Annotated in this window: 405 protein-coding genes, 9 tRNA genes, 6 rRNA genes, 1 other RNA gene, 3 pseudogenes and 1 riboswitch (1 of these 425 only partly in view); of the genes and pseudogenes, 236 read left to right on the forward strand and 188 right to left on the reverse strand. The window is 64.3% G+C overall.

What is annotated here, in order from left to right; genetic code table 11:
- From ppa to eat, 14 genes are all read right to left on the reverse strand, one after another.
- On the reverse strand, positions 1–130 hold the beginning of the coding sequence (ppa, locus tag AC2T4A_RS08690) for an inorganic diphosphatase (RefSeq protein WP_017521720.1). 401 nt of this gene lie to the left of the window's left edge; only the first 130 of its 531 coding nucleotides appear in the window; it begins with the start codon at positions 128–130; its stop codon lies off the left edge, out of view.
- Positions 131–210: 80 nt separating this feature from the next.
- Positions 211–1,029 carry a M90 family metallopeptidase gene (locus AC2T4A_RS08695; protein ID WP_486743108.1) on the reverse strand — a complete coding sequence of 273 codons (819 nt, stop codon included), beginning with the start codon at positions 1,027–1,029 and terminating at the stop codon, positions 211–213.
- A 7-nt stretch (positions 1,030–1,036) separates the two neighbouring features.
- Positions 1,037–1,696 carry a DedA family protein gene (locus AC2T4A_RS08700; protein ID WP_024764672.1) on the reverse strand — a complete coding sequence of 220 codons (660 nt, stop codon included), beginning with the start codon at positions 1,694–1,696 and terminating at the stop codon, positions 1,037–1,039.
- Between the two features lie 196 nt (positions 1,697–1,892).
- Positions 1,893–2,777, reverse strand: a complete 885-nt coding sequence (locus AC2T4A_RS08705; protein ID WP_486743109.1) for a substrate-binding periplasmic protein — start codon at positions 2,775–2,777, stop codon at positions 1,893–1,895.
- A 101-nt stretch (positions 2,778–2,878) separates the two neighbouring features.
- Entirely contained in the window at positions 2,879–3,343 is a 465-nt protein-coding gene (locus AC2T4A_RS08710; RefSeq protein WP_413351040.1) for a GNAT family N-acetyltransferase, read from the reverse strand.
- 122 nt (positions 3,344–3,465) lie between these two features.
- Positions 3,466–3,927, reverse strand: coding sequence for a type IV pilin protein (locus tag AC2T4A_RS08715; RefSeq protein ID WP_486743110.1), 462 nt, complete (start codon positions 3,925–3,927; stop codon positions 3,466–3,468).
- On the reverse strand, positions 3,924–7,361 hold the full coding sequence (locus tag AC2T4A_RS08720; RefSeq protein WP_486743111.1) for a pilus assembly protein: 3,438 nt from the start codon (positions 7,359–7,361) through the stop codon (positions 3,924–3,926). The genes AC2T4A_RS08715 and AC2T4A_RS08720 overlap by 4 nt, the downstream gene beginning before the upstream one ends.
- Positions 7,348–7,893: a hypothetical protein gene (locus AC2T4A_RS08725; protein WP_416750193.1), complete on the reverse strand. Its 546-nt coding sequence runs from the start codon at positions 7,891–7,893 to the stop codon at positions 7,348–7,350. The genes AC2T4A_RS08720 and AC2T4A_RS08725 overlap by 14 nt, the downstream gene beginning before the upstream one ends.
- Positions 7,890–8,636, reverse strand: coding sequence for a PilW family protein (locus tag AC2T4A_RS08730; RefSeq protein ID WP_486743112.1), 747 nt, complete (start codon positions 8,634–8,636; stop codon positions 7,890–7,892). Before AC2T4A_RS08730 ends, AC2T4A_RS08725 begins: the two co-directional genes overlap by 4 nt.
- Positions 8,633–9,238, reverse strand: coding sequence for a type IV pilus modification protein PilV (pilV, locus tag AC2T4A_RS08735; RefSeq protein ID WP_486743113.1), 606 nt, complete (start codon positions 9,236–9,238; stop codon positions 8,633–8,635). The genes AC2T4A_RS08730 and pilV (AC2T4A_RS08735) overlap by 4 nt, the downstream gene beginning before the upstream one ends.
- On the reverse strand, positions 9,229–9,774 hold the full coding sequence (locus tag AC2T4A_RS08740; protein ID WP_416750187.1) for a GspH/FimT family pseudopilin: 546 nt from the start codon (positions 9,772–9,774) through the stop codon (positions 9,229–9,231). The genes pilV (AC2T4A_RS08735) and AC2T4A_RS08740 overlap by 10 nt, the downstream gene beginning before the upstream one ends.
- Before the next feature lie 174 nt (positions 9,775–9,948).
- A complete protein-coding gene (eutC, locus tag AC2T4A_RS08745; RefSeq protein ID WP_486743114.1) occupies positions 9,949–10,755 on the reverse strand; it encodes an ethanolamine ammonia-lyase subunit EutC in 807 nt (268 codons plus the stop codon).
- Between the two features lie 15 nt (positions 10,756–10,770).
- A complete protein-coding gene (locus tag AC2T4A_RS08750) occupies positions 10,771–12,165 on the reverse strand; it encodes an ethanolamine ammonia-lyase subunit EutB (protein WP_486743115.1) in 1,395 nt (464 codons plus the stop codon).
- A gap of 11 nt (positions 12,166–12,176) precedes the next feature.
- A complete protein-coding gene (eat, locus tag AC2T4A_RS08755; RefSeq protein WP_486743116.1) occupies positions 12,177–13,541 on the reverse strand; it encodes an ethanolamine permease in 1,365 nt (454 codons plus the stop codon).
- Positions 13,542–13,901: 360 nt separating this feature from the next.
- On the opposite strand from eat, the gene qhpR reads away from it, so the two are divergent.
- Positions 13,902–14,954 carry an AraC-like transcriptional regulator QhpR gene (gene qhpR / locus AC2T4A_RS08760; protein WP_486743117.1) on the forward strand — a complete coding sequence of 351 codons (1,053 nt, stop codon included), beginning with the start codon at positions 13,902–13,904 and terminating at the stop codon, positions 14,952–14,954.
- A gap of 304 nt (positions 14,955–15,258) precedes the next feature.
- Here the strand turns inward: qhpR and exaC are convergent, their stop codons facing one another.
- Entirely contained in the window at positions 15,259–16,779 is a 1,521-nt protein-coding gene (exaC, locus tag AC2T4A_RS08765) for an acetaldehyde dehydrogenase ExaC (protein WP_416750176.1), read from the reverse strand.
- Between the two features lie 323 nt (positions 16,780–17,102).
- Between exaC and AC2T4A_RS08770 the strand changes: the two genes are divergently transcribed.
- The 4 genes from AC2T4A_RS08770 to AC2T4A_RS08785 all read left to right on the forward strand — a co-directional run bounded on the left by AC2T4A_RS08770 (position 17,103) and on the right by AC2T4A_RS08785 (position 21,734).
- Positions 17,103–19,013 (forward strand): sigma-54-dependent Fis family transcriptional regulator, encoded by a 1,911-nt coding sequence (locus AC2T4A_RS08770; RefSeq protein WP_486743118.1) that lies wholly within the window; start codon positions 17,103–17,105, stop codon positions 19,011–19,013.
- A 459-nt stretch (positions 19,014–19,472) separates the two neighbouring features.
- A complete protein-coding gene (mpl, locus tag AC2T4A_RS08775; RefSeq protein ID WP_416750171.1) occupies positions 19,473–20,825 on the forward strand; it encodes a UDP-N-acetylmuramate:L-alanyl-gamma-D-glutamyl-meso-diaminopimelate ligase in 1,353 nt (450 codons plus the stop codon).
- A gap of 2 nt (positions 20,826–20,827) precedes the next feature.
- Positions 20,828–21,457 carry a flavin prenyltransferase UbiX gene (gene ubiX, locus AC2T4A_RS08780; RefSeq protein ID WP_416750169.1) on the forward strand — a complete coding sequence of 210 codons (630 nt, stop codon included), beginning with the start codon at positions 20,828–20,830 and terminating at the stop codon, positions 21,455–21,457.
- A complete protein-coding gene (locus tag AC2T4A_RS08785) occupies positions 21,447–21,734 on the forward strand; it encodes a YceK/YidQ family lipoprotein (protein ID WP_416750167.1) in 288 nt (95 codons plus the stop codon). The genes ubiX and AC2T4A_RS08785 overlap by 11 nt, the downstream gene beginning before the upstream one ends.
- Before the next feature lie 64 nt (positions 21,735–21,798).
- Here AC2T4A_RS08785 and AC2T4A_RS08790 read toward each other — a convergent pair whose 3' ends face one another.
- Both AC2T4A_RS08790 and AC2T4A_RS08795 read right to left on the reverse strand, forming a co-directional pair.
- Entirely contained in the window at positions 21,799–22,662 is an 864-nt protein-coding gene (locus AC2T4A_RS08790) for an alpha/beta fold hydrolase (protein ID WP_486743119.1), read from the reverse strand.
- Between the two features lie 65 nt (positions 22,663–22,727).
- Positions 22,728–23,852, reverse strand: coding sequence for a methyltransferase (locus tag AC2T4A_RS08795; RefSeq protein WP_416750163.1), 1,125 nt, complete (start codon positions 23,850–23,852; stop codon positions 22,728–22,730).
- 343 nt (positions 23,853–24,195) lie between these two features.
- Here AC2T4A_RS08795 and AC2T4A_RS08800 point away from each other — a divergent pair, with 343 nt between their 5' ends.
- From AC2T4A_RS08800 to AC2T4A_RS08810, 3 genes are all read left to right on the forward strand, one after another.
- Complete coding sequence (locus AC2T4A_RS08800; protein WP_486743120.1) at positions 24,196–25,188, forward strand: TRAP transporter substrate-binding protein; 993 nt, start codon at positions 24,196–24,198, stop codon at positions 25,186–25,188.
- A 121-nt stretch (positions 25,189–25,309) separates the two neighbouring features.
- Positions 25,310–26,086 (forward strand): ferredoxin--NADP reductase, encoded by a 777-nt coding sequence (locus AC2T4A_RS08805; protein WP_024764776.1) that lies wholly within the window; start codon positions 25,310–25,312, stop codon positions 26,084–26,086.
- Positions 26,087–26,315: 229 nt separating this feature from the next.
- Positions 26,316–27,866 carry a TerC family protein gene (locus tag AC2T4A_RS08810; protein WP_416750158.1) on the forward strand — a complete coding sequence of 517 codons (1,551 nt, stop codon included), beginning with the start codon at positions 26,316–26,318 and terminating at the stop codon, positions 27,864–27,866.
- 39 nt (positions 27,867–27,905) lie between these two features.
- Here AC2T4A_RS08810 and mscL read toward each other — a convergent pair whose 3' ends face one another.
- Entirely contained in the window at positions 27,906–28,322 is a 417-nt protein-coding gene (gene mscL / locus AC2T4A_RS08815; protein ID WP_416750157.1) for a large-conductance mechanosensitive channel protein MscL, read from the reverse strand.
- Between the two features lie 171 nt (positions 28,323–28,493).
- Between mscL and AC2T4A_RS08820 the strand changes: the two genes are divergently transcribed.
- The 3 genes from AC2T4A_RS08820 to radA all read left to right on the forward strand — a co-directional run bounded on the left by AC2T4A_RS08820 (position 28,494) and on the right by radA (position 30,636).
- Entirely contained in the window at positions 28,494–28,736 is a 243-nt protein-coding gene (locus AC2T4A_RS08820) for an HP1242/YdcH family protein (RefSeq protein WP_416750155.1), read from the forward strand.
- 76 nt (positions 28,737–28,812) lie between these two features.
- Positions 28,813–29,055 (forward strand): hypothetical protein, encoded by a 243-nt coding sequence (locus AC2T4A_RS08825; protein ID WP_253445373.1) that lies wholly within the window; start codon positions 28,813–28,815, stop codon positions 29,053–29,055.
- A gap of 201 nt (positions 29,056–29,256) precedes the next feature.
- Positions 29,257–30,636 (forward strand): DNA repair protein RadA, encoded by a 1,380-nt coding sequence (gene radA, locus AC2T4A_RS08830; RefSeq protein WP_037015294.1) that lies wholly within the window; start codon positions 29,257–29,259, stop codon positions 30,634–30,636.
- A gap of 93 nt (positions 30,637–30,729) precedes the next feature.
- Here radA and AC2T4A_RS08835 read toward each other — a convergent pair whose 3' ends face one another.
- Entirely contained in the window at positions 30,730–31,098 is a 369-nt protein-coding gene (locus AC2T4A_RS08835) for a PilZ domain-containing protein (protein ID WP_045216617.1), read from the reverse strand.
- A 179-nt stretch (positions 31,099–31,277) separates the two neighbouring features.
- Here AC2T4A_RS08835 and AC2T4A_RS08840 point away from each other — a divergent pair, with 179 nt between their 5' ends.
- From AC2T4A_RS08840 to yjiA, 4 genes are all read left to right on the forward strand, one after another.
- A complete protein-coding gene (locus AC2T4A_RS08840; RefSeq protein ID WP_486743121.1) occupies positions 31,278–31,787 on the forward strand; it encodes a DUF3015 domain-containing protein in 510 nt (169 codons plus the stop codon).
- Between the two features lie 188 nt (positions 31,788–31,975).
- Entirely contained in the window at positions 31,976–34,042 is a 2,067-nt protein-coding gene (locus AC2T4A_RS08845) for a carbon starvation CstA family protein (protein ID WP_416750153.1), read from the forward strand.
- Positions 34,043–34,054: 12 nt separating this feature from the next.
- A complete protein-coding gene (locus AC2T4A_RS08850) occupies positions 34,055–34,258 on the forward strand; it encodes a YbdD/YjiX family protein (protein ID WP_015478970.1) in 204 nt (67 codons plus the stop codon).
- A 191-nt stretch (positions 34,259–34,449) separates the two neighbouring features.
- Positions 34,450–35,448 carry a GTPase gene (yjiA, locus tag AC2T4A_RS08855; protein ID WP_478379281.1) on the forward strand — a complete coding sequence of 333 codons (999 nt, stop codon included), beginning with the start codon at positions 34,450–34,452 and terminating at the stop codon, positions 35,446–35,448.
- 142 nt (positions 35,449–35,590) lie between these two features.
- Here yjiA and AC2T4A_RS08860 read toward each other — a convergent pair whose 3' ends face one another.
- Positions 35,591–36,277, reverse strand: coding sequence for a GntR family transcriptional regulator (locus AC2T4A_RS08860; protein WP_478379282.1), 687 nt, complete (start codon positions 36,275–36,277; stop codon positions 35,591–35,593).
- A 140-nt stretch (positions 36,278–36,417) separates the two neighbouring features.
- On the opposite strand from AC2T4A_RS08860, the gene AC2T4A_RS08865 reads away from it, so the two are divergent.
- From AC2T4A_RS08865 to cysC, 8 genes are all read left to right on the forward strand, one after another.
- Positions 36,418–37,488: an ABC transporter ATP-binding protein gene (locus AC2T4A_RS08865; RefSeq protein ID WP_486743122.1), complete on the forward strand. Its 1,071-nt coding sequence runs from the start codon at positions 36,418–36,420 to the stop codon at positions 37,486–37,488.
- Between the two features lie 2 nt (positions 37,489–37,490).
- Positions 37,491–38,402: an ABC transporter permease gene (locus AC2T4A_RS08870; protein WP_171049504.1), complete on the forward strand. Its 912-nt coding sequence runs from the start codon at positions 37,491–37,493 to the stop codon at positions 38,400–38,402.
- Positions 38,399–39,190, forward strand: a complete 792-nt coding sequence (locus AC2T4A_RS08875; RefSeq protein ID WP_416750147.1) for an ABC transporter permease — start codon at positions 38,399–38,401, stop codon at positions 39,188–39,190. Before AC2T4A_RS08870 ends, AC2T4A_RS08875 begins: the two co-directional genes overlap by 4 nt.
- 49 nt (positions 39,191–39,239) lie before the next feature.
- Positions 39,240–40,292 (forward strand): extracellular solute-binding protein, encoded by a 1,053-nt coding sequence (locus AC2T4A_RS08880; RefSeq protein ID WP_478379284.1) that lies wholly within the window; start codon positions 39,240–39,242, stop codon positions 40,290–40,292.
- 133 nt (positions 40,293–40,425) lie between these two features.
- Positions 40,426–41,625 carry an amidohydrolase family protein gene (locus tag AC2T4A_RS08885; RefSeq protein WP_486743123.1) on the forward strand — a complete coding sequence of 400 codons (1,200 nt, stop codon included), beginning with the start codon at positions 40,426–40,428 and terminating at the stop codon, positions 41,623–41,625.
- On the forward strand, positions 41,622–43,112 hold the full coding sequence (locus AC2T4A_RS08890; protein ID WP_486743124.1) for an amidohydrolase family protein: 1,491 nt from the start codon (positions 41,622–41,624) through the stop codon (positions 43,110–43,112). Before AC2T4A_RS08885 ends, AC2T4A_RS08890 begins: the two co-directional genes overlap by 4 nt.
- Positions 43,113–43,123: 11 nt before the next feature.
- Entirely contained in the window at positions 43,124–43,795 is a 672-nt protein-coding gene (locus tag AC2T4A_RS08895; RefSeq protein WP_486743125.1) for a flavin reductase family protein, read from the forward strand.
- 193 nt (positions 43,796–43,988) lie between these two features.
- A complete protein-coding gene (cysC, locus tag AC2T4A_RS08900; RefSeq protein ID WP_486743126.1) occupies positions 43,989–44,582 on the forward strand; it encodes an adenylyl-sulfate kinase in 594 nt (197 codons plus the stop codon).
- Between the two features lie 66 nt (positions 44,583–44,648).
- Here cysC and AC2T4A_RS08905 read toward each other — a convergent pair whose 3' ends face one another.
- Positions 44,649–46,133 (reverse strand): APC family permease, encoded by a 1,485-nt coding sequence (locus AC2T4A_RS08905; protein WP_416750140.1) that lies wholly within the window; start codon positions 46,131–46,133, stop codon positions 44,649–44,651.
- A 131-nt stretch (positions 46,134–46,264) separates the two neighbouring features.
- Positions 46,265–47,758, reverse strand: a complete 1,494-nt coding sequence (locus AC2T4A_RS08910; protein WP_486743127.1) for an aldehyde dehydrogenase — start codon at positions 47,756–47,758, stop codon at positions 46,265–46,267.
- Positions 47,759–48,054: 296 nt separating this feature from the next.
- Between AC2T4A_RS08910 and AC2T4A_RS08915 the strand changes: the two genes are divergently transcribed.
- From AC2T4A_RS08915 to AC2T4A_RS08930, 4 genes are all read left to right on the forward strand, one after another.
- Positions 48,055–48,801 carry a FadR/GntR family transcriptional regulator gene (locus AC2T4A_RS08915; protein ID WP_416750136.1) on the forward strand — a complete coding sequence of 249 codons (747 nt, stop codon included), beginning with the start codon at positions 48,055–48,057 and terminating at the stop codon, positions 48,799–48,801.
- A gap of 118 nt (positions 48,802–48,919) precedes the next feature.
- Positions 48,920–49,675, forward strand: a complete 756-nt coding sequence (locus tag AC2T4A_RS08920; RefSeq protein WP_486743128.1) for a cache domain-containing protein — start codon at positions 48,920–48,922, stop codon at positions 49,673–49,675.
- A gap of 61 nt (positions 49,676–49,736) precedes the next feature.
- A complete protein-coding gene (locus AC2T4A_RS08925) occupies positions 49,737–50,408 on the forward strand; it encodes a YceH family protein (RefSeq protein WP_416750133.1) in 672 nt (223 codons plus the stop codon).
- A 113-nt stretch (positions 50,409–50,521) separates the two neighbouring features.
- A complete protein-coding gene (locus AC2T4A_RS08930; protein ID WP_486743129.1) occupies positions 50,522–50,824 on the forward strand; it encodes a hypothetical protein in 303 nt (100 codons plus the stop codon).
- Between the two features lie 61 nt (positions 50,825–50,885).
- Here the strand turns inward: AC2T4A_RS08930 and ssrA are convergent.
- The 10 genes from ssrA to AC2T4A_RS08980 form a co-directional block, all read right to left on the reverse strand.
- Positions 50,886–51,243: a transfer-messenger RNA gene (gene ssrA, locus AC2T4A_RS08935) on the reverse strand.
- A gap of 74 nt (positions 51,244–51,317) precedes the next feature.
- Entirely contained in the window at positions 51,318–51,995 is a 678-nt protein-coding gene (locus tag AC2T4A_RS08940) for a type 1 glutamine amidotransferase domain-containing protein (RefSeq protein WP_416750131.1), read from the reverse strand.
- 86 nt (positions 51,996–52,081) lie between these two features.
- A complete protein-coding gene (locus AC2T4A_RS08945) occupies positions 52,082–53,095 on the reverse strand; it encodes a sodium:calcium antiporter (RefSeq protein ID WP_486743130.1) in 1,014 nt (337 codons plus the stop codon).
- A gap of 401 nt (positions 53,096–53,496) precedes the next feature.
- On the reverse strand, positions 53,497–56,781 hold the full coding sequence (locus AC2T4A_RS08950; protein ID WP_486743131.1) for an acetyl-CoA carboxylase family protein: 3,285 nt from the start codon (positions 56,779–56,781) through the stop codon (positions 53,497–53,499).
- A 151-nt stretch (positions 56,782–56,932) separates the two neighbouring features.
- A complete protein-coding gene (locus AC2T4A_RS08955) occupies positions 56,933–57,199 on the reverse strand; it encodes a hypothetical protein (RefSeq protein WP_416750126.1) in 267 nt (88 codons plus the stop codon).
- Positions 57,200–57,285: 86 nt separating this feature from the next.
- The gene (locus AC2T4A_RS08960) at positions 57,286–58,689 is read right to left on the reverse strand and encodes a sensor histidine kinase (RefSeq protein WP_416750125.1); all 1,404 of its coding nucleotides are present in this window, start codon (positions 58,687–58,689) and stop codon (positions 57,286–57,288) included.
- Positions 58,686–59,363, reverse strand: coding sequence for a response regulator (locus tag AC2T4A_RS08965; RefSeq protein ID WP_416750354.1), 678 nt, complete (start codon positions 59,361–59,363; stop codon positions 58,686–58,688). Before AC2T4A_RS08965 ends, AC2T4A_RS08960 begins: the two co-directional genes overlap by 4 nt.
- Before the next feature lie 200 nt (positions 59,364–59,563).
- Positions 59,564–62,374, reverse strand: coding sequence for an FAD-binding and (Fe-S)-binding domain-containing protein (locus AC2T4A_RS08970; RefSeq protein ID WP_486743132.1), 2,811 nt, complete (start codon positions 62,372–62,374; stop codon positions 59,564–59,566).
- 174 nt (positions 62,375–62,548) lie between these two features.
- A complete protein-coding gene (gene lldD, locus AC2T4A_RS08975) occupies positions 62,549–63,694 on the reverse strand; it encodes an FMN-dependent L-lactate dehydrogenase LldD (protein WP_486743133.1) in 1,146 nt (381 codons plus the stop codon).
- Positions 63,695–63,849: 155 nt separating this feature from the next.
- Positions 63,850–65,526 carry a lactate permease LctP family transporter gene (locus tag AC2T4A_RS08980; RefSeq protein ID WP_478379330.1) on the reverse strand — a complete coding sequence of 559 codons (1,677 nt, stop codon included), beginning with the start codon at positions 65,524–65,526 and terminating at the stop codon, positions 63,850–63,852.
- A 344-nt stretch (positions 65,527–65,870) separates the two neighbouring features.
- On the opposite strand from AC2T4A_RS08980, the gene AC2T4A_RS08985 reads away from it, so the two are divergent.
- Positions 65,871–66,647, forward strand: a complete 777-nt coding sequence (locus AC2T4A_RS08985) for an FCD domain-containing protein (RefSeq protein WP_416750118.1) — start codon at positions 65,871–65,873, stop codon at positions 66,645–66,647.
- 35 nt (positions 66,648–66,682) lie between these two features.
- On the opposite strand, the gene smpB is transcribed toward AC2T4A_RS08985, so the two are convergent.
- Positions 66,683–67,162, reverse strand: a complete 480-nt coding sequence (smpB, locus tag AC2T4A_RS08990; protein ID WP_017518965.1) for an SsrA-binding protein SmpB — start codon at positions 67,160–67,162, stop codon at positions 66,683–66,685.
- 176 nt (positions 67,163–67,338) lie between these two features.
- Here smpB and AC2T4A_RS08995 point away from each other — a divergent pair, with 176 nt between their 5' ends.
- Both AC2T4A_RS08995 and AC2T4A_RS09000 read left to right on the forward strand, forming a co-directional pair.
- Positions 67,339–67,773 carry a type II toxin-antitoxin system RatA family toxin gene (locus AC2T4A_RS08995; RefSeq protein ID WP_416750117.1) on the forward strand — a complete coding sequence of 145 codons (435 nt, stop codon included), beginning with the start codon at positions 67,339–67,341 and terminating at the stop codon, positions 67,771–67,773.
- Positions 67,766–68,074 carry an RnfH family protein gene (locus AC2T4A_RS09000; protein WP_486743134.1) on the forward strand — a complete coding sequence of 103 codons (309 nt, stop codon included), beginning with the start codon at positions 67,766–67,768 and terminating at the stop codon, positions 68,072–68,074. Before AC2T4A_RS08995 ends, AC2T4A_RS09000 begins: the two co-directional genes overlap by 8 nt.
- 89 nt (positions 68,075–68,163) lie before the next feature.
- Here the strand turns inward: AC2T4A_RS09000 and AC2T4A_RS09005 are convergent, their stop codons facing one another.
- On the reverse strand, positions 68,164–68,700 hold the full coding sequence (locus tag AC2T4A_RS09005; RefSeq protein WP_486743135.1) for an outer membrane protein assembly factor BamE: 537 nt from the start codon (positions 68,698–68,700) through the stop codon (positions 68,164–68,166).
- 96 nt (positions 68,701–68,796) lie between these two features.
- On the opposite strand from AC2T4A_RS09005, the gene fur reads away from it, so the two are divergent.
- Complete coding sequence (fur, locus tag AC2T4A_RS09010; protein ID WP_009613072.1) at positions 68,797–69,201, forward strand: ferric iron uptake transcriptional regulator; 405 nt, start codon at positions 68,797–68,799, stop codon at positions 69,199–69,201.
- Between the two features lie 139 nt (positions 69,202–69,340).
- Here fur and recN read toward each other — a convergent pair whose 3' ends face one another.
- On the reverse strand, positions 69,341–71,017 hold the full coding sequence (gene recN / locus AC2T4A_RS09015; RefSeq protein ID WP_486743136.1) for a DNA repair protein RecN: 1,677 nt from the start codon (positions 71,015–71,017) through the stop codon (positions 69,341–69,343).
- A gap of 210 nt (positions 71,018–71,227) precedes the next feature.
- Between recN and grpE the strand changes: the two genes are divergently transcribed.
- The 9 genes from grpE (at position 71,228) to AC2T4A_RS09060 (ending at position 82,051) form a co-directional block, all read left to right on the forward strand.
- A complete protein-coding gene (gene grpE / locus AC2T4A_RS09020; RefSeq protein WP_416750109.1) occupies positions 71,228–71,791 on the forward strand; it encodes a nucleotide exchange factor GrpE in 564 nt (187 codons plus the stop codon).
- A 90-nt stretch (positions 71,792–71,881) separates the two neighbouring features.
- Positions 71,882–73,798: a molecular chaperone DnaK gene (gene dnaK / locus AC2T4A_RS09025; protein WP_045216722.1), complete on the forward strand. Its 1,917-nt coding sequence runs from the start codon at positions 71,882–71,884 to the stop codon at positions 73,796–73,798.
- A 122-nt stretch (positions 73,799–73,920) separates the two neighbouring features.
- Positions 73,921–75,051, forward strand: coding sequence for a molecular chaperone DnaJ (gene dnaJ, locus AC2T4A_RS09030; protein WP_038803372.1), 1,131 nt, complete (start codon positions 73,921–73,923; stop codon positions 75,049–75,051).
- Positions 75,052–75,108: 57 nt separating this feature from the next.
- Positions 75,109–75,915, forward strand: a complete 807-nt coding sequence (gene dapB, locus AC2T4A_RS09035; protein ID WP_413348048.1) for a 4-hydroxy-tetrahydrodipicolinate reductase — start codon at positions 75,109–75,111, stop codon at positions 75,913–75,915.
- 188 nt (positions 75,916–76,103) lie between these two features.
- A complete protein-coding gene (gene carA, locus AC2T4A_RS09040; protein WP_486743137.1) occupies positions 76,104–77,231 on the forward strand; it encodes a glutamine-hydrolyzing carbamoyl-phosphate synthase small subunit in 1,128 nt (375 codons plus the stop codon).
- A 37-nt stretch (positions 77,232–77,268) separates the two neighbouring features.
- Positions 77,269–77,922, forward strand: coding sequence for a leucine efflux protein LeuE (gene leuE, locus AC2T4A_RS09045; RefSeq protein ID WP_156160495.1), 654 nt, complete (start codon positions 77,269–77,271; stop codon positions 77,920–77,922).
- A 19-nt stretch (positions 77,923–77,941) separates the two neighbouring features.
- Positions 77,942–81,163, forward strand: a complete 3,222-nt coding sequence (gene carB / locus AC2T4A_RS09050; protein WP_169936501.1) for a carbamoyl-phosphate synthase large subunit — start codon at positions 77,942–77,944, stop codon at positions 81,161–81,163.
- Positions 81,160–81,636 carry a transcription elongation factor GreA gene (gene greA / locus AC2T4A_RS09055; protein WP_015478940.1) on the forward strand — a complete coding sequence of 159 codons (477 nt, stop codon included), beginning with the start codon at positions 81,160–81,162 and terminating at the stop codon, positions 81,634–81,636. Before carB ends, greA begins: the two co-directional genes overlap by 4 nt.
- Positions 81,637–81,646: 10 nt before the next feature.
- Positions 81,647–82,051, forward strand: a complete 405-nt coding sequence (locus AC2T4A_RS09060; RefSeq protein ID WP_416750352.1) for a DUF4149 domain-containing protein — start codon at positions 81,647–81,649, stop codon at positions 82,049–82,051.
- Between the two features lie 42 nt (positions 82,052–82,093).
- On the opposite strand, the gene AC2T4A_RS09065 is transcribed toward AC2T4A_RS09060, so the two are convergent.
- Entirely contained in the window at positions 82,094–82,408 is a 315-nt protein-coding gene (locus AC2T4A_RS09065) for a YhbY family RNA-binding protein (RefSeq protein ID WP_015478938.1), read from the reverse strand.
- Positions 82,409–82,487: 79 nt separating this feature from the next.
- Here AC2T4A_RS09065 and rlmE point away from each other — a divergent pair, with 79 nt between their 5' ends.
- The 18 genes from rlmE to AC2T4A_RS09155 all read left to right on the forward strand — a co-directional run bounded on the left by rlmE (position 82,488) and on the right by AC2T4A_RS09155 (position 99,959).
- A complete protein-coding gene (rlmE, locus tag AC2T4A_RS09070; protein WP_045216738.1) occupies positions 82,488–83,111 on the forward strand; it encodes a 23S rRNA (uridine(2552)-2'-O)-methyltransferase RlmE in 624 nt (207 codons plus the stop codon).
- Between the two features lie 201 nt (positions 83,112–83,312).
- Positions 83,313–85,229 carry an ATP-dependent zinc metalloprotease FtsH gene (ftsH, locus tag AC2T4A_RS09075; protein ID WP_416750350.1) on the forward strand — a complete coding sequence of 639 codons (1,917 nt, stop codon included), beginning with the start codon at positions 83,313–83,315 and terminating at the stop codon, positions 85,227–85,229.
- Positions 85,230–85,238: 9 nt separating this feature from the next.
- Positions 85,239–86,108, forward strand: coding sequence for a dihydropteroate synthase (gene folP, locus AC2T4A_RS09080; RefSeq protein WP_478379323.1), 870 nt, complete (start codon positions 85,239–85,241; stop codon positions 86,106–86,108).
- Complete coding sequence (glmM, locus tag AC2T4A_RS09085; RefSeq protein WP_486743138.1) at positions 86,105–87,445, forward strand: phosphoglucosamine mutase; 1,341 nt, start codon at positions 86,105–86,107, stop codon at positions 87,443–87,445. Before folP ends, glmM begins: the two co-directional genes overlap by 4 nt.
- A 65-nt stretch (positions 87,446–87,510) precedes the next feature.
- Positions 87,511–88,266, forward strand: coding sequence for a triose-phosphate isomerase (tpiA, locus tag AC2T4A_RS09090; RefSeq protein ID WP_416750099.1), 756 nt, complete (start codon positions 87,511–87,513; stop codon positions 88,264–88,266).
- A 2-nt stretch (positions 88,267–88,268) separates the two neighbouring features.
- Positions 88,269–88,661 (forward strand): preprotein translocase subunit SecG, encoded by a 393-nt coding sequence (gene secG, locus AC2T4A_RS09095; protein WP_416750097.1) that lies wholly within the window; start codon positions 88,269–88,271, stop codon positions 88,659–88,661.
- A 16-nt stretch (positions 88,662–88,677) separates the two neighbouring features.
- A tRNA-Leu gene (locus AC2T4A_RS09100) sits at positions 88,678–88,763 on the forward strand.
- A gap of 92 nt (positions 88,764–88,855) precedes the next feature.
- A tRNA-Met gene (locus tag AC2T4A_RS09105) sits at positions 88,856–88,932 on the forward strand.
- 125 nt (positions 88,933–89,057) lie between these two features.
- Positions 89,058–89,516 (forward strand): ribosome maturation factor RimP, encoded by a 459-nt coding sequence (gene rimP / locus AC2T4A_RS09110; RefSeq protein ID WP_416750095.1) that lies wholly within the window; start codon positions 89,058–89,060, stop codon positions 89,514–89,516.
- Between the two features lie 45 nt (positions 89,517–89,561).
- Complete coding sequence (gene nusA, locus AC2T4A_RS09115) at positions 89,562–91,043, forward strand: transcription termination factor NusA (RefSeq protein ID WP_416750093.1); 1,482 nt, start codon at positions 89,562–89,564, stop codon at positions 91,041–91,043.
- A 27-nt stretch (positions 91,044–91,070) separates the two neighbouring features.
- Positions 91,071–93,602 (forward strand): translation initiation factor IF-2, encoded by a 2,532-nt coding sequence (gene infB, locus AC2T4A_RS09120; protein ID WP_416750091.1) that lies wholly within the window; start codon positions 91,071–91,073, stop codon positions 93,600–93,602.
- A gap of 106 nt (positions 93,603–93,708) precedes the next feature.
- Positions 93,709–94,098, forward strand: a complete 390-nt coding sequence (gene rbfA / locus AC2T4A_RS09125) for a 30S ribosome-binding factor RbfA (RefSeq protein WP_169936507.1) — start codon at positions 93,709–93,711, stop codon at positions 94,096–94,098.
- Positions 94,099–94,101: 3 nt separating this feature from the next.
- Complete coding sequence (truB, locus tag AC2T4A_RS09130; RefSeq protein WP_486743139.1) at positions 94,102–95,016, forward strand: tRNA pseudouridine(55) synthase TruB; 915 nt, start codon at positions 94,102–94,104, stop codon at positions 95,014–95,016.
- Between the two features lie 98 nt (positions 95,017–95,114).
- Entirely contained in the window at positions 95,115–95,384 is a 270-nt protein-coding gene (rpsO, locus tag AC2T4A_RS09135; protein WP_045216763.1) for a 30S ribosomal protein S15, read from the forward strand.
- A gap of 169 nt (positions 95,385–95,553) precedes the next feature.
- A complete protein-coding gene (pnp, locus tag AC2T4A_RS09140) occupies positions 95,554–97,659 on the forward strand; it encodes a polyribonucleotide nucleotidyltransferase (RefSeq protein WP_416750086.1) in 2,106 nt (701 codons plus the stop codon).
- Between the two features lie 94 nt (positions 97,660–97,753).
- Positions 97,754–99,175 carry a hypothetical protein gene (locus tag AC2T4A_RS09145; RefSeq protein WP_486743140.1) on the forward strand — a complete coding sequence of 474 codons (1,422 nt, stop codon included), beginning with the start codon at positions 97,754–97,756 and terminating at the stop codon, positions 99,173–99,175.
- 193 nt (positions 99,176–99,368) lie between these two features.
- Complete coding sequence (locus AC2T4A_RS09150; protein WP_017518936.1) at positions 99,369–99,716, forward strand: BON domain-containing protein; 348 nt, start codon at positions 99,369–99,371, stop codon at positions 99,714–99,716.
- A gap of 45 nt (positions 99,717–99,761) precedes the next feature.
- Positions 99,762–99,959, forward strand: a complete 198-nt coding sequence (locus AC2T4A_RS09155) for a CsbD family protein (RefSeq protein ID WP_054910617.1) — start codon at positions 99,762–99,764, stop codon at positions 99,957–99,959.
- Positions 99,960–100,023: 64 nt separating this feature from the next.
- Here the strand turns inward: AC2T4A_RS09155 and AC2T4A_RS09160 are convergent, their stop codons facing one another.
- The 9 genes from AC2T4A_RS09160 to AC2T4A_RS09200 form a co-directional block, all read right to left on the reverse strand.
- Positions 100,024–101,478 (reverse strand): rhomboid family intramembrane serine protease, encoded by a 1,455-nt coding sequence (locus tag AC2T4A_RS09160; protein ID WP_486743141.1) that lies wholly within the window; start codon positions 101,476–101,478, stop codon positions 100,024–100,026.
- Positions 101,479–101,550: 72 nt separating this feature from the next.
- On the reverse strand, positions 101,551–101,874 hold the full coding sequence (locus tag AC2T4A_RS09165; protein ID WP_478379317.1) for a DUF2845 domain-containing protein: 324 nt from the start codon (positions 101,872–101,874) through the stop codon (positions 101,551–101,553).
- Positions 101,871–102,161, reverse strand: a complete 291-nt coding sequence (locus AC2T4A_RS09170; protein WP_024765334.1) for a DUF2845 domain-containing protein — start codon at positions 102,159–102,161, stop codon at positions 101,871–101,873. The genes AC2T4A_RS09165 and AC2T4A_RS09170 overlap by 4 nt, the downstream gene beginning before the upstream one ends.
- 11 nt (positions 102,162–102,172) lie before the next feature.
- Positions 102,173–105,292 (reverse strand): DUF748 domain-containing protein, encoded by a 3,120-nt coding sequence (locus AC2T4A_RS09175; RefSeq protein ID WP_486743142.1) that lies wholly within the window; start codon positions 105,290–105,292, stop codon positions 102,173–102,175.
- A 100-nt stretch (positions 105,293–105,392) separates the two neighbouring features.
- Positions 105,393–106,007, reverse strand: a complete 615-nt coding sequence (locus AC2T4A_RS09180; RefSeq protein WP_416750073.1) for a response regulator — start codon at positions 106,005–106,007, stop codon at positions 105,393–105,395.
- A 190-nt stretch (positions 106,008–106,197) separates the two neighbouring features.
- Positions 106,198–107,376 carry an acetyl-CoA C-acetyltransferase gene (locus tag AC2T4A_RS09185; protein WP_478379315.1) on the reverse strand — a complete coding sequence of 393 codons (1,179 nt, stop codon included), beginning with the start codon at positions 107,374–107,376 and terminating at the stop codon, positions 106,198–106,200.
- A 98-nt stretch (positions 107,377–107,474) separates the two neighbouring features.
- Positions 107,475–108,353: an oxygenase MpaB family protein gene (locus AC2T4A_RS09190; protein ID WP_416750069.1), complete on the reverse strand. Its 879-nt coding sequence runs from the start codon at positions 108,351–108,353 to the stop codon at positions 107,475–107,477.
- An 82-nt stretch (positions 108,354–108,435) separates the two neighbouring features.
- A complete protein-coding gene (acs, locus tag AC2T4A_RS09195; RefSeq protein ID WP_486743143.1) occupies positions 108,436–110,373 on the reverse strand; it encodes an acetate--CoA ligase in 1,938 nt (645 codons plus the stop codon).
- A gap of 62 nt (positions 110,374–110,435) precedes the next feature.
- Positions 110,436–111,533: a DJ-1/PfpI family protein gene (locus AC2T4A_RS09200; protein WP_486743144.1), complete on the reverse strand. Its 1,098-nt coding sequence runs from the start codon at positions 111,531–111,533 to the stop codon at positions 110,436–110,438.
- A gap of 100 nt (positions 111,534–111,633) precedes the next feature.
- Between AC2T4A_RS09200 and AC2T4A_RS09205 the strand changes: the two genes are divergently transcribed.
- On the forward strand, positions 111,634–112,608 hold the full coding sequence (locus tag AC2T4A_RS09205; protein WP_486743145.1) for a GlxA family transcriptional regulator: 975 nt from the start codon (positions 111,634–111,636) through the stop codon (positions 112,606–112,608).
- Positions 112,609–112,650: 42 nt separating this feature from the next.
- Here the strand turns inward: AC2T4A_RS09205 and pgi are convergent, their stop codons facing one another.
- From pgi to dksA, 11 genes are all read right to left on the reverse strand, one after another.
- Positions 112,651–114,315, reverse strand: a complete 1,665-nt coding sequence (gene pgi, locus AC2T4A_RS09210; protein WP_486743146.1) for a glucose-6-phosphate isomerase — start codon at positions 114,313–114,315, stop codon at positions 112,651–112,653.
- Positions 114,316–114,402: 87 nt separating this feature from the next.
- Positions 114,403–114,783: an aspartate 1-decarboxylase gene (panD, locus tag AC2T4A_RS09215; RefSeq protein ID WP_045216800.1), complete on the reverse strand. Its 381-nt coding sequence runs from the start codon at positions 114,781–114,783 to the stop codon at positions 114,403–114,405.
- Between the two features lie 123 nt (positions 114,784–114,906).
- Positions 114,907–115,758, reverse strand: a complete 852-nt coding sequence (gene panC / locus AC2T4A_RS09220; RefSeq protein WP_416750058.1) for a pantoate--beta-alanine ligase — start codon at positions 115,756–115,758, stop codon at positions 114,907–114,909.
- Positions 115,758–116,555, reverse strand: coding sequence for a 3-methyl-2-oxobutanoate hydroxymethyltransferase (panB, locus tag AC2T4A_RS09225; RefSeq protein WP_416750056.1), 798 nt, complete (start codon positions 116,553–116,555; stop codon positions 115,758–115,760). Before panB ends, panC begins: the two co-directional genes overlap by 1 nt.
- A gap of 141 nt (positions 116,556–116,696) precedes the next feature.
- Complete coding sequence (gene folK / locus AC2T4A_RS09230; protein WP_416750054.1) at positions 116,697–117,182, reverse strand: 2-amino-4-hydroxy-6-hydroxymethyldihydropteridine diphosphokinase; 486 nt, start codon at positions 117,180–117,182, stop codon at positions 116,697–116,699.
- Positions 117,179–118,588, reverse strand: coding sequence for a polynucleotide adenylyltransferase PcnB (locus tag AC2T4A_RS09235; RefSeq protein ID WP_416750052.1), 1,410 nt, complete (start codon positions 118,586–118,588; stop codon positions 117,179–117,181). Before AC2T4A_RS09235 ends, folK begins: the two co-directional genes overlap by 4 nt.
- 761 nt (positions 118,589–119,349) lie before the next feature.
- Positions 119,350–120,786, reverse strand: a complete 1,437-nt coding sequence (locus tag AC2T4A_RS09240) for a sigma-54-dependent transcriptional regulator (RefSeq protein WP_416750050.1) — start codon at positions 120,784–120,786, stop codon at positions 119,350–119,352.
- A 26-nt stretch (positions 120,787–120,812) separates the two neighbouring features.
- Entirely contained in the window at positions 120,813–123,764 is a 2,952-nt protein-coding gene (locus tag AC2T4A_RS09245; protein WP_416750048.1) for a sensor histidine kinase, read from the reverse strand.
- The gene (locus tag AC2T4A_RS09250) at positions 123,748–123,924 is read right to left on the reverse strand and encodes a hypothetical protein (protein WP_015478907.1); all 177 of its coding nucleotides are present in this window, start codon (positions 123,922–123,924) and stop codon (positions 123,748–123,750) included. Before AC2T4A_RS09250 ends, AC2T4A_RS09245 begins: the two co-directional genes overlap by 17 nt.
- A 245-nt stretch (positions 123,925–124,169) precedes the next feature.
- The gene (gene gluQRS, locus AC2T4A_RS09255; RefSeq protein WP_486743147.1) at positions 124,170–125,057 is read right to left on the reverse strand and encodes a tRNA glutamyl-Q(34) synthetase GluQRS; all 888 of its coding nucleotides are present in this window, start codon (positions 125,055–125,057) and stop codon (positions 124,170–124,172) included.
- Between the two features lie 83 nt (positions 125,058–125,140).
- A complete protein-coding gene (gene dksA, locus AC2T4A_RS09260) occupies positions 125,141–125,584 on the reverse strand; it encodes an RNA polymerase-binding protein DksA (protein ID WP_015478905.1) in 444 nt (147 codons plus the stop codon).
- 334 nt (positions 125,585–125,918) lie between these two features.
- Here dksA and AC2T4A_RS09265 point away from each other — a divergent pair, with 334 nt between their 5' ends.
- Together AC2T4A_RS09265 and sfsA are read left to right on the forward strand one after the other, a co-directional pair.
- Positions 125,919–127,091 carry a pyridoxal phosphate-dependent aminotransferase gene (locus tag AC2T4A_RS09265; RefSeq protein WP_486743148.1) on the forward strand — a complete coding sequence of 391 codons (1,173 nt, stop codon included), beginning with the start codon at positions 125,919–125,921 and terminating at the stop codon, positions 127,089–127,091.
- A complete protein-coding gene (gene sfsA, locus AC2T4A_RS09270; RefSeq protein ID WP_486743149.1) occupies positions 127,091–127,798 on the forward strand; it encodes a DNA/RNA nuclease SfsA in 708 nt (235 codons plus the stop codon). The genes AC2T4A_RS09265 and sfsA overlap by 1 nt, the downstream gene beginning before the upstream one ends.
- Positions 127,799–127,906: 108 nt before the next feature.
- On the opposite strand, the gene AC2T4A_RS09275 is transcribed toward sfsA, so the two are convergent.
- On the reverse strand, positions 127,907–128,242 hold the full coding sequence (locus AC2T4A_RS09275; RefSeq protein WP_416750039.1) for a Rieske (2Fe-2S) protein: 336 nt from the start codon (positions 128,240–128,242) through the stop codon (positions 127,907–127,909).
- Positions 128,243–128,495: 253 nt separating this feature from the next.
- Here AC2T4A_RS09275 and AC2T4A_RS09280 point away from each other — a divergent pair, with 253 nt between their 5' ends.
- The 5 genes from AC2T4A_RS09280 to AC2T4A_RS09300 are packed head-to-tail and all read left to right on the forward strand — an operon-like array spanning position 128,496 to position 133,165.
- The gene (locus tag AC2T4A_RS09280) at positions 128,496–129,551 is read left to right on the forward strand and encodes a hemin-degrading factor (protein WP_486743150.1); all 1,056 of its coding nucleotides are present in this window, start codon (positions 128,496–128,498) and stop codon (positions 129,549–129,551) included.
- An 11-nt stretch (positions 129,552–129,562) separates the two neighbouring features.
- A complete protein-coding gene (locus AC2T4A_RS09285) occupies positions 129,563–130,456 on the forward strand; it encodes a heme/hemin ABC transporter substrate-binding protein (RefSeq protein ID WP_486743151.1) in 894 nt (297 codons plus the stop codon).
- 50 nt (positions 130,457–130,506) lie between these two features.
- Positions 130,507–131,490, forward strand: coding sequence for a FecCD family ABC transporter permease (locus tag AC2T4A_RS09290; protein ID WP_478379339.1), 984 nt, complete (start codon positions 130,507–130,509; stop codon positions 131,488–131,490).
- Entirely contained in the window at positions 131,490–132,257 is a 768-nt protein-coding gene (locus tag AC2T4A_RS09295) for a heme ABC transporter ATP-binding protein (RefSeq protein WP_486743152.1), read from the forward strand. The genes AC2T4A_RS09290 and AC2T4A_RS09295 overlap by 1 nt, the downstream gene beginning before the upstream one ends.
- Before the next feature lie 11 nt (positions 132,258–132,268).
- Positions 132,269–133,165, forward strand: a complete 897-nt coding sequence (locus tag AC2T4A_RS09300; protein WP_486743153.1) for a ChaN family lipoprotein — start codon at positions 132,269–132,271, stop codon at positions 133,163–133,165.
- 527 nt (positions 133,166–133,692) lie between these two features.
- Here the strand turns inward: AC2T4A_RS09300 and AC2T4A_RS09305 are convergent.
- The 3 genes from AC2T4A_RS09305 to AC2T4A_RS09315 all read right to left on the reverse strand — a co-directional run bounded on the left by AC2T4A_RS09305 (position 133,693) and on the right by AC2T4A_RS09315 (position 136,662).
- Positions 133,693–134,493 (reverse strand): cyclic nucleotide-binding domain-containing protein, encoded by an 801-nt coding sequence (locus AC2T4A_RS09305; protein WP_045216845.1) that lies wholly within the window; start codon positions 134,491–134,493, stop codon positions 133,693–133,695.
- Positions 134,494–134,597: 104 nt separating this feature from the next.
- A complete protein-coding gene (locus tag AC2T4A_RS09310; protein WP_024767178.1) occupies positions 134,598–134,870 on the reverse strand; it encodes a TfoX/Sxy family protein in 273 nt (90 codons plus the stop codon).
- Positions 134,871–135,099: 229 nt separating this feature from the next.
- A complete protein-coding gene (locus AC2T4A_RS09315; RefSeq protein WP_486743154.1) occupies positions 135,100–136,662 on the reverse strand; it encodes a bifunctional aminoglycoside phosphotransferase/ATP-binding protein in 1,563 nt (520 codons plus the stop codon).
- Between the two features lie 217 nt (positions 136,663–136,879).
- Here AC2T4A_RS09315 and mrcB point away from each other — a divergent pair, with 217 nt between their 5' ends.
- Genes mrcB through AC2T4A_RS09330 form a run of 3 tightly spaced genes read left to right on the forward strand, consistent with a single transcriptional unit; the run spans position 136,880 to position 140,377 of the window.
- Positions 136,880–139,204: a penicillin-binding protein 1B gene (gene mrcB, locus AC2T4A_RS09320; RefSeq protein ID WP_486743155.1), complete on the forward strand. Its 2,325-nt coding sequence runs from the start codon at positions 136,880–136,882 to the stop codon at positions 139,202–139,204.
- Positions 139,205–139,220: 16 nt separating this feature from the next.
- Entirely contained in the window at positions 139,221–140,048 is an 828-nt protein-coding gene (locus AC2T4A_RS09325; protein ID WP_416750024.1) for a tetratricopeptide repeat protein, read from the forward strand.
- Complete coding sequence (locus AC2T4A_RS09330) at positions 140,048–140,377, forward strand: YqcC family protein (protein ID WP_416750022.1); 330 nt, start codon at positions 140,048–140,050, stop codon at positions 140,375–140,377. Before AC2T4A_RS09325 ends, AC2T4A_RS09330 begins: the two co-directional genes overlap by 1 nt.
- A 7-nt stretch (positions 140,378–140,384) precedes the next feature.
- On the opposite strand, the gene AC2T4A_RS09335 is transcribed toward AC2T4A_RS09330, so the two are convergent.
- A complete protein-coding gene (locus tag AC2T4A_RS09335; RefSeq protein WP_416750020.1) occupies positions 140,385–140,837 on the reverse strand; it encodes a DUF4124 domain-containing protein in 453 nt (150 codons plus the stop codon).
- Positions 140,838–141,240: 403 nt separating this feature from the next.
- On the opposite strand from AC2T4A_RS09335, the gene AC2T4A_RS09340 reads away from it, so the two are divergent.
- The 19 genes from AC2T4A_RS09340 to AC2T4A_RS09430 all read left to right on the forward strand — a co-directional run bounded on the left by AC2T4A_RS09340 (position 141,241) and on the right by AC2T4A_RS09430 (position 162,216).
- Positions 141,241–142,971: an acetolactate synthase 3 large subunit gene (locus AC2T4A_RS09340; RefSeq protein WP_081520738.1), complete on the forward strand. Its 1,731-nt coding sequence runs from the start codon at positions 141,241–141,243 to the stop codon at positions 142,969–142,971.
- Positions 142,972–142,973: 2 nt separating this feature from the next.
- On the forward strand, positions 142,974–143,465 hold the full coding sequence (gene ilvN, locus AC2T4A_RS09345; protein ID WP_081520739.1) for an acetolactate synthase small subunit: 492 nt from the start codon (positions 142,974–142,976) through the stop codon (positions 143,463–143,465).
- Between the two features lie 44 nt (positions 143,466–143,509).
- Complete coding sequence (gene ilvC, locus AC2T4A_RS09350; RefSeq protein ID WP_017516327.1) at positions 143,510–144,526, forward strand: ketol-acid reductoisomerase; 1,017 nt, start codon at positions 143,510–143,512, stop codon at positions 144,524–144,526.
- Positions 144,527–144,675: 149 nt separating this feature from the next.
- Entirely contained in the window at positions 144,676–145,500 is an 825-nt protein-coding gene (gene pssA / locus AC2T4A_RS09355) for a CDP-diacylglycerol--serine O-phosphatidyltransferase (protein WP_088416411.1), read from the forward strand.
- Between the two features lie 57 nt (positions 145,501–145,557).
- Positions 145,558–146,568, forward strand: coding sequence for a protein-methionine-sulfoxide reductase catalytic subunit MsrP (msrP, locus tag AC2T4A_RS09360; RefSeq protein ID WP_486743156.1), 1,011 nt, complete (start codon positions 145,558–145,560; stop codon positions 146,566–146,568).
- Positions 146,568–147,176: a protein-methionine-sulfoxide reductase heme-binding subunit MsrQ gene (gene msrQ / locus AC2T4A_RS09365; RefSeq protein WP_486743157.1), complete on the forward strand. Its 609-nt coding sequence runs from the start codon at positions 146,568–146,570 to the stop codon at positions 147,174–147,176. The genes msrP and msrQ overlap by 1 nt, the downstream gene beginning before the upstream one ends.
- A 544-nt stretch (positions 147,177–147,720) precedes the next feature.
- Positions 147,721–149,257, forward strand: a 16S ribosomal RNA gene (locus tag AC2T4A_RS09370).
- A 64-nt stretch (positions 149,258–149,321) separates the two neighbouring features.
- Positions 149,322–149,398: transfer RNA gene (locus tag AC2T4A_RS09375), tRNA-Ile, on the forward strand.
- Positions 149,399–149,425: 27 nt separating this feature from the next.
- A tRNA-Ala gene (locus AC2T4A_RS09380) sits at positions 149,426–149,501 on the forward strand.
- Between the two features lie 229 nt (positions 149,502–149,730).
- Positions 149,731–152,621, forward strand: a 23S ribosomal RNA gene (locus AC2T4A_RS09385).
- A 134-nt stretch (positions 152,622–152,755) separates the two neighbouring features.
- Positions 152,756–152,871 (forward strand): 5S ribosomal RNA (gene rrf / locus AC2T4A_RS09390).
- Between the two features lie 382 nt (positions 152,872–153,253).
- A 16S ribosomal RNA gene (locus AC2T4A_RS09395) occupies positions 153,254–154,790 on the forward strand.
- 64 nt (positions 154,791–154,854) lie between these two features.
- A tRNA-Ile gene (locus tag AC2T4A_RS09400) sits at positions 154,855–154,931 on the forward strand.
- Between the two features lie 27 nt (positions 154,932–154,958).
- Positions 154,959–155,034 (forward strand) — tRNA-Ala (locus tag AC2T4A_RS09405).
- A gap of 229 nt (positions 155,035–155,263) precedes the next feature.
- Positions 155,264–158,154: ribosomal RNA gene (locus tag AC2T4A_RS09410) — 23S ribosomal RNA — on the forward strand.
- Between the two features lie 135 nt (positions 158,155–158,289).
- Positions 158,290–158,405: ribosomal RNA gene (gene rrf / locus AC2T4A_RS09415) — 5S ribosomal RNA — on the forward strand.
- The 16S, 23S and 5S rRNA genes sit together here with 4 tRNA genes alongside, the layout of an rRNA operon.
- A 254-nt stretch (positions 158,406–158,659) precedes the next feature.
- Positions 158,660–159,316 carry a paraquat-inducible protein A gene (locus AC2T4A_RS09420; RefSeq protein ID WP_416752246.1) on the forward strand — a complete coding sequence of 219 codons (657 nt, stop codon included), beginning with the start codon at positions 158,660–158,662 and terminating at the stop codon, positions 159,314–159,316.
- Complete coding sequence (locus AC2T4A_RS09425; protein ID WP_478379653.1) at positions 159,303–159,923, forward strand: paraquat-inducible protein A; 621 nt, start codon at positions 159,303–159,305, stop codon at positions 159,921–159,923. The genes AC2T4A_RS09420 and AC2T4A_RS09425 overlap by 14 nt, the downstream gene beginning before the upstream one ends.
- A complete protein-coding gene (locus AC2T4A_RS09430; RefSeq protein WP_486743158.1) occupies positions 159,916–162,216 on the forward strand; it encodes a PqiB family protein in 2,301 nt (766 codons plus the stop codon). Before AC2T4A_RS09425 ends, AC2T4A_RS09430 begins: the two co-directional genes overlap by 8 nt.
- Positions 162,217–162,414: 198 nt before the next feature.
- Here AC2T4A_RS09430 and mksF read toward each other — a convergent pair whose 3' ends face one another.
- Genes mksF through mksB form a run of 3 tightly spaced genes read right to left on the reverse strand, consistent with a single transcriptional unit; the run spans position 162,415 to position 167,259 of the window.
- Positions 162,415–165,249, reverse strand: a complete 2,835-nt coding sequence (mksF, locus tag AC2T4A_RS09435; RefSeq protein ID WP_416752252.1) for an Mks condensin complex protein MksF — start codon at positions 165,247–165,249, stop codon at positions 162,415–162,417.
- Positions 165,246–165,995: an Mks condensin complex protein MksE gene (gene mksE, locus AC2T4A_RS09440; RefSeq protein WP_416752254.1), complete on the reverse strand. Its 750-nt coding sequence runs from the start codon at positions 165,993–165,995 to the stop codon at positions 165,246–165,248. The genes mksF and mksE overlap by 4 nt, the downstream gene beginning before the upstream one ends.
- Positions 165,985–167,259, reverse strand: coding sequence for an Mks condensin complex protein MksB (gene mksB, locus AC2T4A_RS09445; protein WP_416752256.1), 1,275 nt, complete (start codon positions 167,257–167,259; stop codon positions 165,985–165,987). The genes mksE and mksB overlap by 11 nt, the downstream gene beginning before the upstream one ends.
- A 217-nt stretch (positions 167,260–167,476) precedes the next feature.
- On the opposite strand from mksB, the gene AC2T4A_RS09450 reads away from it, so the two are divergent.
- The 15 genes and pseudogenes from AC2T4A_RS09450 (at position 167,477) to AC2T4A_RS09520 (ending at position 180,218) form a co-directional block, all read left to right on the forward strand.
- Positions 167,477–168,082 carry a hypothetical protein gene (locus tag AC2T4A_RS09450; RefSeq protein WP_054911231.1) on the forward strand — a complete coding sequence of 202 codons (606 nt, stop codon included), beginning with the start codon at positions 167,477–167,479 and terminating at the stop codon, positions 168,080–168,082.
- Between the two features lie 227 nt (positions 168,083–168,309).
- Positions 168,310–169,392 carry a hypothetical protein gene (locus tag AC2T4A_RS09455; protein ID WP_416752258.1) on the forward strand — a complete coding sequence of 361 codons (1,083 nt, stop codon included), beginning with the start codon at positions 168,310–168,312 and terminating at the stop codon, positions 169,390–169,392.
- Position 169,393: 1 nt separating this feature from the next.
- Positions 169,394–170,962: a hypothetical protein gene (locus AC2T4A_RS09460; RefSeq protein WP_416752260.1), complete on the forward strand. Its 1,569-nt coding sequence runs from the start codon at positions 169,394–169,396 to the stop codon at positions 170,960–170,962.
- A gap of 18 nt (positions 170,963–170,980) precedes the next feature.
- Complete coding sequence (locus tag AC2T4A_RS09465; protein ID WP_478379648.1) at positions 170,981–171,496, forward strand: DUF6160 family protein; 516 nt, start codon at positions 170,981–170,983, stop codon at positions 171,494–171,496.
- 115 nt (positions 171,497–171,611) lie between these two features.
- Positions 171,612–172,442: an energy transducer TonB gene (locus AC2T4A_RS09470; protein ID WP_416752264.1), complete on the forward strand. Its 831-nt coding sequence runs from the start codon at positions 171,612–171,614 to the stop codon at positions 172,440–172,442.
- Positions 172,439–172,891, forward strand: coding sequence for a ribosomal protein S18-alanine N-acetyltransferase (gene rimI / locus AC2T4A_RS09475; RefSeq protein ID WP_081516411.1), 453 nt, complete (start codon positions 172,439–172,441; stop codon positions 172,889–172,891). Before AC2T4A_RS09470 ends, rimI begins: the two co-directional genes overlap by 4 nt.
- A gap of 433 nt (positions 172,892–173,324) precedes the next feature.
- Positions 173,325–174,713 carry a flavin monoamine oxidase family protein gene (locus tag AC2T4A_RS09480; RefSeq protein ID WP_486743159.1) on the forward strand — a complete coding sequence of 463 codons (1,389 nt, stop codon included), beginning with the start codon at positions 173,325–173,327 and terminating at the stop codon, positions 174,711–174,713.
- Positions 174,688–175,932, forward strand: a complete 1,245-nt coding sequence (locus AC2T4A_RS09485; RefSeq protein ID WP_486743160.1) for a C69 family dipeptidase — start codon at positions 174,688–174,690, stop codon at positions 175,930–175,932. The genes AC2T4A_RS09480 and AC2T4A_RS09485 overlap by 26 nt, the downstream gene beginning before the upstream one ends.
- 63 nt (positions 175,933–175,995) lie before the next feature.
- Positions 175,996–176,640 carry a carbonate dehydratase gene (can, locus tag AC2T4A_RS09490; RefSeq protein ID WP_416752271.1) on the forward strand — a complete coding sequence of 215 codons (645 nt, stop codon included), beginning with the start codon at positions 175,996–175,998 and terminating at the stop codon, positions 176,638–176,640.
- A complete protein-coding gene (locus AC2T4A_RS09495) occupies positions 176,637–177,638 on the forward strand; it encodes an isocitrate/isopropylmalate dehydrogenase family protein (protein ID WP_486743161.1) in 1,002 nt (333 codons plus the stop codon). Before can ends, AC2T4A_RS09495 begins: the two co-directional genes overlap by 4 nt.
- Positions 177,639–177,670: 32 nt before the next feature.
- Positions 177,671–178,417 (forward strand): SOS response-associated peptidase, encoded by a 747-nt coding sequence (locus tag AC2T4A_RS09500; RefSeq protein ID WP_486743162.1) that lies wholly within the window; start codon positions 177,671–177,673, stop codon positions 178,415–178,417.
- Positions 178,418–178,500: 83 nt separating this feature from the next.
- Positions 178,501–179,060, forward strand: a pseudogene (locus tag AC2T4A_RS09505) (phage integrase); the annotation flags it as partial.
- A gap of 51 nt (positions 179,061–179,111) precedes the next feature.
- The gene (locus AC2T4A_RS09510; RefSeq protein ID WP_486743163.1) at positions 179,112–179,474 is read left to right on the forward strand and encodes a type II toxin-antitoxin system Phd/YefM family antitoxin; all 363 of its coding nucleotides are present in this window, start codon (positions 179,112–179,114) and stop codon (positions 179,472–179,474) included.
- Positions 179,474–179,734, forward strand: coding sequence for a Txe/YoeB family addiction module toxin (locus AC2T4A_RS09515; protein ID WP_478379640.1), 261 nt, complete (start codon positions 179,474–179,476; stop codon positions 179,732–179,734). Before AC2T4A_RS09510 ends, AC2T4A_RS09515 begins: the two co-directional genes overlap by 1 nt.
- A gap of 121 nt (positions 179,735–179,855) precedes the next feature.
- A complete protein-coding gene (locus AC2T4A_RS09520; protein ID WP_486743164.1) occupies positions 179,856–180,218 on the forward strand; it encodes a hypothetical protein in 363 nt (120 codons plus the stop codon).
- Positions 180,219–180,461: 243 nt separating this feature from the next.
- Here AC2T4A_RS09520 and AC2T4A_RS09525 read toward each other — a convergent pair whose 3' ends face one another.
- Complete coding sequence (locus AC2T4A_RS09525) at positions 180,462–182,909, reverse strand: SIR2 family NAD-dependent protein deacylase (protein ID WP_486743165.1); 2,448 nt, start codon at positions 182,907–182,909, stop codon at positions 180,462–180,464.
- 819 nt (positions 182,910–183,728) lie between these two features.
- On the opposite strand from AC2T4A_RS09525, the gene AC2T4A_RS09530 reads away from it, so the two are divergent.
- The 12 genes and pseudogenes from AC2T4A_RS09530 to AC2T4A_RS09585 all read left to right on the forward strand — a co-directional run bounded on the left by AC2T4A_RS09530 (position 183,729) and on the right by AC2T4A_RS09585 (position 193,104).
- Positions 183,729–184,001: a hypothetical protein gene (locus AC2T4A_RS09530; protein WP_045217776.1), complete on the forward strand. Its 273-nt coding sequence runs from the start codon at positions 183,729–183,731 to the stop codon at positions 183,999–184,001.
- Positions 184,002–184,032: 31 nt separating this feature from the next.
- Positions 184,033–184,083, forward strand: a pseudogene (locus tag AC2T4A_RS09535) (hypothetical protein); the annotation flags it as partial.
- Positions 184,084–184,147: 64 nt separating this feature from the next.
- The gene (pflM, locus tag AC2T4A_RS09540; protein WP_486743663.1) at positions 184,148–184,480 is read left to right on the forward strand and encodes a lysogeny maintenance protein PflM; all 333 of its coding nucleotides are present in this window, start codon (positions 184,148–184,150) and stop codon (positions 184,478–184,480) included.
- A gap of 573 nt (positions 184,481–185,053) precedes the next feature.
- Positions 185,054–185,488, forward strand: coding sequence for a DNA-binding protein (locus AC2T4A_RS09545; protein WP_486743166.1), 435 nt, complete (start codon positions 185,054–185,056; stop codon positions 185,486–185,488).
- Between the two features lie 98 nt (positions 185,489–185,586).
- Positions 185,587–185,799, forward strand: coding sequence for a hypothetical protein (locus tag AC2T4A_RS09550; protein ID WP_401085484.1), 213 nt, complete (start codon positions 185,587–185,589; stop codon positions 185,797–185,799).
- 13 nt (positions 185,800–185,812) lie between these two features.
- The gene (locus AC2T4A_RS09555; protein ID WP_486743167.1) at positions 185,813–186,043 is read left to right on the forward strand and encodes a major capsid protein; all 231 of its coding nucleotides are present in this window, start codon (positions 185,813–185,815) and stop codon (positions 186,041–186,043) included.
- 144 nt (positions 186,044–186,187) lie between these two features.
- A complete protein-coding gene (locus AC2T4A_RS09560; protein ID WP_486743168.1) occupies positions 186,188–187,696 on the forward strand; it encodes a virulence factor TspB C-terminal domain-related protein in 1,509 nt (502 codons plus the stop codon).
- Entirely contained in the window at positions 187,696–188,022 is a 327-nt protein-coding gene (locus AC2T4A_RS09565) for a DUF2523 domain-containing protein (protein ID WP_486743169.1), read from the forward strand. Before AC2T4A_RS09560 ends, AC2T4A_RS09565 begins: the two co-directional genes overlap by 1 nt.
- Positions 188,023–188,034: 12 nt before the next feature.
- On the forward strand, positions 188,035–189,213 hold the full coding sequence (locus AC2T4A_RS09570; protein ID WP_486743170.1) for a zonular occludens toxin domain-containing protein: 1,179 nt from the start codon (positions 188,035–188,037) through the stop codon (positions 189,211–189,213).
- A gap of 141 nt (positions 189,214–189,354) precedes the next feature.
- Positions 189,355–190,647: a hypothetical protein gene (locus AC2T4A_RS09575; protein ID WP_486743171.1), complete on the forward strand. Its 1,293-nt coding sequence runs from the start codon at positions 189,355–189,357 to the stop codon at positions 190,645–190,647.
- Positions 190,644–191,633: a phage integrase gene (locus AC2T4A_RS09580; protein WP_486743172.1), complete on the forward strand. Its 990-nt coding sequence runs from the start codon at positions 190,644–190,646 to the stop codon at positions 191,631–191,633. The genes AC2T4A_RS09575 and AC2T4A_RS09580 overlap by 4 nt, the downstream gene beginning before the upstream one ends.
- 610 nt (positions 191,634–192,243) lie before the next feature.
- Positions 192,244–193,104, forward strand: a complete 861-nt coding sequence (locus AC2T4A_RS09585; RefSeq protein ID WP_486743173.1) for a hypothetical protein — start codon at positions 192,244–192,246, stop codon at positions 193,102–193,104.
- Positions 193,105–193,179: 75 nt separating this feature from the next.
- On the opposite strand, the gene AC2T4A_RS09590 is transcribed toward AC2T4A_RS09585, so the two are convergent.
- The 10 genes from AC2T4A_RS09590 to AC2T4A_RS09635 all read right to left on the reverse strand — a co-directional run bounded on the left by AC2T4A_RS09590 (position 193,180) and on the right by AC2T4A_RS09635 (position 200,416).
- Positions 193,180–193,256, reverse strand: a tRNA-Met gene (locus AC2T4A_RS09590).
- Between the two features lie 177 nt (positions 193,257–193,433).
- Entirely contained in the window at positions 193,434–194,534 is a 1,101-nt protein-coding gene (gene ychF / locus AC2T4A_RS09595) for a redox-regulated ATPase YchF (RefSeq protein ID WP_088419110.1), read from the reverse strand.
- Between the two features lie 40 nt (positions 194,535–194,574).
- Positions 194,575–195,159, reverse strand: coding sequence for an aminoacyl-tRNA hydrolase (pth, locus tag AC2T4A_RS09600; protein ID WP_486743174.1), 585 nt, complete (start codon positions 195,157–195,159; stop codon positions 194,575–194,577).
- A 38-nt stretch (positions 195,160–195,197) separates the two neighbouring features.
- Positions 195,198–195,812, reverse strand: a complete 615-nt coding sequence (locus AC2T4A_RS09605; protein WP_416752292.1) for a 50S ribosomal protein L25/general stress protein Ctc — start codon at positions 195,810–195,812, stop codon at positions 195,198–195,200.
- 112 nt (positions 195,813–195,924) lie between these two features.
- Positions 195,925–196,866 carry a ribose-phosphate pyrophosphokinase gene (locus tag AC2T4A_RS09610; protein ID WP_015478849.1) on the reverse strand — a complete coding sequence of 314 codons (942 nt, stop codon included), beginning with the start codon at positions 196,864–196,866 and terminating at the stop codon, positions 195,925–195,927.
- Positions 196,867–196,918: 52 nt separating this feature from the next.
- Positions 196,919–196,993: transfer RNA gene (locus AC2T4A_RS09615), tRNA-Gln, on the reverse strand.
- 62 nt (positions 196,994–197,055) lie between these two features.
- A tRNA-Gln gene (locus AC2T4A_RS09620) sits at positions 197,056–197,130 on the reverse strand.
- A 30-nt stretch (positions 197,131–197,160) separates the two neighbouring features.
- Complete coding sequence (gene ispE / locus AC2T4A_RS09625) at positions 197,161–198,009, reverse strand: 4-(cytidine 5'-diphospho)-2-C-methyl-D-erythritol kinase (protein WP_486743175.1); 849 nt, start codon at positions 198,007–198,009, stop codon at positions 197,161–197,163.
- A 4-nt stretch (positions 198,010–198,013) separates the two neighbouring features.
- Positions 198,014–198,646 carry a lipoprotein insertase outer membrane protein LolB gene (lolB, locus tag AC2T4A_RS09630; RefSeq protein ID WP_486743176.1) on the reverse strand — a complete coding sequence of 211 codons (633 nt, stop codon included), beginning with the start codon at positions 198,644–198,646 and terminating at the stop codon, positions 198,014–198,016.
- Between the two features lie 3 nt (positions 198,647–198,649).
- The gene (locus AC2T4A_RS09635) at positions 198,650–200,416 is read right to left on the reverse strand and encodes a tetratricopeptide repeat protein (protein WP_416752298.1); all 1,767 of its coding nucleotides are present in this window, start codon (positions 200,414–200,416) and stop codon (positions 198,650–198,652) included.
- Positions 200,417–200,562: 146 nt separating this feature from the next.
- Between AC2T4A_RS09635 and hemA the strand changes: the two genes are divergently transcribed.
- From hemA to AC2T4A_RS09665, 6 genes are all read left to right on the forward strand, one after another.
- On the forward strand, positions 200,563–201,831 hold the full coding sequence (gene hemA, locus AC2T4A_RS09640; RefSeq protein ID WP_416752300.1) for a glutamyl-tRNA reductase: 1,269 nt from the start codon (positions 200,563–200,565) through the stop codon (positions 201,829–201,831).
- Positions 201,828–202,910, forward strand: coding sequence for a peptide chain release factor 1 (gene prfA, locus AC2T4A_RS09645; protein WP_486743177.1), 1,083 nt, complete (start codon positions 201,828–201,830; stop codon positions 202,908–202,910). The genes hemA and prfA overlap by 4 nt, the downstream gene beginning before the upstream one ends.
- A gap of 14 nt (positions 202,911–202,924) precedes the next feature.
- Positions 202,925–203,755, forward strand: coding sequence for a peptide chain release factor N(5)-glutamine methyltransferase (gene prmC, locus AC2T4A_RS09650; protein WP_416752304.1), 831 nt, complete (start codon positions 202,925–202,927; stop codon positions 203,753–203,755).
- Positions 203,749–204,504 carry a molybdopterin-synthase adenylyltransferase MoeB gene (locus tag AC2T4A_RS09655; RefSeq protein ID WP_478379634.1) on the forward strand — a complete coding sequence of 252 codons (756 nt, stop codon included), beginning with the start codon at positions 203,749–203,751 and terminating at the stop codon, positions 204,502–204,504. Before prmC ends, AC2T4A_RS09655 begins: the two co-directional genes overlap by 7 nt.
- Entirely contained in the window at positions 204,497–205,291 is a 795-nt protein-coding gene (gene murI / locus AC2T4A_RS09660; protein WP_416752308.1) for a glutamate racemase, read from the forward strand. The genes AC2T4A_RS09655 and murI overlap by 8 nt, the downstream gene beginning before the upstream one ends.
- A 115-nt stretch (positions 205,292–205,406) precedes the next feature.
- Positions 205,407–205,928, forward strand: coding sequence for an acyloxyacyl hydrolase (locus AC2T4A_RS09665; protein ID WP_416752310.1), 522 nt, complete (start codon positions 205,407–205,409; stop codon positions 205,926–205,928).
- Positions 205,929–206,059: 131 nt separating this feature from the next.
- On the opposite strand, the gene phrB is transcribed toward AC2T4A_RS09665, so the two are convergent.
- The 4 genes from phrB to AC2T4A_RS09685 all read right to left on the reverse strand — a co-directional run bounded on the left by phrB (position 206,060) and on the right by AC2T4A_RS09685 (position 210,560).
- A complete protein-coding gene (gene phrB, locus AC2T4A_RS09670; protein WP_486743178.1) occupies positions 206,060–207,487 on the reverse strand; it encodes a deoxyribodipyrimidine photo-lyase in 1,428 nt (475 codons plus the stop codon).
- A complete protein-coding gene (locus tag AC2T4A_RS09675) occupies positions 207,484–208,434 on the reverse strand; it encodes a MerR family transcriptional regulator (RefSeq protein WP_416752314.1) in 951 nt (316 codons plus the stop codon). Before AC2T4A_RS09675 ends, phrB begins: the two co-directional genes overlap by 4 nt.
- A gap of 18 nt (positions 208,435–208,452) precedes the next feature.
- On the reverse strand, positions 208,453–209,424 hold the full coding sequence (locus AC2T4A_RS09680) for a YbgA family protein (protein ID WP_478379633.1): 972 nt from the start codon (positions 209,422–209,424) through the stop codon (positions 208,453–208,455).
- 152 nt (positions 209,425–209,576) lie between these two features.
- Complete coding sequence (locus AC2T4A_RS09685; RefSeq protein WP_416752318.1) at positions 209,577–210,560, reverse strand: NAD(P)/FAD-dependent oxidoreductase; 984 nt, start codon at positions 210,558–210,560, stop codon at positions 209,577–209,579.
- 276 nt (positions 210,561–210,836) lie between these two features.
- Between AC2T4A_RS09685 and AC2T4A_RS09690 the strand changes: the two genes are divergently transcribed.
- From AC2T4A_RS09690 to AC2T4A_RS09705, 4 genes are all read left to right on the forward strand, one after another.
- Positions 210,837–211,742: a TIGR01777 family oxidoreductase gene (locus tag AC2T4A_RS09690; protein ID WP_486743179.1), complete on the forward strand. Its 906-nt coding sequence runs from the start codon at positions 210,837–210,839 to the stop codon at positions 211,740–211,742.
- Between the two features lie 120 nt (positions 211,743–211,862).
- Complete coding sequence (gene hemH / locus AC2T4A_RS09695; RefSeq protein ID WP_486743180.1) at positions 211,863–212,885, forward strand: ferrochelatase; 1,023 nt, start codon at positions 211,863–211,865, stop codon at positions 212,883–212,885.
- A 453-nt stretch (positions 212,886–213,338) separates the two neighbouring features.
- Entirely contained in the window at positions 213,339–214,703 is a 1,365-nt protein-coding gene (locus AC2T4A_RS09700) for a spinster family MFS transporter (RefSeq protein WP_416752324.1), read from the forward strand.
- 103 nt (positions 214,704–214,806) lie between these two features.
- Entirely contained in the window at positions 214,807–215,922 is a 1,116-nt protein-coding gene (locus AC2T4A_RS09705; RefSeq protein ID WP_486743181.1) for a hypothetical protein, read from the forward strand.
- A gap of 237 nt (positions 215,923–216,159) precedes the next feature.
- Here AC2T4A_RS09705 and AC2T4A_RS09710 read toward each other — a convergent pair whose 3' ends face one another.
- From AC2T4A_RS09710 to AC2T4A_RS09790, 17 genes are all read right to left on the reverse strand, one after another.
- Positions 216,160–216,597, reverse strand: a complete 438-nt coding sequence (locus tag AC2T4A_RS09710; RefSeq protein ID WP_486743182.1) for a type IV pilin protein — start codon at positions 216,595–216,597, stop codon at positions 216,160–216,162.
- Positions 216,594–220,565: a pilus assembly protein gene (locus AC2T4A_RS09715; RefSeq protein ID WP_486743183.1), complete on the reverse strand. Its 3,972-nt coding sequence runs from the start codon at positions 220,563–220,565 to the stop codon at positions 216,594–216,596. Before AC2T4A_RS09715 ends, AC2T4A_RS09710 begins: the two co-directional genes overlap by 4 nt.
- Positions 220,566–220,575: 10 nt before the next feature.
- Entirely contained in the window at positions 220,576–221,154 is a 579-nt protein-coding gene (locus AC2T4A_RS09720) for a pilus assembly PilX family protein (protein ID WP_486743184.1), read from the reverse strand.
- Positions 221,151–221,852, reverse strand: a complete 702-nt coding sequence (locus tag AC2T4A_RS09725) for a PilW family protein (RefSeq protein WP_486743185.1) — start codon at positions 221,850–221,852, stop codon at positions 221,151–221,153. The genes AC2T4A_RS09720 and AC2T4A_RS09725 overlap by 4 nt, the downstream gene beginning before the upstream one ends.
- Before the next feature lie 68 nt (positions 221,853–221,920).
- The gene (gene pilV, locus AC2T4A_RS09730; RefSeq protein WP_486743186.1) at positions 221,921–222,457 is read right to left on the reverse strand and encodes a type IV pilus modification protein PilV; all 537 of its coding nucleotides are present in this window, start codon (positions 222,455–222,457) and stop codon (positions 221,921–221,923) included.
- Positions 222,454–222,927, reverse strand: a complete 474-nt coding sequence (locus AC2T4A_RS09735) for a GspH/FimT family pseudopilin (protein ID WP_486743187.1) — start codon at positions 222,925–222,927, stop codon at positions 222,454–222,456. Before AC2T4A_RS09735 ends, pilV (AC2T4A_RS09730) begins: the two co-directional genes overlap by 4 nt.
- Before the next feature lie 1,087 nt (positions 222,928–224,014).
- Entirely contained in the window at positions 224,015–227,071 is a 3,057-nt protein-coding gene (locus AC2T4A_RS09740) for a multidrug efflux RND transporter permease subunit (RefSeq protein ID WP_486743188.1), read from the reverse strand.
- An 83-nt stretch (positions 227,072–227,154) separates the two neighbouring features.
- The gene (locus AC2T4A_RS09745) at positions 227,155–228,297 is read right to left on the reverse strand and encodes an efflux RND transporter periplasmic adaptor subunit (RefSeq protein ID WP_416752330.1); all 1,143 of its coding nucleotides are present in this window, start codon (positions 228,295–228,297) and stop codon (positions 227,155–227,157) included.
- Between the two features lie 291 nt (positions 228,298–228,588).
- Complete coding sequence (locus tag AC2T4A_RS09750) at positions 228,589–230,214, reverse strand: methyl-accepting chemotaxis protein (protein WP_486743189.1); 1,626 nt, start codon at positions 230,212–230,214, stop codon at positions 228,589–228,591.
- 251 nt (positions 230,215–230,465) lie between these two features.
- Positions 230,466–231,560, reverse strand: coding sequence for a DUF1513 domain-containing protein (locus AC2T4A_RS09755; RefSeq protein WP_486743190.1), 1,095 nt, complete (start codon positions 231,558–231,560; stop codon positions 230,466–230,468).
- Positions 231,561–231,660: 100 nt separating this feature from the next.
- Positions 231,661–232,722 (reverse strand): imelysin family protein, encoded by a 1,062-nt coding sequence (locus tag AC2T4A_RS09760; protein WP_486743191.1) that lies wholly within the window; start codon positions 232,720–232,722, stop codon positions 231,661–231,663.
- Positions 232,723–232,737: 15 nt separating this feature from the next.
- Positions 232,738–234,162, reverse strand: coding sequence for a di-heme oxidoreductase family protein (locus AC2T4A_RS09765; protein ID WP_486743664.1), 1,425 nt, complete (start codon positions 234,160–234,162; stop codon positions 232,738–232,740).
- A gap of 191 nt (positions 234,163–234,353) precedes the next feature.
- A complete protein-coding gene (locus AC2T4A_RS09770; protein WP_416752340.1) occupies positions 234,354–235,688 on the reverse strand; it encodes an imelysin family protein in 1,335 nt (444 codons plus the stop codon).
- A 263-nt stretch (positions 235,689–235,951) separates the two neighbouring features.
- Entirely contained in the window at positions 235,952–238,033 is a 2,082-nt protein-coding gene (locus AC2T4A_RS09775; RefSeq protein ID WP_416752341.1) for a putative bifunctional diguanylate cyclase/phosphodiesterase, read from the reverse strand.
- Positions 238,034–238,228: 195 nt separating this feature from the next.
- Positions 238,229–238,810: a superoxide dismutase [Fe] gene (sodB, locus tag AC2T4A_RS09780; protein ID WP_024762591.1), complete on the reverse strand. Its 582-nt coding sequence runs from the start codon at positions 238,808–238,810 to the stop codon at positions 238,229–238,231.
- A gap of 325 nt (positions 238,811–239,135) precedes the next feature.
- Positions 239,136–239,738, reverse strand: coding sequence for a LysE/ArgO family amino acid transporter (locus AC2T4A_RS09785; protein WP_416752344.1), 603 nt, complete (start codon positions 239,736–239,738; stop codon positions 239,136–239,138).
- A gap of 3 nt (positions 239,739–239,741) precedes the next feature.
- The gene (locus AC2T4A_RS09790; RefSeq protein WP_478377888.1) at positions 239,742–240,146 is read right to left on the reverse strand and encodes an ACT domain-containing protein; all 405 of its coding nucleotides are present in this window, start codon (positions 240,144–240,146) and stop codon (positions 239,742–239,744) included.
- A gap of 94 nt (positions 240,147–240,240) precedes the next feature.
- Between AC2T4A_RS09790 and AC2T4A_RS09795 the strand changes: the two genes are divergently transcribed.
- Positions 240,241–241,146, forward strand: coding sequence for a LysR family transcriptional regulator ArgP (locus AC2T4A_RS09795; RefSeq protein ID WP_486743665.1), 906 nt, complete (start codon positions 240,241–240,243; stop codon positions 241,144–241,146).
- On the opposite strand, the gene AC2T4A_RS09800 is transcribed toward AC2T4A_RS09795, so the two are convergent.
- The gene (locus AC2T4A_RS09800; RefSeq protein WP_486743192.1) at positions 241,133–242,194 is read right to left on the reverse strand and encodes a saccharopine dehydrogenase family protein; all 1,062 of its coding nucleotides are present in this window, start codon (positions 242,192–242,194) and stop codon (positions 241,133–241,135) included. The genes AC2T4A_RS09795 and AC2T4A_RS09800 overlap by 14 nt on opposite strands.
- Positions 242,195–242,388: 194 nt before the next feature.
- Here AC2T4A_RS09800 and AC2T4A_RS09805 point away from each other — a divergent pair, with 194 nt between their 5' ends.
- Positions 242,389–243,378, forward strand: a complete 990-nt coding sequence (locus AC2T4A_RS09805; RefSeq protein ID WP_486743193.1) for an NAD-dependent epimerase/dehydratase family protein — start codon at positions 242,389–242,391, stop codon at positions 243,376–243,378.
- 96 nt (positions 243,379–243,474) lie between these two features.
- Here AC2T4A_RS09805 and AC2T4A_RS09810 read toward each other — a convergent pair whose 3' ends face one another.
- Positions 243,475–243,765, reverse strand: coding sequence for a hypothetical protein (locus tag AC2T4A_RS09810; protein ID WP_416752395.1), 291 nt, complete (start codon positions 243,763–243,765; stop codon positions 243,475–243,477).
- Positions 243,766–244,018: 253 nt separating this feature from the next.
- On the opposite strand from AC2T4A_RS09810, the gene AC2T4A_RS09815 reads away from it, so the two are divergent.
- The 4 genes from AC2T4A_RS09815 (at position 244,019) to AC2T4A_RS09830 (ending at position 247,846) form a co-directional block, all read left to right on the forward strand.
- Positions 244,019–244,858 (forward strand): ATPase, encoded by an 840-nt coding sequence (locus AC2T4A_RS09815; protein ID WP_486743194.1) that lies wholly within the window; start codon positions 244,019–244,021, stop codon positions 244,856–244,858.
- A gap of 190 nt (positions 244,859–245,048) precedes the next feature.
- Positions 245,049–245,276, forward strand: coding sequence for a ferrous iron transporter A (feoA, locus tag AC2T4A_RS09820; RefSeq protein WP_024762599.1), 228 nt, complete (start codon positions 245,049–245,051; stop codon positions 245,274–245,276).
- A gap of 6 nt (positions 245,277–245,282) precedes the next feature.
- The gene (gene feoB, locus AC2T4A_RS09825; protein ID WP_486743195.1) at positions 245,283–247,577 is read left to right on the forward strand and encodes a Fe(2+) transporter permease subunit FeoB; all 2,295 of its coding nucleotides are present in this window, start codon (positions 245,283–245,285) and stop codon (positions 247,575–247,577) included.
- On the forward strand, positions 247,577–247,846 hold the full coding sequence (locus AC2T4A_RS09830; RefSeq protein ID WP_486743196.1) for a FeoC-like transcriptional regulator: 270 nt from the start codon (positions 247,577–247,579) through the stop codon (positions 247,844–247,846). Before feoB ends, AC2T4A_RS09830 begins: the two co-directional genes overlap by 1 nt.
- A 226-nt stretch (positions 247,847–248,072) precedes the next feature.
- Here the strand turns inward: AC2T4A_RS09830 and AC2T4A_RS09835 are convergent, their stop codons facing one another.
- Genes AC2T4A_RS09835 through AC2T4A_RS09845 form a run of 3 tightly spaced genes read right to left on the reverse strand, consistent with a single transcriptional unit; the run spans position 248,073 to position 250,680 of the window.
- Positions 248,073–249,122, reverse strand: a complete 1,050-nt coding sequence (locus AC2T4A_RS09835; protein WP_486743197.1) for an alkene reductase — start codon at positions 249,120–249,122, stop codon at positions 248,073–248,075.
- Between the two features lie 29 nt (positions 249,123–249,151).
- Positions 249,152–250,315 carry an MFS transporter gene (locus tag AC2T4A_RS09840; RefSeq protein ID WP_416752360.1) on the reverse strand — a complete coding sequence of 388 codons (1,164 nt, stop codon included), beginning with the start codon at positions 250,313–250,315 and terminating at the stop codon, positions 249,152–249,154.
- 47 nt (positions 250,316–250,362) lie between these two features.
- Positions 250,363–250,680 carry an ArsR/SmtB family transcription factor gene (locus AC2T4A_RS09845; RefSeq protein WP_486743198.1) on the reverse strand — a complete coding sequence of 106 codons (318 nt, stop codon included), beginning with the start codon at positions 250,678–250,680 and terminating at the stop codon, positions 250,363–250,365.
- A 419-nt stretch (positions 250,681–251,099) separates the two neighbouring features.
- Here AC2T4A_RS09845 and AC2T4A_RS09850 point away from each other — a divergent pair, with 419 nt between their 5' ends.
- Together AC2T4A_RS09850 and AC2T4A_RS09855 are read left to right on the forward strand one after the other, a co-directional pair.
- Positions 251,100–251,726 carry an acyl carrier protein phosphodiesterase gene (locus AC2T4A_RS09850; protein ID WP_416752364.1) on the forward strand — a complete coding sequence of 209 codons (627 nt, stop codon included), beginning with the start codon at positions 251,100–251,102 and terminating at the stop codon, positions 251,724–251,726.
- 42 nt (positions 251,727–251,768) lie between these two features.
- The gene (locus AC2T4A_RS09855) at positions 251,769–252,629 is read left to right on the forward strand and encodes a universal stress protein (protein ID WP_416752366.1); all 861 of its coding nucleotides are present in this window, start codon (positions 251,769–251,771) and stop codon (positions 252,627–252,629) included.
- 136 nt (positions 252,630–252,765) lie between these two features.
- Here AC2T4A_RS09855 and AC2T4A_RS09860 read toward each other — a convergent pair whose 3' ends face one another.
- Together AC2T4A_RS09860 and olsB are read right to left on the reverse strand one after the other, a co-directional pair.
- Positions 252,766–253,536 (reverse strand): lysophospholipid acyltransferase family protein, encoded by a 771-nt coding sequence (locus AC2T4A_RS09860; RefSeq protein WP_486743199.1) that lies wholly within the window; start codon positions 253,534–253,536, stop codon positions 252,766–252,768.
- Entirely contained in the window at positions 253,536–254,291 is a 756-nt protein-coding gene (gene olsB / locus AC2T4A_RS09865; RefSeq protein WP_416752370.1) for an L-ornithine N(alpha)-acyltransferase, read from the reverse strand. The genes AC2T4A_RS09860 and olsB overlap by 1 nt, the downstream gene beginning before the upstream one ends.
- A gap of 148 nt (positions 254,292–254,439) precedes the next feature.
- Here olsB and AC2T4A_RS09870 point away from each other — a divergent pair, with 148 nt between their 5' ends.
- The 5 genes from AC2T4A_RS09870 (at position 254,440) to AC2T4A_RS09890 (ending at position 258,458) form a co-directional block, all read left to right on the forward strand.
- Complete coding sequence (locus tag AC2T4A_RS09870) at positions 254,440–255,336, forward strand: acyl-CoA dehydrogenase middle domain-containing protein (RefSeq protein WP_478377880.1); 897 nt, start codon at positions 254,440–254,442, stop codon at positions 255,334–255,336.
- Positions 255,337–255,441: 105 nt separating this feature from the next.
- Positions 255,442–256,227 (forward strand): oxygen-binding di-iron domain-containing protein, encoded by a 786-nt coding sequence (locus tag AC2T4A_RS09875; protein WP_478377879.1) that lies wholly within the window; start codon positions 255,442–255,444, stop codon positions 256,225–256,227.
- A gap of 116 nt (positions 256,228–256,343) precedes the next feature.
- Positions 256,344–257,471 carry a serine hydrolase domain-containing protein gene (locus tag AC2T4A_RS09880; protein WP_478377878.1) on the forward strand — a complete coding sequence of 376 codons (1,128 nt, stop codon included), beginning with the start codon at positions 256,344–256,346 and terminating at the stop codon, positions 257,469–257,471.
- On the forward strand, positions 257,468–257,815 hold the full coding sequence (locus tag AC2T4A_RS09885; protein ID WP_478377877.1) for an amidase: 348 nt from the start codon (positions 257,468–257,470) through the stop codon (positions 257,813–257,815). The genes AC2T4A_RS09880 and AC2T4A_RS09885 overlap by 4 nt, the downstream gene beginning before the upstream one ends.
- A gap of 43 nt (positions 257,816–257,858) precedes the next feature.
- A complete protein-coding gene (locus tag AC2T4A_RS09890) occupies positions 257,859–258,458 on the forward strand; it encodes a YceI family protein (protein ID WP_478377876.1) in 600 nt (199 codons plus the stop codon).
- Positions 258,459–258,629: 171 nt separating this feature from the next.
- On the opposite strand, the gene AC2T4A_RS09895 is transcribed toward AC2T4A_RS09890, so the two are convergent.
- On the reverse strand, positions 258,630–258,758 hold the full coding sequence (locus tag AC2T4A_RS09895) for a hypothetical protein (RefSeq protein ID WP_478377875.1): 129 nt from the start codon (positions 258,756–258,758) through the stop codon (positions 258,630–258,632).
- Positions 258,759–258,775: 17 nt separating this feature from the next.
- Entirely contained in the window at positions 258,776–260,275 is a 1,500-nt protein-coding gene (locus tag AC2T4A_RS09900) for an MFS transporter (protein ID WP_486743200.1), read from the reverse strand.
- Positions 260,276–260,384: 109 nt separating this feature from the next.
- Between AC2T4A_RS09900 and AC2T4A_RS09905 the strand changes: the two genes are divergently transcribed.
- From AC2T4A_RS09905 to AC2T4A_RS09940, 8 genes are all read left to right on the forward strand, one after another.
- Positions 260,385–261,290: a LysR family transcriptional regulator gene (locus AC2T4A_RS09905; RefSeq protein WP_416752385.1), complete on the forward strand. Its 906-nt coding sequence runs from the start codon at positions 260,385–260,387 to the stop codon at positions 261,288–261,290.
- A 112-nt stretch (positions 261,291–261,402) separates the two neighbouring features.
- Positions 261,403–261,978, forward strand: coding sequence for a YceI family protein (locus tag AC2T4A_RS09910; RefSeq protein ID WP_486743201.1), 576 nt, complete (start codon positions 261,403–261,405; stop codon positions 261,976–261,978).
- The gene (locus AC2T4A_RS09915; protein ID WP_416752389.1) at positions 261,975–263,132 is read left to right on the forward strand and encodes a phospholipase D-like domain-containing protein; all 1,158 of its coding nucleotides are present in this window, start codon (positions 261,975–261,977) and stop codon (positions 263,130–263,132) included. The genes AC2T4A_RS09910 and AC2T4A_RS09915 overlap by 4 nt, the downstream gene beginning before the upstream one ends.
- A gap of 88 nt (positions 263,133–263,220) precedes the next feature.
- Positions 263,221–264,447, forward strand: coding sequence for an acyltransferase family protein (locus AC2T4A_RS09920; RefSeq protein ID WP_486743666.1), 1,227 nt, complete (start codon positions 263,221–263,223; stop codon positions 264,445–264,447).
- 165 nt (positions 264,448–264,612) lie between these two features.
- A complete protein-coding gene (locus AC2T4A_RS09925) occupies positions 264,613–265,200 on the forward strand; it encodes a GNAT family acetyltransferase (RefSeq protein ID WP_478377895.1) in 588 nt (195 codons plus the stop codon).
- A 149-nt stretch (positions 265,201–265,349) separates the two neighbouring features.
- On the forward strand, positions 265,350–265,928 hold the full coding sequence (locus AC2T4A_RS09930; RefSeq protein WP_416744794.1) for a DUF2846 domain-containing protein: 579 nt from the start codon (positions 265,350–265,352) through the stop codon (positions 265,926–265,928).
- Positions 265,929–266,028: 100 nt separating this feature from the next.
- Complete coding sequence (locus tag AC2T4A_RS09935) at positions 266,029–266,610, forward strand: DJ-1/PfpI family protein (protein ID WP_478377871.1); 582 nt, start codon at positions 266,029–266,031, stop codon at positions 266,608–266,610.
- A gap of 33 nt (positions 266,611–266,643) precedes the next feature.
- On the forward strand, positions 266,644–266,946 hold the full coding sequence (locus AC2T4A_RS09940; protein WP_017519692.1) for a ribbon-helix-helix domain-containing protein: 303 nt from the start codon (positions 266,644–266,646) through the stop codon (positions 266,944–266,946).
- Positions 266,947–267,182: 236 nt separating this feature from the next.
- Here the strand turns inward: AC2T4A_RS09940 and AC2T4A_RS09945 are convergent, their stop codons facing one another.
- Positions 267,183–268,706 (reverse strand): fumarate hydratase, encoded by a 1,524-nt coding sequence (locus AC2T4A_RS09945; RefSeq protein WP_054908611.1) that lies wholly within the window; start codon positions 268,704–268,706, stop codon positions 267,183–267,185.
- Between the two features lie 252 nt (positions 268,707–268,958).
- Between AC2T4A_RS09945 and AC2T4A_RS09950 the strand changes: the two genes are divergently transcribed.
- The 3 genes from AC2T4A_RS09950 (at position 268,959) to AC2T4A_RS09960 (ending at position 271,897) form a co-directional block, all read left to right on the forward strand.
- Positions 268,959–270,086, forward strand: coding sequence for a GGDEF domain-containing protein (locus AC2T4A_RS09950; protein ID WP_486743202.1), 1,128 nt, complete (start codon positions 268,959–268,961; stop codon positions 270,084–270,086).
- On the forward strand, positions 270,079–271,017 hold the full coding sequence (locus AC2T4A_RS09955) for an iron-sulfur-binding ferredoxin reductase (RefSeq protein WP_486743203.1): 939 nt from the start codon (positions 270,079–270,081) through the stop codon (positions 271,015–271,017). The genes AC2T4A_RS09950 and AC2T4A_RS09955 overlap by 8 nt, the downstream gene beginning before the upstream one ends.
- A 106-nt stretch (positions 271,018–271,123) precedes the next feature.
- The gene (locus AC2T4A_RS09960) at positions 271,124–271,897 is read left to right on the forward strand and encodes an enoyl-CoA hydratase-related protein (protein WP_486743204.1); all 774 of its coding nucleotides are present in this window, start codon (positions 271,124–271,126) and stop codon (positions 271,895–271,897) included.
- Between the two features lie 452 nt (positions 271,898–272,349).
- Here AC2T4A_RS09960 and pyk read toward each other — a convergent pair whose 3' ends face one another.
- The 3 genes from pyk to AC2T4A_RS09975 form a co-directional block, all read right to left on the reverse strand.
- The gene (gene pyk, locus AC2T4A_RS09965) at positions 272,350–273,801 is read right to left on the reverse strand and encodes a pyruvate kinase (RefSeq protein ID WP_478377868.1); all 1,452 of its coding nucleotides are present in this window, start codon (positions 273,799–273,801) and stop codon (positions 272,350–272,352) included.
- 106 nt (positions 273,802–273,907) lie between these two features.
- The gene (locus AC2T4A_RS09970; protein WP_486743205.1) at positions 273,908–274,816 is read right to left on the reverse strand and encodes a universal stress protein; all 909 of its coding nucleotides are present in this window, start codon (positions 274,814–274,816) and stop codon (positions 273,908–273,910) included.
- Between the two features lie 102 nt (positions 274,817–274,918).
- The gene (locus AC2T4A_RS09975; RefSeq protein ID WP_416744788.1) at positions 274,919–275,731 is read right to left on the reverse strand and encodes an outer membrane protein assembly factor BamD; all 813 of its coding nucleotides are present in this window, start codon (positions 275,729–275,731) and stop codon (positions 274,919–274,921) included.
- Positions 275,732–275,830: 99 nt separating this feature from the next.
- Here AC2T4A_RS09975 and AC2T4A_RS09980 point away from each other — a divergent pair, with 99 nt between their 5' ends.
- The 3 genes from AC2T4A_RS09980 (at position 275,831) to AC2T4A_RS09990 (ending at position 277,128) form a co-directional block, all read left to right on the forward strand.
- The gene (locus tag AC2T4A_RS09980; RefSeq protein WP_416744787.1) at positions 275,831–276,199 is read left to right on the forward strand and encodes a tetratricopeptide repeat protein; all 369 of its coding nucleotides are present in this window, start codon (positions 275,831–275,833) and stop codon (positions 276,197–276,199) included.
- 86 nt (positions 276,200–276,285) lie between these two features.
- Complete coding sequence (locus AC2T4A_RS09985; RefSeq protein WP_416744786.1) at positions 276,286–276,708, forward strand: DUF4124 domain-containing protein; 423 nt, start codon at positions 276,286–276,288, stop codon at positions 276,706–276,708.
- Between the two features lie 60 nt (positions 276,709–276,768).
- Complete coding sequence (locus AC2T4A_RS09990) at positions 276,769–277,128, forward strand: PilZ domain-containing protein (RefSeq protein ID WP_138522220.1); 360 nt, start codon at positions 276,769–276,771, stop codon at positions 277,126–277,128.
- Between the two features lie 135 nt (positions 277,129–277,263).
- Here AC2T4A_RS09990 and AC2T4A_RS09995 read toward each other — a convergent pair whose 3' ends face one another.
- The 8 genes from AC2T4A_RS09995 to AC2T4A_RS10030 all read right to left on the reverse strand — a co-directional run bounded on the left by AC2T4A_RS09995 (position 277,264) and on the right by AC2T4A_RS10030 (position 286,003).
- On the reverse strand, positions 277,264–278,592 hold the full coding sequence (locus AC2T4A_RS09995) for a DUF58 domain-containing protein (protein WP_416744785.1): 1,329 nt from the start codon (positions 278,590–278,592) through the stop codon (positions 277,264–277,266).
- A complete protein-coding gene (locus tag AC2T4A_RS10000; RefSeq protein ID WP_038803565.1) occupies positions 278,589–279,599 on the reverse strand; it encodes an AAA family ATPase in 1,011 nt (336 codons plus the stop codon). Before AC2T4A_RS10000 ends, AC2T4A_RS09995 begins: the two co-directional genes overlap by 4 nt.
- A complete protein-coding gene (locus AC2T4A_RS10005; RefSeq protein WP_486743206.1) occupies positions 279,596–280,885 on the reverse strand; it encodes a DUF4350 domain-containing protein in 1,290 nt (429 codons plus the stop codon). Before AC2T4A_RS10005 ends, AC2T4A_RS10000 begins: the two co-directional genes overlap by 4 nt.
- Entirely contained in the window at positions 280,882–282,477 is a 1,596-nt protein-coding gene (locus AC2T4A_RS10010; RefSeq protein ID WP_486743207.1) for a DUF4129 domain-containing protein, read from the reverse strand. Before AC2T4A_RS10010 ends, AC2T4A_RS10005 begins: the two co-directional genes overlap by 4 nt.
- Positions 282,464–283,450, reverse strand: a complete 987-nt coding sequence (locus AC2T4A_RS10015) for a stage II sporulation protein M (RefSeq protein WP_416744781.1) — start codon at positions 283,448–283,450, stop codon at positions 282,464–282,466. The genes AC2T4A_RS10010 and AC2T4A_RS10015 overlap by 14 nt, the downstream gene beginning before the upstream one ends.
- Positions 283,447–284,136, reverse strand: a complete 690-nt coding sequence (locus tag AC2T4A_RS10020; RefSeq protein ID WP_416744961.1) for an RDD family protein — start codon at positions 284,134–284,136, stop codon at positions 283,447–283,449. The genes AC2T4A_RS10015 and AC2T4A_RS10020 overlap by 4 nt, the downstream gene beginning before the upstream one ends.
- A 136-nt stretch (positions 284,137–284,272) precedes the next feature.
- Positions 284,273–285,040 carry a hypothetical protein gene (locus AC2T4A_RS10025; protein WP_416744780.1) on the reverse strand — a complete coding sequence of 256 codons (768 nt, stop codon included), beginning with the start codon at positions 285,038–285,040 and terminating at the stop codon, positions 284,273–284,275.
- A gap of 147 nt (positions 285,041–285,187) precedes the next feature.
- Positions 285,188–286,003 (reverse strand): hypothetical protein, encoded by an 816-nt coding sequence (locus tag AC2T4A_RS10030; protein WP_478377864.1) that lies wholly within the window; start codon positions 286,001–286,003, stop codon positions 285,188–285,190.
- Between the two features lie 142 nt (positions 286,004–286,145).
- On the opposite strand from AC2T4A_RS10030, the gene sbcB reads away from it, so the two are divergent.
- The gene (sbcB, locus tag AC2T4A_RS10035; RefSeq protein ID WP_416744778.1) at positions 286,146–287,576 is read left to right on the forward strand and encodes an exodeoxyribonuclease I; all 1,431 of its coding nucleotides are present in this window, start codon (positions 286,146–286,148) and stop codon (positions 287,574–287,576) included.
- Between the two features lie 69 nt (positions 287,577–287,645).
- On the opposite strand, the gene mvaT is transcribed toward sbcB, so the two are convergent.
- Positions 287,646–288,020, reverse strand: a complete 375-nt coding sequence (mvaT, locus tag AC2T4A_RS10040) for a histone-like nucleoid-structuring protein MvaT (protein ID WP_416744777.1) — start codon at positions 288,018–288,020, stop codon at positions 287,646–287,648.
- Between the two features lie 258 nt (positions 288,021–288,278).
- Here mvaT and purU point away from each other — a divergent pair, with 258 nt between their 5' ends.
- Positions 288,279–289,130: a formyltetrahydrofolate deformylase gene (gene purU, locus AC2T4A_RS10045; protein WP_486743208.1), complete on the forward strand. Its 852-nt coding sequence runs from the start codon at positions 288,279–288,281 to the stop codon at positions 289,128–289,130.
- A 90-nt stretch (positions 289,131–289,220) separates the two neighbouring features.
- The gene (locus AC2T4A_RS10050) at positions 289,221–289,400 is read left to right on the forward strand and encodes a hypothetical protein (RefSeq protein WP_416744776.1); all 180 of its coding nucleotides are present in this window, start codon (positions 289,221–289,223) and stop codon (positions 289,398–289,400) included.
- 3 nt (positions 289,401–289,403) lie between these two features.
- Here AC2T4A_RS10050 and gpgF read toward each other — a convergent pair whose 3' ends face one another.
- The 3 genes from gpgF to upp all read right to left on the reverse strand — a co-directional run bounded on the left by gpgF (position 289,404) and on the right by upp (position 292,494).
- Positions 289,404–290,402 (reverse strand): glucosaminyl phosphatidylglycerol flippase, encoded by a 999-nt coding sequence (gene gpgF, locus AC2T4A_RS10055; RefSeq protein ID WP_478377863.1) that lies wholly within the window; start codon positions 290,400–290,402, stop codon positions 289,404–289,406.
- Positions 290,403–290,562: 160 nt separating this feature from the next.
- Positions 290,563–291,852 carry a uracil-xanthine permease family protein gene (locus AC2T4A_RS10060; protein WP_486743209.1) on the reverse strand — a complete coding sequence of 430 codons (1,290 nt, stop codon included), beginning with the start codon at positions 291,850–291,852 and terminating at the stop codon, positions 290,563–290,565.
- Positions 291,853–291,855: 3 nt separating this feature from the next.
- Entirely contained in the window at positions 291,856–292,494 is a 639-nt protein-coding gene (gene upp / locus AC2T4A_RS10065; RefSeq protein ID WP_416744773.1) for a uracil phosphoribosyltransferase, read from the reverse strand.
- A 155-nt stretch (positions 292,495–292,649) separates the two neighbouring features.
- On the opposite strand from upp, the gene AC2T4A_RS10070 reads away from it, so the two are divergent.
- From AC2T4A_RS10070 to AC2T4A_RS10080, 3 genes are all read left to right on the forward strand, one after another.
- Entirely contained in the window at positions 292,650–293,207 is a 558-nt protein-coding gene (locus AC2T4A_RS10070) for a hypoxanthine-guanine phosphoribosyltransferase (protein ID WP_017519718.1), read from the forward strand.
- A gap of 2 nt (positions 293,208–293,209) precedes the next feature.
- The gene (locus tag AC2T4A_RS10075; protein ID WP_486743210.1) at positions 293,210–293,683 is read left to right on the forward strand and encodes a WbuC family cupin fold metalloprotein; all 474 of its coding nucleotides are present in this window, start codon (positions 293,210–293,212) and stop codon (positions 293,681–293,683) included.
- A 211-nt stretch (positions 293,684–293,894) separates the two neighbouring features.
- Positions 293,895–295,319 (forward strand): aldehyde dehydrogenase family protein, encoded by a 1,425-nt coding sequence (locus AC2T4A_RS10080; protein WP_486743211.1) that lies wholly within the window; start codon positions 293,895–293,897, stop codon positions 295,317–295,319.
- On the opposite strand, the gene AC2T4A_RS10085 is transcribed toward AC2T4A_RS10080, so the two are convergent.
- Complete coding sequence (locus AC2T4A_RS10085; RefSeq protein ID WP_486743212.1) at positions 295,303–296,220, reverse strand: LysR family transcriptional regulator; 918 nt, start codon at positions 296,218–296,220, stop codon at positions 295,303–295,305. The two genes, AC2T4A_RS10080 and AC2T4A_RS10085, sit on opposite strands and share 17 nt — an antisense overlap.
- Before the next feature lie 149 nt (positions 296,221–296,369).
- Here AC2T4A_RS10085 and AC2T4A_RS10090 point away from each other — a divergent pair, with 149 nt between their 5' ends.
- The 3 genes from AC2T4A_RS10090 (at position 296,370) to AC2T4A_RS10100 (ending at position 297,880) form a co-directional block, all read left to right on the forward strand.
- Positions 296,370–296,852, forward strand: a complete 483-nt coding sequence (locus tag AC2T4A_RS10090) for a hypothetical protein (RefSeq protein WP_486743667.1) — start codon at positions 296,370–296,372, stop codon at positions 296,850–296,852.
- A 98-nt stretch (positions 296,853–296,950) separates the two neighbouring features.
- Positions 296,951–297,238: a PA4642 family protein gene (locus tag AC2T4A_RS10095; RefSeq protein ID WP_416744769.1), complete on the forward strand. Its 288-nt coding sequence runs from the start codon at positions 296,951–296,953 to the stop codon at positions 297,236–297,238.
- Between the two features lie 240 nt (positions 297,239–297,478).
- Positions 297,479–297,880 carry a VOC family protein gene (locus AC2T4A_RS10100; RefSeq protein WP_486743213.1) on the forward strand — a complete coding sequence of 134 codons (402 nt, stop codon included), beginning with the start codon at positions 297,479–297,481 and terminating at the stop codon, positions 297,878–297,880.
- Positions 297,881–297,950: 70 nt separating this feature from the next.
- Here the strand turns inward: AC2T4A_RS10100 and mqo are convergent, their stop codons facing one another.
- Positions 297,951–299,444 carry a malate dehydrogenase (quinone) gene (gene mqo / locus AC2T4A_RS10105; protein WP_478377859.1) on the reverse strand — a complete coding sequence of 498 codons (1,494 nt, stop codon included), beginning with the start codon at positions 299,442–299,444 and terminating at the stop codon, positions 297,951–297,953.
- A gap of 796 nt (positions 299,445–300,240) precedes the next feature.
- Between mqo and AC2T4A_RS10110 the strand changes: the two genes are divergently transcribed.
- Positions 300,241–300,828 carry a YajG family lipoprotein gene (locus AC2T4A_RS10110; RefSeq protein ID WP_416744766.1) on the forward strand — a complete coding sequence of 196 codons (588 nt, stop codon included), beginning with the start codon at positions 300,241–300,243 and terminating at the stop codon, positions 300,826–300,828.
- Positions 300,829–300,897: 69 nt separating this feature from the next.
- On the opposite strand, the gene AC2T4A_RS10115 is transcribed toward AC2T4A_RS10110, so the two are convergent.
- Entirely contained in the window at positions 300,898–301,104 is a 207-nt protein-coding gene (locus AC2T4A_RS10115; RefSeq protein WP_416744765.1) for a hypothetical protein, read from the reverse strand.
- A 262-nt stretch (positions 301,105–301,366) separates the two neighbouring features.
- Here AC2T4A_RS10115 and AC2T4A_RS10120 point away from each other — a divergent pair, with 262 nt between their 5' ends.
- Positions 301,367–301,651, forward strand: a complete 285-nt coding sequence (locus AC2T4A_RS10120) for a hypothetical protein (RefSeq protein ID WP_416744764.1) — start codon at positions 301,367–301,369, stop codon at positions 301,649–301,651.
- Positions 301,652–301,698: 47 nt separating this feature from the next.
- Here AC2T4A_RS10120 and AC2T4A_RS10125 read toward each other — a convergent pair whose 3' ends face one another.
- Complete coding sequence (locus tag AC2T4A_RS10125; RefSeq protein ID WP_416744959.1) at positions 301,699–302,850, reverse strand: 1-acyl-sn-glycerol-3-phosphate acyltransferase; 1,152 nt, start codon at positions 302,848–302,850, stop codon at positions 301,699–301,701.
- 139 nt (positions 302,851–302,989) lie between these two features.
- Here AC2T4A_RS10125 and AC2T4A_RS10130 point away from each other — a divergent pair, with 139 nt between their 5' ends.
- Genes AC2T4A_RS10130 through AC2T4A_RS10140 form a run of 3 tightly spaced genes read left to right on the forward strand, consistent with a single transcriptional unit; the run spans position 302,990 to position 304,069 of the window.
- Positions 302,990–303,172: a CPXCG motif-containing cysteine-rich protein gene (locus tag AC2T4A_RS10130; protein WP_017519730.1), complete on the forward strand. Its 183-nt coding sequence runs from the start codon at positions 302,990–302,992 to the stop codon at positions 303,170–303,172.
- A complete protein-coding gene (locus tag AC2T4A_RS10135) occupies positions 303,172–303,438 on the forward strand; it encodes a putative signal transducing protein (RefSeq protein WP_416744762.1) in 267 nt (88 codons plus the stop codon). Before AC2T4A_RS10130 ends, AC2T4A_RS10135 begins: the two co-directional genes overlap by 1 nt.
- Positions 303,439–303,457: 19 nt before the next feature.
- On the forward strand, positions 303,458–304,069 hold the full coding sequence (locus AC2T4A_RS10140; RefSeq protein WP_478377858.1) for an SOS response-associated peptidase: 612 nt from the start codon (positions 303,458–303,460) through the stop codon (positions 304,067–304,069).
- 227 nt (positions 304,070–304,296) lie between these two features.
- Here AC2T4A_RS10140 and AC2T4A_RS10145 read toward each other — a convergent pair whose 3' ends face one another.
- On the reverse strand, positions 304,297–306,429 hold the full coding sequence (locus AC2T4A_RS10145; protein WP_478377857.1) for a methyl-accepting chemotaxis protein: 2,133 nt from the start codon (positions 306,427–306,429) through the stop codon (positions 304,297–304,299).
- A gap of 428 nt (positions 306,430–306,857) precedes the next feature.
- Here AC2T4A_RS10145 and AC2T4A_RS10150 point away from each other — a divergent pair, with 428 nt between their 5' ends.
- Both AC2T4A_RS10150 and AC2T4A_RS10155 read left to right on the forward strand, forming a co-directional pair.
- The gene (locus AC2T4A_RS10150) at positions 306,858–307,676 is read left to right on the forward strand and encodes a M48 family metallopeptidase (protein ID WP_478377856.1); all 819 of its coding nucleotides are present in this window, start codon (positions 306,858–306,860) and stop codon (positions 307,674–307,676) included.
- 92 nt (positions 307,677–307,768) lie between these two features.
- The gene (locus AC2T4A_RS10155; protein ID WP_486743214.1) at positions 307,769–308,752 is read left to right on the forward strand and encodes an NAD-dependent epimerase/dehydratase family protein; all 984 of its coding nucleotides are present in this window, start codon (positions 307,769–307,771) and stop codon (positions 308,750–308,752) included.
- Positions 308,753–308,897: 145 nt separating this feature from the next.
- Here AC2T4A_RS10155 and AC2T4A_RS10160 read toward each other — a convergent pair whose 3' ends face one another.
- From AC2T4A_RS10160 to AC2T4A_RS10185, 6 genes are all read right to left on the reverse strand, one after another.
- A complete protein-coding gene (locus tag AC2T4A_RS10160; RefSeq protein WP_486743215.1) occupies positions 308,898–309,341 on the reverse strand; it encodes a ketosteroid isomerase-related protein in 444 nt (147 codons plus the stop codon).
- Positions 309,342–309,441: 100 nt separating this feature from the next.
- Positions 309,442–310,023, reverse strand: coding sequence for a TMEM165/GDT1 family protein (locus AC2T4A_RS10165; RefSeq protein ID WP_081516290.1), 582 nt, complete (start codon positions 310,021–310,023; stop codon positions 309,442–309,444).
- An 89-nt stretch (positions 310,024–310,112) separates the two neighbouring features.
- A riboswitch (yybP-ykoY riboswitch) is annotated at positions 310,113–310,232 on the reverse strand.
- A 44-nt stretch (positions 310,233–310,276) separates the two neighbouring features.
- Positions 310,277–311,734 carry an amino acid permease gene (locus tag AC2T4A_RS10170; protein ID WP_416744958.1) on the reverse strand — a complete coding sequence of 486 codons (1,458 nt, stop codon included), beginning with the start codon at positions 311,732–311,734 and terminating at the stop codon, positions 310,277–310,279.
- A gap of 120 nt (positions 311,735–311,854) precedes the next feature.
- Entirely contained in the window at positions 311,855–312,856 is a 1,002-nt protein-coding gene (locus AC2T4A_RS10175) for a methyltransferase (RefSeq protein ID WP_486743216.1), read from the reverse strand.
- 53 nt (positions 312,857–312,909) lie between these two features.
- The gene (locus AC2T4A_RS10180; RefSeq protein WP_486743217.1) at positions 312,910–313,674 is read right to left on the reverse strand and encodes a DUF1835 domain-containing protein; all 765 of its coding nucleotides are present in this window, start codon (positions 313,672–313,674) and stop codon (positions 312,910–312,912) included.
- A complete protein-coding gene (locus tag AC2T4A_RS10185; RefSeq protein WP_486743218.1) occupies positions 313,671–314,636 on the reverse strand; it encodes a 2-hydroxyacid dehydrogenase in 966 nt (321 codons plus the stop codon). The genes AC2T4A_RS10180 and AC2T4A_RS10185 overlap by 4 nt, the downstream gene beginning before the upstream one ends.
- Before the next feature lie 375 nt (positions 314,637–315,011).
- Between AC2T4A_RS10185 and AC2T4A_RS10190 the strand changes: the two genes are divergently transcribed.
- Together AC2T4A_RS10190 and AC2T4A_RS10195 are read left to right on the forward strand one after the other, a co-directional pair.
- Positions 315,012–316,325 (forward strand): DUF1266 domain-containing protein, encoded by a 1,314-nt coding sequence (locus AC2T4A_RS10190; protein WP_486743219.1) that lies wholly within the window; start codon positions 315,012–315,014, stop codon positions 316,323–316,325.
- 72 nt (positions 316,326–316,397) lie between these two features.
- Positions 316,398–317,027: a LysE family translocator gene (locus AC2T4A_RS10195; RefSeq protein WP_416744753.1), complete on the forward strand. Its 630-nt coding sequence runs from the start codon at positions 316,398–316,400 to the stop codon at positions 317,025–317,027.
- A 150-nt stretch (positions 317,028–317,177) separates the two neighbouring features.
- On the opposite strand, the gene AC2T4A_RS10200 is transcribed toward AC2T4A_RS10195, so the two are convergent.
- On the reverse strand, positions 317,178–318,353 hold the full coding sequence (locus tag AC2T4A_RS10200; RefSeq protein WP_486743220.1) for a thiolase family protein: 1,176 nt from the start codon (positions 318,351–318,353) through the stop codon (positions 317,178–317,180).
- 276 nt (positions 318,354–318,629) lie between these two features.
- On the opposite strand from AC2T4A_RS10200, the gene AC2T4A_RS10205 reads away from it, so the two are divergent.
- From AC2T4A_RS10205 to AC2T4A_RS10220, 4 genes are all read left to right on the forward strand, one after another.
- Entirely contained in the window at positions 318,630–320,312 is a 1,683-nt protein-coding gene (locus AC2T4A_RS10205; RefSeq protein WP_486743221.1) for a fatty acid--CoA ligase, read from the forward strand.
- Between the two features lie 208 nt (positions 320,313–320,520).
- A complete protein-coding gene (locus AC2T4A_RS10210) occupies positions 320,521–322,443 on the forward strand; it encodes a DUF1302 domain-containing protein (protein ID WP_416744750.1) in 1,923 nt (640 codons plus the stop codon).
- Between the two features lie 166 nt (positions 322,444–322,609).
- Complete coding sequence (locus AC2T4A_RS10215) at positions 322,610–323,977, forward strand: DUF1329 domain-containing protein (RefSeq protein WP_416744749.1); 1,368 nt, start codon at positions 322,610–322,612, stop codon at positions 323,975–323,977.
- A 232-nt stretch (positions 323,978–324,209) separates the two neighbouring features.
- A complete protein-coding gene (locus AC2T4A_RS10220) occupies positions 324,210–326,936 on the forward strand; it encodes a winged helix-turn-helix domain-containing protein (RefSeq protein ID WP_486743222.1) in 2,727 nt (908 codons plus the stop codon).
- Between the two features lie 175 nt (positions 326,937–327,111).
- Here AC2T4A_RS10220 and AC2T4A_RS10225 read toward each other — a convergent pair whose 3' ends face one another.
- Positions 327,112–327,984: a hypothetical protein gene (locus tag AC2T4A_RS10225; RefSeq protein ID WP_416744747.1), complete on the reverse strand. Its 873-nt coding sequence runs from the start codon at positions 327,982–327,984 to the stop codon at positions 327,112–327,114.
- A gap of 162 nt (positions 327,985–328,146) precedes the next feature.
- Here AC2T4A_RS10225 and AC2T4A_RS10230 point away from each other — a divergent pair, with 162 nt between their 5' ends.
- Entirely contained in the window at positions 328,147–329,085 is a 939-nt protein-coding gene (locus AC2T4A_RS10230; protein ID WP_478377848.1) for an alpha/beta fold hydrolase, read from the forward strand.
- Between the two features lie 211 nt (positions 329,086–329,296).
- Here the strand turns inward: AC2T4A_RS10230 and AC2T4A_RS10235 are convergent, their stop codons facing one another.
- The gene (locus AC2T4A_RS10235) at positions 329,297–330,136 is read right to left on the reverse strand and encodes a metal-dependent hydrolase (RefSeq protein WP_416744957.1); all 840 of its coding nucleotides are present in this window, start codon (positions 330,134–330,136) and stop codon (positions 329,297–329,299) included.
- Between the two features lie 121 nt (positions 330,137–330,257).
- Here AC2T4A_RS10235 and AC2T4A_RS10240 point away from each other — a divergent pair, with 121 nt between their 5' ends.
- The 3 genes from AC2T4A_RS10240 to AC2T4A_RS10250 all read left to right on the forward strand — a co-directional run bounded on the left by AC2T4A_RS10240 (position 330,258) and on the right by AC2T4A_RS10250 (position 332,802).
- Positions 330,258–331,277 carry an AraC family transcriptional regulator gene (locus tag AC2T4A_RS10240; RefSeq protein ID WP_486743223.1) on the forward strand — a complete coding sequence of 340 codons (1,020 nt, stop codon included), beginning with the start codon at positions 330,258–330,260 and terminating at the stop codon, positions 331,275–331,277.
- Between the two features lie 85 nt (positions 331,278–331,362).
- The gene (locus tag AC2T4A_RS10245) at positions 331,363–332,004 is read left to right on the forward strand and encodes an MBL fold metallo-hydrolase (RefSeq protein ID WP_486743224.1); all 642 of its coding nucleotides are present in this window, start codon (positions 331,363–331,365) and stop codon (positions 332,002–332,004) included.
- An 84-nt stretch (positions 332,005–332,088) separates the two neighbouring features.
- Complete coding sequence (locus tag AC2T4A_RS10250; protein ID WP_017519107.1) at positions 332,089–332,802, forward strand: YiaD family glycine zipper/OmpA-like lipoprotein; 714 nt, start codon at positions 332,089–332,091, stop codon at positions 332,800–332,802.
- Between the two features lie 155 nt (positions 332,803–332,957).
- Here the strand turns inward: AC2T4A_RS10250 and AC2T4A_RS10255 are convergent, their stop codons facing one another.
- The 4 genes from AC2T4A_RS10255 to AC2T4A_RS10270 all read right to left on the reverse strand — a co-directional run bounded on the left by AC2T4A_RS10255 (position 332,958) and on the right by AC2T4A_RS10270 (position 337,668).
- Positions 332,958–333,872 carry a 1-acylglycerol-3-phosphate O-acyltransferase, YihG family gene (locus tag AC2T4A_RS10255; protein ID WP_416744743.1) on the reverse strand — a complete coding sequence of 305 codons (915 nt, stop codon included), beginning with the start codon at positions 333,870–333,872 and terminating at the stop codon, positions 332,958–332,960.
- 82 nt (positions 333,873–333,954) lie between these two features.
- Positions 333,955–336,081 carry a phosphate acetyltransferase gene (gene pta / locus AC2T4A_RS10260; RefSeq protein ID WP_486743225.1) on the reverse strand — a complete coding sequence of 709 codons (2,127 nt, stop codon included), beginning with the start codon at positions 336,079–336,081 and terminating at the stop codon, positions 333,955–333,957.
- 61 nt (positions 336,082–336,142) lie between these two features.
- The gene (locus AC2T4A_RS10265) at positions 336,143–337,333 is read right to left on the reverse strand and encodes an acetate kinase (RefSeq protein WP_486743226.1); all 1,191 of its coding nucleotides are present in this window, start codon (positions 337,331–337,333) and stop codon (positions 336,143–336,145) included.
- 2 nt (positions 337,334–337,335) lie between these two features.
- Positions 337,336–337,668 carry a DUF3565 domain-containing protein gene (locus AC2T4A_RS10270; protein ID WP_416744740.1) on the reverse strand — a complete coding sequence of 111 codons (333 nt, stop codon included), beginning with the start codon at positions 337,666–337,668 and terminating at the stop codon, positions 337,336–337,338.
- Here AC2T4A_RS10270 and AC2T4A_RS10275 point away from each other — a divergent pair.
- From AC2T4A_RS10275 to AC2T4A_RS10285, 3 genes are all read left to right on the forward strand, one after another.
- The gene (locus AC2T4A_RS10275; protein ID WP_017519102.1) at positions 337,637–338,122 is read left to right on the forward strand and encodes an FKBP-type peptidyl-prolyl cis-trans isomerase; all 486 of its coding nucleotides are present in this window, start codon (positions 337,637–337,639) and stop codon (positions 338,120–338,122) included. The two genes, AC2T4A_RS10270 and AC2T4A_RS10275, sit on opposite strands and share 32 nt — an antisense overlap.
- A gap of 217 nt (positions 338,123–338,339) precedes the next feature.
- Positions 338,340–338,825 carry a glutathione peroxidase gene (locus AC2T4A_RS10280; protein WP_416744739.1) on the forward strand — a complete coding sequence of 162 codons (486 nt, stop codon included), beginning with the start codon at positions 338,340–338,342 and terminating at the stop codon, positions 338,823–338,825.
- A gap of 113 nt (positions 338,826–338,938) precedes the next feature.
- The gene (locus AC2T4A_RS10285; RefSeq protein ID WP_416744738.1) at positions 338,939–339,679 is read left to right on the forward strand and encodes a nitroreductase family protein; all 741 of its coding nucleotides are present in this window, start codon (positions 338,939–338,941) and stop codon (positions 339,677–339,679) included.
- Here the strand turns inward: AC2T4A_RS10285 and AC2T4A_RS10290 are convergent.
- A complete protein-coding gene (locus AC2T4A_RS10290; protein WP_486743227.1) occupies positions 339,666–340,073 on the reverse strand; it encodes a tautomerase family protein in 408 nt (135 codons plus the stop codon). The genes AC2T4A_RS10285 and AC2T4A_RS10290 overlap by 14 nt on opposite strands.
- Before the next feature lie 107 nt (positions 340,074–340,180).
- Here AC2T4A_RS10290 and AC2T4A_RS10295 point away from each other — a divergent pair, with 107 nt between their 5' ends.
- The 4 genes from AC2T4A_RS10295 (at position 340,181) to AC2T4A_RS10310 (ending at position 344,211) form a co-directional block, all read left to right on the forward strand.
- Positions 340,181–341,071 (forward strand): LysR substrate-binding domain-containing protein, encoded by an 891-nt coding sequence (locus AC2T4A_RS10295; protein WP_486743228.1) that lies wholly within the window; start codon positions 340,181–340,183, stop codon positions 341,069–341,071.
- A 74-nt stretch (positions 341,072–341,145) separates the two neighbouring features.
- Positions 341,146–341,736: a TetR/AcrR family transcriptional regulator gene (locus AC2T4A_RS10300; RefSeq protein WP_416744735.1), complete on the forward strand. Its 591-nt coding sequence runs from the start codon at positions 341,146–341,148 to the stop codon at positions 341,734–341,736.
- Between the two features lie 80 nt (positions 341,737–341,816).
- Positions 341,817–342,929 carry an NADH:flavin oxidoreductase gene (locus AC2T4A_RS10305; protein WP_478377842.1) on the forward strand — a complete coding sequence of 371 codons (1,113 nt, stop codon included), beginning with the start codon at positions 341,817–341,819 and terminating at the stop codon, positions 342,927–342,929.
- A 322-nt stretch (positions 342,930–343,251) separates the two neighbouring features.
- A complete protein-coding gene (locus AC2T4A_RS10310; protein ID WP_416744733.1) occupies positions 343,252–344,211 on the forward strand; it encodes a DegV family protein in 960 nt (319 codons plus the stop codon).
- A 3-nt stretch (positions 344,212–344,214) separates the two neighbouring features.
- Here the strand turns inward: AC2T4A_RS10310 and AC2T4A_RS10315 are convergent, their stop codons facing one another.
- The 3 genes from AC2T4A_RS10315 to AC2T4A_RS10325 form a co-directional block, all read right to left on the reverse strand.
- A complete protein-coding gene (locus AC2T4A_RS10315) occupies positions 344,215–345,411 on the reverse strand; it encodes a glycosyltransferase family 4 protein (protein ID WP_486743229.1) in 1,197 nt (398 codons plus the stop codon).
- 83 nt (positions 345,412–345,494) lie between these two features.
- Complete coding sequence (cysZ, locus tag AC2T4A_RS10320) at positions 345,495–346,235, reverse strand: sulfate transporter CysZ (RefSeq protein ID WP_486743230.1); 741 nt, start codon at positions 346,233–346,235, stop codon at positions 345,495–345,497.
- Positions 346,236–346,332: 97 nt separating this feature from the next.
- The gene (locus AC2T4A_RS10325) at positions 346,333–348,264 is read right to left on the reverse strand and encodes a sensor domain-containing diguanylate cyclase (protein WP_486743231.1); all 1,932 of its coding nucleotides are present in this window, start codon (positions 348,262–348,264) and stop codon (positions 346,333–346,335) included.
- Between the two features lie 423 nt (positions 348,265–348,687).
- Between AC2T4A_RS10325 and trxB the strand changes: the two genes are divergently transcribed.
- Complete coding sequence (trxB, locus tag AC2T4A_RS10330) at positions 348,688–349,632, forward strand: thioredoxin-disulfide reductase (RefSeq protein ID WP_486743232.1); 945 nt, start codon at positions 348,688–348,690, stop codon at positions 349,630–349,632.
- Positions 349,633–349,914: 282 nt separating this feature from the next.
- Here the strand turns inward: trxB and AC2T4A_RS10335 are convergent, their stop codons facing one another.
- The 5 genes from AC2T4A_RS10335 to folM form a co-directional block, all read right to left on the reverse strand.
- Positions 349,915–350,253, reverse strand: coding sequence for a HopJ type III effector protein (locus AC2T4A_RS10335; protein WP_416744729.1), 339 nt, complete (start codon positions 350,251–350,253; stop codon positions 349,915–349,917).
- 12 nt (positions 350,254–350,265) lie between these two features.
- The gene (locus tag AC2T4A_RS10340; RefSeq protein ID WP_138522088.1) at positions 350,266–350,577 is read right to left on the reverse strand and encodes a DUF1244 domain-containing protein; all 312 of its coding nucleotides are present in this window, start codon (positions 350,575–350,577) and stop codon (positions 350,266–350,268) included.
- A 125-nt stretch (positions 350,578–350,702) separates the two neighbouring features.
- Positions 350,703–351,074 carry a dihydroneopterin triphosphate 2'-epimerase gene (folX, locus tag AC2T4A_RS10345; RefSeq protein ID WP_416744728.1) on the reverse strand — a complete coding sequence of 124 codons (372 nt, stop codon included), beginning with the start codon at positions 351,072–351,074 and terminating at the stop codon, positions 350,703–350,705.
- A gap of 1 nt (position 351,075) precedes the next feature.
- A complete protein-coding gene (folE, locus tag AC2T4A_RS10350) occupies positions 351,076–351,636 on the reverse strand; it encodes a GTP cyclohydrolase I FolE (RefSeq protein WP_416744727.1) in 561 nt (186 codons plus the stop codon).
- A 32-nt stretch (positions 351,637–351,668) separates the two neighbouring features.
- Positions 351,669–352,394, reverse strand: coding sequence for a dihydromonapterin reductase (gene folM / locus AC2T4A_RS10355; RefSeq protein WP_416744726.1), 726 nt, complete (start codon positions 352,392–352,394; stop codon positions 351,669–351,671).
- Positions 352,395–352,535: 141 nt separating this feature from the next.
- Here folM and AC2T4A_RS10360 point away from each other — a divergent pair, with 141 nt between their 5' ends.
- Together AC2T4A_RS10360 and AC2T4A_RS10365 are read left to right on the forward strand one after the other, a co-directional pair.
- Positions 352,536–352,991: a flavodoxin gene (locus AC2T4A_RS10360; RefSeq protein WP_486743233.1), complete on the forward strand. Its 456-nt coding sequence runs from the start codon at positions 352,536–352,538 to the stop codon at positions 352,989–352,991.
- Positions 352,991–353,461 carry a cupin domain-containing protein gene (locus AC2T4A_RS10365; protein WP_486743234.1) on the forward strand — a complete coding sequence of 157 codons (471 nt, stop codon included), beginning with the start codon at positions 352,991–352,993 and terminating at the stop codon, positions 353,459–353,461. Before AC2T4A_RS10360 ends, AC2T4A_RS10365 begins: the two co-directional genes overlap by 1 nt.
- Positions 353,462–353,542: 81 nt before the next feature.
- Here the strand turns inward: AC2T4A_RS10365 and AC2T4A_RS10370 are convergent, their stop codons facing one another.
- Positions 353,543–354,439, reverse strand: coding sequence for a LysR family transcriptional regulator (locus AC2T4A_RS10370; RefSeq protein WP_486743235.1), 897 nt, complete (start codon positions 354,437–354,439; stop codon positions 353,543–353,545).
- A gap of 113 nt (positions 354,440–354,552) precedes the next feature.
- Here AC2T4A_RS10370 and AC2T4A_RS10375 point away from each other — a divergent pair, with 113 nt between their 5' ends.
- Positions 354,553–354,930, forward strand: a complete 378-nt coding sequence (locus AC2T4A_RS10375; protein ID WP_416744722.1) for a CidA/LrgA family protein — start codon at positions 354,553–354,555, stop codon at positions 354,928–354,930.
- On the forward strand, positions 354,917–355,603 hold the full coding sequence (locus tag AC2T4A_RS10380; protein ID WP_486743236.1) for an LrgB family protein: 687 nt from the start codon (positions 354,917–354,919) through the stop codon (positions 355,601–355,603). Before AC2T4A_RS10375 ends, AC2T4A_RS10380 begins: the two co-directional genes overlap by 14 nt.
- 6 nt (positions 355,604–355,609) lie before the next feature.
- Here the strand turns inward: AC2T4A_RS10380 and AC2T4A_RS10385 are convergent, their stop codons facing one another.
- Positions 355,610–356,323, reverse strand: a complete 714-nt coding sequence (locus tag AC2T4A_RS10385; protein WP_486743237.1) for a WbqC family protein — start codon at positions 356,321–356,323, stop codon at positions 355,610–355,612.
- 418 nt (positions 356,324–356,741) lie between these two features.
- On the opposite strand from AC2T4A_RS10385, the gene AC2T4A_RS10390 reads away from it, so the two are divergent.
- The 5 genes from AC2T4A_RS10390 to AC2T4A_RS10410 all read left to right on the forward strand — a co-directional run bounded on the left by AC2T4A_RS10390 (position 356,742) and on the right by AC2T4A_RS10410 (position 360,726).
- Positions 356,742–357,524, forward strand: a complete 783-nt coding sequence (locus tag AC2T4A_RS10390; protein ID WP_024762699.1) for a class II aldolase/adducin family protein — start codon at positions 356,742–356,744, stop codon at positions 357,522–357,524.
- A complete protein-coding gene (locus AC2T4A_RS10395) occupies positions 357,524–358,417 on the forward strand; it encodes an alpha/beta fold hydrolase (protein ID WP_486743238.1) in 894 nt (297 codons plus the stop codon). The genes AC2T4A_RS10390 and AC2T4A_RS10395 overlap by 1 nt, the downstream gene beginning before the upstream one ends.
- Before the next feature lie 100 nt (positions 358,418–358,517).
- Entirely contained in the window at positions 358,518–358,811 is a 294-nt protein-coding gene (locus AC2T4A_RS10400; RefSeq protein WP_416744717.1) for a hypothetical protein, read from the forward strand.
- Between the two features lie 111 nt (positions 358,812–358,922).
- Positions 358,923–359,834: an SDR family oxidoreductase gene (locus AC2T4A_RS10405; protein ID WP_081516240.1), complete on the forward strand. Its 912-nt coding sequence runs from the start codon at positions 358,923–358,925 to the stop codon at positions 359,832–359,834.
- Positions 359,835–359,958: 124 nt separating this feature from the next.
- A complete protein-coding gene (locus AC2T4A_RS10410) occupies positions 359,959–360,726 on the forward strand; it encodes a crotonase/enoyl-CoA hydratase family protein (RefSeq protein WP_478377837.1) in 768 nt (255 codons plus the stop codon).
- A 108-nt stretch (positions 360,727–360,834) separates the two neighbouring features.
- On the opposite strand, the gene AC2T4A_RS10415 is transcribed toward AC2T4A_RS10410, so the two are convergent.
- The 3 genes from AC2T4A_RS10415 to AC2T4A_RS10425 form a co-directional block, all read right to left on the reverse strand.
- A complete protein-coding gene (locus AC2T4A_RS10415) occupies positions 360,835–361,182 on the reverse strand; it encodes a cupin domain-containing protein (protein ID WP_045210828.1) in 348 nt (115 codons plus the stop codon).
- A 40-nt stretch (positions 361,183–361,222) separates the two neighbouring features.
- Entirely contained in the window at positions 361,223–362,644 is a 1,422-nt protein-coding gene (locus AC2T4A_RS10420) for an NAD(P)/FAD-dependent oxidoreductase (RefSeq protein ID WP_416744714.1), read from the reverse strand.
- 113 nt (positions 362,645–362,757) lie between these two features.
- The gene (locus AC2T4A_RS10425; RefSeq protein WP_416744956.1) at positions 362,758–363,510 is read right to left on the reverse strand and encodes an AraC family transcriptional regulator; all 753 of its coding nucleotides are present in this window, start codon (positions 363,508–363,510) and stop codon (positions 362,758–362,760) included.
- A 304-nt stretch (positions 363,511–363,814) separates the two neighbouring features.
- On the opposite strand from AC2T4A_RS10425, the gene AC2T4A_RS10430 reads away from it, so the two are divergent.
- From AC2T4A_RS10430 to AC2T4A_RS10440, 3 genes are all read left to right on the forward strand, one after another.
- A complete protein-coding gene (locus tag AC2T4A_RS10430; RefSeq protein WP_416744713.1) occupies positions 363,815–365,626 on the forward strand; it encodes a DUF1302 domain-containing protein in 1,812 nt (603 codons plus the stop codon).
- A 22-nt stretch (positions 365,627–365,648) separates the two neighbouring features.
- Complete coding sequence (locus AC2T4A_RS10435) at positions 365,649–367,019, forward strand: DUF1329 domain-containing protein (protein WP_486743239.1); 1,371 nt, start codon at positions 365,649–365,651, stop codon at positions 367,017–367,019.
- Positions 367,020–367,216: 197 nt separating this feature from the next.
- Complete coding sequence (locus tag AC2T4A_RS10440; RefSeq protein ID WP_486743240.1) at positions 367,217–369,760, forward strand: LuxR C-terminal-related transcriptional regulator; 2,544 nt, start codon at positions 367,217–367,219, stop codon at positions 369,758–369,760.
- 4 nt (positions 369,761–369,764) lie between these two features.
- Here AC2T4A_RS10440 and AC2T4A_RS10445 read toward each other — a convergent pair whose 3' ends face one another.
- A complete protein-coding gene (locus AC2T4A_RS10445) occupies positions 369,765–370,574 on the reverse strand; it encodes a SirB1 family protein (RefSeq protein ID WP_486743241.1) in 810 nt (269 codons plus the stop codon).
- A gap of 154 nt (positions 370,575–370,728) precedes the next feature.
- On the opposite strand from AC2T4A_RS10445, the gene AC2T4A_RS10450 reads away from it, so the two are divergent.
- Positions 370,729–371,772, forward strand: coding sequence for a Glu/Leu/Phe/Val dehydrogenase family protein (locus tag AC2T4A_RS10450; RefSeq protein WP_486743242.1), 1,044 nt, complete (start codon positions 370,729–370,731; stop codon positions 371,770–371,772).
- Positions 371,773–371,867: 95 nt separating this feature from the next.
- Here the strand turns inward: AC2T4A_RS10450 and AC2T4A_RS10455 are convergent, their stop codons facing one another.
- Positions 371,868–372,134, reverse strand: a complete 267-nt coding sequence (locus AC2T4A_RS10455; RefSeq protein WP_486743243.1) for a YebG family protein — start codon at positions 372,132–372,134, stop codon at positions 371,868–371,870.
- 270 nt (positions 372,135–372,404) lie between these two features.
- Positions 372,405–372,686 carry a DUF3509 domain-containing protein gene (locus tag AC2T4A_RS10460; protein ID WP_486743244.1) on the reverse strand — a complete coding sequence of 94 codons (282 nt, stop codon included), beginning with the start codon at positions 372,684–372,686 and terminating at the stop codon, positions 372,405–372,407.
- 169 nt (positions 372,687–372,855) lie between these two features.
- Between AC2T4A_RS10460 and AC2T4A_RS10465 the strand changes: the two genes are divergently transcribed.
- The 7 genes from AC2T4A_RS10465 to AC2T4A_RS10495 all read left to right on the forward strand — a co-directional run bounded on the left by AC2T4A_RS10465 (position 372,856) and on the right by AC2T4A_RS10495 (position 378,296).
- The gene (locus tag AC2T4A_RS10465) at positions 372,856–373,335 is read left to right on the forward strand and encodes a phosphate-starvation-inducible protein PsiE (protein ID WP_253451532.1); all 480 of its coding nucleotides are present in this window, start codon (positions 372,856–372,858) and stop codon (positions 373,333–373,335) included.
- Positions 373,336–373,419: 84 nt separating this feature from the next.
- Positions 373,420–374,391: an HlyD family secretion protein gene (locus tag AC2T4A_RS10470; protein ID WP_416744700.1), complete on the forward strand. Its 972-nt coding sequence runs from the start codon at positions 373,420–373,422 to the stop codon at positions 374,389–374,391.
- Complete coding sequence (locus AC2T4A_RS10475) at positions 374,373–375,545, forward strand: ABC transporter permease (RefSeq protein WP_416744699.1); 1,173 nt, start codon at positions 374,373–374,375, stop codon at positions 375,543–375,545. The genes AC2T4A_RS10470 and AC2T4A_RS10475 overlap by 19 nt, the downstream gene beginning before the upstream one ends.
- 9 nt (positions 375,546–375,554) lie before the next feature.
- Entirely contained in the window at positions 375,555–376,688 is a 1,134-nt protein-coding gene (locus tag AC2T4A_RS10480; RefSeq protein WP_416744698.1) for an ABC transporter permease, read from the forward strand.
- A 27-nt stretch (positions 376,689–376,715) separates the two neighbouring features.
- The gene (locus AC2T4A_RS10485) at positions 376,716–377,075 is read left to right on the forward strand and encodes a YceK/YidQ family lipoprotein (RefSeq protein WP_416744697.1); all 360 of its coding nucleotides are present in this window, start codon (positions 376,716–376,718) and stop codon (positions 377,073–377,075) included.
- A gap of 30 nt (positions 377,076–377,105) precedes the next feature.
- A complete protein-coding gene (locus AC2T4A_RS10490) occupies positions 377,106–377,468 on the forward strand; it encodes a YceK/YidQ family lipoprotein (protein ID WP_486743245.1) in 363 nt (120 codons plus the stop codon).
- Positions 377,469–377,510: 42 nt separating this feature from the next.
- A complete protein-coding gene (locus tag AC2T4A_RS10495) occupies positions 377,511–378,296 on the forward strand; it encodes a 3-hydroxybutyrate dehydrogenase (RefSeq protein ID WP_416744695.1) in 786 nt (261 codons plus the stop codon).
- A 94-nt stretch (positions 378,297–378,390) separates the two neighbouring features.
- Here AC2T4A_RS10495 and AC2T4A_RS10500 read toward each other — a convergent pair whose 3' ends face one another.
- Both AC2T4A_RS10500 and AC2T4A_RS10505 read right to left on the reverse strand, forming a co-directional pair.
- Positions 378,391–380,772, reverse strand: a complete 2,382-nt coding sequence (locus AC2T4A_RS10500) for a DEAD/DEAH box helicase (protein WP_486743246.1) — start codon at positions 380,770–380,772, stop codon at positions 378,391–378,393.
- Positions 380,773–380,862: 90 nt separating this feature from the next.
- On the reverse strand, positions 380,863–381,750 hold the full coding sequence (locus AC2T4A_RS10505; RefSeq protein ID WP_478377828.1) for a DMT family transporter: 888 nt from the start codon (positions 381,748–381,750) through the stop codon (positions 380,863–380,865).
- Positions 381,751–381,887: 137 nt separating this feature from the next.
- Between AC2T4A_RS10505 and AC2T4A_RS10510 the strand changes: the two genes are divergently transcribed.
- From AC2T4A_RS10510 to AC2T4A_RS10525, 4 genes are all read left to right on the forward strand, one after another.
- On the forward strand, positions 381,888–383,288 hold the full coding sequence (locus tag AC2T4A_RS10510; RefSeq protein ID WP_478377827.1) for an aminotransferase-like domain-containing protein: 1,401 nt from the start codon (positions 381,888–381,890) through the stop codon (positions 383,286–383,288).
- 391 nt (positions 383,289–383,679) lie between these two features.
- Positions 383,680–383,967 (forward strand): DUF3649 domain-containing protein, encoded by a 288-nt coding sequence (locus AC2T4A_RS10515; protein WP_486743247.1) that lies wholly within the window; start codon positions 383,680–383,682, stop codon positions 383,965–383,967.
- Entirely contained in the window at positions 383,964–385,487 is a 1,524-nt protein-coding gene (locus tag AC2T4A_RS10520; protein WP_486743248.1) for a PepSY-associated TM helix domain-containing protein, read from the forward strand. The genes AC2T4A_RS10515 and AC2T4A_RS10520 overlap by 4 nt, the downstream gene beginning before the upstream one ends.
- Positions 385,487–385,810 (forward strand): DUF3325 domain-containing protein, encoded by a 324-nt coding sequence (locus AC2T4A_RS10525; protein WP_478377825.1) that lies wholly within the window; start codon positions 385,487–385,489, stop codon positions 385,808–385,810. The genes AC2T4A_RS10520 and AC2T4A_RS10525 overlap by 1 nt, the downstream gene beginning before the upstream one ends.
- Before the next feature lie 138 nt (positions 385,811–385,948).
- Here AC2T4A_RS10525 and AC2T4A_RS10530 read toward each other — a convergent pair whose 3' ends face one another.
- Positions 385,949–386,824: an AraC family transcriptional regulator gene (locus AC2T4A_RS10530; protein ID WP_416744689.1), complete on the reverse strand. Its 876-nt coding sequence runs from the start codon at positions 386,822–386,824 to the stop codon at positions 385,949–385,951.
- 137 nt (positions 386,825–386,961) lie between these two features.
- Here AC2T4A_RS10530 and AC2T4A_RS10535 point away from each other — a divergent pair, with 137 nt between their 5' ends.
- Positions 386,962–387,855, forward strand: a complete 894-nt coding sequence (locus AC2T4A_RS10535) for a DMT family transporter (RefSeq protein WP_486743249.1) — start codon at positions 386,962–386,964, stop codon at positions 387,853–387,855.
- A gap of 118 nt (positions 387,856–387,973) precedes the next feature.
- Here AC2T4A_RS10535 and AC2T4A_RS10540 read toward each other — a convergent pair whose 3' ends face one another.
- A complete protein-coding gene (locus AC2T4A_RS10540; RefSeq protein ID WP_486743250.1) occupies positions 387,974–388,948 on the reverse strand; it encodes a 2-hydroxyacid dehydrogenase in 975 nt (324 codons plus the stop codon).
- A gap of 295 nt (positions 388,949–389,243) precedes the next feature.
- Entirely contained in the window at positions 389,244–390,179 is a 936-nt protein-coding gene (locus AC2T4A_RS10545) for a LysR family transcriptional regulator (RefSeq protein WP_416744686.1), read from the reverse strand.
- Positions 390,180–390,473: 294 nt separating this feature from the next.
- Here AC2T4A_RS10545 and AC2T4A_RS10550 point away from each other — a divergent pair, with 294 nt between their 5' ends.
- Genes AC2T4A_RS10550 through AC2T4A_RS10565 form a run of 4 tightly spaced genes read left to right on the forward strand, consistent with a single transcriptional unit; the run spans position 390,474 to position 395,297 of the window.
- Positions 390,474–391,988, forward strand: a complete 1,515-nt coding sequence (locus AC2T4A_RS10550; RefSeq protein ID WP_478377822.1) for an efflux transporter outer membrane subunit — start codon at positions 390,474–390,476, stop codon at positions 391,986–391,988.
- Between the two features lies 1 nt (position 391,989).
- The gene (locus AC2T4A_RS10555; protein WP_486743251.1) at positions 391,990–394,176 is read left to right on the forward strand and encodes an FUSC family protein; all 2,187 of its coding nucleotides are present in this window, start codon (positions 391,990–391,992) and stop codon (positions 394,174–394,176) included.
- Between the two features lies 1 nt (position 394,177).
- Positions 394,178–394,378 (forward strand): DUF1656 domain-containing protein, encoded by a 201-nt coding sequence (locus tag AC2T4A_RS10560; RefSeq protein ID WP_416744954.1) that lies wholly within the window; start codon positions 394,178–394,180, stop codon positions 394,376–394,378.
- Positions 394,379–394,391: 13 nt separating this feature from the next.
- Complete coding sequence (locus AC2T4A_RS10565; protein WP_416744683.1) at positions 394,392–395,297, forward strand: efflux RND transporter periplasmic adaptor subunit; 906 nt, start codon at positions 394,392–394,394, stop codon at positions 395,295–395,297.
- Between the two features lie 183 nt (positions 395,298–395,480).
- On the opposite strand, the gene AC2T4A_RS10570 is transcribed toward AC2T4A_RS10565, so the two are convergent.
- From AC2T4A_RS10570 to AC2T4A_RS10685, 24 genes are all read right to left on the reverse strand, one after another.
- Entirely contained in the window at positions 395,481–395,732 is a 252-nt protein-coding gene (locus AC2T4A_RS10570; RefSeq protein ID WP_416744682.1) for a hypothetical protein, read from the reverse strand.
- 31 nt (positions 395,733–395,763) lie between these two features.
- The gene (locus AC2T4A_RS10575; protein WP_416744681.1) at positions 395,764–396,651 is read right to left on the reverse strand and encodes a TIGR01459 family HAD-type hydrolase; all 888 of its coding nucleotides are present in this window, start codon (positions 396,649–396,651) and stop codon (positions 395,764–395,766) included.
- Positions 396,652–396,725: 74 nt separating this feature from the next.
- A complete protein-coding gene (locus AC2T4A_RS10580) occupies positions 396,726–397,397 on the reverse strand; it encodes a dual specificity protein phosphatase family protein (RefSeq protein WP_478377820.1) in 672 nt (223 codons plus the stop codon).
- Between the two features lie 85 nt (positions 397,398–397,482).
- Positions 397,483–397,869 (reverse strand): hypothetical protein, encoded by a 387-nt coding sequence (locus AC2T4A_RS10585; RefSeq protein ID WP_486743252.1) that lies wholly within the window; start codon positions 397,867–397,869, stop codon positions 397,483–397,485.
- Positions 397,869–398,699 carry an SDR family oxidoreductase gene (locus AC2T4A_RS10590; protein WP_486743253.1) on the reverse strand — a complete coding sequence of 277 codons (831 nt, stop codon included), beginning with the start codon at positions 398,697–398,699 and terminating at the stop codon, positions 397,869–397,871. Before AC2T4A_RS10590 ends, AC2T4A_RS10585 begins: the two co-directional genes overlap by 1 nt.
- 61 nt (positions 398,700–398,760) lie before the next feature.
- Positions 398,761–399,225, reverse strand: a complete 465-nt coding sequence (locus AC2T4A_RS10595) for a multidrug transporter (protein ID WP_486743254.1) — start codon at positions 399,223–399,225, stop codon at positions 398,761–398,763.
- Positions 399,226–399,431: 206 nt separating this feature from the next.
- Positions 399,432–400,418: a YjbE family putative metal transport protein gene (locus AC2T4A_RS10600; protein WP_486743255.1), complete on the reverse strand. Its 987-nt coding sequence runs from the start codon at positions 400,416–400,418 to the stop codon at positions 399,432–399,434.
- A gap of 5 nt (positions 400,419–400,423) precedes the next feature.
- On the reverse strand, positions 400,424–401,653 hold the full coding sequence (locus tag AC2T4A_RS10605; protein WP_486743256.1) for an NRAMP family divalent metal transporter: 1,230 nt from the start codon (positions 401,651–401,653) through the stop codon (positions 400,424–400,426).
- Positions 401,650–402,534: a protease modulator HflC gene (gene hflC / locus AC2T4A_RS10610; protein ID WP_416744674.1), complete on the reverse strand. Its 885-nt coding sequence runs from the start codon at positions 402,532–402,534 to the stop codon at positions 401,650–401,652. Before hflC ends, AC2T4A_RS10605 begins: the two co-directional genes overlap by 4 nt.
- Positions 402,534–403,565, reverse strand: coding sequence for an FtsH protease activity modulator HflK (gene hflK, locus AC2T4A_RS10615; protein WP_486743257.1), 1,032 nt, complete (start codon positions 403,563–403,565; stop codon positions 402,534–402,536). The genes hflC and hflK overlap by 1 nt, the downstream gene beginning before the upstream one ends.
- Positions 403,566–403,811: 246 nt before the next feature.
- Positions 403,812–405,254, reverse strand: a complete 1,443-nt coding sequence (locus tag AC2T4A_RS10620) for a mannose-1-phosphate guanylyltransferase/mannose-6-phosphate isomerase (protein WP_416744672.1) — start codon at positions 405,252–405,254, stop codon at positions 403,812–403,814.
- A gap of 348 nt (positions 405,255–405,602) precedes the next feature.
- Positions 405,603–406,268 carry an alginate O-acetyltransferase AlgF gene (gene algF, locus AC2T4A_RS10625; protein ID WP_416744671.1) on the reverse strand — a complete coding sequence of 222 codons (666 nt, stop codon included), beginning with the start codon at positions 406,266–406,268 and terminating at the stop codon, positions 405,603–405,605.
- 79 nt (positions 406,269–406,347) lie between these two features.
- Positions 406,348–407,544 (reverse strand): alginate O-acetyltransferase, encoded by a 1,197-nt coding sequence (locus tag AC2T4A_RS10630; RefSeq protein WP_486743258.1) that lies wholly within the window; start codon positions 407,542–407,544, stop codon positions 406,348–406,350.
- A 13-nt stretch (positions 407,545–407,557) separates the two neighbouring features.
- Entirely contained in the window at positions 407,558–409,120 is a 1,563-nt protein-coding gene (locus AC2T4A_RS10635) for an MBOAT family O-acyltransferase (RefSeq protein ID WP_486743259.1), read from the reverse strand.
- A 427-nt stretch (positions 409,121–409,547) separates the two neighbouring features.
- Positions 409,548–410,663, reverse strand: a complete 1,116-nt coding sequence (locus AC2T4A_RS10640) for a mannuronate-specific alginate lyase (RefSeq protein ID WP_486743668.1) — start codon at positions 410,661–410,663, stop codon at positions 409,548–409,550.
- 35 nt (positions 410,664–410,698) lie between these two features.
- A complete protein-coding gene (locus AC2T4A_RS10645; protein ID WP_416744668.1) occupies positions 410,699–412,111 on the reverse strand; it encodes an alginate O-acetyltransferase in 1,413 nt (470 codons plus the stop codon).
- Between the two features lie 11 nt (positions 412,112–412,122).
- Positions 412,123–413,859 (reverse strand): mannuronan 5-epimerase AlgG, encoded by a 1,737-nt coding sequence (gene algG / locus AC2T4A_RS10650; protein ID WP_416744952.1) that lies wholly within the window; start codon positions 413,857–413,859, stop codon positions 412,123–412,125.
- 113 nt (positions 413,860–413,972) lie between these two features.
- Positions 413,973–415,406, reverse strand: coding sequence for an alginate export family protein (locus AC2T4A_RS10655; protein ID WP_478377893.1), 1,434 nt, complete (start codon positions 415,404–415,406; stop codon positions 413,973–413,975).
- A gap of 101 nt (positions 415,407–415,507) precedes the next feature.
- Positions 415,508–416,905, reverse strand: a complete 1,398-nt coding sequence (algK, locus tag AC2T4A_RS10660) for an alginate biosynthesis TPR repeat lipoprotein AlgK (RefSeq protein WP_486743260.1) — start codon at positions 416,903–416,905, stop codon at positions 415,508–415,510.
- A 13-nt stretch (positions 416,906–416,918) separates the two neighbouring features.
- On the reverse strand, positions 416,919–418,091 hold the full coding sequence (locus tag AC2T4A_RS10665; RefSeq protein ID WP_416744666.1) for an alginate biosynthesis protein Alg44: 1,173 nt from the start codon (positions 418,089–418,091) through the stop codon (positions 416,919–416,921).
- Between the two features lie 50 nt (positions 418,092–418,141).
- Positions 418,142–419,623 carry a mannuronan synthase gene (alg8, locus tag AC2T4A_RS10670; RefSeq protein ID WP_416744665.1) on the reverse strand — a complete coding sequence of 494 codons (1,482 nt, stop codon included), beginning with the start codon at positions 419,621–419,623 and terminating at the stop codon, positions 418,142–418,144.
- 136 nt (positions 419,624–419,759) lie between these two features.
- The gene (algD, locus tag AC2T4A_RS10675; protein ID WP_478377812.1) at positions 419,760–421,070 is read right to left on the reverse strand and encodes a GDP-mannose 6-dehydrogenase; all 1,311 of its coding nucleotides are present in this window, start codon (positions 421,068–421,070) and stop codon (positions 419,760–419,762) included.
- 1,087 nt (positions 421,071–422,157) lie between these two features.
- Positions 422,158–422,937, reverse strand: a complete 780-nt coding sequence (yaaA, locus tag AC2T4A_RS10680) for a peroxide stress protein YaaA (RefSeq protein ID WP_486743261.1) — start codon at positions 422,935–422,937, stop codon at positions 422,158–422,160.
- Positions 422,938–422,994: 57 nt separating this feature from the next.
- Positions 422,995–423,951 (reverse strand): LysR family transcriptional regulator, encoded by a 957-nt coding sequence (locus tag AC2T4A_RS10685; RefSeq protein WP_486743262.1) that lies wholly within the window; start codon positions 423,949–423,951, stop codon positions 422,995–422,997.
- 172 nt (positions 423,952–424,123) lie between these two features.
- Between AC2T4A_RS10685 and AC2T4A_RS10690 the strand changes: the two are divergent.
- The 12 genes and pseudogenes from AC2T4A_RS10690 (at position 424,124) to ubiT (ending at position 435,503) form a co-directional block, all read left to right on the forward strand.
- Positions 424,124–425,412, forward strand: a pseudogene (locus tag AC2T4A_RS10690) (MFS transporter).
- A 16-nt stretch (positions 425,413–425,428) separates the two neighbouring features.
- Positions 425,429–426,658, forward strand: coding sequence for a Zn-dependent hydrolase (locus AC2T4A_RS10695; RefSeq protein WP_486743263.1), 1,230 nt, complete (start codon positions 425,429–425,431; stop codon positions 426,656–426,658).
- An 11-nt stretch (positions 426,659–426,669) separates the two neighbouring features.
- On the forward strand, positions 426,670–427,686 hold the full coding sequence (locus AC2T4A_RS10700) for a histone deacetylase family protein (protein ID WP_486743264.1): 1,017 nt from the start codon (positions 426,670–426,672) through the stop codon (positions 427,684–427,686).
- Between the two features lie 316 nt (positions 427,687–428,002).
- A complete protein-coding gene (locus AC2T4A_RS10705) occupies positions 428,003–429,394 on the forward strand; it encodes a PhoH family protein (protein WP_024765838.1) in 1,392 nt (463 codons plus the stop codon).
- 444 nt (positions 429,395–429,838) lie between these two features.
- Positions 429,839–430,330 carry a cyclic pyranopterin monophosphate synthase MoaC gene (gene moaC / locus AC2T4A_RS10710; protein ID WP_486743265.1) on the forward strand — a complete coding sequence of 164 codons (492 nt, stop codon included), beginning with the start codon at positions 429,839–429,841 and terminating at the stop codon, positions 430,328–430,330.
- Complete coding sequence (locus AC2T4A_RS10715) at positions 430,327–430,575, forward strand: MoaD/ThiS family protein (protein ID WP_416744656.1); 249 nt, start codon at positions 430,327–430,329, stop codon at positions 430,573–430,575. Before moaC ends, AC2T4A_RS10715 begins: the two co-directional genes overlap by 4 nt.
- Before the next feature lie 4 nt (positions 430,576–430,579).
- Positions 430,580–431,032, forward strand: coding sequence for a molybdopterin synthase catalytic subunit MoaE (gene moaE, locus AC2T4A_RS10720; protein WP_478377805.1), 453 nt, complete (start codon positions 430,580–430,582; stop codon positions 431,030–431,032).
- Between the two features lie 265 nt (positions 431,033–431,297).
- Positions 431,298–431,852 carry a molybdenum cofactor biosynthesis protein B gene (gene moaB / locus AC2T4A_RS10725; RefSeq protein ID WP_416744655.1) on the forward strand — a complete coding sequence of 185 codons (555 nt, stop codon included), beginning with the start codon at positions 431,298–431,300 and terminating at the stop codon, positions 431,850–431,852.
- On the forward strand, positions 431,849–433,084 hold the full coding sequence (locus AC2T4A_RS10730; protein ID WP_486743266.1) for a molybdopterin molybdotransferase MoeA: 1,236 nt from the start codon (positions 431,849–431,851) through the stop codon (positions 433,082–433,084). Before moaB ends, AC2T4A_RS10730 begins: the two co-directional genes overlap by 4 nt.
- 55 nt (positions 433,085–433,139) lie before the next feature.
- On the forward strand, positions 433,140–434,135 hold the full coding sequence (gene ubiU, locus AC2T4A_RS10735) for a ubiquinone anaerobic biosynthesis protein UbiU (protein WP_416744653.1): 996 nt from the start codon (positions 433,140–433,142) through the stop codon (positions 434,133–434,135).
- Positions 434,136–434,145: 10 nt separating this feature from the next.
- A complete protein-coding gene (locus tag AC2T4A_RS10740) occupies positions 434,146–435,036 on the forward strand; it encodes a U32 family peptidase (RefSeq protein WP_486743267.1) in 891 nt (296 codons plus the stop codon).
- A complete protein-coding gene (ubiT, locus tag AC2T4A_RS10745) occupies positions 435,030–435,503 on the forward strand; it encodes a ubiquinone anaerobic biosynthesis accessory factor UbiT (protein ID WP_486743268.1) in 474 nt (157 codons plus the stop codon). Before AC2T4A_RS10740 ends, ubiT begins: the two co-directional genes overlap by 7 nt.
- 125 nt (positions 435,504–435,628) lie before the next feature.
- Here the strand turns inward: ubiT and AC2T4A_RS10750 are convergent, their stop codons facing one another.
- From AC2T4A_RS10750 to AC2T4A_RS10760, 3 genes are all read right to left on the reverse strand, one after another.
- On the reverse strand, positions 435,629–435,997 hold the full coding sequence (locus tag AC2T4A_RS10750) for a putative zinc-binding protein (RefSeq protein ID WP_486743269.1): 369 nt from the start codon (positions 435,995–435,997) through the stop codon (positions 435,629–435,631).
- Between the two features lie 216 nt (positions 435,998–436,213).
- Positions 436,214–436,867: a two-component system response regulator NarL gene (gene narL, locus AC2T4A_RS10755; RefSeq protein WP_088419505.1), complete on the reverse strand. Its 654-nt coding sequence runs from the start codon at positions 436,865–436,867 to the stop codon at positions 436,214–436,216.
- A complete protein-coding gene (locus AC2T4A_RS10760; RefSeq protein WP_486743270.1) occupies positions 436,864–438,726 on the reverse strand; it encodes a histidine kinase in 1,863 nt (620 codons plus the stop codon). The genes narL and AC2T4A_RS10760 overlap by 4 nt, the downstream gene beginning before the upstream one ends.
- A gap of 173 nt (positions 438,727–438,899) precedes the next feature.
- Between AC2T4A_RS10760 and AC2T4A_RS10765 the strand changes: the two genes are divergently transcribed.
- The 9 genes from AC2T4A_RS10765 to AC2T4A_RS10805 all read left to right on the forward strand — a co-directional run bounded on the left by AC2T4A_RS10765 (position 438,900) and on the right by AC2T4A_RS10805 (position 452,057).
- The gene (locus tag AC2T4A_RS10765; RefSeq protein WP_478377798.1) at positions 438,900–440,201 is read left to right on the forward strand and encodes a nitrate/nitrite transporter; all 1,302 of its coding nucleotides are present in this window, start codon (positions 438,900–438,902) and stop codon (positions 440,199–440,201) included.
- A 12-nt stretch (positions 440,202–440,213) separates the two neighbouring features.
- Complete coding sequence (locus AC2T4A_RS10770) at positions 440,214–441,620, forward strand: NarK family nitrate/nitrite MFS transporter (protein ID WP_478377797.1); 1,407 nt, start codon at positions 440,214–440,216, stop codon at positions 441,618–441,620.
- 98 nt (positions 441,621–441,718) lie between these two features.
- Positions 441,719–445,498, forward strand: a complete 3,780-nt coding sequence (locus AC2T4A_RS10775) for a nitrate reductase subunit alpha (protein WP_478377796.1) — start codon at positions 441,719–441,721, stop codon at positions 445,496–445,498.
- An 11-nt stretch (positions 445,499–445,509) separates the two neighbouring features.
- Entirely contained in the window at positions 445,510–447,057 is a 1,548-nt protein-coding gene (gene narH, locus AC2T4A_RS10780; RefSeq protein WP_486743271.1) for a nitrate reductase subunit beta, read from the forward strand.
- A 5-nt stretch (positions 447,058–447,062) separates the two neighbouring features.
- Positions 447,063–447,803 carry a nitrate reductase molybdenum cofactor assembly chaperone gene (gene narJ / locus AC2T4A_RS10785; RefSeq protein ID WP_486743272.1) on the forward strand — a complete coding sequence of 247 codons (741 nt, stop codon included), beginning with the start codon at positions 447,063–447,065 and terminating at the stop codon, positions 447,801–447,803.
- A gap of 2 nt (positions 447,804–447,805) precedes the next feature.
- Positions 447,806–448,492, forward strand: a complete 687-nt coding sequence (narI, locus tag AC2T4A_RS10790; RefSeq protein ID WP_170860125.1) for a respiratory nitrate reductase subunit gamma — start codon at positions 447,806–447,808, stop codon at positions 448,490–448,492.
- Between the two features lie 101 nt (positions 448,493–448,593).
- Complete coding sequence (locus tag AC2T4A_RS10795) at positions 448,594–449,412, forward strand: peptidylprolyl isomerase (protein ID WP_486743273.1); 819 nt, start codon at positions 448,594–448,596, stop codon at positions 449,410–449,412.
- A 187-nt stretch (positions 449,413–449,599) separates the two neighbouring features.
- A complete protein-coding gene (moaA, locus tag AC2T4A_RS10800; protein ID WP_416744642.1) occupies positions 449,600–450,586 on the forward strand; it encodes a GTP 3',8-cyclase MoaA in 987 nt (328 codons plus the stop codon).
- A gap of 694 nt (positions 450,587–451,280) precedes the next feature.
- The gene (locus AC2T4A_RS10805; RefSeq protein WP_045210677.1) at positions 451,281–452,057 is read left to right on the forward strand and encodes an ABC transporter substrate-binding protein; all 777 of its coding nucleotides are present in this window, start codon (positions 451,281–451,283) and stop codon (positions 452,055–452,057) included.
- Positions 452,058–452,143 lie beyond the last annotated feature (86 nt).

A 452,143-nucleotide genomic window follows, 5' to 3' on the forward strand; every position in this document is an offset into this window, starting at 1 on the left:
GGTCGACGAACAGGCAGTCGGTGTCCTTGTCGATTTCGTACTTGATCGGCGCGTGGTTGGCCGGGATCTCGATGGCGACGTAAATGTCGTTCGGCAGGTCTTTGCCAGCCGGGATGCTGCTGTAGCTCATGGACGACTCCAGATAGTGGTCGGGCCGAAAAAGTGCGGCGGATTATAGGCAGATTGCCGTGTCCAAGCCACTGACATCGCCTAGTGCGTCTGAGTTTCCTGATATTCGGGGTGTTCGCCCTGAAGCTTGTGCAGGCGCGAGAGCGGATCTTGCCGGTAGAACAGCGAAAGCTGTTCATAGACTTTGGGATAGGCCGCCTGAAGGAGGTCCGGAGCAGTAAAGAAGTACTCGCTGGTGACGGCGAAGAACTCCGCCGGGTTTTCGGCCGCGTACGGGTCGATGGCGGTGTGCGCCTGCGGGTTGTGGTCGAGCTGGCGGTTCATGTCGTCGTAGGCGGCCTGCATGGCGGCGGCCCAGTCGGTCACGCGCATGTCGCGGTGCAGCGGTGGCAGGCCGTTGGCGTCGCCGTTGAGCATGTCCAGCTTGTGGGCCAGTTCGTGGATCACCAGGTTGTAGGCGTCCCAGCCGCCACCGCTTTCCACGCCGGGCCAGGCGAGGATCACCGGGCCTTGCAGCGAGGTTTCGCCGGCGCGCTCGTCGTCGAACTCGTGCAGGACGCCGGCCGGGTCGCGGTGCTTCTGCGGGCTGACGAAGTCGTCGGGGTAGAGGACCAGTTCATGGAAGCCGCCGTACCAGTTCAGGTCCGGCAGGTGCAGCAAAGGCAGTTCGGCCTGGGTGGCCAGCAGCAGTCGGCGATAATCGTCCAGTTCGATGCCGGGCAACGGCGAGAGCCGCTTGTCGCGCAGGAACAGCAGCGCCCGCTCGCCGAGTCGGCGCAGCTCGTCTTCGCTCAGGCCATCGAGGATCGGCAGATGCCGGCGCACCTGCGCCCACAGTTCCGCGTCGAGCGGGTAGCGGGCGAGGAAGCGCCGGCGGCGCCAGGCGCTGAACGACCACATGGGCGGATCAGTGCTCGCCGGGCTGGGCCTTGGCCGAGGGGCGCATCTTGTGGCGGATGAAGCCGATCAGCATGGGCACCAGGGAGAAGGCGATGATGGCGATGATCATCACCGAGAGGTTCTGCTTGATGAACGGCACATTGCCGAAGAAGTAGCCCAGGGTGACCAGGCCGCCGACCCAGGCGATGCTGCCGGCCACGCTGAAGAACAGGAAGCGCGCGTAGGGCATGTAGGCCATGCCGGCGACGAAGGGAGCGAAGGTGCGCACGATGGGCAGGAAACGCGCCAGGGTCACGGTCTTGCCGCCGTGACGCTCATAGAAGGCGTGGGTCTGGTCCAGGTAGTCGCGGCGGAAGACTTTCGAGTTCGGATTGCTGAACAGGCGCTTGCCCAAGGTTCGGCCGATCACGTAGTTGGTGCTGTCGCCGCTGATCGCCGCGAGGAGCAGCAGGCCGCCGAGCAGCCAGGGGTCCATGCCGCCCGCGGCGCAGATGGCGCCAGCGATGAACAGCAGCGAATCACCCGGCAGGAACGGCGTCACCACCAGGCCGGTCTCGCAGAAGATCACCAGGAAAAGGATGGCGTAGATCCAGGTGCCGTAGTTGGCCACCGCCAGCGACAGGTAGGAGTCGAGGTGAAGAATCAGGTCGATCGGGTTGAATTCCATGAGAAGCCTGTCTGACAACAAGGAGAACAGCTGGGCCGCCCATTATAGGGGGCGACGAGGCCGCCGGGGGGCACGCTCCGTCGAATCCTGCGACAGAGGTCCGCGGGAGGATATTACAGCTTCTGCGTGAAAATCCTGTCGCTGTGAGCGCGGCAATGCCTTGTGACAAATGCACGACGCAGAGGGGCGCGGCGTCTCAGAGCAGGCTTGCTTGCCAGCTCAATAGAGTGGTTGTCGTTCTGGGTATCAGTGCGGCCCCGTGCTGTCCGCCGGCTTGCGGAAGTTGCTCGGCCAGTGGGTGGGCGGCCACTTCACGGGTGTTCATGGCGGATTCCAGGTGGGCTTCGGCGATCAGCTGCTGCAGGCGGCCGCTTCGGCGCAGGGTGCGCAGGCCGCGGTCGAGGCTGGCGGCCAGGGCTTCGCCTTCGGCACGCTTCTTCGGCACCAGCACGTAGAGCGGCTTGACCTCCAGCGGCGGGTCGATGAACTCCAGTTGTTCGCGCAGCGCCGGGGCGTTCTGGCTGAGCAACTGGTAGCCGGTGTAGCGGTCCACCACGGCCAGGTCGATGCGTCCGCGCAGGAGTTTCTCCAGGTTCTGCCAGTCGCTGCTGACTACGTCCTTGTTGAGGAAGTCGGCGGCGTCGAAGGCGCTCTGGTTGACGTAGCCGCGCACTACGCCGATGCGATATGGGCGCAGGCTGTCGAGGTTGCGCGGGTCGATCGGCAGGGCACGGTCACGGCGACGGAAGAAGCCCAGCTGGGAGTCCAGCAGCGGCATCGAGGTGTAGAAGTCTTCCCGGCGGTCCGCCGACAGGTAGGCCGGCATCAACGCGTCGAAGCGGCCTTCGCGGGCTTCGTTGAGGGCGCGTTGCCAGGGCAGGAAGACCAGTTCGGCCTTGTCGCCGTTGAGCGCCAGTGCTTCGTTGAGGATGCGGCTGGCCAACCCGTTGCCCGGCAGGTCGCTACCGACGTAAGGCGCCCACTCCAGGGTGGCGACTCGCAGAGTCTGGGCCTGGGCGGTGGCGCCCAGCAGCGCGAGACAGAGACAGGCGGTGCGCAGAACAAGCAGGGAAATACGCATGGGATCCCTTCATGCGGAGGCCGCGGCAATTCCGATACTGGCACTCTAATACTCCGGGCCCGCCGATGCCAGCGGGCCGCTCCGCACCTCAATTCAGATCGTCAGTTCAGATCGTCGCTGATCGGCAGGATGTAGTTCTTGAACTCGCTGTCCTCGCGGAAGCCGATGGACTCGTAGACCTTCTGCGCCACTTCGTTGTTGACGCTGGTGGACACGCGCATGCGTACGGCCTGGGTCTCGCGGGCCATCTGCCGGGCGGTCTGCAGCAGGTGGTCGGCGACCAGCTGGCGGCGCGCCTCTTCGGCGACGTAGATATCGTTGAGAATCCACACGCGCTTGAGCGACAGCGAGGAGAAGCTCGGGTAGAGCTGGCAGAAACCCAGCAGCTTGCTGTCATCGTCATCCGGCAGGGCCAGGTAGATCACCGATTCCTTGCGGCGCAGGCGCTTCTCGAGGAATTTTCGCGAGGACTCGGGGTAGGGGAGCATGCCGTAGAACTCGCGGTATTTGACGAACAACGGAGCGAGCAGATCGAGGTGGTCGAGCGTGGCTTGCACGATGCGCATAAGCGGGCCTCGGCGGGAGGTGAATGGGCTGGTATGGCAATGCAGGGGCTATGCCAGCGAATAGCCATTGGTCCGATGCTGCACCAGAAATTGTGGAAAGCGCAATCCAAGCGAGCGTTTGATCAACGCCAGCAACTGTCGACGCTTCCCACGCTGACGCTACGGGTGCCGCGCTCGTCCAGGGTGAAGTCGCCGCAGTCCAGGTCGCGCAACTGGGCGCCCCTGCGCTGGGCGGTCAGCCGGTAACGGCGTGTATCGCCGTCGGGATGTTCGGCGGCCAGCTCGTACAGTTGGTGCGTCGAGAGACGCTTGCCATCCGCCGTGAGCGGGTAGGTAAACGCCAGCTTCGTAGGGTCGTCGGTGTACTTGCTGTATTGCGCCAGGTAGCGCTCCTGTTGGGTCGCGGCATCGCGCAGGAGGGTCTGCGCCTCGCTGCGGTTGGCACGCAGGATGAACTGGCGGTAGCTGGGAATGGCGATACCGGCGAGCAGGGCCAGGATGGAAACCACCACCATCAGTTCGACCAGAGTGAATCCGCCAGCTTTGATGGTGTGTGGCGCGGATACCGAAGGCAGGGCTCTCATGGGTAACTCACGGGCAGGTTGTAGTTCATGATCCGCCAGTTGAAGCGGCCCTGGTTCACCGGGTTGAACAGTTGCACGGGGAGGCGGTTTCCATCCGGTGTGTAGAGGCTGTCGCCGATGCGGGTCACCGGTCCGTCGATGCGCATGCCGCTGGCGGTCTCGCTGAAGGAGCCGTCGCCCACCAGGTCGAACACGTTGAAGTCCAGCGCGCCGCCGGTCTTCGGGTTCACTGCCAGCAGCCAGTAGGTGATGCCCGCGCTGCAGGGGTCGGCGTTGGGTTGGCCGACGGTGACGAACAGCACGTCGCCGAGCATGAAGGGCTGGTCGAGGACCCTCTCGCCATCGGCCAGGTCGAAGTACCAGCCACGGATTCCGATGCCGCGTTTGCCACTGCTGTCCCAGGCCACAGGGGTGCTGCTCAACTGGCGGACCTCGCTGGTGCCGGCGCTGTGGGTGACGGTTTCCAGGGTCAGCGTCTGGGCCTGCAGATCAGAGAGTTTGCTCAGTGCGGCAGGCGCGCCGGCTCCGTCGACGTGGGCGAGGTAGTCGGTCTGGTCCCAGAAGCCGTAAAGGGACTGGCGGCTGATGGCGCCTTCCTTGTCGCCCCCCTCGAAGTACTTGCCGGTACCGGCGATCACCAACTGCCCGCCGCGTGGATGCTGGGTGACCTCGCCGGCGGCGCTCAGCGGCTGGTTGCGGCTGGCAGGGACGCTGGAGAGCACGCTGGAGGCGACGTCGAGACCGGCCTGCCGGTAGAGCTGGCCCTGCAGGCTGCCGTAGTAGCGCTGGGCGAGTTCGCCGGGACTGTCTGCGCGGGTCCAGGCGACCGTGCTGCCGATTTCGCCGTCGCCAGCGGCGGACTGGCTGGCGGCGCTGATGCGCCCGTCCTCCAGGCGGATCGACAGCGCGTAGCCCTTGGCGGTGTCGTACCCGTTGCCGGTGAGCACATAGGCAACGCCGTCGGAGATCGTGATCACCGGCCGGTCGAGCACGTAGCCGAACTCGATGTCCTTGCCGTTCTCGCTGCTGGCGCTGCCTGCGTATTCCCAGAGCAGGCGGGGCTGGTCGGCGTTGGTGATGTCCAGCGCGAACAGGCCGCGCCCACCGCGCCCGGGCGGCATGACCAGCACGGTGTGCCAGCTGCCATCGAAATGCACGTCACGGGTGACCGCGCTGCCGTCGACATAGAAACGGTGCAGGCTGTTGGTGTTTTCCTCTTCCGAGCGCGCGGCGTAGCGGGTGTCGGAGAGGAAGTTGAGCTGCCCGAATACGGCGGCGGGAATGAAGGCCCAGCGTTCCCGGCCGGTCTCGTCGAAGGCGTGCAGCATGCCGTCGTTGGCGCCGACGTAGAGGCGACTTTCGCGATTGGCGTTGGCCAGTCGGAAGGCGTCGTAGCCGGTCGCACCGGAGGCTTTCTCCAGGTAGTAGGTGACGGCGGACGGCGGACCGACGACCACGGGCGAGGAGTAGATGATGTCGCCCAGCAGATGGTTGCGGGCGCGGAAGGTGTCGCCTTCGTCACTGCGCTCACCGCGCAGCCAGGCGACGCGCTTCTCTCCCAGGTGGTCCTCACGCTGGGTACCCGGAGCGCGGTTGAGCAGTTGTTGTTGCTGGGCCGCCAGGTTGCCCCAGGTGAAGGCCTGCAGGTGGCCCTTGGCACTGTCCGGCGCGGTATTGGTGTAGATGCTGCGGCTGGTCGGTGAGCGCTGGTTGAGCTGGTTGCGGAACGACAGCGAGGAGTTCGCCTGGGCATTGCCCTGGGCGTCCAGGCGGTACTGCAGGATGTCGCCGCTCCAGTCGGTGGGTTGGTAGCTGGCGCGATAGAGGTGGGTGTCGGTGCTCAGCGAGGTGGAGCTGGCGCCGGCGGCGGCCACCGCCAGCTGGTTGCTGGAGATGCTGCTGACGATGGCCTGGAAGGCCTTAACCAGTTCGCTGGTGGAGTCGGCGCTGAAGAATTCGCCGCGGGAGTTGAGGGCTCCGTGCCAGAGCGCAGCCACCTTGCCTTCGTTGGCGGTGACGGTCATGCCGTTGAGGCTGGTGCTGGCGCTCGGGTTTGGCCAGCTCCGGGTGCCATCGAGCAGTTGCGGATAGGAACCGGAATAGGTGTCGCCATCCCACTTCAGGTACTTCAGGGTCGGGCCGAGTCCCAGGCCTACGGTGTAGGTGGTGATGTGCTGCCAGGTGGCCGGGTCGTTCTTCGGGTTCCAGTAGTCGTTGCCGTCGCGAAAGCGCGGCGGAACCTTGTTTTCCAGGTCGGTACGGGCATCGGTGGCCCAGCCGAGGAAGATGTTGTCGGCGAGGGTGTTCGACCATTTGTCCTGATAGGGCGCCGTCGCGGCGAAGGCGGTGCCGTCGGGCAGGGTTCTCGCGGTGCCGTCGGCGTTGCTGCCGCCGGAGCCATCGCCGAAGCCATCGGTCATCAGCAGGTGGTAGCTGGGCCGGCAGGCGTACTCGGTCTTTACGTCGCGGGGGCTGCCCGGCGCGCGAGCATAGGGGTTATAGGCGGTGGTGTTGCTCAGGTAGTTGTTGACCCGGTTCTGCGCCGTTCCTAGGGGCGTGCCGCCACTGGCTGCGAGGCGGCTGGTGAAGTTGAAGAAGTCCGCCTTGTGCTGGCCGGCGAAGGTCGCGAGGGTCTGGTTGCCGCAGGCCGTGGAGCTCATGTTGAAGTTGGTGTTGTAGCAGCTGTTCAGCGCCTGCCAGGTCACCCGGATGTGCTCGGGCAGGTCGAACAGCGCCAGGTTGGCGGCGGTGCGCGTGGCGAGCTGGCGGGTACGGTAGAAGGAAAACCAGTTGGCGTAGTTCTGCTTTTCTACCGCCGTGCTGACCCAGTGCGGGGTGAAGCAGGTGCGGGTGCAGGCGTTGGCGCTGGTGAATGACGAGTCCGCCGCGCAGTTCTGCACGGCACTGAGGCTGCTGGTGGCCACATTGCGCGCATGCGGGCAGGACGCGTTGAACTGGTAGTAGTGGGCGTAGCGCTGGTAGCTGTCGGTGCTGTTGACCGCCTGGGTCGCGTTCTGGCTGTAGCCGTTACCGGTATTGCGGTTCAGGTCGACGGTGCCGGTCTGGTTGGTGAGAAAGCCATCGTAGTAGGCCTTGTCGAAGTTGGTGACGTAGCGCTCGCTGACGATCCGGCCGCCGTTGAAGGTGACCTTCCACGGCGCCTCGTAGGTGATGTCGGGGTTGTAGTACATCGGGTTGTAGGCGGTGGAACGGTTGGCGATGCTGTAGGAACTCATGCCATCCGGGGTGTAGGCGCTGGTCATGCTGCCGGAGTCGTCGAGGGTGACGATCAGGTTGGGCGAGACGCCCTCCACCAGGAACAGCGGCGCCTGGCTCGGGGCTGCGGCTTGCGCACCCGTGCCGGTGAGCAGAATCGCCAGGCCGGCCAACGCGGCGAGATGGGGCGGCGAGCGGAACGGGTCAGCGCTGGACACGGGCGTACTCCTGTAGTCGGACCAGGGCCTGGTCGGTGATGCCGGTGGACAGGGCATTCATCTGCAGCAGCAAGGTGCCGTTGCCCGCCAGGCAGTCGGCCATGGCGCTGGAGGAGCGGCTCTCGCATTGCGCGGCGACGTACCAGCGCGGCGCGCTGCTCAGTTCCGCCAATTGGTCGGGGGTGGCCAGGTCGTTGCCTCGATAAGTGCGCGCCCGTGTCAGCAGTGCGCTGCTGGCAGCAATGTCTGGTTCGAGCCAGAGTCGGTCGCACAGCAGTATCTGTTGCTGGCTCCGCGCGGTGCTGATGCAGGTGTCGGCCTCGCCCACGGCCATCGTCGGGCTGTAGCGGGTCCGGTCCAGCGCTTCGCTGATCGCTGATTCGGCGCCGCCCAGCGCCGCCTGGTAGTCCCTTGACTCGGCCAGGCTGTTGTCCAGCAGCAAGCCGCTGCGCAGGTTGCCCAGGGTCAGGATGCTCAGCGCCAGCAGCATGAGCAGGGCGATGAGCAGGGTTTGGCCACGTTGCCGGTTCATGGCTGACTCCTCAGGTAGAGCGTCTGCGTGAAGGCGCTGCACAGGCCGCGCGCGCCGGTGCTCTTCGTCGTCGCGAGGTTCAGCGGATCCTGGTAAGTGCAGTTTTCGGGCAGCAATGCACGGGTCGAGGTGAGCACCAGGCCGGCGCGGAGCTGGTTGGTCGAGCCGACTGCGAACATGAGGTCGTGGATGCCGCTGGCAAGGGCGACCTCGCCGGCGGACAAGGCGTTGTTGGTCTTGCACAGCAGCTCGTCGTCGACCAGGCGCAGGTGGCTGACCAATACCTGCGGATTGCCCGTGTCGTCATCGCTGTAGAGCGAGGCGCCGGTGCAATCCTGATGCACCTGTGCATCGCTGCGCTGAGGGCGCTGGTAGCGCAGGCACAGGCCGCGGCCACCGGCATCCAGGCTGGCAACCTTGCCGGCGCCGAAGATGCAGCCGGTGGACGCGTCGGTCAGGGCCGGAAAGGGGCCTTCGCGGTCGATGACGAAGTCGTACTGCTGGTCGTCGGCATTGGTGGCGTGGCGCACCCAGGCGCTGTAGCCGGCATGCCCGCTCTCGCGCTGCAGCAGGTCGAGGATGAAACGGGCATTGGCCTGGTTCTGCTGCTGGGCATGGTTGAAGGCGGCGTGGTCGCTGCCCGACAGGTAGATCTGCAGCACGCCCAGCAGCACCATGACGCCCAGCGCAATGGCGACCATCAGCTCGATCAGTGACAGGCCGGTCTGGCGATGCCGGCTCATGGCTGGAAACTCAGTCGGTAGCGTTCGACGCCGCCGGCATCGCTGGCGGAAAGGCAGGCTGCGTCGTCATCGTCCGCGGTGGTCGGGCTGCCGGCCTGGCAGTTGCGGCTGTGCCAGGCCAGCTGGATCAGCAGCAGCGGCTGGCGCGAAGCGGCGTCGCAGGACTTGCCGTCACTGCTGGGGCAGATGAAGGTGGAATCGCTCAGCAGCGCATCGTCGGTGTTGAGCTTCAGGCGCAGCTGTTCGACCCAGCAGGCCAGTTCGCGCCGGGCTCGATCAGCCTTGCCCAGGCCGCTGGTGGCGCAGCTCTGGCCGCTGCCGATGCTGGGAAAGCTGCTGCCGGCCGGGACCAGGTAGGCCGCGTCGGTACGGAGCTTGCCCTTGCTGACCTGCGCCTCGCGATTGGCCTGGATGCTGCGGGCGAGGTCCGCTGCCAGCAGGAGGGCGTTCTGCCGCTGCTGGCTGTCGTGGCTATAGGCGATGCTGCGGCTCTGCAGGGCCAGCAGGCCGAGCAGGGCGACGCTGGTGAGCATTACCGCCACCATGATCTCGATCAGATAGAAGCCCCGCTGGGCTGCGTGGGATCGGCCCGTCAGTCGCATGGGCTCACCGCTCCGCCACGCTGCAGGCAGACCTTGCTCGAGTAGCTGCCGGCAGTGAGGGTGAAGACCTGCGGAAAGTTGCCGCTGCCGGTAGCGATGCCGTTGCCGTCGAACTCCAGCGGAGCGGCCGGCTTCTGGGTAACGAGTACCTTTCCGGATTCGTCGAGCCGGGTCCTGCGCAACTCTATCTCTCGATGGCCCTGCAGGTCGCCGCCGCGCAGTCGACCGACGCTCAGCTCCGAGGTCCAGTCGCCGCTGCTCTGCGGCGTCACCCGCACCGGCTGGTGCCCGATCTGCGCCTGGGCGCGGGCGTACTGCAGCACCGCGACCAATTGCTTGCCGGTGCTCTGCGCGCGATTGCGATTGATCAGCAGGTCGAAGGAAGGCACCGCGATGCCCAGCAGGATCGCCAGGATCGCGATGGTCACCATCGCTTCGATCAGGGTGAAGCCACGCTGAACAGGCTGGGGGCTGACACGAGCATGCAACTGAGTGTTGGGTGAATCCATCGTCTCGCCATCGTCATGAAGCGCCATGCGCTGGCGCTTCCTTTCGTGCGCCAGGCACGGTCCTTGATGGCGTGGTTTTTATCGCGACGGGTGGCGGGGGTGATTTAAGACGATTCTTAAAGACGGCGGCCCGCTGCGCGGCATGTGGTCGCGTTCACGCTGCGGGCGAAGCAGGCCGGCACGGCTCAGCTTGCTGATGACTCAGCCACCGATAAGAAAGTTGCCGGTCCCGCCGGCGCTCTCGCCCTCCAATGCGGGGAGTTCCGCCTCGTCCTTCAGGTTCACCCCCGACAACTGCCGCCGGCAGGCTTCGCGCATCAGGTAGAGCAGGCGGTGAGTGGCGAGCCCATAGCTCAGGCCTTCCAGCCGCACGTTGGAGATGCAGTTGCGGTAGGCGTCGTTCAGGCCGACCTTCGGCGCCCAGGTGAAGTACAGGCCCAGGCTGTCGGGTGAGGACAGACCGGGACGCTCGCCGATCAGGATCACCACCATCTTCGCCCGCAGTAACTCGGCCACCTCGTCGGCGACGGCGACGCGGCCCTGTTGCACCAGTGCAATCGGCGACAGGCTCCAGCCCTCGTTGCGCGCCTGTTCCTCCATGCGTTGGAGAAAGGGCAGGCTGTGGCGCTGCACTGCCAGTGAGGAAAGACCGTCGGCGATCACCACGGCGAGGTCGTAGCCCTGCGGTTGGCGGTCGGCATGTCGGCGCAGAATCTCTACCGACTCTTGGTTCAGGCGGCGGCCGAGATCGGGGCGTTGCAGGTAGGTATCACGGTCGGTGGCGGCGCTGTGCAGCAACAGGGTGTCGCGACCGCGTTCGGCCAATTGCGCGGCGAGGCCGTCGCGGTCGAAGGGCAGGTGCACGGCGTCGCGCGCCTGGGCGTGGGCGAACTGGAAGTCCAGTTGTGCACCGGTCGGCAGGCTGGTGCCGGCGCGGCCCAGTGCGATGCGCGCGGAGGTCAGGCGGCGCAGTTCCTGCCAGGGGTTGGGGGTAAAGCTGTCGCTCATCGAAAACTCCTCCACTCAGGACAGTTGCGCGAGCGCATGGCGGAAGGCGCCGGGAAGCTGGCCGGCCATGTGCACGCGGCCGTCCTGCTGGCGGAGGATTTCCATGCGTTCCAGCCACGCCTCGAACTCCGGCGCGGGGCGCAGTCCGAGCGTCTGGCGCGCGTAGAGCGCGTCGTGGAAGGAGGTGGTCTGGTAGTTGAGCATCACGTCGTCGGAGCCGGGGATGCCCATGATGAAGTTGATGCCGGCTACGCCCAGCAGGGTCAGGAGCATGTCCATGTCGTCCTGGTCGGCCTCGGCGTGGTTGGTGTAGCAGATGTCGCAACCCATGGGCACGCCGAGCAGCTTGGCGCAGAAGTGATCTTCCAGGCCCGCGCGGATGATCTGCTTGCCGTTGTACAGGTACTCCGGGCCGATGAAGCCGACCACGGTGTTCACCAGGAACGGCTTGAAGTGCCGCGCCACGGCGTAGGCGCGGGTCTCGCAGGTCTGCTGGTCCACGCCGTGGTGGGCGTTGGCCGACAGTGCGCTGCCCTGGCCGGTTTCGAAGTACATCAGGTTGTCGCCCAGGGTGCCGCGCTTCTGCGAGAGCCCGGCCTCGTAGCCCTCCTTGAGGATCGACAGTGTGACGCCGAAGCTGGCGTTGGCTGCTTCGGTACCGGCGATGGACTGGAACACCAGGTCCAGCGGCGCGCCCCGGTTGATCGCCTCGATGGAACTGGTGACGTGGGTGAGCACGCAGGACTGGGTGGGAATCTCATAGCGCTGGATGATCGCGTCGAGCATCTCCAGCAGGGTGCAGATCGATTGCAGGCTGTCGGTGGCCGGGTTGATGCCGAGCATGGCGTCGCCGTTGCCGTAGAGCAGGCCATCGAGCACGCTGGCGGCGATGCCCGCCGGGTCGTCCGTGGGGTGGTTGGGTTGCAGGCGCGTGGACATTCGCCCGCGCAAACCCATGGTGTTGCGGAAGCGGGTGACCACGCGGATTTTCTGCGCCACCAGGACCAGGTCCTGTACGCGCATGATCTTCGATACCGCGGCTGCCATCTCCGGCGTCAGCCCCGGCGCCAGGGCGCGCAGGCTGGTTTCGTCGGCCGCATCGCCGAGCAGCCAGTCGCGCAGGCCACCCACCGTGAGGTGGCTGACCGGGGCGAAGGCCTGGCGGTCATGGGTGTCGATAATCAGCCGGGTAACCTCGTCGCTCTCGTAGGGGATCAGCGCCTCATCGAGGAAGCGCTTGAGCGGGATGTCGGCCAGCGCCATCTGCGCAGCGACGCGCTCGGCGTCGCTGCCGGCGGCGACCCCGGCGAGGCGATCACCGGAGCGCGCCGGGCTGGCCTTGGCCATCACCTCGCGCAGGCTGTCGAAGCGCCAGGTCTGGCCACCGACGCTGTGAACGAATACGGCCATGGCGCTACTCCTCAACCCTGACTGGCGAACGACGCATCGGTACCGCGATTCAGGCTGATGACGATGCTGCAGCAGGAGCAGCCGCCGATCATCAGCACCAGGAATACCGAGGCGATGACGCTGTTGAACCAGAGCATGGCGGCCAGGCAGACCAGCGCCAGGACCAGTGCGATGGCCGGCACCAGCGGGTAGCCCGGCGCGCGGAAGCTGCGCTCCAGGTCCGGCTCGCTGCGGCGCAGCTTGAACAGGCTGAACATGCTCATGATGTACATGACGATGGCGCCGAATACGCTCATGGTGATCATTGCCGCGGTCAGGGTCATGCCCTGCAGGCTGATCAGGCCGTCGCTGAAGATCGCCGCGATGCCCACGGCGCCGCCGGCGAGGATGGCGCGATGCGGGGTCTGGAAGCGCGACAGCTTGGCCAGGCTGCGCGGCAGGAAGCCCGCGCGGGCCAGGGCGAAGAACTGCCGCGAGTAGCCCAGGATGATGCCGTGGAAGCTCGCCACCAGGCCGAACAGGCCGATCCACACCAGCGTGTGCATCCAGGTGGAATTGTTGCCGACCACGGCCTTCATGGCCTGCGGCAGCGGGTCGTTGATGTTCGACAGCGCGCGCCAGTCGCCCACGCCGCCGGCGAAGATCATCACGCCGATGGCCAGCGTCACCAGAGTCAGGATGCCGGCGATGTAGGCACGCGGGATGGTGCGTTTCGGGTCTTTCGCTTCTTCGGCCGCCATGGCCGCGCCCTCGATGGCGAGGAAGAACCAGATGGCGAACGGGATGGCGGCGAAGATGCCGGCCATGGCGGTGGAGCCGAATACGTCCGAGCCGGCCCAGCCGTTGAGTACGAAGTTGCTGAAGCTGAAGCCCGGTGCGACCACGCCCATGAACACCAGCAATTCGGCCACCGCGAGCACGGTTACCACCAGCTCGAAGGTGGCAGCGATGCTCACGCCGAGGATGTTCAGCGTCATGAAGATCACATAGGCGCCGGTGGCCGCCCACTTCGGATCGAGGCCGGGGAACTGCACGTTGAGGTAGGCGCCGATGGCCATGGCGATGGCCGGCGGGGCGAAGACGAACTCGATCAGCGTGGCGATGCCGGCGATCATCCCGCCGGTCTTGCCGAAGGCCCGCAGGCTGTAGGCGAAGGGCCCGCCGGCGTGGGGGATGGCGGTGGTCAGTTCGGTGTAGCTGAAGATGAAGCAGGTGTACATCACCGCAACGATCAGCGTGGTGACGAGAAAGCCCAGGGTGCCGGCGGCGGCCCAGCCGTAGCTCCAGCCGAAGTACTCGCCGGAGATCACCAGGCCCACGGCGAGTCCCCAGAGGTGCAGGGTGCCAAGCGTCGGTTTGAGATGTGATGCGCTCATTGTTGTTGTTCCTCTTCTCTCAGGGAGTGAGCCGAAAGGGGCAAGCCGCAAGGGCGGGGACGGATACCTGAGCCTCGATGGTAGTGGCGCACTGCCGCGCAAGACTTGACCGCTGGAACCGGCTTTTGCCGTGCAGGGTCAACTGGTTGTTACCCATTGCCCCAACGTCCGTGAAATGCTCGCTTCTGGTGCCGGAAATCGCCTGTATGCCCTGCGCTGTGGCAGCTGCAGGCCAGGCGCGGCGCCGTGTCCGGCTGATCGGTAATGCATGGCGAGGCACGGGAATTGCTTTGTTTATTCGTTCCCTTCTTTCCGGGAACCATGTGCCTTGCGTGTCTCAAAACAAGATCGGTAACCGACATGAGCCAGCCTCTGTTTTCCCCGTCCGGCCTGAGCCTGCCCCTGGCCAGCAACATCGGCGTACTGTCCGCCGCCGCCAGCGGCCTGGGTCGTTTCATCGGCGACCAGGGCGGCGACATCGATCGCGTCTTCGGCCGCGCCGGAATCGACCCGGAGCGCCTGCTGCATCCAACCTTGAGCCTGGCGCTGACCAACTACTGCCAGGTGTTGGAAGAGGCTGCGCGACAGTCGGGGTGCGACAACTTCGGGCTGCGCTATGGCGAGCAATTCCGCCCGCGCGAACTGGGCCTGCTGGGTTACGTCGGGCTGTGCTCTGAGACGCTGGAAGACGCGCTGAAGAACTTCTCCGCCGCCTTCCCCTATCACCAGCACGACACCCTGATCCGCCTGGTGGATTGCGGCGAGTGCTACCGCTTCGACTACCAGGTGCGCCACGGCGCGATCCTTGACCGCCGCCAGGACGCCGAGCTGACCCTGGGTATGGCGCTGAACCTGATGCGCCATGCGCTTGGCCCCGAGTGGGCGCCGCGCGCGGTGAGCTTCGAACATGCGCGGCCGGAAGGCTGGCAGGAACATGGCCGCGTGTTCGATGCGCCGGTGCTGTTCCAGCGCGGCTGCAACTCGATGCTGATTCCCAAGCGTGACCTCTATGGCCGGCAGATGCCCGAGCGCGACGCCAACCTGCTGTTCCTGGTGCAGGACGTGATCCGTCGCCTGGGCGAGCAGAGCGGCGCCCCCAATCTGGTGGAGGACGCCGGCACGCAGATTCGCCTGGCGCTGGTCGATGGCGAACCTTCGCTGGAGTTGATTGCTGAGCAGTTGGAACTCACCACCGCCGGCCTGCAGCGCCGCCTGCGCGAGGCGGGGCTGAGTTTCAGTCAACTGGTGGAAAACACCCGTCGCGATCTGGCGCTGCATTACCTGCGTCAGCCGCAGCGACCGATCTCCGAGCTGGCGCCGTTGTTGGGATATTCCGAGACCAGCGCCTTCTCTCGCGCCTTCCGCCGCTGGTTCGGCGTGAGCCCTCGGCAGTGGCGCAGCGACGCGAGCTGACCTTCTTACTGTAGGAGCGAGCTTGCTCGCGAACAGATTCCCCGGCGGCTTCGTAGCTGGGCAGGTTCGCGAGCAAGCTCGCTCCTACAGGCCTCGCTTCGCGCTTGATCCCTGCGTAGGAGCGGACTCTGTCCGCGATTGATTTTCGACCACGCTGAGCCGGCCGATCGCGTATCGCGGACGGAGTCCGCTCCTACGAATAGCCTCTTTTCCGGACATAAAAAAGCGCGGCCCGTGGGCCGCGCAAAGATCGATTCGGGGAGACCGCCCGGCGTACCGGGCGGGGGCAATCAGCAGTGCGCAATCAGAAGAAGCCCAGCGGATTGATGTCGTAGCTCACCAGCAGGTTCTTGGTCTGCTGGTAGTGGTCGAGCATCATCTTGTGGGTCTCGCGGCCCACACCGGATTTCTTGTAGCCACCGAAGGCGGCGTGCGCCGGGTACAGGTGGTAGCAGTTGGTCCACACGCGACCGGCCTTGATGCCGCGGCCCATGCGGTACGCACGGTTGATGTCGCGGGTCCAGACGCCAGCGCCCAGGCCGTACTCGGTGTCGTTGGCGATCGCCAGCGCCTCGGCTTCATCCTTGAAGGTGGTGACGCCCACCACCGGCCCGAAGATTTCTTCCTGGAACACGCGCATCTTGTTGCTGCCCTTGAGCAGGGTCGGCTGGATGTAGTAGCCAGTGGAAAGGTTGCCGTCGAGCTTCTCGACCGAGCCGCCGACCAGGATCTGCGCGCCTTCCTGCTGGGCGATGTCGAGGTAGGAGAGGATCTTCTCGTATTGCTGCTGCGAGGCCTGGGCGCCGACCATGGTGTCGGTGTCCAGCGGGTCGCCGCGCTTGATGGCTTTGACCTTCTTCATCACCACGTCCATGAACTGCGGGTAGATGGACTCCTGCACCAGCGCGCGGGACGGGCAGGTGCACACCTCGCCCTGGTTGAAGAAGGCCAGCACCAGGCCTTCGGCAGCCTTCTCGATGAAGGTCGGCTCGGCCTGCATGATGTCTTCGAAGTAGATGTTCGGGCTCTTGCCGCCCAGTTCGACGGTGGACGGAATGATGTTCTCGGCGGCGCACTTGAGGATGTGCGAGCCCACCGGGGTCGAGCCGGTGAAGGCGATCTTGGCGATGCGCTTGCTGGTGGCCAGCGCTTCACCGGCCTCCTTGCCGAAGCCATGGACGACGTTGAGCACGCCCTTGGGCAGCAGGTCGCCGATCAGTTCCATCAGCACGCAGATGCCCAGCGGAGTCTGCTCGGCCGGCTTGAGCACGATGCAGTTGCCGGCGGCCAGGGCCGGGGCAAGTTTCCAGGCAGCCATCAGCAGCGGGAAGTTCCACGGGATGATCTGCCCGACCACGCCCAGCGGTTCATGGATGTGGTAGGCCACGGTCGTGTCGTTGATCTCGGCGGCGCTGCCTTCCTGCGCGCGGATGCAGCCGGCGAAGTAGCGGAAGTGGTCGGCGGCCAGCGGGATGTCGGCGTTGAGGGTTTCACGCACCGGCTTGCCGTTGTCCCAGGTCTCGGTGACGGCCAGCAGCTCCAGGTTCTGCTCGATGCGGTCGGCGATCTTCAGCAGCACCAGCGAGCGGTCCTGCACCGAAGTGCGGCCCCAGGCGTCGGCGGCGGCGTGGGCGGCGTCCAGTGCCTTGTCGATGTCGGAGGCGTCAGAGCGGGGGAATTCGGCGATGGGCTGGCCATTCACCGGCGAGGTATTGGTGAAGTACTGACCCTTCACCGGCGGGACGAATTCGCCGCCGATGTAGTTGCCGTAGCGCGCCTTGAACGAAACGATGGCGCCTTCGCTACCGGGATGGGCATAACGCATGGTCGGATCTCCTGGGTCTTGTGCTTGTTGGGGAGGACGTTGAACAAGCGTAGAGCAAGGGCCGGGCCATGCCAGTGAAAGCCCCGCGCCGCTTGGGTTGCGGCGGATCGAGCCGGGCGCCGGAAGTCGCCCTGTAACGCCCCTGGCACAGGGCTGGGTGACAGTTTGTCCCGTAAACGTGACAGTCGTGACCTGACGGTCGGCCAGACGTTGCATTGGTCAGGCGCGTGGGGGATGCTGTCCTGCGTTCCGTCGGATTGTCGGACAGACTTCGCCGGAACCTCGGGGCTGCCTCCCCGTCCCCATAGCGGAGAACAACAAGAATGCGCGCCAACGATTTGAGCCGCCACGCCCGCCAGGTCATGACCGTGGCCGAGGGCAAGGCCCGCGCCGGAGCCCCCGGCGCGGACCCGTCGATCGCCCGCTCCTGGATGCGCTGCCTGGAGCAGTATCACCTCGACCCGGCGCAGCCCATGGCCCCGGCCGTGCTCGAGCACGCGCGCATGCTGGAAGTCCGCGAGCGGCACCGCCAGGTGCTGGAAATTGCCAGCGACGAGATGAACAGCCTGCACCAGCAACTGTCCGGAGCTGGCCACGCGGTGCTGCTCACCGATTCCCGCGGGGTCATCCTCAACTGCGTCAGCGAAGCCGCAGAGCGCCGCACCTTCGAGCAGGCCGGGCTGTGGCTCGGCGCCGACTGGAGCGAGGCACGCGAAGGCACCAACGGCATCGGCACCTGCCTGGTGGAGCGCCAGGCGCTGACCATTCACCAGGATGAGCATTTCCGCAGCCGCCACACGGGCCTGACCTGCTCGGCCAGCCCGGTGTTCGATCCGCAGGGCGAACTGCTGGCGGTGCTCGACGTTTCCTCCGCGCGCCGTGACGTATCGCGGCAAAGCCAGTTCCACACCATGGCGCTGGTCAACCTGTCGGCCAAGGCCATCGAGAGCTGCTATTTCCTGCGGCATTTCGAGGACCAGTGGCTGCTGCGCTTCCACCTGCAACCCGATGGCCTCGGGCTGTTCAGCGAAGGCATGCTGGCCTTCGGTGCCGACGGGCGCATCCGTGCGGCCAACCAGAGCGCCATCAACCTGCTCGGCAGCCGCCGGGAAAGCCTGATCGGCCGCTCGCTGGAACAGTTCTTCGATTGCCGGCTGGACGACCTTTTCAGCCGCGCCGACCCACAGCCCAATGCCAGCTGGCCGCTGCGCACCCACGCCGGGCGCACCCTCTATGCGCTGCTGCGCGGCAAGCGGCCCATCGCCGCCGCGCCGGTGCTGCCGCGCGCGCCGTTGGCGAAGGGACTGTGCATCGACGACCCGCAACTGGCCCATGATTTCCGCCGTGCGCTGAAGGTCTACGCCCACGACGTACCACTGCTGCTGCAGGGCGAGACCGGCACCGGCAAGGAAGCGTTCGCCCGTGCCGTGCATCTGGCGGGCGAGCGTGCTGGCAAGAGCTTCGTCGCGCTGAACTGCGCGGCGATTCCCGAGACCCTGATCGAGAGCGAACTGTTCGGTTATCGCGGTGGTAGCTTCACTGGCGCACGCAAGGAAGGCATGCGCGGCAAGCTGCAACAGGCCGATGGCGGCACGCTGTTCCTCGACGAGATCGGCGACATGCCGCTGGCGCTGCAAACGCGCCTGCTGCGCGTGCTCGAGGAGCGGCAGGTGGTGCCCATCGGCGGCGAGCCGCAGGACGTGGATATCCGCCTGATCAGCGCCAGTCACCGTGACCTGGAGGCGCTGGTGGCCGCCGGACAATTCCGTGAAGACCTCTACTATCGCCTCAACGGTTTGGTCGTCGCGCTGCCGCCGCTGCGCGAGCGCGAAGACCGTGGCGCGCTGCTCGGCCACCTGTTGGCCGAGGAGAGCAAGGGCCGCAGCGTACGCCTGGACGACGACGTGCGCCGCCACCTGCTGGACTTCCCCTGGCCGGGCAACGTGCGCCAGCTGCGCAACGTGCTGCGCACGCTCTGTGCACTGTGCGACGGCGGACGCATCCAGATGGCCGACCTGCCGCCGGATCTGCGCCGTACTTCGGTTCCCGCCGTTGTCGAGGTAGCGGTGAGCGAGGAGGGCGGCGACACCCTCGGCGCCGCCGAACGCGATGCACTTCTGGCAGTGCTCGAAGCGCAGCGCTGGCATGTCAGCCGGGCTGCGCAACAGCTGGGCATCAGCCGCAACACGCTGTACCGAAAGCTCAACCGCCACGGGCTGAGTCGCCGAACCTGAACAGGGGGGTCCCCGTAGGAGCGGACTCTGTCCGCGATTGGCCCGGTGCCATGCGGTTCGCGAGCAAGCTCGCTCCTACGAAGAACGCGCGCGCCGAACCTGTAGGAGCGAGCTTGCTCGCGAACAGATGCCAGGCTTGAGATGGCTTCCCCCGGCTGACTTCGCCTCTTCACCGAAGGAGCGTAGGGCGTGTAACGTTCGACGTTATACGCCGTTTGACCTTGATCGCAGGGCGCTCCGGGCTCAACCAGGCGCTGGCGGCAAACAACGGTATATCGGCGGACAACCGCAAACGCTTGTACGCGCTACGGTTCGCTCCCGTGACGACATTCTCCGACCACTGGGAACCGCTTCCCCACCTCGTCGTCTGATGCCCCGGCGGCGGGCCGCGCGGGGGCGCGCTGTGCTACTCTGCCGCCCATTCGAAGCGCCTGGAAAGGCTTGATTGCAGGAGTCTGCATGCATATCCACATCCTCGGTATCTGCGGCACCTTCATGGGGTCGCTGGCCGTCCTGGCCAAGGAGCTGGGCCACCGCGTGACCGGCTCCGACGCCAACGTCTACCCGCCCATGAGCACCCAGCTGGAATCCCAGGGCATCGAGCTGATGCAGGGCTATGACCCCGCCCACCTGGAGCCGGCTCCGGACCTGGTGGTGGTCGGCAACGCGCTGTCGCGCGGCAACCCGGCGGTGGAGTACGTGCTGAACAAGGGCCTGCCCTACGTGTCCGGCCCGCAGTGGCTGGCTGACCACGTGCTGCAAGGCCGCTGGGTCCTGGCGGCTGCCGGTACCCACGGCAAGACCACCACCAGCAGCATGCTGGCCTGGGTGCTGGAGCACGCCGGGATGAGCCCGGGCTTCCTCATCGGCGGCGTCCCGCAGAACTTCGGTGTCTCTGCGCGCCTGGGCGGCACGCCGTTCTTCGTGGTCGAGGCCGACGAGTACGACAGCGCCTTCTTCGACAAGCGCTCCAAGTTCGTCCACTACCACCCGCGCACGGCAATCCTGAACAACCTGGAATTCGACCACGCGGACATCTTCCCCGACCTCGCCGCCATCGAGCGGCAGTTCCACCACCTGGTGCGGACCATCCCCGGCGAAGGCCTGGTCATCCATCCCACCTCCGAAACCGCGCTCAAGCGCGTGATCGACATGGGCTGCTGGACCCCGGTGCAGACCACCGGCGAAGGCGGGCAGTGGCAGGCGCGCCTGCTCAGCGAGGACGGTTCGCACTTTGAGGTACTGTTCGACGGTAAGCCGCAAGGCACCGTGGACTGGGAGCTGACCGGCCAGCACAACGTCGCCAACGCCCTGGCTTGCCTCGCGGCGGCCCGCCATGTCGGCGTGGTGCCGGAGCTGGGCTGCGCCGCGTTGTCGGCCTTCAAGAGCGTCAAGCGGCGCATGGAAAAGGTCGCGCAAGTGCAAGGCGTGACCATCTATGACGACTTCGCCCACCACCCGACTGCCATCGCCACCACCCTCGATGGTCTGCGCAAGCGCGTCGGCGATGCCAAGGTGATCGCCGTGGTCGAGCCGCGCTCCAACTCCATGAAGCTCGGCGCCCACCGCGACGGCCTGCCGGAGTCCGTGGTGCAGGCTGACAACGTATTCTGGTACGCACCGCCGAACCTCGGCTGGGACCTGGCCGCCACCGTGGCCAGTTCCACCGTTCCCACGCAAGTGTGCGACTCGCTGGAAGCCATCATCGAGGGCGTGAAAGCCATCGCCACGCCGGGCACCCAGGTAGTGGTCATGAGCAACGGCGGATTCGGCGGCCTGCACGGCAAGCTGGCCCAGGCGCTGGAGGGCTGAACATGGCCGGAGCCGAACGCGTCACCCTTGCCATGACCGGCGCTTCGGGCGCCCAGTACGGCCTGCGTCTGCTCGACTGCCTGGTGCAGGAAGACCGCGAGGTGCACTTCCTGATCTCCAAGGCCGCGCAGTTGGTGGTGGCCACCGAGACCGATGTGACCCTGCCGAGCAAGCCGCAGGCGATGCAGGCTTTCCTGAGCGAATACACCGGCGCCGCTCCCGGGCAGATTCGCGTCTACGGCAAGGAAGACTGGATGGCCCCAGTGGCTTCCGGCTCCGGCGCGCCGAGTGCGATGGTGGTGGTGCCCTGCTCGACGGGGACGCTGTCGGCCATCGCCACCGGCGCCTGCAACAACCTGATCGAGCGCGCCGCCGACGTGGCGCTGAAGGAGCGTCGCCAGTTGATCCTGGTGCCGCGCGAGGCGCCGCTCTCCAGCATCCACCTGGAGAACATGCTCAAGCTGTCCAATATGGGCGCGGTGATCCTGCCGGCTGCTCCGGGCTTCTACCATCAGCCGCAGACGGTCGACGACCTGATCGACTTCGTCGTCGCGCGCATTCTCAATCAGCTGGGCATTCCCCAGGACATGCTGCCGCGCTGGGGCGAACACCATCTTGTCAGTGACGAATAAGCTCCTGGCCGCCCTGTTGCTGCTGCAGCTGGACGGTTGCGCCACCGTGAAGACCCTTAACGACAGCCGCCCTGGCGATCCGCTGATCTATGCCGGCACCCGGCTGGATTGGTATTCGCTCAATGGCGGCTGCTGCCCGAAGGATCACTTCGGCACCGACGCGCCGGCCTACCCCGGTCTCGACCTGCCCGGCAGCGCGTTGCTGGATACCTTGCTGCTGCCGCTTTCGATCGCCGCAGAGCTGGGAGTCGGCCTGCAGGTGTGGGGCGGGAACTGATTTTCCTCCCCCGCGCTTTGTGCCGTTCAGAATGATGCCGGGGATGGTGGGCAACGCCGGCCCTTCAACGCCGACTTAGCCACTGTGCGATTCGCGGCCAGATTTCCTGGCTGGCATTGCGCGACAGCAGCAAGCGGTTATGGCTGTAATCCTCCCGCGCGCCGGTCGCCAGGCCGAAGAGCTCCAGGCGCGCGTCATCGCCGCCGAATGCCTTGACCAGTGCCTCGCAGCCAGCCACGGGCGCGATGAAGGTATCGCCGCTGCCAGCCACCCCCAGTACCGGCAATTGGACGTTGGCCAGCCCGGCCAGATAGTCGAAACCTGCCAGGGAGTCGAAGCGTCGGCGCAGGTTCCATTGGCACCACTGCCGCATCAGGCGCGCGCTTTCCGCCTCCGGGCCGACGCTCTTCGCCCGGCTGGGAGCGACGCGTCGCCAGCGCAGCATCCAGTCGTAGCCGAGCACCGCGAGTTTGTGTGAAAGACTTGCACCAGCTGCCGTGGCCTGGGAGCCAATCAGCACCATCGAGCGCAACCGCTGCTGCGCCAGTTCGGGATGACGCGCCGCCCACATCGAAACAATCAGTCCGCCGCCGGAATGCCCGATCCAGTGCAATGCGGTGTACCCGCTGCGCTGACTCACCGCATCGAGAATGGCCGGTACATCCTGCTCGGCCACGTCGTCGAAGCTATGGAGGAAGCCGTTGCGCCCGCTGTCGCCATGCCCGCGCCAGTCGAACAGCCAGCAGGCGAAGCCCTGGCTGGCCAGGTAGTTGGCCAGTCCCAGGCAGCTGCGGTGATTGGAGAAGGTGCCGTGGGTCAGCACCACCGGCACGCCATCCGCCGGGCCTGCGCGGCGCAGGGCGAGATCGACGCCGTCGGCGGTGCGGATCAGTTCCGGTGAGAGTGGGGCGGCTTCTTGTGCGGTCATGGCATACGTCCTGGCGAAGGCGATCCATGCTGCTCCGGCACGCCGGCCGGAGCAATCCCGCTGGCCTATTTGGTCGCTTTCAGCACCACGAATTTCGGATTTGCCGCCACCTGCTCGACGCCGCGGAACAGGCGCTTGAGCTTGGCGTGATAGCCCAGGTGGCGGTTGCCGACTATCCACAGTTCGCCACCGGTGACCAGTGCTGCGCGGGCCTGCTGGAACATGCGCCAGGCGAGGAAGTCACCGACTACCTGTTGCTGGTGGAAGGGCGGGTTGCACAGGACCAGGTCCAGGGAATCGGCGGTCTGGCTGGCGAGGCCGTCGTCAGGGCGGATATCCACAGGGCGGTCGCCCAGGGCGGCCTGCCAGTTTTCCCGCGCGGACTGCACCGCCATGTACGACTCGTCCACCAGCGTCAGTTCGGCCTGCGGGTTGAGCAGGGCGAAGGCGATGCCCAGCACGCCGTTGCCGCAGCCCAGGTCGGCGGCGCGCACGGCATGGTGGATTTGCGGCAGGTGCGGGAGGAAGGAACGGGTGCCGATGTCCAGGCCCTCGCGGCAGAACACGTTGGCGTGGTTGAGCAGCGTCAGCGCCGGCTTTTCCAGGCGGTAGCGCGTCGGGTAGGGCGAGGTGGGCGCGGGGCGCTGCTCGGCGCTGGCCACCAGAAGCCGCGCCTTCTTCACTGCCAGTGAGGCCTGCATCGGGCCGATGTATTTCTCCAGCAGGTCACCGGCGGCACGCGGCAGGTGTTTGATCATGCCGGCCGCGACCACTTTTGCGCCGGGCGCGAGTTGGCCGTGCAGGCGGATCAGTTGCTCTTCCAGCAGCGCCAGGGTCTTGGGCACGCGCACCAGCACATGATCGAACGGGCCTGGCAGGGGTTCGCTGGCGGGGACGAAGGTGAGCGGCGCTTCGGCCAGGCCGTTGCGTTCAAGGTTGCGCTCAAGGGCGATGAAACCCAGGTGCGAATCGCCGCTGCTGGTCAGGTGCACGTGGGGCGCGAGGCTGGCGGCGAGGGCGCCGAAACTGTCGTTGAGCACCAGCACGCGACTGTCCGCGGTTACGCTCTGCTCATGGAGATGGTTGAGCAGGTACTCGTCGGCCGCGTCGAAGGCCTGCAGCGGGTCTTCGCGCTGTTCGGGGTGGCGGACCAGGTCGAGCTGGGCGAAGGGGCTGGCGAGGACGGGCATGGGACTCTCGAACGAAGAATGGCTGAGAACAGGTGATGCTGGAAGTCGCAATGAGACGAGGCTGATTGCAACGAGATTGTCATCAAACTGAGAAGCAGTTGGCCATCATCTGCTTGTGCAGGGCGGCGTTATACCGAAAAATTATGACCTATCCGCCCGCTGTCGTCTTTCCATCGCTGCGCGGCGGCCTCCCAATAATAACCGGGCGGTCCATGCGACCCGGTAGGGCCCGATCCCGGAGCTGCGCTCCGCCGACCGACGGCCACCACTCCAAGTCTTCACGAATCCTCGACACGCGACACTCGTTCGCGCGCCGGGCTATTGCCATTGCATAAGGATGTCGATGTACAAGTCGTTGCTCGGGGTGGCTCTGTCCGCCCTTTTCCTCGTGGCTCAACCGGCTCTCGCCGATGCGCCCATCGTGATCAAGTTCTCCCACGTCGTCGCCGACGACACGCCCAAGGGCCGCGGTGCGCTGCTGTTCAAGAAGCTGGTGGAAGAGCGCCTGGGCGGCCAGGTGAAGGTCGAGGTGTTCCCCAATTCCACGCTGTTCGGCGACGCCGATGAACTGCAGGCGCTGCAGGACGGCAAGGTGCAGATGCTGGCGCCGTCGCTGTCGAAGTTCGAGGGCTACACCAAACAGCTCGAAGTCTTCGACCTGCCGTTCCTGTTCGACGACCTGGAGGCGGTGAAGCGCTTCCAGAAGCGCGACAAGAGCCGCGAATTGCTGCACTCCATGGCACGCTCGGGCATCTACGGGCTGGGCTACTGGAACAACGGCATGAAGCAGCTCTCCGCCAACCGCGAGTTGCGCGCACCGGCCGATGCCAAGGGGCTGGCGTTCCGCATCCAGCCGTCGTCGGTGATCAATGCCCAGTTCGGCCTGCTCGATGCCACGGCGGTGAAGATGCCCTTCGCCGAAACCTTGAAGGCACTGCAGGACGGCAAGGTACAGGGGACCGAGAACACCTGGTCGAACATCGGCAGCCAGAAGCTCGACACTGCCCAGCCATTCATCACCGAGACCAACCATGGTGTGCTCAGCTACATGGTGATCAGCAACCAGAAGTTCTGGAACAGCATGCCGTACCCGGTGCGCACCCAGCTGGAAAGCATCATCGAAGAGGTCACCGTCGAGGTGAACAAGGACGCCGAGGCGCTGAACCAGAAGGAGCGCGAGCACGTGGTCGCCAACGGCAAGGCGCGCATCATCACCCTGACCCCGGCCGAGCGGGACGCCTGGCGCACCGCCATGCAGCCGCTGTGGAAGGAGTTCGAAGGCGAGATCGGCACCGACGTGCTGCGCGCCGCCCAGGTGGTGAACCGCAAGCACTGATCCCCTGGCAGTGATCTGGAGCAGGCTTGTGGCGATCTAGCGGGATAGCCACAAGCCTTGCGGGTGTTTCTTCGCGCGCCAATACGGGAAAATAGGCCGGTTCTTGAAAAGGGAGCGGACGATGACCGCCAGCGAAGAGAAGTTCACCCGCCAGACCCTGGTGGAGGTGCAGACGCTCACCCCGAGCCTGTTCACCCTGCGCACCACCCGCGACAGCGGCTACCGCTTCCGCGCCGGGCAGTTCGCCCGCCTGGGCGTGTACAAGCCCAGCGGCAGCATTGTCTGGCGCGCCTACTCGATGGTCTCGGCGCCCCACGACGACTTCCTCGAGTTCTTCTCCATCGTCGTTCCCGGTGGCGAATTCACCAGTGAGCTCAGTCGCCTGCGCGTCGGCGACCAGTTGCTGGTGGACCGCCAGGCCTTCGGCTTCCTCACCCTCGATCGTTTCCCCGACGGCCGTGATCTGTGGCTGCTGTCCACCGGCACCGGCCTTGCGCCATTCCTGTCGATCCTGCAGGACTTCGAGGTATGGGAACGCTTCGAGACCATCAAGCTGGTCTACAGCGCCCGTGAGGAGAAGGAGCTGGCCTACCGCGACCTGATCGCCAGTTTCGGTGCGATGGAGCACCTGGCCGAGCATATCCACAAGCTGCAGTTCATCCCGGTGGTGACTCGTGAACAGGTGCCCGGCTGCCTGAACGCGCGGATCACCACGCTGATCGAGAACGGCGAGCTGGAGCGCGCCGCCGGTCTGGAACTCACTCCGGAACATTCGCGGGTGATGCTCTGCGGCAACCCGCAGATGATCGAGGACACCCGCGCCGTGCTGAAGGCCCGTGGCATGAGCCTGGCGCTGACGCGCAAGCCCGGCCAGATTGCCGTGGAAAACTATTGGTAAGGCGTGCTCGATAGATTTTGAAAAGATTGTCCGCTTAGGGCGTTCGCCCTTTGCCCTTAGGATGAGCGTCCGTTTCCCTTTTTTCGGACCTTATGGACAGTCAAAGTACGACGCCGACCCCGGTACCTACCCTTGTAGAGCCGGCGGCCGGCGAACCTCCCCCGGCATCCGCGTTCGCGGATAAGCCTTCCCAGCCTGCCATGGCGCGCACCCAGCGAGGTGAGTCGACATGGAATGGTTGATGGACCCCACGGCCTGGCTCGGCCTGCTCACCCTGATCCTGCTCGAGCTGGTGCTCGGCATCGATAACCTGGTCTTCATCGCAATCCTTGCGGACAAGCTGCCGCCGCACCTGCGCGACCGCGCGCGGCTGATCGGCCTGTCGCTGGCGCTGCTGATGCGCTTGGGCCTGCTGGCGAGCATTTCCTGGCTGGTCACGCTCACCGAGCCGCTGGTCGAGGTGTTCGGCAAGAGCTTCTCCGGGCGCGACCTGATCATGTTGTTCGGTGGTCTGTTCCTGTTGTTCAAGGCCACGCTGGAGCTGCATGAGCGCCTGGAAGGCCGCGTGCACACTTCCAACGGCAAGCGTGTCTATGCAGCCTTCTGGCCGGTGGTCGCGCAGATCGTGGTGCTGGACGCCGTGTTCTCCCTCGACGCGGTGATCACCGCCGTGGGCATGGTCGAACAGCTGGAAGTGATGATGATCGCGGTGATCTTCTCCATCGGCCTGATGATGGTGGCCAGCAAGCCGCTGACCCGCTTCGTCAACGAGCACCCGACAGTGATCATGCTGTGCCTGGGCTTCCTGCTGATGATCGGCTTCAGCCTGACTGCCGAAGGCCTGGGCTTCCACATCCCGAAAGGCTACCTGTACGCCGCCATTGGCTTCAGCCTGCTGATCGAGATGGCCAACCAGCTGGTGCGCTGGAAGCGCCAGAAGAGCCAGCGCGGTCAGCGTGGTCTGCGCCAGCGCACTGCACACGCCGTGCTGCGCCTGATGGGAGGCAAGGTCGACGCCGACGAGGTGGGCGATGAGATCGCCGACCTGGTGGGCCCGGACGATGGCACCGATGCGCCGTTCGATCGCCGTGAGCGGGTGATGATCAGCGGCGTGCTGGGCCTGGCCGAGCGTCCGGTAAAAGCCGTGATGATCGACCGCCAGCGCGTGCACCGGGTGGACGTGGCCGACAGCCCGGAGAACATCCGCCGCGCGCTGCTGGAATCGCCGTACTCGCGCCTGCTGGTGATCCGCGAAGGCAACATCGACGAGCCGCTGGGCTATGTGCACAAGAAGGAGCTGTTCTCCGCCCTGTTGCAGGGCCGCGAGCTGGACATCCTGCCGCTGCTGCGCGAGCCGCTGAGCCTGCCGGACAGCAGCACGGTGCTGGGCGCACTGGAACAGATGCGCGAGGCCTCGACCCACCTGGCCTTCGTGGTCAACGAGTTCGGTGGCTTCGAGGGCATGCTGAGCATGACCGATGTGCTGGAGGCCATCGCCGGTGAGCTGCCGGACGCCAGCGAGGTGTCCGGTACGGACATCGAGGCAGAAGCGGGTTCCTACCGGGTGGACGGTGCCGTGACGCTGTCGGCGCTGGCCGAACGGGTCGGCTTCAACGCTCGCCCGACGGCGGAGTACCAGACCCTCGGCGGGCTGGCGCTCAAGCACCTTGGCCGCTTGCCGGCCAAGGGTGACACGCTGGAGCTGGGTGGCTGGCGCCTGGAGGTGACGGACGTCAGCGAGCGGCGCATCGGCCGTGTGCTGCTGACGCCGCCGGGCTGACCCCAGTAGGGGCCGCGCCCGGCCCGATCCGCGATCTGCTCAAGGAGTGCGATTGTTCTGCTGCTTGAGCAGGTCGCGGATCTCGGTCAGCAGGGTTTCCTCAGGCGTAGGCACCGGCGGGGCGCTGGGCTCGGCGGCTTCTTCGCGCTTGAGTCGGTTGATGGCCTTCACGCCCATGAAGATGGCGAAGGCCACGATGATGAAGTCCAGGCAGGTCTGGATGAATTTGCCGTAGGCCAGTACCACGGCGGGCACATCGCCTTCGGCGGCCTTGAGCGTGATCGCCAGGTCCGAGAAGTCCACGCCACCGATCAGCAGGCCGATCGGCGGCATGATTACGTCGCCGACGAAGGACGAGACGATCTTGCCGAAGGCGGCGCCGATGATGATACCGACGGCCATGTCGACCACGTTGCCCTTGACCGCGAAGGCCTTGAATTCGCTAAGCAGACTCATGCACTGACTCCTTGTTACGCAATATAGAGGGGGACAGGCGCAGTTTAGCGGCCTGTCGCCGTCTGAACACCCCGCGGGCGGTCAATTCCACCGGTATGACCGGCGGCGCTGGGCGAGTCCGCTTCGTGGGCTAGGCTTATCGGGCAACCCATCCATACAAGGAGGCCCGCCATGCCGCTCGAGCATCATCCCCTGTCCCGTGAATTCCCCGACCAGAAGTCCCTGATGACCCGCTTGCATGGAAAGGACGCGAATTTCACCCGCATGGCCGCCAGCTACGAGGAGCTGGACAAGAAAATCTACGACATCGAGGACGGTCGCGCAGCGATGGATGACCTCGCTCTGAATTCCCTCAAACTGCAACGTGTGGCGCTGAAGGACGAGATCGCCGACCTGCTCAAGCGATCCGGTTGAGCTTGATCAGAGTCAAGGGTGTGCGTCGGAGCGAGGCGTAGGCTCCCATCATCTCTTTCCAATCGGTGCCACCGCCATGCGTAAAGCCATTTCGTCCTCTGGCAAGTCCGTCACCAAGCTCCCCAAACGCAATGTCGAAGCCCTGCGCGCGCAGGAACGCCTGGTTCGCCTGAAGCTGCAATACGAGCTGCTGGACCAGCGTATCGGCCGCGTGGAGGAAGGCATCGAACGCCCCGACTGCACCCTGGCCTCGCTGCTGATGCGCCGCGAGAGCCTCAAGCACGATATGGAAAGTCAGTACCGCCGCCTGGCGAGCTAAGACCCTGTCTACGGCCTGCTGCGCATCGGCAGAATTGCGTTGAAACCGGACTCGGGGGGCTCATTTGCTGCGTGTAAACTCCGCCCCCCCTCAACCAATTTCAACGCAGGTCTGTTCTAGCTCGCGAGACCGTAAATAGGTTCTGAAGCCTTCCACCCGATTGGCTTATGATGCGGACTTTGTATTCGACGGAAGTCCCCCATGGCCAAGGCCAAGCGCATGTACGGCTGCACCGAGTGCGGCGCCACCTACCCGAAATGGGCCGGCCAATGCCCTGATTGCGGCGCCTGGAACACTCTGGTCGAGACCGTCATCGACACCACGCCCACCGGCGGTTCCGGCAGCTCCAGCTCCGGCCGCGGCGGTTGGGCCGGCCAGCAGGCCAACATCAAGACCCTCGCCGAAGTCAGCGTCGAGGAAATGCCCCGCTTCTCCACCGCCTCGGCGGAACTGGACCGCGCCCTCGGCGGCGGCCTGGTCGACGGCTCGGTGGTGCTGATCGGCGGCGACCCCGGCATCGGCAAGTCCACCATCCTCCTGCAGACTCTCTGCAACATCGCCACGCGCCTGCCGGCGCTCTACGTCACCGGCGAGGAATCCCAGCAGCAGGTCGCCATGCGCGCCCGTCGTCTGGGTTTGCCCGAAGACAAGCTCAAGGTGATGACCGAGACCTGCATCGAGACCATCATCGCCACGGCGCGCCAGGAGCAGCCGAAGGTGATGGTGATTGACTCGATCCAGACCATCTTCACGGAACAACTGCAATCGGCCCCTGGCGGTGTCGCCCAGGTGCGCGAGAGCGCGGCGTTGCTGGTGCGTTTCGCCAAGCAGAGCGGCACGGCGATCTTCCTGGTCGGCCACGTTACCAAGGAGGGTTCGCTGGCCGGCCCGCGCGTGCTCGAGCACATGGTCGATACGGTGCTGTATTTCGAGGGTGAATCCGACGGCCGCCTGCGCCTGTTGCGGGCGGTGAAGAACCGCTTCGGCGCGGTGAACGAACTGGGCGTATTCGCCATGACCGACCGTGGCCTGAAGGAAGTGTCCAACCCGTCGGCAATCTTCCTCACCCGCGCCCAGGAATCAGTGCCGGGCAGCGTGGTCATGGCCACCTGGGAAGGCTCGCGGCCGATGCTGGTGGAAGTGCAGGCGCTGGTGGATACCAGCCACCTGGCCAACCCGCGCCGCGTGACCCTGGGCCTGGACCAGAACCGACTGGCCATGCTGCTGGCGGTGCTGCACCGCCATGGCGGCATCCCGACCTACGACCAGGACGTGTTCCTCAACGTGGTTGGCGGTGTGAAGGTGCTGGAAACAGCGTCGGACCTGGCGCTGATGGCGGCGGTGATGTCCAGCCTGCGCAACCGGCCGCTGGATCACCAGTTGCTGGTGTTTGGCGAAGTCGGTCTGTCCGGCGAGGTGCGCCCCGTGCCCAGCGGCCAGGAACGTCTGAAGGAAGCGGCCAAGCACGGCTTCAAGCGCGCCATCGTACCCAAGGGCAATGCGCCGAAGGAGTCGCCGCCGGGCCTGCAGGTGATCGCCGTGACGCGCCTGGAGCAGGCGCTGGATGCGTTGTTCGAATAGCGGCTTTCTGTAGGAGCGAGCTTGCTCGCGAACTCTCACCGGCTGCTCCGGTGTCAGACGGTTCGCGAGCAAGCTCGCTCCTACACGGTTGGATCAGTGTTCGCTGAGTAGCGTGAGTTCGCGCTCCAGCAATGATTCATCCCCCAGGTTCAGCTCGACCAGGCGGCGCAGGTGACTGATGGAATCCAGGTCGATGTGCCGGCAGTTGAAGCCCAGCAGACCCTCCCGCTCCCAGGCCAGGTCTGCCTCCATATAGACGTTGACGTCGAAGCCCAGGTAGATGCGTACCTGCACCGGCTCCTGCGCGACGATGCTCCAGTGTTCCGGGCGTTGCACCAGCAGTCCTTGCAGGGACAGGTCCAGCAGCGTCACCTTCCAGCGCAGGTCGCCCTGGCTGATCTCGGTGCCGGCGTCGAAGGCGATGCGCTGGAATCGCCGGCGCTCGTCGTGATCGTCAGTCATGTCGTGGCTCTCCGGCCGTTTCTGCTTCGCCTCACTATAGACGCAAGCCCATACTGACGCGTCGTACACTGATTGCTGACGTTTCGTCCGTCAGACACAGCCCGCGCGGGTTTGACAGTATGCGGACCCTCGCCAAAGCTCCATGTGCGTTTAACCACTACAACTGCGGAGTGCAGAGCATGGACAATAAACTCATCAAGGGTCTGATTTTTGGGGTTATCAGCGTTGCCAGCCTGGCGGCGCACGCGGACGAAGCCGGCCAGAGCGGCAAGGGTTGCGGCTGGGGCAACATGGTCTTCGACGGCCAGCGCGGCCTGTTCCCGCACCTGCTGGCCACCACCACCAACGGCACCTCGGGCAACGCCACCTTCGGCCTGACCTCCGGCACCAACGGTTGCGACGCCAGCCAGCGCATCACCTACGGCGGTCGCTCGATCTTCGCCATGAACGGCATGCTCGACAACATTGCCGAGAACATGGCCCAGGGACATGGCGAGGCACTGGATGCCTACGCTGTCCTGCTCGGCATTCCCACCCGGGACCGCGCGCACTTCGCCCAGGTCACCCAGCAGCACTTCGGTGAGATCTTCACTTCCAAGGACGCCACCGGTGAGCAGGTGCTCAACAACACCCTGGCCGTAATGAGCCGTGACCAGACGCTGGCGCAGTACGCCAAGCAGCCGGCCTGACGATCTGTCGCAGCCTGAAAAGGCCCGCCCCAGGCGGGCCTTTTCATTTCCTGACTCCAGGGTCGGAGCACGTTGACTTCCGGCAATAAGCGCGCAATCACCCTAGACTAAGGTCGTATGAATGGGTCGCGGGAAAAGACTAGAATTTTTCTGCGAATTCTCGCCTTCAAACTGTCGGAAGCCTCGCTATGAACAATAACAACAGCCTGCTACGTCACCTCGCCTGGCTGGCGGTGGCGATAGTCGGTGCATTTGCCTTGGGAGTCGTGGCACTACGTCGCGGCGAAGCCATCAACGCACTGTGGATCGTCGTCGCGGCGGTCGCCATTTACCTGGTCGCCTACCGCTACTACAGCCTTTTCATCGCCACCAAGGTGATGCAACTGGACCCCAACCGAGCGACCCCCGCGGTCCTCAACAACGACGGTCTGGACTACGTCCCGACCAACAAGCACATCCTCTTCGGTCACCACTTCGCCGCCATCGCCGGCGCCGGCCCCCTAGTCGGTCCCGTACTGGCTGCGCAGATGGGATACCTGCCCGGCACGCTCTGGCTGATCGCCGGCGTGGTGCTGGCCGGCGCCGTGCAGGATTTCATGGTTCTGTTCATTTCCAGTCGCCGCAACGGGCGTTCGCTGGGTGAACTGGTACGCGAGGAAATGGGGCAGGTGGCGGGGACCATCGCTCTGTTCGGCGCGTTCCTGATCATGATCATCATCCTCGCGGTGCTCGCGCTCATCGTGGTGAAGGCCCTGGCCGAAAGCCCGTGGGGCATGTTCACCGTGCTGGCGACCATCCCGATCGCGCTGTTCATGGGCGTGTACATGCGCTACATCCGCCCGGGCCGCATCGGCGAGATTTCCGTGGTCGGCATTGTGCTGCTGCTGGGTTCCATCTGGCTCGGCGGGCAGATCGCCGCCAGCCCCGAGTGGGCCCCGGTGTTCACCTTCCATGGCGTGCAGATCGTCTGGATGCTGATCGCCTACGGCGCTATTGCCTCGGTCCTGCCGGTCTGGCTGCTGCTGGCCCCGCGTGACTACCTGTCGACCTTCCTCAAGATCGGCACCATCGTCGCCCTGGCGATCGGCATCGTGATCGTCTCGCCGGAGCTGAAGATGCCGGCGCTGACTCAGTTCACCGACGGCACCGGCCCGGTGTGGAAGGGCGGCCTGTTCCCGTTCCTGTTCATCACCATCGCCTGTGGCGCCGTCTCCGGCTTCCACGCGCTGATCTCCTCGGGCACCACGCCCAAGCTGCTCAACCGCGAGCCCGACGCCCGCTACATCGGCTACGGCGGCATGCTGATGGAGTCCTTCGTGGCCATCATGGCGATGGTCGCCGCCTCGGTCATCGAACCGGGCATCTACTTCGCCATGAACAGCCCGCCGGCCGTGGTCGGTACTGACGTCACCGCGGTTGCCGCGACCGTCAGCAGCTGGGGCTTCACCATCACTCCGGAAGTGCTGACGCAGACCGCCAAGGACATCGGCGAGACCACCATCCTGGCCCGTGCCGGTGGTGCGCCGACTCTTGCCGTGGGCATCGCGCACATCCTCCACCAGGTGCTGCCGGGTGAGAACACCATGGCCTTCTGGTACCACTTCGCGATCCTCTTCGAGGCTCTGTTCATCCTCACCGCGGTGGACGCCGGCACTCGCGCCGGGCGCTTCATGCTGCAGGACCTGCTGGGCAACTTCGTCCCGGCGCTGAAGAAGACCGAATCCTGGACCGCCAACATCATCGGCACCGGTGGTTGCGTCGCGCTGTGGGGCTGGTTGCTGTATCAGGGCGTGGTCGATCCGCTGGGTGGCATCAACACGCTGTGGCCGCTGTTCGGCATCTCCAACCAGATGCTCGCCGGCATCGCGCTGATGCTCGCCACCGTCGTGCTGATCAAGATGAAGCGCCAGCAGTACGTCTGGGTGACCGCCCTGCCGGCTGCCTGGCTGCTGATCTGCACCACCACCGCCGGCCTGATCAAACTGTTCGACAGCAACCCGGCCGTGGGCTTCATCGCCCTGGGCAAGAAGTACTCCGCCGGCCTGGATGCCGGCCAGATCATCGCCCCGGCCAAGGACATCGGCCAGATGCAGCACGTGATGATGAACGCCTACATCAACGCCGGCCTCACCGTGCTGTTCCTGCTGGTGGTGTTCAGCGTGCTGGTGTACGCGATCAAGGTGGGCGCCAGCGCCTGGACCAAGAAGGAGCGCACCGACAAGGAAGCTCCGTTCCAGCCGATCCCGGATGCCTGACGGAGGAACATCATGTTCAACGACCTCAGCCGCATGGGTAAGTATCTCGGGCAGGCCGCACGCATGCTGGTCGGCATGCCCGATTACGACACCTACGTTCAGCACATGCAGAACAAGCACCCGGACAAGACTCCGATGACCTACGAGGAGTTCTTCCGCGAGCGCCAGGAAGCGCGCTACGGCGGCGGCAAGGGTAGGCCGATCCGCTGCTGCTGATGCGATGAAACTGGCTGCGTGGCCGATGCTGCGTTGCCAGGGGCCGGAAAAATGCTCCTCTACTGAAGTAGACTGCGCTTTCTACGGCCCCTGGCGCCTTGCCTCGGCTGCCTCGCCGACGTTTCATTGATCGTTGGACGGGCCGCGAGCGATCGCGGCCCGTTTTCTTTTCCGATTGCCTGGATGTTCCCATGACCGATTCCGCAAGCGCACCGCAGATTCCGGTGACTGTCCTCACCGGCTTCCTCGGGGCCGGCAAGACCACCCTGCTCAAGCACATTCTCAAGGCCGAGCATGGCCTGAAGATCGCCGTAATCGAGAACGAGTTCAGCGAGACGCCCATCGACGCTCAATTGCTCGGCGACGACGCGGTTCAGGTGACGACGCTGTCCAACGGCTGCGTCTGCTGCACCATCAATAGTGACCTTGAGCGCGCGCTCTACGTTCTGCTGGAGCGCCGCGACAGCGGTGAACTGGACTTCGACCGTGTGGTGATCGAGTGCACCGGCCTGGCCGACCCGGCCCCGGTGGCGCAGACCTTTTTCGTCGATGAAACCTTGCGCGAGCGCTACCTGCTCGACGGCATCATCACCCTGGTGGACGCTGCCAACGCCGACCGCCACCTGCAGGAGGCGATCGCCCAGGCCCAGGTCGGCTTCGGCGACCGTATCCTGGTGAGCAAGCGCGATCTGGTCTCGCCGGAGCAGTACGATGCCCTGGTGGAGCGCCTGCAGCGTATCAACCGCCGCGCTGAGATCCACGCCGTGGAGCACGGCGCCATCGAGTTGGAGCGCCTGCTCGACGTGCGCGGCTTCAACCTTAACGCCGACGTTGGCCTGCGCCCGCTGCTGCGGCCGGTTCGCCCGGCGGCGGACACGACCGACCGCATCACCACCCTGGTGCTGCGCAGCGACCAGCCACTGGAAATCGAACGCCTCAGCGAGTTCATGGACGACCTGCTGCAATGGCACGGCAACTCGCTGCTGCGCTACAAGGGTGTGCTGAACATCGCCGGCGAGGAGCGCCGCCTGGTGTTCCAGGGCGTGCTGCGGCTCTATGGGTTCGACTGGGACACCGAGTGGAAGGGTAACGAGCAGCGCGAGAGCGTGATCGTCTTCATCGGTGACAACCTGCCCGAAGAGGAGATCCGCCGGGGTTTCGATCGCATCACGGGCGGCCCGACTGCCTGAATGCAGAACGCCCGGCAGATGCCGGGCGTTTTTTTGGCTCTTCGTAGGAGCGAGCTTGCTCGCGAACAGATGTCGGCTTATCGCATGGGGTCATGCGGTTCGCGAGCAAGCTCGCTCCTACACAAAAGCGGCGTGGCGTTACTCAGCCACCAATCAGATGCTTGAGTGGGTGATAGTCCGCCTTCAGGTTGCCCGCCGCCTTGATGATCGCCTGTTCGATGGCGTTCAGGTGCATGCAGGTCAGTTCGATGGCCGCCGCCTGGTTGCCCGCCTCGATGTACTCGATCAGCCGCTGGTGCTCGTTGCCGCGGCAGGTTTCGTGCTGGTCGTCGTCCAGGGTGGTGGCGTAGAGCGAGGCGCGCTCGATCAGCTTGCGGAAGAAGTCCAGCAGCACCGGGTTGTTCAGCGCCGCCGCCAGCTTGAGGTGGAACTCGCCCAGCAGATGAACGAAGCGCGCATGGTCCTGGTCGTGGGTTGCCTCTTCCAGCGCCACGTGGTCGCGCAGGTCCTGGATGATCGCGCTGTCCGCACGGCGGCAGAGTTCGCTGACGATGCCGATCTCGATCAGCCGCCGCGTTTCGAACAGCGAACGAATCTCCTCGTCGCTGGGTAAGGACACCCACGCACCCTTGTTGAGCGCGCTGGAAACCAGTCCATCCGCTTCCAGATGTTTCAGCGCCGCGCGCACCGAAGTGCGGCTGACCTTGAACAAATCCGCCAACGCCGCCTCACCGAGCTTCATGCCCGGGCGCAGGCTGCGCTTGCTGATCGCCTCGTAAACCCCTTGGTAGACGCGTTCCACCGTGGACTCGGGGTGTTTCTCCGTCATGGCCGACTCCGCCTCTTGCTTGACCCGTCAAAGGATGCCGCAAAACCGTCCGTGCAAAACCAGTTGCAGAAGAAAAATACATCAGCTATTTCTAGATTGCATTCAAATATTGCATACAAAAACAAGAGGAATGCACCAAAATGAATCACTCGTCGTCAGTCGAGGTGCGTCGGGTCAGCAAGCGCTACACCGATGATCCCAACGTCGCTCCCGCCCTCAACGAAGTGTCGGTCGACATTGCCCATAACGAGTTCTTCACCCTGCTGGGGCCTTCCGGCTGCGGCAAGACCACGCTGCTGCGCAGCATCGCCGGGTTCGAGAACGTCACCTCCGGCGACATCCTCGTCGGCGGCGAGCGGGTCAACGACCTGCCTCCGTACCGCCGCCGTATCAACACCGTGTTCCAGAGCTATGCGCTGTTCCCGCACATGTCGGTGAGCGAGAACATCGCCTTCGGCCTTGAAATGCAGGGCCTGGCGCGTGGCGAGATTCCGGCCCGCGTAAAGGAAATGCTCGCCCTGGTGCAGATGGAACACCTCGCTCGGCGCAAGCCGGCCGAACTCTCCGGCGGCCAGCAACAACGTGTGGCGCTGGCTCGTGCGCTGGCGCCCAAGCCATCAGTGCTGCTGCTCGACGAACCGCTGTCCGCGCTGGACCTGAAGCTGCGCAAGGAAATGCAGATCGAACTCAAGCGCGTGCAGGAAGAGGCGGGCATCACCTTCATCTTCGTCACCCACGACCAGGAAGAAGCGCTGACCCTGTCCGACCGCATCGCCGTGATGTCCCACGGCAACATCATGCAGATCGGCACGCCCAACGAGATCTACGAACGCCCGACCCATCGCTTCGTCGCGCAGTTCATCGGCGACATCAACTTCCTTCCCGGACAGATGCGCCAGGGCGGCTTCCACCCCAACGCCATGGCGGCGGAGATCCCCTGCGAGCTGCCGGCCGGCCTGAGCAGCGCCTGCGTGCAACTGGCTTTCCGCCCGGAGCGCTCGAAGCTGGTCGACCCCTCGCAGCCGCACCACCTGCGCGCGGTGATCGAAACGGTGATGTACGTCGGCACCGCCACGCTGTACCGCTGCCGCCTGCCCGATGCCTCGCAGATCACCCTGCGCGAGAGCAACGAGGGCGGCCGCGCCCGTGACGTCGGCGAGGCCGTGGCGGTGCATCTGCCGCCCCAGGCCTGCCTGCTGATGGAGGCCTGAGCATGAAGGAGTCGCCCACTACCCGACGCCTGTTGCTGCTGAGCCCCGTGGCGCTGACGCTGCTCGGGCTGATCGCCATCCCGCTGGCGATCATGGGTTACATCAGCCTGCTGCCGCGCAACCTCTACGGCGGCGTCGACTGGCACGCCGACTGGCAGATCCAGAGCTACGTGCAGCTGTTCTTCCAGGAAGACTTCGACGGCAACTTGGAGCTCAACTGGGTCTACGCCCAGGCGCTGCTGCGCTCGCTGTTCCAGGCCGGCGGCACCACGCTGCTGTGCTTCCTCTTCGGCTTCCCGGTCGCGCTGTGGATGACCAGCCTGAGCGAGCGCTCGCGCAACCTCATGGTGCTGCTGATCACCATCCCGTTCTGGACCAACCTGCTGATCCGCAACTACGCCTGGCTGATCATCCTGCGCGAGCACGGCTGGATCGCCCAGACGGTCAACGCGCTGTTTCCCCAGGCCGGCGGCATCACCTTGCTCTACAACGACTTCGCGGTCTGTGTGGGGCTGGTCTACAGCTTCCTGCCGTTCATGATCCTGCCGATCTACTCGACCCTGGAGAAGCTCGACTGGCGTCTCGTCGAGGCCGCCTACGACCTCGGCGCCAACCGCTGGAAGGCGTTGCGCCGGGTGATCCTGCCGTTGTCCATGCCCGGCGTGATCGCCGGATCCCTGCTGGTGTTCGTGCCGAGCCTGGGCGCCTTCATCACCCCCGCCATTCTCGGCGGCGGCAAGACGCTGATGATCGGCAACCTGATCCAGCAGCAGTTCGGCACCGCGCGCAACTGGCCCCTGGGCGGTTCGCTGTCGTTCCTGCTGCTGGCAATCATGCTGCTCGCGCTGATCGCGTTCGCCCTGTATAGCCGCCGCGCCGCCAAGGCCGTCCACCTGGGAGGAGCCAACGCATGATCGCCCAGCACCTGAAGAAACTCCCCGGCACCCGCGAGACCAGCCTGCTGGTGCTGGCGTACCTGTATCTGCCGATCTTCGTGTTGATCGCCTACAGCTTCAACGCCAACCGCTCGGCCACGGTGTGGACCGAATTCTCCTTCGCCTGGTACGGCAAGATCGTCGCCAACCCCTCGATCCAGGCGGCGGCGTTCAACTCGCTGGTGGTCGCCGGCTTCGCCACCGTGCTGTCCACGGCGATCGCCCTGGCGGCGGCTCTGGCGACCTCGCGGCCGTTCTACGGACGGCGGATGGTGGAGGGCGGCATCAACCTGCCGTTGATCCTGCCGGAGATCGTCATCGCGGTGGCCACGCTGCTGCTGTTCATGTCGCTGGGCATCAAGCTCGGCTTGCTGACGGTGATCGTCGCCCACGTCGGCTTCTGTATTCCCTTCGCCTACCTGCCGATCCGCGCGCGCCTGAACGACCTCGACAAGAGCCTGCTGGAAGCCGCCGGCGATCTGTACGCCAGCCCTTACCAGGTGTTCCGCCGGGTGACCCTGCCGCTGCTGTGGCCGGCGGTGCTGTCCGGCGCTGTGCTGGCGTTCGTGGTCAGCCTCGACGATTTCATCATGACCTTCTTCGTTGCCGGCCCCGGCTCGACGACGCTGCCGGTCTACATCTTCTCGGCCATCAAGGCCGGGGTAACGCCCGAGATCAACGCCATCTCGACGCTCATGCTGGTGATTTCCATCGTCCTCGTGGTGCTGTCGTACTGGCTCGGCCAGCGCGGCAAACCGGACGCCTGATCAAGACTGCCAACCTTTCGTTTTCTGACCTTTCGTTTCGGAGAGCCACATGAAGTTGAATGCCCTGCGTCACGGCCTTGCCGGTTTGTCCCTTGCTCTGCTGGCGGCGGGCGCCGCCCAGGCCGAGGAGCCCAAGCAGTTGTTCTTCTACAACTGGACTGACTATTACCCGGTCGAGCTGCTGGCCAAGTTCGAGAAGGAGACCGGCATCAAGGTCACCATGGACGGCTACGACAGCAACGAAACCCTGCTGGCAAAACTGCAGGCCGGCGGCGCCGCGTACGACGTGATCGTGCCGTCGCACTCGATCATGCAGACGCTGATCAAGCAGGACCTGCTGCGGGAAATCGACACGCCATCTCTGGCCAACTTCCAGTACGTGAAGCCTGCCTTCCGCGACCCGGCCTTCGATCCGGGGCGCAAGTACTCGGCTCCTTACCTGTGGGGCACCACGGGCTTCTCCTACGACAGCGCACGGGTGCCGGGCGGCAAGCTGGACGATTCGTGGAAGGAGTTCTTCGAGCCGCGTCCGGAGCTGCAGGGCCAGGTCGCCGCGCTGGATACGCCGAGCAGCCTGATCAACGCTGCCGCGCATTATCTGAACGTCGACGAGTGCACCGAGAACCCGCAGGACGCCAAGAAGATCCTCGAGTTGCTGCAGAAGCAGAAACCCTTCCTGAAGATGTACAGCTCGGACAACACGGTGGACCGCATGGCCTCCGGCGAAGTGGTGCTGATGCAGAACTGGAACGGCTCCACCGCCCGCGCCACCCTGCAGAAGAGCACCATCAAGTACGTCTACCCGCGCGAAGGCGTGGCGTCCTTCCAGGACAACTTTGCCGTGCCGAAAAGCGCGCCGCATCCGGAGAACGCCAAGGTCTTCATCAACTGGATGATGAAACCGGAAAACGCCGCGGCGGTGACCAACGCCATCGCCTATTCCAACGGCATCCAGACCGACCAGTTGCTCGACGCCAAGTGGAAGGTCATGGACGCCATCAACATGCCCGAGGAGTACGCACAGCGGCTGCGCCTGGAAAAGGAATGCAGCAACAAGTCCCGCGAGCTGCAGGACCGCATCTGGTCCAAGCTCAAGGGCTGACGACTCGCTTTTGCTTCTCGTAGGAGCGAGCTTGCTCGCGAACGCCTGACGCCGTTAGCAGGGCGAAATCCGTTCGCGAGCAAGCTCGCTCCTACAAAAAGAATATCGATCCAATTTTCTGTTTGAGGTCCCCATGACCGACAGCTACTGGCTGCGCAACATCCGCCCGCTCGGCAGCGCGGCGGAAGATTTCCTGATCCAGAACGGCCGCATCGCCGAGCGCCGCCCGGCCAGCGGCGCCGCCATCGAAGCGAGCGACATCGACGGTGCCGGTCAGCTCCTGCTGCCGCCACTGGTAGAGAGCCATTGCCACCTGGACAAGACCCTCTGGGGCCAACCCTGGCGGCCCAACAGCGCCGGCCCCACGCTCAAGGACTACATTGCCAACGAGCGCCGCGTGCTGCGCGAGATCGAAGCGCCGATTGCCGAGCGTGCCGGTGCGCTGCTGGAGCAATGCATCGCCCGTGGCTCGCTGACCTTCCGTTGCCACGTGGACATCGACCCCGAGCTGGGCCTGCGCCATGTGGTCGCCATGCAGGCGCTGCGCGAACGTTACGCCGACCTGATCGACATGCAGTTCGTGGTCTTTCCGCAGACTGGCCTGGTCAGCCGCCCCGGCACCGCCGAGCTGATGCACGAGGCGATGGCGCTGGGCGTGGAAAACGTCGGCGGCCTGGACCCTTGTGGCATCGACGATGATCCCATCGCGCAGTTGGATATCGTCTTCGGCCTCGCGGTGGAATTCGGCCGTGGCGTTGATATCCACCTGCACGACAAGGGTGAGTTAGGCCTCTGGCAGATCGCCCGTATCGCCGATTACACCGAGCGGCACGGCCTGCTGGGCAAGGTGATGATCAGCCACGCCTACTGCCTGGGCATGGCGCCCTGGGAGCAGGTCGAGCCGCTGGCCGAACGACTCTCCGAGCTGGGCATTTCCCTGATGAGCTCCGCCCCGGCCGATACCCCGGTGCCGCCGTTCCTCGCCCTGCGCGAAGCCGGCGTGAACCTGTGCCTGGGCAGCGACGGCATCCGCGATGCCTGGTCGCCCATGGGCAACGGCGACATGCTCGAACGCGCCATGTTCCTCGCCTTCCGCTTCGATCTGTGCAAGGACGACGACCTTGCCGCCGCTTTCGCCGCGGCCACTGCTAACGGTGCTCGCGCGCTGGGCCGGGAGCCGGCGCGTATCGATGTCGGCGCGCCAGCGGACTTCCTCCTGCTGCCGGTCGAAACCCTCGGCGAGGCCGTGGTCGCGCGCCCGGCGCAGCGCCAGGTATTCAAGGCCGGCAGGCTGATTGCCGAGCATGGTCGCCTGCTGGAGTCGCGTTTGTGAGCACGCCGCGCATCGGTCTGAAAGCCAGCTTCGTGGTCGGCTTCGACGGCACGCAGCACGTGCTCTGGCGCCATGGTGAGGTGGTGTTCGAGGGCGGGAAAATCCTCTTCGTCGGTCGCGGCTTTCCCGGTGAAGTGAATCAGTGGATCGACTACGGCCACGCGCTGATCGGCCCCGGCTTCATCGACCTCGATGCCCTCGGCGATCTCGATTCCACGGTGCTCACCCTGGATAACGGCGCTGAATGGAACATGGGGCGCGTCTGGTCCGAGGAATACCTGCGCGCTGGCCCGAACGAGTGCTACAGCGCGGAGGAGGAGCTGTTCAAGTACCGCTACGCCTTCACCCAGCTGATCCGCAACGGCATCACCACCGCCATGCCGATCACCTCCATGTACTACCGGCGCTGGGCTGAGCATTACGACGAATTTGCCGGAGTCGCCGCGCTGTCCGGCGAGCTGGGCCTGCGCACCTATCTGGGGCCCTGCTACATGAGCGGCATGACCTACGCCCGCGCTGACGGCAGCGCCGCGCAGCACTGGGATGAAGCTGCCGGCCTTGCCGGGCTGCGCGAAGCCGAGCGCTTCTTCCGCGACTACGACGGCGCACACAACGGGCTGGTGCGCGGCGCGCTGCTGCCCGACCGCATCGAAACCTGCACGCCCGCGTTGCTGGAGCGCACTGCCGCCGTCCAGAACGAACTGAACGCGCCGCTGCGCCTGCACTGCTGCCAGTCGCGCTACGAAGTGGAGCTGGTGCGTCGCCTGCGCGACACGTCTTCGCTGCAATGGCTGGACAGTTACGGCCTGCTCAATCCGCGCAGCGTGCTGCCCCACGGCATCCTGCACAGTGGCGAGCATGAGCTGCAGCGCCTCGCCGACACCGGCGCGAGCCTGGTGCATTGCCCCGTGGTGTTCGCCCGCGAAGGCGATGCGCTGGACTCCTTCGGTGGCTACCGCGCGCGGGGCATCAACCTCGCCATGGGGACTGACACCTTCCCGGCGGACATGCTCGACAACCTGCGCCAGGGTCTGAACATCGCGCGGGTGAAGGAAGGCGATGCCGAACACACGCGCATGCTCGACCTCTACAACGCCGCGACACTCGGCGGCGCCCAGGCGCTGGGCCGCGACGATCTCGGCCGCCTTGCCGTCGGCGCCCGCGCAGACGTCACGGTGTTCCGCCTCGGTGCCTTCCACCAGGGCCCGTTCTTCGACCCGCTGAAGAACCTGTTCACCGCTGGCCGCGGCGACGACTGCATCGCCAGCTTCATCGACGGCCGCAGCGTGATGCTGGACGGCCAGGTGATCGGCGTCGATTACGCCGACCTGCAGCGCCGCGCCGACGCACTGTTCCAGAAGCAGATGCAGCACCACGCCGAGCGTGCCTTCGGCAACCCGCCGTGGCGCACGTTGTTCCGTTCAGCGATTCCCTTTGCCGATTCGTACAGCGCCGCCGCGCCGCTGCTCGACGCGCCGACTCATTGAAGGACCATCCCATGCTCAGCTTCGACTTCCAGCAGCTGTCCGCCCGCGAGAAATACAAAATTCTTATCGGCAGCGTGGTGCCACGGCCCATCGCCCTGGTCACCACCATCGATGCCGACGGTCGCGCCAATGCCGCGCCCTTCAGCTTCTTCAACGCCCTCTCGGCCGACCCGCCAATCCTCGCCCTGGGCGTGGAGAACTACAGCGACCTGAGCCCCAAGGACACCACGCTGAACATCCGGCAGAACCAGGAATTCACCGTGAACATCGTCTCCGATGCGCTGGTGGAAGCCATGAATGTCTGCGCCGTGCCCTTCGAGCCAGGTTTCGACGAACTGGTCGCCGCTGGTCTCACCGCCATCCCCGGCACCCGCGTCGGCTGCCCGCGCATCGGCGAGGCGCCGGTGGCGCTGGAATGCAGGCGAATGATGGCGCTGTCCATTGGCCAGTCGCGGGAGATCATTCTCGGCGAAGTCCTGATGGCCCACGTGCGCGACGACCTGATCGACCCGGCTACGCTCTACATCGACCAGCTCGGCCTCGATGCCATCGGCCGCATGGGCGGGCATGGTTATGCACGCACTCGGGAGTACTTCGACCTGCCGACGCGCTCGCTGAAGCAGTGGATGGAAGCGCCGGGAGCGGGGGAGCGGCTTTGGACGGCGAGCACTGAGCCGGCATGATTCACATCCAGGCCTTGCTGGGGAGGCCGGCAGTCCCGACTGCAGGCCACGCGTTGACCCAGTGTATTGCATACGACACTCTTGCCCCGTCTTCCCTCTCGGAAGTTTCCGCCCAAAAATGGCGTAAGTAGCGAATTGGAAACGCCGACTGCTTTCGACAGCCTGCTCGTTTCATCGGTGCGAGAGAATAATAATGTCCACAGGGCCCGGCTCTGATGTGCGTTGGCATGATCAGAAAGTCACGACACAAATGCGCGTCGAAGCCATGCGGCAGCGCGGTGGCTGCATCTGGTTCACGGGGTTGTCGGGAGCGGGGAAGTCCACCCTGGCCAATGCGCTGGATGTGGCGCTGCACGCAGCTGGCACCAAGACCTACCTGCTTGACGGCGACAACCTGCGCCACGGGCTTTGCCGCGACCTGGGCATGAGCGAAGCCGATCGCATGGAGAACATCCGTCGCGTAGGCGAGGTGGCGAAGCTTATGGCTGATGCGGGATTGCTGGTGCTATGTGCGTTCATCTCGCCATACCGGCGTGACCGTGATCGCCTGCGGGAGCAGTTCGCACCGGGAGCCTTTGTCGAGGTCCATGTCGCCACGCCCCTGGACTCCTGCGAGGAACGCGACCCCAAGGGCTTGTACCGCAAGGCCCGACAGGGGCTGATCCGCGACTTCACCGGGTTGGACTCGCCCTATGAGGCACCGTTGGCGCCGGAGCTGGTCATCGATACCAGCCGGGAACCTCTGGATTCCTCTCTGCAGCGATTGCTGGTGTTCTGTGGTCGATGAGCTCCTGCTGAACTTCAATGAAAAACGCCCGGCTTCCTGCCGGGCGTTTCCGTTTCACTTCAACACTTATTGCTGATGCAGCTTCCACGCATCCCCGTGGGGTGCGGTGCCCTTGTCGTAGGGACGGAACAGGGTCATGTAGGCCAGGCCCAGCACGATCACGATGCCGCCCACCAGGATGATCCCGTAGTTCAGGTACCAGGGGGCATCCGGAGTACGCGGCCAGGACATGTTGATGATCGCCAGGACGCCGTAGGTCAGCGCCAGGATGTTCACGATCCAACCCCAGTTGCCCAGGGTGAAGGCGCCGCTCGGTTTCCACCCGCGCAGGCGCGCGAACAGGGCGCCGCCGACGATCATCTGGAACGACAGGTAGATGCCGATGGCGGCGAAGCTCACCACCATGGCAATGGCGTTCTGAAGATAGAAGCCGGCGCAAACGATCACGGACGGGATCACACCACAGGCGATCAGCGCGGCGACCGGTACGTGGGTATTGGGCGACAGGCGCTTGAGCAGGCCGCTGCCCATCACCATCTCGTCGCGGGCGTAGGAGTACAGCAGGCGGCTGGCGGCAGCCTGAAGGCTGAGTACGCAGGAGACGAACGAGACTATGATCACCGCCATCACCAGGCGCGCACCGGTCACGCCGAAGGCGTTGTCGAGGATGGTGGTCATCGGGTCCTTGTCGGCGCCGGAGATCACCGCCTGCATGTCCGGTACCGCGAGGATCAGCGCCAGGGCAGCGAAGATGGCTGCGCCGCCGCCGATCCAGATGGTCATGCGCATGGCCTTGGGAATGCGCCGGCTGGGGTTCGGAGTTTCCTCGGCGACGTCACCGCAGGCCTCGAAACCGTAATAGAGGAACATCCCGGCCAGCGAGGCGGTCAGGAAGGCAGGCCAGTAGCTGCCGTCGATACGGATATCGAAGGTGTTGAACAGTACCGAGAACGGCTGGTGGCGTTCGAAGATCAGCAGGTAGGTGCCAATTACCAACGCGCCGAGCAGCTCGCAGATGAAACCGAACATCGCCACGCGGGCCAGCAGCTTGGTGCCGGAGAGATTGAGCAGGGTGGCGATCACCGTCAGCGCCAGGGCGACCAGGGTGTTGGTCACCGGCGTGGATTCGAAGCCGAGCAGCGTGGCGATGTACGGCCCTGCACCCAGGGCCACGGCGGCGATGGTCACGCACAGCGAGACGGAGTAGATCCAACCGACCATCCAGGCCCAGCGCTTGCCCACCAGGCGTCGCGCCCAGGGATACACGCCGCCGGAAATGGGGAACTGCGAAACCACTTCGCAGAAGATCAGGCATACCAGCATCTGCCCGATGCCTACCAGCAGGTAGGACCAGAACATCGGCGGGCCGCCGGCGGCCAGGCACAGGCCGAACAGGGTGTACACGCCGACTACCGGCGAGAGGTAGGTGAAGCCCAGGGCGAAGTTCTGCCACAGGGTCATGCTGCGTTCGAAATTGGAGGTGTAGCCCAGCGCGCGGAGTTGCTCCGCGTCGCGGTCCAGGGCGGCGCCTGGCTGGATCGAGCTGTTCATCGTGGGTTTCCTGTCTGAGGTTTTCGCGTCGGCAACCAATCGGGTGCAACGGAAAGCGTTGTTGTTATTGTTCGGCGCGTGGGGTCAGCCGCGCGCCGTCTTGCTCAAAACCTCTCGTCTACTGGACCGCGTTACAGCTTGATCCAGGTGGCCTTCAACTCGGTGTACTTGTCGAAGGCGTGCAGCGACTTGTCGCGACCGTTGCCCGACTGCTTGAAGCCGCCGAAGGGCGCGGTCATGTCGCCGCCGTCGTACATGTTCACCCACACGCTGCCGGCGCGCAGGGCGCGGGCGGTGAGGTGGGCCTTGGAGATGTCGCGGGTCCAGACCGCCGCCGCCAGCCCGTACTGAGTGTCGTTGGCGATGCGGATCGCCTCCTCGGCATCCTCGAACTCGATGACCGAGAGCACTGGGCCGAAGATTTCCTCGCGGGCGATCTTCATTGCGTTGCTCACGCCGTCGAACAGGGTCGGCTCAACATAGGTGCCGCCGGTTTCCTCCAGCACGCGCTTGCCGCCGGTGAGGATCTTCGCGCCTTCGTCCTGGCCGGCCTGGATGTAGCCCAGCACCTGCTCCAGCTGGCGGCCGTCGACCAGGGCGCCGACGTTGGTTTCCGGGTCCAGCGGGTGGCCGGCTTTCCAGCCCTTGAGCGCCTCGACCACCAGCGGCAGGAATTTCGCCTTGATCGACTTCTGCACCAGCAGGCGCGAGCCGGCGGTGCACACTTCGCCCTGGTTGAAGGCGATGGCGGCGGCAGCGGATTCGGCGGCGGCCTGCAGGTCCGGAGCATCCTCGAAGACGATGTTCGGGCTCTTGCCGCCGGCTTCCAGCCAGACGCGCTTCATGTTCGATTCGCCGGCATAGACCATCAGTTGTTTGGCGATCTTGGTGGAGCCGGTGAACACCGCGGTATCGACGTCCATGTGCAGCGCGAGTGCCTTGCCGACGGTGTGGCCATAGCCGGGCAGCACGTTCAGCACGCCGGCGGGAATGCCTGCGTCCAGCGCAAGCTGGGCGATGCGGATAGCGGTCAGCGGAGAGCGCTCCGAGGGCTTCAAGATCACCGAGTTGCCGGTGGCCAGCGCCGGGCCGAGTTTCCAGGCGGCCATCATCAGCGGGAAGTTCCACGGCACGATGGCGGCGACTACGCCCACCGGCTCGCGAGTGACCAGGCCGAGCTGATCATGGGAGGTAGCGGCCACTTCGTCGTAGACCTTGTCGATGGCCTCGCCACTCCAGCGCAGCGAATCAGCGGCGCCAGGCAGATCGACGTTCAGCGAGTCGCCGATGGGCTTGCCCATGTCCAGGGTTTCCAGCAGCGCCAGTTCCTCGGCGTGCTCTTCCAGCAGCGCGGCGAAGCGGATCATCACGGCCTTGCGGGTGGCCGGCGCTTCACGCGACCAGACGCCGGAATCGAAGGTGGCGCGGGCGCTCTGCACGGCGCGCTCGGCATCGGCTTCATCGCAACTGGCAACCTTGGCCAGCAGACGTCCGTCCACCGGGCTGATGCAATCGAAGGTTTCGCCGGAAGCGGCGGCAAGGTACTCGCCCTGGATGAAGGCGCGGCCTTCGATTTTCAGGGCCTTGGCGCGGGCTTCCCATTCGGCGCGGGTTGGCTGGCTCATGCGTATCGCTCCTCGTTCTTGCTGTTGTTGGCGGAGACGGCCTGCGGACCGTCGCTGGCAAATACATTTGAAACCATATCTTATGTTTTTGCGGTTGCCAATACGGGGCGAAAAATGAGCGTTTGAAAGGGGTTTTCGTGGCAAAAGACCTTGCTGAAAGTCCTGAAAGCGATTTAAAAATATGGAGACATAGTTTTTCGCGAAGCCGCAGCCGGGCTTGCCGGTAGACTTCGCCATCCTCTCCAGAACAGGAATATTCCGCGCTGGAAGCGTCCTCGCCCCGCGCATTGCTGCCTATGAACGAATTCAGGAAAGTCCGCCCCGCCAGCTTCATGCGTCTGCGCCAGGAAGGTCGCACCGAGGAAGTCGCGCGCCGGCTGGTGGAGATGGTCGACCTCGGCCTCTACGCCGAAGGCGAGCAACTGCCCAGCGAAAGCGAGTTGGCGATGCAGTTCGGCGTCGCCACCGTGACCCTGCGCGATGCACTGGCGGAGTTGCGCGAGCGTGGTGTGATCGAGACGCGACGCGGGCGCAATGGCGGCAGTTTCGTCTGCTCGCCGCAGCACACCTCCGAGGATGCCCTATTGGGGCAGCTGCGCCAGATGAGTGCGTTGGAGCTGCGTGACCTGGGCGATGAGCATGTCGCTATCGCCGGTGCCGCCGCACGCCTGGCGGCGCAACGTTCCACCGCCGATGAGCAGGCGCGCATCGCCCAGTATCTCGATGCCTTGGCAAGTGCCACCACGCGGCAGGAGCAGCGCCGTGCCGATGCGCGTTTCCACATAGAGATCGCCGTGGCGGCCCAGTCCGTGCGCCTCACACACGCCGAGACGCGCCTGCAGGCGGAGATCGGCGAGTGGCTGTGGCTGCCGGTGGACGGCTTCCCGGGTGCGGCGATCATCGAGCAGGAGCACCGAGCCATGCTCGAAGCGATCAGCGCTGGCGACTCGAATCTCGCCGGCGCGCTGGCCGAAGCCCACGTCACCCGCGGCATCAAGCGTCTGATCAACCTGCGCCTGAGCCTGCTCGCCGACGACGGCTGACTGGCACAGCGCTTGCTGCTTTCACCGCGCGCTCGGACGGGCGCGCGCAATGACTCACCGAACCGACTTAGCGGGCCGCTCTGGCTCGATAGATAACAAGAACAGCGAGGCCCCGGCCATGTCCAGCGAGCAATCCACGGATGAACTCCAGCACTGCGCCCAGCGCATAGACGCTTCCATCCGTAACGTTTTCCAGCGCCTCGACGAGCTGGCGGGCGAAGTCGTGGCGATCTGGCGTTCGCTGGCGGAGGAGGGCAAGCGTCCTTCCTCGAAGGATCTGGGCGCGCTGCGACCGCGTATCCAGCACGACCTTACCGATGACGGCACGCGCCTGCACGGCACTGGTGTGGTGATCGAGCCCGGCGAGCTGACCGACCAGGAGATGTACCTGGAGTGGTGGTACCACGGCCGTGGCGACAAGGTTGTCCCCATGAGCCTGAACTTCAACCGCCGCAGCGAGAGCTTCTACAACTACCTCAACATGCCCTGGTTCTCGCGCCCGCGCGCGAGTGGCCAACCCTCGGTGGTCGGCCCCTTCGTCGATCTCTACGGCACCGACCTGTACATCCTCGCCTTCTCCGTGCCGATCCAGGTGGACGGCCGCTTCATTGGCGTGGCCGCCGCCGACATCGCCCTGCACGAGTTCGAGGGCGTGCTGCTGGGCAGCCTGATGCAGATGGGCCATGAGGCCCTGGTGGTCAACGGTGAAGGCCGCGTAGTGGCCGCCAACACCGCCAACTGGTTCACCGGCGACCTCGCCCGGCGCACGCTGGGACGTGATGCACAGGGGCGCGAACAGGAGCTGGCGGCGTCCTTCTCGCACTGGGCGGTCATTGAACGACCGCTGAATCGCCGGCTGGCAGGCGCTGCCTGAGGCTGCCAAACACGGCGTAAACGGCTAGGCTAGGGCGGTTCCCAACTTGACGGAAACCGCCATGAGCCAGTCGCTCGACACACTGCCCGACTTCGAACCGCTGAGCGCCGTGGATGCTCGCGTGCTCGGATGCCTGATCGAAAAGCAGCTCACCACGCCCGAAGCCTATCCGCTGACCTTGAATTCCCTGGTCACCGCCTGCAACCAGAAGACCAGCCGCGACCCGGTCATGAACATCACCCCCGGCCAGGTCGGCCAATCCCTGCGCCATCTGGAAGGCCGCGAGATGACCCGCCTGGTCATGGGCAGCCGCGCCGATCGCTGGGAGCAGCGCCTGGACAAGGCGCTGGAGCTGGTCAAGCCGCAGGTCATCCTGCTCGGCCTGCTGTTCCTGCGGGGCCCGCAGACCCTCAACGAACTGCTCACCCGCAGCCAGCGCATGCACGACTTCGACGACACCGAAGAAGTCCGCCACCAGCTCGAACGCCTCGCCGGCCGTGGCATGGCCGTGCAATTGGAGCGCCAGGCAGGCCAGCGCGAAGACCGCTACATGCACCTGCTGGGCACCGAGGAAGACCGCGCGGCCGCCATCGCCGCCAGCGGCAGCCGTGCCTCCAGCGAACGCAGCGACGGCGGCGGCCACGACGAAGGCCGCCTGGTCGAACTGGAAGGCCGCATCGCCGCTCTGGAAGAACGCCTTGCACTGCTGGAGCTGGGGCTTCCGCGCGACTGAATAGGAAGATTCCCCTGACAGGCTGATCCAGGTCAGTCTGTCAGGCCGCTAATCCCGCGTTAACATTTGCAGCCGATAGTCATGCTTGACCCCGCTTTACCCTGGAGCGCCCCATGCGTCGTAAACCCTCCCAGGCCCAGCTGACCGCCGTGCTCAGCCAGCTTACGGAAAGCGACTTCAAATCCATCGCCGATCTGACCGGCCCGCGCGAAGCGAACCTCTTCGCCATCCGCGAACTGTTCCGTCAGGGGCTGATCAAGGGCGTGCTGATCGATGATCCGTTCGGCGCCGAAGACGACGACGGCCCGCTGCTCTGCAACGCGGAGCGACTGCGTTTGTGCAAGCCATGCGTGGAAATGGTGGTGCAAGAGCAGGCCGAACCGCTCATGCCGCGGCTGGGCTTGCTGACGCTCTAGCCAAATCGCAGGCAAGAAAAAAGGCGCTGGGCTTGAGGCTCAGCGCCTTTTTCTTTGGATTTGGTGGAGCCGGGGGGATTTGAACCCCCGTCCGCCAGTTCTCCGCTGTCGGTTCTACATGCTTAGCCATCTCTATTAGGTTAACTCCTTGCGGCCCGAGTGGCAGGGCGCTTGGAGCGAGCTGTATGAGTTTTAGCCGTTACGTCTACAGCGAACTTGGCGGCGATCCTGTTCTATATGACAGACCTAATCTTCGGGTTTACAGGCATCCCCTAGGGTCTGCTAGCGGCACTTAGGCTGCTAGGGCGTAGTTGTCGTCGTTGGCAACTATAAAGTTGTGGCAGCTGATTTACGAGAACTGTCACCTACTCGGCATGCCCCTCGAGTTTTGTTACCGGCGTCGAATCCTAATCGGCCCCAAAACCTTGAAAGGTCGTGGGTGATTGTACGGGAAAGCCGCCCCGATAGCCACCCGGGGCGGCGCAAGCCGTTGTCAGCTGAGGAATTTCAGCACGGCTTCGGCCACCGCCTCCGAGGACGCGGGGTTCTGCCCCGTGATCAGGCCGCGGTCGACTTCGACATGGCTCTGCCAATTCGGGCCCTTGCTGTAGCGCGCGCCATTGGCTTTGAGCATGTCCTGGACGAGGAAGGGCACCACGTCGGTGAGACCCACGGCATCTTCCTCGCTGTTGGAGAAGCCGGTGACGTGCCGGCCCTGCACCAGCGGCTGGCCGTCCAGCCCGCGCGGGTGGCGGAACACGGCTGGGGCGTGGCAGACGGCGGAGACGGTCTTGCCGCTGGCGTGGAAGGCTTCGATCAGCGCCACCGAGGTGCGGTCTTCGGCCAGGTCCCAGAGGGGGCCGTGGCCGCCAGGGTAGAAGACGGCATCGAAGTCGTCGGCCTTCACCTCGCTGAGCTTCACGGTGCTGGCCAGTGCGGCCTGGGCTGCGCTGTCCTGACGGAAGCGCAGGGTGGCCGGCGTCTGGGCGTCTTCCTCGTCGCTCTTGGGGTCGAGTGGCGGCTGGCCGCCCTTGGGCGACGCCAGGGTCAGACTGGCGCCGGCATCCTTGAACACGTAGTAGGGCGCGGCGAACTCCTCGAGCCAGAAACCGGTTTTCTTGCCGGTGCTGCCGAGCTGGTCGTGGGAGGTCAGGACTACCAGGATTTTCATGCTCACTCCTTCGGCGTATCGCTAGTCGTGCGGCTGCCGCCGAAACGGCAGCCCGGACTGTCAGTGTAGGCAATGAGGCGCGTGCGTCAGCGCGACAGGGTGATACCCAGATAGGCGGCGTACAGCACGCCGTTGAGCATCAGCACCCAGATTGGCAGGCCACCGCCGCGCTGGGCGTTGATTCGCAGCCAAAGCGCGGCTCCGAGGGTGACCAGGACGCCAGTGAGTACTTCGATGCGCGGCTGCCAGGGCGTGAGCAGGATGCCGATGGCGGGCAGCAGGGTGCCCTGGAATACCATGGCGCCGCTGATGTTGCCGAAGGCCAGGGTGTCCTTGCCGCGACGCACCCAGAGGATGCTGTTGATCTTTTCCGGCAGTTCCGTGGCGATGGGGATGATCAGCAGCGACAGCAGCAGCGCAGAAATACCCAGAATGTGCGATAGACCCTCCACGCCATGGATGAATCCCTTGGCGCCGAGTACCAGCAACGCCAGGCCCAGCAGCAGTTGCAGCAGGATGGTGGCGAGGTTGGTCGGCAGGCCGATGCGCGACAGGTACATGTGGTGGTCGGCCTCGGTGCCGTGGCCGTCGTCCACCAGGCTCCGGGAGGCGCGCAGGGTCAGGGTGATGTAGGCGACGTAGGTGAGCACCAGCAGCACGCTGAGGACAATGCGCACGGAGCGCAATTCAGCGGGCACGAACATGGCAAGGGTGGCGAAGCAGAAGGCGACCAGGAAGAAGTTCAGGTCGCGCTTGAGCCCGGTGCGCTCGGGGCGGACGCGCCCGAACAGGCCACGGGCGCGCCAGGCGAAGCAGGCCATCAGGCAGGTGGACAGGGTGGAGAGCATCAGCGGCGCGCCGAGAATGGCGCCGACGCCGACTTCCTCGTTGAGGCTGATGTTGCTGGTGCCGGCGAACAGCGCCAGCAGCGGGATCAGGGTTTCCGGCAGGGCGGTGCCGACGGCGGCGAACAGCGAGCCGGTGACGCCTTCGGAGATGCCCAGGCGCTCGCCGAAGTGTTCCAGCGCATTGGTGAAGAGTTCGGCGGCGATCAGGATCACCAGCAGCATGCCGAGCAGTTCGAGGATGAAGGTCAGCATGCGTGCAGCTCCAGACAGATGGAGCGAGGGGTGGGGTGGTGCATCACGGTGAAGCTCCTGGCCGGTGTAATACCCATGACCACGCATCTCCCCGGCCGTTGCGGAGATCACGTGGTCAAAGGTCTTGCCAGGCTAGTCTGCTGGCGACGCCATGGCCTGAAATCCGCCTACGATCTGCTGCGCGTTGGCACAACTGCGTTGAGAACAGCTGAGAAATGCTCATTTACTATTCGTAAACTGCGCTTTCTCCGCTGCTCTCGCCTTGTTCTGCTCCAGCTCGCGAGATCGTCAACCGATTTGGGCCAAGTGTGTTGACGTCGCCCCCGCTCAGGAAAACGGGCGGCTACTCCCCAATGACGCCGCGCATTCTAGCGGATCGGCCGCGCAGCTCAACCTATGCCTTACCAGGTATCGATCAGTGGGCGTTTTTTCCCCTGGCGTGGAGCGGGCCTGGGCGTCGACGCCAGCCCTCGCACCAGCCAGCGGCGGGTGTCGGCCGGGTCGATGACGTCGTCGATTTCCAGGTAGCTGGCCATGTTCAGCCCCTTGCCGTTGCGGTAGGCGGCGGCGACCAGCTTGTCGAACAGCGCCTGGCGCTCCTGCGCATCTTCCACTGCGGCCAGTTCCTTGGCGTAACCGAGGCGGATCGCCCCCTCCAGCCCCATGGCGCCGAACTCGCCGCTGGGCCAGGCGACGGTAAACAGCGCCGCGTGGAAGCTGCCAGCGGCCATGGCCTGGGCGCCGAGGCCGTAGCCCTTGCGCAGGACCACGGTGAAGAACGGCACGCTGAGGCTGGCGGCGGTGACGAACATGCGCGAGACGTGGCGCACGGTGCCGGTTTTCTCCGCCTCCGGGCCGACCATGAAACCGGGGGTGTCGCACAGCGAGATGATCGGCAGGTCGAAGGCGTCGCACAGTTGCATGAAGCGCGCGGCCTTGTCGCCCGCCTCGGCATCGATGGCGCCTCCCAGGTGCATCGGGTTGTTGGCGATCAGCCCGAAGGGTTTGCCTTCGATGCGCACCAGGGCGGTGATCATGCCGGCGGCGAAGTGGCGGCGAAGTTCCAGTACCGAGCCGCTGTCGGCCAGTTGTTCGATGATCTGGCGGATGTCGTAGACGCGCAGACGGTTCTCCGGCACCGCGTGGCGCAACAGGCGCTGGTCGACGCACTGCCAATCGGCGCTGTCGCCCTGGAAGTAGGCGAGGTACTGGCGGGCGATACGGGTGGCTTCGGTCTCGTCTTCCACCAGCACATCGATCACGCCGTTGGCGCTTTGCACGTCGCTGGGGCCGACTTCCTCGGGGGCGAACTTGCCCAGGCCGCCGCCTTCGATCATTGCCGGGCCGGCCATTCCCAGGCTGGTATCGCGGGTGGCGATGATGACGTCGCAGCAGCCCAGCAGTGCGGCGTTGCCGGCAAAGCAGCGGCCGGAGACCACGCCTACCAGCGGCACCAGCCCGGAGAGTCGCGCCAGACCGACGAAGCTCATGTTGTCCAGGCCGGCCACGCCGACGAAATCGGTGTCGCCCGGGCGTCCGCCGCCGCCTTCGGCGTAGAGCACCAGCGGGATTCGCCATTGCTCTGCCAGATGCAGCATGCGGTCGGTCTTCTTGTGGTTCATCACGCCCTGGGTGCCGGCGAATACCGTGTAGTCGTAGGCCAGGACCAGGCAGCGCGCCCTCTCGTCGCCGAACTGTGCGGCGTTGATGCTCCCCAGGCCGCTGACCAGACCGTCCGCCGGGCTGCTGGCGATCAACTCTTCTACGCTACGCCGACGACGTTGCGCGGCGATGGCCAGCGCGCCGTATTCGATGAAGCTGCCCTCATCGAGCAGGTCGGCAAGGTTCTCGCGGGTGGTGCGCTTGCCGATCCGGTGGCGCTTGGCGACGGCCTCCGGGCGGCGCTCGTCGAGGCCGATGGCATGGCGCTCGAGGACTTCGGCGAGGTCGGCGCGGATGGCGTCCAGGTCGATGGTCGCAGCGCTCACCATATCCTGCGCGGCAATGTCTGCCGGCTCGACGAACAGCAATGCGTCGCCCTCGCCGAGGCTGTCGCCCGGTGTGGCGGCGAGGCTGTGGACGATGCCGCTGGCGCTGGCCTTGACCTCGAACTCCATCTTCATCGCCTCGATCACGGCGATGGTCTGGCCCTGGGCGACGGCATCCCCGACCGCGACATTCAGGCTGACCAGCACGCCGGCACTGGGCGTGGCGAGCGCGATGCACCCGGCTGGCGCTTCGCTGGCGCGCGGGACGTCCGGCGATGCACCGGCATGGCTGAAGAAACGGTGCGGGTGCGCATGATCCTGCGCGCCGAGCAGTGCCGGCAGGTGTTCTTCGATGTAGCGCGTGGTGACCTGGTTGTCCGCCACCGCGGTCTGGCGCAGCAGGTTGAGCAGTAGCGGAATATTGCTCGCCACGCCCTCCAGGCGGAATTCGCAGAGGGCGCGGTAGGCGCGCTGTACCAGCTGTGGATAACCGCCGTTGCCGTGGACGATCAGCTTGGCCAGCAGCGAGTCGTAACCCGCGCTGTTGCGGTAGCCGGCGTAGCCGTAGCCGTCCACGCGCAGGCCGGGGCCGCTGGGCGGCTCGTAGGCGCTGAGGGTGCCGCAGGCCAGATGCGGCGTGCCATCGTTGGCGAGGCTTTCCAGGTTGATCCGCAGTTGCAAGGCGTGGCCGCGTGGCGTGGGTATCTCGGCCTGGGTCAGGTTCAGGTCGGCGAGGCTGGCGCCGGCGGCGATGCGCAGTTGCGCCTGCACCAGGTCGATGCCGGTCACGGCTTCGGTGACGGTATGTTCCACCTGCAGGCGCGGGTTGGCTTCCATGAACACGAAGTCGCCGCTGTCCTCGTCCAGCAGAAACTCGAAGGTGCCCAGGCCGCGATAATTCACCGCTTCGGCCAGGCGTACGGCGGCGGCGAGTATGGCGCCGCGCAGGCGCGGATGCAGGTTGGGGCTGGGGGCGATCTCCAGCAGCTTCTGGTTGCGTCGCTGCAGGGTGCAGTCACGCTCCCACAGGTGGCTGACGGCGCGGCCATCGCCGATGACCTGCACTTCGATGTGCCGGGCGCGCTGGATCAGGCGCTCCACGTAAAGGCGGTCATCGCCGAACGCCGCGCGGGCTTCGGCCTGGCAACGGGCGTAAGCGTCCGGGATTTCATCGACGCTGCGCACGGCGCGCATGCCTCGGCCGCCGCCGCCGGCGAGGGCCTTGATCATCATGCCGGCGCCAGCGGGGAGTTCACGGAAGAAGCGCTCGGCATCCTCCTGCGAGGTGGCGCGGTTGCTCCCAGCGGCGAGCGCGACGCCGTGGTCGCGGGCCAGGTCGCGGGCACGGGCCTTGTCGCCGAATACCTCCAGCACATCCGCCGAAGGGCCGACAAAGGTCAGGCCGGCGGCTTCGCAGCGGCGGGCGAATTCGGCGTTCTCGGAGAGGAAGCCATAGCCGGGATGCACTGCATCGCAGCCCTGGGCCGAGGCGATGTCGATGATCTGCTGCTGGTCGAGGTAAGCGCTGGCGCCGCGACCTTTGAGCGCCGCAGTCTGGTCGGCCTGGCGGGTGTGCAGCGAGCTGGCGTCGTCCTCGGCGTAGATCGCGAGCGTCTGGATACCCAGCTCGGCGGCGGCGCGGGCGATGCGGATGGCGATCTCGCCACGGTTGGCGATGAGCAGGCGGGAGACAGGCATGGCGATTCCGGTTGTGATTCTTGTGATCGGCAATCGCTACATCTTAGGGAGCGGGTGGAGCGGGGGAACGAACTGCGGCCTTGCGAATGCCCGAGGCTTCGCGGGCCTTATGGGCGGCGGCCGGCACGGTAGCCGGCCGCCGCGGCCGGGGTCACCCGTTTGCTCCGCCGTCGCCAGCGTTGTCCTTGAGCAGCTTGAGGGCTTTTTCGGTGTGGGCGATGCATTCCTTGGTGTTGCCGGCGGCTTGGGCCTGGGCGGCTTTTTCCTGCAGGCGCATGGCCTGTTCCTGGGCCTGGGTGTTGTTGGTGGTGGTTTTCACCGCGTCGTCGACTTTCTGCAGATTGGTGCTGCACAGGTCGTCCGCGAAGACCGGCGAGGCCAGCAGGGCGGCGGTGATGAGCAGGGCGGCGCGTTTCATGGCAGTTCTCCTGTCTCGTTTGACCGAGGGGGCGCGGCGCGCTTGAGCGAGCCGTACAGGGTGGACTGCGGGCTTTTACGCGGGGTTCAGAGTATTTGCCCAGCGGTTGTCGGGAGTTCGACGCAGACACCCAGGCCGAGACCTTCCAGCCCCTCGTGCAGGGAAATGCGCCCATGGTGGATCTCCACGATGCGCTTGACGATGGGCAGCCCCAGCCCGCTGCCGTGGCTGCTGGAAACGCTGGGGCTGCGGTAGAAGCGGGTGAAGATCGCTGCCTGTTCGGCGGGGGCGACGCCGGGGCCGTTGTCGCGCACCCAGAGGGTCACCCGACCGCCATCGCTCTCCAGGTTGACCGCCACTCGGCCGCCCTCGGGGGTGTAGCGCAACGCGTTGCCGACCAGGTTGGTGAGCATCAGCCCGAGCCATGCGGCGACGCCTTGCAGGGTGGCGCCGTGGCTGTCGAGGGTCAGTTCGATCTGCTTGTCGATGGCTTGTGGCGCAAGTTCGGCGATGGTGTCTTCGGCCAGCAGGCGCAGGTCTACCGGGGCAAATATCTCATGGAGTTCTTCGGCGTCGAGCCGCGCCAGAAGGAGGATCTGTTCCATCAGTGCGCTGATCCGCTCGACGCTGCGGCTGACTTGCTGCAGACCGTGGGCATGGGCAGCAGGGTCGGACGAGCGCAATGCGACCTGGGCGTGGGTGCGCAGGCTGGCCAGGGGCGTGCGGATTTCGTGGGCGGCGTCGCTGGTCAGGCGGCGTTCAGCCTCCAGCGCCGAGCTCAGGCGTTCCAGCAGCAGGTTCAGTTCGTTGACCAGGCTGTGCACCTCCACCGGGGCGCGGCTCAGGGCCAGCGGATGCAGGCTGTGGGCGCTGCGTTGATGAATCTGGTCGGTCAGGCCGCGCAGCGGCGCCAGGCCCTGGCGCACGCCGAACCACACCAACACGCCGATCAGCGGCAAAGCCAGCAGCAGGGGGAAGAGGGCGCTGAACAGCAACAGGTGCAGCGTCTTGTGGCGGTAGTGAAGATTTTCGAAGACCCAGATGCGCACCTCGTCGGCGCCGGGCGTGGCCATCTGCAGTACGCGCCAGTTGACGTCGCCGCTGAGCAGGTCGGAGAAGCCCGGCGGTTGCGCCTCGATGCCTTGCGGCGGCTTGTGCGTGGCGAGCAGCGGCTGGCCGCGGTACCAGATGGCGTAGCCCAGCGTGGCTTCGCGGCGCAGCAGCGGCAAGCCTTCGATGGCCTTGCGGCTGCGCGCGAGGATTTCCATGGCGTCGCTGGACTGCGGGTCAATGGCGTCGGCGATGTCCACCAGGCTCAGGGCGGCCTGGCCGAAGTCGATCATGTCCTGGTCGTAGAGGCGGTCCACCTGCTGGCGGGTCAGGTGGTAGGTGAACAGGCCGGCCGCCAGCCACAGCACGGAAACGCCGCCGATCAGCGTCAGCAGCAGGCGACGGCTGATGGAGCCGGCGCGGCGCACACTGCTGCTCAAGGTTGCGTTGCGCCTTCGGGGCGGTCGATGCCGTAGCCGATGCCGCGCACGGTGCGGATCAGGCTGTTGCCCAGCTTGCGTCGAAGATGGTGGATGTGGACTTCGATGGCATTGCTTTCCAGGTCGCCGTCCCAGCCGTAGAGCGCTTCCACCAGTCGCGCACGGGACAGCACCTTGCCGCGCTGTTCCAGCAGCAGGCGCAGCAATGCGTACTCGCGCGGGGCCAGGTCGACCGGCGCGCCAGCCAGGGTGACCTGATGGGTGGCCGGGTCCAGCGCCAGTTCGCCATGTTGCAGCAGCGGCGCGGCGCGGCCGGTATGCCGGCGGGTGAGGGCGCGGACGCGGGCGAGCAGCTCGTCGAGGTCGAAGGGTTTGGTCAGGTAGTCGTCGGCGCCGGCGTCGAGGCCCGCCACGCGGTCGGCAACCTTGTCGCGGGCGGTGAGGATCAGCACCGGCGTCAGGTCGCCGCGCCGGCGCAGGCCGCGCAGTACCTCCAGGCCATCCTTGCGCGGCAGGCCAAGGTCGAGCACCAGCAGGTCGAACTCGTCGGTCTCCAGCGCCTGCTCGGCGGCCACGCCATCGTTCACCCAGTCCACCGTGTCGCCTTCCAGCCCCAGCCCCGCGCGAATGCCATCGCCCAGCAACTGGTCGTCTTCTGCCAACAGGATTCTCATCGTTGCCCCCTCAGCCGGCTCTGTGCAGCAGGATAGCCGGCGTCCTTCATTTCGGGCAGAGGGTGGCGCTGATGGATTAAGACCGAGTTAACGGGCCGCAGCTGTCGGAGCGAGCTTGTTCGCGAACCGAGCTTCGCCTGATTTCAGGATATGAGGCGAAACTGCGATGTTCGCGAGCAAGCTCGCTCCTACACAGAGCGTTATCCGCCGCGCGCGCGGGTCACGCGGTCGACCAGGTAGACCACGCCGCGATAGTCGATGCCGCCATGGGCGGACAGGCCGATCTCGCAGGTGCGGCTGGTGGAGACGCCTTCCTTGCAAACCTGTACCGCGTCCTTGAGCGTGCGCAGCGAGTGGGCATTCAGCTCGGGCGTGGTGAAGCCCTTGTCGCCGGCGAAGCCACAGCAGTGGATGCCTTCGGGGATCACCACTTCGCGGGTGCAGCGCTTGACCAGGTCGATCAGTGCCTGGCTCTCGCCCAGGTGCTGGGTGCTGCAGGTAACGTGCACGGCCACCGGCTTGTCCTGCGGCTGGAAGTCCAGGCGTTCGATCAGATGCGTGCGGATGAACTTTACCGGGTCGTAGATCTTCAGCCGGTCGTCGGCCAGTTCCTGCACCAGGCGCAGGGTGCAGGGGCTGGTGTCGCAGTAGATCGGGTCGAGGCCGCCACGGCTTGCGCGCAGCAGTTCGGCGAGCAGTTCGTCACGCTTGGCGTCGGCCTGTGCCCTGTAGCCTTTGGAGGCGAATGGCTGGCCGCAGCAGAGGTTGTCGGCGTTGTCCGGGAAGACCACCTGGTAGCCGGCCTTCTCCAGCAACTGGCGGGTCTTGTCGATCAGCGGCACCTGCTCCTCGTCCGCTGCCGCCGGGCCCATGGCGCGGGAGACGCAGGCGGTCAGGTAGACGACGCGCGGCTTGCCGTTATCCACGGCTTGCGGCGTAACAGTGAGGCGCACCGGCTGCGGCATGGCCGGCGTCCACTGTGGCACGCGGCCCTTGCTGGCGTGGCTGATGGAGGCGCTGAGGCGAGCGAGACGCGGGGCGCCGAGCACCATGCGCGCACCGTTGGCGGCATGCAGCATGAACTTCGCGCCTTTGAGTGCTGTGGCGAAGTTGCGCGCGAGCCAGCTGGCGGTGCCGGCGTGATGCGCTTCTTCGCCACGCAATTTCCTGATCAGCTCGCCGGTGTTGATGTTCACCGGGCAGCGCTGGGCGCAGAGCCCGGTGGCGGCGCAGGTGTCGATGCCCTGGTACTGGTAGTCGCGCTCCAGTTCGGTGGTGTCGATGCCGGCGCGGCGCTTGGCCTGGATGTCGCGCCACATGACGATGCGCTGGCGCGGGCTGAGGGTCAGCCCCTTGGACGGGCAGACCGGCTCGCAGAAGCCGCACTCGATGCACTTGTCGACGATCTCGTCGGCGGCCGGCAGCGGCTTGAGGTTCTTCAGGTGCAGTTGCGGGTCATCGGTCAGTACCACGCCGGGGTTGAGGATGCCGCTAGGGTCGAGCAGGCGTTTGAGCTGCCACATCAGCTGGTAGGCGTCGTGGCCCCACTCCAGCTCGACGAACGGCGCCATGTTGCGCCCGGTGCCGTGCTCGGCCTTGAGCGAGCCGCCGTATTCCACGGCGACCAGATGCGCGACGTCGTCCATGAAGGCCGAGTAGCGGGCAATCTGCTCCGGCGACTCGAAGCCCTGGGTGAAGACGAAGTGCAGGTTCCCTTCCAGCGCGTGGCCGAACAGGATGGCTTCGTCGTAGCCGTGTTTGTCGAACAGTTCGATCAGGCGGTTTACGCCCTCGGCCAACTGTTCGACGGGGAAGGTCACGTCCTCGATGATCACCGTGGTGCCGGTCTCGCGCACTGCGCCAACCGCCGGGAAGGTGTCCTTGCGGATGCGCCAGAGCTGGTTGTAGACCACCGGGTCTTCGCTGAAGTCGACCTGCTTTTCCACCGGGTAATCGGCGATGGATGCGCTGATCTGCGCAAGCTGCTCATGCAGCAGCGACTGGGTCGCCGCGCGGGATTCGATGAGCAGCGCGCAGGCGCCTTCGGACAGGCTCTTCACCCATTCCGGCATGCCTTGCATGTTCTCCACCGAGCGCAGGCTGCGGCGGTCCAGCAGTTCTACGGCGGATACCGGCTGCTGCTTGAGCACGGTCACGGCCTTGCAGCAGGTCTCCACGTCGGGGAAGACAATCAGGGCGCTGGCCTTGTGCGGGTGGTCTGGCACGGTGACGTAGGTCACCGCGCTGATGAAGCCCAGGGTGCCCTCGGAGCCGACCATCAGGTGGGTGAGGATATCCAGCGGTTCGTCGTAATCCACGAGCGCATTCAGGGACAGCCCGGTGGTGTTCTTCAGCCGATACTTGTGGCGGATTTTCGCGGCCAGCTCGGTGTTGGCGCGTGTCTGCCGGCCGAGCTCGGCAAGCTGGTCGAGCAAGGCGCCGTGGCTTTCGCGGAAGGCGGCAACGCTGGCGGGCAACTCGCTGTCCAGCAGCGTGCCGTCGGCCAGCAGCAGGCGCAGACCGGCCAGGGTGTGGTAGCTGTTCTGCGCGGTGCCGCAGCACATGCCGCTGGCATTGTTGGCGACGATGCCGCCGATCTTGCAGGCGTTGATCGAGGCCGGGTCCGGGCCGATCTTGCGGCCGAACGGAGCGAGCCAGGCGTTGGCCTGGGCGCCGATGACGCCGGGCTGCAGGCGAATCTGCGTGCCGCCCTCGCGTATGTCGCGGCCGTTCCAGTTGTCGCCCAGCACCAGCAGGACCGAGTCGCTGACGGCCTGGCCGGAGAGGCTGGTGCCGGCGGCGCGGAAGGTCACCGCCACCTGATCGGCGTGAGCGGCCTTGAGCAGGGTGGCGACTTCGTCTTCGCTCTCGACGCGGATCACCAGCTTGGGGATCAGTCGGTAGAAGCTGGCGTCGGTGCCGAAGGCCAGGGTCGAGAGCGGGTCGTCGAAGCGGCGCTCGCGGGGGATCAGGTGTTCTACCGTGTCGAGGAAAGCGGCAGGGAGGCTCATGGCGGCTCCAGTCATCATCGGTGAGCGTGGACCGCTGGACGGTCCATCGGTGTTCTTTTATCGAACGCGCCGAGGCACGGTCTGACTTGTAGGAGCGAGCTTGCTCGCGAACCGGGCAGGTACGGAGCTTGGCAGGTTCGCGAGCAAGCTCGCTCCTACAGCAATACAGGGCGTTTAGGCGCCCAGTTCGCGCACCAGCGAATCACGGGTGATTTCGCCGATGGTCTTGGCGCCGGTCAATACCATGGCCACGCGCATTTCCTTCTCGAACAGATCCAGCAGGTTCTTCACGCCGGCCTCGCCGTGGGTTGCCAGGGCGTAGAGGAAGGCGCGGCCGATGAGCACGGTGTCCGCACCCAGGGCGATCATGCGCACCACGTCCAGGCCGTTGCGGATGCCGGAGTCGGCGAGAATCTTCAGGTCGCCTTTCACGGCGTCGGCAATCGCCGGCAGGGCACGGGCGCTGGAGAGCACGCCGTCGAGCTGGCGGCCACCGTGGTTGGACACAACGATGCCGTCGGCGCCGAATTTCACTGCGTCCCTGGCGTCTTCAGGGTCCAGGATGCCCTTGATGATCATCGGGCCGTCCCAGAATTCGCGAATCCACTCCAGATCCTTCCAGGAAATCGACGGATCGAAGTTGGCGCCCAGCCAGCCGATGTAGTCTGCAAGGCCGGTGGGGTTGCCGCGGTATTTGGAGATGTTGCCCAGGTCATGGGGCTTGCCCAGCAGGCCCACGTCGACAGCCCAGGATGGGTGCGTCATGGCCTGCCAGACGCGGCGCAGCGGTGCATTCGGGCCGCTCATGCCAGAGTGGGCGTCGCGGTAGCGGGCGCCGGGGACCGGCATGTCGACGGTGAACACCAGGGTCTTCACGCCGGCGGCCTTGGCACGCTCCAGGGCGTTGCGCATGAAGCCGCGATCCTTCAGCACGTAGAGCTGGAACCACATCGGCCGGTCGATGGCCGGGGCGACTTCCTCGATGGGGCAGACCGACACCGTGGACATCGTGAAGGGGATGCCTTTCGCCGCCGCCGCGCGGGCTGCCTGTACTTCGCCGCGCCGGGCGTACATGCCGGTCAGGCCGACGGGAGCCAGGGCGATGGGCATGTTCAACGTCTCGTCGAACAGCTTCGTCTCCAGGCTCAGCTCGGACATGTTCTTCAGCACGCGCTGGCGCAGGGCGATGTTGGCCAGGTCGTCGACATTGTTGCGCAGGGTGCGCTCGGCGTAGGCGCCGCCGTCGGCGTAGTGGAAGAGGAACGGCGGCAGCTTGCGTTGGGCTGCGGCGCGATAGTCGGTAGAGGCAGAGATGATCATTGGGCTCTTCCGTTTTGAGAGAAAAGTGTTGGATCGAGCGAGCTGGAGCGAGACAAGGTGGAAATGACCGAGGGAGCGGAGCCTACAACTGTAGGTGAGGACCCCGAGGCCATTTCCAACGCAGTATCGCCGACGCTCAGCCGATCAGCGCACGGTCAGTGAACCAGCATGCCGGTGAAGATGTACGCCTGGGCCAGGGTGATCAGACCCACCATGGCAGCGAACATCAGGCTGTGCTTGAGGGTGAAGCGGAACAGGTCGGATTCCTTGCCGACCATGCCGGTGGCGGCGCAGGCCACGGCGATGGATTGCGGCGAGATCATCTTGCCGGTCACGCCACCGCTGGTGTTGGCGGCCACCAGCAGGGTGTCGTTGACCCCGATCTGGTGCGCAGTGGTCGCCTGCAGCGAACTGAACAGCGCGTTGGAGGAGGTATCCGAACCGGTCAGGAACACACCCAGCCAGCCGAGGAACGGCGAAAAGAACGGGAAGGCCGCACCAGTGCCGGCCAGGACCAGCGCCAGGGTGGTGGACATGCCCGAGTAGTTGGTGACGAAGGCGAAGGCCAGCACCATGCCGATGGAAAGGATCGGCCATTTCAGCTCGACCAGGGTCTCCTTGAAGGTGGTCAGACCAGTTTTTGCACTGATGCGCAGGATGAGCATCGAGATCAAAGCGGAGAAGAAGATCGCGGTGCCGGTGGCCGATACCGGGTCCAGCTTGAACACGGCGGCAATCGGCGTCGGATTGGCAACGATTGGCGCGGTCTTCACCACCAGTTGGTCCAGGTGCGGGATGGCGAAGTTGAACACCAGGTTGTACAGCGCGCCGCCCGGAGCGAAGAGCGCCTTGAACGGCTTGAGGGTCCAGATGGTGACCAGTACGGTCAGCACCAGGAAGGGCGACCAGGCCTTGAGGATTTCGCCGAAGTTGTAGGGAGTCGGCTCGGCGCTGCGCGGGCCGTTACCGCCCATTACAGCGGCACCGCCGGCGGTGGCGACTACTTCACGCTCGCTGGCGGGTTGCCAGACCTTCAGGAACAGGGTCAGGGAAATCAGGCTGACCAGGGCGGAGGTGATGTCCGGCAGTTCCGGGCCGATGAAGTTGGAGGTGAAGTACTGGGTGATGGCGAAGCTGCCACCAGCGACCAGTGCGGCTGGCCAGGTTTCCTTCACGCCCTTGAGGCCGTCCATCATGAACACCAGCCAGAACGGTACGAGGATCGACAGGAACGGCAGCTGGCGGCCGGTCATGGCGCCGATCTTGAACGCGTCGATACCGGTCACCTGGCCCGCGACGATGATCGGGATGCCCAGGGCGCCGAAGGCTACTGGTGCTGTGTTGGCGATCAGGCACAGGCCCGCGGCGTACAGCGGATTGAAGCCCAGGCCGACCAGCAGGGCGGCGGTGATCGCCACCGGCGCGCCGAAGCCCGCCGCACCTTCGAGGAAGGCGCCGAAGGAGAAGCCGATCAGCAGCACCTGCAGGCGCTGGTCGCCGGTGATCGACAGCACCGAACTGCGGATCACTTCGAACTGGCCGCTCTTGACCGTGAGTTTGTAGAGGAAGACCGCCGCGACGATGATCCAGGCGATCGGCCACAGCCCATAGGCGAAGCCATAGCCGGCGGCGGCGATGGCCATGTCGGCGGGCATGCCGAAGGCAGCGATGGCGATGATGATCGAAAGGGCGAGGGTAATGCTGCCGGCGACGTGACCCTTGAGGCGGAACACGGCGAGGGCGAGGAAGAAGAACACGATCGGGATGACGGCGACCAGCGCGGACAGGCCGAGGCTGCCGAGCGGGGTGTAGATCTGCTGCCAGGTTTGCATCTGGATTGGCTCCCTAATTGTTTTTGGGTGGAGGGCCTTGTTGCCGGTCGGGCGAATCCGGGGCGCTTGTGGCGCTGGCAGTGGTCGACAGATCGCGGCTTTTTGTTTTTTCGTGCATGGGTTGTCGTGCAATTCAGCTTGCGGTAAATTGGTAAGACCAATTTACAAGGCCGAGCGCTCAGGGTAAAAGCCCTGCTGGCGGCATGTCAATTTGCTGCCCTGCGACTTTTGTCGAGCCTGGTCGCAATGGCGTAGTGGTCTTGTTGCCGGCGGTGGCAGTGGTTAGGCTGCCGCGCCCTGCTCAGTAAGCGGGTTTTAGCGCGCTATCGAGGGAGTCCACGAAGATGAGTTTCGGTCAGGTCAAGCAGCGCCGTCTGTCGGACGATATCGTCGAGCGGCTGGAAGCGATGATCCTCGAGGGCACCCTCAAGGCTGGTGAGCGACTGCCCGCCGAGCGTGTGCTGGCCGAGCAGTTCGGTGTGTCGCGGCCGTCACTGCGCGAGGCGATCCAGAAGCTGGGGGCCAAGGGCCTGTTGCTCAGTCGCCAGGGCGGCGGCAACTACGTCAGCGAAGGGCTGGGTTCGATGTTCAGCGATCCCCTGCTGCACCTGCTGGAGAGCAACCCCGAGGCGCAGCGCGACTTGCTGGAGTTCCGCCACACCCTGGAAGGCTCCTGCGCCTATTACGCCGCGCTGCGCGCTACCGAGGTGGATCACCAGCGCCTGACGCAGGCGTTCGATACGCTGCAGGACTGTTACCAGCGCGTGGGCAAGGTCAGCCGCGCGGAAGAGGGGGCGGCGGACGCAGCCTTTCACCTGGCCATCGCCGAAGCCAGCCATAACGCTGTGCTGTTGCACACGATTCGTGGCCTGTTCGACCTGCTCAAGCGCAACGTGGTGACCAATATCGGCGGGATGTACGCGCAACGTGACGAAACCCGCGAGCAGCTGATGCGTCAGCACCGCGAGTTGTACGAGGCGATTATCGGCGGGCACGCGGAAGCGGCGCGGGAGATTTCCCAGCGGCATATCGACTACGTGCAGGAAGTGCTGGCCGAGGTGCAGGCGAAAGAGTTACGCCTGCAACGCGCACAGCGACGCCAGGGCGCAGTGGACGCCTGATCGGCAACGCGCCCCCGCAGGAGGGCGCGAAGGGTTCAGTCGTCCTTGCCGTGACGAATGGCGCGCTGGATTTCCCGGTCGGAGTCACGCTCCTTCTCGGTGCCGCGCTTGTCGTACTCTTTCTTGCCCTTGGCCAGTGCGATCTCGCACTTGATCAGGTGCTTCTTCCAGTACATCGACAACGCGACGCAGGCGTAGCCTTTCTGCTGCACGGCACCGAACAGCTTGCCCAGCTCACGCTTGTGTAGCAGCAGCTTGCGCGTGCGCACCGGGTCGGCGATGACGTGGGTGCTGGCAGTGGTCAGCGGCGTGATGTGGCTGCCCAGCAGCCAGGCTTCGCCATCCTTGAGCAGCACGTAGCTGTCCACCAGCTGCGCCTTGCCGGCGCGCAGGCTTTTCACTTCCCAGCCGGCCAGGGCGACGCCCGCCTCGAAGCGCTGCTCGATGAAGTAGTCGTGCAGAGCCTTCTTGTTCTGCGCGATGGTCCCCGAAGGGTGTTTCTTCTGTTTAGCCATAGGCCGCGCATTATAGGGAGTCGCTCGCCGCGCCGCTATCGGGACAGCATGCGACGGCATGCAAGCTTGAGGGTGCGTGGCTAATCTCGGAGAATGCGCGCTGTTTTTTTGATCAGAGGGCGCTGATGTTCGGTCAGATGCCGGTCAGATGCCCCACAACACAAAGCGAGACGTCTATGAGCACGCATATCCAGCGTTCGGCCCTGTTGCCCTATCCGGCGAAGGCGCTGTACGACCTGGTCAACGATGTGGCGCGCTACCCGGAGTTCCTGCCCTGGTGTTCTGCCTCCACGGTGCTGGAGGACAGTGAAACGGCCATGCGCGCCGAACTGACCGTGGCCAAGGGCAGCATCACCCAGCGTTTCACCACCCGCAACGTGCTGGTGCCCGGGCAGAGCATCGAGATGAATCTCGAGGAAGGTCCCTTCACTCAGCTGCATGGCGTGTGGACGTTCAAGGCCCTGGGCGACAAGGCCTGCAAGATTTCCCTCGATCTCACCTTCGACTATGCCGGCGCGTTGGTGAAGGCCACCCTCGGCCCGTTGTTCACCCAGGCGGCGAACACCATGGTTGACGCTTTCTGCCAGCGCGCCAAGCAGCTGCATGGCTGAATCCACGAGCATCGCCATCGAGGTCGTCTACGCGTTGCCGGAGAAGCAGGCGCTGCTGCGCCTGAGTGTCCCGCGCGGCACGCGGATGCGCGAGGCGGTGGTGCTGTCCGGCATCGCCGCGCAATTTCCCGGCCTGGATGTGCAGAGCTGCCCGCTGGGCATCTTCGGCAAGGCGGTGCTCAGGCCCGAGGAACGTGTGCTGGAAGAGGGCGAGCGGGTGGAGATTTACCGCCCGCTGATCGCTGATCCGAAGGAAGTGCGTAAGCAGCGGGCCGCGCGGGCCAAGGCGGCGCGCGGCTGATTCCGGTGCGATGCGTGATCCTCATGCGATGAAGGCACAGGCAACAAAAAGCCCGGCATAGGCCGGGCGTTTTCGTTGGAGCGAATCCCTTATTGCGGATTCTTGTCCAGAGGTTCCGGAGTCGGGATCGGTACGGTTTCCACCTGGTCGACTTCCTTCTGGATCTGCTCTTCCACGGAGCCGGGCTTGGCCGGTTCTTCCTTGGGTTGTTCGGGCTGCTGCTGCGGCGCTTCCGGGGCCAGCGGCGGGGCAACGCCGTCCTTGCCGAGGATCGACTCGTCGCGGCTGACGCCGGGCATGAAGTCGCCGTTGAGGCCGATCAGTTGATCGTTTGCGCCGAAGAACAGGCTCATCCGCTCCTGCTGGCGCTGACCGCCGCCGGGCTGGATGCTGTACAGATAGTCCCAGCGATTGGGGTGGAAGGTGTCCGCGATCAGGGGGTTGCCCATGATAAACCGCACTTGGCGCCGGGTCATTCCGGGCTTCAACTGGTCTATCATGTCCTGCGTTACAACGTTGCCCTGCTGGATATCGATCTTGTAGACCCCCGGGAACGAGCAACCGGCGAGTGCGGCGAGTCCCAGCCCGAAAGCGAGACTGGTCAGCATGAGCTTGGCGTTTTGCATCAAGGGGTGACTTCCACTATCTTGGCTGAGCGACGAAATCCCGATCATACCTGTATTGAGAGATGCTGCGAAGCATTCCGCGCCGAGAAAGCACACATGGTTGAAAATAGCGAACTGCGCAAAGCCGGACTGAAGGTCACACTGCCGCGCGTCAAGATCCTCCAGATGCTCGATTCCGCCGAGCAGCGCCACATGAGCGCAGAGGATGTTTACAAAGCGCTGATGGAGGCGGGTGAGGACGTTGGTCTGGCCACTGTCTACCGCGTCCTGACCCAGTTCGAAGCCGCCGGCCTGGTGGTGCGCCACAACTTCGATGGCGGCCATGCCGTCTTCGAACTGGCCGACAGCGGTCACCATGACCACATGGTCTGCGTCGATACCGGCGAAGTCATCGAGTTCATGGACTCGGAAATCGAGAAGCGCCAGAAGGAGATCGTCAAGGAGCGCGGCTTCGAGCTCGTCGATCACAATCTGGTGCTCTACGTGCGCAAGAAGAAATAAGCGTACGCAGATGCAAAGGCGGCGACCCTCGGGTCGCCGTTTTCGTTTGGGGCTTCCATGCAGGAGCGAGCTTGCTCGCGAACAAAATTCCCGGTTGCCTCAGGGCCAAGCAGTTCGCGAGCGAGCTCGCTCCTACAGGTCAGTTCTGGACTGCGGAATCGACCATCTTGCGAGCGTGGGCCAGGGATTCCTTGGTCAGGTCGACGCCGCCGAGCATGCGGGCGATTTCTTCGATGCGCTCGGACTTCTTCAGGTTGGCCACGGCGGTACGGGTTTCGCTGGTGTCGCGGTCCTTGTGGACGAACAGGTGCTGGTGTCCCTGTGCCGCGACTTGCGGCAAATGGGTGACCGTCAGCACCTGGCCGCGATCGCCCAGGCGGCGCAGCAGTTGGCCGACGACTTCGGCGGTGGGGCCGCCGATGCCGACGTCCACCTCGTCAAAGACCAGCGTGGGAGTGCGTGAGGTCTGCGCGGTGATCACCTGGATCGCCAGGCTGATGCGCGACAATTCGCCGCCCGAGGCAACCTTGGCCAGGCCCTTCAGTGGTTGGCCGGGGTTGGCGCTGACGAGGAATTCCAACTGTTCCAGACCATTCACCTGAGGCTCATCGGAAGTGGCGTCGCGCAGTTCGATGGCGAAGCGGCCCCCCGGCATCCCCAGTCGCTGCATCTCCACTTCCACGGCCTTGGCAAGTTGCGGTGCGGCGGTGCGACGAAGCTGGCTGAGCTCTGCGGCCTTCTCCTGGTAATGGCGGGCGTAGGCGGCGAGCTCCTCGCCCAGGCGGTCGACGGCTTCGTCGTCGGCGTTCAGCGCTTCGAGTTCGTCCAGCAGACGCTGCTGCAAATCCTGTAGTTCATGGGGCTGGACGCGGTGTTTGCGCGCGAGGCTATAGATGGTGTCCATCCGCTCTTCCAGTTGCTGAAGGCGCAGGGGGTCGGCGTCGAAGTGGTCGACGAAGCGGTTCAGTTCGCCGATGGCCTCTTCCACCTGGATTTGCGCGCTGGACAGCAGGTTCACCGCTTCGCCCAGCGCGGCGGGCTGGCTCTGGAAAGCGGTGAGGCGGTTGAGGCTGGAGGTCAGCGTCGACAGCACGTTGCCGGCATCGCTCTCGCTGCACAGTTCGACTACTTGGCGGCAGGCGGCGATCAGGCTGCCGGCATTGCTCTGAGTCTTGTGCTCGGCCTCCAGTGACTCCAGTTCGTTGTCGCCCAGGCCGAGGTTTTCCAGCTCTTCCAGCTGATAACTGAGCAACTGGTGGCGGGCGCGCTGCTCTTCGCCGTTGCGCGACAGGCGGTCCAGCTCCTGGCGGGTCTGCTTCCAGCGCTGCGCGGCAAGATGCACCTGGCGCGCCAGGTCCTGACTGCCGGCGTACTCGTCGAGCAGGCGGCGGTGGGTATCGGCCTTGAGCAGCGACTGATGCTCATGCTGGCTGTGGATATCGATCAGCAACTCGCCCAGGTGCTTGAGGTCGCCCAGCGGGCAGGGTGAGCCGTTGATGTAGGCGCGCGAACGGCCTTCGGCGGTGATCACTCGGCGCAGGATGCACGGCCCGTCCTGCTCCAGGTCGCGCTCGGCGAGCCAGTCGCGGGCTTCGGCAATCGCACTGACATCGAAGCTGGCGAGAATGTCTGCCTTGTCGGAGCCGGGGCGCACCACGCCGCTGTCGGCGCGGTCACCGAGGGCGAGGCCGAGGGCGTCGAGCATGATCGACTTGCCGGCGCCCGTCTCGCCGGTGATCACGGTCATGCCGGCGGCGAGCTCGAGATCGAGGTGCTCGACGATGGCGTAGTTGTGCACAGACAGGTGAACCAGCATGGGCGGCGGCTCCGTAGAAATGTCTGGTTATTTATACAGTATTTTCGGCCGCTGGCAATTCTCCTTCGTCGTCTGTGGGGTGCTTGATGTGGGTGCCTTGAGCTTGCCGCCCTTGAAGTCAAAAAAAGGCGCCCCATATAGTCGGCAGAGCCGCGGACCATTGGGTTCGCTTTGTTTTCAAAGGCTTATTTTCTTTTTTAGGAGAGTGGCATGTCTGACGAACAACAGACTCAGGATTCCCAGTTCAACGAGCAGCCGGAAACCGGCGCTACCGGGGACCTGAACGCCCGCGTGCTGGAGCTGGAAGAACAGGTCGCCGCGGCGAAGGATCAAAGCCTGCGTGCCGTCGCTGAATTGCAGAACGTCCGCCGCCGTGCCGAGCAGGACGTGGAGAAGGCGCACAAGTTCGCCCTGGAGAAATTCGCCGGCGACCTGCTGCCGATCGTCGATACCCTCGAGCGCGCGCTGGAGATGTCGAACCCGGAAGACGAAGCAATCAAGCCGATGCGCGAAGGCATCGAGCTGACGCTGAAGATGTTCCACGACACGCTGGCGCGCTACAACCTCGAGCCGGTCGACCCGCACGGCGAGCCGTTCAACCCCGAACACCACCAGGCCATGGCCATGGAAGAGAGCATCCGTCTCGAGCCGGGTAGCGTGGTCAAGGTGTTCCAGAAGGGTTACCTGCTCAACGGTCGCCTGCTGCGTCCGGCCATGGTCGTGGTCAGCAAGGCACCTGAACAAACTCCGCCTTCGATCGACGAGAAGGCTTGAAATCCACCACCCGGTCCCCATCTGGGTAATCAACCGAGCCAAAGACCCGCAACAGGGTCAGCGCGGAATCTAATTTCTGGAGAGTGAAATATGGGCAAAATCATTGGTATCGACCTGGGGACCACCAACTCCTGTGTGTCCATCCTGGAGAACGGTAACGTCAAGGTCATCGAGAACGCCGAAGGCGCTCGTACCACCCCGTCGATCATCGGCTACGCCAACGACGGCGAAATCCTGGTAGGTCAGCCGGCCAAGCGCCAGGCCGTGACCAACCCGACCAACACCCTGTACGCCGTGAAGCGCCTGATTGGCCGTCGCTTCGAAGAAGACGTCGTACAGAAAGACATCAAGATGGTGCCGTACAAGATCGTCAAGGCTGACAATGGCGACGCCTGGGTCGAGGCCAAGGGTCAGAAGATGGCTCCGCCGCAGGTCTCCGCTGAAGTCCTGAAAAAGATGAAGAAGACCGCCGAGGATTACCTGGGCGAGCCGGTCACCGAAGCGGTCATCACCGTTCCGGCCTACTTCAACGACAGCCAGCGTCAAGCCACCAAGGACGCCGGCCGTATCGCCGGTCTGGACGTCAAGCGCATCATCAACGAACCGACCGCGGCCGCGCTGGCCTACGGCCTGGACAAGGCCAAGGGCGACCACACCATCATCGTGTATGACCTGGGCGGCGGTACCTTCGACGTTTCCGTGATCGAGATCGCAGAAGTCGATGGCGAGCACCAGTTCGAAGTACTGGCCACCAACGGCGACACCTTCCTGGGTGGTGAAGACTTCGACCTGCGCCTGATCGATTACCTCGTCGAGGAATTCAAGAAAGAATCCGGCATGGACCTCAAGGGCGACCCGCTGGCCATGCAGCGCCTGAAGGAAGCGGCCGAAAAAGCCAAGATCGAGCTGTCCTCGACCCAGCAGACCGACGTCAACCTGCCGTACGTCACTGCTGACGCCTCCGGCCCGAAACACCTGAACGTCAAGGTTTCCCGCGCCAAGCTGGAATCCCTGGTGGAAGACCTGGTCACCCGTACCATCGAGCCGTGCCGCGTTGCGCTCAAGGACGCAGGCCTGGACGTGTCGAAGATCGACGAAGTGATCCTGGTCGGCGGCCAGACCCGCATGCCGCTGGTGCAGAAGACCGTTGCCGAGTTCTTCGGCAAGGAAGCGCGCAAGGACGTCAACCCGGACGAAGCCGTTGCCATGGGTGCTGCCATCCAGGGCGCCGTACTGGCCGGCGACGTGAAGGACGTGCTGCTGCTCGACGTCACCCCGCTGACCCTGGGTATCGAAACCCTCGGTGGCGTGATGACCGCGCTGATCGACAAGAACACCACCATCCCGACCAAGAAGTCGCAGGTGTTCTCCACTGCCGATGACAACCAGGGCGCCGTGACCATCCACGTTCTGCAGGGCGAGCGCAAGCAAGCCGGCCAGAACAAGTCGCTGGGCAAGTTCGACCTGGCCGACATCCCGCCGGCTCCGCGCGGTGTGCCGCAGATCGAAGTGACCTTCGACATCGACGCCAACGGCATCCTGCATGTGGGCGCCAAGGACAAGGCCACCGGCAAGCAGCAGTCCATCGTGATCAAGGCCTCTTCCGGTCTGTCCGAGGACGAGATCCAGCAGATGGTCCGCGACGCCGAAGCGAATGCCGAGGAAGACCGCAAGTTCGAGGAGTTGGCCGCAGCCCGCAACCAGGGCGACGCGCTGGTTCACGCCACTCGCAAGATGGTCACCGAGGCTGGCGACAAGGCCACTGCCGAGGAGAAGGCTGCCATCGAGAAAGCTCTCGGCGAGCTGGAAGTTGCCGTGAAAGGCGACGACAAGGCCGAGATCGAAGCGAAGATGAACGCGCTGTCCCAGGCGTCCACCCCGCTGGCGCAGAAGATGTACGCCGAACAGCCGCAGCCGGGTGCTGCCGCTCAGGGCGAGGCCGCTGACGACAAGGCTGGCGACGATGTCGTCGACGCCGAGTTCGAAGAGGTCAAGGAGAACAAGTAAGCCGCGTGCTTGCTTCCGCTCCGGCGCACCGACCAGCGTGTCGGTGCGCATGAAACGTCACGCGGGGGCTTGCTCCCGCGTTGGCGTGTCTGGGGGAACGGTTTTTAGAGTGCAGGAAAGTTATGGCCAAACGTGATTTTTACGAGGTACTGGGTGTCGAGCGCGGCGCCAGCGAAGCGGACCTGAAGAAGGCCTATCGCCGGCTCGCCATGAAGTTCCACCCGGACCGCAATCCCGGCGACAAGGAGGCCGAGGATAAATTCAAGGAGGCCAACGAGGCGTACGAGGTCCTGTCCGACGCCAGCAAGCGCGCGGCCTACGACCAGTACGGCCATGCCGGCGTCGACCCGCAGATGGGTGGCGGCGGTGCCGGCTTCGGCGGCGCGAGCTTCTCGGACATCTTCGGCGATGTCTTCAGTGATTTCTTCGGTGGCGGCGGCGGTCGCGGCGGTTCCCGTGGCGGCCCGGCCCGTGGCGCGGACCTGCGCTACACCCTCGATCTCGACCTGGAAGACGCAGTTCGCGGCACCACCGTGACCATTCGCGTTCCCACCCTGGTCGGCTGCAAGACCTGCAGCGGCAGCGGCGCCAAGCCCGGCACCACGCCGGTCACCTGTACCACTTGCGGTGGTATCGGCCAGGTGCGCATGCAGCAGGGCTTCTTCTCGGTGCAGCAGACCTGCCCGCGTTGCCATGGCAGCGGCAAGATGATCACCGACCCCTGTGGTTCCTGCCATGGCCAGGGCCGGGTGGAAGAGCACAAGACCCTGTCGGTGAAAGTGCCGGCCGGCGTCGATACTGGTGACCGCATCCGTCTGACCGGCGAAGGCGAGGCCGGCGCCCATGGTGGCCCGGCGGGCGACCTTTACGTAGTGGTGAACGTGCGCGAGCACGATATCTTCCAGCGCGACGGCAAGCACCTGTACTGCGAGGTACCGATCAGCTTCGCCGATGCCGCCCTGGGTGGCGAGCTGGAAGTGCCGACCCTGGATGGCCGCGTGAAGCTGAAGATTCCCGAGGGTACCCAGACCGGCAAGCTGTTCCGCCTGCGCGGCAAGGGCGTTGCCCCGGTGCGCGGCGGCGGTGCTGGCGACCTGATGTGTCGCGTGGTCGTGGAGACGCCCGTGCAACTGGACAAGCGTCAACGCGAACTCCTTGAAGAGTTCCGCGGTACCCTGCAGGGCAACTCTTCCAATTCGCCCAAGGCCAGTGGCTGGTTCGAGGGCATGAAGCGCTTCTTCGACGATCTATGATGCAGGGCCCCGGCGATGCGAGTCGTCCGGGGCTTTTTTAGCTGGGAGCTGTTTTATATGCGACGTATAGCCGTAATGGGCGCCGCCGGGCGCATGGGCAAGACCCTGATTGAAGCTGTCCAGCAGACCAATGGCAGCGCAGGCCTGACGGCGGCGGTCGACCGCCCGGACAGCACGCTGGTGGGCGCTGACGCGGGCGAACTGGCCGGCCTGGGTCGTATCGGCGTGCCGCTGTCGGGCGACCTGGCCAAGGTGGTCGACGAGTTCGACGTGCTGATCGACTTCACCCACCCGACCGTGACCCTGAAGAACCTGGAAGTCTGCCGTAAGGCCGGCAAGGCCATGGTTATTGGCACCACCGGCTTCTCCGCGGCGGAGAAGGAACTGCTGAACGAAGCGGCGAAGGATATTCCGATCGTCTTCGCGGCCAACTACAGCGTCGGCGTGAACCTCTGCCTGAAGCTGCTCGACACCGCTGCCCGCGTTCTGGGTGACGACGTGGATATCGAGATCCTCGAGGCGCACCACCGCCACAAGGTCGACGCGCCGTCCGGCACCGCGCTACGCATGGGTGAAGTGGTGGCCAATGCGCTGGGTCGTGATCTGGAGAAAGTGGCTGTGTACGGTCGTGAAGGCCAGACCGGCGCCCGTCCGCGCGAGACCATCGGCTTCGCCACCGTGCGTGCTGGCGATGTAGTGGGCGATCACACTGTGTTGTTCGCTGCTGATGGCGAGCGCGTGGAGATCACTCACAAGGCCTCGAGCCGCATGACCTTCGCTCGCGGTGCCGTGCGTGCGGCACAGTGGCTGGAAGGGCAGGCCAACGGCCTGTACGACATGCAGGACGTGCTCGGCCTTCGCTGAGTGGTATGGCCATACGTCGTGCAAAAGGTGGACCATGATGTCGCATTTCTGTAAACTACAGCTTTAGTGTGTCCACTAAAAGCAGCGCAGCATGAATCACATAAAAAGCGGGATGACTTCTTCTGATGTCATCCCGCTTTTTTACAATCTGCGCACGCCCAGCCAGGCTTGAACTACGGGAGGTCTTCTTGACTAAGCCAGCCATACTTGCACTTGCCGACGGCAGCGTTTTTCGCGGTGAAGCCATCGGCGCCGACGGCCAGACCGTCGGAGAGGTGGTGTTCAACACCGCCATGACCGGCTACCAGGAAATCCTTACCGATCCTTCCTACGCCCAACAGATCGTCACCCTGACCTACCCGCACATCGGCAACACCGGCACCACGCCGGAAGATGCCGAGTCGAACAAGGTCTGGGCCGCCGGCCTGATCATTCGTGACCTGCCGCTGCTGTCCAGCAGCTGGCGCGACAAGCAGTCCCTGCCGGACTACCTGAAAGAGAACGGCACCGTTGCCATCGCTGGCATCGACACCCGTCGCCTGACTCGCATCCTGCGCGAAAAGGGTTCGCAGAACGGCTGCATCCTGGCTGGCGACGACGCCACCGAGGAAAAAGCTCTCGAACTGGCGCGCGGCTTCCCGGGCCTGAAAGGCATGGACTTGGCTAAAGTCGTGTCCTCCACCGAGAAGTACGAGTGGCGCTCCAGCGTCTGGAACCTGGAAACCGACAGCCATCCGGAAATCGCCGCCGCTGACCTGCCGTACCATGTAGTCGCCTATGACTTCGGCGTGAAGCTGAACATCCTGCGCATGCTGGTCGCCCGTGGTTGCCGCCTGACCGTCGTGCCGGCGCAGACACCGGCCAGCGAAGTGCTCGCCCTGAACCCGGACGGCATCTTCCTCTCCAACGGCCCAGGCGACCCCGAGCCGTGCGACTACGCCATCCAGGCCATCCGCGAGTTCCTCGACACCGAGACGCCGATCTTCGGCATCTGCCTGGGGCACCAACTGCTGGCTCTGGCTTCCGGCGCCAAGACTGTGAAGATGGGCCACGGCCACCATGGCGCCAACCACCCGGTGCAGGACCTGGATTCCGGCGTGGTGATGATCACCAGCCAGAACCACGGTTTCGCCGTGGACGAGGCGAGCATGCCGGCCAACCTGCGCGCTACCCACAAGTCGCTGTTTGACGGCACCCTGCAGGGCGTCGAGCGCACCGACAAAGTGGCCTTCAGCTTCCAGGGTCACCCGGAAGCCAGCCCTGGCCCGCACGACGTGGCTCCGCTGTTCGACCGCTTCATCGCGGCGATGGCCTAGCGCCGCTGAGACTGAGCCCGAAGAGGGAAAGAAGATGATGCCGACCCTGGGAATCACCGACCTCTGGACCTACGTCCTGGGTACATTGTTCATCGTCCTGCTGCCGGGGCCGAACTCGCTGTTCGTCCTTGCCACCGCCGCCCAGCGCGGCGTGGCTTCGGGCTATCGGGCGGCGAGCGCGGTGTTCCTCGGTGATGCGATCCTGATGTTCCTGTCGGCACTGGGTATCGCCTCGGTCCTCAAGGCCGAGCCGATGCTGTTCCTGGGACTGAAGTATGTCGGCGCCGCGTACCTGTTCTATTTAGGGTTAGGCATGCTCCGCGGTGGCTGGCAGAAGCTGCGCCACCCGCTGGAAGCGGCCGCCGCACCGGCGAAGGAAGTGGACGTCAACCAGCCGTTCCGCAAGGCGCTGCTGCTGAGCCTGTCCAATCCCAAGGCGATCCTCTTCTTCATCTCCTTCTTCATTCAGTTCGTCGACCCGGGCTACGCCTACCCCGGCCTGTCGTTCCTGGTACTGGGCACGATCCTCGAGATCATCAGCGCCCTGTACCTGAGCTTCCTGATTTTCTCCGGTGTGCGTCTGGCGGCCTGGTTCCGTCGGCGGCAACGGCTGGCTGCCGGCGCCTCGAGTGGCGTCGGCGCCCTGTTCGTCGGCTTTGGCGTGAAGCTGGCCAGCGCAACCCTTTCCTGAATATTGCAACGAGAGTCCCATGCCCAAGCGTACAGACATCAAGAGCATCCTGATCCTCGGCGCCGGCCCGATCGTCATCGGCCAGGCCTGTGAGTTCGACTACTCCGGCGCGCAGGCCTGCAAGGCCCTGAAGGAAGAAGGCTTCCGTGTCATCCTGGTGAACTCCAACCCGGCCACCATCATGACCGACCCGGCCATGGCCGATGCCACCTACATCGAGCCGATCAAGTGGCAGACCGTCGCCAAGATCATCGAGAAGGAGCGCCCTGACGCGCTGCTGCCGACCATGGGTGGCCAGACCGCTCTGAACTGCGCCCTGGATCTGGAGCGCCACGGCGTGCTCGAGCAGTTCGGCGTGGAAATGATCGGCGCCAACGCCGACACCATCGACAAGGCCGAAGATCGTTCGCGCTTTGACAAGGCCATGCGCGACATCGGCCTGGCCTGCCCGCGCTCGGGCATCGCGCACACCATGGAAGAAGCCTACGGCGTACTGGAGAAGGTCAACTTCCCGTGCATCATCCGTCCGTCCTTCACCATGGGTGGCACCGGCGGCGGCATCGCCTACAACCGCGAAGAATTCGAAGAAATCTGCACCCGTGGCCTGGACCTGTCGCCGACCAACGAGCTGCTGATCGACGAATCGCTGATCGGCTGGAAGGAATACGAGATGGAGGTTGTCCGCGACAAGAAGGACAACTGCATCATCGTCTGCGCCATCGAGAACTTCGACCCGATGGGCGTGCACACCGGTGACTCGATCACCGTAGCGCCGGCGCAGACCCTGACCGACAAGGAATACCAGATCATGCGCAACGCCTCGCTGGCGGTGCTGCGTGAGATCGGCGTGGAAACCGGCGGTTCCAACGTGCAGTTCGGCATCTGCCCGAACACCGGTCGCATGGTCGTGATCGAGATGAACCCGCGTGTATCGCGCTCCTCGGCGCTGGCTTCCAAGGCCACCGGCTTCCCGATCGCCAAGATCGCCGCCAAGCTGGCCGTCGGCTATACCCTCGACGAACTGCAGAACGACATCACCGGCGGCCGTACCCCGGCGTCCTTCGAGCCGGCGATCGACTACGTCGTCACCAAGATCCCGCGTTTCGCCTTCGAGAAATTCCCGAAAGCCGACGCCCGCCTGACCACCCAGATGAAATCCGTGGGTGAAGTCATGGCCATCGGCCGTACCTTCCAGGAGTCCGTGCAGAAAGCCCTGCGCGGCCTGGAAGTCGGCGCCACCGGTTTCGATCCCAAGCTCGACCTGAGCAACCCGGAAGCCGAGAGCATCCTCAAGCGCGAACTGACCGTGCCCAATGCCGACCGCATCTGGTACGTCGCCGACGCCTTCCGCGCCGGCAAGAGCATCGCCGAAGTCTTTGACCTGACCCGCATTGACGAGTGGTTCCTGGTGCAGATCGAAGACCTGATCAAGGACGAAGAGCGCGTCAAGACCCTGGGTCTGTCCGCGATCGATCGTGACCTGATGCTCAAGCTCAAGCGCAAGGGCTTCTCCGATGCCCGCCTGGCCACCCTGCTGGGTGTGACCGAGAAGAACCTGCGCAATCATCGCCACAAGCTCAAGGTGCTGCCGGTCTACAAGCGCGTCGACACCTGCGCCGCAGAGTTCGCCACCGACACCGCCTACATGTACTCGACCTACGAGGAAGAGTGCGAAGCCAATCCGTCGACTCGCGACAAGATCATGATCCTGGGCGGCGGTCCGAACCGTATCGGCCAGGGCATCGAGTTCGACTACTGCTGCGTACATGCCGCGCTGGCCATGCGTGAAGACGGTTACGAGACCATCATGGTCAACTGCAACCCGGAGACCGTCTCCACCGACTACGACACGTCCGACCGCCTGTACTTCGAGCCGGTAACCCTGGAAGACGTGCTGGAAATCGTCCGCGTCGAGCAGCCCAAGGGCGTCATCGTGCAGTACGGCGGCCAGACTCCGCTGAAACTCTGCCGTGCCCTGGAAGAAGCCGGCGTGCCGATCATCGGCACCAGCCCGGACGCCATCGACCGCGCCGAAGACCGCGAGCGCTTCCAGCAGATGGTCCAGCGCCTGAACCTGCGCCAGCCGGCCAACGCCACCGCGCGCAGTGAAGACCAGGCTCTGGAGCTGTCGAAGAACATCGGCTACCCGATGGTGGTTCGCCCGTCCTATGTACTGGGCGGCCGTGCGATGGAAATCGTCTACCAGGAAGAAGAGCTCAAGCGCTACATGCGCGAAGCCGTGAAGGTTTCCAACGACAGCCCGGTGCTGCTGGACCGCTTCCTGAACTGCGCCATCGAAGTCGACATCGATGCGGTGTGCGACGGCGAGACCGTGGTGATCGGCGCGATCATGCAGCACATCGAACAGGCTGGCGTGCACTCCGGTGACTCCGCCTGCTCGCTGCCGCCTTACTCGCTGCCGCAGCACATCCAGGACGAGATCCGCGAGCAGGTCAAGAAGATGGCCCTGGAGCTCGGCGTGGTCGGCCTGATGAACGTGCAGATGGCCGTTCAGGGTGAAGACATCTACGTGATCGAGGTGAACCCGCGCGCGTCCCGTACCGTACCGTTCGTCTCCAAGTGCATCGGCGAGTCGCTGGCGAAAGTGGCGGCCCGCGTCATGGCTGGCAAGTCCCTGGCCGAAGTCGGCTTCACCCAGGAGGTGATCCCGCCGTACTATAGCGTCAAGGAAGCGGTGTTCCCGTTCGCCAAGTTCCCCGGCGTCGACCCGATCCTCGGCCCAGAGATGAAGTCCACTGGCGAGGTGATGGGTGTCGGTGACAGCTTCGGTGAGGCATTCGCCAAGGCCCAGTTGGGCGCCAGCGAAATCCTGCCGAACGCCGGTTGCGCCTTCATCAGCGTCCGCGAGGACGACAAGCCGCAAGCCGTCCAGGTCGCCCGCGATCTGGTCGCGCTGGGCTTCGAAGTGGTTGCCACTGCCGGCACCGCCAAGGTGATCGAGGCTGCCGGCCTGCCGGTGCGTCGTGTGAACAAGGTGACCGAGGGTCGTCCTCACGTGGTCGACATGATCAAGAATGACGAAGTCACCCTGATCATCAACACCACCGAGGGTCGCCAGTCCATCGCTGACTCGTACTCCATCCGTCGAAACGCCCTGCAGCACAAGATCTACTGCACCACCACCATCGCGGCGGGTCAGGCGATCTGTGAGGCGCTCAAGTTCGGTCCCGAGAAGACCGTTCGCCGTCTGCAGGATCTCCATGCAGGAATCAACGCATGAGCAAATTTCCAATGACCGTCCAGGGCGCTCGCGCCCTGGAAGAAGAACTGAAACACCTGAAGACCGTTCTGCGCCCGCAGATCACCCAGGCCATTGCCGAAGCGCGTGAGCTGGGCGATCTGAAGGAAAACGCCGAGTACCACGCTGCTCGTGAACAGCAGGGCATGTCCGAAGCTCGCATCCGCGACATCGAGGCCAAGCTGTCCAACGCGCAGATCATCGACGTGACCACCATTCCGCACAGCGGCAAGGTGATCTTCGGTACTACTGTGGACATCGCCAACGTCGAGACCGACGAGACGGTGACCTACCAGATCGTCGGCGACGACGAGGCGGACATCAAGAACAGCAAGATCTCGGTCAACTCGCCGATCGCCCGTGCGCTGATCGGCAAGACCGAAGGCGACGCTGTTCTGGTGAAGACCCCGGGTGGCGACGTCGAGTACGAGATCGTTGAAGTCCGCCACGCCTGATCGGCAATCCCTGAACGCAGGCACCATCAGTTGGCTGCTGGCCCAGACATTCTGGGTCGGCGGCCTCTGGTTGCTGCAGTTCGTGGTGTTGCCGGCGCTGGACAAGATCGGCCTGGCGCCGCTCCTGGTGGAGGCGGTTTCCGATGCGCTGAAGCCGCTACTGCTGGGTTTTGCCGGATTCTGCGTGCTGCTCCAGTCCCTGGTGCTCTGGCAGGCGCGCGGATTCGCTGCCTTTGCCCGTGAAGCGCGGGGGCAGTTGCTGCTCACCGTGCTGGTGATGGCGGTGGCTTATTTCATGGTCCGCCAGGTAGCGCCGGACGCTCAGCGCTGGCTGCTGTTCAATTACCTGGTGGTAGCGCTATGCGGATTGCTGCTGGTGCTGCAGCCGGCGCCGGGGCGAGACGAACGGAGCTGACGCGGCGGAGCCTTGCCGGCTCCGCGTTGCCGGTCTTGACTGTCAGAGACCGCTGAAGCGGCTGATATTCGACAGGTTCTTGTTCGGCTTGGGATTGCGGCGATAGATCAGTGCCATCTTGCCGATGGACTGAACCAGTTCGCAGCTGCCGTTCTGGCAGAGCTCGTCGATCAGCGCACGACGGTCGTCGCGTTCGGTGATGCGGAATTGCACCTTGATCAGTTCATGATCGTTGAGCGCGCGCTCAAGCTCGGCCATCACACCTTCCGAAAGACCGTTTTCAGCAACGGTCAATACGGGTTTCAGGTGATGCCCGATAGATTTGAACTGCTTTTTCTGCTCCTGAGAGAGCGCCATAATCTGACCCCTGGGAAAAAAGGCGGATATTCTACCCGAGTTTCGGTTGTACCGGGATGCCGCTCAGACGAGGTAATACGTGGCCCGTTCCAAGACTAGCCATCGCTGGCTGAAAGAACATTTCGACGATCCTTACGTGAAGATGGCACAGCGCGACGGCTACCGCTCGCGCGCCAGCTACAAACTGCTGGAAATCCAGGAGAAGGATCGCATCCTGCGTCCGGGCATGACTGTGGTCGACCTCGGCGCCGCCCCAGGCGGCTGGTCGCAGGTCACCAGTCGGGTGATCGGTGACAAGGGTACCCTGATCGCCTCGGACATCCTGCCGATGGACAGTATCCCGGACGTCACCTTCATTCAGGGCGACTTCACCGAAGACGAAGTCTTCGCCCAGTTGCTCGAGGCCATCGGAGAAAATCCGGTAGACCTTGTGATTTCCGATATGGCCCCCAATATGAGTGGATTGCCCGCCGTGGACATGCCCCGTGCGATGTTCCTCTGCGAGCTGGCCCTGGACCTGTGCACCCGTGTGCTGCGTCCGGGCGGCGATTTCCTGATCAAGATTTTCCAGGGCGAAGGTTTTGACGCTTACCACAAGATGGTTCGCGAGAACTTCGAGAAGGTGCAGATGCGCAAGCCGCTGTCCTCCCGCGACCGTTCCCGCGAGCAGTATCTGCTCGCACGGGGCTTTCGCGGCGCCTAGACTGGAATGATTGGGCCGGCTTTTGGTCTATGCCTTGCAGGTTTTGCTTGTACCGGTGAAAGCCGGGGTTCATAAAGGGTTACAGACGGCGCCTGCCTGGCGGCGGGCGTTGTGTAGTAATTTTGGCCGGAAGGAGTCTGGCCGTCGTGAGAAGCGGTTTCCAGGGCGGAGCCGGCTTCAGAGGGTAGTCAATTGAACGACATGGCAAAGAACCTGATTCTGTGGCTGATCATCGCGGCGGTACTCGTCACCGTGATGAACAACTTCTCCAGCCCGAGCGAGCCGCAGACGCTCAACTATTCCGACTTCATCCAGCAGGTGAAGGACGGCAAGGTCGAGCGCGTAACCGTCGACGGCTATGTCATCACTGGCAAGCGCCAGGATGGTGACACCTTCAAGACCATCCGCCCGGCGATCCAGGACAACGGCCTGATCGGCGACCTGGTCAATAACAACGTGGTCGTCGAAGGCAAGCAGCCGGAACAGCAGAGCATCTGGACCCAGTTGCTGGTGGCGAGCTTCCCGATTCTGGTGATCATCGCCGTCTTCATGTTCTTCATGCGCCAGATGCAGGGTGGCGGCGGTGGCCGCGGTGGCCCGATGAGCTTCGGCAAAAGCAAGGCGCGCCTGCTGTCGGAAGACCAGGTGAAGACCACCTTTGCCGACGTTGCCGGTTGCGACGAGGCCAAGGAAGAAGTCAGCGAACTGGTGGAATTCCTCCGCGATCCGGGCAAGTTCCAGCGCCTGGGCGGTCGTATCCCGCGCGGCGTGCTGATGGTCGGCCCGCCCGGTACCGGTAAGACCCTGCTTGCCAAGGCAATCGCTGGCGAAGCCAAGGTGCCGTTCTTCACCATTTCCGGTTCGGACTTCGTGGAAATGTTCGTCGGCGTGGGCGCCTCGCGCGTTCGCGACATGTTCGACCAGGCCAAGAAGCACGCACCCTGCATCATCTTCATCGACGAGATCGACGCCGTCGGCCGCCATCGTGGCGCCGGTCTGGGCGGCGGTCACGACGAGCGCGAGCAGACCCTCAACCAGTTGCTGGTGGAGATGGACGGTTTCGAGATGAATGACGGCATCATCGTCATCGCTGCGACCAACCGTCCGGACGTGCTCGACCCCGCGCTGCTGCGCCCGGGCCGCTTCGACCGCCAGGTAGTGGTTGGCCTGCCGGACATTCGTGGTCGCGAACAGATCCTGAAAGTGCACATGCGCAAGGTCCCGCTGGGCGACAACGTCGATCCGGCCGTGATCGCGCGCGGTACCCCGGGCTTCTCCGGTGCAGACCTGGCCAACCTGGTCAACGAGGCTTCGCTGTTCGCCGCTCGTTCCAACAAGCGCATCGTGGACATGCGTGAGTTCGAACTGGCCAAGGACAAGATCATGATGGGCGCAGAGCGCAAGACCATGGTCATGTCCGAGAAGGAGAAGAAGAACACCGCGTTCCACGAAGCCGGCCACGCCATCGTCGGCCGTCTGGTTCCGGAGCACGACCCGGTCTACAAGGTATCCATCATTCCGCGCGGTCGCGCCTTGGGCGTGACCATGTTCCTGCCGGAAGAGGATCGTTACAGCCTGTCCAAGCGCGCCCTGGAAAGCCAGATCTGCTCGCTGTTCGGTGGCCGTATCGCCGAAGAGATGACCCTGGGCTTCGAAGGTGTTACCACTGGCGCCTCCAACGACATCATGCGTGCTACCCAGCTGGCACGGAACATGGTGACCAAGTGGGGTCTGTCGGAAAAACTCGGCCCGCTGATGTACGCGGAAGAGGAGGGCGAGGTCTTCCTCGGTCGTAGTGCTGGTGGTCAGCACTCCAATATCTCCGGCGAGACTGCCAAGCTGATCGACCAGGAAGTGCGCCGCATCATCGACGACTGCTACGGCACCGCCAAGCGCCTGCTGGAAGAGAATCGTGACAAGCTCGACATGATGGCTGACGCGCTGATGAAGTACGAAACCATCGATGCCGACCAGATCGACGACATCATGGCCGGCCGCGAGCCGCGCGAGCCGCGCGACTGGCAGGGCGGCAACTCCGGTTCCTCCGGCAATGCTGCCTCGCCGCGCGACGAAGGTCGCCAGGAAAATCCGATTGGCGGGCCCGCCGGCGAACACTGAGAGCACTGAATGAGTTCGTTGTACCACCCGACCCGGTTGCCTTGCGGCAACCGGGTTCTTGATTTAAGCCGCCCGCACGTCATGGGCATCCTCAATGTCACCCCCGATTCCTTCTCCGACGGTGGGCGTTTCAACCAGCACGATGCGGCGTTGCGCCATGCGGCGCAGATGGTCGCGGCCGGCGCCACGCTGATCGATATCGGCGGTGAGTCGACGCGTCCCGGTGCGCGCGTGGTCTCGCCGACCGAAGAGTTGGAGCGCGTGGCGCCAGTGGTCGAGGCCATCGCGCGCGAGCTGGATGTGGTTATCTCCGTGGACACCTCCACTCCCGCAGTGATGCGTGAAACTGCGCGCCTCGGGGCTGGCCTGATCAATGATGTGCGTTCACTGCAGCGCGATGGCGCCCTGGATGCTGCGTTTGATACCGGGCTTCCGGTGTGTCTGATGCACATGCGCGGGGAGCCCGGGAACATGCAGGATGATCCACGCTATCCAGACATTCTTCAGGAAGTCCGAGGTTTCCTCGAGGAGCGTATTGCCGTCTGCGAAGCCGTCGGTATTGCTCGGGAGCGGATCGTCATCGATCCTGGCTTCGGCTTCGCCAAGACTCAGAGCCACAACCTCAACCTGTTCCGCCAGATGGACAGGTTGATGGAAATGGGTTGCCCGTTGCTGGTCGGTGTCTCGCGCAAGAGCATGATCGGCCGCGCGCTGGGTCGCGAAGTAGGAGAGCGCCTGTATGGCAGTCTCGCGCTGGCCGCTCTCGCGGTAACCAAGGGAGCCAGTATTATCCGCGTTCATGATGTCGCCGAGACGGTGGACGTGGTTCGAATGATTCACGCAGTGGAAAGTGCAAAGGAAGAGGGGATGCCCGCATGAGCAGGAAGTATTTTGGTACCGATGGAATTCGCGGCCGCGTCGGCACGCCGCCGATCACGCCGGAGTTCGTGCTCAAGTTGGGCTGGGCCGTGGGCATGGCCTTCCGTCAGCAGGGCAAGTGCCGTGTGCTGGTGGGCAAGGACACGCGGATTTCCGGCTACATGTTCGAATCCGCACTGGAAGCAGGCCTGTCCGCCGCTGGTGCTGACGTGATGCTGCTGGGGCCGATGCCGACGCCGGGCATCGCATACCTGACCCGCACCTTCCATGCCGAAGCCGGCATCGTAATCAGTGCTTCGCACAACCCGCATGACGACAACGGCATCAAGTTCTTCTCCGGTCAGGGCACCAAGCTGCCCGATGAGGTCGAACTGATCATCGAGGAGCTGCTCGATGCGCCGATGACCGTGGTGGAGTCTGCCCGCCTGGGCAAGGTGTCGCGCATCAACGACGCCGCTGGCCGTTACATCGAATTCTGCAAAAGCAGTGTGCCGTCGAACACCAGTTTCGCCGGTCTGCGCATTGCCCTGGATTGCGCCCATGGCGCGACCTACAAGATCGCACCCAACGTATTCCGCGAGCTGGGTGCCGAAGTCTTCGTCATCGGTGCCGAGCCCAATGGCCTGAACATCAACGACAAGTGCGGCTCAACCCATATGGGGGCGCTGCAGGAGTCCGTGCTCGCCAATCACGCCGATATCGGCATCGCCTTCGACGGCGATGGCGACCGGGTGATGATGGTCGATCACACTGGCACCATCGTCGATGGTGACGAGATTCTCTATCTCATTGCGCGTGACATGCTTGATCGCGGCAAGCTGCATGGCGGTGTGGTCGGGACGCTGATGAGCAACCTGGGCCTCGAGCTTGCCCTGCAGGACCTGCATATCCCCTTCGCTCGCGCCAAGGTGGGCGACCGCTACGTAATGTCAGCGCTCCAATCGCGCAACTGGCAGTTGGGCGGCGAGAATTCGGGGCACGTGGTCTGCTGCCAGCACACCACTACCGGTGATGCAATCATCGCGGCCCTGCAGGTGCTGATGGCGCTCAAGACGCGCGGGCAGAACCTGGCGGAGGCGCGCATGGGTATTCGCAAATGCCCGCAGGTGCTGATCAATGTTCGCTTCGCGGGCGGTGGTATCGATCCGCTGGAGCATCCGGCGGTGAAGGAGGCTTGTGCCAAGGTGACTGAGGAAATGGCTGGTCGCGGTCGCGTCCTGCTGCGCAAATCCGGTACCGAGCCGTTGGTGCGCGTGATGGTCGAGGGCGATGAAGAGGCTCGCGTTCGCGCCTATGCCGAACAGCTGGCAAAAGTCGTTACAGAGGTATGTGCTTGATTTCTCTTGTCAGTTCCCAAAGCGTCGAGTAATATCTGCGCCCACTTTGCTCAGCGAGGTACAGCATGCGTCGACCCTTGGTGGCCGGTAATTGGAAAATGCACGGTACCCGCTCCAGCGTAACGGAGCTGATCAAAGGCCTGCGTCAACTGGCTCTTCCCACGGGTGTCGATGTGGCGGTGTTTCCGCCCTGTCTGTACATCAATCAGGTCGTTCAAGGTCTGAATGGAAAGGCGGTTGCCGTCGGTGCGCAGAATTGCGCGGTTGAGCCGATGCAGGGCGCCCTCACGGGTGAGATCGCAGCCAGCCAGCTGGCTGATGCGAGCTGTTCCCTGGTGCTGGTCGGTCACTCCGAGCGTCGCCTGATCCTGGGTGAAAGCGATGGTGTGATCAGTCGCAAGTTTGCTGCGGCTCAGTCGTGTGGCCTAGTTCCAATCCTGTGCGTGGGCGAGACCCGCGAGCAGCGTGAGGCGGGCAAGACTCTTGAGGTTGTCGGGCGCCAGTTGGGCTCGGTAATCGAAGAACTGGGTGTCGGGGCTTTTTCCCGCGCCGTTGTGGCTTACGAGCCGGTGTGGGCGATTGGGACGGGGCTTACTGCTTCTCCCGAGCAAGCCCAGGAAGTACATGCGGCGATTCGCGCGCAGATCTCGGCGGAAAACGCAGAGGTGGCTCGCGGCCTTCGTCTCCTGTACGGCGGTAGTGTCAAGGCCGCCAACGCTGTCGAGCTTTTCGGCATGCCGGATATCGATGGGGGGCTCATTGGTGGGGCTTCCCTGAATGCAGATGAGTTCGGTGCGATCTGTCGCGCCGCAGGAAACTGAAGATGCTGGAAACAGTTGTAATCGTGATTCACCTGCTGATGGCGCTGGGTCTGGTTGTGCTGGTCCTGCTTCAGCAAGGCAAGGGTGCCGACGCGGGTGCGTCGTTTGGTGCTGGCGCTTCGGGTACTGTTTTCGGTAGCCAGGGTTCTGCTACCTTCCTGAGTCGCTTCACCGCTGTGTTGGCCGCAATTTTTTTCATTACTAGCTTAGGTTTAGCGTATTTTGCTAAAGAAAAAGCTGATATAATTCGTCACGCTGGGCTTCCTGATCCGGCAGTGATGGAGCAGAAGCAGGAGCAAGCTCCGGCAGCTAGTGATGTGCCGGGCGCGCAAGGGCAACCTCAAGCCCCTGCAGGCGGTAACGGTGACGTTCCGGCGGCTCCTGAGCAGAAGTAAGCAGGCAAGAGTTTTTGCCGAGGTGGTGGAATTGGTAGACACGCTACCTTGAGGTGGTAGTGGCCATAGGCTGTAGGGGTTCGAGTCCCCTCCTCGGTACCATATACGAAAAGGCCCGCAGTGCGGGTCTTGTCGTTTCGGAGTTTCGGTTGACCTTCAAGGGGCTCAACCGTATAATTTCGCACCAGCTTTGACGCGGGATGGAGCAGTCTGGTAGCTCGTCGGGCTCATAACCCGAAGGTCGTTGGTTCAAATCCAGCTCCCGCAACCAGTTTGGCAGAGCCCCTTTTCAGGGGCTTTTTGCTAGCTGGACAGTCCGCCGCCAGGTCAAGGCGGTCCTTAAGGGATGGGCGTTTCGCCCATTTTTTGTTTCTACAGCATACGCGAGGCGATCAGGTGTCGAGCAAGCTAGAACAGTTGCAGGCCTTGTTGGCCCCTGTAGTAGAAGCGCTCGGCTATGAGTGCTGGGGCCTGGAGTTCATTTCCCAAGGTCGTCATTCCCTGCTCCGGGTTTATATCGATCGTCAGGAAGGCATCCTGATCGATGACTGCGAAATCGTCAGTCGTCAGGTCAGTGGCATCCTCGACGTGGAAGACCCGATCAGTGGCGAGTACACCCTCGAGGTGTCGTCGCCCGGCATGGATCGTCCTCTCTTTACGCTCGACCAGTTCGCCCGTTACGTCGGCGAGCAGGTGAAGATCAAGCTGCGCACGCCCTTCGAACGGCGGCGCAATTTCCAGGGCATTCTCCGTGGTGTGGAGGAGCAGGATGTGGTGGTCCTGGTGGACGACCATGAATACCTGCTGCCAGTCGACTCGATCGACAAGGCCAACATCATTCCCCGATTTGAGTGAGCCGCCAGAGCGCGGATTCCAATGGATTGAAAGGCGAGGCGTACGATGAGCAAAGAAGTACTGCTGGTTGTTGAGTCGGTATCCAACGAGAAGGGTGTACCGCCTGGCGTGATTTTCGAAGCGCTGGAGCTGGCCCTGGCGACTGCGACCAAAAAGCGTTTCGAGGACGAAGTTGACCTGCGCGTGGAAATCAACCGCGCCAACGGCAACTACGAAACCTTCCGTCGCTGGACCATCGTCGAAGACGAGGACTACTCCAATCCGGCATCGGAACTGACCGTCGAAGACGTGCAGGAAGATCACCCCGGCATGAAGGCCGGCGAGGTCATCGAAGAGAAGATCGAATCCATCGAGTTCGGCCGCATTGCCGCACAGACCGCCAAGCAGGTCATCGTGCAGAAGGTCCGCGAAGCCGAGCGCGCGCAGGTGGTCGATGCGTACCGCGAGAAGGTCAACGAGATCATCTCCGGCACCGTCAAGAAGGTCACCCGTGACAACGTGATCGTCGATCTGGGCAACAACGCCGAAGCGCTGCTGGCCCGCGACCAGATCATCCCGCGTGAAACCTTCCGCGTTGGCACCCGTGTGCGTGCCCTGCTCAAGGAAATTCGCAGCGAGAACCGTGGCCCTCAGCTGATCCTGTCGCGTACCGCGCCGGAAATGCTGATCGAGCTGTTCCGCATCGAAGTACCGGAAATCGCCGAGCAACTGATCGACGTGATGGCCGCCGCCCGTGACCCGGGTTCGCGCGCCAAGATCGCCGTTCGCTCCAAGGACAAGCGTATCGACCCGCAGGGCGCCTGCATCGGTATGCGTGGTTCCCGCGTCCAGGCCGTCTCCGGCGAACTGGGCGGCGAGCGTGTGGACATCGTCCTGTGGGACGACAACCCTGCGCAGTTCGTGATCAACGCCATGGCCCCGGCCGAAGTGGCGGCGATCATCGTCGACGAAGATACCCACACCATGGATATCGCCGTTGCCGAAGACAACCTGGCTCAGGCCATTGGTCGTAGTGGCCAGAACGTACGTCTGGCCAGCCAGCTCACCGGCTGGACCCTGAACGTGATGACCGAGGCCGATATCCAGGCCAAACAGCAGGCTGAAACTGGCGACATCCTGCAGCGCTTCGTCGACGAGCTGGATGTCGATGAAGAACTCGCACAGGTCCTGGTGGAAGAAGGTTTCACCACCCTGGAAGAGATCGCCTACGTACCGATGGAAGAAATGCTCAGCATCGACGGCTTCGACGAGGACATCGTCAACGAGCTGCGCTCGCGTGCCAAGGATCGCCTGCTGACCAAAGCCATCGCCACTGAAGAAAAACTTGCCGACGCACAACCTGCCGAAGACCTGCTCAGCCTCGATGGTATGACCAAAGAGCTGGCCGTGGACCTGGCGTTGCGTGGCGTAACTACCCGTGAAGATCTTGCCGAGCAGTCTATTGACGACCTGCTCGACATCGACGGCATGGACGAAGAGCGTGCCGGCAAGTTGATCATGGCCGCCCGGGCCCATTGGTTCGAGTAAGCATTCGCGGCCTGAGGAGAGAAGTGCATGACGCAAGTCACGGTGAAAGAACTGGCCAAGACGGTCGATACGCCGGTGGAGCGCCTGCTGCAGCAGATGCGCGAAGCGGGTCTGCCCCATAACGACGCCGAGCAGGTAGTGACCGACAGCGAGAAGCAAGCGCTGCTGGCCCACCTGAAGGGCAGCCACGGTGAGCGCGCGGAAGAGCCGCGCAAGATCACTCTGCAACGCAAGACCACTTCGACCATCCGGGTCGCTGGCAGCAAGACCGTCAGCGTCGAGGTTCGAAAGAAGAAAACCTACGTCAAGCGCAGCCCGGAAGAGCTTGAAGCCGATCGCCAGCGCGAGCTGGATGAGCAGCGCGCCGCGGAAGAAGCTGTGCGCCTGAAGGCCGAGGAAGAAGCTCGTCAGCGCGCCGCTGCCGAGGAAGCCCGTCGCCAGGCAGATGCTGCCCGTCAGACTGCTGACTCCGCACCTGCCGCTGCTGCTCCGGCTGCTGCCGAAGCGCCGCGCGCTGCTGCTCCTGCTCCGGCTGCACCGGCCGCCGCCGCTCCTGCTGCGGACGACCGCAAGAAGGAAGAGGTGCGCCGCGCGCCCAAGCGTGACGAAGAAGACGAGCGCCGTGATCGCAAGCATGCCCAGCATCGCCCGTCGATCAAGGAAAAGGAAAAGACCACTGCACCGCGCGTCGTGCGCAGCGGTGGTGGCGACGACGACGACAGCTTTGGCCGTCGTGGCGGTGGCCGCGGCAAGGGCAAGCTGAAGAAGCGTAACCAGCACGGGTTCCAGAGCCCGACAGGACCGATTGTGCGTGAAGTGAATATCGGCGAGACCATCACCGTGGGCGACCTGGCTGCCCAGATGTCGGTGAAGGGCGCCGAGGTCGTCAAGTTCATGTTCAAGATGGGCACCCCGGTGACCATCAACCAGGTGCTCGACCAGGAAACCGCCCAGCTGATCGCCGAGGAACTCGGCCACAAGGTCAAGCTGGTCAGCGAGAACGCCCTGGAAGAGCAACTGGCGGCATCGCTGAAGTTCGAAGGTGAAGCTGTTTCCCGTGCGCCGGTCGTGACCGTCATGGGCCACGTCGACCACGGCAAGACCTCGCTGCTCGACTACATCCGTCGTGCCAAGGTTGCAGCTGGCGAAGCCGGCGGCATCACCCAGCACATCGGCGCCTACCACGTGGAAACCGACCGTGGCATGGTCACCTTCCTCGACACCCCCGGCCACGCCGCGTTCACCGCGATGCGTGCCCGTGGTGCCCAGGCGACCGACATCGTCATCCTCGTGGTGGCAGCGGACGACGGCGTGATGCCGCAGACCCAGGAAGCCGTGCAGCACGCGAAAGCGGCTGGCGTGCCGATCGTGGTCGCGGTCAACAAGATCGACAAGCCCGACGCCAATCCGGACAACATCAAGAACGGCCTGGCCGCTCTGGACGTGATCCCGGAAGAGTGGGGCGGCGATGCTCCGTACGTTCACGTTTCGGCGAAGCTGGGTACCGGCGTCGACGAACTGCTCGAAGCTGTATTGCTGCAGGCTGAAGTGCTTGAGCTCAAAGCTACTCCGTCGGCCCCGGGCCGTGGCGTGGTGGTCGAGTCCCGTCTGGACAAGGGCCGTGGCCCGGTAGCCACCGTGCTGGTCCAGGACGGTACTCTGCGTCAGGGCGACATGGTCCTGGTCGGCGTCAACTACGGCCGCGTCCGTGCGATGCTCGACGAGAACGGCAAGCCGATCAAGGAAGCTGGTCCGTCCATTCCGGTCGAGATCCTCGGCCTCGATGGCACCCCGGACGCCGGCGACGAGATGACCGTGGTTGCCGACGAGAAGAAGGCCCGCGAAGTCGCTCTGTTCCGTCAGGGCAAGTTCCGCGAAGTGAAACTGGCTCGTGCCCACGCTGGCAAGCTGGAAAACATCTTCGAGAACATGGGCCAGGAAGAGAAGAAGACCCTCAACATCGTCCTCAAGTCCGATGTCCGTGGTTCGCTGGAAGCCCTGCAGGGTTCGCTCAGCGGCCTGGGTAACGACGAAGTGCAGGTTCGCGTGGTGGGCGGCGGCGTCGGTGGTATCACCGAGTCTGATGCCAACCTGGCGCTGGCCTCCAACGCGGTGCTGTTCGGCTTCAACGTCCGTGCTGACGCTGGTGCGCGCAAGATCGTCGAGTCCGAAGGCCTCGACATGCGTTACTACAACGTGATCTACGACATCATCGAAGACGTCAAGAAAGCCCTGACCGGTATGCTCGGCAGCGATGTTCGCGAGAACATCCTGGGTATCGCCGAAGTGCGTGACGTGTTCCGTTCGCCGAAGTTCGGCGCGGTTGCCGGCTGCATGGTCACCGAGGGTCTGGTGCACCGCAATCGTCCGATCCGTGTACTGCGCGACGACGTGGTCATCTTCGAAGGCGAGCTGGAATCCCTGCGTCGCTTCAAGGATGACGTCTCGGAAGTGCGTGCCGGCATGGAATGCGGTATCGGCGTGAAGAGCTACAACGACGTCCGCGTCGGCGACAAGATCGAAGTGTTCGAGAAGGTCGAAGTCGCTCGTACTCTGTAAGGGTATTCGAGCGTAAACGCAGCGCCCGGGCCGGCTCTCCAGTCGTCCCGGGCGTTTGCCGCTTTCAGACCCGGAGCCTTTTGGCTCGGGTAAGCAGGTTAGAAAAATGGCTAAAGAGTACAGCCGTACCCAGCGTATCGGCGACCAGATGCAGCGCGAACTGGCGCTGCTGATCCAGCGTGAAATCAAGGACCCCCGTCTCGGCCTGGTGACCATTACCGGCGTCGACGTGGCCCGTGATCTGTCCCATGCCAAGGTGTACGTCACCGTGATGGGCCAGGACGACAACGCCGAGGTGGTGAAGCAGAACACCAGCATCCTCAACGATGCGGCAGGCTTCCTGCGTATGCAGCTGGGCAAGGCGATGAAGCTGCGCACCGTGCCGCAACTGCACTTCAGCTATGACGCCAGCATCCGTCGTGGTGCCGAGTTGTCGGCGCTGATCGAGCGCGCGGTAGCAGCCGATCGCCGCCATGGCGGCGACTCCGAGGAGTAAGCCGTGGCGCAGGTCAAACGCATTCGCCGTGCGGTCAACGGTGTGCTGATTCTCGACAAGCCGCTGGGTATGAGTTCGAACCAGGCCCTGCAGAAGGTGCGCTGGCTGCTCAATGCCGAGAAAGCCGGCCATACCGGCAGCCTCGATCCGCTGGCCACCGGCGTGTTGCCGCTGTGCTTCGGTGAGGCGACCAAGTTCTCCCAGTACCTTCTCGATGCCGACAAGGCCTACGAAACAGTGGCCCAGCTTGGCGTCACCACTACCACCGGCGATGCCGAGGGCGAGGTGGTCGAGCAGCGTGAAGTGACCACTGGTCGGGAGGCTGTCGAGGCCCTGTTGCCGCGCTTCCGTGGCGATATAGAGCAGGTGCCGCCGATGTACTCGGCTCTCAAGAAGGACGGCCAGCCGCTGTACAAGCTGGCTCGTGCAGGAGAGGTAGTGGAGCGCGAGGCGCGTTCTGTTACTATTGCGCGCCTGGAAATGCTCGCGTTCGAGTCGCCCTGTGCGACCCTGGCCGTTTCCTGCAGCAAGGGCACCTACATTCGCACCCTGGTCGAAGACCTCGGCCGCGAACTTGGATGTGGCGCACACGTCGCCGCCCTGCGCCGGACCCAGGCCGGGCCGTTTCACCTGAACCAGGCGGTAACGCTGGAGGAGCTCGAGAAGGCCCACGCCGAGGGTGGCAACGAAGCTCTCGACCGCTTCCTGCTGCCGGTGGATGCCGGCCTGGAGCACTGGCCGCTGCTGCAGTTGTCCGAGCACAGCGCCTATTACTGGCTGCATGGTCAGCCGGTGCGCGCCCCCGAGGTGCCGAAGTTCGGCATGCTGCGGGTGCAGGATCACGAAGGTCGTTTCATCGGTATCGGTGAAGTGACCGAAGACGGGCGCCTGGCGCCGCGTCGACTGATTCGGTCTTAAGGCCGAAACCGAGGGTGGCTGTCAGCAGGCACGGTCACTCCTCTTATTATGAACACAGGGAGAAGTCCCTGGCCTGTTACCTCAGAGGAAGCCCCATCATGGCACTGAGCGTCCAAGAAAAAGCCCAGATCGTTAACGAGTACAAGCAAGCTGAAGGCGACACCGGTTCCCCGGAAGTGCAGGTTGCACTGCTGTCCGCCAACATCAACAAGCTGCAGGACCACTTCAAGGCCAACGGCAAAGACCACCACTCCCGTCGTGGCCTGATCCGTATGGTTAACCAGCGTCGTAAGCTGCTGGATTACCTGAAGGGCAAGGATACCTCTCGTTACAGCGCCCTGATCGGTCGCCTGGGCCTGCGTCGCTAAGACGGCAAGCCTGAAGTGGGAAGCTGGGAGTCCGGGGTCGATGAGTGGTGTATACCGCTCATCGGCTTCGGCTCCCGGCTTTCTCGCTTTTATAGGGAATGAATTCGGGTCCGATTCCCGGCATTTCCACGATTTCCCCCAAGGCAACTAAAGAGAAGGTAGAGAAACCGTGAACCCGGTAATCAAGAAATTCCAGTTCGGTCAGTCGACCGTAACCCTCGAGACTGGCCGCATCGCCCGCCAGGCCACCGGTGCCGTCCTGGTCACCATGGACGACGTCACCGTGCTCTGCACCGTCGTCGGCGCCAAGCAGGCCGACCCGAGCAAGAGCTTCTTCCCGCTCTCCGTGCACTACCAGGAGAAGACCTACGCAGCCGGCCGCATCCCCGGTGGTTTCTTCAAGCGTGAAGGCCGTCCTTCCGAGAAGGAAACCCTGACCTCGCGCCTGATCGACCGTCCGATCCGCCCGCTGTTCCCGGAAGGCTTCATGAACGAAGTGCAGGTTGTCTGCACCGTCGTTTCCACCAACAAGAAGTCCGATCCGGACATCGCTGCCATGATCGGCACCTCCGCCGCCCTGGCGATCTCCGGCATTCCGTTTGCCGGCCCGATCGGCGCTGCCCGCGTTGGTTTCCACCCGGAAATCGGCTACATCCTCAACCCGACCTACGAGCAGCAGCAGAGCTCCAGCCTCGACATGGTCGTGGCCGGTACCTCCGACGCCGTGCTGATGGTTGAGTCCGAAGCCGACGAGCTGACCGAAGACCAGATGCTGGGTGCCGTTCTGTTCGCCCACGAAGAATTCCAGGCCGTCATCCGTGCCGTTGCCGAACTGGCAACCGAAGCCGGCAAGCCGACCTGGAACTGGTCCGCCCCGGTCGAAAACACCGCCCTGGTCAACACCATCAAGGCCGAGTTCGGTGCTGCCATCTCCGAGGCTTACACCGTTACCGTCAAGCAGGACCGTTACGCGGCCCTGGACGCCCTGCGTGAGCAGATCGTCGCCAAGTTCGCCGGCGAAGGCGAAGGCCAGTACTCCGCGGGTGAAGTCAAAGAAGTCTTCGGCCTGCTGGAATACCGCACCGTTCGCGAAAACATCGTCAACGGCAAACCGCGTATCGATGGCCGCGATACCCGCACCGTTCGCCCGCTGAAGATCGAAGTCGGCGTTCTGGGCAAGACCCACGGCTCGGCGCTGTTCACCCGTGGCGAAACCCAGGCTCTGGTCGTTGCCACCCTCGGCACCGCCCGTGACGCCCAGCTGCTCGACACCCTCGAAGGCGAGCGCAAAGACCCCTTCATGCTGCACTACAACTTCCCGCCCTTCTCCGTGGGCGAGTGTGGTCGTATGGGCAGCGCGGGCCGTCGTGAAATCGGCCACGGCCGTCTGGCACGCCGCAGCGTTGCTGCGATGCTGCCGACCCAGGACGAATTCCCCTACACCATCCGCGTCGTTTCCGAGATCACCGAATCCAACGGTTCCAGCTCCATGGCTTCCGTCTGCGGTGCTTCCCTGGCTCTGATGGACGCTGGTGTTCCGGTCAAGGCTCCGGTTGCTGGTATCGCCATGGGCCTGGTGAAGGAAGGTGACAAGTTCGCCATCCTGACCGACATCCTGGGTGACGAAGACCACCTGGGCGACATGGACTTCAAGGTTGCCGGTACCGACAAGGGCGTTACCGCCCTGCAGATGGACATCAAGATCAACGGCATCACCGAAGAGATCATGGAGATCGCCCTGGGCCAGGCCCTGGAAGCTCGCCTGAACATCCTCGGTCAGATGAACCAGATCATTGCTGCTCCGCGTGCCGAGCTGTCGGAAAACGCTCCGACCATGATCCAGATGAAGATCGACACCGACAAGATCCGCGACGTCATCGGCAAGGGCGGCGCCACCATTCGCAGCATCTGCGAAGAGACCAAGGCCTCGATCGACATCGAGGACGACGGCAGCGTGAAGATCTACGGCGAAACCAAGGAAGCTGCCGAGGCCGCCAAGCAGCGCGTCCTGGGCATCACCGCGGAAGCCGAAATCGGCAAGATCTACGTCGGCAAGGTTGAGCGCATCGTCGACTTCGGCGCCTTCGTCAACATCCTGCCGGGCAAGGATGGTCTGGTGCACATCTCGCAGATCAGCGACAAGCGCATCGACAAGGTCACCGACGTTCTGCAGGAAGGCCAGGAAGTCAAAGTCCTGGTTCTCGATGTGGACAACCGTGGCCGCATCAAACTGTCCATCAAGGACGTTGCCGCTGCCGAAGCCTCTGGCGTCTAAGCAGTAGCAAAATGAAGAGAGGGCCCCTTGCGGGCCCTCTTTTTTTGCCTTGAAAATGCGCTGATCGCCGATCTCGCTCCAAGGATGCCCCGAGATGGACAAGCGTTACTGCCACTACCACAGCTCCCAGCCCGCGACCTGGCATTGCCAGCCTTGCGAGCGCCATTACGGCGACTGCTGCATTCCGCTCAATGCCGACGCCCCCGAGTACGCGCCGTCGTGCCCGCTGTGCCGTGGCCACCTGCGCTTCCTTGGTGCGGCCAACACCGCACAGCCCTTCTGGGAGCGCCTGCCGAAGTTCTTCGCCTATGGCTTCCAGGCGGGCCCGCTGGCCTTCTGTGCATTGCTTGCACTGGCCTGCGTGTTCATGCCGGCAATCTTCCTGCTGTGGATCGCGTTGCTCAGCGTGGCGACCAAGTACTTGCACAGTGTGATCGAGTCGGCGAGCTTTGGTGGCCAGGATGCCCCAGGGCTGCTGGAGGCCTTCAGTGCCGACAGCCTTCGCACGTTCTTCCAGCAACTGGCGGTATTCCTGATCGCCCTGGTTCTTCTCTGGCTTGCCGCTGACTTTCATAGCGAGGCGATTTACTGGGCCGCGAATATCGGCATCATGCTGGTACTGCCGGCGAGCATCATCCGTCTGTCTCTGGACAAGAGCCTGGGGTCGGCGCTCAGCCCCGGGGAGGTGGGGCAGGTGATCGCCGCCATGGGCTGGCGATATCTGATCCTCTGCGTGTTCCTGTTCATTCTCTGGCAGTCGCCCACCTATGTGGGCTGGCTGCTCTCCAACGGCCTGCCGCGGGTAGTAATGGTGCCGGTAGTGGCGGGGCTGACTGGCTATTTCGCCGTGGTGATGTGCGCCATGATGGGCTACGCCGTGTTTCAGTATCAGGGAGAGCTAGGCTACGCAACGGCAGGCGAGGATGCGCCAGCGGGCTTTGCCGCGCCGGAGTGGCACCGCCGCAAGGCGCTGGCCGAGGCGGAGGTGCGGGTCAAGGAGGGGCAGACCGGCGCCGCTCTGGAAATCCTGGTCGCCGCCCTGCACGAGGGCCGCCAGGACCTCAAGCTGAATGAGCGTTACCACCAACTGCTGTTCGCGCTGAACGAACGTGCGGAATGCCTGAATCACCTGCCGCATTACCTGGGGCTGGCCAGCCGACTCAATCCGCAGTTGGCCGCCAGTGCGTTTCTGAATGCGCGGCAGTTGCAGGCGGATTACCTGCCGCAGGACCCGAGCGTCTGTGAGCGCATCGCCGAGGTGCTGATCGAGCGCCACAAGGCCCGAGAGGGCCTGAGCCTGCTGCGTAACCTGCACAAGCGTTTCCCTGAGTACCCGGGCCTTCCCCGTGCATACCTGATGGCGGCGCGGGCGTTTTCCGAGGAACTGGGGCAGGTCGAGCCGGCGCAGCAGCTGCTGGCATTCATCCGCCAGCGCTACCCCGCTTTCGAGCAAATGGGCGAGGTGGTTCAGCTCGAAGCAGTGCTCAGCCGGCTAGGTAAAAGCTCGGGGACCTGATCGTGCAAGCTGCATGAAGCGCAGCGGCGGATTTTGCAAAGTGCAAGCGAAGAGCTTTTTCTTTATTTCATTAACTATCTGATTTAATTGGTTTTTATTGGATTATGAAAACTGGCACAGGGCTTGCGATAGTCCTTGTGCAACTGCTGCCAGGCACGGGCCGCAGTTTTCCAATAATTCAGGAGAAACCGCCATGAAACGTTTCAACAAACTGGCTCTCGCCGCTGCCACTGCAACCGCCCTGAGCTTCTCGTTCGCCAATTCGGTGTTCGCCCAGCCGACGACTCTGGCCGCCAACGATACAGTCCAGAAGACCGAAGAGGCGGTTTCCGACACCTGGATCACCAGCAAGGTGAAATCCAGCCTGATCGCCGACAAGGACATCAGTGGTACCAACATCAAGGTCGAAACCAACAAGGGTGTAGTGTCCCTGTCCGGTAACGTGAAATCCGATGCCGAGAAAGAGCTCGCCATCAAAACCGCCAAAGGCATCAAGGGTGTGACCGCCGTATCCGCCGATGGCCTGAAGTCGGTCGAGTAAGGGCTGCGCGCCTTACCCCATCCAACCTTTCAGAGGAGGATCGCCATGAACACTGACGTCATCAAAGGAAAGTGGAAGCAGCTGTCCGGCACGCTCAAAGAGAAGTGGGGCAAGCTCACCGATGATGACCTGCAGGCGGCGGACGGACACGCCGAATACCTGGTAGGCAAACTGCAGGAGCGCTATGGCTGGACCCGCGAAAAAGCGGAAGAGGAAGTCCGCGATTTCAGCCGCCGTCTGTAGCGCCCCGACACACGGATGACCCAAGCCCCGCCGGTTCGCCGGCGGGGCTTTTTTCATGGCAGAGTCACGGAGCGAGGTGCTGCTGGTAGATCGTCAGCTGATGCGTCGGATCGGCTTCCGGATAGTGCTGGCGAAGGAAGCGCGAGAGCTCCCGCACCGCCTGCAGGTCACCCTTCTGGCCGATCTGCTTGGCCAATTGCAGGGTCAGACCGGGCAGTGGCTCGGGCAACTGGCCGGAACGCACCAGGCGCCGCCAGCTGATCAGCGCCTGGGCAGACTCGCTGCGCTGCAGCAGTTTGCGCAGCAGGTGCAACTGGATCGTCGGGTGGGCCAGCAGGCCTGCATCGCTGGCGGCACTTTCTTCGGCGAGCCGGCGCAGCAGCGCATCCGCCGCGGGGGAGGGGGGCAGGGCAAACAGCTGCTTGAGGGTTTCGCTCATCAGGGCGCGGTCCTGCCGCCCCTTGGCCACGCCATACAGGCGTTCGACAAGCACCGGTTGCCCGGGAAACTGCCGCAGCAACTCCGGCCCGCGGGAGGCGGCCTGGTCGAGGGCGAAGCGGCCGATCTGCTCGTCCAGTGAGGCCAGCGCGCGCTTGAACGGCGCCTCCGGGTCTTCCTTGGCCAGGTACGCCTCGTCTACCGGCATACGGCCCAGCTTGCGCGGCAGCCAGACGGCGAGGAATCCGGAAACCAAGCCACCGATGTGCGCGTAATAGTTCACATGGTCGGCGGCGCGGATCAGCCCGAACAGTTCCTTGCCCAGCCACAGCGGCAGAATCCACAGCGCCGGTGCTTTGAGGTACCCCATCAGTGGCCCGAGCCAGTAGAAGAACTGGATGCGGCGCAGGCCGTAGACGCCGATGTACATGCCCATCAGGCCGGAAATGGCTCCCGAGGCACCGATGCCTGGTACCCAGGACGGGTCAAGCGCCCACCATAGCAGCCCGGAGCACAGGCCACTGAACAGGTAGAGGCCCAGGTACATCGCCCGCCCGAGCGCCGCTTCCAGGGCGAAGCCGAAGATGAACAGGAACACCATGTTGCCGGCCAGGTGCCAGAAGCTGCCGTGGAGAAACATCGATCCGAACAGGCCCTGGATGGTAAAGCGCTCGGGAATGAAGCCGAAGCGCAGGCTGCTGGTCTGGTCGCGGGCCGCTTCGGCTTTCAATCGGGAGGCCTGCCATGCGGCGTCCTGCGCAAAGGCTGGCACGGCGCGCAGCTCGTGGCCGAATTCCAGGTCCGACAGCAGCAGCCAGGCCAGTTGCTGACGCGGCAGGGCTTCGAAGGCGCGCTGCTGGTCGGCCTCCAGCCGGTCGCGGCGCTGCAGCGAGGCGCTGAACAGCGGGCGCTCACGGCCAAGCAGGTCCTGGTCGAGGTAGACGCGCACGGCCTCTTCGCGACGGGTGCTGTCGCCACCCTGGTAGCCGAAGTAGATCAGGATATTGATGATGATCAGCAGCAGCGTGATGACCGGAGGTTTCTTCCAGTCCAGCGGGTGCTCGGCGGGGACGATGACCATGGCGACCGATCCTTGGCCAGATGGCGTGAGTGCAAGAGTGGCGGCGAGACTAGCATCTCGCCAGCATTGCTGTCAGTTGCCGCTGCGCTTGCTCTGGATGTCGCTCAGACGGTTGCCCTCGAAACGCACGAAATACAGCATTCCGCTCCAGGGGCCGTAGATCCATTCCTCCACCGCCACTTCCATGGATTCGCCGTAGCGCGGGCCGGGCACCTGCTTGTAGCCCAGGAAGGAGCGGCTGACCGGCTCGCCGCAGCGGCTGAGTACGTCACTGGTGACATCGCCAGTGCTGATCAGCTTGCTGCTGCAGCGCAGGCTGGCGGCCTGCGCGTCGACGGTAATGAAAGTGAGCGGCAGCAGAAACGCGGCCAGGCGCAGAACGGAGGTCGTCTTCAATTGCGTTTGAACTCGATGCTTTTGAGCTTGTTGGCTTCGAAGGTGAGGATGTAGCTGGTGCCATTGCGTGGGCCGTAGACCCATTCCTCGACCCGGTACTCGCGGTGGTCGTAGCCGCTCAAGGTGTAGCCGACTTCATCGCGGTGATCCGGCGCGCCGCATTTCTGCTCGACTTCCCAGGCGCGGTCGCCGGCGTTGATCAGGGAACTGCCGCAGCGCATGCTTTCCGCCTGGGCGCCCGCCGCGCAAAGCAGCAGGGCGCAGGACATCCAGGTCAGGGCTTTCATCGAACGACTCCTTACTCGCTATCGAGGTGAAGCTGGGTGGCCACATTGCCACCATTCTCCGCCTCGCCGAAGCTGACGTCGATGAGGTAGATGCGGTCGTCACCCAGGCCACCCTTGGCAACCAGATAGTCCTTGATCTGGGTCGCGCGCTCCTGGCCGAGCTTGCGCAGCAGCAGTTGGCTGTCGCTCCAGGAGTCGAGCACGGCCTGGCGCATCTTCGCGGAACGCTCATCCTTGCTGAGTTCCTGCCATTGCGCCGGCGGCTGCTTCTTCAGGCGCGCGCGGTAGACGCCTTCGAGCAGCACCGGCTGCAAGTCCTCCGGGACTTCCAGTTGGCTGGCGTCGCTGGGTACCTTGTCGCCACGGCGCTGCAACATGCTGTAGTAGTTCTTCTGGTATTCCTGCTGCAGGCGCTTGTCGGCCAGCAGCGGACCGTCGCTGGCGGCCGCGGCAACGCCCTCGACCTCCAGCTTCAGCGCCGGGCGTTGCTTGAGGGCGCCGACCAGCTTGTCGAGGTTCGCCTGGGCGGCGGAATCCAGTTCGCTGGACCCAGGTGCGAAGTTCACGCTGCCCAGGTCCTCGTCGCCGCCACCGGCGAGCCCGGCGATGAACTTGAACGGCGCCTGCACCGCGCGTACCACCAAGTTGCGCAGGGTCTGCCAGACGATGGGCATGACGCTGAACTGCGGGTTGTTCAGGTCGCCTTCCACCGGCAGTTGGATATCGATGTTGCCGTTGGCATCCTTGAGCAGGGCTATCGCCAGTTTTACCGGCAGGTCCACGGCATCGGGGCTGTCGACCTTCTCTCCGAGCTGGAGGTGTTCCACCAGCACTTTGTTGTCGGCTTTGAGCTTGCCCTGGGTGATCTGGTAGTGCAGGTCGAGGTTCAGCCGGCCCTTGCGGATGCGGTAGCCGGCGAACTTGCCGGAGTAGGGCGTCAGGGTGGTCAGCTCGACGCGCTTGAAGCTGGTGGCGATGTCCAGTTTCTCCAGCGGCGAGAATGGGTTGAGGCTGCCTTTGATGGTGACCGGCGCGTACTTGTCGACCTTGCCCTTCACGTCCACCGAAGCCGGCGCCGGATTGCGGTTGTCGATGGTGCCGATCTCGCCGCCCAGTTGCTGGATGGCGGTGGCGAAGTCCGGACGCAAGGTCAGGTCGGCGAAGTTGGCCGAGCCGTTGTTGATCTTCACGCCGCCAATGCGGATGCCCAACGGCTTGCTGTTGCCGCTCGAGCCGCCGCCCTTGTTCGCCGAGGACGATGCCGATTCCGGTTGCGAAATGATCAGCTCACTGACGTTGGTGCTGCGGTCCTCGTTGATGATGAAGCGCGCGTAGGGCTCTTCCAGCGACACGGTCTGGATCACCAGGCTGTCGCCGTGCTTGTAGGCCAGGCCGTCGAGGGTCAGCTTGGTCCATTTGACGAAGTCGCGGCTCTTGAGGGTGTCCAGTGTGTGCAGTTGGGTCACCTGGGCGCTGCCGTTAATGCTGAAGGCCAGCGGCTCGGTGCCCTTGAGGTCGACGGCGAGGTCGCTGGCGAGCAGGCCGCTGCGCAGTTCCAGGCGGATGAATGGGTCGATGTAGGCCTGGGCGACGCGCAGGTCGATGTCGCGGGTCGAAACCTTCAGTTTCGCGCTGACCGGGTTGGGAATGACCTGGCCGCTGGCCTCGATCTGTCCGCGCGGGCCGAGGCCGGTCTTGAGTTTGAGCTGCAGCGGGGAGGTCAGACCGCTGTCGAGGTTCTGCAGGTCCAGGTCCAGCGGGCCGATTTCGAGGTTCACCGGCTTGCCGGGTACGCGATCGGCCAGGTGGGCCTTGTAGCCGCGCAATTGGGTATCGCGGAGGATGACGTGCCACGGCTTCTGTGGCTCGGCCGGTTTGCTCGCTTCGGCGGTCTGCTCGGGCTTGCTCGCCGCCGGCGGCTTGGCTTCGGTCTGGGCCGGAGTGGCGGGTTTGACAGGCTCGGCCTGGGCCGTTTCAGCGGGGGCCTTGGCATCCGCCTCCGGCTTGTCGGTGGCTTGGCGGTCCTGGGTAGACGCCGCTGTGGTCTCGGCGGGCTTGTCGCCGGGCGCCTGCTCGGGGGCGGCCTGAGCTTGCGGCGAGGGTTCCTCGGGGCGCTTGTAGGGTTTGAAGTTGGCGAAGAGCTTCTGCCAGTCCAGTTGACCGTCCTTCTCCCGCGCCGCCCAGGCTTCCAGGCCCTGGCTGCGGATCTGGCCGACCACCACTTCCTGCTTGACGAGGTCCAGGGTGGTTTCGCCGACATCCAAAGAGGCGAGCTTGGCTAGCGGTTTGCCTTCGGGCGAGCTGAGGTCAAGGTCACGCAACTTGAGGGCAACCTTGTCCAGCAGCAGTTGCGTTCCCTTCGACAGATCAAGGTGATAGTCGGAAGCGACGCTGAGGATGCCGTTGTTCAGGTTCAGTGGCGCGTTGTCCCGTACGTAGGGCCACCAGGCCTTCAGCGGCACGCCGTCGACGGTGAAGCTGCCCTTGGAGGTGAAAGGCACGATGCTCAGGTCGCCCTTCCAGTCGATCTTTCCGCCGTGCGGGCCGGTGGCGACCAAGGTCATTTCGGCGCCGTCGTCGGGCAGGGTGCTGAGGTTGTGCAGCTCGAAGCCCATCGGGTCGAAGACGAACTCGACCGGCTCGCTGGGGCGACGGTCGAGGAAGTGCAGGCTGCCTTCAGCCAGGCGGATGCGGTCGATGCGCAGCGGGAAGGGATCGCTTGGTTCTTGCGGTGTCGGGGTCGGTTCGCTGGGCGGCAACTTGAACAGCTTGCTCAGGTTCAGCGTGCCATTTTCGGCGAACAACAGTTCGGTGTGGGGTGCGTCCAGTTCGACGTCGGCGAGGTGCAGCCTGCGTTTCCACAGACTGTCGAGCTCGAGGTTGGCGTAGAGCCTGCGGAAGCGTACCTGCTCTTTTCCGTCTTCGCCCAGGTGCAGGCCCCAGAGGGTGAGCTCGAGGCTGAACGGGTTGAACTCGATACGTTCCAGACGCGCGGGAACGGTCGAGTACTGAGCCAGTTGTTGGTTGGCTACACGCAGGCCAATGCCGGGAAGTATCAGAAAACCCAGCAGGCAATAGAGGGAGACCAGCAGCACTACCGCGCCGATGGCGCGCTTCAATCCTTTGGGCATGGCGAGAGTCGTTTCCGTCGTGACGTGCCGGACAAGTATGGCACGGCTAAATTTCTTCGATTCGAAAGTCGCCTTCGGACGCGGTTTTCAGTGATTTCTGTCAGTCGTTCAGGCGATGAGTGCGGGCGAATTCCACGAGGTCAACGAGGCTTTCCAGGTTCAGCTTCTCGAGAATCCGCGTCTTGTAGGTGCTGACGGTCTTCTGGCTGAGGAAGAGTTCCTCGGCGATGTCCTTGTTGCTCATGCCTCTCACCAGGCTACGCAATACCACCAGTTCACGAGGCGTCAGGCTGGCCACCGGGTCGGTGCTCTTGTCGATGCTCAGAGCCTTTTCCGGGAAGCAGCGATAGCCGGAGACCAGCATGCGTGCCGCGTTGAGAATGGCGCTGGTATCCTTGTTCTTGCTGACAAAGCCGTGCGCACCCGCCGCTTCGACCTTGCTCGAGTAGAGACGTTCATCCTGCGAACTCAGGACCAGCAGGCGGATGTTCTCGTCGAAGATATGGATGCGCGCCAGCAGGTCCAGGCCGTCCATGCCGGGCAGGTTGAGATCCAGTATCACCAGATCCGGGCGTTCCTTGCGAACAGCGTCCAGGCCGCCATGGCCATCGGCTGCTTCCCGTGTGACGTCGAACTGCGGGTCCTGCTCGAGCAACGAGCGGATCGCCAAACGCATCGCGGGGTGATCCTCGATCAACACGACACGCTTCTTCATAGGTATTTTCCTTGAGTCTGAATAACTGCGCGCATTGATCTTGAAGATAGACCAGTTGTTCAAGCCCCTTCGGAATATTCCTAGGACTAGGAGCCAAACCTTGCAGGGGTTCAACTAAGCGCCCGTCAAGGCTCCCAGCGTGCGCAGAGACTTGCTGCACAGGGCGTTCTGTGCAGCAAGCGCGCAGTCATCAGCGCTGCAGAGCGAGCGCCACGCCTTGTCCACCCCCGATGCAGAGCGTTGCAAGGCCTTTGCGAGCGTCGCGACGGATCATCTCGTGCAGCAAGGTAACCAGTACGCGGCAGCCCGATGCGCCGATGGGGTGACCCAGGGCGATGGCGCCACCGTTCACGTTCACCTTCGAAGCATCCCAACCCAGTTCCTTGCCCACCGACAGTGCCTGGGCGGCGAACGCCTCGTTGGCTTCGATCAGATCCAGCTCGGCGAGCTGCCAGCCGGCCTTCTCGAGGCAACGGCGGGTGGCCGAGACGGGGCCGATGCCCATGATGGCCGGGTCCACGCCGGCATTGGCGTAGGCGGCGATACGTGCCAGCACCGGCAGGCCCAGTTCGGCGGCCTTGGCGGCACTCATCAGCAGCACGGCGGCGGCGCCGTCATTGAGTGTGGAGGCGTTGCCGGCAGTGACGCTGCCGTCCTTCCTGAACGCCGGCTTGAGCTTGCCGAGGGATTGGGCAGTGGTGCCGGCACGTGGCTGCTCATCGGTATCGAAGCGCAGTGGCTCGCCCTTGCGCTGGGGAATCTCGATGGCGGTGATCTCGGCCTTGAAGCGGCCAGCCGCGATGGCTTCGGCTGCCTTGCGCTGGGATTCGGCCGCGAAGGCGTCCTGCTCTTCGCGGCTGATGCCGTACTTCTCCACCAGATTCTCGGCGGTGATACCCATGTGGTAGTCGTTGAAGGCGTCCCACAGGCCATCCTGGATCATGCTGTCGATCAGCTTGGCGTGGCCCATGCGCAGCCCGGTGCGGGCGCCGGGCATGACGTAGGGGGCGAGGCTCATGCTTTCCTGGCCGCCAGCGATGATGATGTCGGCATCGCCGCAGCGGATGGCCTGGGTAGCCAGGTGCAGCGCCTTGAGGCCGGAGCCGCAGACCTTGTTCACCGTCATGGCGGGCACGCTGTTGGGCAGGCCGGCGGCGATGGATGCCTGGCGTGCCGGGTTCTGGCCGGCGCCGGCGGTCAGGGTCTGGCCGAGAATGACCTCGTCGACCCGGGCCGGGTCCAGGCTGGTCTGTTGCAGCAGGCTGCGAATCACCGCAGCGCCCAGTTCATGGGCCGGCAGCGCGGAAAGGGAGCCCTGGAAGCTGCCGATGGCGGTACGGGTGGCAGCGACGATGACGACTTCTTGCATGACACGAATCCTCTGTCGGAAGCGGCGAGGCCGCAGCGAAGGGGCATGGTTGCATGCCCGCCGCCCGCTCACCACCCTCCGAACCGAGTGGTCACGTTTCAGCGCAGAGGGGGTAAGCCCATGCGCCGGCGTGCGCGATGCAGCGAGCCATTACGTACCGCCCAGCGCAGCAGGGGGACGCTGCGCTTCACGCTGGAACGGATCAACTGGCGCTGCAGGCTGCCCAGGTTCAGGCCGAGCTGGTCGGTGGCCCAGTCGGGCAGCAGGTCAATGCCGGCGCGCATCATCAGGATGCCGAAGGGTTTGGCGAGGAAGCTGGGGGCGGGGGCGTTGAACAGCACGCTGACGACTTCACGGGTACGCTCGTCGTAGCGCAGTTGCGGGCGCATGCGTTGCAGGTAGTCGGCGACTTCGGCCCGCGAGCGCGGCACATTGCGCGCTCCGAGACGCTCGGCGACGAGGGCGATTTCGTCGTAGTAACGGTCCTGTTCCTCACCGGAAAGCTCCGGGTTCAGGTAGCGCAGGTGCGAGGTCAGGAAGCAGCTGACTTCGGCGACGTGCACCCAGGTCAGCAGGTCCGGGTCGCTGGCAGCGTAGGTGGTGCCGTCGGGAAGGGTGCCGTGGACACTGTCGTGGATGCGTCGCACCCGCTCGATGAGCCTCTCTGCGTCGCCGCGCGAGCCGTAGGTGGTGGCGGAAATGAATTGCCCGGTGCGGCGCAGGCGGCCGAGCATGTCGGCGCGAAAGTTGGAGTGGTCCCAGACGCCACCCAAGGCGGCCGGATGCAGCATTTGCAGAAGCAGGGCGCTGATGCCGCCGATGAGCATCGAGCTGAAGTCACCGTGGACTTTCCAGCAGATCGAGTCCGGCCCGAACAGGCCTGGGTCGCCCTTGGGCGATTCGAAGTCGACCCCGCCCAGGGCGAGGCCGGTCAGGCTGAGTACCTGGCTTTCAATGTGGCGGCGAACGGTTTCCATTGCGGCGGACAGGCCTCGGGGCAAGGACGACAGGTCTGTTCTCTAAACCTAGCATCTTTGCGCCCGCGGCCTGTAGCGCACATCAACGGTTGAGGCGATTGTCGATCAGCCCCTGGACCACGCTGGGGTCTGCCAGGGTCGAGGTATCGCCCAGGTTTTCCAGTTCATTGCAGGCGATCTTGCGCAGGATGCGCCGCATGATCTTGCCCGAGCGGGTCTTGGGCAGGCCCGGCGCCCATTGCAGCATTTCCGGCTTGGCGAAGCTGCCGATCTCCTTGCTGACCAGGGCCAGCAGTTCCTGCTTCAGCGCGTCGCTGGGGTCGATGCCATTCATGGTGGTGACGAAGGCGTAGATGCCCTGGCCCTTGAGGTCGTGCGGATAGCCGACCACCGCCGCTTCGGCGACGGAGTCGTGCAGCACCAGCGCGCTCTCCACCTCGGCCGTGCCGATGCGGTGGCCGGAGACGTTGATCACATCGTCCACGCGGCCGGTGATCCAGTAGTAGCCGTCTTCATCACGGCGCGCGCCGTCGCCGGTGAAGTAGTAACCGGGGTAGGGCTTGAAGTAGGTGTCGATCATCCGCTGGTGGTCGCCGTAGACGCTGCGGATCTGGCTCGGCCAGCTGGCTTTCACGGCGAGTACGCCGGAGCCTGGGCCGTCAATTTCCTTGCCTTGCTCATCCAGCAGCACCGGTTGCACGCCGAAGAAGGGGCGGGTCGCCGAGCCTGGCTTGAGGTCGGTGGCGCCGGGCAGCGGGGTGATCAGGATGCTGCCGGTCTCGGTCTGCCACCAGGTGTCGACGATGGGGCAGCGCTTCTCACCGACCACGTTGTAGTACCACTCCCAGGCTTCCGGGTTGATCGGTTCACCCACCGAGCCGAGCAGGCGCAGGCTGCTGCGATCGGTCTTCTGCACTGGCGCCTCGCCCTCGCGCATCAGGGCGCGGATGGCAGTGGGCGCGGTGTAGAAAATGTTCACCTGATGCTTGTCGATCACCTGCCAGAAGCGCGAGGCGTCGGGGTAGTTCGGCACGCCCTCGAACATCAGGGTGGTGGCGCCGTTGGCCAGCGGGCCGTAGACGATGTAGCTGTGTCCGGTGACCCAGCCCACGTCCGCGGTGCACCAGTAGATGTCGCCGTCGTGGTAGTCGAACACGTACTTGTGGGTCATCGCCGCGCCCAGCAGGTAGCCGCCGGTGGTGTGCAGCACGCCCTTGGGTTTGCCGGTGGAACCGGAGGTGTAGAGGATGAACAGCGGGTCCTCGGCGTCCATCGGCTCCGATGCGCAGTCCTCGCTGGCCTCGCCCAGGGCCTCGTGGTACCAGATGTCGCGGCCTTCGACCCACGGAATTTCGCCCTGGGTGCGCTCGACCACCACCACGGTGGAGACGTTCGGGCACTCGGCCAGGGCCTTTTCCACGTTCTTCTTCAGCGGGATGTACTTGCCGCCGCGCACACCTTCGTCGGCGGTGATCACCGTGCGGCAGTCGGCGTCGTTGATCCGGTCGCGCAGCGCGTCCGGGGAGAAGCCGCCGAACACCACCGAGTGAATCGCACCGATTCGCGCGCAGGCGAGCATCGCATAGGCCGCCTCGGGAATCATCGGCATGTAGATGCAGACCCGGTCACCTTTCTCCACGCCGCGGCTCTTGAGCACATTGGCCAGGCGGCAAACGTGGCTGTGCAGCTTGCGGTAGGTGATGTTGGCGGACTCGGCCGGGTTGTCGCCTTCCCAGATGATCGCGACCTGTTCGCTGCGTTGTTCGAGGTGACGGTCGATGCAGTTGTAGGTGACGTTGAGTTGGCCGCCCTTGAACCAGGTCGCCTGGCCCTTCGCCAGGTCGCCGTGGTGCACCGAGTGCCAGGGCTTGAACCAGTCGAGGAAGGCTTTGGCCTGCTCGCCCCAGAAGGTGTCAGGGTCGTCTACTGACTGCTGGTAGAGGCGCTGGTAGGCGTCTTTGTCGAGGTAGGCACGCTTGCGTACGGCCTCCGGCACGGGGTGAAGGCTGATCTCGTACATGGGGAATCCTTGTTGTTGTTGAGCCGAGATGCCCTCAAGGGTGCATCCAAGGCCAGGCGGGTTCAAGGGTTGTCCATGTTGTTTCGACGCGCCAGGTCGCCGGATCGTTCAGGCGAGGCGTATTCCAGCTGGGCGGCGACCAGATGCCGGGTTGCCTCGCCGTAGCGCTGGGCGAGGGTGTCGAGTGTGTTGTCGAGCGCCTGGGTCGCTGTGGTATCGAGCCCGAGGCCGGGCAGCGGGGGAAGGTCTTCAGCCTGGTCAGGGAGAAACTGCAGGCCGCCGGCGCTCGTGACCGGTTGCGCGGAGCGGCCCTTGACTTCGCTGCGGAAGGTGCGCGCCCACGCGTCCACGCTGAGTACCAGGCTGACTTCATCGAAGCCTGGCTCCAGCGGGACGTCGAAGGCCTCATGCTGCCAGAAGGCGAGGTAGTTGCCAGCAGCGGTGAGGTAGCCTCCGGCGCCCAGGCTGAAGCTACCGCTGTCGTGGCGGGCGGACCAGTCCTTCACGCCGTACTGACGAGCCAGTATGGCGGCCGTTGAGGTGCCGGCGATGGCCTCCACCAGCGCGAGCGACACTGGCAGCGCGGCGGTAACACCGGAGGTGGTGACGACCTTGCCATCGGCCACGTAGCGGCGATTGTCTTGCCAGAGCGCGTCGGGATAGTCCGCCAGGCGTTGCGCGCGCGAGTACCAGTGGCCAGTGGCGCGCCGACCATGCAGCAGACCGACGTTGCCCAGCACCAGTACGCCATCGCAGATGCCGACGATGGTCGCGCCCTGTGCGGCCTGGGACTGGATGAAGGCCAGCAGGACAGGGTCTTCGCTGTCGTGCACGGAAGGCACGATCAGGTAGTCAGCGCCCTGTGGATAACGCTGCGCGAACTCATCCAGCGTGGCCTGCGGCTGCACTCGCAGGGCCGGCATCAGTTGTACCGGTCCGGGGCCGGTGGCCAGGGCGACGACTTCCGCCACGGCGGAACGCCGCAGAACGCCGAGCGGAACGACATAGTCCGCCAGCTCGGTCATGCGGTTCTGGGCGACGACGGCAATGACCGGGCGCTCGCGGCGGAAACGTGGCTGGTAGGCAGGGAGCGTCTGGTCGTCGGCCTGGGTGGCTGGAATGCAGAGCTGCAGGATGAGGAACAGCAGGAAAGTGCGCATGGCTGTCTCCGGTTGGGAATTTCCATTCTGCCGGTGATGCCGCTGTCGCTTCTGACGCCGATGGATGAATATCTGCCAATCGCCTTCAGGGAAAATGCTGATGAGAGCTCCCCACTGTGTTCTGTTGCTGGTCTTCGCTGACTTTCAGCTGCTCGACGCCACCGGGCCGGCCGATGTATTCGCGGCGGTGGACGAGCATCTGCCGGCGGCCGCCAGGCCTGCGTATCGGCTTGAGGCGATTTCGCCTGATGGCGGACTGGTCCGCTCCAGCACTGGACTGGAGCTCTCCACTGGCGCCTTGCCTGGGCCACAGCAGGCGGCCGGATGCACCGTACTGGTCGCGGGAGGCCATGGGGTGCAGACGGCCATGCAGAAAGGCGAAATCGCACGCTGGCTGGCGCAGGTCGCGCCCTACGCCGCGCGCTGTGCTTCGGTGTGCACCGGCGCCTTCCTGCTGGCGCAGGCCGGGCTGCTGGAGGGGCGCCCGGTCGTTACCCACTGGCGTTACGCCGAACTGTTACAGCGGTTGTTTCCTCGCTTGCAGGTAATGCACGACGCTCTGTTTGTACGTGACGAGAAGTTCTACAGCTCCGCCGGCGTTACCGCCGGGATGGACCTGTGCCTGAGCCTGCTGGAGGAAGACCACGGCCGGGACCTGTCGCTGCGGGTTGCCCGTGGGCTGGTGATGTACCTGCGTCGCCCTGGCGGGCAGCGTCAGTTCAGCACTGAGTTGCTGGCGCAGCAGACAACGCCGGGCGGGCAGATGGAGCGCCTGGTGGAATGGCTGCGGGAACGGCTGGAGGAGACGCTGGACGTCGAGGTGATGGCCGCGCGGATGGCCATGTCATCGCGCACATTGCATCGGCATTGCCAGTCGGAAATGGGCATGACGCCTGCGAAACTGCTGCTGGAGTTGCGTCTGGAGAGGGCCTGCCAGCTGCTGGAGGTGGGAGAGGCGTCGCTCAAACGCGTGGCACAGCACGCGGGCTTTGGCAGCGAGTACAACTTGCGGCGCGCTTTCGTGCAGGCGCTGGGCGTAACGCCTGGAGAGTATCGGCAGCGCTTCTGCCGCTAGCGCACGAACGGATGCGCTGGCGCGCATCCGTTCGCTTTATCGTCAGCCGCGGTGACGACCGCGGAAGAAGTCGATCAGGCCCTGGGTGGAGCCATCCTCGGCGGCGCTTTCCTCGCTGCCGACCAGGCGGCCATAGACGGCCTTGCCCAGCTCCTTGCCCAGTTCTACACCCCACTGGTCGAAGGCATTGATGCCCCAGAGAATGCTCTGCACGTAGACCTTGTGCTCGTACATGGCGATCAGCGCGCCCAGGCGACGGGCGCTGATGCGCTCCAGCACCAGGGTATTGCTCGGGCGGTTGCCCGGAATCACCTTGTGCGGCGCCAGGCGCTGCACTTCGGCTTCGTCCACGCCCTTGGCACGCAGCTCGGCCTCGGCCTCGGCGCGGCTCTTGCCGACCATCAGCGCCTGGCTTTGCGACAGGCAGTTGGCGTACAGCCATTGGTGGTGGTCGGCCACCGGGTTGTAGCTGGAGACCGGGACGATGAAGTCCGCCGGGATCAGGTGGGTGCCCTGGTGCAGCAACTGGTGGTAAGCATGCTGGCCGTTGCAGCCTACGCCGCCCCAGATGACCGGGCCCGTGCCAGCGGATACCGGGGTGCCGTCCTGGCGCACGCTCTTGCCGTTGGACTCCATGTCCAGTTGCTGCAGGTGGTCGGTGATGTTCCGCAGGTAGTAGTCGTACGGCAGGATCGCGTGGCTGCGAGAGCCCCAGAAGTCGCCGTACCAGACTCCGAGCAGGCCCAGCAGCACCGGGATGTTCTTCTCGAACGGCGAGCTCAGGAAGTGCTGGTCCATGCTGTACGCGCCGGACAGCAGCTCCTTGAAGTTGTTGATACCTACCGACATGGCGATCGGAAGACCGATGGCCGACCACAGCGAGTAGCGGCCGCCGACCCAGTCCCACATGGGGAAGACGTTTTCCGGGCGAATGCCGAAGGCGGAAGCGGCTTCCTTGTTGCTGGAAACGGCGATGAAGTGACGGTACAGCTCCGCCTCGGTGCCGCCCTGGGCCAGATACCAGGCGCGCGCGGCCTGGGCGTTCTTCAGGGTTTCCAAGGTGCCGAAGGATTTCGACGAGACGATGAACAGCGTGGTCTCGGCGTTGAGCTTGGCGGTCATTTCGCGGAATTCGCTGCCGTCGATGTTCGCCAGGTAGTGGCAACGCACGCCTTTCTGGGCGAAGGGCAGCAGCGCCTCGGAGACCAACTGCGGGCCGAGGAAAGAGCCACCGATGCCGATGTTCACCACATCGGTGATCGGCTTTTCGGTGTAACCGCGCCACAGGCCGTTGTGCACGGCGGCGACCAGCTCGGTCATCTGGTGCAGAACACGGTGCACCTCGGGCATCACATCGACGCCATCGACCATCACCTTGTCGCCGATGGGGCGGCGCAGTGCGGTGTGCAGCACCGGGCGGCGCTCGGAGGCGTTGATCACGTCGCCACGGAACATCGACTGGATGGCTTCGCCCAGCTTCGCCTCTTGCGCAAGCTTCACCAGCAGGTCGAGGGTGTCCTGGCGGATCAGGTTCTTCGAGAAGTCGAGGAACAGGCCGCAGGCGCTGAGGGAGAAACGCTTGAAGCGCTCTGGGTCCTCGGCGAACGCCTCGCGCATGGTGAAGTTCTGCAGATCCTGGCGGTGGGCGGCCAATGCCTGCCAACTAGCCAGTCGGGTGGCATCCAGCGGGTTGAGGTGGTGTTCCATGACGTACCTTCGGGTAAGACGTGCGTGTTTGAACTTGTGGCTCTTGACCTTGAGAAAAGCCCGGTTGTTCCGGGCTTTCACGTCGGTTCAGGCGAGCTGAACCGGGATGGCATTGCTGGTATGGCTGAGTTCGTTGCCCGGCGCCATGTACAGCATGCGCGGCTTGTAGCCTTCCAGTTCGGCGTCGCTGAACTGAGCGTACGCGCAGATGATCACCCGGTCACCCACCTTGGCCTTGTGGGCGGCGGCGCCGTTGACGGAAATCATCCGCGAACCCTCCTCGCCACGGATGGCGTAGGTGGTGAAGCGTTCGCCGTTGTCGACGTTGTAGATCTGGATCTGTTCGTACTCGCGGATGCCCGCGAGGTCGAGCCATTCGCCATCGATGGCGCAGGAGCCTTCATAGTCGAGCACGGCGTGGGTGACTTCGGCGCGGTGCAGTTTGGCTTTGAGCATGATGCTCTGCATGACGTGGCTCCTGTTTTTCTTCTGGTCGCGGAGGGCGGGCCGAGTATGCCCGAGCACCCGAGGTCGCTCAAGGCGGCGACTGGCGCGGCTTCGAGGCGAAAATTCGGGTGTCGGACGGGGAATTCAGTCGATGTGGAAGGCGAGGTTGTCGATCAGCCGGGTGGTGCCGAGGAAGGCGGCGACCAGGATCACCAACTGATGGTCTTGCGCCGTGGCCGGGCGCAGGCCGGCGGATTCGCGAGCCTCGAGGTAATCGATGCGCAGGCCGGCCGCTTCGATCTGCCGGCTGCCCTCGGCCAATAGTGCAGGGAAGTCGCGTTCGCCCTGGCGGATGCGCTCGGCCAACTGCTTCAGCGTGCGCTGCAGCACCGGCGCAATGGCGCGCTGCTCGTCTGTGAGATAACCGTTGCGCGACGACAGCGCCAGGCCATCCTCCGCACGCACGGTGGGCTCGCCGAAGATCTGGATCGGCAGGTTCAGGTCGCGCACCAGCTTGCGGATCACCGCAAGCTGCTGGAAGTCCTTCTCGCCGAACAGCGCCATGTCGGGCTGGACCATGTTGAACAGCTTGCAGACCACTGTGGCAACGCCATCGAAGTGCCCCGGACGGCTGCCGCCACACAGGCCCTCGGAGACGCCGGTAACGTGCAGCCTGGTCTGGCCCTCCATGCCGTCGGGGTACATCTCCTCGACGGTGGGGGCGAACAGCAGGTGGCAGCCGGCGTTGAGCAGCTTCTCCTGGTCCGCCGCCAGGGTGCGGGGGTACTTGTCGAGGTCTTCGCTGGGGCCGAATTGCAGCGGGTTGACGAAGATGCTCGCCACCACGAAGTCGGCGCGCTGGCTGGCCTTGGTCACCAGCGCGGCGTGGCCGGCGTGCAGGTTGCCCATGGTCGGTACCAGCGCGACGCGCTTGCCTTCGCTACGCGCGCGCGCCACGGCGGCGCGCAGCTCGCGGACTGTCTTGACTGTATTCATCAGGCGAAACCGTGCTCCGGGCCGGGGAAGGTGCCGTCCTTGACTGCCTTCACATAGGCGGCGAAGGCAGACTGGATGTCGGGCTGGCCTTCGAGGAAGTTCTTCACGAACTTCGGCGAACGGCCGGACAGCGACAGGCCGAGCATGTCGTGCATCACCAGCACCTGGCCGTCGGTGCCGCTACCTGCGCCAATGCCGATGACCGGAATCTTCACCGCTTCGGTGATTTCCTTCGCCAGGGCAGACGGTACGCATTCCAGCAGCAGCACGGCAGCGCCGGCCTGCTCCAGGGCAATGGCGTCGGCGCGCAGTTGCCGTGCCTGGTTTTCCTGGCGGCCCTGAACCTTGAAGCCGCCGAACAGGTTGACGGCCTGCGGGGTGAGGCCCAGGTGCGCGCACACCGGGATGCCCATCTGGGCCAGGCGGATGATCGGCTCGGCGAGCCAGGCGCCGCCTTCGAGCTTGACCATGTGGGCGCCGGCCTGCATGACCTTCACCGAGTCGCGCAGCAACTGGTCCAGCGAGGTGCCGGACTCGAACGGCAGATCGGTGACGATAAACGCGCCCTTGTTACCGCGTTTGACCGCGGCTGTGTGGTAGGCCATGTCTTCGACGGTCACCGGCAGCGTGCTGTCGTGACCTTGCAGCACCATACCCAGGGAGTCACCGATCAGCAGCATTTCGGCACCGGCAAGACTGGCGGTGTGGGCGAAAGTGGCATCGTAAGCGGTCAGCATCGCGATCTTTTCGCCGCTTTGCTTGAGACCTTGCAGGGTGGTCAGGGTGACATCAGGCATGAAAGTGTCCTCGGTTCTGCGCCGGGCAGGGGCAAACGGGGCCCTATAGTCCGGATCGAAAAAGGCTAAGTCAATTGCAGGTGTTACCGGACTGTTACGGCGTTACTGCCAGTGCGCCCCACGCCTGGGGCGCAGCATGCCTCAGGACAGGCGTTCGAGGCCGCTGAACGGACAGGCGGCGAGCAGCTCGGGCAGGCTGCGTCCGTCAGGGAAGCGCAGTTGCGGGGCGAGGTCCGCCAGGGGGTAAAGCACGAACGCGCGAGCGTGCATGTGGTAGTGCGGCACGCACAGGCGCGGCTCGTCGATCAGGCGATCGCCGAACAGCAGGATGTCGAGGTCCAGGGTACGTGGCCCCCAGCGCTCGTCCTTGCGTACGCGCCCTTGTTCCAGCTCGATGGTCTGCAGGGCATCCAGCAGGGCGAGCGGCTCCAGGTCGGTATCCAGCGCCGCTACGGCGTTGACGTAACGCGGCTGATCCGGCGGGCCCAGCGGGTCGCTGGCGTAGAGCGGGGAAACCACCGCCACCTTGGTGGCGGGGATCTGCGACAGCGCCTTCAGCGCCGCTTCCAGCTGCTGGCGCGGCTCGGCGAGGTTGCTGCCGAGCCCGATGTACACGCGTTCGCTCATTCGCTGCTGGCGCCTTCGGTGCGCGGGCCGCGACGACGACGGTTGCTGCCGCCACGGCGGCGTTTGCGTGGTGCGGCGGCGCCGCCTTCTTCCTGCTGGCTGGCCAGGTTGCGGATCATGCCGCGGCGTTCCCCGTCGCTGGCTTCCTGATAGTCGGTCCACCAGTCGCCGAGGCCACCGGTTTCCTCGCCGGCGCTCTCGCGCAGCAGCAGGAAGTCGTAGCCGGCGCGGAAGCGCGGGTTTTCCAGCAACAGATCGGCCTTCTTGCCCTGGCGGCGCGGCAGGCGCTCCTGCATGTCCCAGATCTCGCGGATCGGAATGGTGAAACGCTTGGGCACCGCCGTACGGCGGCACTGCTCGAGGATCAGCTCGTGAGCGGCTTCCTGCATCGCCGGGATTGGCGGCATGCCGCGGTCCTGCAGCTTCAGTACGCGGGCGGGTAGCGCCGGCCAGAGCAGCGCGGCGAACAGGAAGGCCGGGGTAACCGGCTTGCCCAGCCGAATGCGCTCGTCGGTGTTGGCCAGGGCCTGGCGCATCAGCTTGCCGGCGTACTCCGGGTCTTCCTTCAGCGCCTTGGCGCTCGCCGGGAACAGCGGGGCGAACAGGTCGTACTCGTTGAGCAGTTCGAAGGTGCGCTCGGCCTTGCCGCTGAGGAGCAGCTTGAGCACTTCGTCGAACAGGCGCGCGGAGGGAATCTCGTTGAGCAGCGGCGCCAGGCGGCGGATCGGCGCGGCGCTGTGTTTCTCGATCTCGAAGTCCAGCTTGGCCGCGAAGCGCACAGCCCGCAGCATGCGCACCGGGTCTTCGAGGTAGCGCTGCTCCGGGTCGCCGATCAGGCGGATCAGGCGATTGCGGATATCGCGTACGCCGTGGGCGTAGTCGAGGATGCGTTCACCGGTGACATCGAAATACAGGGCGTTGATGGTGAAGTCGCGGCGCTGAGCGTCGTCTTCCAGGGTGCCATAGACGTTGTCACGCAGGATGCGACCGGCTTCGTTGCGGGAAGCATGGGCGTTATCGGTGTCGTCGTCTTCGGTGACCGGATGGTTGGCGCGGAAAGTGGCGACCTCGATGATCTCGCGGCCGAAGTGGACGTGGACCAGTTTGAAACGGCGACCGATCACCCGCGCGTTGCGGAATTCTGCACGCACCTGCTCGGGGGTGGCGCTGGTGGCCACGTCGAAGTCCTTGGGGGGAATGCCCAGCAGCGGGTCACGTACGCCGCCGCCGACGATGTACGCCTGGTAGCCGGCCTTGGTCAGGCGCTCCACGACGTTCACCGCGTTCCTGCTGAACTGTTCCCGCCGCAGCGAGTGCTGATGATTGCCAACGACTTCCGGAGTAGTGCGGACAGCGCGCGGACGGCGCAGTGGGGATCGGATGGACTGGATCAGCTTTTTCAGCATGTGTGCACTATCGGGAATAGGTGTATGGATGGCATACGCAGGTCTCGGCAAGCCGCCTGATTACGGCGTTTCCTGGAGGATAGCGGGTGTCTGCCGCTGCCTTGAAACAAATGGCAGCAAATCGAATGCCGTCTGCGCCGCGGCGATTCTAGCATCGTGGGGTGGGATGATGAAGAAAACTGAAGAAAGGGACTTGCGGGGAGAGAGCGGGAGGGTGTAGCGAAAGCTACTGGGGGAGCCGAGGCTCCCCCCCAAATAGGTGCGTGCTTTGTTTTTATTATGTTTACCGGGCTTGTTGTTTTTGTTTGTAGACCCGTCCCTCGAAGCTACCTGCTTCGGGGAACCTTCCACACATGGAAGGTTTCAATAGCAAACGGATTGCTTTGGTCGCTGAGTGAGCAATGATCTTTCGATCCAACCAGTTTTGCGTGCTGTCTCAAGACAGTTTTATTCTTCTTGACTGGTTGCGGGACTGGTCCCGACGGCTACCCTTCTCCAAAAGAATCAGTTAGCTGCGCCTCCGCGATCTTGTTTTTGTTGTGCTGGAGTCGTTTCGTCTTGTTTTTATTGTGAGTGGTCGTGCTTGTTATTGTTGTTGTGCCAATAACAAAGCAGATGCCGTGCCAACTTTTGCGAATCCTTATTTTTCAAGGGTTTGCGAGGATCTGTCGTTGATCGATAGGCACAAAAAAGCCGGGTTTCCGTTACCGATGAACCCGGCTTTTGTTACGGAGCATGTCTCCGGTAACAGTGGGGCGCTCCTAGGAGTCAGCCGACGCCCCGGATTTGCGGCGCGGAATCCCCAGGCGCTGACGACGTTCCCACAGGCATTTCCGGCTGATACCCAGCTTGCGGGCCAACTCGGTCTCGGTCATGTGGTCCTGATGCTCGAGGACGAAGTGCTGGAAGTAGTCCTCCAGCGACAGATCCTCCGTGGGCTCGTGGTTGCTGGCGCTGCCGTTGGTCGGGCGCAGGTCGCCGTCATCGCCGAAGTCGTCTTCCAGGTCATCCAGTTCGATGTCGATGCCCAGCAGGTCGGCGGGGATTTCCTGGCCTTCGCTGAGGATGACCGCGCGCTCGATGGCGTTCTCCAGTTCACGCACGTTACCCGGCCACGGGTAGTGGCGGATGGCTTGTTCGGCTTCGTGGGAGAAGGTCAGCGCCGGGCGCCCCATCTGGGAGCACTGGCGCGCCAGGAAGGAGCGGGCGATTTCCATGACGTCTGGACCGCGCTCGCGCAGGGGCGGGAGCTTCAGCGAGATGACGTGCAGGCGGTAGTAGAGGTCTTCGCGGAACTGGCCGGTCTTGGCCAGCATCTTCAGGTCGCGGTGGGTAGCGGCGATCAGGCGTACGTCGACCTTCTGCGACTGTACCGAGCCAACCCGGCGGATTTCGCCTTCCTGCAGTACGCGCAGCAGGCGCGCCTGGGCTTCGAGCGGCAGTTCGCCGATCTCGTCGAGGAACAGGGTGCCACCGTCGGCCGCCTCCACCAGGCCCGCACGGCCGGCGCTGGCACCAGTGAACGCGCCTTTCTCGTGGCCGAACAGTTCGGACTCGATCAGGGTTTCCGGGATCGCGGCGCAGTTCACCGAGATCAGCGGCGCCTTGGTGCGCTTGGACAGGTTGTGCAGCGCGCGGGCGACCAGTTCCTTGCCGGTACCGGATTCACCCTGGATCAGCACATTGGAGTCGGTGGGCGCGACCTTGCGGATCTTGGTGTAGAGCTCCTGCATCGGCGCACAGGAACCGATGATGCCGATGTCGCCGTCCACGGGGGCGGTGTTACCGCTGCTACGTTCGGCGCCCTTGGCGTTACCGCGGGCTTCGGCGGGAGCGTTACGGTTCTCCTGGCGATCCTTGAGGATGCGCGCCACGGCCTGGAGCATTTCGTCGTGGTCGAATGGCTTGGCGATGTAGTCCACCGCGCCCATCTTCATCGAATCCACCGCCGAGCGCAGGCTGGCGTAGCTGGTCATGATCAGCACGGGGGTGCCCTGGGCCAGCTTGATCAGTTCGGTGCCGGGCGCGCCGGGTAGGCGCAGATCACTGACGATCATGTCGAACGACGGGATGCTGTAGCGCTCCTGCGCTTCCTGCACCGAGCCAGCTTCGCTGACCTGGTACTGGTTGCGCTCGAGCAATCGTCGCAGGGCGGAACGGATGATGGTTTCGTCTTCGACGATGAGGATATGTGCCATGTATTCAGCTCTCTCGACGTGCTCGTTTACTGCTCGGCCGTCGGGCCAGGATGCCGCGGCAAGGTGACGCTGATGCGGGTTCCGCATTCGCGTTCCGGGTCTGCCGGGCTGTCTATGGTGATTTGCCCATAATGCTCTTCCACGATCGAATAGACCAGAGCGAGCCCCAGGCCGGTTCCTTTGCCCGGGTCCTTGGTGGTGAAGAAGGGCTCGAACAGGCGGTCGATGATCGACTTGGGTATTCCGCTGCCTTCGTCTTCAACGATCAGGTCGATGGTCTGCTCGGAAGCTTCGGTGCGCACGCGGATCGCGCCATTGGGCGGGGAGGCGTCGCGGGCGTTGGACAGCAGGTTGATCAGTACCTGCGCAAGACGTTGCGAGTCGCCTTCCACCCAGTGCTCCGGATCGCACAGGTTGAAGAACTGCACATCGACGCTGCGCTTGTTCAGCGACAGCAGGCCGATGGCTTCCTGGGCGACGTCCGCGAGGCACACCGGCTCGGCCGCGACCTGCTTGCCGCCGGCATGGGCGAAACTCATCAGTGACTGCACGATGCGCGAGACGCGCTTGGTCTGCTCGAGGATCTGCCCGCTGATCTCGGTCAGCTCGCCATCGCCTTCGCGTTCTTCGCGCAGGTTCTGCGCCAGGCAGGCGATGCCGGTGATGGGGTTGCCGATCTCGTGGGCCACGCCGGCGGCCAGGCGACCGATGGAGGCCAGGCGTTCGGAGTGGATCAGCTTGTCTTCCAGCGACTGGGTTTCGGTGAGGTCTTCGACCAGCAGCACCAGGCCGCTGTTACCGGGCAGGAGGGGTTCCTCGATCGCCGCCTTGTGCAGGTTCAGCCAGCGGGTCTGACCTTCGATGGAGAGGCGCTGCTTGTGCAGGTGCTCGTCGGGGGCGTCGATGAAACCTTCCAGCAGGCCGCGCCACGGGTCGGGCAGGGCGGCCAGGCGCGAGCCGACCACGCGCTGTGCGCTGACGCCGGTGAGCTCCTCGATGGCGCGGTTCCACATGAGGATTTCCTGGTCCTTGGCTAGCGAGCACACGCCCATCGGCAGGTCCTGCAGGGTCTGGCGGTGATAGCGGCGCAGGGTATCGAGTTCGGCGGCAAGGCCGGTTAGGCGGGAGTGGTAGTCCTCCAGGCGGCTCTCGATGAAGTGGATGTCCTCGGTGACGTAGGCTTCGCTGCTGGCCTTGTAGGGCAGGAAGGTTTCCACCATGTCCTGTGCCACGCTGGGGCCCATCAGGCCGGAGAGGTTGGCCTCGATGCGGTCGCGCAGACGGCGCAGGGCGTAGGGGCGGCGTTCGTCGAAGGGCAGGTGCAGGTCGCGCAGGGCCTGTTCCACTTCGCGCTGGGCGGTCTTCGCGCCGAGCGGCTTGGCCAGCTGGCTGGCGAACTCCTGCGGGGACACGGCGATCAGCTCGCGGCGCTGTGGGCGGCGCACGTTGTCGACGGCACAGGCCTCGGCGGCGCCTTTCTCTTCATCGCTGGCTTCGGTGAACAGCGAGACCAGGGTGAACACCAGTACGTTGGCCGCCAGCGAGGCGAGCGCTGCGAGGTGCCAGGTGGTGTCGTCGAGCACATAGAGCGAGTTGAACAGCGGCAGGTAGATACTCTGCATGTTCGCGATCAGCGGGGTGAGCATGGTCGCGCCCCACACCAGCATGCCCGCCACCAGGCCGGCGATGAAGCCCCGGCGGTTGGCGGTCGGCCAGTAGAGCACGGCCAGCGCGCCGGGGAGGAACTGCAGGGTGGCGACGAAGGAGACTATCCCCAGGTTGGACAGGTCCTGCTCGGCGCCCAGCAGCAGGTAGAAGGCGTAGCCGGCCATGATGATCGCGGCGATCAGCGCGCGGCGGGTCCATTTCAGCCAGCGGTAGATGTTGCCTTCGGCCGGTGGCTGGTAGAGCGGCAACACCAGGTGGTTGAGCACCATGCCCGAGAGCGCCAGGGTCATCACGATGATCAGACCGCTGGCGGCGGAGATGCCGCCAACGAAGGCGGTCAGCGCCAGGGCCGGGCTGTCCACCGAGATGCCCAGGCCGAGGGTGAAGTATTCCGGGTTGGTCGAGGCGCCCAGGTGCAGGCCGGCCCAGAGGATCGGCGGCACCGCCAGGCTCATGGGCAGCAGGAACAGCGGCAGGCCCCAACTGGCGCTGAGCAGCGCGCGCGGGTTGAGGTTCTCGGTGAAGGTCATGTGGAACATGTGCGGCATGACGATGGCCGAGGCGAAGAACACCAGCAGCAGCGTGCGCCATGGCCCTTCGGCCAGCGGCGTGTGCAGGGTGCTCAGGGCTTCCTGGTTCTGCAGCAGCCAGACTTCCAGGCCGTCCGGTCCGCCGAATACGCCATAGAGGGCGAACAGGCCGATGGAACAGAGCGCCACCAGCTTCACCAGCGATTCGAAGGCGATCGCCATCACCAACCCTTCATGACGCTCGCGGGTGGCGATGTGCCGTGCGCCGAAGAGGATGGCGAACAGCGTGATCAGCGCGCAGAAGGCCAGCGCCGCGCGGTTGGGCTCGGATTCGCGGGTGAGGATGCTGATCGAGTCGGTCACCGCCTGGATCTGCAACGCCAGCATCGGCAGCACGCCGATCAGCATGAACAGCGTGGTCAGTGCGCCGGCCCAGGTGCTGCGGAAGCGGAAGGCGAACAGGTCGGCCAGCGACGATAGCTGATAGGCCCGCGTGATCCGCAGGATCGGATAGAGCAGCACCGGCGCGAGCAGGAAGGCGCCGGAGACGCCCAGGTAGATCGCCAGGAAGCCGTAGCCGTACTGGTAGGCCAGCCCAACCGTGCCATAGAAGGCCCAGGCGCTGGCGTAGACGCCCAGCGACAGGGTGTAGATCAGCGGATGGCGCACCAGCCGGCGCGGAATGAAGCCGCGCTCGGTGATCCAGGCGACACCGAAAAGGACCATCAGGTAAGAGGCGCTGATCAGGATCAGCTGGGTGAGGCTAAAGCTCGTCAGCATCGCGCTGGCTCTGCAGGATGAAGGTGACGACGATCAGGATCAGCCACAGCAGATACGGGCGGTACCAGGCGCCGTGGGGATCGATCCACCAGTCCATGATGGCCGGTGAGAACAGGTAGATGCCCACGACCAGGAGCAACACCAGTCGGTAAATGTACATGTCGTCTCTCTCTTGGTTCGGCGGGCAGGCTACCTGTGCGCACCGTCGCCGGCAAGCTGGCGCCCCTTGCCGAAGGGCAGACAGACCTTATAGGAGCGAGCTTGCTCGCGAACAACTTAGAAGCGGGCGTCAGGTTCGCGAGCAAGGGCTAGGCGCCCCTCTCGGTCCTACGAAAAGCAGTTTGCAGAATCCAGCGTGGCGCGGTGTGCGCTGTCATCAATTTGCGCTGCTGTCGATGCACCAGTCTAGAGCTGCGCGTCTTCCAGCGTCAGGCTGTGGGGGATGGCATTGGCATCCCAGTGCGCGATACCCCAGTCGAGCACCTCGCGCGGCGTGCCTTGCGCCAGTTCGGCGGGCGGGTTCTGGCCCAGTGCTTTTAGCGCGCGCACCAGCAGCGGGGCGGCCAGGTCGGCCTCCAGCGGCGGCGAGCGGTAGGATTTGCCGAGTTTGTGGCCATCGGGCTGGATGATCAGCGGCACATGCAGGTAACGCGGGGCGGCGATGCCGAGCAATTCCTGCAGATAGAGCTGGCGTGGAGTGTTATCCAGCAGGTCGGCGCCGCGAACGATATCGGTAACACCCTGCCAGGCATCGTCCAGCACCACCGCCAGTTGATAGGCGAACAGCCCGTCGCGCCGGCGAATGACGAAGTCGCCCACTTCGCGGCCCAGGTGCTGGTGGAATTCGCCTTGCAGGCGATCGGTGAAGCGGTAGTCCAGCTCCGGTACGCGGATGCGGATGGCGACGTCGCCGTGCCAGTCATGCTGGGCGTCGCGGCAGGTGCCGGGGTAGATGCCGTTGCTGCCTTCGAGCTGCTTGCGCGAGCAGGTGCAGGCATAGGCCAGGCCGCTGCGCAGCCATTGTTCGACCTGGACGGCGTAGGCGTCGTGGCGGTCGCTCTGGCGCTCCACCGCGCCGTCCCATTCGAAGCCGTAGCGTTCGAGGGTCTCCAGAATGGCTGCCTGGGCGCCGGGCATTTCGCGCGGCGGGTCGAGGTCCTCCATGCGTACCAGCCATTTTCCGCCCACCGCGCGAGCATCCAGGTAGGAGGCCACAGCGGCCACCAGAGAACCGAAGTGCAGATAGCCACTGGGTGTGGGGGCGAAACGTCCGACGTAGCGGGAGGCGAGCATGGCGTCTCTTCGGCTTTCTATCTGATGGCAGGGCGCAGAAACGAAACGGGGCGCCGCAGCGCCCCGTTCGGGATCAACCAGGCTCAGGAGCCCAGCTGCTTTTCCTTGATTTCCGCCAGGGTCTTGCAGTCGATGCACAGGGTGGCGGTGGGGCGGGCTTCCAGACGACGGATGCCGATTTCGACGCCGCAGGAGTCGCACCAGCCGTAATCGTTGTCTTCGATCAGCTGCAGGGTCTCGTCGATCTTCTTGATCAGCTTGCGCTCGCGGTCGCGGGCGCGCAGTTCGAGGCTGAACTCTTCTTCCTGGCTGGCACGGTCTGCCGGGTCCGGGAAGTTAGCCGCTTCGTCCTGCATGTGGTGCACGGTGCGGTCCACTTCTTCCATCAGCTCAACTTTCCATTTGTTGAGGATGGAGGTGAAGTGCGCGCGCATGCGATCACTCATGTACTCCTCGCCCTTCGTTTCCTGGTAGGGCTCGAAGCCACGAATCAGTTGGCTGCTCTGTTGCTTTGCTTTGGTGGGCATGGATGACCGCCTCTCACTCTCGCTAATCCTCTCGCGGATGGTCCCTCTCCGGCACCGCCGGCCCCGCGCTCGCAGCGGGCGAACTTACCAGAACGATAACCGCGATGCTACTCCCGGTTATCGAGCCTGCCAGTACCCGCACATGACCTGATCGCCAGGTCGGCGACCCACCGGTCATCGCCAGTGGGTTTTTCTGCAAACCTGAGCAGAATCGTCGGCGTTCGCCAGACGAAGCCTGCAAGTTCCCGGAAACCGCGCATTGCAGGCGCGGCCGCCCAGAATTCATCAGTGGCCTGTTAGAATCCCGGCTCTGTCGCAAAGTTCGGAATATTCCATGGCCACCACCTTCAGTGCGCGCAGCCGCGCCATCGAACCCTTCCACGTCATGGCGCTGCTGGCGCGGGCCAATGAACTGCAGGCCGCGGGCCACGACGTTATCCACCTGGAAATCGGCGAGCCGGACTTCACCACTGCCGCACCCATCGTCGAGGCCGGGCAGAAGGCCCTGGCAAATGGTCACACGCGCTATACCGCCGCACGTGGCCTGCCAGCCCTGCGCGAAGCCATCGCCGGCTTCTACGCCCAGCGCTACGGCCTGTCGATCGACCCGCAGCGTATTCTCGTTACGCCTGGCGGCTCCGGCGCCCTGTTGCTGGCCAGCAGCCTGCTGGTGGACCCGGGCAAGCACTGGCTGCTGGCCGATCCGGGCTACCCGTGCAACCGCCACTTCCTGCGCCTGGTGGAAGGCGCCGCGCAACTGGTGCCGGTTGGCCCGGAGAGCCGTTACCAGCTCACGCCGGAGCTCATCGAACGGCACTGGGATCAGGACAGTGTAGGCGCTCTGGTCGCATCGCCGGCGAATCCTACCGGCACCCTGTTGCATCAGGATGAACTCGCTGCGCTGTCGTCCACGCTCAAGGCTCGCGGCGGCCATCTGGTGGTGGACGAGATCTACCACGGCCTGACTTACGGCATCGACGCGCCCAGCGTGCTGGAAGTGGATGACGATGCATTCGTCCTCAACAGTTTCTCCAAATATTTCGGCATGACCGGCTGGCGCCTGGGCTGGCTGGTGGCGCCGCCGGAGGCGGTGGGCGAGTTGGAGAAGCTGGCGCAGAACCTCTATATCAGCGCGCCGAGCATGGCCCAGCACGCTGCGCTGGCCTGCTTCGAGCCGGCCACCCTGACAATCCTCGAGGAGCGTCGCGAAGAGTTCCGCCGCCGCCGCGACTACCTGCTGCCGGCGCTGCGTGAGCTTGGTTTCGGTATCGCCGTGGAGCCTGAGGGTGCCTTTTATCTGTATGCGGATATCAGCGCCTTCGGCGGTGACGCGTTCGCCTTCTGTCAGCACTTCATCGAGACCGAGCACGTGGCGTTCACGCCTGGCATCGACTTCGGGCGTTACCAGGCATCGCACCACGTGCGCTTCGCCTATACCCAGAGCGTCGAACGCCTGCAGCAGGCGGTGGAGCGCATCGCCCGCGGCCTGAAGACCTGGCGTCCCTGATGCGTTTCGAGCCGGCGCTGGAAGAGGCGCGCCTGATCAAGCGCTACAAGCGCTTCCTGGCGGACATCGAGACCGCCAGTGGCGAACGACTGACCATCCACTGCCCGAACACCGGCTCGATGCTCAATTGCATGAGCGAGGGTTGCCGCGTCTGGTTCAGCCGCTCCGATGACCCCAAGCGCAAGCTGCCGGGGACCTGGGAACTGGTGGAAACCCCGCAGGGGCGCCTGGCCTGCGTGAATACCGGGCGGGCCAACCGGCTGGTGGAAGAAGCAATATTGGACGGCACCGTGACCGAGTTGGCCGGTTTCGATGAGCTGCGCCGCGAAGTCGCCTACGGACAGGAGAACAGCCGCGCGGACTTCCGCCTGGTGTACGCCGGCAAGCCGGTGTACGTGGAAGTGAAGAGCGTAACCCTGGGTTTCGACGGCACGACGGTCGCCGCCTTCCCCGATGCCGTTACCCAGCGCGGCGCCAAGCACCTGCGCGAGCTGGCGGCGCTGGCGCGCGAGGGTATGCGTGCGGTGCTGCTGTATGCGGTGAACCTGTCGGATATCGAGGCGGTTCGCCCGGCGAAGGAGATCGATCCGGCCTATGCGGCGGCGCTGGCCGAGGCGCGTAGTGCGGGAGTGGAAGTGCTGGCATATGGGGCGCGGATCGATAGCCGGGAGATTCGGCTGGAGCGGCCTTTGCAGGTATTGCTCTAGGCGGGAAGCGGTGCGCAGGGCTGTTCGCGAGCAAGCTCGCTCCTACGAAGAGCCGAACGGTCTGGACCTGTAGGAGCGAGCTTGCTCGCGAACCTGTCCGAAACCGTGTTACCCCTGGGCATTGTCCAGCGGCTCCAGCCAGATCCCCTGCTCATCCTCCCGGCAGGGCAGCGCCTCCAGCACATCTCCCAGGCACGGCCCCTGGATGCACTCGCCGGTTTCGATCAGGAACAACGCACCATGGTGCCCGCATTGCAACAGCCGGCCGCTGTTATCGAGGTACTGCTCGGCGTCGTAGCCCAGCGGAATTTCCCGGTGCGGGCAGCGGTTGCGGTAGGCATAGACGCGGCCCAGGCGGCGCACGGCGAAAAGGTTCAGGCCAGCGGCCTTGAAACCCCGGCTCTGGCCTTCGGCCAGGTCATGCGGGGCGCAGAGCAGGATCATCCGGGGTCTTCCATTCAGGCGCGGCATCACGAGGCGGCTATTATCCGCGCCCGGATGGCGATACCGGAAGAGGGTGCACTTCCGTGTGCTGAAGAGGTGAGCTGGCGCCTTGCCAGCGAAATCGGCGCCGACCTTAAGCCTCTCTGCAATCTAATGCAAATAATTATCAAATAGATTTCCTGAAATTCCTGTGGCAAGGTTCGTTCATGTCGCCGCACTGCGGCTGGCCATCTATCGAACGAGGAATTCTGCGATGACGACCCTGACTGCGCCGGCCTCTGAGCTGTACCGCGCCTGGCAAGCCCTGCGCGCCGAGAAGCCGCGCCTGCGCGCCCGCGATGCGGCGCACCACCTGGCCGTGAGCGAGGCCGAGCTGACGGCCAGCCGCCTGGGCGTAGACGCCGTGCGCCTGCGCACCGACTGGGCCGAGCTGTTGCCGGCGCTGGGTGAGCTGGGCCAGATCATGGCGCTGACCCGCAATGAACATTGCGTGCACGAGCGCAAGGGGCCGTACCGCGACGTGACCGTTTCCGCCAATGGCCAGATGGCCCTGGTGGTTTCCCCGGACATCGACCTGCGCCTGTTCCTCGGTGGTTGGGCCAGCGCCTTCGCCATCAGCGAAGAAACTGCCCACGGCACCCAGCACAGCATCCAGGTGTTCGATCGCCAAGGCAGCGCGGTGCACAAGGTGTTTCTCACCGAGCAGAGCGAGCTCGCCGCCTGGGCTCCGCTGGTGCGCAGCTTCGCCGCCGCCGAGCAGAGTGCCGCGCTCGACCTGACCCCGCTGGAAGCCAAGGCCGCGCCGCTGGCCGACGGTGAAATCGATATCGCCGCCCTGCGCGAAGGCTGGTCGGCATTGAAGGACACCCACCACTTCTTCGCCCTGCTGAAGAAGCACAAGGTCCAACGTACCCAGGCTCTGCGTCTCGCCGGCCGCGAGTGGGCCGAGCCGCTGGCTACTGCCGAACTGCCGCGCCTGCTGGAAGCCGCCGCGGCAAGCCAGTTGCCGATCATGATCTTCGTCGGCAACGCCCACTGCATCCAGATCCACACCGGCACCGTGGAAAACCTCAAGTGGATGGACGATTGGTTCAACGTCCTCGACCCGCTGTTCAACCTGCACCTGCAGACGCCGGGCGTGATTGAGTTGTGGCGCGTGCGCAAGCCCAGCAGCGATGGCGTGATCACCAGTTGGGAAGCCTTCGACGCCAATGGCGAGCTGGTGCTGCAGGTATTCGGCGCGCGCAAGCCGGGTGTCCCCGAGTTGCACGGCTGGCGTGAGCTGGCCGAATCGTTCCCGGCACTCTGAGGGCCGATTTCATGAAGACCTCCATGACTGCCCGTGCGTTGTTCGTCGGCCTCTGCCTGACTGCCACCAGCGTGCTGGCTGACTCGCTGCCGGAGCGTTGGGTGAGCGCCGGTGGTTCGCTGAGCGAGTGGGTTGTCGCCCTGGGCGGCGAGGCCAAGCTGGTGGGCGTCGATACCACCAGCCTGCACCCGGCATCGCTCCATGTGCTGCCGAAGATCGGCTACCAGCGGCAGCTGGCCGCCGAGGGCATCCTCGCGCTGAAGCCGGACATCCTGCTGGGCAGCGAAGAAATGGGCCCGCCGCCGGTACTGCAGCAACTGCGTGCCGCCGGTGTGCGGATCGAGACGCTGTCGGCCAAGGCCGACGAGAAGACTGTGCACCAGACCATCCAGCGTCTGGGCGAGCTGCTCGGTGCGCCGGACAAGGCCAGGCAGGCCGAGGCGGACTTCGATGCGCGTCTCGCCGCGCAGGGCGCGTGGGTGAAGAAAGCCCAGTCCGCGCAGGCCGCGCCCGGCGTCGTCCTGCTGGTCGGGCACGCCGGCGGCAACCTGCTGGTGGCCGGGCAGGACACTTCCGGGGACTGGCTGATCCAGCATGCCGGCGGCCGCAACCTGGCGACCCACAACGGTTACAAGACGCTGTCGAGCGAAGCCCTCACCGCGCTGAACCCGCAGGTGGTGGTGCTCAGTGACCGCGCCCTGGACGGCGACAAGGCCCGCACCGCCCTGACCCAGCAGAACCCCGGCCTGGCAGCGACCAGCGCGTTGCGTGACGGCCGCGTAGTGGTGCTCGATCCAACCCTGTTGGTCGGTGGCCTCGGCCCGCGTATCCCGGACGGGCTGGCTAGCCTCTCCCGGGCCTTTTATCCTTCCGCGCAGGCCCTGAACACGGAAAGTCGTCCTTGACCCGGATCGTTACCGCTCGACCGCTGTTCCTGCTCCTCGGTTTTCTCCTGCTGCTGGTTGTCTGGCTCTCACTGGCCCTCGGGCCGGTGAGCCTGCCGCTGGGCGATACGCTGCGCGCGCTGGCGCACATGGTCGGTTTGCCGGTGTCCGCCGACGGCCTCGGTCAGGCCGAGCTGATCGTCGGGCAGATCCGCCTGCCGCGCACCTTGCTGGGCATCGCCACTGGCGGCGTGCTGGCGCTGGCCGGTGTGGCGATGCAGGGGCTGTTCCGCAACCCGCTGGCCGATCCCGGATTGATTGGTGTTTCCAGCGGTGCCGCGCTGGGCGCTGCAATTGCCATTGTCTTCGGGGCATCCATCGGTGGGCTGCCCGAGGCTTTCGCGCCTTACCTGCTGTCCGCATGCGCCTTTGCCGGCGGCCTGCTGGTGACGGCGCTGGTCTACCGCCTGGGGCGTCATAACGGTCAGACCAGCGTGGCGACCATGCTGCTCGCAGGTATCGCACTGACGGCCCTCGCAGGCGCGCTGATCGGACTGTTCACCTATCTCGCCGACGACGCGACCCTGCGCACGCTGACCTTCTGGAACCTCGGCAGCCTCAATGGCGCGAGCTATCCACGGCTGTGGCCGTTGCTGCTGATCACCCTGTTGGTGGCGTGCTGGTTGCCGCGCCGGGTGAATGCGCTGAATGCGCTGCTGTTGGGCGAATCCGAAGCGCGTCACCTGGGCTTCGATGTCGAGCGGTTGAAAGTCGAACTGATCCTCTGCACCGCGCTGGGTGTCGGGGCGGCGGTGGCTGCCGCCGGGATGATCGGCTTCATCGGCCTGGTGGTGCCGCACCTGCTGCGCCTGATCGTTGGCCCTGATCACCGAGTGCTACTGCCCGCCTCTATGTTCGGCGGCGCCATCCTGCTGCTGCTCGCCGACCTGATCGCGCGGCTGGCTCTGGCGCCGGCGGAGTTGCCGATCGGTATCGTTACCGCGCTGATCGGTGCGCCATTCTTCCTTTACCTGCTGATCCGGGGGCGTTCCTGATGCTGTGCGCAGACAAGCTGCTGGTGAAGCGCGGCGCGCAGACCGTCCTGCAGGAGGTGAGCGTGACGCTGCGGCCGGGCGAGGTGCTCGGTGTGCTAGGTCCCAACGGCGCGGGCAAGAGCACCCTGCTCGGCGCCATGAATGGTGAACTGCCCCTGGCCGGGGGGGCGGTGAGCCTCGACGGCCGTGCCCTGGAGTCCTGGCAAGGTCCCGAGCGCGCACGCCGGTTGGCTGTGCTGCCACAATCGTCCTCGCTGAACTTCGCGTTTCCCGTCGAGGCCGTCGTCGGGTTCGGGCGACTGCCACACGACAGTGGCCGCCAGCGCGACGAGGAAATCATCCGCGAAGCCATGGCTGCTGCGGATGCCTCGCACCTTGCCGGGCGCAGTTACCTGGCGCTCTCCGGTGGCGAACGCCAGCGGGTGCATCTCGCCCGTGTGCTGGCGCAACTCTGGCCGGGTGGGGCGCAGCAGATTCTGCTGCTGGACGAGCCGACCTCAGCCCTCGATCCGCTGCACCAGCACACCACGCTGCAGGCCGTGCGCGAGTTCGCCGGGCGCGGCGCAGCAGTGCTGGTGATCCTGCACGACCTCAATCTCGCGGCACGTTACTGTGATCGCCTGCTGCTGCTGCATGAGTCGCGTGTGCATCTGCTTGGCACACCGCATGAGGTGCTGCAGGCCGAGCCGCTGCGTACCGTCTTCGGCCTCGATGTGCTGGTGCAGGAGCACCCGGAACGCGGCCATCCGCTGATCATCGTGCGTTGAAAGGAGTCGCCATGCACAAGGTCTTATTCGTCCCACTGCTGGCGGTGCTGGTGGCCTGCCAGAGCCAGGTGGCCGCTCCGCCGCTGCCGGTCTGGCAGAGCCCGGAAGGGCGCGACAGCGCCGAGCTCGGTGTGATCCGCGATCTGCGCAGCGGCGAACAGCTTTCGCCGGCACAACTGCTTGACCGATTGGCTGCCGCACCGCGGGTCATAGTCGGCGAGCAGCACGACAACCCCGATCATCATGCACTCGAGCTCTGGCTGGTACGCGCACTCGCTGAGCGGCGCCCGAGTGGCAGCGTGCTATTGGAGATGCTCAACCCCGATCAGCAGAACGCCGTGACCGCTACCCAGGCCCTGGCGGAGAAGGGCGAGACGCCAAGCGACCTGATCGGTGCGCTACGTTGGCAACCGGGCTGGGACTGGTCCCAATACGGCCCGCTGGTGACCTGGCTGGTGAAGCAGCCGACGCCGTTGCTGGCGGGCAACCTGGATCGCAGCGAAATCATGGATATCTACCGGAATCTGCCCCAACTGCAGGGACCAGCCTCCACTGCCGCTCCGGTGCGCGATGCGTTGCTGCAGGACATCCGTGATTCCCACTGCGGTCTGCTGCCGGACAGTCAGCTGCCGGCGATGCTGGCGGTGCAGCAACAGCGCGACCGGCGCCTGGCCGAGCGTTTCAAGGCGGCGCCTGAACCAGCCCTGCTGATCGCTGGCAGCTTCCATGCGCGCCGCGACCTGGGCGTTCCGCTGCACCTGCAGGATCTGGGCGCAGCGCAAGGTCTGAAGGTGGTGATGCTGGCCGAAGTTGGCAGGGTGGTAGCGCCGGCTCAGGCAGACTTCGTCTGGTACACGCCGGCACAGCCGCCAACGGATTATTGCGCGCAGATGCGCGGCAAGCAGTGAGGGGGCCGAACGGCCCCTTTTTCGTTTCTGGGCAAATGACGGTCGCCGCACAAATCGCAGGCAAAAAAAGACCCGGCAAAGTGCCGGGTCCAAACCGTGATTAGCCTGATGAGGAGATAATCTGAAGAGTCCGACTGCGTGGTCTCTCGAGCTTATCCAACTGGCCTCGCAGCCAGTGGTTGTAATAATAACCATTATCATTTGAGAGTCAACACCTTTTCTTCGACCTGGCTGAAGATTTTTTCGGTGGACGTGAAAGCGCTGCGCGAAGGAAAAAATCGGGGCAAAAAAAGACCCGGCAAAGTGCCGGGTCGAAACCGTGATTAGCCTGATGAGGAGATAATCTGAAGAGTCCGACTGCGTGGTCTCTTGAGGTTATCGATCTGGCCTCGCGACCAGATGACTCAATAATAATCATTATCATTTGAGAGTCAACCTCTTTTCTGCAGTTTTTTCTCGCCCGCGAGATACCTACCGCACAAACGAAAAAGCCCGGCGCTGAGCCGGGCTTTTCGAGGGGGAGCAGATCAGTCGGCCTGGCGTTGCAGGCGCAGCTGGGTGACTTCCTTGTTCAGCAGGTCGATGCGCCGCGCCATGCCTTCGATGAGGCTGTGGGCGATGCGCGGGTTGCTCTGCATCAGGCTGAGGAACTGGTCCTTGGGGATCACCATCACGGTGCAGGGTTCGCTGGCGATGACCGAGGCGCTACGCTTCTCGCGGGTGAACACGGCCATGGCGCCGAAGATTTCATCCTTCTGCACATCACCAACCTTCTGCCCGTCGACGAAGGCTTCGGCATGGCCCTCGATGATGATGAACACGTGCTCGGCGTCGTCGCCCTGCTGGATCAGTTGGGCGCCGGCGGCGAAATGCTGGAATCCGGTGGCCGGGCGAATCTCCGGCTGTTTGAGATGCGCCAGGGCATCCGACAGCAGCGCAGTGTGGCCGATCAGGTAGTGCAGGAACTGTTCCTGGCGCTGTTCGTGGCTGTGGATATGGCGGAACACTTCGCTGCGCGAATAGGGGATCAGGCACAGCGGCTCTTCGCTGACGTAGCGGCAGGGCGGCAACTCGATGCCCTGCCGCAGGCCGACCAGGTCGCCTTCCTGCAGGTAGAACAGCGGGCGTTCGTCCACCAGCGCATGGACCAGGCCATTCTCGATGAGGAACAGGTGCTTGCCAGGCAGCTCGCCTTCCAGGTCGTCGGACCGTTCCAGGCGGATGGCTTCGCCGGCGGGCTCAAGGCCGGCGAGCAGTTGCGCCGGGATGCCCTGTAGCCGATTGATCAGTCGATCGGCATAGGCGGGTTGTTCACCGAGTAGGTACATGGCCGTAATTCCTTGATATGGCGACGGTCGAGGGCGCACGAAGGACCCTGAGACCATAAGCGGACAGGCACCTTGCGTAAACATTTTCCCACAGAGCTTGTGAGCTAGCTCTTGTTACGTGCGGGAAATGTCTCGAGCTCGCCGAGAAGGGCCGCCTTGTGCGCAGGGGGCAGGTCGTTCCAGTGCACATCCAGCAGGGCGCCCTCGATGGCATAGAGCAGCACTTTCGAAGCGCGGAAGCCCCGCGCGCGCACGGCCCGATAAGCGCCGACGGCGCCCAGGCGGCGCAGGTCGCCAGCGTTATGGATACCCACGGCGTGGAGCCACTGGGCGGAGGTCTTGCCGAGGTTCTTCAGGTGCAGCAGTTCGTCGTTCATCGTCTGTCCTTGCGATGGGCACGATGGGTGTCAGGTCTTGAAGGGGCCGAGAACTGCTCGTAGCGGCCGGACACACAGAAGGAAGTGTAGCGTTGGCTGGGAAAAACGTGGCTTTGTGACATCGCCGAGAATGCGGGGCAGGGCGTTGTCGTCGTCGAAGGCTGCCTGTGCGGCCTGCCTGGCGGCCGGAGAGCGCCACGTGGGGCGGCTCCGGCCGACAGACGGTGGATCAGAGGCCCGGCAGGCGCTGGCGGATGCCCGCGACCAGGGCGTCCAGGCTGGCGGCGTCCGGGGTATCAACACGCTTGCCGTGCTGCTGCTCCTCGGCGCTGAGTGCGTCGCGGCTGGCCAGTTGCGCCTGGACGACTTCCAGGGTGGCGTCGGACGGGTCATTGCCTTCGCTCTGGCGCTGGGCCAGCCAGCCGGCAATTACAGCCTCCGGTGCGTGGCAGTCGAGGATCAGGAACGGCACGCCGGTTTCCTCGGCGATTTCCCAGGCGGCGGCGCGCTGCTCGCGTTTGAGGAAGGTGGCGTCCAGCACCACGGGGTAGCCGGCGCGGAGAATATCCACGGCCAGCTCGTTCAGGCGCTTGTAGGTCGTGGCGGTGGCATCGGCGTCGTAGATGCCGCCCTTGAGCTGGCCTTGCACGGCGGCCTTCTGTTCGCCGAACAGGCGCTTGCGTTCGACGTCCGAGCGCAGGCGAACTGCGCCCAGCGCTTCGACCAGGCGCAGGGCGACCTGGCTTTTACCAACGGCGGAAACGCCAACGGTCACTGCCAGGAAGCGCGAAGGAATGGCGCTGTAGCTTTCCGCCAGGTTGGCGTAGTTGCGGTACTGGCGCAGGGTTGCGGCCTTCTGCACGGCGTCGGTCTGGTGGGCGAGGCTGAACAGCGCGATCTTGGCGCGTACCAGGGCGCGGTACGCCTTGTAGAAGTTCAGCAGGGCCAGGGATTGATAGTCACCGGTGTATTCCAGGTACTGGCTGACGAAGCGACGCGACAGGCACTTCAGTCCGCGGTCTTCCAGGTCCATGGCGAGGAAGGCGTAGTCGGCGGTGACGTCGGTGAAGCGGAACGGCTCGTTGAATTCGATGCAGTCGAACAGCACGACTTTGCTGTCGATGATCGCGGCGTTGCCCAGGTGGATATCACCATGGCATTCGCGGATGAAGCCGTTGGCCTTGCGCTGTTCGAACACGTCGTGCAGGCGTTCGAAGCTGGATTCGGCCCAGGCTTCCAGCGCATCGAGCTGCAGCAGGTCGGCCTTGTCGGAGAGCATCGGGCGAATCTGCTCGAAGTTCTGCCGTACCGGCGCCATGCAGGCTTGCGGAGTGCCCAGCGGGTGCTCGGTCGGCACGACCGGGGTGCGCAGGTGGAAGTCGGCGATCTGTTTGGCCAGGCCGTCGATGTGGGCGGCACCCAACTCGCCACGAGCCTGCACTTCGCTGAGCAGTTGGCTCTGCGGGAACTCACGGCACTGGATCATGTACTCGACTGCCGGGCCTTCACCGTTGAGTTGCGGGGCGGACTCGCTGCCGGTAATGGCGATCACGTCGAGGTAAAGGCCGTCGGTGAGGCGTTGGTTCAGGCGCAGTTCTTCCTCGCAGAAGTGCTTGCGCTTGGCCAGATCGGTGAAATCGAGGAAGCCGAAGTTCACCGGCTTCTTGATCTTGTAGACGTAGGAGCCAGTGAGCAGCACCCAGGAAATGTGGGTTTCGATGACCCGAAAGCCTTCGACCGGATGGGGGAAGAGGGCGGGGTTCTGCAGGGCTGCGAGTAAGGTCTGGCTCACGTGATGTCCTTTCCGATCGAATTTTCTAAAGGCAGGCATTATGGCGGCTGGGTCGGCAGGTGCAAACTCTGGGGCTGACCGGCAACCAAATAGCCATCTCGGGGTCATAGCTCGGCCACTGCCGTTTTTGATAGATGCGCGGCAGTTCGCATCAAGCCCGGACGCCCGCTGGAGCGGCGTCTGTCTCCTGTGGATAAAGTACGTATAATGCGCCGCCATGACGCGTCCCCGATCTTCCAAACCTCGTAAAAAAAGCGGCAAATCGTCGCCTGCCATGCGCAAGTGGCTGGGCTGGGCTCTCAAGCTCGGTCTGGTTGGCGTAGTGGTGCTGGCCGGTTTTGCCGTGTACCTCGATGCGGTTGTCCAGGAGAAATTCTCCGGCAAGCGCTGGACCATTCCTGCCAAGGTCTATGCCCGGCCGCTGGAACTGTTCGTCGGCCTGAAACTGGGCAAGGACGACTTCCTGCGTGAGCTGGATGCCCTGGGCTACCGCCGCGAGACGTCGGTCGCAGGGCCTGGCGCCGTGTCGGTGTCCGGCAACGCCGTCGACCTCAATACCCGTGGCTTCCAGTTCTATGAAGGCGCCGAGCCTGCGCAGCGCATTCGCGTGCGCTTCTCCGGCGACTACGTTGCCGGCCTGAGTCGCGCCAACGGTGGCGACCTTGCTGTCGCGCGCATGGAGCCGCTGCTGATCGGCGGCCTGTACCCGGCGCACAACGAAGACCGCATTCTGATCAAGCTCGACCAGGTGCCGCCGTACCTGATCGATACCCTGGTCGCCGTGGAAGACCGTGATTTCTGGACCCACCACGGGGTTTCCATCAAGTCCATCGCCCGTGCCGTCTGGGTCAACGCCAGCGCCGGCCAGTTGCGTCAGGGCGGCAGTACGCTGACCCAGCAGTTGGTGAAGAACTTCTTCCTGACCAACGAACGCAGTCTGTCGCGCAAGCTCACCGAAGCCATGATGGCGGTGCTGCTTGAGCTGCATTACGACAAGCGCGAAATCCTCGAGGGCTACCTCAACGAGGTGTTCCTCGGCCAGGATGGCCAGCGTTCGGTGAACGGCTTCGGTCTCGCCAGCCAGTACTTCTTCAGCCAGCCGTTGTCCGAACTCAAGCTGCCCCAGGTGGCGTTGCTGGTCGGGATGGTTAAGGGGCCTTCCTATTACAACCCACGCCGCAACCCCGAGCGCGCGCTGGAGCGCCGCAACGTGGTGCTCGACGTGCTTGCCGAGCAGGGCGTGATCACTGCCGACGAAGCGACTGCCGCCAAGCAGGCACCGCTGGGCGTGACCCGTCAGGGCAGCATGGCCAACAGCTCCTACCCGGCCTTCCTCGACCTGGTGAAACGCCAGCTGCGGGAGGATTACCGCGACGAGGACCTGACCGAAGAAGGCCTGCGCATCTTCACCAGCTTCGACCCCATCCTGCAGATGAAGGCCGAGTCCGCCGTCAGCGAAACCTTCAAGCGCCTCGAAGGCCGCAAAGGTGTCGCCGAGACCGAAACCGCGATGGTCGTGACCAACCCGGAAACCGGTGAGATCCAGGCATTGCTGGGCAGCCGCGATCCGCGCTTCGCCGGCTTCAACCGTGCCGTCGATGCGGTGCGGCCGATCGGTTCGCTGGTCAAGCCCGCGGTGTACCTGACTGCGCTGGAGCGTCCGAGCCAGTACACCCTGACCAGCTATATCCAGGACCAGCCGTTCCAGGTGAAGGGCAAGGACGGCCAGGTATGGACGCCGAAGAACTATGAAGGTACTGCCAACGGCACCATCTTCCTCTACCAGGGGCTGGCCCGTTCGCTGAATCTGTCCACCGCCAGGCTGGGACTCGACCTGGGCGTGCCGAACGTGCTGAAGACGCTGGAGCGCCTGGGCGTTTCGCCAAACTGGCCGGCCTATCCGTCGATGCTGCTGGGCGCGGGCGCGCTGAGCCCGATGCAGGTGGCAACCATGTACCAGACCATCGCCAGCGGTGGTTTCAATACACCGCTGCGTAGCATTCGCAGCGTGCTGGCGGCCGACGGCCAGCCGCTCAAGCGTTATCCCTTCCAGGTCGAGCAGCGTTTCGATCCGGGCTCCATCTACCTGCTGCAGAGCGCCATGCAGCGGGTCATGCGCGAGGGTACCGGGCGCTCTGTCTACAACCAGCTGCCGGCGTCCCTGACCCTGGCGGGTAAGACCGGCACCACCAACGATTCGCGCGACAGCTGGTTCTCCGGCTTCGGCCAGGACCTGCTGGCGGTGGTTTGGATCGGTCGTGACGACAACGGCAAGACGCCGCTCACCGGCGCTACCGGTGCGCTGCAGATATGGACCAGCTTCATGCGCAAGGCCAATCCCGCGCCGCTGGACATGCCAATGCCGGATAATGTCGTACAGGCGTGGGTCGACCCGCATACCGGGCAGGGTACTGACGCCAACTGCCCCGGCGCAGTGCAGATGCCTTATATTCGAGGAAGCGAACCTGCGCTGGGCGCAGGTTGCGGAAACCAGACGCCGGCCGGCGAAGTCATGGACTGGGTGCGCGGCTGGTTGAACTGATGCAAGAGGATTGGAAGTGAGAAAAGCTTGGTTTGCAGCGTCGGCGACTCTGGCGCTTCTGTCCGGTTGTGCGTCCCCGCAACATGGTGCGATTCCCGTGCAGGACTCCGGTACCTCCGTCTCCAACTCGGAACGTGTCGGCCGCAGCGGCGGCAACACTCAGGCGCCGGTTCGCACCGGCGCTGGCCAGAGCATCCCGCAAGGTGACTCCGGCGTTACCGTGATGGTCCCGCAGGATGCCGGCATGGCACCGATCCAGACCTTCCCGGCGCAGACCGGCGCCGCGCCGATCAGCACCTCGCCGATGACCACGGCTCCGGGAGCAACCGGCTCGACTTATTCTTCGCAGCAGCCGATCTCCACCAGCGGCGGCATCACCTCCAACGGCGGTTTTCAGTCGCAGACCTACCAGCAGCCGGCGTACCAGAACCAGCAGGCTGCGCCATCGAGCCAGGGCAGCACCTACCAGGGGCCGTCCGGGATTCCGTCGAGCAACTCTGGCCTGTCGGCGGACGAGCAGTTGGATGGTCCGGTGCTGGCGCTGCTGACCTCCGCCTCGCAGCAGCAGGGCGGTGGTGACCTGAATGGCGCTGCTGCCAGCCTGGAGCGCGCCCAACGCATCGCTCCGCGCGAGCCGCAGGTGCTCTACAAGCTGGCTCAGGTCCGCCTGGCCCAGGGCGATGCCGCCCAGGCCGAACAGGTTGCGTTGCGTGGCCTGTCGCTGGCCAATGGTCGTCCGACCATGCAGGCCAGTCTGTGGGACCTGATCGCCAAGTGCCGTGATCAGCAAGGCAACGCCTCCGGCGCCGCCGAGGCCCGTCAGAAAGCCAAGGTGACCCTGTAATGGATGCGCGCGTGCTGGCCGTCGCCGATCAGTTGTTGCTGATCGAGCGGGAGTTGCGTGCGATTGGAATGTGGGGAAGTGAAAGCCCGTCGACGGACAGGCTTTCCAGCATCGAGCCCTTCTGCGTGGATACGCTGGCGCTGGAAGAGTGGCTGCAGTGGATCTTCCTGCCGCGGATGAAGCTGATCATCGAGAGCGGCGCGGATCTGCCCAGTGCCTCGGGCATCCGCGCTATCGCAGAGATGGCCTATGCCAATCAAGGCGCTCGGGTAGCGGCGCTGCTGGAAGCGCTTGGCGCCTTCGATCAGTTGATCAGCCCGACGCCCTGATCTGGCGTCAGTTGCAGTTCTCGCGGAGGCTCTTCTCGCTGGCCGCGATACGCCCCTGGCGTTCTTCTTCGCTAATACGGCGCAGGTCGCCGTTACCGTCATCCACGCGGATGCGTGGGTTGTTCTTCAGTTGGGCCAGGTCGGTACGCAGCTTTTCGCATTGCTGCAGGCGCTCGGCTTCCTGTTGGGCCACTTCCTGGCGAACCTTCTCGTCGGCGGCCTTCTGCTTCTCGTCTTCAGTGGGCGGCAGCGTCGACTTGACGGCGGCCGGCGGCGGGAAGTTGCTGCTGGCCTTGGGCGGCGCCGTATTGGTGTTCACGGTGGCTGCGTCGGCGCCTTGCGGTGGCTGCGCGCCGAAGTGGGTGATGCCCTGGGCGTCGACCCATTTGTAGACCTGCGCGGCCATCACGGTCGGGGCCAGTGCGAGCAGCAGGCTGCCCATGAAAATCGTCCGTCGCATGCTTTGTCGGTCCTTGGGAGGCGGAGTCTGTCGGTAACTATAACCAAATCGTGCGCTTATTCACTCTGAGAAAGTTCACATCCCCGCTTCATTCAAAGCTATATATGGCTTGACTTGACCGCTTCGTTTCAGAAGAATCCAAGGTTCGCTGCAGTGGGCCGGCCGCAAGCTGGTTTTACTCGGCAGACAAGAGGTGCTACCCGCGCCGCAAAGTTTCACCCTGTTTCGCGTTACCTCGCGCTGGGTGGAGGCTCTCCGTAACACAAACAGGAGTGTCTCCAGGTTCTGCTCAATCGGCAGTCGACGTAGCCGGCGATTACATTCGCCCATGTCTGCCGGGCAGCCATCCAAGTCGGTCCCCCACGTTGGGGGTTTCCGTATATAGCGTTCTAGAGGTGACAACGTGGAACTTTTATCCGGCGCTGAAATGGTCGTCCGCTCCCTGCGTGACGAAGGCGTTAAGTACATCTACGGGTACCCGGGCGGTGCCCTCCTGCATATCTACGACGCTCTCTTCAAAGAGAACGAAGTAACCCACATCCTGGTTCGCCACGAGCAGGCCGCTACCCACATGGCCGACGGCTATGCGCGCGCCACCGGCAAGCCGGGCGTGGTGCTGGTGACCTCCGGTCCCGGCGCGACCAACGCCGTCACCGGCATCGCTACCGCCTACATGGACTCCATCCCGATGGTGGTGATCTCCGGCCAGGTAGCGAGCAACATGGTCGGTACCGACGCGTTCCAGGAAACCGACATGGTCGGTATCTCCCGCCCGATCGTGAAGCACAGCTTCATCATCAAGCACCCGTCGGAAATCCCTGAGGTCATCAAGAAGGCCTTCTATATCGCCCAGTCCGGCCGTCCCGGCCCGGTGGTGATCGATATTCCGAAGGACATGGGCGACCCGACCCAGAAGTTCGAATACAACTATCCGAAAAAAGTGAAGCTGCGCTCCTACAGCCCGGCGGTTCGTGGCCACTCCGGCCAGATCCGCAAGGCCGCCGAGATGATGCTGGCCGCCAAGCGCCCGATCATCTACGCCGGTGGTGGCGTGATCATGGGCAATGCTGCCGAGCCGCTGACCGAAGTGGCCCGCATGCTCAACGTACCGGTCACCAATACCCTGATGGGGCTGGGTGGCTATCCGGGAACCGATCGCCAGTTCGTCGGCATGCTCGGCATGCACGGCAGCTACACCGCGAACCTCGCGATGCACCACGCTGACGTGATCTTCGCTGTCGGCGCGCGCTTCGACGACCGCGTGATCAACGGCGAGACCGCCGCCAAGTTCTGTCCGAACGCCAAAATCATCCACGTCGATATCGACCCTGCCTCGATCTCCAAGACTGTAAAGGCCGACATCCCGATCGTTGGTCCGGTGGATAGCGTCCTGACCGAAATGGTCGCGATCCTCAAGGAAATCGGTGAGACCCCGAACAAGGAAGCCCAGGCTGCCTGGTGGAAGCAGATCGAGGAATGGCGCGGCACTCGCGGCCTGTTCCCGTACAACATGGGCGACGGCAGCATCATCAAGCCGCAGACCGTGATCGAGACGCTTTGCGAAGTCACCAACGGTGATGCCTTCGTCGCTTCCGACGTGGGTCAGCACCAGATGTTCGCGGCGCAGTACTACCGCTTCAACAAGCCCAACCGCTGGATCAACTCCGGTGGCCTGGGCACCATGGGCTTCGGCTTCCCGGCCGCCATGGGCGTGAAGCTGAACTTCCCCGAGGCCGACGTCGCCTGCGTGACCGGTGAAGGCAGCATCCAGATGAACATCCAGGAGCTGTCCACCTGCCTGCAGTACGACCTGCCGGTGAAGATCGTCAACCTGAACAACGGTGCGCTGGGCATGGTCCGCCAATGGCAGGACATGCAGTACAACAGCCGTTATTCGCACTCCTACATGGAATCGCTGCCGGACTTCGTCAAGCTGGCTGAAGCGTATGGCCACGTCGGCATGCGCATCACCGACCTGAAGGACCTGAAACCGATGATGGAAGAAGCCTTCGCGATGAAGAATCGCCTGGTCTTCCTCGACATCCAGGTCGATACCAGCGAGCACGTCTACCCGATGCAGATCCGCGGTGGTGCGATGCGCGACATGTGGCTGAGCAAGACGGAGCGTACCTGATCATGCGACACATCATTTCCCTGCTGCTGGAAAACGAACCCGGCGCGCTCTCCCGCGTTGTCGGCCTGTTCTCCCAGCGCAACTACAACATCGAAAGCCTGACCGTCGCTCCGACCGAGGACCCGACGCTGTCGCGCCTGACCCTGACCACCGCCGGTCAGGATGAGGTCATCGAGCAGATCACCAAGAACCTCAACAAGCTCATCGAGGTGGTAAAACTGGTGAACCTCTCGGAGAGTGCGCACATCGAGCGCGAGCTGATGCTGGTGAAAGTGAAGGCCACCGGCGCCCAGCGCGCCGAGGTCAAGCGCACCACCGACATCTTCCGCGGACAGATCGTCGACGTCACCAGCAGCGTCTACACCGTGCAGTTGGCCGGTACCAGCGACAAGCTGGACAGCTTCATCCAGGCCGTCGGCACTGCGTCGATCCTCGAAGTTGTCCGTAGCGGCGTCACCGGCATTGCCCGTGGCGACAAGACTCTCAGCATCTGATTTGAAATACGGCCCACGAGGCCAACTGACAGGGGATTACCCAAATGCGCGTTTTCTACGATAAAGACTGTGACCTCTCCATCGTTCAGGGCAAGAAAGTTGCCATCATCGGTTACGGTTCCCAGGGCCACGCCCACGCCTGCAACCTGAAAGACTCCGGCGTCGACGTCACCGTCGGCCTGCGTGCGGGTTCTTCCTCCGTTGCCAAGGCTCAGAACCACGGCCTGAAAGTCGCCGAAGTGGCTGAAGCCGTTGCCGCTGCCGACCTGGTCATGATCCTGACCCCGGACGAGTTCCAGGGCCGCCTGTACAAGGACGAGATCGAGCCGAACCTGAAGAAGGGCGCTACCCTGGCCTTCGCCCACGGCTTCTCCATCCACTACAACCAGGTCGTACCGCGCGCTGACCTCGACGTGATCATGATCGCGCCGAAAGCTCCGGGCCACACCGTGCGCTCCGAGTTCGTCAAGGGCGGCGGCATTCCTGACCTGATCGCTATCTACCAGGACGCGTCGGGCAATGCCAAGAACGTCGCCCTGTCCTACGCCTGTGGCGTTGGTGGCGGCCGTACCGGCATCATCGAAACCACCTTCAAGGACGAGACCGAAACCGACCTGTTCGGTGAGCAGGCTGTTCTGTGCGGCGGTTGCGTAGAACTGGTGAAAGCTGGTTTCGAAACCCTGGTCGAAGCCGGTTACGCTCCGGAAATGGCCTACTTCGAGTGCCTGCACGAACTGAAGCTGATCGTCGACCTCATGTACGAAGGCGGCATCGCCAACATGAACTACTCGATCTCGAACAACGCCGAATACGGGGAGTACGTGACCGGTCCGGAAGTGATCAACGCCGAATCCCGTCAGGCCATGCGCAACGCTCTGAAGCGCATCCAGGACGGCGAATACGCCAAGATGTTCATCTCCGAAGGCGCCACCAACTACCCGTCGATGACCGCCAAGCGCCGTAACAACGCCGCTCACGGCATCGAAGTCATCGGCGAGCAGCTGCGCGCCATGATGCCGTGGATCGCTGCCAACAAGATCGTCGACAAGACCAAGAACTAAGGTCCTTTCGACAAACGAAGAAACGCGGCGCTTGCCGCGTTTTTTCGTTTAGGGGCGGTGATCTGGTATAAAGCGGGGGCGTCGGGTGAGTCTGCGCAGTAGCGTGCCCCGGCGAATCTCAGCCTCAACGAGTTCTCAAGGAATCGTCCATGAGTGAAGGTCACGAGGAGCCCAACAAGGCTTCCGACACCGAAGAAAGTCTGCTGCCCATCGATGAGCACATCGAAGAGGGCCATGACGCCGAAGGTCGCAAGGTTCGTCATCGCGGCATCTACCTGCTGCCCAACCTGTTCACCACCGCGGCGTTGTTCACCGGGCTGTACGCCATCATCAATGCCATGAGCGGTGATTTCTCCAACGCCGCCATTGCCATCTTTGTTGCCATGGTCCTGGATGGCCTTGACGGTCGTGTAGCCCGTCTGACCAATACCCAGAGTGCCTTCGGCGCCGAGTACGACTCGCTGTCCGACATGGTCGCCTTCGGCGTCGCGCCGGCGCTGGTTGCCTTCGAGTGGGCGCTGAGCAGTCTGGGCAAGGTCGGCTGGATGGTTGCCTTCATCTATGTGGCCGGTGCCGCGCTGCGCCTGGCTCGCTTCAATACCCAGGTGGGCAAGGCCGACAAGCGCTACTTCATCGGTCTGGCCAGCCCGGCCGCCGCAGCGCTGGTTGCTGGTACGGTGTGGGCATTTGCTGACTTCGATGTGCAGGGTGCCAAGGTTTCCCTGCTGGTGGCCCTGATGGTCGCCGCTGCCGGCATGCTGATGGTCAGCAACATCAAGTACTACAGCTTCAAGGATCTTGACCTGCGCGGCCGTGTGCCGTTCATGGCGATCCTGGTGGTGGTGCTGGCATTCGCCGTGGTCTTCACCGACCCGCCGCGCATCCTGCTCCTGCTGTTCCTTGCTTACGCCGCCTCCGGCCCGGTGCAATACTTGTTGCAATTGCGCCGTCGCAAGCAGCCGCCCGCCGTGTAATTTCCAGCGGGCTCCGCAGTCTACTGGCGCATACAGCCAGTAGTTGCGGAGCCCGTCATGCTGATCAAGTCGTCCCGCCTTTCCGATTGCCACGAGTCGGAAGTTACCCCCGAATCCCTCTATCTTTCCCGTCGCCACTTTCTCGGTGGTGCGATGGCGGCTGCCGCTCTCTCCGGATTGCCGCGCCTGGGCTTTGCCGAAGGTGGTCGCTATGCCGATGTGGCCGAGGCGACTGCTCCTTCCTGGCTGGCAGAAAAGCTCGCCGTTACTCGATGGGACGCCGTGACGGTGAAGGATGAGGCCATCACGCCGTTCAAGGACGCGACCACCTACAACAACTTCTACGAGTTCGGCCCGGACAAGGGCGATCCCGCTGCCAATGCGGGGGCATTGAAAACCGAGCCCTGGTCAGTAGTGATCGACGGTGAGGTGGGCAAGCCCGGCAGATACGCACTCGAGGACTTCATCAAGCCTTATCAGCTGGAAGAGCGTATCTACCGTTTGCGCTGCGTCGAGGCTTGGTCGATGGTCATTCCGTGGATCGGTTTTCCCATTTCCGAACTGATCAAACGGGTTGAGCCGACCAGCAAGGCCAAGTACGTCCGCTTCGAAACACTGGTGGATCGCAAGGATATGCCGGGGGTGCAATCCAACTTTGCCCTGATCGACTGGCCCTATGTGGAAGGGTTGCGCATGGACGAGGCGATGCATCCATTGGCGATATTGGCGGTCGGCATGTATGGCCGGGTGCTGGCGAACCAGAACGGCGCGCCGCTTCGTCTGGTCGTGCCATGGAAGTACGGCTTCAAGGGTGCAAAGTCCATTGTGCGGATCAGCTTCGTTGAGGAGCAGCCCAAGACTACCTGGCAGAGCCTGGCTGCGGACGAGTACGGCTTCTATGCCAACGTCAACCCGACTGTGGATCACCCCCGCTGGAGTCAGGCGCGCGAGCGTCGGCTGCCCAGCGGACTATTCAGTCCCAATGTTCGTCCTACCCTCATGTTCAATGGCTATGCCGATGAAGTCGCTTCGCTCTATGCGGGCATGGACCTGAAGAAGGATTACTGATGCGCTATCCGTACTGGCGGGCCGGTGTGTTTCTGGCTGCGTTGTTGCCGCCCCTCTATTGGTTGTACCAGGCGTGGATCTTCGCCCTCGGTCCGGACCCCGGTAAGGCATTGGTCGATCGCTTAGGGCAGGGCGGTCTGATTCTCCTGCTTATTACCCTGTCGATGACGCCGCTGCAGAAGATCACCCGCTGGGGCGGTTGGGTGCAGGTTCGTCGTCAGCTGGGGTTGTGGTGCTTCACCTATATAGTGCTACACCTGAGTGCCTATGCCGTCTTCATCCTGGGATTGGACTGGGCGCAGTTGGGAGTCGAATTGCGCAAGCGGCCTTACATCATCGTCGGGTTCATTGCCTTCCTCGGGTTGCTTTCCCTGGCGCTGACCTCCAATCGCTACAGCATGCGCAAGCTGGGGGCGGGCTGGAAGAAACTGCATCGCCTGATATATGTCATCCTCGGATTGGGATTGCTGCATATGCTGTGGGTCGTACGGTCCGATCTGGAGCGTTGGATGATTTATGCGGCTATCGGCCTGCTCCTGCTGCTATTGCGGGTGCCGTCTGTGGCTCGACGGCTACCGCTGCTACGGGGCCGCCTGGCAGCTAACTGAAGAAAGTTTAAATTAGTCGTTGACGGCCCATTTAAACTCCCTATAATGCGCACCACTCCCAGCGACGAATCGCTGAAAGAACTTGAAAATCAAGTACTTACAGAGATTCAAAGTTGAGGGTGGTGGTCAGGCAGGTGATTCACTTGTCGCTTTTCATTAGCTGCCCGGCAGCGAGCTGAAAAGAAGATCGCCGAGGTGGTTGACAGCGAGTTTGATCGCTGTAGAATGCGCCTCCCGCTGATGAGAAGGTTTCCTTCACTGAAGCACAAGCGATTGAGTAGAAAAGAGATTTTCGAAAAATAAAGCTTGACGAAAGATGAGGTTGGCGTAGAATGCGCGCCTCGGTTGAGACGAAAGCCTTAACCAACTGCTCTTTAACAAGTTGAATCAAGCAATTCGTGTGGGTGCTTGTGATGTAAGACTGATGATCGACTGATTATCAGCAACGCAAGTAACACTCGTGAATTCGAGAGTTTTAGCTCTTTAAATAGAGCATGCGATTGCTGAGCCAAGTTTAGGGTTTTCTCAAAACCCAAGCAGTATTGAACTGAAGAGTTTGATCATGGCTCAGATTGAACGCTGGCGGCAGGCCTAACACATGCAAGTCGAGCGGATGAGTGGAGCTTGCTCCATGATTCAGCGGCGGACGGGTGAGTAATGCCTAGGAATCTGCCTGGTAGTGGGGGACAACGTTTCGAAAGGAACGCTAATACCGCATACGTCCTACGGGAGAAAGCAGGGGACCTTCGGGCCTTGCGCTATCAGATGAGCCTAGGTCGGATTAGCTAGTTGGTGGGGTAAAGGCCTACCAAGGCGACGATCCGTAACTGGTCTGAGAGGATGATCAGTCACACTGGAACTGAGACACGGTCCAGACTCCTACGGGAGGCAGCAGTGGGGAATATTGGACAATGGGCGAAAGCCTGATCCAGCCATGCCGCGTGTGTGAAGAAGGTCTTCGGATTGTAAAGCACTTTAAGTTGGGAGGAAGGGCAGTAAGTTAATACCTTGCTGTTTTGACGTTACCAACAGAATAAGCACCGGCTAACTTCGTGCCAGCAGCCGCGGTAATACGAAGGGTGCAAGCGTTAATCGGAATTACTGGGCGTAAAGCGCGCGTAGGTGGTTTGGTAAGATGGATGTGAAATCCCCGGGCTCAACCTGGGAACTGCATCCATAACTGCCTGACTAGAGTACGGTAGAGGGTGGTGGAATTTCCTGTGTAGCGGTGAAATGCGTAGATATAGGAAGGAACACCAGTGGCGAAGGCGACCACCTGGACTGATACTGACACTGAGGTGCGAAAGCGTGGGGAGCAAACAGGATTAGATACCCTGGTAGTCCACGCCGTAAACGATGTCGACTAGCCGTTGGGATCCTTGAGATCTTAGTGGCGCAGCTAACGCGATAAGTCGACCGCCTGGGGAGTACGGCCGCAAGGTTAAAACTCAAATGAATTGACGGGGGCCCGCACAAGCGGTGGAGCATGTGGTTTAATTCGAAGCAACGCGAAGAACCTTACCTGGCCTTGACATGTCCGGAATCTTGCAGAGATGCGAGAGTGCCTTCGGGAATCGGAACACAGGTGCTGCATGGCTGTCGTCAGCTCGTGTCGTGAGATGTTGGGTTAAGTCCCGTAACGAGCGCAACCCTTGTCCTTAGTTACCAGCACGTTATGGTGGGCACTCTAAGGAGACTGCCGGTGACAAACCGGAGGAAGGTGGGGATGACGTCAAGTCATCATGGCCCTTACGGCCAGGGCTACACACGTGCTACAATGGTCGGTACAGAGGGTTGCCAAGCCGCGAGGTGGAGCTAATCCCATAAAACCGATCGTAGTCCGGATCGCAGTCTGCAACTCGACTGCGTGAAGTCGGAATCGCTAGTAATCGTGAATCAGAATGTCACGGTGAATACGTTCCCGGGCCTTGTACACACCGCCCGTCACACCATGGGAGTGGGTTGCTCCAGAAGTAGCTAGTCTAACCGCAAGGGGGACGGTTACCACGGAGTGATTCATGACTGGGGTGAAGTCGTAACAAGGTAGCCGTAGGGGAACCTGCGGCTGGATCACCTCCTTAATCGAAGATCTCAGCTTCTTCATAAGCTCCCACACGAATTGCTTGATTCACTGGTTAGACGATTGGGTCTGTAGCTCAGTTGGTTAGAGCGCACCCCTGATAAGGGTGAGGTCGGCAGTTCGAATCTGCCCAGACCCACCAATTGTTGTGGTGTGCTGCTGATCCGATGGGGCCATAGCTCAGCTGGGAGAGCGCCTGCTTTGCACGCAGGAGGTCAGGAGTTCGATCCTCCTTGGCTCCACCATTAATCGTCGAAAGCTCAGACATGAATGTTCAAGTTGAACGAACATTGATGTCTGGTCTTTGTGCCAGAACTGTTCTTTAAAAATTTGGGTATGTGATAGAAGTAGACTGAATAATCTCTTTCACTGGTGATTATTCAAGTCAAGGTAAAATTTGCGAGTTCAAGCGCGAATTTTCGGCGAATGTCGTCTTCACGTTCGAGACAATAACCAGATTGCTTGGGGTTATATGGTCAAGTGAAGAAGCGCATACGGTGGATGCCTTGGCAGTCAGAGGCGATGAAAGACGTGGTAGCCTGCGATAAGCTTCGGGGAGTCGGCAAACAGACTTTGATCCGGAGATCTCTGAATGGGGAAACCCACCCGGGATAACCTGGGTATCTTGCACTGAATACATAGGTGTAAGAGGCGAACCAGGGGAACTGAAACATCTAAGTACCCTGAGGAAAAGAAATCAACCGAGATTCCCTTAGTAGTGGCGAGCGAACGGGGATTAGCCCTTAAGCTTCTTTGAATCTAACAGAACGCTCTGGAAAGTGCGGCCATAGTGGGTGATAGCCCCGTATGTGAAAGGTTCTTTGAAGTGAAATCGAGTAGGACGGAGCACGAGAAACTTTGTCTGAATATGGGGGGACCATCCTCCAAGGCTAAATACTACTGACTGACCGATAGTGAACCAGTACCGTGAGGGAAAGGCGAAAAGAACCCCGGAGAGGGGAGTGAAATAGAACCTGAAACCGTATGCGTACAAGCAGTGGGAGCCTACTTGTTAGGTGACTGCGTACCTTTTGTATAATGGGTCAGCGACTTATATTCAGTGGCGAGCTTAACCGTATAGGGAAGGCGTAGCGAAAGCGAGTCTTAATAGGGCGTTTTAGTCGCTGGGTATAGACCCGAAACCGGGCGATCTATCCATGAGCAGGTTGAAGGTTAGGTAACACTGACTGGAGGACCGAACCCACTCCCGTTGAAAAGGTAGGGGATGACTTGTGGATCGGAGTGAAAGGCTAATCAAGCTCGGAGATAGCTGGTTCTCCTCGAAAGCTATTTAGGTAGCGCCTCACGTATCACTCCAGGGGGTAGAGCACTGTTTCGGCTAGGGGGTCATCCCGACTTACCAAACCGATGCAAACTCCGAATACCTGGAAGTGTCAGCGTGGGAGACACACGGCGGGTGCTAACGTCCGTCGTGAAAAGGGAAACAACCCAGACCGTCAGCTAAGGTCCCAAAGTTATGGTTAAGTGGTAAACGATGTGGGAAGGCTTAGACAGCTAGGAGGTTGGCTTAGAAGCAGCCACCCTTTAAAGAAAGCGTAATAGCTCACTAGTCGAGTCGGCCTGCGCGGAAGATGTAACGGGGCTCAAACCATACACCGAAGCTACGGGTGCATCGCAAGATGCGCGGTAGAGGAGCGTTCTGTAAGCCTGTGAAGGTGAGTTGAGAAGCTTGCTGGAGGTATCAGAAGTGCGAATGCTGACATGAGTAACGACAATGGGAGTGAAAAACTCCCACGCCGAAAGACCAAGGGTTCCTGCGCAACGTTAATCGACGCAGGGTTAGTCGGTCCCTAAGGCGAGGCTGAAGAGCGTAGTCGATGGGAAACAGGTTAATATTCCTGTACTTCTAGTTACTGCGATGGAGGGACGGAGAAGGCTAGGCCAGCTTGGCGTTGGTTGTCCAAGTTTAAGGTGGTAGGCAGAGATCTTAGGTAAATCCGGGATCTTAATGCCGAGAGCTGATGACGAGTCATCTTTCAGATGATGAAGTGGTTGATGCCATGCTTCCAGGAAAAGCTTCTAAGCTTCAGGTAACTAGGAACCGTACCCCAAACCGACACAGGTGGTTGGGTAGAGAATACCAAGGCGCTTGAGAGAACTCGGGTGAAGGAACTAGGCAAAATGGCACCGTAACTTCGGGAGAAGGTGCGCCGGCGAGGGTTAAGGATTTACTCCGTAAGCCCATGCCGGTCGAAGATACCAGGCCGCTGCGACTGTTTATTAAAAACACAGCACTCTGCAAACACGAAAGTGGACGTATAGGGTGTGACGCCTGCCCGGTGCCGGAAGGTTAATTGATGGGGTTAGCGAAAGCGAAGCTCTTGATCGAAGCCCCGGTAAACGGCGGCCGTAACTATAACGGTCCTAAGGTAGCGAAATTCCTTGTCGGGTAAGTTCCGACCTGCACGAATGGCGTAACGATGGCGGCGCTGTCTCCACCCGAGACTCAGTGAAATTGAAATCGCTGTGAAGATGCAGTGTATCCGCGGCTAGACGGAAAGACCCCGTGAACCTTTACTGTAGCTTTGCACTGGACTTTGAGCCTGCTTGTGTAGGATAGGTGGGAGGCTTTGAAGCGTGGACGCCAGTCTGCGTGGAGCCATCCTTGAAATACCACCCTGGCATGCTTGAGGTTCTAACTCTGGTCCGTTATCCGGATCGAGGACAGTGTATGGTGGGCAGTTTGACTGGGGCGGTCTCCTCCTAAAGAGTAACGGAGGAGTACGAAGGTGCGCTCAGACCGGTCGGAAATCGGTCGTAGAGTATAAAGGCAAAAGCGCGCTTGACTGCGAGACAGACACGTCGAGCAGGTACGAAAGTAGGTCTTAGTGATCCGGTGGTTCTGTATGGAAGGGCCATCGCTCAACGGATAAAAGGTACTCCGGGGATAACAGGCTGATACCGCCCAAGAGTTCATATCGACGGCGGTGTTTGGCACCTCGATGTCGGCTCATCACATCCTGGGGCTGAAGCCGGTCCCAAGGGTATGGCTGTTCGCCATTTAAAGTGGTACGCGAGCTGGGTTTAGAACGTCGTGAGACAGTTCGGTCCCTATCTGCCGTGGACGTTTGAGATTTGAGAGGGGCTGCTCCTAGTACGAGAGGACCGGAGTGGACGAACCTCTGGTGTTCCGGTTGTCACGCCAGTGGCATTGCCGGGTAGCTATGTTCGGAATAGATAACCGCTGAAAGCATCTAAGCGGGAAACTAGCCTCAAGATGAGATCTCACTGGGAACTTGATTCCCCTAAAGGGCCGTCGAAGACTACGACGTTGATAGGTCGGGTGTGTAAGCGCTGTGAGGCGTTGAGCTAACCGATACTAATTGCCCGTGAGGCTTGACCATATAACACCCAAACAATTTGCGTGTTGTACGGTGAAGACGTAACGAACCGAAAGTTCGTGTGAACCGCAAATACCTGTCACATACCCGAATCTGGATGAGCGTGTGCACCTGCCACGAGCGTCCATAAAGAATTGCTTGACGACCATAGAGCGTTGGAACCACCTGATCCCATCCCGAACTCAGTAGTGAAACGACGCATCGCCGATGGTAGTGTGGAGTTTCTCCATGTGAGAGTAGGTCATCGTCAAGCTCCTATCCCAAAGCCCCGGTCAGCTTCGCTGTCCGGGGCTTTGCCTATTAGTGTAAGCACATGATTTGTGCTTGCTGCTGACGAGAGTCGAGACTCTCAGAAGCCAGGCGATTGAGTAGAAAAGAAATTTTCGAAAAATAAAGCTTGACGAAAGATGAGGTTAGCGTAGAATGCGCGCCTCGGTTGAGACGAAAGCCTTAACCAACTGCTCTTTAACAAGTTGAATCAAGCAATTCGTGTGGGTGCTTGTGATGTAAGACTGATGATCGACTGATTATCAGCAACGCAAGTAACACTCGTGAATTCGAGAGTTTTAGCTCTTTAAATAGAGCATGCGATTGCTGAGCCAGGTTTAGGGTTTTCTCAAAACCCAAGCAGTATTGAACTGAAGAGTTTGATCATGGCTCAGATTGAACGCTGGCGGCAGGCCTAACACATGCAAGTCGAGCGGATGAGTGGAGCTTGCTCCATGATTCAGCGGCGGACGGGTGAGTAATGCCTAGGAATCTGCCTGGTAGTGGGGGACAACGTTTCGAAAGGAACGCTAATACCGCATACGTCCTACGGGAGAAAGCAGGGGACCTTCGGGCCTTGCGCTATCAGATGAGCCTAGGTCGGATTAGCTAGTTGGTGGGGTAAAGGCCTACCAAGGCGACGATCCGTAACTGGTCTGAGAGGATGATCAGTCACACTGGAACTGAGACACGGTCCAGACTCCTACGGGAGGCAGCAGTGGGGAATATTGGACAATGGGCGAAAGCCTGATCCAGCCATGCCGCGTGTGTGAAGAAGGTCTTCGGATTGTAAAGCACTTTAAGTTGGGAGGAAGGGCAGTAAGTTAATACCTTGCTGTTTTGACGTTACCAACAGAATAAGCACCGGCTAACTTCGTGCCAGCAGCCGCGGTAATACGAAGGGTGCAAGCGTTAATCGGAATTACTGGGCGTAAAGCGCGCGTAGGTGGTTTGGTAAGATGGATGTGAAATCCCCGGGCTCAACCTGGGAACTGCATCCATAACTGCCTGACTAGAGTACGGTAGAGGGTGGTGGAATTTCCTGTGTAGCGGTGAAATGCGTAGATATAGGAAGGAACACCAGTGGCGAAGGCGACCACCTGGACTGATACTGACACTGAGGTGCGAAAGCGTGGGGAGCAAACAGGATTAGATACCCTGGTAGTCCACGCCGTAAACGATGTCGACTAGCCGTTGGGATCCTTGAGATCTTAGTGGCGCAGCTAACGCGATAAGTCGACCGCCTGGGGAGTACGGCCGCAAGGTTAAAACTCAAATGAATTGACGGGGGCCCGCACAAGCGGTGGAGCATGTGGTTTAATTCGAAGCAACGCGAAGAACCTTACCTGGCCTTGACATGTCCGGAATCTTGCAGAGATGCGAGAGTGCCTTCGGGAATCGGAACACAGGTGCTGCATGGCTGTCGTCAGCTCGTGTCGTGAGATGTTGGGTTAAGTCCCGTAACGAGCGCAACCCTTGTCCTTAGTTACCAGCACGTTATGGTGGGCACTCTAAGGAGACTGCCGGTGACAAACCGGAGGAAGGTGGGGATGACGTCAAGTCATCATGGCCCTTACGGCCAGGGCTACACACGTGCTACAATGGTCGGTACAGAGGGTTGCCAAGCCGCGAGGTGGAGCTAATCCCATAAAACCGATCGTAGTCCGGATCGCAGTCTGCAACTCGACTGCGTGAAGTCGGAATCGCTAGTAATCGTGAATCAGAATGTCACGGTGAATACGTTCCCGGGCCTTGTACACACCGCCCGTCACACCATGGGAGTGGGTTGCTCCAGAAGTAGCTAGTCTAACCGCAAGGGGGACGGTTACCACGGAGTGATTCATGACTGGGGTGAAGTCGTAACAAGGTAGCCGTAGGGGAACCTGCGGCTGGATCACCTCCTTAATCGAAGATCTCAGCTTCTTCATAAGCTCCCACACGAATTGCTTGATTCACTGGTTAGACGATTGGGTCTGTAGCTCAGTTGGTTAGAGCGCACCCCTGATAAGGGTGAGGTCGGCAGTTCGAATCTGCCCAGACCCACCAATTGTTGTGGTGTGCTGCTGATCCGATGGGGCCATAGCTCAGCTGGGAGAGCGCCTGCTTTGCACGCAGGAGGTCAGGAGTTCGATCCTCCTTGGCTCCACCATTAATCGTCGAAAGCTCAGACATGAATGTTCAAGTTGAACGAACATTGATGTCTGGTCTTTGTGCCAGAACTGTTCTTTAAAAATTTGGGTATGTGATAGAAGTAGACTGAATAATCTCTTTCACTGGTGATTATTCAAGTCAAGGTAAAATTTGCGAGTTCAAGCGCGAATTTTCGGCGAATGTCGTCTTCACGTTCGAGACAATAACCAGATTGCTTGGGGTTATATGGTCAAGTGAAGAAGCGCATACGGTGGATGCCTTGGCAGTCAGAGGCGATGAAAGACGTGGTAGCCTGCGATAAGCTTCGGGGAGTCGGCAAACAGACTTTGATCCGGAGATCTCTGAATGGGGAAACCCACCCGGGATAACCTGGGTATCTTGCACTGAATACATAGGTGTAAGAGGCGAACCAGGGGAACTGAAACATCTAAGTACCCTGAGGAAAAGAAATCAACCGAGATTCCCTTAGTAGTGGCGAGCGAACGGGGATTAGCCCTTAAGCTTCTTTGAATCTAACAGAACGCTCTGGAAAGTGCGGCCATAGTGGGTGATAGCCCCGTATGTGAAAGGTTCTTTGAAGTGAAATCGAGTAGGACGGAGCACGAGAAACTTTGTCTGAATATGGGGGGACCATCCTCCAAGGCTAAATACTACTGACTGACCGATAGTGAACCAGTACCGTGAGGGAAAGGCGAAAAGAACCCCGGAGAGGGGAGTGAAATAGAACCTGAAACCGTATGCGTACAAGCAGTGGGAGCCTACTTGTTAGGTGACTGCGTACCTTTTGTATAATGGGTCAGCGACTTATATTCAGTGGCGAGCTTAACCGTATAGGGAAGGCGTAGCGAAAGCGAGTCTTAATAGGGCGTTTTAGTCGCTGGGTATAGACCCGAAACCGGGCGATCTATCCATGAGCAGGTTGAAGGTTAGGTAACACTGACTGGAGGACCGAACCCACTCCCGTTGAAAAGGTAGGGGATGACTTGTGGATCGGAGTGAAAGGCTAATCAAGCTCGGAGATAGCTGGTTCTCCTCGAAAGCTATTTAGGTAGCGCCTCACGTATCACTCCAGGGGGTAGAGCACTGTTTCGGCTAGGGGGTCATCCCGACTTACCAAACCGATGCAAACTCCGAATACCTGGAAGTGTCAGCGTGGGAGACACACGGCGGGTGCTAACGTCCGTCGTGAAAAGGGAAACAACCCAGACCGTCAGCTAAGGTCCCAAAGTTATGGTTAAGTGGTAAACGATGTGGGAAGGCTTAGACAGCTAGGAGGTTGGCTTAGAAGCAGCCACCCTTTAAAGAAAGCGTAATAGCTCACTAGTCGAGTCGGCCTGCGCGGAAGATGTAACGGGGCTCAAACCATACACCGAAGCTACGGGTGCATCGCAAGATGCGCGGTAGAGGAGCGTTCTGTAAGCCTGTGAAGGTGAGTTGAGAAGCTTGCTGGAGGTATCAGAAGTGCGAATGCTGACATGAGTAACGACAATGGGAGTGAAAAACTCCCACGCCGAAAGACCAAGGGTTCCTGCGCAACGTTAATCGACGCAGGGTTAGTCGGTCCCTAAGGCGAGGCTGAAGAGCGTAGTCGATGGGAAACAGGTTAATATTCCTGTACTTCTAGTTACTGCGATGGAGGGACGGAGAAGGCTAGGCCAGCTTGGCGTTGGTTGTCCAAGTTTAAGGTGGTAGGCAGAGATCTTAGGTAAATCCGGGATCTTAATGCCGAGAGCTGATGACGAGTCATCTTTCAGATGATGAAGTGGTTGATGCCATGCTTCCAGGAAAAGCTTCTAAGCTTCAGGTAACTAGGAACCGTACCCCAAACCGACACAGGTGGTTGGGTAGAGAATACCAAGGCGCTTGAGAGAACTCGGGTGAAGGAACTAGGCAAAATGGCACCGTAACTTCGGGAGAAGGTGCGCCGGCGAGGGTTAAGGATTTACTCCGTAAGCCCATGCCGGTCGAAGATACCAGGCCGCTGCGACTGTTTATTAAAAACACAGCACTCTGCAAACACGAAAGTGGACGTATAGGGTGTGACGCCTGCCCGGTGCCGGAAGGTTAATTGATGGGGTTAGCGAAAGCGAAGCTCTTGATCGAAGCCCCGGTAAACGGCGGCCGTAACTATAACGGTCCTAAGGTAGCGAAATTCCTTGTCGGGTAAGTTCCGACCTGCACGAATGGCGTAACGATGGCGGCGCTGTCTCCACCCGAGACTCAGTGAAATTGAAATCGCTGTGAAGATGCAGTGTATCCGCGGCTAGACGGAAAGACCCCGTGAACCTTTACTGTAGCTTTGCACTGGACTTTGAGCCTGCTTGTGTAGGATAGGTGGGAGGCTTTGAAGCGTGGACGCCAGTCTGCGTGGAGCCATCCTTGAAATACCACCCTGGCATGCTTGAGGTTCTAACTCTGGTCCGTTATCCGGATCGAGGACAGTGTATGGTGGGCAGTTTGACTGGGGCGGTCTCCTCCTAAAGAGTAACGGAGGAGTACGAAGGTGCGCTCAGACCGGTCGGAAATCGGTCGTAGAGTATAAAGGCAAAAGCGCGCTTGACTGCGAGACAGACACGTCGAGCAGGTACGAAAGTAGGTCTTAGTGATCCGGTGGTTCTGTATGGAAGGGCCATCGCTCAACGGATAAAAGGTACTCCGGGGATAACAGGCTGATACCGCCCAAGAGTTCATATCGACGGCGGTGTTTGGCACCTCGATGTCGGCTCATCACATCCTGGGGCTGAAGCCGGTCCCAAGGGTATGGCTGTTCGCCATTTAAAGTGGTACGCGAGCTGGGTTTAGAACGTCGTGAGACAGTTCGGTCCCTATCTGCCGTGGACGTTTGAGATTTGAGAGGGGCTGCTCCTAGTACGAGAGGACCGGAGTGGACGAACCTCTGGTGTTCCGGTTGTCACGCCAGTGGCATTGCCGGGTAGCTATGTTCGGAATAGATAACCGCTGAAAGCATCTAAGCGGGAAACTAGCCTCAAGATGAGATCTCACTGGGAACTTGATTCCCCTAAAGGGCCGTCGAAGACTACGACGTTGATAGGTCGGGTGTGTAAGCGCTGTGAGGCGTTGAGCTAACCGATACTAATTGCCCGTGAGGCTTGACCATATAACACCCAAACAATTTGTGTGTTGTACGGTGAAGACGTAACGAACCGAAAGTTCGTGTGAACCGCAAATTACCTGTCACATACCCGAATCTGGATGAGCGTGTGCACCTGCCACGAGCATCCATAAAGAATTGCTTGACGACCATAGAGCGTTGGAACCACCTGATCCCATCCCGAACTCAGTAGTGAAACGACGCATCGCCGATGGTAGTGTGGAGTTTCTCCATGTGAGAGTAGGTCATCGTCAAGCTCCTATCCCAAGACCCCTGGTCAGCATCGCTGGCCGGGGGTTTTGCTTTTGCGCGCGGAAAGATGGCTGGCAGCGGCGAAGGGCGCAGGAATAGGGTTCGCTCCTACGAGAGCGGCCGGGCATGCTTGCTGTTGCTGGAGTATCGTGGAGAGGGCTCCCGGGCAGCTTTCTCCAGGATATTCGAGGCCCGGACTGGGCACCGAAGATGCGCTTTCGTCGTCTACAATAGCTGCAAATTTTCCCTGAGTTTCTACATGCCCGATATCGAAGGACATGCCTTGCGGGATCTGCCTCTGGATGAGCTGATGGCTTGCCATGAGTGCGACCTGCTGATGCGACGCGAGCCCGTTCCCCTCGGGCACCGATCGGTTTGCCCACGCTGCGGATACGAACTGGAAATCCATCGGCCCCATATGGTCCGGCGTGCCCTGGCGTTGGTGCTGACGGCGCTGATCCTGTATATCCCGGCGAACTTCCTGCCGATCATGCACATCACTATCCTGGGGCAGACCAGCAAGGATACCGTCTGGAGCGGCGTCGTCGGTCTCTATCACTCGAACATGGCCGGTGTCGCCGTCCTGGTGTTCCTGTGCAGCATGGTGATTCCGCTGGCCAAGCTGCTGTGCCAGCTGTTCGTGCTGGTGTCCATCCGCTACAAGGCGCTGCGCGAGCACGGCATGCTGTTGCTCCGCGGCTACCAGCACCTGCGGGAGTGGGGGATGCTCGAGGTCTACCTGATGGGCATCCTCGTCTCCATCGTCAAATTGATCGGCATGGCGGAGCTGCATGTCAGCATCGGCCTGGCCTGTTTCGTTGGCCTGCTGTTCACCCAAATCTGGCTGGAGGTCACCATGTCCCACCATCAGGTCTGGGGCGAGCTGTCTGGGGAGTTCGACGATGCGAGCCATTGATGCCGGGATCGTGGTTTGTGGCGAGTGCCACCAGATCAACCGGCGCGAGGAAGACGACGAGACCCATTGCAGCCGCTGTGGCGCAGTGGTGCACGAGCGCAGGCCCAACAGCATCGTCCGCACCTGGGCGTTGCTGATTACTGCGGCGATCCTTTATATCCCCGCCAACCTGCTACCGATCATGACGGTGAACTTCCTCGGCAACGGCATGCCGGCAACCATCATGGAAGGCGTGGTCGAGCTGATCAACGCGGATATGGTGCCCATTGCCGCCGTGGTATTCCTCGCCAGTATTCTCGTGCCTACCTTCAAGCTCGTTGGCATCGCGTTGCTACTGTATTCAGTACAGCGGCGACAGCCGCTTTCCGCCCTGCAACGGAATGTGATGTACCGCTTCATCGAGTGGATCGGCCGCTGGTCGATGCTCGACATCTTCGTCATCGCGATCCTGGTGACGCTGGTGAACTTCGGCAACCTGGCCAGTATCGAGGCGAACCTTGGTGCGGCTGCTTTCGCCAGTGTGGTGGTGCTCACCATGCTGGCTGCTGTGACTTTCGATCCCCGGCTGATCTGGGATAACACGGACGCGGAAAACGACGATGAGTGACCTCCCAACACCCAAGATGCGCAAGACCACGAACTGGTCGGCTATCTGGATTCTGCCGCTGATCGCACTGGCGATCGGTGCCTGGCTCGCGTGGCGGGCCTATGACCAGGCGGGGATCATGATCCAGATCCAGTTCGAGAGCGGCGAGGGTATCCAGGCCAACAAGACCGAGGTGATCTTCAAGGGGATCGGCGTCGGCAAGGTCGTCGATCTGCACGTGAACAAGCCGACCCTGGGCGTGACCGCCATGGTCGAAATGCGCAAGGAGGCCGCGGAGTACCTGAGCAAAGGCACCCGCTTCTGGTTGGTCAAGCCGCGGGTATCCATTGCTGGGGTGACGGGACTGGAGACACTGGTTTCGGGCAACTACATCGCGATCGACCCGGTGAAGGGTGAGCAGCAGAAGGAGTTCGTCGCGCTGAAGGAGCCGCCGCCGCTCTCTGACAGTCTGCCTGGCCTGCACCTGACACTGAAGGCTGACCGCCTGGGCTCCCTGGAGCAGGGCAGCCCTATCTATTACCGGCAGATTCAGGTCGGCCAGGTGAAGAGCTACCGGCTGGCGGAAGACCAGAAGACCATCGAGGTGAAGGTCCACATCGAGCCGGCCTACGCCAATCTGGTGCGCAAGCACTCGCGTTTCTGGAATGCCAGCGGCATTACCCTGTCCGGCAGTCTCAGTGGCCTGAAGCTGCGTACCGAGTCGCTGGCCAGCATCGCAGCCGGCGGTATTGCCTTCGCCACGCCGGAGAACTATCCCGACAGCCCGCCTACCGACCCGACCAAGCCCTTCCGCCTGTACGAAGACTTCGACGCCGCCCAGGCTGGACTCAGCGTCAAGGTCAAGGTCAGCGACGTCAGCGGTCTCACCCCCGGCAGCACTCCGGTGATGTACAACGGTGTGCAGGTCGGCACGGTGAAGAGCATCGACATGGACAAGGACTTCAACGGCGCCACCGCCACGCTGTCCATGGACCCGCGTACCGAGGACTTCCTCAACAGCAAGACCGAGTTCTGGATGGTCAAGCCCAGCATCTCGCTGGCGGGCATCACCGGGCTCGAGGCGCTGGTGAAGGGGAATTATCTCAGCGTCCGATTCGCCAGCGATGGCGAGCCGACCCGTGATTTCGTCATTCGCCCGAAAGCGCCCCCGTTGAATCTCGATGCACCCGGATTGCATCTGGTGCTGACCACGGATCAGCTGGGATCGCTGGAAGTCGGCACGCCGATTCTCTACCGCCAGATGAAGGTCGGCAGCGTGCAGAGCTACCAGCTCTCCCGCCGTGATCCCTCGCGCCTGGTCATCGGTGTGCACATCGAGCCGGAGTACGCCAATCTGGTCAACACCTCTTCGCGGTTCTGGAATATCAGCGGCGTCACCATCAGTGGCGGGCTGGATGGGATCAAGCTGAAGAGCGAGTCGCTGCAGACATTGATTGCCGGTGGCATTGCCTTCGATACGCCTGATCCCAAGGCCGCGGCCATCACCAAGGTGCGGCGCTTCGTGCTGTTCGACAGCGAGGATGATGCGCACCTCAAGGGCCAGGTGATCGAGTTGCGTGCCGACACTGCCGATGGTCTGAAGGAGGGGACCGTGCTGCGCTTCAAGGGCCTGGAGGTCGGGCGAGTCGAACAGGTGGAACTGAGCAAGGACCTGCAGACCGTGCAACTGAAAGCGCGCCTTACCCGTGGGGCGGATCGTATCGCTCGCCAAGGTACACGCTTCTGGGTGGTGGGGCCGCAAGTGGGCCTGTCGGGTGTCAGCAACCTGGGCACCATTGTCAGCGGCCAGTACATCGAGGTGCTGCCGGCGCCCGCAGCGGGGCAGGCGCAAACCAGCTTCAGCCTGCTGGGTGGCGAGCCGAATCGCCTGCTGGATGCCGATGGCCTGCGTCTGACGCTCAGTGCTGCCCGGCGCGGTTCGTTGAAGGCCGGCGTGCCGGTGACTTATCGCGAAGTCCAGGTGGGCAAGGTGACCTCTTTCGAGCTGGGCGAAACGGCGGATCGCGTGCTGATCCACATCCTCATCGAGCCGCGATATGCGGCGCTTGCGCGGACTGGCAGCCGGTTCTGGAACACCAGTGGTGTCGGGGTGGATGCCGGGCTGTTCAAGGGCGTCAAGGTGCGCACGGAGTCGATGGAGACCATCCTCGCGGGCGGCGTTGCCTTCGCCACGCCAAACAATGCCGAGATGGGCTCGCCGGCCAAACCTGGGCAGACCTTTGCGCTGTTCGACGAGGCCAATGACGAGTGGCTGGATTGGGCGCCGAAGATCCCGCTAGGCAAGGCGAAGTGAGTTGAAGTCAAACACGAAAAGGGCCGCTATTGCGGCCCTTTTTCACTGCAATGGTGGGGGTAGGAGCGAGCTTGCTCGCGAAACCGCCGGCCTCGGTGCAGAGAGGTTCGCGAGCAAGCTCGCTCCTACAATGAACGGGGGCGGTCGGAAAGAAAAAGCCCCGCATGGCGGGGCTTTTTCATTAACGCCGAGAAAGCGCTACGCCGGTTCGGCGCTGGCTTCCACATCGTTGTGCGCAGCCTTTTCGGTATCTCGGCGGCGGATGTACTTCCAGTCCGCCTCGTCGATGTAGATACCATTGGGGCCGCTGCCGCCTTCCAGGTCGATGGCCACCTGGGCCGAGACCTGCGGCTTCACGCTCGCCAGGATCGGCACGAAGCCCAACTGCAGGCTGGTCTCCAGCAGTGCCGACTGGTTGCGTTCGTCGATGTCCGCCGCCTCGTCGAGGTAGTAGGGCAGACGCACGCGGCCGGCCTGCTCGCGGTCCATCAGGTGCAGCAACAGGTACATGTTGGTCAGCGCCTTGATGGTCATGGTGGTGCCGTTGGATGCAGCGCCGTCGATATCGGTGTGCATGATCGGCTGGCCGCCCATCTTGGTGATCTCGAACGCCAGCTCGAACAGGTCCTTGAGCCCCAACTGGTTGTTGTTCGCCGCCACCAGGCGCGACAGGTAGTCCTTGGCTTCCTCGTTCTTCGCATCCTGCTCGGCGCTCTGGGTCAGGTCGAAAACCGAGAGGTTCTCGCCTTCTTCGTACTGGCCGGCACTGTGGATGATCTGGTCGATGTGCTTGAGCGCGTCCTTGTTCGGCGCCAGCACGATGCGGAAGCTCTGCAGGTTCGATACCTGGCGCTTGTTGATCTCGCGGTTGAACAGCGCCAACTGGTGTTCCAGGTTGTCATAGTCGCTGCGGATGTTGCGCAGGGTCCGGGCGATGTCGGTGACTGCCGCACGGCGCGCCTTGGCCAGGGTCATGGCCTCGTCGGTGCGGTGCGCATAGGCGTTGATCAGCAGTTGCAGGCGACGCTCCGGATCATCCTCGCTGTCGAACTTGGCCACGCCCTTCAGGCGCACCTGGGCGTATAGCGCTTCGATCTGACCGTCCACGCGTTGCAGCGATTGCCAGGTGTCCTGGTAGTCATTGAGCAGCGGCAGCAGGTTGTCCATGGAGTCGTCGACCGGGTCCATGAACGGGATGCCGAAGGGCAGGTTGGCCGGCAGCAGCTGGCGGCGGCGCAGGGCGTCGTCGAGGGTGCGCTGCTTGGCTTCCATGTCGGCCAGCTGGCGGCCGATCAGCTGCAGCTTGGCGGACAGTTGCTGGACGCGTTCGGTGAAGGCGTCGGCGGAGCGCTTGAGTTCGTCCTGGGTGGCTTCGAGCTGGGCGAGCTGTTCCAGCTTGCCCGGCTCCTCGGCGTTCAGGGTCTGGCTGCGGCGGAAGTCTTCCAGCGCCTTCTGCGCATCGAGCACGTCCTGATAGAACTTGTCCGCCTGCGCCTTGCTGGCATTGCGGTCGGCGGCGACGGCCTGCTGGGTCTTGAGCTGTTTGAGCTCCTTCTCCAGGCGCTCCTTCTGGTCGCGCAGGGCCGCACGGTCGGCCAGGGCCTGCAGGGCTGGCGGCTCGATGGTGGAGATATCGATGGAGAGGCCAGGTACTTCGAAGCGCTCGCCCTTGAAGGCATCGAGGATCTTCTCGACGCTGCCGACCCACTGGCCGGCTTCGTCCAGGTCCACGCCTTTTTCACCCAGCGGGAGGCTGAACAACGCACCGTTGAACAGGCGCATCAGGCGTTCCACGTCCTGCTGGGAGAATTCCTCGCGCAGGCGGGCGTAGCTGTTGTTGTCGGCGTGTTCGAGTTGCTGGCGAACGCCCTTGAGGCGTTTTTCCAGGTCGCGCATGCGTTCTTCCAGGTCTTCGCTGGAGAACTGCCGGGAGTGCGCCAGGGCGCCGGCCAGTTCGTCGTGGGCGTCCTTGGCGGCGAGCAGTTGCTGCTCCAGTACCTTGACGTCGTCGACCAGCGCGAAGCGGTTCTTCAGCACGGCGAGTTCGCCCATCCAGCGCTGGATTTCGCTGATCTCGCGCTCCAGGCGCATCAGCTCGGCGGTGCTGCCGCGCTGCTCGTTCTGCAGGCCGTCCTGCTCGCGCTTGTAGTGCTCGGCCTGGATGACCAGCTCTTCCTTGCGCGCGCCGGAATAGTCTTCCCAGGTGCCCAGCAGGTTATCCAGCAGCGGCGAGAGGCGGTGCATCTTGCCGCGCAGCAGTTCGCGCTGCTGCACGCCGTTGGCCAGGGCCTCGACCAGCGGGCCGGCGGCGACCAGCGCCTGGTAGTCGCCTTCCATGCGGCGTACGTCGCGGAAGGCTTCTTCGCAGGCGGCGATGTAGTCGACGCTGCCCGAGCGCAGGCTGTGCTCGAAGGCATCGAGGAACAGCTGCTTGAGCTTGGCCGCGGTGATCTCGCGCATGTGCAGCAGGTTGATGAACAGCGAGCGGAAGGTCTTCAGGCTCTGTTCACTGGTGGAGCGCAGCGGGATCAGGGTGAGGTCCAGCGGGATCGAGGTGTGGCCGCCAACCAGCAGGCGGCGCAGCTCGTCAGGCTTCAACTCATAGGATTTGATGCCCTCGCGCTCGAGGTTGGCGTACAGCTCGCGCAGGCGCAGGCAGGTGCCGTTCTTCTGGTAGTGCTCCAGGTCCAGCTCGCCCTGGTAGGCGAAGAACTGGTGGCCGAAGCCGCCGCCCGGGCCGCGACCGCCGACCCCAATCACGTGGCGGCCGTTGGGCAGGTCCAGCTCGATGAGGATGTAGCTGGTGTCGGTGGCGAAGTAGAACTTGCGCGAGGCTTCCAGGCTGTACTTGCCGAAGCTCATGTCCGACATGCGCGCGAGGATCGGGAACTGCAGCGCGTTGATTGACGCCGATTTGCCGAGGTTGTTCGCCCCGTACACCGACAGCGGCTGTTCCAGCGGGAAGATGCCGAGGCTGTAGCCGGCGGTGTTGAGCAGGGCGAAGCGGCGGATGCCGTAGCGTTCCTGGGTCATGCCTGGGCCTCCTGTTCTTCGGCGATGGCGCGGGCGAGGGCGTCTTCTTCGCTCTCTTCTTCTGCGGTGGTGGCCGGTTCGTCGATGATGACGATGGCATCAGCGGGGTCATCGCTCGGCTCCTCGGCATAGGACTCGAGGATCACCACCGGTTCGTCGTCCTCTTCCATCAGCACTGGCGCGCTGAACTGCATTTCGCTGGCGTGCAGGTTGCTGGCCAGGTCGCGGTCCTGCTGGACCGACAGGCAAACGTCGAGGAAGCGGTGGATCGGCGGCAGGAAGCGATACACACCGTTGTCCTCGGCGGCGAAGCCGAGCTGGGTGAGGCGGCGCATCACCTTCTCTTCCAGTTCTTCCTGGGTGGTCACTTCGGCCTGCAGGAACAGGTCGCGGTACTTCTCCAGCAGCGGCGGCAGTTCGTCGCGGCCGATGCTGCCGCCATCGAGTACGGCCAGCGGGTCGCGGCCCTGGTCGGCGAGGTGCTCGACGAGGATGAAGGTGAACAGTGCCAGGCGTTGGGCGGTCTTGTTCACCTGGGCGCCGACCTGTTCGGGCACGAAGTAGTAGAAGCCGCGGGTATCGCAGACCAGTTCGTAGCCCAGGCTGCGGAACAGCGCGCGGTAGGCGTCCTGCTGGTTGGACAGCTGGCTGTACAGCTCCGGGTCGCGGCGGCTGATGTGGAAGCCCTTGAACAGCTCGCGGAAGATCGGCGCGAGCTGGGTCATTTCGGTGAGATTAATCTGCATGCTGTTCGCTCTTGGTGTCCTTGCCAGTCGGGCCGGCGATCAGGGCGAAGGAGCACAGGCTGACGCTGTGCTGGAGAGTGTCGTATTGGGCCCGTTCAAGGCGGTCGCGCTGGAAGCGGGCATCACGGGAGAGGCGCGAGAACCAGTAGAGCAACTCGTCGGTAGCGCCTTCGGGCTCCTGTTCCAGCAGCCACTGCATGAGGTCCGGCAGCGGCAGCGCGGCCTGGCAGCGGTCGAGCATTTCCCGCGCGGTGCGCGGCGAGCGCTGCGGGCCGTCGCTCTTGCGATTGCCACTGGCCTTGGGGAAGTGCGCCGGTTTTGGCTGGAAGTTGGCCAGCGCGAAGACATAGCTCTCGACCTGGGAAGCGGTGCCCAGGAAGTTGCTCTGCGGCCGGGTGAACATCGGCATGGCCGCCTGCGGTACGGCATCGATGCCCTTGCGGCGGATGACTGACAGCGCCAGGGCGGCGCCGCGGGTGATCGCGTTGTGCCGCCGGGCTTCCTCACGCAACGGCAGCAACAGTTCGCGGGCGCGGCGCAGGGTGAGCTGGGCGGTGGTCTGCATTTCCAGGATGCGCGCGTGGGTGCGCAGCAGTTGGTCGTCGTCCACCAGTTGCCCGAGCCGTGCCTGTTCGCTGAGCAGGCGCAGCAGCACCTGTTCCACGCGATGCACGCCCTGTTCGAAGGCGCCATCGGCGGAGACCAGCTGGATCATCGGTTCGACGTATTCGTCCCAGGTCGCCAGCACTTCCGCGTAGCGCTGGCGCAGCGGAATCTGCCGATCCTGGGTCTTGGCCCGGTCGGCCACAGCGACCAGTGCCTGTTCGTCGTTGGCGAGCTTCTTCAGCACGTCGCGCACGCGCATGTCGAGCAGGCGCAGCTGGCGGGCCAGGTCGTTGCCGTCGCGCGCCTCGAAGGCCTCGCGGATGTAGCCGGCCAGGCGCTCGAGGTGGCGCAGGTAGGCTTCGATCTCCAGGCACAGGCCCAGTCGGTGCTCCTGGCGCAGGTAGGCGAGGAAGTCGTGGATCTGCGCGTTCAGCTCGAAGCGGTTGGGGCTCTTGGCCACCGGGACGAGGATGTCCAGGCGCACCCACTGGTCGAGCAGGGCGGTGATGTCCACCGGCGTGCTGTCGGGCAACTGGCTGGTGAGCTGAATACGCAGCTCCACCAGGCTCAGGGTGCCGGCGTCGAAGCGCTCGCACAGCGGTTCGAGCAGCACCCAGTGTTCGGCGAGGGCGCGTAGTACGCGTCGTGGATCGATCATCGGCTTGGTTGGGCCCGGAATGAACAAAGGGGGCGATTGTACTGCAAAGGTCTACCCCTGGCCGACAGGGTGACGAAACGCGTCAGTTTGCGACTGCACGAGCAGCGTCCTTGTGACGTAACTCACGGAAAATCTGGCCTAAATGGCTGAATTTTCTGGCAAGTTTTTTGCCAAAGTCTGTATCAGAGACCTAGATATCAGAGTCTGATTTACGCCGATGACTTACGACGCCGCACTCGCCAAAGCCCGTTGGGCCGAACTGGAACGCCAGAACGACCTCGACTGGGACCTGGATGCGATCACTGATCGCAACGAAGCCATTGCCTTCCTGCAACGCTTCGAAAATCGCTTGTGCATCTATTCGTCGTATGTCGAAAAGCTCTACAGCAACTACAGCTTCGTGATTCCGGAGAGCCAGGAAGGCGGTATCACCATCCTCCCTGACGAGCAGGCCTGGTTCGACACCTTCCATGACATCCCCGGTGATGCTGTGGAGCCCACCGGCATCCACATCCTGCCCGGCGAGACCATGGGCTACAGCGGCCTGTACCTGAAAATCCCCGGCGAGCACCGGCTGGTGGCCTCGCGTGAGCTGCCCTTCCAGGACGGGCTGAAGCTGCTGATCAACCGTTACCGCATGCGCGGGGACATCTTCCTGCCGGTGCTGGTGAAGGGCGACCTGCGCGAGTACGAGGCGCGCATGCCCTCGCTGCACCTGCATCGCCTGAACACCGCCAAGCTGCAGGCTCATTCGCGGCTGAACCTCGACGCCATCAAGGGCGCGATTGCCGAGCATCTGATCGGCCTGTTCCGCCATCAGTAAGCCAGCCGCTGTCACCCGGGTGTGACGATGGGTAACAACCGGCCCCCCGGCTTTCCTTTCTTCGTCTATCGTTCGGAGCGATTTACTCGACTATGGGTCGGCCCGCCGTGGCGGGTGAATTCCTATAGTGGCATCACGGCGCCGAGTCTCGACCTGTTTCCTGACCCGATACGCCCGACGAATAACAACAGGCTTCCGCCAACAGGGGGCCAGGAAAGGAGAGTGCCATGCGTCAGTCCTCCGGTCCGCTCATGCGTGCCCTTGCCTTGCTCTGCGGCGGCCTGCTGGCCTTTTCCGCCCAGGCGCGCATGCAATCGATGGACGATGAAGAGCTGTCCGCCATCTCCGGCCAGGGCGCGATGCTCACTGTCGACGCCTCCACCTACCAGAACTACCAGTACACGCGGCTCAATTTCGGCGCCGATGTCAGCCTGCTGACCAACATTGATCAGTTGAGCCTGGGCAACTACAGCCGCACCGGTTCGACCACCGTTTCCGGCCAGCCGGCGGACATCCTGATCAATAACTTCGCCCTGGGGCGGGTGGACAACGCCAACTCTCCCGATGCCAAGGTGGTGCCGTTCCAGATCCGCGACCCCTATGTCGAATTTGCCTTCCAGACCAACAACGGTGTTCGCCAACTGGTAGGCGCGCGTGTCGGCTTCGGCAAGGCGCAGGGCGACCTCTCCGGCGACATCCTGTCGATCACCGGCAACCTGCAGGGGCAGATCTACGGCCCGGCCTCCATCGCTTACGACTACTACACCCGCAACGGCTGCCCGAACATCATCAACTGCCTGGCGCTGGCCGTGGCCGGCGATACCCCGGTATACGCCGACGTGGTACTGCTCAAGGCCGGTACCGGCGAGGCCACCATCAACGGCCAGCCGATCAACCGCGCCGAGCAGATCGGTATTGCCAAGGGCGACTCGCTGCACTCGGACGCCGGCGGCCTGATCGCTTCGCTGATCCCGACGCTGTCGACCACCAGCAACTGCCAGGCATTGGGCCTGACGACCTGCTTCGACCTGACCAACTACAAGACCATTTATATCGGCAAGCCGGGCTCCACCGACATCAACACCGGCGCCCAGGGCATCTTCTTCTCTCTGCAGAACCAGAACGTGCCCTGGCAGGACCTCGCCAACGCCGGCAATTTCGTCAACACCCAGTCCGGCGCTTTTGCCAATTTCCCCAAGGTGGGCAGCGGCGCGGACGCGGTGTATCCCATCCTGATCAACCTCTACGATGCCCTGCGTGGTCTGCCCCGGCAGTCCACCTGCATGGGTTCGCAAGCGGCGGGCTGCTGACATGAGCTGGCGCGCAGCGGTAGCTGCCTGTCTCGCCGGATGTCTGGTCAGCCTGCCGGCGCTGGGCATGAAGGCCCTGGATGATGATCAACTGGAAGAGGTCAGCGGCGCCGGCCTTGGCTTCTTCATCGATGGCTTCAGCTACGACCAGGCCACTGCCACCTCGAAGATCACCGGGGTGAAGAACAGCGCCAACCAGGACGTGCAGGTGGACATCACCGGCGCGTACATCAAGGGCGCCGGCAGCCAGCGCGGCACCCTCGACACCAAGGCCTACCTCGGTACACCCATGCACCCCTTCACCCTCGGCCCGGTGAAGTACAAGGCAGGGCTGAACATCCCGGCCAACCAGGAGGCGCTGCAACTGATGACGCCGACCTGGACCGACCCGATCAACGACACCCACAAGTTCGGCCTCTGGTCCTACTACCAGGGCTGCTTGTATGGCGACGCCGGTTGTACCAACCCGGCCCAGGCGACCAACAAGATCAACGCCGAACTGAGCGCTTTGAAGACCCAGCGCGACACATTGCTGACCACCTATTCGAACAACATGGTGACGCTCAAGTCCGGCATAGACGCCGACATGGTCGTGGTCAACCAGCGCGAGACGCAGGTCGATGCGGCCCAGGCGGTGCAGAAGACCAACTACAACACCATGAGCGCTCGTTACAACGAAGCGCCCGCGCAGATATGCGGTCTGTTCTGCGCCAATCGCCCGGACATCGGACAGAAGTACGATTGCGGCGTGGTCATCTCCTGCAACAACAGCACGGCAGTGAAGAACTACAACGCCTCGGTGGATGCCTATAACAGCAGCACCGAGAACCTGACGGCCGCCCAGCAGAACCTCAGCGCCGCCTGGAACGTCAGCCGCAACGGCGTCACCCTGAGCCAGCGCGCCAGCGACTACGACAAGTTCGTCCAGCTCTGCGGCGCGCAAGGCGGCAGCGCCACCACCTGCGTCAGCGGCACCATTACCCGCACCGAGAAGAACGTCTCCACGGTGCAATTGGTTGCAGGTGCCATGCAGAATTCATCCGGCACCCGCATCCAGGGCCTGGATATCGGCATTGCCACCAAGTTCACCCTGCCCAGCACAGCGTACAACAGCAACGGTAGCGCTGGTGCCACCACCACCCGCACCGACTTCTTCTCCATTGCCCTGGAGAACTTCACCCTCAACGGTTCCTACCTGAACCTGTGGGGCGACGCGGCTGGCCTGAAGGCCTCCATGAGCCTGCAGATGTACGCCGACAAGCTGATCATCGCCGGCTGCGAGAACTGCGCGGACACCAACAAGGTGGTGGCCAAGAACGTCTACTTCGACCTCAACCTCGGCGACGCCAACTACCAGCCGGCGACGCTCTCGGTGGCCAGCAACGGCGACCTGATGCTCAGCGCGCCGGGCGTTACCTGGGCCAACCACGAGGCCTTCTACCAGAATGTGCAGAAGAGCAATATCAGCATCGGCAACCTGAACATCAGCGGCACCGATGTCGGTTCCCAGGCCATCCGCGGCCTGCGCATCGACTACCTGAACGTCCGCACCGTGAACCTGCCGCGCTAGCGCATGAGGAGACTCGCCGTGAAAACCGCACGCCTTTCGAGCCGACTCCTGGCCCCCGTGTTGCTGCTGGCCGCCGCGACCGCCCACGGCGAGATGCGCGGCCTGGATGACAACGAAATGGCCGATGTCAGTGGCCAGGACGGCGTCAGCCTGAGCGTCAACTTCAACCTCGCCGCCAATACCGCCGATACCCGCTGCACCGGCGGCTGCGGCGCGCGCCTGGCGATCCAGCCGCTCAACAGCACCGGTTACATCGTGCTGGACAACATCAAGGGCACCTTCAGTTTCGACGGCATGTCCATCGACATGGTGACCATCAACAACGGCTTCAATGGCGACGGTGCTCTGTTCAATCGCCAGGCCATGAAGATCGGCCTGACCAACGCCAGCGCCACCAACCTGCAGTTCACCCTGGGCGGCGCCAACCAGGGCAAGGTATCCGGCAGCGGACTGCAGCAGACCAACCTGCTCACCTACCAGGCTACCGGCGCAGTCAAGCTCACCGGCAACGTCTACGTCTTCGGTACTCCGTAAGCGATTCGCACAGGCGCTCCGCCCGCCGGCCTTTCCCCCCGGCGCGTTTCACGCGACAATCCCGCCTCGTCGTGTCGGCCTGCCCGTGCAGGCACCACCCACAGGTAATCGCCCCTTGATCGAAGAAGCCCGTCGCCGCGCCTACCTTGGCGCCATGCAGGTCGCCAGTTGGCTGCCGCGCGTGGTGCTGCCGTTCGCCGCCCCGTCGCGCCCGGAGCTGCTGGAAACGCCCGCGCCCATCGTCGCCGAGCCCGTGGCTCCTGTGCCCAGCGCCGTGGCCCGCGAGTCTGCTGTACCGGCGGCTGCACCCTCGGCAGCGCCGGTCACCGCCGGAGAGCCCGGCTCGATTGCCGCGCGGCTGCTGCCCAAGGTCGCTGCTCCGACCAAGCCCTCGCCGATCAAGGCTGAAGAGCCGGCCGAAGCGCAAGACGAACCCGTTGCCCGCGCTCCCGTCGCACCGCCGCCACGCTTCGCCCTGCAACTGCTGCGAGCCGGTGAATGCATCCTGCTGGTCGAACTGCCCACCGGCGAACCGCTGGCCAGTCGTGATCCGGCCTACCTGCTGCTGAAAGACCTGCTGCGCGCCGCCGGCCTGCCGGATAGCCCGCAATTGATGGGTGAGCCGGTACGCTGGCCGCTGTTCTCCCGCGGCAACATGGACCAGGGCCCGCAAGCCGCCCGCGAATTCGTCCAGGGCTTCGTCGCCGCGCGGCTGGAGGAGGGCGCCCCGTGCTCCTGCCTGTGGCTGGTCGGCATGCCCGCCGTGCGCTTCGCCGGCGAAGGCGATGAAGAATCCCTGCTGCGCGAGCTGCAGGTCGAAGGCCTGGGCGTAGCCTGGGCGCTGCCGGGACTCGAGCGCCTGGCCGAAGAACCTACCTTGAAAGCCGACCTCTGGCGCGCCATGCGCCGTGTGCGGCAACGCTGGATGAGTCAGACCCCTGCATGAGCGACGCCGTTTCCTTCCGCCCGATGACCGAGGCGGACCTCGATGCTGTACTCAAGATCGAATACGCCGCCTTCAGCCACCCCTGGACGCGCGGCACCTTCGCCGACGGCCTGAAAAGCTACGAATGCTGGGTGATGTTCGAAGGCAGCCAGCAGGTCGGCCACGGCGTGATCCAGCTGATTCTCGATGAAGCGCATCTGCTCAACATCACCGTCAAGCCGGAAAGCCAAGGCCGCGGCCTCGGACTGGCTCTGCTGGAACACCTGATGAAGCGCGCCCACGAAAAGGGTGGTGTGGAATGCTTCCTCGAAGTCCGCGCCTCCAACGGCCCCGCCTACCGCCTCTATGAGCGCTATGGCTTCAACGAAATCGGCCGCCGCCGGGATTACTACCCGGCAGTCGGCGGTCGTGAAGACGCGCTGGTGATGGCCTGCACGCTGGTCGATTGACCGGCGCAGGGGCCCATAGCGGCAAACCTTGCCCGCGACCGCCTGAAGCCGAGTTCCGGGAAGGATTTCGCGGATGAGATCCGCTCCTACTGTTGAATCTCTGCACCATTGGCCACGATTAGCAATCGGCTGAGACGTCAGGGTTACATAGGAGATGGCTCTGTCCGCGATCGCATTCCCTTTGGCCTCTCCTCGCCCCCGCGCCGGCGCGCTTTTTTTGTAGGAGCGAGCTTGCTCGCGAACTCCCGTCGGTGATGAGCTCCCAGCCGTCAACAGCACTCTTCGCTAGGCTCGCGTCGCGATAGCCCAGCCTAGAGCCCTCAATGCGTCATCCCCCGCAAAGCCTGGAAAATTCTCGAAATTCGGGTTTTTCCTAGGCCGATTCCTGGCTTACCCTTAAGACCAATAACAACAAGAACATAAGGTCGCAAACATGAATCGCAGCGATGTGATCGTGGTGGGCGCCGGTATTTCGGGGCTGACCGCGGCCTGGCGTCTGGCGCAAGCCGGGCGGCGGGTGAAAGTGATCGAGGCCAACAAGCGCGTCGGTGGGCGCACCCTCAACCATCGCTTCGCCAGCGGCGAAGTGGTCGAGGTGGGCGGCCAGTGGGTCGGGCCGACCCAGGAGCGCATCCTTTCTCTGCTGGCCGAGCTCGGCCTGTCGACCTACCCGCAATGGAACCAGGGCGACAATCTCACCCTTTTCGGCGGCCGGCTCAGGCCATATCGCGGCACCATCCCGAAGTTTCCTCCCCACGTACTGCTCGATGTCCTTCAGGCCCATGTCCGCCTGGACCGCATGGCGCGGGAAATCCCGCTGGGCGACCCCAGCCTGCACCCCAAGGCTCCCCAATGGGACAGCCTCACCTTCGCCGAATGGCTGCGGCGCAATGTGCGCACCTCCACCGGGCGCAAGGTCTTCGAATTGATGTGCGGCGCTGTATTCGCCGCGAGTCCCCATGACCTCTCGTTCCTCCATGTCCTCTTCTATATCCACGGGGGCACCAACCTCGACACCGTCCTCGGCGTCGAAGGCGGCGCCCAGCAGGACCGCATCCTTGGTGGCTCCCAGCGGGTCAGCGAAACCCTGGCCGAGCGCCTGGGCGACGTCCACACCGGCGAACCGGTGCGAGCTGTGCGCCAGGACGGCAGCCGTGTCGAGCTGGTGACCGACCGCGGCACCCACCAGGCCAGCCATGTCATCTTCGCCATCCCGCCGACTCAACTGCTGCGCATCACCCAGGAACCGCTGCTGCCGAGCTGGCGTGACCAACTGCTGCAGCGTCTGCCCCAGGGCGCGGTGATCAAGTGCATGGCGCTCTACGACAAGCCATTCTGGCGTGACAAGGGGCTGTCCGGGCAGGCTACCAGCGAGACCGGCCCGGTACGCCTGACCTTCGACAACAGCGTCCCCGACTCCGGACGCGGCGTGTTACTGGGCTTCATCGAAGGCGACGAGGCGCGGCAATGGAACGCGCGGCCCGCGGGTGACCGTCGTGGCGAGGTGCTGGGCTGCTTCGCCCGCTACTTCGGCGAACAGGCACTGCAGCCGGTGGACTACGTGGACAAGTCCTGGGCCGAGGAACCCTTCGCCCGGGGCTGCTATGCCGCGCTTTTCCCGCCGGGACTGTGGAGCAGCGGTGCGGCGCGCCTACGCGAGCCCCACGGGCGTTTGCACTTCGCTGGCACAGAAACGGCGACGCGCTGGATGGGCTATTTCGATGGGGCCGTGGAGGCCGGGGAGCGCGCCGCGCGGGAAGTGCTCGGCGCGCGGGAAGATCACGGGGAGGAAGATTATGTGCGACACCTTGGTATTGCGTAGCGGCGGGGCTACCTGGTTCGCCAAGAACAGCGACCGTGAACCCGCCGAAGCGCAACGTCTGATCCGCCTGCCCGCGGTCAGCGGCGACAGCGCGGCCAAGGTGCGCACCAGTTATCTGGAGATTCCTCAGACCGCCAATCGGCACGGCGTCATCCTCAGCCAGCCGGCCTGGTTGTGGGGCGCCGAGATGGGCGTCAACGACAAGGGCGTGGCCATCGGCAACGAAGCCGTGTTCACCAAACTTACTCAGCGCGAAGGCGAAGCCCTGCTCGGCATGGACCTGCTGCGCCTGGGCCTGGAGCGCGGCGCCAGTGCCCGCGAGGCCTTGGCAGTGATTACCGAACTGCTGGAACGCCACGGCCAGGGCGGCCCGGCCGGTTACCGCAACAAGCGCATGCGCTACGACAACAGCTTCCTGATCGCCGACCGCGACGAAGCCTGGGTGCTCGAAACCGCCGGGCGCCTGTGGGCGGCGAAGAAGGTCGAGCGCTGGGCTATCTCCAACGCCCTGAGCCTCGGCCACGAGTACGACCTCGCCAGCCCCAACCTGGAAACCCAGGCGCGCCGTTTCGGGTGCTGGAATGGGCGGGGCGATTTCCACTTCGCCCGCGCCTTCGATGGCTTCGTGCTGCCCTGGGTAGCTGGCGCTCACCAGCGTCGCCAGCTCAATGAGGACTTTCTCGCCCACTGTCCGGCCCAGGTCGACTGGCTGGCGCTGGTGGTCGCCCTGCGCAGCCACGGTCATCGCGGGCACCGCTTCAACCTGCACGACAACCGGCAGGTCTGCCTCCACGCCGGCAGCTTCTGGCGCCCCTCGCAGACTGCCGCCAGCCTGATTGCTCGGCTCGACGGTGGGGCCCCGCGCCTGGCCGCTACCGCCACCTCCGCGCCGTGCCTGTCGATGTTCCAGCCGCTGGGTTTCGACGAGCGTGCCGGAGAAGGGCTGCTCAGCCGCGAGACCGACGCGGTGGAAGATTCCCTCTGGTGGCGTTTCGAGACCGTGCACCAGCGCGCGCTGGCCGATCCCGGTTTCGCCGATGCCCTGCGCGCCGGCCACGGCTGGCTGGAAACCGAGTTGCTCAGCGCCCTGGATCGGCGCACGCTGGATTGGCCGCGCCTTGCCGCCGAAGGCCAGGCCTGGCACGACGCCTGGCACCAGCTGGCGCTGCAACAGGCGCCGCGCCCGCCGCGCTGGTGGCGGCTCAACGCTGTGCGTTGATGCGGCTTGTCAGTCAAGCCCGCCCTGCGTAAGGTGCGGCCAGCCAATGATGAGGAGCCGGACATGAGCGATCTGCAGGAACTGTTCGATAACAACGCCCGCTGGGCCGAAGCCATCAAGCAGGAAGACCCCGACTTCTTTGCCAAACTGGCCCGCCAGCAGACTCCCGAATACCTGTGGATCGGCTGCTCCGATGCACGCGTGCCGTCCAACCAGATCGTCGGCTTGCTGCCGGGCGACCTGTTCGTCCACCGCAATGTCGCCAACGTCGTGCTGCACACCGACCTCAACTGCCTGTCGGTCATCCAGTTCGCCGTCGACGTGCTCAAGGTCAAGCACATCCTGGTCACCGGCCACTATGGCTGCGGTGGCGTGCGCGCTGCACTACATCACACCCAGCTCGGCCTGATCGACGGCTGGCTGCGCACCATCCGCGACCTGGCCTACGAATATCGCGACCACCTCGCCCAGTTCGAGAAGGAAGAAGAGCGCGTCGACCGCCTCTGCGAGCTCAACGTCATCCAGCAGGTCGCCAACGTCAGCCACACCAGCATCGTCCAGAACGCCTGGCACCGCGGCCAGAAGATATCCGTGCATGGCTGCATCTACGGCATCAAGGACGGTATCTGGAAAGACCTCAACGTCACCGTCAGCGGCCTCGACCAACTGCCGCCGCAGTACCGCCTGCGCCCGCTCGGCCAATCTTGAGCCAACGCCTGTGCGTCATCCCCGGTGACGGTATCGGCCGGGAGGTCGTGCCGGTCGCCGTGGCGGTTCTGCAGCGTCTGCTGCCCGTTCTGCAGGTAGAAGAAGCCGAAGCCGGCTGGGACTGTTTCCAGCGCCACGGCACCTCCGTTCCCGCCACCACCTACGAACGCCTGCGCGCCTGCGGCGCCGGGCTGTTCGGTGCCGTGTCCTCACCCAGCCACAGGGTCGAGGGTTACCGCAGCGCCATCCTCAGCCTGCGTCAGACACTGGCGCTGAACCTCAACTTGCGTCCCGTGCGCTCGCGCCCGGTGGTTTCGCCGCGCGCCGGCATCGACTTGCTGGTCCTGCGGGAAAACAGTGAAGGCCTCTACAGCGGTCGCGAACACTGGGAAGCCGAAGGCGTCGCCATCGCCGAACGTGTTATCAGCCGCGCGGCCTGCGAACGCCTCGCCGCTGGCGCCGCCGAACTGGCCCGCGCGCGCCATGCCCGGCGCATCACCCTGGTGCACAAGGCCAATGTCCTGCCGTTGACTTGCGGCCTGTTCCGCGACACCTGTCGCGACCGGCTGGCCGAAGACGGCTGGAGCGACGTGCTCGACGAACGCCTGGTCGACGTCGCCGCCCTGCAACTGGTCGAGCGACCGGAAGCCTTCGACCTGATCGTCACCACCAACCTTTTCGGCGACATCCTCTCCGACCTCGCCAGCCACTGGGGCGGCGGCCTGGGGCAGGCGCCCTCACTCAACCTCGGTGCCGGTCTAGCCCTGGCTGAACCCGTCCATGGCAGCGCGCCTGATATCGCCGGCACTGGCCGCGCTAACCCACTCGCCGCCATCCTCAGCGCCGGCATGTTGCTGCAGCACCACTGGCAACTCCCCGAACTGGCCGACTGGATCGATGCGGCGGTGGATGGCTTCCTGACGGAGGAGGGGACTGTGGACTTCGGTGGGAAGACCACCAAGGTGATCGGGCAGGGCGTGTTGCAGCGGCTGGACTGATTGACCGATCTCGCCGGTCGCCATGATGTCCGGTGGCCACCGCCGGGAACTACGCTGAAAGCACCATCCTCCCCAAGGTGCCCGGCATGTGCGGACGCTACGTCAGCCCCGAAGAGGCCGCCATCGAACGCTACTGGCATATCGGCGCTTGCACGCCACCGCGCTGGCTGGAAGCCTGCTACAACGTCGCCCCGACCATGGCCGTGCCCATCCTGCGCTACGACGAAAGCGGCCAGCTTGAACTGCTACCCGCCCGCTGGGGCCTGATCCCCACCTGGTGGAAGGAGTCCACTCCTCCTCGTATCTCCTTCAACGCCCGCAGCGAAGAAGCCGCCGGCAAACCCCTCTGGCGCCAAGCCATGCGCAGCACCCGCTGCCTGATGCCCGCCCTGGGCTGGTACGAGTGGAACGAGAAGGAAACCCTGCGCAACGCTGCCGGCCGCCAGGTCCATCAGCCGTACTTCATCCACAGCTCCACCGACCCCATCATCGCCATTGCCGGCCTCTGGTCCCTGTGGATAAACCCCAACGGCGAGCCTGTCTTCTCCTGCGCTCTGCTGACCAAAGACGCTGCGCCCAGCATCGACCACATCCATCACCGCATGCCCGTGGTGCTGGCGCCGGAGAACTTTGAGGAATGGTTATCCGCGGCTACGCGCGGCGAAGCGTTGGGCGACTTGATTCATCATGCGCGGGAAGACTTTGCAGGACATCGGGTGTCGTTAAAGGTGAATGATGTGAGGAGCGATTTCTTGGAACTGATCGAGGACGTTGATTGAGTGGCGTAAGCGGGTTATTTCGGGGGCAAAGCCTTGGAGATTGGCGGGCCTTCGAGATTGCTTCACTCGCATGAGCACGCTAGCGGCAACGCTGGCTGACCGAAGTTGAACCCGAGACAGTCAGCCGGGAGCAACGTTACCTGCCGGCCATCTTCTCCGAGCTGATCCGCCTCCGCTCATGGCGCGCAGAAAACCCACTGGCCAACGTCCGACAGATCAAGACCGATCAGGTCGAACTGACCTTCCTCACCCTGGATCAGGTCGCCCAGTTCCTTGAGGAGCGCAAGGCCTGCACGAACAACCACACGTACCCGGTCGCTCTCCTGTGCCTCGCTACAGGTGCTCGCTGGGAAGAGGCTGAGAGCATCGCTCGTGGGGCTGTGCATGGGGGAAAGGTCCACTACCCGCTGACCATGAACGCTTATGAGCGCTGTGGATTCCACACGCCGGGACAACTGACCCATATCCTCCGCCATACCTACGCGAGCCATTACGTGATAGGAGGAGGGACATCCTCACGCTGAAGCGGATCCTGGGGCACTCGTCGATGACGATGGGGTATGCGCATTTGTCGCCAGAGCACTTGGTTTGCGCACTCAGCCTTTCTCCACTCGGGCAGGTGGGTTCGGCTGCAGTTTGCTAGATGAGAAGAGCAGAAGTAGACTTGTACAATAAATTGCACATGAGGTGCCCCGTGCGCGTCGTTAATTTCTCTGATGCCCGCAACAATCTGAAGAAGGTCATTGATGACGTTGTCGATGACGCGGACTTCACCGTGATCTCTCGCCGCGATGCGCCGGACGCAGTGCTGCTTTCGCTCGACAGCTTCAATAGCCTGATGGAAACCGTCCATCTTCTGAAGTCGCCGGCCAACGCGGCTCACCTGGCGCGCTCCCTGGCGCAAATGGAGTCGGGCAAAATGGTCGTGCGGGAACTGGTGGAGGATGAAGAACTGCCTCGCCGCAAGAGCGCGAGTCGCTCGCCCGCTCTGCCCCCTGCCAAGCCTGCGCCAAAGAAAGCCAAGGCTGCGGTGAAAGCGGACAAGGTGGTGCGCTGATGACGAGCCGTCTGGTCTGGTCCCTGGAAGCATGGGCCGACTACGAGTATTGGCAGGGCCAGGACAAGAAGACGCTCAAGCGGATCAATCTGCTGATCAAGGATTGCTGCCGGAGCCCGTTCGAGGGCATCGGCAAGCCTGAACCCTTGAAGGAGAACCTTTCGGGGTGGTGGTCCAGACGGATCGATGACACCAACCGCTTGGTTTATCGGCAGGTTAGGGAGTCGTTGGAAATCCTGTCGTGCCGATATCATTACTAGCAGGCTCGATTTCCTCGTTCGACGAGGAGTTTGCATCGCTTTGACTGTGGTCGCTTTTGCCTAATGGCAAATTGCTGTCTAGCTTGGTGGAGACGTCAGCTCTCCAGCCGAGGTGGTAACGATGGAAGCGTTATCTGAAGTGACAGAGCCCCAAAAGCAGTCCAGGGGCGAAAGTGATCAGCAGGAAGGGCGGACACTGGCTAACTCTTCGGCCGAGCTGTACGCCCTGATCAATACGATCCTGATGGACACATCGCTTACCGCGAAGGAAAAGCAATTGCTCATTGATGAGGTACGAAAGAGCACGCCTGCTAGCGATCGATGGACTTATCGATATGCCATCTATGGGTTACTAGCAGTGGTGCTTTTGACTGTATTAGGAGCGCTCTTTCTGCAGGACAAATTCCCAGCTAGCGTGATCGCCATAGGTTCGGCGGCTGTGGGAGGGCTGGCAGGGATGCTGGGTTCGGTGAAGAGAGGCTAGTGAGTGGACAAGCCGTAGTCCCGTAGGCAAAACAAAAAGGGGTTAGCTTGCGCTAACCCCTTCTTTTATATGGTGGCTACACCGGGACTTGAACCTGGGACATCAGCATTATGAATCGCATGAGAGGCTCCCCGCGCTACCCCGAGGCCCTATAAAACGGGCCTTTCAGGGATGGTAAAGCCCCACGTTAACTCACTGCTTCAGACAACAGGCATGATGTAGTCACCTCTTAGAGCACAGGATTTAGCTTTCGGACGGTATTTCGTCCTCGAGTTTCTGTTGTCCACCAAAGTCTAATCCCGAAACTTGTCTTTGATAATAAACTATTATCGATGTTATATCGGGATCTCCAATTCGCTCTTCTGCTTGTTTCAATTTTCCCATCGCATCGTCGAATACACTAAAGTCTTTGGTTCTTCGGAAAATCTCAACGCCGACGTCGCAGTATGTTCTGAGTATGTCCTTGTTGTCTTTAAAGCGTTCAGTAACGTCCTTGGCGTAGGTGCTAGCTCTTTCAAGAATCGCGATTCGGTCTTCCTCAAGTATTCCACTCGTGCGATCAGCTCTTGCCAATAAGAGCATTATTTTAAATCTATGAACCGGACCATCTGCCTTAAAATCGTTTTCAAACAAGCGAATTTCTGTATCTGCCTTTTCAAGCTCGTTTACGTCAATTAAGTTTCTGATAAGCCTGTGGCGTGGCACCCTTTCTCCGGGGGCTTTAGATATCATTTTTCGCAGTAATTTGTTTCGCACATGCTTGTCTGGAATTCTGCCGATGCCTTTTTCTAATCCGCACAGCTGTCGAATTGTTCTGATTTCTACATCATAGGTAGGTACAATGTTATCAATTACATTGTCAAATAGTGTGTAATATTCCGCTGTGTCCGTCATTTTGTATTGCGAGATTATGTCCGTAATTACCGGGTGTCGGCCTTTCCATCCGTATATCCCATCTTTTATGCTAATTGTGTACTCGTGGATAATGTCGACTAAATTAGTTAGGGATGCGGTGATGTTCTCGGCAGGTATTCCGAGAAGCCTTATAACTAATTGCCGGTGGACGTTGACGCCTGAGCTCTCCATGGCCGCCACTAGCCTATATATTTCTTGATGTTCTTTTGATAGTGTGGCGTATTCGCGCAATACAATGTCGTCAAATTTTTCAGACGCAAATATATTCTTCAAACATACAAAAGTATCAGATTCACAGCGAACGGTAAGCCGCCTTTTTCTTTCTGCTCGCGAGAAGCCCGAAAAATTATTTTCAACCAATGGCTTTAGGTCAGGGTTGGTGTCTACGAGAGTAAGCAGCTCTTCGATCTCGACTGGATCAAGCCCTTTTAATCTAAATACTTCGCCTTTTTTGAATAGATTTGGCGTTTTTATTCGTGGGTTCCATTGGTTTCTTGCAGAAACTAAAAGTAGTGTTAGGTTTTCAGAGTCATCAGCAACTAAAAGGTCAGCAAGTGTATTTATTTCGTGGAGATGGTTGTGCGCTTCATCAATAAAGAGAACTCCCTTCTCGTTTCTCTCTTTCAAGGTCTTGGCGACTTGTCTCCACTGATCTGCTAGAAGCGTGTGATCTGTTTTATGTTCCCAGGTTTTGTAGTTGCTCTGGCTTAGGGCGTAAATTACCTGTTTTGCGAGAGTGGATTTTCCAGTGCCGCTCGCGCCGAGCACCATGATAAATAGTGCCTTATGCGTTTCTATTTCGGTGCAGATGCTCGCAGTATGAGTTCGTCTGAACGTTAGGTTAGCGGCAATGTCCGAGTAGCTAGCAGGCCAGCCATTGAACATTGCGCTTGCATCCTTTGTTGTGGATGTTAGTTGATGCTCTACCTCTATTGTTACTGGGTGAAGGGACGGGTAATTATCTAACGGATCGCCCGTGAAGCTATAGCTTACCGGTGGTGGGTCATAATTCTTTTCGAGTTCAATGAAGAATTCGTCTAGTCCGCCGAAAGCTACTTTTATGCCGCGTCTCTCATGGAGTTGTGCTCGATTCTCGTCAGGAGTGTAAAGAATTAAGTTTACTGTGGCGGGGTTATGGCTCTTGCTGTTTATGTCCAGCGACTTTGTTATTATTTCTTTTATGTGGGGGTCTGATAATGAATAGCCTATGATTATTATGTCGGAGCCCGCAAGGTCGACTTTTAGAGACTCGTAAAGGTGCTCTCTATATTCACTTGTTAAATCGTAGTCGTTTTCTGTGATTATTATTCTGCTGTGGACTCCATCTACCTCGTCTTTGTCAATCGTCCCGTGAAGCTTGTATAGTTTTGTTGCCTCGGGGATTTTTTGAACGGTAAAGTCGAAGTTAGATGAGATGACCGATAGGTTTTTATTCTTCCTTGCGTATGACTGTTCTATCAGCGTGTCATAATTAGTGGTGTAGATATTTTTCCAGTTATACAAGGGGAGATTAAGTAGACTGCCGGTCGGGGTTAGGTTCTTGAATAGGCTTCTTAGTGATTGAATCATCTCCCTTCGGGATAGACTCTGTTCGACGATGCTTGAGAATTCACTTAATGAGTATCCGTTTTGCTCAATGTAGAAATTTTCTGAAAATCTCTCCATTATCTTTGAGACGGATGGAGCGCCCGAGGGTATTGATGAGCCTGCTCCAAAGAACAGAATTGTCTTTTCTGGTTTTATTCTTTTTGTTAGTTCAGCAAGAGATATACTCATAATACTCCCTCATTATGTGCATGCAGACTTAATATTTGTTGTTGCGGGTAAGCTAATTCGGATGTGGTTGTGATCTTTGCTAATGCCTGCCTTGTGGTGGCACGTTTAACTAATATTTGGCGGGCGCGGATTTGTGCACGCAGTTTCGATTCCCAATCACGTTTGTCCTGCATCCTTAGGGGCGCGCTTCTGGCCCCTTTGGTAATGTCACTCGTACTCGCAACCAGTTTGATTCCAGTGCGGCTATCCCCTGAGACCACGATTCTAATTGCTGGAATATTCACCTTGGCGAGGTGGCTTAGCTGCGGTATCTCTGCATGGGCAAGGCCACAAAGTGTCGATGGTACGACGGAGGATGCAACTGCTCTCATTCCTTTGCTCCTTTCCTTGGAGTAAACCAGCGTTCCGCTGCTTTCCTGATGATCGCTACCCCGCGTTGGGAGTGATCAAGTTTCGGTTGGCCTCATCATACTCAGGGCTAGTCTGGCCGATTTCCGGTGCTACTTCGCCGCTTACCATCCACCAACGGTACTGGGGATACAAGCTGCCCAGTACATCAATCTCTTCGGTGCTTATACGAACGTCCTTGTTGTAAAGCACGGTCCTCCAGCGATTCGAGCCGATTGGGGTCTCTCGCACTAACCGATCCATTCCGGCCATAGACGCGATTCTTCTAACGCGCTCATTTGTAGTGCTCATTTAATATAAATATCTTGCTCAAATAATTTGAATGAGTCGGGCGTCTATCCTATGATCAATTCAAATAGCTTGAGTCAAGCTATGTGAATTGATTGTTTGAATCGATTATAGGGTAAACCCATGGAAGAGTCTGGAATAGTGGGGTTCACCGTCACGGGCGCGATGGAAAAGGTCACGGATTTCCGTACCGCTCCGTTCTGCTCCCAGGCGGTATTCGCTCAGATGCTGGGCCTGGAAGACATCACGGAAGACGTGGTGCGTGGCTGGGTCGAAACCAAGACCGTGCCGACCGCCAAGATTGGCCGCCGCCGCGTAATCAACCTCCACAAAATCCGCCGCGACCTCGACCGGGGTAAGTCGATCTTCTGCCAAGGGGATTACGACGATGAATGACGCCCGGTCCTTCTCCCAGTTCAAGCTGCGCATGCCGCCGGCCCTGCGCTCCCAGGTTGAGCAAGCCGCCGAAGCTTCCCTGCGCTCCTTGAACGCTGAACTGGTCTTCCGCCTTCAACAGAGCTTCGAAGGGGAGGGGCCCGCCGATGCTTCCGAGCAAGTACCTGCACCGACCGCATCTATTGGACTGCGGCTGCTCTGTCTGCTGGTCCCGTCGCGAACTGGCGAAACCCAATCCCTGCCAGTCCACACCCTGCACCGAGTGCCGTCCTACGCGAGTCTTCACGGTCGTTACCACGATGGCCAAGGTCGCGGGAGTGTGGCGCTCGATCCACTCGACGTACCGGGTGGAACGGGGTTTTACCTGCGCGAAACACATGCCCGCGCTCCGTCCGCCGAAGTACTGGCACGTTATCTACGACAGCGGAAAGCCGACGCCCTTCGTCCCCGTGCGCGAGCCATTCGAGCTGGAGGGCTGAGCCATGGTCTCTAACCCGATCCCGCACCTGATCTTCTGGCTCGTCCTGCTGGCCATTGGCGCAGTGGTTGGCCGCTACCACGCTCGCCATACCATCCCCACCTGGGCCAATCAGGTCCAGGGCCGCCGCACCGGCTTGTCCGAACGCGCTTTCCCGTTCGGACAAACGGAGCGCCGGGCGAAGCGCACCCTTGACCGTCCCCCTCCCTGAATAGCCTCCGCTCGGGAGTGAGGGGCAGCACCACCGCCCCGCGCTCCTGAGCCCTCGGCGGCGAGAGCGGGATGACAAGGGCAGAGCCCTTGGTGTTATTCGAACATGAGTAATCTGCACTTTAGAGAACTTCTTATTGCTCACTATTGCAGAGTGTTACTTGTTAGAAGGGCTCACTTGATAAATTCGCACAAACGGTTTTAACCGGCTTTTTTGTGCTGATATAGAGCCGTTGCAAGGCAATTTAGCCAAAGAAATTTGGCTCTTAAATCCTAAAGAAAACAACCCCGCTGAATTAACGGTACATGAGCCGAATTGCAGCAGCGGGCCAACTCATGCCCGAAAAAGGCAAAGGAGCTTCAGATGAACATGTTTGCAACCACTGGCGGCGTAGTCGAACTCTGGGTCACCAAGACCGACACCTACACCTCCACCAAGTCCGGCGAGATCTTCGCCAGCGTCCAGGCCATTTCCCCGATCCCGGAAACCGCTCGCGGCAACGCCAAGGGCTTCGAGATCAGCGAGTACAACGTCGAACCGACCCTGCTGGATTCGATCGTCTTTGAAGGCGCCCCGGTGCTCTGCAAGTTCGCCAGTGTCGTCCGCCCGACCCAGGACCGTTTCGGCCGCACCACCAATACCCAGGTCCTGACCGAACTACTCGCAGTGGGCAAAGAAGCCAGCGCGCCCACTCCGGCTGCTCGCCCAGCTGCACAACCTCAAGCCCAGCGCCCCACTCAGCAGCCGGCCAGCGACAAGCCCGCCGCCGACAAACCCGGCGACTCGGCCAAGAGCTAATTCGGGAGCGCTGCCATGACTAAGTACCTCTCCCTGTTCGTCGTGGGCCTCGCCACCGGCTACCTGTGGGGCTGGGTCGATGGCGTGGCGCGCTTCCTGTGAATTTCCTCGCCTGTGACGGCAACTGGGCTGTCAGCGCCGATGGCTCGGCCATCTGCACCGGAGTCCTGCACGTCGTCACCAGCGAGGAAATGCAGAGCGAGTTTGGCTCTGCACTCACCTGGGATCAGGTGGCGGAACTGCGTGGCGAAGTCCTCGCGCTGTTCTGCATCGCCTTCGGCTTCCTGGTCCTCAAACGACTGCTCAAGTAGCGAGGTAATACCTATGAAACAGCTCAAGACCCACCTGCAAAACAGTGCTTCGGCATTCGGTCGCAAGGCCGCTGCTGTTGGCGCTCTGACCCTCGGCGCGGCTGGTGCCGCCATGGCCGCTGTACCGGCCGGAGCCACCGACGCCCTGACCACTGCGGGCGACGACACCAACACCATCGGTTGGGCCGTCTTCGCCGTGCTGGTCGCCGCCGCGGCGTTCAAGTACATGCGCCGCGCCCTGTAAGTCCACCCGGCTAACAAGCCGAAGCACCGAACCCCGCTCCGGCGGGGTTCTTTCTTCTGGAGTCCGAACAATGTCCGTTCAATGGTTCGTCCTCATGGTCACCACCGTGGCCTTCGCCGTGGTCCTGTTCGGGCGGGTGTGACCATGGGCCGTTTTCTGATGCTGCTGCTCGCCGCCCTGGTCGCCACACCGACGATTGCCACCGAACGGGTGAAGGTCGATCCCTTCATCAAGGCCGGCCCCGGCTACAGCGCCGCCAACGGCTCGATCACCGGCTACGTGCCCTCCAAGTCCAACGCCGATTTGCTGCTCGAGGCTGAGCGCAAGGGCTGGATGGGCACCTCTGCTGCGAAAACGCCCGTCACCGTCAAACCCAAGGTCACCGTGCCGGTCAGTGGCATCGGCTCCAAGCTCAAGGCCGGCCTCAAAACCAATGCCGGCCAGCTGGCGATGAGCGCCGCCATTTCCGGAGCCATCGCGGCGGTGGGCTGGGTGATGTCGGACGACAACACCAAGCTGCAAAAGAAACAGGAGTCGGTGGATGGCATCCCGGTGTCAGGCAGCGGCACCGGCTCTATCGATGCCTGTCAGTACCCGACCACCGAGGTCCTCAACAAGATCAAGGTGGTGACCAGTGGTGGCGTCACCTATGCCATCGGCGCATGGCCGTCCGGCGCCAAGCCCGGCGATGGCATTCCTTCGGGCTACAGATTTCTCAACAACTGCACCAACACCGCGCTCGGCTACGACTGGAACCGCGCCACCGGCTACTGGCCGACCTCCGCCACCCGGACTATTTCCATTGATGAAGTCCAGTCGCTGAAGGCCGACGTCACTGATTCCGACCTGAATCAGCTGGACCCTTGGGTGAGCGCGCAGACCGCACCCTTTCTCCGCGATCTGCTGAAGGCCACCTGTGAGGGCTCGTTGGCTCCGCAGGCTTGCTACGACGACTTGCAGAAGCAGAGCAAGGCCATCATCACCGGCCCGGCCTCGGTCCAGGGGCCCAAGCAAACCACCACCGGCACTTACAACCGGCCGGACGGCACCCTCGGCAATACCTCCACCACGACCAACACCACCTACAACATCCGCTACGGCGATTCGTACTTTGACTACGACACCGTTACCTCCACGACGACCTATCAGGACGGCCAGAAGACCGGCGAGCAAACCACCTCGGATGAAGGCGACCCGCAGGAAAAGCCCGAGGACGAAAAGGACAAGGAGGATGAGGAAAAGCCCGAGCGCCTCGCCTCCGGTGAGCCTTGCGACGTGCCGCTGTCCTGCTCCGGCGACGCCATCGACTGCGCAGTCCTGACCCAGGAAAAAGCCCTGCGCTGCGCCTACGAAAAGCAGAGCGATTACGACAAGCACGAGGCCGACATCAAGGCCGCCGTGACTGGTGCCAAGTTCGAAATGGACGACAGCACCGAGATTCAAATCCCTTCCTTCATCAACCAGGGCACGCGCTTTCTCCCGGCGTCCTGCCCGGCCGACAAGACCTTCTCCCTCAGAACCAACGGCGGCCGCACCTTCGCCGTGACCTATGAGCCGCTGTGCGCGGCTGCCACTGACCTTGGCTACCTGATCGTCATCGCGGTCGGGGCTTTCTGCGTCCTCTACGTCGGGCGCTCTCTCGGAGGTGAATGATGCAATACGCCTTTATCGTCCAGATGCTCCTGATCATCGCCGTGCCCATCGTGAAGATGGTCTTGCGCGCCATCGGCTTCGCAGTCGTCAGCTACGTCGGCTTCAACCTGTTGATCGAGATGGCGCGCAGCTACCTGATGTCGCAGATGGGCAGTGTCGCCGTGCCGATTCAACAGATCCTCGGCCTCGCCAAGATCGATGTGGCGATCAACATGTACCTCGCTGCCGTCACCACCCGCGCGCTCATGGCCGGCTGGTTGAAAGCACAGGACCGGTTGCGTCGGCAGGTATGGAACCCGCCGGGCCGCGACTACATCGACGCCTAAGGGGGACCGGTCATGCTCTATATCCGCACCGGTAAGCCCGGCCACGGCAAAACCCTCAACACCATCCGCGAAGTGGACGCTAAGGCCAAAGCTGAAGGCCGCATCGTCTATTTCCATAACTTCGCCGGCCTCAAGCCCGAGAAACTGGAGGCGGCCTGGTTCGAGTTCGAAGACCCGTTCAAATGGTACGAGCTGCCTCAGGACGCGATCATCGTGGTGGATGAGGCCCAGGGCTGGTTTGGCGCCCGCGACCCGCGCAACCGGCCGCCAGAGCACATCACCCGCTTCGAAACCATGCGTCACCAAGGTCACGAAGTGCATCTGGTGACCCAGGACCCACGCTACATCGATGTACACCTGCGCCGCCTGTGCAACGGCCATATCCACTACTGGCGGGTGTTCAAGAGCCAGCAATTGCTGCGCTTCGAGTCGGAAGCCGTGATCGAGGCTGTCGAGAAAAAGACCTCCTTCAAGGATGCCGACAAGACCGTCATCAAGCTCGATAAGAAGTACTTCGGGGTCTACACCAGCACCCAGGCGCAGCACCACTTCAAGTTCAAGCCACCGAAGAAGATGGTGCTCGCGCTGGCGGTGATCGTCGGCGCGGGCTTCATGGTGTATCGCGCCTTCGAGCGCTACCAGCAGGGCGCAAAGCCGGTGGAAGCTGCCACGGCCGCCACCCAGCCAACCCAACCCGGCATGGTCGATCAGGCCAAGTCGATGGTGGGCTCGCTGATCAGCCCCAGCGGCGGCGACGCCCCGAAGCCCGTCACCGCCGAGCAGTACATCGAGCAGCGCAAACCCCGCATCGCTGACCTGCCAGCCTCGGCCCCGGTGTACGACCAGCTCACCACCCCGGTCAGCAAGCCCCGCATCTACTGCCTGTCCACCAGTGATCCCCGGTTGGTGGAGCGACGACCGCCGGAGACGGTCAAGGGCGGCCAGTCCTGCCAGTGCTACACGCAGCAGGCGACCAAGTTCGCCACCAGCTTCGAGTTCTGCCTCAGCGTGGCGCGCAACGGCTACTTCGATCCGACCTTGCCCGACCGAGGCACCGGCCCTGATGCGCGCATGGCGCAGCCGTCACCTCCGCCTCCGAGCTACCCGACCGCCCAGCCCACGGCCAGCAGCGAGGCCAGCGGGCCCACGGTGACGGTCATTCCCTATGAGAAAGGCAAGTTCCTGTGGTGAGCCCGCCAGGGCCGTTTTGCGGTTTGAGCCGACGTAGGAGGCCACCCGCAAACGGCCCGGCGGGGCGGGCCGACGACCCTGTAACACGTCGGATAGCTAACGAGTAAGCACCTCAATAAACCTCATTGAAGGGCAAGAAGAATGAAAAAGGCAGTTCACCCCCTCCGCCTGATCCTCAAGGAGACCGGGGATTTTTATGAGTCGTCCGAAGGACGGATTTTCATGGACCCGAGCAACGGCAGATTCGCCGACCTGTCGGGTGTGCGCCTGCTGCGCTGTGGTGTCGATACCGTGCGGCAGCTGTACAACGGCATGATCCGCCCGGAAGTGATGGCGCTGTTCGATGAGCCCGAGGATCTGGTCAACTTCGCCGGCTACAAGTGGGCCAAGGGCCGTATCGGTCGCGACTCGGGCTACCAGTACCGTCTGCAGAACGCCGACATGGGCCTGATCCTGCTGATCAAGAACCACAACGTGAAGCTGGAGAACATCGGCCCGCACCTCAAGATTGAAGTATCCCCACACGCCCTGGATGGGGCCGATCCGAAGATCCTGCAGGGCGTCATGGATGACTTGGCCGCTGGTGTGCTCTCGGCCTGCGAGGTGAACCAGTGTGCTGTCCATATCGCCCTCGACGTGCAGGGCTGGACCCCACCCGTAGACTTCGTGGATCGCATGCACTGCCGGTCCCGGCGTGTACGCCAGATCAGCGGCATCGACCGCATCGAATATGACGGCAACGCCTCGGTCTACGGACGTGGGGAAACCTTCATGTTTGGCTCGGCCAACGGCCTGCAGATGTGCCTCTACAACAAGACGCTACAGGCACGGGCCACCGACAAGCTCGACTATTGGGAATCGGTGTGGGCCTCCCTGAACGGTGATCCCTTCGGCGATGGTGAACCCGCCTTCAATCCGCTGGAAACCGTGTGGCGCATCGAGTTCCGCTATCACCACTCCATCGTCCAGCAGTTCTCCGAAGGATCCACGATGACCTCTGGCGAGGTGATCGGCTGCCGCACCTACGAGGGCCTTTGCCCGCATCTGCAAGGCCTCTGGCAGTACGCCTGCGACAACTACAAGCTGATTTCCCGGGAAGGGATCTTCGACGCCTTTTGGTCGCTGATCAGCCTCGACACCAAGGTCCAGGTGGAAGCCGATCCGCTCATCGAGCGCACCGAGTATCGCCGCTACTACAAGACCGCTCAGGGCTTCTCCGGCAAGAACTGCGAGATGTTCCTGGGCCAGTTCGCCAGCCTGATCGCACGGGAGCGCATCCCGCCAAAAAAAGCGCTTGAGGTCGGGAGAACGCTCCCCTTCTGGCATGTGATCGAAGACCACTACACCGCCAAGGGCTACAGCACTCGCGACCTCGAAAAGCATGTCATTGGACTGATCAACGATCGCTACATCAGGCGGGGCTACGCGATATGACTGCCCGCAAGGATGGGAAGACGTGGACGGCGGACTTCTACGAGAACGGTCGCTCCGGTCGCAGGATCCGAAAGAAAGGCTTCGCCACCAAGTCCGCAGCCATTCGCTACGAGCAGGACTTCTTCACCGTCCTGGGCGAGACAGGCCGCCCGCTGGATGACCGCCTCTCCGATCTGGTGAAAGTCTGGTACGACCTCCACGGCTGCACCCTGAAGGACGGCAAACAGCGGCTGGCACGCTGCCAAGCATTGGCTGAACGTCTTGGTGATCCGCAGGCCTTCGAGTTCGATTCGCTCGCGTGGGCACGCTACCGGCAACGTCGTCTGACCGAGGTAAAACCGGAGACGGTCAACCATGAGCAACGCTACCTGTCCGCCATCTTCTCCGAGCTGATCCGCCTCGGCTCATGGCACAAGGTGAATCCGCTGGCCAACGTCCGGCAGATCAAGACCGATCAGGTCGAACTGACCTTCCTCACCCTGGATCAGGTCGCCCAGCTCCTCGAGGAGTGCAAGGCCAGCACGAACAACCACACGTACCCGGTTGCTCTCCTGTGCCTCGCTACAGGTGCCCGCTGGGAAGAAGCTGAGAGCATCGCCCGTGGGGCCGTGCATGGGGGAAAGGTCCACTACCACCGGACCAAGAACCGCCAGAGCCGCTCAGTGCCGATCCCGGCCGAGTTAGAGCAACTGATGTTGAAGGTGGGTATGCCTGGAACCGGCCGCCTGTTCATGTCCTGCCGCGCCGCCTTCCGATGCGCCTATGAGCGTTGTGGGTTCCAGACGCCGGGACAGCTAACCCACATCCTCCGCCACACCTTCGCCAGTCATTACATGATGGGGGGAGGGGACATCCTGACGTTGCAGCGGATCCTAGGGCACTCGTCGATCACGATGACCATGCGGTATGCGCACCTGTCGCCTGAGCACTTGGAGTCGGCTATGCGCCTATCTCCATTAGCTCAAATTCAGTTTGCTGGTGCTTAGTCTTTCAGCGTAATTTCACTTTTATCCATATTTTGCCTCGGAGATAGGGTGGCTATGCGTGACTGTAGTGATGACTTTGAGTCTGCTGCGGGGGCAATCGTAGGAAAGATCGTATTCGCGCTTTCGAGATTTGAACTGAATCTTGGGTTATGCCTTCGGAATATGGTTTCGATTGGAAGCCCGGAGCTTGTTAATCCGTTAATTCAACGACTATCACTGAAGGCGAAGCTGGACTCTCTTAGTGAGGTCGTAGCTCTTCGTTTCTCTAGCGAATTAGAGTGTCCTCGTGAGTTTCGAAAGTGGTTGAAAGAATTTGACTTGGTTCGGGCTAAGAGAAATTCTTTCATACACGGCAGGTGGGGAATAAACGCTTACTCTCAGACTGTTGTAAACATAAAGCCTGGCCTTCCAGGGGCTGAGCCTTTGCCGGAAGCTAGTTACACCTTGGATGAGTTAGAGGCAGAGCTGGAAGCTGCTCTTGGAGTGATCCAGGATTTTTACAGCTGGCGCGATCGATGGGGAGTCTGAGAGGGTGGAGTATCTGTTGATTACAAGTTCCCTTATCCGAGCTAGCATTCGGGGGATCTGATCGACTGAAAGGGATTTCGCAGTGGGAAATTTTATAGATTGGGTTGTATCTGCGCTAAAGCTTCGTCGGGATATTCGCACGGAGCAGGCATATCAGAGGGATGCTTTTCGTTTAGAGGCGCAACGTATCATCGACGCGTTCCACGCCCATGAGCTAGCTCCTAACGAGGCCGCTCGTCTATTGCCAGAGCCTTTGGCGCTTGAAGTGTCGCCTTCGGTTCTGGGCGATGCTAACGAGTTAAAAAAACATCTGAGAAAATTTTCTGCTTGGGCTTCCGATACTCTGGCGCTTGATCCGCATTGGCTAAGGGGAAAAAGCAGCGAGCCTCACCTCAGAATTCACTCGTATAAGCACTTTTCAGAGTTAATGAGCTTCTTTCGTGAAAGAGAGGGAGTTCGCGATGATGACTCAATCGGCCTTGTGGATAGATTTCAGCTTCATTTCTACAAGCAAGATGACCGGCCACTGAGTGAGGGGCGTGGAAAATTCGTGGTGATCTTGGCTGAAGAGTTTGCACAGCTAGATAACGAAAGCTTTTACCGATTCTACTATCTCACGGAGGGGCATCATTTTGAGCATTCCCCCTGCATTATCCACTTGCTGCAGATCATCGCCCTTGGCATGCATTACCGGATCTTCATGTCAGGTCACGTGCTCACCCCCAAGGACCTCTCTGCGCTTGACGAGGGTAGGGGCTTTATCTCAAGCCTGACGTCCGCGACAAATGAAAGGTTTTGGTATCCCGAGGACGTGTTTATCCGGAGCGCGGCTGGAAGGGAGAAGTGGAATCTTGCTGCGCGAGCGTGGCTGGAGGAATCGCTACGAGGAACGCAGGCTGAGTTGGTGTTGGATTCACTGCCCGCTGCGCGGGAGATTCCGTAGACAGGGTGTAGTCACTTCGTAGTCACTACCCCAGAAAGCACAAAGGGCTAGCTTTCGCTAACCCTTTGTTTTGTATGGTGGCTACACCGGGACTTGAACCTGGGACATCAGCATTATGAATGCTGCGCTCTAACCGACTGAGCTATGTAGCCGAGTGGCGCGCATTTTCCGCAGATCGAGGGGGGGTGTCAACCCCTTTTCTTGAATATTGTTCTGATCTATCAATCGTTTAGCCGGTATTGCGGAAATTTCGCGATGAGCGGCAAGGCGGGGTGGACATAAAAAAGCCCCGGCACGTGGCCGGGGCTTTTTTCGAGTCTGGCGGGCGCTTAGACGTTGAAGCGGAAGTGCATCACATCGCCGTCCTTGACGATGTAGTCCTTGCCTTCCAGGCGCCATTTGCCGGCTTCCTTCGCGCCCTGTTCGCCCTTGAACTGGATGAAGTCGTCGTAGGCGACGACTTCGGCACGGATGAAGCCTTTTTCGAAGTCGGTGTGGATCACAGCGGCGGCTTGCGGGGCGGTTGCGCCGACGCGGACGGTCCAGGCGCGGACTTCCTTTACTCCAGCGGTGAAGTAGGTCTGCAGGTGCAGCAATTCGTAGCCAGCGCGGATCACGCGGTTCAGGCCAGGCTCTTCGAGGCCGAGGGATTCGAGGAACATGTCCTTCTCTTCGCCATCGTCCAGTTCGGCGATCTCGGCTTCGATCTTGTTGCACACCGGCACGACCATTGCGCCTTCTTCCTCGGCGATGGCACGCACGACGTCCAGGTGCGGGTTGTTCTCGAAGCCGTCTTCGGCGACGTTGGCGATGTACATGACCGGCTTGCTGGTCAGCAGGTGGAAGCCGCGTACGACGCGCTTCTCGTCATCGCCCATGTTCTTCATCAGCGAGCGGGCGGGTTTGCCTTCGGTGAAGTGGGGGATGAGCTTTTCCAGCAGGGCTTTCTGTACCAGGGCGTCCTTGTCGCCACCCTTGGCGTTGCGCGCGACCTTTTGCAGTTGCTTCTCGCAGCTGTCGAGGTCGGCGAAGATCAGTTCGAGGTCGATGATCTCGATGTCGCGCTTGGGGTCGACGCTGTTGGAAACGTGGATGACGTTCTCGTCTTCGAAGCAGCGTACGACGTGGGCGATGGCGTCGGTCTCGCGGATGTTGGCGAGGAACTTGTTGCCCAGGCCTTCACCCTTGGACGCCCCGGCGACCAGGCCGGCGATGTCGACGAATTCCATGGTGGTCGGGATCACGCGCTCGGGCTTGACGATCTCGGCCAGCGCATCGAGGCGGGCGTCGGGCATCGGTACGATGCCGCTGTTCGGCTCGATGGTGCAGAAGGGGAAGTTTTCCGCCGCGATGCCGGATTTGGTCAGGGCGTTGAACAGGGTGGACTTACCGACGTTGGGCAGGCCGACGATGCCGCAGTTGAATCCCATGCTAGGTCCCTCGCGCCACGTGGCGGAAATAGAGGTGTAATCAGGCCTTCTGACTGTGCAGCTTCTGCATCGCGCGGGTCCAATCCCCGTCGAGCATTTCCGGCAGCACGCCGAGGGCGGAGTCGATGCTGGTGTCGAGCAGTTCCTGTTCGGCGCGCGGGGCGCGGCCAAGAACGAAACCGGAGACCAGGCTGCTGTGCCCCGGATGGCCGATGCCAAGCCGCAGGCGATGGAAACCGTTCTGGTTGCCGAGCTGGGCGATGATGTCGCGCAGCCCATTGTGCCCGCCGTGTCCGCCGCCCTTCTTGAGCTTGGCGACGCCGGGAGGCATGTCGAGTTCGTCGTGGGCCACCAGGATGGCTTCGACCGGAATGCGGAAGAATCCGGCGAGCGCCGCCACGGCCTGGCCGCTGCGGTTCATGTAGGTGGTGGGGATGAGCAGACGAACGTCGCGGCCCTTGTGGCTGAACTTGCCAACCAGGCCGAAGTACTTCTTGTCGAGAGACAGGTTCGCGCGTTGCACGTCCGCCAGTCGCTCAACGAAAAGGGCCCCCGCGTTATGCCGGGTCTGGTCGTATTCAGGGCCTGGATTTCCCAGGCCAACGATCAGTTGTACGGCAGTCACGACGGGGGCCCCTTCCTTAAAGGCAATGGTGCGCGCGATTACTCGGCAGCAGCTTCGCCTTCACCTTCTTCTTTCACTACGCGCGAAGCGTGGATGTTGGCGACGGCCAGGTCGTTACCGTGGGCCAGTTGCACCAGCTCTACGCCTTTCGGCAGTTTCAGGTCGGACAGGTGAACAATCTGACCCAGTTCTACCTTGGCCAGGTCGACTTCGATGAATTCCGGCAGGTTGGTCGGCAGGCAGGAAACTTCGACTTCGGCGATCACGTGGGAGATCTCGCCGCCACCAACTTTTACGCCAACAGCAGTGGCTTCGTTGATGAAGTGCAGCGGTACGTGGGCGGTCAGTTTCTGGCCGGCAACGACGCGCTGGAAGTCAGCGTGCATGACGAAACCCTTGGACGGGTGACGCTGCAGGGCCTTGATCAGTACGGTTTCCTTGGCGGCACCGACGTTCAGGGTGATCACGTGGCTGAAGGCAGCCTCGTTTTCCAGCAGCTTGGAAATTTCACGCAGTTCCAGGGTCAGGGATTGCGGGGCTTTCTCGCCACCGTAGACCACAGCCGGGATCAGGCCGGCGTTACGACGCAGGCGGCGGCTCGCACCTTTCCCCAGGTCGGAACGCTCTTGTGCATTCAGTACAAAATCAACCATTTCACTATCTCCAAAATGACAAGATCGCCCGGACGCTTGCGACCAGCGTTCGGGCGATTTTGCTAATGCCCCATCGACGTGACGGGGCGCTTTACGTCAGCTCTGTCCCGCCTTAGCGGAACATGGCGCTGATCGATTCTTCATTGCTGATGCGGCGCATGGCTTCAGCCACAACCGGAGCGATGTCCAGCTGGCGGATACGGCCACAGGCTTGTGCAGCAGCGGACAGCGGAATGGTGTTGGTCACCACCAGCTCGTCCAGTACGGAATTTTCGATGTTCTCGATGGCACGGCCGGACAGCACCGGGTGGGTGCAGTAGGCGATGACCTTGGCGGCGCCGTGCTCTTTCAGAGCCTTGGCGGCGTGGCCGAGGGTGCCGGCGGTATCGACCATGTCGTCGACCAGTACACAGGTACGGCCTTCGACATCACCGATGATATGCATGACTTCGGACTGGTTGGCCTTCGGACGACGTTTGTCGATGATGGCGAGGTCCACGCCCAGGGACTTGGCGACGGCGCGAGCGCGCACCACACCACCGATGTCCGGGGAGACGATCATCAGGTTCTCGAAGCGCTGGTCTTCGATGTCGTCGACCAGTACGGGCGAGCCGTAGATGTTGTCGACGGGGATATCGAAGAAGCCCTGAATCTGGTCGGCGTGCAGGTCAACGGTAAGAACACGGTTGACGCCTACGACGGTCAGCATGTCGGCAACGACTTTGGCGCTGATGGCCACGCGAGCGGAGCGCGGACGGCGATCCTGGCGGGCGTAACCGAAGTAGGGGATGACTGCCGTGATACGAGTCGCCGAGGAGCGGCGGAAGGCATCGGCCATCACTACCAGTTCCATCAGGTTGTCGTTGGTCGGCGCGCAGGTCGGTTGAATCAGGAAGACGTCCTTACCACGAACGTTTTCGTTGATCTCAACGCTGATCTCGCCGTCGGAGAATTTACCGACAGAAACGTCACCGAGGGGGATATGCAGCTGCCGTACGACACGGCGTGCCAGATCGGGGTTGGCGTTCCCCGTGAAAACCATCATTTTGGACACGCTGCGGTACCTGTGTCGGCTTGAGGGTAGGCCCGGTTGAGCCAGAAGAAAATGGCAGGGGCGGCTGGATTCGAACCAACGCATGGCAGGATCAAAACCTGCTGCCTTACCGCTTGGCGACGCCCCTGTAGCTTACAACTTGCGGAGCAATGTGTTCGTTGACGCTGTACGTTAAACCCTGTGGGTTAATGGCAGGGGCGGCTGGATTCGAACCAACGCATGGCAGGATCAAAACCTGCTGCCTTACCGCTTGGCGACGCCCCTGTATCGTACAACCGATTACATTGCTGCTTCTCAGACCAGGTTTTGCAGCTTTCGGTGCAACATCGAGATGTTACGGCCCTGGGCAACAAAACTCGGCAGAGTGGCCGGAAGTTGGCGGCGAACTTTATCAGCATCGCCCTTGTTTGGGAAGCTCCCAAACACACAAGCTCCGGTGCCGGTCAATCTCGCTTCGGTAAATTTACCTAGCTGGATCAGTGCGTTACGTACATCCGGGTAACGCTTCTCGACGACCGGCTGGCAGTCGTTATGACCGTCCACCCCGAGAAGGCTGCGAACTTTAATGGGCGGAGTATCCCGTGTCAACTCGGGATCGGAGAAAACTTCTGCTGTGGAGACAAAGACTTGCGGCACGACGACGAGGAACCAGGGCTCCTCCAGTTCGACGGGCGTGAGTCGTTCGCCGACGCCTTCGGCAAAGGCGGCGCGGCCGCGTACGAATACCGGGACGTCTGCGCCCAGGCTCAGGCCCAGCGCGGCGAGGCGGTCTTCGCTCCAGTCCAGCTGCCACAGGTGATTCAGCGCGAGCAGGGTAGTAGCCGCGTCAGAACTGCCGCCGCCGATGCCGCCGCCCATGGGCAGGCGCTTGTCCAGCCAGATGTCGGCGCCCAGCGTTGAGCCTGATTGTTCCTGCAGCCGGCGGGCGGCCTTGATGATCAGGTTGCTGTCGTGGGGAACGCCGTCGATCTCGGTGTTCAGGCGGATTTCGCCGTCCTCGCGAGCGGCGAATTGCAATTCGTCGCCGTGGTCGAGGAATTGGAAGAGGGTCTGCAGCTCGTGGTAGCCGTCGGCTCGACGGCCGGTGATGTGCAGGAACAGGTTGAGCTTGGCCGGTGCCGGCAGGGTCAGGCGGTCTTGCATGGTTTTACTGGCTCGCCTGGCCTGCGCCCAATTGACGCGGCTGCCAGGTTTTCACCACCAGGGTGACGTCCAGGTCCTGGCCGTGCAGCTTCAGGCGCTCGGGCAACCAGTAGCCGTTCTGTTCGCTGTAGCGGGTGTATTCCACGTCCCAGCCATCCTGCTGCAGCTTGGCCAGACGGCTATCGCTGTCGAGGGTCAGGCGGCTCTTGCTGTCCGGCGCGGGCAGGCCACGAATCCACCAGAGCAGATGGGACACCGGCAGGCGCCAGCCCATCTGCTGTTCCAGCAGTTCTTCGGGGGAGGCTGCCTCAAAGCGACCCTGGCCGGCGACTTCCAGGGTCACCGCGCCTTCACGCCCGGTCAGGCGTGCGGCTCCGCGGCCGAGCGGGCCGGAGAGGCGAATGTCGTAGTAGTCCTGGCGCTGCAGCCAGAAGAGGGTACCGCTGCCGGAGTCCTTGGGCGCGCGGATGCCGACCTTGCCGTCGATCTGCCAGCCGTCGAGGGTGGCGATGCGCGCCTTGTGGGCGTTCCAGGCGGTGGCGTTGCCCTGGCCTTCCAGGGCTTCGTGAGTGCCGAAGCTGGAGCAGCCGGCAAGCAGGGCAAGCGCGGCGGCGCCGATCAGGTGACGTAAACGCATAAATCAGAGGGTTCCGGAGCCGGTCAGGCGCTGCATGGTGTCGCGCAGGACGGCGCTGTCGGGCTGGCTTTGCAGGGCGGTGGCCCAGACCTTGCGGGCTTCGCTCTGCTTGCCCTGGGCCCAGAGCACTTCGCCCAGGTGCGCGGCTACTTCGTGGTCGGGGAAGCGTTCCAGCGCCTTGCGCAGGTAGGTTTCCGCTTCGCTGAGGTTGCCCAGGCGGTAATTCACCCAGCCCAGGCTGTCGAGGATCGCGGGGTCGTCCGGGTTCAGCGAGTGGGCCTTCTGGATCAGGTCGCGGGCTTCGCTGTAGCGGGTGGTGCGGTCGGCCAGGGTGTAGCCCAGCGCGTTGAGCGCCATGGCGTTGTCCGGCTCGCGCTGGATGATCAGGCGCAGGTCCTGCTCCATCTGCGCCAGGTCGTTGCGCTTTTCGGCGAGCATGGAACGGGTGTAGAGCAGGTTGAGGTCATCCGGGAACTGCTTGAGGCCCTGCTGGATGACGCTCCAGGCGCGGTCCACCTGGTCGCGGTTGGACAGGCCTTCGGCTTCGATCAGGTACAGCTGGATGGCGTAGTCCGGCTGGCGATCGCGGGTTTCAGCGAGGCGGCGCGAGGCTTCGTCGAAGCGTTTCTGGTCCAGCAGGATTTCGGTCGAGCGCAGCTGGGCCGGAAGGAAGTCGTTGCCCGGGCCGACCAGGGCGTATTCCTTGAGCGCGGTTTCCGGATCCTTCTGCTCCTCGGCCAGGCGGCCCAGGTTGAAGTGGGCGGAGTCGACGTGGCTGTCGCGCTCGACCAGTTCCTGCAGGTAGACCTTGGCTTCGTCCCACGCCTGGGCTTCGAGGCAGACCAGTGCCAGGGAGAAGCGCAGGTCGTCGTCGTCGGGGAATTGCTCGACCAGTGCGGAGAACTCGGCCTTGGCGTCTTCCAGGCGGTTCTGTTCCACCAGCAGGCGGGCGTAGGCGAGGTGCACGCGCTTGTCGTCCGGGTGTTCCTTGATGCCAGCCTTGAGCAGCGGCAGCGCTTCGTCGCTGCGCTTCATGCTCTGCAGCAGGCGGGCGCGCAGCAGCAGTGGGGCGACGTCATGCTTGCTGGCGGAGTTGTCCTCCAGCAGGTGCAGGGCTTCCTGCGGGCGGCCGTCCTGTTGCAGCAGCAGGGCCTTGCCGAAGAGCAACTGGCCGTTGTCGGGGTACTTCTTCAGCAGGCGGTCGAAGCTCTGCAGCAGGCCGGCGCGGGTATCCGGGTCGGTCTCGGCGGCGGACAGCGCGAGGAAGTCGAAGTGGGTGTCGCCCTGGCCGTTGAGGACTTTCTCCATGTAGACCATGGATTCGTCGTACTGGCCGGTCCGTGCGAGCTGGATGGCGGCGGCGCGCTGGGCGTCGAGGTTGTCCGGTGCGGCCTTGGCCCAGATCAGCGAGGTGTCGAGGGCTTCCTGGTCGGCGCCGAGGTACTCGGCGATACGGAATGCGCGCTCGGCAACGCCTGGATCCCGCGTCTCACGCGCCTGTTCGACATAATTGGAAAGGGCGATGTCGAAGCGGTTGCGCTGGCCGGCGATCTCGGCGGTGAGCAGCGAGAACATGGTGTCTTCGCTGAAGGATCCGTACTTCTGGTTCTTCTGCGCAGCCGCGGCTTTGTCCTTCTCCGCGGAAGCACTGTCGGAATTTTTCTGTGTAAGAGACTGGCAGCCGCCGAGCAGCAGCAGAGCAGTCAGCAGCGCAAGAGACTTGTTCATAGAGGAAGGACGAGGGCCTGACCTGCGAAATGGGACCATCATGACATAAGGAAAGTGCCAATCCCATGGGCAAGCGCCGCTGGAAGGCCTGTATACGATTTGCAGTGTGCGATCCGTCGCGGGTGGTTGTCCTTCACTGGGCTAAGTAGGACAATTGCGGGCTTTCCGATCAGCATCAGCGATTCTGCATGGCCTTCATTGCCCTCGGCATCAACCACAAGACCGCGTCCGTGGCCGTCCGCGAGCGCGTGGCTTTTACTCCCGAGCAGATGGTCGAGGCCCTGCAGCTGCTGTGCAGGCTGACTTCCAGCCGCGAAGCCGCGATCCTCTCCACCTGCAACCGCAGCGAACTCTATCTGGAGATCGAGCATCCGGACGCCGGTGACGTACTGGCCTGGCTGGCCGATTACCACAACCTGGGGATCGACGACCTGCGCGCCTGTGCCTACGTCCACCAGGATGAGGAAGCCGTGCGCCACATGATGCGCGTCGCCGCCGGCCTGGATTCCATGGTGCTGGGCGAGCCGCAGATCCTCGGGCAGATGAAGTCCGCCTACGCGGTTGCCCGCGAGGCCGGTACTGTCGGGCCGATGCTGGGGCGCCTGTTCCAGGCTACCTTCAGCACCGCCAAGACCGTACGTACCGACACTGCCATCGGCGAGAACCCGGTGTCCGTGGCCTTTGCCGCGGTGAGCCTGGCCCGGCAGATTTTCAGCGACCTGAGCCGCAGCCAGGCGCTGCTGATCGGCGCCGGCGAGACCATCACCCTGGTTGCCCGTCACCTGCACGAGCAGGGGGTGAAGCGTATCGTCGTCGCCAACCGCACCCTGGAACGCGCCAGCCAGTTGGCCGAGCAGTTCGGCGCTCGCGCCATCCTGCTGGCGGACATGCCGGATGAACTGGTCAACAGCGACATCGTCATCAGTTCCACCGCCAGCCAGTTGCCGATCCTTGGCAAGGGCGCGGTGGAACGCGCACTGAAGCAGCGCCGGCACAAGCCGATGTTCATGGTCGATATCGCCGTGCCGCGCGACATCGAGCCGGAAGTCGGCGAGCTGGAGGACGTCTACCTCTATAGTGTCGACGACCTGCACGAAGTGGTCGCCGAGAACCTCAAGAGCCGCCAGGGCGCCGCCCAGGCCGCCGAGGAACTGGTGGGCGACGGTGTCCTCGAGTTCATGCAGCGCCTGCGCGAGCTGGCCGCGGTCGACGTGCTGCGCGCATACCGCCAGCAGGCTGAGCGCCTGCGCGACGAGGAAACGCAGAAGGCCCAGCGACTGCTGGCCAACGGCGCCGACCCGATGGAAGTCATCGCCCAGCTCAGCCGTGGCCTGACCAACAAATTGCTGCACGCCCCCAGCGTGCAGATGAAGAAACTCTCCGCCGAGGGCCGCATCGATGCGCTGGCCGTCGCGCAGGAACTGTTCGCCCTCGAGGAGGGCTCTGACAAGCGATGAAAGCTTCCCTCCTGAAAAAGCTGGATATCCTCAGCGACCGCTTTGAGGAGCTCACCGCTCTGCTGGGCGACGCCGAGGTGATCAGCGACCAGACCAAATTCCGCGCCTATTCCCGTGAATACGCGGAAGTGGAGCCGGTCATCCTCGCCTTTCGCGAGTTCCGCAAGGTGCAGTCCGATCTTGAAGGCGCCCAGGCGCTGCTCAAGGACAGCGATCCGGACCTGCGCGAGATGGCCGAGGAGGAAGTCGGGCAGGCCAGGACCGCGCTGATCGGCCTGGAGGATCGCCTGCAGCGCATGTTGCTGCCCAGGGACCCCAACGACGGCCGCAACGTCTTCCTGGAAATCCGCGCGGGCACCGGCGGCGACGAAGCCGCGATCTTCTCCGGCGACCTGTTCCGCATGTACTCGCGCTACGCCGAGAAGCAGGGCTGGCGCGTGGAGATCATGTCCGAGAACGAAGGCGAACACGGCGGCTATAAAGAGGTGATTGCTCGCGTCGAGGGCGAGAGCGTCTACGCCAAGCTCAAATTCGAATCCGGCGCGCACCGGGTACAGCGCGTGCCGGCCACCGAATCCCAGGGGCGTATCCATACCTCCGCGTGCACCGTGGCGGTGCTGCCCGAGCCGGATGAACAGGCGGCCATCGAGATCAACCCGGCTGACCTGCGCGTGGACACCTACCGCTCCTCCGGCGCCGGCGGCCAGCACGTGAACAAGACCGACTCGGCGGTGCGCATCACGCACATCCCGTCGGGCATCGTGGTCGAGTGCCAGGAAGAGCGCTCGCAGCACAAGAACCGCGCCAAGGCCATGGCCTGGCTGGCGGCCAAGCTCAACGACCAGCAGCAGTCCGCCGCCCAGCAGGCGATCGCCAGCACGCGCAAGCTGCTGGTCGGGTCGGGTGACCGCTCCGAGCGCATCCGTACCTACAATTTCCCCCAGGGGCGCGTCACCGATCACCGCATCAACCTCACCCTCTATTCCCTGGGTGAAGTGATGGAGGGCGCGGTGGAACAGGTGATCGAGCCACTGCTGCAGGAATTCCAGGCCGACCAGCTGGCCGCGCTCGGCGATTAAAAGAGCGAAAGACCATGGCAACCATAATGACCCTGCTCAACGAGGCGCAATTGCCGGACTCGCCCAGTGCGCGCCTGGATGCCGAGCTGTTGCTCGCCGCCGCGTTGGGCAAACCGCGCAGCTTCCTGCGCACCTGGCCCGAACGCGTGGTCAGCCGTGAAGCCCACGACCTCTTCGACCGCTACCTGGCGCGCCGCGTGGCCGGCGAGCCGGTGGCCTATATCCTTGGTCGCCAGGGCTTCTGGAGCCTGGACCTGGAAGTCGCACCGCACACCCTGATCCCGCGCCCGGACACCGAACTGTTGGTGGAAACCGCGCTGGCGCTGCTGCCGGCTTCGCCATCGCGCGTGCTCGACCTGGGCACTGGTACTGGCGCCATCGCCCTCGCGCTGGCGTGCGAACGCCTGAGCTGGCACGTGCTGGGCGTCGATCGCATTCCCGAGGCCGTCGCCCTGGCCGAGCGCAATCGCGAGCGCCTGCGCCTGGCCAACGTCGCCTTCCGCGCCAGCCACTGGTTCTCTGCGGTAGAGGGCGAGCGCTTCTCGCTGATCGTCAGCAACCCGCCCTACATTCCCAGCACCGACCCGCACCTCAAACAGGGCGACGTGCGCTTCGAGCCGTCGAGCGCATTGGTATCCGGGCAAGACGGGCTGGACGACATCCGCCTGATCATCGACCAGGCGCCGAACCACCTGGAAAGTGGCGGCTGGCTGATGCTCGAACACGGCTTCGATCAGCCTGACGCCGTGCGCGACCTGCTGCTCAGTCGTGGCTTCAGCGCGGTGGAAAGCCGTCGCGACCTCGGCGGCCACGAGCGCATCAGCCTGGGGCGCTGGACATGCTGAGTGACAACGAACTGCTGCGTTACAGCCGTCAGATCCTGCTCTCGCAGATCGACGTCGACGGCCAATTGCGCCTGAAAGAAAGCCGCGTGCTGATCGTCGGCCTCGGCGGGCTGGGCGCGCCGGTGGCGCTGTACCTGGCCGCGGCCGGCGTCGGCGAGCTGCACCTGGCGGACTTCGATACGGTCGACCTGACCAACCTGCAGCGGCAGATCATCCACGACAGCCAGAGCGTCGGCATGAGCAAGGTGGATTCCGCCATCAGCCGGCTTACCGCGATCAATCCGGACGTGAAACTGGTTGCCCACCGCCACGCGCTGGACGCCGACTCTCTCGACGCTGCCGTGGCGGCGGTCGATCTGGTGCTGGATTGCTGCGATAACTTCGGCACCCGCGAGGCGGTCAACGCCGCCTGCGTAGCGGCGAAGAAGCCGCTGGTGAGTGGCGCCGCCATTCGCCTGGAGGGGCAGCTCTCGGTGTTCGACCCGCGCCGCGAGGAAAGTCCGTGCTACCACTGCCTTTATGGTCACGGTAGCGAAGCCGAACTCACCTGTAGCGAGGCCGGCGTGGTCGGCCCGCTGGTGGGCATGGTCGGCAGCCTGCAGGCGCTGGAGGCTTTGAAGCTGCTGGCCGGTTTTGGCGAGCCGCTGGTGGGCCGCCTGCTGCTGATCGACGCGCTGGGTTCGCGCTTCCGCGAGCTGCGCGTCAAACGTGATCCGCAATGTGCCGTGTGCAGAGCCGCGCATGGCTGATGCCGCGCCGATCGGCGTGTTTGACTCCGGTGTGGGCGGCCTCAGCGTCCTCCACGAAATCCGCGCGCGGCTTCCCCACGAATCCCTGATCTACCTCGCCGACTGCGGCCACGTGCCCTACGGCGAGAAGACTCCCGAGTACATTCGCGCACGCTGCCGCGCCATCGCCGCGTTCCTCCTGTCCCGTGGCGCCAAGGCGCTGGTGCTGGCCTGCAATACGGCCACCGCCGCAGCGGCGGCCGACCTGCGCGAGCTGTATCCGCAGCTACCCATCGTGGCCATGGAGCCGGCGGTGAAGCCGGCTGCCGAAGCGACCCGCAGTGGCGTGGTAGGCGTGCTGGCCACGACCGGCACCTTGAAGAGCGCTCGATTTGCCGCGCTGCTGGACCGCTTCGCCAGCGACGTGCGCGTCATTACCCAGCCTTGTCCCGGGTTGGTGGAGCGCATCGAACTGGGCGACCTGAACGGTCCGCAGACCCGTGAACTGCTGCAAGGCTACGTTGCGCCGCTGTTGGCTGAGGGCTGCGACACCCTGATCCTGGGCTGCACCCATTACCCCTTCCTGCGCCCGTTGCTGCGAGAACTGGTGCCGGCGGATGTTTCGCTGGTCGATACCGGTGCCGCTGTAGCCCGCCAGTTGGAGCGGATGCTGGCTGCCCGCCAGCTGCTGGCCGGGGGCCATGCAAAAAAGATTGAGCTATGGACCAGTGGTGCAGTCGAAGGCCTTGAACGCGTACTACCGGTGCTTTGGGGGAGCGACGAGCCCGTCAGTTTCTTCCCAGGCTGATCGAAAAATAGCGAGCGACCCACTTTGGTCTGTCAGCAGATACTGACAAATGGCCTTATAATCGCCAGCTATTCGCGGGGATTTTTCATTCAGCTTTCTAATAAAGGATGTTTCGATGAAGAAACTACTCTCGCTCGCCGCCGTGGCAGCTTTGACAGTGGGGCATCTGGTCTCCGCACAGGCCGCTGGCCTGACTGGCGCCGTTGGCGTCACTGGGCAGAACACCATGACCTACCGCCTGGGCCTGGGCTTCGACTGGGACAAGAGCTGGTGGGAAAGCTCCACTGGGCGTCTGACCGGCTACTGGGATGCCGGCTACACCTATTGGGAAGGCGGTGATGAGGCCAGCGGCCGCCACTCGCTGTCCTTCAGCCCGGTGTTCGTCTACGAGTTCTCCGGCGAGAAGGTCAAACCTTTCGTCGAGGCCGGTATCGGCGTGGCCGTATTCAGTGGCTCCCGCGTGAGCGACCAGAACCTGGGTGGCGCCTTCAACTTCGAAGATCGCCTGGGCGTTGGCCTGCGCTTCGGCGAAGGCCAGGCACTGGGTGTGCGTGCCATGCACTACTCCAATGCCGGTATCAGCCAGCCGAACGATGGCATTGAGTCCTACAGCCTCTATTACACGCATCCGCTGTAACGGGTCGCTGACAAAGAAAGCCGGGCCTGAGCCCGGCTTTTTTGTGCGTGAGATGAATGTAGGAGCGAGCTTGCTCGCGAACAGGGCGGGAGCATTCGCGAGCAAGCTCGCTCCTACAGAAAAGCCAAGCCTCAATGCGAGGTGGAGAGGCTCTTGAACGCATCGAGTGCCCGTTCCCGCGTGGCCGACAGGTCGCACATTGGCTGTGGATAACCTTCTGCTCCGAACAGCCCGAGCTTCGATGGATCGTGCATCGCGCGTCCCTGAAGGCCAGCAAGCTCCGGCACCCAGCGGCGGATGAAACGGCCGTCCGGGTCGAAGCGTTCTGACTGCGAGATGGGGTTGAAGATGCGGAAGTAAGGCGCCGCGTCGGTGCCGGTGGAGGCGCTCCATTGCCAGCCGCCGTTGTTCGCCGCGAGGTCGCCATCGATCAGATGGCGCATGAACCAGCGTTCGCCCTCGCGCCAGTCGATCAGCAGGTTCTTGGTCAGGAACATCGCCACCACCATGCGCAGGCGGTTGTGCATCCAGCCGGTGGCGAGCAACTGGCGCATGGCGGCGTCGATGATGGGGAAGCCGGTGCGGCCCTGCTGCCAGTCTTCGAGATCCTTCTTGTCCTGGCGCCACTTGAGCTTCTCGGTGTCCTCGCGGAAGGCGCGGTGGCGGCTGACGCGTGGAAAGCCGACCAGGATGTGCTTGTAGAACTCGCGCCAGAGCAGTTCGTTGATCCAGCTGACCGCGCCACTGTTGCCGGTTTCGAATTCGCCATGGTTGTTCGCCAGTGCCGCGTGCAGGCATTGGCGGGGCGACAGCACGCCGGCAGCCAGGTACGGCGAGAGACGGCTGGTGCCGTCGCGGGCGGGGAGGTCGCGGGTGTCCTGGTAGGTCTTGAGGATTTCGTCGGTGAACAGTTCGACGCGCTCGTGTGCCGCTTCCTCACCGGCGGGCCACTCCTCGCGCAGTTCGGCCGGTGGCGTCTCGAATCCTTTGACCTGCTCGGGCACCTCGTCGCTGGCGATGTCCAGTTTCTGCTGCGGGCGAGGCGCCGGCACGAGACTGGGGACGCCGAGGCTCAGGCGTTCGTAGCAGACCTTGCGGAACTGGCTGTAGACCTGGAAGTAGGTGCCGCCCTTGGTAAGGATGGTGCCGGGGGTGAAGAACAACTGGTCGAGATGGCTGCGCAGGCGGATGCCGTCGTGCTCCAGCGCCTGCTCCACGGTGGCATCGCGGGCGGCTTCGTTGACGCCGTATTCCTCGTTGACGTGGACTGTCTCGATGCCCAGCTCGCGGCAGAGCTGGGCAATGACTTTTGGCGCTTCGTGCCAGTGATTCGCCGTTCGGATCAGCAGCGGGATGTGCAACGGGTCGAGGCTCGCGCGCAGTTCGCGCAGATTGCGCAGCCAGAAGTCGACCTTGCACGGCGCATCGTCGTGGTGCTGCCATTGGCCGGGGCTGAGCAGGAAGAGGGCGATCACCGGGCCGCGTTCGGCGGCGGCGTGCAGGGCGCTGTTGTCGCGCAGGCGCAGGTCGGTGCGCAGCCAGACGAGTTGGCGCTTCATGGGGTTTCCCCGTTGAGCAGGTGCAGTTCGCGCAGGAGGTTGAATGCAGCGACCGGGTCGCTGGCCAGGTGCAGCGGCGGCTCGGCGATGGCCAGTTCCTGGAGTGCATCAGGGTGGATGGCGGTGGCAGGGCCTGCCAGCAGGCGCGGGCAGTCGACGCCGGCCAGCAGCCGGGGCAACTGCAACAGGTTCAGCGTGCGGCTGGAGTAGAGCAGCACGGCGCGCGGTTGCAGGCGCTCCACCGCCAGGGCCAGCTCGCCCGGCGGCAGTGGCCAGTCGAAGATTTCCAGCGGGCAACCGGCACTGCTGGCCAGCCACGCGGTGAGCCACAGGCCCGGCTCCAGCGGCAGGCCGGACTGGTTCACCAGCAGCAGCGGGGCGCCGCGCTGCTGGCGGTTGTGGTGGTACAGGCGGGTGCCAAACTTGGTGCGCAGCCAGGTGTGGAAGAACACCCGTTCCAGCTGTGCGCCGAACTGGCCTTGCCAGCGCCGCTCCAGCTCCTCCAGCAACGGCAGCATCAACTGCTCGCAGAGGGTTTGTGCCGGATAGATCGCCAGCGCGCCGTTGAACAGCTCGTCCAGCTGGCGCTCGTTGATCCGGCCGATGGCGGCGATGCACTGCTGGCGCAGGTCGTCCCAGGGCGAGGTAGCGCTTTCCGCCGGTGGCGGTGCGTCATCGTCGAGCAGCGCGCGGATCTTGCTCACCGCCACGCCGCGGCCGAGCCAGGTGAGGATGGCCTGGATGCGCGCGATCTGTGCCTCGGAATACAGGCGATGGCCCTTGGGTGTGCGCTGCGGCACGACCAGGCCGTAGCGGCGCTCCCAGGCGCGCAGGGTGACCGGATTGACGCCGGTGCGCCGGGAGACTTCGCGGATCGGCAGCCAGCCTTCGGCCAGGGCCTGACGGTAGTCGTCGTCCGATTCGCGGTGAGGGTGGTCGGGATTCATGGGCGTCCTGTCGGTACGTCAGATGGCATTGCGCAGGCTCAGGTCTTCGGGGTGCGGTTGCAGGTAGGCCTGGGCATCGATGTAGGGGTGCGGGTGCCGACGGAAGTGGTGCTTGAGCAGGGTGAGCGGCACCACCAGCGGAATCACGCCTTCGCGGTATTGGTCGATCAGGCGCTGCATCTCGGCCTTCTCGGTCGTCGGCAGGTCGTGCTTGAGATAGCCGGCCAGGTGCTGCAACACGTTGCTGTGGGTGCCGCGGGTGGCGCAGGCGCCCAGTGCCTGCATGAAGTCGCGGAAATAATCCGGGGCGAAGTCTTCCAGCGGTTGCTCGCCGATCTTCGCCAGGCGCTGGCCGAGGGCGCTGTACTGGCGCGGGTTGTGCGCCATCAGTTGGTACTTGTAGCGGGAATGGAAGCCGATCACCGCGTGGCGTGTCAGGCCGTTCTCGCAGAGCTTCTGCCAGGCGGTGTAGGCGAACACGCGGGTGAGGAAGTTCTCGCGGATCACCGGGTCGTTGAGCCGGCCTTCCTCTTCCACCGGCAACTCCGGGCGCGCGGCGCAGAAGGCTTCTGCATAGAGCCCGCGCACACCCGGCGGACGCAACTGGCCGTCGAAGCGGTAGAGCTTCACCCGCTGCAGACCGCAGGATGGCGACTGCTGCATGAAGATGTAGCCGCAGATGTCCTGCAGCAGCCCGGCCTGCTTGCGGCCGAAGTCGCGCAGGGCGTCGCTGGCGTCGCGGCCGCCTTCTCGCAGGATCAATGCGCGGGGATCTTCGCGGTCGCCCACCAGTCGCAGCGTGGGACGCGGTACGCCAAGACCGATGGCAACTTCCGGGCATACCGGGATGAAGTCGAAGTGACGGCTGAGCACGTCCAGGCACAGGCGCGAGGCCTTGTGTCCGCCGTTGTAGCGCACCGGTTCGCCCAGCAGACAGGCGCTGATGGCGAGCTGCGGGCGTGAGGGGCTGGCGGGCTGAACAGTGGACATGGCGGCAACCGATTTCTTGTACAGGATGAATTTATTGTACAACTATTGCTCAGGATAGACGCAGGCTTGTACAAGTGCAAAGGCTTGTACAAGGGCGTGAGGCGGGCGCAGGCGTTGCGCGGCCCGCTCCGAACGGAGAGGGCCGGGTTGGATCAGAGGTGTTCGAGCAGGCGGCGTGCGGCTTCCAGGCCGCTCAGCCAGGCGCCTTCGACGCGGCCGGAGAGGCACCAGTCGCCGCAGGCGTAGATGCCCAGGTCGGCGTCGGCGAGCGCGCCGAACTGATGCGCTTCCATGGGACGGGCGTAGAGCCAGCGATGGGCGAGAGCGAAGTCTGGCGCGTGCACGGCACAGCCGATCAACTCGGCGAAGGCGCCGCGCAAGTGCTCGATCACGCTTTCCTTGGGCAGGTCGATGTGCTGTTTGCTCCAGCCGCTGGCAGCGTGCAGCACCCAGGTGTCCAACTGCTCGTCGCGGCCTGGTTTGGAATGGTTGCTGGCCAGCCAGGACAGCGGCCCTTCATGCACGAAGCAGCCCTGCACCGGGGTATCCAGCGGCTCGCGGAAAGCCAGGGCAACGGCCCAGGTGGGTTCCATGGGAATGCTCGCAGCAGCGGCCGCCAGCTTCGGCGCACTGGCCAGCAACGCCGCAGCATGTGGCGCTGGGGTGGCGACCAGCACGCGGCTGAACGGACCGTGGGTCTGGCCTTCGGAGTCCTGCAGGTGCCAGTGCTCCTCGCCGCGATACACCTCGGTGATTCGGCAGGTGAAGGTGACGACCTGGTCCTGCAGCAGCGCGCGGGTGATTGCGCTCATGCGCGGGGTGCCGACCCAGCGTGGCTGCTCGTCGGGGGAGGGGCTCAGCTCACCGTCGCGGTACTGGTAGAGGGCCGGGTCCCATTCGGCGACCCAACCGCGCTCGCGCCACTTCTGCACGGCGTCGAGGAAGCGTCGGTCACGGGCGGTGAAGTACTGCGCACCAAGGTCCAGGGCACCGGCCTCGCTGCGCTTGCTGGCCATCCGGCCGCCGCTGCCGTGGCCCTTGTCGAACAACTGGACGACTTGTCCGGCGTCGCGCAGGGCGTGGGCGGCCGAGAGTCCGGCGATACCGGTGCCAATGATGGCAATGGGGGCGCTCATGGCATGCCTCGTTATCTGTCTGCTTTCAGCGTAACGAGCGGGATGTTCTTGTACAAACGAAACTATCTGTACAATTGGGTTTCAGCTGTCCGCGCTCGTCAACGATAGGAGTCCGATCATCGGAACCTTCGGCGCCGCATCGGTTCATTCAGAGATGAGCCCGGCTTTGGTTCCGGCACTTACAGCGTAGACCTCGCCGCAGAGGGAGTGTCAATGCAATCGCCTCCCTCTCGTCCAGACTGATGGAAGGTGGAACAACGCAACAAGGAGTTCGCCATGCATATTCTCTTGACCGGCGGCACCGGACTGATCGGCCGCCGCCTCTGCCGCCAGTGGAGCGCCGATGGGCACCAGCTCACCGTGCTGAGCCGCCAGCCGCAGCGAGTCGCCTCGCTGTGCGGTGAGACGGTACGCGGCATCGCCGACTTCGAGGCCTATGGAGACGGGCCGCTGGATGCGGTGGTCAACCTGGCCGGCGAGCCCATCGCCGACAAGCCCTGGAGCGCCCGGCGCAAGGCCCTGCTGTGGGACAGCCGGGTGCGCCTGACCGAGCGCCTGGTGACCTGGCTGGAAGGTCGCAGCCAGCGCCCGGCGGTACTGATCAACGGCTCGGCGGTCGGCTGGTATGGCGATGCCGGCGAGCGTCCGCTGGAAGAGAATAGCGCGGCGGCCGGCGAGGATTTTGCCAGTGAGCTGTGCCTGGCCTGGGAGCAGATCGCCCGCGAGGCGGAGGCGCTGGGCATTCGCGTGGTGCTGGTACGTACCGGACTGGTGCTGGCGCCCGAAGGCGGTTTCCTCAAGCGCCTGCTACCGCCGTTCCGCCTGGGCGCTGGCGGGCGGCTGGGGGATGGTCGGCAGTGGATGTCCTGGATCCATATCGAAGATCAGATCGCCCTGATCGATTTTCTTTTGCGCAAGGACGACGCGGCCGGTCCTTATAATGCCTGCGCGCCACAGCCGGTGCGCAACCGCGACTTCACCCAGGAACTGGGCCAGGCGCTGCACCGGCCCACGCTGATGCCCGTACCGGGCTTTGCCCTGCGCCTGCTGCTGGGGGAAATGTCGACCCTGCTGCTGGGCGGCCAGCGCATTGTGCCGCGCCGACTGCTGGATGCCGGCTTCGAGTTCCGCTTCCCGGAGTTCAAGCAAGCGTTGGCCGATGTGCTGCAGGAGAAGCACTGAGCCCCTGCGACATCGGCGACAGCCCTGGAACAGCCACGGGCTGCTCTGGATAGCGCGGGCTGCGTGTAAACTGCGCAGCCCGCACGACGACCTCCTACCGTACCGGTTTAAGGACACTGCATGACCCAAAACGCCCTCCTGCTGGTCAACCTGGGATCACCGGCCTCCACCCAGGTCGAGGACGTGCGCCGCTACCTCGATCAGTTCCTCATGGACCCATACGTGATCGACCTGCCCTGGCCGATCCGCCGGCTGCTGGTGTCGCTGGTGCTACGCAAGCGTCCGGAGGAGTCCGCACACGCCTACGCATCGATCTGGTGGGACGAGGGCTCGCCGCTGATCGTGCTGAGCCGCCGCCTGCAGGAAGCCGTCCGGCCATTCTGGCCGCACGGCCCAGTGGAACTGGGTATGCGCTATGGCGAACCGTCGATTGAAAAGGCGCTGCTGCGCCTGAGCCAGCAGGGCATCACCCAGGTGACCTTCGCGCCGCTCTACCCGCAGTTCGCCGACAGCACCACCACCACCGCCATCGAGGAAGCGCGCCGGGTAATGCGCGAGCACAACCTCAAGCTGGAGCTGAAGGTGCTGCCGCCGTTCTACGCCGAGCCCGAGTACCGCCAGGCGCTGGTGGACAGCGTGAAGCCGTACCTGGAGCAACCCTACGATCACCTGTTGCTGAGCTTCCACGGCCTGCCCGAGTCGCACATCCGCAAGCTGGTGAAAGACAAGGGCCATGACCTCACTGCCAGCTCCAGCCGGGGTGTGCACGAGGACGTCATGGCCGTCTGTTACCGCAGCCAGTGCCTGCGCACGGCCGAGGACTTCGCCGCGGGCGCCGGGCTGGAAGACGGGCGCTGGTCGGTATCGTTCCAGTCGCGCCTGGGCCGCAACAAGTGGATCGAACCCTACACCGAGGCGCAGCTGGACGAGCTCGGCAAGCAGGGCGTGAAGCGCTTGCTGGTGATGTGCCCGGCCTTCGTCGCCGACTGCATCGAGACCCTGGAAGAGATCGGCCAGCGCGGCAATGAGCAGTTCCGCGCGGCGGGTGGCGAGGAACTGGTGCTGGTGCCTTGCCTGAATGATCAGGAGCTGTGGGCGCGGGCACTGGCCAAGCTGTGTGAGCGGACGCCTGCTGCGATCTGATCAAATTGGCTGCTCGGGCTTCCCCTCACCCTAACCCTCTCCCAGAGGGAGAGGGGACCGTTCGGCGCAGGGTGGCAGCAAGGCGTCAGCCGGTACGGACAGCTATCCCCTTTCGGGAGAGGGGAGGGGGAGGGCCACCGATACGGATGTGTAGGGCGTACAACGCCTCAAGCGTTATGCGTCCTACTGCGCTGCTGCGATCTTTCGTAGGAGCGAGCTTGCTCGCGAACCCGCCCAGCGCTGGCGCTGCCGGCAAGTTGTTCGCGAGCAAGCTCGCTCCTACAACTGCCCCGGTGAAACCCGTGGGCCAACCTTTGACCACCCATTCATCAGCCAACGGCCGCCGCGCGCATTCAGAGACCTGATAGTGCGCGCGCGACTCGTTCGCAATGCCTACTCTGCGGGTTCTCCCCTTCGCCTTCGCCGCGATTGGCGGCGTTTCAGGAGCCCGGCATGAACAACAACAATAACGGCTACCCCTCCAGTGCCGTGGCGTGGTCCACGGTTGCGATCCTCATGGTCGCCTACGTGCTGTCCTTCATCGATCGACAGATTCTCAACCTGCTGGTCGGCCCCATCCGTCGCGATCTTGAGATCAGCGACACGCAGATGAGCCTGCTGATGGGCCTGTCCTTCGCGCTGTTCTACACCCTGTGCGGCATCCCCCTCGGGCGCATGGCCGACAGCCGCAGCCGCCGCGGGCTGATCACCGTCGGCGTGCTGATCTGGAGCGCAATGACCGCGGCCTGTGGCCTGGCGCGCCAGTACTGGCACTTCCTGCTGTTCCGCGTCGGCGTCGGCGTGGGCGAGGCGGCCTTGTCGCCGGCTGCCTACTCGCTGATCGCCGACAGCTTCCCGGCCAATCGCCGCGCGACTGCCATCAGTGTCTATTCCATGGGCATCTACCTCGGCTCGGGGCTGGCCTTCCTGCTCGGTGGGCTGGTGATCAAGTTCGCTTCCGCCCAGGGCGACGTGCACCTGCCGATCCTCGGGGAAGTGCGCCCCTGGCAACTGATCTTCCTGATCCTCGGCGCCGCCGGCGTGCTCTTCACCCTGCTGATGCTGGCGGTGAAGGAACCGACCCGCCGCGGCGTAGGCGCCGGCGTGGTAGTGCCGATGAGCGAAGTGGGGGCCTACCTGCGCGCCAATCGCAAGACCGTGCTCTGCCACAACTTCGGCTTCGCCTGCATCTCCTTCGCCAGCTACGGCAGCGGCGCCTGGGTACCGACCTTCTTCGTCCGCACCTACGGCTGGGATGCCGGCCACGTAGGCGTGGTGTACGGCAGCATCGTTGCCGTGTTCGGCTGCCTGGGCATCGTCTGCGGCGGGCGCCTTGCCGACTACTGGGCCAAGCGCGGGCGCACCGATGCCAACATGCGCGTGGGCCTGCTGGCTGCCTGCCTGGCGATTCCGCTGAGCCTGGTCTATCCGCTGCTGGACAGCGGTAATGCCGCCGCGGCGATGATGGCGCCCATCGTGTTCTTCCTCAGCATGCCCTTCGGTGTCGCGCCGGCGGCGATCCAGGAAATCATGCCCAACTCCATGCGCGGCCAGGCCTCGGCGATCTACCTGTTCGTGGTCACGCTGCTGGGCCTTGGCATCGGTCCGACCGCCATTGCCCTGGTGACCGACTACGTGTTCGCCGACGACATGGCGCTGCGCTACTCGCTGCTGATCGTCAGCGTCGTTGCCCTGGTCGCCGGCGCGTTGCTGCTGGCCAGCGGACTGAAGCCCTACCGCGCGAGCCTGGAGCACCTGAAGAGCTGGAGCCTGAAAGGCGAAAGCGCCAACGGCGCGATGCAACGCCAGCCGGCCTGATCGTTCAATCGCACGATCGAGCCCCCGCGCAGTGATGCGCGGGGGCTTTTCTTTGCGCGTGGCACAATGCAGCGGAACACGGATTCGAGGAGAGGTTTCCAGCATGGAAGGAAAGGGCATTGGTGCATGGCTGGCAGCCTTCGGAGCGCTGGCTCTGAGTGCTTCGGCGGCGGGCGAGCCCTGGGTGGCCTTCACACAGAACGACCTGATCGGCTTCAAGGATGTACAGGGCAGCGTGAAGGTCCCGCCGAAGCTCAGCCCGATGTTCACGATGGCCCGGCGCTTCGAGCACATCATCGCCACCGGTGAGGAAACCGCCGACGGCTACCGCAGTTATTACCTGTTGCGTGATGGCCGCCAGGTTGCACTGGACTCGGTGTATTTCTTCGACAATGCGCCGATCTGCGAGAGCGAGAACAGCATCCGCTTCCGCGACCGCGTGCGTGACAAGGTTGGCTTCCTCGATGGCGATGGCCAGGTGCTGATCCCGGCCGAGCTGAGTGACGCCATGGCGATGCGCAACGGCATGGTAGTGGCGCTGAAAGGCGCAACCCGCAGCTGCGCCGAACCGGGTGTGAGCCTGGAACAGTGCGAGCACAAGGGCTGGAGCGGTGGCAGCGAAGTGCTGCTCGACCGTCACGGCAACACGCTGGTGGAGAACTTCGATAGCACCCACGCCGGCGCGCTGGACTGGTTTACGCGGCAGGTGCACGATCAGCCGTCCAGTGATCCGCGCCGCGTTTCGTTCAAGGGAGTCGACGGTCGCTACGTCAGCTTCGTCGACATCGAGAAGGACTTCGCCGCCTGGTTCCGCGATGAGTTCCTGCCCCATCTCGACGACGCCTCACTGAAATCCCACAGCTACCCGCGCATCTGGAGTGGGCAAGGCAGCGAGCCGCTGGATGACTGGAAGGCCGTTGCGCGGGACGACATGCCGAGCCAGCAGATCGCGCCACTGCGCGCGCGTCTGGAGGCACTGAGAATCTCCGGCGGCTATGGCGTGCGCCAGGATGACATGGGCTGGCCGTTCGATCCGGAGCGCGAGCCGCAGTACTTCGACAATTGCGGCGATTTTGCCCAATGGAAGACGCCGAAGGTCTCGGCGATGGAGCACTGGCAACTGGGTTCGTTCGAGCCAGCCAAGCACGCCAGCTTCGACTTCATCCGTACTGCGGATGGGTATCGGTTGGTGGCGTTTTCAATTCCTGATTCCAAGTGATGCACAGGCGTCCGCGATGGCATCCGGTGCGAGGCGAATCTATCGCGGACGGAGTCCGCTCCTACGTGGTGGCGCTCATTGGCATTCGGGCCGGATCCCATGGAGCTTTCCTGTAGGAGCGAGCTTGCTCGCGAACAGTGGTTCGCCTGGCACTACGGCGTCAGGCAGTTCGCGAGCAAGCTCGCTCCTACAGGGGGCTGGCGGCGGAGTGAAACTCTGGGAGCGCCCGGCCGGAATTCAACGCCAGCAATCGCTCACGCTGCCGGTCCCGCTGCTGCCTTTTTCGCCTTGGGCGGTCAGTGTCAGGCGTGTGCACTTGCTGTCGGTAAAGGTTGGGGTGGCCGTCAGTGTGTAGCCTCCGTCGCTGCCGCCACCGCCGACCGTCAGGGTGTACAGCCCGGTGGAGGACGTGACGGTGCTGCCGCTGGTGCCGGCAAGCTTCAGACTCGACACCGCCGACTGGTCGGTGATGTAGCCCGAGACCGAATTGAGCGCATACCAGCGCTCTTCCTGCGACGCGGCCTGGTTGAGCAGGGCCTGGCCTTCCGCGCGTTTGCCGCGCAGCACGTACTCCTGGTAGCTGGGGTAGGCGACGGCGGCAAGGATCGCCACGATCGCCACCACCACCATGAGCTCCATCAGGGTGAAGCCATCCTGCCGGTAGTGCCTGTTCATTCCTGTTCCTTGATGTTCAGCCAGTTCTGCCGTCCGGAGCTGGCGCCGCTGGTGGCCACGCTCACGCAGCCGTCGCTGCCGCAGGCATTGACGTTGCTGCTGCTGGCGCTGGTGCTGCCGACGGTGAAGCCGCCTTTCAGCCCGGACATCTGCAAGGCAGAGACGACGCTGCCGTTGTACAGATCGTTGTCGTCCACCACGCCGTCGTTGTTCAGGTCCAGGGTGGCGAAGTCAGTGGCGCCGCCGGTATACGGGTCGAGCGACATCAGCCAGGTGGTGACGCCATCGGCGCAGGGATCTTCGTTGGGCGTCAGGGTACTGGCGAGCAGCACGCCGGACGTGGCATAGGGGTTGTTGACCACCATTTCGCCGGTGGCGGGGAGGTCCAGGTACCAGCCGTACTGCGAGACGTTGCCGCTGCTGTCGTACCAGGTGACGGCGTTGTCGCTGACGGTGCGGATGGTCTGGGTCACCGCCGTGCCGCTGTTGTCGAAGGAGGTCGTGACGTCGCTCTGGGTGATGGTCTGCTGCTGCAGCTTGCTGCGGCTCAGCGTCGGCGTGCTGGCGGCGGCTTCGCCCGCAGTCTGTCGGTCCCAGATGCCGTAGAGGCCCATGACCTGTGTGGTGTTGGGATCTGCGTCGTCGGACTCGATGTACTTGCCCGTGCCGAAGATCACCAGATAGCCGGTGCCGGAGCTGTGCTTGACCAGGTACGGCGCGCTGGTGATGGGCTGCACTTGTCCGGCAGTGGTGGTCGCGCTGTACAGCGGCGAGCCGCCGAAGCCGACGCGGAAGCTGCTGGCCGTGGTGCTGGCGGTGAGGCTGCCGGAGCTGGTCAGGTCGAAGCGCCAGAGGTTGCCGTGGAGATCGCCGGCGTAGACGTAGTCGGTGATCAGGTCGCCATTGATGTCGGCGGCGCGCGGAGTGGCCAGGCCATTGGCGGTGGTCTTGCCGTCGCTGACGGTCAGGGCCTTGATCAGGCTGCCGTCCTTCACGTTCATCAGGTAGAGCACGGCCTTGTCGTTGGTGCCGTTGTAGCCGTTGCCCAGGATCACCGCCCAGGTGCCGTTGTGCAGCAGGCTGATGGTCGGCCGCGAGTAGGTGAAGCCCAGCTCGCTGTAGTCGCTGTCGCTGTAGCTCTTCTCCCAGAGCAGCTTGATGTTGGCCGGGTCGGTGATATCCAGGGCGAACAACGCGCGGCCGCCACCGCGCAGGGTGCCGACCAGCACAGTGTGCCAGGCGTTGTCGTAGTAGACGTCGGCGGTGACCGGCGAGCCGTCCACGTAGTACTGGTGGGTGGCGCTGGTGTAGTCGCTGTCGCTCAGCTTGTAGAGGTTACTGATCACCGCACTGGGTACGTAGGCGAAGACTTCCTTACCGTCGGCATCGAAGGCATGCAGCATGCCGTCGTTGGCGCCGACGTAGAGACGCGTGGGGCGTGCGCTCCAGGTGCTCTTGAAGGTGGTGTAGGAGGTGTCGGTGCTGCTGATGGTGGCGTTCATCAGCGAGGCCAGGCGGCTGGGCGGGCCGACCAGCACTGACGAGGAGTCGATGATGTCGCCCAGCACCGTGCTGCGGGTGCGGAACAGGGTTCCTTCGTTGCTGCGATCGCCACGCAGGTAGGCCACGCGCTTCTCGCCATTGCTGTCGGTGACGCTGGCGAGGGTCTTGTTCAGGGTGGCCTGCTGGGCGCTGCTGAGGTTGCTCCAGGTGAAGTCCTTCAGCGTACCGGCGGTGCTGCCGGCCATCTTCACCGTGCGCGTGGACCAGGCGTTGTTGCCGTTGCCGTAGGTGCTGTCCATCACGTCCTGGGCGCTCCACACCGAGGTCTGACTGCCGTTGGCGGTGTTCTGCAGGTACTTGATCAGGTCACCGCTCCAGTCGGTGCTGGCGAACTTCGGGGTGTAGCTGTACAGCTCGCTGTCGGCGGTGCTGCTGTCGGCGTTGAGCAGGGGCGAACTCACCAGCGCCGGCGCTGCGCCGGAGTCCTCGCGCTGGGAGATGCGGTTGACCACGTTCTGCAGGGCAGAGACCAGGTCATCGGGCGAGTCGACGCTGAAGAACTCGCCGCGGGAGTCGATCGCCGCGTGCCACAGGTCGTAGACGTTGTTGGCGCTGCCCGACGAAGCCGCGGGCCAGCTCAGGGTGCCGGCGGCCAGCTTGCTGTAGTCGCCGGAGTAAGTGTCGCCACCCCAGGCCGGGTTGGTCAGGCTGGTGGTCAGGCCCAGGCCGACGAAGTAGCTGACCATGTGCTGCCAGGTGGCCGGGTCGTTCTTCGGGTTCCAGTACTGGGTGCTGGCGTTGCTGCTGCTTTCGGCGATGTAGGTGCTGACGTTGTTGGCGATGTTCGGCTGGGCGTCGGTGGCCCAGTACTTGAACGCCAGGTCGGCGAGGGTGTTGGAGGCGCTGTCCTTGTACGGCGCACGTGCGCTGTAAGCCTGGCCATCGGGCAGGGTACGGCTGGTGCTGTCCCAGTCGCCATGGCTGCCGGCGGTGTTCCAGATGCCGTCGGTGAGGGTGATGCTGTAGCTGGCGCGGCAGCTGTACAGCGGTGTTTCGCTGCTGCCGATGGAGTAGGCGTAGGGGCTGTACTTGCCGGTGACGCCGAGCAGCGAACCGACGCGGTCGACGGCATCCAGCAGCGGGGTGCCCTGGTTGAAGTAGATGTCCCCCAGCCATTCGAAGAACTTGGCCCGGTGCGCGCCGGAGAAGGTGCCGAGGCGGTTGTCGTAGTAGCTGGTGCTGGTGTTGCTCAGGCCGCGGCAGTTGTAGCTCGACAGGTAGGCGCTGCTGGTGATGCAGGTATCGCTGGTGCCCAGGGCCTGCCAGCTGAGGCGAGTGTTTTCCGGCAGTGTGACGAAGGCGAGGTTGGCGCCGGACTGGGTCGCCAGTTCGCGGTTGCGGTAGAAGCTGTACCAGTTGGCGAAGTTCTGCCGCTCGTCGCTGCCGTTGGCGCCGGACGTGGAGGACACGGTCACCAGCTTGTAGCAATTGTCGTCGTTGACGTTGCTGCTGCAGCCACTGAGCGCGGTGTTGTAGACGTAGTAGTACGCCGGCACTGCCGCCTTGGTGCGGTCAGGGTAAGTGGTGGTCGTCGTCAGGGTGGTCGTCGCTGTCGAGGTCACCGTGTAGGTGGTGGTCTTGCCGCTGGTGGTATAGGAGCAACTGGCGGTGGAGTAGCTGACGGCCGTGGTGGTGCTGGAGGTACTGCCGTCGCTGTTGGTGGTGGTCGAGCCAGTGCTGGATTTCGGGTTGGTGATGGTTGCCGTGCAACTGTTGCTCTTGGCGGTGACGGTGTAGGTGCCGCCGCCGGTCAGCGAGGCCGACTTGCCGGTGGAAGTGGTCGAACCGCTGACGCTGGCGGAGCTGCTGGAACTGGAGGTGCTGCTGCTCGAGCTGAAGTCAGAGGACGGGTTCGCCGCCAGGTAGTAGACCTTGTCGGGACTGTTGTAGGAGCTGTAGCCGGTGTAGGTCCAGTAGGTGCTGTCGGTGGTCGCCCGCGCGGTGTCGTACTCCCAGGAGACCTTGTACGCCGTGCTCAGGTCGAGGCTGCCCTTGGCGCTCTTGAAACCGTTCACATAGGCCGCGGTGAAGCTGGTGGTCAGCGGCGTGTAGGTGGTGAGGGCGTTGCTGTAGAGGACGTTGTAGGGCGCCTGGTAGGTGACGTTGGGGTTGTAGTACAGCGGGTTGAAGGTGGACGATTTGGCCCGTCGGCTGGTGCGCACCTGATCGGCGCTATAGCCGTTGTAGGTAGCGCCGGTGGTGGGGTTCATGCCATCGGGGGCGAAGCTCCAGCGCATGCTGTTGGAGTTGTCGATGGTCACCATGATGTTTGGCGCCACGCCCTCGGTGAGGAACAGCGGCTGCTGGCTCAATGTCAGTGTCGCGGCATCGGTAGGCAGCGCGGTGGCCAGCAGCAGGCTGCCGAACAGGAACAGCAGGAAGGGCTGGGCGGGACGTCGGCTCACGTCAGGCTCCTCAGTAGTAACGGCGGATGGTGACGGTCTGCAGCACACTCATCAGGCGCTGCCCGTCGGCGCGGGCGGCGGCGCTCACCCGGTAGTAGTGCGGCCCGCGCCCCTGGGAGCGTTCGTCGGGGTCGGTGATCTGCACGTTGCCGTTGGAGTCGGCCGGGTCGAAGGCGATGTAGGCGGCGTTCCAGCGCGGCACCGGGTCGAAAGTGGAGCTGCCGTCCATGCCCAGATAGGCGATGGAGGTAGCGTCGCTGCTCCACCAGTCGGCGCTGGCCTTGGCATTGGAGGAGTACTTGTCGCTGATCAGGATGCACAGGTTGGCGTGGAGTGCGACGCTGCTGGCGCAGTTCGCCGAGCCCTGGTCCAGGCTGGTCTGCGCGGCCAGCCGGCGCTCGCCTTCGCGCAGTGCCGACTCGGCGGCAGCCCGCGAATGCTGCTGCTCGCTGAGGTTGCCGATGATACGGGTCTCGGTAGTGGTGCTGCGCATGCTGCTCAGGGCGATCAGGGTACCGAGCAGCAGCATCACCAGGGCGATGACCAGCGTCGCGCCGCGTTGCGCGTGCAGGTTGTGTCGTGGGCTCATGGCATCAGGTTCCGCAGCATCACGCTGCCTTGGGCGATCTGGTAGACGTAGGCGGTGTTCTCGCTGAGGGGCGCGCCGCTGAGGGTTTTCCAGCGGCTGGCGATGTCGCTGCTCATGTCGCCGCGCGTCGTTGCGCCAGTGGCGAGCAGCGCGGCGTAGCTGATCGCTTGGCTGTCATCGCTGCTGCCGGGCAGGGCGAACAGGGCGAAGCCCGCCACGCCCTTGATCAGCGCCTGATCGCTGGCGCCCTGGGCCGCGCAGGTCAGGGTGCCGTCGCCCGGCGTGCTGCCGGCGCTATAGCTGATGCGCGTGAGGACGCGGGTGCCGCGCGGGACGAATGCGCCGAGGCAGTCGTACTGGTTGCCGTTGGAGCCGGCGACTTCCGTGATGCTGTCGCTGGCGCCCTGGTAGCGGAGGCAGACGCCCTTGCCGTCGCTGCTGGCCTGGTAGGTCTGGCCAGCCTTGAAGGACGGGCAACCATTGCCGCTGGCCAGCGCCGGGAAGGCCACTTCCAGGCTGTCCTGGGGCAGGGTGCGGTAACCGGTGCGTGCCAGTTGCTGGTCCAGCAGCAGGAGCGTGTAGCGGGCGTTTTCCTGGTTGCCCAGTTGCCCCTGCTGGAACTGGAAGTGCGCCTTGTTGTTGATGTACAGGGAGGTAGCGCCAAGGATCAGCAGGCTGCCGATGGCCAGGGCGACCATCAGCTCGACCAGGGAAAGACCGCCATGGTGTCTATGCAGGAGGCGTGTTCTTGCAGGCATGCCGGACCTCAGAGTTCGCCGCGCAGGCGATAGATGCACAGGTGGTTGTCGCACTGGCCGCTGGGATCGTTCCAGGCCAACTGGATCAGCACCGCGGAGCTGGCGTCGTTGCTGCACGCGCCATCGGACTGGCTGGGGCAGATGGTGAAGTTGGCGCTGAGGATCGAGCTGGTCACCGGCAGCGTCGCCTGCACCGCTTGCAGCCAGCAGGCCAGATCGGCTTTCGCCACGTCGGAGCCGCCGTTGCCGCGCTCGCGGGTGGCGCAATCGCTGCGCGACGCGATGCCGAAGGCCGTACCTGCGACCTTGTAATAGGCCGAGCTGCTGCTGAATTTGTGAGTGGTGCTCAAGGCGTCCTTGGGGTTGCTGCGCATCTGTTCCAGCAACTGCTGGGCAAGCATGATCGCCTCATTGCGCTGCACCGTATCCTGGGTGTAGCGCAGGCTCTTGCCCTGCAGTGCCGCCATGCCCAGGGCACCGACGCTGACCAGCAGCAGGCTGATCAGCACTTCCAACAGGCTGAAACCTCGATGGGTGCGCTTCATGACGAGCATACCGTGGTGGCGCTGGTGATCTGCCCGCTGCCGGAGATGCTCAGCAGGCGGCCGCTGCTGCCGCTGCTCGGGCACAGGCGGATGCTCTGCGCGGCGCCGCTGAGAGTGCCTGCGGCGCGAAAGGTCAGGCTGCTGGTGCTTCCGCTGGCGGTCACTGCGCTGCCGCCGTTGATGCCCTCGCTGCCGTACTTGCGCAGGGTTTCGCTGCTGGTGGCGACGCTCAGCGCACCCACCCAGTTGCCATCGCTGGCGCTGACCGTCACCGCGCTGGCGCGGGTGATGGCTTCGCTGCGGGCATACTGCAGCAGGTGGGCCAGCTCGCCGCTGGCGGCATCGACCTTGCTGCGCTGGATCAGGACGCCAAACATCGGCGCGGCCAGGCTCGAGAGGATGGCCAGGACGGCCAAGGTGACCATCAGTTCGACCAGGGTGAAGCCAGGGCTTGGGGCATTGGCCGGCATGGCGGATTCCGACGTTGAGCCGGAGATTCCCGGCGTTGGCGCGCAGGGATACGCGATGCGTGTATAGGGAATTTAGAGGCTGTGTATCAACGCTGAGATAAAGGAGCAGGCGGTCGAAATGTGCGTATGAATGGTCTGTCAGGTGATGCTGAAAGGAAGCGATTTTGTAGGAGCGGACTCCGTCCGCGATGGCTTCCGGCGGGAGGCGGACCTATCGCGGACGGAGTCCGCTCCTACGCGAGTGTTTGGCTACGGCATTCTCCCGAAAGAATGCCGGCATCCCCTGTAGGAGCGAGCTTGCTCGCAAACACGGGTTCGCCTGACGCATGGGCATCCGGCGGTTCGCGAGCAAGCTCGCTCCTACAGAGGGTGCTGTGTGGGGAGGGATAAAAAGCCCCGCAGGTGCAGGGCTTTTTCCTCAGTGCGCCTTTGCCGGTGCGGGTCTTCAGCCGGCTTCTTGTGAATGGTCTGTCAGGTGATGCTGAAAGGGAGCGATTTTGTAGGAGCGGACTCCGTCCGCGATGGCTTCCGGCGCGAGGCGGACCTATCGCGGACGGAGTCCGCTCCTACGCGAGTGTTTGGCTACGGCATTCTCCCGAAAGAATGCCGGCATCCCCTGTAGGAGCGAGCTTGCTCGCGAACACGGGTTCGCCTGGCGCATCGGCATCCGGCGGTTCGCGAGCAAGCTCGCTCCTACAGGGGGCGTTGTGTGGGGAGGGATAAAAAGCCCCGCAGGTGCAGGGCTTTTTCCTCAGTGCGCCGTTGCCGGTGCGGGGTCATCAGCCGGCTTCTTGTGAATGGTCTGTCAGGTGATGCTGAAAGGAAGCGGTTTTGTAGGAGCGGACTCCGTCCGCGATGGCTTCCGGCGCGAGGCGGACCTATCGCGGACGGAGTCCGCTCCTACGCGAGTGTATGGATACGGCATTCTCCCGAAAGAGCGCCGGCCTCCCCTGTAGGAGCGAGCTTGCTCGCGAACACGGGTTCGCCTGACGCATCGGCATCCGGCGGTTCGCGAGCAAGCTCGCTCCTATAGAGGGTGTTGTGTGGGGAGGGATAAAAAAGCCCCGCAGGTGCGGGGCTTTTTCCTTCAGTGCGCCGTTGCCGATGCGGGGGCTTCAGCCGGTTTCTTGTCCGGCTTGGCCAGCAGCGTGTACACGCAGGGCAGCACGAACAGGGTGAACAGCGTGCCGACGCTCATGCCGGTGGCAATCACCACGCCGATGTCGAAGCGGCTCACCGCACCGGCACCGCTGGCGAACAGCAGTGGGGTGACCCCCAGCACCATCGCGGCGGTGGTCATCAGCACCGGGCGCAGGCGGATCGCCGCGGCTTCTTCGACTGCCTCGCGCACCGACAACCCGCGCTCGTGGCGCAGCTGGTTGGCGAACTCGACGATGAGGATGCCGTGCTTGCTGATCAGCCCGATCAGCGTCACCAGCCCCACCTGGGTATAAATGTTCAGGCTCGACAGGCCGAGGAACAGCGGGATCAGTGCGCCGCAGATGGACAACGGTACGGTGACCATGATCACCAGCGGGTCGCGGAAGCTCTCGAACTGCGCCGCCAGCACCAGGAAGATCACTGCCAGTGCCAGGGCGAAGGTGATCATCAGCGCGCTGCCTTCCTGCACGAACTGCCGCGAGGCGCCGGCGTAGTCGAAGGAGAAGCCGCGCGGCGATTCCTGCTCGGCGATACCGCGCACTGTCTCGATGGCCTCGCCCATGCTGACCATGGGCACACCGGAGATGATCGCCGAGTTGAGCTGCTGGAACTGGTTGAGCTGGCGCGGGCGCGCGCGCTCGTGGAAGGTCACCAGGGTGGACAGCGAGATCAGTTGGCCGCTCTGGCTCTTCACGTAGTAGTTGTTCAGCCAGCTCGGGTTGTCGCGATAGGCGCGCTCGACCTGGGCAATCACCTTGTAGCTGCGCCCGTCGATGGTGAAGCGGTTGATCTCGCCTTCACCCAGCAGCGCCCCCAGGGACACACCCAGGTCCTGCATGCTGACGCCCATCTGCGCGGCCTTGGCGCGGTCGATGTCGACCACCAGTTCAGGCTTGTCGAAGGCCAGGTCCAGATCGAGGAAGGCGAACTTGCCCGACTCTTCCGCGCGCTTCTTCACTCGCTCGGCCACCTGCAGGAGTGACTGGTAGTCGCTGGCGGTGTTGATCACGAACTGGAACGGCAGGCCCTCGCCAGTGCCCGGCAGCGACGGCAGGTTGAAGCCGAAGATCTGCAGGCCGGGAATCTTGTCCAGCTCGCCCTGCACCGCGTGCAGCAGTTCCATCTGGCTGCGCTCGCGCTCGTCCCAGGGCTTGAGCAGCATGCCGCCGATACCGGTCTGCACGCCGTTGTAGCCGTTGATCTGGAACGCCGAATAGTACTCGGGGAACTTGCGGAAGATGCCCTCGAACTCGGCGGTGTACTTCGACAGGTAGTCGAGGTTCGCCGTCTGCGGCGCGTTGGCCATGATGAAGACGATGCCCTGGTCTTCCTCCGGCGCCAGTTCCTTGTGGGTGAACATCAGCAGCAGCGGGATGATCGCCAGGATCAGCAGGGCGAAGACGATGACCACGGGACGGCTGTTCAGCGTGCCATGGAGCATGCGTTGGTAGCGCCGCTTGAGGCCTTCGAAGATCAGGTCCAGGCGATGGGCCAGGCCGCTGGGATTCTCATCGTGGCGCAGCAGGCGCGAGCACATCATCGGCGACAGGGTGAGGGCGACGATGCCGGAGATGATCACCGCGCCGGCCAGGGTAAAGGCGAACTCCTTGAACAGCGCGCCGGTCAGGCCGCTGAGGAATCCGATAGGCGCATACACGGCGGCCAGGGTGATGGTCATGGTCACCACTGGCACGGCGATCTCCCGCGCACCCTCGATGGCGCCCTGGAACGGCGACTTGCCCTCTTCGATGTGGCGGTGGATGTTCTCCACCACCACGATGGCGTCGTCCACCACCAGGCCGATGGCGAGCACCATGGCCAGCAGGGTCAGCAGGTTGATCGAGTAACCCATCATCTGCATGAAGAACAGCACGCCGATCATCGACAGCGGGATGGTCACCACCGGGATGATCACCGAGCGGAACGCGCCGAGGAACAGGAACACCACTACGATGACGATCAGGATCGCCTCCGCCAGGGTCTTCACCACCTCGTCGATGGAGGCCTGGATGAAGCGCGTGGCGTCGTAGGCGATGGATACCTGCAGGCCGGGCGGCAGCTGCTCTTCCAGCTCCGGCATCTTGGCGCGGACTTCCTTGATCACGTCCAGCGGGTTGGAGCTGGGCGTGCCTTTGATGCCGATGTACACCGAGGGGATGCCGTTGAACGAGCTGACCGCGTCGTAGCTCGCCGCGCCCAGTTCGATACGGGCCACGTCGCCCATCAGCACGCGGCGGTCGCCGGCGGTCTTCAGCGGAATGGCGGCGAAGGCTTCCGGGGATTTCAGATCGGTGGTGGCGTTCACCGAGGTGACCACCAGTTCGCCCTTCACCTCGCCGGCGGCGGAGAGGAAGTTGTATTCGCGCACTGCGCTGGCCACGTCGCCGGCGGTGACGCCGTAGGCCGCCATCTTCACCGGGTCCAGCCACAGGCGCATGGCGAACACCTGGTTGCCGAGGATCTCGGCCTCGGCGATACCCGGCAGGGTGGCGAGCTTGGGCTGGATCACCCGTGACAGGTAGTCGGTGATCTGCGGGTTACTCATCTGCTCGCTGAAGAAGCTGATGTACATCAGCGCCGAGGCGTCGGCCGCTTCCTTGTCGAGGATCGGGTCCTCGGCGTCGGGCGGCAGTTGGGTCTTCACCTCGCCGATCTTCGACAGCAGCTCGGTGACCAGGCGATCGGTGTTGGCGCCGATGTGCGCGTAGATCGAGATCACCGAGTAGTTCTGCCGGCTCACCGACGTCATGTAGTCGATGCCTTCGGCGCTGGCGAGGCTCTGCTGCAACGGCTGGGTGATATAACCCTGGATGGTTTCGGCGTTGGCGCCGGCATAGAAGGTGGTGACGGTGATCAGCGCGTTTTCCATCTGCGGATATTCGCGGATCACCAGCTTGCTGAAGGCCTGCATGCCGAGCAGGACGATCAGCAGGCTGACCACGGTCGCGAGCACGGGGCGACGAATGAACGGATCGGTGAACATAGCTCAATCCCTTAATGCGGACCCTGCCGGATGAGGGCGGGGTCTGTTGGCGCGCCGCATCGAGCGCCGCGCCGGCTATGCGATTACTGCGGGTCCTTGACGATGGCGACGGCGGTGCCGTTGTCCAGCTTGAGCTGGCCGGAGGTCACCACTTCTTCGCCGGCCTTCAGGCCCTCGAGGATCACCACGCTGCCTTCGCGGCGCTCGCCGGTCTTCACGAAGCGGCGTTCGACTTCCAGCTTCTTCTGCGACGATTCCGTAACCTGGGTCTGGCTGGTGCTTGCTACGTCGGCGTCCTTGTCATCCGCTTTCTTCTTCTGCGGCACCACCACGTACACCGAGTTGCCGTACAGGGTGAAGGCCACGGCGGTCTCGGGGACCACGACGCGCGGTGCGCTGTCCGGCAGCTGCACTTCCAGGTTGGCGAACATGCCCGGCAGCAACTTGCCGTCGGGGTTGGCCATGCTGGCGCGAACCAGCAGGTTGCGCGTCTGGTTGTCCACGCGGGGGCTGATGGCGTCGATCTGTGCGTCGAAGCTCTGGCCCGGATAGGCCGCCACGCGCACCACCACCTTCTGCCCGCGTTTGAGCAGCGGGAAGTCCTGCTCGGGCAGGAAGAAGTCCACCTGCAGGGTCGAAAGATCCTGCAGGGTGACGATCTCGGTGCCGGGAGACACGTAGTCGCCGACGTCCACCTGGCGAATGCCGATGGTGCCGGAGAAGGGCGCGAGGATGCGCTTCTTGTCCAGGCTCGCCTTGAGCTGCGCGACGGTCGCGGTGGAGCGGTTCAGCTGGGCGGCGAGGCGGTCGTACTCGCTCTTGGAAATCGCCTGGCGACCCACCAGGCTCTTGCCGCGTTCGTACTCGACCTGGGCCAGGCCGAGGTCTGCCTCGGCGGTACGCAGGGTGGCCTGCTCGACGTTGGATTCCAGCTGTACCACCGGCTGGCCGACCTTGACCTTGTCGCCGGAGACGAACTGCACCGCGCTGACCGTGCCGGAGACTTCGGCGGTCAGGGTCACGCCCTGGATCGCGCGCAGGGTGCCGATGGCCGCCAGGCGGCTTTGCCAATCGCGCTGCTCGGCCTGGGTGGCGTTCACGCTCACCGGCGGACGCGGTGCCGAGAACATGGCGATCTGTTTGGTGATGGAGAGGTATTTCGAGCCGGCGAGCACCGCAACGATGACGGCAACTACGCCCAGCATGATCAGCATGCGGCGCAACATCTTCCTGTTCCTTGGTACGTGCCTGGCAGCAATCGGGCGCGATCGCTCGCCCGGCAATTCAACCGGACAGCCTTCCGTTCGCGCAGATGTCGATCAGGCTCTGAAGCCGATACGTGGGACGCCCCATTGCGGGGCGGAATTGCGCACCTTATGCCTGAATGCCCGGCGAGTCAAAGGGCTGCGATTACAAGAGGTTTCCCACGAAAAGTAAGGTTGTTTGCGGTAGATATGCGCCGGATCAGTGCAGCGGGCAACTCAGGGGCAGAAGCCACGTCCATGTGGCAGAAGGGATCAGGCGCTGAGCTTGCGGGTGACGTCGGCGATCTCGCTGGAGAGGCCATGCAGGTGGCGGCTGGCGCCCTGGGTGCGCACCACGTTCTCCTCGTTGGTGGCGCCGATGGCGGTGATCTCGGTGAGGTTGCGCGAGATGTCCTCGGCAACCGAGGTCTGTTCCTCGGCGGCGGTGGCGATCTGCCGGTTCATGTCGCGGATCGCTTCCACGGCCAGGGTGATGCTGCGCAGCACTTCGCCGGCCTGGGTGACGCGCTCCACGCCCTGTTCGCTGCGGGTCTGGCCGTTCTCGATGGCGCGCAGGGCGTTCACCGAACCGGTCTGCACGGTGTCGATGATCTGGTGGATCTCGGCGGTCGACTCGGCGGTGCGCTGGGCCAGGGTGCGGACTTCGTCGGCGACCACGGCGAATCCACGGCCAGCTTCCCCGGCGCGGGCAGCCTCGATGGCAGCGTTGAGCGCCAGCAGGTTGGTCTGGTCGGCGATGCCGCGGATCACTTCGAGCACCTTGCCGATGCGCCCGCTGTCGCTTTCCAGGCGGCGGATGACGTCGGCGGTGTTGGCGATCTCGTTGCTCATCTCGGTGATGGTGACGATGGTGGTCTTCATCACTTCGCCGCCTTGCTGGGCGTGCTGGTCGGCGTCGTCGGCGGCGCGCGCGGCATCGGAGGCGTGGCGGGCGACTTCCTGGGCGGTGGCGGACATCTCGTGCATCGCCGTGGCCACCTGGTCGGTGCGCGAGAACTGCTCGCGGGTGCCTTCGGCCATCAGGGTGGCGATGGCATTCAGCTCGCCGCTGGCGGTGTCCAGTTCGGTAGTGCTGTGTTTCAGGCGGGTGAAGGTCTCGGCCAGGAAGTCGCGCAGAGTGTTGGCGGCGCGGGCCAGGCGGCCCAGTTCGTCGCGGCGGCTGGCGTCGACGCGCTCGCCGAAGTTGCCTTCGCTGAGCTGGGCGATGTGCTCGATCAGTCGCGCAATCGGGCCGATCAGGTTGCGATTGACCAGCCACAGGCTGAGCAGGCCCAGCACCAGGCCAGAGATCAGCAGGATCAGGCTGCCGCTGATGACGGTGCTGTGAGCACTGGCGGAAATGCTCCTGGCTTCTTCCTGGGCGTCGCGGTGCAGGCTGTCCACCAGGGCGGCCATCTGCTCGCTGGCGGCGCGGTCGATGCCCTTCACGGCGGCGTCGCCGGCGCGCGGATCGCTGCCGGCGGCGAGGTAGGCGTCGCGGCCTTTGCGATAAGCCTGGCCGAGCTGCCGGTGCTCGTCGCGCAGGCGCGTTACCTGAGTCTTGAGTTGCGGATCGTCGCTGGCGCTCTGCTCCAGGCGGCCGAGGACCTCCTGCACGGCGCGTTCCTGGTCTTCGAACTGGCTCCAGTATTTGTTCAGATCGACCGGCTGCTGGCCGCGCAGGAGGACGTTCTTCCATTCCTGCACCTGGACCTTGAAGGCCAGGTTGGCCTGGTCGACCAGTTGCGAGGATTGCAGCGGGCCGTCCAGCAGGCGCTGGTAGGCGCCGACGCTGCCGGAGAGGAAGTGGAAGCAGGCAAGGGCGATCAGCAGCACGAGCAGCAGGCTGCCGCCCAGCAGCGAAAGGATCTGGGTACGCAGGGAGGAGTTGGGGGACATCGTGGGTACGCCTCTAAGACGCAGGGTGGGAATCGGTCAGTCTTTGCATCGGCCGCGCGGGCGCGTATTTGAGCCCGAGCAGATGAGTGGTAGCGTCGTCGGCCGCTCTGGGACGGGCGTTCAGCTGGATGCCGTGAGGTTGAGGATCACGTAGGAGCGGACTCCGTCCGCGATCGTTTCCCGGCAGCTCAGCTTGTGGGCTAGGCACATCGCGGACGAAGTCCGCTCCTACGCTCGCGGGGTGTATGGACTCAGGCCAGGTGCAGGTGGTTGTCCCAGAAGGCTGGGGGCAGGTCCAGCGGCGTGCCGGCGATGCGCTCCTGGCGGCAGTCATAGACGCGGCAGCGGCCCTGGCCGGAAGTGACGACGAAGCCGTCCTTCACCGCGCCGACGCCGGCGCAGTCGGGCAGCGGCGCGTCCAGGCGCACGGCGCCGGTATCCAGGTCCCAGATGAAGAAGCGGTTGCCGCGCGGCGCAGTGAGCGCGACCAGGCGCAGTTCGTTGTGTACGGCGACGCTGGCGGTGTACTGGGTCATGGCCAGGCGCTGTTCGTCGGCCAGCGGGAAGGGCTGGAATGGCTGCCCCGGCCGCTTGATGGCGAGCAGGTCGGCACGGTCGTGGGAGTCGCCCATGTATTGCTGGCCGGCGACGATGGTACCGTCCTGGGCGATGGCCAGATGGCGCACGCTGTTCATCTGTTGTGGCAGGGTTTCCTTGGAGATCAGGCTGCCGTCACGGTGCATCAGCACCAGGCTCGGTTCCATGGCATCAAGGTTCATCTCCACGCGGCTTTCGGCTTCGGTGCGGATGCCGCCATTGGCCACGACCAGGGTCTCGCCGTCGGGCATCCAGGACACCTGGTGCGGGCCGAGGCCGTGGGTGGAAATCTCGCCGGTGTGGCTCAGGCGCTCGCCGTCGAAACGGTACACGCCGAGCATGCCGCGCCCCGGGGCGGTGGTGTCGTTCTCGGTGGCGTAGAGCCACTCGCCGTCCTTGTGCCACACGCCATGGCCGTAGAAGTGGCGGTCGGTTTGCGAGTCGAGGGTCTGTAACAGACGGCCGTCGTTCAGGTCGATCAGGTAGCTTTGCCGCCCTGGACGCCTTGCCACGAACAGCGCCAGCGGCAGGCTGGGGTGCTGCACCACGTCGTGGCAGCGCAGGCCGACTTCGGTGGCGAACGCACAGCTGCCGTCCAGGCGATAGCCGACGGCGTAGTGCTTGCCATCCGCGTCGTCACGGGCGGACAGCACCAGGGGCTCCTTGCCCTTGCGTGACAGCGTCCAGCCGCCGAAGGTCAGGGCGCCGAGCAGCAGGCTGCCCAGGCCGATCACGTGACGTCGCAACATGGCGTTCACCTCTATTACTTCTGGTATTCCATCGATCTTGCGAGCTAGAGCCAGGCTAGGCGGAAAGATACGTCACCTGGCCGACGCGCAGCAGACCGAATCAGTCGCCGTCGTTGGCGTTGAAGCCGAGCTGCACCCCGAGGGCCTTCGCCAGATCGCTTTCGTGCAGGCGGTGGACGACATTGAGGCTGTCGTACAGCTCGTTCAGTTGCTTGATGCCGGCTTCGTCCTTGAGCAGCTCGCTGAGGGGTTTATCGATGGCCTTCAGCTTGCCGTGGACGTCGGCGTAGGCCGCATCGATCTTGCCGGCCAGTTCTTTCTGCTCCGTCGGCAGCAGGGCGCGCAGGCCCTTCTTGTCGGTGCCGTCCCACAGCGCCTGGGCGCCGGTCAGGCTGGAGTCCAGGCTCGCCAGCGACATGTCGCTGCGCCAGCCTTCGGCCTGGAAGGGCTGCGGGATGCCCTTGCTCTGGCGGCCCAGCGGGGTGCCGAGTTTTTTCTTCAGCATGTCCAGTGCGGTGACCTGCACGCGCAGCAGCTCGGCGATGGCCTCGTGGGCATCGGCGTAGCGCTCGTTGGGGAACTTGGAGAGCTGGGCGAGCATGCCGCCGTCCTGCTTCCACTGCGCCAGAATGTTCTCCGCCAGCGCTTGCTGGTGGCTGCCGATGGCCTCCAGCAGCGGGCAGTAGCGCGCCTTGGTTTCGGCATTGGCGAGGTCGATCTTGGCGTCGAAGAGAATGTACTCGTAGGCGGTCAGGCCCTGGACCACGACGCTGGATTTATCCAGGGTCGCCGGGGAAATCGCGTTGCCGCTGCTCAGCAGTTGTTCGACCTGGCGCGCCACAAGGTTCTTCTTGTCCGGCCAGAACTGCACCTGCCAGGAGCGGTTGCCCTCGGCCAGCGGGCCGACCAGCAGCGGCTGCAGCTCGGCCCAGGCCTTCTGCGCGGCCATGAAGTCGGCGCGCGCCTTGGTCAGGTCTTCCTTGCCCTGGCAGTAGGCCAGGGCACTGGCCGCCAGCGCGCGGTCGGCGTCGACCCAGCGGCTGTAGGTCGGCAGGATCACTTGCTGGGCCAGCGTGGCGCTGGTGGTGGCCTGCGGGTCGGTGGGCGAGCAGGCGCCCAGGGCGATGGCGAGGCTGGTGATCAGCAGTCGGGGGCGGAACATGGTGGGCTCGGCTCCTTAGAGTGAGTTCAAGAACGCCAGCAGGGCATCGCGCTGCCCGGCGTCGAAATTCAATACGCGTTGCTTGGCCGCTTCGGCTTCGCCGCCATGCCAGAGCACGGCTTCGAGCAGGTTGCGGGCGCGGCCGTCATGCAGGAACTGGGTGTGGCCATTGACCGTCTCGGTCAGGCCGATGCCCCACAGCGGCGCCGTGCGCCAGTCGCGGCCGCTGGCGAGAAATTCCGGGCGATTGTCCGCTAGTCCCTCGCCCATGTCATGCAGCAGCAGGTCGCTGTAGGGACGGATGACCTGGTTGGCCAGCTCCGGTTCGGCGGCGTTGGCGCCGGTGGTGAACTTGGGCGTGTGGCAACTGGCGCAGCCGCTGTCGAAGAACAGGCCCTTGCCGGTGAGCACCTGCGGGTCGTCGTGCTTGCGCCGTGCCGGCACCGCGAGGTTGCGGGCGTAGAAGGCAACCTGGTTGAAGATGTGCTGGCTGACTTCCGGCTTGCCGCCATCGATGGCGTTCTTGCAATTGGTCTGCGCCGCCGTGCAGTCGTCGCTGGGCAGCAGGTCGCTGGTCAGGCCCATGTCGCCGGAGAAGGCGTGGGCGTTCTGCTGGGCGACGTTGGGTTGCCCGGCCTTCCAGCCGAAGCGGCCGAGGACCGTCTGCTGCGTGGCATCGTCCCAGACGCGGTTTGGGCGGCCCTGCACGCCATCGCCACCCTTGGCCTGGAGCTCGGCGTTGGCGAGGATGTCCGCTTCGCTGATGGACTCCAGCAGGCCCAGGCCGATCATCGGCGGGGCGATGCGGGCGGAGAACATCGTGTCCGCATGCATCGGGCCGTAGCCCAGGTCGCTGATGCGCAGCTTGGGTTTGCGCAGCTCGACCACGGTGCCGTCCTTGAAAGTCACCGGCATGGCGTCGTACTCGACGCGGACCTTGCCTTCGGGCGCGACGCCGGGGATTGCCGAGTCCTGGAACTGTCCGCCATACACCGGCTCGGGCACCACGCCCAGGCGCTTGATGGTCTCGACGTCGGCGGAGCCGGCGGGGATCGACAGGCGCACCAGCATCGACACGGCGTTGACGTCGTTCAGCTCCGGCGGATGGCCGCGGCCGTCCTTGATGTGGCAGTTCTGGCAGGCGTTGGTGTTGAACAACGGGCCGAGGCCGTCGCGCGCGGTCGTGGTGGTTGGCGCGATCACCCAGGGGTTGCGGAAGAAGCTGTTGCCCACGGCGAAGTCCAGTCGGCGGCTTGGCGTGAGGTTGGCCGAGGGCATGGAATAGGCGTTGCGGTCGCTCTGCTTGACCGTGGTGGCGCCGCCGGATAGTGCTTCGCCAGGTTCGGCCACGGCGTGCTGGGAGGTCTCCGGCTTGCACGCGGCAAGGGCGAGGGCAGACAACAGCGGCACGAGGTGCAGGGCGGTACGGCGGTGGAGCATCGACGGGTTCCAGAGCGGTGACATGGCAGCGCGCCATGTTATCAGGGGCGTCAAATGCAAATATGAAAAATTTGTATTTGCGAACGACATCGTTTGCCGTCCGGAAACGACAAAGCCCCGCAGTGCGGGGCTTTGCCTTTGCCACTTCAGTAGCTGCGGCCTGGAGCCGCAGTCACTTCAGGATGCGCGGATCAGAACTGGTGATCGGCGTTGTCCGGCTTCAGGTCCTGAACGCCGACCGCGGTGGCGGCCTTCTCGATGGCGCCGGTCTGCTTGACCAGCGAGGCGATGGCGTCGCGGATCTTCTGCTGATCGTCCTTGTCTTCCGGAGCGATCATCTGGTCGAAGTGCACACCGTCCTTCTCGGCACGGTCGACGATGACCTGCATCTTGGCTTCGGTATTGGCCAGGTCATTCTTCAGCTCGGTATCGGCGGCGGCGTCGACCTTGGCGACCAGGTCGGACAGGCTCGGGCCCTTCACGACACTGCCGTCGGTACGCTTGTATTCGCCGGTGTAGATGTTGCGGATGCTCTTGGCGTTGAAGAACAGGGTGTTGTGGGTGTTGTCGCTGAAGCAGTCGTGCTCGTCTTCGGTGGAGTTGGCTTCCAGCGCGACCTTCATGCGCTCGCCAGCCAGCTCGCCCAGGGACAGGGAGCCCATGCCGAAGAACATCTTGCGCAGGTTGTTCTCGGCGGTGTCGGCCTCGACCTTGGCGCGGTAGTTGTCGGCGACACCGGACTTGAAGTTGCCGGCCATTTCTTCCAGGTCAGCCACCAGCAGGTCGGTAGCAGCCTTCAGATAGGCGGCGCGACGGTCGCAATGGCCGTTGGTGCAGTCCTTACCCTGGGCGTAGTCGGTGTACTTGCGGTCGCCGGCGCCGGGCTTGGTGCCGTTCAGGTCCTGGCCCCAGAGCAGGAACTCGATGGCGTGGTAGCCGGTGGCAACGTTGGCTTCGGAGCCGCCCAGCTCGTTCAGGCCCTTGAGCTTCTCGCCAGTGATTTCCTTGACGTCGATCTTGTCTTCGCCGACCTGGATCTCGGTGTTGGCGATGATGTTGGCGGTGGCGCCAGCGTTGCCTTCGGCGTGCTGGTAGTCCTTGGCGACGTAGTCGATCAGGCCTTCGTCCAGCGGCCAGGCGTTAACCGCGCCTTCCCAGTCGTCAATGATCGAGTTGCCGAAGCGGAAGGCTTCGCTCTGCGAGTAGGACGGGCGGGAAGCGATCCAGGCTTCGCGAGCGGCTTTCAGGGTTGCTTCGCTGGGCTTGGCGATCAGCGCGTCGACGGCGGTCTGCAGGGCCTTGGCGGTGGTCAGGGCGTCGCCATAGGTGGCCTCGGCGATGTCGAGGTAGTTCTTCACCACGGCCTTGACCGCGGCCTCGTCGACCTTGGCAGCCGCTGCCGGGGCAGTGCTCTGGGTGCTGGCAGCCGGAGCGGCGGGGGCTTCGGCTTTCTTGTCATCGCCGCAGCCGGCGAGGGAAATGGCGATGGCGAGCAGGCTGGCAGTGGCCCAGGGCATACGAGTCATGACGGGTTCCTTTGCATGGAGAGGAGGCGCACGTAAAAAGGACTGCGCAATAAAATCCGCAACATAATGCGAAAGATTTGCATTTTTGAAAAGAGAGATCGGTGGCGCGGTTCGATCACGGGGCCAGCACGGCGCCAGCAACGCGCAGGGAGAGTCGTTTTTGGGTAGGAGCGAGCTTGCTCGCGAAGAGCCCCAGCGCCGGTGCCATGCGGTTCGCGAGCAAGCTCGCTCCTACAGGCGAATCGTCACGCGCCGGGCGCGCGTCAATGACGCTCGACGGACCCGCCGGGATTGCCGCCGGCCGCTTCGGCCAGGCGTCGCGCCTGCTTGAGGTAGAGCGTCAGCTCGCGTGCCGGCAGCGGTTTGCTGTAGAGGTAGCCCTGACCTTCGTGGCAGCCCTGGGCGATGATGTAGGCCTCCTGCTCGACCGTCTCCACGCCCTCGGCGATCACCTGCATGCCCAAGCTCTTGCCGAGCTGGATAATGGCGCGAACGATGGTGGCGTCGTCGTCATCCAGCAGCAGGTCCTGGACGAAGCTCTTGTCGATCTTGATCTTGTCCAGCGGCAGACTCTTCAGGTAGCTCAGCGACGAGTAGCCGGTGCCGAAGTCGTCGATGGCGATCAGGGCGCCAGCGCGGCGCAGGCTGAGCAGGTGCTGGGCGGCGGTGGAGATGTCTTCCATCAGGCCGGTCTCGGTGACTTCCAGCTCCAGCGAGCGCGGCGGCAGGCGGTGCATCTGCAACAGGTTGCTGACCACACGCGGCAGGGCGTTGTGGCGCAACTGCACGGTGGACAGGTTGACCGCCAGGCGCAGGTCATCGAAGCCCTGGTCGTGCCATTCGCGCAGCTGGCGGCAGGACTGGTCGAGCACCCACTCGCCGATGCTGAAGATGCTGCCGTTCTGTTCCGCCAGCGGGATGAACAGGTCCGGAGCGACCCAGCCCTGGGTCGGGTGCTGCCAGCGTAGTAGTGCCTCGACGCCGACCACGCGGTGATCGCGGTAGTCCACCTGCGGCTGGTAAACGAGGTGCAGTTCGTTGCGCGCAAGGGCTTCGCGCAGGTCCTTCTCCAGTTCGCGGCGGCGGCGCATCTCGCTGTCGACGCTGGCAATGTAGAACTGGTAGCGGTTGCGCGAGCGACTCTTGGCCAGGGTCATGGTCTGCTCGGCTTTCTGCAGCAGCTTCTCGGTGGTCTCGCCGTCCTCGGGGAACAGGGTGATGCCGATGGTGGCGCGCAGGTGCACCAGATGCTGGTCGAGTTCGAACGGCGCTTCCAGGTCGTCGAGAATCTGCTGGGCGAGCTCCGCCGCTTCGTAGGGTTGTTCGATGTCGGCCTGGACCAGGGCGAACTGGTCGCCGCCCAGCCGCGCCAGGGCGCCGAGGTGTGCGCTGCGGGTGCGCAGGCGGTCGGCGAGGGCGATCAGCAACTGGTCGCCGAACTGGTAGCTGTACTGTTCGTTGATGCCCTTGAAGTCATCCAGGCCCAGGCAGAGCACGGCGACGCGGCGCTGCAGGCGCGAGGCGCCCTCGAGGATCTGGTCCAGACGCTGTTGCAGCAGCTTGCGGTTGGGCAGGCCGGTGAGGAAGTCGTACTGGGAGATGCGCAGCAGGCTGTCTTCGGCTTCCCGGCGCAGGTGGCCATTGCGCTCGATGGAGGCCAGCAACTGGTTGGCGGTATTCACCCACAGGCCCAGTTCGTCCTTCTCGTGGCCGTCGGGCATCGGTAGTTTGTGCTGGCTGGGGCGGTCCGGGTTGATCGAGGCCAGGTGCTCGATGATCTTCGACAGCGGCTTGGTCAGCAGCCAGTGGTAGACCATGAACAGCACCAGGCTCAGGGCCATGGCGCGCAGGATGCCGGAGATGAAGATGATTACCGAGGTGGCGACGAAATCATCGCCGTAGGGCGCGGTGTCGAGGGTGATCTTCAGGTCGCCGTAGTACTCGTTGGAGCCGCCACGGCCGGCGAGGCGGATGGAGTAGTTCTGCTCGGCGCCGAGAATGGGGTCGGTCAGCCAGCGGGTGTTGGACTCCAGCAGCGGGCGGGATTTCTCCGCCAGCATGGGTTCGTCGGGATGGCCGATGGCGGCGTAGCGCACGGCTTCATGCTGGAACAGGCCTTCGAGGACCTGCATCGCCATGTCGCGGTCGAGGCTGTAGACGGCCTGGGTAGAGGGATCGCGGACCATCGCCAGGATGCGCTGGGCATCGCTGTGCACGGCCAGGCGCGCTTTGTGGGCGTCGTACACGATCTGGGCACAGCTGAGTACCACCCCGACCACGAGGGCCGCGAGCAATACCATTCGCAGCAGCTTGAGGGAGAGGCTGTGCCGGGGATCCAGTTTCAAGGGCTTTCCTTGTTTCTCGCCAGGGGCGAACGACTGGGGCTGAGTATTGGCAATTGGCGCAATGACGTCAAAGGGCCATCGTTGTGTTTCGTGACTGTACCGGCCTTTCAGGTTAGCTGACACGAAGGTGTTACGCGCCCCTTACGAAAAAACCCGGCACAAGGGCCGGGTTTCTTCAGATCAAGCGGGGTGCGATCAAGCAGCGAACTGCTCGGCCACGAAGTCCCAGTTGACCAGGTTCCAGAACGCCTCGACGTACTTCGGACGCAGGTTGCGGTAGTCGATGTAGTAGGCGTGTTCCCAGACGTCGCAGGTCAGCAGCGGGGTGTCGCCGCTGGTCAGCGGGCAGCCGGCGCCGATGGTGCTGGCCAGGGCCAGGGAGCCGTCAGCTTTCTTCACCAGCCAGCCCCAGCCGGAGCCGAAGGTGCCGATGGAGGTCTTGCTGAACTCTTCCTTGAACTTGTCGAAGGAACCGAAGGCAGCGTTGATGGCGTCAGCCAGGGCGCCGGTGGGCTGGCCACCGCCGTTGGGGCTCAGGCAGTTCCAGTAGAAGGTGTGGTTCCACACCTGGGCGGCGTTGTTGAAGATGCCGCCGGAAGAGGTCTTGACGATGTCTTCCAGGCTCTTGCCTTCGAACTCGGTACCCGGAACCAGGTTGTTCAGGTTCACGACGTAGGTGTTGTGGTGCTTGTCGTGGTGGTATTCCAGGGTTTCCGCGGAAATGTGCGGCTCAAGGGCGTTCTTCGCGTAAGGCAGCGGCGGCAATTCGAAAGCCATGGTCTCTCTCCTATCTCACTCAGTCTGGGCTAGCGCGACGAGCGCGCGACCGGTACACGGGGCCGGTTCGATGTTTGTCGCGGCATCCGGGCGTAGCTGCAATGCGCCCCGTCAAGGGACAGGCAGCGCGCCAGTTGCGTCCGGAGGGCTCAAGGCCCGCCGGCGCCGCGAAGGTCCGATCATAGCACCCGACCTGCGGCATATCCACGCAGCAACTGTAAGGGCAAAGGCCCTGCACAGCGGTCTGCGCCGGAGCGCGACGCTCACTATGCACAGACCGGGATGACGGAACGTCGTTCGGATTTGTTCTGTGGCCGGCTCGGGATCAGTTGGCGAATACCAGCTGCGCCGCCATGCCCAGCATCATCACCGCGACCATCAGGTCCACCAGTCGCCAGGTCGCCGGCCGTGCCAGCCAGGGCGCAAGCCACGCGGCGCCGAAGGCCAGCGTGAAGAACCACAGCAGCGAGGCGCTGGCCGCGCCCATGGCGTAGGCGCCGGGCGCTGCCTGCTGGGCACCGAGGGAGCCGATCAGCAATACGGTGTCGAGGTACACGTGGGGGTTGAGCAGGGTTACCGCCAGCGCTGCCATGAGCACGGTGCGACGCGAACGCGGCCCGGTCTGCGTGATGTCGGCCATGGCTTCGGGTGCGACTGCACGACGCAGCGCCTTGAGGCCGTACCAGACCAGGAAGGTGACCCCGCCCCAGCGGGCGATTGCCAGCAGGGTCGGGTTCTCGACGAGGATCTTTGCCAGGCCGAAGACGCCAGCGCTGACCAGGATGGCGTCGCACAGTACGCACAACGCTGCCACAGAAAGGTGATGCTCGCGGCGCAGACTCTGCGCGAGAACGAAGGCGTTCTGCGCGCCGATGGCGATGATCAGGCCGGCGGCGACGAGCACGCCATTGAGGTAGCTCTGCCACATGGCTCAGACCTCCGGATTCAATGCGAGAGCGCGTAGGACATCGAGTGCGCGCGGGCCGTCGGCGTGGGCGACGAACAGGTGGTCGTGGTACCAGGCGGCGATCACGTTGCAACTGATCCCGGCCTTGGCCAGGGCCGTCGCCACGGCGGCAGTCAGGCCGACCGCCTGCAGTGCCGAGTGCACTTCCAGAGTCAGCCAGGCGGCGACGTAGTCGAAGGCCAGCCCGGTCTGTTCGGCTTCGGCACGGGGAAGAATCAGCGTCAACCCTTCGCTTTCGCGGAAGCTGCCCAGCGGCTGGAGGCCGGCCGGAAGCTGGCCGTCTGGCAGAGTGCAGAACACGTACTCGCCGTCGTTGAGTACCGGGGTCATGTCGCGCAGCAGCGCGGCCAGGGAAGTTTCGCCAGCCATGGGGCAGTCCATCTGTGAAAGTGGGAATGCTGGCGATTGTCCGGCTTTGGCCTGTATAAGAAAAACAAATACTGCTGATATCTCATTAGGGAAACTGATCATGTTCGACTACAAGCTGCTTGCTGCCCTGGCCGCCGTGGTGGAGCAGGGCGGTTTCGAGCGCGGCGCCCAGGTGTTGGGGTTGTCGCAGTCGGCGATTTCCCAGCGCATCAAGTTGCTCGAAGCGCGGGTCGGCCAGCCGGTACTGGTGCGCGCGTCGCGGCCGCAGCCGACCGATCTCGGCCAGCGTCTGCTCAATCATGTGCAGCAGGTGCGTCTGCTGGAGGGCGATCTGCAGCAATGGGTTCCCGCACTGGACGACGGCGCGGCCCCCGAGCGCCTGCGCCTGGCGTTGAACGCCGACAGCCTGGCCACCTGGTGGGCCCATGCGGTCGGTGATTTCTGCGGCGAGCGCCATGTGCTGCTGGACCTGGTTGTGGAAGATCAGGAGGTCGGCCTCAAGCGGATGCGCGCCGGCGAGGTGGCTGGCTGCGTCTGCGCCAGTCCGCGTCCCGTGGCCGGCGGTCGCTGCGAGCCGCTGGGTGCCATGCGCTACCGCGGGCTGGCCAGCCCGGAGTTCATCGCCCGGCACTTCCCCAGGGGCGTGACGCCTGCCGGGCTCGTTCGCGCACCGGCCATCGTCTACGGCCCGGATGATCAGCTGCAGCACCGTTATCTGAAGGAGCTCGGCGTCGACGGCCACTTCAGCTATCACCTGTGCCCGTCCTCCGAAGGCTTTGTGCGCATGACCAGCGGGGGCCTTGGCTGGGGCCTGGTCCCCGAGCAGCAGGTGCGCGGCGAACTGGAACGCGGCGAGCTGGTGGATATGCTGCCGGGGCAGGTGATCGACGTGCCTCTTTATTGGCACCACTGGCGCAACGGCGGCGAATTGCTCGCCGCGCTGACCCGGCACCTGCTGGCAAAAGCGCCGGGGCTGATGGTGCCGATCAGCCGCGAATGACGATGCTGCCGCTGCCCGGCAATTGCTCGATGCAACGTGCGCCGAAGAGATTCGACGGGGTGAAGTAGCCGACCGTGTTGGGGTTGGCCAGCAGGTGACGCACGGCGAAGAGCACGCCGTGGAGGGTCACGTCGTAGCCGTTGGCGGTTTCCAGCCGCGCGGTGCGGCGTTCGCCACGGGCGTTGCGCACCTCGCCCCAGACCCAGGTGCGCAGCTTGCTTCGGGCCAGTTCGTCCGGGCCGTGGACGCGCCTCTCGACTTGCTCCTTGAGCCAGCTCTGCACGCGGTCGCGGCCCAGCAGCGGACGGAAGCTGTCCATCACCCGCATGCCAATGGCAGCGACCGGCGGCACCGGCAGGTAGACCTCGATATCGCCGATGCCGGTGGAGTAATAGGCCGTCGCCACGTCTCCCCAGGGAATGGTCACGGCGTGTTTGAGGCCGCGGCCGAAGTCGATGTCGCGGCGCTTGTAACCCAGCGGCACATCGCGCAGACGCCCGGCTTCACGGACCTTGCCGCCCAGCTTGAGGCCTTCCACGGTGGTCTTGGCGGTGCCCGGCGACAGGCCGCTGCCGCTGTCGAAGCCCAACGCCAGGTGTGCGGCGTCGGGCATGGCTTCCTTGAGGCAGGCGGCGACGCAGTCAGTGGGGATTACGTCGAAGCCGACGCCGGGGCAGATCACCACGCCCGCCGTGCGCGCCACGTCGTCCAGGCTGTGGGCGTATTCGAAGACGGAAATCTCCCCGGTGATATCCACGTAATGCGCGCCGCTGGCGATGCATGCTTCGATCATCGGCGCGGCGGTGGCGGAGAAAGGCCCGGCGCAGTTGGCGACCACGCCGACATCCTCCAGCGCAGCCAGGGCGGCGGCGCTGTCGTTCAGGTCGAAGACCCGGCATTCCAGCCCCAGCGTGCTGCCCAGCGCATGCAGGCTGGCCGGGTTGCGACCGCCGAGGATCGGTTTCAGGCCCTCGCGCTGCGCCTGCTCGGCCACCAATCGGCCGGTGTAGCCGTTGGCGCCGTAGATCATCCAGTGCGTCTTGCTCATGATGCGGCCTCGAGAGAAAGCGAAGAGTGCATCAAGGGTAGTCGCAACCGCCCCGGGCATGTCGCCGATCGCAAGTCGTGCAACCCTGGCCGACCAGCGCGGTCTGCAAGGATTCGTTTCTGGCGTACAAGGCCAGGGTGGTGCGGTGCGGCGCCTGCTAGAGTCGCCGCATTACAAGAACAGGAGTGGCGTGCATGAAGATTCTGGTCACCGGAGCCAGCGGGTTCATTGGCGGGCGTTTTGCCCGTTTTGCCCTGGAACAGGGGCTGGCGGTACGGGTGAACGGACGGCGCGAAGAAGCGTTGCAGCCGTTGGTGGCGCGCGGTGCCGAGTTCATGGCTGGCGACCTGTCGGACCCGACGCTGGTGCGGGCGCTGTGCAGCGATGTCGATGCTGTGGTGCATTGCGCCGGCGCGGTGGGTGTATGGGGCAGCCACGACTACTTCCACCAGGCCAACGTGGTGATGACCGAGTCCATCGTCGAGGCGTGCCTGAAGCAGAAGGTGCGCCGCCTGGTACACCTGTCGTCGCCGTCGATCTACTTCGATGGCCAGTCCCATGTCGGCATCACTGAGCAGCAGGTGCCCAAGCGCTTCGCCAACCACTATGGCTCGACCAAGTACCAGTCCGAACTGGTCGCCCTCGGTGCCCAGGAGTTCGGTCTGGAAGTGCTGGCGCTGCGTCCGCGCTTCGTCACCGGCGCCGGCGATACCAGCATCTTCCCGCGGATGATCGCCGCGCACCGCAAGGGCCGCCTGCGCATCATCGGCCAGGGCCTGAACAAGGTGGATTTCACCAGCATCCAGAACCTCAACGACGCCCTGTTCGCCAGCCTGATGGCCGGCGACGAGGCGCTCGGCCAGGCCTACAACATCAGCAACGGCCAGCCGCTGCCACTGTGGGACGTGGTGAATTACGTGCTGCGTCGATTGGACATGCAGCCGGTGGAGCAGCACATGCCCTACGGGCTGGCCTACAACCTGGCGCTGCTCAACGAGGGCGTGTGCAAGGTCTTGCCCGGCCGCCCGGAGCCGACCCTGCATCGCCTGGGGATGGCGGTCATGGCCAAGGACTTCTCCCTGGACATCTCCCGCGCTCGCCAATTCCTCGACTACGACCCGCAGAACAGCCTGTGGGATGCGCTGGACGAGTTCTGCGACTGGTGGAGATTGCGCGGCGCTTAGGGGCTGGCGTCGTCTGTAGGAGCGAGCTCAGCGCGAACCGCACGGCACGGAAGCTGAGGCTGTTCGCGAGCAAGCTCGCTCCTACACGCAGCAAGCTCAGCGCGGCGCGCGGGCACCACCACGCAACGGCCCGGAATACTGCTGGTCGCCGCCGCCCTGCATCGGCAGGAAACTCGGCTCCTGCACCACGCGCGGCAGTTGTACGCCGCTCAGCTGGCTGAGACGTTCGCCCATCTGGCGGGTCTCCTCGCAAATGGACTCCGCGCAGGCGCGCAGCATCCGTTCGATGGCGTCGCTCTGCTGGTACTGGATCTCCAGTGCCTGTTCTTCACGCAGACGGCGGCGCAGTTCGCGCATGCAATCCAGGATGGCCTTGTTGAGTTCGATCACCCGACTTCCTCCCCCGCGAAGGGCGCCAAAGCGGCGCCAAGTACTGGGAGCGGGAGCAAGCGGCGTGCCACGATATCGCAAAGCCACTATTGGCGGGCTGCGTAGGGAACTGCGACCTCCGTCACGGGTCTTCTGTGCGCCGACGAGGTGCGCGACGCCCTGTGATGGCACGCTGCTCCCAGAGTCATGCGAACAGATATACTGCGCCCAGCGCAGGCAACACGCCGCTTTATCCCCACAGGTTCATTCCATGCGTAATGACACGTTCGACGAATTCGATGATGTGCCCCATCTTTCCACCGACGCTGCCGACCGCGATGAGTTCGGTCATCACCCGCGCCGCGTGGTCGAGCCCAACGGTCGTCCGCTGCCGCCGCCGGTAAAACGCGGCGGCGGTACCGGAGCGCTGTGGGCGCTGGTTGCAGCCATGGCCATAGCCCTGGCCGGCGTCGGTTGGTGGAGCCACCAGCAATTGATGCTCATGGAACAGCAACTGATCGCCACCCAGGAAAGCTTCGCCAAGATCAGCGAAGAGGCCGCCGGTCGCCTGGATGACATCCGCGGCAAGTTCGTCGCCAATGAGTCCAACGGCATGACCGACCGTGAAGCCCTGAAGCTGCAGGTCAAGCAACTGCAGGGCCGCCTGGCCGAGCAGGCCAAGGCGCAGCAGACCTCCCTGTCGGAGTTCGACGGCGCCCAGGGCAAACGCCTGGCGCAGGTCAGCGCCGACCTCAAGGCCCAGCAGGAAAGCGCCGCGCTGCTGATGTCGCAGCTCGACGTCAAGCTCAAGTCCATCACCGACGAACAGGCCAAGTACAAGAACCTGCAGACCGACCTGGCCGCCGCCAACCAGCAGATCCAGGCGCTCAACACGGAAATCGCCAACCTGAAGAAGGACGGCAGCCAGGCCAAGGCGATCAAGAGCATCCAGGACGATCTGTTCGTGTTGCGCTCCGAAGTCGACGGCCGCCAGGGCCAGGCCAGCAGCGATACCAAGGAGTTCGACGTGTTCCGCATCCAGGTGATGCGCAACATCAACACCCTGCAGCAGCAGATGCAGAACCTCCAGCAGCAGATCAGCACCCGCTGATTGCCCTGCCGAAGAAGAGCCCCCGCGCCGACAGGTCCGGGGGCTTTTTTCTGGCCATCCCTCTTTTGGGGTAGTAACGGCAATTCTTGTCTTGAATCAGTTTCACGGGCGGCTTCGAGGCGAATAATCGCTAACAAATGAGAGTCATTCTGATTCTCTCCTTGTTCGATCATTCGCCCGGAGGCTTCCCATGCACGATCTTCAAGCGCAACGCCGGTACCGCATCGCGGGTTACCGGCCCGGGATCGGCGCCGCCTTCCGCCAGCGGCTGTTCTCCATGGGATTGTTGCCGGGCGCCGAACTGAAGGTGCGTCGCGTAGCGCCACTGGGTGATCCAGTGCAGGTGGATACCCGCCAGTGCAGCCTGGTGTTGCGTCGCCGCGACCTGGCGTTCCTCCAGCTTGAAGCGCAGGACTGATCCACCATGATAGAGCTGCGCATCGGCCTGATCGGCAATCCCAACGCGGGCAAGACCACCCTGTTCAACCAGCTCACCGGTTCGCGCCAGCGCGTCGGCAACTGGGCTGGCGTCACCGTCGAACGAAAGGAGGGGACCTTCCGCACGGCGCTCCACAACGTACGCCTGGTGGACCTGCCCGGCACCTACTCGCTGACCACGCTGTCGACCCAGGCCTCGCTGGACGAGCAGATTGCCCGGCGCTGCATCGTCGATGGCGAGGTCGACGTGCTGGTCAACGTGGTCGACGCCACCAATCTGGAACGCAACCTCTACCTCACTGTGCAATTGCGCGAGATGGGGCTGCCCTGCGTGGTCGCGCTGAACATGCTCGATATCGCCCGTACCCAGGGACTGAACATCGACCGCGAGGCGTTGGCGCGGGAGCTGGGCTGCCCGGTGGTGCCGCTGGTATCGACCCGCGGCGAGGGCATCGACGAGCTCAAGCAGGCTATCGATGCCGTGACGGCGCAGCCTCCGCTACAGGTGCCGTATCCCGCTGCGCTGCGCAACGCCGTCAGCCAATTGTTGCCCGCCGATGCGCCGCCAACACTGGCCTGGATGGCACTGCTGGCGCTGGAAGGTGACCTGCACAGTGCCCGTCAACTCAAGCTCGACCCGGCGAGCCTGCTGGCCGCCCGTGACGCAATCCGCTGCGCCTGCGGCGAAGACCCGGAACTGCTGCTGGTGGACGCGCGCTACCGGTTGATCGGCGAACTCTGCGAGCGCGCCAGCAACCATCGACAGGCCGCACCGCATCGCCTGACCCAGATGCTGGACAGCATTGCGCTGAACCGCTGGCTGGGCATTCCGGTGTTCCTGTTCGTGATGTACCTGATGTTCTTCTTCGCCATTACCCTGGGCGGTGCGCTGCAGCCGATCTTCGACCAGGGCTCCTCGGCGCTGTTCATCGATGGCATCCAGTGGCTGGGTGCTCGCAGCGGTGCGCCGGACTGGCTGACCGCGCTGCTGGCCCAGGGGCTGGGCGGCGGCATCAACGCGGTGCTGCCGCTGATCCCGCAGATCGGCCTGATGTACCTGTTCCTCGCCCTGCTCGAAGACTCCGGCTACATGGCCCGTGCGGCCTTTGTCATGGACCGCCTGATGCAGGCCCTCGGCCTGCCGGGCAAATCCTTCGTGCCGCTGATCGTCGGCTTCGGCTGCAATGTGCCGTCGATCATGGGCACCCGCACCCTGGACAACCCGCGCGAGCGGCTGATGACCTCGATGATGGCGCCGTTCATGTCCTGCGGTGCGCGGCTGGCGATCTTCGCCGTGTTCGCCGCCGCTTTCTTCGGTCAGAACGGTGCGCTGGCAATCTTCTCGCTGTACCTGCTGGGCATAGTCGTGGCGGTGCTGACCGGGCTGCTGCTCAAGCACACGCTGATGCGTGGCGAAGCCTCGCCCTTCGTCATGGAGCTGCCGCTGTACCACGTGCCGCACCTGCGCAGCCTGCTGCTGCAGACCTGGATGCGCCTGCGCGCCTTCATCGTCCGCGCGGGGACGGTGATCATCCTGGTCAGCCTGGTGATCGGCGGCCTCAACAGCGTCACCCTCGACGGTCGCCCGGTGCAAGGCGACATCGCCGATTCGGCCCTTTCCAGTCTCAGTCACAAGGTTACGCCGCTGCTCAAACCCATGGGCGTGCACGAGGACAACTGGCAGGCCACTGTCGGCCTGGTGACCGGCGCGCTGGCCAAGGAAGTGGTGGTCGGCACCCTGAACACCCTGTACACCGCCGAACACATCCAGGGCGAGGCCTTCGACGCCGATGCGTACGATCTCTGGGGCCAATTGAAGCAGGCCGGCGCGGATACGCTGGACGGTCTGCGCGATGCCTTCAGCCTCAGCGTGCTGGCCAACCCGGTGGCCGCGAGCATGGCCGACGGCGAGATGGAAGAGGGCTCCATGGGCACCTTCGCCGCCAAGTTCGGCAGCCCGCTGGCCGCCTACAGCTACCTGGTGTTCGTGCTGCTCTACGTGCCCTGCGTGGCGACCCTTGGCGCGCTGACCCGCGAAAGCGGCCGCGGCTGGATGACCTTCGCGGTGCTCTGGGGCCTCAACGTGGCCTACTCGCTGGCAACCCTCTGCTATCAGGTATTCAGCTTCGCCGAACATCCGCAGTACAGCGCCGTGACTATCGGTGTGGTGCTGGTGTTCAACCTGGTGCTGTTCCTGATCCTGCGCTGGGTCGGCCGGCGCGGCCTTGCGCTGGAGGGTGAACGCGAACTACGCGCCGCTCCGGCGGGGAGCTGCCACTGATGGCCACGGCAATCGCGGTGCGCAACCTGCTGGGTGAGATGGGCGAGGCGGATGTGCCGACGCTGGCCCAACGCCTCGGCGCTTCGAAGGCTCTGCTCGAAGCATTGCTGGAGCGGCTGCTGGCGATGGGCGTGGTGGAAAAAATCGCACCCGAGCCGGCGACCTGCGGGAGCTGCAAGGGCTGCGCGGAGACAACACGGTGTGCGACGACGGGGTATCGCCTGGCGGGTCGCAACGACCCCACGCCCTTGCGCTGGAGAGCCCATTGACCTCGATCGGCTTTTCGCAGGAGCGAGCTTGCTCGCGAACAGCCGCTCCGGGTGGGCCTGTGTAGGAGCGGACTCTGTCCGCGATGTGCTACAGGCCTACTCGGAGCTGTCGGTAATCGATCGCGGACGGAGTCCGCTCCTACGCAGGGTTGTTGCCTGGCGCAGACAATGAAAGGGGCGCCTTCAAATGAAGGCGCCCCTTTTCGTTGGCGCTGAAACCGCCCCTTTACAGGCGCGGGTAATCCAGATAGCCGACCGGGCCCTTGGCGTAGAAGGTTTCCGGGTGTGGTTCGTTCCAGGCGGCGCCTTTCTTCAGGCGGGTCACCAGGTCCGGGTTGGCGATGAACGGGATGCCGAAGGCCACTGCGTCAGCCTTGCCGCTTTCCAGCCACTCGCTGGCGGTTTCCTGGGTGAAACGCTCGTTGGCGATGTAAACGCCACCGAAGATTTCCTTCAGTTTCGGGCCGATGCTGTCGTCAGCGGCTTTTTCGCGGGTGCAGATGAACGCCACGCCACGCTTGCCCAGCTCGCGAGCCACGTAGCCGAAGGTGGCCAGCGGATCGGCGTCGCCCATGTCGTGGGAGTCCATGCGAGGCGCCAGGTGCACGCCGACACGGCCTGCGCCCCAGACGCCGATCACGGCATCGGTGACTTCCAGCAGCAGACGGGCGCGGTTCTCGACGGAGCCGCCGTACTGGTCGGTGCGCTGGTTGGTGCTGCTCTGCAGGAACTGGTCGAGCAGGTAGCCGTTGGCGCCGTGTACTTCCACGCCATCGAAACCGGCGGCCTTGGCGTTCTCGGCACCGATGCGGTAGGCCTCGACGATGTCGGCGATCTCTTCGGTTTCCAGGGCGCGCGGGGTGACGAATTCCTTGATCGGACGCACCAGGCTGACGTGGCCGGCAGGCTTGATCGCGCTCGGTGCCACCGGGGTTTCGCCGTTCAGGTACAGCGGGTCGGAGATGCGGCCCACGTGCCACAGCTGCAGCATGATGCGACCGCCGTTGGCGTGTACGGCCTTGGTGATGTTGGTCCAGCCGCGGACCTGGTCATCGGACCAGATGCCGGGGGTGTCCGGGTAGCCCACGCCCATCGGCGTCACCGAGGTGGCTTCGCTGAGGATCAGGCCGGCATCGGCGCGCTGGGTGTAGTACTCGGCCATCAGCGCGTTGGGCACACGGCCTTCGTCGGCGCGGCAGCGGGTCAGCGGGGCCATGATGATGCGGTTGGGCAGTTCCAGGTCACCGATGACGATGGGATCGAAAAGCGTGGTCATTGCATTACTCCGGGGCGTGAGGGGGAGGTTCAATCGAGGACGGGTTGCGTCTGGTTGGGCTTGCCGCTGAAGGCGATCATTACCGCGATCAGCGCGAGTACGGAGAGCACGGCGCCGGCCAGGGGCACTCGGGTCAGGCCCAGGCCATGGTCGATGACGCTGCCACCGACCCAGGCGCCGATGGCGTTGCCGACGTTGAAGGCGCCGATGTTCAGGGTGGCGACGAGGTTCGGTGCGGCACCGCCGACACGCACCACGTTGACCTGCAGGGCCGGCACGGCGGCGAAGGCGGCAGCGGCCCAGATAAAGAGGGTGATTTCGGCCGGGATCAGCGACACGCTGGTCCAGCTCAGCACCGTGGAAACCACTGCCATGGTGGCGAACACGCCGGCCAGGGTGGTGCCCAGGCGCCAGTCGGCGAGACGGCCGCCGAGGATGTTGCCCAGGGTCAGGCCGAGGCCGATCAGCACCAGGCTCCAGGTGATGCCGCGCGGCGAAACCTGGGTGACTTCGCCCAGTAGCGGCGCGACGTAGGTGAACAAGGCGAAGACGGCGGCGGAGAACAGCACCGTGGTACCCAGCGCCAGCCACAGCGGGCCGTTGCGCAGTGCGGCGACTTCCTTGCGCATGTCCACCGCTTCTTCATCGTGCTTCTTCGGCAACACGCTCCACAGGCCGATCAACGCGAAGACGCCAATCAGCGTCACTGCCCAGAAGGGCGAGCGCCAGCCGGCGATCTGGCCCAGCGCGGTGCCGGCCGGAACGCCGAGCACGTTGGCCAGGGTCAGGCCGGTGAACATCAGGGCCACGGCGGACGCCTTGCGGTTGGCCGGCACCAGGCTGGCGGCGACCACCGAGCCGATGCCGAAGAAGGCGCCATGGCACAGGGCGGTGATGATCCGCGCCAGCATCAGCAGGCCGTAGTTGGCGGCCACCGCGCAGAGCAGGTTGCCGAGGATGAAGATGCCCATGAGCATCAGCAGCGCAGTCTTGCGCGGCAGACGGGCGGTGAGCAGGGCCATGATCGGCGCGCCGATGGCGACGCTGAAGGCATAGCCGCTGACCAGCCAGCCGGCGGCGGGAATGGTCACCGAAAGATCGCCCGCGACCTCGGGCAACAGACCCATGATCACGAATTCCGTGGTGCCGATGGCAAACGCGGACAAAGCGAGGACAAGAAGCGAAGTGGGCATGTGCCTGCTCCTGGAAGTAAAAATTGTCTTGGCTGGCAGTAGCCGGGTTACAGCGCTTCGCTCAGGTGGCGAACAAAGGCCTGGATGGTTTCTTCATTGCGTTTGAAGAAGTTCCACTGGCCGACTTTTCGACTGGTTACCAGACCCGCGCGCTGGAGGGCGGCCAGATGCGCGGAAACGGTGGATTGCGACAGACCGGTACGCTGGTCGAACTTGCCGGCGCAGACGCCGATCTCGAAGGATTGGTGTTCCTGCTCGACGAAGAACTGCTCCGGGTCCTTGAGCCAGTGCAGCATGTCGCGCCTCACCGGGTGGGCCAGGGCCTTGAAGATTTCGTCGAGGTCGAGATTGTGTTGTTCAGTCATGGGCGTATCGGTATATCGCGTTGGGACGAACTATATATCGGTCAAAAACGATATGAATTCGTTTGGGGCGATAGTAATGATCGACACCGATGATATTGGCCGTAGGAGCGGACTCTTCCCGCGATGGTTTCGCCCTCGCACCGATCCTGCTCTTGTAGGAGCGAGCTTGCTCGCGAATCGCATGGCACCGGGGCAAAAGGCGTTCGCGAGCAAGCTCGCTCCTACAGGTTGAGGTAGGCAGGACACTTGTAGGGGCGGACTCCGTCCGCGATGCGCTCGCCCCCGCGCCGGCCTTGCTCTTGTAGGAGCGAGCTTGCTCGCGAATCGCACGGGACCAGGGCAAAGAGCGTTCGCGAGCAAGGACTGGGCGTCCCCCTCGGTCCTACAGGTTCGCTGCGATTCCGCGCTACTCTCTGCCCATGAACTACCTCGCGCACCTCCACCTGGGCGGCGACCGCCCGGCCCAACTGCTCGGCAGCCTCTATGGCGATTTCGTCAAAGGCCCGCTGGCCGGCCAGTGGCCCGCCGAGATCGAAGCGGGTATCCGCCTGCATCGGCGTATCGACGCTTTCACCGACAGTCATGCCTTGATACACACTGCCAAGCTGCGCTTCCCCAGTGAGCGCCGGCGCATGGCCGGTGTGCTGCTGGACGTGTTCTTCGACCACTGCCTGGCGCGTGACTGGGCCCGTTTCTCCGGCGAGCCGCTGGAGCACTTCACCCAGCGGGTCTACGGTGTACTGGGCCGCACGCCCGGCCTGCCGGAGCGTCTGGCGCGCATTGCACCGCGCATGGCCGAGCAGGACTGGTTGGGCAGTTATCGGGAGTTCGAAGTGTTGCAGGACGTGGTGGTCGGGATGTCCCGGCGCCTGTCGAGACCGTCCCTGCTGGACGGCGCCTGGGAGGAGCTGGAGCGGTTGTACGAGCCCTTGAGCGACGACTTCCGTGAGTTCTATCCCGAACTGCAGAGCTTCGTCAGAAATCCGCCGAAATCGATGGACGGTCCGGCCTCACTTGATATGTGTCAACCGTCCGGCGGCCCATAGCGTGTGCAATAGACACATCTGAAGGACGACGAGAGGAGCAGCATGATGAAGTCGTTAATGGTCGCAACGGATCTGTCTGGCCGTTCCGAAAAGGCTTTGCACCGTGCGGCGGCGCTTGCCAAGCGCTACGCCTGTCCCTGGACCGTGCTCTACGTGGTCGATGAAGACCAGCCTTCAGCCCTGGTCGAGCAGGAAGTCACCCAGGTGCGTCTGATGCTGGAGGCGCGGCTGGTGGAGCTCACCGAACTGGGCGGCACCTGCCCGAAACTGCTGGTGGAGCGGGGCGACCCGAATCAGCAGATCCTCGCCGCCGCGAAGAAGCAGGATTGCGAGATGCTGGTGATGGGCGCGCACCGTAAGAGCGTGCTGCGCGACATCTTTGTCGGCACCACGGTCGAACGAGTGCTGCGCGCCGGGCAATTGCCGGTGCTGGTGGTCAACCAGCCTGCAGGCGGCCAGTACCGTGACCTGCTGATCGCCCTCGACACCTCGCCGGCGTCCGCTCACGCAGTGGAAGTGGCCGATGAGCTGGGGCTGCTCGAAGGTGCCGTGCGCCGGGGCGTCTACGCCTTCAGCCCGCTGGCCAAGGGCATGATGCAGTACTCCGGGGTGAGCGAGGAGCGCATCGACGAGTTTGTCGGCAGCGAATCGCGCCAGGCGGTGGAAGAACTGAAGAAATTCCTCCACGACTGTCACCTGGAAGAACGCATCGATGAACAACTGGTGGCCGTCGGGCTGCCGGGCAACGTGTTGCAGCGGATGGTCGACAAGCATCGGCCGGATCTGCTGGTCATGGGTACTCGGGGTATGGGCGGAATCAAGCGTGCCCTGATCGGCAGTGTTGCCGACTACGCTCTGCGCGAGCTGGATTGTGACATCCTGGTCGTGCCGCCGGAGGCTTGAGCCTGCGGCGTCGGGAGACTGTTTTCAGGCTTCACCGGGCGGCTCGAGGGTGCTGCCCGGCGCAGTTTGAAAGCCGTTTCGTCAGAGTGGGAACCCGCCGGCCGTAGGTTACGGCGGGCTCCAAACCTTTCTCTCGTCAGGCCGCGATGGCCGACGCTTCCTGAGCTTCACACACCACTGCGTGGATTGCCGCGTGCGCTTGCCGGGCCAGCAGGTTGCGGTCCTGATGGGCGCTGGACAGCGCCGGCAGCAGGTGGATTTCCACCACACCACGATCATGATCGAACAGACGTTTCAGGTGGCTGACCAGATCATCGTCACCGATGAAAGGCGCCAGTTCGCATGCCTGCCCGTTGCGGCGATAACGCAGCGCCACCGGCTGCACCGGCACTCCGGCCTCGATGGCGCTGGCCATCAACCGACCGTGGAAGGTGCGCAGGCCCTGGCCGTCGGTGGTGGTGCCTTCAGGGAAGACCAGCAGCGAGCGGCCGCGCGACAGGTGCGTGGCGAGCTGTGCGTTGATCATTCTTGCATCGCCCGAGCCGCGGCGAATGAACAGCGTGCCGGCCTTCTCCGCCAGCCAGCCGGCCACCGGCCATTGGCGCACCTCGGCCTTGGACAGGAAGGTCAGCGGTAGCAGCCCGCCCAGCAGCGGAATATCCACCCACGACACATGATTGGCGACCCACAGCATCGGCTGCTCGGGCAGTTCGCCGTGCACTTGCAGTTCGAAGGGCAGGGCGCCGGACAGACGCGCCAGGAACCAGCGCGTCAGGCGCTGGCGCAGGGGCATGCGGTCGCGGCCGGGCAGGCGTTCCAGCAGGCTGACGAAGCTGGCCAGCGCCAGGCCCACCAGCAGCAGTGCCAGTAGACGGGCGACGCGCAGCCAGGCGCGCAGGCTGCGCATCAGACCGCCGCCTTGAAGTGGCGGGCGTAACGCGGGCAGAGCTCATCGCGCTTGAGCAGGATGAACACGTCGGCGACGCCGAAGTCCGGGTCCCAGCAGGGCTCGCCGCAGATCTTCGCGCCCAGGCGCATGTAAGCCTTGAGCAGCGGCGGCAGTTCGGCGGTGAGGTTATCCGGCACGTCCATGGGCGGCAGCGGGGTCTTGGGCTCGGCGCGCAGGTTTTCCTGGCACAGATAGCGGTCGCGCAGGCGCTGCATCACGGCGCGGGCCTGGATGCCGCCATCGCGCATGGGGATGCTGGCGCAGCCCATCAGGTAGCGGTAGCCGCCTTCGTTGAGGACTTCGGCCAGCTCGCTCCAGAGCACGGCGATGGTGCCGCCGTTGCGGTAGTCCGGATCAACGCAGGTGCGGCCGATTTCCAGCACCGGGCCCTGCAGGTCGCCAAGGCCGTCGAGGGCGAATTCCTCTTCGCTGTAGAAGCGGCCCAGTCGCTGCGCGGCGCGGTGGTCGAGCAGGCGGGTGGTGGCCACCAGCGCACCGGTGTTGAGGTCGCGCACGCCGATGTGGGCGCAGTGGCGGTCGTAGTCGTCCATGTCCAGCCCCTGGTCCGCACCCTTTAGCTGGGCATCGAACTCGCTGCTGAATACGCGGTAACGCAGGGCCTGGGCTTCGCGCAGGGCGCGGGCGCCGCGCAGACGCACGGCCTTGAGACGGCGTTCTGCCGGGGTGTCACAGGAGAGGGCGATCTGACTCATGCGAGTGCCTCCGTGAACCGGCCATGCGGGTTGCGGCCGGTCGGCTTTGTTGTGCAAGCTCAGGCTAGGAATGACCGGTGTCACGCCCATGACGGTGTGGTGATGCTTGTATGACAAGAACAACGACCTCGAAGGAAGGAGCGCCGCGATGCCCTGGAAATGCCTGCTCGGCCCGCAGGAGCGGTTACCGTCCGGACTGCCACTGGACGACTGGTACGCCGAATTGCTCACTCGTGCAGGCTGCGCCGGCAGCTTCGAACTGGCGGTGCTCGGCGGACGCCTGGCGACCTCGCCGGGGCTGGCCTTCCTCGCCGGCTACCAGGCGGCGCTGCGCGCGCTCTGGCCCGCTGCCCCGCTCAGCCTTGGCGCGTTGTGCGTGACCGAGAAGAAGAGCGTGCGCCCGGCCGACCTGCAGACCCGTCTTGAAGGGCTGGTACTGCACGGCCGCAAGGATTTCGCCACGGCCGCGGACAGCGCCGCCTGGTGGTTGGTCGCTGCGCGCGACGAGGAGGAGGGCGAGCCCCCGCGCATCGCCATGACCGTGGTGCAGGCCGGCGCCCCCGGCGCGAAGCTGGAGGCGCTGCCGGCCCTGCCGCTGATGCCCGACATTCCTCACGCGCGCCTGCTGCTCGATGGCGCCCATTGCGAGCGTCTGCCCGGCGACGGCTGGGAGGCCTACAGCAAACCTTTCCGCACCCTGGAGGACACCCATGTGCTGGCGGCGGTCTGCGCCTGGCTCTATGGCTTGGCGCTGGAGCGACAGTGGCCGGCGGAACTGAGTCTGCGCCTCACCGGCGTGCTCGCCGGTTGCGCGGAGGTCAGCCGGCAGCCCGCTTCGCTGCCGGAAACGCACCTGCTACTGGCCGGCGTGTTCAGCCTGTTCGAAGGCCTTGCCGCTGAACTGGACGGCGCGTTCGCGTCCGGCGATGCAGAGTTGGCAGCGGTGTGGAAACGGGACAAGGGCGTGCTGGCCATCGCTGGCCCCGCGCGGGCCAAGCGCCTGGAGAAAGCGAGGGTGGCAATAGGCCTTGACCCACGTCAGTGAGGGTTCGGGGAGGGGGCGTTAGCCTTACAGAAGTTTCTGAGATACCTAGAAATTTCCGCAGGGCTACCCACTGTTTTCCCTCCCACTGCTTTAGGAAATCCCCTCATGCGACGCGAACCCATCGTGCTGTTCGACGACGGTAAACACCAATGCCTGTGTTTCGACGATCTGGTCAGTGGCGATGGTGTGCAATCCAACCAGTTCCTCATCGTTGACCACGACAAGCGCCTGCTGCTCGATCCGGGCGGCGACCTGACCTACACCCCGCTGTCACTGGAACTCTCCAAGCTGTTCCCGCTGCAGGACCTGGACTTCATCTTCGCCTCGCACCAGGACCCGGACATCATCGCCGCCCTGGACAAGTGGCTACTGCATACCCGCGCCAAGGTCATCTGCTCCAAGCTCTGGGCGCGCTTCCTGCCGCACCTCACGGCCAGTTACCTGGCGATCAGCCATGGCATCTCCACCTATGACCGCGTGATCCCGCTGCCGGACCGCGGCGAGTCGGTGCAACTGGGCCGTTGCCAGTTGAAGATGATCCCCGCGCACTTCCTCCACTCGGTGGGTAACTTCCAGGTCTACGACCCGGTCAGCAAGATTCTCTTCTCCGGCGACATGGGCGCCTCCCTGGTGGACGACGCCAGCCCGGTGCAGGATTTCGCCGCCCACGTGCCGCACATGGAAGGCTTCCACCGCCGCTACATGGCCTCGAACAAGGTCGGCCGACTGTGGGCCAACATGGTTCGCGGCCTGGATATCGAGATGATCGTCCCGCAGCACGGCCGGCCCTTTGTGGGCAAGGCCATGATCGGTGCCTTCCTCGACTGGATTGCCGACCTGCAGTGCGGCATGGACCTGATGGGGCCGGACGACTACCAGGTGCCACGCTGACAGGCTCCGTGCTGACCGATTGCGCCATTCGTCCTTGATTACGGCACGATCGGCGCTTAATCCGTCATCTTCACCGTGCTAGGGTGCGGGCCGACCTGATAACAAGAGGCCCGCCGATGCCCTTTACTCCCTTCCGACCCGCGCTGCGTGCGCTGGCCCTGGCCACCTGCCTGCTGAGCAGCCACGCCCACGGCGCCGAAACCTGGCCCGAGGCCGACTGGCCTCACGGCGCCACGCCCAGTGGCACGGCTGTCGAAGCCTTCGAAAGCTACGCCTTTCCCACCCGTGACGATGGCACCCGCAAGGGCGTGCGCACCGATGCGGTGGTGGTGATTCGCGACGGCCAACTGATCTACGAGCGCTACGCCGGCCCCACTCGCGCCGAGACTCCGCACCTGGCCTGGTCGATGAGCAAGAGCGTGATGGTCAGCGTCCTCGGCGTGGCCTTCGGTGAGGGCAAGTTCCGGCTCGACGACCCGGTCGCCCAGCATTACCCGGCCTTCGCCGAACACCCGGAGATCAAGATGCGCGACCTGCTGCACTGGGCTTCCGGCCTGGCCTGGCAGGAAGAGTACGAGTACGCACCGGTGCGCTCGTCGGTGGTGGCGATGCTCTACACCCGTGGCCGCGACGACATGGCGAAATTTACCGCCGGCTTCCCCGCCGACGCCGAGCCGGGCAAGCGCTTCCGCTACTCCAGCGGCGACAGCAACGTGCTCTCCGCCACGCTCAAACAGATGGTCGGCAAGGACTACGCGAACTACCCCTGGACCGCGCTGTTCGAGCCGCTGGGCATCCAGTCCGCGGTCTGGGAGCGTGACGCCAGCGGCACCTTCGTCGGCTCCTCCTACGCTTACATGACCGCCCGCGACCTGGCGCGCATCGGCCTGCTGATGGAACGCGGCGGACGCTGGAAGGAGCGCCAGTTGCTGCCGCAGGACTGGCTGAAATTCGTCCTCGCGCCGTTCCCCGAGTACCAGCCTGATCCGAAGAAGCCCAACGAAGCGGTGCCCGGCGGCCAGTGGTGGCTCAACCGCGCTGTAGCGGGCGCGCCCGCGCCCTGGCCGGATGCCCCGCAGGACACCTTCGCTGCCCTTGGCCACTGGGGCCAGGCGCTGTACGTGATCCCTGGACAGAAGCTGGTGATTGTCCGTTACGCCGACGACCGTGACGGCAGCTACCAGCACGACGCCTTCCTCAAGCTTGCCCAGGCGGCCTTCGCCCACGGGGAGGTGCAGCCATGATCCGCCGTCATCCGATCCTTACCGCGCTCGTTCTGCTGCTGCTTGCCCTGGTGACCACGGCCTGGCAGAACCGCATCCATCTCGCCGCCTTCCCCCGCATCATCGGCGCCTACACCGCCAAGGAGTACTGCTCCTGCCGTTACGTTATGGGGAACTCGGCGGACTATTGCCGGGCCTATACCAAGCAGTACGTGCCGACCAGCGCCTTCCTCGACGACGAAGCGCGCAAGCGGGTAACCGCCCGCGGCCTTGGCAGTACGCAGACAGCCGCCTGGCTCGGTGTGCGTGAGGGATGCCAACTGATGCCCCAGGCGGATGAATTGCCCGAATCGGGCAACCACTGACGGGCGCGTTCCACGGAGCGGGGCGACCCGCTTCGGAGGATCAATGCATTCTTTTGTAACAGGAGCTGTGTGCGCGTTGCTGGTGCTGGCCAGCCCCCTGGCGCTGGCCGAATGGCAGCTGGACGGCGACACCTCGCGGATCAGCTTCGTCTCGGTCAAGCGCGGCAAGATGGCGGAGGTGCAGCGCTTCGACCGCCTCTCCGGGCAGATCGACGACAAGGGCGCTGTGCGTGTGGTGGTGCCGCTGGAGTCCATCGACAGCGGCCTGGCGCTGCGCGATGAGCGCATGCGCAATTCCTTTTTCGAGATCGAACGCTTCCCCGAGGCGATCATCAGCAGCCAACTGGACCTGAGCCGCTACGTGGACCTGCAGGTCGGCCAGTCGCGCCAGGAGACCGTGGACTTCAACCTCGACCTGCACGGCCAGCAGCGCCGGCTCAAGTCCGAGGTACTGGTCAGCCGGCCCAATGAGAGCCGCATCGAAGTGACGACCATGGAGCCGCTGGTACTCAAGCTGATCGACTTCGACCTGGAAGAGAAACTCGAGCCGCTCAAGGAAGTCGCCAACGTGCCGTCGATCACGCCCGAAGTGCCGGTTTTTGCGGTGTTGGGGTTCAGCCAGGTGATCAAGCAGGCGCCGTGATCGGTGTGGATCGACACCTTGGTCGGTGCCGATCTTCTCTGCGATTCGCCGGCCTGGTCGGCGTTGGGCGGGTTCGCGAGCAAGCTCGCTCCTACAGGTCAGCTGCTCTTCGTAGGAGCGAGCTTGCTCGCGAACCGCACTGCACGGATTCACCGCGCAGCAGCCAAACGCCTAAGAAAGCGCTGAGGTACCGAATTCCATCGCGACGGCGGGCGCTTCGTGCTGAAAGCGAAAGCCGGAGCCCACGCTGCAACTGGACGCGCCGATGACCACGAAGGTGAGCAGCAGGATGGTTTTCATGGCGACTCTCCTGTCATTCAGGATTGGACAGCCTCCAGTCTAGGCCGCGCCGCGCGATGCGCGCCGAAGGTCAGGAAGCTGCCTGCCGCGAACAGCCACGCGCTCGCCCCGCCGTAGCCGAGCACCCAACTGAACCCCTGAACCAGTGCCGTGCGAGCGCCATCCGGATCATCCGCACCCAGCCGGCCGCTGGCGATACTCGCCGCCAGTTGCAGCTTCTGGCCGCCATCTACACCGTGCAATGCGGCAGCGACGCCGGTGAGGAGCAGCAGCCCCATCACCGCGATGTTGATCGCCAGGGAAATCATCCGCGCGCTCATGTCGATACCCGAGGCCATGCCCGCGCGGGCGGCTGGTACGGCGGCGGTGGAGGTGTTGGTCACCGTGGTATTGGTCATCCCCAGGCCGACGCCGGCCAGCACGCAGCCGGGCAGCAGGGTCAGCCAGCTGGCGTGGTCCACGCTGGCGCCCCAGAGCATCAGGAAGAAGCCGGCGCCGATCACGAACATGCCGCCGGGGATCACCCAGCCCGGCTGGAAGCGATGCGCCAGGCGCTCGGCGATCGGCGGTACCACCAGTGTTGGCAGGGTGTAGGCGAGCAGCGACCAGCCGGCCTTCACATCGTCGTAACCGAGTACACCGTGGTAGTAGACCGGCAAGTAGATCATCAGTGGCCAGAAGCTCACGTTCATGCCCGCCGAGGCGAACATCGCACCGGAGAAGGCGCGGATGCGCAGCACGGAGAAGTCGAACATCGGGTGGTCGACGCGACGCTCGATGAGGACGAAGGCGACCAGGCAAGCGATGCTGAGCAGCAGGATCGCCAGCGCAGCGGGGCTGGCGAAGCCCATGTCGGCGCCCTGGGTGATGTAGAACACGATGCCGAGCACCGCCACTGACAGCGTGAGCATACCGCCGATATCCAGCCGCTCGGCGTCCGCATCGCGCGACTCCACCGCGCCGTACTGCGCCAGCGCCAGGGTGAGCAGGGCGAGCGGCCCGTGGATCAGGAACACCCACTGCCAGCTGGCCAGGGCGACGATGGCGCTGCCGATGATCGGCCCGAAGCCCAGGCCGATACCAAACACCACGCCCCAGGCGGCGAAGGCGCGCACGCGCTCGGCGGGATCGCTGAACTGGCTGGTGAGCACGGCTACTTGGCAAATCAGCATGACCCCACCGGCCGCGCCCTGCAGGAAGCGCCCGGCGATCATGGTCGGCATGTCGCCCGCCAGCCCGCAGAGCAGCGACGTGGCGCCAAACAGCGCCAGGCTGATGACGAACAGGCGCTTGCGGCCGAAGCGATCTGCCAGCGTACCGGCGGCCATCAGCACGCTGGTAACGGCGATGGTGTAGGCGTTCATCACCCATTGCAGGTCCTGGAAATTGCCGTGCAGCACGCGCTCCAGAGCGGGCAGGCTGGCGGGAACGCTGGAGATTTCCAGGCCGAACATCATCGAGGACAGGCACACCGCCGCGAGGGCGATGAGGTTTCTGGGATTGTGATGGGAAGTCATGGGGGTGGGCTCCGTGGGACGAGCCACCATTGTCGAAAAGAACAGGGTTCCCCATTGGCTCCATTTGGTCCCATCATTGGGTCTTTTCAGGATTCAAAGGGGAAGGGCGATGGATGACCGACTCGATGGCATCGCCACCTTCGTCCAGGTGGTGGACGCCGGCAGCTTCGCTCTCGCGGCGGAGCGCCTGAACCTCACGCGCTCGGCGGTGGGCAAGACCATCGCCAGGCTGGAGGCGCGGCTGGGCGTACGGCTGCTGCAGCGGACCACTCGCAGCCAGAACCTCACTGATGACGGCCAGGTGTTCTACGACAGCTGCGTGCGTGCCCTGGCCGAGCTGGACGCTGCGCACACCGCGCTGGAAGGCGGGCGCATGGAGCCACGTGGGCGCTTGCGGGTCAGCGTGCCGATCTCCTTCGGCCACTTGTGCGTGGTGCCGCTGATGCTGGCGCTGGCGCGGCAGTACCCGTCGCTGAAGATCGACCTGTCGTTCACCGACCGTCGCGTTGACCTGGTGGAGGAAGGCTTCGACCTGGCCGTGCGCATCGGCCCGCTGGGCGACAGCGCCACCCTCGCCGCGCGCAAGCTGGGCGTGCAGTACACCAGTATCGGCGCGGCGCCCTCGTATATCGCCGAGCGCGGTATGCCTGAAGACCTGGACGATCTTGCCGGCCACGCCGCCATCAGCTATTCCGTCGCCGGCGTCACCTCGCCCTGGGACCTGCGCGACGACGACGGCCTGGCGAGACGCATCGACATCGACCCACAGCTGAGCATGGACGACCTGCAGGCCATCACCGCCGCGGCCGTCGCGGGTTTCGGCCTGGCGCGACTGCCGTCCTGGCTGCTGGCGCGGCACGTGAAACTGGGCGAACTGGTGGTGGTGAAGGGGCGCTGCAACCTGCCACCGCTGGATATCCACGCGGTGTGGCCAAAGACCCGCTACATGCCGTCGAAGATACGCTGCGCCATCGATGCGCTGGTGGCCGGGATTCCCACGCTGCTTGCCGACTGAACCATTGGCGCTGGCGCCTGCCCAATGGGCTCGCCGGTCGGCTGGTTTGCAAGCCGACGGCGGGCCGCTATCGTTGGCCGTTGATACATCCGTTTTTCATGTAAGGGATTTCATGCGCTCGCTGTTCGCCTTCCTCTTTGCGGCCTGCTTCGCCGCCTCCGCCCAGGCTGCCTGGTACCTCGATTACGAGTCCTCGCGGCTGACCTTCGTCACCACCAAGAACGCCGATATCGCCGAGGTGAACCGCTTCCTGGTGATGCACGGCAAGGTGGAGGAGCAGGGCCAGGTGGAACTGCGCATCGAGATGGATTCGCTGAGCACTGGCATCCCGCTGCGCGATGAGCGCCTGCGCGACCAGTTGTTCGATACCGAGAAATTCCCCGAGGCGCGCATCAGTTCCCGCATCGACCTGCGCCCCATCACCGATCTCGCCAGCGGCGTGCAGCTGGAGACGCGCCTGCCGCTGCGCCTGGAACTGAACGGCCAGGCGAAGGACTACCGTACCGACGTGCTGATCACCCGCCTGGATGAGCACCGCTTCCAGGTGGTCACCCTGCAGCCACTGGTGATCAACGCCGCCGACTTCGGCCTGGCGCCGGGCGTCGCGCAGCTGCGCAAACTGGCCGGGCTCAAGAGCATCGGCCTGTCGGTGCCGGTGGGCGCCGTGCTGATCTTCGCCTCGCGGTGAGCGGGCCGATCTTCCCCTGGCGGACGGGCAACCGTTTCGCCCTGCTCTGCGATGGCGAGCGCTTCTTCCCGCGCATGTTCGAAGCCATCGACAGCGCCGAGCGGCAGATCGAACTGGAGCTCTACCTGGTGGAAAGCGGTAGCTGCGCCGAAGCGCTGCTCGACCGCCTGCTGGCCGCCCGTGCGCGCGGCGTGAAGGTGCGCTGCCTGTTCGACGCCTTCGGCAGCCTGAAGCTCTCCAGCGCCTGGACTCGCCAGTTGCTGGAGGCGGGCGGCGAGCTGCGCCACTACAACCCGCTGAACTGGAAGGCCGGTCTGCGCAACCTGTACCGCGACCACCGCAAGCTGCTGCTGGTGGACGAGCGCATCGCCTATGTCGGCGGCACCGGTGCGACCGATGAGTTTTGGTCCGCGCGGGAGAGTCGCAGCGACTGGCACGAAGTGATGGTGGAAATGACTGGCACCATCGTCGCCGACTGGCAGCGCCTGTTCGAACGCCAATGGAATGCCTGCCTGGGCGTGCGGGCGTGGAAGCCGCGAGAGGAAGTCCTGCTGACCCGCCTGCCGCCGATTCCCAACTACGGCGAAGGCCTGGCGCGGGTTGCCTATGCCGACGCCGGCCAGCACCGCGACATCCTCCAGGCGCTGGTGCGTTCGCTGCGTGGCGCGCACCAGCGCGTCTGGTTGGCGACGCCGTATTTCCTGCCGACCTGGAAGGTTCGCCGCGCTTTGCGAAAGGCCGCTCAACGCGGCGTCGACGTGCGCCTGCTGCTGACCGGGCGCCTCACCGACCATGCACCCGTGCGCTACGCTGGTCAGCGCTATTACCCGGGGCTGCTGCGCGCCGGGGTGAAGATCTTCGAATACCAGCCGCGCTTCCTTCATCTGAAGATGGTACTGGTCGATGACTGGGTCAGTGTCGGCTCATGCAACTTCGATCATTGGAACCTTCGGTTCAATCTGGAGGCCAATGTAGAAGCGTTCGATCCGCAATTCACCGCGGCGGTGGCCGACTGCCTGGCCGCCGACTTCGCCCAGAGCCGCGAGATCGACCTGGGTTTCTGGCGCGCCCGCCCCTGGTGGAAACGCCTGCGCGAGCGATTGTGGGGCTCGCTGGACCGACTGGTGGTGAACTTCCTCGACCGCCGCCGATGACGTTGCCGAGTAGTCTGTCGAGTAGGAGAGAGGCGTGGAAAAGCAAACCAAGGAGCGTTTCATCGGGCTGGAATGGTTGCGCTTCCTGATGGGCCTTTACGTGGTGATCTACCACACGCTGCACAGCTACCCGGCGGAGCAGAAGTTCGCCGGCCTGGATGACCTCACCGCCCTCGGCTTCTTCGCCACCAGCACCTTCTTCGTGCTCTCCGGCTTCCTGCTCTGCCACGTCTACGTCACCGATGGTCAACTGCGTGAAAGTCCACGCAGCTTCTTCACCAAACGCCTGTCCAACCTCTACCCGCTGCACATCTTCTCGATCCTGCTGACCATCGCCGTGCTGCTGGTGGTAAGCGGGCTGGGCATAGGCCCGGACCTGGACCAGGCGACGCCGCGCTTCGTGATCTACGACACCAACGAGACCATCGGCCGCCTGCAGCCGGAGCTGTTCCATCACTGGATGAGCGACCGCGAACTGCTGTTCAACAGCATCCTCCAGCTCACCATGCTGCAGGCCTGGAACCCGTATTACCTGACCTTCAACGCGCCGCTCTGGTCGCTGTCGACGCTGTTCTTCTTCTACCTCTGCTTCCCCTTCGTCGCCCCGCGCCTGGCGCGCCTGCAGAACAAGTGGAAGTGGCTACTGGTGTTGTGGGTGGTCTACCTGATCCCGCCCGTTCTGGTGGTCGCCAACGAGCAGTACGGCATGCCCTGGACCGGCCTGCTGCACCGCAACCCGCTGCTGCGCTTGCCGGAGTTCCTCGGCGGCATCCTCGCCTACGGGCTGTTTCGCGACTACAAGGACGCCGGACGCCTGCCGGGGCGAGGGATGCTGGTGGCGATGGGCGCCTTCGTGCTGGGCAACTTCCTGGTCGCCGATTACCTCTACACCCACGGCGCCAAGTTCTGGTACTTCCTGCTGCACAACGGCCTGCTGCTGCCGGCGCAACTGGTGCTGGTGACCCTGTGCGCCTTGCCGCGCGACCCCAGGAGCAGTTTCATCCGTCACTGGTCGCCTCGGCTGGGGGCGGCGTCCTTGTCGCTGTTCGCGCTGCACGTGCCGCTGTTCACGCTGTTCTCGCGCACCGAGAAGCTGATTCGCGCACCGGGAGATTGCCTGGCCGACTGGGCCTTCTGCGTCGAGTCGGCGACCCATCAGCAGTTGTCGATCTGGCTGTATCCGTTGTTCCTCTTGTTCATGGTCACCAGCTGTGTAGTGGTGCAGGAGCGCTGCGTGGTGCCGGTGCGCAAATGGCTGGTGCGCCACCTGTTGCCGGCCCCGCCCGCGCGGCGGCGAGTGGTTACCGAGTCGTAATCCATCGTTGGGCGGTTCGCGAGCAAGCTCGCTCCTACGAAGAGCGAGCGAGCTTGCTCGCGAACCGCGCCGCCCCTTTCCTGCTTCTGCCGACCTGCGCTGCCCGTGCTAGGTTTTCTGCAGCGCCGCCGCTGCGGCCCGTTGCGGAAGAAAACCACCATGGCCATCGAGTCCCGCCTGCTTAGCGGCGACGCCCTTCGTCCGTTCATCGATGATCTGGCGCGGCTGCGCATCACCGTGTTCCGCGAGTATCCGTACCTCTACGACGGCAGTCCGGAATATGAAGCCGGGTACCTCGAAGGCCATGTGCGCTCGGCCTGGAGCCTGTGCGTGCTGGTGATCGATGAGGGCAGGGTAGTGGGGGCGTCGACCGGGCTGCCGCTGCTGGACGAGTCCGAGGCCTTCCAGCAGCCGTTCCTGGCACAGGGTTGGAACCCGGAGCGAATTTTCTATTTTGGCGAGTCGGTGGTTCTGCCGGAGTACCGCAGCGCCGCTCTCGACCTGCGTTTCTTCGAGGAACGCGAGCGCTTTGCGCGTGGTCTGGGGCGTTTCGATTGGGGGGCCTTCTGCGCCCTTCGACGGCCGCCGGAGCACCCCGCACGACCCGTCAGCTACCGCGCGCCGGACGCCTTCTGGCTGCAGCGCGGCTTCACTCCGCAACCCTCTCTGCAGACCGAATACCACTGGCGCGATATCGGCGAGCAACGGGAGACTGCCAAGACGATGATGTTCTGGCTCAAGGAACTGACCTGACTATCATCGGTGTTCAGGACGCTGTATCAGGAATTGGTTTGCGCCGGCGACACCGGCATCGCCGAGAACTGCTCGACCCGGACTTTCGACGGGTGGCAAGGCGTGGTGGCGTGGTTATGCTCCGGGGATAACCATAAGAGGGACTTTCCATGCTCCGATTGGCCCTGTGCGCCTTTCTCCTGATGCTGGCCGGCTGCAGTTCGCCCGGCGCCTTCTTCGGCGCGGTGGATGGGCCGCCGTACAGTGCGCAACCGGCAGACACGCAGCAGGCCACGGTGTACCTGTATCGACCACAGAACCAGTGGTCCGACGAGGAACTGGAAGCGCCGGGACTGTTTATCAACAACGAGTTGATCGGCAGTTTGCCGAGCAATGGCTACTTCGCCCTGAGCTTCGCACCGGGCAGCTATCCGCTGCAGATGCGTCGCCCGCTGCTGGGCAGCTTCTGGACCTTCTTCGCCGGCGGCAGCATGGACTTTACCCTGATCGCCGGCTTCACCCTGGAAGCCCGCGCTGGCGAGGTCTACTACCTGCGCTACGACGAGACCCACACGCCGCCCAAATACGAGCACACCGCCGGCCAGGGGGCCGGCCCGCTGCAACTGGTGGGCAAGGAGCTGGGCTCGCGGGAAATCCCCGCCACGCGCCAGGTACAGGAGCCGGTGAGCATCGCCGCCAGCGGCAAGGAAGTCGAAGGGCCGGGCTTCTTCGAGCGCATCGGCCTCTGAACATACGTAGTAGCGGCGTATTACCCCGCCGCCAGCACGACTGTCTAAGCTCTCCCGCATGCCCGGCCGCCATGGCCGGCCCTGCCCGGAGAACGCCCAGATGGCCGCGAAGAAGATCCTGATGCTGGTCGGCGATTACGCCGAAGACTACGAAACCATGGTGCCGTTCCAGGCGCTGTTGATGATCGGGCACACCGTCCATGCCGTCTGCCCGGACAAGAAGGCCGGCCAGAGCATCCGCACCGCGATCCACGATTTCGAAGGTGATCAGACCTACAGCGAGAAGCCGGGTCACAACTTTGCGCTGAACGCCACCTTCGCCGATGTGCGTGCTGAGGACTACGACGCGCTGCTGGTCCCCGGTGGTCGCGCCCCCGAGTACCTGCGCCTGAATGCCAGGGTGATCGAGCTGGTGAAAGCCTTCGACGCCGCGAAGAAGCCCATCGCTGCTGTTTGCCACGGCGCCCAGCTGCTGGCCGCCGCCGGCGTGCTCAAGGGCCGCGCGTGCAGCGCCTACCCCGCCTGCGGCCCGGAGGTGACCCTGGCCGGCGGCGAGTACGTGGACATCCCGGTGGATGCCGCCCACGTCGACGGCAACCTGGTCACCGCGCCTGCGTGGCCGGCGCATCCTGCCTGGCTGGCGAAATTCCTCGACGTGCTGGGCACCAGGATCAGCCTGTAAACTGGCCCGACCTCGAAGCTGGAGAAGCCGTCCATGTGCGAACTCTATGTAAAGGCCGACCCGATCCTCTATGAGTCGCGCTCCCGCTCGCTGCGCATCCGTGGCGTGGTCACCACGCTGCGCCTGGAAAACCAGTTCTGGGACATCCTGCGCGAGATCGCCGAGGTGGACGGCATGACTACCAACCAGCTGATCGCCAAGCTTTACGACGAGGTAATGGACTATCGCGGGGAGGTGGTGAACTTCGCTTCCTTCCTGCGGGTGAGTTGCACGCGCTTCCTTGCCCAGCGCCGTGACAATGTCGTGGAGCTGAACCGGGTGCCGCGCAGCGCCTGACTCCGCTGACGGCTTTTTCGTAGGAGCGAGCTTGCTCGCGAACCGCCCAGCCCCAGTGCTGCCGGGAACTCCGTTCGCGAGCAAGCTCGCTCCTACAGTGAAACACTGCTGCTCCCGGCTGTTGTAGGAGCGGATTCATCCGCGATTGGCTTGCCCCTATGGCGCAGCCACAGACATTTCACCCATGAAAAAGCCCGGCACATGGCCGGGCTTTTTCATGGTGCGGTCGCGCAGGCTTACTGCACTTCCACCGCCAGGTTCTCGGCGATCTTCTTCTGCCAGATGGCCGGGCCGGTGATGTGCACCGACTCGCCATTGGTGTCGACCGCTACGGTCACCGGCATGTCTTTGACTTCGAACTCGTAGATCGCTTCCATGCCCAGTTCGGCGAAGGCCAGGACCTTGGACTTCTTGATCGCCTGGGCGACCAGATAGGCGGCGCCGCCTACGGCCATCAGGTAGACGGCCTTGTTGTCCTTGATCGCCTCGATCGCAATGGGGCCGCGCTCGGACTTACCGATCATGCCCAGCAGACCGGTCTGCTCGAGGATCTGGCGGGTGAACTTGTCCATGCGGGTCGCGGTGGTCGGGCCAGCCGGGCCAACCACTTCGTCACCGACCGGATCGACCGGGCCGACGTAGTAGATGAAGCGGCCCTTGAGGTCCACCGGCAGCTCTTCACCCTTGTTCAGCATGTCGACCATGCGCTTGTGCGCGGCGTCGCGGCCGGTAAGCATCTTGCCGTTGAGCAGGATGGTCTCGCCCGGCTTCCAGCTCTGCACTTCTTCGGGGGTGATGCTGTCGAGGTTGACGCGGCGCGCGGACGGGCCGGCTTCCCAGACGATTTCCGGGTAGGCGTCCAGCGAGGGCGCTTCCAGCTCGGCCGGGCCGGAACCATCGAGCACGAAGTGCGCGTGACGGGTGGCGGCGCAGTTGGGGATCATGCAGACCGGCAGCGAAGCGGCGTGGGTCGGGTAGTCCATGATCTTCACGTCGAGCACGGTGGTCAGGCCGCCCAGGCCCTGGGCACCGATGCCCAGCTGGTTGACCTTCTCGAACAGTTCGAGGCGCATTTCCTCGATCTTGTTCTGCGGGCCACGGGCTTTCAGCTCGTGGATGTCGATCTCGTCCATCAGGACTTCCTTCGCCATCACCGCGGCCTTCTCGGCGGTACCGCCGATGCCGATGCCGAGCATGCCCGGCGGGCACCAGCCGGCGCCCATGGTCGGAACGGTCTTCAGCACCCAGTCGACGATGGAGTCGGACGGGTTGAGCATGGCCATCTTCGACTTGTTCTCGGAGCCGCCGCCCTTGGCCGCGACGTCCACTTCCACGGTGTTGCCCGGGACGATGGAGTAGTGGATCACTGCCGGGGTGTTGTCCTTGGTGTTCTTACGCGCGCCGGCCGGGTCGGCCAGGATGGAGGCGCGCAGGACGTTCTCCGGCAGGTTGTAGGCGCGACGCACGCCTTCGTTGATCATGTCGTCGACGCTCATGGTGGCGCCGGCCCAGCTCACGTCCATGCCGACGCGGACGAACACGGTGACGATACCGGTGTCCTGGCAGATCGGGCGATGACCGGTGGCGCACATGCGCGAGTTGATCAGGATCTGCGCCATCGAGTCCCGGGCGGCCGGCGATTCTTCGCGCAGGTAGGCCTCATGCATGGCCTGGATGAAATCAACCGGGTGGTAGTAGGAGATGAACTGCAGGGCATCGGCGACGCTCTGGATCAGGTCGTCTTGCTTGATCACGGCCATGGAGCACGGTCCTCTTCAGGCGGGGTAAGACAGGCTTGGTGCCTGTTACATCAGGGGTTCGCCGACACGGCTGCGGCGAAAAAAGGCGCCGTAGTATACCGCTGCGGCTGCTTGCCGCGCACCCGCCAGCGATCCGACCTTGGTCCCAGATGACCTCTGCGCTTGATAAGGGAGCCCACATTCCGATCGGCTAGGCACTGGGGCGCTTTGATAGTAGAGTGAAGGCCAGGTGCCATTACGGGACGGAGCCCCATGAGCACGCTGAAACCACCTCTGAAGCAGCACGCCTTACAAAAACTACTCATCAGGCGATTCGGCATGGCCCTCGGGACCTATGCCTTGGCGCTTCTGTTGTTGTGGTTGGCCGTGTTCGGCGAGTTCTACCGCGCGCCCGTCAGCTTTGCTCTGACCTGCACGATGCTGGTCGCGGGTAGCCAACTGGTTTTCGCCTGGCTGTTCCTCACCGGGCGCAACCAACGCTTCACCGACCCGAGCATGACCGAGCCGCAGGTGCTGGTGGCGGTGGCCTGGAACACCCTGTTCCTGGCCAACGTCGATACCGCGCGCGGCACGCTGATGGTGCTCTACGTGCTGATCCTGCTGTTCGGCGTATTCCAGTTGCAGCCCCGGGTATTCGCTCGCTGCGCCGCGCTGGCCTTCATTGCCTTCGCCGGCCTGAATCTTCACGAAGCCTTCCAGCAACGCCTGCAACTGCCAGCCCAGGCCGTCCTGCAACTGCTGGTGCTGTTCATCGTATTGACCTGGCTGAGCCTGTTCGCCGGCTACGTGCAGTCGCTGCGCCAACGCATGCGCCAGCGCCGCTATGCGCTGCAGGCGCACCAGGACACCCTGCGCGGCATGATGCGCCAGCTGGAAGACCTGGTCGCCACTGACGAACTCACCGGGCTGTTCAACCGTCGCCACTTCCTGCGCCTGGCTGGGCGCGCGCTGGAAGAAATGCGCGAAGGCCAACGCCACGGCCTGGCGCTGATCGACCTGGACCACTTCAAGCGCATCAACGATGTACACGGCCACGCCGCCGGTGACCGCGTGCTGCAGACCTTCGCTGCCGTGGCACGGGCCTGCCTGCGCGAGGGCGATGTGCTGGCGCGCTATGGCGGCGAGGAATTCGTCCTGCTGCTGCCCAACGCCGATGCCGACCGCCTGACCACCTGCTGCGAACGCCTGCGGATGGCCTATGCGGCCGCAGAGCCGGTGGGGGTGAACATTGAAACCCTGAGTCTGTCGGCGGGGATGACCCTGCTGGAGGCCAACGACGATCTCGACGAGGCCTTGCAACGGGCCGACCAGGCGCTCTACCGTGCGAAACGCAACGGACGTAACCGCTGCGATGCCGCATGGGAGTGGACGCGTGCCTGAAATACAGGCCGGATCGCAACGCTTTTCGGTAAGCCCCGGAGCCAACCTGCTCGATGCCCTGCGCGGGGCCGGCATCGCCGTGCCCTATAGCTGCCGGGCCGGCAGTTGCCACGCGTGCCTGGTGCGTTGCACCCAGGGCGAGGTCCGCGATGACTTGCCCGACGCGCTGGAATCCGCTCGTCGCGCCGAAGGCTGGCGCCTTTCCTGCCAGTGCCAGGTGATCGAAGACCTGGCAGTGGAAACCTTCGACCCGCAGCGCGACGGCCTGCCCGCCACGGTTGCCGAACTGGACTGGCCGGCGTCGGACGTCCTGCGCTTGCGCCTGGTTCCGCAGCGCCCTCTGCGCTACAGCGCCGGTCAGCACGTGGTCCTCTGGAGCGCCGAGGGCGTCGCACGACCGTACTCCCTGGCCAGCGTACCGGGACTCGATCCCTGGCTGGAGTTCCATATCGACTGTCGTGAACGCGGCGCCTTCGCCGATTTCGCCCGTGGCCTGAAGCTCGGCGATAGTGTTCGTCTGGGCGAGCTGCGAGGCGGTGCGCTGCACTACGACCCGGAATGGCATGAGCGACCGCTGCTGCTGATGGCCTCCGGCACCGGCCTGGCGCCGCTCTGGGGCGTGCTGCGCGAAGCGCTGCGGCAGCATCACAGCGGGCCGATCCGCGTCATTCACCAGGCCCATGACCACGCTGCTCATTACCTCGCCGAACCCTTGCAAACCCTGGCCGCCAGCCATCCCGAACTGGACGTGACATTGATGACCACGGCCGAGTCGGCCGAGGTTTTGGCGCAACTCCGGCTTGTTTCGCGGCGGACCCTCGTCTTACTCTGCGGCCATCCCGCCAGCGTCGATGCCTTCGCGCGCCGCCTCTACCTCTGCGGCGTGCCTCGCGGCCAGACGCTGGCCGACCTGTATCTGCCCCACGCCTGAGAGCCAGTTCAACACCTGCTGCGCGTCGGCATGACTGCGTTAGTTCGCGAGGTGTTGAACGGGCTCTGAAACGGTCTTCTCACATCAATAAGAACAAGGAATTGCCATGAGCGAACAGATTCTCCTCGAGCGCGAAGAGGGCTTGCTGACCCTGCGCCTGAACCGTCCGGACAAGATGAACGCGCTGACCCGCACGATGTATGCCGGTCTCGCCGATGCCCTGGAAGCGGCGCAGGAGGATCGTTCCGTGCGTGTGGTGCTGATCACCGGCAACGCCGAGTGCTTCACCAGCGGCAATGACATCGTCGACTTCCTCCAGGAGCCGCCGAGCGGCCCGGACAGTGCGGTGTTCCGCTTCATGCGCGCGCTGATGGAGTTCACCAAGCCGGTGGTCGCCGCCGTCGCTGGTCCGGCCGTGGGCATCGGCACCACCCTGCTGCTGCATTGCGACCAGGTGTTCATCGCCAAGGGCGCCAAGCTGAAGATGCCCTTCGTCAACCTGGGCCTGTGCCCTGAATTCGGTTCCAGCTTCCTGGTGCCGCGCCTGGTCGGCCCGGTGAAGGCTTCCAGCCTGTTGCTGCGCGGCGAAGGTTTTATCGGCGAGCAGGCCGTGGCCTACGGGATTGCCAATGAGGCACTGGAAGACGGAGCGGCTGCGCTGGAGCGTGCCCGCGAGGTCTGCCAAGCGTTCCAGCAACTGCCACCGGCTGCCGTGGCGCTGAGCAAGCGCCTGCTGAAAGCGCCTTTCATCGAGGAACTGCGCCGCGTGGTGGCGGAGGAGGGCCAGCACTTCGTGCAGCGCCTGCATTCGCCGGAAGCCCACGAAGCGCTGAGCGCCTTTACCCAGCGTCGCCAGCCGGACTTCTCGAAGTTCCTGTAAGCGCTGCCTGTCGGCGTACAACCGCGAACGGTTGTACGCCCTACGGATTGGCATCGGTGCCTTTGGTCAGGATGTTCGCGAGCAAGCTCGCTCCTACAGGGAACACCAACCGGCTCCCGATGGCGTAGGAGCGGACTTTGTCTGCGATAAGTCTGCATCACCCGGAAAGTTTGCCCACACAATCTGTGGAACGCGCTGTGGATAACCTCTGGTGCAACCGCTGCAGGCCAGGATCGGCGCGGGATAGCACAGGTAGAGCAAAGTTTGATCAGCCTGCTGAAGCCCCCGGCGGCCGATTTTTTTCGTAGGAGCGAGCTTGCTCGCGAACCGCGTGACGCCCGTGCTGCCGGGATATGGTTCGCGAGCAAGCTCGCTCCTACAGGTACCGCTCTTCCCCTTCAGCACAAATGAAAAAGCCGCCCTAAGGCGGCTTTTTCATTGGCAAGGCAGGATCACACCAGCAGATCACCCACGTGCAGCACCTTCATGGTGTTGGTGCCGCCCTGGGCGGTGTAGCTGTCGCCCTTGGTCAGGATCACCCAGTCACCCTTGGTCACCACGCCACGCTGCAGCAGCGCGTCGACGGCTTCCTGGCTGACACGCTCCGGCGGCAGGGCAGCCGGGTCGAAGGGGATGGTCTCCACGCCACGGAACAGCGCCACGCGGGCCTGGGTTTCGCGGTGCGGGGAGTAGGCGAAGATCGGTACCGAGGAACGGATGCGCGACATGATCAGCGGGGTGTAGCCGCTTTCGGTCAGGCAGATGATCGCCTTGATGCCCGGGAAGTGGTTGGCGGTGTACATGGCCGCCAGGGCGATGCTCTCGTCGCAGCGCTCGAAGGTCTGGCCGATACGGTGGCTGGACTTCTTGGTGGTCGGGTGCTTCTCGGCGCCGGCGCAGATGCGCGCCATGGCCTTGACCGCTTCCACCGGGTATTCGCCAGCGGCGGATTCGGCCGAGAGCATCACGGCGTCGGTGTAGTCGAGCACGGCGTTGGCCACGTCGGAGACTTCCGCGCGGGTCGGCATCGGGTTGTGGATCATCGACTCCATCATCTGGGTCGCAGTGATCACCGCCTTGTTGTAGCGGCGTGCGTGCAGAATGATCTTCTTCTGGATGCCTACCAGCTCGGCATCGCCGATTTCCACGCCGAGGTCGCCACGGGCCACCATCACGGCGTCACTGGCGCGGATCAGGCCGTCGAGTGCTTCGTCGTCGGCCACGGCTTCGGCGCGTTCGATCTTGGCCACCAGCCAGGCGGTGCCGCCGGCTTCGGTGAGCAGGCTGCGGGCGTATTCCATGTCCTTGGCGTCACGCGGGAAGGACACGGCGACGTAGTCCAGGTCCATGCTCGCGGCCAGCTTGATGTCGGCCTTGTCCTTCTCGGTCAGGGCCGGCGCGGTGAGGCCGCCGCCACGGCGGTTGATGCCCTTGTGGTCGGACAGCGGCCCGCCAATCAGCACTTCGCAGACCAATTCGTCCGCCTTCACTTCCTTGACCACCATGACCACACGGCCGTCGTCCAGCAGCAGCTCGTCGCCAATGCCGCAGTCCTTCACCAGGTCCGGGTAGTCGATGCCGACCACTTGCTGGTTGCCTTCGGTGCGCGGGTGGCTGGTGGAGAAGCGGAAGGTGTCGCCGACTGCCAGCTCGATGCGCTTGTTGGCGAACTTGGCGATGCGAATCTTCGGACCCTGCAGGTCGCCCAGCAGCGCTACGAAGCGACCGTGCTTGGCTGCGATGTCGCGCACCAGCTTGGCGCGGGCGCGGTGTTCGTCGGGAGTGCCGTGGGAGAAGTTCAGACGGGCGACGTCGATCCCGGCGAGGATCAGCTGTTCCAGGACTTCGGGGGAATTACTGGCTGGGCCGAGGGTGGCGACGATCTTGGTGCGGCGAAGGGACATGCGGGACTCCTAGGGGAAAGCAGCGGTCAGGCCGCCGCCGGAGCGGGTCCGGAGCGGCCAGGGCGCCATCTTACTCTCTTTCAGGTGACTCTTTCAGGTCGCTCTATCAGGGGCCCGGCCTGATCACCAGCAGATCACATTCGACGTCCTCGAAGACCCGCTCGGCGGTCTGACCGATCAGTGCGTTGTCGAGCTGTCCGCGGGCGACAGCGCCCATCAGCAGCAGGTCGATGCCGTGCTCCTTCACATAGCTGGGGATTACTTCCTCGGCGAAGCCCTGGCCCAGATGAGTACGTGCGCGGTCGATCTGTGGATAACCAGCCAGCAGGGCGTCGAAGGCTTTGCGGTGATGCGCTTCGGTACGCAGCACGTAGTTATCGTAGTCGGCCAGCAGTTCCGCGTTGAAGGCCAGGGTGTGCGGCAGTGCCATGTAGGCGTGCAGATAATGGTCATCCAGGTGCAGGCGCTGTCCCAGCTCGCGCGCCACCGTGATCAGCCGATGGTCCAGAGCGGCCGGGGTATCGCCGGCGTGCAGCGGATCGACGGCGGCGCACAGGTTCTTCCCGGCCCATTCGCCGTGCTGCACCAGCCACAGTGGCTGCGGGCAATGGCGAATCAGTTGCCAGTCGTTGTTGGTGAGGAACAGGCGCTTGAGCAGATTGTGGTGATGCGCGGACTTGAGTACCAGGTCGGGCGCGGACTGTTCGCAATGGAGCACGACCTGGTGGTGCAGGGATTTGCCCCAGCGTACCTGGCAGTGCACGTCGATACCGGCCTCGCGTAGCGGAGCAGCCAGTTGCTGAAGCCAGGCCAGGCGCTCGTCCAGCAGGTTGCGCTGGGCGGTGTCGAGGTCGCCGCGTTCCAGCAGCAGGGCGTTGTCCAGCGCCGGGTTGTACTCGCAGGCCAGCAGCTCCAGGCGCGCGCCGCAGCGCTGGGCGATCCAGCGGGCGCGGGTCAGGGCGGGCTGGTCGTTGCGGGTCGGGTCGATGATGACGAGCAGGTGCTGCAGCTTCATGGCGGAGTCCTCGCGCGCTCTGTGCTCATTGCAGAGCAAGCGTAGACACTGGCGCCGGCCACGCGCCTTGACGTGGCTCAGCGGTGCGCGCGGGTTTGGCCGTCAGCTGCGCGGCGAGGTCTGGTTCAGCGCGCGGTCCAGGTGACGGGCGCCTTTCTCGGCCAGTTCGCCATTGGGGAATTCGGCGATCTGGCGGCGCAGGTAGGCGATGGCCTTCTCGCGGTCCGGGTGCGGGTTGTCCGGCGCCATGTACATCAGTCCCAGCTGGTACAGCGCCTTTTCGCGGATGTCCGCCGGGATGGCCGGATCGTTGGCGCCCAGCAGGTAGAGCTGTGCGGCTTCGTCCACGCGGCCCTTGAGCACGGCGCGGCGCGACAGCAGGGTCATGTCGGGGTCGAGGGTCGGCTTGTTCAGGTCCAGGTTGTACTGTGGCTGCCAGTCGGCCAGCAACTGCTTGGCGGACTTCTGCACCGGCTCCTTGGCGCGCTGGCGGATGACCAGTTCGCGGGCGTCGGCGTGTTCGGCAGCCTTGGTGCCGGGGAATTCGCGGTCGATGCGCTGGAAGTAGTCCATCGCCTTCTGATCGTCGCGCTGGTCGTTGTAGCGGCTCATGTAGATCAGGCCGATCTGGTACAGCGCAATGGCGCGCACCTCCGGGCCGTAGCGGGTGTTGTCGTAGCCGGTGAGGTAGAGCTGCTCGGCCTCGCTGCTCTTGCCATCGCGGATGGCCTGGGCGCTGTAGGTGAGCAGGTCGCCTTCTTCCTCCACGGCGGCGGTCATGCGTTTGTTCTTGAGTTGCTTGTACTCGGCCACTTCGCCGGTGGTGATCTGGGCAACGAACAACGGCGTGGTCGGGGCGCAGGCGGCAAGCCAGGGCAGCAGCACGGCGAACGGCAGAACGTAGGCGAAACGCATGGCAGCTCCTTTGCGCCGGGGCGAAGTCCACGTGAGTCTAGTGGCGGGCTACAGTACGGCCAAGACGGGCCGATACACTTCCCAACGGAGGATATGCCCATGCGAACCCTTTTCCTCGCGCTGCTGGCGCTGAGTGTTACCGGCTGCACCAGTTGGTCGATGAACTATCACCTGAACAATGCCTACCGCGCGTACAAGAACGGCGACTGCCAGCGTGTGCAGTTGGAGCTCTCGGAGACCGAGCGCAAGGCCCGCGCGCGGCCGTGGATCCAGCCGGAAATCTCCATGCTGCGCGGCCAGTGCCTGGAGCGCGAGAAGTTCTACGTCGACGCAGCGCAGACCTACCAGTTCATCGTCGCTCGCTATCCCACCAGTGAGTATGCTTACCGGGCCAAGGCACGCCTGGAAACGCTGCGTTTGAATGGCCGCCTGCCCAACGATCTGCGTCTCGATCCGCCCGCACCTTGACCGACGCCTGACCGACGGTCGCGGGCCGACTTGAGCGCCGCCCATAGCTGGCTAATCTCTTGAGTGCTTCATGCAAGGAGGTACGAATGCGCGCCCTGTGGCTCTGCGCCTGGTGTTTCCCCCTGCTGGCTTCGGCGGACATCTACCGCTGGACCGACGCTCAGGGAAAGGTGCACTTCAGCGAAACACCACCGCCCGGGGCGCAACGTGTCGAGGTCAAGCCGCAGGTCGTCGAGCGTGACGCGGCGACCCGCGAGCGGGAAGAACGTACCCGCCGCTTCTACGACGCGCGTCGAGATGAAAGCGCTGCCGCCCAGAGCCAGGCGGCGGAGCAGCAGGCCAAGCTGGACCAGCAGTGCGAGAAGTGGCGCCATGATCTGGAATCGCTCAGTCATGGCGGGCGTTACTTCTCGCAGGACAGCAGTGGTGAAAGGACTTACTACAGCGATGCACAGCTCGACGCCGCTCGTCAGGCGCTTAGCGCACGGCTGGCGGAAGGTTGTCGTTAGGACTGGCCCTGCCGGGGCGGCATCGTCATACTGGACGATATTTCATAGCGAAACGCCATTATGCGTCATCAACGACATATCGAGCGCCATCAGCTGCCCTACTACCTGAAGGTGTTCAACAGCATCACCGACAAACCGATGGGCTACCTGGGCAACGTGTCGCTGGATGGGCTGCTGCTGATCAGCCAGTTGCCGATGCTGGTGGGTGGCCGCTTCGAAATGCGCCTGAAGATCCCCGGCCATGACGGCAAGCTGCAACTGATCGAGTTCGCCGCCACCTGCCAGTGGTGCCGCGAGGACGTCAATCCAGGCAACTACGATTCCGGCTTCAGCCTGGTGTCGCCGCCGATGGAGTACGTCGAGCTGGTCGATGCGCTGCGCCGTTATTTCAGTTTTCGCCGGCAGGTGGAGTCGGTCTGAAGCGCAGGACGCGCTGACCGATCTGCACGGTGTGGGGCGCCAGGGAGTTGGCGTCCGGTTGTGGCGCTCGGATAGAACCTGTTCAGAATCTCGCCGAGCGCATTGCGGGTAGCGCAGGCCGATTACGGACAGGCTCTACAGCGCGCCAGCTTTCTTCCAGCCTAGATAACGGCTGATCAGTTCCGGCCCCAGCTGGCTCGGCCGCGTGTCGAGCACCGGCACGCCATGGGCCGCCAGCTTCTCGTGCAGGCCCGCGCGGGCGTTCAGGTAATCCACCGCGCCGCAGTACGCCAGCGCTTCCTCGAAGCCCTCCACCGGTGCCTGCCGCAGGCGGTCCAGCACCTCCTCGCGCAGGCTCGCGACCAGCACGCGGTGCTGGCGCCCGAGGCGTTTCACCGCGGCCACCAGTTCTTCGTCATCCTCGTCGCGCAGGTTGGTCACGATCACCACCAGCGCGCGGCGGCGCTGGCGCGTCAGCACCGCCTGCACGGCGGCTGGGAAGTCCGCCGGGCGCTGGCTGCTGCGCAGGTCGTAGACGCTGTTGAGCAGAGCGGTGAGCTGGGCGCTGCCCTTGGCCGGCGGCAGGTGGCGCGGTTGGTCGCCGGCGAAGGTCATCAGGCCCACGGCGTCGCCCTGGCGCAGGGCGACGTAGGCCAGCAGCAGGCTGGCGTTGAGGGCGTGGTCGAAGTGCGAGAGATCGCCGTCATGGCTACGCATGCGCCGACCGCAGTCGAGCAGGAAGAGGATCTGCTGGTCGCGCTCGTCCTGGTATTCGCGGGCGATGGGCGTGCGCTTGCGCGCTGTGGCCTTCCAGTCGATCTGCCGCAGGGTGTCGCCGTCGCGGAATTCGCGCAGCTGGTGGAAGTCCAGCCCGAGACCACGACGTTGCCCGGCGCGTACGCCGATGCGGTTGAGCCAGTGGTCAACGGCCATCAGTTCGGCGCCATACAGGCGGGCGAAGTCCGGGTAGACGCGGGTTTCGTCGCGCTGCTCCAGGTAGCGGCGGCCCTTCCACAGGCGCAACGGGCTGGACAGCTCGATTTCGCAGCGCTGGAAGACGAAGTGCCCACGGGACAGCGGGCGCACGCGATACCCCAGCTCGGTCTGCTCGCCTGGGTGCAGCTCCACGGTCTGCGGCAAATATTCGAACTCCATGCCGGCGGGCAGGTGGTCGAACACGGTGACGCGTTGCGACTGGGCGTAGCGGTGATGGAATTGCAGACGCACTTCGCTCCAGCGGCCCAGTGGCAGGTTGCCGCTGAGCTGGCGCCGCAGCTCGGGCGATGGCGTGCGGCGCAGCCAGAGGGCATCGGCCAGGGCCAGCAGGACCAGCGCACAGAGCGCGCCCCACCAGAGACGGCCGAGCAGCGCCGAGCCCGAGTCCAGCGCCTCGGCCGCGCCCAGGGCGATGGCAATCGACAGCAGGACTGCGAGCAGCGCGAGGAGCGCGCGCGATGGCTTCATACGCGCGGCGCCGGTACCTGGTCGAGCAGCTGTTGCAGCACCTGGTCCACCGACAGACCTTCGATCTCCAGCTCCGGCGACAGGCGCACACGGTGGCGCAGCACGGCCAGGGCGCTGCCTTTGACATCGTCCGGAATCACGAAGTCGCCGCTGCGCAGCAGGGCACGGGCACGGGCGCAACGCACCAGGGCGATGGACGCGCGGGGACCTGCGCCCAGCGCCAGGCCCGGCCAGTTGCGGGTGGTGCGGGCGATGCGCACGGCATAGTCGAGCACCTGGTCATCGATGGGCAGGTCGGCGGCGATCTTCTGCAGGGCCAGCACGTCCTTGTCCTTGAGCAGGGCGCGCATCGGCGCCACGTCGAGCATGTCGCTGCGCGCCGAGCGGGTGACCTGGCGCACCAGGGTCTGTTCCTCGGCCTCCAGCGGATAGTCGATGCGCAGCTTGAGCATGAAGCGGTCGAGTTCGGCTTCGGGCAGCGGGTAGGTGCCTTCCTGCTCGATGGGGTTCTGCGTGGCCAGCACCATGAACGGTTGTGGCACCGGCAAGGCGCGGCCTTCGAGAGTGACCTGGCGCTCCTGCATCACTTCCAGCAACGCGGCCTGGGTTTTGGCCGGTGCACGGTTGATCTCGTCGGCCAGCAGCAGGTGGGTGAACACCGGGCCCTTGCGCAGCTTGAACTGCTCGGTGGCCAGGTCGTACACGGCGTGGCCGGTGACGTCGCTGGGCATCAGGTCGGGGGTGAACTGGATGCGCGCGAAGCCCCCGTCGAAGCAGCGGGCGAGGGCGCGCACCAGCAGCGTCTTGCCCAGGCCGGGAACGCCTTCGATGAGCACGTGGCCGCCGGCAAGCAGGGCGGTGAGCACGTCGTCGATCACGGCCTGCTGGCCGATCAGGGCCTTCTGCAATTCGTGGCGCAGCGCCTGGGCCAGCTGGCTGGCGCGCTGGCGCTGGGCGGCGGCATTGGGGGCGGTGGTGCTGGACGGTTCAGGCGTCTGTTCGCTCATAGGGCATTCCTGAGGCTTTGCAGGTGCGCGACCTGGCGGGTGAATTCGGCGACGGCCATGCGCTGTTGCGGATAGGGGCGCATGGCCTGGCTGATGGCGCTGGCCGACATGCGCGTCATGCGGCCCAGAGCTTGCCATTGTTCGGCGACCGGCAGGCGGTCGAAGCCGGGCTGGCGCTGCCGCGCCCGGCGCATCACGTCACGTTGCAGCCCCTGCAGCAGGGCGAGCTGGCCGCGCTGGCGGAGGGTGAAGTCGGCGCCGGCGCGCAGGTGTTCCTCCAGTTGCCGGCGGCTGCGGTCTGGGTTGGGTTGCAGCGGGCCCTGGCGCAGGCCGTTGCGCCAGAGCACCAGCACCAGCAGCAGGACGGCGGCCAGCAGCGCCTGCGGGAAATAGCGCATCAGCAGGGTAATCAGGCTGGTGCCATCGGCGCGATAGACCAGGGTGACGGCGCTGTCCTGGGTCAGGTACCACAGCAGCCAGGCGTTGTCGTAGGAATCGAGCTCGGCGTTCTGCCAGATCCAGTTGTCGGTGAGCACGGTGATCAGCCCCTGGCCCTGCTGCAGTTGCAACAGATGGGTGGCGTCGGCGCTGTTGGCCCAGGCGTAGGCTAGGTTCTTCGAGTCGAACAGGTGGTAGTCGGTGTCGAAACCGAAGTAGGCCGGGGCCTTCTCGTTTTCCAGGTAGAGCTTGGTCAGGTCCGGGTAGGGATCGGCCTCTGCGGCGACGTTGTCGCTGGCGCTGGAGGCCTGGTCCGGGTGTTCTTCTTCCACTTCCGGTTTGGCAGTGTCGTCCTGCGCCTGCTCTTGGGACGCATCTGCCGATTTCTCGTCGGCCGGCGCGGATTTCTCATCCTCCTTGTCCTTCAGATCGGAGGTGAGGAATTGCTGCACGCCCAGTTGATCCAGCAGCGCGTCGCCGCTCTTGCCTTCGTCTTCGTCCCACAGGCTTTCGGCGGTGACGATGAGGTGGCCGCCGCGGTTGGCCCAGGCCAGCAGGCGGGCGTTCTGGGGCGGCGTGACGTTCTCGCGGGTGCCCAGCAGGATCAGGGTCTGGCCCTTGCTCGGCAGCTGGTCCAGCACCTCCATGCCGCGGGCGGTGGTGACGCGGATGCCGCGGCCGCGCAGGTACATTTCCGCAGCGAGATAGGGATTGGCGCGGGCTTCGGGCGAGGCGCCGTGCTCGACCGTCTCGGTGTAGGGCTCGAGGTTGCGATACAGGTAATAGCCGATACCGCCGAACACCAGCAGGACGAGCACCACCAGCAGGGCGAGGTTGCCGCGCTTCATGCCCGCACCTCGTTGCCGAACAGGTGGCGCCATTCGCTGCACAGCTGCTGCTTGAGTTCAGCATGTGGCGCGCGATGGCCATAGGCGAGCGCCTGCCACTGCTGGGTCAGGCTGCGGGCGAAGTTATCCAGCGGCGGGTCATTGAGGTCGGCTACGCGCACCAGGACTTCGCCTTCGGTGGTCGATTCGCGCAGCGGCACGCGGAAGTCATGCAGCAGGCGGCTGAGCAGGGCGCGGTAGAGCAGGCCGAGCGCGGCGCGGGGCTGTTCGTCCCACAGGCGTTCGGCTTCGCTGGCGACGTCGCTGGGCAGGGTTTCCGGCGCCAGATCGAGCCCGAACAGCACGCTGGGGGCTTCGCGGCGCGGCGCCTGCGGCAGGCCGATGCGCCCGACGAACAGTCGCAGCCATTCGCGGTAGCGCCAGATGACCAGGGCGATGACGGTGAACAGAATCCCCCAGAGCAGCACTTCGATGCCTTGCGCGGCGAACTTGAAGGCCTTCCAGTTTTCCAGTGCCTCGAAGAAGCTCTTCAGCCGCTTGGCCTCGTCCGGGTCGGCCTGCTTCGGGTCTTTCCTGTCTTCATGCAGACGCCAGCGGGTGACCTTCTCGCTGTTCTTGAAGGGCGGCGCGGTGAGGATTTTTTCCGCAGCGCTGCGCGAGTCTTCGCTGTTGAGTTTCTGTTGGGTGAGCCGCGCGCCCTGTGGGCCGTCGGGGTTCTGGTCGGGCAGCGGGCAACTGTGGCTGACGCCACTGGGCGTTGTGGCGCCGGCTGCCAGCGCGTCATTGGCCGGCAGCAACGCGAGGGCGCCGGCCACGACCAGCAGCAGGGCGTAGGCGCTGCCGATCAGGCGCTGGCGCAGGCGGCGGAACACCAGCTCGATGTCCCAGGCTTCCAGCTCGGTGCGGCGGTTGAGGTAGAGGGTGAAGCCGCAGGCGACGTACACCGGCTCCCAGACGATCAGCAGCAGCGCGTAGATCAGGTTGCTGACGTGCTCCAGCCACGCCCAGTCGCCCTGCGCCACGCTGATCAGCGACTGCCATTTCCAGTCGTCCACCCACTGCTGCGGCAGCATCAGGTACATCAGCGCGGAAAATCCCAGCCAGAGTGCCAGTTCGAAATGCATGCCGACGATGGTCAGCCAGGTAGCGCCGCCGGCATTGCGCTGGCCGAGCACCACCAGGCGCTGGCTGCGCGCCTGGCCCTTGAGCCCTTCGAGTTGCAGTACCGGCAGGTCGAAGCTGCGCGTCGGGCTAAGGCGGCGCCAGAGCAGGCTGGGCAGCAATTGCGACTTGAGCAGGCCGGGAAAGGCCCGCAGTGCTTCCTTGAGCGTCGGCGTATCGCCGAACAGCGAGCGCGACAGGATGTACAGCGGCAGGCGTTCGAAGGCGGGCTTGAGCCACCAGAAGATCAGCACTGCCCAGCTGGAGTAGTTCCACAGCAGCACGGAAAGCAGCACGAACACCGGCAGGGTGACGATCGCCCAGCTGGCCATCAGCACGCCAGCGTGGCGCCGCGCGAGCAGGATGCCCAGGTCCAGCGCCTCCCAGGCACTGCGCGGACGGATGGCGACGCTGGCATCAGTCAGGCGCATGACGACCCCGTCCGGCAAACAGGAAATAGCCGCCCACCAGCAGCCACAGGCAGGCGCCGACAATGTACTTCACGGTCGCCGAGAACTGCGTCATGGACGACCAGTAGCCCTCGACGAAGGCGGCGATCAGCAGCATCAAGATCACCCCGCCGATCAGCTGCACGGCGCGGCTGGCGGCTTGGCGCAGGGCTTCCAGGCGGCTCAGGCGGCCGGGGGAGAGCAGCGCCCAGCCGAGCTTGAGGCCAGCGGCACCGGCGAAGGTGATGGCAGTCAGTTCGAAGGCGCCGTGACCGATGACGAAGGACCAGAAGGTCTCGATGTAGCCGACCTGGGTCAGGTGGCCGGCTACCGTGCCGATCACCACGCCGTTGAACAGCAGGAAGAACAGGGTGCCGACGCAGAAAAGCAGGCCGCTGGCGAAGGTCTGAAAGGCGATGCCGATGTTGTTCATGATGTAGTGGCCGAACATCTGCCAGTCATCGCCAGCGTCGCGCGTGCTCATGGGCCCCAGGCGCGTGGTGTCCGGCGAGTACATCGATTCCATCTCGGAAACCCGTTCCGGCGCCATGACGCTGTAGACCAGGTCGGGGAAGTGGTAGACCAGTACGCCCATCAGCATCAGGCTGCCGTAGAACAGCAGGCTGGCGATGGCGATGCAGCGCCATTCCTCGCGCACCAGGCGCGGGAAGCCGGCGACCAGGAACCCGAGGATGCGGGCGCCCAGGTGGCTACGGTGACGGTAGAACTGCTGGTGGCCGCGCATGGCGAGTTGCTGCAACTGGTCGATCAGGTGGCTGCTGTAGCCGCGCTCCTGGGCCAGGGCAAGCTGCTGGCAGATGCGTCGGTAATCGGCGGCAAACTCCTCGGGCTTCTCGCTCGGTTCCTGGCGCTTGCCGTTTTCCAGTTGCTCCAGGCGCTTGGCGAAGCGCTTCCAGCTGCCCTGGTGGCGTTGTTCAAAGAAGGCCTGCTTCATGGATGGGCCGTCCCGTTGCCGAGCAGGCCGCTGGCGATGCGGTTCAGGCGTGCCTCCGCCTGTTCCGGCGTGATGCCCAGTGGTTGCGCAAGGATGCCGGCCAGCTCCTCTCTGCGCGCGGCCGAAAGTTGCGTGCCGCGTTCGGCGAAGCTCATCAGGGCGCGTTGTTCTTCCAGGCTCAAGGGCCACGGGGCGAGCTCGGGCGTGGTCTCCGGCACCTGCGGGCGGCTCGGCGGTGGATCGCGATAGATCACCAGGGTGCCGGCGGCCAGATCTCCCAGGCGCTTGAACCCGGAATTGGACAGGCAACTGAGCAGCCCGAGCGTGTAGGCGAACGGCAGGATATCGGCAAAGCGCAGCAGGTTGCGCAGCAGCGACGCTGACCAGCCGATCGGCGTGCCATCGTCGTGCACCACCCGCAGGCCCATCATCTGCTTGCCGGGCGAGCGACCCTGGTTGAGCACCTCGAACAGCACCATGTACCACCAGGTCATGATGAAGGTCAGGATCAGCCCCAGCCCGGTGCCCAGTTCGCCCAGGAAAGCCAGCAGCATGAACAGCGCCACCATCAGCAGAACGCGGATGCCCAGGTCGATCAGGTAGGCGAGGGCGCGGGGAACAACGCCGGCGGGACGCAGCAGCAGGTCGATGCCTTCCGGGGTCTCCACGTGGTAGCGGGTATCCAGGACGGGCGCGTGGGAGGACGCTGGGAACGAAAGGTCTGCTGGGCTCAAGGGAAACCGCTGTCGATAACGTAGGTGCCAGATGCTAGCCAGCGCGGTGCGGCGAGGCAACCGCGCTGGCGGGCACAGGCTGATTTGATCAGTTGGCCGGCGGCAATACGCCAAAAATGGTGCGATACAGCACACCGACGCTGATGACCATCAGCGGCAGCGTCCAGATCACGCCGATGCCCAGTGGGATCATGCTGACCAGCATGATCAGGCCGAGCACCAGGAACAGGCCGAAAACCTTGAACCAGTGCTGGGAAATGGCTTTGCGCGAGGCTTCCAGCGCCTGCCAGGGGCTCAGCTTGCGCTCCACCACCAGCGGGATCGCCAGGATGTAGGCCATGCTCAGGTAGATACCCGGCAGTACCAGCAGCAACAAGCCAATGTAGATCAGCACGGTCATCAGCAGACCGGTGATCAGCAGCGGCACGAACTGGCCGAAGTGGCTGAACATCTCGTTGAAGGAGATCGGCTGGTCGGCGGCGCGGCGAATACCGAGCATGTTGATGCCGGCCATGAAGGGATAGCCCACCGTGCCGGCGAGGATGCCGACGACCATCTGCAGGACGACCGCGGTGCCGCTGGGTTCGGCGCCGGATGCTGCGTAGCCCACGCCGAGGATCAGGCCCAGCACGAAGCTGATGGCCTGGACCACCACCATGTAGATGATGAAGCCGACGAAGATCAGGCCCTTGGCACCGCTGACGCGCTGCCAGGCCTCCTTGATCAGGTCCGTGATGGAGAAGTCGTAGCCGCGGGCCAGGGCGTCCTCGATGCTCGGCACGGTGCCGCTGGCAATCGGGTCCTGCAGGACACTGGCGGGTGGCGCGAAGGGGTTGGGAGAACTATCGGTGCTCATTTGAATGCTCCACAGGCGTTGTGTTGGGCGCCGGAGTTTGACGGGGCAGGCTAATGCCGGTCGTAGGAACGCTTCTTTAATAATTCGCGGAAATTTCTGTACTACCACTTGCTGAAGGCGGCGCACTTGGCCGCCTCCGGGGCGTCGTCACGCGTTGACGGGCAGTACGCCGAAAATGATGCGGTAGAGCACACCGATGGCGACGATCAGCCACGGCATCACCCAGATCAGCGCGATACCCAGGGTCAGGGTGCTGAGCATGAACAGCAGGCCGAACACCAGCAGCAGGCCGAAGACCTTGAACCAGTGCTGGGTAATGGCCTTGCGTGAGACCTCCATTGCCGCCCAGGGCGACAGGCCGCGCTCGACCACCAACGGGATGGCGAGCATGTAGGCGATGCTCAGGTAGATGCCCGGCAGCACGAAGAGGAAGTAGCCGATGAAGATCATGATGGTGCTCAGCAGCACGCAGACCACCACCTGGAAGGTGCGGCCGAAGTGGCTGAAGACCTCGTTGAAGCGCAACGGCTGATCGGCCGCGCGGCGGATGCCGAGCATGTTCACGCCTGCCAGCAGGGGGTAGCAAACGGCCGTGGCGATGAAGCTCAGGACAATGGAGCCGATGAAGAACGCGACCAGCGCGCCGACCGCCATGCCGCCGGCGGCTTCGCTGTCACCGAGCAGGCCCATGCCGGCAATCCCGGCGACACCGACCACGGTGAGGAACAGGCTGAGCACATTGACGAGGGCGAAGATTGCCGCATAGAAGACCACGAAGCCGCCGATGATCAGGCCCTTGGTGCCTTTCGTGCGGCGCCAGGACTCGCCCAGCAATTCGTTGATGCTGAAGTTGTAGCCGCGGCTCAGTGCCTCGGCGACGGAGGGCACGGCGCCCTGGGCTGCGCCCGGTTCGAGGTTGCTCAGCGGAGCGCTGTAGGGATTTTGTGCAGCGATGTCTTGCATGAGGAAAGTCCTTTCCAATGGGGTGTCCTTGCGACGTCCATCATAAAGGTGGGGGCTGGCGAGGTGCCAGCGAGGCGTTTTGGAAGTGTGGCCGGCCGCACTGTTAGACTGCGACGCACTCGCTTGCAGGCAAGGAAAAACAATGAACGCCAGCATCTTCTGGTACGACTACGAAACCACCGGCATCGACCCGCGCCGTGACCGTCCGCTGCAGGTGGCCGGCATTCGCACGGACGAGGACCTCAACGAGATCGGCGAATCGCTGAACCTCTATTGCCGCCCCAGCGACGATATCCTTCCGCACCCGGCTGCCTGCCTGGTCACCGGTATCACGCCGGATCGCCTGGAAGAGCGCGGTCTGGGCGAGGCCGAGTTCATGACTCGCCTGCACGCCGAACTGGCGCAGCCGGGCACTTGTGTCGCGGGTTACAACAGCCTGCGCTTCGATGACGAGGTGACGCGCTACAGCCTGTACCGCAACTTCTTCGACCCCTACGCGCGCGAGTGGCAGGGCGGTAACAGCCGCTGGGACCTGATCGACATGGTGCGCACCGCCTACGCCCTGCGGCCCGAAGGCATCGTCTGGCCCGAACAGGACGGCGTCGTCAGCCTCAAGTTGGAGCGCCTGACCGCGGCCAACGGTATCGATCATGGGCAGGCCCACGATGCGCTGTCCGACGTGCGCGCCACCATCGCCCTGGCGCGACTGGTGCGAGACCGCCAGCCCAAACTCTACGATTACCTCTATCGCCTGCGCGGCAAGCAGGGCGTGCTGGACCAGGTACGTGTACTGCAGCCGATGGTGCACATCTCCGGCATGTTCTCCGGTGCGCGGCACTATCTGTCCGTGGTGCTGCCGCTGGGCTGGCATCCGCGTAACCGCAACGCGTTGATCGTCTGTGACCTGGGCGCCGATGTTTCGCCGTTGCTGGAGCTGGATGCGGAAACCCTGCGCAAGCGCCTCTACACGCGTCGTGACGAACTGGCCGAGGGCGAGCTGCCGGTTCCGCTGAAGCTGCTGCACATCAACAAATGCCCGGTGGTGGCGCCGCTGTCCGTGCTGCGCTCGCAGGATCGCGAACGCATCGGCCTGGACCTCGACGCCTGCCTGGCGGCGGCCCGGATGCTGACCGAGGCGAAAGCGAGCTGGCAGGACAAACTCGCGCCCTTGTATGCCGAGGAAAGTTTCGCTGGCAGTGAAGATCCGGAGCAGCAGTTGTATGACGGATTTATCGGAGACCGTGATCGCCGATTGTGCGAGCAGGTGCGTCAGGCTGATCCGACGCGGCTGGCGAAAGAACAATGGCCGTTCGACGATGCGCGACTTCCCGAACTTCTCTTCCGTTATCGTGCACGCAATTTCCCGGAAACTTTGAGTGCCACGGAACAGCAACAATGGCAGGACTTCTGCCGCGCGCGCCTGAGTCAGGCCGAGTGCGGCGCGCCCAATACTCTGGACAACTTTGCTGCGGCAATGAGCGAACAGCTGCTCAATGCCACGCCGGCCGGTCGTTTGGTACTGCAAGAGTGGGATAAGTATGCGCAGGTGTTGCGCGCGCGCTATAGCCTGTAGCGCTTCACACTTTTCTGCGGGCAATAAAAAACGCCAGCGCAAGGCTGGCGTTTTTCATCCGTGCAAGGCTTAGCCCAGCAGTGTGGCCCAGCCTTCAACGGCCTCGGCGCCCCACTTGGCTTTCCACTCCTTGAGGGTCTTGTGGTTGCCGCCCTTGGTTTCGATGACTTCGCCAGTGTGCGGGTTCTTGTATTGCTTGACCTTGCGAGCGCGCTTGCTCACGGTAGCTTTTGCGGTGCGCGGCGATTTGCTCAGCTTCGCGTCCGGATCAAGCAGGGCGATGACATCACGCAGGGACTTGCCATAGCTGGCCATCAGCGCGCGAAGTTTCTCTTCGAACTCAAGCTCTTTCTTCAGCTTGTCGTCCTGCTCCAGGGATTTCAGGCGCTCCTGAAGTTCCTTGATGGCTTCTTCGGTAGCGCGGTACTCGTTGATCAGCGACATGTTGGGTACCTTGTTCTGGGTCCAGCGGTGGCGGATAGTTTGTAGCAGACATAATAGTCAGCGAAGTTGTGCAAGTAAATGCTTGGGAAAAGTTTTGTCGGTAATTGTCGACTTATTTAAATAATTTATTCGCCGGTAATTAATCGATGCACTCGCAATGCACCGAACTGGCTCTCGTCGGCGTACCGCGGCAATGGCTGATCTTTTCCCCCGCAGCCGCTAGAATGGCGGCCTTCGCGATGTATCTGGAGTACACCCATGCGCACTTTCCGACTGGTGATCGCCTGCCCCGACGGGGTTGGCATCGTCGCCAAGGTGAGTAATTTCCTGGCCACTTACAACGGCTGGATCACCGAGGCCAGTCACCATTCCGACAACGACAACGGCTGGTTCTTCATGCGGCATGAGATTCGTGCCGACTCGCTGCCGTTCGATATCGACGGTTTCCGCCAGGCTTTCGCTCCGATTGCCCGCGAGTTCTCCATGGAGTGGCGTATCACCGACTCCTCGGTGAAGAAGCGCGTCGTGCTGATGGCGAGCCGCGAGTCGCACTGCCTGGCCGACCTGCTGCACCGCTGGCACAGCAGCGAGCTGGACTGCGAAATCCCCTGCGTGATTGCCAACCACGATGACCTGCGCAGCATGGTGGAATGGCACGGTATTCCGTACTTCCACGTTCCGGTGGACCCGAAGAACAAGCAGCCGGCCTTCGAGCAGGTGTCGCGCCTGATCGACGAACACCAGGCCGACAACGTGGTGCTGGCGCGCTACATGCAAATCCTGCCGCCGGACTTGTGCCAGAAGTATCGCCACCAGGTGATCAACATCCACCACAGCTTCCTGCCGTCCTTCGTCGGCGCCAAGCCATACCATCAGGCTTCGCTGCGCGGTGTGAAGCTGATCGGTGCGACCTGTCACTACGTGACCGAAGAACTGGACGCCGGCCCGATCATCGAGCAGGACGTGGTGCGCATCAGTCACCGCGATAACATCGAAGACCTGGTGCGCCTGGGCAAGGACGTGGAGAAGCTGGTGCTGGCCCGCGGCCTGCGCTACCACCTGGAAGACCGCGTGCTGGTGCACGACAACAAGACCGTGGTGTTCGACTGATCCACCCCGGCTCGTTCGCTACACTGGGTACTCCGCATGCTCCCGTCGCCAGACTTGGCGGCGGGCGCTGCGCTTGAAGGAGATGCCGCCATGAGCGACCCGAAGAACCCCGGCACCGCCACCCCGCCGCCCACCCTGGGCGAAGGCTGTACCAGCCGCTACGATCCCGACGCGTTGAGCGACGAGGACGGCACCGAGTTTCCCGGCGCCGCCGAGCTCTGGGATTCGCTCAATCCTGAGCAGAACGAAGACAAGCCCACCAGCGACTGATCCTCAGGCGCTTTCCCGCAGCCCCATGAGCTTGCGCAGCAGCGGCCGGCCCGCCATCAGGGCGAACACCGGCGCGCCCATCACCAGGTAGAAGTAGTAGGTCACCACGCGCCAGATCAGGATGGCCGCGGCCGCCGTGGACTTGCCCACCAGCGGGGCGAGCAGCGCGGCGCTGGTCAGCTCGGTGCCGCCGGCGCCGCCGGGCAGCAGCGTGGCGAGGCCCGCCGCCAGCGACAGCAGCTGGATCAGGAAGGCCCAGGCCCAGTGCAGGTCCACCCCCAGCGCCTTCAAGGTGATGTAGAGCACCGAGAAGCGCAGGATCCAGTGGCAGCAGGTGAAGAAGAAGATCAGCAGCAGGCGGCGCTTGGGCTGGCGCAGGCAGCTCACCAGTGTGTCGCGGAAGTGCAGGCATTTGCGTGCCCAGTGCAGGCGCGTGCGCGGTTTCATCCCCAGGCGTCTGAACAGCCGGCCGTTGGCCCTGATCACCCTGCGCTGAAAGCGCGCCAGCAGCACCACCCCGAAGAAGATTCCGCCCAGCAGCACGCCGCTGGTGATCAGCGACGTCTCCAGGTTCGGGCTGACGCTGTGGGACAGCGCCCAGACCAGCACCGCCGCCAGCGCGCAGAGGAAGAACAGCAGGTCGCTCAACTGGTCCACGGCGAAAATCGCGCTACTGTGCGCGGGGCGCATGCCGTGGCGGGCCAACAGGGCCATCAGGGTCAGCGGCCCGCCGGTACCGCCGGGCGTGGCGTAGAAGGCGAACTCCGAGGCCATGATGATGCCCACCGAGCGCGCCTTGCCGATCTCGCCGGCGCGGCCGTTGAGCAGCACGCGCAGTTTTTGCGCGTTGATCAGCCAGCACAGGCAGATCATGCCGAACATGATCAGCAGCTTGTCGAGGGGGAAGGCCAGGACGTGGTCGAGCATCTCCCGGCCGCCCAGAGCCAGGGGGATCAGCGAGGCGCCGATCAGACCAAGCAGCAGCCACGCGGCGCGGCTCACGGGCGCACCTTCGGTGACTGGAAAGGCGAGGGCGAGGCGAAGCGGATAACCAGAGCCTCCTGTGGGAATCGAACTGTCATGCTGAGTGGACCGTGATCGGCATGTGGCGTTCGCCCAACTTTTCGTGGGTAGGGCGCCGCCGTCGGGCGGCGCCGCTGCCTCACTCGGCGGGCTTCTCGTCGGCGCCTTGTTCCAGCGCCTTGTTCTCCCAACCTTCCTCACCCGGCAGGATGAGGTTGAGCAGGATGGCGACGATGGCGCACAGGGCGATGCCCTTCAGGCCGAAATCGTCCGGGCCGGTGCCGGTGCCGATCAGCACGCCGCCGATGCCGAACACCAGGGTGACCGAAACGATGCACAGGTTGCGCGCCTGGGACAGATCAACCTTGTGGCGGATCAGGGTGTTCATGCCCACCGAGGCGATGGTGCCGAACAGCAGGCAGAGGATGCCCCCCATGACCGGCACCGGAATACTCTGCAGGATGGCGCCGAACTTGCCGACGAAGGCCAGGCTGATGGCGAAAATCGCCGCCCAGGTCATGATCTTCGGGTTGTAGTTCTTGGTCAGCATCACCGCGCCGGTCACTTCCGCGTAGGTCGTGTTCGGGGGCCCGCCGAACAGGCCGGCGGTGGAGGTGGCGATGCCGTCGCCCAGCAGGGTGCGGTGCAGGCCCGGTGTCTTCAGGTAGTTCTTGCCGGTCACGCCGCCCACGGCAATGACGCCACCGATGTGCTCGATGGCCGGAGCCAGCGCCACCGGGACGATGAACAGGATCGCCTGCCAGTTGAATTCCGGCGCGGTGAACTTCGGCAGCTCCAGCCAGGGCGCGGCGACAATCTTGGCGACATCGACGACGCCGAAGGCGAACGCCAGGCCGTAGCCCACCAGCACACCGGCGATGATCGGTACCAGGCGCAGCATGCCCTTGCCGAACACCGCAACGATCAGCGTGGTCAGCAGTGCCGGCATGGAGATGAACATGGCGGTCTTGTAGGGGATCAGCTCGGTACCGTCACCGGCCTTGCCCATCGCCATGTTGGCGGCGATCGGCGCCATGGCCAGGCCGATGGAGATGATCACGGGGCCGATCACCACCGGCGGCAGCAGGCGGTCGATGAACCCGGTGCCCTTGATCCTCACCGCCAGGCCCAGGAAGGTGTAGACGAAGCCCGCCGCCACCACGCCGCCCATGGTTGCCGCCAGGCCGAACTGGCCTTTGGCAAGGATGATCGGGGTGATGAAGGCGAAGCTCGACGCCAGGAACACCGGTACCTGGCGGCCGGTGACGAGCTGGAACATCAGGGTGCCGAAGCCGGCGGTGAACAGTGCAACGTTCGGGTCCAGGCCCGTGATCAGCGGCATCAGCACCAGCGCGCCGAAGGCTACGAAAAGCATCTGCGCGCCAGAAATGATCTGACGCCACAGAGGTTCGTTGAATTCATCGGCCATGAATCAGGTTTCCTTCTGCTTGGTGCCGAAGATCTTGTCACCGGCATCGCCCAGGCCCGGCATGATGTAGCCGTTCTCATTCAGGCACTGGTCGATGGAGGCGGTATAGATGAGCACGTCCGGATGCGCATCATTGACTGCCTTGATCCCTTCCGGCGCTGCCACCAGTACCATGGCGCGGATGTCCTTGCTGCCGGCCTTCTTTAGCAGGTTGATGGTGGCGACCATGGAGCCGCCGGTGGCCAGCATCGGGTCGATGATCAGCGAGCGGCGCTCGGCGATGTCCGGCGCGAGCTTTTCCAGGTAGGTATGCGCTTCGAGGGTTTCCTCGTTGCGCGCGACGCCGACGGCGCTGACCTTGGCGCCCGGGATCAAGGTGAGCACGCCGTCGAGCATGCCGATACCGGCACGCAGGATCGGCACCACGGTGATCTTCTTGCCAGCGATCTTCTCGACCTGCACCGGGCCAGCCCAGCCTTCGATCTCGTAGTTCTCCAGGGGCAGGTCCTTGGTCGCCTCGTAGGTCAGCAGGGCGCCCACTTCCTGGGCCAGCTCGCGGAAGTTCTTGGTACTGATATCGTGACGGCGCATCAGTCCGATCTTGTGGCGGATCAGGGGATGGCGAATCTCGAGGACGGGCATGGACGGGTTCTCCGGACGGGCTGGCAAAAAAATTGCGGTAGCGTAATGCATCCTAGCTACCTTGGGCCACGATTGTCGGCGACATTCGTCCGCTGACCCTTGCTCCGTGGCACGCCGATAGGTACCTTTGCGCACTTTTTCACGGGAGAACCCCCATGTCCGTCGATCTCGCGCACATCCGCCAAGTCATGGCCGAAGCCGACTGCCTGTACACCAACGCCGAGGTAGAGGCCGCCATCGCCCGTGTGGCCGAGGCCATCAACGGCTCGCTGGCCGACACCAACCCGGTGGTGTTCTGCGTGATGAACGGTGGCCTGATCTTCTCCGGCAAGCTGCTCCCGCTGCTGAATTTCCCGCTGGAAGCCTCCTACCTGCATGCGACCCGTTACCGCAACGAGACCACCGGTGGCGAGCTGTTCTGGAAGGCCAAGCCGGAAATCTCCTTCATCGACCGCGAAGTGCTGATCATCGACGACATCCTCGACGAAGGGCACACCCTCTCGGCGATCATGGACTTCTGCAAGCATGCCGGCGCCAAGCGCGTGCACACTGCCGTGCTGATCGACAAGGACCACGACCGCAAGGCCCGCCCGGACCTGAAGGCCGACTACGTGGGGCTGTCCTGCATCGACCGCTACATCTTCGGCTACGGCATGGACTACAAGGGCTACTGGCGCAACGCCGCCGGCATCTTCGCCGTCAAAGGGCTCTGAAGATGAACGGGCCGCGTTTCCTCGACAGTGCGCTGTTCGACGAGGTTGCGGCCCGTGCCGCCGCCAGCCCCCGGCGCCGGCAGAACCACAATTTCCATGAGCAGACCGAGCCCTGCCATCGCCTGCTCAACGCGCTGCAGCCCGACAGCTACATCCCGCCGCATTGTCATCGCCATCCGGACAAGGCCGAGAGCCTGCTGGTGGTGAAGGGCGCGCTGGGGCTGCTGATCTTTTCGGCCAGCGGCGAGCTGGTGACCACCCGCGTTCTGCGCGCGGGCGGCGAGTGCGTTGGCGCGGACCTGCCGCCAGGCACCTTCCACGCCATCGTGGCGCTGGAGCCGGACAGCATCATGTTCGAAGCCAAGGCCGGACCGTTCGTGCCGCTGGGCGAGGACGAGCGCGGGCAATGGGCGCCGCGCGAAGGCGAGCCGGGCGCCGCCGAGTACCTGGCCTGGATGCGTTCCCACTTCGCCTGAGGTGCCTGCTTTTTGTAGGAGCGAGCTTGCTCGCGAACATCACGACAACGATGGGGAGATTTGGCGTGCCGCGATTCGCGAGCAAGCTCGCTCCTACAGCTCTGTCTGATACATCTGCCAGAATCGATGCATGCATGGGTTGACTCGCATTTTTGCCGATGCATGCCCCGCCTATCCTGCGCACCTCACCAGACAACCGTCCGAGGTTCGCATGTCCCGTCTCCTTTATATTGATGGCCAATGGCAGGCTGCCGACAGTGGCGCCGTCCTGCGCCCGATCGCTCCCGCTACCCGTGAAGCGCTGCCGGAAGTCGCCTGCGCCGGTGTGTCCGACGTGGAGCGCGCCGTCGCTGCCGCCAAGCGTGCCTTTGCCGACTGGCGTCTGACCACTGCGGCTGAACGTGCCGGCTACCTGCGCGCTTTCGCCGAACAGCTCGAAGCACGCAGCGAAGCGCTGATTACCCTGCAGATGCAGGCCAGCGGCAAGCCGCGTCTGGAAGCCGAAATCGATATCGGCGACGCCATTGCCACCTTCGCTTACTACGCCGAACTGGCCGCCCAACTGGATGCCCGACAGAACGCCGAAGTGGCCCTGCCGGACGCCGGCTACCGCTCGCAGACCCGCTTCGAGCCCATCGGCGTGGTCGGCCTGATCGTGCCGTGGAACTTCCCGCTGGTGACCAGCGCCTGGAAAGTCGCGCCGGCCCTGGCGGCCGGATGCACGGTGGTGCTCAAGCCCTCGGAGATCACCCCGCTGATCGAACTGGTACTGGGCGAGATCGCCGACGCCATCGGCTTGCCGGCCGGCGTGCTGAACCTGGTGCCGGGCCTGGCCGATGCCGGCGCTGCGCTGTGCAGCCATCCGGGCATCGCCAAGCTGTCCTTCACCGGCAGCAACGTCGTCGGCCGCAAGGTCATGGAAGCCGCGGCGTCGCGTACTCTGCCGGTGGGCCTGGAGCTGGGCGGCAAGTCGCCGATCCTGGTGTTCGAGGACTGCGACCTGGATGAAGCCGTGCAGTGGATCATCGCCGGCGTCTACTGGAACGCCGGGCAGATGTGCTCCGCCACGTCGCGCCTGCTGGTGCAGGAATCCATCGCCGAGCCGTTGCTGGCGAAGCTGCAGGTGGCGGTGGAAGGCCTGCGCGTGGGCGACTCGTTGCTCGGTGAAACCGACATGGGCCCGATGACCAGCGAAGCGCAGTACCGCAAGGTGCTCGACTACTTCGCCGTGGCCCGTGACGAAGGCCTGGCCTGCCTGACGGGCGGCGCTGCAGCCGAGGGCTGGTTCATCCGGCCGACCGTGTACACCGACGTGCCGGCGGACAGCCGCCTGTGGCGTGAGGAAATCTTCGGCCCGGTACTGTGCGTACGCACCTTCAGCGACGAAGCCGACGCCCTGCGTCAGGCCAACGACAGCGATTTCGCCTTGGCCGCCACCGTGTGCAGCGCCGACCTCGAGCGCGCTCAGCGCGTCGCCGAGAACCTGGAAGCTGGCAACGTCTGGCTGAACTCGCCGCAAGTGGTGTTCCCGCAGACTTCCTGGGGCGGCGGCAAGCGCAGCGGCATCGGTCGCGAACTGGGCCCGTGGGGGCTGTCGGCGTTCTTCGACATCAAGCACATCACCGCGCCGCGCTGATCGGCGTCACCCCGTGCTCCAGGCATAGGTCTTCGACCAGCGCCTGGAGCGCTTCGTTATGCCCTGGCTCGTCGCGCACCACCAGGCTGTGGGTGATGCCGTAGCCGAGGCTGTCCGGAAGCAGCGCGCGCATCTCACCCTGTTCCACCCAGCGCTCGGCGTAGTGGGTTGGCAGGTAGCCCAGGTGCGTGCCCGCGCGCACGGCGTGGAGCACTGCTTCCATGTGCTGGGCGAAGGCCGTGCTGCGTTGCGGGTCGGCCGGCAGTTGCACGTCCGCCACGGCGTAACCGTGTTGAATCCAGTTGCAGCTTTCCAGTTCGGCGGCGTCGCGCACGTCCTTGTCGAATAGCGGATGCTCGTGCCCACAGAACACCGCTACGCGTTCGTGGTACAGCGGCTCGTAGCGCAGGTTCGGCAGACGCCGGCTGAAGCAGGCGATGGCCAGGTGCAGGCGGCCATTGAGCACCAGCCGCTCCAGTTCGCTGGAGGACTCTATGAGGAAATGCAGGCGCACGTCCTGGTCGCGGCGGTTGAACCGCGCCAGGGTCTGGTGGATGCGGGCGTCGGGCAGGGTGGCGATGTTGTCGGCCAGGCCCAGGTGCAGCTCGCCGACCAATCGGCCAGCCAGGGATTGCACCTGATCGCGGAAGTCTCCCAGCGCAGCGAACAGGTTCTGCGCGTAGTCCAGCACCCGCTCGCCTTTCTCGGTCAGGCGAAAGCCGCTCTTGCCGCGCTCGCACAGGCGATAACCCAGGCGTGTCTCCAGGCTGGCGATGTGCGTGCTGATGGTCGACTGGCCCATGCCCAGTTCGCCCTGGGCGGCGGAGAAGCCGCCGCAGCGCACCACGCAGGCGAAGATGCGCAGCAGGCGTAGGTCGAGGTCGGAGACATTGTGCAGCATGGCTGGATCGGCTTTCGTCGATGCAAGGAGTGAGTTGTGTCGAAGACTATCAATGTATCAGCGCACTCGCCATGCGCGCCTGTCGTGGCGCTCGGCGTGCGTGCTAGAGTGCCGGGCCCTGTCCCCCGGAGGTGATGATGTCCGTTCGCATGCCGGGCGCCGTGCTGGCGCTGCTGTTCTGCATTCCCCTCGGTCTTGCTGGTGCAGCCATTGCCGCGCCGATGCACAGCCAGTTCCTGCCGCCGGATGATGCCGGATTGCGCCAGGGCGAGCCGGAGCAGCAGCAACTGCTGCAGGTCACCGAATACAGCGTGGTGCTGGGCAACCAGCGCCAGTCGAACCAGCAGCCCATCCCGATCACCACGCCGTCGCTGCTGCGCCTCAAGGGCAAGCCGCTGAACAAGGGCGCGCAGATCAGCCAGGTGGTGATCAGCTTCGATGCCGAGGGCAAGAGTCTGAAGAAGCCGGCCTACGACGAGAAGACCCGCGTGCTCAGCCTGTATTACCCGCAGGCGGCTTATCCACAACTGCTCGATCTGCTGCGCAACGGCACTGTCTATGTACAGTTCCTGACCTACGGCAATGGCCATATCTGGGCCGACCTGCACACCGGCGCGGTGCGTGCGCGTTGAGCCGCGCACGGCGCAGGGTTAAACTGCCCGACCCGTGGTGCCCGGCCTGAACCGATGCGGGCCGCGATTCCCGAGACAGCCGTAGAGAGAAGCGAGCGATGCGTAAAGACAAGAAGCAGGTGATTGGCGAAGAGATCAACGACGACGCCATCAAGCTGTTCCTCGACGTGGAACCGGCCGACGACACCCCGGCGTCCCTGCACAAGCTGGTCAAGGCCTACCGTGGCCTGCGCATCGACGACTTCGAGCGCTTCGTTGGTTTCTTCGTCGAAGCCGGTTACGACCTGTCCGCCAAGGATGCCCAGGGCAAGGACTTCGTTGCCCTGATCCAGGACCAGCGCCAGGCCGAGCCCTACATCGAAGTGATCAAGGCCGCCCGCGGCTGATCGCATCGATGTGCTGAAGAGCCCGCCTTGTGGAGGCTTTTTCGTTTGGGCGGTTCGCGAGCAAGCTCGCTCCTACTGAAAGCGGGCTCGCCCAGACCTGGGAGCAAGAGGCTTTTGTAGGAGCGAGCTTGCTCGCGAACATAGCCCGCAGAGAGGCTTTTGAGGCCGCTCAGGGCACTGCTCCAAAATCCCCGCCTAGACTTCCCCTCAGAGCGATAACGACAAGGCGAGGACGAAGCCGTGCAAGTACAGCCCTATCTGTTTTTCCATGGTCGCGCCGATGAGGCCATTGCCTTCTACCAACACGCCGTGGGCGCCCAACTGGGCGCGCTGATGCGCTTCGAGGAGGCGCCGGGACCTTCGCCGGTGCCCGATGGCTGGCTGGACAAGGTGATGCACGCCAGCCTGCAGATTGGCGAGACGGAGGTGTTCCTGTCCGATGGTCGCGGTGAGCACAACACCGCTTTCAACGGCTTCTCCCTGCACCTGACACTGCGCAGCGTGGTGGCGGCGGAGCAGGCGTTCGCCGCCCTGGCGGAGGAGGGGCGGGTGGAAATGCCGCTGGAGAAGACCTTCTGGGCGCAGCGTTTCGGCATGCTCACCGATCGCTTCGGTGTGGGGTGGATGGTCAGCTGCCACTGAGCCTTTCGCTGAAACTGAAGCAGAAACGAAAAAGCCCGCCGGAAGGCGGGCTTTTTCATGAGCGCAAAACTCAGGACGCGGCGACGATCTGCAGACGGTCGGCGGTCATCTGGTTGACTTCACGGTATACCGCGGCGTCGGTTTCCAGTTGCTTCTCGCGGGCCGGGAAGATCTCCTTGAGCTTCGCGGTCCACTCGGCCGACTTGTAGCGCTCGGGGAAGCAGCGCTCCAGCAGGCCCAGCATGATCGACACGGTGACCGAAGCGCCCGGCGAGGCGCCCAGCAGGGCGGCGATGCTGCCGTCCTGAGCCGCCACCAGTTCGGTGCCGAACTGCAGGATGCCGCCTTTCTTCGGATCCTTCTTGATGATCTGCACGCGCTGGCCTGCGGTTTCGAGGCGCCAGTCGGCCGGATTCAGTTCCGGGTAGAACTTGCGCAGGGCTTCGATACGCTGGTCCATCGACTGCATGACTTCCTTCACCAGGTAGCGGGTGAGGTCCATGTTGTCGCGGGCCACGGCGAGCATCGGCAGCAGGTTGCTGGTGCGCACCGAGAGCGGCAGGTCGAGGAACGAACCGTGGCGCAGGAACTTGGTGGAGAAGCCGGCGTAGGGGCCGAACAGCAGGGAGGTCTTGCCCTCGACCACGCGGGTGTCCAGGTGCGGCACGGACATCGGCGGGGCGCCCACTTCGGCCTGGCTGTAGACCTTGGCCTGGTGGTGCTTGACCACTTCCGGATTGTCGCAACGCAGCCACTGGCCGCTCACCGGGAAGCCGCCGAAGCCCTTGCTTTCCGGGATACCGGACATCTGCAGCAGCGGCAGCGCGCCGCCGCCGGCGCCGAGGAAGACGAACTTCGCCTTGACCTTGCGCGAGTCGCCGGTCTGGGTGTTCTTGATGTCCACCAGCCAGCCATCGCCGGAGCGCTCGAGGCCGACGACCTTCTGGAAGTAGCGGACTTCGCTGCCTTCGCGGCTGGAGAGATAGCCCAGCAGCTGGTTGGTCAGGGCGCCGAAGTTGACGTCGGTGCCGCTTTCCACGCGGGTCATCGCGACCTGTTCGTCAGCCGGGCGGCCAGGAATGGTCAGCGGGGCCCAGTCGGCGATCTTTGCGCGGTCCTCGGTGTATTCCATCGAGGTGAAGGCATGGTGCTGGCTGAGCAGCTCATGGCGCTTCTTCAGGAACGGAATGTCCTTGCCACGCACGAAGCTCATGTGCGGAACGGGGTTGATGAAGTTGCGCGGTGCGCCGAAGGCGTCCTTCCCGGTCAGGTAGGCCCAGAACTGCTTGGACACCTCGAACTGGGCGTTGATGTTCACCGCCTTCTTGATGTCGATCGAGCCGTCGGCGGCCTGCGGGGTGTAGTTCAGCTCGCAGAGGCCGGCGTGACCGGTGCCGGCGTTGTTCCACGGGTTGGAACTCTCGATGGCTCCGGATTCCTGCAGTTCGACGATCTCGAGCTTCACGCCCGGATCGACTTCCTTGAGCAGGACAGCCAGGGTTGCGCTCATGATGCCGGCGCCGACCAGCAGCACGTCCATCGATTCGATTTCGTTCTGCGCCATTAACGCGTCTCCAAAACTATCAGCAGCCAGTTGTGACAGAGGTTTCGCGCCCACTGCGCAAAACCATTGTCCGAATTCTTCTCAGGTCAAAGGACCTTTCGCGAATGTCTCGGGCCGGGATCGGAGGAGGGGAATGCGCACCTTCTCGGCAATCCACGGACGGACAAGTCATCCGCAAGTGCATCGGGGAGTGGCGCTTATGCGCGGCTTCCGGTGCCGAAAAAGCGATTCAGTGCTGCGGGGTCAGACGTCAATGGTGCTACCAACGCAAAACTCTTCATTGCTCGCCACACTCTCGTGAAGTAGTGAAAAACCTTCGATCACGCTCTTTTGGAGGCGTGAAGCTCAAAGGGGATCGTCGTCGCGGGCCGGTCCGGTCTCCGTGCGGAGGGGGCGGCTGCATCCTTGCCAAGTTCTGCGCAACGAACGTACAAAGCGCGACGGCCAGTGACCGAGGCGAGTGGCGACTCTCTTTGAGGGGTGGCAGAGGCGAGACACGGTGTGTCGGCATCGTGCGGGGCCCGACCAGGAGGCGTCCTTATAATCGGGGGGCGATTATAACGGCGAAACACAAAAAAAAGCTCTGCACCTTAGACTTTTTTCCTAGTGTGTACCCCTTGATTTGCCAATTGTGCCCCGTCCCGGTGCGTCTCGCCTCCGGGTGGGTCAAGGCGGCCGATCGACGCGTGGCCAGGGAACCCTGAGAACGGGTTCCGCGTCCAATGGCCAAGCGCTATCTGACCGCGCTGCCCGCCGGTATACTGCCGGCCATCGCTTACCCCATGGAGAGATGAGCATGCTGCCTCGCCTGTTGCTCGGCTTTATCGCTGCCGCCAGCCTGACCTTGACCGGCTGCGCCCTCAGCCCGCAACAACTCAACCCGACGCCCGAATTCAAGGGGCCGGTCGCCGCCGTTGGCCAGGGCCAGCCGGTGGTAGTTAAAGTCGTCGACGGTCGCCCGAGCACCGCGCTGGGTACCCGTGGCGGCCTGTATTCGGAAACCAGCCAGCTGACCGTGCGCAGCGAAGACGTGATCCCCAAGCTGCAACTGCAGGCTGAGACCGCCGTGCGCCTGCTGGGCTTCACCCCGTCGGCCAACGCCTACAACGCGCCGCAACTGACCCTGACCCTGGCCGAGCTGAAGTACCAGTCGCCCAAGGAAGGCATGTACGTCACCGAGGCCGACATCGGCGCCACCTTCCGCGCCGACGTGCAGAGCGGTAGCCGCCGTTACAGCGGCCGCTACGGCGCTTCGACCAACCAGCGTTTCGGCATGGCGCCCAACCAGGCGACCAACACCAAGCTGGTGAGCGAAGTGCTCAGCGATGCGCTGACCCGTGTGTTCAAGGACCCGACCATCGGCCAGACGCTGAACCAGCGCTGATCGATCCGTGCGGACATGAAAAAGCCCGGCCAATGCCGGGCTTTTTCATGTCCGCCTCAAGCGCGGTAATCAGGCGGCCTGGTGGTACGGGTCGACCTCGACCAAGCGCATGCGCTCGTCGGCTTCCGGCAGGTCCAGGTGCTCGTGGCCGCAGGCCTGGGTGTAGACCAGCCAGTGGTCGTCCTGGACGTTGAACGAGAGTTCGACGACCACGGCTTCGATTTCTTCCAGGTGTTCGATCAGGTAGGCATTTTCGTGGGGGACGATGTCGAGCATGGCGAATCTCCTTGGCGAAAGACCGGGTTTGCAGAATTCGTAAAGCCAGCAACGTGCCAGGGCGCGGGAGAGGTCTTAGACCATTTCTCGATAACTTTTACGCTCGTCGTAAATAAGCGTTACGCGCTGGCTGCGAAGCGGGGCCAGCGGATAAAATGCGCGTCGATTGTTTCTCATCCATGACGGGCCATGCCCGTTCGTCCAGACTGACCCCCGCTTTGCTTCGAAGTCGTTGGCGTGCAGTTCTGAAGCGGAGGTTGTGATGTCGCTGCAGGCGCTCTGGAGTCTTTTCCAGGCCCATCCCGGTCGTATCGTGAACGACCTGGCCCTGTTCTTCGCCCTGGCCGGAGGCTGGCTGCTGCTGGCGACCCGCCGCCGCGAGCGTCTCGCCCTGGCGCGCCTGGCTGCCGAGAGCGAAATCGCGCCGGTGCCGCTGGACAGCGTCGAGCCGACAGCGCGGATGAACCGCTTCTTCTACCGTTTCGGTTTCGCCTGCATGGCCCTGGCCATGGCGGTGAGCTGGTACAGCACGCAGCTCGGCCAGTAACCGACGAGAAGAAAAAAGGCGCCCGAGGGCGCCTTTTTTCATGCCTGCTACTTGAGCCGGTACTGGTTCAGTACCGGGTTGGCATACTGCAGGATCAGGTGGCCGCGCTGCTCCGCGGGGCATTCGCCCAGGCGACGCTCCCATTCGGTGCGCGCACGCTGCAGTTCCTCTGCCTTGAACAGGGTCTCGGCGCGCGGCACGTTCAGTGCGGCGTCGCGCAGCTCGGAGGCCTCGTAGGCGAGGTAGTGCACCGGGAACAACCGGTAGTTGCCGAGGATCTGCCGGTCCAGCTCGGCGGCGAGCTGCTTGGCGTCGGCAAAGTCGCCGGTGATCTCCTCGCCGAAGTTGATGTGCACCCGGCCCTTGTAGCCGGTAATGCCCTGCACGATGCTGCGGTCGTCCTCGCCCGGCGCCTTCCTGTACTCGCCGGTGGTCGCGCGGGTGAACAGTTCGCGGGCCTTGGCGGCATCGCAGGGGTCGTATTCGTAGCTGATCGACACCGGGATCAGGTGCAGCTGGCGGATCACCTCGGCGAACGGCTCGTCCTTGCGGCTCATGTGGAACATCTTGAGGATCGCCGAATCGGTACGGTCGTCACCGTCCTTGGCGCGGCCCTCGGCCTGGGCAATCCAGATCGACTGGACGTCCTGGCAGATCGAGTGATTGATGTAGGCCGAGAGGTTCTGGTACGCCGCCAGCTTCTCGCGGCGACCGCTGATGGAGCGGTGCACGATGAAGCTCTTGTTCAGGCGCATCAGGTCGCTGACGAAAGGTTTCTGCAGCAGGTTGTCGCCGATGGCGATGCGCGGCGTCGGCAATTTCGCGTGGAAGATCGCGTAGTTGCAGAAGGCCGGGTCCATCACGATGTCGCGGTGGTTGGCGATGAACAGGTAGGCGCGGCCGGACTTCAGGCGTTCGACGCCCGAATAGGTAACGCCGTCGGTGGCGTGCTCGATGGTCCGGTCGACGTAGGGCTCGAACTTGTCCTGCAGCGCGACGACACTGCGGATGCCGGTGACTTCGCGGGCCAGCCGATGGGCTATAAGAGGTCTGAGCAGCCAGCCGAACGGACCGGACAGACGCGGGAAACGGTAACGCGCCAGCGCGCCGAGGAAGGCGTCATCGCTCAGCAGGCGCTGCAGGACAGCCGGGACTTCGGCGTCGTTGTACGGTCGGATGGCTTCGAACTCGCCCATCATGCTCTCTATGAATTCTGGGGGTGTCACGGGTCGGAACCGCGAAGTAGACGGTCCGCAAGGGTATGCCGCCGACTCACCGGCCAGGCGGGCACCCAAAAAGACCGCGCGATTATAAACGGAAGTCACGGGGGAACCAGCGATGCTCGAAAGTCAGGCCTATTCCTGCCCTTATTGTGGCGAGCCGGCCGAGGCCGTGCTCGACCTCTCCGGGGGCGACCAGAGCTACTATGAAGATTGCCCGGTGTGTTGCCGGCCGATCCTGTTCCAGCTCCACACCGATGGGGTGGAATGGTCCCTGGAAGTCCAGCGCGAGGACGATTGATGCAGCGAATCTACGCACCTGCCGACCTGATCGAAGCCGAACTGTTGAGCGGCATGCTGGCCAATGAAGGCATTTCGTCGCACCTGGGCGGACGCCACCTGGTTGGCGGCATCGGCGAGCTGCCGGGCATGGGACTGCTGCACCTGTGGGTGGAGGATGAGGTGGCTGAGCGGGCGCGTGAGCTGATCGCCGCGTACAATGTCGCGCAACCCCTGCCGGGGCCCGCCGACGATCACGAAGGTGGCCCGGGCGTCCTGCTTTGCTGAATCCCTTCAACGAGTCCCGATGACCAGCCGCTACGCCCTGTTCCGCTGGAACCGCGAGCTTGCCGACAGCGCCGGCTTCCCCGCCGACCTGCAGCCGCAATGGAGCGTCGCGCCCGGCGCGCGCGTGCTGATGTTGCGCGAGGAGAACGGCGTGCGTAGTGCCGACCTCGCACGCTGGGGCCTGACGCCGGCCTGGCTGAAGGACCTGTCGCGCACTCCCGCCCATGCACGCGTCGAAACCATCGCCGAGCAGCCGATGTTCCGTGACGCCTTTGCCCAGCGCCGCTGCCTGCTGCCGGCCAACGGATTCTACGAATGGCGTGGCGTGCGCAAGCGGCCGCACTGGGTTTCCGGCGGCGGGCTGATCTGCTTTGCGGGGGTGTGGGAGGCTTATCCGGTGGAAGGCCACACCTATTACAGTGTGGCGATGCTGACCCAGGAAGCGGGCGGCATGCGTCGTCCGCTGATTCTCGATGTTGCCGAGCAGGCGCAGTGGCTGTCGAACCAGACGCCGACGGCGCGGTTGCTGGAGCTGCTGCAATTGCCCCAGGCACGCCTGCGCGAGCAGGCGCTGGCGAACTTCATCAATGATCCGACTTGCAACGGGCCGGAGTGCCTGACGCCGGCGTGACGCTGATCTGTCCCTGCTCCTGCAGGATCAAGAGCCCCTCTCCCTAACCCTCTCCCGCAAGCGGGAGAGGGGACCGTTCGGTGCAGGACGTAACCTAGGTATCAGCCGGCACGGGCAGCTCCCTCTCCCTTCAGGGAGGGGGCAGGGGAGAGGGAGCCCCCTGCTGCGGGGGTGGTTCGCGAGCAAGCTCGCTCCTACAGGAGCAGGAAGCATCCCGCCGATATCGCTTACACCTTGAACTGATTCACCAGCCTGCGTTGCTGCTCGGCCAGCTTGGTCAGCTCGGCGCTGGCCTGGGAGGCTTCGTCGGCGCCGCCGGCCACCTGGTTGGCGACCATGCCGATATTGCTGACGTTGCGGTTGATGTCCTCGGCTACCGCGCTCTGTTCTTCGGCGGCGCTGGCGATCTGGGTGTTCATGTCATTGATCACCGACACCGCCTGGGTAATCGACTCCAGCGCCTGGGCCGCTTCGCCAGCATGGCGCACGCTGTCTTCGGTCTTGTCCTGGCTCTGCTGCATCACCTGCACCACTTCGCGGGTGCCGTTCTGCAGTTGCTGGATCATCGACTGGATTTCCTCAGTGGCCTGCTGGGTCTTCTGCGCCAGGTTGCGCACCTCGTCGGCGACCACCGCGAAGCCACGGCCTTGTTCGCCAGCACGGGCGGCCTCGATGGCGGCGTTGAGCGCCAGCAGGTTGGTCTGCTCGGCGATGCCACGGATGGCTACCAGGATCGCATTGATGTTCTCGCTGTCGCGGGCCAGTGACTGCACCACGCCCACCGCGCGGCCGATCTCGCTGGCCAGCGCCTGGATCGCCGTGGAGCTGCTCTCGACGATGCGCTTGCCGTGGTGCGCTGCCTGGTCGGCGTGGTTGGCCGCTTCCGCAGCGTGGGTGGCGTTGCGCGCCACGTCCTGGGCGGTGGCGGTCATCTCGTGGACGGCGGTAGCCACCAGTTCGATCTCCGCCAGTTGCTTCTGCACGCCCTGGTTGGTGCGGATGGCGATGTCGGCAGTGTGCTCGGAAGAGTCGCTGACGTGCTGCACCGAGGTCACCACCTGGCCAATCATGCCCTGCAGTTTGACCAGGAAGGTGTTGAAGCCCTTGGCGATGGAGCCCAGTTCGTCGGCGCGGTCGCTGGTCAGGCGGCGGGTCAGGTCGCCTTCGCCCTGGGCGATGTCGTCGAGCATGCCGACCAGTTGGCGCAGCGGGCGGGCAATGCCATGGCCGACCAGCCAGATCACGGCGAGACCAATGGCGGCGATCAGCAGGCCGACCAGGGTCATGCCCAGGGTGTCGCTGTCGCGCTGGGATTTCAGGTCGCTCTGCAACTTATTCAGGTCACCCAGCACGGCTTCCTGCGGCAGTTGCAGCATCAGGGTCCAGCGTGCGCCGGAGTCGGCGATGGTGAAGGGCAGGAACAGCTCGATATGGCCATGTTCCTTGTCCATCGAGGTCAGCGGCTGGTCGAGGGTGAGCTTGGCCAGGTTGGCCACTTCGTTGGCGTCCAGCACGCTGCTGGCAGATTCGCCAAGCTTGGCCGGGTCCTTGGTGTAGGCGACCAGGCGGCCGTTGGTGGAGATCAGCGCCATCTCGCCGGCACCGTCGTAGAGCTGGCTGTCGGCGGTCTTGAGCAGATCCTGGATGAAGTCCAGCGACAGGTCCACGCCGACAGTGCCCTTGAACTGGCCCTTGACCATGATCGGCGCGTTGAACGAGGACATCAGCACCATCTTGCCGCCCATTTCATAGGGCGCCGGGTCGATGATGCAGGGCTGGTGCTTCTCTTTCGGGCACAGGTAGTACTCGCCTTCGCGCACGCCGGTGGGCTGCATCTTCTGGCTTTCCAGGGTGTCGCCCATGGCTTCCACGGTCAGGCCGCCGTCCTTGCGGTACCACCAGGGCATGAAGCGGCCGCTGGCATCGTAGCCGGGCAGGCCGGAGTACTGGCTGTCGTTGCCAGCGAAGGCGTTGGGTTCCCAGCCGGCGAAGGCGTCGAGCAGCTTGGGGTTCTGCGCCACGGTCTGGCGCAGCAGGTTGGACATGCCGGCACGGCCGATGCCCAGCAGCGGCTGGCCATTGGCGTCGGTCTCGTCGAGCAGGGCGTTGGTGTTGGCGAGGTCGCGGGCGACGGTCAGGGGGTATTCCAGTTCGCGCTGGATCTGCGCGACCTGGCCGCGAGCAATGGCCACCAGGCGTTCGTTGATCACCTGTTCGAGCAGCGCCTGAGTGCGCTCCTGCACCAGCGCCTGGGTCCGCGAACCGGCGAACAGGGCGTACAGCACCAGCGCGGCGACCACCGCCAGAACGCTGGCACCGGCCAGCGCAACCACGGAAAACTGGATCGACTTGAATTTCATACGGGTACCCGGAATGCGCCAGTGGCTTGCTTGTCTATCTGTATCGGCAGGACCGGGGAAATTCCTTAGGTGGCCGTTGTAATGGCTTGTAACGCGGCTGTTGCCGCCTGTCGCAGGATTGTCGGCGCTGACCGGGAGGTCTAGCATGTGATGTCAAATTGAAATTATCCGGTCGCGCTGAGTGCCCCGCTACCTGCATTGGCAGAATGCAAAGGGCGTCCGCCGCGGCTGTCGCACGGGTGCGGATCACCGGTTTGCCGCCCCGCCCCGCGAATGCCACGACAGGTCGCCCATGGCGCCTTCCGATAAGCCGGTCTGGTTTCCTAAGTCCCTGCTGTGCCGGCTGTTTCCTGCCAGTTGCCGGGCATCGGGGGTGGGCCTACCATGCGCGCTGTCCGTGGGAGATTGCATTGTTTCGGGAGAGCAACATGCCCAGAGTTTTCCGTATCGCCGGCCTCGCCGCCGCGCTGATGCTGACCGCTTGCCAGCAGGTGAATACCACCAGCGGTGGCGTTGTCGGCGTGGAGCGCAAACAGACCATGTTCAGCATGCTGTCGAGTGCGCAGGTCGACCAGATGTATGCGCAGTCCTACCAGCAGACCCTCAGCCAGGCCTCCCAGGCCGGCAAGCTGGATGCCAGCAGCAATGACGCCAAGCGCGTGAAGGCCATCGCCGACCGCCTGATTCCGCAGACCGGCGCCTTCCGCCCGGACGCGCCGTCGTGGAAGTGGGAAGTCAACGTGATCCAGAGCGACGAGCTCAACGCCAACTGTGGTCCGGGCGGCAAGATCATCGTCTACACCGGGCTGATCGATAAGCTGAAGCTGACCGACGACGAACTCGCCGCGGTGATGGGCCACGAGATCGCCCACGCCCTGCGCGAGCATGGCCGCGAAGCCATGTCCCGCGCCTACGCCGAACAGGTCGGCCTGGGCCTGGGCGGCCAGTTGCTGGGCCTGGGACAGACCAGCGTCGACCTCGCGCACCAGGTGGTCGAGTACAGTATGACGTTGCCCAACAGCCGGCAGAACGAGAACGAAGCCGACCTCATCGGCCTGGAATTGGCGGCGCGAGCCGGCTATAACCCCAACGCCGCAATCACCTTGTGGCAGAAGATGGGCCAGGCCGGCGGCGACGCTCCGCCGGAAATCCTCAGCACTCACCCGGCGGACAGCACACGGATGGCCAACCTGCAGGCCGCCATCCCGAAGGTCATGCCGCTCTATGAGCAGGCCAAAACCCGCTGAGCATTGGTTTTGCAGCAGTGGTTCGTGATTCTCTCGAACGGCCAGGAGCGGCGTAAGGTTGCGCCGCTTTACCCAGTGAACAGGGAGCACCCGTGAAAATCGCTGTACTCGGAGCCACAGGGCTCCTGGGCCACCATGCCGCCCGCGCGATCAAGGCGGCCGGCCACCAGTTGGTGCTGATCCATCGACCCTCGTCGCAGATCCAGCGCCTGGCTTACCTGGAGCCTGAGTGCCGGGTAGCCGAACTCTTCGATCACCAGGGCATGGCCCGTGCGCTCAGCGGGCTGGACGCGGTGATCTTCAGCGCCGGTTATTACCCGGTGCGCCCGCGTCGCTGGCAGGAGGAAGTCGCCAGCGCACTGGACCTGACCAATCATTTCTACGCCGCCTGCCTACAGGCGAAAGTGCCGCGCATTCTCTATGTAGGCTCGGCATTCGCCATGCCCAGCCACCCACAGGGGCTGCCGGGGCATGAAGGGCTGTTCTATGAAGGCCTGCCCACCGGCAAGAGCGCCTACGTGATGTGCAAGTGGGCGCTGGATGAACAGGCTCGCGAGCAGGCCCGCGGCGGGCTGCCGGTAGTGATCGGGATTCCCGGCATGGTGCTGGGCGAGCTGGATATCGGCCCCACCACCGGTCGCCTCATCACCGCCATCGGTCGCGACGAGATGCTGCATTACGTGCCGGGCCGGCGGAACGTCATCGATGCATCCGAAGCCGGGCGCGGTCTGCTCACGGCGCTCGAGCGTGGCCGGGTAGGGGAGCGTTACCTGCTTACCGGGCACAACATCGAAATGGGCGAGCTGACCACCACCATCGCCAAGCTGCTGGGCAAGCCGACGCCGACGCCGATGCCGCTGCACCGTGCTCGCGCGCTGGCAACACTGGGCCGCTGGCGCTACCGCCTGACCGGCAAGATGCCGCTGCTGGACGACACCGCCATCGAAGTCATGGCCGGCGGGCAGTTCCTCGACGGTCGCAAGGCGCGCGAGGAGCTGGGCTTCGAGTCCCATGTGCCGCTGGAAGACACGCTGGAGCGGGCGATTTCCTGGTTCCACGCCAACGATTACCTCTGAGCCAAGGCTAGGGCCCTGTAGGAGCGAGCTTGCTCGCGAACTGCACAACCCCGAGCAGTCCCTGTTCGCGAGCAAGCTCGCTCCTACAAGAGCAGCATTGGTAACGAGGAACAAAAAAGCCCGGCAGATGCCGGGCTTTTCCTTGTCAGGGCAGCGCCTTCTCGGCAAAGGGCCGATTGGGCAGCCCCATCTGTGCGCGGAAGCTCTCCATGTCGAACAGCGTGCACAGTTCCTGTACCTGGCTCTGGCTGTTGAACACCCAGAAGCCCATGGCCGAAATGCTGACGATGCGGTCGCTGGCCGGGTAGCCCAGCACCGGGCGTACGATGCAGCCCATCAGCGTGCTCCAGGTGAAGACCTTGTTGCCCTCGCGGATACATTCCTCCACGGCCACCTCCAGGTCCTCCATGCCACTGCGGATCTCCTCCACCAGCGCCCGGTAGCCGGTACTGTCCAGCGGCTGGGCGGTGAAGGCGCTCTTGTAGATGAAGTCCGGGCTGTGCAATTGCTCCACCAGCGCCAGGTGTCCCTTGTTCCAGGCGAGGTCGACGTGGTAGCGGGCGATCTTCTTCAGGTCTTTTTCCGGCATGGCGACATCCTTTGTCGTGGGAGGCGGAAACGCCACTGTGTATCGCGGGCGATACACAGGCATTGGCCGGCGCGCCAGCCTTCCGACGAAAAGCGGCCGGTCAGAACACCCCGGAGAGCTTCAGCGCGTGGTACACCGCAGCCAGGCCGAGGATGGCGAAGGCGGCAGCGGCCAGGCGACGGATCAGGTTCAGCGGCAGGCGCTCGGCGGCGAAGTTGCCGGCCAGCACTACCGGTACGTTGGCGATCAGCATGCCCAGCGTGGTGCCGATGACCACCAGCCAGAAGTGCGGGTACTGCGCGGCCAGCATCACGGTGGCAACCTGGGTCTTGTCGCCCATCTCGGCGAGGAAGAAGGCGATCAGGGTGGTCAGGAAGGGGCCGAACTTCTTCAGCGAGCCTTCTTCGTCGTCATCCAGCTTGTCCGGAATCAGGGTCCAGCCAGCGACCGCCAGGAAGCACACGGCCAGTACCCAGCTCAGCGTGCTTTCCGAGAAGAACGAGGCGACCCAGCTGCCAACGGCGCCGGCGGCGAAGTGGTTGGCCAGGGTGGCGGCAATGATCCCGGCAATGATCGGCCAGGGCTTGCGGAAGCGCGCGGCGAGGACGAGCGCGAGCAGTTGCGTCTTGTCGCCGATTTCCGCGAGGGCAACGATCAGGGTTGGGACGAAGAGGGATTCCATCAGACTTCCTAAGGGGCGGGTCGACTAATCACCATGACACGCGCCACCTGCCCGCCCCGGGTCAGGTTGCTCGTGTCATAGGTCTTGTCAAACCCCGGCCTGAACGCTGCAGGCCTGGATCGTACGCGCCATGGTCTGCGGACCAAGTGTGTTGACGCGTACCGGGCGAGCCGGTTGCTCGCGGGAGACTACTCCCCTAGGACGGGGCGCATTCTGCCCAAGTCCTTGGGCTTGGGCAAGCCTGCGCGTCGGATCAATCGCGGGTGGGGCGAATGTCCATGTCCTCGTAGCGGATGAAGCGGGTGCCGTTCTTGAAGCGGTAGCCCAGCCAGATCGCGAGGAACAGCGGAATGGTGATGTAGGTGGCGACCAGGCCGGCCCAGTCCACGTGTTCGCCGACGAAGGCCTGGTAGTTCTGCCCCAGGGTGATGATCAGGCAGAGCACGAAGGCGAACAGCGGGCCGAACGGGAACCACTTGGCGCGGTAGGGCAGGTCATTGAGGTTGCCGCCCTGCAGGACGAAGCCCTTGCGGAAGCGGTAGTGCGATACCGCGATGCCCAGCCAGACGATGAAGCCGCACATGCCCGAGGCGTTGAGCAGCCAGGTGTAGACGGTCTTGTCGCCGATGAAGCTGGTGAGGAAGCACAGCGCGCCGATCAGCGTGGTGGCGTACAGGGCGTAGCGCGGCACGCCGCTTTCGGACACCTGGGTGAACAGGCGCGGTGCCTTGCCCTGGGTGGCCATGGTGTAGAGCATCCGGGTCGAGGCGTACATGCCGGAGTTGCCCGCGGAGAGGATCGCCGAGAGGATCACCGCGTTCATCACGCCAGCCGCGGCGGCAAGACCGGCGCGCTCGAACAGCAGGGTGAATGGCGAAGTGCTGATGTCGCTGCTGTCGGTCTTGAGCAGGTTGGGATCGGTGTAGGGAATCAGCATGCCGATGACGAAGATCGACAGGATGTAGAACATCAGGATTCGCCAGAACACCTGGCGGATGGCGATGGGAATGGACTTCTGCGGGTTCTCCGACTCACCGGCGGCGACACCGATCAGCTCGGTGCCCTGGAACGAGAAGCCGGCGATCATCGCCACCCCGATCATCGCCTGCAGGCCGCCGACGAAGGGCGCGTCACCGGTGGTGAAGTTGCTGAAGCCGGGGCTGTCGATGCCGTGCATGATGCCGATGATGCTGGCCAGGCCGATGCCGATGAAGACCACCACGGCGACCACCTTGATCAGCGCGAACCAGAACTCGCTCTCGCCGAAGCCTTTCACCGAGAAGAAGTTGAGCATGAACATGATGCCGAGGAAGCCGGCGCTCCAGTACATGCCCGAGACCTCCGGGAACCAGAACTTCATCACCAGCTGTGCCGCCACCAGCTCGGCTGCAATGGTCACCGCCCAGTTGTACCAGTAGTTCCAGCCCATGGCGAAACCGAAGCCATCGTCGATGAAACGGCTGCCATAGGTGCAGAACGAGCCGGAGTCGGGAATGTACGCCGCCAGCTCGCCGAGGCTGGTCATGAGGAAGAACACCATCAGCCCGATGAGCGCGTAGGCCAGCAGCGCACCGCCGGGACCCGCCGTGGCGATGGTGCTGCCGGAGGCGACGAACAGCCCGGTGCCGATGGAGCCGCCGATGGCGATCATGTTCAGGTGGCGCGGTTTCAGAGAGCGCTTCAAGTGATGCGGCTTCTCTTTCGGCCCCATGGCAAAGGTCAGTTCGACGTCATCTTTGATTCTGCGATTCACGGGTGTCCTCGATATTTCAGGGCGAGCGGCGATGCGCCGATCCGGGCGGGCTCGGTGGAGTGTAGTGCGAGCCTGGGATCAGCGCCGGGCGCTGTAGATACGGAAACCGTCGGCCTCAGCCAGGGTGCGGCAGGGGCCCAGGTGCTGTTCGATCAGCGGCGGGTATTTCAGGAAGCTGTTGGCCACCAGGCGTAGTTCGCCGCCGGACGCCAGGTGGCGTGCCGACTGGCGCAGCAGGTTCTCGGTGGCGGCGTAGCTGGTGTGCACGCCCTGATGGAAGGGCGGGTTGCTGACGATGGCGGCGAGGTCCTGCGGTGCGGCGTCGATGCCGTCACCGGCGATCACTTCGCCTTCCAGGCCATTGGCGGCCAGGGTGAGGCGGCTGCTCTCGACGGCGAAGGCGTCGACGTCCAGCAGGGTCAGGCGGCTTTGTGGATAACGTCGCTTGAGCGTTGCGCCGAGCACCCCGGCGCCGCAGCCGAAGTCCAGCAGATGGCCGGTTGGCAGTTTGTCCAGATGCTCCAGCAGCAGGGCGCTACCGCGATCCAGACGGCCGTGGCTGAACACGCCGGGCAGGGTGATGACCTGCAGCGGGCCGTCGGCCAGTGGCAATTCGTAGCGCTGGGCGAGGGCATGCAGATCGGGGGTAGCCGGTGCGCCATCGATGTGCGTGTGCCACAGCTGGCAGTGGCGGGCGCTGTCCAGCTTGCTGGCGCGGCCGAATTCGCCGAGCTGCTTGCTGGCGCGCTCGACGCCGGCGCGTTTCTCGCCGACCAGGTATAACTCGCCGTTCGGTACGCAACTGGCCAGTGCGGCCAGCAGGTAGTCGGTCAGTTCGCGGGATTTGGGCAGGAACAGCACGGCCGCGTCGAAGGCGCCTTCGGGCGGCGTGGCGCCGAAGTGGCAGCGGCCCGGGTAGCGGCTTTCCAACTGGCGGGCGTCGCCGGCGTGCCAGCTCCAGCCCCGGGCCTGCGGCAGGTCGCCGAGCAGAGCGTCGGCGGGCAGGCCGGCGAGCAGGACGCGGCCCTGGAAGCGCTCGATCTGGCGCAGCAGCACTTCACTGGTGGGGGCGTTGGACATGCGGCCTCCTGACAAAAAAGGGCGCGAGTTTAGCAGGGCTGCCGCGGCGGAGCCTAGGCGAGCCGCACCTCGGCGTTCTTCCAGAAGTCGTCGCCACGCAGCTCCAGCGTTCCTGCCGCGACTTGTTCGCGCAGGCGCCAGGCGGCCAGTAGGTCGCTGACGAAGAGGCCGTCGACGTAAGCCATGGTCGGGCCGATCAGCGATTGCACCGGGCGCCAGGACTCGCTGGCGCTGTCCAGCAGGATGCGGTCGATGTGCGTATAGCCGGCGCCGCTCAGTTGGCCATCCAGCCACAGGCGTAGCTCGGCGCTTTCGGCCAGGGCACGCTGCCAGTCCGCCGCCAGGCCATGGCGTTCGGCGGCGTCCAGCTCGCGGCTGGCGGCCAGGGCGTTGGCCAGCTCCTCGGGTTTGAGCATGGCGATGGCGTGGCGGTCTTCGCTGCGGCACTGGCCGCTGCCGGCACCGACGCTGCGCAGGATGACGCTTGCTGGCAGCAGCGCGCAGACGCGGCGCAGTAAGAGTTGTTCGCTGGCGCTGTCGCCGTGCCAGAGCGTGACGGAACCGACGTCGGGGCTGTGCAGCCAGTTCACCTCGGTGGCCATCTCGATGGCGATTTCCCGCTCCCGCAGGACCTCGCCACCCAGCTCATGCCAGAACGCGGCGCGTTGCTGGCAGGGCGGGTTATCCACATCACTCAGTGGGCCGACCGCGAGGTCGTCCGGCATTACGCGGATTCTCTTCTCGGTCAACACGCCTGCCTCGACGGCCCGGCGCAGGGCATCGGCGGCGCCGTCACCGCAGACCAGATGCAGGCTCATGGCGCCACCACCCGGCGCGGCTCGCCGGCGAAGAAGCCGGTGGCGTTCTCGCTCAATTGGCCGACGATGCGTTGCCGGGCTTCGCGGCTGCCCCAGGCGCTGTGCGGGGTAAGGATGAAGCGTGGTATATCGCCGGCCAGCAACGGGTTGCCGTCCCTGGGGGGCTCCACACTGAGCACGTCGAACGCCGCGCCGCCCAGGTGACCGCGGCGCAGGGTGTCGGCCAGAGCTTGTTCGTCGACGAGACCACCGCGCGCCGTGTTGATCAGGAAGGCGTGGGGCTTCATCAGATCCAGTTCGCGCTGGCCGATCAAGTTGCGCGTGGCGTCGGTCAGCGGGCAATGCAGCGTCAGGGCGTCTACCTGCGGCAGCAGTTCGTCCAGCGCCAGGCGATCGGCGCGCGGCGGGCGGCCAGGCAGGGCGCCGAGCAACACGCACATGCCGAAGGCTTCGGCCAGTTTCGCCACGGCGCCACCCAGTTCGCCGTGGCCAAGCAGGCCGAGGGTCTTGCCTTCCAGTTCGACGATGGGGAAGTCCAGCAGGCAGAACTGCGGTGCCTGCTGCCAGCGGCCCTCGCGAATTGCCGCCTGGTAGTCCGGCAGGCGGGTAGCCAGTGCGAGCAACAGCATCAGGGTGTGCTGGGCCACTGACGGTGTGCCGTAGCCCTGGCAGTTGCTCACGGTCACGCCGTGCCGGCGCGCGGCGTCGAGGTCGACGTTGTTGGTGCCGGTGGCGGCCACCAGGATCAGCCTGAGTTCCGGGCACTGCTCGAATACGTCGGCGCCGATGCGCACCTTGTTGCTGATCGCCACCTGCGCGCCCTGCAGCCGCTCGGCCACCTGCTGCGTATCGCTGCGCCCGTGCAGGACCAGTTCGCCGAACGGCGCGCGCAGCGGCGCGAGGTCGAGATCACCGAGGTCGAGGGAGGCATGGTCGAGGAAGACGGCGCGAGCAGGATTCATGAGCGATGACACCTTGATCGAAAGGGCGGGATGAAGGGGATTCTCGGCAGAACCGCCTCCGGGGACAACCCGGGCGGCCCCCGGGTGTGCGCCCTGCTCCCTGTGCACAGATGGTAGATGTTCGAGTGAAAAGTCTGACAGATGTTTCGGGTTTCCCTCATCTACCGTACGCCGCCGGCTCCGTAGATTGCACTCATCGAAACCTTGAGGTGACTTGCGATGATGGGTTGGATTCTCTCTGGCCTTACAGCCTTCCGTGCCCTCGGTGCGCGCGTAAGGTGGCGGAGTGCGGCGCGGGATGTCAGTCCGCGGGCGCTGCCACGCAGATCAAGCGTCGCGGTTGGCCCCGAGCCTTTGCTGTGCTTCGGTGCACTGATGGCGGCCTGCAGTGGCTCGGTCGCGCCGCAACTGGACCGGGAGTGCCCCGAGGACGCCGCTCGCCTGGCGAAGGAGTTGGACGAGTGCTGGGGCATTGATGATCCCCACACCGCGCGAAGCACCTTGCAGGAAATGTTGCTCGAGGCCCACGGCGAGATGCTCGATGACGATTTCCGGCGCTTGCAGCGCAACGAGTCCGGCGCCTTTGATGGGGAACAGCGGCTGCGCTGGCGGCTAGCGAAGCAGGCGTGGTTGAAGGCCGGCCTGGCAGTGCCGCGTGATCTCTCCATGGCGGCTCACGACTTTGAATGTATCGCCTGGCTGGCGCGATGCTGCCATGGCTGCGGTTATCTCAGCGAAGCCGAGGCCTGGCTGACGCTGGCCTGGGTAGCCGACGCGGCGATCCGCCGTTTCACTGACTGGCAGGGCTACGCCGCGTCCTTCGTCCTTGGGCGGGCCGCCCTATTGCGCGACACGCGGCAGACTTCGCTGGCGATCCGGGCATTCAAGGAGCTGATGGGCGGCAAGCAGGAAGAGGCTGCTGCGGCCGGTCTGTGGCAAGCCTACCCGCTGGCGGGCATTCAAGTAGCCGAGGTGGTCCTGCAGTCGGCGCATCTTGTTGAGCCATTCGAGTTGCCTCCCCGGCGGGCGTTGCTGGCCTTCGGCGCGCTGATCGCCACCAGTGGAGGGGCGCGGTCGGATGCGTTGGCGATCGCTGCCCATGAGCGTGAGTTGAACCGGGTCTGGTTGGCCGAGCGCTGGGACGCGGCGGATCAGGGCAAGATTCTCCAGCGCATGGACTGGCTGATGAACCATGGCAGCCGGGTGAAGCTCGACCCCCTGCTTGGACGAGCCGGCGGCGCGGGCTACGTGCGGCAGAGCGGCGGAGAAGGGGGCCGGGGCGCGCGCTTCGAACAGGCGCGCCGGGCGCTGCTCAAGGTCGGCCATGATCCGGAGTTGATCGACGAATGCCGCAGCCTGCTCGCCTACGACCTGGAACGTGCAGCCTTCGGGGCGCGGCTGGCATTCGGCGCCGGCCTGCTTGCCGAGGACAAACTCTGGAATGCCTTGCGCCACATGGCCCGGCAGGCTCGCTCGGCATTCGGCTCCTGGGAGGAGTACCTGATCTCGGCTGTTCTCGGCCATGCCCTGGCCAATGAGGACTGGGAGGCCGGCAAGCGCCTGATCCGCAGTGGCATGGAGTTGCTCGATGGCATCAACCCATTTGCCGAACATCGCTCGCCCTGGCAAGCCTGCCCGTTGCCGCGACTGCCGGTCCTGCATGGCGTAGCGCAAGCCGGCGCTGGCTAACCTGCGCGACTTGCCGGCAGTCCGACGATTCGTATAGAACTCGCGCTTTGACAGTTTTGGCCGGGAGGCGCGATGTACTGGGCGGAATTTCTCACGGTGGCGTTCATCCATCTGCTGGCCGTGGCCAGCCCCGGTCCGGATTTCGCCGTGGTGGTGCGAGAGAGCGTGGCTCACGGCCGCCGCGCTGGCACCTGGACGGCCCTGGGCGTGGGCAGCGCGATCTTCCTCCACGTCACCTATTCGCTGCTGGGCATCGGCCTGATCGTGTCGCAGTCCATTGTGCTGTTCAACGCGCTGAAATGGCTGGCGGCGGCGTACCTGCTGTACATCGGTATCAAGGCACTACGTGCGCGACCGGCCGACCCGTCCGCCGCCGAGAATACCGCGGCGCCCGTGGCTCGCACGGCGCGGGGGGCTTATGTGGCCGGCTTTGTCACCAATGGCCTGAATCCCAAGGCGACGCTGTTCTTTCTCTCGCTCTTCACCGTGGTAATCAACCCGCATACGCCATTGCTGGTGCAGGCCGGTTATGGCGTGTATCTGGCCTGCGCGACCGCTGCCTGGTTCTGCCTGGTGGCGCTGCTGTTCAGCCAGCAGCGCGTGCGCGCCGGCTTCGCGCGCATGGGCCACTGGTTCGACCGGCTGATGGGTGTGGTACTGATCGGCCTGGGGATCAAGCTGGCCTTCACCGAGTTGCGCTGAGCGCGGCTTTTCGTAGGAGCGAGCTTGCTCGCGAACCACGTCCACGTGGTAGCGGTTCGCAAGCAAGCTCGCTCCTACAGGAAGGATCAGGCACCGAACGCAAATAAAAAGGGGCGCCCGAGGCGCCCCTTTTTCATGCCTGACGGAGTATCAGACCAGCTCGATCGCCACTGCGGTGGCCTCGCCGCCGCCGATGCACAGCGAGGCGACGCCACGCTTGCCGCCCTTCTTCTGCAGGGCGTTGATCAGGGTGACGATGATGCGCGAGCCAGTGGAGCCCACCGGGTGGCCTTGAGCGCAGGCGCCGCCGTAGACGTTGACCTTGGCGTGGTCCAGGCCGTGTTCGCGCATGGCGAGCATGGTGACCATGGCAAAGGCTTCGTTGATCTCGAACAGATCCACGTCGTCCTTGCTCCAGCCGGCCTTCTTGAACAGGTTGGTCATGGCGCCGATGGGGGCGAGGGTGAATTCGGCCGGGTCCTGGCTCTGGGTGGCGTGGGCGACAATCTTCGCCAGCGGCTTCAGGCCACGGCGTGCGGCTTCTTCAGCGGTCATCAGGACCAGCGCGGAGGCGCCGTCGGAGATGGAGCTGGCGTTGGCGGCGGTGATGGTGCCGTCCTTGCGGAAGGCCGGGCGCAGGCCGGGAATCTTCTCCAGGTTGGCGGTCAGCGGTTGCTCGTCGTCCTTCACCACGGTCTCGCCCTTGCGGGTGGTGACGGTGACCGGGACGATTTCCGACTCCAGCGAACCGTCCTTGATGGCGGCCTGGGCGCGCTGCAGGGAGTCGATGGCGTAGGCGTCCATCTCTTCGCGGGTGACGTTGTACTTGTCGGCGGTTTCCTGGGCGAAGGAGCCCATCAGGCGGCCGGTGCGGGCATCTTCCAGGCCATCGAGAAACATGTGGTCCTTGATCTCGCCGTGGCCCATGCGCAGGCCGGTGCGGGCCTTCTCGATGACGTAGGGGGCGTTGGACATGCTTTCCATGCCGCCAGCAACCATCACGCTGTTGGTGCCCGCCTTGAGCAGGTCGTGGGCCAGCATTACGGCCTTCATGCCCGAGCCGCAGAGCTTGTTGATGGTGGTGCAGCCGGTGGCGGCGGGCAGGCCGGCGTTCAGCGACGCCTGGCGGGCCGGGCCCTGTTTCAGACCGGCGGGCAGTACGTTGCCCATGATCACTTCCTGCACGTCTTCGGGCTGGATGCCGGCACGGGAAATGGCTTCGCGGATGGCGATGGCGCCCAGGTCGACGGCGGAAACGCCGGACAGGCTGCCCTGGAAGCCGCCCATGGGAGTACGGGCGCCGCTGACGATGACGATCTCGGACATGACTCTAACCTCTTCGCTCTTGTTGTAGGAGTGCGCGTAGGGACGGCTGCGCGTCGGCATAACTGCTTCCGCCTTGTTCTGCTCCAGCTCGCAGGCCCCCGCGGACTCCGGGTAAAGGTACCGGGCGTGAACGACCGGGCGTCAGGATTCTACCGCGTGACCGGATGTGGCCATAGAGTCATCGGCAAATCACTCTTTTGACTGATGAATGGACGCCACGAGCGCTCTAGAGTCGGTCTCATCCTGATGAGATCCAGCCTTGAGAGTGCGTACGCCATGCTGAAAACCCGCGTCATCCCCGCTGCACAGAACGCCTACCAGTACCCGCTGTTGATCAAGAGCCTGCTGCTGTCGGGCAGCCGTTACGAGAAAGGTCGGGAAATCGTCTACCGCGACAGCGTGCGCTACACCTACGCCACCTTCAATGAACGCGTCGCCCGGCTGGCCAACGTGCTGACCGACGCCGGTGTGAAGGCCGGTGACACCGTGGCGGTCATGGACTGGGACAGTCACCGTTACCTGGAATGCATGTTCGCCATTCCGATGATCGGCGCGGTGCTGCACACCATCAACATCCGCCTCTCGCCGGACCAGATCCTCTACACCATGAACCACGCCGACGACCGCTTTGTGCTGGTCAACAGCGAGTTCGCCGCGCTCTACCAGGGCATCGCCGGGCAACTGACCACGGTGGAAAAGACCCTGCTGATTACCGACGGTGCGGACAAGAGCAGCACGCTGCCCAACTGTGTTGGCGAGTACGAGACCCTGCTGGCCGCCGCCAGCCCGCGCTACGCCTTCCCCGACTTCGACGAGAACTCGGTGGCAACCACCTTCTATACCACCGGCACCACCGGTAACCCCAAGGGTGTGTACTTCACCCACCGCCAACTGGTGCTGCATACCCTGGCCATGGCCGCCACCATCGGCAGCCTGGACAGCATCCGCCTGATGGGCACGGATGATGTGTACATGCCGATCACCCCGATGTTCCACGTCCACGCCTGGGGCGTGCCGTACGTGGCGACCATGCTGGGGGTGAAGCAGGTGTATCCGGGCCGTTACGAGCCGGAGATGCTGTGCAAGCTGATCCGTGAGGAGAAGGTGACCTTCTCCCACTGCGTGCCGACCATCCTGCAGATGATGCTCAACGCCGCCGGCGCCAAGGACCACGACTTCGGCGGGCTGAAGATCATCATCGGCGGCAGCGCCCTCAACCATGCACTGTATGACGCCGCCAAGGCGCGCGGCATCCAGCTCACCGCTGCTTACGGAATGTCCGAGACCTGCCCGCTGATCTCCTGCGGCTACCTCAACCAGGAGCTGTGCGCCGGCAGCGAGGACGAGCGCACCACCTACCGCATCAAGGCCGGCGTGCCGGTGCCGCTGGTGGAAGCGGCGATCATGGACGAGCACGGCGAGTTTCTCCCGGCCGATGGCGAGTCCCAGGGCGAACTGGTGCTGCGCGCCCCCTGGCTCACCCAGGGCTACTTCCGTGAGCCGGAGAAGGGCGAGGACCTCTGGGCTGGCGGCTGGATGCACACCGGCGACGTGGCGACCCTGGACGGCATGGGCTTCATCGATATCCGCGACCGTATCAAGGACGTGATCAAGACCGGCGGCGAGTGGCTGTCGTCGCTGGAACTGGAAGACCTCATCAGCCGTCACCCGGCGGTGCGCGAAGTGGCGGTGGTCGGTGTGCCTGACCCGCAGTGGGGCGAACGCCCATTCGCCCTGTTGGTGCTGCGCGATGGCCAGGCGCTGGATGCCAAGGCTTTGCGCGAGCACCTCAAGCCTTTCGTCGAGCAGGGGAACATCAACAAGTGGGCAATTCCCTCGCAGATCGCTGTTGTTACTGAAGTTCCCAAGACCAGCGTCGGCAAGCTCGACAAGAAGCGTATCCGGGTAGACATCGCCCAATGGCAGGAGGCTGGCAGCGCCTTCCTCTCCACGGTGTGACCGACGACCGGCAAGTCACGGTTGGCGGGCGGCCGTGCCAAGCAAGCGCTTGGCACGGCGCAGCCCAGTGATCACGCCACCTTGGGGCCTACGCAAGCGTCTAGTCAGGGCCTTTGTAAGACAAATCACACTTTCGAGCGATCAAGCGTTATAGGGCGCTGGATATAGTCGCCACTACTCATAACAAAAAACACATGGAGTAGCGTCGATGAAAACCATGCAACATATCTGGCGCCTGGCGCGGCTGCCGCTGGCAGTCAGCCTGGCGTCCTCGCTGGCGGCTCCGGCTTCTGCCGTCAGCTTCAACATCGGGGAAATCGAAGGTTCGTTCGACTCGACGCTGTCCGTGGGGGCCAGCTGGTCGACGCAGAATCCGAACAGCAACCTCATCGGCATCAACAACGGCGGTAAGGGCCTGTCCCAGACCTCCGACGACGGCCACCTGAACTACAAGGCCGGCAAGACCTTCTCGAAGATCTTCAAGGGCATCCACGACCTCGAACTCAAGTACGGCGATACCGGCGTCTTCGTGCGCGGCAAGTACTGGTATGACTTCGAGCAGAAGGACGAGAACACCGAGTTCAAGCCGCTCTCCGACCATAACCGCAAGGAAGCCGCGCAGGCCTCCGGCGGCGAAATCCTCGACGCCTTCATCTATCACAACTACAACATCGCCGATCTGCCGGGCACCGTGCGCCTGGGCAAGCAGGTGGTGAACTGGGGTGAAAGTACCTTCATCCAGAACGGCATCAGCGTGATCAACCCGTTCGACGTCACCGCCTTCCGCCGTCCGGGCTCCGAGATCAAGGAAGCCCTGGTGCCGGTGAACATGTTCTACCTGTCGCAGAACCTCACCGAGAACCTCTCCGCGGAAGGCTTCTATCAGCTGGAGTGGGACCAGACGGTGGTCGACAACTGCGGCACCTTCTTCTCCCAGCCGGACGTGGTGGCTGACGGCTGCACCCAGAACCTCGCGGTGCTGACCAACAACGCGGCCTCGATCCGCACCCTGAACGGCCTGCTCGGCCCGAACCTGGCGGTGACCCCGTCGCCGTGGAACGAAGGCCTGGTGGTACAGCGCGGCCCGGACCGTGACGCCCGCGACAGCGGCCAATACGGCTTCTCCCTGAAGTACTTCGCCGACAGCCTGAACACCGAGTTTGGCGGCTACTACATGAACTACCACAGCCGTCTGCCGATCTTCTCCGGCCGTGGCGCCGATGCCTCCAAGGTGGCGCAGATCAACCAGCTGATCACCAACATCGCGGCGATCAGCCCGTCCCTGGCGGCCCAGGCCGGCGCGGCGGCGATGGCGGGCAACTCCAGCTACTTCATCGAGTACCCCGAAGACATCCGCCTGTACGGCCTGAGCTTCTCCACCACGCTGCCCACCGGCACCGCCTGGCAGGGCGAGATCAGCTACCGTCCGAACGCCCCGGTGCAACTGAACACCACCGACATCCTGTATTCCGGCCTGGACCCGGTGTCCATCGGCGGCAACCACGTCTATGACAACGCCTCCGTGCTGACCGGCACCGCCGGCCAGGACCTGCACGGCTACCGCCGCAAGGAAGTCACCCAGCTGCAGACTACCTTCACCCACTTCTTCGACCAGGTCATGGGCGCCGAGCGTCTGACCCTGGTGGGCGAGGTCGGCTGGACCCACGTCGGCGGCCTGGAAAGCCAGAACAAGGCGCGCTACGGCCGCGACCCGGTCTTCGGTCCCGGCCCGCTGAACGGCTCGCTCAATGGCCTGGCCACCTGCGAAGCCCTGAACGCCTCTACCCTGGGCACCACCAACGCCAACAACGTCAGCCGCAACTGCGAAAGCGAAGGCTTCACCACTGCCGACTCCTGGGGCTACCGCGCTCGCGCCATCTGGGACTACAACGACGTCTTCGCCGGTGTGAACCTCAAGCCCAACGTGGCCTGGCAGCACGACGTGGATGGCTACTCCCCCGGCCCTGGCGGCAACTTCGAGGAAGGCCGCAAGGCGGTCAGCCTGGGTATCGACGCCGACTACCTGAACACCTACACCGCCAGCCTGGCCTACACCAACTACTTCGACGGCAAGTACTCCACCGTCGACGATCGTGACTTCGTCAGCCTGAGCTTCGGTGTGACCTTCTAAGCCGGCCGTTCAACCGGCAAGCGGCCCGTCCTCGCGGCGGGCCATCCGCGCGGCCGGGTGACCCGGCCACGCGAGCAGCAGACAAGACCCGCGAACCGTCTTTCCCGGAGCCTCCGGCAAGGGCGGCCAACGCGGTGGGCAAAGACTCAACGAGGACGACAAACGAATGAGAACAACAAAGATCCTGCTGCACACGAGCGCCCTGGCGCTCAGCCTCATCGCCTCCCAGGTGATGGCGGCTGTCTCTGCCGATGAAGCGGCCAAGCTCGGCTCCACCCTGACTCCGATGGGCGCGGAAAAGGCCGGCAACGCCGATGGCTCCATCCCGGCCTGGACCGGTGGCCTGCCCAAGAACGCCGGCACCGCCGACAGCAAGGGCTTCCTCAGCGATCCATTCGCCAGCGAGAAGCCGTTGTTCACCATCACCGCGCAGAACATGGACCAGTACAAGTCCAAGCTGACCCCCGGCCAGCAGGCGATGTTCAAGCGCTACCCCGACACCTACAAGATGCCGGTCTATACCACGCACCGTACCGCCACCGTGCCGGAGAACGTGCTGGAAGCGACCAAGAAGAACGCCACCAGCACCAAGCTGCTGCAGGGCGGCAACGGCCTGGAGAACTTCCAGGTAGCCAACCCCTTCCCGATTCCGAAGGACGGTCTGGAAGTCATCTGGAACCACATCACCCGCTACCGTGGCGGCCACGTACGTCGTCTGGTGACCCAGGCCACGCCGCAGGTCAACGGTTCCTACTCGCTGGTCTACTTCCAGGACGAATTCGTCTTCCGCACCGACCTGAAGGATTACGACGCCAGCAAGCCGAGCAACGTGCTGTTCTACTTCAAGCAACGCGTCACCGCTCCGGCACGCTTGGCCGGTAACGTGCTGCTGGTGCACGAGACCCTCGACCAGGTGAAGGAACCGCGCCTGGCGTGGCTCTACAACGCCGGTCAGCGCCGCGTGCGCCGTGCTCCGCAGGTGTCCTACGACGGCCCGGGTACCGCCGCCGACGGCCTGCGTACTTCCGACAACCTGGACATGTACAACGGTGCGCCGGACCGCTACGACTGGAAACTGGTGGGCAAGCAGGAACTGTACATCCCGTACAACAACTACAAGATGGATGATCCGAAGCTGAAGTACTCGGACATCATCAAGCCTGGCCACCTGAACCAGGACCTGGCCCGTTACGAGCTGCACCGTGTGTGGCACGTGACCGCCACCCTGAAGCCGGGCGAGCGGCACATCTACGCCAAGCGTGACTTCTTCATCGACGAGGACACCTGGCAGGCCGTGGAGATCGACCACTACGACGGTCGTGGCACCCTGTGGCGCGTAGCCGAGGCGTTCAACCAGTACTACTACAACTACCAGGTACCGTGGTACACCGCGGAAACCCTGTATGACCTGCTGTCGGGTCGCTACCTGGTGCTGGGTCTGAAGAACGAGGAGAAATCCGCCTACGACTTCAACTACAGCGCTTCTGAAAGCGACTTCACCCCGGCAGCGCTTCGCCAGGAAGGCGTGCGCTGATCCCCCGATCCCCACGGGTGGTTCCGCGGTGAAAAAAGACCGGCCTTCGGGCCGGTTTTTTTATGGGGGATCATCTGTCGGATGAATGGAGGAGGGAATGCAAGACGCCTTCTGGTCATGTTGTGAGCAAAGGTAACAAAATCGACTTCTATTCCCGACCGCGAGCGGCTAGGCTCCGTCCACAGTGTGACCTTCGTCGATAGCTATAAGAGCTAGAGCAAGAGCCAGGCCAATGACCGACTTCTCGACTCTGCCAAGACTGACCGATGTTCCCTCCAGCACGGCCGGCAGCCGTTTCTTCCGGCCGCCGCTGCCGCATGGCCACGTCGCCCGTTCGCGTCTGTGCCAGCGCATGGCAGCAGGGCTGGAGGGACGGCTGATACTGGTGTCTGCACCGGCTGGATTCGGCAAGAGCTCACTGGCCATCGAATTCTGTCAGACGCTGGGAAGCCAATGGCGCAGTCTGTGGCTGGGGCTCAGTGCAAGGGATAGCGACCCCGGGCGATTCCTCGAACGCCTGCTCGAGGGGCTGCGCCTGCACTTTCCTACGCTCGGTGATGAAGCCCTGGCCCTGCTGAAGATGCGCCAGCGCCACCAGCCCTTCGCCTTCGAAGCCTGGCTCGACGACCTGCTCGATGAGCTGGTGGACAATCTGTCCGTCGACCGCCCGCTACTGCTGGTGCTGGACGACTACCACCTGGCCCAGGGTGCGGTACTCGACCGCTGTCTGCAGTTCCTCCTCAATCACCAGCCCGCCGGCCTGGTCGTGCTGGTCACCAGCCGCCAGCGACCGGACTGGCACCTGGCGCGCCTGCGTCTGTCGCGGCAGTTGCTGGAGTTCACCGAGCAGGACCTGCGCCTGACCGTCGAGGAAACCGCGCAGCTGGTCAGCACCAACGGCGCGCAACTCGACGACAACGCCCTCGACAACCTGGTCGAGCGCAGCGAAGGCTGGATTGCCGGGCTGCGCCTGTGGCTGTTGGCCCATGGTGACGAACTGGCGGCCAACGTGCCGGACCTGTCCGTGCATGGCGCCGAGGAACTGATCCGCGACTATCTATTGGAAGAAGTAATCGACAAGCAGTCGCCGGAGGTCCAGGTATTCCTGGCCCAGACCGCGCGCTTCGAGCGCTTCTCCGCCGAATTGTGCGATGCGCTGCGCGATGCGTACGACAGCGCTTCGATCCTGCGCCACCTGCAGCAGCACCAGGTGTTCCTGGTGCCGCTGGACGAGCACGGTCAGTGGTTCCGCTACCATCACTTGTTCTCCGATCTGTTGCTGGCGCGTCCGCTGCCTGGTTCCGGGCCTTCGACGGCGGCGTTGCACCTGCGCGCGTGCCGCTGGTTCAGCGCCCAGGGGCTGTTCGATGACGCGGTGGAGCAAGCCCTGCGCGCAGGTCACCCGGAGGTGGCGGCGAGCCTGGTGCAGAGCCTGTCCGAGGAGCAACTGCTGGCCGAGCAGAACGTCGCCACGCTGCTGCGCTGGAAGATGGACCTGCCCGACAGCCTGCTGGCCAGCACCCCGCGCCTGATCGTGTTGTACAGCTGGGCGCTGGCGTTGGCCTGCCAGCTGGATGCGGCCGAGGAGTTGGCGGCGCAACTGTCACGCTTCCTGCCCGCCGCCGATGTCACCACCCAGCGCGACCTGCTCGCGCAATGGCAAGCGCTGGCGGGCGTGATCGCCCGTGGCCGCGGCGAGATCGAAGCGGCCGAGCGGCACTGCGAGGAATCCATGCAGGGCCTTGGTCCGGAGCGCTTCGGCCCGCGCCTGCTGTGCCTGTCGACCCTGAGCAACCTGGCTATCGTGCGGGATGATCTCTGGCGCGCCCGCGAGCTCAATCGCGAAGCCCTGGAACTGGCGCAGCGCTTCGGCAATCCGCTGTTCGAGGCCATGGTGCATTACGACCGTGCCCGCGTTCTGCAGGCGCGCGGCGAAGTGCTGCGTGCCGAGGAAGAAGTGCGCCAGGGCCTGGCGCGGCTCTCTGGTCTGTCCTCCCAGCGCCGCTATGCGGTGCGTGGCCGGTTGATGCTTTACCAGGGCTACCTGCGCAGCCTCGCGCTGCAGCCGGAGGAGGCGCGCAAATACCTCAAGGCCGGCATCGAGGAGGCCCGCGCCTGCCGCGACATCAGCCTGGTGATCGGCTTCTGCGTGCTGGCCAGCCTGGAAGGGCGGCTGGGCAACTTCACCCGCGCCTTCGCCCAGCTCGCCGAAGTCGAGCGGATGATGCATGTGTGGGACGTGCCGCCGGTCTACTACCTGTCGGCTATCACCCTGATCAAATGCGAACTCTGGCTCGGCCAGGGCCAGGTCGAACTGGCCACCGCCTGGCTCGAGCGCCTGCGCGACACTTACACTGGCGACGAACCGGCCACACCGCCGGAGTGTTCGCCGCAGCTGCCGCGCCACGTGGAAATGCTCCAGTCCCAACTGGAGCGCCGCGAGGGCCGCATGGCTGAAGCTGAGGCGCGCCTGCGAACTGTGGCCAGCGGCGCCCTGCAAGGTGGTGCGCAGTTGCAGGCGCGCTTTGCCCAGGGGCAGTTGGTTGCCTTGCTCTTGCAGGACGGCCGCGAGCGCGAGGCGTCCTTTGAGCTGGGCGAGTGCCTGAACGGCCTGGCCGTCGGCCTGCTGGTTCCGTTGCATGACGTGCTGCTGCAGCATCCGGAATGGCTGCGCGAGCAACTGGCCGTGCGGGCTTCCTCGCCGGCCATCGACGCCCTGCGCGAACGCCTGCCGACGCTGCCGGAACGTAGCGCGGTGCCCAGCGACTGCCTGAGCGGGCGCGAGCTGGCGGTGCTGGAGCTGATAGCCCAGGGCTGCTCGAACCAGGAAATCAGCGAGCGCCTGTTCATCTCCCTGCATACCGTAAAGAGCCATGCCCGGCACATCAATGACAAACTCGGCGTCGAGCGCCGCACCCAGGCGGTGGCGCGGGCGAAGGAGATGGGGTTGTTGCGCTAGGGCGCTGGCCGAGCCTTCCGACGTCAACGGCTGGTGTAGGAGCGGACTCTGTCCGCGATTGGCCCGAGACTGCACAGCGGTGGCAAGCGATCGCGGACGGAGTCCGCTCCTACCTAGGCCGGTTCGAGCAGGAGCAGGGCTCCGGCGCAGCAAGCCGCCACCGCTGGTGCCAGACTCACATCCCCTTCTTCTTCTCGCCCTCCACCGGCGCACTCAGGTCCAGCCCTTTCGGCGCCGGCTGCCCCTTGGTCGGTGGCGCCAGCTGCTTCTGCACATCCGCCTGGATTGCCTGCAGCACCGGCAGCAGATCACGCATGTTCTCGCGCACTTCCGGGTAGGCATGCTTCTGCGCCAGTTCATCCACGCGCATCAGCAGTTGCACGCGCACTTCCGGCGGCAGGTGGATGAAGAGTTCGGGCAACTGCTTGGCCAGCTCGGCGCTGTAGAGCACCAGGTCCTGGCGGTCGAACTGGGCGGTCAGGCCCAGGTAGTCCAGCGCACTGCTGGTGAGCATCGAGGCGGCGGCCTTGGCTTCCTGCATGCCCTGCAGGCGCACCGGATTGCGCTGCTCGCTCTGCGCCAGGGTCATCCAGAACTCCACCGTCAGGTTGAACAGGATCGCCTGTTCGCGCAGCGAGTAGCTCATCAGGCCCAGCGCCTCGGCGCCATAAGGCTGCTTGGCGGCGCGGAAGTTGAAGTACAGGCGCATCAGCTCCTTGAGCTTGAACAGCACCTCGCGCGCCTCGTTCTGCCGCAGCTCCAGCGGCGCGTAGATGTTCAGCTGCGGGCGGAAATTTTCCTCGCTGACCATGCGCTGGTAGATCGGCCCGGTGAACTCGCCGCTGCGCCGGGGCAGGCCGTTGACCTGGGTCTCGTCGATCTTCTTCAGCGCGTCGATCAGCACCTGGTAGTCGGCGCTGGTCCAGTTGCGCTGGATGTCGGGAATCTTCTGGCCCAGGTAATACAGGTCGGCGGACAGGGCAGGGCGGCACAGGAGCAGCAACAGCACGGCCAGCGGCCACAGCGAACGGCGAGTCAGGATCGGCACGAACGGGCTTTCCTTGCGCGAGGGCGGGTCGCGCTAGGTTAGCGGGGTGCGCGGCCTGCGTCATCCCGTGACGGGTCTCGACACTACCTAGGTTGGGCGCGGCAGCGTGGGCGCTGTGGTGTGATTGGGTTTTAGAACAACAAGCACGGGAGTCACTCGTCCATGACCGCCACATTGTCTGTGCAACCGCCGCTGGCCGAGGGCCTGGCCCGCTATGGCTTCGGCCCGCTGCCGCTGGCCGCGCTGAAAGCGCGTTACGCCTCGCCCGAGTCCGGCTCGAAGTTCATCCATGTCGACGGCTTCGACATTCATTACCGTGACGAAGGCAGCCCGGACAAGCCGGTGCTGGTCATGGTCCACGGCGTGATGGCTTCGCTGCACACCTGGGACGGTTGGGTTGCTGAACTGTCCCAGCACTTCCGCATCGTTCGCCTCGACGTGCCCGGCTTCGGCCTCACTGGCGGCGGCCAGGACCGCGAGTACGACGGCGAGCGTCTGGTGAAAGTGTTCGGCATGTTCCTCGACCGCCTGGACCTCAAGCATGTCTCCATCGCCGGTAACTCCCTGGGCGGCTACATCGCCTGGAACTACGCGCTGGCCAATGCCCACCGCGTCGAGCGGCTGATCCTGATCGACCCGGCCGGCTACTACATGCAGAAGGTCCCGCTGATGATCGCCAGCGCGGTGCTGCCGGGTGCCGGCATCATGATGCCGATGTGGATGCCGCGCGCACTGGTCGCCCAGGGCATCAAGGAAGTCTACGGCGATGCGCGCAAGATCAAGCCGGGTGTGATCGACCGTTACTACGACATCAGCCGCCGGCCGGGTAACCGCCGCGCGATGATCGACATCTTCCGCGTGCTGGTGAAGGCCAACCGCGAGGAACTGCCCACCACCCCCAACCGCGTTGCTGCGCTGAAGGTGCCGACGATGCTGATGTGGGGTGAGCGCGACCGCTGGATTTCGCCGCGCCATGTGCCGATGTGGCAGCGTGATGTACCGGGGATCGAAGTAAAGGTGTATCCGGGCGTGGGGCATATCCCGATGGAGGAAATCCCCGAGGAGTCGGCGGCGGATGCGTTGCGTTTCCTGCATGCCTGACTGTTGATCAGTCCTTGAAAAGCCCGGCCCAGTGCCGGGCTTTTTCGCGAGCTGCTTTTTGTAGGAGCGAGCTTGCTCGCGAACCGCATGAGCCCCAGGCTCGCCAGCCGAGCAAAGACCTTCGCGAGCAAGCTCGCTCCTACAGGGGACTCTGCGTCCGCAAACGAAACCGCCCCGACTAGGCGGGGCGGTGTTCGGAGCGAAAGGCGGATCAGCCGGCGTGGGCCATCGGCTGCGGGTCGTACTCCTTGCGCACCTCGTACAGCACATCGAGATTGTTGTGCTGCCACGGGTGGAAGTCGGACTTGAAGAAGTCCAGGTATTCGCGCAGCAGCGGGCGGAACACGCCGTGCTTGCCCCAGGTCCACTTGATGCCGTCGCGCCAGACGCGCCAGTTCCACAGCAGGCCATCCACCTTGAGCATGTGCACCAGGCCGCGGAAGGTATCCAGCACGAAGAAGAAGGTCGCCATGCGCATCGCCCGACGCAGCAGCTTGCGGCTACCGCAGACCTGGTTGTAAACGTCGAAGGCCACTGCCTTGTGCTCGGTTTCCTCCAGCGCATGCCAGCGCCACAGGCGCTGCATCACCGGGTCGGCGCCTTCCATGGTGCGCGGGTCGGTCAGCAGCCCGTTGGCCATGATCGCGGTGATGTGTTCCAGCGCGGCGGTTGCGGCGAGTTGGCGGCGGGCTGGGAATTTCTTCTGGGTGAAGCGGATGCGCGCCTGGGCGCGCTTTTCGATGGCGGTGACGTCATAGCCCAGGTCGCGCAGGCGCTGGCTATAGGTCAGGTGCTCACGGCTGTGGTGGCCTTCCTGGCCAATGAAGCCGCGGATCTGTTCCTTGAGCACCGGGTCGGTGATCTGGTCGCGGAACTGTCGCACCGAGTCGATGAAGAAGCGCTCGCCGTCGGGGAAGAGCACCGACATGGCGTCGAACAGATGGGACTTGAAGGCGTCTCCGCCGTGCCAGTGACGCGGCAGCGGATCGGGCAGATCGAAGTCCATGTGCCGGGGCTTGATCTCCAGTCCTGCAGGGGTGGTGCTGGCCATGGCGGCTCCAGTGTTGTGGTTATCCATGGTCAGTACTCTGGGCTTGTAGGGAAAGCGTCACAAGGTTATTGTCTGCCAACTTTCCGGTCATATCCGGCCAGCGGTCACTATAAGAAAAACCATGAAACAACCGCTCAATTTCACCGCCGAACTGGTGCCCGTCGCCTATGCGCAGGCACTCCTGGACCTCGCCGAAGAACTGGGCGTGCCGCGCACGCGTTTGTTCGAGCTCGCCCGCGTGCGCTCCGAAGTGCTGCAGAGCCCCAACGGCCGGCTGTCCTTCGTTGACTTCCACCAGCTCTCCAGCGCCGCCCTGGCGCACTGCAACGAGCCGGCCTTCGGCCTGTTGCTGGGGCAGCGGCTGAATGTCTCCACCCACGGCATCCTCGGTTATGCGGTGCTTTCCAGCGCCAACCTCGAACGCGCCATTGCCTTTGCCCTGAAGTACTACCGAGTGCTCGGGCTGGCCTACGACCTGGAGATGGTGGAAGACCACGGCGTCTCGTACCTGCGCGCCAGCGAGTCGATTCCCCTGGGCCCCACCAGCCGCTTCGCCGCCGAAGGCCTGATGACCAGCCTGCACACCATCGCGCGCTTCCTGGTGGGCGAACCGCTGCAGGGCGTCAGCGTCGGTTTCGCCTACGCCGAGCCAGACTACGCGGACCGTTACGCCGAAGTGTTCGGCGGCGAGGTGCTGTTCGACCAGCCGTTCCACTTCATCGGCTTGCCCAGCGAATACCTGACGCGGCCCATGGCGCTGGCCAACCCGGCCACGGTGCAGATGTGCGAGCAGCAGTGCGAGGCGCTGCTGGCCACGCTGGACGTGCAGGAAGGCCTGCTGACGCGCATTCGCCGCTTGCTGCTGGCGCGCCCCGGCGAGTTCCCCGACCTGGAGGGCGTCGCAGCCGACCTGCACACCAGCGGCCGCAGTCTGCGTCGACATCTTTCGAACCTGGGCACCACCTACCAGGAGGTGCTCGACGATGTGCGCAAGCGCTTGGCCCTTCAATACCTCACCACGACCCACCTGCCGCTCTACGAGATCGCGCTGCTGCTGGGCTTCAACGACCCGTCGAACTTCCGCCGGGCGTTCCGCAAGTGGACTGGCAAGCTGCCCACCGACTACCGCCAGGGCGACTGAATCCTCGAGCCGGTACGACTCGCCAGGGCGCGGCGGAATCGGCGAAAATACCCGCCGTGTTCTTCCGCAACCCAGCGAGTCTTCGATGAGCGAACAGCCTGCCCTGATCCGCGAAACCTTCCCCGTCGGCCCCTTGCAGTGCAACTGCACCATCATCGGCGACCCGCTGACGAAGAAGGCCATCGTCGTCGACCCGGGCGGCGACCACGAACTCATCCTGCAGCGCCTCGATGCGCTGGGGCTGAAGGTGGTCAGCATCATCCACACCCACGCGCACCTGGATCACTTCCTCGCCTCCGGGCAGATGAAGGAAAGGACTGGCGCGACCCTGCACCTGCACAAGGACGACCAGTTCCTCTGGGACAACCTGGAAATGCAGTGCCGTATGTTCGGTGTGCCCTATACCCCGGTGCCTTCCCCCGACCAGTGGCTGGCCGACGACGAGGAACTGGCCTGCGGCTGTGGCGTGGCGCTGCATACACCGGGGCATACGCCCGGCTCGATGAGCTTCTGGTTCCCCCAGGACAAGCTGCTGATCGCCGGCGATACGCTGTTCCGCCGCAGCATTGGCCGTACCGACCTGTGGGGCGGCGACTATGCCACCATCGAGCGCTCGATCCGCGATCGCCTGTATTCGCTGGACGAAGAGGCGACCGTGGTCACAGGTCACGGCCCGGATACCTGCCTGGGCGACGAGATGCGGGAGAACCCCTTCATCCGCGCTTAAGGTTGCTACGGAATTATTTGCACGACCTAAGCTCTAATCTGCCGCCCGATAATGGGTGTTTCGCTATTCGAGGAGTCATCCGACATGTTCACCGCACGTAGTCTGTCCATGGTCGCGGCTGCCACCGCCTTTGCCCTCATGGCCGGTTGCGCCTCCCAGAACCCCTATGACCCCAATACCCAGGCTCCGCCGGCCGAGGGCGGCATGAGCAAGACCGCCAAGTACGGTGCGCTGGGTGCACTGGCCGGTGCCGTCGCCGGTGCTGCGATCAACCACGACAACCGTGGCAAGGGCGCAATGATCGGCGCTGCCGCCATCGGTGCCGCCGCCGCCGGCTACGGCTACTACGCCGACAAGCAGGAAGCCAAGCTGCGCCAGCAGATGCAGGGCACCGGCGTGCAGGTCGAGCGCCAGGGTGACGACATCAAGCTGATCATGCCGGGCAACATCACCTTCGCCACCGATTCGGCGAACATCGCGCCGTCGTTCTACACCCCGCTGAACAACCTGGCCAACTCCTTCAAGGAGTTCAACCAGAACAGCATCGAGATCGTCGGCTACACCGACAGCACCGGCAGCCGCCAGCACAACATGGACCTGTCCCAGCGCCGGGCGCAGTCGGTCGCGACCTACCTGACTTCTCAGGGTGTCGATGGCACTCGCGTCAGCACCCGCGGCATGGGGCCGGACCAGCCGATTGCCTCCAACGCCGACGCCAACGGCCGCGCGCAGAACCGCCGCGTGGAAGTGAACCTGAAGGCGCTGCCGGGCGCACAAACCCAGCAGTACCAGCAGTAAGCCCCGCCCATGAAAAAGCCCGCCGATTGGCGGGCTTTTTCGTTGCGGCACCTCGTGGGGCGCTTGGCTGAACCTGTAGGAGCGAGCTTGCTCGCGAACGGGAATCGCTCGGCGTTGGGCGGTTCGCGAGCAAGCTCGCTCCTACAAAAGCTGGCTCACGCTTTGGCTGCAGCGGGAAATTCGCGGTGCAGTTGGGTCAGCAACTGGTCCTTGCGCTCCCACAGCTGGTTCACCCACAGCTGGAATTCGGCGCGGTAGCCCTCGTCCTGGTCGTAGCTCTTGCCGACGAACTGGCGGGGGATTTCCATTTCCTCGAAGCGCACCACCACCGCACGCAGGCGGCCGGAGAGCAGGCACCAGAAGGTCGGGCGACCGTCAGGGTAATGGATGGTGACGTTGACCAGGGTGCGCAGCTGTTCGCCCATGGCGTCGAGCACGAAGGCGATGCCGCCGGCCTTGGGCTTGAGCAGGTGCTGGAACTGGGAGTTCTGCTCGTCATGCTTGGCCTGGGTGAAGCGGGTGCCTTCGAGGAAGTTGAAGATCGCTACCGGAATGCGGCTGAACTTGGCGCACGCCTTGCGGGTGGTTTCCAGGTCCTTGCCTTTCTTTTCCGGGTGCTTGGCCAGGTAGGCCTTGGTGTAGCGCTTCATGAAGGGGAAATCGAGCGCCCACCAGCACAGACCGATGACCGGCACCCAGATCAGCTCCTGCTTGAGGAAGAAGCGCAGCAGCGGGATGCGGCGGTTGAGCTGGTACTGCAGCACGAGGATGTCGACCCAGCTCTGGTGATTGCTGGTTACCAGGTACGAGTGGTCGTACTCCAGGTTCTGCAGGCCCTGCACGTTCCAGCTGGTGTTGCGGACCAGGTTCATCCAGCCCTTGTTGCAGGTGATCCAGCTTTCGGCGATCACGCTCATGACCTTGCTGAGCGCCAACTGGGCTGCACGGAAAGGCAGCAGCAGCTTGATGATCGACATGCTCAGCAGTGGAATGCACCAGCACAGGGTGCTCACCACCAGAATCAGAGTGGCGAGGATGCCGCGCAGGGTGTGCGGAAGGAAACTCAACATCGAGGAATGGTCCTTGTACGTAGGCGCCCGGTCGGCCGGGCGCGTGATGCGTTCGTGGGCACATCCCTCGTGCCTTGGGGTATCAGCCGTCCTTGCCGCTGTCCGCCTGGATCGCCGTCAGTGCGATGGTGTAGACGATGTCGTCCACCAGCGCGCCGCGTGACAGGTCGTTCACCGGTTTGCGCAGGCCCTGCAGCATCGGCCCGATGCTGACGCAGTCGGCACTGCGCTGGACCGCCTTGTAGGTGGTGTTCCCGGTGTTCAGATCGGGGAACACGAACACGTTGGCGCGTCCTGCCACCTGGCTCTCGGGGGCCTTCAGACGACCCACGCTGGCAATGGCGGCGGCATCATACTGCAAGGGGCCGTCAATCAACAGATCGGGGCGTTTTTCCCGCGCGATGCGCGTAGCTTCGCGGACTTTCTCGACATCTGCGCCGGTTCCCGACTCGCCGGTGGAGTAACTGATCATCGCCACCCGCGGGGTGATGCCGAAGGCCTGCGCCGAGGCGGCACTCTGCAGGGCGATCTCCGCCAGGTCACTGGCCGAAGGATCGGGATTCACCGCGCAGTCGCCATAGACCACCACCTGGTCGGGCAGCAGCATGAAGAACACCGAGGACACCAGGTTGTAGCCGGGCGCGGTCTTGATCAGTTGGAGCGCCGGGCGGATGGTGTTGGCGGTAGTGTGGATGGCGCCGGAGACCAGCCCGTCTACTTCGTCGAGGGCGAGCATCATGGTGCCCAGCACCACGTTGTCCTCCAGTTGCTGCTCGGCCATCGGCGCGTTCAGGCTCTTGCCCTTGCGCAGCTCGACCATGGGCTCGACGTAGCGGCTGCGCACCAGGTCCGGGTCGACCACTTCCAGGTCCTCGGGCAGGACGATGCCCAGCATCTGCGCCACGGCCTGCACGTCGTCGGGCTTGGCCAGCAGCACACAGCGGGCGATGCCGCGGGCGTGGCAGATGGCGGCGGCCTGCACGGTGCGCGGCTCGCTGCCTTCGGGCAGGACGATACGCTTGCCGGCACGGTTGGCGCGCTGGGTCAGCTGGTAGCGGAACACGGGCGGCGACAGACGCAGTTCATGGGGGGAGCCGCAGCGCTGCTTCAGCCATTCGAAGTCGATGTGCTCGGCGACGAACTCGGTGACGCGCTCGGCGCGCTCGCGGTCGTCCACCGGGATTTCCTTGTTCATCCGCGACAGGTCGCCGGCGGTATCGAAGGAACCGGTCTTCACCGTCAGCACCGGCAGGCCGCTCTGCAGCGCGCTGCGGCACAGCTCCATGATCCGCGCGTCCGGCGTCAGGCCCGAGCACAGCAGCAGGCCGGCCAGCGGCACACCGTTCATGGCGGCGAGGCAGGCGGCAAGGATGATGTCGTCGCGGTCGCCCGGCACTACCACCAGCACGCCAGGCTTGAGCAGGTGCACGGTGTTCGGTGCCGAGGGCGCGCAGAGGATGATCTTCTGCACGCGGCGTTGTTCGTAGTCGCCGGCGTTGAGCACACTGGCGTCCAGTAGGTCGGCCACGTCGCGGGTGCGCGGGGCATTCATCTCGTCCTGCCAGGGGATGCAGCCGAGCAGGCGCACATCGCCGTCGCGCAGCAGCGGGGAGTGTTCCTTCAGGCGTTCGCCGAACAGCCGTGCGGCTTCTTCGGCATCACGCGGCATGTCGTCGCTCTCGCCGCCACGCACCTTGTTCACGATCAGGCCGGCCAGGTGCGGGTCGCGCGGGCCGCCGAACAGTTGGGCAAGAATCTCGATGCGGTCGGACAGCTCGCCCACCGTCTCGTTGTCCGGCGCAGAGACGAGGATCACTTCGGCGTCCACGCTGCGTGCCAGGTGCGCGTTGATACGCGCGGCATAGCTGGCGTGCCTGGTCGGCACCATGCCCTCGACGATCATCACGTCCTTGTCCACGGCGACGCTGTTGTACATGCCGACGATGTCTTCAAGCAGTTCGTCGAGCAGGCCGTCGCCCAGCATGCGCTCGACCTTGGTCAGCGACAGCGGAGTGGGCGCGTTGAGGCCGTGGGTGCGTGCGACCAGTTCGCTGGAGCGTTCCGGGCCATCATCCCCGGCGTGGGGCTGGGCGATAGGCTTGAAGAAGCCGACTTTCAGGCCGGCGCGTTGCAGGGCGCGGATCAGGCCCAGGCTGGTGGACGTCAGGCCGACACCGAAACCGGTCGGTGCGAGGAAGAAGGTGTGCATCCGGGCTCCTTAAGCCGTACGGGAGTGGTTTGTGCCCTTGTGGGGCGCAACCGATGAATCTTCAGTCGAGCACTGCCAGGGTGTCGAGTGCGATCTGCTTCTCCTCGTTGGTCGGGATCACCAGCACGCGAGGGTGGCCCGGCAGGTGGATCGGCCCGCCGACGCCGCGCACGCAGCGGGCATTGGCTTCGCCGTCGAGTTCGAGGTTGAGCACGTGCAGGTGCTTGACCGTGAGGTTGCGCACCAGCGCGGAGTTCTCGCCGATGCCACCGGTGAAGATGATGCCGTCCAGGCGCGGCAGCGCACAGGTCAGCGAGGCCAGGGACTTGGCCAATCGGTAACAGAATACTTCGATGGCCAGCGCCGCATTGGCGTGGCCCTGCTCGCGGGCGTGCTCCAGGGTGCGCATGTCGTTGGACAGCCCCGACAGGCCGAGCAGGCCGCTGTCGTGGTTGAGCATGTGGTCGATCTTCTCCAGGCTCCAGCCCAGGGTGCGCGCCAGGTGGCTGTGCAGGTTCGGGTCGACGTCGCCCGAGCGGGTGCCCATCATCAGGCCTTCCAGAGGGGTCAGGCCCATGCTGGTGTCGCGGCTCTGTCCGTTGGCGATGGCGCAGGTGGAGCTGCCGTTGCCCAGGTGCGCGGACAGCCAGTAGCTGTCGCCCACTGCCAGCCCACTCATCTCCGCCGCCTTGTGGCTGACGTAGCGGTGGCTGGTGCCGTGGAAGCCGTAGCGGCGCACGTGCTGCTCGCGGTACAGCGGCTCGGGGATGGCGTAGCGGTAGGCGCGCTCGGGCAGGCTCTGGTGGAAGGCGGTGTCGAACACCGCGATGTGCGGCAGGTTCGGGTAGAGCGCCATGGCGGCGTCGATGCCCACCAGGTTCGCCGGGTTGTGCAGCGGCGCCAGCGGGGAGGTCTCGCGGATGGCACTGAGCACTTCGTCGGTCAGGCGCGAGGCCTGGGTGAAGCGCTCGCCGCCGTGCACCACGCGGTGACCGATGGCGTGCAGCTCGCCCTGCGCAGCCTGGGCCACCAGCGGCAGCAGGCGGGCGAGGGCGGCCTTGTGGTCACCGCCGGGGAGCTCCAGGGTTTGTGGCTGCTCGTCGGCCTCGCCCTGCCAGCGCAGGCTGGCGCCATTGGAGCCGAGGCGCTCGGCCAGGCCGTGGAGAATGAAGTCTTCGCGCCCTTCTCGAACCAGAGCGAACTTGATCGACGAACTGCCGCAGTTGATCACCAGGATATTGCGAGCCGGCATGCCTACTCCTTGTTGCTGTCGGATTGCCTGGCGCACCAGCCGCAGGGGAACCAGCGGCCAATCTGCGCCATGCGCTGCTGCGGGTCCAGCACCCAGGGCCGCGACTGCCAGGGCGGCTGGTGGCGCAGGTGCTGGGTGTGGCCGCAGGACAAGACTGCCACCCAGTGGCCGTCTTCGTCCTGATGAAAGTCAAGCAGGCGCGGCGGGGCAGCGTCATCCCGTCCGTCCGTCTTCGGGTCGCATTCGGGGGCGTCGCCGCGTAAACTTACGCGCTCAACTTCTATATCAGATAGGTTTCGAACCATGCAGATCGCGGCCAACAAGGCGGTTTCCATCGACTATACCCTGACCAACGACGCGGGTGAGGTCATCGACAGCTCCGCTGGCGGCGCTCCGCTGGTCTACCTGCACGGTGCCCACAACATCATCGGCGGCCTGGAAAAGGCCCTGGAAGGCAAGCAGGTTGGTGACGAGCTGGACGTGACCGTCGAGCCGGCCGATGCCTACGGCGAATATAGCGCCGAGCTGGTTGCTACCCTGACCCGTGAAATGTTCGAAGGCGTGGACGAGCTGGAAGTCGGCATGCAGTTCCACGCTTCCGCTCCGGACGGCGGCATGCAGATCGTCACCATCCGCGACATCGAAGGTGATGACGTGATCGTCGACGGCAACCACCCGCTGGCCGGCCAGCGCCTGAACTTCAAGGTGAAAGTGGTCGACATTCGCGACGCTTCGGCTGAAGAAGTCGCCCATGGCCACGTCCATGGCGAAGGTGGTCACCACCACTGATCGCTGTCGCCCGGTCGGTCAGCGACCGGGTGAAGCCATCATTGAGCTGCTACGCTCAATCGGGAAAGGCGCCTTCGGGCGCCTTTCTCATGCGACCTGATCTACTGCAACAAGGCCAGGGCATTTTTCCCGCATCGACTGGGATTGCGCAGCACGACGGACAGGTTGTCCGCTCCCTGCGCGGGCACTTCGTGCCTACTTCTTCAAGGAGCAAGCAATGAGCGCTTTTCACGATCTGACGCTGCATGGTCTAGACGGCCAGGATCTGCCGCTGGCCCCGCTCAAGGGCAAGGTCGTGCTGGTGGTCAACGTCGCCTCGAAGTGCGGCCTGACTCCGCAGTACGCCGCTCTGGAAAACCTCTACCAGCAATACAAGGATCAAGGGTTCGTGGTACTGGGCCTGCCGTGCAACCAGTTCGCCGGGCAGGAGCCGGGCAGCGAATCCGAGATCCAGTCGTTCTGCTCGCTGAACTATGGGGTCAGCTTCCCCATGTCGGGCAAGCTCGAGGTCAACGGCTCCGAGCGCCATCCGCTGTACCGCCTGCTGGCGGGCGAGGGCGCCGAGTTTCCCGGCGACATCACCTGGAACTTCGAGAAATTCCTACTCGGCCCGGATGGCCGCGTGCTGGCCCGCTTCAGCCCGCGCACTACGCCGGATGATCCGGCGTTGATCCATGCAATCGAGAAGGCGCTGGGCGCCTGATCCTCCCCGGCGGGAGAGGGCGCATACGCCAATCCCGCCGGCATTTCTCCCCTCTGTCTTGTTCCGCGCGGGGAGCGGCGGCTTAATCGGGTGACTTGTTTCCGGAGCCCGCCATGAGCCGTTTCGCCGCCGAGTCCGCCTGTCTGCCGGCCACACCCGATGCCCTGCGCGCGCTGATCGAACAGCGCCGCGCGATACGCCGTTTTCTCGATGAGCCAGTGCCTGACAGCGTTCTGCGCGACAGCCTGGAACAGGCGGTGCTTGCCCCCAATGCCTGCAATCTGCAGCCGTGGAGCTTCCAGGTGATTCGCGATGCCGAGCTGCGGCGCCGATTGGTGCCGGTGTGCCTGGGGCAGAACGCGGCGCGCACCGCGCCGGTGCTGATCGCTGTGCTGGCGCGCCCGGATACCTGGCGCGAGTCCTGTGCGGCCATCCTCGATCAATGGCCCGAGCCCCAGGTGCCGGAGAAGGTCCGGCACTTCTACGAGCGCACCGCACCCTTCCAGTACAACCAGGGCGTCTTCGGCCTGCGTGGTCTGTTCAAGCGCGTCCTCTACAGCGTGGTCGGACTGCGCCGTGCGCTGATGCGCCAGCCCAACAGTCATGCCGAGATGCGTCTGTGGGCGGTGAAGTCCACCGCGCTGGCGGCGCAGAACCTGATGCTCGCGCTACAGAGCCACGGCTACGCCACCTGTCCCCTTGAGGGCTTCGACGAAGTGCAGTTGCGCAAGGTGCTGGAGATTCCCCGCCGTGCCGTGCCGATCATGCTGCTGGCGGTAGGGCGGGCTGCCGACAACGGCGTCTACAACCCGCGCCTGCGCTTTCCGCTGGAGCAGCGCGTCAGTTGGCACTGAGCGCATCGGGCCGCGTCAGCACGCCCATGCGCCCGCCGCCGAAGGACCAGTCATCGGCCTCGCTGGTGGTGATCTGCACCATGACATCCTCGCTGGCGATGCCCAGGCGTTCACCCAGTCGCGCGTTCAAGCGGCGGTAGAACGCCTGCTTGGTCTGGGCGTCGCGCGGGCGGCCGATGGTGATGGCGATCAGCACGAAGTCGTCGCTGCGCGGCCCGCCCAGGTAGTGGCGGTTGAAGACGAATTCTTCTGCCTCGTGCTGGTGGATCATCACGAACTGGTCGCCCTCCGGCACGTTGAAGGCCTCGTGCATGGCGTCGTAGACGGTGTCGGCGAGCTCGCGCAGGTACTCGGCTTGCTTGCCCTTGAGCAGGGAGATGCGGACGGTAGGCATGGCGCCGTTCCTCGGTGAGTGATTGACGAGTTCAGGCTAGCCCGGCAAGTTAATTCTGAAAATCGGGAAATATTTGATCGATAGTTCGATTATTCAGGATGGTTGCCATGGCCCGCATCAACTTCGACCTGGACGTGCTGCGCACCTTCGTCACCGGCATCGAGCTGGGCAGCTTCGCCCGCGCCGCGGATCGCCTGGGGCGTTCGACTTCTGCCGTTAGCGCGCAGTTGAAGAAGCTGGAAGAACAGGCCGGCACGCCGGTGCTGCGCCGTGAAGGACGCGGCATGGCGCTGACCGAGGCGGGTGAGACCCTGCTGGCCTACGCTCGCCGCCTGCTGGAGTTGAACGACGAAGCAGCCGGCGCCTTGCGCGGCGGTTCCCTGGAAGGTCGGGTGCGCCTGGGTTTGCAGGAAGACTTTGGTGAAACCCTGTTGCCCGCGGTGCTGGCGCGTTTTGCCCGCGCCCATCCGAAAGTCCGTATCGAGGTGCGCACGGCGCGCAATCAACAGCTCATTGAAGGCGTGCGCAATGGTGAGCTGGATCTGGCGCTGGCCTGGGAAACCGGCGAGCGTACGCCGCACATGGAACGCGTCGGGGCGGTGGCGCAATGCTGGATCGGTGCGCCGGAAGCACTCCCGCCCCCCGGCGCGGCCCCCTTGCCGCTGGTGATGCTGGAGGCGCCGTGCCTGCTGCGCAGCGCGGCTACCGCGGCGCTGGATCGGGCCGGCATTGCCTGGCGTGTAGCGTTCACCAGTGCCGGGCTGTCCGGCATCTGGGCGGCGGTTGGCGCAGGGCTGGGTGTCGGCCTGCGCACGCCTATCGGTTTGCCGGCCAGCGTTCAACGGCTGGATGCCCAGCGCGCCGGGCTGCCGACCATGGCGCCGTTGGGGCTGTGCCTGCATCGCAGCGAGGCCGAGCCGGAAGCGGTGGTGGAGCGCCTGCGTGAGTTGCTGCAGGAGGGCGTCGCGGAGCTGCTGGAAAGCCCGGCGATTCGCTGATCCGTTTCTGAGGGAAAATCACTGCGATCAATGGTGCTGGAAAAAGCGAGACGACCGGTCATATTCTTGCGCCCATGAACAGTATCCGACTCGACAAACGCGACCTGATCCTCGCCAAGGGCTCCCTGGCGATGACCCGCAGCGGCTACCACGGCACCGGCGTGCAGGACATCGTCCAGGCCGCCGGCATTCCCAAGGGCTCCTTCTATCACTACTTCGAGAGCAAGGAAGATTTCGCCCTGCAGGCCCTGGAGCATCTGTACGCACCGCGCCTGGCGCGCTACGCCGAGGCGCTGAGCAACCCGGCACTGGGCCCGCGCGCACGTATCCTTACCTATTACCGCGAGCTCCTGGCGCACTTCGCCCGCCAGGAGAAGCTCGAATACCACTGCTTCATCGGCAGCCTGAGCTTCGAGATGGCCGAGCTGTCGCCAGCCATCGCCGAACGGGTCGACGGTATCCTCCAGCAGTCCATCGATACCCTGCGCGACTGCCTGGCCGACGCCCAGCGTGCGGGTGAACTGCCGGCAGCGGAAGACGCCGAATCCCTGGCCGAATTTATCGGCAATGCCTGGCAGGGCGTGTTGGCGCGGATGAAGGTCAGCGCCTCGCTCAAGCCCGTGGAACGCTTTATCGAACGTCTGGAGCATTTGCTTCAGGCCTGATCTGCCTGAGTCATCCCAACCCTTTTCAGCCCTTCATAAAAAGTGAGACGACCGGTCGCCTGGTCGTCATGGAGACTGCAATGACTGCATCCGTAGACACCCTGTTCTCACCCTTCCGCCTGGGCGGCCTGGAACTGCCCACGCGTATCGTGATGGCGCCGATGACCCGCAACTTCACCCCGGGCGGCGTACCCCACGCCCAGGTGGTCGAGTACTACCGTCGCCGCGCCGCCGCCGGTGTCGGCCTGATCGTCACCGAAGGCACCACGGTCAACCACAAGGCCGCCAATGGCTACCCGAACGTGCCGCGCTTCCATGGTGAAGATGCCCTGGCCGGCTGGAAGCAGGTGGTCGACGCCGTGCACGCCGAAGGCGGCAAGATCGTCCCGCAGCTGTGGCACGTCGGCGCCGTGCGCCGCCTGGGCACCGAGCCGGACGCCAGCGTTCCGGGCTATGGCCCCAGCGGCAAGGAAAAGGACGGTACCGTGCTGGTCCATGAGATGACCAAGCAGGACATCCAGGAAGTCATCGCCGCCTTCGCCCAGGCCGCCGTCGACGCCCAGTCCATCGGCATGGACGGCGTGGAAATCCACGGCGCCCACGGCTACCTGATCGACCAGTTCTTCTGGGACGGCAGCAACAAGCGCACCGACGAATACGGTGGCAGCCTGGCCAACCGTTCGCGCTTCGCCATCGAGCTGATCCAGGCCGTGCGCGCCGCGGTCGGCCCGGACTACCCGATCATCTTCCGCTTCTCCCAGTGGAAGCAGCAGGACTACAGCGCCCGCCTGGTGCAGACCGCCGAAGAGCTGGAAGCCTTCCTCAAGCCGCTGTCGGATGCCGGCGTGGACATCTTCCACTGCTCCACCCGCCGCTTCTGGATTCCGGAATTCGAAGGCTCCGACCTCAACCTGGCCGGCTGGACCCGCCAGCTGACCGGCAAGCCGACCATCACTGTCGGTAACGTCGGCCTGGATGGCAGCGAGTTCCTGGCCTTCTTCGGCAACACCGAGGAAGTCGCCCAGCCGTCCGGCATCGATGGACTGCTGGAGCGCCTGAACAAGGAAGAGTTCGACCTGGTGGCCGTCGGCCGAGCCCTGCTGGTCGACCCGGACTGGGCGGTGAAAGTGCGTGACGGCCGCCTGGCGGACATCAAGCCCTTCAGCCGTGATGCGCTGATGTCGCTGGCCTGATTCGCGACCTGATGTGAAAAAGCCCCTGGCATCGACGGTGCCAGGGGCTTTTTGCTTTTCGTAGGATCGAGGGCGACGTCCGGTTCTTGCTCGCGAACCGAGTCCCCGGCGGAACCCGTTCGCGAGCAAGCTCGCTCCTACAAGGTTTGCGCCGGTTATGGCGAATCATTGATTGCGTGAATGCTCTGAAAGCCCCGTCCTAGGCGTTTACAAATCTTTTCCGAGACCCACCTTTCCGCATGCTGACTTCCCAGTCCGAAACGGGCAGAGTATGAACGCGTTCACACAACAATAGGCCGGGAGACGGCCATAGGAGTAAGTCATGCGGATCGGCTTGGTAGTCGATGCAACCTGCGACCTTCCCCCCGAATTCCTTGCTGCCAACAATATTCGCGTGCTGCCCATCGGTATCCGTGTGGGTGAGCGTCGCATCGTCGATGACCGCGACCCCGACACTACCCTCAAGTTCTATTCCCAGGACCTGCCCAAGGTCGGCCCCGAGGATGGCAGCGAACCGCTGACGCCGGCGCAGACCCACGACTGGTTCCTGGAGCAGCTGGTCACCGATTTCGACTACGTGATCTGTCTGACTGTGACCAGCCAGCGCAGTCCGATCTTCGAGCACGCCACCCAGGCTTCCTTCAGCCTGCTGCAGAGCTACAAGGAGCGTCGCGCCGCCGCCGGTATTGCCGGGCCGTTCGCGCTGCGGGTGATCGACAGCCAGACGGTGTTCGCCGGCCTCGCCGTGCTGGCCGCCGAAGGCGTGCGCCTGCTCGGCGAAGACCAGCACCCCAACGCTGTGCGCACCCGCCTTGAACAGCTCAGCCAGCAGATGAACACCTTCCTGGTCGCCAGCGACCTGGGGCACATCCGCCGCCGTGGCTTCCAGAAGGGCGACCGCAGCAGCATCGGCGATCGTCTGCGCGGTGCCTTCCTCGGCCTGGGTTCGATGCTGGACATGAAGCCGGTTCTGAGCCTGGTGCAGGGCGAGGACAAGCCGGTTTCGGTGTCGCCGAACTACGAAAAATCCGCTGAGCGTCTGCTCAACTTTGCCCGCGCGCGGGTCGAGGCGGGCGAGTTGCTGGCGCCGCAGATGTGCCTGAGCTATGCCGGCGATCCCACCGCCCTGCGTGACCTGCCCGGTTTCGCCGCGCTGGAAGCGGCCTGCCAGGCCAAGGGCGTGCAGGTGCACCTGGCGATGCTCAGCCCCACCGGCGGCATCAACCTCGGCGCTGGTGCCATGAGCCTGTCCTTCGCTGCAGAGCCCAAGCCCTTCGCCTGACCGCTACTTGTGAGCTTCAGGGTGGCCCAGGCTGCCGGGATTCTTCCCCGGCAGGCCTGCGCGGCAGGCTTCCTGCAGATATCCTTCGAAACGCTCCACCACCGTGTCCCACGCCTGATGGATGGCGTGGTGACGGGCGTTGAGACGCACCCGGCGCAACCGCTCCGGGTCTTCCAGCAGCCAGCTCGCGGCCTCGAAGAAGCTCTGCTCCTCTCCCGGTACGCCCAGCACGCCATTGTGTCCGTGGCGGATGTGCTGGCCGGCGGCCGCCTGGTCGAAGGCCACCACCGCCAGCCCTGAGGCCAGCGCTTCCAGCACCACGTTGCCGAAGGTTTCCGACAGGCTTGGGAAGAGAAACAGGTCGCCGCTGGCGTAGCGCCGGGCCAGTTCCTCGCCGCGTTGCAGGCCGCAGAACACCGCTTCGGGCAGGTCCTTCTGCAAGTGCGCGCGCTGCGGGCCGTCGCCGACTATCACCAGCCGCAGCTTGAGTTGCGGATGCGCTGCACACAGGGCGCGGAAGCTGCTGCCCAGCAGCGAGAGATTCTTCTCCGCCGCCAGCCGGCCGACGTGCAGTACGGCGATATCACGCTCGCTCAGGCCCCATTCGCGGCGCAGCGCTTCATCGCGCCGGACAGGGTTGAACAATTGGCTGTCGACGCCGCGCGAAAGCTGCGCCAGGCGTTCGAAGCCGCGTCGCTGCAACTCCATGGACTGGCTGGCGCTGGGCACCAGGGTCTGCTGGGTGCGGTTGTGGAACCAGCGCAGGTACAGCGTGACCAGGCGCATCAGCGGGCCGAAGCCGTAGTGCGCGCTGTACTGCTGGAAATTGGTATGGAAGCCGCTGATCACCGGAATCCGCAGACGCCGCGCGGCGCGCAGGGCGGCGAGGCCGAGCGGACCTTCGGTGGCGATGTAGAGCACATCCGGGCGGAAGCGATTCCAGTGGCGCAGCAGCTTGTGCAGGCACGACTGACCCCATTGCAGGCCGGGATAGCCTGGCAGCGGCCAGCCGCGGGTGAGCAGGAGTTCGCCGTCGCTGTGACGGCCTTCATCGCCCTGCTGGCGCGGGCGCACGACCTGGATCTGGTGCCCGAGGCGCAACAGCCCCGAGGCCAGCCGGCCAAGGGTGTTGGCGACGCCGTTGATTTCCGGCGGAAAGGTTTCGCTGATCAGCGCGATGCGCAGGGGAGTCGTGGTCATGCTCGCAGTGTCCCGGCGCGCGGTGGCGCGCCGATGACAATGCGATGATCGATAGGTGACAGCCGCCGAGGAGCGGGAGCCGGTTACTTCACCAGCGCCTTCTCGCCGCCTTCACGCACCCAGAACAGCACCGCGCCGGCCACGGCGGCTGGCATGGCGACCAGGTTGACCACCGGGATCAGCAGCGCCAGGTAGGTGATGCCGCCAAAACCCATGCAAGCCCAGCGCTTGCTGCGCAGCCAGGCGAGCATCTCGTTCCAGCCCAGCTTGTGGTTGTCCGCCGGGTAGTCGATGTACTGCACGGCCATCATCCACACGCCGAAAATCAGCCAGAGCGGCGCGGCGATCAGGTTCAGGCCGGGGATCAGGCTGAGAATGAACAGCGCGATGGCACGCGGCAGGAAGTAGCCGAGCTTGCGCAGCTCGCGGCCGATGGTGCGCGGCACCATGGCCATCAATTCGCCCCAGCTGAACTCGGGGAAGTCGTCGGTGCCGCGCACCACCACCTCGACCTTCTCCGCCAGGAAGCCGTTGAAGGGCGCGGCGATGATGTTGGCGATCATGGTGAAGGTGAAGAACACGATCAGCAGCACCAGCGCCACGAATAGTGGCCAGAGGATGAACTGCAGGAAACTCAGCCAGTCCGGCAGGGTCGGCATCAGCCAGTCGACCCACTGGCTGAACTGGTTGATGGCAAAGCCGATCAGGCCGACGAATAGCAGGATGTTGATGCTCAGGGGCAGCAGGACGAACAGCCGCAGGCCGGGGCGCATCATCAGTTTCAGGCCTTCGCTGAGGTATTGCGGGCCGCTCAGGGTGGACATTGGCATCTCCAGGTGTGAACCGTTGGCGACCTTAGCAGACCCGGCGAACGACCGGCGAGCCGTCTGTTTTGCCGGGTATGTGTTCTCCCTGCCGCTCTCAGGCGGGCGTATAGCGATTGCAGCGGTTGCGGTCCTGCTTGGCCTGGTACATGGCAATGTCGGCGGCGCGGGTGAGGGCATCGGCGTCGCCGGCATCCTGCGGGTAGAAGGCAATGCCGATGCTGGGGGTGACGAAATCGATCACCTGGCCGCCCAGATGGTAGGCGCCGCCCAATATGCTCAGCAGGCGTGTGCCGAGGGCTTCGGCCTGTTCCGGCTCGGCGTTCTCCAGCAACACGGCAAACTCGTCGCCGCCCAGGCGGAAGGCCTGGTCCGGTTGGCGCAGGCTGCCGCGCATGCGCTCGCCCACCGTGCTGAGCAATGCATCGCCGATGGCATGGCCGAAGCGGTCGTTGACCTGCTTGAAGCGGTCCAGGTCGATGTACAGCAGGGCCACCCGGTTGCTGTGCACGACCGCGTGCTGCAATTGCTCATTGAAGGCCTTGCGGTTGCCCAGTTCGGTGAGGGTATCGCGGTACGCCAGGTCGATCAGTTGTTTCTGGTAGGCCACCTGGTCACTGATGTCGCGCAGGATCCCGCGGAACCCGAGGAACTCGCCGTGGGCGTCGCGGATCGCCGAGAGCCGCGTCTCGCAGCTCACCAGCCGACCGTCGCGGCGCTTGAAGGGGGCGGAGAAGGTGGTTTCCTGCTCATCGTCGCGGGCTTGCTGGTAGAGGCCCTGGGCGCGGCGCAGGTCATCCTCCTGCAGCAGGATGCTGAAGTGCTGGCCGTCCAACTGCTCGGCGTCGTAGCCGAGCATGCGGCATAGCGCGGGGTTGAGGGTGCGGATGACGCCCCGGGTGTCCATCTCGAAGTAGCCGTCGCGGATCGCGTCGAGGATCGCCCGGTCCCGCGCCTCGCTTTGTTCCAGGCGGTCGAGGGTGCGGTTCATCTCGGTGGCCAACTGGCCCAGTTCATCCGCCCCTTGCGGGCTCAGCCGCGAGGGGGTGTCGTCCTGGCCGATGACCGCGACTTCGCGGTTCATGGTGGTGACCCGGCGGATGATGCGGAACTCCAGGGCGATGTAGGCGAGCAGGGTGGCGCCGCCAAGCAGGGCCAGGGTCAGGTAGAGGAACAGGCGCACGGCCTGTCGGCCTTGCTGGTACAGCGGCCGGGGGCTGGTGAGTTCCAGGCGCAGTTGCGGTTTGCCACGGGAATCTAGATAGAGCAGCGACATCTGCTGGCTGTTCTCGTCCAGCAGGCGCCGCGGGCTGAGCAGGGTGGCGCCGCGCCCGGTGGGGATGTTCAGGGTGCGCCAGTCCTTCTCCAGCACCTGGTCCTGCACCAGGCGCAGGGTCGCGCCCATCTGGGTCTGCAGGTTGGACATGCGCGCGTTGTCCAGCAGCACGCCGGCGATCACCGCGCCGGCGGGCTTGGCGGTGCCGGAGGTATTGCTGATCGGGTAGCTGAGCAGCAGTTGCGGAACACCCTCCACCTGCAGCAACTGGTCGAGGCTGTGGCGCGGGTCGTCGTCCATGTCCAGCGCGCCCAGCCGCAGCGCCGTTTCCAGGATGCTGCGGCGCAGCTGATTGGCGTCCGGCACTTGCTGGCCGGGGAAGCGCTGGGGCAGTTCGTCGAGCTTCCATTGCTGGGCGAGTATGTGGCCGTCGCGGTCGACGTAGAGCACATAGTCGAAGCCGAGGATGCCGAGCAGGTCCTGGTCGAGGTTGTCCTCGACGAAGCGCGCCTGCGGCAGGCGCATGAACTGGTAGCTGGAGTCCCACCAGGCGTAGCTGTGGACGATATCGAGGTTGCGCTGTTTCTCGTAGGCGATGCGGTTGTGGACGATGCGCACCTCGTCGGCCAGGCGCTGGCGGTCCCCGCGATCGAAGCGGTCGAGCAGGATCATGTCCGACAGCAGCCAGACCCCTGCGAGGCTCGCAGTGAACAGGGGCAGGCACAGCCATAGCAGGCGGGCGCGAAGGTTCATGGTGGTACTGGTGACCTTTGGTTTGCTTGAGTCTAGCCATCCAGGCAATGGGCGCCCGTCGCATAGGGACAGCCTATGAGGGGCATTGAGATTGGGCATTTCAGCAGGACCTGGCGGCGGCGATAAGCTGCGCGCCATGTGGTATCGAACGAGTTCGAGGGTCGATCCGACACTCCCTGACTTATCTCAAGGAGCCGAGGGCGACTGCGGAAATCCCTGACTTATCTCAAGGGTTTCCCGGAGTTCTGCGGGACAATGCAAAGCGTGACTCAGGTCACACCGCATTGCCCACGGTCTCCGGGCCATGCGGTCCGCGCAAGAAACTTTTACGTGGAGCTGCCGCCCTCCCAACCTTCCCCCTGGTGCTTTGGCAGCTCCCTTTTCTTTTGCACCCCGCTCCTCATCCGAGCACTGGAGGCTGTCATGTCTGATCGTCACGCGCGCGTCATCATCCTGGGTTCCGGGCCTGCGGGCTACAGCGCCGCGGTCTATGCTGCCCGCGCCAACCTCAAGCCGCTGCTGATCACCGGAATGCAGGCCGGCGGCCAACTGACCACCACCACCGAGGTCGACAACTGGCCAGGCGATCCCCACGGCCTGACCGGCCCCGCGCTGATGCAGCGGATGCAGGAACACGCCGAGCGCTTCGAGACCGAAATCGTCTTCGACCACATCCACGGTGTCGACCTGGCTGGCAAACCCTTCGTGCTCAAGGGCGACAGCGGCACGTACAGCGCCGATGCGCTGATCATTGCCACCGGCGCCAGTGCGCGATACCTGGGCCTGCCCTCGGAAGAAGGCTTCATGGGCAAGGGCGTGTCCGCCTGCGCCACCTGCGACGGCTTTTTCTATCGCAACCGCGAAGTAGCGGTGGTCGGCGGCGGCAACACCGCCGTGGAAGAAGCGCTGTACCTGGCCAACATCGCCAGCAAGGTGACCCTGGTGCATCGCCGCGAGAGCTTCCGCGCCGAGAAGATCCTGCAGGACAAACTGCGTGCGCGTATCGCCGAAGGCAAGATCGAGCTGCGCCTGAACGCCCAGGTGGAAGAAGTGCTGGGCGACGACATGGGCGTTACCGGCGTGCGCCTGCGCCACAATGATGGCGAGGCTTCGGAGCTTGCGGTCGACGGCCTGTTCGTTGCCATTGGCCACACGCCCAACACCTCGCTGTTCGAAGGCCAGCTCGAGCTGAAGGACGGCTACCTGGTGGTGAACGGCGGCCGTGACGGCAACGCCACAGCGACCAGCATTCCCGGTGTATTTGCTGCTGGCGACGTGGCCGATCACGTCTACCGCCAGGCGATCACCTCCGCCGGCGCCGGCTGCATGGCCGCGCTGGATGTGGAACGTTATCTGGATTCCCTGTAACGGCCCGAAGAGCCGGCGTGCAGGAAGGGGCCCCGCTATGCGGGGCCTTTTTCTGTCCGTATCGCGGGAAAAGGGATCGTTGCAGGGCGGATAGCGCGCAAACCGTTATTCGCCCTACGTACTGGGGCTTAGGCCTGGCTTCTCGTAGGAGCGAGCTTGCTCGCGAACCGCACAACGCCTACCTGGCAGGTTCGCGAGCAAGCTCGCTCCTACAGGTGCAGACCGTTGCGCGCGAAATAAAAAAGCCCCGCATCAGCGGGGCTTTTTCATCGAGCTAGAACCTCAGCCGCGGCGCGACAGCGGCTGGCGCTCGAAGTTGACGCCGGCCAGCCCGGTGTTCTGCAGGGCGCGGATGTTGGCGTGGTCGGTGCCCTCGGGGTGCTCGCGCACCGCGCGGTAGTGCTCGCCGAACGCCAGCAGCGATTCTTCTTCGCTCAGGCCTTCGAGAATGGCGAAGCCCAGGGTCTTGCAGGAACCTTCGTTCTGCCCGGCGGGGTTTTCCACGCTGCCGTTGGTGAAGGCACTGGGGGTGTAGCTGTAGTGCTCGGCGATGTACGCCAGGGTATCGGTGAACAGGTGCTGCTCGCTGCGCAGGCGCGAGCGGAAATCGGTCAGGGTCATCAAGGCAAACTCTTAGTGTTTCTTCGCGTTATCGAAGGCCGTCTGCTGGGCAGGGGTCGCTTCCGTCTGGTACTTGGCCTTCCATTCGGCGTAAGGCATGCCGTAGATCTCTTCGCGGGCCTGATCCGGGCTGACAGGCAGGCCCATGTCGTCCGCCGCTGCCTTGTACCACTTGGACAGGCAGTTGCGGCAGAACCCGGCAAGATTCATCAGATCGATGTTCTGCACGTCCTTGCGGGTACGCAGGTGCTGCACCAGGGTGCGGAACGCGGCGGCTTCCAGTTCGGTGCGCTGCTCGTCGGTCAGGTTCATCGGCTCGGTCATGGCAGGTCTCTCAACAAGGGCGCATCGGAGGCGCATGGCGGGGCTGGCGAGATTCTAAGAGGCGGGCGATCTGCCAGCAACGCCCGTTGGCCGACTGGCACGGGCGTACTGCTGGCGCCGGACGCTCAGCGCTGGGCAGCGAGGGCGATGGACACCGACTCGGCGAAGCGCAGGGCGTGGGGCTTGTCCACTTCCACTTCGGCGTAGTGCACGGCCGGGTTGGCCATGACCAGGTCGAGCAGCTCCTGGGTCAGGCGCTCGAGCAGGGCGAAGCGGTTCTCTTCCACGTGAGCGATGATCGCCTTGGTGATGGTGCGGTAGTTCAGCGCGTGGTCGATGTCGTTGACCTGCACCGCGTCACCGGCGGGGTAGAGGATGGTGAGGTTGATCAGCACATCCTGCTTGTTGAGGATTTCCTCCTCCTTGATGCCGATGTAGGTGCGCACGCGCAGATCCTTGACCCGGATTCGCGCCATGCCCGGCTCCAGTTGCGTCATTTCACTTGCTCCGTCCGATCAGTTGCAGGAATTCCTGGCGGGTATTGGTGGACGCGCGGAAGGCGCCGAGCATCACCGACGTGTTCATTACCGAGTTCTGCTTCTCCACCCCGCGCATCATCATGCACATGTGCTGCGCCTCGATCACCACCGCCACGCCGGCGGCGCTGGTGACCTGCTGGACCGCCTCGGCGATCTGCCGGGTCAGGCTCTCCTGGATCTGCAGGCGACGCGCGAACATGTCGACGATGCGCGCAACCTTCGACAGGCCCAGCACCTTGCCGGTGGGAATGTACGCCACATGGGCCTTGCCGATGAAGGGCAGCAGGTGGTGTTCGCACAGCGAGTAGAGCTCGATGTCCTTGACGATGACCATCTCGTCATTGTCCGAGGCGAACAGCGCGCCGTTGACGATTTCCTCCAGCGTCTGCCCGTAGCCGTGGCAGAGGTACTGCATGGCCTTGGCCGCGCGCTTGGGGGTGTCCAGCAGACCTTCGCGGGTCGGGTCTTCGCCGAGCCCTTTGAGAATCTCACGGTAGTGGTGAGATATGTCTTCGATCATGGTGGGAGTTCCTCGTGCCCGCGCCGGGCGGGTCATTTGAGGTGCCGGCCGCCGTTGACGGTCAGGGTGGTGCCGGTCACGTAGGGGCTGTCGAGCAGGTAGCGCACGCTCTGGTAGATCACGTCCGGGCCCGGCTCGATGCCCATGGCGGATTTCGCCAGGGTGCGGGCGCGGTAGGCGTCGTCGTCGCCGTCGTTGAACATGATCAGTGCCGGCGCGATGCCGTTGACCTTGATGCGCGGTGCGAGGCTCGCGGCGAAGGACAGCGTGAGGTTGTCCAGGCCGGCTTTGCTGGCGCAGTAGGCGATGCGGTTGGCGCTGCCCTTGCGGGCGACGTCGTCGGAGAGGTGGATGATATCCGCCGGGGCGCCTCGCTCGCTGGCGTCGCGTTCGAGCAATGGCGCGCAACGCAGGTTGATCAGGTAGGGCGCGAGCATGTGCAGGCGGAACAGCGATTCAAAGGCCTGGGCTTCCTCGCCGGGCGTGTCGCCAATCCACGCGGAGGCGTTGTGGAGGATCGCGCGCAGGCTTTGGGTGTGGGATTTCAGCTCGTCGATGAAGGCAAGGATGCCGGCTTCATCGGCCAACTCGGCGTGCAGGCAGGTGGCGCCCAGCTCGCGCAGTTCGGCAATGCCGGGTTTTTCCTGGCGATAGGTCGCGATGACCGGCTGGCCGTCCTGCAGCAGGCGTTTCGCGCAATGCAGGCCGATGCGCTGGCTGGCGCCGGTGATCAGGATGGGGGCTGGGGTCTGGCCCATGCGCGCCTCGCGAAAATCCTTGGAAAGGCCGCGCGAGACAATATCCGAGCGGCCGGGTAGGGCAAAACTATACCAGCCCCGGCGCGGTGCGGCACGGATGGGGCATAATGGGCGGCCTTGTCTTGCCTTGTGGGAGTGAACATGAAAGTCGCCATCCTGTCCGGATCGGTCTACGGCACCGCCGAAGAAGTCGCGCGTCACGCCAAGCGCCTGCTCGAAGCCGCTGGCTTTGAAGCCTGGTTCGACCCCCGCGCCACTCTGGATGCGATGATCGAATTCGCTCCCGAAGCCTTCCTGGTGGTGACCTCCACCACCGGCATGGGCGACCTGCCCGACAGTTTCCAGCCGCTGTTCCACGCCATCCGCGATCGCCTGCCCGCCGACTGGCGCGGTCGCCCTGGCGGCGTGCTGGCGCTGGGCGATTCCAGCTACGGCGATACCTACTGCGGCGGCGGCGAGCAGGTGCGCGAGCTGTTCGCTGAACTGGGGGTAACGGAAGTGGTGCCGATGCTGCGCCTGGATGGCAGCGAGACGGTGGACCAGGAAACCGACTCCGAGCCGTGGCTGGCTGAGTTCATCAGCGCGCTGAAGGCCTGATGCATCCCCGCGCCCGCTACCTGGTCGATACGCTGCAGCTCGCCCCGCACCCCGAGGGCGGTTTCTACCGGCGCGTGTTCGAATCCGCTCTGAAGGGCGCCGATGGCCGGCCACAATCGTCGGCCATTCTCTTTCTCCTGCCTGCCGGCACCGTCAGCCGCTGGCACCGTGTGGATGCTGACGAGCTCTGGCACTTCCACGAAGGTTCGCCACTGGAGTTGCTGACCGCCGACGCTCCGGAGTCCGACGTGCGCATTGAAACCCTTGGCCCGGTGGGCGAGGGCAGTCTGCCGCAACGCGCTGTGCCGGCCCATGCCTGGCAGGCGGCGCGCTGCCTGGGCGATTACGTGCTGGTGGGCTGTACCGTTTCGCCGGCGTTCGAGTTTGCCGGGTTCGGGCTGCTGGCCGATGATGCCGATGCGCAGCGGGCGTGGCCGAAGCTGGTCGGTGAGTTTCCCGAGCTGCTCTGATCAGGTTCGCGAGCAAGCTCGCTCCTACAGGTTGGCACCTGAACGCTCTCTTGTAGGAGCGAGCTTGCTCGCGAACCCGCATCACGCCGTGCCCGCCGGATGCAACGGCATCTCCAGCATCAATCCTAGCCACGCCTTGGCCGCATTCGACAGATACGCATCACGCCGCCAGATGAAGCTGATATCCCAATGCAGGTCCGGTTGGCTCAGCAGCACGCGCACCAGCCCTGGCCGCTCCAGATCCTTTGCCACCACGCGCGGCAGCAGTACCACGCCTTGCCCGGCGGCGACCAGTGCGCCGAGAAAATCTGCCTGACCGCTGCGGCCGCCTTCCTTTGGCTCGAAACCAGCCTCGCGGCAGGCGCGCAGCAAGCGGTCGTTGAGCGTGAAACTCTGCTGGTAGAGCAGGAAAGGCGTATCGGACAGCTCCTTCAGCGCCAGGCTTTCCCGCCCGGCCAACGGGTGGGCGGAGGGTAGCAGGACGTCCAGCGGCTCGTTGCAGAAGGGCTGCCAGTCGAAGCCGGGATCGTCCGGTGTGAGGCCGCCGCCCAGCTCCAGTTCGCCGCTGTGGACCATCTCTTCCATGGTCTTGCTGCCGCCCTCGATCAGGTGCACGTCGATGTTCGGGTAGCGTCGCCGGTATTCGGCGAAGCGCCCGGCGAACAGCGCGTCGGCGCCCAGCAGCGGCAGGCCCAGACGCAGTTCGCCGCGGTGCAACTGGGTAAGGTCATCCAGCTCGGTGTGCAGTTCGCGGCGCAGGCGCAGCATGTCTTCGGCGCGGCGCAGTACTACTTCGCCGGCGGCGGTCAGGCGAATGTGCGGGCCGCTGCGCTCCAGCAGTTGCACGCGCAGGCTCTGCTCCAGCTGGGCGACCTGCTTGCTGACCGCCGACTGGCTGGCGTTCAGGTGCACCGCCGCCTGGGTGAAGCTGCCGTGGCGCACGACTTCGGCGAAGGTGCGCAGCTGCTTGAATTCCATTCTGGAATGGCTCCGATTCGATCTATTCGCTTTGGGGATGATAGGCGCGGGCGTAGGCTTTGCGCCATTCCAAACCGATTTCTCCACCCGCTCAACGCATCGAGATCGCCGCCATGTTCCGCCGCGCCGCCCGCCTGATTTTCGAACTCGCCGTCCTCGCCGCCTTCTGGTGGGTCGGCGGCTGGATCGCCACGCTCACCGGCCTGCCGCTGCCGGGCGGGGTGATCGGTCTGGCGCTGCTGCTGGTGCTGTTCGCCTGCGGCGCGATCCGCCCGGCTCTGCTGCAGGGCGGTGCCGGCCTGCTGCTGGCGGAGATGCTGTTGTTCTTCATCCCCGCGCTGATGAGCCTGCTGGATTATGGCCCGCTGCTGCGCAGCGACGGCTGGAAGATTCTGCTGGTGATCACCGCCAGCACCGTGATGGTGATGCTCTCCACCGCGCTGGCGGTGGAATGGATGTGCAACAGGAGTTCGCGCCATGAGCCTCGATAAGCAAGCCCTGTTCTGGTTGGCCGTCACCCTCGGCGGATACCTGCTCAGCCGTACCCTCTACCGCCGCTTCCAGCAGTACTGGCTCTCGCCCATCGTCTTCGTCCCGGTGCTGCTGTTTGCCCTGGCGATCCCGATGCAGGCGCGCTACGCCGACTACGCCCGTGACACCAGTTGGCTGGTGGCGCTGCTCGGCCCGGCCACCGTGGCCTTCGCCATTCCGATCTGGCAGCAGCGCGCCTTGCTCGCCCGCCATTGGCCGGCCCTGCTGACCGGCATGCTGGCCGGTACCACCATGGCCATCGGCAGTTCCTGGGCGCTGGCCCACGCGCTGGCGCTGGACGGCCAGGTGACCCTGTCGCTGATCCCGCGCTCAATCACCACGCCGTTCGCCATGGAGATGTCCCACGACCTGGGTGGCGTTCCTGCGTTGACCGCCGCTTTCGTGATGATCACCGGGGTATTTGGTGCGCTGATCGGTGGTGTACTGATGAAACTGCTGCACCTGCGCTCCGCCCTGGCCCGTGGCGCGCTGCTGGGCGTTGGCGCCCACGGGGCGGGCACCAGTCGGGCTTATGAGTTCGGCGGGGAAGAAGGTTCGGCGGCGGGGCTGTTGATGGTGCTGACCGGGCTGTTCAACCTGCTGATGGCGCCGGTCCTGACCTGGTGCCTGTAGGGAGGCTCAGCTCAGTTGGTAGGCATCGAGCATGCGCGAGGTGTCGGTGGGAGAGTTGAACATCATCACGTCGATGATCGACAGGCCCGCCTCGAAGGTCGGGCGCTTCTGTTCATAGGGCGTGATCTTCGGCTCCTGGAAGCGCAGGGTCAGCCCGGCGGCGTCGTACTTGCTGCGGTCGAAGAAGCTCTGCCCGCCCGGCGGGTTCCAGTACTCCTCCACATTGCCCAGCGCCTTGCAGATGTTCAGCGCCCATTCGTCCGGCGCGGTCGGCCGCTCCATCGGCAGTTCCATGCGCGAGAGCACCGGCATCTGCCGCGGGAAGCCGAGGTAGGAGCAGGTCGCCTCCAGGGTGCACTTGTTAAGCGAGACGATGTCCTCGAAGGGGTGATCCAGCGAGGCGGCGATCATCTCCCGTACGTCGCGGTAATAGGGCGCGACCTTGCGGTACACGTCCAGTTGCGAGAACAGGGTGCGGCGCCAATCCTGGCGGTTGTCCAGGAGCACGTCCTTGATCAGCGTCTCTCGGTGGTGCTTGATCCGCGGCACGCGGATATATGACCAGCCGTCCTGCTGCTTGAGGATGCGATTGCGCTCGATCCAGCCGTGGTGGATGTATTGCACGGTGTCGAACAGGACGAACAGGTCGGTGTGCTTGATCAGGCTGAAGTAGCCCAGGTATGGGAAGAAATAGGGCTGCATGATGGCGGTTCGTTTCACGTCGGCTGCCTCGTTTGCCGAACTGGAGTCTCCTCCCGACTCCCGGGTACTTCTCGAACGCATTGCGAAAGATATTGCGAAATGTTGCCAAATGAGTCGGCGACGCCGAAAGGGGCGCCGGGGCAGGGATGAAATTCGCGCACGCTTCCGCCAGCCCTGACGTGCGAGCTGGCTGCCGCACTGTCTGGATAGCGCTTTTGGAGGGAGTCGCCGGGGCGCCGTGTCTTACTGCGCCGTTGGAACCGACTTTGCCCACTATAGGTTGGGAAACCGCTTGCGCAAGGCAAGTTGTCGGCCCGTGCTTATAGGGGAACATTCGCCAGACACTGCCAGAGGAAACTGTCAGTTCCGTGACAGTCGATACCCCGCCGCGCTGACTAGACTGCGCCATCTAACAACAACGAAGAGGCTACCGACCATGCACGCCGCTCATCCGCTGCCCACCGTGAACGTCAAGGATCAGGTCTCCGCCGCCGAATGGCAGACCCGCGTCGACCTCGCCGCCTGCTACCGGCTGATCGCCCTGCAGGGCTGGGACGATCTGATCTTCACCCACATCTCCGCCAAGGTCCCCGGCACCGAGGACTTCCTGATCAACCCCTACGGCATGATGTTCCACGAGATCACCGCGTCGAGCCTGGTGAAGGTGGACGCCTCGGGCAAGAAGCTGATGGACAGCCCGTACGACATCAACCCGGCCGGCTACACCATCCACAGCGCCATCCACGATGTCCGCCACGATGTCGCCTGCGTCCTGCACACCCACACTGCCGCCGGTATTGCTGTCTCCGCGCAGAAGCAGGGCCTGCTGCCGATTTCCCAGCAATCGTTGTTCGTCCTTTCCAGCCTGGCCTACCACGGCTACGAGGGCGTGGCGCTGAACCATGACGAGAAGGCACGCCTGCAGGCGGACCTGGGCGAAGCCAACTTCATGATCCTGCCCAACCACGGCCTGCTGACCTGCTCGGCGACCATCGCCGACACCTTCCTGATGATGTTCACCCTGCAGCGCGCCTGCGAGATCCAGGTGCTGGCCCAGGGCGGCGGCGCCGAACTGATCATGATCCCGCAGCAGATTCTCGATGGCGCCCGCGCCATGGCCGCCGCCGTGACCAAGAGCAAGCAGGGCATGGGCGGCGCGCTGGCGTGGCCGGCACTGCTGCGCAAGCTGGACCTGCAGAACCCCGGCTACCGCGACTGATGGCGCTGGCCGGCATCGCCCTGCGCGACTGGCGCGCGCAGGGCCGCGACTTCACCTTCCGTGCCAATGATCGGCAAGACAGGGCAATACGTTACTGGAGCGCCGGCAGCGGCGCTCCACTGCTGCTGGTCCACGGTTTCCCTACCGCCTCCTGGGACTGGCATTACCTTTGGCAACCGCTGGCCGAGCGGTATCGGTTGATCGCCTGCGACATGCTCGGCTTCGGCGATTCGGCCAAACCCAAGGGGCATGACTACCGCATCCTCGAACAGGCCGACCTGCAACAGGCGTTGCTGGAGCACCTGGGCGTGCATGAGCCGGTTCACCTGCTGGTGCATGACTACGGCAACAGTGTCGGCCAGGAGCTGCTGGCGCGGCACGAGGAAGGCGGTTTCGCCCTGGCGTCGCTCGTCTTCCTCAATGGCGGGCTGTTCCCGGAGACCCACCGCGCGGTGTTGTCGCAGAAACTGCTGCTCAGCCCCTTCGGTTCGCTGTTCGGCCGGCTGTTCGACCGCAAGCGCCTGGCGCAGAACTTCGCCAAGGTGTTCGGCCCGCAGACTCAACCGTCCGAAGCGGAGCTGGATGCCTTCTGGGAGCTGATCCGCCATAACGACGGGCCGCGCGTCATGCACCGGCTGATCCACTACATCCTGGACCGTCGCCAGCACCGCGAACGTTGGGTCGGCGCGATGCAACGCACGTCGGTGCCGCTGCGCCTGATCGACGGCCCGGAGGATCCAATCTCCGGCGCGCACATGGTGGAGCGTTACCGCGAACTGATCCCGCAGCCGGACACCGTCGAACTGCCCGGTATCGGCCACTACCCGCAGGTCGAGGCGCCGGAGCAGGTGCTACAGCATTATCTGGCGTTCCGACAGGAACGGGCACCGTAGTTAAGGACCGATCCACCTGCAGATTCGGAACTGACTGATAGATCGGCCCTGAGTGGCAGCGGTAGCTTCCCCGGTTTTTGTCCAGCCGGAGGTCGCTGCCATGCCACTCAAATCCGTCATTCCTGTCCGCCAGCCGCAGGGTTCGCTGCTGTACCGGGCACTGCTGCACCTGCGTCGGGATTTCGCCTTCGTCGCCATTCCCGTGCTCCTGGTGCTGGTCGGCGCCTGCGCGGCCGGCGGCTACTACGCCTGGATCACGCAGAACTGGGTGCCCGCCGCCCTCGGCGCGCTGGCACTGTTGCCGGCTTTCGGCCTGCTGCTGTTCTGGAGCGAGTACGACTGGTGGCTGTTCAAGCTCGGCCCGCGCGATGACCTGAACATGCCGATGCGCTGACGGATCATCCCCTGGCCTTATCGAGCACCATTCAGCCTTGGTCGTCTTGGTTGTGACCGGATCGTGACTGCCGGACACTCGAAAAAAACCATTCTGCCTGGAGCCCCAATCATGAGTGATGCCCTGCGTTTCGACGGAAAAGTCGTGATCGTTACCGGAGCCGGTGGCGGCATCGGCCGTGCCCACGCCCTGCTGTTCGCCAAGCACGGCGCCAAGGTGGTGGTGAACGATCTGGGTGGTAGTACTCACGGTGAGGGCGCCAATGCCTCGGCTGCCGACCGTGTGGTCGCGGAAATCCGCGAAGCGGGCGGCACTGCGATTGCCAACCACGATTCGGTGACCGACGGCGAGAAGATCGTCCGCCAGGCCGTCGAGGAATTCGGCCGCATCGACGTGGTGGTGAACAACGCCGGCATCCTGCGCGACAAGACCTTCCACAAGATGGAAGACGCCGACTGGGACCTGGTCTACAAGGTCCACGTCGAGGGCGCCTACAAGGTGACCCGCGCGGCCTGGCCATTCATGCGCGAGCAGGGCTACGGCCGGGTGATCTTCACCTCGTCCACCTCCGGCATCTACGGCAACTTCGGCCAGAGCAACTACGGCATGGCCAAGCTGGGCCTCTACGGCCTGACCCGCAACCTCGCCATCGAAGGTCGCAAGAACAACATCTTCGTCAACGCCATCGCCCCCACCGGCGGTACCCGGATGACCGAAGGCCTGATCCCGCCGCAAGTGTTCGAAGCGCTCAAGCCCGAGCTGGTCAGCCCGCTGGTGGTGTACCTGGGCAGCGAGGCCTGCCAGGAAACCTCCGGCCTGTTCGAAGTGGGCGGCGGCTGGATCGGTAAGGTGCGCTGGGAGCGCAGCCTGGGAGTGGGCTTCGACCCGCGCGAGGGCTTCAGCGTCGAGGACGTGGCGGCCAACTTCGCGCAGATCTGCGACTTCGAGAACGCCGCGCATCCCAAGGACAATGTCGAAGCATTGCGCGAGATGATGGCCAACCTGCAGAAATACGCCGGTTGATCCGGCCAGCCTGACCGGCGGAACGGCCAGCGGGGCTGTTCCACGGCGGCGAACGCAGTAAGGTGAAAGGGCCGGCTCAAAGCCGGCCCTTTGCTTTTCTGCTTCCCGGCCCGAGGAGTTCGCCATGAGCGTGATAATCCAGAAGAACGGCCCGGTGACCACCCTGGTCATCGCCCGCCCTGCGGTGCGTAACGCCGTGGACCGGCCTACCGCCCAGGCGCTGGCCGATGCCCTGCGCGAGTTCGAGCTGGACGAGCAGGCCCGCGTCGCCGTGCTGACCGGCGCCGGCGGGACCTTCTGCGCAGGCGCGGACCTCGCCGCCGTGGCCGAGAACGGTGAGCGGCGCAACCGCCTGGAAACCGAAGGTGATGCGCCCATGGGGCCAAGCCGCATGCAACTGTCCAAGCCGCTGATTGCCGCCATCGAAGGCTACGCCGTGGCCGGCGGACTGGAGCTGGCGTTGCTGGCGGACTTGCGGGTAATGGCCGAGGACGCCGTGTGCGGGGTGTTCTGCCGACGCTTCGGCGTGCCGCTGATCGACGGCGGCACCGTGCGCTTGCCGCGCATTGTCGGCCAGGGCCGGGCGCTGGACCTGATCCTCACCGGCCGCCCGGTGGGGGCGCAGGAAGCGTTCGCCATGGGGCTGGCCAATCGCGTGGTGGCGAGCGGGACGGCGCTGGAAGCGGCGGAGGAACTGGCGCGGGAGATCGCCGACTTCCCGCAGCGCTGCATGCTGGCGGATCGGGCGAGCGTGTTCGCGCAATGGGAGCTCTCGTTCGACGTGGCGCTGGCCAACGAATTCCAGGGCGGGATGGCGGTGATCGAAAGCGGCGAGACCGTGGACGGGGCTAAACGCTTCGCCGACGGGGAAGGGCGGCACGGGAAGTTCTGATCAAGGTGACGTTGTGACTGTAGGAGCGAGCTTGCTCGCGAAATTGCCCAGCGCTGGCGCTGCCGGTGAATCGGCTTCGCGAGCAAGCTCGCTCCTACGAAGAGCAGGTCAGTCGCGCTCGATGATCACATAGGTCTTGCGGGTGGTTTCCTGAATGTCCCAGATGCCCAGGCTGTTCTGCGGCAGCAGGAAGGCGTCGCCGGCCTGGAAGGCGATCGGTTCGCCGCCGTCCGGGGTGAAGGTGCCGCGGCCGGAGATGAAGTGGCAGAACTCCTGCTCGACGATCTGGCGGCGCCAGCGACCGGGGGTGCATTCCCAGATGCCGGTTTCCACGCCGTCGGGGCGTTCGATGGATTCCACTCGGGTTTCCGAGATCGGCTCGCCCAGGGGCACGGCCACCGGGTTGGCTTCACCGAGTTGCGCGTGCAGGGTGTCTTTCAAGTGGGTCAGTTTCATACGGGGCTCCAGTGGGGTTCTTTATCGGAGGGGCGGCGCTTCAGCCGACCTTCCAGGTCATCAGGTTTTCCATGCTGGCGGCGACCTTCTCGGCCAGCCGGCGGCGCCAGGGTGCGCTGTGGGGGTTGGCCAGCACATCGTCCTCGTGCACGAAGCTGCGGATGATGGCGTTGTAGCCGATCCAGCGGCAGGGTTCGGGCTCCCAGCCACGCAGGCCGTCCTGCACGCTGCGGTCGTTGATGACCCACGGCTGGCGGGTGAGGGCGCTGTCCTGGCCGAGGATCAGGTCGGCAAGGGTGCGGCCGCCCAGGTTGGTGGCGCCGACACCTTCGCCGCCGTAGCCGCCGGCGAGCGCTATGCCGTTGCGGCGGTCGATCAGCATGTGCGGGTGGAAGCGCCGCGACATGCCCAGGTTGCCGCCCCAGGTATGAGTAATGCGCACGTCCTTGAGTTGCGGGAACAGCTCGCTGAACAGGTAGCGGCGCAGCTCCACTTCATCGTTGGTCAGGCTGAAGTCGTTGCGCAGCTTGCCGCCGAAGCGGTAGCCGCCGCGAGCGCCGAAGGCCAGGCGGTTGTCCGGGGTGCGCTGGCCGTAGGTGACCTGGCGGCTGAATTCGCTGAAGGCCTGGCCCTTGTCGAGGCCGATCTCCGCCCAGACCGATTCAGGCAGTGGCTCGGTGGCCACCAGCAGGCTCTGTACCGGCAACTGGTAGTTGCCCAGCGGCGGCAGGTCGGCGGCATAGCCTTCGATGGCTGGCACCACCCATTGGGCTTTCAGTTCGCCCTGGTCGGTGCGCAGCAGGCCGGGTGCCCAATGGGTGACGCGGCTCTTCTCGAAAATCTGCGTGCCCTGGCGTTCCACGGCGCGAGCCAGGCCACGGACCAGCTTGGCCGGGTCGATGGTGGCGCAGTGCGGGGTGTGGATGGCGCCCAGCGCGCTGGGAATGCGCAGTTGCTCGGCCAGCTCGCTCTTGCTCAGCCAGCGGTAGTCGTCTTCGGTCAGGCCTTCGGCGTGCAGGTGGGCGAGGTACTCGCGCAGGCGGGTTTCCTGCTCCGGATAGCGCGCGGCGGTATAGAGCACACCGGCCTTGCGGTAGTCGCAGTCGATACCTTCGCGGTCGAGGACGCGGGCCACTTCATCGGGGATGTCGTGCAGCAGGTCATAGGATGCGCGGCGCTGCTCGGGCGACAGGCCGGCGAGCAGGCGGTCTTCGCCGAGCATGTTGCCCATCAGCCAGCCGCCGTTGCGGCCCGAGGCGCCGAAGCCGGCGGTCTCGGCCTCGACGATGGCGATCTTCAGCTGCGGTGCGCGCAGCTTCAGGTAGTAGGCGGTCCACAGGCCGGTGTAACCGGCGCCGGCGATGGCCACATCGACGTCCAGGGTGCCCTGCAGGGACGGCCGCGGAACGAGATCATCGTCCAGCTGGTTCATCCACAGACTGATATGACGCCATGCCGACATAGACGACTCCAAAAGGAAGAGGGGGGAATGTCGGCAAGCCTAGATTTGGCGCGGGGTTCTGTCGTGCGCGCGGGTACGCGAGGATTGCTCGCGTACCCGCCGGCAGGGGCGCATCAGGCCTCTGCCTGTTCCTCGCGCAGGCGCTTGAGGTACTCGCGGGGGGACTGGCCGGTCTGCTGGCGGAAGCAGCGATAGAAGGCCGAGAGCGAGTTGAAGCCGGCGGAGAAGGCCAGCTCGTCGATGCGCGAGGGCAGCGGCGGGCGCAGTTGGCTGAGCAGGTGGGTCAGGCGCGTCTGGTTGACGTACTGATAGAAGCTCAGGCCCATCACCTGGTTGAGCAGGTAGGAAATCTGGTTGCGTGTGTAGCCGGTGGCGGTGGCCACCTGGGTCAGGTCGAGGTCCGGCGCCAGGTACGGCTGGCTCTTGCTGAAGTAGTCCTCCAGGTCGCTGGCCAACTGGCTGAGCTGGCGCGGCGAGAGACCCAGACGGCTGGTGGCCGGACGCGGGTCGATGGCCTGCGGACGGCTTTCGCCGCCTTCGCGTACCACCGAGGCGTATTCGTTGATGCGCCAGATCAGGCCATCACGCACGGTGATCGCTTCGCTGGAATGGAAGGTCGCCAGACGCCCGCTCAGGGTCACCGCGATGCGGTACTGGATGAAGGCGGTGTCGCCGTCCACGCGGATGCGGTCGATGTGGTCGAGGAATTCTTCCGGGCGGCTGGGCATGGTGCCCTGCACGTAGTCGCGCAGGTCGGTGTAGCCCAGGGTGCGGTTCTGGAAGAAGTCGTTGTACTGCACCTGCGGGTGATACAGCGCGAGCACCGCTTCGAGGTCGCGATGCTTCCAGCACTGGTGGTAGCGCAGCACCACCTCGCGGGTCTGCTCGGTGAGGTGGCTGTCGGTCGGGCGTTGGTCGATGGCATGCATAGGGGGCTAAGGATGCCCCAGACGGCGCTTCTCGGGTAGTGGCAAAGCACCTGCCGGGTGCAAGGCACTATCCATCGTCTCGATGATCCGTCATCGCCTGCACCAATATCGCCCGCCAGAGCCCGTCCCAGAGGGGGGATTCACTCTTTCGGGCGACACGCCAAATACCACCTTGGAGCGCTTACTCCCTGTCAGGTCGCTCAGTAGGGTAAGGCCACCTAGACACCGTCAGGAGAGCCGCATGACAACAAAAACAAGGCGCGGATTCTTCCAACCGCAACTTCTCGCCACTGCTGTCGCCCTGGGATGCGCCACCCAGGCTCAGGCAATCAACTTCAATATCGGGGAAATCGAAGGACAGTTCGATTCCAGTCTGTCCGTGGGGGCCAGCTGGAGTACCCAGAGTCCGAAAGAGGATCTGATCGGTGCCGCCAACGGCGGCCACGGCATGACCCAGACCAACGACGATGGCCGGCAGAACTTCCGCAAGGGCCATACCTTCTCGAAGATCTTCAAGGGCATCCACGACCTGGAGCTGAAGTACGGGGACTTCGGCGTGTTCACCCGGGGCAAGTACTGGTATGACTTCCGCCTGAAGGACGAGGGCGTTGCCTTCAAGGATCTTTCGGACGACGGCCGCAAGGAAGGCGCCAAGTCTTCCGGTGCGCAGCTGCTCGATGCCTTCGGCTACTACAACTACGCCATCGCCGACATGCCGGGCACCGTGCGCCTGGGCAAGCAGGTGGTGAGCTGGGGTGAAAGCACCTTCATCGGCAACAGCATCAACACCATCAACCCCATCGATGTCTCTGCCTTCCGCCGTCCTGGTTCGGAAATCAAGGAAGGCCTGATCCCGGTGAACATGCTGTACATGTCGCAGAGCCTGACCGACGCGCTGTCCGTGGAAGGCTTCTACCAGCTGGAGTGGGACCAGACGGTGCTGGACAACTGCGGCACGTTCTTCTCTACCACCGACGTTGCTGCCGACGGTTGCAACACCAACTACAACATCCTCGACCCGGCTACGGTCAATTCGCTGAATGCGCCGGCGACCAAGGCACTGCTCAATTCCCTGGGTGTTACCGTCACCCCCGAGGGCCTGATGGTGCCGCGTGGTGCCGACCGTGACGCACGTGACTCCGGTCAGTGGGGCCTGGCCCTGCGCTGGCTGGGCGACGACGTGGAATACGGCGCCTACGCCATGAACTACCACAGCCGTACGCCGATCGTGAGCATGAAGAACGCCGGCACCGCCGACATCGGCAATGTCCTGCGCGCGCTCTCCGTGCCCGGTGGCGCCGCGCTGGCCCAGCCGCTGCTGCTGGGGCGTGGCAACTACTTCCTGGAGTACCCGGAAGACATCCGCCTGTACGGTCTGAGCTTCTCCACCACCCTGCCCACCGGTACTGCGTGGAACGGCGAGATCAGCTACCGGCCGAACATGCCGCTGCAGCTCAATACCACCGACATGACGCCGTTGCTCGCCACTACCGTGGTCGGCGGCTTCACCAGTGGTGGTGCGGCCGGCGCGCTGGCTCAGGCCAACCGCATCAGCCACGGCTACGTGCGCAAGGAAGTGACCCAGGCACAGACCACCTTCACCCACTTCTTCGACCAGACCATGGGCGCGGACCGCCTCACTCTGGTGGGCGAAGTCGGCATGACCTACGTTGGCGGCATGACCGATGAAGTCGGCGAGCGCTACGGTCGTGACTCGGTCTACGGCGTACCGGAGAACGCCACCGCGCGGAACGAGTACGGCAGCGGCGGCTTCTACACCTCGTCGTCCTGGGGTTATCGCGCCCGCGCCATCTGGGACTACAACAACGTCTTCGCCGGGGTGAACCTCAAGCCGAACCTCGCCTGGTCCCACGACGTGCACGGCTACGGCCCGGTCTTCAACGAGGGCAGCAAGGCTGCCAGCCTCGGTATCGACGCGGACTACCAGAACACCTACACCGCGAGCCTGAACTACACGAACTTCTTTGGCGGCGACTACAACACCATCGTCGACCGGGACTTCGTTTCGCTCAGCTTCGGCGTGAACTTCTGACCTGCCTGCTCAAGGAATCGACATGAGAACGACAAGAATCCTCCAATGCGGCGCGCTGGCCCTGAGCCTGCTGTCCTGCGGCGTGATGGCGGCGGTGTCCGCCGACGAAGTGGCCAAGCTGGGCACCAGCCTGACGCCGATGGGCTCGCAGAAGGAAGGCAACGCCGATGGCAGCATCCCGGCCTGGACCGGCGGCATCTCCCGCACCGCCGGCAAGCTGGACGCCAAGGGCTTCCTCTCCGACCCGTTCGCCGACGAGAAGCCGCTGTTCACCATCACCGCGCAGAACGCCGATCAGTACAAGGGCAAGCTCTCCGCCGGCCAGCTGGCGATGTTCAAGCGCTACCCGGACACCTACAAGATCCCGGTGTACAAGACCCACCGCACCTTCGCGCTGCCCGATGACATCTATGCCGCCATCAAGCGCAGCGCCGAGTTCGTCCAGCCGATCAACGATGGCAATGGCCTGGAGAACTTCGAGAAGAGCCGCTACTACGCCTTCCCGCTGCCCAAGAACGGCGTGCAGGCGCTGTGGAACCACCTGACCCGTTACCACGGCGGCAATATCTCCCGCTCGGTAGTACAGGTGGTGCCGCAGACCAACGGCAGCTACACGCCGATCCGCTTCGAGGAATCGATCGCGGTGCCGCAGAACATGGGTGACCAGGATGTCAGCAAGACCGGCAACATCCTCACCTACTTCAAGCAGCAGGTAACGGCCCCGGCGCGCCTGGCCGGTAACGTCCTGCTGGTGCACGAGACCCTGGACCAGGTGAAGGAACCGCGCCTGGCGTGGATCTACAACGCCGGCCAGCGCCGTGTGCGCCGTGCCCCGCAGGTTGCGTACGACGGTCCGGGCACCGCCTCGGATGGCCTGCGTACCTCGGACAACTACGACATGTTCTCCGGCGCCCCGGACCGTTACGACTGGAAACTGGTGGGCAAGCGCGAGATGTACATTCCGTACAACAGCTATCGCCTGAACTCGCCGACGCTCAAGTATGACGACATCGTCAAGCCGGGCCACATCAACCAGGACCTGACCCGTTACGAACTGCACCGCGTGTGGGAAGTGGTGGGCACCCTGAAGTCCGGCGAGCGCAACATCTACGGTCAGCGCCACTTCTACCTCGACGAGGACAGCTGGCAGATCGCGGTGTCCGAGCTGTACGACGGTCGCGGCCAGCTGTGGCGCGTCGGCGAGGGCCACGAGATGACCTTCTATACCGAGCTCGCCACCGGCTATGCCGCCGAGTCGCTGTACGACATCCTCGCCGGCCGCTACGTGACCTTCGGTCTGAACAACGAGGAGAAGCGCGGCTACCAGTTCGGCCAGAAGGCCAGCATGGCCGACTTCACCCCGGCAGCGCTGCGTAACACCGGCGTTCGCTGAAACAACGCTTCACTCCTTGGCCCCGGCATCCCTCGTGGATGCCGGGTTTCTTTTTTTGCGCCGCCGGTACGGGAGCGCAATCGCTATCAAAGGCCTGAGCGCGGCCCGCGCTATACCGTCCCATGAATCTGGCTGATGGTCCTTTGCCCGCTCCGCTCGCGGGCATAGTCTGGCCTGCAAATGGCCGGAAGAAGCCCATGTCGACAATCGCCCAGCACAGTCTTGCACAGCATGGTGCGGCGCTGCCTCGCCTACCCCGCCAGCACCTGCCCCGTGAACGGCTGCATGCCAGCCTGAGCGCCACCGAGTGCCGCCTGCGCCTGCTGGTGGCGCCGCCCGGTTGCGGCAAGACGGTGCTGATGAGCGAGTGCGCGCGCCTGGCGCCGACCGGCACCCGCGTGGTCTGGCTGGGGCTGGGTGGCCGGCAGCTTGCGCCCGAGCAGTTCTGTGAGCGTCTGGGCGAAGCGCTGGGTGTGCCCTGGTCCGGCGAGGCGGCCCTGGCGGCCTGGCTGGAGAACGCCAGCGAACCCGTCTGGCTGATGCTCGACGACTACCCCCGGGCACCCGATTCCGCTCTCGACGACTGCTTCGACCGCCTGCTCGCCGTGGCCTCGCCGCAGATCGGCTGGTGGCTGGCCAGCCGCCGTCGCCCGGCCTGCAACCTCACCCGCTTGCTGCTTGAAGGTGAGCTGCTGGAACTGGGTGCCGGCACCCTGGCCCTGAACCAGGGCGAGCTGGACGCCTACCTGCAGACTGCCGGCCTGGAATGGCCCCAGACCCAACGCCATGGGCTGCAGGACGCAACCCTGGGTTGGTTCGCCGGCGTGCGCCTGCGCCTGCTCAGCCTGGGCAACGACTCCATCGCGCCCTGCGCGACCCAGATGGCCGAGACCGGTAATGGCCTGCTGCAGGATTATCTGCAACGGGAAGTCCTGGCGAGCCTGCCGGCGGAGCTTGCGGAAACGCTCTGCGGCCTGGCGCAGATCGCCCGCTTCAACCGCGAACTGTGCGACTACCTGTTCGATGAGCCCGGCCTCGGCCTGGACGGCCTGCAGGCGTGGGGCGTGTTGATCGAACCGGTGGACAACACCCAGCACTGGTTCCAGGTGGCGCCCATGCTCGCGTCAGCGCTGGCGAGCCTGTCGCGCTGGCCGGCGGCGACCTTGCACCGGCGCGCCTGCCAGTGGTTCACCCAGTGCGGAGAAATCCACTCGGCGTTCGAGCACTCCCTGTATGCCGAACAGCCGGACGTTTCCGCCAGCCTGCTGCAACGCCTGACCGAGGAGCAGTTGCTGCACGGCCGCAACGTCGAGCGGGTCCTGCAACTGCGCGAATCGCTCCCCGAAGAACTGCTGTGCAGCACGCCGCGCCTGCTCATCCTCAATGCCTGGACCTTGCTCTTCGTTGGTCGCCTGGACGACGTGGAAGCGCTGCTGGCCGGTTTCGATCACTTCCTGCCGATGCCTGGCGAGCACCGCCAGCGCGCGCTGATCGCCCAATGGCAGGGACTCCACGGCATGCTCACCCACGGGCGCGGCCTGCCGGGCGCTCGCGAACAATTGCGCGAGGCGCTTCAGTACCTGCCCGAAGAAGCCTGGGCGCAAACGCTGATCTGCCTGTCGGCGCTGACCCAGCAGGCCCAGGCCGAAGGACGGCTGACCGAGGCTCGATTGATCAACCGCGAAGCCTTGCGCCGCGCGCGTCTGCAAGGCAGCACCACCTTCGAAGCGCTGCTGGAGCTGGACCGCGCCCAGTGGCTGGAGCAGCGCGGCGAACTGCAGCGCGCGGATGCGCTGCTGGCGCGGGTTCAGGAATACCTCGACGAGATGCGCATCACCTGTAACGCCATGGCCGGCCGCGTCGCCCTGCGCCGGGGCTGGCTGTGCCTGCGCCAGGGGCGTGACGATGAGGCGCGCGAGCTGTTCATCGCCGGGCTCAACGAAACCCGTCGCAGCCACGATCCCAGTTCGATCTACGGCTTTACCGGCATGGCCTGGCTGGATGCGCTGGACGGCGATACCGATGGCGCCTTCAGCCGCCTGCTGGAGGTGGAACGGCTGATGCAGTTGCAGCATGTGCCGGAGCCGATCTATCGCGGCCCGTTGCTGCTTGCCAGTGGCGCACTGCATCTGCGCCAGAACCGGGCGGGGCCTGCGCGGGAAATCCTCCAGCGGGTCGCCGCGCGCTACCGCATGGACCGCCTCAGCCCGCCTGCGGCGGCACCGGACCAGATTCTGCGGGTCGAACATCACTTGGCCCTGGCAGAGCTCTACGACGGCGACGTGGAGGCGGCCCTGCAGCGTCTGCTACGGATGCTGCCGGACCTGCTGCGCCAGGGCCGCAACACCCTGGCCTGCGACGTCTGGCTGGCGTTGGCGGAAGCGCACTTCATCGCCGGTAGCCTCGATGAGGCGCGCAGCGCGTTGGACGAAGGGGTTTCGCTGGCGCAGCGCTTCGGGCTGCTCTCCAGCCTGCGCGATACCCAGCGCCGCCAACCTGGTTTGTTCGGCCTGCGCCCCCACGCTGGCGAAATGGCCCCGCACAACCTGCTGAGCCTGCGCGAACTCTCGGTGCTGGAGTTGATCGCCCGCGGCTGCTCGAACCTGGAAATCGGTGAGCGCCTGTACATCTCCCTGCACACCGTGAAGACCCATGCGCGCCGGATCAACGGCAAGCTCGGCGTGGAGCGGCGCACCCAGGCGGTGGCGCGGGCGAAGGAGCTTGGTCTGCTGAAGGTCTGAGGCGTCAGTGCAGCGCCTTGGGCGGCACGCTGATGTCGGCCAGGCGCTGGGCCAGGCGCATCTGCTCGGCGGCATCGTCACTGAGCAGCATGGCGCGCTCCAGGTCGTAGCGCTCCGCCTGCGGGCAATCCAGCACGTGGTAGAGGTCGGCACGGGCGAGGTGATCGCTGGCGCTGGGCGGCCCCAGATCCAGCACGCGCTGGGCGTCCTTGAGCGCCGCCAGCGGTTCACCGGCGGCCAGATGCAACTGGCGCAGATTGCGCGACAGGCGCTGCAGCATGTCGACGGCGCTGGCCGTGCGCAGATGTTCGGCGGATAGCTCGGTGTGGGCGCCCATCTGGCGTGCCAGTAGATCGCGGCAGTCGCGGGTATAGAGGCGGCGGCCGGTGGCGGGGTCGAGCAGGTGATCGGCGCCGGGGACGCGCAACAGGAAGCGTCCTGGGAAATTCACTCCGACCAGGGTGATGCCGTTGCGCCGCGCCATCTCCAGGGCAATCAGCGCCAGCGACAACGGCTGGCCATGGCGGCGCTGCAACACCTGGGGGAGCAGGGCCGCACGAGGGTGCAGCGGATACTCGTCGTCCTCGGCGAAACCCAGCTCGCTCAGCCGGCGCAGCAGATATTGCGCGCGCTCCGTATCGCCGGTGCCCTGGGGCAGCGCTACCGCGACCTGGTGCGCAAGCGAGTCGGACAACCGCAGCGCCTGTTCCGGCGGCAGGTGCGGTTCGTGCTCGGTGGCGATCCACAGGGCCGCTTCGAACAGAGCGGGCGGCTCCTGGGCAAGACAGGCAAGGCAGGCTTGACGCGGGTCCATGGCGTTCTCCGGCTGACCCTGCGGTTGTAACCGGAGCGCTGGGCACTCGTCCAGTGGCGCGGTCGTCGCCCGTGAAGGTGATGTGACAGGCACTGCCTATACTGAAAGCGTCCGCCTTCGGACCGCTGTCCATTCCCAGCAAGGGAGCGCCGCCATGTTCGACATGATGGAAGCCACCCGGCTCGAGTCGCTGCATCTCGCCCAGGACCCTGCCACGGGACTCAAGGCCATCATCGCCATCCACAACTCCCGGCTTGGGCCGGCGCTGGGTGGCTGCCGTTACCTGCCTTATCCCAGTGACGATGCCGCGCTGCGCGACGCCGCGCGCCTGGCTCAGGGCATGAGCTACAAGGCGGCGCTGGCGGGCCTGAGGCAGGGCGGCGGCAAGGCCGTCATCCTGCGCGCGCCCCACGTCAACAACCGTGGCGAACTCTTCGAAGCCTTCGGCCGCATGATCGATTCCCTCGGCGGCGCCTATATCACGGCAGTGGACAGCGGCACCTCCAGTGCCGACATGGACTGCATCGCCCAGTTCACCCGGCATGTCACCAGCACCACCAGTGGAGGCGATCCCTCCCCGCATACCGCATTGGGGGTGTTTGCCGGCATCCGCGCAAGCGCCCAGGCGCGCCTGGGCAGCGATGATCTGGACAGCCTGCGCGTAGCGATCCAGGGGCTGGGCAATGTGGGCTACGCGCTGGCCGAACACCTGTCCGCCGCCGGCGCGGAATTGCTGGTCAGCGATATCGATGCCGGCAAGGTCCAGCTCGCCGTCGAGCAATTGGGCGCCCGTCCGGTACCCAATGAAGCGCTGCTCACCACGCCGTGCGACATCCTTGCGCCCTGTGGGCTGGGCGGCGTGCTGACGTCACACGTGGTCGGGCACCTGCGCTGCGCCGCCGTCGCCGGCGCTGCCAACAATCAGCTGGCCCATCCGGACGTCGCCGATGAGCTGGAGGGGAGAGGGATCCTTTATGCGCCGGACTACGTGATCAACTCCGGCGGGCTGATCTACGTCGCCTTGCAACACCAGGGCGAGTCCTTGCCGACCATCACCGCGCACCTGTCGCGCATCGCCGAGCGCCTGACCGAGGTCTACGCCCATGCCCAGGCCGATCACCTGTCACCGGCGCGAGTGGCCGACAAGTTGGCTGAGCGAATCCTCTATGGGGATACTCGGGGCACTGAGGGCCGTTGAATCCCCCAGCGCAAAGCTGAACCTGTAGGAGCGAGCTTGCTCACGAACCGGGACTCGTTCGCCAGCAAGCTCGCTCCTACCGAAGAGTTCCCCGATCACTCGTCGGTGGAGGACTCGCTGAAGATGTCGTTCAGCGCATCGGGCTGGTTCTTGAAGGCTCGGGCAAAAGCATCGCGATTCTTGGCCATGAAGATGCCAATCTCCTCGACCTGGTCTTCCTTGAGTGAAGGCACCGCCTTGTGCAGCACCTCGGCCAGCGTTTCGGCCAGCTCCAGCATCTTGTCGTGCCGGTCGGCTTCTGCCTTATCCATGAACAGACGCTCCGGATCGCGGCTGCTGCGGTACACCACTTCGACGGCCATTCATCACCTCTGTGCCTTCTCTTTGATTGGGGGAGTTCCAGATAACTGTTTATTTATACAGTAAAGTGATTGCGCAATGCTACTGCTGCTGTGCGAATCCTTGCCAGCAGCGTAGACGTCAGGGAGTGAGGTGCCTCTATTGGGCCACTATTGGTGGCGGCCCAAAGCAGTGCGCGCGCCCTGTTGGCGCGCGCAGTGAAGCCACGTGACTGGCGCAAGGAATCGTCAGTCAGATGGCTCTGAAGGAAGGAATTATTGCAGGGTGATGCGTCAGGACGCGATCGGCAGGCCGTTCTCGCCGCGTGTCATGGCAGCCAGCAGCTGCGGCGCCGTGCCGCCTTGTTCGATGGCGATGCCGAAGCGGATGCTCTGGATGAAGCGCTGCAGCTGTTCCGGGTCCTGCAGCTGGGTGTTGCGGATCAGGCGGCGCGCGGCCACGCCTGCCTCGGTGGAGAGGGTCAGGACAATGCTGCCGTCGGGCCGTTCAAGGCTGAAATTGACGCGGTATTGGTCCTGGAATGCGCCGGTCAGCTTCTGAAAGGGACTTTCCATCACTCGTTCCTGCCTGTTTTGTGGCGTGCCTCTGGATGGACTCAGGGCGGGCCGAAAAAGTTCGCAGTCATATTCGCGCAGTCGATCTGTGCCATGACTGCGCAAGATCAATGGCGTAGCACTTGCAGGCTTCACGCCAACAAAGCCTTGTATTGCGGAGAACCGACGAATGAAACAGAACTGGGCCGAGCGCCTGAGCGAGCGGATGCACGGCTGTGCCGAGTCCCTGGGCAACCTGCTGGTGGAGGGCTTCCACTATCTGGCGCTGTTCGCCATCGGCGGCACCGTGTTCTGGTCGGCGGCGGTGGCTTTCGGCGAGATGGTTGGCAAGGGGCACGCCAGCATCGATGACATTCTGCTGCTGTTCATCTATCTCGAACTGGGCGCCATGGTCGGCATCTACTTCAAGACTAACCACATGCCGGTGCGCTTCCTGATCTACGTGGCGATGACCGCGCTGACCCGCCTGATGATCGCTGATATCCAGCACAACCATGTGCCCGACGACGGCATCATCCTCGTCTCGGTGGCGCTCCTGCTGCTGGCGCTGGCCATCCTGGTGGTGCGCTATGCCTCCTCGCGCTTTCCCTCGCCGAGTTCGCCCCAGCGTGGCGGCGAGCGTGACCTGATCAGCGATGACGAGCGCTGATCGCCCGGCAGCTTGATCCAGGGCCGCCACCCAGGCGGTGGATGCACTACCATCGGTGCATCCGCTGCCTGAGAAGACGACTTCATGAAGGGATGGAAGCTGTTCGCACCCCTGCTGATCCTGGTGATCATCGCCATTACCCTTTACCTGCGCCTGCACACCCAGCCGCTGCTGCTGCAGGGTGAGGCGGACGCCACCAACGTCATTGTCGCGTCCAAGGCCAAGGGTCGGGTCGAAGTGCTGCACGTGCGGCGCGGTGATGACGTGAAGCAGGGCCAACTGCTGATCAGTCTCAGCAGCCCGGAGCTGCAGGCTCAGCTGGATTCCCTGCGCGCCGCGCGCAATCAGGTGCAGGCCAACCTCGACGAGTCCCTCCACGGGACCCGCGAGGAAACCCTGCGTGCCCTGCAGGCCAGCCTGTCCCAGGCCCAGGCCGAGTTGCGCAACGCCGAGCTGGAGTACCAGCGCAATGAGGAACTGGCCGGCCGCGGCTTCGTTTCCCAGGCGCAGCTGGACCTGTCCCGCCGTGGGCGCGACGTCGCGCGCAATCGCGTGGCCGAGGCCCAGGCCAATCTCGATGAAGGGACCCAGGGCGACCGCGAGGAACGCCGTCGCGCGCTGGAGGCCGCGGTACGCCGGGCTGACGCGCAGATTCTCGAACTGCAGGCGCAGACCGACGACCTCAACGTGGTTGCGCCGGTGGATGGTGAGGTCGGGCCGATCCCGGCGGAGCAGGGCGAACTCGTCAATGCCTACAGTCCACTGCTGACGCTGGTGCGGCTTTCCGACAGCTATTTCGTCTTCAACCTGCGGGAAGACATCCTTGCCGATATCAAAAAGGGTGACGAAGTACTGATCCAGGTTCCGGCGTTGAAGGGAGCTGAGGTGAAGTCCAAGGTCAGCTATATCGCACCGCTCGGAGATTTCGCCACCAAGCGCGCGACCCGCGCCACCGGCGACTTCGACCTGAAGACCTTCGAGGTGCGGCTGTACCCGGATCAACCGGTGCCCGGCCTTCGCCCCGGCATGAGCGCGCTGTGGCAGTGGAAGCAGTAAGGAGCAACCTGCGGCGTTTCGCCCAGGCCTTCGGCAGCGAAACGCGGGTCGCCCTGCGCAGCTGGACCATCCACTGGCTCGGCTGGCTCTGGCCGCTGCTGCTGTTCGTGGTGATCAGCGGCGTGTACCAGGCGGGCACGCTGTTGGACATGCCGGTGGCGGTGGTCGATGCGGACCACAGCAGCCTGTCGCGGCGCATCGTCCGTGAGCTGGACGCGGGTTCGCACGCCAAGGTCGAAGTGCTCGGCGGCGGCTTGCAGGAAGGCCTGCGCCGCCTGCGCATGGCTGATGACTACGCGCTGCTCTACATCCCCCGTGATTTTGAAGCGGACGCCCTGGCCGGTCGCCAGCCCGTCGCTGAGCTGTACTACAACTCGCTGTTCTACTCCGCCGGCTTCTACTCGACCCAGGATTTCAGCGGCCTGATGAGTTCGGTCAACGCCGAGCTGCGCCCGCGCCTGGCGACTGGCATGGACCGAAGCATGCCTGCGTTGGCCAGCATCAGCGTGTCCTACGAGAGCCTGTTCAATGCCAGCGGCAACTACATCTACTTCCAGCAGTTCGCCGCCATCGTGCACCTGCTGCAATTGTTCGTGATCGTCGCCACGGTGCACGTCCTGGCGCGGGAGGCGCCGGAGCTGCGTGCCTCCTCGCCGCACATCCTTCGCGCCAAGGCGCTGGGCGCGCGCCTGCTGGGCAAGATGGCGCCATACACGCTGCTGTTCAGCACGTTGCTGATGGTCGAGTTGTTCCTGCTGGTCGAACTCAATGGTGCGCGGATCAACGGCAATCCCTGGTGGATGCTGGCGATCACTGTCTGTTACGTGGCAGCGGCGCAGAGTGTGGGGCTGATGCTGTTCATCTTCACCGCCAACCGCTTCAGCGCCTACTCGCTGATCGGCCTGCTGATCGGTGTGGCGCAGACCTATTCCGGCGTGCTGTTACCGGAGCTGGCGATGCCGCAGATCGCGCGGATCATCTCCGAGGCCGAGCCGCTGACCCATACCTTGCATGGCCTGTTCGACCAGTTCCTGCGCAGGGCGCCCGCCGAATCCGGCTTGTACACCTGCTGCAAGCTGCTGCTCTACCCGCTGATCGCCTACATGATTGCCAAGATGCGCCTGCGCCGGCGCCTCGACCTGAGCCCGGCGTAAGGAGCGGCCATGGAAAACTTCTGGAATGTCTTCCGCCAATCGCTGAACAACATGCTCGGCAAGCCCTTGTGGTTGATGATGGTGCTGTCCGTGGCGCTCACCACCTTGCCCTACGCCCACCGCACCATGGATGACCTGCCGGTGGCGGTGATCGACATGGACCACAGCGAAGTGTCTCGCGAGCTGGTGCGCCAGCTGGACGCCGCACCGAAGATCGCCACGCGCGCCTACGACCAACTACCCGAAGCCCAGCATGATCTCGCCTGGCGCGAGCTGTTCGGCATCGTGGTGATTCCGGTGGACTTCGAGAAGCGTGTGCTGCGCGGCGAGTCGGTCACCGTACCGATCTTCGGCGACGCCACCAATCGCATGGCCAACGGGCAGATCCAGCAGGACATCAACGCCACCTACAACGAGCTGACGTTGCGCTACAACCGCGAGCGGCTGATGCGCGGCGGCTTCTCCGAGGTGCAGGCGAGCGTCCTGCTGCAGCCCGCCGTCGGCCAGATCACCGACCTGTTCAACCCCGGCACCAGCTTCGCCGCTATCGTCCTGCCGGGGCTGGTGACGCTGATCCTGCAACATAGCCTGCTGCTGTCATGCACACGGGTGAACCTCAACCTGCGCGGCGGCACCCCGCGCTCGCTGCGCCAGCCGACCTCCACGCGATTCGGCCGCTATGCCGCGCAGCTGCTGATCTGGACGGTGCTGTCGATGCTCTTCTACGTGATCTGGCCGTGGATGATGGGTTACCGGCAGACGGCCTCGTTCTTCATGTTGATGGGGCTGGTGCTGCCTTTCCTGATGGCAGTCATCGCCATGAGTGAATTCATCGCCGAGGTGCTGCCCTCCGAGGAGGCGGTGTACCTGACCATGACTTTCATCACCCTGCCGCTGTTCTACATGGCCGGCTTCACCTGGCCGCCGCAGGCCATGCCGCAGTGGGTGCAGCTGCTGGCCGACGCGATCCCCTCGACCTGGGCGATCCGCGCGGTGGTGGAGATGAACCAGATGAACCTGCCGCTTTCGGCCGTGGCCGACCGTATTCTTATCCTTTTCGCCATGGCGGCGGCCTATGGATTGCTGGGTACACTGATCTACCAGTACCGCAACTGGCGCTGGGACCAGCTCAAGGGCTGGTAGCGCGGATCGTTGAGAGGGAGTTTCGACATGAATATGCACCTGACCGGGCTGCTGCTCGGCGCCGCGTTGCTCAGCGGTTGTGGGTCTTACCACACGCTGCGCAGTGACGATGTGGCGAATGCCAGTGACCTGAATCTGAAGGGCAGCTACTGCGGGGCCATCCCGCGGGTATACGGCGGCGTGGTCTGGGACGCCTGCCAGTTGTACGGCGAGCCCCCGGCCAACACCGGCTATACACCGCCCGCCACGCCGGCCAACCACACCTTCGGCCCACCGATCCTGCCGGTGCTGGATATGGCGTTCTCCGGTGTCGTCGATACCTTGGCCTTGCCCTATACCCTCTATCGGCAGAGCCGGGACGGCAGTATCGAGCTACGCCGGAACTGAGCAGAATCCGAACTTCACGGGAGATGAACGATGCTGAGTCGTCTGTTCGCAGTGCTGATAATCACTGCCGGGGTTACCGGGTGCGGGTCGGTTCGGACGCTGGACAGTGAAAAGCACGAGAGCGTGAGCGATCTGAAACTGGGCAGGACCTACTGCACCGAGATCCCCCGCATCTACAGTGGTGTCGCTTACAACTTCTGCGCCTTGCATGGTGATCCGGGCGGCAGCAATCAGCGTACCGCAGGGCTTTCGCCACCGCTTCCCGACGCTCCCCAGGGGCTTTACTGGCCGCTGTTCGATGGTGTTCTTTCCGCTGCCACCGATACGCTGGTGCTGCCTTACACGATCTATCGGCAGCAACGCGATGGCAGTATCGAGCTGACCCACGACTGAGCCGTCTAGAGTGAGAGTTTCAACTTCTCCGGGAGCTCTCTGATGGACGCATTGAACGGCAAGGTCGCGGTGGTCACCGGCGCGGCCAGCGGTATCGGCAAGCAGATCGCCCTGACCCTGGCGAAGGCGGGTGCGGCAGTAGCCATTGCTGACCTGCAGCAGGACGCCGCCCAGCGTGTGGTGGAGGAGATCGAAGACGCCGGTGGAAAGGCCCTGGCGGTGGCGATGGATGTCACCGACGAGCAGGCGGTGGACGCCGGCATCGACCGCGTAGTCGCCACCTTTGGCGGCATCGATATCCTGGTCTCCAACGCGGGCATCCAGATCGTCAATCCGATCCAGGATTTCGCCTTTGCCGACTGGAAGAAGATGCTCGCCATCCACCTCGACGGTGCCTTCCTCACCACCCGCGCGGCGCTGCGTCATATGTACCCGGCGAAGCGCGGCGGCGTGGTGATCTACATGGGCTCGGTGCATTCCCACGAGGCTTCCCCGCTCAAGTCTGCCTATGTCACCGCCAAGCATGGCCTGCTCGGGCTTGCCCGTACGCTGGCGAAGGAGGGCGGGCCGCACGGTGTGCGCGCACACGTCGTGTGTCCGGGTTTCGTGCGTACGCCGCTGGTGGAAAAGCAGATTCCCGAACAAGCGAAGGAGTTGGGCATCAGCGAGGAAGCGGTAGTGAAGCAGGTCATGCTCGGAGGCACCGTGGATGGCGAGTTCACCACCGTGGAGGACGTCGCACAGACGGTCCTGTTCCTTGCCAGCTTCCCTTCGGCCGCGCTTACCGGGCAGTCGGTGCTGGTCAGTCACGGCTGGGGTATGCGCTGATTGGATGCGGTTCGCGAGCAAGCTCGCTCCTACAAAAAAGCAGATCAGTCTCGCCTGTAGGAGCGAGCTTGCTCGCGAACCGCTCTGGTGGAGATCAGACGGCCTTGGGTAACGGCGCGAACAGGGCGTCTATATCGGCGTCATCCAGCTGCCAATCAGTACCCGAGCCTTCGAGGATACCGGCTGCCAGCGCGGCCTTGTCGCGCTGCAGCAGCTGGATCTTCTCTTCCACGGTGCCACGCGCGATCAGCTTGTAGACGAACACCGGCTTGTCCTGGCCGATGCGGTAGGCGCGGTCGCTGGCCTGGTTTTCGGCGGCCGGGTTCCACCACGGGTCGTAGTGGATCACGGTGTCGGCGGCCGTCAGGTTCAGGCCGACGCCGCCGGCCTTCAGGCTGATCAGGAACAGCGGCACGCGGCCTTCCTGGAAATCCTTCACCGGTGCGCGGCGGTCGCGGGTGTCGCCGGTGAGCAGTGCGTATTCCAGGTTGCGTTCGGCCAGCGCCTCGCCGATGAGCGCGAGCATCGAGGTGAACTGCGAGAACACCAGCACACGGCGGCCTTCAGCGAGCAGCTCTTCGAGCATGTCGAGCAGGTAGACGAGCTTGCCCGAGGTCACCGCGCGTGCGGATTTGCCGGTGGGCGGCGGGGCTTCCTTGTTCACCAGGCGGATGTCGCAGCAGACCTGGCGCAGCTTGAGCAGCGCCTCGAGGATGATGATGCGGCTACGCGCCAAGCCACGGCGGGCGATCTCGTCGCGCACCTTGCGATCCAGCGCCAGGCGCACGGTTTCGTAAAGGTCACGCTGCGCCTCGGACAGTTCGATGTGCTGGATGAACTCGCTCTTGGGCGGTAGCTCCGAGGCCACCTGTTCCTTGGTGCGACGCAGCAGGAACGGGCGGATGCGCGCGGCCAGGTGTGCCAGGCGGCCCTGGTCGCCGTGGCGCTCGATGGGCGTGCGGTAGTCCACAGCGAACTGCCGGGCATCGCCCAGCCAACCGGGTAGCAGGAAGTGGAACAGCGACCATAGCTCGCCCAGGTGATTCTCCAGCGGCGTGCCGGTCAGGCACAGCCGATGGCGCGCACGCAGGTGCCGCGCGGCCTGGGCGGCCTTGGTGGTGGCGTTCTTGATGTTCTGTGCTTCGTCGAGGATCAGCAGGTGATACTCGTGCTGCGCGAGCTTCTCGGCGTCGCGCGGCAGCAGGGCATAGGTGGTGAGAATCAGGTCATGCTCGGCGATCCTGGCGAACGCCTTGCGCCGCCCGGCGCCGTGCAGGGCGAGCACGCGCAGGTCGGGGGTGAAGCGCTCGGCCTCGTCCAGCCAGTTGGGAATCAGGCTGGTGGGCATGATCACCAGCGCCGGGCTGGTCAGGCGGCCGGCCTGCTTTTCCAGCAGCACGTGGGCGAGGGACTGCAGCGTCTTGCCCAGGCCCATGTCGTCGGCGAGGATGCCGCTGGCGTCGACTTCGCGCAGGGTCTGCATCCAGCTCAGACCTTCGTGCTGGTAGCCGCGCAACTCGGCGTTGAGGCCGGCGGGAATCTGCGCCGGCTGGGCGCGGTAGTCGCGCAGGCGGTGGGCAATCTCGCGCAGTTGCTCGCCGCCCTGCCAGGTCAGCGGCAGTTCTTCCAGCTCGGTGAGGCGCGCGGCATCCGGCGCGCCCATGCGCAGACGGCGCACCGGTGGCTGTTCACTGATGTAGAACTCCGACAGTGTGCCCAGCATCGGCTTCAGCTTGCCGAACGGCAGCGAGACGCGCAGCGGGCGGTCGGAGGCGGTCTGCCAGGTATGAATCGGATTGCGCCCGGCATCCAGGCGCAACACCAGTTGTTCATCGTCGGCATGGCGGGCGAGGGCGACCGGGTCGAGCAGGGCCGGCATCCGTCGGATCAGTTCGATCAGCGCGGGCAGCAGGCTGATTCGCCGGCCTTCCACTTCGATGCCCAGTTCCAGGTCGAACCACTGACGGTCGTCGGTTTCCTCGATCTCGGCGTACCAGTTCTCCACCGGCGTGAGGTCGAAGACGAATTCGGGGCGGATATCGATTTCCCAGCCCTGTTCGCGCAGCTGCGGCAGGCCTTCGCGCATGAATTGCTGCCAGGCTGAATCGTCGGGCAGTTCGAACATTTCCCCGGCGCTGTCCTCCAGCGCATCACTGCGGCGCATTGCCGGCTTGAAACCGAGGTCGCGCAGGTCGGCGCGCCAGGCGTGTTCGAGCTCCAGCTCGCGGCTGACGCGAACGATCTGGTCATCGCGGAACACCCGGATCTCACGGCCCGAGCGCGGGGTGACGCTGCCCGAAACCGGCATGTCGCCGTACAGAAAGGCCAGTGCGGCACGGTGCCGGGAGATGTTCTGCATGCGCCCGCTGCGCAGGTCGAAGCCGCTGTGTACGTGGCTACCCAGGGTCAGCCGTGGACGGGGCGCGAGTTCGTCGCGCTCCACGTCGAGCTGTGGAGATTCGGCGGGTGGCTTCATCCGAGTTTCCTTCCGGCAGTCCAGCCGAGTACGCAAACGCCCGATGATACCGCGATTATTCTCGGGCGTGACGCGGAAGGAAACCGGCGGTCAGCGGGCGAAGCGTTTCGCCCCCGCTACGCACAGCACCACGGCAACGGTGGCGCCGGCCATCAGCGGGCTGATCTGCTCGTGCAGCAGCAGGCCGGCCAGGGCCAGGCCGAAGAACGGCTGCAGCAGCTGCAACTGGCCCACCGCGGCGATGCCACCGGTGGCCAGGCCGTGGTACCAGAAGAAGAAGCCGATCAGCATGCTGAACAGCGACACGTAGCCCAGACTCAGCCAGGCCGGCCAGCTGGCACCGGTGAAGGTCTCCGGCTGGGTGTACCAGGCCAGCGGCAGCATCAGCGGCAGGGACAGCACCAGTACCCAGCAGATCACCTGCCAGCTGCCCAGGTGGCGGGCGATGCGTCCACCTTCGGCGTAGCCCAGGCCGCAGACCGCCACGGCCGCCAGCATCAACAGGTCGCCAGTGAAGTTGCCTGCGCCGCTCTGCGACAGGGCGAAGCCGGCCACCACGGCGCTGCCCAGCAACGAGCAGATCCAGAACGCCGGGCGCGGCTGTTCGCCGGCGCGGATCACGCCGAACAGCGCGGTGGCCAGGGGCAGCAGGCCGACGAAGACTATGGCGTGGGCCGAGTTGACGTGCTTGAGCGCCAGCGCGGTGAGCAGTGGGAAACCCACCACCACGCCGCCGGCGACTACCAGCAAGGGGATCAGGTCCTTGCGCGCGGGTAGCTTCTGCCGAAGTACGAGGAGGATCGTCGCCGCCAGCAGGCCGGCAATACTGGCGCGGGCGAGGGTGAGGAAGGTCGGGTCGAAGTCGGCCACCGCTACCCGCGTCGCTGGTAGTGAGCCGCTGAATATGAGTACGCCGAGGAAGCCACTGAGCCAGCCGCCGAGGTTGCTGTTCGTGGCGAGGGTGTGGGTGTTGTTCATGGTGGGCATCCGGCAGGAGAGCGAGCTTGGAGGATGCGCGCGGAGCTGCCGGGCGGCCAGTGACAGAAGGGTACAATTTGCGCAAACTGTCTGTAAATTATCCCGGTACACATTATTCCCGGGTCATCGAGGACGGTATGGGCAGACCAAAGAGCACGCGGGTCGATTCGGTGATGCACCACGTGCGCGAGCGTCTGGCTGCGCGAGCCCTGGTGCCGGGGGAACGGCTGCCGTCGATTCGCCAGTTGGCCGAGCAGTTGGAGGTATCCAAGACCACCGTCGTGGAAGCCTACGACCGCCTGGCCGCCGACGGCGTGATCGCCGCCCGGCGCGGATCCGGCTTCTATGTCAGCGGCCACGCGCCGCCGCTGTCCCTGGCGGATGTGAGTCCGGCGTTGGACCGCAGCATCGACCCGCTGTGGATATCCCGACAGTCCCTGGAGGCTGCGGACACCTCGCTCAAGCCCGGTTGCGGCTGGCTGCCGCCGTCCTGGCTACCGGAAGAGGAGCTTCGCCGCGCGCTACGGCAGATCGCCCGTGCGCCGCAATCGAGCCTGCTGGAGTACGGGCGGCCCTACGGCCATTCCGGCTTGCGTGAGCAGCTTGCGCGGCGGCTGGCGGACTACGGTGTGCCGGTCGGCCCGCAACAGATGGTGCTCACGGACAATGGCACCCAGGCCATCGATCTGGTCTGCCGCTTCCTGCTGGAGCCGGGCGATTGCGTGCTGGTGGACGATCCGGGTTATTTCAATTTCCAGGCGCTGCTGCGCGCGCACCGCGTGCAGGTAGTGGGTGTGCCATACACGCCGACCGGGCCGGACGTCGCCGCCATGGCGAGCCTGCTGGAACAGCACCGCCCCCGCCTGTACATCACCAATTCGGCCTTCCACAACCCCACCGGCGCGGTGCTCTCGCCGCTGGTCGCCCACCGCCTGCTGAAGCTGGCCGAGGCCCATGACCTGCTGATCATCGAAGACGACATCTTCGGTGACTTCGAGCACGAGAGTGCGCCGCGCCTGTCGGCCTTCGACGGATTGGAGCGGGTGATCCAGGTTGGCAGTTTCTCCAAGACGCTGTCGGCCTCGGTGCGCTGCGGCTATATCGCCACCAAGCCGGAGTGGTGCGAGCGCCTGGTGGACCTGAAGCTGGCCACCAGCTTCGGCAACAGTCCCTTCAGCGCCGAGATGCTCTACGAACTGCTGCGAAAGGGCAGCTACCGGCGGCACCTGGACAGCCTGCGCGGGCGCCTGGCAGATGCCATGGGCGAGACGCTGCAGCGCCTGCGTGCGCTGGACATCCAGCCCTGGCTGGAGCCGCGCGGTGGAGTATTTGTCTGGGCCTGCCTGCCGGGCGGGCTGGATGCCGCGGAGGTGTCCCGCGCGGCTCTGGCGGACAATCTGGTGCTGGCGCCGGGCAACGTCTTCAGCCTGAGCCAGAGCGCCACCGGCTACCTGCGCTTCAACGTCGCCCAGTGCCTGTCGCCCCGCGTCTTCGAGGGGCTGGAGCGGGCCATGGCGCAGGCGTCGAGTCGCCGATAACGACGACCGGCCCCGCGCCGAGCGAAACGGCTGCGGGGAATTGAACAGTTGGACGAGGGCGTCTTGGAGGGACACTTCGCGTGGACGGGGAGATTCCCTCGTGGGGGCCGAACCTGTTCAGCCCTCCGCTAACAGCCGCTGCCTCGCCGCTCCTAGCGGCCGACGGGACGATGAACAGCCTGCTGCGCGCCCTGGGCCTGGTCGCGACCGGCACCGTTCAGCGAATTTTCGACACAGATACTCACAAACCGCGCTGTCAGGTTCTTTTAATTGAGAACCAATATCATATAATTCCGCTTTTCAATCGCGTGCCCGGGAGTTGCCCGGGCCGCCTCGCAGGATCCCGTCCGATGTGCGTCTCCCAGCGCCTGACCCATCCGAGAGCCGACGTATGAGCGGAACCCGATTCGGCGCCGTCGCCGCGCGCATCTTCAGCGCCGTGGTCGTCGGTTATGCACTGGCCTATGCCGCCACGGCCTTCTTCAGCGTGTACCTGCCGATGTCGCGCTCGGACCGTGTCTCCCTCGCGAGCCTTGCCTGCTTCATCGTCTGGGTCGCCGCGATCCTCTACGCATTTGGCGCGAAAAGCCCCTGGCGCGCGGTCTGGGCGCCAGCGGCGCTGAGTATCGCGCTGGGCCTGGCGGCTTTCCTGCCGACAGCCTACGGGGTGCGCCCATGAGCCTGCGTCAGTCGATGTCCGGGCTGCACACCTGGAGTGGGTTGCTGGTCAGCTGGATTCTCTTTGTCGTGCTGTTCTCCGGCACGGTTGCGGTGTTCGACAAGGAACTCACCCGCTGGATGACGCCGCAGCTGCACAAGCTCGAAGCGGTCAACGTCGGCGCCGATCAGGTTCGCGAGCTGATCGTCGAACGCGCGCCCAAGGCCCACGGCTACTGGATGCACCCGCCCAGCGAGCGCATGCCGTACTGGACCGCCGGCTGGGAGCCTGCGGACTTCAGCGAGTTCCAGTCCTTCCTGGTGGACGCGCAGAGCGGCGAGGTGCTGCCCAAGACCGTCGGCGGCAACTTCTTCCTCGAACTGCACTACGAACTGCACGGCGGGATGATCGGCCTCTACGTGGTTGGCGTCGCCGGCGTGTTCATGCTGGTGGCGCTGGTCAGCGGGGTGATTGTCCACCGGCGCATCTTCAAGGACTTCTTCACCCTGCGCCCCAAGGCGGCCAAGCAGCGTGCCTGGCTGGATGCGCACAACGTGCTGGGCGTGATTGGCCTGCCGTTCCATCTGCTGATGGCCTACACGGGCCTGGCGATCTTCATCACCTTCTATATGACCGCTGGCATCAAGGTGGCCTACAAGAACGACATGGAGCATTTCTTCCATGACGTGCAGGGCGCCTTCGACCGCGAGGAATTGGGCAAGCCGGCGAAGCCGCCCAAGTCCATCGACAACATGATCCTCAAGGCCCGTCAGGCGTGGGGTGACGACAGCCAGGTCGGCTGGATCAACATCGAACATCCCAACGACGCCGCGGCGATGGTGCAGATCCGCAAGGCCGTGGACAAGGGCATGGTCAACGACCAGCGCACCGTGTCCTTCGACTCCGGCACCGGCGCGCTGCTGCACGTGCAGCAGCCCTACAAGCCGGGCTACAAGACCTACGCCTGGCTGACCGGCCTGCACATGGCGCAGTTCGGCAACGATCTGGTGCGGGTCATGTATTTCGTCCTTGGCCTGGTGGGTTGCGTGATGGTTTTCGGTGGCCTTCAGGTATGGGTGAGCAAGCGCGAAACCCGCGGCCACCGAGGCTTGGCGCTGGTGCGGATGCTCAATGGCGCGGTCTGTGGCGGTTTGCCGATCGCATCCCTTGGCTTGCTCGCGGCTTCGCGCCTGCTGCCGGCCGATCTCCTCCAGCGCACCCGCTGGGAAGCCACCGCCTTCGTGGTGATCTGGCTGTTGGCGCTGGCGCACGCGCTGCTGCGTCGTGGCAGCCGTGCCATGGCTCGTGAGCAGTTCGCTGCGCTGGCGGCGCTGGCGCTGCTGCTGCCGATGCTGAGCCTGTTCGGCCCCGAGCCGGGCCGGGTGACGACGCATGTCGCCAACGGCGACTGGATGATGGTCGGTATCGATTTCGGCCTGCTGCTGATTGGCGTGCTCTGTGCCTTGCTCGGTTGGCGACTGGGGCGCGAGCGTGCCGAGCGTGTCCGCCCACGTCGTGCCCGTAGCGAGGAGTACGCCTGATGCTGCTGGTATTCGGTCTCAACCTGCTGGCACTGGCGGCGGCATGCCTTTCTCTTTCCCGCCATCATCGCGATCTGTTCGGCAGTGCGCCGTCGCAGTCCCGTGTGCGGCTGCTGCGTATCGTCGCGGTGGTGGATGGTGCGTTGGCGCTGGCGTATTCGATCCACGTCATCGGCGTTGAACTGGGGATCGTCTACTGGGCGTGTCTGCTGATGATTGCCGGGGCTGTGCTGGTCCTGCTGCTGGCCTGGCGGCCGCGCTGGGCGTTGCCGACAGCCGCGGCGATGCCGGTGATCGGCGGCGTGCTGGCCGTACTGGGCTGACGCTTCAGGACTCTGTAGGAGCGAGCTTGCTCGCGAACCTGCAGGGCACGGTGCCAGGCGGTTCGCGAGCAAGCTCGCTCCTACAGGTCGGTTTTTTCCGAAGGATCGGACCTCGTTTCGGACGCACTTTTCAGCGCGCTACTCCTCGAACGCCTGCCGATACTCCCCCGGCGTCCCGCCCACTACTGAGCGGAAGCGGTTGGCGAAATGGCTGGCGCTGGAGAAGCCGCAAGCCAGGGCGACCTGGCTCAGCGGCTGGCGCGTATCGCGCAGCAGCCGCTGAGCCAATGCCACGCGGCGGGCCAGGACATATTGGTGCGGCGGCATGCCGAAGCTTTCGCGGAACATCCGCGCGAAGTGGTATTCCGACAGCGCGGTCTGCATCGCCAGCTCGCCCAGCGACAGCGGCTGATCCAGGCGCTGCTCGATGTAGTCCGCCACACGCTTGCGCATGGTCGGCGCCAAGCCGCCTTTGAGTTTCAGCCCTTCCCGCAAGCCCACCTGGTTCAACAGCAGATGATCGATCAGGTCATGGGCCAACGTGCTGGTGCGAATGCGTTCGCCCGGCTCGTGCCAGTCGAGCTTCACCAACTGGCGGAAGCGCGCGGCCTGCTGCGGGTCGTCGAGAAAGGTGCGTTCGTGCAGTTGAAGTTCGCGCGGCTCGCGGTCGAGCAGGCGGATGCAGCCGAGGGCGAACTGCTCCTGGCCGATGTACAGGTGCGCCAGGCGGATGTCGCCGTTGACGATCCAGGCCGATTCCGCGCCGGCCGGCATCACACAGAGCTTGTCCGGCGCGCCCTTGGTTCCCGGCGCGCCGCGGCGGAAGGTGCCGGTGCCGTCGTTCAGGTAGCAGGACAGCGTGTGATGGCTGGGGGCGTGGTAGTCGCGGGCGTCATGGCTGTTGCTCCAGATAGCCGCGGACAGCCCGTCGCCCAGCTCCGCACAGCGCTCCAGGCGGGCGTTGGGCGAGGCGTTCATCGACTGGAAGACTTCGAGCTGCGAAATGGCTGACATGGAGATTCCTCTGTTGTCTTCACTCTACCCGCGCGGGCGCGCCTTGCCAGCCCGGTTGTCGCAATAAGCGCAAGAATCTGCAAGCCGGCGCCGGGGCAGGGCGGGAGACTGTTTGGGTAGGATTTTCGGAGACCGCCATGAACCTTTCGCTCTACCTGCTCACCGTGCTCATCTGGGGCACCACCTGGATCGCCATCAAGCTGCAGGTCGGCGTGGTCGCCATTCCGTTGTCCATTGCCTACCGGTTCAGCCTGGCGGCGCTGGTGCTGTTTGCCCTGCTGCTGGTGTCGCGGCGGCTGCAACCGCTGGGCTGGCGCGGGCAGGCGATCTGCCTGGCCCAGGGGTTGTGCCTGTTCTGCGTGAACTTCCTGTGCTTCTACACCGCGAGCCAGTGGATCCCCAGCGGGCTGGTCGCCGTGGTGTTCTCCACCGCCACCCTGTGGAATGCGTTGAACGCGCGGATATTCTTCGGCCAGCGCATCGCGCCCAATGTGCTGGGCGGCGGCGCGTTCGGCCTGGCGGGGCTGGCGCTGTTGTTCTGGCCGGAGCTGTCCGGGCACCAGGCGACGCGCGAGACCTTCTACGGACTGGGGTTGGCGCTGCTTGGCACGCTGTGCTTCTCGGCGGGCAATCTGCTGTCGAGCCTGCAGCAGAAGGCCGGGCTGCGGCCTCTGTCGACCAATGCCTGGGGCATGCTCTATGGCTCGCTGATCCTGCTGCTGATCTGCCTGGTACAGGGCGTGCCGCTGACCTTCGACGCCAGCCCGCAGTACGTCTGGTCGCTGCTGTACCTGGCGATTCCTGGCTCGGTGATCGGCTTCACCGCCTACCTCACGCTGGTCGGGCGCATGGGGCCGGAGCGGGCGGCGTATTGCACCGTGCTGTTCCCGGTGGTGGCGCTGAATGTGTCGGCCTTCGCCGAAGGCTACCAGTGGAGCCTGCCGGCACTGGCCGGGCTGGGGCTGGTGATGGCCGGCAACGTGCTGGTGTTCCGCAAGCCCAAGCCGGTGTTGCAGCCAGCACGGGCGTGACCCTGCAGGAGCGCGCTTGCTCGCGAACAGCCTCGCGGCGGGGTTGGTTCGCGAGCAAGCTCGCTCCTACATGGATACCCTGGCTTTCAGCGCTGGGCCATCAGCTTCGTGGGGCGCATCAGGCCTTCCAGGCCTGCGGATTGACCAGATTCTTCGGGCGCTCGCCACGCAGGGCGGCTTCGAAATTGTCCAGCGCGCACTCGGCCATGGCCTGGCGGGTTTCGTGGGTGGCCGAGCCGATGTGCGGCAGCGTCACGGCATTGGGCAGCGAGAACAGTGGCGACTCCGCCAGCGGTTCTTTCTCGTAGACGTCCAGGCCGGCGGCGAGGATGCGCTTCTCCTGCAGCGCTTCCACCAGCGCGGCTTCGTCGATCACCTGGCCACGGGCGATGTTCACCAGGATGCCGCTGGGCTTCATCAGTTCCAGCTCGCGCTTGCCGATCAGCTTGCGGGTCTTCTCCGACAGCGGCACCACCACGCAGACGAAATCCGCCTCGCCCAGCAACTCCTCGAAGCCGCAGAAACGCGCGCCCAGTTCCTGCTCCAGCTCGGGCTTGCGGCTATTGCCGTGGTAGAGCACGTCCATATTGAAACCAAAGCGGCCGCGACGGGCGATGGCCGCGCCGATGCGACCGAGGCCGAGGATGCCGAGCTTCTTGCCGTGCACGTCGACGCCGAAGTGCTGGGCGTCCACGGTGCGCTTCCACTGGCCGGCCTTGGTCCAGGCGTCCAGCTCGGCGGTGCGCCGCGCGGCCGCCATGATCAGCGCGAAGCCGAGGTCGGCGGTGGTTTCGGTCAGCACGTCCGGCGTGTTGGTCAGCGGGATACCGCGCTGGTTCAGGTAGTTCAGATCGTAGTTGTCGTAGCCCACCGAGACGCTGGAGATGACTTCCAGCTGCGTGGCCTGGGCCAGTTGCTTCTCACCCAGCGGGCGACCGACACCAATCATGCCGTGGGTGGTCGGCAGGGCAGCGGCCAGTTGCGCGTCGACGTCGCCTTGCTTGGGGTCGAGCACGGTGACGTTGAACTGGCTGCGCAGGCGGTCGAGGTGTTCCGCGGCAAGGCGGCTGAAGACGAAGACGTTCTTTTTCATGGCTCTCGGGCGGCGGGGAGGCTGAGGGGGCTTAACCCTACCATTGCCGGGCTAGAGCGGCGCAAGGCTTGTGTGCGTGCCGGGCGATTATCGAACAAGGCCCGCCATTGTAGGAGCGAGCTTGCTCGCGAAGCGCTTGGCGCCGAGGCTGCCGGGGAGTCTGTTCGCGAGCAAGCTCGCTCCTACAGAGGCGGCGGGGTGCGGGAAAGAGGGTGGGTTCGCGGGCAAGCTCACTGAACACCGGGGTAGGGAGTTACACAGTGAGCTTGCCCGCGAAACACGACGAAAAGGGTGGTCAGGGTCCCACATCGGCGAGCCCGGCGCCATCGGCCTGGAGCACACCTGGGAGATTTTCTCGCAGATACGCTACCCAGGTCTTGATCTTCGCGTCCAGGTATTGGCGCGACGGGTACAGCGCGTAGACGTTGAGAATCTGCAGCTTGTAATGCGGCAGTACGCGCACCAGCGAGCCGTCGCGCAGGCCGTCGATGGCCGAGTAGACGGGCAGGGCGCTGATGCCCATGCCCGAGCCAATGGCCTCGGTCATGGCGTCGCCGACGTTCACCTGGAAGGGCGAGGGGCCAAGGGTGATCATTTCCTGGCCGTTGGGGCCGTCGAACAGCCACTTGTCCAGCGGCAGCACCGGGCTGATCAGGCGCAGGCAGTCATGCTCCATCAACTCGGTAGGCGTCTTCGGCGTGCCGCGCCGGGCCAGGTAGTCCGGCGAGGCGCAGAGGATGCTGTAGGTCTCGCCGATGCGCTGGGACACCAGGCCCGAGTCGGGCAGTTCCGAGGCGACCACGATGGCCACGTCGAAACCTTCGTCGAGCAGATCCGGCACGCGGTTGGCCATGGTCAGTTCGAAGGTCACGTCCGGGTGCTGCTGGCGATAGTTGGCGATGGCGCGGATCACGTAGTGCTGGCCGATCCCGGTCATCGAATGCACGCGCAGGCGGCCGGCGGGTCGGGCGTGGGCGTCGCTGGCCTCGGCTTCGGCTTCCTCGACGTAGGCGAGGATCTGCTCACAGCGCAGCAGGTAGCGTTGGCCGGCCTCGGTGAGAGCGATACGCCGGGTGGTGCGGTTGAGCAGTCGGGTCCGCAGGTGCGACTCCAGATTGGCGACTGCGCGGGATACGTAGGCGGTGGTGGTGTTCAGCTGCTGCGCGGCGGCGGTGAAACTGCCGGTTTCCGCGACGCTGGCGAACGCACGCATGGTCTGCAGTGTGTCCATTGGGGCCTCGTCAGTGGGGCATCTGTCCCGGGTGGCGACGCCAATGAAGGGATAGGTCGTCGCCGGCGGCATGTCCTTGATGGGTGGCAATGCGCGGAGCAGAGCGGGGGCGGCCTATTGTCACATGGATGACGACACACATTGTTTCATTATCGGTAATAAACAATCACAAAACAGCCGGCTTATCCGTTCCCTTTCCCGTCCCTAGAATTCAATCGCCGCAACTGGCTTTGCCGGCTCTCCACGCTTAAAAGCCCCACGCTGAAAAGCTAGATCACTTCCAGGACCTCCACCGTGTCGCGTCACCTCGTGAAAGGACTGACGTTCGTCGGCTCCTTTGTCATTTTTTCAACAATCGCCGGATGTATCAGCACCAATGGCATCGCCCCGCAGGAACAGCGCCTGGGCGACACCGAGCTGGCCACCGACGCCGCCATCGCGCACGCCAACCAGGAAGCTGGCTGGCCCGCCGAGCAGTGGTGGCGCGCCTATGGTGATCCGCAGTTGAATACCTGGGTGCAGACCGCGCTGGACGGCAGCCCGACCCTGGCGCAGGCCGAGGCGCGGGTGCGCATGGCCATGGCCATGGCCGGCGTCGCCGAGTCCGCCGAGTCGCCGCAGATCAGCGGCGATGCCTCGCTGACCCGCCACCGTTGGCCGACCGACTATTTCTACGGCCCGGGCGACCTGGCCGACACCACCACCTGGAACAACAACGCCGCCCTGGGCCTGAACTATTCGCTCGACCTCTGGGGGCGTGAGCGCAGCAACACCGAGCGCTACGTCGACATCGCCAAGATGACCGCCGCCGAGGCGCGCGTTGCCCAGCTGGAGCTGGAAAGCAACATCGTCCGCGCCTATATCCAGCTGTCGCTGCAATACGCCGAGCTGGACATCGGCAAGGCCATGCTGGCGCAACAGCAGGGCATTCTCGCCCTGGCCCAGCGCCGCCTCGATGGTGGCATCGGCACGCATTTCGAAGTCAGCCAGGCGGAAGTCCCGCTGCCGGAAACCGAGCGCAAGATCGAAGCGGTGGACGAGGAAATCCAGCTGACCCGCAACCAGATCGCCGCTCTCGCTGGCAAAGGCCCCGGCGCCGGCGCCTCGATCCAGCGCCCGAGCCTGAAGCTCGCTGAAGGCCCCGGCTTGCCCAGCAAGCTGCCGATGGAGCTGCTCGGCCACCGCCCGGACGTGGTTGCCAGCCGCTGGAAGGTCGCCGCCCAGGCCAAGGGCGTGGACGTGGCCCGCGCCGAGTTCTACCCCAACGTCGACCTGGTCGCGAGCATCGGCTACAGCGCCGTCGGCGGCGGCATGCTGGAATTCCTCAACGCCGAGAAATTCACCTACGGCGTCGGCCCGGCCATCTCCCTGCCGATCTTCGACGGTGGTCGCCGTCGCTCGCAACTGAGCCAGGAATCCGCCGGCTACGACGCCGCCGTGGCGCAGTACAACCAGACGCTGATCAATGCGCTCAAGGGCATTTCCGATCACCTGATCCGCATGCATTCCATGGAACTGCAGCAGGGCTTCGCCGAGAAGTCCGTGGCGTCGGCCCAGCGCACCTACGACATCGCCACCAAGGCATACCGTGGCGGCCTGACCGACTACCTCAATGTGCTCAATGCGCAGACCCGCTTGTTCCAGCAGCAGTTGGTGGAACAGCAGGTGCGCGCCGCGCGCCTGGCCACCCATGCCGGCCTCGTCGTCGCCCTGGGCGGCGGCCTGATGGACAAGCAGGAAGGCCCGAAAGAACACAAGATGGTCCCGGAAACCGTCGACGTGCGCGCGGCACAGGGCGCCGGGCGCTGATATGGCGGCGAACGACTTCAGCGCCCACCCGGCGCCGCTGGACGCCCTGCGTCGCGCGCTGCTGGAGTGGGGGCGCAGCGACGGCGTCACCTGGGTCTACATCGCCAAGGTGCTGCTCGCCGCGCTGCTGACCCTGTGGCTGGCGATGCGTCTGGAGCTGCCGCAACCGAGCACGGCGACCATCACCGTGTTCATCGTCATGCAGCCGCAGAGCGGCCAGGTGTTCGCCAAGAGCTTCTATCGGATTCTCGGCAGCCTCGTCGGGCTCTCCGTGATGGTCGCGCTGATCGCGATCTTCGCCCAGCAGCGCGAGTTGTTCCTGCTGGTTTCGGCGCTCTGGATCGGCCTGTGCACCGTCGGCGCTGCGCGCTACCGAGACTTCCGCTCCTACGCCTGCGTACTGGCCGGCTACACCGCCACGCTGATCGGCCTGCCCGCCACCCTGCACCCGGAAGCCGCCTTCATGTCGGCCATCTGGCGGGTGCTGGAAATCAGCCTGGGCATCCTCTGCTCCATGGTGGTCAGTGCCACGCTGTTCCCGCAGACCTCCAGCACGGCCATGCGCAGCGCGCTGTACCAGCGCTTCGGCGCCTTTGCCGGCTTCGTCCTGGACAACCTGGGGGGCGGTGATCGCAGCAAGTTCGAAGCCTCCAACGTGGCCTTCGCCTCCCAGGCCGTGGGTCTGGAAGCGCTGCGCAGCGTCACCCGTTTCGAAGACCCGCACATGCGCCTGCGTTCGGGCCGTCTGTCGCGCCTGAACAACGAGTTCATGGTCCTCACTACCCGCTACCACGCGCTGCACCAGTTGCTCTCGCGCCTGCGTGCGCAGGAAGCGGAAGCCGTGCTGCGCGCCCTGCAGCCGTGCCTGGATGAGCTGACCCAGGTGCTCGCGCCGTGGCGCGGCCAGTCGGTCACCGACCGCGACGCCGAGCGCCTTGCCGCGCAACTGGAAAGCCACCGCACGCGGATGATGCAACGCATCCGTTCCGGCCGCGCGCAACTGCTCGCGGAGCAGGACGAACCCGCCGCATTGCTGGACTACAACACCGCCGGCGAGCTGCTCTACCGCCTGGCCGATGACCTCTACAACTACGCCCTGACCCACGCTTCCCTGGCCGCGCACAAGCACGAGCGGGAGAACTGGAAGCACGGCTTCTCGCCCAAGGCCAACCTGGTCGCCTCGCTCGTGGCGGGCGGGCGCACCGCGCTGATGGTGCTGGTCTTCGGCCTCTTCTGGATCGAGACCGCCTGGCCCAGCGGCAGCACCTTCGTGCTCAACGCCGCCGCCGTCGCCGCCCTGGTATCGGCCGCGCCAGACCCGGCGAAGATGGCCATGCAGATGGCCGTGGGCACTTTCTTCGCGGCGATCCTCGGCTTCTCCGAAACCTTCTTCGTGTTCCCGCACCTGGACGGCTTTGCCCTGCTGGCCTTCGCCCTGGCGCCGGTATTCGCGGTGGGCGCGTTCTTCTCGATCAAGCCCAAGTACGCCGGGTACGGTCTGGGCCTGCTGGTGTTCTTCAGCTTCGGCGCGATCCCGGCGAACCTTACCGTCTACGATCCGGGCCGCATGCTCAACGAGTACATCGCCCTGGTGCTGTCGCAGAGCCTGGCCGCGGTGGTCGCCGCGGTGATCATGCCGCCGACCAGCGCCTGGCTGTGGCGCCGCCTGGAGAAGGACCTGCGCCTGCGCGTGGTGGAAGCCATCAGCGGCAAGCTCGACGGCCTCGTTTCCTCCTTCGAGAGCGGCACTCGCGATCTGCTAAACCAGGCCTACGGTGTTGCCGCGCGCAGCCCGCAGATGCAACGCCGCCTGCTGCGCTGGACCTTCGTGGTGCTGGAGATCGGCCACTCGATCATCGAGTTGCGCGTCGAGCAGGAGAACCTGCCGGCCGAGCCCTGCTACGCCGAATCCACGCCCTGGCGGCAGTCGATCCGCAGCATGGGCCGCGCGCTGATCCGCCTGTTCGTCAAACCCTGCGAGGCCAACCGCGAGCGTGCCCTGGTCGCCGTGGAGCTGGCCATCGACTGCGTGAAGACCACCGACGAGCCGCGCGCGCCGGACTTCGAAAGTTCGCCGCTGCGCCGCGTGCTCAGCTACCTGCACTTCATCCGCAGCAGCCTGCTCGACCCGCAGTCGCCGCTGCGCGATGGCGAAACCTCTTCTGGAAGATCGACCCATGTTGCCTGACCTGCCCCGCGAGATCGCGTTCCACGGGGTCTACATGCCGACCCTGACCCTGATGTTCCTGGTTGCCGCGCTGCTGTGCTGGGGCATCGACCGCATCCTCGCCTCCGTCGGCCTCTACCGCTACACCTGGCACCCGGCGCTGTTCCGCGTGTGCCTGTTCGCCTGCCTGTTTGGCGGGCTGTCCCTCACTATCTATAAGTAACGAGCGTGCACCCATGACTCTCAAATCCATCATCAGCCTGCTGGCGACCCTGATCATCCTGGCGGTCGCCGCGTTGATCGGCCGCGCCCTCTGGGTGAACTACATGGATACGCCCTGGACCCGCGACGGCCGGGTGCGCGCCGACATCATCAACGTCGCCGCCGACGTCTCCGGCGTGGTGGTGGACGTGCCGGTGCGCGACAACCAGCAAGTGAAGAAAGGCGACCTGCTGATGCAGATCGACCCCGACCACTACCAGATCGCCGTGAAGCAGGCTGAAGCGCTGGTTGCCTCGCGCAAGGCCACCCTGCAGATGCGCCAGCTCAACGCCAAGCGCCGCCGCGCCATGGATGAGGAAGTGGTTTCCCGCGAGAGCCTGGACGACGCCAGCAACACCGCCGCCGCCTCCGAGGCCGACTACCAGCAGGCCCTGGCCGCGCTGGATGCCGCCAAGCTGAACCTGGAGCGCACCCAGGTGCGCGCCTCGGTGGACGGCTACGTGACCAACCTCAACGTGCACCGTGGCGACTATGCCCGCGTCGGTGAGGCGAAGATGGCGGTGGTCGACGAGAACTCCTACTGGATCTACGGCTACTTCGAAGAGACCAAGCTGCCGCACATCCGCGTTGGCGACCCCGCCGAGCTGCAACTGATGAGTGGCGAGCGCCTTAAGGGCCATGTCGAGAGCATCGCCCGCGCCATCTACGACCGCGACAACCCCGAAAGCCGCGAGCTGGTGGCCGACGTCAACCCGACCTTCAACTGGGTGCGCCTGGCCCAGCGCGTGCCGGTGCGCATCCATATCGACGACGTGCCGGACGGCGTGCTGCTGGCCGCTGGCATCACGGCCACCGTGATCGTCAACCCGCAGAGCCGCAACGCGGAGCATTCCGATGCAGCCGCTGCGCCTGCGCAGTAAGTTGATCGGGTGAATGAAAACGGGAGCTTGGGCTCCCGTTTTCATTTCCATGTACACCACAAGACGCAACCTGGCCGCGTAGGGCTCAGCCCCGGGGGCTCTTCGTAGGAGCGAGCTTGCTCGCGAATAGCCCAGCTCCAGTGCCTTGCGGTTCGCGAGCAAGCTCGCTCCTACAAAAGAGGTTCAGCCTTCGGCGTGCTCGCGTTTGCGGTTCTTGTAGCTGCCGCGGATGTTCATTGCCGCCAGGCACAGTTGCAGCAGCACCAGCGCATAGGCCTTGGCCGGAATACCCCAGGCGATCCACAGCGCGTTGCTGGCGAGGAATACCCAGAAGCCGACCTTGCGCCGCTTGCGCTCGCGGGAGCCGACCAGCCAGGCGGCGAGGACGGTGACCAGCATGGCTGGCCATTGCAGCAGGTCGATCAGCTCGTTCATGGGCGGTCCGGTTCAGGTGGGTGTCCTGAACTCAGACCAGCCCTGGTGCGGCAAAGTGCGGACGAACTGGGTAGCCATCGAGCAGTGCGTTGGTTTTCTCCGCGTCCAGTTCGCCATTGAATGGCACGCCCAGCGCCTGGCGGTGGATCCCGGTAGCCGCCAGCCACAGGGTGTCGATGCGCGCCGCCAGTGCACCGGGAACGTCGGTCACCAGGGAGTCGCCGACGAAGAGGATGTGCTTTGCGCCGCGCGCTTCCAACTGGCGCTGGGCGACGCGGAACGCGGAAGGGTCGGGCTTGCCGTACCAGTGAACCTTGCCACCCTCCTCGGCGAAGGCTTCGGCCAGGCGGCCAGCGCCGAATACCGTCTGGCCGCCGGAGACCACCACGCGGTCCGGGTTGGCGCAGAGGAAGGGTTTGTCGGTGGCGCCGCGTAGCGGGGCGAAGCGCTCTTCCAGCTCGTCCTGCGGGAAGCTGCCGACGCCCAGGATCAGCGAAGCGGCGTGAATGTCGTCGCAGAAACGCTCGCGAATATCCGCCGGCCAGGTGGTCAGCGCATCGCCTACGCCGACGGTGTAGATGCCACCGCGCTGGAACTCGCGCTCGTGGGTGAAGGCGTCAATGGCCAACTGGCCAGAGGTGGTAATGCCGGCGAACAGCTCGCGGGCGACGCCCAGGCGCACCAGAGTGTCGGCCATTTCCGGGACGCTGCGCGAGGCGTTGCTCAGGAACCACACCGGCTTGCCCTCGGCCGCGCGGCGCGCGAGCCAGTCCAGGGCGCCAGGGAAGACGTCGACGCCATCGATCAGCACGCCCCAGAGATCGAGCAGGAAGCCGTCGTAATCGGCGCAGAAGGCATCCAGGCCGGCGTGGTCGATGTAGCGGGTGTGGGTGACGGCGCTGAAGCGGGAAGAAGTCATGGCGTGCCTGTGCAACGGTGGGAGTGCGCCCACGTTAGCGCACTCTCGCCCGTTCGGTGTGACAGACGCGCCGATCAGTGTGTCGGGTGCAGCGGGCGCTCGTCGCCGAAGGTGTCCGCCAGCCAGCCCTTGAGCTGGCAGCCGGCAAAGGCCGAGGTGCTGCATTCGCCGCTGGCCAGGGCCTGCTGCAGTTGGCCGATGTCGGCCTTCTGCACGTACGCGATGGCGTCGGTCATGTCGTCTTCGGTGCCATAACCGCCCTGGGTCATCTCCTTGAGCGCATCTTCCTTGCTCCAGCCCTGGATCACCGTGCGGTACATGGCGGCGAACAGGCCGGTGCGGTCACGCCCGTGCTTGCAGTGCATCAGTACCGGGCCGTTCTGCTCGGCGCCCTGCAGAATGCGCAGGACTTTCAGCACATCGGCGTCGTCGACGCGGTCGGCGTGGGTCGGGAAGCTCACGGCCTCGATATCGTGCTGGCCGATCCACTCGCGGTCGTCGTCCTTGATGAAGCTCACCACGGTCTTCACCTGCAGGCGCTGCAGCTCGGGCAGGTCGGCGCTGTCGGGCAGCGCGCTGCGGTAGAGGGTTGGCGACATCTGGTAGAGGTTGAACGACTTGTCCACAGGCCTGGCCCAGTCGGCCGGTGTCTCGCCAGCGGCCAGGGCGAGCGGGCTGATGCTCTGCAGTGCAGCGCTCAGCAGGGCGGCGGCGATGGCGCCACGGAGAATCTGGGGCAGGGACATGGGGACTCCTCTAAGGTCCGCGTCACCTTAGAGGGAGGCCGGTTGTGCCCGGATGAAAAGCAGGTGAAGAAAGCGTGAAGGCCGCTCAGCGACTGTCGGCGGGGAGAAAGCGCACGAGCACGCCGGGGCGGAAGAACCACCAGACGCATAGCGGATAGCACAGATAGTTGAGTGCGTAGATCAGCAGGGCCGCCGGGCTCGGCGTGTTCTTCCACGCCGCCACCCCGACCAGGATCGCGTAGAGGATTGCCAGGCCGCCGCCGTACAGCGCGGTCAGCCGCCAACGCTCGCCGGCTTCCGCCAGGCGCTTGTGCCGGCGAGCGAACCAGAAGGCCATGGCGGCGGCGATCACGGCTGCTACCAGCAAGGTCGCCGGCACACCGCCGACCCGCAGCAGTCCACGGGCCACCACGTTGAGGAAGAAAGCGGCGAGGATGCCGGCGAGGGCGAGGTAGCGAACGCGATAACTCATCAGAGTTGTCCGTCGAGGCCAAAGCGCTTCTTCAGCACCTTGTCCAGCAGGCCAGTGGGCAGCCAGCGCGAGAGCAGCGGCAGGGCACGGCTGCCATTGCCGATGCGCACCAGGCGCGGACGCGGGGATTTCTGCGTGGCAGCCAGCAGCTCGCGGGCGAAGTCGCCGGCGGGTGTGGGTTTGTCCTGGGACGCGGCGGCGCGCGCCTGGATGAATTGACGCAGCGGCCACCAGGCGGAGTCCTCGCTGAACACCGCGGCCATTTCGCGGCTGGCGTTGGCGCCGAAGTTGGAGGCGATGGCGCCGGGTTGGACTTCCATCACCTCGATACCGAAGGGCGCCAGCTCCAGGCGCAGCGCATCGTTCAACGCATGCACCGCGGCCTTGGAAGCGCAGTAGGCGCCGGCGAAGGGCGTGACCAGCACGCCGGACACGCTGCCGATGTTCACCACCAGCCCACGCCGTGCGCGCAGCGCCGGGAACAGCGCGCGGGTGATGCCGACCACGGCGAACACGTTGGTTTCGAACTGCCGGCGGATCGCCTGGCTGCCGCCATCGAGCAATGGGCCCATGGCGCCGTATCCGGCGTTGTTGATCAGCACATCGAGGCCACCGGTTTCGCGCTGCAGCAGCTCGGCGAGGCGCTCGACGGCGGGTTCGTCGTTGACATCCAGCAGCACGCCCCGGAAACCCGCCTGGCCGAGGGCGGCGACGTCTTCATCGCGGCGGGCGGTGGCCCAGACCTGGTAACCGGCGGTCTGGAAGGCATCGGCGAGGGCGCGGCCGATGCCACTGGAGCAACCGGTGATGAGGGCGACGGGTTGGGGCATGGTGGGGCAGTCCTTGGGCTGTGGGCGGGACTACCGTACCGGATTGTGCGGGGCAGGTGAATCAGTTGCCGAAGCGGCCGTTCACGCGCTCGGCGCGGAATTCCAGAGTGCTGGCGCGATAGCCGGGGCGCAGGGGCGGCAGCGGCAGGCAGTCGCTCCAGCTGTCGCCGGCGAGCAGGGCGCCAGGGCCTCGGTAGCGTGGGGCTTCGTAGAGGTTTTCGGCAAGGTCGGTGGTGTCGCCGGGGCGGTAGGCGGCGACCTTCCAGCGCAGCTCCAGCAGCGGGCGGTTGGCGCCGTTCTTCAGGCTGACGGCGAGCGGACGGCCGGGTTGGCACTGGTCGGGCTGATAGGCGATGCGCAGTTCCAGGTGCTGGAGCTGGCGGGCGTCACTGTTGTCCTGCCAGATGGCAATGGCGATCACGCAGGCCAGCCCGACCAGGCCGGCGCCGGAGATCGGAAGGGCGCGGGAGGGGTAGCGGATCAGCAGGATGACCCAGGTGACGATCAGCAGGATGCCGTACAGCATGGAGCGCTCCGCGCAGGGTATCGAGCATTACCTTAGCAGGCCGCGGCGTGGCGCGGGTTGATGTGGCGGGGGTGTTCCCTGTGGGAGCGAGCTTGCTCGCGAACCTGCCTGGGTGCGGTTCGCGAGCAAGCTCGCTCCTACAAAAAACGTCAGGTGTGGGGCGGGGGCGCTATGCCTGACTGTCTGCGCGCGATTGCAGCACGTACTCAAACCGGCGAGCGAGGTGGTGGCAGCAGCCCGTTGTTGAGCAGGTGAGCAGCCAGCCAGAGCAGGGTGCAAAGGCAGATGGCGAGGGCGACCCACATGAGGATTTTCATGGCCAGGGTGGACTCGGTGCTGCCCGCTGACGGGAGAGGAGCCTCGACAGCGGCGGCAACCACTTCCGCAGGCGGTGCGCTATCGCTGATAGGTGCTACGGCAAGCGCCGGCTGGGCGGTTTCGGCGCTCTGCAGCAGGGCTTCGCCGAAACGCTCCAGGACGCTTTCCACCCGCGACGGTGCGGTTATGGGTGGTGGTGCCAGGTCCTTGCGCCGACTGCGGATAATTCGGCTTTCAAGCAGGATGAAGGCTGCGCAGCACAGCGGCACGGCCACCAACAGCGCGGGCGCCTGTTGTTCGATCCAGCCCGCCACCAGCGGGTCGCTACAGGCGAGCCGCCCACCGATCCAGGCCAGTACCACGCTGCCGAGGGAAACCAGCCAGGGATTGCGCTCCAGGGTTCGGGCGAGGAACAGGCTGCCGTACATCAGCAGCGGAATGCTCAGTAGCAGGCCCAGCAACAGGGGCAGGATCGCCCCCTCGGTGGCGCCGGCGAGGCCCATCACATTGTCCAGGCTCATCGCCACGTCGGCACTCACCACTGTCAGAACTGCTGCACCCAGACGGGTAGCGCTGGACTGCACAGGTGGGTGGTTGTCGTCTTCGCCGAGCAACAGGCGCAGGGCTATCAGCAGCAGGACGCCGGCACCGATGATCTTCAGCAATGGGATATACAGCAGCAGGCTGATCAGCGCCGTGAGGACCAGCCGCAGGCCGATGGCGAGCCCGGTCGCCAGGAAGATCGCGCGCTTGCGCAGTTCCACTGGCAGGGTGTTGCAGACCAGGGCGATCACCAGGGCATTGTCGCCACTGAGCAGCAGGTCGAGCAGGACGACCTGCAGCAGCATCCCCAGTGACTGATTGAAGTGCTCCATCTCCATCACCCCAGCGCTCCCATGCAGCCGGCATACAGGCCGATGCTGGCAGTGAGCAGAAATACCAGACCGACGCAGGCGGCATAACCGCCTTTGAGCCGGTGTGGCTCGGGCAGTTCACGGCGTGCCAGAACGAACAGCAGGCCCAGGACGATGGGCAGCAACAGCGCATTGATCACCCCGGTGGCGATGGACAGGCGCAACAGATCGATGCCCGATGCGACCAGCAGCCCGCCAGCCGCGAGCACTGCGCCGAAGGCCGCATAGAACCAGGGCGCCTCCGAGGGTTTGCGGGCCAGCGAGTGGCGCTTGCCGAGCAGCTCGCCGAAGGCCCAGGCGGCCGACAGGCAGATCACGATGGTGGCGACCAGGGCCCCGCCACTCAGCGCCAGGGCGAACAGCAGCTTGCCGCTGCGCTCGCCGAGGACCTGGGTGAAGGCCTCGGCGATCTGCGGAATGCTTTCCAGGGCGATGCCACTGTCGTGCCCGGAGAAGGCGGCGGCTGCGGCGATGAGCACGGCGGCCGTGATGATCTGGCAGAGGATCGCGCCGCTCAGCGTATCGATACGGGCTGCGCGCAGGTGCGAGGTGTCCAGGCCTTTGTCGACCAGGGCGGACTGCTGATAGAAGATCGTCCAGGGCATGATGCTGGTTCCCAGGTTGGCGGCGAGGAGGTACAGGTAGTCGCGGTTGGCGAACGGCACGTGGGCAAGTTGCGCGGCAATCTGTCGGTAGTCCGGATGGGCCCGCCAGGCCACGGCAAAGAATGCCAGTTCGAACAGGCCCAGGCCGATGGCCAGCCGCTCCACGGAGCGGTAGCTGTTGGTGCAGACCATGCCGAACAGGCCGCCGCACACCACCAGCACCACCAGCCAGACCGGCACGCCGAATAACTCGCCCACGCCGGCCAGCCCGCTCAGCTGGGTGACCAGTGCGCCAAGGCAACTGATCGCCAGGGTGAGCATGGCCAGTGTTGCCAGGCCGTGCCCGAAGCGCTGCAGCACCAGTTCGCCGTAGCCTTTGCCGGTGCAGAGGGCGAGGCGCACCGTCAGTTCCTGCGCCACGAACAGCAGCGGCACGATCAATGCCTGCAGGAGCAGCAGCCGATAGCCCCACTGCGCGCCGCTCTGGGCGGCGGTAATGATGCTGCCGGCGTCGGTATCCGCCAGCATCACCACCAGGCCCGGCCCGAGCAGTGCGAAGGTGCGCCGGACGTCCAGCAGCGCCGGTTTCATGGTGCAGCCTTGGTGGGCGGACCATTCTTCAGCGCCCGCAGCATGGCGGAGTCGGGCGACAGCAGCAGCGTGGGGGCGGCGCCCGCCAGCGATTGCGAGTAGCTTTGCAGCGCGCGGTAGTAGGCGTAGAACTGCGGGTCCCTGGCATAGGCCGCGGAGAGGATACGGTTGGCCTCGGCGTCCGCCTCGCCACGTGTTACCGCGCTCTGGCTCTGCGCCTGGGAGAGGATCACGGTGCGCTCGCTGTCCGCGGCCGCCTGGATCTGCTGGGCCCATTCCTCTCCCTGGGCGCGCAGTTGTTTGGCTTCCTGCTGGCGCGCTGACTTCATCCTGGCAAAGATGGCCTGGCCGGTTTCGATGGGCAGGTCGCCACGGTGCAGGCGCACTTCCTCCACTTCGATACCCAGTGGGATCGCCCGTTGCGCCACTTCCGCGCGTACCCGTTCGAGGGCCTGGCTGCGGTCATCGGAAAGCAATTGCTGGATTTTCACCCGACCCAGTTCGCGGCGCAGCGAGGTGCTGACCAATTGCGCCAGTTGTTCGCGCGCCTGTGTCTCGTCGCGTACCGCCTGGTAGAAGCGCAGCGGGTCGGCGATCCGGTAGCGGGTGTAGGTTTCCACCTCCAGGCGCTTTTCGTCGCCGAGGATTACTTCCTCGGGAGGCGAGGCGAGCATCTGCAGGCGAGCGTCGTAGTACTGCAGGCTGTCGATGAAGGGCAGTTTGAACTTTGGCCCCGGCGTCTGATCGATGTCTGCCAACGGTGCGCCCATGCGGATCACCAGGGCTTTCTGGCCTTCCGACAAGGTGTAGAAGGACGAGCTGGACAGCCAGAGTGCCGCGATCAGCCCACAGGTGCCGATAACCGGCCAACGCGCGCGCATCAGTGCACCTCCCGCGCAGGTGTGTCCTGCAAGGGCAGGTAGGGCAGTACGCCGGTGGCGGATTTGCCGGAGCCATCGACGATCACCTTGCCCGCCTTCTTCAACAGGGCATCCATGCTTTCCATGTACAGGCGCCAGGCTGTGACCTCGCGGGCCTGGGCGTAGCTCTGGTACAGCGCATCGAAGCGGCTGGCTTCGCCCTTGGCCAGCGCCAGTGTCTGGGTCTTGTAGGCGTTGGCTTCCTGGACGGTGCGGTCGGCGTCACCGCGGGCTTTGGGAATGATGTCGTTGGCGTAGGCTTGCGCTTCGTTGCGGGCGCGCTCCTGGTCGGCGCGGGCGCGTTGCACGTCGTTGAAGGCATCGATCACCGCCGCCGGAGGGTCGACTCGCTGCAGTTGTACCTGGGTGATCTGGATGCCGGCCTGCTCCTCGTCCAGCCACTTCTGCAGCAGTTCGCTGGTCTGCTCGGCGACTTGCTGGCGCCCATGGGACATCGCTGCCTGGATCGGCGTGCGTGCCAGAACGTCGCGCAGGGCGCTTTCCGCGGCGACCTGCAGCGCTGCCTGCGGGTCCTTGATCTGGAACAGGAACTTGCCGGCATCCTTGATTCGCCAGAACACCGTGCATTCCGCCTCGATGATGTTTTCATCGCCGGTGAGCATCTGCTTGTCGCGGATATCGCTTTCGTAGCTGGGTTTGTTGTCGTACTGGTTGCTCAGTTGCAGCTGGTTGATCTGCGTGACCCTGGGCAGCAGCAGCGTTTCCACTGGCCACGGCAACCGGTAATGCAGCCCTGGCGCGCTGCTGCGCACCCATTGGCCGAGGCGCAGCACCACGCCCTGCTCATCGGGCTGGACCTTGTAGATGCCACTGGCCAGCCACAGCAGTACCAGCAGCCCGCCGATCAGCAGTGAACCCTTGCCGTTCAAACCGTAGAGCTGGGTGCGATAGGCCAGGATATGGCCCCAGGCAAAGAGCGGCCGCTCTCGTGCCGCCGCAGGAGTGGGTACCTCGGTGATGCTGGACTGCATGATGTTCTCGCGCTGGGGAGGGGCGCCCTGAGCAGGCGGGTGTTACAGAATGTGTCGGGTATTCAAGGCGTCATCCTCGGTGAAAGGAATGACCCCGATCAACAATCGGCGGGCGGCTTTTTCCCTATCGCACAGTTGTTCAGTCGCCGTTCAGGCAGCCCGGCGCGCGGGCATAAAAAAGCCCCCGCACCGGAGGTGCGGGGGCATTGGCGCTGATGGGGGGAAGCGCCGGGTTCTCGCGTGGAATCAGCGCACCACGGCGCGTAGCTCCACGTTCTCGGTAGTACGGCCGTAGACGTCTTCCAGACGCTCGATGTCGTCTTCGCCGAGGTAGCTGCCCGATTGCACTTCGATGATTTCCAGCGGGATCTTGCCCGGGTTGGCCAGGCGGTGGACCGAGGCGATCGGGATGTAGGTGGACTGGTTCTCGGTGAGCAGGAAGGTCTTGTCGTCACAGGTCACCTGGGCGGTGCCGGAAACGACGATCCAGTGCTCGGCGCGGTGGTGGTGCATCTGCAGCGACAGGCGCGCGCCCGGCTTGACCGAGATGTGCTTGACCTGGAAGCGGCCGCCCATGTCCACCGAGTCGTAGGAGCCCCACGGACGGTAGACCTGGCAGTGGTTCTGGGTCTCGCTGCGGCCGGCGGCGTCGAGCTGGTTGACCACCTTCTTGACGTCCTGCACGCGGTCCTTGTGGGCGATCATCATGGCGTCCTTGGTTTCGACGACCACGATATCTTCCAGGCCGATCACCGAGACCAGCTTGCCGTTGCCGTGCACCAGGCAGTTGTGGCTGTCGTGGACCATCACGTCGCCCATGGTGACGTTGCCGTCGCCGTCCTTGTCATGGACTTCCCAGATCGACGACCAGCTGCCGACGTCGTTCCAGCCGGCGGACAGCGGGACCACGCAGGCGCGGCGGGTCTTTTCCATCACGGCGTAGTCGATGGAGTTGTCCGGGCAGCACTCGAAGGTGGCGGCGTCGATGCTGATCAGGTCGCCGTCGTGCTGGCTGCGCTCCAGGGCGAGCAGGCAGGTGTCGTAGATGTCGGCGTCGTGTTTCTTCAGCTCTTCGAGGAAGCGGCTGGCGCGGAACAGGAACATGCCGCTGTTCCAGAAGTAGCCGCCCTCATCGACGAACTGCTGGGCACGCGCCTCGTCGGGTTTCTCGATGAAGCGCTCGACGCGGATCACGCCATCCGGCAGGCCGCGCTCGTCGCCGGACTTGATGTAGCCGTAGCCGGTTTCCGGGCGATTGGCCGGCACGCCGAATAGCACCATCTCGCCTTTTTCGGCGGCGTTGGTGGCCAGTGCCAGGGCGCGCTGGAAGGCACGCTGATCGTCGATCACGTGGTCGGCGGGGAGGATCAGCAGCAGCTCGTCACGGCCTTCGGCGAGCAGCTTCATGGCGGCGATGGCGACCGCTGGAGCGGTGTTGCGGCCGAAGGGCTCGAGGAGGATTGACTGGGTCTTCAGGTCCAGCGCTTCGAGTTGCTCCTGGACGATGAAACGGTGTTCCTGGTTGCTCACCACCACCGGCGGCTCCATGCCTTCGAACACCAGGCGTTCCAGGGTCTGCTGGAACAGGGTGTGGTCGCCGGTCAGGGCCAGGAACTGCTTGGGATACTGTTTGCGCGAAAGAGGCCAGAGTCGCGAGCCGCTACCACCGGAAAGGATTACTGGGATCATCGGGTTTCTCCTAAAGCGTTTGCGTTCTGTCGGCCGGCCCACGTCATGCGGGCCAGCGTGCGGTTTGGGTGACCTCTCCTGTGCATGCCGTCGCTGCGGCGCACTGGTTCTTCTGCCGGCGTGGGGCCGGTCTTGTTGTTTGGCTTGGGAGCGGTTGCACAGCGCCCTCTCCCTAGCCCTCTCCCTGAAGGGAGAGGGGACTGTTCGGAGCGAAGCGGGGCTTCCCCGCTAGCCGGGTAGTACTGAACTTTTCGTTCGCACGGATGGCTCCCTCTCCCTTCAGGGAGAGGGCGGGGGAGAGGGGCGGAACTCTCCAACGGCACGCTGCTCACCATCCGCTTCAAGGCCTCAGTCCGCCTTGACCGGACGCTTGACCCATACCGGGTTCAGCTTGCCGGCGTCACCGGTGACGTACAGGCAGACCACTTCGCCGCGCTCGAGGGTGACGGGCTTGAGGTCGCTGACTTTCTTGGCGCCGTCGAACAGGGCGAGGTTGACCTTCACCGGGTTGATCTCGCGGTCACCGTGGCTTTGTGGGGCGACGTTGGCGACGACATCCGTCTTGCCGTCGGCAGTCTTCAGGGTGAGGGCCTTGCCGCTGAGGTTCTGTACGCGGACGAGGGCCTTCTGCTTGTTCTTGAACGGCGGCTCGGGCACCAGGCGCGGTTGGCCGCCGGGTTGGCTGACGAGGGTGTAGTAGGCGTCCGGGTCGAGCTTGACCGGCAGGCTCTGGCTACCGACCTTAGCGGTGTAGTTGCCCGGCGGGAGGAACTTGAAGTCGCTGGAGCCCAGCGGGGAAATGTCGTTGAGGGTGGCGTTGCCGACGCTGACGGACAGTTCGCCGCTGCCGGCGTTGTAGGCCCGTACGAAGGTGGAGCCCTTGGGAGCCTGTGGGCCGTAGAGCGCGCCTTCACCACCGGCGAAGGCTCCGAAGGAGGCCGCGCCCAGGGCGAGGGCCAGGGCAGAGGACTTCAGGGTGCGAATGCTCAGTCGGTTAATGCTCAGTCGGTTCATGGGGTGTACCTCCGTCTATCTCTCGTGTGGGCACGGGAGGTGCCCTGTTCCAGCGCTCGGTGCGCCGTGGGTTTTCGGGTCAGTGAGCGGCCTGGTTGGAGGCCAGGCGTTCGTCGCGGTTACCGTCCGCACGCAGTTGCGCCAGCCAGTCCTGGTTGAACTGGCTGAGGTCGCTGTGCATCGGCAGGTAGCGTTCGGGGAATTCCCAGACCAGCAGTTGCGCCGGCTTCTGCTTGAAGCCTTCGTCCTGCAGGAGTTCGAGCATCGGTTCCAGGGGGCCCTTGCCCTCCTTGGCGTAGTTGATGACATCCGCCGAGAGCGCCTGCTTGAGGGCGCCGGCGAAGTTCCAGCGCGCATTGGCGCTGTAGCTGGTGCCGACCAGGGCGACCTGCGGCTGGGCGCTGTCGCCGAAGAGGTCGCCGCTGCTGCCGTCGGTGGAGCCAGCGGAGCCGGTGGCGTCCTCTGCCGGATGGGTCTGGCGCTGCTGCAGCTGGTCTTCTTCAGGCAGCAGGTTGGTGAACAGCGGGTCCAGGGGCAGGAAGGTCAGCAGGTCGCCCTTGTGTGCGCCGCTCTTGCCGACCTCGGTGACGAAGCTCTGGGTCGGCAGGCCGGAGCCAACGCCCGCGCGGATGCTTTCGCCCAGTCGCTGGGCCACGGCTTCGGCGCCCAGCGGGGTCCAGTGGGTATCGGTGCGCAGGAAGACCTGGCCGTTGTCCTTGGCTTTTTCCATCGTCTCCAGCAGCTCGGGCGCGGCCATGCCGGCCTGGCGGGCGCGCTGCAGGAAGTCGGTGTAGAGCGAGGCGTGCAGGGCCGCCGGTTGTTCCTTGCCGATGTATTCGGGGTAGAGGCGGGTCTTGGCCGGGATGATCGCCAGGACCAGCTTCACGCCACGCCGCTCCAGTTCCTGCTGCACGCCGCGCACCAGCGCCCAGTTGTCGTCGAGCTGCTGCTGGGTGGGAGCTGGCTTGAACTCTTCATCGGTGAACAGCCAACCGTCCTTGCCGATCACCACGCCCGGGCGGCCTTCGTCGAAGACGGTGTAGTCCAGCGCGGCCCAGAGGTTGGTGCCCAGGCGCTTGATGGGGAATTCGTCGTCGTAGTGGCCTTCGAAGGCGTGGGCCAGCTTGCCGTTGAGCACGGTGGTGCCCTCGGCGGCGGAGAAGCTGGGGAATGCCTTCAGCGACCAGCCGGCAAGGCCCAGCAGCATCCCGCCGAAGGCGGCGATGTAGGCGTACTGGAGGGGTTTGCTGATCTTGGGTTGAGTGGTCGATTGCATGATCCGGCCTCGCTCAGAACTGGAAGTAGAGGAACGGCGAGTAGCTCTGCGCGGAGAGCTTGAGCACCGAGGCGGCGAACAGCAGGAGCAGGGCAACGCGGGTGGCCAGCACCGGCAGCTGGGTCATCCAGTGCGGCTGGTAGACGGCGGCGCCGTTGGGCGAATAGGCGATGGCTGCCGGGTCCTGCTGGGCCATGGCCGGGGTGCGCGGCTGGGCGCTGGCCGGGCCGTCAGCGTCGACCTGTTCGGTCTTGGCGGCGGCCTTGGGTGCCTTGCTCTGCATCGGCTGGTTGTAGAACTGGCGCAGGCCGAAGAAGGCAAGCACGAGGTAGGCGATCACCAGGGTGCCGACCTGCAGGCCGGTGAGGCTGGCGCGGTTGAGCTCGGAGAGCTTCCAGTCGCTGAAGCTGAACATGGCTTCGTACATGCGCCAGGCCACGTGCAGGTTCTCGGCGCGGAAGATCACCCAGCCGACGATCACCAGCAGGAAGGTGAACACCCACTTCAGCGGATTGAGCACGCGCGGAGCGGCGTTCACGCCCAGGGCGCGCTCGATGGCCAGCCACACGCCGTGCCAGGCGCCCCAGATGATGTAGGTGACGTTGGCGCCATGCCACAGGCCGCCCAGCAGCATGGTGAGGATCAGGTTGCGGTAGGTCTGGAAGGTGGTGCCGCGGTTGCCGCCCAGGCTGATGTACAGGTAGTCGCGCAGCCAGGTGGAGAGGCTGATGTGCCAGCGCCGCCAGAACTCGGTGATGGACTGGCTGATGTAGGGCTGGTTGAAGTTCTCCATGAAGCGGAAGCCCATCATCAGGCCCAGGCCGATGGCCATGTCGCTGTAGCCGGAGAAGTCGAAGTACAGCTGCGCGGTGTAGGCCAGCGCGCCGAGCCAGGCGTCGCCCGTGGTCGGGTCCTGCAGGGCGAAGCAATGGTCGGCGACCGCTGCCAGGGTGTCGGCGATGAACACCTTCTTGACGAAGCCCTGCATGAAGCGGGTGCAGCCTTCGGCGAACTTGTCGACGGTATGGGTGCGGTGGTTGAACTGGTCGACCAGGTCCTTGAAGCGCAGCACGGGGCCGGCGATCAGGTGCGGGAAGATCGCCACGAACGCCGCGAAGTCGATCAGGTTGTGCGTGGCCGGGGTATCGCCGCGGTACACGTCGATGATGTAGCTGATCGATTCGAAGGTGTAGAAGCTGATGCCGATGGGCAGCAGGATGTGGGTCAGCACGAAGGGCTGCATGCCGAACGAGGTGATGATCTCGTTGAGGCTGTCCACACCGAAGTTGGCGTACTTGAAGTAGCCCAGCACGCAGAGGTCGACCACCACGCCGAGCAGCAGCCAGCGCTGCGCAGGTTTGGTACGCACGCCGGCGGCGCCGATGCGCAGGCCGATCCAGTAGTTGAACAGCGTGACGCCGGCGAACAGCAGGAGGAAGTCCACCCGCCACCAGGCGTAGAAGATGTAGCTGGCGACCAGCAGCAGGAGGTTCCGGTAGCGGTTCCCACTCAGGTAGTACAGGCCGAGGAAGACCGGCAGGAACAGGAACAGGAACACGTTGGAAGAAAAGACCATTCCGCGTCTCTCTCTGGAGCTTCAAATCAAAGGCCGCTCCAGCCCTTCTTCCGGCGCCGCGTTGGGCGCCCAAGGAAAGGCCGGATCAACCCGCCAATTCCTCCCCTGGTGGTGCTTAATCTGTTGCGCCCGCCCGCGTCTTTATTGCGTGGGTCGGGTGTGTTGCCGTGTCCCGCGTGTGCGGGATGGGTAGCTCTTCGTAGGAGCGAGCTCGCTCGCGATTCGGCCGGCGCCGGAGCTCCCGCAGACACTGTTCTCGAGCAAGCTCGCTCCTACAGGTCCCGGCCGGATGACGCGGAGCGTTATCCGCTGTGGTTTCTTGCCAGGCCCTACGTCTACGTCGTTGACTCAGTGCTTCCCGAACACTCGCAAAGCTCCCTCTCCCTTCAGGGAGAGGGTGGGGGAGAGGGGCTCTTGCCTTTCGGCCTCAGCTCCCCGCCCCCTGACGGTTGAAAACCTTGGTCACTTCACCCCCCAGGCGGAAGCTGTTGAACGGCTCCATCTTCTTCTTCCAGTCCTGGGTCTTGGGCGCGCAGCTATAGAGCGCGCAGTAGGGTTCCAGCCAGGCGAACTTGCTGTTCTCCTTCAGGTCACCCATGTCCTGGTCGTTGCCGGCCTTCTCGTCGAATGCGTCCTGGTCGTCCACGCCTTGCATCACGCGGTTGGCCAGGCGCTGCAGGGCGCCGTTGTTTTCCTGGCGCAGGTCGACGCCGTTCACCTGGGCGAAGGCGGCGATCATGGTCAGCGGCGGCAGCGAGTAGTTGTGGTACGACAGCGCGCGCTGGCGGCGCTTGAGTTCGTTGGGCAGGTAGCCGTCGTTGTCCACCTGGTTGGCGGCGACCTTGAACTCCTGCACCGACCAGTCGAACAGGTCGCGGCGGTTGGTCACCACGGCGGTGGACATCACCGACCAGGCGGCCCAGTAGGAGTGGTTGTTGATCTTCTTCAGCGGCAGATCGCTCCAGTCGCGCACTACCTGGCTGCCCAGGGTACTGAACCAGTTCTCGATCTCCTTCGACTGCTCGGAGTAGGCGGCCAGCGGGCGGCTGCTGGAGAACTTCAGGCGCATGTAGGAGGACGACAGGCTGCCCAGCGCCCATTTGCGCATGGACTTGCCGGTGTGGTTGTAGTCGCTGCTCTCCAGGGCGCCGGCTTTTGCCCATGAATCCAGCCAGTTCATCGCGCAGTCCAGGTCACCCTTGTTGCCGCTGCGCATGTACTGGGTGATGAGCTTGGTGGCGCCGCGCTCCATGTCGGTGATGTCCTTGATCTGGCTGCGGAACTCTTTCTCCGCATCCGCGTTCAGGGTTGAGCGCGCCGAGTCCGACCCCTTGTACTTGCTGGTGAACTGCAGGCTGCCGGTGTACGGCGTCGGCGCGGTGGGGCAGCTGTCCGAATCCTTCTTGCTGCCCTTGTCGCCGACGGCGGAGAAGTAACCTGGCGGTGGCATCAGATCAGCGGCGTAGGTGGCGCTCTCGCCACCGAACAGGGCGCCGAGCACGGCGATGGTCAGGCCGATGCGGGCGACAACGGGCGTCTTGATCTTGTGGAGGCTGGGCATGGTGCTTGTCCCTCGCTTCAGTTGGCGGCCACGTCGGCCGACTTGGCTTTGGGCGTCTGACAGAGCTTGGCCTCGACTTCCAGACCCGCCGGCATGTCTTCCGGCGCCTCGATCTCCAGGGAGAGGAACTGCTGGTTCGACCAGTCTTCGTCGTTGCGCAGTTCGAAGACGTAGCGTCCGCCGGTATCCACGGCCTTGGACTGCTCGATCTTCAGCTGCTCGCGACGACCGTTCATGTACCAGATGGTGTTCTTGAGTTCGTGCACGCCGGGGTCGGAGTAAGTGACGTCGGCGGTGTAGCTGCCCGAGCGGATCGGCAGGGCGCCGCTGTTGAGCAGCACCTCGTTGCTGCCCGCGTGCAGCTTGACCTTGCGGCTGATGGCCGGCTTGCCGTCGGCGCAGCCGTTGTCCACCAGCGGCATGGCCTGGCGGTAGAAGCTCTTCTGCGCCATGTCGTAGTGGGTGGCGAATTCCCAGATGAGGATCTTCGGCGGCTTGTCGTGGAATTCCTTGCTGGTCATGTAGGCCAGCAGGGAGCTGTCGAAGCCGCCGCCGGACACGGCGTTGTTGAGGATGTCGACCTTGCCGTACTGCTCCAGGAAACCGGCGAAGTTGTACGCCGGGCCACTGTTGGAGGTACCCACCAGCGCGACCTGGGCATCGCCGCCTTCACCGAACAGATCGCCGCCGCCGGAGTCGCCCACCGGTTCGGTCTCGAAGCGGTCGACGTACTGCGGTGCGTAGCTGCTGCCGCACAGCTGCGCGGCGGCCTTGTGGAAAGTGCCGAGCTTGGACAGCAGGCCCACGCGCTTGCTTTCGAATTCCTTCTTGGGAATGTCGTTGTAGGCGGGGATTTCCTTCAGCGTCTCGGCCACGATTTTCGCGCTGCGCATGGCGCCGTACGGAGTCCAGTGGTGGTCACCCTTGAAGTAGAACGGGTGCTCTTCCTTCTCGTCGAACAGCGGTGAGAAGTCCGGGGTATAGATGCCCGCCTTGCGGAACTGGGCGATGGTCGCCTGGTAGTTCTGCTTGGCCAGGTCGTAGTTGAAGCTGGCCTTCTCCTGCGGGTTGAGCTTCTCGCGGTTCACCAGGCCACGGGTGGGCTGGTAGACGACCACCAGGTCGATGCCCTTGCGCTTGAGTTCATCGCGCAGCTGCTTGAGCTCGCGCCAGCCTTCGGCGCTGGTGCCGAAGTCGGTTCGCAGGTCGTAGGTGGTACGGAACAGCCAGTCTTCCTGGGCCGGTACCAGGTGGGTGAAGAAGCCCAGGTACTTGGTGTTGTATGCCGCTTCATTGGAAGCGGTGGGGCACAGCCCGGCGGCCGGCTGCGCGGAGTAGCTCGGTGCGTCGGCGGCGTTGGCCTGGTGGGCGAGCAGCAGGGCGGCAGAGAGGCCCGACAGGCGCAGCAGGTTGATGGTCAGTCGTTTCATGTGTCGGGTCCTCAATTTTGCAGTTCGGCCTGGCTTTCGACGGGGTCGATCAGCACCGCGCGTTGCTGGCGCACCAGCAGGTCCAGGATCTGGTCCTGCTTCTCGCCGAGCACGCCGTTGAAGGAGATGCCGGAGGATTTGGTCGGGCCGAGCATGGCCACCTTGTAGAGCTCCAGCGACAGCGGCGAATCCACCGACAGCGGGCCCGAGCCATTGCCGGCCAGCTTGCCGCCCACCACGATCAGCGAGACCTTGGTATCGAAGGGGTCGAGGTCGATGTTGCGGTCGGTGTCGGACAGGTCCTTGATGTGGCCGTAGACGCCGATCAGCTTGTTGCCGGCCGCGAGGTTCTCGTACAGGCGGATGTTCACGCTGTTACGGATGCGGATGCCGTGGCGCAGATTGGCCAGCACCTGGTTGCCGTAGATGAGGTTGTCGCCCGACTCGTAGAGCGTGATGCCGTCGGAGTGGTTGCGGTACACCTCGTTGTAGGCCACCAGATTGCGCTCGGAATTACGGTCGAGGACGATCCCGGAGAGGTGGTTGTCGTAGGTCTTGTTGTGGATGATCCAGCTGTCATTCACCTCACGGGAGACGATGATGCCGTGCTTCTTCTTCGTCCCGTAGACGGTGTTCTCGGCGATGATCAGGCGGTGCGAGCGGTCATGCGGGTCGATGCCGTAGACGATGTTGTTCTTGTAGGTGTTGCCGCGCACCACCAGGTCGTCCGCCTCGTAGCAGTAGAAGCCGTACCAGGCGTCCTCGAAGGTCGAATTAAGCACCCAGCCCAGGGGGCGCGGGCGCTTCATGGTCTTGTCCATGCCCGGGCTGTACTGCGAGATGGAGATGCCGTAGGCCTTGGAAGCGTTGTAGCCGAAGCTGGTGAAGTGGCTGTTCACCAGGTAGGCCTCGGCGCCGCCCCAGGAGATCAGGAAGGGGCGGAATTCGTTGGGCGTCTTGTACCAGGCCGGCTCTTTCTTCGCTTCGTTCCAGGCAGTGACCTTGGTGTCCCGCACGAACAGCTTGCCGTCGTTGACCAGGAACGAGCCGCGGTCCTGGGACAGGCGCAGTTCCTTGACCTTGCCGTCGATCTCCAGGGTCGCGCCCTGGCTGACGACGATGGGCAGGCGGGCGATATAGACACCCGGCTCGACCTGTTCCAGCGCGGTCTTGGGCAGCTTGCCGACCAGCTCTGCGAGGTTGACGTAGCCGCCGTCGATGAAGATCGCCTGGGGCATCTGCCGCTGGCGCTTCACCCACTCGGCCAGGCGGTTCTTGCCGCCGGTGAATTCCTTCAGCGGTTGCTGCTGGACCATGCGTTCGACGTGGGCCTGGCCACGCTTGTTGCGCTCGATCTTCTTCTCTACCGCCTCGGCGGTGTAGCCGGTGAGGTCGGGCAGCTTGGGCGGCTCCAGGTGAAGCGGCTCGCTGGGAGCGGCGGTGACGGTGTAGTTGCCGGACTCCTTCAGCGTCTGGGTCTTGCCCGGCTCGCTGCCCGGTTGTTCTGCCGGGGCCTTTTCGTCTGTGGTGGTCTTGCCGGCTTCGGCTTTCGCGGCGTCGGTCTTCTTCGCATGCGCGCTGCTGGCTTCGGCCTTGGCCGCGGGCTGCGCCGCCCAGGCTGGAGTGGTGGCCAGCAGTACGCTGCCCAGCAGCAGGGTGGACCACTGCACGGCGCTGGACTTGCGCTGGCCTTGCGGCCCCCTCACCCCAACCCTCTCCCGGAAGGAGAGGGAGCTGTTCGGAGCGATCGGCTGGCACGGCACGCAACCCAACGCCAGAGCGCCCCCTCTCCCCCTGGGAGAGGGCTGGGGTGAGGGTGTTGGAGCGGGGAAGGGTGCTCGGATAGTCATCGCTACAATCCTCAGAAGTGCCAGATCACGTCGACGAAGGCGTGGTGCATGGTCGAGTCGACGTGGCTGCCGTAGGCATCGCCGGGCTTGAAGACGCCGCCGCGGAAGCGGATCAGCGCCGACGGCTCGTCGATCGCCTGGCTCATGGAAGCCGGCAGCAGGCCCTGCTTGAAGTACTTGGTGACGACCAGATCGACTTCCTGGCCGATGTCCTTGGAGTCATTGACCAGCGGTGCGGTGATGCCGCTGTTGCCGATGTCCGAGTCGCTGTCCACGCGGCGGAACTTGTTGTAGATGACGCTGGCGTCATAGTCGTCGCGCAGCTGCCAGGAACCGAACAGCGTGGCGGCCTCAAGGTTCGACAGCTCACCGCGGAAGGCTTCGCCGAAGCGGTGCGCGCGGGCGCGGGTGCCGGTGAAGTTGGAGCGGTTGCTCTCAAGGCCCGTCTGTTCGAACTGGTCTTCGCCGTTCTTGCCGCCGCCGCTGCCACGGGCGTAGGCGCCACCGACGCGCCACTGCTCGTCGATGTTCCAGCGCAGGCCCAGGTCAGCGCCGTAGGCATCCACATCGCCGCTCTGCTTGCCGGCGGCGACACGCTCGCCGTTCACCGGGACGGTGGTCAGGCGGTCGCGGTTACCGGTGAGCCAGGTGGCGCTGGCCCAGTAGTTGATGGGCATCTGCGAGCGCCAGTTGTAGCCGTCGCCGTTGGCCTCGATGCCAACCCAGGTGAGGTCGCCGGTGGAGCGCTTGTCCAGCGAGTCGACGGTTTCACCCGGGTCCGGCAGGCTGCCGCTGTCGTCGGCGTGGTGGACGCGCAGGCCGACCCAGTGCTGGGGCATCCACTGCGTGGAGATGTCGCCGAAGACGTGGGTGCGGTCCTTGTCGTCCGGTGCCAGGTCGGTGATGTCGGTACGGTAGTCGGAGAAGCGCTGGGCGGCGCCGACATGGGCACGCAGCAGGGTGGTGTCGAAGGTCCAGTTGAGGGCCTCGATGTTGGTGTCCTGCCACATGCCGCTGTCTTCGCGCAGGCGCTGGCGCCCGAAGCGCAGGTGCTCGCCGGGGTACTGGGTGAGGCCGGCGTAGTCCACCCAGAATTCGCGCAGGGCGAGGTAGGCGTCGTCGGGCTCGCGCTTGTTGTCGCTGCTACCGCTGCTGTCGTTGTTGACGTCGTCGTTCTGCAGGGTGTCGGTCTGAATGGTGTCAGTGGCGGCAACCGCCTGGCCCATCACATAGGCGCTCCAGTCGCCCCACTGGCCGAAGGCCCAGGGCCGCACATCCAGGCCGAGGCCGTTGAGGTCGCCGCCGTGGGCGGTGCCCAGGTCGCGATCGTCCTCGGATTCGGCGGTCACCTTGATGTCGATGCCGAAGTTCTTCGGTGGCTCTTCCGCCGCGTGGGCGAGGCTGCCGAACAGAGTGCCTGCGAGGCTCAGGCCGACGCCGAGCATGGCGGGGAACAGGCGGGCGCGGCGAATAGCGGTAGCCAGAGCACGCGGCTGAACTCCATCAACGAGAGCAAACAGCGGGGTGGTCATCGGGTCGGTGCGCTTCATAGATTTTCTTGTTCCTGGTTGTTCTGCAGAAGGCTGACGGTGGCTTGCCAGTTGGCGCCGCGAGCCTGTTCTTCACGCTTGAGCAACTGCTGGGCCGCACTGCGGTCGGCCGGCTGGATCTGCGGTTCGATCTGTGCCATCAGGTCGCTCGCGGTGGGGACCTGCTGGCGCTGGGCGAGCTCGCCGAAGACGTAGGCGTTGACCAGGTTCGGGCGGATGCCGCGACCCTGCGAATAGAGCTGGGCGAGGGCCATGTCGGCGCTGGCCTGGCCGGCGCGCGCGGCGATCAGCAGGTGATCCACGGCCTTCTGCGGGTAGACCTGGCCGAGGAAGCCGCGGCGGTAGATCTGGCCCAGGTAGTAGTGCGCCTGGGGCTCGGTGGCGGCGGCCTTGAGCAGGTGCTGTTCAGCCTTCTGCGGTTCCTGCGGGGCCCACTTGCCGTCGTAGTAGAGGCGGCCCAGCAGCAGTTCGGCGCGCGGCTGGGCGGCGTCCTGGGCTTTCTTCAGGTAGTCGAGCATCTGGTCGAGGTCGCCCAGGTCGGGGTTGTCGTACTGCAGCTTGGCCAGGCTGACCCAGGCGGCCGGGTAGGTCGGCGCGATCTCTGTGAGCAGCGCCTGCGCGGCCTGCGGGTCGGCGGTGCCGATGTTCGGATCGGCCAGCACGCCGGCCACCGATTCGACACGCTCGGACGGCACGCGCCCGGCCTTCCAGCCTGCCTTGAGCGCTTCGATGTGGGCCTTCTGCTTATCCGCGTTGCCCTGCTTCTGGTACACGGTGGCCAGTTCCATCCAGCACACGTCCATGCGGTTCAGCCAGCGCTGGCAGACCTGCTCGACTTCGCCCAGGTGCTGGTCGTAGGTGCCCTGGGTGCGGTACAGGATGATCTGCGCCAGGTCGGCTTGTGGCAGGCCCTGGGCGCGCCACTGGTCGATGCGCTGCTGTGGGTTCACGTTCGGCCAGGCCTGCGGGTACTGCAGATAGAGGACGATCAGCGGCACCAGCGCGCTGTCCTCGCCTTCGTTGAAGGCGCGGCTCAGCAGTTGCTCGGCTTCGCGGTGCTCGGCGTCGGTGCCGCCGGGCTTGGCTGCCAGCCACTTGCCCAGGCGGGCGCGGGCACGTGGCGAGCTCTCGGCCGCTTCGCGGTAGAGCTTCTCGGCGCGGGCCTGTTCGTCGGGGGCGCCGGTGGCGGCCTGCATATCGGCCAGTCCGACCTGTGCGTCGGCGTAGCCCATGGTGGCCAGGGCCTGGAAGTTGGCCTGGGCGGTGGCGATGTCGCCGCGCTCCAGGGCTTCCTGGGCCAGTCGCTGGTCGGGCAGGCCGGCGCAACCGGCGGCTGCGGCGATGGCCAGCGCCAAGGCTAGGTTCGGGGCAAGTCGTGAGACAGGTCGATTCATGGCAGGCGTCCTCTTAGCGGGCGGTGGCCAGGGCCATCGCCTTGTTCAGCAGGGTGCGGCCCGGCAGGCCGCCGATGCTGACTTCAGTCGGGCGGCCAGCCATCTGGCTGTCGAGCGGCTGGTCGGGGGTAATCTGCACGCGGATTTCCGAGGACAGGTCACCGTCCACCGGTGCGGTGCGCAGGATGCGGCCGCCGCGTACTTCGCTGTCGCCGGCGACCTGGAAGTTCACGTGGGTGCCGGGCGAAAGCTCGGCGGCGTTGCGGTAGGGGAAACGGGCTTCGACGGTGGCCAGGCTGTCGCGCGGGGTCAGGGTGAAGATCACGTCGCCCTTGTTGGCGAACTGGCCGTTGGCGACGCGCTGCTCGACCACGCGGCAATCGCACGGGCTGGTCAGGGTGCCCTTCATCTGGTGGCCGAAGAGCTTCTCGATGTTGCTCGGGTTGAGCTGCTCTTCGGTCAGGTTGCCCTTGAGCAGGTCCAGCAGGTTGGCGGAGAAGGAGGCGATCGGCGCGCCCTTGGCAACTTCGGCGCCGGGCTCCACCAGGCTTTCCACGGTGCCTTCGCGGGGCATGGTGATCTGCTGGTTGGCCACGCTGACCACGCCCGAGTCGGCATGGGTGACGAAGTACAGGTTGTAGATCTGGTTGAGGATCACCGCGAAGGCGCCGACACCGACCACGAAGATCGCGGTGCTCACGGTGACCGCGCGGAAGCGGCCGAAGAAGCCCATGCCGCCGGAGCCGGCGCCGTGCTTGCGGGCCTTGGTGAAGTTCTCGCGCTGCAGGGTGTTGAGCATGTCGCCCACGCTCACCACTTCACCGGCCAGGTAGGAGGTGATCAGGTAGCGCAGGGCGGCGATCTCGCGCGGCTTCAGGTGCTGGAATTCGCAACCGACGCGGCTGGTTTCGCGGTCGTAGGAGCGCACCTGGAATTCCACTTCCAGGGAGAAGCTGATGCTGTCGATCTGGAACAGCAGCTTGCCCTTGTGCAGGTCGCCGACCTGCACCGGAGTGTTGTTCGCGGAAGTGAACGCGAAGCCACCGGCGGACAGGTCCAGCAGGCGGGCGTCGACGCCCTCGCGGTGGGATCCGATGTAGCGGATACGGGCGGGCAGCTTGACCCGTGCGTGCTGGCGCTGTGCTTCGGATTCATGCACGACATTGACGTTGACGGCGGTATTCATGAGGTCGAGTCCTGTTCGTAGCTAATTGGGGAGGGCTTTGCCAAAAAGAGTCAGACGATGGTCAGCAGTACGGCGACGAAAACGCTGGCCGCGGAAAAAGTCATGGCGCGCGAGGACCAGGTGTTGAACCACTGCTGGAAACTGGCCAGGCCGCGGTCGAGCTTGGTGTTCTGGCGGGTCCACGACTGCTGGTCGAGGCGGAAGAACACGTAGATCTTCACCAGGGCACCGACGATCTGGTTGTAATAAAGAATCGCGGGATAGGCCGGCCCGATGTGGTGCCCCGACAGCGACAGCAGCAGGGTCAGCACGAAGCGGGTGATGCCGATCCACAGCAGGTAGATGAGCAGGAACGCGATGCTGTACTTGATGCTGGCGATGATCGCGGCGACCAGGCCGAGCAGGCAGGTCCACATCGACAGGCGCTGGTCGAACAGCACCACGCTGGTGAACCAGCCCAGGCGTTGCGGGCCCAGGGCCAGGGCGCGGGAGTTCTGCCGCAGGTTGTTGCCGTACCAGCGGAACATCAGCTTGCGGCTGGCCTTGATGAAGCTCTTCTCCGGCGGGTGCTCGACCGTGTTGATCGCCGCGTCCGGCACGTAGAAGGTGTCGTAGCCCAGGCGCATCAGGCTGTACCAGCTGGACTTGTCGTCACCGGTGAGGAACTGGAAGCGGCCCAGGCGCCAGTGGTCCAGGTGGTCGCTTTCCACGTCGGTGATGAAGTCCGGGTCGGTGACCACGGCGGCGCGGAACACCGACATGCGCCCTGTCATGGTCAGCACGCGCTTGGACAGGGCCATGGAGCACATGTTGATGTGGCGCTGGGCGAAGCGCAGCTTGTGCCACTCGCTCATCACGTAGCTGCCCTGCACTTCGCAGAATTCGTTGGTGGTCAGGCCGCCGACGTTGGGGAAGAGCTTGAACCAGGGCACGGTCTTTCTCACCACGCCGGGTTCGAGCACGGTGTCGCCATCGATCACTGCGACCACTGCATCTTCGTCGGGCAGGTGGCGGGAGATGGCGCGGAAACCGTGGGCCAGCCCGTCGCGCTTGCCGGTGCCGGGGATGCGCACGAAGTCGAGTTCGACATGCTCCGGCGGGTTGAGCTTCTGCCACTGCTGCTTGATCAGCACCTCGTCGGACATCTCGACGATGGAGCACACCACGGTGGTGGGGTAGCCGCAGCCGATGGCTTCTTCGATGACCGAGCGATAGACCATGGAGGTGGTCAGCGCGTCGATACGGAAACTGGTGACCATCAGGTACACATGGGACGGGGCGGCCGCGTCGCCGAGCTTGCGCATCTTGCGGCGGTAGTGCGGGTAGACCACGTAGAGGAACAGCATGCCGCGCAGGAAGTGCAGGCCGCCCATGGAATAGCGCCAGATACCGACTGCGCCGATCAGCAACAGGAAGTCCTTGGATTCGGCGTCGAATACGGTTGGCGGCACCAGTAGCGCCAGCAGCATCAGCAGGCTGAGGAAGACCAGCCAGCCCGTGGCTTCACCGATCACTCGTTTGTAGGTTTCCATCGTCGAAATCCGTCTGTCGCTTGGTGGGCGGGGGGCTCTTGTAGGAGCGAGCTTGCTCGCGAACCCGCCTGGCACACTTGTGCCGTCGGAAAGTTCATTCGCGAGCAAGCTCGCTCCTACGAAGAGCAGGTGGCGCTTACCAGCAGATGCCTTCGGCGCGGTCATCCGTGACGCTGGGCATGAAGCCGATCAGGTCGACGACCTTCGTGCCTTCGGGCGCCTGCTTCACGACATCGACGAACAGCTCGTCACCGTTGCCCAGCACCAGTACGTCCGAGGACTTCACGACGGCGTCCAGGTCCGAGACCAGCAGCGAGGAGACGTGCGGGATCTTCGATTCGATGTACTCCTTGTTCGCGCCATGGACACGGGCGTACTCGACGTTGCGGTCGAAGATCTGCAGCTCGTAGCCCTTGCCGATGAGCATCTCGGCCAGTTCCACCAGCGGGCTTTCGCGCAGGTCGTCGGTGCCGGACTTGAACGACAGGCCGAGCAGGCCGACCTTGCGGCTGCCGTGGGCGGCGATGATGTCGAAGGCCTTCTGCACCTGGTGCTGGTTGCTGCGCATGATCGAGCCGAGCATCGGGTGTTCGATGTCCAGCTGGCTGGCGCGGTAGGTGAGGGCGCGTACGTCCTTGGGCAGGCAGGAACCGCCGAAGGCGAAGCCGGGCTTCATGTAGTAGCGCGAGAGGTTCAGCTTGCGATCCTGGCAGATCACGTCCATCACCTCGCGGCCATCGACGCCGACGGCCTTGGCGATGTTGCCGATTTCGTTGGCGAAGGTGACCTTGGCGGCGTGCCAGACGTTGCAGGTGTACTTGATCATCTCGGCGACCTCGATGGTCTTGCGGATGATCGGCGCGTCCAGCTCGCGGTAGATTTCTTCCAGCAGGTCGCCGGTCTGGGCGTCCAGCTCACCGATGACGGTCATCGGCGGGAAGTCGTAGTCCTTGATCGCGGTGGATTCGCGCAGGAACTCCGGGTTGGTGCCTACGCCGAAGTCGGCGCCGGCCTTCTTGCCCGAGCAGTCCTCGATGATCGGGATCACCACGTTGTTCACGGTGCCCGGCAGCACGGTGCTGCGCACGACCACGGTGTGGCGCTCTTTCTTCTCGCGGATGGCGTAGCCGATCTCACGGCACACGGACTCGATGTAGCCCAGGTCCAGGTCGCCGTTCTTCTTGCTCGGGGTGCCGACGCAGATGAACGACACGTCGGTGTCCAGTACGGCCTTCTTGAAGTCGGTGGTGCCCGACAGGCGACCGGTGCGGATGCCCTGTTGCAGCAGTGGCTCCAGGCCCGGCTCGACGATGGGCGACTTTCCGTTGTTGATCAGATCGATCTTGGTGGTGGAAACATCCACCCCAACGACTTCATGGCCTCGCGCGGACAGGCAGCCGGCACATACTGCGCCAACATACCCAAGACCAAAGATGCTGATACGCATCGCATTCACCTCTTCAATGGTCGAACTGTTTAAAGTTGCCCGGTAGGGCGATTTTCAAAGGGTGCAAGAACCCCCGGAAGAACCATTAAAAGTTTCTTCCGTACTTCCTTTCAGGCAGGCATGGGAATCGAGTGCTAAACTTTAGAGCACAGTCTTGGCGCAAACTTTGGATGTTTGCCCTGTTATGTTTCAGGCAGATTGCAAAGTTGGTGCAGTCTCTGCCTGGCGTGCTCCAGTTTGGTTAGATGATTGCCTCGTCATCTGAAAAGTTAATTTATTTCATTGGGTTACGGTCCACGGTCGGAATCGGAAAGAGCTGATCGAAATAACCTTGGAACTAAAACTCCAATTTCCATCGGGGCACTTTTGCGTCGTCATCGATGGACGTTGCGCAAATAGGATTTATCTCAAATGCGGTTAGTTCCTTCCGCCCATCCCGTCTCTGAAATCATTTGAAATATCCAATTGACATCACTTGATGCTGCGCTAATGGCAAAACGCATGTCGTTTTCGTCAGTGCAAAGTGCAATGCCTGGGAAAGTTCCATTGAATTTTTCGTTAAAAACGACCGTGTATCGTCGTTAAGACATTCGTTCAGCTGCCGTTCAGCTTCATCTCTTGCAAAGTGCAATCGTGAAATGCATGTCATGGCCAAAGGCTGTTAATGGCCAATGGATTACAACGCAGGGAGCGAATCAGGACGATTTCCATCCTTCCGACCGGTTCGGACGGTCGAAAAAATTTCTCACGATTAATCCTGAAGCAGACGAACGGTCAATTTGACCATTTCAGGTGTGTGGTCTTCAGGGGGTGTTTTGGGCATTAAACGTACAGAACCGCCACCCATGATTGGTCAGTTCCATGGCCGATGGCTTACAGGCCAGTTGGCATCAACCGCCCCCACCGCGCCTTTCTTGTAGGAGCGAGCTAGCTCGCGAACCGCATTCGCTTCATCGATCGAAGGAGATTCGCGAGCCAGCTCGCTCCTGCATAAAGCAGGCGGCTGCGAAGGAAGGAGGGGGGCGAAACGAAAACGGGAGCCTTTCCACAACTGGAAAGGCTCCCGTTTGGTGCAGCAGGGGGAAGATCAGTCTTCGCTGTGGTCGCGCAGGAACACCAGCTGATCGGGCTTGGAGTGCTCGGAACTGTAGGCGTAGCCCGCGTAGTTGAAGTCCTTCAGGCCTTCGGGGTTGGCCAGGCGTTCCTTGATCACGTAGCGCGCCATCATCCCGCGGGCCTTCTTGGCGTAGAAGCTGATGATCTTGTACTGGCCGTTCTTCAGGTCCTTGAACTCGGTGTCGACCACCCGTGCGTTCAGGGCCTTGCGCTTTACAGCGCCGAAGTACTCGTTGGAGGCCAGGTTCAGCAGCACGTCGTCGCCCTGCTCGGCCAGGGATTCGTTCAGCCAGCCGCTGATGCGTTCGCCCCAGAAGGCATAAAGGTCCTTGCCGCGGGCGTTGGCCAGCTTGGTGCCCATTTCCAGGCGATAGGGTTGCATCAGGTCCAGCGGGCGCAGCACGCCGTAGAGGCCGGAGAGCATACGCAGGTGGCGCTGGGCGAAATCGAAGTCGCCCTCGCTGAAGTCCTCGGCCTGCATCCCGGTATAGACGTCACCCTTGAAGGCCAGCAGTGCCTGCTTGGCGTTGGCCTGGGTGAACTGCGGGTGCCAGCTGCCGAAGCGCGCGGCGTTCAGGCCGGCCAGCTTGTCCGACAGGTGCATCAGTTCGGCGATCTGCGCCGGGGTCAGTTCCCGCAGGATGCCGATGAGCTCCTGGGCGTCGTCCAGGTGCTCGGGCAGGGTGTAGCGCTGCGTCACCGGCGCGGTGTCGTAGTCCAGGGTCTTGGCGGGGGAAATCACCATCAGCATCGTGCGGTCTCCTACAAGCGAGCAGCGATTGTAGGGATTCGCGGCCGCCGGCTCCACCTATGGGGACGATAGGAGTCGCTGCTCCACCGGGACCTGTTCCATGCGCTTGAGCAACTCGCCGAGGAAACAGCGCTCGGCCTGCGTGTGTTTCTGTTCGCGGTTCCACAGCAGATGGATATCCACATCGTCCACGCCTTCCTCGGGCGGCAGCGCCCACAGGCGCCCCTGGGCCAGGTCGTCAGCGACTATGTGGCGCGGCAGGCAGCCGATGCCGAAGCCGCAGCAGACCAGGCGGCGGACTTCCTCAAGACTGGGGGAGGAGGCCACCAGCTTGCCGGTGAAGCCTTGTTGGTCACGGAAGATGGTCAGCGGCGAGAGCACTTCGCCGATCTGGTCGCTGGTGAAGGTGACGTAGTCCTCGCCCTGCAGGTCGGCCAGGCGCAGCTCGCGACGGCCATAGAGCCTGTGGTGGCGGCCGCAGAGGAACACATAGCGCTGGCGCAGGAAGGCGCGCTGCTCCAGGCGTGGCGAGGGTTGTCGGCACAAGGCCAGGCCAAGGGTGGCGGTCTTCTGTTGCAGGGAGCTGAGCACGTCGGCGCTGCGCATGACCTCTACATCCAGTTCCACGCCGGGGTGCGCGCGGTGGAAGTCGGTGAGGAAGTCGTCGTAGAAATCCGACTGGATGCGGCTGATGCTGAGCAGACGAACCTTGCCGACCACCTGGTCGGCAGGTTGCTCCAGGGCGGCGGCCAGGCGCGAGACATTACCGTTGACGTCGCCAGCGATGCGCAGGATTTCCTCGCCCAAGGCGGTGATCTCGAAGCGTGGTCCACGCCGCTGCACCAGGTCTGCTCCCAGTTGTTCCTCCAGCCGGCGCAAGGCCTGGCTGACCGCCGGCTGCGTCAGGTGCAGGCGTGCGGCGGCGCGGCTGATGCTGCGTTCCTGGCCGATCACCAGCCAGGTGCGCAGCAGGTTCCAGTCCAGGCGGTCATTGAGAAAGCGGCCAAGCTCCATCGCAGGGCTCCAGCGGGGGAATTCCTCGATTATAAGCTGTAATTATTCTTTGAATAACGATTAGAAAATTGACTGATTATCCGGCCGGGGGCGATAACGTCCTCAGGCGCCGGAGAGCGCCGAGACCTTGCATACGCTGCCCAAAACAATCGACAAGATCCGGGAGCCTGAGATGTCCCAGCCCGCACCGCAGCCGGTCCGCGCCGCCACGGCCGCTTTCATCGGTACCATGATCGAGTGGTACGACTTCTATATCTACGCCACCGCCGCCGCCCTGGTGTTCGGCACGCTGTTCTTTCCCTCCGACAGCCAGTTCCTCAGCACCATGGCGGCCTTCGGGACCTTTGCCGTGGGCTTCTTCGCCCGACCGCTGGGCGGCCTGATTTTCGGCCATCTGGGCGACCGCATCGGCCGCAAGAAGGCACTCCTGGTCACCCTGGTGATGATGGGCGTCGCCACCGTCTGCATCGGCCTGTTGCCGACCTATGGACAGATCGGCCTGCTCGCCCCGGCGTTGCTGGTGCTGCTGCGCATTGTCCAGGGCATCGCCGTTGGCGGCGAGTGGGGCGGCGCGGTGCTGATGGCCGGCGAACACGCGCCCAGTGGCCGACGCACCTTCTTTGCCTCGTTCGCGCAACTGGGCAGCCCTGCGGGCTGATCCTTTCGTTGCTGGCGTTCAAGGCGGTGACCAGCATGGACAACGCAGCGTTCCTCGACTGGGGCTGGCGTCTGCCGTTCCTCGCCAGCGCGCTGATGCTGGTGGTCGGGCTGGCGATTCGCCTGGGCGTCAACGAGTCCCCGGAATTCGCGCGGGTGAAGGAGCAGGCCCGACAGCACAAGCTGCCGGCGCTGGAAGTCGTGCGTACGGCCTGGCGGCCGTTGCTGTTGTGCATCGGCGCCAACACCATCGGCATCGCCGGGGTCTATTTCACCAATACCTTCATGATCTCCTACACCACCCAGAACCTGGCCATCGACCGCAAGCTGATCCTCGATTGCCTGTTCTACGTGGCGCTCATCCAGTTCTGCGTGCAGCCATTGGCCGCACGCCTGGCCGAGTCCATCGGCTCGGCGCGCTTCCTCAAGCTGGCGGCGCTGCTGGCGGTGGCATCTCCCTACCCGATGTTCGTGCTGGTCAGCCAGGGCCACACGCTGGCCATTGTGCTCGGCATCGCCACGGCCGTGGTCTGCATGTCCAGCTTCTATTCAGTGATTGCCGGCTACGTCAGCGAGGTGTTCGACACCCGGGTGCGCTACTCGGCAATTTCCATCGCCTACCAGGTCTGCGGCGCCATCGCCGGCGGCCTGACTCCGCTGATCGGCACTTGGCTGGCGCACCGTTTCGAGGGCCAGTGGTTGCCGCTGGCGCTCTTCTATTCGCTGCTGGCCGGCCTTTCGCTGTTGTGCATCGTCGGTCTCGACCGTCGTTTGCGCGTGCGCACAGCGTCTGCCGCGGCGTGATTTCCAGGAGACTGCAATGCTGAAGATCGATGGAGCCCGCCTGTGGGCAAGCCTGATGGACATGGCCAAGGTCGGCGCCACCGCCCGTGGCGGCTCGCGGCGGCTGGCGCTGAGCGAAGAGGATCGGGCCGGCCGTGAGCTGTTCGAAGGCTGGTGCCGCGATGCCGGCCTGAGCCTGCGCCGCGACCCAGTGGGCAACCTCTTCGCCCGCCGCACGGGTGAAGACGACAGCCTCGAGCCGGTGGTGATGGGCAGCCACCTCGACACCCAGCCGGAAGGCGGCCGTTTCGACGGTGTGTATGGGGTGCTGGCGGGGCTGGAAGTCCTGCGCCGTTTGAATGATCACGGCATCCGCACTCGCCGTCCGCTTGAGGTGGCGGTCTGGACCAACGAGGAGGGCGCGCGCTTCACCCCGGCCATGCTCGGCTCGGCCACCTTCACCGGCACCATGCCGCTGGATGCCGCGCTGGCCTCTCGGGATGCCGAGGGCGTGAGCGTCGGCGAAGCGCTGCAGAAGCTTGGCTGGCAGGGCGACCTGCCGCTAGGCCTGCGCCTGGATTCTTATTTTGAGGCGCACATCGAGCAGGGGCCGATCCTCGAGGACAATGGCGTCGACGTCGGCGTGGTCACCGGCGGCCAGTCGATTCGCTGGCTGGACGTTCGCGTCAGCGGCCAGGCCGCCCACGCCGGCACCACGCCGATGCCGCTGCGCCATGACGCTCTGTTCGGCGCTGCCGAGATGATCCAGGCGCTCGAGGCGTTGGCCCAGCGCTTTGCGCCCCACGGGCTGGTGACCGTCGGCCAGTTGGAAATTGCCAAGTCCTCGCGCAACACCATTGCCGGTCTGCTGGACTTCACCATCGACCTGCGCCACCACCGTGACGACGTGATCGCCGCCATGGAGCAGGAGGTTCGCGCGCTGCTTCACGCCATCGCCGTGCGCCGCGGACTGGCGCTGGAGATTGGCCTGCACTGGATCAGCCCGGCCACCCCCTTCGACGCTGACTGCGTGGGGCATGTGCGCGAGGCCGTTCGGACGCTGGGCTACTCGCACCAGGATATCGTCAGCGGCGCCGGTCACGACGCCATTCACCTGGCGCGTATGTGCCCGACCGCCATGGTGTTCATCCCCTGCGTCGGCGGCCTGAGCCACAACGAGGCCGAGGACGTGATTCCCGAACAGGCGACCCAGGGCGCCGACGTACTGCTCAACGCCGTGCTGGCCCGTGCCGGCCGGATCGACTGAAGGAGACACCGATGCAGACCTTCTTCCATCCCGACCAGTTGCTTCACATCCCGCGCAGCTACTTCTCCCGCGGCCAGATGCGCACCCCACAGGAGGTGCCGCAGCGCGCCGAGCACCTGCTGGCCGCCGTGCGCGCGCTGGGCTTTCCGCTCGCCGCACCGCAGGATTCTGGTCGCGAGCCGCTGTTGGGCGCACACAGCGCGGCGTACCTGGAGTTTCTCGAACACGCCTACGAGCGCTGGCACGAGGTGCCGGAGGACTGGGGCGACGAGGTGATGTCCAACGTATTCATCCGCGAGGGTAATCCGCTGCGTGGAATACTCGCCCAGGCGGCGCGTTACCTCGCCGACGGCAGTTGCCCGGTGGGCGAGCACACCTGGCGCGCGGCCTACTGGTCGGCGCAGAGCGCGGTGGCGGCAGCACGGGCGGTGCGTGATGGCGCCCCGGCGGCCTATGCCCTGTGCCGCCCTCCGGGACACCATGCGCGGGAGGAGGGCGCCGGCGGCTTCTGCTACCTGAACAACGCCGCTATCGCCGCCTCCGAGCTACGCGCGCGTTTCGGCAAGGTCGCCATCCTTGATACTGATATGCACCACGGCCAGGGCATCCAGGAAATCTTCTACGGCCGCGACGATGTTCTCTATGTCTCGGTACACGGCGATCCGACCAACTTCTACCCCGTGGTTGCCGGCTTCGACGACGAGCGCGGCGAAGGCAGCGGCGAAGGGTTCAATCTCAACCTTCCGATGGCCCATGGCGCCAGCGAGCAGGACTTTTTCGTCCAGGTCGGCAAGGCGCTGCGGGCTGTGCGTGAGTTCGGCGCACAGGCGCTGGTGTTGTCCCTGGGTTTCGACATCTATAAGGAGGACCCGCAGTCCAAGGTGGCGGTGACGACCGAAGGCTTCGCCCGGCTCGGGCGCGAGGTGGCAGCCCTGGGATTACCGCAGGTCATCGTGCAGGAAGGCGGTTATCACCTGGCGACGCTGGAGCGCAACGCACAGGCCTTCTTCGGTGGGCTGAGGGACTGATTCGCGGAAAAAAGGAGATGCTGCAGCGGTAGGTGGGACCCCTAAAACTAGCGCTGTCCGAAGCGCCCGCCAAGGTATTTCGTCGTACGACGAAAAAAACCTTCTTAGGAAGGAAAAAGACTTTTTATCGTCATGTTTTTTCCTGTATTTCTGGAGACGTAGACCGCCGAACCCTGCAGACAGGTGGCGGCCCCGGCCCGGCCCGTCCCCTTCTTGCAGTGCTCTCGAGCCCACATCTCGAGAGCCGGTGGCTCACCGCACGGCGGAGCGCTGTTACGGCATTCCGTCGAACGCCCCCACAAGAGGTGACCCGCGTATGGATGACCACGGACGCTCCCGCCCCACCCAGCCCACCCTGTACGTCCTCGACACCAACGTCCTGATCCACGATCCCAACGCCCTGCTGAACTTCCAGGAGCACCACGTCGCGATCCCGATGACGGTGCTGGAGGAACTGGACAAGCTCAAGACCGGAAAACATACCGTGGCCGCGGAATGCCGTCAGGCGATCCGTCTGATCGATTCGGTGCTGGGCGAGGCCTCGCCGGAGCAAGTAGAGGATGGAGTGCCCATCCAGCGCGGCAAGAGCGGCCCCTGCGGCAGCCTGTCGATCCTCATGAGCAAGCGCGCGGAGCCGATCACCTGGCTGCCCGAACACCTCAACGACAACAAGATCATCAACCAGCTGGTGGAGCTGAAGAGTCGCCATAGCAGCAAGCGCGTGGTGCTGGTGACAAAAGACATCAACATGCGCCTGAAGGCGCGTGCCTGTGGGGTATTCGCGGAGGATTACCACACCGACCAACTGGTCGATGACATCAACCTGCTGTCGCGTGGCTATCACTCGCTCAGCGGGTCGTTCTGGGATCGCGTCAGCAAGGTGGAGACTCGCCAGGACCGCGGACGCACCTGGCACCGCGTGCAACTCACCGACAACCTGCCGGCCGTGCACATCAACGAATTCATCGTCGATGAGCAAGGTTTCGTCGGCTGGATCAAGGGCATCGACCAGGACGAGCTGACCATTCTCGACCTGCACCAGGAACCGCTGTTGCACCAGGAGGCCTGGGGCCTGCGTCCGCGCGATGTGTACCAGTCGCTGGCGCTGTACGCGCTGCTGGACCCGGACATCCACCTGGTCAACCTGTCCGGTGCCGCCGGTTCGGGCAAGACCATCCTGGCGCTGGCCGCCGCCATCGAGCAGACCATGGTCACCAAGCGCTACAAGCGCATCATCGCGACGCGCAGCGTGCAGGGCCTGGACGAGGATATCGGCTTCCTGCCCGGCACCGAGGCCGAGAAGATGGAGCCCTGGCTCGGCGCGATCACCGACAACCTCGAAGCGCTGCATTCGGATGATGAGTGCACCCATGGCAGCGTCGACTACATCCTCAGCAAGGTGCCGCTGCAGTTCAAATCGCTGAACTACATCCGCGGTCGCAGTTTCCAGCAGAGCCTGATCCTGATCGACGAGTGCCAGAACCTCACCCCGCACCAGATGAAGACCATCATCACCCGCGCGGGCAACGGTTCGAAGGTGATCTGCCTGGGCAACCTGGCGCAGATCGACACCCCCTACCTGTCGGCCACCAGCTCCGGCCTGACCTACCTGACCGAACGCTTCAAGGACTTCCCGCACGGCGTGCACGTGACCCTGCAAGGGGTGCCGCGCTCGGTGCTGGCGGAGTTCGCTGAAGCGCATATGTAACCGAAATGGGGCAATCGGCTTCTGCCGATTTCCCCCCTCGCTCCAGACAACCCCTCTCCCTTCAGGGAGAGGGCAGGGGAGAGGGCGGCGGGGTTCGGCCATACCCGGCGTTGGGGCCGATTCCGTTCCCCCTCCCTAACCCTCCCCCGCAGGCGGTGGAGGGGACTGTTGGGCAGAGCCTGCAGCCGAGTCGTCAGCCGACTGTGCTTTGTTCGCGAGCAAGCTCGCTCCTACAAGAGCATGTCGTTCCTACAGGTTCTGCGTCCGAGGTGCTGGCTGGCTTTTCGTAGGAGCGAGCTGCTCGCGAACCCGTCCGGGCTCCCGGCCATCCCGCTTCTACCTCTTCTTGTATACAATCCTCCCCCCAACGCGCCGCTCGCCGGTCTGCCAGCCCCGCGTGTCGGGGTTAAACTGTTCCCCTGATTCTCCGGAGAGTTCCCACCCGTGCTGACCCATCTCGATTCCCAGGGCCGCGCCAACATGGTCGATGTCACCGAAAAAGCCGTGACGTCCCGCGAGGCGGTGGCCGAAGCCCGGGTGCGTATGCTCCCGTCCACCCTGCAACTGATCCAGGACGGCGGCCATCCCAAGGGCGACGTATTCGCCGTGGCGCGCATCGCCGGTATCCAGGCGGCGAAGAAAACCCATGAACTGATCCCGTTGTGCCACCCGTTGCTGCTCACCAGCGTGAAGGTCGAACTGGCCGCCGAGGGTGAAGACACCGTGCACATCGTCGCCCGCTGCAAGCTGGCCGGGCAGACCGGCGTGGAGATGGAAGCGCTGACCGCCGCCAGCGTCGCCGCGCTGACCATCTACGACATGTGCAAGGCGGTGGACCGCGGCATGACCATCGACAGCGTACGCGTGCTGGAGAAGCTCGGTGGCAAGAGCGGGCACTATCTGGTCAACGATGGCGTAGCAGGAGACACCCCATGATCCGCGTGCAGTACTTCGCCCGCTACCGTGAAGCCCTCGGGCTGGATGGCGAGCAACTGAACTGGAGCTCATCCCTGGCCAGCCTCGACGACCTGCGCCGGCTGCTGCTGGAGCGCGGTGGTGCCTGGGACGTGCTTGGCGAGCAGAACCTGATGTGCGCGCGTAACCAGGAACTGTGCTCCCTGGACGAGCCCCTCGCCGATGGCGACGAGGTGGCGTTCTTCCCCACCGTTACCGGAGGCTGAAGCCATGGCGATCCGCGTCCAGCCGGCGGCGTTCGACCCGGGCGCCGAACTCAACGCGATGCACGCCGCCAACGTCGGCGTCGGCGCGGTGGTCGGCTTTGTCGGCTACGTGCGCGACTTCAACGACGGCCGCGAAGTCGGCGGCATGTTCCTCGAGCACTACGCCGGCATGACCGAGAAGGCGCTGGAAAAGATCGAGGTGGAAGCCAACCAGCGCTGGCCGCTGTTGCGCCTGGAAATCCTGCACCGCATCGGCCGCCTGGAACCGGGCGAGCCCATCGTCTTCGTCGGCGCCGCCAGCGCTCACCGCCAGGCGGCGTTCGATGCCTGCAACTTCGTCATGGATTACCTGAAGACCCGCGCGCCGTTCTGGAAGAAGGAAGACACCAGCGACGGCCCGCGCTGGGTCGAAGGCCGCTGCAGCGACCAGGCTGCCGCCGAGCGCTGGAAAGGCTGAGCCGCCTGGCTGCGGCTTTCGAGGCGCTGCGGGCCAATCGCGGACGGAGTCCGCTCCTACCCCCTTGCTCAGCTCCGAGGCGCCATTGCAGCAGCGGGCTTCCGGCGTTTCCATCTGCGTAGGCGCGTTGCTGGTCAATCGCGAAGGTATCTGCTCCTTCTGCCCCGCACGCGCCGGGGCAGTACCTACTCCGAGGAATGGGCGGTAACAGGGAAGGGGCGCAGGCTGGCGCCAGCCCTTTTTGCTCCGAATCGGAGAGCCCCTCATGAGCCATCTCAGCACCCCGGACTTCCAGCCGCTGGAGATCGCTGTCCTCACCGTCAGCGATACCCGCAGCCTGCACAATGACACCTCCGGCCAGGCCCTGGTGACCTCGCTGCAACGCGCCGGCCACGCCCTTGCCGAGCGCCAACTGGTCATCGATGACATCTACCAGATCCGCGCCGTGGTCTCGGCCTGGATCGCCGACCCCAAGGTCCAGGTCGGCCTGATCACCGGCGGCACCGGCTTCACTGCCCGCGACAACACTCCCCAGGCCGTCGCCCCTCTGCTCGAGCGCACCGTGGATGGCTTCGGCGAGCTGTTCCGGCAGATTTCCCGCGAGGAAATCGGCACCTCCACCATCCAGTCCCGTGCCATTGCCGGTATCACCAACGGCACCCTGATCTGCTGCCTGCCCGGCTCCACCGGCGCCTGCCTGACGGCCTGGGAAAAGATCCTCGTGCAGCAACTGGACAGCCGCACCAGGCCGTGCAATTTCGTCCCCCATCTCAAGCGCCTGCCCGAGCGCCCGCTGCTGGCCTGTGGGACACGTTCATGAGCGCCTGCGGCTGTTCCGGCTCCGGCCTGCGCCCGGTGGACGAAGCCATTGCCGCGCTGATGGACTTCGTCCCTGTGGCGCCGCCGACCGTGCGCGTCGACCTGGAAAACGCCCTGGGCCGCATCCTCGCCGAGGACATTCACTCGCCCATCGACCTGCCGCTGTGGGACAACAGCGCCATGGACGGCTACGCCTTGCGCAGCGCCGACATGGGCCTATCGGGCGCGCGGCTGAAGATCGCCGGCTACATCGCCGCCGGCGATGCCGCCCAGGTTGAACTGCAACCCGGCCAGGCCATGCGCATCTTCACCGGCGCGCCACTGCCGCCGGGAGCGGACAGCGTGATCGCCCAGGAAGACTGCGAGGTCGATGGCGACTGGCTGCAGGTGCCCGTGGTCGAGCACGGTAGCCACGTGCGCCGCCGCGGTGAAGAGCTCCGCAACGGCGATGCCTTGCTGAGCGCCGGGAAGAAACTGCGTGCCCAGGACCTCGGCCTGTTGGCCAGCGTCGGGCTGGATCGCGTCAGTGTCTATCGCCCGTTGCGCGTCTGCCTGCTGAGCAGCGGTGACGAGTTGCGCGAACCGGGTGAGCCGCTCGCTCCAGGGCAGATCTACAACGCCAACCGCTTCAGCATCAGCGCGCTGCTGCGCGGCTGGGGTGTCGAGGTGCACGACTACGGCGTGCTCGCCGATACCCTGGCGGCCAGCCGCGATGCGCTGAGCCTCGCCGCGTCCGAATGGGATGTGCTGATCACCAGCGGCGGGGTGTCGGTCGGCGACCGCGACTACCTCAAGCAGGCGATCCGCGAACTGGGCGAACTGCACCTGTGGAAGCTGAAGATGCAACCGGGCAAGCCGCTGGCGTTCGGCAGCATCGCCGGCAAGCCATGGATCGGCCTGCCGGGCAATCCGGCTGCCGCGCTGGTGACTGCACTGGTGGTAGCACGGCCGTTCCTCTGGCGTGCCCAGGGGCGCAGTACGGCCGATACCTTGCCGGTGACGCTGCCGGCGGGCTTCGATTGGCCCACGGCCAACTCGCGGCGCCAGTACCTGCGCGCGCGCCTGGAACTGGACAACACCGGCGTGGCGCGCATCTGTCTGCATCCGCAGCAGGGCTCGGCCATGCTGCGCGCGGCGAGCTGGGCCGATGGCCTGGCAGTGGTGGAGGCCGGGCGCACATTGCACACCGGCGAGCCGCTGCCCTTCCTGTCTTTCAGCGAACTCGGCGCCTGACGCCGTTCCCGGCTGCCGGCGGGGGCCGGCGGCCTCCGCACTGTCCGGGGGAAGCATGCAACTGGTCTGCCCGGCGGGAAGTCTGCCCGCCTTGAAATCTGCGTTACGCGAAGGCGCCGACGCTATCTACGTCGGCTTTCGCGATGACACCAATGCCCGGCACTTCGCCGGCCTGAACCTCGATGACCGTCAATTGCGCCAGGGCGTGGAACTTATCCACAGCGCCGGCAAGCAGATGTACGTGGCGGTCAATACTTATCCCGGCGCGGCCGGCTGGGCACGCTGGCAACGTGCCGTGGACCACGCCGCCGATCTGGGCGTGGACGCGCTGATTGCCGCCGATTGCGCGGTGCTCGGCTACGCCGCCAAGCGCCACCCGAACCTGTCGCTGCACCTCTCGGTACAGGGTTCGGCCACCAATGTGGCGGCGCTGGCGTTCTACCACGAGCGCTACGGCATCCGCCGCGCCGTGCTGCCGCGCGTGCTGTCGCTGGCGCAGGTGCGCCAGGTGGCGGCGAACAGCCCGGTGCCCATCGAAGTCTTCGCCTTCGGCAGCCTGTGCATCATGGCCGAGGGACGCTGTCACCTGTCCTCCTATGTCACCGGCGAGTCGCCCAACCTCTGCGGCGTCTGCTCGCCGGCCAAGGCGGTGCGCTGGAGCGAGGAGCCCGAAGGCCTGACCTCGCGCCTCAACGACGTGCTGATCGACCGTTACGCGCCCGACGAGCCGGCGGGCTACCCGACCCTGTGCAAGGGCCGCTTCGTGGTCAACGGTGAGCGCTTCCATGCGCTGGAAGAACCCACCAGCCTGAACACCATCGACCTGATCCCGCAGCTGGCGGAAATCGGCGTCGCGGCGGTGAAGATCGAGGGTCGGCAACGTAGCCCGGCCTATGTCGAACAGGTAACCCGCGTCTGGCGCCAGGCGCTGGATGCGTGGCAGCGCGCACCGGCGAACTACCGCGCGCTGACGCAATGGCAGGACGCCCTGGACAAGCTTTCCGAAGGCCACCAGACGACTCTGGGCGCCTACCATCGCTCCTGGCAGTGAGGACATCGTGATGCAACTCAGCCTGGGCCCCGTGCTGTTCTACTGGGACCGCCGGACACTCCTGGATTTCTACGCGCAGATGGCGGAGCAGCCGCTGGACGCCATCACTATCGGTGAGACCGTCTGCTCCAAACGCCGCGCGCTGTCGCTGGACGATTGGCTCGGCCTTGGGCGCGAACTTCAGCAGCAGAGCGGGGCGCAGATTTTCATCGCGGGGCTGGCGCTGATCGAGGCGGCTTCGGAGCTGTCCGCGCTGCGTCGCCTGTGCGCCAACGGCGAGCTGCAGGTCGAGGCCAACGACATGGGCGCGGTGCAGATGCTCAGCACCCTGGGCGTCGAATTCGTCGGCGGGCCCGCGCTCAATGTCTACAACGGCCACACGCTGGCCGAGTTGCACGCCGCCGGTTTGCGCCGCTGGGTGCCGCCGGTGGAATGCTCCGGCGAGCAGATCCATGCTGTGATCGAGCAGGCTCGCGAGCTGGGCATCACCGAGGTGGAGACCGAAGTGTTCGCCTACGGCCATCTGCCGCTGGCGTACTCGGCGCGCTGCTTCACTGCGCGGGCGGAGAACCGGCCCAAGGACGACTGCCAGTTCTGTTGCCTGAACTACCCGGAGGGCATGTCCATGCTCAGTCAGGAGGGCTTTCCGCTGTTCACCCTCAACGGCATCCAGACGATGTCCGGTGAGGCCAGCAACCTGCTGGCGGACTATGCCTCGCTGCGTGATTGCGGCGCCGATCTGCTGCGTCTGAGCCCGCGTGCGGAAGGCATGGTGGACGTCGTGCAGGCCTTCGACCAAGTGCGCAAGGGCGCCGCTCCGCCGCTGGCGGTGGCCGGCTGCAACGGATACTGGCATGGCCGACCGGGCATGCTGCGCAGCGATGAGGTGAACCTGTGCTGACACTCGAAACCAGTGCCCTGCGCGCCGCCGATCGTCTGCTGCCGCTGGCCGCGCGCGTCCCTTCGGGGCTGCAGCGTGCAATCCTGCAGCGCGCCGCCAACCGCTTGTTCGCCGAGCCTCTGGCGGACGGTGCCTTCGACATCCTCGACGGCCACTGGCTGCGTCTGGAAGTGAATGATCTCGGCCTGGGTTGGAGCCTCACGCGCGGTCGCGATGGCCTGCGTTTCGCCGACGCCTGCACCCCCAGCGTGACCATCCGTGGCAGCTGGCGCGACTTCCTGCTGCTGGCGGGCCGGCAGGAGGACCCGGACACGCTGTTCTTCCGCCGTCGTCTGGTGATCGAGGGCGATACCGAACTGGGGCTGGCGGTGAAGAACCTGATCGACAGCCTCGATCCGGACAGCCTGCCGTCCTGGCTGTGGAGCGCCATGCGCCGCGCCAGCCAGGTAGTGCAGGAGAACGCCTGAGCCGCTCCCGTAGGATGGGTGGAGCGCAGCGATACCCATCGATTGGCGTGCCAGGACAGCATGGGTATCGCAAGCGCCACCCATCCTGCGTCGGCGTCTGTTCTTGCGTTCTGTGCGGTGGCGGTTCAGGCCGGGGCGCGGATGAGGAACTGCAGTTCCTCGTAGAGCATCTCGAAATCCTGCACCGGCGCGTCCTGGCCGTAGCGTTTCTTCAGGCCATATTCGGTGAGGGTGATCTCATGCCTGGCCTTCACTCCGTGGCGTGCCAGGCAGTTCTGCACGCAGTGCAGGTGGCAGCCGTCGAGGGCAATGATCCGTCGGCCGGAGCAGGCTTTCTTCACCAGCGCCGGCACATCACCGCCGACTCCCGCGATGCAGGACATCTCCGCCAGTCCGTCACGGTCCAGGCGCAGGGCAAGGTCGTTGGCCAACTGCGCGAGATTGGAGCAGCCGGAGCAGGAATACACGAGGGGCAGGTGCGGCGAGGGCGGCATGGGGACCTCCTGGGTGAGTTCCGCAGTGTCCTGCCGCCGTGGGCTGGCGCGACATGATCTGAATCAAGTCGGCGAGGGGACTACTACCAGTGAGGTAGAGGCTTCCCTGTAGGACCGAGGGGGACGCCCAGTCCTTGCTCGCGAACAGACTCTGCTGCGGGGCTGGTTCGCGAGCAAGCTCGCTCCTACAGGTACGGTCGCGGTCGGGGCGGGCGATCAGACCAGGTGGTTCTCCACCGCCCACACCGCCGCTTCCACGCGCGAGCGCATGCCCAGCTTGTGCAGTACGCGCTTGACGTGGACCTTCACGGTGCCTTCGGTGATGTCGAGTTTGCGCGCGATCATCTTGTTGCTGTAGCCGTGGGCGAGCTGGCGGAGAATCTGCCGTTCGCGGTCGGTGAGTTCCTCGATGCCCTTGGGGCGGTCATCGCCGCGCAGGGCCTGGGCCAGTACCTGGGTCAGCTGCGGGCTGATGGTGAGCTGGCCGGTGGCGGCCTGGCGGATGTGTTCCAGCAGGCGCTCGGGCTCCATGTCCTTGAGCAGGTAGCCGTCGGCGCCGGCCCGCAGCACGTTGATCACGTCGTTGCGGTCATCGGAGACGGTGAACACCACGATGCGCGCATCCTCGCCGTTCTCGCGCATGGCGCGCAGGGTGTCGAGGCCGGTCATGCCCTTCATGTTGAGGTCGAGCAGGATCATGTCCGGTTCCAGCTCCGCGGCCATGCGCAGCGCTTCCTCGCCACTGCCGGCTTCGCCCACCACTTCCAGGTCGTCCTCGAATTCCAGCAGCTGGACCACGCCCTTGCGCATCATCGGGTGGTCGTCGACGAGCAGGATGCGCGCGCGGTCATCGGTGGGGGCGGCCGTCATGGGTGGGTCTCCGGATACTGCGACAGGGGTTTGTGGGTGAAGCGCACGCTGACCCGTGTGCCTTTGGGCTCGAGCGGGGCAATGTGGAAGTTCGCCTCCAGGGTCTGGCTGCGCTCCCGCATGATGCTAAGCCCATAGTGCCCATTGCGGCTCTGCGCTGGGTCAAAGCCCACGCCGTCATCTTCCACGGTGACGCACACCTGGTCTTCGGAATCCTCGAACAGAGCGACTTTCGCGTGCTGCGCCTGAGCGTGGCGCACCACGTTGGACAGCGCTTCGCGGACGATCTGAAGGATGTGGATTTCCTCGTTGGGGTTGAGCGGGATGTGCGCCAGGTGATTGTCCAGCTCAACGGCAAGGCCACCGCGTTCGCCGAACTCTTCCACAGTCTTCACCAGGGCCGCTTCCAGGCTCGATTGCTCCAGGCTCAGGCGGAAGGTGGTGAGCAATTCGCGCAGCTGGCGGTAGGCGCTGTTGAGGCCCTCGCGCAGTTCGTCGAGGGTCTCGTCGATCTTCTCCACCGGGACGTCGCGCTTGAGCAGGGTGGCCAGGCGGCTGACCTGGATCTTCAGGTAGGACAGCGACTGCGCCAGCGAATCGTGCAGCTCGCGGGCGATGGTGCTGCGCTCGGCGAACAGCGCCAGGCGGTTCTCCTGTTCCTGCTGCAGGGACAGGGCGAAGGTGCGCGCGATGTTGTCGCAGAAGCCCTCGACGAACTGCTGCTGCCAGTCCTCCAGATGGCCGTCGGGGGTCTCGATGAACAGCTCGCCAAAGCGGTGCTCGCCGATGGACAGCGGCTGCATCAGCAGTGGGTTGATACCACGGATCGGATTGTTGCAGTGGTCGGCCTGGGCACGGCAATCGCCGCAGTTGCCTTGCAGGCAGAAGCTGCCGGTGATGCCGTCGGTGGTCAGCGAGGAGTAGGCGCGCTCGACGCCGTCCTTGTTCAGGCACAGCGTTACCTTGCCGGCCTGCAGCACGCGCTCCAGTTGGTTCAGTAACGGTTGCAGGGAGCGCTCGTCGTAGGGGTCCTGGCCCAGCCGGCGGGCACTGTCGTAGAGCAGTTCCAGGCGCTGGTGGCTGTTGGAGAGGGCGCGGGTCTTCTCTTCCACCCGTGCTTCCAGTTCGCGGTAGCTGGTTTGCAGCTCCTCGGCCATCTGGTTGAAGCGCTCGCCGAGCTGGCTCAACTCGTCCTCGCCGCTGCTGCTGACTCGCGCGTCGAGGTCTCCTTGACCCAGCCGGCGCGCGGTGGTGGTGAGTTCGCGCAGCGGGCCGACCACGTGATAGCTCAGGTCGTAGAGGCTGATGAACACCACCAGCAGGCTGAGGAACAGGCACAGGCCCTGCACCGTGCTGAGCATCTGCGAGCGGTATTCGGCATTGCGCTGCAGGGTGCCGACGAAGCCGTCGATGTGCCCGACAAAGGTGTCCAGCGTGGCCAGCGCCGGGGCTTGGGAAAGGTCGAGTTTCTGCAACTCCTCGCGCAGCTGCTTGTGCTGCTGGCGGATCGGTGCGTCGGCATCGGCACGGCGCAGCAGGCGGGTGATCTCGTCGTTGTCCAGGCGTGCGGCCAGGGTCGCTTGCAGTGCCTGGCGGTTGATCGGCGACGGGTCCAGCGCCAGGCGGTAGGTGAGCATGCGCAGCGAGCCGGCCTGGTTGATCACCGCCGCATCCTGGTGCGAATAGTCGGCGAACAGCAGGGCGCTGAACATGCCGGCCAGGGCCAGCGACACCAGCAGGGTGAGGTAGCAGCCAAAGCGCACGACGATGGATTTGCGCAGGGAGGTGCGTCCGGCGGGAGGGCTACCTACAAAGAATCGGTCGCTGGCGGTGGTCTCGGATCGAGAGCTGATGCTCATGATAAATGCCTTTAAAAACAATAGGTTGAGCATTCATTTTGGTGATACCCACTAAGGAGTAGCGGCGCGCATCTGCTCATGAATCGCCCTTTCGCTCATTGATGACGATCAAGAGAAGGCGACTAGTCCTTACCTAACGTGCGGGCAAAGGCTGTCAGGAAGTGAGCTTAGCCATGCTGTCCCATCGTCAGAAACAGTACTCCGTGCTCGGCATGAGCACACTGGCGTTCGCCGTGAACTTCGCGGTCTGGACGATGTTTTCGATCATCGGTATCCGCATCAAGGAGGAGCTGGGGCTGAGCGAAGCCCAGTTCGGCCTGATGGTGGCGCTGCCGATCCTTACCGGTTCGCTGGTGCGCTTGCCGCTGGGGTTGATCACCGACCGCTTCGGCGGGCGCATCGTGTTCTTCATCCACATGCTGCTGGTGGCCATCCCGATCTACGGCCTGGCCTTCGCCACGCTCTACTGGCACTACCTGGTGCTCGGGCTGTTCGTCGGCCTGGCCGGCGGCTCCTTCGCGGTAGGCATCGCCTACACCTCCTCGTGGTTCGAGAAGGAACGCCAGGGCACCGCCATGGGCATCTTCGGTGCAGGCAACGCCGGTGCGGCGATCACCAACCTGGTGGCGCCGATGATCGTGGTCGCCTTCGGCTGGCGCATGGTCCCGCAGATCTACTCGGTGGCCATGCTGGTCACCGCGCTGCTGTTCTGGTTCTGCACCTGGACCGACCCGGCCCACACCAAGGGCGGCGACGCCGACCCGAGCCGTCCGCGGCCGACCCTGGCCAAGCAGCTGGCGCCGCTGGGCGAACTGCGCGTGTGGCGCTTCGGCCTGTACTACTTCTTCGTCTTCGGTGGCTTCGTCGCCCTGGCCCTGTGGCTGCCCAAGTACTACATCGCCGAGTACGGCCTGGACCTGCGCACCGCGTCCTTCATCACCATGCTGTTCACCCTGCCGTCGGGCCTGATCCGTGCCCTGGGCGGCTGGTTCAGCGATCACTACGGCGCCCGTTCGGTGAACTGGGGCGTGTTCTGGATCTGCCTGGTCTGCCTGTTCTTCCTGTCCTATCCGCCGACCACCATGACCATCCACGGCATCAAGGGTGACGTCAGCCTCGGCATCGGCCTGAACGTCTGGCTGTTCACCTTCCTGGTGTTCGTCGTCGGCATCGCCCAGGGCTTCGGCAAGGCCAGCGTGTACCGGATCATCCACGACTACTACCCGCAGAACATGGGTACCGTCGGCGGCATGGTCGGGGTCATCGGCGGCCTCGGCGGTTTCTGCCTGCCGATCCTGTTCGGCTTCGCCGCCGACCGCATCGGCGTGCGTTCCTCCTGCTTCATGTTGCTGTTCGGCCTGACCGTGATCTGCATGGTCTGGATGCACTACGCGATCAAGCAGCAACAGCGTCTCGATGGCCAGGCCCGCGCGGGCGACGTCGACGCCTCTCCCATTCCTTCCAGTCATTCCTGAGGTAATGCCGTCATGGGCATGATCGCCAATTCCCAATTTAAAGCCGCCAAAGGACCGCTGCTGGTCGACTGGCGCCCGGAGGACCCGGAGTTCTGGGCCCGGACCGGCAAGCGCATCGCCGCACGCAACCTGTGGATTTCCATTCCGGCGCTGCTGCTGGCCTTCGCCGTGTGGATGATTTGGAGCACCGTCACCGTGCGCCTGAACGCCGCCGGTTTCAGCTTCAGCAATGAGCAGCTGTTCCTGCTCGCCGCGCTGCCGTCGATTTCCGGCGCCACGCTGCGAATCTTCTACTCCTTCATGGTGCCGATCTTCGGCGGCCGCCGCTGGACGGCGCTGTCCACCGCTTCGCTGCTGATCCCCTGCCTGTGGCTGGGCTTCGCGGTGCAAGACCCGACCACCCCTTACTGGGTGTTCGCGACCATCGCGCTGCTGTGCGGCTTCGGCGGCGGCAACTTCGCCTCGAGCATGTCCAACATCAGCTTCTTCTACCCGAAGAACCAGCAGGGCACCGCCCTGGGCCTGAACGCCGGCCTGGGTAACCTGGGCGTCTCGGTGATGCAGTTCGCCGTGCCGCTGGCCGTGGCCGGTGGCCTGTTCGGTGCCTTCGGTGGCGAACCGGAAACTCTTTCCGACGGCACCCGTCTGTGGCTGCAGAACGCTGGCTGGATCTGGGTGCCGTTCATTGCCGTGGTCTCCGTGGCCGCCTGGTTCGGCATGAACGACATCGCCGACGCCAAGGCCTCGTTCCGCGAGCAATCGGTGATCTTCAAGCGCAAGCACAACTGGCTGATGTGCTGGCTGTACGTGGCCACCTTCGGCTCGTTCATCGGCTTCTCCGCCGGCTTCGCCATGCTCAGCAAGACCCAGTTCCCGGATATCAACCCGCTGCAGTACGCCTTCCTCGGCCCGCTGGTGGGCGCTCTGAGCCGGCCGCTGGGCGGTTGGCTGGCGGACAAGTTCGGCGGCGCGCGCATCACCCTGTGGAACTACGCGGCAATGATCGCCGGCGTGTTCGCGGTGATCAGCTTCCTGCCGGACGCGAACGGCGCTGGCAGCTTCTTCGGCTTCCTCGGTTCGTTCATCGCGCTGTTCTTCTTTGCCGGCATCGGCAACGGCAGCACCTTCCGCATGATCCCGGTGATCTTCCGCAACGAGTGGGCCGCACGCCTGAAGAAAGGCGGCTTCAGCGAGGCCCAGGCCGCCAAGGGCGCGAGCATGGAGTCGGCCGCGGTGATCGGCTTCTCCGCCGCCATCGGCGCCTTCGGCGGCTTCTTCATTCCCAAGGCGTTCGGCACTTCGCTGGCCATGACCGGCAGCGCCGAGGGCGCCCTGTACCTGTTCGTCGCCTACTACCTGAGCTGCATCGTCGCCACCTGGTGGTGGTACGCGCGCAAGGGCGCGGAAAGCCCCTGCTGATTTCCCTGCGCGGTCGGCCCCGCCGGCCGCGCCACGAACCGTTTCGCGAGCTTGATTAGCGTTTGAACGCCCGGCGCAGACCGGGTGAGGAGATACCGATGAGTTACCTGCTCGACCGCCTGCAGTTCTTCAAGAAGAAGCAGGGTGAATTCGCCGATGGTCACGGCGAGGTCACCAACGAAAGCCGTGCCTGGGAAAACAGCTACCGGCAGCGCTGGCAGCACGACAAGATCGTTCGCTCTACCCATGGGGTGAACTGCACCGGCTCGTGCTCCTGGAAGATCTACGTGAAGAACGGCCTGATCACCTGGGAAACCCAGCAGACCGACTACCCGCGCACCCGCCCGGACCTGCCCAACCACGAACCGCGCGGCTGCCCCCGTGGCGCCAGCTACTCCTGGTACATGTACAGCGCCAACCGCCTGAAATACCCCAAGGTGCGCAAGCCGCTGCTCAAGCTCTGGCGTGAGGCCCGCGCCACCCACAACGACCCGGTGGATGCCTGGGCCAGCATCGTCGAGGACTCCGCCAAGGCGAAAAGCTACAAGAGCGAGCGCGGCCTGGGTGGCTTCATTCGTTCGAGCTGGAGCGAAGTCACCGAGATCATCGCCGCCGCCAACGTCTACACCGCCAAGACCTACGGCCCGGACCGCGTTATCGGCTTCTCGCCGATCCCGGCCATGTCCATGGTCAGCTACGCCGCTGGCGCCCGTTACCTGTCACTGATCGGCGGCGTGTGCCTGAGCTTCTACGACTGGTACTGCGACCTGCCGCCGGCCAGCCCGCAAATCTGGGGCGAGCAGACCGACGTGCCGGAGTCGGCCGACTGGTACAACTCCAGCTACATCATCGCCTGGGGTTCCAACGTCCCGCAGACCCGTACCCCCGATGCGCACTTCTTCACCGAAGTCCGCTACAAGGGCACCAAGACCGTGGCCGTCACCCCGGACTACTCCGAAGTGGCCAAGCTCACCGACCTCTGGCTCAACCCCAAGCAAGGCACCGACGCCGCGCTGGGCATGGCCTTCGGTCATGTCATCCTCAAGGAATTCCACCTCGAGAAGCCCAGCGCCTACTTCGTCGACTACTGCCGCCAGTACACCGACATGCCGATGCTGGTGCTGCTTGAGCCGCACACCGAGGGCGTACTCAAGCCGACCCGCTACCTGCGCGCGGCAGACCTGGCGAACAACCTCGGGCAGGACAACAACCCCGAGTGGAAGACCATCGGCCTGGACGAAATCTCTGGCGAGCTGGTCTCGCCCACTGGCGCCATCGGCTACCGCTGGGGCGAGTCGGGCAAGTGGAACATCGAGGAAACCGAAGGCGGCGAGAAGCGTGAAACCCGCCTGGCGCTGACTCTGATCGACGGTCCGGAAAAGGCCTGCGACGTCGGCTTCCCGTACTTCGCCGGCCAGGAACATCCGCACTTCAAGGGGGTGGACAACGACGAGGTGCTGGTGCGCCGCGTGCCCTTCCGTGAAATCACCGGCGCCGATGGCCAGACCCTGCGCGTCGCCACCGTGTACGACCTGCAGATGGCCAACTACAGCGTCGACCGTGGCCTGGGTGGCCGCAACGTCGCCGCCTCCTATACCGACGCCGACGTGCCCTACACCCCGGCCTGGCAGGCGCGCATCACCGGTGTGCCGGCGGCGCGCGCCATCCAGGTGGCCCGTGAGTTCGCCGACAGCGCCGACAAGACCCACGGCAAGGCCATGGTCATCATCGGCGCGGCGATGAACCACTGGTACCACATGGACATGAACTACCGCGCGGTCATCAACATGCTGATGATGTGCGGCTGCATCGGCCAGAGCGGCGGTGGCTGGGCGCACTACGTCGGCCAGGAAAAACTCCGCCCGCAGACCGGCTGGGTCCCGCTGGCGTTCGGCACCGACTGGAGCCGTCCGCCACGGCAGATGAACGGCACCAGCTTCTTCTACCTGCACAGCTCGCAGTGGCGCCACGAGAAGATCTCGATGCACGAGGTGCTCTCGCCGCTGGCCGATACCAAACAGTTCCCCGAACACGCGCTGGACTACAACATCCGCGCCGAGCGCATGGGCTGGCTGCCGTCCGCCCCGCAGCTCAACCGCAACCCGCTGCACATCGCCGCCGACGCCGAGCGCGCTGGCATCCCGGTGCAGGACTACGTGGTGCGCGAGCTCAAGGCCGGCAACCTGCGCGTGGCCAGCGAGCAGCCGGACGACCCGCAGAACTTCCCGCGCAACATGTTCATCTGGCGCTCCAACCTGCTCGGCTCCTCGGGCAAGGGCCACGAGTACATGCTCAAGTACCTGCTGGGCGCGAAGAACGGCGTGATGAACGACGACCTCGGCAAGGCCGGCGGGCCGTGCCCGGGCGAAGTCGACTGGGTCGACGAAGGCGCCGAAGGCAAGCTGGACCTGGTCACCACCCTGGACTTCCGCATGTCCTCCACCTGCATGTACTCGGACATCGTCCTGCCGACCGCGACCTGGTACGAGAAGGACGACCTCAACACTTCCGACATGCACCCCTTCATCCACCCGCTGTCCGCCGCCACCGATCCGGCGTGGGAAGCGAAAAGCGACTGGGAAATCTACAAGGCCATCGCCAGGAAGTTCTCCGAGGTTTCCGTCGGCCACCTGGGTGTGGAGAAGGACCTGGTTACCGTGCCGCTGCTGCACGACACCGCCAACGAACTCGCGCAGCCGTTCGGCGGCAGCGACTGGAAGAAGGGCGAGTGCGAACCGGTTCCCGGCCGGACCATGCCGACCCTGCATGTGGTCGAGCGGGACTACCCGAACACCTACAAGAAGTTCACCTCCCTCGGCCCGCTGCTGGACAAGCTTGGCAATGGCGGCAAGGGCATCGGCTGGAACACCGATAAGGAGATCAAGCTGCTCGGCGAGCTGAATCACAAGGTCACCGAGACCGGCATCAGCCAAGGCCGTCCGCGCATCGAGAGCGCCATCGACGCCGCCGAGGTGATCCTTGCCCTGGCGCCGGAAACCAACGGCCAGGTCGCCGTGAAGGCCTGGGAAGCACTGTCGAAGTTCACCGGCCGTGACCACACTCACCTGGCGCTGCCCAAGGAAGAAGAGAAGATCCGCTTCCGCGACGTCCAGGCGCAGCCGCGCAAGATCATCTCCAGCCCGACCTGGTCGGGTCTGGAAGACGAACACGTGAGCTACAACGCCGGCTACACCAACGTCCACGAGATGATCCCGTGGCGCACCCTCACCGGTCGCCAGCAGTTCTACCAGGATCACCCCTGGATGCAGGCATTCGGCGAAGGCTTCGTCAGCTATCGGCCGCCGGTCAACACCCGCAGCACCGACAAGCTGTTCAACAAGAAGCCCAACGGTCACACCGAGATCACCCTGAACTGGATCACCCCGCACCAGAAGTGGGGCATCCACTCCACCTACAGCGACAACCTGCTGATGCTCACCCTGTCGCGCGGTGGCCCGATCATCTGGATGAGCGAGCACGACGCGAAGCGCGCCGGCATCGAGGACAACGACTGGGTTGAAGTCTTCAACGCCAACGGCGCCGCGACCTGCCGCGCAGTGGTCAGCCAGCGCGTGAAGGACGGCATGGTGATGATGTACCACGCCCAGGAGCGCATCGTGAACCTGCCGGGCAGCGAGACCACCGGCACCCGCGGCGGCCACCACAACTCGGTGACCCGTGTGGTCCTCAAACCCACCCACATGATCGGCGGCTACGCCCAGCAGGCGTGGGGCTTCAACTACTACGGCACCGTCGGCTGCAACCGCGACGAATTCGTCGTGGTGCGCAAGATGAACAAGGTCGACTGGCTCGACGAGCCGGAGCAGGGCGGACTGGGCGGTGACTCCCTGCCGCAACCGCTGCCCCAGGACATTTGAGGATTACTGCCATGAAAATTCGTTCGCAAGTCGGCATGGTGCTGAACCTCGACAAATGCATCGGTTGCCACACCTGCTCCATCACCTGCAAGAACGTCTGGACCAGCCGCGAAGGCGTCGAGTACGCCTGGTTCAACAACGTCGAAACCAAGCCTGGCATCGGTTACCCGAAAGAGTGGGAGAACCAGGAGAAGTGGAAGGGCGGCTGGAAGCGTAACGCCGATGGCTCCATCGTCCCGCGCATCGGCGGCAAGTTCCGCGTGCTGGCGAACATCTTCGCCAACCCGGACCTGCCGGAAATCGATGACTACTACGAGCCCTTCGACTTCGACTACCAGCACCTGCACACCGCGCCCAAGGCCCAGCACCAGCCGGTCGCCCGTCCACGCTCGCTGGTCTCCGGCCAGCGCATGCAGAAGATCGAGTGGGGCCCCAACTGGGAGGAAATCCTCGGCACCGAATTCGCCAAGCGGCGCAAGGACAAGAACTTCGATCAGGTCCAGGCGGACATCTACGGCGAGTACGAAAACACCTTCATGATGTACCTGCCGCGCTTGTGCGAGCACTGCCTGAACCCGGCGTGCGTGGCTTCGTGCCCGAGTGGCGCGATCTACAAGCGCGAAGAGGACGGCATCGTCCTCATCGACCAGGACAAGTGCCGCGGCTGGCGCATGTGCATCAGCGGTTGCCCGTACAAGAAGATCTACTTCAACTGGAAGAGCGGCAAATCCGAGAAGTGCATCTTCTGCTACCCGCGCATTGAGGCCGGCCAGCCGACCGTCTGCTCGGAAACCTGCGTGGGCCGCATCCGCTACCTCGGTGTACTGCTGTATGACGCCGACCGCATCCACGAAGTGGCCACCTGCGAGAACGAGCGCGACCTGTACCAGAAGCAGCTGGAGATCTTCCTCGATCCGTTCGACCCGAAAGTGATCGAGCAGGCGCGCAAGGACGGTGTACCGGACAGCGTCATCGAGTCCGCGCAGAAGTCACCGGTCTACAAGCTGGCCATGGACTGGAAGCTGGCGCTGCCGCTGCACCCGGAATACCGCACGCTGCCGATGGTCTGGTACGTGCCGCCGCTGTCGCCGATCCAGAACGCCGCCGCCGAAGGCCATATCGGTAGCGACGGGGTGATCCCGGATGTCGAATCCCTGCGCATCCCCGTGCAGTACCTGGCCAACCTGCTGACTGCCGGCGACACCGCTCCGGTGCTGCTAGCCCTCAAGCGCCTGCTGGCCATGCGTGCCTACAAACGCTCCGAGCACGTGGAAGGCAAGCAGGACCTGGACGTGCTTAAGAAGGTCGGCCTGACCGTGAACCAGGTGGAAGAGATGTACCGCTACCTGGCGATTGCCAACTACGAAGACCGCTTCGTCATCCCCACTGCGCACCGTGAAGAGGCGCTGTCGGATGCCTTCGCCGAGCGTTCGGGTTGTGGTTTCAGCTTCGGCAACGGTTGCTCCAGCAGCTCTGGCAGCAACTCCGGCGTCAACCTGTTCGGCGGCAAGGCCGTGGACAAGCGCAACGTCATCCAGACCGTGCAGATACAGGAGTGATGCTAATGGACACTCATAGCAAACTGCTCAAGCTCAGCGCGCTGATGCTGGATTACCCGCGCGTCGAACTGCGCGAGGAAAGCCTGGCGCTGCATGCCCTGATCCGCACCTGCGACCTGCCGGAGCAGCAGCGCGACGGCCTCGCCGCGCTGCTCAACGAGCTCTGCAAGGGCGACATCCTCGACGTGCAGGCCCGCTACGACGGCCTGTTCGAGCGCGGTCGCTCGGTCTCGCTGCTGCTGTTCGAACACGTGCACGGCGAAAGCCGTGACCGTGGCCAGGCGATGGTCGACCTGATGGACCGCTACACCCAGGCGGGCCTGGTCATCGACGTCAACGAGCTGCCGGACTACCTGCCGCTGTACCTGGAGTTCCTCGCCCTGCAGGACGCCGAGTCGGCCCGCGCCGGCCTGGCCGAAGTGGCCCACATCCTCGCGCTGATCGCCCTGCGCCTGGAAGAGCGTGGCAGCGCCTATGCGGCGGTCTTCAACAGCCTGCTGGAGCTGTCCGGCGAGCAACCCGACCTCGGCGCGCTCAAGCGCGACCGCGAGCAGGAGGTGCGCGACGACAGCCTGGAAGCCATCGACAAGGCCTGGGAGGAAACCCCGGTGAGCTTTACCGAGCCCGCCGCCGGTTGCCCGTCCACCAGCGCCCGGCGGATTTCCTCCGCCGCCGAACAACCCATGCAGTGGGTCGCCCAGCCGGTGCCGCAGATGCAGTACCGGGCGGCCAGAGAAGGAGTCTGAACATGTCCCTCGATCTTCTAGCGTTCGGGATCTACCCCTACGTCGCGCTCGCCATCTGCCTGATCGGCAGCTGGGCGCGCTTCGACCTCTCGCAATACACCTGGAAAGCCGGCTCCAGCCAGATGCTGAGCAAGAAGGGCATGCGCGTTTACAGCAACCTGTTCCATGTCGGTGTGCTGTTCATTCTTGCCGGCCACTTCGTCGGTCTGCTGACCCCGCACTCGGTCTATGAGCACCTGATCAGCACCGAGCAGAAGCAACTGCTGGCAATGGTTTCCGGCGGCTTCTTCGGCATCCTCTGCTTCATCGGCCTGACCGGCCTGATCCTGCGCCGCCTGACCAACGAGCGCGTACGCGCCACCGGCAACGCGTCGGACCTGATGATCCTGCTGGTGCTCTACGTCCAGCTGATCCTCGGCCTGTCCACCATCGTCGCCTCCACCCATCACCTGGATGGTTCGGTGATGGTCATGCTCGCCAACTGGGCGCAGTCCATCGTCACCTTCCAGCCGCTGGCCGCCGCCGAAGCGATCGCGCCGGTCTCGCTGGTCTACAAGCTGCACGTGACCCTTGGCCTGACCCTGTTCGTGCTGTTCCCCTTCACCCGCCTGGTACACATCGTCAGCGCTCCGGTGTGGTACTTCGGCCGCCGCTACCAGGTGGTCCGCACCAAGCGTCGCGCAGTGTGAAGCGGCGGCGGATAACGCTGGCGCGTTATTCGCCCTCCCTGAAGCTCTTCCCCCTCTCCCTTCAGGGAGGGGGGGAAGAGGGTTACCAGAGGTGATCGAAAATGAGTTGCTCCCACTATGAAGCCAAGGTCGAACACGTCGACCTGCCGAAAATCGCCGTCAACGGCATTGTCATCGACGAAGACGAACTGGCCCGCGAGCTGCAATACCATCCCGCTTCCAGCCACGCCGAGGCGCTGTACTCCGCCTGCCGTGCGCTGGTGGTGCGGCAACTGCTGCTGCAACGCGCCCAAGCGCTGGGCGTGACTGGCGAGGCAGAGGAGGGCGAGGCCGCCGAAGAGGCGAACATCCGCGCCTTGATCGACCTTGAAGTCGGTGTCCCCGAAGCCGACGAAGCCAGCTGCCGGCAATGGTACGAAGCCAACCCGACCCGCCTGACCTCGCCCTGGCGCATGCGTCTGCGTCATGTGCTGCTGGGCTGCGCGCCGGACGATCTGGAAGGCCGCGCCAAGGCCCGCGAACAGGCCGGGGAACTGCTCGCCGAACTGCGCGAGCATCCCGAACGCTTTGCCGAAAAAGCCATGCGCTTCTCCGATTGCCCGTCCAAGGACGACGGCGGTGACCTGGGCTGGATCGAACCGGGGCAGACCGTCCCCGAGTTCGAGAAACGCCTGCTGCAACAACACCCCGGCCTGCTCGGCCATCCGCTGGAAAGCCGCTACGGCCTGCACGTGGTCGAGCTGATCGAGCGTGAAGGCGGCGATCCACTGGGCTTCGCCGAGGCACGTCCGCGCATCGCCGGCTACCTGCGTGCCCAGGTGCTGCAGCGTGCGGTCAGCCAGTACATCAGCGTGCTGGCCGGTGAAGCGCGGATCGACGGCTTCGTCTTCGACGGAGCGGAGTCGCCGCTGGTGCAGTAGAGCCGAACCCCTCTCCCTAACCCCGGCTACGCGCACCGCTCCGAAGGGAGAGGGGACCGTCCGGTGCAGGATGAGATATTGGTGTCAGCCGGCACGGATAGCTCCCTCTCCCTTCATGGGGGGACGCCTAGTCAGAGGGCGGGGGAGAGGGATCGCCCAACTCTGATCTGCCATGGAGCAATGTCAGATGTCCGAATGGATCGACGGCCAGGGCCGCAGGATCGACTACCTGCGCCTGTCCGTAACCGACCGCTGCGACTTTCGCTGCGTCTACTGCATGTCGGAGAACATGCGCTTCCTGCCGCGCCAGCAGGTGCTCACCCTGGAAGAGATCGAGCGGGTAGCACGCCTGTTCGTCGAGCGTGGCGTGAAGAAACTGCGCCTCACCGGCGGCGAACCGCTGGTGCGCCCCGGCATTGTCCACCTCTGCGAACGTCTTGCTGCGCTGCCGGAGTTGCGCGAGTTGTGCATGACCAGCAACGGTTCGCAGCTCACCCGATTGGCTGGCGATCTAAAGGCCGCTGGCCTGACCCGCCTGAACATCAGCCTCGACACCCTGGATGCGCAACGCTTCGCCGCCATCACTCGTACTGGGCGCCTGGATCAGGTGCTGCGTGGCATCGACGCCGCCCAGCAAGCCGGTTTCGAGCACATCAAGCTGAATTGCGTGGTGATGAAGGGGCGCAACGCCGACGAAGTGCCGGCGCTGGTGGATTACGCCATCGCCCACGGGCTTGATATCAGCTTCATCGAGGAAATGCCTCTGGGCCAGGTGGGCCGTGAGCGCGAGGAGAGCTTCTGCTCCAGCGATGAAGTTCGCGGGCTGATCGCCGAGCACCACGAACTGCTGGACAGCGCCGAGCACAGCGGTGGCCCGGCGCGCTACGCTCGCCTGGCACAGCACCCGGGCACACGCATCGGCTTCATCTCGCCGCATTCGCACAATTTCTGCGCCACCTGCAATCGCCTGCGCCTGACCGCCGAAGGTCGCCTGCTGCTGTGCCTGGGCCACGAGAATTCCCTGGACCTGCGCGGCCTGCTGCGTCGCCATCCGCTACACGACGAACCCATCCTCGACGCGCTTCGCGGCGCCCTGCAGCGCAAGCCGGCGCGCCACGAATTCAGCGTCGGCGATGTTCAGGTTCTGCGCTTCATGAACCTCAGTGGCGGCTGAAACAGACCTCCCTTGGCGGGCATCATGCCCGTCGCGTGCCTTGCGTCCCTGACTAAACCCGTAGGGCGAATAACGCGCAGCGTTATCCGCCACTTCGGTGCGTGCACAGCGAATCCCTGCGCTCCATGAAACGTCGCGGATGCCCGCTTTTCGTAGGAGCGAGCTTGCTCGCGAACAACCCCCGACTTCGGAGTCAGGCGGTTCGCGAGCAAGCTCGCTCCTACAAGCCCCTGCGTTCTTCCCTGGAAACAGGCACAAAAAAGCCCCTGCGACATGAGCGTATCGCGGGGGCTTCGGGCATCTGCCAAAGGTAAAACCGTGGAAGCTACGGTAAATCATGCGAAAGAATCGTTTCGAGTCCTCCTCGGATCGCTTCTGAACGCATCCAGACTAAGGCGCCAGCCCGGTGCGCAACATTCCTCCGAAGGAGTAGCGCAGGCGTCGCAAAGGGGAGTGCGCCGCGCGGTCGCAGGGCGATTGACGTTGTGTACTTTTTAGTCCAGATTGGATTTTAAGTTTACGCGCGCCCGCGCGTGGATGGACCAGAACAAGAAGCCGTTCGCCTGGGTGAGGGCAAGGCAATGCCGCTGCGACCTACTGCGTCGCGCCCCTGGACGAATCAAGAAATGCCGTACTCACTGCCACGACGTATCGGCCGGCGCTCGCCCCGGCGACCACACAACGGAGTTCATCGATGAATCGCAAAGCCCTGCTGGGCGGCCTGATGCTGGCTGCCTTCGCCACCTTCTCCCACGCCGACGACAAGCCCCTGCGCATCGGCATCGAGGCAGCCTACCCGCCTTTCGCCTACAAGACCCCGGAAGGCGGCATCGCCGGCTTCGACTACGACATCGGCAACGCGCTGTGCGCAGAGATGAAGCGCAAGTGCCAGTGGGTCGAGCAGGAGTACGACGGCCTGATCCCCTCGCTGAAGGTGCGCAAGATCGACGCCGCGCTGTCTTCCATCACCATCACCGAAGAGCGCAAGCACTCGGTGGACTTCACCCACAAGTACTACTTCACTCCGGGCCGCCTGGTGATGAAGGAAGGCTCGCAGCTGGACGAGCAGTTCAGCCAGCTCAAGGGCAAGAACATCGGAGTGCAGCGCGGCTCCACCGCGGACCGCTTTGCCACTGAAGTGCTGGGCAAGGCCGGCGCCAACGTGGTGCGCTATACCAGCCAGGACGAGATCTACCTGGACCTGCTGGCGGGTCGCCTGGACGGCACCTTCGCCGACTCCATCCCGCTGGAGATCGGCTTCCTGGAAACCCCGCGTGGCAAGGGCTTCGCCTTTATCGGGCCGGAATTCAAGGACCCGAAATACTTCGGCGAGGGCGCCGGCATCGCGGTGCGCAAGGGCAATACCGAGCTGGTCGGCCAGCTCAATGCCGCCATCGACGCGCTGCGCGCCAATGGCAAGTACAAGGAAATCGAAGGCAAGTACTTCAAGAGCGATATCTACGGGGACTGATGTTTCCGACGCGTTGCAACAAAGGCCGCCTTCGGGCGGCCTTTGCTTTTCGTAGGACCGAGGGGGACGCCTAGTCCTTGCTCGCG

Source organism: Pseudomonas sp. PVC-3-1 (genome assembly GCF_057444315.1).

Bases quoted from the DNA above. Each gene is read 5' to 3' on its own strand.
- AC2T4A_RS08695 (WP_486743108.1), bottom strand. From the start codon at position 1,029: ATGTGGTCGTTCAGCGCCTGGCGCCGCCGGCGCTTCCTCGCCCGCTAC.
- AC2T4A_RS08700 (WP_024764672.1), bottom strand. From the start codon at position 1,696: ATGGAATTCAACCCGATCGACCTGATTCTTCACCTCGACTCCTACCTG.
- AC2T4A_RS08705 (WP_486743109.1), bottom strand. From the start codon at position 2,777: ATGCGTATTTCCCTGCTTGTTCTGCGCACCGCCTGTCTCTGTCTCGCG.
- AC2T4A_RS08710 (WP_413351040.1), bottom strand. From the start codon at position 3,343: ATGCGCATCGTGCAAGCCACGCTCGACCACCTCGATCTGCTCGCTCCG.
- AC2T4A_RS08715 (WP_486743110.1), bottom strand. From the start codon at position 3,927: ATGAGAGCCCTGCCTTCGGTATCCGCGCCACACACCATCAAAGCTGGC.
- AC2T4A_RS08725 (WP_416750193.1), bottom strand. From the start codon at position 7,893: ATGAACCGGCAACGTGGCCAAACCCTGCTCATCGCCCTGCTCATGCTG.
- AC2T4A_RS08730 (WP_486743112.1), bottom strand. From the start codon at position 8,636: ATGAGCCGGCATCGCCAGACCGGCCTGTCACTGATCGAGCTGATGGTC.
- pilV (WP_486743113.1), bottom strand. From the start codon at position 9,238: ATGCGACTGACGGGCCGATCCCACGCAGCCCAGCGGGGCTTCTATCTG.
- AC2T4A_RS08740 (WP_416750187.1), bottom strand. From the start codon at position 9,774: ATGGCGCTTCATGACGATGGCGAGACGATGGATTCACCCAACACTCAG.
- eutC (WP_486743114.1), bottom strand. From the start codon at position 10,755: ATGAGCGACAGCTTTACCCCCAACCCCTGGCAGGAACTGCGCCGCCTG.
- AC2T4A_RS08750 (WP_486743115.1), bottom strand. From the start codon at position 12,165: ATGGCCGTATTCGTTCACAGCGTCGGTGGCCAGACCTGGCGCTTCGAC.
- eat (WP_486743116.1), bottom strand. From the start codon at position 13,541: ATGAGCGCATCACATCTCAAACCGACGCTTGGCACCCTGCACCTCTGG.
- qhpR (WP_486743117.1), top strand. From the start codon at position 13,902: ATGAGCCAGCCTCTGTTTTCCCCGTCCGGCCTGAGCCTGCCCCTGGCC.
- exaC (WP_416750176.1), bottom strand. From the start codon at position 16,779: ATGCGTTATGCCCATCCCGGTAGCGAAGGCGCCATCGTTTCGTTCAAG.
- AC2T4A_RS08770 (WP_486743118.1), top strand. From the start codon at position 17,103: ATGCGCGCCAACGATTTGAGCCGCCACGCCCGCCAGGTCATGACCGTG.
- mpl (WP_416750171.1), top strand. From the start codon at position 19,473: ATGCATATCCACATCCTCGGTATCTGCGGCACCTTCATGGGGTCGCTG.
- ubiX (WP_416750169.1), top strand. From the start codon at position 20,828: ATGGCCGGAGCCGAACGCGTCACCCTTGCCATGACCGGCGCTTCGGGC.
- AC2T4A_RS08790 (WP_486743119.1), bottom strand. From the start codon at position 22,662: ATGACCGCACAAGAAGCCGCCCCACTCTCACCGGAACTGATCCGCACC.
- AC2T4A_RS08795 (WP_416750163.1), bottom strand. From the start codon at position 23,852: ATGCCCGTCCTCGCCAGCCCCTTCGCCCAGCTCGACCTGGTCCGCCAC.
- AC2T4A_RS08800 (WP_486743120.1), top strand. From the start codon at position 24,196: ATGTACAAGTCGTTGCTCGGGGTGGCTCTGTCCGCCCTTTTCCTCGTG.
- AC2T4A_RS08805 (WP_024764776.1), top strand. From the start codon at position 25,310: ATGACCGCCAGCGAAGAGAAGTTCACCCGCCAGACCCTGGTGGAGGTG.
- AC2T4A_RS08810 (WP_416750158.1), top strand. From the start codon at position 26,316: ATGGAATGGTTGATGGACCCCACGGCCTGGCTCGGCCTGCTCACCCTG.
- mscL (WP_416750157.1), bottom strand. From the start codon at position 28,322: ATGAGTCTGCTTAGCGAATTCAAGGCCTTCGCGGTCAAGGGCAACGTG.
- AC2T4A_RS08820 (WP_416750155.1), top strand. From the start codon at position 28,494: ATGCCGCTCGAGCATCATCCCCTGTCCCGTGAATTCCCCGACCAGAAG.
- AC2T4A_RS08825 (WP_253445373.1), top strand. From the start codon at position 28,813: ATGCGTAAAGCCATTTCGTCCTCTGGCAAGTCCGTCACCAAGCTCCCC.
- radA (WP_037015294.1), top strand. From the start codon at position 29,257: ATGGCCAAGGCCAAGCGCATGTACGGCTGCACCGAGTGCGGCGCCACC.
- AC2T4A_RS08835 (WP_045216617.1), bottom strand. From the start codon at position 31,098: ATGACTGACGATCACGACGAGCGCCGGCGATTCCAGCGCATCGCCTTC.
- AC2T4A_RS08840 (WP_486743121.1), top strand. From the start codon at position 31,278: ATGGACAATAAACTCATCAAGGGTCTGATTTTTGGGGTTATCAGCGTT.
- AC2T4A_RS08845 (WP_416750153.1), top strand. From the start codon at position 31,976: ATGAACAATAACAACAGCCTGCTACGTCACCTCGCCTGGCTGGCGGTG.
- AC2T4A_RS08850 (WP_015478970.1), top strand. From the start codon at position 34,055: ATGTTCAACGACCTCAGCCGCATGGGTAAGTATCTCGGGCAGGCCGCA.
- yjiA (WP_478379281.1), top strand. From the start codon at position 34,450: ATGACCGATTCCGCAAGCGCACCGCAGATTCCGGTGACTGTCCTCACC.
- AC2T4A_RS08860 (WP_478379282.1), bottom strand. From the start codon at position 36,277: ATGACGGAGAAACACCCCGAGTCCACGGTGGAACGCGTCTACCAAGGG.
- AC2T4A_RS08865 (WP_486743122.1), top strand. From the start codon at position 36,418: ATGAATCACTCGTCGTCAGTCGAGGTGCGTCGGGTCAGCAAGCGCTAC.
- AC2T4A_RS08870 (WP_171049504.1), top strand. From the start codon at position 37,491: ATGAAGGAGTCGCCCACTACCCGACGCCTGTTGCTGCTGAGCCCCGTG.
- AC2T4A_RS08875 (WP_416750147.1), top strand. From the start codon at position 38,399: ATGATCGCCCAGCACCTGAAGAAACTCCCCGGCACCCGCGAGACCAGC.
- AC2T4A_RS08880 (WP_478379284.1), top strand. From the start codon at position 39,240: ATGAAGTTGAATGCCCTGCGTCACGGCCTTGCCGGTTTGTCCCTTGCT.
- AC2T4A_RS08885 (WP_486743123.1), top strand. From the start codon at position 40,426: ATGACCGACAGCTACTGGCTGCGCAACATCCGCCCGCTCGGCAGCGCG.
- AC2T4A_RS08895 (WP_486743125.1), top strand. From the start codon at position 43,124: ATGCTCAGCTTCGACTTCCAGCAGCTGTCCGCCCGCGAGAAATACAAA.
- cysC (WP_486743126.1), top strand. From the start codon at position 43,989: ATGTCCACAGGGCCCGGCTCTGATGTGCGTTGGCATGATCAGAAAGTC.
- AC2T4A_RS08905 (WP_416750140.1), bottom strand. From the start codon at position 46,133: ATGAACAGCTCGATCCAGCCAGGCGCCGCCCTGGACCGCGACGCGGAG.
- AC2T4A_RS08910 (WP_486743127.1), bottom strand. From the start codon at position 47,758: ATGAGCCAGCCAACCCGCGCCGAATGGGAAGCCCGCGCCAAGGCCCTG.
- AC2T4A_RS08915 (WP_416750136.1), top strand. From the start codon at position 48,055: ATGAACGAATTCAGGAAAGTCCGCCCCGCCAGCTTCATGCGTCTGCGC.
- AC2T4A_RS08920 (WP_486743128.1), top strand. From the start codon at position 48,920: ATGTCCAGCGAGCAATCCACGGATGAACTCCAGCACTGCGCCCAGCGC.
- AC2T4A_RS08925 (WP_416750133.1), top strand. From the start codon at position 49,737: ATGAGCCAGTCGCTCGACACACTGCCCGACTTCGAACCGCTGAGCGCC.
- AC2T4A_RS08930 (WP_486743129.1), top strand. From the start codon at position 50,522: ATGCGTCGTAAACCCTCCCAGGCCCAGCTGACCGCCGTGCTCAGCCAG.
- AC2T4A_RS08940 (WP_416750131.1), bottom strand. From the start codon at position 51,995: ATGAAAATCCTGGTAGTCCTGACCTCCCACGACCAGCTCGGCAGCACC.
- AC2T4A_RS08945 (WP_486743130.1), bottom strand. From the start codon at position 53,095: ATGCTGACCTTCATCCTCGAACTGCTCGGCATGCTGCTGGTGATCCTG.
- AC2T4A_RS08950 (WP_486743131.1), bottom strand. From the start codon at position 56,781: ATGCCTGTCTCCCGCCTGCTCATCGCCAACCGTGGCGAGATCGCCATC.
- AC2T4A_RS08955 (WP_416750126.1), bottom strand. From the start codon at position 57,199: ATGAAACGCGCCGCCCTGCTCATCACCGCCGCCCTGCTGGCCTCGCCG.
- AC2T4A_RS08965 (WP_416750354.1), bottom strand. From the start codon at position 59,363: ATGAGAATCCTGTTGGCAGAAGACGACCAGTTGCTGGGCGATGGCATT.
- AC2T4A_RS08970 (WP_486743132.1), bottom strand. From the start codon at position 62,374: ATGAGCCTCCCTGCCGCTTTCCTCGACACGGTAGAACACCTGATCCCC.
- lldD (WP_486743133.1), bottom strand. From the start codon at position 63,694: ATGATCATCTCTGCCTCTACCGACTATCGCGCCGCAGCCCAACGCAAG.
- AC2T4A_RS08980 (WP_478379330.1), bottom strand. From the start codon at position 65,526: ATGCAAACCTGGCAGCAGATCTACACCCCGCTCGGCAGCCTCGGCCTG.
- AC2T4A_RS08985 (WP_416750118.1), top strand. From the start codon at position 65,871: ATGAGTTTCGGTCAGGTCAAGCAGCGCCGTCTGTCGGACGATATCGTC.
- smpB (WP_017518965.1), bottom strand. From the start codon at position 67,162: ATGGCTAAACAGAAGAAACACCCTTCGGGGACCATCGCGCAGAACAAG.
- AC2T4A_RS08995 (WP_416750117.1), top strand. From the start codon at position 67,339: ATGAGCACGCATATCCAGCGTTCGGCCCTGTTGCCCTATCCGGCGAAG.
- AC2T4A_RS09000 (WP_486743134.1), top strand. From the start codon at position 67,766: ATGGCTGAATCCACGAGCATCGCCATCGAGGTCGTCTACGCGTTGCCG.
- AC2T4A_RS09005 (WP_486743135.1), bottom strand. From the start codon at position 68,700: ATGCAAAACGCCAAGCTCATGCTGACCAGTCTCGCTTTCGGGCTGGGA.
- fur (WP_009613072.1), top strand. From the start codon at position 68,797: ATGGTTGAAAATAGCGAACTGCGCAAAGCCGGACTGAAGGTCACACTG.
- recN (WP_486743136.1), bottom strand. From the start codon at position 71,017: ATGCTGGTTCACCTGTCTGTGCACAACTACGCCATCGTCGAGCACCTC.
- grpE (WP_416750109.1), top strand. From the start codon at position 71,228: ATGTCTGACGAACAACAGACTCAGGATTCCCAGTTCAACGAGCAGCCG.
- dnaK (WP_045216722.1), top strand. From the start codon at position 71,882: ATGGGCAAAATCATTGGTATCGACCTGGGGACCACCAACTCCTGTGTG.
- dnaJ (WP_038803372.1), top strand. From the start codon at position 73,921: ATGGCCAAACGTGATTTTTACGAGGTACTGGGTGTCGAGCGCGGCGCC.
- dapB (WP_413348048.1), top strand. From the start codon at position 75,109: ATGCGACGTATAGCCGTAATGGGCGCCGCCGGGCGCATGGGCAAGACC.
- leuE (WP_156160495.1), top strand. From the start codon at position 77,269: ATGCCGACCCTGGGAATCACCGACCTCTGGACCTACGTCCTGGGTACA.
- carB (WP_169936501.1), top strand. From the start codon at position 77,942: ATGCCCAAGCGTACAGACATCAAGAGCATCCTGATCCTCGGCGCCGGC.
- greA (WP_015478940.1), top strand. From the start codon at position 81,160: ATGAGCAAATTTCCAATGACCGTCCAGGGCGCTCGCGCCCTGGAAGAA.
- AC2T4A_RS09065 (WP_015478938.1), bottom strand. From the start codon at position 82,408: ATGGCGCTCTCTCAGGAGCAGAAAAAGCAGTTCAAATCTATCGGGCAT.
- ftsH (WP_416750350.1), top strand. From the start codon at position 83,313: ATGGCAAAGAACCTGATTCTGTGGCTGATCATCGCGGCGGTACTCGTC.
- folP (WP_478379323.1), top strand. From the start codon at position 85,239: ATGAGTTCGTTGTACCACCCGACCCGGTTGCCTTGCGGCAACCGGGTT.
- glmM (WP_486743138.1), top strand. From the start codon at position 86,105: ATGAGCAGGAAGTATTTTGGTACCGATGGAATTCGCGGCCGCGTCGGC.
- tpiA (WP_416750099.1), top strand. From the start codon at position 87,511: ATGCGTCGACCCTTGGTGGCCGGTAATTGGAAAATGCACGGTACCCGC.
- secG (WP_416750097.1), top strand. From the start codon at position 88,269: ATGCTGGAAACAGTTGTAATCGTGATTCACCTGCTGATGGCGCTGGGT.
- nusA (WP_416750093.1), top strand. From the start codon at position 89,562: ATGAGCAAAGAAGTACTGCTGGTTGTTGAGTCGGTATCCAACGAGAAG.
- infB (WP_416750091.1), top strand. From the start codon at position 91,071: ATGACGCAAGTCACGGTGAAAGAACTGGCCAAGACGGTCGATACGCCG.
- rbfA (WP_169936507.1), top strand. From the start codon at position 93,709: ATGGCTAAAGAGTACAGCCGTACCCAGCGTATCGGCGACCAGATGCAG.
- rpsO (WP_045216763.1), top strand. From the start codon at position 95,115: ATGGCACTGAGCGTCCAAGAAAAAGCCCAGATCGTTAACGAGTACAAG.
- AC2T4A_RS09145 (WP_486743140.1), top strand. From the start codon at position 97,754: ATGGACAAGCGTTACTGCCACTACCACAGCTCCCAGCCCGCGACCTGG.
- AC2T4A_RS09150 (WP_017518936.1), top strand. From the start codon at position 99,369: ATGAAACGTTTCAACAAACTGGCTCTCGCCGCTGCCACTGCAACCGCC.
- AC2T4A_RS09155 (WP_054910617.1), top strand. From the start codon at position 99,762: ATGAACACTGACGTCATCAAAGGAAAGTGGAAGCAGCTGTCCGGCACG.
- AC2T4A_RS09160 (WP_486743141.1), bottom strand. From the start codon at position 101,478: ATGGTCATCGTCCCCGCCGAGCACCCGCTGGACTGGAAGAAACCTCCG.
- AC2T4A_RS09170 (WP_024765334.1), bottom strand. From the start codon at position 102,161: ATGAAAGCCCTGACCTGGATGTCCTGCGCCCTGCTGCTTTGCGCGGCG.
- AC2T4A_RS09175 (WP_486743142.1), bottom strand. From the start codon at position 105,292: ATGCCCAAAGGATTGAAGCGCGCCATCGGCGCGGTAGTGCTGCTGGTC.
- AC2T4A_RS09180 (WP_416750073.1), bottom strand. From the start codon at position 106,007: ATGAAGAAGCGTGTCGTGTTGATCGAGGATCACCCCGCGATGCGTTTG.
- AC2T4A_RS09185 (WP_478379315.1), bottom strand. From the start codon at position 107,376: ATGCAAGAAGTCGTCATCGTCGCTGCCACCCGTACCGCCATCGGCAGC.
- AC2T4A_RS09190 (WP_416750069.1), bottom strand. From the start codon at position 108,353: ATGGAAACCGTTCGCCGCCACATTGAAAGCCAGGTACTCAGCCTGACC.
- acs (WP_486743143.1), bottom strand. From the start codon at position 110,373: ATGTACGAGATCAGCCTTCACCCCGTGCCGGAGGCCGTACGCAAGCGT.
- AC2T4A_RS09200 (WP_486743144.1), bottom strand. From the start codon at position 111,533: ATGCGCACTTTCCTGCTGTTCCTCATCCTGCAGCTCTGCATTCCAGCC.
- AC2T4A_RS09205 (WP_486743145.1), top strand. From the start codon at position 111,634: ATGAGAGCTCCCCACTGTGTTCTGTTGCTGGTCTTCGCTGACTTTCAG.
- pgi (WP_486743146.1), bottom strand. From the start codon at position 114,315: ATGGAACACCACCTCAACCCGCTGGATGCCACCCGACTGGCTAGTTGG.
- panD (WP_045216800.1), bottom strand. From the start codon at position 114,783: ATGCAGAGCATCATGCTCAAAGCCAAACTGCACCGCGCCGAAGTCACC.
- panC (WP_416750058.1), bottom strand. From the start codon at position 115,758: ATGAATACAGTCAAGACAGTCCGCGAGCTGCGCGCCGCCGTGGCGCGC.
- panB (WP_416750056.1), bottom strand. From the start codon at position 116,555: ATGCCTGATGTCACCCTGACCACCCTGCAAGGTCTCAAGCAAAGCGGC.
- folK (WP_416750054.1), bottom strand. From the start codon at position 117,182: ATGAGCGAACGCGTGTACATCGGGCTCGGCAGCAACCTCGCCGAGCCG.
- AC2T4A_RS09235 (WP_416750052.1), bottom strand. From the start codon at position 118,588: ATGCTGAAAAAGCTGATCCAGTCCATCCGATCCCCACTGCGCCGTCCG.
- AC2T4A_RS09240 (WP_416750050.1), bottom strand. From the start codon at position 120,786: ATGGCACATATCCTCATCGTCGAAGACGAAACCATCATCCGTTCCGCC.
- AC2T4A_RS09245 (WP_416750048.1), bottom strand. From the start codon at position 123,764: ATGCTGACGAGCTTTAGCCTCACCCAGCTGATCCTGATCAGCGCCTCT.
- AC2T4A_RS09250 (WP_015478907.1), bottom strand. From the start codon at position 123,924: ATGTACATTTACCGACTGGTGTTGCTCCTGGTCGTGGGCATCTACCTG.
- gluQRS (WP_486743147.1), bottom strand. From the start codon at position 125,057: ATGCTCGCCTCCCGCTACGTCGGACGTTTCGCCCCCACACCCAGTGGC.
- dksA (WP_015478905.1), bottom strand. From the start codon at position 125,584: ATGCCCACCAAAGCAAAGCAACAGAGCAGCCAACTGATTCGTGGCTTC.
- AC2T4A_RS09265 (WP_486743148.1), top strand. From the start codon at position 125,919: ATGGCCACCACCTTCAGTGCGCGCAGCCGCGCCATCGAACCCTTCCAC.
- sfsA (WP_486743149.1), top strand. From the start codon at position 127,091: ATGCGTTTCGAGCCGGCGCTGGAAGAGGCGCGCCTGATCAAGCGCTAC.
- AC2T4A_RS09275 (WP_416750039.1), bottom strand. From the start codon at position 128,242: ATGATCCTGCTCTGCGCCCCGCATGACCTGGCCGAAGGCCAGAGCCGG.
- AC2T4A_RS09280 (WP_486743150.1), top strand. From the start codon at position 128,496: ATGACGACCCTGACTGCGCCGGCCTCTGAGCTGTACCGCGCCTGGCAA.
- AC2T4A_RS09285 (WP_486743151.1), top strand. From the start codon at position 129,563: ATGAAGACCTCCATGACTGCCCGTGCGTTGTTCGTCGGCCTCTGCCTG.
- AC2T4A_RS09295 (WP_486743152.1), top strand. From the start codon at position 131,490: ATGCTGTGCGCAGACAAGCTGCTGGTGAAGCGCGGCGCGCAGACCGTC.
- AC2T4A_RS09300 (WP_486743153.1), top strand. From the start codon at position 132,269: ATGCACAAGGTCTTATTCGTCCCACTGCTGGCGGTGCTGGTGGCCTGC.
- AC2T4A_RS09305 (WP_045216845.1), bottom strand. From the start codon at position 134,493: ATGTACCTACTCGGTGAACAACCCGCCTATGCCGATCGACTGATCAAT.
- AC2T4A_RS09310 (WP_024767178.1), bottom strand. From the start codon at position 134,870: ATGAACGACGAACTGCTGCACCTGAAGAACCTCGGCAAGACCTCCGCC.
- mrcB (WP_486743155.1), top strand. From the start codon at position 136,880: ATGACGCGTCCCCGATCTTCCAAACCTCGTAAAAAAAGCGGCAAATCG.
- AC2T4A_RS09330 (WP_416750022.1), top strand. From the start codon at position 140,048: ATGGATGCGCGCGTGCTGGCCGTCGCCGATCAGTTGTTGCTGATCGAG.
- AC2T4A_RS09335 (WP_416750020.1), bottom strand. From the start codon at position 140,837: ATGCGACGGACGATTTTCATGGGCAGCCTGCTGCTCGCACTGGCCCCG.
- ilvN (WP_081520739.1), top strand. From the start codon at position 142,974: ATGCGACACATCATTTCCCTGCTGCTGGAAAACGAACCCGGCGCGCTC.
- ilvC (WP_017516327.1), top strand. From the start codon at position 143,510: ATGCGCGTTTTCTACGATAAAGACTGTGACCTCTCCATCGTTCAGGGC.
- pssA (WP_088416411.1), top strand. From the start codon at position 144,676: ATGAGTGAAGGTCACGAGGAGCCCAACAAGGCTTCCGACACCGAAGAA.
- msrP (WP_486743156.1), top strand. From the start codon at position 145,558: ATGCTGATCAAGTCGTCCCGCCTTTCCGATTGCCACGAGTCGGAAGTT.
- msrQ (WP_486743157.1), top strand. From the start codon at position 146,568: ATGCGCTATCCGTACTGGCGGGCCGGTGTGTTTCTGGCTGCGTTGTTG.
- AC2T4A_RS09420 (WP_416752246.1), top strand. From the start codon at position 158,660: ATGCCCGATATCGAAGGACATGCCTTGCGGGATCTGCCTCTGGATGAG.
- AC2T4A_RS09425 (WP_478379653.1), top strand. From the start codon at position 159,303: ATGCGAGCCATTGATGCCGGGATCGTGGTTTGTGGCGAGTGCCACCAG.
- AC2T4A_RS09430 (WP_486743158.1), top strand. From the start codon at position 159,916: ATGAGTGACCTCCCAACACCCAAGATGCGCAAGACCACGAACTGGTCG.
- mksF (WP_416752252.1), bottom strand. From the start codon at position 165,249: ATGACCCAGGAACGCTACGGCATCCGCCGCTTCGCCCTGCTCAACACC.
- mksE (WP_416752254.1), bottom strand. From the start codon at position 165,995: ATGCAGATTAATCTCACCGAAATGACCCAGCTCGCGCCGATCTTCCGC.
- mksB (WP_416752256.1), bottom strand. From the start codon at position 167,259: ATGATCGATCCACGACGCGTACTACGCGCCCTCGCCGAACACTGGGTG.
- AC2T4A_RS09450 (WP_054911231.1), top strand. From the start codon at position 167,477: ATGACTTACGACGCCGCACTCGCCAAAGCCCGTTGGGCCGAACTGGAA.
- AC2T4A_RS09455 (WP_416752258.1), top strand. From the start codon at position 168,310: ATGCGTCAGTCCTCCGGTCCGCTCATGCGTGCCCTTGCCTTGCTCTGC.
- AC2T4A_RS09460 (WP_416752260.1), top strand. From the start codon at position 169,394: ATGAGCTGGCGCGCAGCGGTAGCTGCCTGTCTCGCCGGATGTCTGGTC.
- rimI (WP_081516411.1), top strand. From the start codon at position 172,439: ATGAGCGACGCCGTTTCCTTCCGCCCGATGACCGAGGCGGACCTCGAT.
- AC2T4A_RS09480 (WP_486743159.1), top strand. From the start codon at position 173,325: ATGAATCGCAGCGATGTGATCGTGGTGGGCGCCGGTATTTCGGGGCTG.
- AC2T4A_RS09485 (WP_486743160.1), top strand. From the start codon at position 174,688: ATGTGCGACACCTTGGTATTGCGTAGCGGCGGGGCTACCTGGTTCGCC.
- can (WP_416752271.1), top strand. From the start codon at position 175,996: ATGAGCGATCTGCAGGAACTGTTCGATAACAACGCCCGCTGGGCCGAA.
- AC2T4A_RS09515 (WP_478379640.1), top strand. From the start codon at position 179,474: ATGACGAGCCGTCTGGTCTGGTCCCTGGAAGCATGGGCCGACTACGAG.
- AC2T4A_RS09520 (WP_486743164.1), top strand. From the start codon at position 179,856: ATGGAAGCGTTATCTGAAGTGACAGAGCCCCAAAAGCAGTCCAGGGGC.
- AC2T4A_RS09525 (WP_486743165.1), bottom strand. From the start codon at position 182,909: ATGAGTATATCTCTTGCTGAACTAACAAAAAGAATAAAACCAGAAAAG.
- AC2T4A_RS09530 (WP_045217776.1), top strand. From the start codon at position 183,729: ATGGAAGAGTCTGGAATAGTGGGGTTCACCGTCACGGGCGCGATGGAA.
- pflM (WP_486743663.1), top strand. From the start codon at position 184,148: ATGCTTCCGAGCAAGTACCTGCACCGACCGCATCTATTGGACTGCGGC.
- AC2T4A_RS09545 (WP_486743166.1), top strand. From the start codon at position 185,054: ATGAACATGTTTGCAACCACTGGCGGCGTAGTCGAACTCTGGGTCACC.
- AC2T4A_RS09555 (WP_486743167.1), top strand. From the start codon at position 185,813: ATGAAACAGCTCAAGACCCACCTGCAAAACAGTGCTTCGGCATTCGGT.
- AC2T4A_RS09560 (WP_486743168.1), top strand. From the start codon at position 186,188: ATGGGCCGTTTTCTGATGCTGCTGCTCGCCGCCCTGGTCGCCACACCG.
- AC2T4A_RS09565 (WP_486743169.1), top strand. From the start codon at position 187,696: ATGCAATACGCCTTTATCGTCCAGATGCTCCTGATCATCGCCGTGCCC.
- AC2T4A_RS09570 (WP_486743170.1), top strand. From the start codon at position 188,035: ATGCTCTATATCCGCACCGGTAAGCCCGGCCACGGCAAAACCCTCAAC.
- AC2T4A_RS09575 (WP_486743171.1), top strand. From the start codon at position 189,355: ATGAAAAAGGCAGTTCACCCCCTCCGCCTGATCCTCAAGGAGACCGGG.
- AC2T4A_RS09580 (WP_486743172.1), top strand. From the start codon at position 190,644: ATGACTGCCCGCAAGGATGGGAAGACGTGGACGGCGGACTTCTACGAG.
- ychF (WP_088419110.1), bottom strand. From the start codon at position 194,534: ATGGGATTCAACTGCGGCATCGTCGGCCTGCCCAACGTCGGTAAGTCC.
- AC2T4A_RS09605 (WP_416752292.1), bottom strand. From the start codon at position 195,812: ATGGTTGATTTTGTACTGAATGCACAAGAGCGTTCCGACCTGGGGAAA.
- ispE (WP_486743175.1), bottom strand. From the start codon at position 198,009: ATGCAAGACCGCCTGACCCTGCCGGCACCGGCCAAGCTCAACCTGTTC.
- lolB (WP_486743176.1), bottom strand. From the start codon at position 198,646: ATGCGTTTACGTCACCTGATCGGCGCCGCCGCGCTTGCCCTGCTTGCC.
- AC2T4A_RS09635 (WP_416752298.1), bottom strand. From the start codon at position 200,416: ATGATGGTCCCATTTCGCAGGTCAGGCCCTCGTCCTTCCTCTATGAAC.
- hemA (WP_416752300.1), top strand. From the start codon at position 200,563: ATGGCCTTCATTGCCCTCGGCATCAACCACAAGACCGCGTCCGTGGCC.
- prfA (WP_486743177.1), top strand. From the start codon at position 201,828: ATGAAAGCTTCCCTCCTGAAAAAGCTGGATATCCTCAGCGACCGCTTT.
- prmC (WP_416752304.1), top strand. From the start codon at position 202,925: ATGGCAACCATAATGACCCTGCTCAACGAGGCGCAATTGCCGGACTCG.
- AC2T4A_RS09655 (WP_478379634.1), top strand. From the start codon at position 203,749: ATGCTGAGTGACAACGAACTGCTGCGTTACAGCCGTCAGATCCTGCTC.
- murI (WP_416752308.1), top strand. From the start codon at position 204,497: ATGGCTGATGCCGCGCCGATCGGCGTGTTTGACTCCGGTGTGGGCGGC.
- AC2T4A_RS09665 (WP_416752310.1), top strand. From the start codon at position 205,407: ATGAAGAAACTACTCTCGCTCGCCGCCGTGGCAGCTTTGACAGTGGGG.
- phrB (WP_486743178.1), bottom strand. From the start codon at position 207,487: ATGAAGCGCCAACTCGTCTGGCTGCGCACCGACCTGCGCCTGCGCGAC.
- AC2T4A_RS09675 (WP_416752314.1), bottom strand. From the start codon at position 208,434: ATGAATCCCGACCACCCTCACCGCGAATCGGACGACGACTACCGTCAG.
- AC2T4A_RS09680 (WP_478379633.1), bottom strand. From the start codon at position 209,424: ATGTCCACTGTTCAGCCCGCCAGCCCCTCACGCCCGCAGCTCGCCATC.
- AC2T4A_RS09685 (WP_416752318.1), bottom strand. From the start codon at position 210,560: ATGAGCGCCCCCATTGCCATCATTGGCACCGGTATCGCCGGACTCTCG.
- AC2T4A_RS09690 (WP_486743179.1), top strand. From the start codon at position 210,837: ATGCATATTCTCTTGACCGGCGGCACCGGACTGATCGGCCGCCGCCTC.
- hemH (WP_486743180.1), top strand. From the start codon at position 211,863: ATGACCCAAAACGCCCTCCTGCTGGTCAACCTGGGATCACCGGCCTCC.
- AC2T4A_RS09700 (WP_416752324.1), top strand. From the start codon at position 213,339: ATGAACAACAACAATAACGGCTACCCCTCCAGTGCCGTGGCGTGGTCC.
- AC2T4A_RS09705 (WP_486743181.1), top strand. From the start codon at position 214,807: ATGGAAGGAAAGGGCATTGGTGCATGGCTGGCAGCCTTCGGAGCGCTG.
- AC2T4A_RS09710 (WP_486743182.1), bottom strand. From the start codon at position 216,597: ATGAACAGGCACTACCGGCAGGATGGCTTCACCCTGATGGAGCTCATG.
- AC2T4A_RS09720 (WP_486743184.1), bottom strand. From the start codon at position 221,154: ATGAGCCCACGACACAACCTGCACGCGCAACGCGGCGCGACGCTGGTC.
- AC2T4A_RS09725 (WP_486743185.1), bottom strand. From the start codon at position 221,852: ATGGTCGCCCTGGCCATCGGCAGCCTGCTGATCCTTGGCGCTACCTCC.
- pilV (WP_486743186.1), bottom strand. From the start codon at position 222,457: ATGAAGCGCACCCATCGAGGTTTCAGCCTGTTGGAAGTGCTGATCAGC.
- AC2T4A_RS09735 (WP_486743187.1), bottom strand. From the start codon at position 222,927: ATGCCGGCCAATGCCCCAAGCCCTGGCTTCACCCTGGTCGAACTGATG.
- AC2T4A_RS09740 (WP_486743188.1), bottom strand. From the start codon at position 227,071: ATGTTCACCGATCCGTTCATTCGTCGCCCCGTGCTCGCGACCGTGGTC.
- AC2T4A_RS09745 (WP_416752330.1), bottom strand. From the start codon at position 228,297: ATGTTGCGCCGCATGCTGATCATGCTGGGCGTAGTTGCCGTCATCGTT.
- AC2T4A_RS09750 (WP_486743189.1), bottom strand. From the start codon at position 230,214: ATGTCCCCCAACTCCTCCCTGCGTACCCAGATCCTTTCGCTGCTGGGC.
- AC2T4A_RS09755 (WP_486743190.1), bottom strand. From the start codon at position 231,560: ATGTTGCGACGTCACGTGATCGGCCTGGGCAGCCTGCTGCTCGGCGCC.
- AC2T4A_RS09760 (WP_486743191.1), bottom strand. From the start codon at position 232,722: ATGTTCCGCCCCCGACTGCTGATCACCAGCCTCGCCATCGCCCTGGGC.
- AC2T4A_RS09765 (WP_486743664.1), bottom strand. From the start codon at position 234,162: ATGCTCCACCGCCGTACCGCCCTGCACCTCGTGCCGCTGTTGTCTGCC.
- AC2T4A_RS09770 (WP_416752340.1), bottom strand. From the start codon at position 235,688: ATGACTCGTATGCCCTGGGCCACTGCCAGCCTGCTCGCCATCGCCATT.
- sodB (WP_024762591.1), bottom strand. From the start codon at position 238,810: ATGGCTTTCGAATTGCCGCCGCTGCCTTACGCGAAGAACGCCCTTGAG.
- AC2T4A_RS09785 (WP_416752344.1), bottom strand. From the start codon at position 239,738: ATGTGGCAGAGCTACCTCAATGGCGTGCTCGTCGCCGCCGGCCTGATC.
- AC2T4A_RS09790 (WP_478377888.1), bottom strand. From the start codon at position 240,146: ATGGCTGGCGAAACTTCCCTGGCCGCGCTGCTGCGCGACATGACCCCG.
- AC2T4A_RS09800 (WP_486743192.1), bottom strand. From the start codon at position 242,194: ATGAGCAAGACGCACTGGATGATCTACGGCGCCAACGGCTACACCGGC.
- AC2T4A_RS09805 (WP_486743193.1), top strand. From the start codon at position 242,389: ATGAAGATTCTGGTCACCGGAGCCAGCGGGTTCATTGGCGGGCGTTTT.
- AC2T4A_RS09815 (WP_486743194.1), top strand. From the start codon at position 244,019: ATGCGTAATGACACGTTCGACGAATTCGATGATGTGCCCCATCTTTCC.
- feoA (WP_024762599.1), top strand. From the start codon at position 245,049: ATGCACGATCTTCAAGCGCAACGCCGGTACCGCATCGCGGGTTACCGG.
- feoB (WP_486743195.1), top strand. From the start codon at position 245,283: ATGATAGAGCTGCGCATCGGCCTGATCGGCAATCCCAACGCGGGCAAG.
- AC2T4A_RS09830 (WP_486743196.1), top strand. From the start codon at position 247,577: ATGGCCACGGCAATCGCGGTGCGCAACCTGCTGGGTGAGATGGGCGAG.
- AC2T4A_RS09835 (WP_486743197.1), bottom strand. From the start codon at position 249,122: ATGACCACGCTTTTCGATCCCATCGTCATCGGTGACCTGGAACTGCCC.
- AC2T4A_RS09840 (WP_416752360.1), bottom strand. From the start codon at position 250,315: ATGCCCACTTCGCTTCTTGTCCTCGCTTTGTCCGCGTTTGCCATCGGC.
- AC2T4A_RS09845 (WP_486743198.1), bottom strand. From the start codon at position 250,680: ATGACTGAACAACACAATCTCGACCTCGACGAAATCTTCAAGGCCCTG.
- AC2T4A_RS09850 (WP_416752364.1), top strand. From the start codon at position 251,100: ATGAACTACCTCGCGCACCTCCACCTGGGCGGCGACCGCCCGGCCCAA.
- AC2T4A_RS09855 (WP_416752366.1), top strand. From the start codon at position 251,769: ATGATGAAGTCGTTAATGGTCGCAACGGATCTGTCTGGCCGTTCCGAA.
- AC2T4A_RS09860 (WP_486743199.1), bottom strand. From the start codon at position 253,536: ATGCGCAGCCTGCGCGCCTGGCTGCGCGTCGCCCGTCTACTGGCACTG.
- olsB (WP_416752370.1), bottom strand. From the start codon at position 254,291: ATGAGTCAGATCGCCCTCTCCTGTGACACCCCGGCAGAACGCCGTCTC.
- AC2T4A_RS09870 (WP_478377880.1), top strand. From the start codon at position 254,440: ATGCCCTGGAAATGCCTGCTCGGCCCGCAGGAGCGGTTACCGTCCGGA.
- AC2T4A_RS09875 (WP_478377879.1), top strand. From the start codon at position 255,442: ATGCGACGCGAACCCATCGTGCTGTTCGACGACGGTAAACACCAATGC.
- AC2T4A_RS09880 (WP_478377878.1), top strand. From the start codon at position 256,344: ATGCCCTTTACTCCCTTCCGACCCGCGCTGCGTGCGCTGGCCCTGGCC.
- AC2T4A_RS09885 (WP_478377877.1), top strand. From the start codon at position 257,468: ATGATCCGCCGTCATCCGATCCTTACCGCGCTCGTTCTGCTGCTGCTT.
- AC2T4A_RS09890 (WP_478377876.1), top strand. From the start codon at position 257,859: ATGCATTCTTTTGTAACAGGAGCTGTGTGCGCGTTGCTGGTGCTGGCC.
- AC2T4A_RS09895 (WP_478377875.1), bottom strand. From the start codon at position 258,758: ATGAAAACCATCCTGCTGCTCACCTTCGTGGTCATCGGCGCGTCCAGT.
- AC2T4A_RS09900 (WP_486743200.1), bottom strand. From the start codon at position 260,275: ATGACTTCCCATCACAATCCCAGAAACCTCATCGCCCTCGCGGCGGTG.
- AC2T4A_RS09905 (WP_416752385.1), top strand. From the start codon at position 260,385: ATGGATGACCGACTCGATGGCATCGCCACCTTCGTCCAGGTGGTGGAC.
- AC2T4A_RS09910 (WP_486743201.1), top strand. From the start codon at position 261,403: ATGCGCTCGCTGTTCGCCTTCCTCTTTGCGGCCTGCTTCGCCGCCTCC.
- AC2T4A_RS09920 (WP_486743666.1), top strand. From the start codon at position 263,221: ATGGGCCTTTACGTGGTGATCTACCACACGCTGCACAGCTACCCGGCG.
- AC2T4A_RS09930 (WP_416744794.1), top strand. From the start codon at position 265,350: ATGCTCCGATTGGCCCTGTGCGCCTTTCTCCTGATGCTGGCCGGCTGC.
- AC2T4A_RS09935 (WP_478377871.1), top strand. From the start codon at position 266,029: ATGGCCGCGAAGAAGATCCTGATGCTGGTCGGCGATTACGCCGAAGAC.
- AC2T4A_RS09940 (WP_017519692.1), top strand. From the start codon at position 266,644: ATGTGCGAACTCTATGTAAAGGCCGACCCGATCCTCTATGAGTCGCGC.
- AC2T4A_RS09945 (WP_054908611.1), bottom strand. From the start codon at position 268,706: ATGGCCGTGATCAAGCAAGACGACCTGATCCAGAGCGTCGCCGATGCC.
- AC2T4A_RS09950 (WP_486743202.1), top strand. From the start codon at position 268,959: ATGAGCACGCTGAAACCACCTCTGAAGCAGCACGCCTTACAAAAACTA.
- AC2T4A_RS09960 (WP_486743204.1), top strand. From the start codon at position 271,124: ATGAGCGAACAGATTCTCCTCGAGCGCGAAGAGGGCTTGCTGACCCTG.
- pyk (WP_478377868.1), bottom strand. From the start codon at position 273,801: ATGTCCCTTCGCCGCACCAAGATCGTCGCCACCCTCGGCCCAGCCAGT.
- AC2T4A_RS09970 (WP_486743205.1), bottom strand. From the start codon at position 274,816: ATGAAGCTGCAGCACCTGCTCGTCATCATCGACCCGACCCGCAACGAC.
- AC2T4A_RS09975 (WP_416744788.1), bottom strand. From the start codon at position 275,731: ATGCGTTTCGCCTACGTTCTGCCGTTCGCCGTGCTGCTGCCCTGGCTT.
- AC2T4A_RS09980 (WP_416744787.1), top strand. From the start codon at position 275,831: ATGCGAACCCTTTTCCTCGCGCTGCTGGCGCTGAGTGTTACCGGCTGC.
- AC2T4A_RS09985 (WP_416744786.1), top strand. From the start codon at position 276,286: ATGCGCGCCCTGTGGCTCTGCGCCTGGTGTTTCCCCCTGCTGGCTTCG.
- AC2T4A_RS09990 (WP_138522220.1), top strand. From the start codon at position 276,769: ATGCGTCATCAACGACATATCGAGCGCCATCAGCTGCCCTACTACCTG.
- AC2T4A_RS09995 (WP_416744785.1), bottom strand. From the start codon at position 278,592: ATGAAGCCATCGCGCGCGCTCCTCGCGCTGCTCGCAGTCCTGCTGTCG.
- AC2T4A_RS10000 (WP_038803565.1), bottom strand. From the start codon at position 279,599: ATGAGCGAACAGACGCCTGAACCGTCCAGCACCACCGCCCCCAATGCC.
- AC2T4A_RS10005 (WP_486743206.1), bottom strand. From the start codon at position 280,885: ATGAAGCGCGGCAACCTCGCCCTGCTGGTGGTGCTCGTCCTGCTGGTG.
- AC2T4A_RS10010 (WP_486743207.1), bottom strand. From the start codon at position 282,477: ATGCGCCTGACTGATGCCAGCGTCGCCATCCGTCCGCGCAGTGCCTGG.
- AC2T4A_RS10015 (WP_416744781.1), bottom strand. From the start codon at position 283,450: ATGAAGCAGGCCTTCTTTGAACAACGCCACCAGGGCAGCTGGAAGCGC.
- AC2T4A_RS10025 (WP_416744780.1), bottom strand. From the start codon at position 285,040: ATGAGCACCGATAGTTCTCCCAACCCCTTCGCGCCACCCGCCAGTGTC.
- AC2T4A_RS10030 (WP_478377864.1), bottom strand. From the start codon at position 286,003: ATGCAAGACATCGCTGCACAAAATCCCTACAGCGCTCCGCTGAGCAAC.
- sbcB (WP_416744778.1), top strand. From the start codon at position 286,146: ATGAACGCCAGCATCTTCTGGTACGACTACGAAACCACCGGCATCGAC.
- mvaT (WP_416744777.1), bottom strand. From the start codon at position 288,020: ATGTCGCTGATCAACGAGTACCGCGCTACCGAAGAAGCCATCAAGGAA.
- purU (WP_486743208.1), top strand. From the start codon at position 288,279: ATGCGCACTTTCCGACTGGTGATCGCCTGCCCCGACGGGGTTGGCATC.
- AC2T4A_RS10050 (WP_416744776.1), top strand. From the start codon at position 289,221: ATGAGCGACCCGAAGAACCCCGGCACCGCCACCCCGCCGCCCACCCTG.
- AC2T4A_RS10060 (WP_486743209.1), bottom strand. From the start codon at position 291,852: ATGGCCGATGAATTCAACGAACCTCTGTGGCGTCAGATCATTTCTGGC.
- upp (WP_416744773.1), bottom strand. From the start codon at position 292,494: ATGCCCGTCCTCGAGATTCGCCATCCCCTGATCCGCCACAAGATCGGA.
- AC2T4A_RS10070 (WP_017519718.1), top strand. From the start codon at position 292,650: ATGTCCGTCGATCTCGCGCACATCCGCCAAGTCATGGCCGAAGCCGAC.
- AC2T4A_RS10075 (WP_486743210.1), top strand. From the start codon at position 293,210: ATGAACGGGCCGCGTTTCCTCGACAGTGCGCTGTTCGACGAGGTTGCG.
- AC2T4A_RS10080 (WP_486743211.1), top strand. From the start codon at position 293,895: ATGTCCCGTCTCCTTTATATTGATGGCCAATGGCAGGCTGCCGACAGT.
- AC2T4A_RS10085 (WP_486743212.1), bottom strand. From the start codon at position 296,220: ATGCTGCACAATGTCTCCGACCTCGACCTACGCCTGCTGCGCATCTTC.
- AC2T4A_RS10090 (WP_486743667.1), top strand. From the start codon at position 296,370: ATGCCGGGCGCCGTGCTGGCGCTGCTGTTCTGCATTCCCCTCGGTCTT.
- AC2T4A_RS10095 (WP_416744769.1), top strand. From the start codon at position 296,951: ATGCGTAAAGACAAGAAGCAGGTGATTGGCGAAGAGATCAACGACGAC.
- mqo (WP_478377859.1), bottom strand. From the start codon at position 299,444: ATGGCGCAGAACGAAATCGAATCGATGGACGTGCTGCTGGTCGGCGCC.
- AC2T4A_RS10110 (WP_416744766.1), top strand. From the start codon at position 300,241: ATGCTGCCTCGCCTGTTGCTCGGCTTTATCGCTGCCGCCAGCCTGACC.
- AC2T4A_RS10115 (WP_416744765.1), bottom strand. From the start codon at position 301,104: ATGCTCGACATCGTCCCCCACGAAAATGCCTACCTGATCGAACACCTG.
- AC2T4A_RS10120 (WP_416744764.1), top strand. From the start codon at position 301,367: ATGTCGCTGCAGGCGCTCTGGAGTCTTTTCCAGGCCCATCCCGGTCGT.
- AC2T4A_RS10125 (WP_416744959.1), bottom strand. From the start codon at position 302,850: ATGATGGGCGAGTTCGAAGCCATCCGACCGTACAACGACGCCGAAGTC.
- AC2T4A_RS10130 (WP_017519730.1), top strand. From the start codon at position 302,990: ATGCTCGAAAGTCAGGCCTATTCCTGCCCTTATTGTGGCGAGCCGGCC.
- AC2T4A_RS10135 (WP_416744762.1), top strand. From the start codon at position 303,172: ATGCAGCGAATCTACGCACCTGCCGACCTGATCGAAGCCGAACTGTTG.
- AC2T4A_RS10140 (WP_478377858.1), top strand. From the start codon at position 303,458: ATGACCAGCCGCTACGCCCTGTTCCGCTGGAACCGCGAGCTTGCCGAC.
- AC2T4A_RS10145 (WP_478377857.1), bottom strand. From the start codon at position 306,429: ATGAAATTCAAGTCGATCCAGTTTTCCGTGGTTGCGCTGGCCGGTGCC.
- AC2T4A_RS10150 (WP_478377856.1), top strand. From the start codon at position 306,858: ATGCCCAGAGTTTTCCGTATCGCCGGCCTCGCCGCCGCGCTGATGCTG.
- AC2T4A_RS10160 (WP_486743215.1), bottom strand. From the start codon at position 309,341: ATGCCGGAAAAAGACCTGAAGAAGATCGCCCGCTACCACGTCGACCTC.
- AC2T4A_RS10165 (WP_081516290.1), bottom strand. From the start codon at position 310,023: ATGGAATCCCTCTTCGTCCCAACCCTGATCGTTGCCCTCGCGGAAATC.
- AC2T4A_RS10170 (WP_416744958.1), bottom strand. From the start codon at position 311,734: ATGGGGCCGAAAGAGAAGCCGCATCACTTGAAGCGCTCTCTGAAACCG.
- AC2T4A_RS10175 (WP_486743216.1), bottom strand. From the start codon at position 312,856: ATGTCCAACGCCCCCACCAGTGAAGTGCTGCTGCGCCAGATCGAGCGC.
- AC2T4A_RS10180 (WP_486743217.1), bottom strand. From the start codon at position 313,674: ATGAGCCTGCATCTGGTCTGCGGTGACGGCGCCGCCGATGCCCTGCGC.
- AC2T4A_RS10185 (WP_486743218.1), bottom strand. From the start codon at position 314,636: ATGAATCCTGCTCGCGCCGTCTTCCTCGACCATGCCTCCCTCGACCTC.
- AC2T4A_RS10190 (WP_486743219.1), top strand. From the start codon at position 315,012: ATGGCGGCCTGCAGTGGCTCGGTCGCGCCGCAACTGGACCGGGAGTGC.
- AC2T4A_RS10195 (WP_416744753.1), top strand. From the start codon at position 316,398: ATGTACTGGGCGGAATTTCTCACGGTGGCGTTCATCCATCTGCTGGCC.
- AC2T4A_RS10200 (WP_486743220.1), bottom strand. From the start codon at position 318,353: ATGTCCGAGATCGTCATCGTCAGCGGCGCCCGTACTCCCATGGGCGGC.
- AC2T4A_RS10205 (WP_486743221.1), top strand. From the start codon at position 318,630: ATGCTGAAAACCCGCGTCATCCCCGCTGCACAGAACGCCTACCAGTAC.
- AC2T4A_RS10210 (WP_416744750.1), top strand. From the start codon at position 320,521: ATGAAAACCATGCAACATATCTGGCGCCTGGCGCGGCTGCCGCTGGCA.
- AC2T4A_RS10215 (WP_416744749.1), top strand. From the start codon at position 322,610: ATGAGAACAACAAAGATCCTGCTGCACACGAGCGCCCTGGCGCTCAGC.
- AC2T4A_RS10220 (WP_486743222.1), top strand. From the start codon at position 324,210: ATGACCGACTTCTCGACTCTGCCAAGACTGACCGATGTTCCCTCCAGC.
- AC2T4A_RS10230 (WP_478377848.1), top strand. From the start codon at position 328,147: ATGACCGCCACATTGTCTGTGCAACCGCCGCTGGCCGAGGGCCTGGCC.
- AC2T4A_RS10235 (WP_416744957.1), bottom strand. From the start codon at position 330,136: ATGGCCAGCACCACCCCTGCAGGACTGGAGATCAAGCCCCGGCACATG.
- AC2T4A_RS10240 (WP_486743223.1), top strand. From the start codon at position 330,258: ATGAAACAACCGCTCAATTTCACCGCCGAACTGGTGCCCGTCGCCTAT.
- AC2T4A_RS10245 (WP_486743224.1), top strand. From the start codon at position 331,363: ATGAGCGAACAGCCTGCCCTGATCCGCGAAACCTTCCCCGTCGGCCCC.
- AC2T4A_RS10250 (WP_017519107.1), top strand. From the start codon at position 332,089: ATGTTCACCGCACGTAGTCTGTCCATGGTCGCGGCTGCCACCGCCTTT.
- AC2T4A_RS10255 (WP_416744743.1), bottom strand. From the start codon at position 333,872: ATGTTGAGTTTCCTTCCGCACACCCTGCGCGGCATCCTCGCCACTCTG.
- pta (WP_486743225.1), bottom strand. From the start codon at position 336,081: ATGCACACCTTCTTCCTCGCACCGACCGGTTTCGGTGTCGGCCTGACG.
- AC2T4A_RS10265 (WP_486743226.1), bottom strand. From the start codon at position 337,333: ATGCCGGCTCGCAATATCCTGGTGATCAACTGCGGCAGTTCGTCGATC.
- AC2T4A_RS10275 (WP_017519102.1), top strand. From the start codon at position 337,637: ATGCAGATCGCGGCCAACAAGGCGGTTTCCATCGACTATACCCTGACC.
- AC2T4A_RS10270 (WP_416744740.1), bottom strand. From the start codon at position 337,668: ATGGAAACCGCCTTGTTGGCCGCGATCTGCATGGTTCGAAACCTATCT.
- AC2T4A_RS10280 (WP_416744739.1), top strand. From the start codon at position 338,340: ATGAGCGCTTTTCACGATCTGACGCTGCATGGTCTAGACGGCCAGGAT.
- AC2T4A_RS10285 (WP_416744738.1), top strand. From the start codon at position 338,939: ATGAGCCGTTTCGCCGCCGAGTCCGCCTGTCTGCCGGCCACACCCGAT.
- AC2T4A_RS10290 (WP_486743227.1), bottom strand. From the start codon at position 340,073: ATGCCTACCGTCCGCATCTCCCTGCTCAAGGGCAAGCAAGCCGAGTAC.
- AC2T4A_RS10295 (WP_486743228.1), top strand. From the start codon at position 340,181: ATGGCCCGCATCAACTTCGACCTGGACGTGCTGCGCACCTTCGTCACC.
- AC2T4A_RS10300 (WP_416744735.1), top strand. From the start codon at position 341,146: ATGAACAGTATCCGACTCGACAAACGCGACCTGATCCTCGCCAAGGGC.
- AC2T4A_RS10305 (WP_478377842.1), top strand. From the start codon at position 341,817: ATGACTGCATCCGTAGACACCCTGTTCTCACCCTTCCGCCTGGGCGGC.
- AC2T4A_RS10310 (WP_416744733.1), top strand. From the start codon at position 343,252: ATGCGGATCGGCTTGGTAGTCGATGCAACCTGCGACCTTCCCCCCGAA.
- AC2T4A_RS10315 (WP_486743229.1), bottom strand. From the start codon at position 345,411: ATGACCACGACTCCCCTGCGCATCGCGCTGATCAGCGAAACCTTTCCG.
- cysZ (WP_486743230.1), bottom strand. From the start codon at position 346,235: ATGTCCACCCTGAGCGGCCCGCAATACCTCAGCGAAGGCCTGAAACTG.
- AC2T4A_RS10325 (WP_486743231.1), bottom strand. From the start codon at position 348,264: ATGAACCTTCGCGCCCGCCTGCTATGGCTGTGCCTGCCCCTGTTCACT.
- trxB (WP_486743232.1), top strand. From the start codon at position 348,688: ATGTCTGATCGTCACGCGCGCGTCATCATCCTGGGTTCCGGGCCTGCG.
- AC2T4A_RS10335 (WP_416744729.1), bottom strand. From the start codon at position 350,253: ATGACCCTGACCGATTTCCGCTCGCGCCTGCGCAGCGAGCAGCACCTG.
- AC2T4A_RS10340 (WP_138522088.1), bottom strand. From the start codon at position 350,577: ATGACCGAGCCGATGAACCTGACCGACGAGCAGCGCACCGAACTGGAA.
- folX (WP_416744728.1), bottom strand. From the start codon at position 351,074: ATGACGCAACTGGAGCCGGGCATGGCGCGAATCCGGGTCAAGGATCTG.
- folE (WP_416744727.1), bottom strand. From the start codon at position 351,636: ATGATCGAAGACATATCTCACCACTACCGTGAGATTCTCAAAGGGCTC.
- folM (WP_416744726.1), bottom strand. From the start codon at position 352,394: ATGGGCCAGACCCCAGCCCCCATCCTGATCACCGGCGCCAGCCAGCGC.
- AC2T4A_RS10360 (WP_486743233.1), top strand. From the start codon at position 352,536: ATGAAAGTCGCCATCCTGTCCGGATCGGTCTACGGCACCGCCGAAGAA.
- AC2T4A_RS10365 (WP_486743234.1), top strand. From the start codon at position 352,991: ATGCATCCCCGCGCCCGCTACCTGGTCGATACGCTGCAGCTCGCCCCG.
- AC2T4A_RS10370 (WP_486743235.1), bottom strand. From the start codon at position 354,439: ATGGAATTCAAGCAGCTGCGCACCTTCGCCGAAGTCGTGCGCCACGGC.
- AC2T4A_RS10375 (WP_416744722.1), top strand. From the start codon at position 354,553: ATGTTCCGCCGCGCCGCCCGCCTGATTTTCGAACTCGCCGTCCTCGCC.
- AC2T4A_RS10380 (WP_486743236.1), top strand. From the start codon at position 354,917: ATGAGCCTCGATAAGCAAGCCCTGTTCTGGTTGGCCGTCACCCTCGGC.
- AC2T4A_RS10390 (WP_024762699.1), top strand. From the start codon at position 356,742: ATGCACGCCGCTCATCCGCTGCCCACCGTGAACGTCAAGGATCAGGTC.
- AC2T4A_RS10395 (WP_486743238.1), top strand. From the start codon at position 357,524: ATGGCGCTGGCCGGCATCGCCCTGCGCGACTGGCGCGCGCAGGGCCGC.
- AC2T4A_RS10400 (WP_416744717.1), top strand. From the start codon at position 358,518: ATGCCACTCAAATCCGTCATTCCTGTCCGCCAGCCGCAGGGTTCGCTG.
- AC2T4A_RS10405 (WP_081516240.1), top strand. From the start codon at position 358,923: ATGAGTGATGCCCTGCGTTTCGACGGAAAAGTCGTGATCGTTACCGGA.
- AC2T4A_RS10410 (WP_478377837.1), top strand. From the start codon at position 359,959: ATGAGCGTGATAATCCAGAAGAACGGCCCGGTGACCACCCTGGTCATC.
- AC2T4A_RS10415 (WP_045210828.1), bottom strand. From the start codon at position 361,182: ATGAAACTGACCCACTTGAAAGACACCCTGCACGCGCAACTCGGTGAA.
- AC2T4A_RS10420 (WP_416744714.1), bottom strand. From the start codon at position 362,644: ATGTCGGCATGGCGTCATATCAGTCTGTGGATGAACCAGCTGGACGAT.
- AC2T4A_RS10430 (WP_416744713.1), top strand. From the start codon at position 363,815: ATGACAACAAAAACAAGGCGCGGATTCTTCCAACCGCAACTTCTCGCC.
- AC2T4A_RS10435 (WP_486743239.1), top strand. From the start codon at position 365,649: ATGAGAACGACAAGAATCCTCCAATGCGGCGCGCTGGCCCTGAGCCTG.
- AC2T4A_RS10440 (WP_486743240.1), top strand. From the start codon at position 367,217: ATGTCGACAATCGCCCAGCACAGTCTTGCACAGCATGGTGCGGCGCTG.
- AC2T4A_RS10445 (WP_486743241.1), bottom strand. From the start codon at position 370,574: ATGGACCCGCGTCAAGCCTGCCTTGCCTGTCTTGCCCAGGAGCCGCCC.
- AC2T4A_RS10450 (WP_486743242.1), top strand. From the start codon at position 370,729: ATGTTCGACATGATGGAAGCCACCCGGCTCGAGTCGCTGCATCTCGCC.
- AC2T4A_RS10455 (WP_486743243.1), bottom strand. From the start codon at position 372,134: ATGGCCGTCGAAGTGGTGTACCGCAGCAGCCGCGATCCGGAGCGTCTG.
- AC2T4A_RS10460 (WP_486743244.1), bottom strand. From the start codon at position 372,686: ATGGAAAGTCCCTTTCAGAAGCTGACCGGCGCATTCCAGGACCAATAC.
- AC2T4A_RS10465 (WP_253451532.1), top strand. From the start codon at position 372,856: ATGAAACAGAACTGGGCCGAGCGCCTGAGCGAGCGGATGCACGGCTGT.
- AC2T4A_RS10470 (WP_416744700.1), top strand. From the start codon at position 373,420: ATGAAGGGATGGAAGCTGTTCGCACCCCTGCTGATCCTGGTGATCATC.
- AC2T4A_RS10480 (WP_416744698.1), top strand. From the start codon at position 375,555: ATGGAAAACTTCTGGAATGTCTTCCGCCAATCGCTGAACAACATGCTC.
- AC2T4A_RS10485 (WP_416744697.1), top strand. From the start codon at position 376,716: ATGAATATGCACCTGACCGGGCTGCTGCTCGGCGCCGCGTTGCTCAGC.
- AC2T4A_RS10490 (WP_486743245.1), top strand. From the start codon at position 377,106: ATGCTGAGTCGTCTGTTCGCAGTGCTGATAATCACTGCCGGGGTTACC.
- AC2T4A_RS10495 (WP_416744695.1), top strand. From the start codon at position 377,511: ATGGACGCATTGAACGGCAAGGTCGCGGTGGTCACCGGCGCGGCCAGC.
- AC2T4A_RS10500 (WP_486743246.1), bottom strand. From the start codon at position 380,772: ATGAAGCCACCCGCCGAATCTCCACAGCTCGACGTGGAGCGCGACGAA.
- AC2T4A_RS10505 (WP_478377828.1), bottom strand. From the start codon at position 381,750: ATGAACAACACCCACACCCTCGCCACGAACAGCAACCTCGGCGGCTGG.
- AC2T4A_RS10510 (WP_478377827.1), top strand. From the start codon at position 381,888: ATGGGCAGACCAAAGAGCACGCGGGTCGATTCGGTGATGCACCACGTG.
- AC2T4A_RS10515 (WP_486743247.1), top strand. From the start codon at position 383,680: ATGAGCGGAACCCGATTCGGCGCCGTCGCCGCGCGCATCTTCAGCGCC.
- AC2T4A_RS10520 (WP_486743248.1), top strand. From the start codon at position 383,964: ATGAGCCTGCGTCAGTCGATGTCCGGGCTGCACACCTGGAGTGGGTTG.
- AC2T4A_RS10525 (WP_478377825.1), top strand. From the start codon at position 385,487: ATGCTGCTGGTATTCGGTCTCAACCTGCTGGCACTGGCGGCGGCATGC.
- AC2T4A_RS10530 (WP_416744689.1), bottom strand. From the start codon at position 386,824: ATGTCAGCCATTTCGCAGCTCGAAGTCTTCCAGTCGATGAACGCCTCG.
- AC2T4A_RS10535 (WP_486743249.1), top strand. From the start codon at position 386,962: ATGAACCTTTCGCTCTACCTGCTCACCGTGCTCATCTGGGGCACCACC.
- AC2T4A_RS10540 (WP_486743250.1), bottom strand. From the start codon at position 388,948: ATGAAAAAGAACGTCTTCGTCTTCAGCCGCCTTGCCGCGGAACACCTC.
- AC2T4A_RS10545 (WP_416744686.1), bottom strand. From the start codon at position 390,179: ATGGACACACTGCAGACCATGCGTGCGTTCGCCAGCGTCGCGGAAACC.
- AC2T4A_RS10555 (WP_486743251.1), top strand. From the start codon at position 391,990: ATGGCGGCGAACGACTTCAGCGCCCACCCGGCGCCGCTGGACGCCCTG.
- AC2T4A_RS10565 (WP_416744683.1), top strand. From the start codon at position 394,392: ATGACTCTCAAATCCATCATCAGCCTGCTGGCGACCCTGATCATCCTG.
- AC2T4A_RS10570 (WP_416744682.1), bottom strand. From the start codon at position 395,732: ATGAACGAGCTGATCGACCTGCTGCAATGGCCAGCCATGCTGGTCACC.
- AC2T4A_RS10575 (WP_416744681.1), bottom strand. From the start codon at position 396,651: ATGACTTCTTCCCGCTTCAGCGCCGTCACCCACACCCGCTACATCGAC.
- AC2T4A_RS10580 (WP_478377820.1), bottom strand. From the start codon at position 397,397: ATGTCCCTGCCCCAGATTCTCCGTGGCGCCATCGCCGCCGCCCTGCTG.
- AC2T4A_RS10585 (WP_486743252.1), bottom strand. From the start codon at position 397,869: ATGAGTTATCGCGTTCGCTACCTCGCCCTCGCCGGCATCCTCGCCGCT.
- AC2T4A_RS10590 (WP_486743253.1), bottom strand. From the start codon at position 398,699: ATGCCCCAACCCGTCGCCCTCATCACCGGTTGCTCCAGTGGCATCGGC.
- AC2T4A_RS10595 (WP_486743254.1), bottom strand. From the start codon at position 399,225: ATGCTGTACGGCATCCTGCTGATCGTCACCTGGGTCATCCTGCTGATC.
- AC2T4A_RS10600 (WP_486743255.1), bottom strand. From the start codon at position 400,418: ATGGAGCACTTCAATCAGTCACTGGGGATGCTGCTGCAGGTCGTCCTG.
- AC2T4A_RS10605 (WP_486743256.1), bottom strand. From the start codon at position 401,653: ATGAAACCGGCGCTGCTGGACGTCCGGCGCACCTTCGCACTGCTCGGG.
- hflC (WP_416744674.1), bottom strand. From the start codon at position 402,534: ATGCGCGCGCGTTGGCCGGTTATCGGCACCTGTGGGCTGATCGCGGCA.
- hflK (WP_486743257.1), bottom strand. From the start codon at position 403,565: ATGCAGTCCAGCATCACCGAGGTACCCACTCCTGCGGCGGCACGAGAG.
- AC2T4A_RS10620 (WP_416744672.1), bottom strand. From the start codon at position 405,254: ATGATCCCAGTAATCCTTTCCGGTGGTAGCGGCTCGCGACTCTGGCCT.
- algF (WP_416744671.1), bottom strand. From the start codon at position 406,268: ATGAACCGACTGAGCATTAACCGACTGAGCATTCGCACCCTGAAGTCC.
- AC2T4A_RS10630 (WP_486743258.1), bottom strand. From the start codon at position 407,544: ATGCAATCGACCACTCAACCCAAGATCAGCAAACCCCTCCAGTACGCC.
- AC2T4A_RS10635 (WP_486743259.1), bottom strand. From the start codon at position 409,120: ATGGTCTTTTCTTCCAACGTGTTCCTGTTCCTGTTCCTGCCGGTCTTC.
- AC2T4A_RS10645 (WP_416744668.1), bottom strand. From the start codon at position 412,111: ATGAAACGACTGACCATCAACCTGCTGCGCCTGTCGGGCCTCTCTGCC.
- AC2T4A_RS10655 (WP_478377893.1), bottom strand. From the start codon at position 415,406: ATGCTCGGCGTCGGCCTGAGCCTCGCAGGCACTCTGTTCGGCAGCCTC.
- algK (WP_486743260.1), bottom strand. From the start codon at position 416,905: ATGAATCGACCTGTCTCACGACTTGCCCCGAACCTAGCCTTGGCGCTG.
- AC2T4A_RS10665 (WP_416744666.1), bottom strand. From the start codon at position 418,091: ATGAATACCGCCGTCAACGTCAATGTCGTGCATGAATCCGAAGCACAG.
- alg8 (WP_416744665.1), bottom strand. From the start codon at position 419,623: ATGGAAACCTACAAACGAGTGATCGGTGAAGCCACGGGCTGGCTGGTC.
- algD (WP_478377812.1), bottom strand. From the start codon at position 421,070: ATGCGTATCAGCATCTTTGGTCTTGGGTATGTTGGCGCAGTATGTGCC.
- yaaA (WP_486743261.1), bottom strand. From the start codon at position 422,937: ATGCTGATGGTGATTTCCCCCGCCAAGACCCTGGACTACGACACCGCG.
- AC2T4A_RS10685 (WP_486743262.1), bottom strand. From the start codon at position 423,951: ATGGAGCTTGGCCGCTTTCTCAATGACCGCCTGGACTGGAACCTGCTG.
- AC2T4A_RS10695 (WP_486743263.1), top strand. From the start codon at position 425,429: ATGCTGAAGATCGATGGAGCCCGCCTGTGGGCAAGCCTGATGGACATG.
- AC2T4A_RS10700 (WP_486743264.1), top strand. From the start codon at position 426,670: ATGCAGACCTTCTTCCATCCCGACCAGTTGCTTCACATCCCGCGCAGC.
- AC2T4A_RS10705 (WP_024765838.1), top strand. From the start codon at position 428,003: ATGGATGACCACGGACGCTCCCGCCCCACCCAGCCCACCCTGTACGTC.
- AC2T4A_RS10715 (WP_416744656.1), top strand. From the start codon at position 430,327: ATGATCCGCGTGCAGTACTTCGCCCGCTACCGTGAAGCCCTCGGGCTG.
- moaE (WP_478377805.1), top strand. From the start codon at position 430,580: ATGGCGATCCGCGTCCAGCCGGCGGCGTTCGACCCGGGCGCCGAACTC.
- moaB (WP_416744655.1), top strand. From the start codon at position 431,298: ATGAGCCATCTCAGCACCCCGGACTTCCAGCCGCTGGAGATCGCTGTC.
- AC2T4A_RS10730 (WP_486743266.1), top strand. From the start codon at position 431,849: ATGAGCGCCTGCGGCTGTTCCGGCTCCGGCCTGCGCCCGGTGGACGAA.
- ubiU (WP_416744653.1), top strand. From the start codon at position 433,140: ATGCAACTGGTCTGCCCGGCGGGAAGTCTGCCCGCCTTGAAATCTGCG.
- AC2T4A_RS10740 (WP_486743267.1), top strand. From the start codon at position 434,146: ATGCAACTCAGCCTGGGCCCCGTGCTGTTCTACTGGGACCGCCGGACA.
- AC2T4A_RS10750 (WP_486743269.1), bottom strand. From the start codon at position 435,997: ATGCCGCCCTCGCCGCACCTGCCCCTCGTGTATTCCTGCTCCGGCTGC.
- narL (WP_088419505.1), bottom strand. From the start codon at position 436,867: ATGACGGCCGCCCCCACCGATGACCGCGCGCGCATCCTGCTCGTCGAC.
- AC2T4A_RS10760 (WP_486743270.1), bottom strand. From the start codon at position 438,726: ATGAGCATCAGCTCTCGATCCGAGACCACCGCCAGCGACCGATTCTTT.
- AC2T4A_RS10765 (WP_478377798.1), top strand. From the start codon at position 438,900: ATGCTGTCCCATCGTCAGAAACAGTACTCCGTGCTCGGCATGAGCACA.
- AC2T4A_RS10770 (WP_478377797.1), top strand. From the start codon at position 440,214: ATGGGCATGATCGCCAATTCCCAATTTAAAGCCGCCAAAGGACCGCTG.
- AC2T4A_RS10775 (WP_478377796.1), top strand. From the start codon at position 441,719: ATGAGTTACCTGCTCGACCGCCTGCAGTTCTTCAAGAAGAAGCAGGGT.
- narH (WP_486743271.1), top strand. From the start codon at position 445,510: ATGAAAATTCGTTCGCAAGTCGGCATGGTGCTGAACCTCGACAAATGC.
- narJ (WP_486743272.1), top strand. From the start codon at position 447,063: ATGGACACTCATAGCAAACTGCTCAAGCTCAGCGCGCTGATGCTGGAT.
- narI (WP_170860125.1), top strand. From the start codon at position 447,806: ATGTCCCTCGATCTTCTAGCGTTCGGGATCTACCCCTACGTCGCGCTC.
- AC2T4A_RS10795 (WP_486743273.1), top strand. From the start codon at position 448,594: ATGAGTTGCTCCCACTATGAAGCCAAGGTCGAACACGTCGACCTGCCG.
- moaA (WP_416744642.1), top strand. From the start codon at position 449,600: ATGTCCGAATGGATCGACGGCCAGGGCCGCAGGATCGACTACCTGCGC.
- AC2T4A_RS10805 (WP_045210677.1), top strand. From the start codon at position 451,281: ATGAATCGCAAAGCCCTGCTGGGCGGCCTGATGCTGGCTGCCTTCGCC.